Raw genomic sequence first — 336,232 nt, 5'->3', positions numbered from 1 at the left:
CTGGGCAACGGAGACACCGTTACTGTCACCGACCACTTCGAAAATACTATCGAAGACATGGAGCTGATCGAATTCGCGGACGGAACCGTGCTGGATCTTGCAGGTATTTCTGCCAAGTCCATCAGCGATCAGAATGGTGCAGGGGATGATCTGGTGCTTGGCGGCATCGGAAATGATCAGTTCCTCGGCGGAGCTGGCAATGACACGCTGAAAGGCGGCGACGGCGCGGATACCTATACCTACAGCCTGGGCGACGGCAATGATGTCATCGCAGACTACAGCGGCCAGAAGGTCAACGACCGCCTGGTCTTCACCGATGTGAACGCGGAGGATGTCACCTTCTCGCAGAACGCGGGCAAGGATCTGGTTATCACCCTGGGCAACGGAGACACCGTTACTGTCACAGACCACTTCGAAAATACTATCGAAGACATGGAGCTGATCGAATTCGCGGACGGAACCGTGCTGGATCTTGCAGGTATTTCTGCCAAGTCCATCAGCGATCAGAATGGTGCAGGGGATGATCTGGTGCTTGGCGGCATCGGAAATGATCAGTTCCTCGGCGGAGCTGGCAATGACACGCTGAAAGGCGGCGACGGCGCGGATACCTATACCTACAGCCTCGGCGACGGCAATGATGTCATCGCAGACTACAGCGGCCAGAAGGTCAACGACCGCCTGGTCTTCACCGATGTGAACGCGGAGGATGTCACCTTCTCGCAGAACGCGGGCAAGGATCTGGTTATCACTCTGGGCAACGGAGACACCGTTACTGTCACCGACCACTTCGAAAATACTATCGAAGACATGGAGCTGATCGAATTCGCGGACGGAACCGTGCTGGATCTTGCAGGTATTTCTGCCAAGTCCATCAGCGATCAGGTTACAGATAATGGCGGAGACGATACGCTTGTTGGTACTTCCGGCGACGACAGCCTCGACGGCGGCGCAGGAAATGACCGTATTGATGGCGGAAGTGGAGCCGACACCCACAATGGTGGGACCGGTGACGACTATCTCATTGGTAACACAGGCGCAGATTTGTTTGATGGCGGAGAGGGAGTAGACACTCTCGACTTCACCTATTCCAGCAATGGCTACACTATCGATCTTAGCCAATCGACAGCCGTGTTTACGGACGGCTTCGTCGAGCAAGTGCTCAATATTGAGAATGTGATCGCCGGGAGCGGCCACAACACCCTCATCGGTTCAGACGCGGACAATTTCCTTGATGGCGGAAGAGGGAACGACACCCTTTCTGGCGGAAATGGGAACGACCAGCTTCAAGGTGGTGACGGTGACGACAATCACCAAGGTGGTGCAGGCAACGACACATTGTTCGGCAGCATTGGAGATGACTTCTTCGACGGCGGAGAAGGTATCGACACACTGGACTTCTCATACTCCAGCAATCATTTTACCGTCGATTTGTCTCAATCCAGAGCAACCTTCTCAGATGGGTTTGTCGAACAGGTTACCAACATTGAGAACCTTGTTGGCGGTTCAGGCAATAACACCTTGATTGGCTCGGACGCCGACAACCAGATAGATGGTGGCGCAGGCAACGACACGCTTACCGGAGGATTGGGGATCGACACATTTGTGTTCGGAAACCAATTCGGCAGTGATCAAGTCACTGATTTCGAAGATGGGGTCGACAGGCTGAATCTCGACATTGAGGGCGTTTCGTTTGGCGATGTTGTCATCTCAGACGTTTCGGGGGATTCGCACATTACTGTTGCTGACCACGGAACCGTGGTGCTTCACGGGGTTAATGCCACGCTACTATCCGAAGAGGACTTCCTGTTCTGAGGGCAACCGGGTTTCCTTTCGGTCTCGCCTCATAGCGTGAAACTATTTGAATGACCGCTATCACCAAGCGGTCATTCATCGTAAAGAAGCAAATAACTGACGTTACTCCAAATAGTGTCATCCCACGAATGCTTGCCAGCTTCGCTTGAATAGCTGCTTCCAGTTCTGCGCCGCGGCGAAACGAATACTGCTGCGGCGTGTTTTATGCTGCGAGCGCACGCAGCGAGAAAATTCAAGGTGCAGATTATGAACTCTACTGCCGTCTGCTGCATGTGGCACCAATGTCGGCGTCCTGCAAGAAAGCGGACGCAAGCGGAAGCCCATGCTGCGCATGCAGTGAATGACAGCAAGATGAAAAAACGGACATTGATCGGTGGCCAAACTATCGAGACGCGACATGCAAGGACCTTTTGCGCCTTCTTGCTCGAAAAACCTAATTCGACGCCGCAATCTAGTCGGGCTGGAACGCATTCGTCCAAGCTTCCGCTCGAAGGTGCTCAGAAGCTGAAAACAGCCTCGTTGCAGTTTCTTGAGAAGCTCCCCCAACGTGGGCGTGTATCCTTGGTTTCAAGCCCGCCATCAACTTTTTGCCATGAGTATGCTCGAAGGCAACCGGAACCAGACCATTGGCAGGCTTGAATCCCGCGACATTTGGGGCCTGGTTTGGCATACCAGTGGCGCCCCATTCTTCCTTGGCTTGCTTCCGAGGGACATAGGTGTTCGCGCGAATTTGCTCTCGGGCTACATGAGCGGCTTGAACCAGGTTATCCCGTCTCAGTGCAGTTTCATCGGTGATTGCGGCATCGATTAGAGCCGGAGCAACATCATGAAAAATGGCTTTTAGGTGGTCCGATTGCGCGAAGGAGTGTTCAACGTCGTTGAGCGGCGTAAAAAGCTCAGAAACACCAGTAATACCGTTTCGGTCTCGTTCAGCCGATGCCGTCGCTAGCTCGAATGCCATTTCTTGCTCGGTTCGAAAGTCTCGATCCCGGTGGATTATGATCTGGGCATCTGGCCTCATATCCGAGATCATGTTCGCCAGAAGTCGCGCTGCTGGCAGATTGCCACAGCCGTTGTAAGACAACACTGTCAAATTTTCCGGGGCCCCATTTGCCAAGGCAAGAACCCTAACCGGCTCTGAGTCTTTGTCTTCGGTCATGAGTATGACCTGCCGCGCTGGATCGAAAATTTCCGCGCCGGCGGCAAGTGCACCGAGTGTCATCATGATCGGGATGGCTGGTCGCTGCGCCTCGTCCAGGGGCACCTTCGCACCCTCTGCCATCCAAACAGCTTCGGCATTATGGTCGTGCATCAACCGTTGGATCAACTGCGGGGAGTGGCTGGCAAAGAGAATGCGGGTCTGAGTTTCTGCTGCAACACCCTTGAGGGCTTCGTAGAGACGCGACTGACTGTCCGCATGCAAATGGGCGTCTGGCTCGTCCAGAAGCAGCAAGGGCGGCGCGTAGAAGCAAGCGTATGCGACGATCTGAATGACCTGCAACATTCCAGTGGACGCCATGTCGAGCGTCACCGTTGCACGGGGGGTCTCGACCTCTACGTTGATGAACCGATCATGGTGCGGATTGTGTTTAACCAAAACGCGCGCGCCGTCGTAGCAACGGTCCAGCAGCTCGGCAAACGCCTTCCAGCCGCTCGCTTCTGGTAGCGCATCAATCGAGCGCTGTTGGAGCCATGCAGTCCGTGCACCTTCATCCAAATCACGTTTGAAAAGATGGTCGAGCACAGTGCGCAAGTACAGGTTGGCGTCTCCGTGCATGACCGCAGCATCCATCGCCGCCTTTGTTCTCCACTCCTCGCGCATAGATATGCCGGACAGGCCAGGGGTCAGGATCGAGAATGGTTGCTCATCACTGGCTAAGATCTCTGCGAGATCATCGTCACCTTCGCGCGTGATTGCGATATTTGCATTCTTACCGCGGCGGATTTCAATTCTCAGAGTCTTTTCCGCATTTGTATCTAGATCCACACCAGAATACTGAACGGAAAACCCGTTGTTCTGAGTTGCTGCGCCTCCGTGACGCAGATCGAGTAGTTGTTCAGTTGGTCTGAATAGAACCGCATCGTTCGCAACCGTTGTCGAAAACTCTGGGGTTCCATTTCTTCGGTGCCCACGGAATGAAGCCTGAAGAATGGAAACCCCGAGTTGAGCAGCTTGCAGAGCGCTGCTCTTGCCGCTCGTGTTGCCGCCGACCAATGCTGTCATCGGTTTCAGATCTATTTCAAGCACTTCGATGCGCTTGAAATTTCTTACCTCAATATTATCCAGACGAATTCTCAATTCTATGCCTTGTTAACTCAATGAAACGCCGCTATCCGGCACACCCAATCAGATCCCGATCACCTTGCATAGATCAATCCCATCCTTCCAACCATCACACGCCCACCAAAACGCAAGTGCCCGATGGGATACAGAAGGCGCATTTAGCCAAGTTTGAGAAATTTGCGGGTGTCCGCTCTGGAGAGGCTGCGCCGCTCCATCAGGCAGTGATGTGAACTCCCACTATGGTCCGGCCACGCCTAAATGAGCGACCACAGTTCGCAACTTTGCAAACGTCGCTGTCTGCGCATCGCGCCCCCTGAAGCGGTCCGCAGCATTGGCAGTAGCTCGCCGGGTTCGGTGAGTGGCCGCTTTCGGTGAGATGGCCCGAAAATGTTGCACCGGCAGCAACCTTGCCGCGTCACACCAAGTCTATGACCGCTTCGGGCTGCCTGGCGTCGTTTGGCAGAAGCGTCCTAGTGAAGTTTTTCTGCAACCCTGCCGCCGCATCACCGCAAGTCGGCAGAGAGCCCGAGGCGGTCATTGCTATTTCTCGCTGCGCGCGCTCGCAGTACGAAAATCGCTGCATCAGCTTGGTTCATGGCGCTGCAAGGCGGCGGGAAAACCGGCCATTGGTGCAAGGCGCAGCAAAGATTGAGGCGGCAACTCACAGGTCGCGGGACCTTGCAGCCATTCGCTGCACCAGCGACCTGGACGACTGCACACGTCTGCTTCAGCGCAGAAGCGCCCTTTGCAAACTCGGCCGCTTGACGCAACCAGCCGAGTTTTTACGCTGCCGCGCAACCCGCCGTTTCTGCTGTTCGCTGCGACCGCGAGATCCTGCACCCGGTGAGTTCACACAATGCCGGACAAACTGGTCTTTCGCCGCAGACGTGTGATCGGTGCTGCAGTTGCGGCGACATCAGCGGGCCGGGCGAATTCTTCCGGCAGGAAACCGCAACTGGCCTAAGCCGCCTCGGCTTCGCGAAGATGCACGCCAAGCAGGATCAGGCCCGGCCAAAGCATATAGGCTTCGATTTCAATATTCTCCCCGAAAGAGAGCAGCACCATTGTCATCAGTATTCCCAGCGGCAGGCGGCCGCGCGCGTGTTTTGCTGCATCCGCCATGACAAAACCGATGTGCCAAACCAGCGGAATGAGCAGTGCGGCAAAACCGGCAGCACCTTTGACGAACAGCAGCCCGTACCAGGTGTGATGGCTGCCGATGGGCATGTATTCCACGGCATGGGACCCGGGTTGAACTGTGCCGTGGCCAAACCAGAAGGCTTCGGTCTGCCAGCGCTCGCTGGCTATCCGTTGCAGTGTTTCACGGACCCGAGTGCTGTCGGCCCTCGCCCCCTTGAATGCGGCCACCGCATCGCCAGCCAGCGCCGCCAATGTGCTGCCGGTCACCGCCAGAGACGCTGTCAGCCCAGCCGTTACATGCCAAGCCCAGCAGCGCAGGATCAGGGGCATCATGCGCGGTGCAACGGTACAGGCCATCAGCCCTACCAGCCCCATCCGCGATTTTGATGCCAAAATCATCAGGACCCCGGCGGCCACACCGGCCAGCATCCACTTTCGGTTTTTCTCTTCCAGCGCAAACAGCACCAAGATGACCCCCAGCAGCGCCGCGAAGGGCGACCAGGGGGCATAGAATTGCCAGCGCGGTGTCCAGCTGGCCGGATCGTAGGTGAACAGGTAAAGACTGAAATATTCCGGCCCCGGCCCGCCAACGGCCTTCAGCGGTGAGGTGAAGACACGTTCGGGAAGGCCAAGGTAGGGCGCTGCCAGCAGAACCGGTGCCAGCGCCAGCGTCCAGGCCCCGATCACGCATTGCCCGCGGATCAGAACCTCGCGGCGAACCGGCAGCACCGCGCCAACCAGCGGGAACAGCGCCAGCAGTGCCCAGCCCTTGGCCCAGCCGATCGAGGACTTGATTGTCTTCTTGAGGCCGAGCCCCCAGTCGAGGTGCCCGATCCACAGTGCCACCAGCAAAATGGCCATGCCGATGATCCAGGCCCAGATCAGCACCGGAACCGGACCGGTAGCACGCAAGTCGGGCCGGAACGCCGGGCCAAGGTAGAGTGCCAGCACCGCTAGCGCGCCGAGAACCCAGGCCAGAACCGGGCCCACGACGTATAGCGCACCAACGGCGTAGAAGGGCCAAGTCAGAACCATGGAGCGGTAGATCATCCGCTCTGCCGGGTTTTGCGGGGTCATGCTTCAGCTGCCTTGGGCGCGGCCAGAAGACGGCCGATGACCGCGGATCTGATCCAGCCCAGCAACAGAGCGATCAGCAGCATGAAGGTGGCCGCCGCCCCGGCGGCAAAGGCGAGCTTACGGTCAGGCGAAGAGGGGCGTTCGGGAAGGGACGGGTTTTCGAGTATCTGAACCAGCGGGTATGAGGCATAAACATCCGATTTCGTCGACTGGGTTCGGGCGATGGCAGAAGCAAACACTGCTTCAGCCACAGAGAAATCTCGCTGCAAATCCTTCAGCCGTGCTGCGCTAGCCGCCAGTTCTTGCAGCCGGGTCTGCTCGAACACCAGACGCTGAGCCAAAGCTTCATACTGCCGGGCTGTGCCCATGCGCTCTGCATCCATCCGCACAAGCTGAGCCAACAACTCTGCCCGCGCTCCGTCCGGGGCCAGATCAAGCCTTTTCAGCTCATCAATTTGGATACCTGTCACTGCCGCTGCCTGTTGGCTTGCACTGTGTTCCGCCGCAGCCTGGGCTGCACGTGCGGCTTGCACCTTCGGGTGCCCTTCACCGTAAGACGCACGGGCTTCAGCCAGTTTTGCAGCATGGATGGCGCTTTCGTCTTCCAGAGCGAGAAAGTCTGCATCGGCAAAGAGTTTCAGGGTTGCGGCCGCGGCGGAGGCCTGGATGCCTAGGGTTTGCTCAAGCGCGGCAACGCTTTGTGTCTTTTCCTCAAGAATACCGGCAATGTCCTCAACCCGGCCTTCCAGTTCGCGGGTGTCTTCGACCATTGCATCGAACTCCTCGCCAGACAGCAGCCCGGAGGATTTCTGAAGTTTGCCGATGTCAGAGCGTGTGACCGCTACCGAACTCTGGTAATCACCAATGGCGGCCAGACCGCTGTCCTCGCGGGTGGCTTGCTCATCCTTGCGCAGCGCGTCCAGTTCTTCGAAGAAGGCCTGCAGCAGGGCATTGCCGCGCTGCTGGGCGTTTTCTGCACTGGGACCCGTCATTTCGATGTGAATGAGGCTGGTTTGATCCACCAGCCGGATCCGCGGTTTGCCGAATTCACGGCGGCTCAGTCCCATCGCGCCAGCAGCCGCGGCGAGGATACGGTCAGCACCGATCAGGCGCTTGTATGTTTCGGTCGGGCTGACGGAGTTGCTGGCAAATGCGGAATTGGCATAGGAGGACGCCTGCCCGATACCATTGAGGTTCATTGAGGCCGACGCCCCGGACCCTGGCAGGATGAGCGACGCATGCGATTTGAAGGCAAGCGGTGCGGTTTGCAGGTAGCCGTTGATCGGCGCCCAGACCAGTGCCAGCCCAAGCAGCAAGAATGCCAGGTAGCGGCGGATGCGGCTGGTGTCGCCCAAACGCCCGCCGACGATGATGCGGCGGAGGGATATCCGGTGCCAAAGCCGCCGCGGAGCATCAAATTTTCCGGCAAGTTTCTGCAGCATGTCAGTCTCCTTCAACCTGAGACTATCCCGGCGCTTTGCCCGCCGCGCCTGCGCGCAAGGCTATCCCGGTGCGCATCCGTATTCGCGGCTATCCGTTGGAGTAGGTTTTAGGACTGCGCCCCCGCAGGCAGTCAGAACAGCCCCGCCTCGCGTGCAGCCAGTGCTGCCTGGGTGCGGTTTGCCACTTCCAGCTTTCGGTACAGCGTTTTCATGTGCAGTTTCACTGTCGGTTCGGTAATGTCCAGATCGCGGGCGATTTCCTTGTTGGACTTGCCCTCGGTCAGGCCTTTCAGAACCTGAAGCTCGCGCGGTGAAAGTTTTTCGGCCAGCGGGTGGTCCGTTTCCGGATCTGCGGCAGTCATGAAATCAATGGGTGCATATTGCTCCCCCATCGCCATGAACTTGACCGCATTGATCATTGATTTTGCCGGCAGGGTCTTTGGCACAAACCCGGCGGCGCCGGCCTCCAGCGCCTGTTCAGCGATCTGGCGGGTGGCCGCACCGGACATCAGGGCAACCCGCTGCCCGTTTCTCATGGCCATCGCCCGCTTGAGGCCGGCCAGCCCGTTCATGCCGGGCATATTCAGATCCAGCAGGATCAGATCAAAGGGATCTTCGGTCTCGATCAGCTTGCATGCCTGATCCAGATCCGCCGCGGTACTGGTCTTGAAGGAACCTTGGCCTTCCAGGAACAGAACAAGCGTGTCACGCAGCAGGTCGTGGTCATCGGCAATCAGTACTCTCATAACATGCTCCTTGATCCCTTCCTCTACACGTACCGCGTGAATGCGGCGCTTGCACGGCAAAAGTCGTGTGTATTCGCCGCAGCTTGGAAAGCATTTGGATAGATTTTGATCCGGGCGGATAGGTTCGCACGCCGCAAGGCAAGCAGGGGATGCCAACGGGCCCGCGACCTGTCCTCCCGCTCCGTTGAGAGGAGCGGCCGCCTGTAACAGCCTGAGAGCAACCAATGACAGCTCAAGGACTTAGCAGATGACACTTGCATATTCCTCTTCCAGTTTCGGTGCTGCCCCAGCAGTCAAAACCGACCGTCTGAACACGGCTTACCTGCCTGCTCTGGACCTCCATCTGGTTAACAGCAGCGCTGATCAGGCTGTTGCCAAGCTGCTGTCGCCTGGCCGCCGGCGCGCTTTCTTCATGAACGCGCATTGCTGCAATATCCGCCGCCGCGACCCGCACTATGCCGAGGCTGTCGCCGGGGCGGATATCCTGCTGCCTGATGGCATCGGAGTTGAACTGGCGGCAAAGTTCACCGGTCATTCTCTGACGGCCAATTTGAACGGCACCGACTTTGTGCCGCAGCTGTTGCAGCGTGCGGCCAGCATGGGCAAATCGGTCTACCTGTTCGGCGGGCGGCCGGGGGTTGCGGATGCAGCCGCGGCGCGGCTGGTCTATGACATCCCCGGTCTGCGCATTGCTGGCACCCGCGACGGGTATCAGGGAGCACGGGACACCCAGGCCGTTATCGCGGACATCAACGAAAGCGGCGCCGACGTCGTGCTGGTCGCGCTTGGCGTGCCGATGCAGGAGCTGTGGCTGCACCGCCATGCTGATGACCTGAAGGCCGATCTTACCCTTGGAGTGGGCGCGCTGTTCGACTTTCTGTCGGGCTCGGTTGCACGGGCGCCGGAACCGGTCAGGGCGGCAAGGATGGAGTGGGTCTGGCGGCTGGCTATGGAGCCGCGCCGGATGGCACGCCGCTACCTGACCGGAAACGTCAGCTTCCTGGCTCATGCCGGACTGGCTGCGCTGCGGCGGAAGCGCCTCGCCGACGCCCAGCAGCGCGCGCTTGATATCACAGTTGCACTTTCGGCGCTGCTGCTGCTGTCACCCTTGCTGCTGCTGGCAGCGCTGGCAGTAAGGGCAGACAGCAAGGGGGCGGCGATTTTCAAACAGGCGAGAGTCGGGCTGAACGGCAAAACCTTTACCATGTACAAGTTCCGCTCGATGACGGCAGATGCCGAAACCCGGCGGGCGGAAATCCTGAACGTCTCAGACCGGGACGGGATCTGCTTCAAGTCGCGTCAGGATCCGCGGATCACCCGCGTGGGCCGCTGGCTGCGCCGGACCTCCATTGATGAGCTGCCGCAACTGTTCAACGTGCTGCGCGGGGATATGTCTATCGTCGGCCCCCGCCCGGCACTGCCGTGCGAGGTTGCAGATTACCCGCCCCGGGCGCTTGGCCGCCTGCAGGTCAAACCGGGCATCACCGGTGTCTGGCAGGTATCCGGCCGTGCCTCTGTCGGCTTCAAGGAAATGATCGAGATGGACCTCAGCTACATTCAGGCGCGCTCGTTCAAGCTGAACCTCCAGCTCATCCTCAGAACCTTTGGCGCGGTGATTTCTGGCCGCGGCGCCTACTGACCCCTCACTTCAGGAGATATACAATGACACATATTCGCAAAGCTGTTTTTCCGGTTGCCGGCATGGGGACCCGTTTTCTGCCGGCCACCAAATCGATCCCCAAGGAGATGTTGCCGCTGGTGGACCGCCCGCTGATCCAATACGCGGTGGACGAGGCGCGGGAGGCGGGGATCGAGGAGTTCATCTTTGTCACTGCCGCAGGCAAGGGAGCATTGGAGGACTACTTCGACACTGCCTCCGCTCTGGAAAACACATTGGAAATGCGCGGCAAAACAGCGGCTTTGGAAGCCATCGCACGGGCCCGGATGCCGGAAGGCGCCCTGTCTTTTGTACGCCAAAGCAAGCCGCTGGGCCTTGGCCACGCTGTGGGATTGGCCGCACGCCTGGTTGGAGACGAACCCTTTGCGGTGCTGCTGCCCGATGATGTCATCCGCGCGCCGCGCGGGGCGCTGCGCCAGATGGTGGAGGCGCATGCCGTAAGCCGCGGCCACATGGTAGCAACCATGAAAGTTGCGCGCGAGCAGACCTCTTCCTACGGCATCCTGGATGTCGCAAGGGAGGCCGGAAAACTCGCACACGCCCGCGGGATGGTTGAAAAGCCGGATCCTGCACAGGCACCGTCAACACATGCCGTAGTTGGCCGCTATATTCTGGAGCCTTCGATTTTTGGGGCTCTAGGCACCATTTGCCCAGGCGCAGGCGGAGAGCTGCAACTGACGGACGCCATCAACGCGGACCTTCCAACAGCAGGTGTGACCGGGTTCCGGTTTGACGGCGAACGGTTTGACTGCGGCAATGTGCAAGGATTTGTGCAGGCAACGGCCGCCTTTGCGCTGGACCGGCCGGAACTGGCCCGCGAATTGTCCGGCTTTCTTGCCGGGCGTGTTGCCCCGGTTCCGCAGGCGGCGTGATTGCGGGACCTATTCGAAAGGATAGGCCGGTATCCGTCTAACCTTTTGGCGCCTGGGCCGCGTCGTGTCATATCTTGATCAAATGTCAACGGAGGCCGCGTGATGCTTCATATAGCGCTCAAGACAATTGCCATTTGCCTGCTTGCAGCACAGCCGCTGGCAGCGGAAAACTTGGGCCAGCCAAGCGGAGAGGTGGTTCTGACTGTGTCCGGTGCCCCCCAAACGGGCAACGCCGGGGGAGCAGCGCAATTCGATTTGGCCATGCTCGAAGGGCTGGGTGCCGTGGAGTTTGAAACCTCGACAATCTGGACGCAGGGCGTGCAGCACTTTGAGGGGGTGCCGCTGGATCAGCTGGTTGACCGTTTGGACATCACCGGAACCACGTTGCGGGCTACCGCCATCAACGACTATGCAGTGGACATCCCTCTGTCAGATGCTGTCGAAGGGGGACCGATCATTGCCTACAAGCTCAACGGCGAGGAAATGTCGGTGCGTGACAAGGGGCCGCTGTGGATTGTTTACCCTTATGACAGCAAAACGGAATATCAATCAGAGGTGGTTTATTCCCGCAGCATCTGGCAGCTCGACCGCATCGAAGTGATCGAGTAGCGAACCGCCCGAAAGAGCACTCGTTCGCCTGGCTGCCCGCTTATGAGGGTAATGGCAATGGCCGGCAGAAAACGGAGCAAGATCTGGTTGCGGCTGGCCGCATTTGGTTTGCCTGCGCTGATGGGTTTTGCAGCCATTGCCTTGCTTGCGTTCAATGTTTCCCGCGACATCACACGGCTGAACTCGGCCAGTTCCGACAACATTCAATGGACTTTGTCCCAGACGGAAGTGGAGTTTCTTCAGTTTGACTTGGCGTTGTCGCAGGCGCAGCTGGAGGAGGCACCGGACTTTCGCAGCCTCCGGCGGCGGTTTGATGTTTTCTTCAGCCGCATCCGGACGCTGCGTCAGGCGTCTATTTACAGCGATTTGCGGGAAGTGCCGGAGTTTGCGGCCAATCTGGCAACAGTAGGTGCCTACCTGGAAGCCGTAGTGCCTGACATTGACAGTGAAACAAGCGCTTTGCAGGAAGCCTTGCCCGCCCTCAAGGCGCAATCGGAGGCAATCCGCCCGGATGTGCGGCGGCTGTCCGTATCCGGCCTCAACTATTTCGCTGTGGAGTCCGACTTTCGGCGCGAGGCTTTTTCGGGCACCCTGTTACATTTGGCGATTGCCATTGCCGCGCTAGTGGCAGCGCTCGCCGTGCTTGCCTGTTACCTGGCTGTGCTGAACGCTCAGAACGTGCGGCGCAGGACACAAGTCATCGAAGCCAGTGAGCGCATGAACATCGTGACAAGCACGTCTCTTGACGCGGTGGTCGTGGCGGATACGTTAGGGCGCATCACGGATTTCAACGCCGCTGCCGAACAGATTTTCGGCTATTCCGCGAAAGATGCAGTGGGTTGCGATCTGGGCGAGCTGATTGTGCCCGAACATCACCGCGCTGCGCATCAGGCCGGCATGGCCCGCCTGCGCGAAACCGGCGAAAAGCGTGTTGTGGGCAGCGGGCGTTTCAAGCTTGAAGCCAAGCGGGCAAACGGCGAAGTTTTTCCCGTGGAGCTTGCCATCCAGTCTGCGGACACCAAGGAAGGCGAAATATTTATTGCGTTCCTGCGTGATATTTCCAGCCAGGTGCAAGCCGAGGCCGAGCTTGTTCTGGCCCGCGACCGTGCAATGGCCGGCGAGAAAGCAAAAACCGATTTTCTGGCCACCATGAGCCATGAGATCCGAACCCCGTTGAATGGGCTGCTGGGCAATCTGACCCTTCTCGAGGAAACCCGGCTCAGTGCCAAGCAGTCCCGCTACATAAGAAACATGCAGACGTCCGGCAAACTGCTGATGAGCCATATTTCGGATGTTCTGGACATTACCAAATTCGACGCGGGCAAACTGCGGCTGCAAATGGTGGACATGAATATCAGCACACTGCTGAAAGACATTGTAGACAGCCTAAGCGGTGCAGCGGCGGGCAACGGCAGCACTTTGGAGTGGGGCTGGGCAGGGGCGCCACTCAACTGGGTTCACGCGGATCGGGACCGCATTCAGCACATTCTGATGAACATCGTCGGCAATGCAGTCAAGTTCACGAAAGACGGGCGGATATCCATCACCGCTCAGTCCAGTGCCGCTGACGAGGGGAAGACCATTCTGCAAATTTCGGTGCGGGATACTGGTACAGGCATCGACCCGGGCCTGCTGCCGCATATCTTCGATGATTTCGCGACCGGAGACAGCTCCTATGACCGGGAAGTCGGGGGAACCGGACTGGGTCTGGGGATTGCCCAGCGGTTTGTGAAAGCGCTGGGTGGCCGCATCACTGTCGTAAGCACTCCGGGAGAAGGCAGTGTCTTTAATGTCAGCTTGCCTGTTCAGGCCATTGCGGCACCTGAGCCGACGAGGGAGGCCCGGTTTGCTGCACCTGCCAGGAAGCGGGCAAATGTCCTGCTGGTGGAAGACAACGAGATCAATCGCCAAGTCGCCCGGGAGATGCTGACAGCACAGGGGCATTTTGTGACCGAAGCGCACAATGGCCGGGAAGCGGTCGAGATCGCAGAAGAAACGGGCTTTGACCTGATCCTAATGGATATCAGCATGCCGGTCATGGACGGTCGCAGTGCCGCACGGGCGATCAGGACCGGCGGCGGCGCGTCAGCGCGCACGCCGATTATTGCCGTGACAGCAAACGCGATGGCCGAGGAGCAGGAAGCCTTTCTAAAGGATGGCATGAATGATGTGCTGACCAAACCTTTGACACGTGAAGGCCTGTTGCAATTGATTGCAGACCACCCTTCCCCGGCTCCGTCAGCACCGGCAGGAGCTGCACTGCGGTCGCTGCAGCTAATTGAACTGGAGGAAACGGTTGGTGCAGAAGCGTTGCAACCCCTCCTGAGCCGCTTTGAAGCTGAAATGGAAGCCTTCCTCAAAGGCCTTGAAAACGGGCAGGATTTGGCTGCGAACGAAACCGCAGTCGAAGCCCACCGGATTGCCGGCAGCGCCGCAACCTTCGGGCTTCCGGAGCTTCGCAGTGCGCTGATCCGTCTCGAGAAAGCGGCGCTCAGCCAGGAACGTCAAGCGGCAGAAGACGCGCTGAGCCCGTTAAGAAATGCCTGGACCTCCACCAAGCCAGTGCTCAATCTGTTTTAGTAGTTGAAGGCGCCAATGAGCCTGCCGACCTCACCCAGGTTGGTGATTGTGCTGTCATAGCAGGCAATGGCATCCCCGGGCAGGAGGAAGGGGTCATAATCGTCCCGGTCAGCGCGGCGCAGCAGGTCTTCGATCCTCCGTTCGATCACAACCGACACTTGGGTGACCGGGTTTCGGGAAAACAGGACGGAAGAGCGGTGCGCGCTGGTGGCGCGAGCGCCGCCTACGCAGTTGGTGTCCACCACCGCCTGCAGGTACCGCGTGCCATAGGGAAACTCGCGCACCTCGCGGCCAATAGCAGAAAGCGCGTTGCCTGCTGCCGGCTGGGTGAGGTTCGACAAGAAAAGTGTCACCCCCGGCGGGCTGATGGGGCTGGGCCGCATCAGGTCTTCCTGGAAGCACCCGCGGCTGGGCACATGCACCTGATCGCCTGTCAGCAGCATGATGTCGACGGCGTTCTGGCCTTCGAAAACTCCGCGCATGTCCAGCAGGTAGAGGCTGCTGCCGCGCCGCACCTCGACTGCCGAGATATCCGCATCCGGGCGCACCCCGCCTGCCGCACGTAATGCAGCAGACAGGTTGCGTGCTTCGGTCGAGGCACCCAGTGCCCCCTGCCTGCGGGAATCCACTTCGTCACCTGGCACACCGCCGATTTCCACGGCTTTAGGCTCAAAAACAGCTCCTGAAACACCCACCGTGACCGAGGCAAAATCAGCGGCCCGGACCGACAGCCGCGGCCGGTCAGAGTAGAAGTCTTCGGCGATCAGTTTTGCGGCGATGTCATCTTCAATCTGGATGGCCGTTCGGCCCTGCGCACGGATCGGTGAAAGGAAGGGAAGCTTCAGCGTGCCATCCCGCGAGATGACGTAGTCGCCATTGAAGGTCTCATCATCGCCGACACGCACGTTCACCAGGTCATTGCGGGTGAACCGCTCGCCTGCCAACGCAGCCTGCGCTGTTCCAGCGCCCTTGCCGCCGGTTCCGCCGACGGCGGGGCGGCACCTGGACTCGTTCATTGTCTGAGACTGCAGAAAACCGGCTTCGCTACGGGACACCTCTGGTTCACGGTATTGGGCCTGATACCCGTCACCAGAGGCAACCGGCTCCAGGTTGTCAGGCGGGTCGATCTGCGCGCAGCCGCTCAGAGACAAGATCGCCAAAATTGCCGTTCCATTTCTGAGGGGTTTCTTCATTGAACTGCTCGCGGGATCACTGCGGGTTGTACTGGTGATACGGAATTCGGCCACAGCGGTCGAGAGCCCGTTGATATCGCAGCGCTATCCTTTCGGATATGGAACAGTTCTGTTGCACCATTGCCCTGTCCCTGGGAGCAAGGGACAGCAGGTTCTCCAGCCCGCTATGACTTGATCCAACAGCTCTATGGACAGGTTCCGATGCCCCGCACCTTGCAAGTTCCCTCCTTCGCAAAAAACCTCTTTGCCTACGGTGCGTCTGAGGCGGCTGCCAAGGTTTCGCGGCTTCTGGTGGTTGTCGCGGTGGCGCGCACGCTCCACCTGGATCAGATCGGCATTGCTGCGGCAGCCCTGGCGGCGGCCGATATTGTCAAGTCGCTGACGGAAAATGGCGTCATTCAAAAGATCATCGCGGCCCCGCAGGCTCAGCTGCAGCAGACCTGTGCTACTGCACACCGCATTTACTGGGTCTGGTGCGTCGGATTGTTTTTGCTTCAGTCGCTGGCGGGGCTTGTGCTTTATGCCAGCGGCGGCAGCGTCATGCTGCTGGCACTGGTGCTTCTTCTGGCGGGTGAATACCTGTTCATGCCCGCCGGGCTGGTACAGGCAGGCCTTGCCATGCGGGCAGGAAAGCTGCGCCAGACTGCCGCCATTTCGGGCATGCAGATCGTGGCGTCAAACCTGATGTCGGTGGTGCTGGCGCTGCTTTGGCCGTCCGCCCTCGCGCTGATATTGCCGCGCCTGCTGACAGCGCCGTTCTGGCTGGTCGCAATGCGCCACCTGCATCCCTGGAGCCCCGATCCGTCCCAAGGCTATGCACCGCTGAGCCCGTTCCTAACCTATGGATGGGCGGTGCTGGGCGTCGAACTGGTCAAGGCGCTGCGCCTGCAGGCCGACAAGGTTATCGTGGGCGCGCTGATGGGGGCAGAGACGCTTGGCCTCTATTTCATGGCCTTCAATGCCGGCCTCAGCCTTTCCAACTCCTTCACCGTGGCTTTCTCCACTGTTCTGTTCCCGCATCTCTGTGCCAGCGCGGACAAGCTGCAAGCGCTGCGCCAAAGCTTGCTGGTGGCAGTCGGGATCATCGCACCGGCTGTCATCGCGCAGTCGCTGCTGGCCCCGCTCTATGTCCCGGTCCTGTTCGGGGCGGGCTGGGCAGGCATCGAAGGTGTTGTGTCGATCCTCTGCCTGGTTGCGATCCCGACCACGCTGTGGTCCGCAACTGCGGGCTGGCTGCGGGCAAACGGCCGACCAGGGCAGGAATTCCGGGTCACGCTCGCCACCACCGGGGTGCTGATACTGAACACCTGCCTGCTTGCGCCCTACGGCCTGACAGTCGTCGCCGCCGGCTATGCCGCAGTTGCAGCGCTGATGATGACGGGCGCATCGCTGCCAACCCTTTCCATGGCCTTCCGCCACCGCACCGCAGAGGTTTGAGACATGCCGTATTTCTCCGCAGTCATTCCCAGCTTCAACGCTGCCGCCACGATCCGGGAAACCCTGGCCGGGCTCCAGGCGCAAACCTGCGCCGATTGGGAGGCGGTTGTGGTTGATGACGGTTCAATGGATGAGACCCGCACCCTGGTGCGGGCCGCTGCCGCTGCCGATGCCCGGATCCGGCTGGTCCGCAACCCCGGGAAAGGCCCCAGTGCGGCCCGCAACTTCGGCGCAATGGAACACGCCTGCGGTGATGTGATTGCGTTTTGCGATGCGGACGACATCTGGCACCGGGATAAGCTGTCGCAGCTCCGAGCGAGCTTCCGGCAGGGGGCCGTCGATGGTGCCTATGGACGGATCGGTTTCTTCCGCGCCAACCCGGCAAATGCCCGCGTGTTTTCAACAGTTCCCGTGCAGGATCTGACCATCGCCATGCTGCTGGGGGAAAATCCGGTCTGCACCATGTCAAACTTTGCCGTACGGCGCAGGGTCTTTGCGGCAACCGGCGGCTTTGACGAGGCAATGGTCCACAACGAAGACCTGGAGTGGCTGATCCGCCTGGTTGGCGGCGGCGCGCGGGTGAGCGGAATTGACAGCCTGCATACTTACTACCGCACTTCCGTTGAAGGATTGTCGGCGGATCTTGAGGCAATGCGGGCAGGCCGTGAACAGGCAATTGCAACCGCCGCCGGTTTTGGCGTGGTTCCAAGCGCCACCTCTCATGCCATTCACCACCGCTACCTTGCCCGCCGGGCGCTTCGTCTGAATGGGGCTCCGGCTTATGCGCTGAAACAAACTGCGTCCGGCATACTCAAAAGCCCGCGCGGATTTTTCTCCCCGTTCCGCAGGGGCGGCCTGACATTGGCCGGCTCACTGCTAGCGCCGTTCCTGCCCCGGCCGCTGCGCCGGAACCTGTTTTCCCGTTAACTTTCTCGAGGATCACAACCATGGCCTTCACATCAATTGTCGTTCCTGCTTTCAACGCCGAGACAACGCTCGCTGACACTCTTCTTTCCTTGCAGAGGCAAACCTGTACGGAGTTTGAAGTCATTGTGGTCAATGACGGCTCTACAGACTCAACAGCCACGGTTGCTTCGGGCTTCTGCAGCGACCCGCGCTTTCGCGTGGTTCACCAGAAAAACCGCGGCCTTGCTGGAGCGCGCAACTCGGGTATTGCTGGCGCACAGGGCGATGTAGTGGCGTTTTGCGACGCAGACGACATGTGGGAGCCGGAAAAGCTGGCCTGCCATATCAGCCATCTGGCGGCCAGCCCCAGGGTGGGGATCAGCTATGCCGGATCCGCCTTCATCTCGGAGGATGGTGCGTTGACGGGCCAGGCGCAGCGGCCGCGGCTGCAAAACATCGACGCCAAGCACATTTTCAAGCGCAACCCGGTCGGAAACGGATCTGCCGCCGTGATCCGGCGGGCAGTGTTTGACGAAATCGCCTTCCGGCCCCGGTCCGAGTCTGAGCGCGACTGGTATTTCGACGAGACTTTCCGCCAATCCGAGGACATCGAATGCTGGCTGCGGATTGCCTTAACGACCAACTGGGCGTTCGAAGGGATCCCGGGCCTGCTCACACGCTACCGGATCAATTCAGGCGGGCTTTCTGCTGCGACAGGCCGCCAGCTTGCCGCCTGGGAGCGGATGGTTCGCAAGCTGTCACAGACCAACCCCAAGTTTTTTGCGCAAGAAACAGGAGTGGCGCGGGCATATCAGCTCCGCTACCTCAACCGGCGCGCCATCAGCGATCTGGACAGCCGCCGCGCAGTACGTCTTGGCAGGGCGTGGCTTGCCTGTTCCCTGCAGCCGCTTTGGGAGGATCCGTTGAAGTCCGGGGCAACCCTGGTGGCGACTGCGCTGCTTGCCGTGACCGGGCCGAAGGCTCTGCGAAAAACAATGGACCTGACCGCAAGGGCACACCGAACCGAGGCCATGTCATGACCGTTATTCGCGTAACCCACCTGGTTGACGACACCACTGCAGGCGGAGTGATGCGCGTCGTCAGTCACATGATGACAACGCCTGATCTTAAGCGCGAGGCTGATCACAGCTTGCTGGAGGTGAAACGGAACAGGCATTCCGTAGGGCGGCTGGAAGCGGATGTGATCATTTCGCATCTTGCGATCAGCTGGCGCCTTCTACCCTTGCTGGCCTCCTTGCGTGTCTTGAACCCCGCAGCACGCCTTATTCATGTCGAGCACAGTTACACCAAATGCTTCACAGTTCTGAATGTAAGACGGAAACGGCGGTTCGGCGCTCTCCTCAAGCTTTCATATGCCCTGTTCCACAATGTCGTTGCCGTGAGTGCCGCACAGGGGCAGTGGCTGAGGGATGAGGGTTTCGTTCGGCCGGACGCTATGCATGTCATTCCCTCCTGCGTTGATCTGTCTGCTTTCCGGGAACTGGCACCGTCAGAGGGCGCGGTGAAGACAATCGGTGCCATTGGACGGCTGGAACCGCAGAAGGGGTTTGATATCCTGATCAAGGCTTTCCGCGAACTCAACGACCCCGGCATTGCCCTTCATATCTATGGTCAGGGGTCGGAGGAGAGGTTGCTCCGCGACCTTGCCGCCGGTGATCCCCGCATACATTTCAAAGGCTTTTCTTCCAACCCGGTGGCGACCATGGCTAGTCTTGACGCGGTAATGATGCCCTCGCGATGGGAGGCCTACGGGCTGGTTGCGATTGAAACCCTGGCAGCGAGACGCAGGCTGCTTGTCAGCAACGTCGATGGACTTACGGATCACTTGCCCCATGGAGCCGCACTGGTTGACGGCGCAGGAATAAAACCCTGGCAGAGCGAACTAGAGGAGCTTTTTGCAGCACCGCCGCGCCCCCGCGGGCTGGGGCACGCTCATAACTACGAAAGACATTTTTCCGACTGTTGGAAATCGCTGTGTTTGTCTCCTGGCATTGCTTCACAGAGAGGCAGTTCACCAGCGGGCTGTGTATTCTGAGTGCCGAGATTTAGCTGCACGGTTCTGAGAGCGCTTCTTTAGCTTCGATCTGGCCGACATGTTTTTCTCGGTTTCAGAAGAATTGAGCCTGCGGACCTACAGGCGGCGCGCCTGCCTGAAGGGTGCTGCCCACATTCATAGACTTGCTCAGCGAAACTCCTCTGGCCGATGCGTAAACTGTGTACATGCCCGATTTCTTAGAAGGCCCACGCTGAAATTCGGTTTTAGGCTGTCTATTCCTAGTCGCCTGTGCGACAGGCCGGTGGTCCGCTTCGGGCCGCCTTTGCAAGCGGCCCAAATTCTTCAAATTTCCACGCTTTCAGAGATCGCGAGAGCATCCTCCAGCTCGACGCCGAGATAGCGGACGGTGCTGTCCATCTTGGTATGTCCGAGCAGGAGCTGAACGGCCCGCAGGTTGCCAGTCTTTCTGTAGATATGCGCCACCTTTGTCCGGCGCATGGAATGCGTCCCATAGGATGTGGAATCCAGCCCGATGGATCTCACCCAGACCCGCACCAGACGGGCGTACTGCCGCGTTGAGATGTGTAGACGATCGTGAAATCGGCCCGGCCAGAGGTATTCTGAGCCGACCATCATCGGTTCCTCCATCCATCGCGAGAGCGACTTGCGCGTGCCCTCCGTTATCTCGAAGCGAACAGGCCGCTGGGTTTTGCTCTGGACAATCGAGGCGCGTTCCTTGAACTGGCCCGAAGCATAGACATCCGCGACCCTCAGTTTCACCAGATCACAGCCACGCAGCTTGCTGTCGATGGCCAGGTTGAACAGGGCAAGATCCCTGTGGTTCCGGGCGATCTCCAAACGGACGCGAATGGCCCAGACGTGTTTTGGCAGGAGCGGCCGCTTCTGACCGACAACGCGCCCCTTGTTCCAGGCTGGGCGGCACGCGCGAATGGCGGGTAAATTGGCAATGGGCATGATAGGCTCTCCGATCCGCCACGCCCTTCCACGACACCAACCCGACGTTGGTGCATAATTCTAACATGCTAATTCAGCAGCGCGGCTAATTGCGGTTAGGTCAACCGAGCGATGAAATGGGGAATCCTCGGGCCGAGAGCGAAGCTTCGAAAATATTGCCCGTGCCTGGATGAACGTCCGCAATGGATGAATTGGCTGGCAAGCCTCGCGCCTGCAGCATCCAGCACCGCGTGCCTCATTCGCATGTCCGGTTCGGGCTGCCAGCCGTAATTGCTTTTGGCGACAGAAGCAGTGGCTTCGTCCCGCCATCTTTCCCGTTTCACATCCGGTTTTGAAGGACAGGTGCGGCTTGTTGAGGCCAGCATCGTCTGTTTCAGCGGACGCATCATGGTGGCCGAACCTCGAGCGCATAACATTCGAAACGCCTGTATTTCAGACTAGGCTTCGGTAGCGCATGCTCTTGATGGATATTCTTGGCCGTCTTCCAGTGAAGATTTAAGGCACGGGCAAAGCTGTTGACTGTACCGGTGCAACGCCAGGCCTGATCGGCCTGCTCCCTTGGCAATTGCACGTACGGGCGTCCACGCTTGACAGAGAAGCCCTTGTTCTTGAACAACTTTGACAACGTGGCGGGCTTCATTCCGTTTTGCGCGGCAAGATGCTCACAAGAATTGCCGCTCATGTAGATGGAATAAAGCCGTCTCACAAAATCGATCCCAGCAATTGTAAGAATCCGGCGTACCATCATTGGGGAAACCCCAAGCCATTCAGCAAGCTGTTTCAGGTTTTCGGCTCTATTGAAGGCAACTCTGATCCGGCGGCGCGAGCATGAATGCCAGCTTCCTGTTGCCGCCTTAACGTAAAGCCAATTCTGCCGTTGGGGATCCGCACTGAAAGCGACCTTAACCATATCCATGTCCCCTTGCAGCCACCAACTCCGGAAAACCTGTTCCAATTCAGCCTTCAAGGTGAATTGCCTTAAACTGCACAGCCTCATCAAGCTTCGTAATCCGAAATTTGAGGCCGGATTGATGTAACATTCTGAAAAAAATAAACAATTTACAAATCTTGAAGGCGCGTTAAAGCTCGTCGTGATCCAGTGGCTGTGAGAATCGTCTCCCGACTGCCTGTTTGGGTATCCATGCGGCGCGGTTTTGCCTTGTCATCGGGCTGACAGGTGCACGCAGGAGGTAACTCCCTTTACCTCCATCTTTGCAGCCTTTGAATTCAGGCCAACGAGAAAGGAATTTTAGCATGAGTTAGAAAAGCAAAAGGCCTCGGAGTTGCAGCTCCGAAGCCCCTTAGACGTATCAAGATCGACCCCGATACGTCTTCTTCATGACCCAAATTCCGGATCCGGTCAACCGTGCAGTTCGCTTCTGTGCGCGGGTCTCTGTGTCTTTAACCGAAGAAGGGATCCCAACGATGCCGCAGTCAGCTCTGCGGCGCGGGACAACTACTGATGTATGAATTGACCTCTGAGGGACCTTATGTCCCTCCGAAACGTAGCCGGGCGACGCGAATGTTCCCAGCCCGCTCTAAAGCGAGTGCACGCGGGTTTCTGCTTGCCAAATTGCGATCAGAAACCGCCTCGCGGCAGGTTATCTTCGAGAGTGATCTGGAGCGGAAATGCCTACTGGTAATTTTGGCGCAAAGAGGCGTGGTCGACGTTTGGGACCAGCCGCCGCAAGTTGAGTTCCGCGGGCCGGACGGGCGTATCAAATATCATACATTTGACTATCTGGTCACTCGTGATGACGGGAAGAAACTGGCGATCGCTGTCAAGCCCGAAGGCCTGGTCGAGAGATACAATTTTGGCGAACACCTAGCGCTGCTACGCGCACAGCTTCCTTTGCGTATCGCAGATGACGCCGTTCTGGTCACGGAGAACAGCTTTTCGCCAGCTGAAGTGCGCAATGCAGAATTGTTACACATGTTCAGTGGTACAGCCGACCCAGATGCCGATTTACTTGTTTCGACGCGGCTGAAGGGCCTGACTGGGGACGTCCAGGTCAAGGAGATCGTAGATTCCAGCGGGTTGGGCGGGCGTGCTTTCAGAGCGGTCTTTCGATCGATTTTCGCAGGCGTTGTCTCGACGGATCTGATGTGTCCGATCACAGAACTCAGTGTCCTGTCTCCAGTGGAGGCCGGCTGATGCCAGTGAAACTTCGCCTAAGCAAGTCGGATGCTCTGATCGCCTCAGGACGGGTACAAATCATCGACAGGGTATCGGATTCTACAGTCGACATACGTTCTATGGATGGCTCGCAGCATCCCATGAGTTTGAGCCACGCTGACCTGAAGTCCATGCTCGATAGCGGCCATGCCACAATCGAATATGGGTACTTCTCCTGCGCGCAGGCCGCCCGCAGGGCATTGGCTGGGAGATCCATCATCAGCCGAATGAGACCAGATGAAAAGGCATTGATCTTCTGGAAGCAAATGTGGGTTGAGGGGTTTCTAGAAGCCGAGGGAAACTTCGAGGTAACGCGATCAGAAAAGGGTGTTGCCAAGTTCCTGCCAGAGCTGACACGCCGCATGGAAGCTAAGCTGCTTGAAGCCATTCGGATAGGACAGAACGGGCCTGAACTTGCCATGCTGCTGAAGCGGAAGCCGCCCTGCCGTACATCGCTTATGAATTGGGTTCGGGATTGGCAGAAAACCAGAGATCCCATGTGTTTCGTAAAGCGATCCCGGTTCAATGGGTCGAACGCCAAAGGAATTTCAAGGCAGGTTGAGGGGTTAGTCCAGAATGCCATAAAGACATTTCTTCACCCCAACCGCGTGAATGTGTCGCGAGTGACAGAAGAAGCCAATCGTGCAGTTCGGCAGCTTTACAAAACTCGAGCTTTGGGTGATCACATGCCCGAGCGAGAGGTCTCTGAACGAACGGTTCGGCGTCGCATTGAGGAGCTAAACAGGTTCGAGACATGTGCTGCACGACACGGGCTGGCCGTCGCCAAAAACAAGTACGGGCCCTACGGACAAGGTCTTGAGGTCGAGGCCCCGCTGCAGCGGATTGAGATGGATGAGTGGCAAATCGACCTCTTGGCCATTCTGGATGCTTCAGGTGTCGATGCCAGTGATCCAAAATTCGATGAGCTGAAAACCGGTCGCTTCTGGGTCTGCGTAGCCATCGATGCGGCCACACGTGTCATTTTGGCTGTCAAACTGGCAAAGACGCCGTCTGTGGAGACGGCTTTGGCCACTCTGTGGTTGGCGATGCGGAGTAAGTCTCAGATTTCCGCAGATCTGGGCTGTCAGCGGGAGTGGGTGCAGCACGGTCATATCTTCAATGTCGTCGTCGACAACGGGCCCTCGTTCGTGAACCCGGAATTCAAGGCCGCACTTTCTGACCTGGGGATTGGTTATGAAGTGCTGCCAGCGGGCGTGCCCAAGTTACGCGCCCGTGTTGAACGTGTGTTTCGATCTCTAGGGACTATGCTGATGCCGTTCCTGACAGGGCGGACATTTGGCAACCCGCAGGAGCGTGGTGATTACCCAGCCGACAAATATGTTGTGCATACGGCGGAAAGTATCGTCGAGTTGTTGGTGCGTTTCGTAGTTGATGCTTATCATCACCGGTCACATCAAGGGTTGGCATACGCGACCCCTGCAGACACCTGGGATCGGCTGGAGCGCAAATTTGGACATAGTCCGGCCAAATCGCCCCATGTGCTGCGTCATATCCTCGGTGTACCGCTTCAGCGCCAGCTCGGTCGGCATGGCGTTCTTGTCTGCGGAATAGCCTACAATAGTGTTGAATTGGCACGCTATTTCCAGCGGTGTGGCGGTGCTCAGGTCGATGTCCGGCTTGATCCGGAAGATCTTGGCCACTTATCGGTTTGGTTCGATGACGCCTGGCACACGCTCAAAGCGGGCATTGCACAGGCGGTTGGCATATCACTTTCGGTGTGGGAGGCGGCAGCCCAGGATTTCCGCCGCCGAAACCGATCTGATGCGCGGCTTCACGTAGACGTTGTTGATGCCGCTTTAGAACGCATCAAGCAGCTTGACGACAATCAACGAGCATGGCGCCAGATTGGCCCGCTTACTGTTTCTGCAAGGGATATCCGGCGCGCAGAGAATGAGTGTTTCCTAGGGCTCAATCTTGCCTTTGAGACCGGGACAATCGCCGAAGTTGGCAGGAGCGACGTCACCCGCATCGCCGATGCACTTAACACCCGGGCGGATGTCAAATTTCCTTCTGATGCCGGTCAAAAGAGCTCCACCGCACCGCGAGAAGGCTCTGAAACGTCAGATCCGCAATCTTTTGTTTGGAGGTTCAGTGATGAAGATGAACAAGATAAACCCTAGAACCCGCCAGATTATTCAGGACATCCGTTCAGCCTACGTCCCAACCGAGGCCTATGAACGGCTCGACAGTTACTTTGGCCAGCTTCTGGAGCAGCGGCGTGCGGACATGGCGGAAGGGATCGTGTCCAATCTTCGGGGAATTGTTCTGGTGGGGCAGTCTGGCGCCGGAAAGACATCTGCCATCAAGGAATTGCGGCGGCGGTATCAGAACCGCCTAGTATGCGACGATCCAGACGGGACAATGGAGCTGGCCGGTTTGCACGTTCCATCTCCCGCCAGTATGAAACATGTTGGCACGGCAACCCTCCAGGCTTTGGGCTATCCTTTGTCCCGTGACCGGTCTGCGCCGGTTATCTGGGATATGGTCAGACGCCAGCTGAAGCTGCGGCAAACATTGTTTTTGCATCTTGATGAGGCGCAGGATCTTGCTCAGCACCAAACTGATAAAGAGCGACAGGCTGTCGTCAACACGCGTAAATCTTTGATGGAGAACAGCCAATGGCCCGTTGGGCTCCTGTTGACTGGAATGCCTGGATTGAAGGTGATTGTGAACCAGGATCCCCAGCTCGCGCGGCGTCTCTACCCCATCGAGATTGAGCGCCTTTCCGAATACACCGGGCAGGATCAGGTTCTGAGCCTTGTGGCACGTTACTGTGATCGGGCGACCTTGGAATGGCACGAGGATGTCAGGACAGCAGATTTTGCCTCCCGTCTGATGCACGCTGCTGACTACGAATTCGGTCTTCTCGCGCAATATATCGTGGAGACAATAACCGATGCCCTGAGATCTGAAGGGGGGAGTACAGTAGTCAGTAAGAGGCATTTTGCTGCAGTTTACCACATGCGTACGGCCGCAATCCCAGGTCTGAATCCCTTCATTGCAGAAGACTTTTACCACATCGACCCGCGGCAATGCTTCAATGATGACGTAAAAGGGGGGTGCTGAAATGCTCACCGGGCAACTTGCTTTATCTGTTACGCCCCTTGCAGGGGAGACGCCTGCTAGCATCGTATCGCGGATGGCTGCCCGGAATGAGACGGCTCCCCGTGTTTTTTGCTCCGATATGGGAATGCGGTGGCCCTTTCTATGTTCGGGCCATGCAGATCAACTTGATTTGCTCTCTGAACTAGGTGGTATTGACCGTAGTCAATTGGAGCGGTGGAACCCTGAACAGAAGGGGATCGGACGCTATCGAATAGGGAAGACCCTTTCCAGTACGGGAGCGTTTCGGCGAACGGCCACGCGCATTTGTCCCGTCTGCATTGAAGAGGCAATAGCGGAAAGGGGAATCCCGGGCATTCATCAGTTGCTGGAGTGGAATATTCTTTGTTTGCACGGCTGTGCGCAACACAGCGTCAGTCTTATTGAGCTGCCCAAGGCTGAAACCTCTCATGAAGCTTATGATGTAGTGGCGCAGGTTCTGCGTCACCGGGATAAAGTCCGGCGGGCGGCGTCTGAGCCCGCCAGGCATCTTCCCTCTGTTTTCGAAAGCTACGTACGCGACAGGATTTTTGACGGCCCCCAAGCCGACTGGCTGAAGGGGCTGGAGCTCACCCAATTGCACCGGGCATGCTTGACCCTGGGCAGCGCCATTCTTGGAGGTGATGCGAAATTTCTTTTTCAGGAGCCACTATCCAGATCTCAGCGCTATTGCGATGAGGGGCTCAGGGTTCTCACCGGCGGATATGACAGCTTGGCGAAGCGATTGGAGGACTTGAGGTGTGCACCAAAGGATCAGCGCCCCTACTGCTCAAGAGATCTCGGTTCTTTCTATTCATGGCTTCGCACGGCATACCGGAACACCGAGTTGGTGGAGATCGCCGATTGTGTCCGGAGTTTCGTGTTCGAGAATTACACCACAAATCCTGAAAAACGCATCCTTGGGAAACCGCCGCCGGATAGACACCGCATGTCATTTGACACTGCGCGGATCCAATCTGGTGTCGGTGTTGCACTGCTTAAACGTCTCATAGCGCATGTCGACCAGCTGCAGGAAGGTGAGGCTGCGCAATTGACAGAAACTACACCTGACCAACTGGCCAGGGCGCTCGAATTCTGGAGCGGGCTATGTAATCTCACAGCCGCAGCTGCGGCTCTGCAAGTGCGGCCTGTCCAAGTAAAGGCATTGATCAACCGCGGGCTGCTGCGATCCATCAAATTCGGAACCGCGTTACGGTATGTCTACCTGGAGGACCTCGACAGATTAACGGCGGCAGTATCTGAGCTGCCCAAGGTTGATAACAGCACGGGGTACCTGCCCATCAGCCAGTACTGCAGGGAGAACGGAATTGGATTGGTGCGGATAATCCAGCTTTGGCAAAACGGAGAATTAGAGGAATTAGTGCGGTCCGGAGGCGGCGAAGGGCTGCGGTCCATCCACGTGCCTTGCAAAGCAGGTTCTGTCAGAACGCAACAAAATCTGTTAGGCGACCTGACACCCGCGGAGACCGCCAGATACCTTCAGATTGGAATCAGCTCTGTCCGGGCTCTGCGCGATGCAGGTTTCCTACAACAGATCGTGCGGCAGAATCCGGACACCAACCACCACCACGCTGTCATAACACAAGACAGCATACGGGCATTTGAAACCCGTTACCTGACATTGGGCCAGATAGCTGAGGGAGCAAAGATAGCGCCAATTCACATGGCGCGAAAATTGGACCGTGCAGAAATTCCGGCAGTTGAGGAAACTGCATGCTTTGTCCGGGTTTACCGGCGAGATTTACTTCCAGCAGAACTCAGCGGACGGCAAACTTGACCATCAGGTGCCCGATTTGCGGTGTGAAACACCGCCCGGTGAGTCATCCAAAGCAATGAGAGGCAAATCTATGGATATTCCAGAACAGTCAGAGATCGGCGACAGAGAACTCGCAACAAACCTGGACAAGCAATTCGCTCTTCTCGAAGCAGCCTATGCATCAAAAGATGCGGAGGTCATCGACCAGGCTTTGCATCAGATCGTTGACATCAGGAGGCAGCTCAAACAGGGGCTGCTTGACTGGATTGAAAAGGGCTAGAATCACGACCCCAACCAGGCTGGTCTGTTACGGCAGACACCTACGCTAGCAATTCCAGCCGTTCGCGGAAGGTGTTGCAGACGAACAGTTTGAGCCCACTGCAGAAGTCAGAAAATTATACCGCGCGCACGCAGCCTACCGATCCGCTGCACCGCTGAAAACTACCCGCCGCATGGCAGAAGGTAATGCGGACGTTCGAGCAAGCTGCAGCTAGTTTCGATGAGTAATGCCCTAGTCGCGCAGACAAAATCATCGTTCCGGCTCCGCAAACGAATGTTTGCTCCCGGCGAGCTGCGAACAGACTAGGAGGCCCAAGCGGGCTGCGACTGCGGCATCTTTCGTCCGTAGTGGGCGGCGGCTTTGGGCCGAAAATCACCTACTCCGTATGTTGCAATTTGGGAGGTCGACCTAATCGCTTTTGCGGTTGCTCTGGCGCTGGAAGACCGCTGTCCGAGTGGATGTTGGACGCAGTTTGCCAATGGACACCGAGAGCACGGGCGAAGCTGTTGATGGTTTTTGTTTGATGCCAAATTTCTTGAAGGCTTCTGCTTGGTAAGGCTGGTCGGGAGTGTCGCGGGAAAACCTTTAACCCCTTTTCCTTGAACAGTTTAGAGAGGGTTGCAGGCTTCATTCCGTTCTGCCTGGCAAGGGAGCTGCAGCACCTTTGTGCTAAGTATTTATTATGGAGGTCTCTTACGAAGTCGATGCCTGCAATGCTCAACAGTTTGCGGGCCAGCAGAGGGCTTATGCCGAAGTGGCAGGCCAACTCTCTCAAATTTTCACACTTCAAGAAAATCTCACGAATTTCACGCTTACTGAATGGTGCCCTGTCCGTCAGAACAAGCCTGAAGTTTTACACCGCTATGAAGGTCGAGGTTAGGATGCCTGGCGCTATCCGAAGCCGGGTGGTGCATCCGGGCCTCCTGTCACTTTCACCAAAAGTACCTATGGGGCCTGCGTCCATCCGGCCAGCTTAAAACCTCCGGGTCTGCGCCTTTGATAACGAGTGCCTCCAGAAGTTTCGTCCTGTGCCTTGCAGGGCGCGTATGAAAGATCTTGTCATGCCAACGTGGCCAGTTTTCCAGCCAGCGGATGCTGCCGTGCTCCTTCGAAAGCCGGTGCTCTAGGCCGTGCGCCGAATAGCGAGCACTTACCGCGGCGCGCGCCTTTTTGCGTTTGTAGTGGGCCATATCTAAGGCCCTTCATGTAGTTTCCGTGCTACATGGCGCTCTCCATTCATTTGACTGTTTCAGGCTGGGTCCGGTCAGCGGGCCCCAAAATGCAGCCGATTTGCTTACCGGAACCATTCCGATAAAGCAAGGGTCATGGCGAGTGTCGGCTTGCAGGGCTGCGGGTTAGCGATATTGACTGCGCCTGAAACATCATCCGCATCGAACAGTCCAGGGGCCGCAAGGATCGGGACGCGATGCTACCCGTCAGATCTCGCGTCCGTTCAGCTGCCATTCGCCACGCCAGTCACGGACTCACACACCGCCGGACGAAAGCAGCCTTTTGCTCACGCGGCTATTGCTGACGCAGCATATGCTCGCAAGTGCGACAGGTTGGTCGCTGCGATGCAGCCGATGTCGCCAGAACGGTCATTGAAAGCCAATTTGAGAGCGAAAATCCAAACCGTCCTTTCGTTGTGCAGCTGATCGACAAGCGAGGCGCGGGACTTTGCCGTCGTTGCCCTTCCGGGTGTTTACTAACGCAGCATGTACTCGCAGTCGCGGCAGACAAATTTCAGTGGCGCAGCAAGTTCCCAAGACCGACCCTTCAGAGGTTTCAATATTGGCAAATTTCAAACTGCCCTTTCGCTGCGCGGGATGTCTGACGTCAGCACCTGTGTGCCTGATTGAGGGATTTGCACAACGGAGGGTTTCTGGCTCATCTAAACCGTCAAGGAGTGAAGATGAGACGGAAAGCTGGAACCGACAAGCCGACGGCCGATCGGGTCGTCAAAGACATTCGCCGCAAGACGCGCAAGCACCATTCGGCGGAGGAGAAGATCCGTATTGTGCTGGAAGGTTTGCGTGGCGAGGAGAGCATCTCTGCGTTGTGCCGGCGCGAGGGGATTGCCACGAGCCTGTACTATTCCTGGTCGAAAGAGTTCCTGGAGGCCGGAAAGAAGCGGCTGGCAGGCGACACAGCCCGGCAAGCGACAAGTCCCGAAGTGAAAGAGCTGCGGGCTGAGGCGTCGGCGCTGAAGGAGGCCGTTGCCGACCTCACCTTGGAAAACCGCTTGCTCAAAAAAAGCATGCTCAGGGATGGGGACGACGACAGATGAGATACGGGCCGATTAGTTGCTGCTCGGACATACCAAGATGGACAGTACCGTCAGCTATCTCGGCGTCGAGTTGGAGGATGCTCTTGCGATCTCCGAAAGCGTGGAAATTTGAAGAAATTGGGCCGCTTGCAAAGGCGGCCCATACCAGACCTTTGTCACGGTTCCCTGGTCTGCCGTTAGGTGTCTATTCACACAATTTGGTGATGGACTTGCGCAAGATCTCACGGTTACTCAGTTTGGATAGAACCTGCAGAAATGCCAGATTTTGTTTCTTCTTCTTCGCCTCAAAAGAATAGGAAGTTGGAATCTTGAAAGAAATCTTGCCAAGTAACGTCATCTTCAACGTCAACTAAGATGCGTTCATTGGTTGATCTGACACACACTGTAAAATAAACATTATTCTCGATAACGGTTTTCCAAGTCTTCAAGTCAGAGCGGTTTTCGACTCCAGCGAATTCATCAAATTCAACTTTGTCCTCGCCAACTGCAAAATCTCGCACCAAATCTAACTGAGTGCTTCTTTCAGTGACCGTTCCGCTTATCTCATCCCAGTCGACCAAGTCTCCAGTTTTGAATTCAAAAACGTCATTTCCGGCGCCTCCGGATACGATATCTTTGCCGCTTCCGCCATTGAAGATGTCATTGCCACCGGAGCCGTTAATCAAATCATCTCCAGCTCCGCCGTAGACCGTGTCTTGGCCATGTTGATCATTCTGGCCGTTGTCATGGAACACATCATCTCCATCGCCCAAGAAGGCCAGATCACGCCCGTCCCCCCCCCAGACGCTGTCGTTTCCCTCTCCCGCGTCGATAGTGTCGTTATTTGTGCCTCCGTGAATTTGATCATTGCCTATCCCGCCGGAAATGGAGTCGTTCCCTTCATCACCGCATAAAAGGTCATGGCCGCCACCACCATTGATTACGTCATGCCCGGCTCCGCCGTAGACTGTGTCTTGGCCATGTTGATCATTTTGGCCGTTGTCATGGAACACATCACTTCCATCGCCGAGTAAGACAAGGTCGCGCCCGTTTCCTCCCCATACGCTGTCATTTCCCTCTCCGGCGTCAATAGTGTCGTAATTTGTGCCGCCGTGAATTTGATCATTGCCTATCCCGCCGGAAATGGAGTCGTTCCCTTCATCACCGCATAAAAGGTCGTGGCCGCCACCACCATTGATTACGTCATGCCCGGCTCCGCCGTAGACTGTGTCTTGGCCATGTTGATCATTTTGGCCGTTGTCATGGAACACATCACTTCCATCGCCGAGTAAGACAAGGTCGCGCCCATTTCCGCCCCATACGCTGTCGTTTCCTTCTCCAGCGTCGATAGTGTCGTAATTTGTGCCGCCATCAATCTCGTCGTTGCCACTTCCGCCAATGATTTTATCGTCTCCTGTCCCTCCGTTTAGAGTATCGCTACCTGCGTTCCCTTCGAGCAAATCATTGCCTCCAGCGCCGATAATTGAGTCATTTCCGCCGCGACCGACAATGATGTCTGCTCCCTCTGTTATGTAGGAGATTTCGATCCTGGTATTCGCCCACGCGTTCATGTCAAGCTCAACTAGGCCACCCGAAATAACGACACCATCGCTGTAATTTAGTACCGGAACGGCATTTGAATCGTCGCCACCTGCACCACCGTCCCAGAGTTGGGTCTTAACGATGAAATAGGGTGTGTTAGGAATATATCTGCCTACATCAAGGGTGACATTTTCAGAAAATGCACCACTTCGCTCCGAAACGAAGAGTACGAGAGATTTGTCATCCTCGGGATTTCCATACCCATGTACGTCGATCTTCCCCGGCACTTCAAAATCGAACTTGGCTTGAAGACCCACGAGGCTTTCGCTCATCATCTTGAAAGCTTCACCAGAAATCGATAACCCGTCTCCGTGATGATTTAGAAGGGCCCTTTCTTGCGTTTGGTTGAAGGTCAGTGGCCAGATCTGCGCTGCTTCTATCCCATGTGTGGCCATTTCATAGACCATCTCCACCAGCATTGAAGCATGCTTGAGTCCCCTAGTATCGTGTGTGCCTCTTTGCGGGTTCCATTCTGTTAGATGCTGCGTCAATTCTGGCAAATCCTCGGATCTGTCGAGCAATTCCTCAAACGTATTGACCCGTCGAAAGACATTTGATTTTCCTGCATCCACACCTTCGAGACCTTCATTGGCATAGTAGTGGAGGAGGGCGCCGGTGATTGCATCTGGTGCACCATCTGCCGCATTGATGCCAACTGCAATATCTTCTGCCTGCTCCCAATCCCGGCCTTGACCATCGATAGTGTAGGTCTGGAAACTGATGGGAATGACGCCATCGTATTCCTCGTCAATGTAGCTTTGCTTGTAAAATGACGGGACATTGCCGCTCACATCAACATAGATCGAAGACGTTTCGTTTGGCGAGAATATCCCTGCAGAAGCCGTGGTCTGCACGAGAATGTCAGCATCATTTCCAGCGGCGTCGAGTTTTTTGTGCACCAGAACGGAAAGTTGCCCGACAAGGTGGCCATACTCGGCGGCTGTCATTTGCCCACTGCCCCAGAATTCATTTCCGAGTTCGAATGCCGTAATGATAACGCCGTTATCCTCAGCATTCTTGATAGCTGCATCAATGTAGGAAAGTACGTCATTCACATAACTCGAATCCAATTGATTTCTGGAGCCGAATGTGCCGCCCTGCAAGGCGTTTAAAGCATCGGTTTCAAACCCGCCTTGGGTAGGAATGACAATCGAAACATCAGCACCTATTGCTCCCGCGGCTCCAAAAAAGTCATTCATTGGCGTCAAGGCCACGGAGGAGTCAACTTTTGATACGGCCGAGTTTGGTTTTTTTATATCGAAGTGCGTTTCAGTGACAGCCCCGCCAGGAAATCGCAGTGTTGAAACTCCCAAGCTTTGAACGTCTGCTAGATGACTGTCGGAAGGGTCAACGAACTCGGTATCGTATTGCGTTACCAAATTCGCCCCAAACATGGATGAGGTGATTGTCACGATGTCTGTTGCGGCATCATCTTGGTCAATAATGGAATAGACTGGCATTTTTCCTCACAAAAATCGGAAAGCATTTGGGTGCACCATCAAACCACGCGGCATAAGCCGCTCTTATCCGGCGTCCGTCCCTTGCGTACGGGCTTATCTGGGATCTCCAGTGTCGTAGGGGGGCATCACAGGGCAGCAGTAGGCATTCACCGCAGCCTTTCGTTCACCCTAGTTGGAAAGCCGCCATGTGCCGTAAGTTTTCTGATTGTGCAGCGGTTATTGAGCCCAATGAAAACAGACTTTTGCCCTGGAATTTGTTTGCAAGAATAGCTGCAACCGAGGTTAGATGCCCATTGAGCCGCATTTTCATAGGTTTCATGCCCTTAAACCAATGTGAGTCAACTCTTCCGCTATAAGTTCTTTTGGTTCTGATAGGCCGGTCAAAAAAAAGCAGGAGACGTTACCTGGCCATTTTCGCAGGGGCTTACTCAGCTCCCTGTGAGGTGCTAAAACCATTGTATTAAGCAACAAAATCACTTTCTGCTCTCCCTTCTCAGAATTTGCCCCAGGCGCGACAGCGAAGGTTAAGAGGCAAACTGGCAAAGCGATCCGGAACAATCGCGAACAGTGAGTGAACATTGGGGGAACTTTTTAAATATTCCGTTAATGGAAATTGTTCCCCATCTTTCCTTTTGCGGGCCTCTAGGTAAGCAAAGCTGTGCGTAAAATTTTCGGAAATTTCATTAAGTTTACACTTGTTTAACCACTTGCGGGGAAGCATGGAAGTTGCAGCCTCAACCAAGCTGCCAAAATAAAGAGACTTTCTATTTATTGAGTTTGTCAGCTGCTTTTCTGACCGAGCACTTGTGATAGCATCAGTGGCTTTGATCGGCCATTGCAGGCTGCAATAAGTAACCGCAATCACATAGCGAACGCAGGCTTATCGTACTGGGTGGGTAGTTCAGTTGGAGAAGCTAAATGCCAAAAAAGGAAACTCAATCTGGAAATGTGGTTCAAATATTGAGCCTCTCACGAGCGGCAATGAACAATTCACGCAAATACCCAGTGCAAAACGTACCATCTCCTCGTGATCTGGTAAGAAGAGAATTTTCGCGAAGGCCTTGCTCGACGAATGAAGGAGATATCTTCGAACAAGTATTTCGGGATGTGGACGATGAAACCTTTTGGCAGTTAATGGAATTAATAGAAGAGGCGGGTTATTCTATTTACTATGCAAATTGCGACATCGAAGAGTCTCACGAGACTTTCCGAGCATTAAGGCCATCACCTGATGAAACTTGACGGACTCTCCTTGTCACATGGGTCTGCGTTTTTTTTCGTGTGGTTCACATACCACCCCTCCCTTCGCAGCGGTATGTGCAGGCGACGATATCCATACCGCACAGGGCATTCGGCCAACTCCTTCAGGCGCATCTGCTGGGCATCCCAAACCACGTTCTACGGCTGGTTCAAGCCACCCGGCACCACCATTGGCTTTCTGGAACGGTGTTGTTGCAGAACTCTGAGTGCTAAGGATTCACATCACGAATCCATGCGGTTAGACAGGGCAGATGTGCAAGCCTGCACCGGCCCGCTACCATACGACGAATTGGTCCAGCTACAACGATGCGCTCAGAAAGCGCGGGTCGCTTCTGATCTGGTTGGACAAAGAGATGACCTGGCTCGCGCCGCATGATGGCAGCCCCGGTCGCCCTGCGGTTTTCTCAGATGCGGCGATCCAGTTCTGCCTGTCGATCGAGGTTCTGTTCAAGCTGCCCCTCCGGCAGTCCGTCGGGATGGTCACCAGCCTTTTGAATCTGGCGGGTCTGGACTGGCCCGTTCCGGATTTCTCTACGCTTTGCCGCCGACAGAATACACTGGCCGTCCAGATCCCATATCGCCGCGCCGATGGGTCGCTGAACCGCTTCGTCCGCGTCTCGTTCATTGCCTGACGAAATCTCGCTGCGCCTGGCGCGAATGGCCGCTCCTTACACCGCATTGCCGCGCTCAAGATGATGCATAAGCAGAAAATTGGCGCTGCGAGCGAGCGCAGCATGAAAATCGAAGGTCGGGGTTGGGCTCGAACCTGCCGTCCACTGCATGAAGCTGCAACGTCAGCTGCCTGCGTAAAGAGGACACAGGATGGCGCCTTGGCTGCGTTTGCAGCGAAAACCGGCCTGTCCTGGGTCAGAAATGCTTGACAATTGGGGTGGAAATGCCTGGCAGGTGCAGGCAATTTTTCCTTAAAAACAGTCAGCATCGGGTCAGCTTTGCCTGACGTTTGACACCAAATTGTCGTGCGACACATAGTTTTGCCATTTGCGACAGAACCTTTCCTTTTTCGTGTCTCCAACATCCCCGCTCGCGCCTCCTATTCCGCCAGTGGCGAAGCCTTCCCTGATTTTCACTTCGGAAGACCTCGTGTCTTCCGGAGGGCAAAGCAGGGTGGGCGCAGCCCGGACTGCGGCCGGACGGTGATCTGACACACGGGGCCGGAGCGGTGAAATTGGGAGGGGCCCGCGCCAGGCGCGGGACGAACCGAATTTCTCCGTGTAGGCTGACGCGCAGCGGCATCAGAACCCGTGTTCAGATTGCCGGCCGGATGGCAGGCGGACCAATCAAATGGAAAATGCCAGGCGCGCTAGAGCGGAGCGGATGCGCGGCTGACTTCTGTGCAAGCGATCGCGGTCTCGTCCGCGATCACATTCTAAATAAGACAGGAAGGGCAGGAGGAAAGCAGCCGGCGAGATCGTCAGCTGCCATTCACCGCGAGGATCACGAAGTCACACACAGCGGGACTCTGCCGACATTCGATTTCTGCACTTCGCTGGTGCAGCATCCGCTCGCAGGTGCAGCACTGTTTCCGCCACGCCACAGCAAGTGTCGCCACAGCGGCCGTTCAAACGGGGTTCGACAGCCGAGATCCAAACCGCACTTTCGCCGCATGGCTGATCTACGCGAAAGGCGCGGGACCTTTGCCGCCCTTTGCACGTGCAGCCATTGCTAGGGTCAGGACTCATAGCCAATAGATGACCATTGCTGCGAGGGCGATTGCTGATAGGAAGACCTTCGGGCACCTATCGTATCGGGTCGCCACGCGCCGCCAATCCTTCAACCTGCCAAACATGATCTCTATCCGATTGCGGCGTTTGTAACGGCGCTTGTCGTGTTTCACCGGTTTCTTCCGCTGTTTCCGGCCGGGGATGCAGGCGCGTATCCCTTTGTCTTTCAACGCTTCCCGGAACCAATCAGCATCATAGCCTCGATCTCCCAGCAGCCATTCCACCCTTGGCAAGCTGTCCACCAAAGCGCGGGCGCCGATGTCGTCGCTGACTTGCCCAGCCGTAACGAACAGGCTCAGCGGGCGTCCCTGGCTGTCGCAGATGGCGTGCAGCTTGGTATTCATGCCGCCTTTGGTTCGACCAAACTGGTCGCCGTGCGGTGTGCCTTCAGATAGGTCGCGCCCACTGCCCGGCAGTCGAAACACAGTTTCGATGAGAGGGGATCATCACCGCCGACTTCTCGCCGTGTTCTGCGGCCAGACCGGCCATCATCCGGGCGAAGATGCCCTTGTCGCTCCACCGTTTCCAACGGTTGTACAACGTCTTGTGCGGGCCAAGGGCCGTCGGAGCATCACGCCACTGCAAGTCATTGCGATTAATTAATATAATACCGCTCAACACCCGCAGTTCATCAACATGTGGCTTGCCGTGGGACTTGGGAAAGAAGGGGGAAAGACGCGCCAGCTGCGTGTCGCTCAACCAGAAAAGATCAGACATGTCACCGCTCGTTTTTTGAACCGTGAATCACGCAGACAACCGGAAATCAATGGGTCCTGACCCTAGTTGCTTCAAGCCCACCATAAAGACCAGGAACACAGCATGTATTGACAAAACGCGATTTTGGGCTACTCTTAAATCAACTACTGACCTTTGTCAGACGGCATCCAAGCCCTGCATCTGTCCTGAATTTCGGGGCTATGATGCGGGGCTTTTTTGTTTTGGGAGGAGCAAAAGGGCCAATGCGAAAAACGATCAAACTAGGCATTCTGTTTTCACGCAGTGGCAGCTACGGTAGCCTGTCAAGCGCCAGCAGGCGAGGCGCACTATTGGCAATCGACGCCATAAATTCTGACGAGTCCTATGACTTCGTTTTTGAAACCGTCGAACGCGATCCAAAGGGTAACGTTGACCTCTACGCGCCGCTTTGCAAAGAAATCCTTGAAGAGAAATCCGTCGCCCATGTCATTGGCTGCGTCACCAGTTGGAGCCGGAAAGACGTCATTCCGCTTCTTGAGCGATATGGCGCTACGCTATGGTATTGCCTCCCTTACGAAGGGTTCGAGGCCTCTGATCACGTCGTCTACACACACGCCTGTCCCAACCAGCATTTGCTTCCACTTCTTAGTTGGGCACTGCCACGATTTGGAAACCGTGGATATCTTACCGGGTCCAACTACATTTGGGGCTGGGAAGTAAATCGCGTTGCGCGCGAGATTATTCTAGAAGCTGGCGGTGATGTTCTCGGCGAACGCTACCTTGCGCTGGACGACGTCAGCATTGGGCATATGATCGAGGAAATTCAGGCGACCCGGCCGAACTTTGTATTGAATTCACTGGTTGGCGCATCGTCTTACACATTTCTGAAAGCTTTTGCTGAACTCGCCAAAACTGATAGCTTTTTCACCCCTGATAACTGTCCCGTTCTGTCGTGTAATCTGACCGAAAGTGAATTTGTTGAAATTGGCGCCGCAGCAGAGGGGCTAATCTCAGCGGGTCCATATTTTCACGGTGCGCGGGGATGGCCATGTCATGGGGTTCGCAGCTTTGAATCTTCATTTGAAGCGGCTTCATGGGCCGCGGTAATGGAACTTGCAAAGCTCTTGCAAGCAAACCCAGGGGCGGAGTCTGCGCCCATTTCAAAGTTGCTGAGCGTCAACACGCACAGAACAATGGTTGACACTGAAACACATCACACTGCCTTGCCTGTTCTAATCGCTCAGGTCAAAGACGGCGCCTTTCAGGTTCTTGAACAGTGGCAAGACATACCCGCCGATCCCTATCTATCTCATTCAGAGCGCCGCACTGATACCCGCCTTCCAAGATTGCAGATCGTCAAATGAGGATACGGCTACATATCCCTGATCTTAGCAAGCTGCGGGTTGCTATATTGCATCGTCCACATGCAACAGTCCAATCCTTGCGCCGCCAGTGCAAACCCATTGGTCTGGACGTTTTTGATTGTTGGCCTGAATTGCCCCCGAAAGCATTGGCAGCGGATTTCGTCTTTTTCGACGCGGATATGGGCTATGATGCTCAGTTTCCTTGGAACGCAGGTGAAGCCCCAATGCCGATGATTGCCTTGATCGGCTCCGAAGCGCCTGGGCGGATTGAATGGTCTCTATCGCAAGGGGCCGATGCTCAAATACTTAAACCAGTGGGCGACGGCGGCGTCTTTAGTGCGCTCTTGATCGCTCGCCGGGCTTTTGAGGTGCGCCAGCAGATGCGCGACGAAATATCTGTTTTACGTGGAAGATTGTCTCAGCGTCAAACCGTCGTACAGGCAGTGACGTTACTTGCAGCAGCCGGTCGTAGTGAAGACGAGGCATATGCGCAACTGCGGCAGTTGGCGATGGCGCGGCGTGAAACAATGGAAGACGCGGCGCACAGAATTGTTCTTACAGCCCAAAGTCAAGGAGGGCTTCATGGCAAACTCGGCAAGCACTGACCCGGATATCCCGACAACGATTGAACCTGGCGTGATTGCACAATTTGCACGTCGAAAGCTCGCCTTGTTTGGTCTCTTTTTAGTTCTAATGACACTATGTGCCGCGATCTTTGCACCGTGGCTCACAGCGTTTGACCCAAATGAGCAGATGTTCGACGGACTAACACTTCAAGGTGCCCCGATGCCCCCAGGTGGGCAGTTTGTGCTTGGTACTGATCTGTTGGGGCGCGACCTGCTGACCAGGATACTTTACGGCGCACGAACCTCGTTGATCATCGGCGTAGCTGCAAACGGTTTAGCACTGCTAATTGGTACAATTATCGGTGTAACAGCGGGGTATTTTCGCGGCTGGGTTGGAAGTGCGTTGATGCGCATGACTGATTTGATGATGGCATTCCCTGCGTTATTGCTTGCGATCTGCCTGGCGGCAATTTTCCAGCCATCGCTTTGGATAGTAGCTCTGGTGATCGCCATTGTTTACTGGGTTCAAACGGCGCGCGTTCTGTATGCAGAAACCGCATCACTTGCGCAGCGTGAGTTCATTGCCGCTGAGCGAACTCTTGGTGCGGGTCACTTGCGCATTCTGCTCAAACATATCCTACCGCACCTTGTTCCCACCATCATCGTATGGGGCACACTTGGTATTTCCACCACTGTTCTGCTCGAAGCAACGCTTAGCTTTCTGGGAGTGGGCGTACAACCACCAACGCCAAGCTGGGGCAATATCATCTTTGAAAATCAAACCTATTTTCAAGCAGCTCCGTGGCTGGTCTTCTTCCCCGGCCTTGCAATTGTGACACTGGCGCTTGCGTTCAACCTTGTTGGTGATGCTTTGCGCGAAATTTTGGACCCCACTCAAAGAGGACGCGACTAATGGCCGGTTTTGTCTTGCAACGCCTATTTCAGTCCCTGCTGATCCTGCTTGGTGTATCCATAATCACATTTGTGCTGCTTTACTGGCTGCCTGCGGATCCTGTTAGGCAAATCGCAGGTCGATCTGCAACGCCACAAACCGTAGAAAATATTCGCCAGCAACTGGGTCTTGATCAACCTTTATGGGCGCAGTACTGGCGTTACCTGACCGGCTTGGTACAGGGTGACTTGGGGCGCTCCTATCTGCAAAAGACTGAAGTCAGCACGTTAATCGCATCCCGACTTCCCGCATCACTTCTGCTTATGGCCGGTGCCATTTTTGCAGAGCTGTTGATCGGATTGAGCATGGGAATTATCGCGGCCCTGCGACGCGGTACCACCACAGACCAATCGCTGATGATCATCTCTTTCATCGGCGTTTCGGCGCCTCAGTTCGTTGTTGGACTTCTACTACTCTACGTCTTTGCAGTTCAACTCGGATGGTTCCCAATTGGCGGCTATGGGACATTTTCACATCTTGTGTTGCCGTCCATGACGCTCGGAATTCTTGGCTCTGGTTGGTATAGCCGAATGATGCGATCCTCGATGATCGAAGTTCTGCGGCAGGACTATGTACGTACGGCCCGTGCCAAGGGCCTAACCCGAGTTCGCGTTACTTTTCGGCACGCCTTACCCAATGCGATCCTGCCAATCGTTGCAATGATTGGCATCGATATCGGAATTTTCATGGGCGGGATCGTAGTTGTTGAAAGTGTCTTTGGCTGGCCGGGAATTGGCCAACTTGCATGGCAAGCGATCCAACGTGTCGACATTCCGATCATCATGGGTGTGACTTTGGTTTCGGCCACTGCAATCGTCATCGGCAACCTGCTGGCTGACCTTATCGGCCTTTTGATCGATCCCCGCATCCGAACACGATGACAACCACCACTCACCAATAAAAAAGTCTTCAAAGGGAGGAAACAATGAAGAATTTGATTGCAACCACGGCGATGGCAATTTGTCTTGCTCTACCGGCTGCGGCTGAAAGCTATCAGCCGGACCCCAATGCAAAATCTGGAGGTAATATCGTCATTACCTATAAAGATGATGTGGCAACACTTGATCCCGCAATAGGCTATGACTGGCAAAACTGGTCCATGATTAAGTCACTCTTTGATGGGTTGATGGATTATGTTCCGGGTACAACGGACCTGCGACCGGGACTTGCGGAAAGCTACACTATCTCGGACGATGGTATGGTCTTCACTTTTCAGTTGCGCGCGGGTGTGAAGTTCCACAATGGACGTGAAATGACGGCAGAAGATGTCGTCTATTCATTGAACCGCGTTACAAATCCAAAAACGCAAAGCCCAGGGGCTGGTTTCTTTTGGTCCATCAAAGGGTATGACGCGGTCGCTAGCGGCGATGCTGAAACGCTTGAGGGTGTGACGGCCATAGACCCGTCCACAGTGCAGATCGAGTTGAGTCGCCCTGATGCGACATTCCTGCATGTCATGGCGCTGAACTTTGCTTCTGTGGTTCCGCAAGAAGCGGTTGAGGCGGCCGGAGATGACTTCGGCAAAAAACCAGTTGGAACCGGCGCCTTCTCGCTTGGTGATTGGACGATCGGTCAGAGCTTGGTCTTCGCCAAGAACCAGGACTACTGGCGCGATGGCATCCCCTATCTTGACCAAATCACGTTTGAGGTTGGTCAGGAACCCATTGTTGCATTGCTTCGTTTGCAAAACGGTGAAGTTGATGTGCCTGGCGACGGAATACCGCCCGCAAAATTTCAGGAAGTGATGGCGGACCCCGCACAAGCTGATCGTGTTGTCGAAGGCGGGCAATTGCACACTGGGTACATTACCCTGAACACGCAAATGCCACCGTTTGATAATGCAGTGGTCCGGCGCGCCGTCAACATGGCGATCAACAAAGAGCGGATCATTCAAATCATCAATGGGCGAGCCGTTCCAGCGACACAGCCTCTGCCGCCAAGTATGCCCGGCTATACAGACGGCTACGCTGGGTATGCGTTTGACCCGGAAGCAGCCAAAGCGATGCTGGCAGATGCGGGCTTTGCCGATGGGTTCGAAACCGAGCTGTACGTTATGAATACAGATCCAAATCCACGGATTGCACAGGCAATCCAGCAGGATTTGGCCAGTATCGGGATCACCGCAGGTATTAAATCTCTTGCGCAAGCCAACGTTATCGCCGCCGGAGGTGAAGCTGACCAAGCGCCTATGATCTGGTCGGGCGGCATGGCATGGATCGCGGATTTCCCGGATGCGGCCAATTTCTATGGCCCTATCCTTGGTTGTTCCGGCGCTGTTCAAGGCGGTTGGAATTGGTCTTGGTATTGCAACGAAGCGCTTGACGCAAAGTCGACAGAAGCGGACGCGATTGTCGATCCCGACCGCGCAGATGAACGGTTGGCAATGTGGAGCGAAATTTACATGGAAATCATGGAAGACGCGCCATGGGTGCCAGTATTCAACGAACAGCGCTACACCATGAAATCTGCTCGCATGGGCGGTGCAGATGCGCTTTACGTGGATCCGGTCTCTATTCCTGTCAACTATGACTATGTGTTTGTGACGGACTGATGTGTAACGCTTGTTCCTACACAATCCACAATCATCAGCACCATTTTGGCTGGGACAACTCGCTTGTCCCAGTCGAGACGGTCTCACCTGGTTCGACGATTGAATTTCGCTGTGTTGACAGTTCTGCTGGGCAACTGACTGCTGACAGCACTGTGAAAGACGTCGAAACGCTGGATTTTGGTAAGATCAATCCGGTGAACGGGCCAATCTACGTTGAAGGCGCTGAACCAGGGGATGCGCTGAAAATCACAATCGACAGCTTTAAGCCCTCTGGATTTGGCTGGACTGCAAACATTCCTGGTTTCGGCCTACTGGCTGACCAGTTCACCGACCCTGCGCTGACGTTGTGGAAATATGATCCCAACACGATGGAGCCTGCCCTGTTTGGCAAACACGGGCGTGTTCCCCTAAAACCCTTTGCCGGAACCATTGGCAACGCGCCTGCCGAACCGGGGCTACATTCGATTGTGCCACCCAGGAATGTTGGGGGCAACTTGGACATTCGTGACCTTTCGGCAGGTACAACACTTTATCTGCCCGTCGAGGTTGCCGGAGCCATGCTGTCCGTCGGAGACACACATGCAGCACAGGGCGACGGTGAAGTATGCGGAACCGCCATTGAATCGCCTATGGATGCCGTAATGACCATAGATTTGGTGAAAAATGCGCAGTTGAAAATGCCTCGCTTCACCACCTCGGGCCCCGTCACACGGCACCTGGATGCCAAGGGGTATGAGGTCACAACAGGTGTTGGACCTGATTTAATAACCGGAGCACGTGATGCGGTGATGGGCATGGTGGATTTGCTGTGTAGATCTCACAGCCTATCGGCCGTGGATGCCTATATGTTGGTGTCGACATGTGGTGACCTTCGGGTCTCAGAAATTGTTGATGCCCCGAACTGGATTGTGTCATTTTATTTTCCAAGGTGTGTCTTCGAATGAATAGTGAAAATACAACTCCCTTCAAGGTCGCTACCTCCAATTGCCCCTCGGGTACTGAACCCGTTTTGCGGGTCGATCAACTGGCGATTTCCGTGAACACTGAGAACGGTTTGAAACCCCTCGTTCACGAGTTGAGTTTTGACCTGCACCGTGGCGAAACCCTTGCTATCGCGGGGGAAAGCGGATCTGGAAAGTCCCTGACCTCATTGGCGATAATGGGGCTGCTTCCGCCGCCAGCAGTGCGTGTGACCGGCGGGTCAATCCATTTTGGTGACCAGGAGCTGACCACCCTTGGTGAAAATGCGTTCAGGCAGATCAGGGGCAATCGGATTGCCATGATTTTTCAAGAGCCGATGACGTCGCTGAACCCAGTAATGAAAATTGGTACGCAACTTGCCGAGGCGATTTGCGCACATGAAGCGATCTCACTGAAAGAAGCGCGCTTGCGCGCCCTGGAAGCGCTAAGGTCAGTACGCTTGTCTGAACCGGAGAAGCGGCTAAATCAATTCCCACATGAATTGTCAGGCGGGATGCGTCAGCGAGTTATGATTGCGATGGCGATTGCCCTGAAGCCTGACATTCTGATCGCAGACGAACCCACTACTGCACTTGACGTTACTGTGCAACGCGAGGTGCTAGACCTACTTCGGGACCTCCAACTTGAAATGGGGACAGCTCTGATTTTGATCACACATGATATGGGTGTCGTGGCTGAAATGGCTGACCGCGTGTTGGTCATGAAAGGCGGGCATTTCGTCGAAGAAAACCATGTAGAGTCACTTTTTGCAAAGCCACAAAAGGTCTATACAAGAAATCTTTTGGAGGCGGTGCCCAAACTTGGTGATGGGTCAGGCGAGGCGCGAATGGGCAGGCCTGACGAAGACACACTGGTCGCAGAGTTGGAAAATGTCGTCGTACATTTTGACGTGCGTAGCGGGATCTTAGGGCGCGTCACCCATCGTGTTCATGCCGTTGAAAACGTCAGTCTGAACATTCGCAAAGGCGAGATTTTTTCACTGGTCGGAGAAAGCGGTTGCGGCAAATCGACCATCGCCAAGGCGATGGTCGGACTAGTGGATCATTCAGGTCGTATCCGTATCAACGGACATGACATCAGTCCGACATATGGTGCGATGTCCAATCAGACCCGCCGCGATATCCAAATGGTGTTTCAAGACCCGATGGCGTCGCTCGACCCTCGTATGCGGGTTGGCGAACTGGTCCGCGAACCTTTGGTGATACATGGCGTGGGGACACGACAAGAGCAAGACCAACATGTTGAATATTTATTTGAACGTGTGGGACTGGCGCGAGACCAGATCCAGCGTTATCCGCATGAATTCTCCGGCGGTCAACGGCAACGTATCTGCATCGCACGTGCTCTTGCTCTTAATCCCAAGCTTATCATTGCAGATGAAAGCGTGTCGGCCTTGGATGTCACAGTTCAAGCTAAAGTTTTGGATCTGTTGAAAGAGCTCGTTTCTGAATTGGGCGTGTCTTTCTTGTTTATCTCCCATGACATGGCCGTTGTTGAAAACATCTCTGATCGCGTTGGCGTGATGTATCTTGGTCAAATTGTCGAGACGGGAAGCCGCCGACAAATTTTCGGGTCACCACGTCATAGCTATACCAAAAGGCTGCTTTCCGCGGTGCCTACACCGGATCCAAGTCGAGAGCGCCAATCGGCGGCCCGTCTTGTCGGTGATGTTCCCAGCCCAGTCAAATCCATTGCTGAACGGGTATCTCATGTTGAGCTGGTGGACATGGGTGATGGGCATCTGATTGCGCTGGAGGACACTATGAAATAATCAGAGTCTGGATTTCGCTCTACTCTCTAAGACTAAAACTCGCGCGCGATGGGCTTAGGTCATGTTGACAAATGGCGGAACCATAGGCGGATTGACGTGATGTCGATGAAACCCAGAAAGCTCTCAGCAGTTTTGTCATAGCGGGTTGCGACACGGCGCGCGTTCTTGAGCTTGTTGAAGCACCGTTCGACCATATTGCGCAGCCGGTAAAGCGTATGATCCACTCCAACACGCATCTTGCGGGTCTTTCGCATCGGGATTTGCGGCTGGATATTGCGCACGTTCATGTTTTCCCGAATGCGATCAGCGTCATATCCACGATCTGCCAGCAGCACTTTCGGCTCGGGCAGGTTGTCAGCCATGACAAGATCAAAGCCAAGGTAATCTGACGTTTGCCCCGGCGTGATCTCGGTTCTCATTGGCAACCCGTGCGCGTTGACGCGGAGGTGGATCTTGGTCGAAAACCCACCTCTTGAGCGGCCAAAACCCTGTTCCGGAGTCCCCCTTTTGCGCCAGCGGCTTGGTGGTGCGCGCGGATCACGGTGCTATCAACCATTTGCAGGGCGCCGGGGACGGCTCTGCTCTGGTTCAGGGCATCCAGGATATCCTCCCAAAGCCCTGCCAGGGTCCAGCGCCTGAACTGGCGGTAAACGCTGGACCATTTGCCGAACTCCTCAGGTAGGTCCCGCCACGGGGACCCGGTTCTGGATATCCAGAAAATCCCGTCCCGAACAAGGCGGTGGTTGGCCGGTTTGCGCCCGTTTGTATCGCGGATAGCGAGGATGAAGTGTTCAAAAAACGCCCATTCCTCATCCGTCATCAGATCTCGTGCCAAGCTGGTCTCCATCGAAGATACCAGCTTGAATCTCGCCTGCGGTGCGTTGTGAACCCCTTTTGTCAACACCGCCTAGGTCCACGGCGAAGCAGCCTTTTGTGTTTCGCGCAGCATCGTTCAACTTGGGCTCTTCACCCTATTTCGCCGCTTCCGGCCCGGAGGTCGGCTCATTAGACATGAACAGCCGCCCCGCGAAAGAGACCGCTGAAGTTCAAGGGATTAGCCCATTTCGCTGATGGCCGGTTCCGTCTTGTCCCTATCGCGGTGCTTGCTGCGTTGGCATTCGGCGGCAGTGAGCCCACACCGGACCTGTTAAAATTGTGCTGCACAAGCGAAGTGGAAGAACCTTTCTGCGCTTGCATAGAGACACCGTCTTCGGTGCGTTGGAGATAGCGGCCATTCATGCAAGGTGCAACGACTTTGAAGCCGTGAGATTATGCAGCGCGGGATCTTGCGGACTTTTAGCGTGTGCGCAGCACTTACTTCAAGCTGCGCCGCTATACGCAAATCTCGAACTAGTTTTTTCGCCCTGCGCGAAGCTCAACTAAACTTCTAAGTGCTCTTAGAAAAACCTGCCGATCGCGCCGACCAACCAAGGACAGCAATGTGACTGCTTCCTTTTGATCTTGCGGCAGATCGTTGCACGAACCAGGCAATTCTGACGAAAACATGCGAGCCCTGGAGACCAGCATGGCACGAGCTCCTTCATCAAGCCCCTCCGTTAACCGAGCCCAAAAAGCAAGGCTTTTTCCGGAAACCTTGCAAGCCTTATTCAAAAGCTCCAACTCGGCACCTTGAAGGACACGGGCGACTTCTGCTCCTTCGGCATGCCATGGGTTTGCATCTGTCTGTTTCAATTGGAACTCATCCTCTGCGCAGAACTGGGCACACGTAATGGTTGTTGTCAAATCGATCGTTTCCTGCGAGTGTTGTTGAGCTGCTTTACTTCTGTCAATCTTTTGAGTGAAAAGTTACATGTGTGAATTTTTTGAGGGTTTTCATGATAGCTGATCGAATAGATGCTGCCTGTAAGATCGCGGGTATGCGGCTGAAGAGGGCCTGCACAGTTTCGGGAGTGAACTACGGAACTCTCAGAAGCCAAATGAGGAACAATCGCGAAATTCCAGCCTCCACCCTGGCTCTTCTTTCCGCCGGTTTGCACATACCCATTCAGTTCTTCTTCGAATTGCCGGCTGAAACCAGCGCAAGCGCAGCCAGCTGGAACCGATGGCGGGCGGCGGAGATGGCGAACGTGGAACATGCGGCCTGTACCAGGGCAGGCTTCAACGTGACCACAGACCACATTTTAGACTGGTTTCACCGGGAAGGCGGGCAACTGAAAAACTGGGAGTGGTTCGAGGATCAGGTTGACCTCTACGAACCCATAGAACCCACAGACAGGATAATGCACCCGATCCAAATCGGGAAACGCAGCGCGACGGCGGAGCGGTTAATGCTGGCAGGCAACCGTGACTTTTACCGGATCGTTGGAAGTTTTGAGGAGAAGATCCTTGAGCGCGCCATTCACTCACACAGAATGCTTGAGGAAGTTCCCTACATCGTTACCGATGAAGTGCTTGATGTCATCAGCAAGGGGCAAAGGATAAGAGGCGGCTACCGTAAAGTAACAATGCGAGTGACCGACACCCGAGGAGAGCCGGTCACTGCAGTTTTCTCAAAGGTTACCTGGCTCGACACTGCTGACAATGTGGGAAAAATGGACAGCATTGAGGCCTAAAATCATCTGGTCATTGGCCAAACCCTCTGGGACCGGTTCCGCCCAGCGGATTGCGTTCCGGTACTTGCCGTTGAAGCCGTAATCGTCAGCGAGGCGCCGGTGTTTGTAGGCAATGATCGTGTACATCCAATCAAAATCCCAGCGCATTGCTGCCAGAAGCTTCACATACTGAGCGAAATCTCCCAGCCGCCGTATGCCGCCTCTTTCGTCTGGCGCCACCTCTATTCCGCCGAAGTAGATCAGCCTGCCCCTAAGTTCATCTACCAAGGGCTGCGACACGCTGGCAACGACGTTGTCTCTGCCAACGTACTTGGAGGCCGCAAGGTTCCGGAAGTAGTTTCCGAAGTCCTTCTCACCAAGGTCAACCAGCTTGGCGGAAATGCAGATTATGCACCGGCCTTCCTTCTTCAGAAATAGCCAAAGTGCGCGTCCTGATAGCAGTTCATCTTCGCTGGTCTCTGACATCGGATGCACTTTCTTCTTTCCTACTTCCCGCAGAAGGGCTGGCAGTTCATCCGGGTTTTCACACACGTAAAGAGTAAGGCCGTCAGCTTTGAAGCGCTCTTCAATAGCCTGCATATGTGTGTGAATGTTCTGACGTTCCATTATCTTCTCCTGTTAAAAAGTCGAACTTGCACCCGCGTGGCGAGCGGGCAGAACAAGGATTCCCTTCTTTCGGGAGGCAGAACATGACTCTTTTTGTGCCAGGGTCTTGACGGCAAGGTGAGCGGAGCGAAATCAAAGCGCCCCAAAGGGCACGGCCGGGGTATCGCGATGCATTGACCGCCTCGTTTCGAGCTCTGGCACCGGCGCTCGTGGGTTTCCAGGGCTTGGCGTTCTTGCGCGGGGGTATGACAGCATGAGCTTCACGCCTGGCAATAGCGTCGTGGCATTTCCGCGTATCATACGCTCCGTCCGCTGTGACCGATCCGATTTCCTGACTGGACGGGATTTAATCCAGTAGTTCGGGCAACATGGGCGCGTCACCAACATTGCTGGTGGTGACCTCGACCGCGCGAACCTCCAGCGTTTCCTCATCGATCCCTATGTGAATTTTGCGCCAAATCCTGCGTTTGGGGCCGCCGTGCTTTCTGGCATTCCACTCGCCTTCACCCTCTGATTTGATGCCGGTGCTATCGATCAGAAGGTTCAGCGGGCCGGTCCCTCCGCGATACGGCAGGTTCACATTGAGTGTCTTTTGACGGCGGCAAAGAGTGCTGAAGTCTGACCTGCCCAGTCCAGCACGACCAGTTGCAACAGGCTTTCAATGAAACCCGTAGTTTGCCACAGCGGCAAGCCAAACAGGACTTTCAAGGTCAGAGAGGTCTGGATCGCCGCATCGCTAAACTGCGGTTGTCGACAGCGTTTGCCTGTCGGCGGCGGTGTCCAGACCATCTCCGGATCAAACCAGATAGATAACGATCCACGCTGTCTCAGGCTGTCATTGTAGGACGACCAGTTCGTGGTCTTGTACTTCGTAGGGGACCAGCTACTCATGCCCTCCAGCTATCATGCTGGATTCACGCAGTGAATCCCCTTCCCGATTTGTGCAACAAAGCCTCTACAACCGCAAACGCCCTCATTCCCCACTTGGCGGCAGACCGCCAGCCGTGGTCTATTGGCTGCGAAAAGAAAAAACCCAACCCGATCAGCAGGAGCAGAGAGTAGCTTAAACTACGCCAAAACCTGTCCAAACATTGGGGAGTAGCTCAATGCGGTCTCAGCAGACCCCGAGTGCTGTTTTCTTACATTGCAAACTGCTTGGCACAAAATCAGAGCTCTTCACAATTATCAGCCCACGTATCCAGAACCTGAGCAGCCAGCAGACATGCATCAGCCTCCTCCAGCGCGCGAATAGCCAAGGTGTTTCCTTTCAACGCCAATACCTGCATGTTTCGCCTAAGGTTTTCCGAATACTGCCGAAGGTATTCCGCGGCAATCAGCTTATTTCTTCTTGATAACGTCTCTGTCATTGCACCGATTAACAGTTAAATTTCTGAAAGCTCCGAGCTCGTACAGAGGGGAGGCTTAACTTAGCAGGCTTCACCGACCGCAGAGGTTTAATTCGCCAGTTTTGCTAGCAGTCCTCGCGTGGAACCGTCTTTGCCATCTGCCGGGTCTCCTTGCACCAGAGGCAGTATGGAAATCGCCAACTCTTTGCCCAGTTCCACGCCCCATTGGTCAAAGGAGTTGATGTTCCAAATCACCCCTTCCGCAAAGACCCGGTGCTCGTACAAAGCAATTAGCTGCCCCAGCACAAAGGGGGAAAGTTTGGAGTAAGCCAATGTGACGGAAGGGCGGTTGCCTGGGAACGTGCGGTGCCGGGCAAGGCAATCCTGATCGACGGCGGCGTCCGCACCTGCCGTTAGTTTCCGGGCCGCTTTCAAAGACCTGCCGCGCATCAGCGCTTCCGACTGGGCCAGGCAATTCGCCTTCAACAGGTCATGATGCTCTTTCAGATGCGGCTCATGGCTTTCCGCAGCGATCAGGAATTCCGCCGGGATGATCTGGGTGCCCTGATGAAGCAGCTGATAAAACGCATGTTGCCCGTTGGTGCCGGACTCTCCCCAAACAATCGGGCCCGAAGCGCGCTGCAGCGGCTCACCGTTACAATCCACGCGCTTGCCGTTGCTCTCCATGTCCAGTTGCTGGAGGTAGGCTGGCAGCCGATCGAGCCGCTGATCATAGGGAAGCACCACCCGGGTTGTATAACCGCAAACATTGTTGTGCCAAATCCCGACAAGTGCCATCAGAACCGGCAGGTTCTTCCGTAGCGGCGCCGAACGGAAATGCTGATCCATCTGGTTTCCGCCTGCTAGGAATTCGCCGAATTTCTGCGCGCCAATGGCCATCATGATGGGCAAACCAACCGGCCCCCACAGCGAATACCGTCCGCCGACCCAATCGGCGAAGCTGAACACCCGGTCCTCTGGGATGCCAAAAACCGCCGTCTGCCCCGGAGCAGAGGACACTGCTGCAAGATGCCCCCCGCCTTCGCTTCCAACAGCCGCTTCCAGCCAGCGAAAAGCGGTCCGGGCATTGGTCATCGTTTCAACTGTGGTAAAGGTCTTGGAGGCGATGATGAACAGGGTTGTCCTGGGATTGAGCCGATCCAGAGTGTCCGAGATTTGCGCACCGTCCACGTTGGACACAAAATGGCAACGAGGGCCTGTATGGTAGGGTGCCAGAGCGCGAACTGCCATGAGAGGGCCCAGGTCTGATCCGCCGATGCCGATGTTTACTACGTCGGTGAAGGCCCGGCCGCCAGGCGCGGTGACCGTACCGGTCCGGACACCTTCGGCAAAACGCTCCATACTGTCTCTTGTGGCCTTGATCTCAGGGCGAACATCCTCGCCCCCGACCGCAAGTACAGCCGTATCCGGCGAGCGCAGAGCCGTGTGCAGCACGGCCCGGCCCTCCGTCGCATTTGAGCGGGCTCCCTGGAACATGGCATCCCGCTTGTCCGGAACCCCGCTCTCTTCAGCCAGGGCGATGAGATGCTGAAGGATGTCCTCGTCCAAGTTCGTCTTGGAATAGTCGAGCAGCAGCCCATCAGTCTCAGCCGAGAAGCACTGAAACCGTTGCGGGTCATCAAACAGACCCAGGATCGGACGTTCGGCCACCGCTGCATGCAGGTCTTCAAGTGTTTTCCAAATGCCGTGCATTCACCCTCTCCCCAGTTCACTTGCTTCCCGCGCGAGTTTCTCGATTGCGTACCAGTTGCGGGTTTTGATCAGATCATCAGGCGCGACCCAGCTGCCGCCGGCGCAGACCACATTACCCAAACTCAGGTAGCTCTCTGCATTGGCCGGGGTGATGCCGCCGGTGGGGCAGAAAGAAATCTGCGGTAAGGGGGCGCCGATCGCCTTGAGCGCGAGAGCACCACCGGAGGCCTCAGCCGGGAAGAACTTCAGCATGCCATAGCCGCGGGCCAGGAGTCTCATCGCCTCAGTCGCTGTGGCTGCACCGGGCAAGAGCGGCAGCCCAATGGATTCACAGGCGTCCAGCAAATAGTCAGTGGCGCCTGGCGAGACGCCGAATTTGGCGCCTGCTTCCTTGGCAGCTTCGGCGTCTTTGGGGGTGATCAGCGTTCCGGCTCCGACAATTCCGCCCTTCACCTGCGCCATCTCGCGTATCACGTCGAGCGCCGCGCCGGTTCGCAGTGTGACTTCCAGAGCGGGCAGCCCGCCTGCTACCAGCGCTTCGGCCAGGGGGCGGGCATGGGCTATGTCCTCTACCACCAGCACTGGCATCACTGGTGCCAAAGCGCAAATTTCGCAGGTGCGCAGGCTGGCGTCCTGTGGGGTAATCCGCATCATTCAAACTCCGAATACGCTGGCGCCTTCGTCGGCTGAGGCAACCGAGCGGCGGAACAGGGAAAACAGCTCGCGGCCGGTGCCATGCTGATAGGCGCTGAGGCCGGCAATGGCGGCTTCGCGTTCGAGTACGCCTTCCGTCAGGATTTCCAATGTGCCCTTCACCGCATCGAGCCGCAGCAAATCGCCGTCCCGGATCCGGGCAATCGGGCCGCCGTCAAGGGCTTCAGGAACCACATGTATCGCCGCCGGGATTTTGCCGGAGGCGCCGGACATCCGCCCGTCGGTGACCAGCGCCACCTTCTGGCCGCGCCCCTGAAGGATGCCGAGGAACGGCGTCAGACTGTGCAGTTCCGGCATGCCGTTGGCCTTGGGGCCCTGGAAGCGCACAACCACGATCACGTCGCTGGTCAGTTCGCCTGCCTTGAAGGCGGCCTTGGCTTCTTCCTGGTCGTGAAAGACCCGGGCGGGGGCTTCGATCACCTGATGTTCTTTCGCAACTGCTGAGACTTTGATGACAGAGGTGCCCAGATTGCCGGTCAGCCGCTTCAGCCCGCCGGTCTTCTGGAACGGTGCATCTGCAGGGCGCAGCACCGCGTCATTCAGGCTTTGCCCCGGGCCGGGACGGAAGGTGAGCCCGTCCTCCGACAGGAATGGCTCCTGTGTATAGGTTTCCAGCCCTTCACCCGCGACCGTCCGGGTGTCCGGGTGCAAAAGCCCTGCCTTCAGCAGCTCGCCAATCATGTAGCCCAGCCCGCCAGCAGCGTGGAAATGGTTCACGTCGGCCATGCCGTTGGGATAAACTTTGGCCAGCAGCGGCACAGATTCCGAGAGTTCCGCAAAATCCTGCCAGTCGAGAAGAATGCCACCCGCCCGCGCCATGGCAATGAGGTGGATCAGCAGATTGGTGGAGCCGCCAGTGGCCATCAGCCCGACGATGCCGTTGGCATAGGCCTTCTCGTCCAGCACGTCGCAAACTGGGGTGTAGTTGTTGCCAAGGGCGCTGAGCGACAGCGCTCTCTTGGCGCCCTCAACCGTAAGTGCCTCGCGAAGAGGAGTGCCTGGGTTTACAAAGGACGACCCGGGCAGATGCAGCCCCATGAACTCCATCAGCATCTGGTTGGTGTTGGCAGTGCCGTAGAAGGTGCAGGTACCGGGGCCGTGGTAGGCAGCCATTTCTGCCTTCAGCAGCTCCTCCCGGGTGACTTCCCCGGCGGCAAATTTCTGGCGGATCTGTGCCTTTTCGTCATTGGCGAGGCCGCTGGTCATCGGTCCTGCGGGCAGGAACACCGCGGGGATATGGCCAAAAGCCTGGGCGCCGATCACCAGCCCGGGCACGATCTTGTCGCAGACGCCCAGAAACACTGCGGCATCGAACACGTTGTGGCTAAGTGCAATACCTGCCGCCATGGCGATGGTGTCGCGGGAAAACAGGCTCAGCTCCATGCCGGCCTCGCCCTGGGTGACGCCGTCGCACATCGCAGGCACCCCGCCCGCCACCTGCGCAGTGCCGCCCGCCTTGCGGACGGCATCGCGGATCAATGCTGGATAGGTCTCAAACGGCTGATGCGCCGACAGCATATCGTTATAGGCAGTGACAATCCCCAAGTGCCCGTTGCCGCCGGCCGCCAGCGTTTGCTGGTCCGTACCAGATGCTGCATAGGCATGCGCCTGACCGGAGCAACTGAGATGCGCCCGGGCCGGTCCTTTGCCCTTTGCAGCGCGCATCCGCTCCAGGTAGGCGGTGCGGGTCGCTTCGCTGCGCAACACGATGCGCTCCGTGACGGCTGCCAATGTGGAATTCAGGGTCATGTCGTGCCTTTGCTGTCATTTGCGAGGGCGGAGATCAGAGAAGCCATCTTATGCTCCGATACTGCGCCAGCGGCGGCCATCCCGGTGGATCAGCAGCAGAGAATCGTCGGGGCCGGAACTGCCGCTGTCATAAGGCTGCGGCGTGTCTCCAGTATCCTGCCAGCCGGCGATGATCGGATCGGCCCAGGCCCAGGCAGCCTCAACTTCGTCTCCGCGCATGAACAGCGTCTGGTTGCCGCGGATCACATCCATGATCAGCCGCTCATAGGCGTCCTGCGGGCGCCCTGATTCCGCCAGCTCATCGGCAAAGGTCATATCCAGGTTCGCACCAGTCAGCCGCATGCCGCCAGGCCCTGGATCCTTGATTGTGGTTTTCAGAGTTATGCCCTCATCCGGCTGCAGGCGGATCACCAGCACATTGCCATGCACAGGACCGGAGCCTTCAAAGATGTTGTGCGGCGGGTCGCGGAAATAGACTGCAATTTCGCTGACCCGCTCTCGCAGGCGTTTGCCGGTGCGCAGATAAAAGGGTGTGCCTGCCCAACGCCAGTTTGCCACTTCAACCTTGAGAGCAATGTAGCTTTCAGTACGGCTGGCGGCATTGCATGCATGATCGCGGTAGCCATCGCCGCTCTGCGAAATGTTTCTGCTGCGGTACTGACCACGGGCAATGCTGGCCTGCGGAACCGGGCGCAGCGCCTCGATCACCTTGACCTTCTCGTCCCGTACCGAATTGGGTGTAAATTGCGCGGGCGGCTCCATTGCCGTCAGGCACAGAAGCTGCATCAAGTGGTTCTGCACCATGTCCCGCATGGCACCGGATTTGTCATAGTACTCGCCGCGTCCTTCAACGCCGATGCTTTCCGCCACTGTGATTTGCACATGGTCGATGTGGGACGAGTTCCACAGCGGTTCGAACAGTGAGTTAGCGAAGCGCAGAGCCATCAGGTTCTGCACTGTCTCCTTGCCCAGATAATGGTCGATCCTGTAGATCTGCTGCTCTTCGAAATGCTTTCGGAGAGCGGCGTTCAGAGCCTGAGCTGAGGCGAGGTCATGGCCAAAGGGCTTTTCAAGAACAATGCGGCTTTCTGGAGTGGCGATGCCCGTCTCGCTGAGACGGCGGGCGATGTCGGTGAACAGCGACGGGCCAACCGACAAGTAGAAGGCGCGGACTGCATCGTCACGCAGCTTGCCGCGGATCTCATCCCACCCGGCATCGCCGCGGACATCTACGGCGGCATAGTCCAGCAGCGCTGTGAATGAAGCGATCTCCTTGGGGGTGGTCTCTACTTGCTGGCCGAATTCGCGGATCGCGTCTGCAGTCTGATTTCGGAACTCTTCTGCGGTCAGCTCGCTGCGCGAGGTGCCGATGATCCGGCAATCAGTGTTAAATTGGCCGATCTGAAAACGGTGGAACAGGGCTGGCAGGATTTTTCGGCGGGCCAAGTCACCGGTCGCGCCAAACAGCACGAGGTCAAAAGGATCAACTGGAATGACGCGGGAAACCACAGTCTTAACCTGCCTTCTGATAGGTCGCGTGAAGCGGAGTTGGAAGCCCTGTGCGATACTGCGGAACTTGCGGATCGATTTTGTGCATTTTCACTTCTCTGGCATTTGGCAGGCCACTCAAAAAAGGTAACGCTAACATTTTGAGTGATGACAACCCGGGGCTAGGATCCCGGTTCTGAAGGGCACTGGTGAACTCCCGCTCACCGCCATGCAGATTGAATTTAGTTCAGGCGAGCACCTCTACTTCGTTTAGATCGCCTGCAATGCGGATCAGCGGACATTGGCTACCGGTTTGCAACCGTCCCGCACCGCTAAGTCCCATCAGATCAGCCGGGATTCGAGTGGCAGAGGCAAGAGCTTCCTCAAGTGGAACATTTACCTGTGACGTCAAAACCCGCAAAGCGGAAGTCAGGTCCAAATCAGCTCCGGCCAAAGTTCCATCCGCCAGCGTTAGCTTGCCTTGTTTTCTGGAAATCCGACGGCCTTCAAGCTCGAATGCATCCTGCGCAGTGCCCGCAGGTGCCATCGCATCGCTCACCAGAAAGATCCGGCCCGGCCCCGTCTTGGCGGCCCAGGCGGCCCGCATGGATTCAGGGTGAACATGAACACCGTCGGCAATCAATCCAGCGCTCAGCCTGCCCGAGGCCAGAACCGCACCGACAAGCCCGGGTTCCCGGTTGCCCAGCTGGCTCATGGCATTGAACAGATGGGTGGCACAGGATGCACCCGCTTTTGCGTAAGACAGGCAGGTTTCATAGTTTGCATCGCTATGGCCCAGTGAAACAACTGCGCCAGCGGCAACTAGCGATTTCACCTGATTAACCGACACATTCTCGGGCGCAACCGTTAGCATCAGCGCTGGCAAGGATTGCGCAGCCGCCACAAGTGCGACCAGATCGTCCTCCTCCATCGGGCGGATCAATGCGGCGTCATGGGCGCCCTTCCGGGATACCGACAGATGCGGCCCTTCCAGATGCAGTCCTGCAATCCCCGGCACGCCTTCAGCCACAGCCGCCGTGGCGGCCGCTATGGCGGCGCGGGTCTTGGCAGCAGTGTCGGTGATCAGGGTGGGCAGGATCGAGGTTGCCCCCAAGGTCCGGTGGGCAGCCGCAATGCGCCGCAGGGTGTCCACTGAGGGATCTCCATTGAACATGACACCGCCGCCGCCGTTCACTTGCAGATCGACATAGCCGGGGGCGAGGATGCCGCCCTTAAGGTCGACCACGTCTGCGCCCCCGGCCGGCGCATCAGTGCCAATTGCGGCGATGCGGCCGGCCTCGAGCCGCAGCGCTGCGCCCTTATGCAGCTTTTCTCCGTCGAAGACAGATCCGCCACAGTAGATAATCGCCCCGCTGCTCATACCGTTTCCGTCACTTTGCGCAGATGCCGCGGCGCATCCGGGTTTATGCCGCGCTGTGCCGCCACTTGCTCAACCATCGCATAAAAGGAGACGATGGCCGCCACGGGGTCTGTCAGCCAGTGGCCGGTGCGGACATGCGGAAGCACATTGGCCTGTGCCGCCAGAGGTGTTGTGGCAAACACCTGAGCCCCTTTGGCTGCCAAGGTGTCAGCGACTTGCGCCAGGAGCGGCTCCGCGACATCATTCGCGGCAAATGCAATGACCGGAAAGCCGCTCTCCACGATCGACACCGGGCCGTGCAGCACCTCTGCTGAAGAATAGCTTTCCGCATGGATCTGACAGGTTTCCTTGAATTTCAGCGACGCCTCGTTCGAGATTGCCATGCTGGGCCCGCGTCCCAGAGTGAACAGCGAGCTTCCAGTAATGGCCGCGGCTGCAGCACTCCATTCGCAGCGCGTGGCAGCATCAAGCTGTTCCGGCAGGCGATGCAATGCTGCCAAGAGTTCGGCATCGCCTTTCAGTTCAGCCAGCAGCCACAGCCCGGAAACCAGTGATGTCACAAAGGTCTTCGTCGCCGCCACGCTGCGCTCCGGGCCGGCGTGCAGCGGCAGCGCCGCCTCCGCCGCCAAAGCGAGAGGGGACGCAGGATCGTTAGTGATGGCAACCGTGCCCGCGCCTGCTTTCCGGGCAGTTTTGGTCAGCTCCACGATGTCCGGGCTCTGCCCTGATTGCGAAACAGACAGACACAGAGCGCCGGCAACCTTCAGTTCGGCCCCGTAGACGGAGGCAACCGACGGGCCAATCGACGCCATCGGTAAACCAAGCAGCAGCTCGCTGGCATATTTGAGATAGGTGCAGGCATGGTCCGAAGAGCCGCGCGCGGCCGAAATCATGAACTTGAGCCCGTAATTCCTCGCCACATCCGCAGCCGCAGCCAGGGCTTCGCCGCCATTGCTAAGCAAGCGATCGACCGCGACGGGGATCTCTTCGATTTCCTGTCGCATCAGGGTGGTGTTCGGGGTCATCGGGTCAGCCTTTCCATCGGTGTTGCGGATCAGGGGGTAAGCCTCAGCTCAGCCACAAAGTCATAGGCATCGCCGCGGTAGTTGGACTTGGTGAACTCTGCAACACGGCCGCTGTTGAGGTAGGAAATGCGCTGGATGCTAAGCCCGGCTGCACCTTCGGCCACACCCAGCAAAGCCGCGTCTTCCTCTTCCAGATTAACTGCAGAAATCTTCTGAATGGCGCGCACCGGCCGACTGCCGGTTTCCTCCAGGAGCTCATAAAGCGAGTCGCGAACAGCCAGCGGGTTCGGCAGAATGTCCAGCGGCAGCGAAGCACGTTCCACAGCCATTGGGCGCCCGCCGGCCTCGCGCAAGCGGCAGATTCTCGCCACCTGGCCGTCAGCTGGCAGCCCAAGCACCGCCACCTCCTCTGGCGAGGGAAGGAAGACGCCTCGTTCAAGCCACTTGGCGCTGGTTTCCATGCCTCGAAGCCGCATATCTTCGCTGAAAGAAGTGAGGTGGGAGAGTGACTGCTCAAGACGCGGCGCGGATTCCCGAACGAAAGAGCCAGAGCCTTGGCGCTGAACAATCGCACCCTGCTTCACCAGCTCCTGAATGGCCTTGCGCACAGTCACCCTGGACAGCCCGGTGATCTCTGCAATCTCCCGCTCTGGCGGCAAAGAGGAGTTGGGCGGCAGAACACCAGCCTCAATGCCCTCTTCCAGCCGTTGACGCAGCCGGACATAGCGAGGCCCGCCGGTGGTCTCGAGCCAATCATCAGGAGCGAGGAAAGTTGTTGCATTCATGCTGACAGCTCCGCTTGAAAAGCCCGGGCCAGAGTTATGGCACCATCGATGGGCGCACCCTTGGGCTTTGTAACCGCATTCTGCGCGTTCTCCGGCAGGAACGCAGCATAGTGTGGGCCGATGCCCCCGGTAAGGCAGAGCGGCATGGCCGGGGTCCACCCCATCATTTCCAAGCCTTGCAGCAGGTGGCCTGCAGCGTCGCGCATCAGCGAAGCGGCAATGCCATCCCCAGAAGCTGCTGCAGCCGTCACTAAGCGCGCAATCTGGCCGAATTCATGCGGCTTAGCATCCGAGGCGAAAGCGACAATGCCATCGGTCCCGCCGTATTCCTTCAGCAGCGCGTCTGTCAGGGCAGTTTTTGCCGCCAGACCATCCCAGGCGTCCAGCGTCACGGCCAATGCCCTGCGGCCAACCCATTGAGCCGACGCCTCATCGCCTAACACCGGCCCCCAGCCGCCAGCGAAGCGCCGGACGCTTTGCGACTGATAGGCCATGAACGATCCGGTACCGCAATGGGCAATTGCGCCATCGGCTGCGCCATGGGCTCCTGCAAGTGCGGGATGGCGGTCATCCTCGACACGCACAGCCTCCAAAGGCAAGTCTGCAGCCACCCGCCGCGCAATCCGATCGCCCGTAACGCCGGCCAGCCCAAGATAGGCCGGCAGCCGCTTCAACAATTCTGGTGAAACATCCAACCCAGCTGCCAGTTCTGCCAACCCTTCCTTCAACCGCACAATAGCGCCATCGTAGTCGCTGGTAACGTTGGCTGGACCAGTCTCGACAAGAACCTGCCGGGTTCCATCAGCATACGCAATCCGGCATGTCGTTCCGCCGCCATCCACGGCGATGATTGGATTGTTTTTTGTCTCAAGCATGCTGATACCTTTATGATGCCTTTGTTGCAAAGTAAATACCAAATTACATCCATTCCCCCTCAGACCCTCCAAATTCATCTATATTTAAGGCGCCAATATAGACATCATTTTTTTGGTGGACAAATGGTATTGTATAGGTATGCTTCCCGCCAATGAGGAGAGAACACGTGCTGCCAAACCCGACTGAGCAACTCCACCCCGACGCCAGCAAGCTGGACAATCAGCCGCTGGAAGAAGCCGCCTTAGCGCTCGCCAAAGGCCAGCATGAGGCAGCTGGCGCTCCGAGGCATGCCTTGCGCGCTATTAGTGGAGGCGCCAAGGCGATGGCACGCAGCCTCGCTTCGGGCGGGTCCCTTTACTATGCCGCAGCAGGCTCCTCCGGATTGATGGCCGCCGCAGACGCCATGGAACTGGGCGGCACTTTCGGCATTGCAGAAGACCGTATCCGCATTCTTATGGCAGGCGGGTTGCCGCAATCCGCACACATGCCCGGCGGAACTGAAGACGACACCGCAGGACTGGCCGAGGGACTAGCCGGGCTTTCCTCAAGTGACACGGTCATTACAGTCTCCGCCAGCGGCAGCACGCCTTATACGCTTGAGGCAGCCCGTCTAGCCCGCCTCGCAGGTGCCTGCACTATCGGAATTGCCAATAATCCCGGTAGCCCGCTGCTGGCGCAATGCGACCACGCGATCCTTCTGACGACCCCGCCAGAGCTGATCTCCGGTTCAACTCGCATGGGTGCGGGCACGGCTCAGAAGATCGCCTTGAACATGCTTTCCAGCCTGATGGCAATAAAGCTGGGTCATGTCCACGACGGGATGATGGTCAATCTGCGCGCAGACAACGCCAAACTGCGCAACCGTGCAGAAGGCATTATCACTCGGGTAACGGGCGCCACCCCCGCTGCAGCCCAGGCCGCACTGGAGCTGGCAGATGGCGCCGTGAAACCGGCTATCCTCATTTGCGCCGGAGCGGCATCCCCCGGCCACGCAGTTGAGCTGCTGGAGGACAGCGCGGGTCGGCTGCGTTCAGCATTGATGAAGCTGCCGCAACTTCTGAGCTAACTCAAGATCAAACATGGGAGGAATCAATGAAACGGAAAACTCTTAAAGCTGTGCTTACCGCAACAACGTTAACCGCCACGGCAAGCTGGGCGGACGATGTAACCCTGACTATTGAAAGCTGGCGGAATGACGACCTGACCCTCTGGCAGGACAAGATTATTCCTGCCTTTGAGGCCAAACATCCCGGTATCAGGGTGAAATTCACCCCGTCGGCACCTCCGGAATACAACGCAGTGCTGAATTCCAAGCTGGACGCAGGCTCCGCGGGTGACCTGATCACCTGCCGCCCCTTCGACGCTTCGCTGGCCCTGTTCCAGGCCGGCCATTTGGCCGATCTCGGCGATTTGGACGCCATGAGTAACTTCTCTGACGTGGCCAAATCGGCTTGGCAGACCGACGATGGCTCCTCCAGCTTCTGCGTGCCGATGGCCTCCGTCATTCACGGCTTCATCTACAACGCCGATGCCTTTGCTGAACTGGGTATCGAGGTGCCGAAAACCGAAGCCGACTTTTTTGCAGCACTGGAAAAGATAAGCGAGGACGGCAGCTATATTCCAATGGCGATGGGCACCAACGACCAGTGGGAAGCCGCAACCATGGGCTACAACAACATCGGCCCGAACTACTGGAAAGGCGAAAACGGCCGCCGCGCTTTGATTGCAGGCGAGCAAAAGCTGACGGATGAAGCCTGGACCGCACCCTACGCCACCCTCGCAAAATGGAGCCCCTACCTGGGCGATGGCTATGAGGCGCAAACCTACCCGGACAGCCAAAATCTGTTCACACTCGGCCGCGCCGCCATTTATCCCGCGGGGTCCTGGGAAATCTCGGGTTTCAACACGCTTGCCGACTTCAAGATGGGCGCCTTCAAGCCGCCGGTGCAGAATGCGGGCGACACCTGTTATATATCTGACCACACAGACATCGGCATCGGCATGAACGCCTCCACTGACAACCCGGAAGCTGCCAAGGCCTTCTTGACGTGGGTTGCCTCGCCGGAGTTCGCTGCAATCTTCGGCAATGCTTTGCCGGGCTTTTTCCCTCTGTCCAAAGAGCCTGTGGAACTGGAAGATCCCCTAGCCAAGGAATTCGTCAGCTGGCGCGGTGAGTGTGAAAGCACCATCCGCTCCACCTATCAGATCCTGTCACGCGGCACACCGAATCTCGAAAACGAGACCTGGGGTGCATCCGTCGCGGCTATCAAAGGTACCGCTTCCCCTGAGGAGCTGGGTACCAAGCTGCAGGACGGCCTGGCCAGCTGGTACGCTCCGCAACAGAACTAAGCCTGTAACGGGGCGCTCTGTCGCGCCCTGTTACCCGGCCCCGCCGGCCCTCCTGCCCCCGCACGGCCGACCAATTCTAAGACATGGAGGAAGTACTCATGTCCCGCCCTTTACAAACCGGCAAAGCGATACATGCAAATGATGTAAGTGCGTTTGCCCAGGACATCAACGAGGCCTCCAGACTGGAAACGGGCAAGTCTGTGCAAAAACACGCTTCCCGGCGCCGCCCCCGTCTGCACATCGCAGTATTTCTTGCGCCCGCGGTACTGATCTATACGGCGGTGATGATCTTTCCTCTGGCCAACACGCTGCGGCTGGCACTCTATTCCAGGATCGACCAGGAGCGTGTCTTCACCGGCCTGGCCAATTTCCAGACCCTCTTTTTCGATCCCATTTGGTCCGAGCAGTTCTGGAACGCGCTGGGGAACAACTTCTGGTTCTTCCTGGTTCACATGCTGGTTCAGAACCCGATCGGCATTGCCCTGGCTGCGATCCTCAGCCACCCCCGGCTGCGCTTTGCCGCGCTTTACCGGTCGGCCATTTTCATTCCGACCATCCTGAGCTTTGTGATTGTCGGTTTTGCCTGGAAACTGATCCTGTCGCCGATCTGGGGTATCGCGCCCTCTATGCTGGACGCAGTCGGCCTCAAGTCACTGTTTGCCCCCTGGCTGGGCAAGGAAGAATACGCGCTGACCACTCTCGCTCTGATTTCGGTGTGGCAATTCATCGGCATCCCGATGATGCTGATCTATGCAGCCCTCTTGTCTATTCCCGAGGAAATCCTCGAAGCAGGCGAGGTCGACGGCATCACCGGCATGGGCGCTTTCTGGAAGATCAAACTGCCGCTGATCCTGCCGTCGATTGGGATCATCTCCATCCTGACCTTTGTCGGCAACTTCAACGCCTTCGACCTGATCTACGCCTCCCAAGGCGCGCTGGCCGGGCCTGACTTTTCAACCGACATCCTTGGCACCTTCATGTACCGGACGTTCTTCGGCTTCCAGCTGCAGCTTGGCGATCCGCACATGGGCTCTGCCATCGCCGGCGCGATGTTTGCGATCATCCTGCTGGGGGTCTGTATCTACCTCTTTGGCGTCCAGACCCGGATGCGCCGCTACCAGCTGTAAGGAGCAGATGACATGAACAAGGCCCGCTCCAACCCGCTCAACACCTATGCCATGCATGGCGCTCTGATCCTTTATACACTGATTGCGCTGTTCCCGGTCTTTGTGATCCTGATCAACAGCTTCAAGTCCCGCAAGGCGATCTTCCGCGAGCCGCTGGCGCTGCCCGATGCCGAGAGCTTTTCAATGATCGGCTATCAGACTGTGATGAAACAGGGGGACTTTTTCCTGTATTTCCAGAACTCGCTGATTGTCACTGTCGCCTCGCTGGCCTTGGTGCTGCTGTTCGGCGCCATGGCCGCCTATGCGCTCAGCGAGTACCGCTTCAGGGGCAATACGCTGATGGGCCTCTATCTGGCGCTTGGCATCATGATCCCGATCCGCATCGGCACCGTTGCGATCCTCGAGATGATGGTGGCATCGGGTCTGGTGAACACCCTGTGGGCGCTGATCCTGGTCTACACGGCCCAAGGACTGCCGCTCGCGGTCTTCATCCTCAGCGAGTTCATGAAGCAGGTCAGCGACGACCTCAAGAACGCGGGCCGTATCGACGGGCTCAGCGAATATACCATCTTCTTCCGGCTGGTGCTGCCGCTGGTGCGTCCGGCGATGGCAACTGTCGCCGTGTTCAACATGATCCCGATCTGGAACGACCTGTGGTTCCCGCTGATCCTGGCTCCGGCAGAGGAAACCAAGACCCTGACACTGGGCAGCCAGGTCTTCATCGGCCAATTCGTGACCGACTGGAACGCGGTCCTATCGGCGCTTTCGATGGCAATCCTGCCAGTGCTGATCCTCTATGTGATTTTCTCACGCCAGTTGATCCGCGGCATTACCTCGGGAGCGGTGAAATGACCCGTGTCCTGATTGCGGGCCTTGGCAACATGGGCCTGCCCCATGCCCTGGCCCACCATCTTAATCCGGATGCAGAGATCGTGGCGCTAGTGAACCGCTCCGGTACAGTCAGCCATCCGGACCTTCATGACTACCCGGCCTTCACCGATTTCCATCAGGCATTGGCAGAAACCAGTCCCGATCTGGCGGTCATCGCCACCTACTCCGACAGCCACGCGGAATACGCCTGCGCGGCGATGGAAGCAGGCGCGCATGTGTTTGTCGAGAAGCCGCTGGCTACTAATGTAGCAGACGCGCAGCGTGTGGCTGAAACTGCCGCACGGCTGAGCCGCAAGCTGGTGGTCGGCTACATCCTGCGCCATCACCCCAGCTGGCAGAAGCTGATCGCCGAGGCCTGCAGTCTTGGCGGTCCCTATGTCTTCCGCATGAACCTGAACCAGCAGTCCAGGGGCGCTGAATGGGAAACACACAAGGCACTAATGCAGACCACCAGCCCGATTGTCGACTGCGGCGTCCACTATGTCGACGTGATGTGCCAGATCACCGATGCCGCCCCGGTTAAGGTGCATGGCATGGGTCTGCGGCTGTCGGATGAGATTGCTGAGGACATGTATAATTACGGCCAGTTCCAGGTCGTCTTTGCTGACGGCTCCGCCGGCTGGTACGAAGCTGGATGGGGGCCGATGATGTCCGAAACCGCGCATTTCGTGAAGGACATCATTACCCCCAATGGCTCGGTTTCCATTACCGGCGGCAGCCGGGAGACCTCCTCGGATGTGGACAGCCACACCCGGGTTGGCAGCATCCTGGTCCATCGCCCCGAAGGCGGCCAGTTGATCGACATGCCGGATGAGCCCGGCCACCAGCAGCTTTGCGATGCCGAACTGGCCTTCATGCTGCGCGTCATCGCCAAAGACACCGATCTCAGCCGGCACATGTCCGGCGCCGTGCAATCACTCACCATTTGCCTGGCCGCGGATCAAAGCATCCGCACCGGCCAGCCCGTTTCTCTTGAGGAGGCCTGCCAATGACTGCCCTGTCACTGAAGAACATCAATAAATCCTTCGGCCCTGTCCACGTCCTGAAGGACATCAATCTGGACGTTGAAGACGGGGAGTTTGTCGTCTTTGTCGGCCCCTCCGGTTGCGGAAAATCCACCCTTCTGCGCGTGATTGCCGGCCTGGAGGATGCCACGTCCGGTGAGATCCGGATCGCCGGCGAACAGGTCAACCTGACACCGCCCTCAAAACGCGGTATCGCCATGGTGTTTCAGAGTTACGCGCTTTATCCGCATCTGAACGTGCGCGGCAATCTGACTCTGGCCTTGAAACAGGAACGCCAGCCCAAAACCGTGATCGAAGAGCGGGTCGTGGAAGCCAGCCGCATGCTGGGGCTGGAACCCTATCTGAACCGCTACCCGTCGGAGCTGTCCGGCGGCCAGCGCCAGCGCGTCGCCATCGGCCGCGCTATCGTGCGCCAGCCCAAGCTATTCCTGTTTGACGAACCGCTCTCCAACCTTGATGCGGCGCTGCGGATGAACACTAGGATCGAGATCGCTAATCTGCACCGCCAGCTGTCTGCGTCAATGATCTATGTGACCCACGACCAGACTGAGGCGATGACCCTGGCAGACAAAATCGTGGTGCTGCGTGACGGCCGGGTAGAGCAGATCGGCAGCCCGATGGATCTTTACAACGACCCCGCCAACCGTTTCGTCGCAGGCTTCCTGGGCTCTCCTTCAATGAACTTCCTGCCTGCGGATGCGCTAACACCGGGGGATCCGCGCGAGATGGGCCTGCGCCCCGAAGACATCCGGCTCGAAGGCGGCGGGCCGATTGCCGGCACTGTAACTCATGTGGAACAGCTTGGCGGCGATACAAATGTCATCCTGCAAACCGCCCGCGCCCCGCTGACAATCCGGCTGTTCGGCCAGCACGCAATAGCCCCTGGCAACGATGTCCAATTCGGATACGACCCCAGCCGTGCATACTATTTTGGAGATGACGGTCAACGTCTGAGGATAGAGTGAAAGATGACTCGAGCCTCGATCATTGCAGCTTTAAAGTCCACTTTCAGCCCGCACGGCGGTCCCGCAACAGCCGAACAGCCATCGCTAGGCTCAGGATCCATTGATTTCCGTTTTACGGCGTGATTCAGCACGCCTAAAACAAGCGGTGACGATATCTGATCTTTTCTGGTTGAGAGACGAGCAAATGGCCCGTCTAGTGCCCAATTTTCCGAAGTCCCATGGCAAGTCAGCAATCGCACTCACGGCTATCTTCATCTACTGGTTGTGAGTCCTGCCCCAATGCCGCCTTCACAGTGGGGATCAGCCGGGACAGCACAGCAGCGTCCAGATCACTGTGAAACCGCAGGCAACGCCCGCTGGCCAGGTGCAGCTCGATAGGAACGGAGCGGCTGGCAACGGATTCCGCTGGAGGAGCCCCGGCCACCAGGAGATCAACCGGTAGAAATACGACCCCTCGGTCAGGAGACCATTTCCGACCTGGCTGCGGCGTAGGGGGGTGAGTTCCGCCAATTTTCACGAACCCGAATGACCGCAAACGGGAAAGGTCGCCTCGCTGTCGAAAATCCCGCGCTGCGGGAGCGAGGGTTTTCTGCAGCAGCAATAGCAAAAGGCGGCTCCGTCCCGCAACCTGTAGATTGCCGCTTACAACCTCGCTGCATCCCGAACGAATGGCCGCGCTTCACGCCGCATGGCGGCGCTGAAGATGATGCAATCGCGGCGATTTTGGTGCTGCGAGCGCACGCAGCGAGAAATTGCAATGGCTGCCTTGGGCTCTCGCCCCGGTTTCGCCGCCGAGAGCGCGAACTGCGGCTCCTGATTTGCCAACGACCGTGCATTGAGCGACATTACACAAGATCAAGGACTTGGACCGCCGCGCCGATGACCGGTCTCGACCAGCGTGTTACACTGGCGTTGCCGCGCGAGCATTAGGCCGTTCTGAGCCCTTTGCGGTCACTGACCACCAAGCAGGCACTCGCACCTGCAGAAGGCCGTGAACGGCGCTTTGCGGCCATCCAAAACACATCCAACGAACGATAGCGGTGCGGGACGGAACGGACTTTGCGGGTGCCACGGCCAAGGTCAGCTTTGGATGTGTCAGTCTGCCACCATATCAACTTCGGTAGGCGAGAAACCGAAAGAAGCGACCATGTTCCGATGAGCATCGGTCCCAAGAAACTGTGAAAGAACTGCATCGACTTCATTCAGTAGTTCTGCGTCGTTTAAACCGAAGGCGAACGACCCGAATGCAGGCGGCTTTTCGGAGTTTGGCACAAGGATCAGTTCTAGGCCCCATTCTGGGTTCCGCTCGATGAAGCCGCCATGCGCTCGACCGACGCTGGCATAGGCGTCGGCAGTGCCTTCACGAACAGCTTGTGCGGCTTCGGTATATGTTTCGAAAATCATGATGCGGTCTGCACTGACGCCAAATTCAACCGCCGAGCGATGCTGAAACTGGTCACGGATAACCGCTAGTCGGACGTCAGAATTGTCGGCAACCGATTGATAACCGCTCAAACCCAACTGATTGCCCCTAGCCACCAGTAGCCCGTCTGGTAGCGCCCAGATCGGTCGGCTGAACAATGCGCTCTTCCTGCGTTCATCAGTTCCAAAAAGACCGGTCGTCATGCGCCATCGGCCATCCCCGACACCGGGCAGAAGTTCAGCAAATTCCGTTTCTACTGGTTCAAAGTCTGCAATACCAATTTCTGCAAATACATACCGGGCGAGTTCCACATCGCACCCCGTGACGCGGCCCGTAGCATCGACATAATTGAATGGCGGTTCGATCAGGTAGGCAAATTTCATGGGTCATCCTCTTTCGTGTTTTGGCCATAGCTGGCGATCTTGATGGCGAGGATGCTTTCGCATTTGTCTAGAGTTGCGCGTTTTACCTTCAGCGTTGCCGAATGATCCGACAGGATTTGCCGACGTTCTTCGACACCGGCATCGCCTGCTTTGGCGAGAGTCGTGAACCGACGCATTTGCTCTAGAGACATGCCGGTTTCGCGCAGCCAGTAGAGCAGGGTCAGCCATTCGATCAAACGAGGTGTGAACCGACGATGCCCATCGGTGCCACGCTCAATCTCTGGCAGCATTCCTGACTTTTCGTAGAATCTTATCGTATGTGCGGATAGCCCACAGGCTGCCGCCGCTTCAGCAATTCTCATATTCGCAAGTGCTCCTCTAACCTTTGGGTAGCGAGTTGGAGCAACTCTAAGTCAATAGCGATTTTTGAAAAGCTGACCTTCGTGCAGCGCGCAGCATCGGTCAAATCGGGCCCGAAGCCCGATTTCGCCGCGCGCGGCATGAATGTCTGCTTCAGTCGAAGGAAAATCTATGAGTCGCTAAAGGTAACTTTGCTGCGTCGGATGAAAATATTTCCCTTTAAAATCAAACGCCCAAGTTACCCAAAAAGGAAAAACTATGTGTCGCCCGACACAAATTTCCGGGCGACACATAGTTTTGCCATTTGCGGCAGAACCTTTCCTTTTTCCGTGTCTCCAACATCCCCGCTTGCACTTCCTGTTCCGCCAGTGGCGAAGCCTTCCCTGATTTTCACTTCGGAGGACCTCGTGTCTTCCGGATGGCAGGCGGACCAATCAAATGGAAAATGCCGGGGCAGGGGGGAGCGGAGGCACGGCTGACCTCTGCGCAAGCGATCGCGGTCTCGTCCGCGATCGCATTCTAAATCAGGCTGGAAGGGCAGGCCGCCGAACTGCAGGTTCTTATCAGTTGAGCCGAACGGCTGCATCGCGTTTGGCATGCCTGTGACGCGGCCTGAGGAACCAATCCAACTGGCGAAAGGGAAGCTGCGTTCAGCCGCCAATTTGTGCAACAAGGCCCAATTCCTGCTCTAGCCCGGCTCAGCAGTCCCGATTCTGCTCCACAGCTCATCGGCAACGACACCTATGGCCTGATCTCTCCGTCTCATCTTGAAAATCATCGTCCGGCGCAGGGGGAACCCCTCCAGGTTCAAGGAAAGCAAAGAACCGGACTGTCGCTCTTCCTTAGTCATATGGTCGGGCAGGCCGCCCCAGCCCAGGCCGGCGAGGATCACCTTTTTCTTGGCGGCCAGATCGGAAACGGTCCATTTCAGCCCCCCTGGCAGCAAATCGCGGCTCTGTTCATGCGCAGCGCCGCCTGTGCCGGCGGCGACGACCTGCACATGGCCTTGCATTTCGGCAGCCGAAATTGCGCGGGAACCGGCCGGCAGGCCCAGGCCGGGGCTTGCCACAGGCCGGATCGTGACCTCGGCAACCGGCTCCGCCTCCACATCGTCCAAGGGCACCCCGTCCAGGGACGCAAGCGCGATATCCGCCTTGCCCTCCATCAGCCGCGCAATCGGTCCGCCCATCATCTCCATCCGCAGCCGCAGGTGGGTGGCAGGATGGCACCGCCCGGTTTCGGCAAGGGCAGGCAGCAAGGGGTCCAGATCCATCGTCGCGCTGACAGCCACGGTCAGCTCCGGCTCTTCCCGGGCGCGCAGCCGGGCCGCGGTGGATCTCAGCCCCTGCATCTGCCGCAGCACCCGCGATGCCTCGCGATAGAAGATTTCACCTGCCGGGGTAAGCGCCGGGCGGTAGGCCTCGCGGCTGAAAAGCTCCAGCTCCAGCTCTTCCTCCAGCTGGCGGATGGTGTGGCTGACGGCGGACTGTGATTTATGCAGTCTTTCCGCCGCGCCGCGAAAGGTTCCGGCGGAGACAATCGCCTCCAGGGCAAGGAGCTGGTCGTGTTTCATCGGCCCTCAGCATGATCTATTTTTCTAATCGTTATGCTGAAAACACAATATTATCAATAAATCATTCCGGGCGGTATCCAGAGGGCATCACCACCACAGGAGACTGTCATGAAACTCTACTACAAACCCGGCGCCTGCCCGATGGCCAGCCACATAGCCCTGCATGAAACCGGCCGTCCGTTTGAAATCGAGGCTGTCGATACCGCGGCAGGCCGGACCGAAACCGGCGCCGATTACCATGCAATCAATCCCAAAGGCTATGTTCCGGCCCTGAGATTGGAGGACGGCAGCATCCTGACCGAAGGCCCGGCCATTTTGCAGTATATCGCCGACAGCCACCCCGAGGCGGGCCTGGCGCCGGCCGCAGGCACCCTGGCGCGGTCACGGATGCAGGAACAGCTCAACTGGATCGGGACCGAGCTGCACAAGGCCTTTGGCCCGCTGTTCCGCGAGGGTACGTCCGAGGCTGGCAAAGACGAAGCACGCACCGCGGTTGCAGGCAAGTTCGATCTGATCGAGGCGCAGCTGGCGGATGGCCGGGAGTGGCTGGTTGAGGATCAGTTCTCAGTGGCAGATGCCTATCTGTTCGTGGTTTCGAACTGGGCGAATTTCACTGGCATCGACCTCTCCCGCTGGCCCAATCTGGCCGCTTTTGTAAGCCGCAGCGCCAATCGCCCGTCCGCCCAGGCCGCAATGCGCGCAGAGGGTCTGATCCAATGACGCTCGCCGATTACAAACAGGTCGGCGCACTGATGGAGGCCTATTTCGAAGGCCTCTATCAGGCCGACAGCACCATGCTGCGCGAGGTGTTCCACCCGCAGCTGGCCTATGTCTGTGCCACTGAAGATGATGAGCTGTATCTGGATCTGGAAACCTACATGGCCCGGGTCGACGGACGCGAGCCGCCGTCCAAACGCGGCGACCCGCGCGAGGAGGAGATCCTGGAGATCGCCTTTGCCAGCGACCGGCTGGCCCATGTCAGCGCCCGGATGACCATGATAGGCCGGGATTTCCACGACCTTCTGACCCTTGTCCGTCACGGCGCCGAATGGCGCATCGTTGCGAAAGTTTTCTCCTATGTTCCGCGAAAGGACTAACTGATGCCTTATGTGAATATCAAAGTTACACGCGAGGGCGGCCCCGAGGGGACAGGCCCGAGCGCAGACCAGAAGGCGCAGCTGATTGCCGGGGTCACCGGTCTGCTGCAGGACATTCTGGGCAAGAACCCGGCGACCACATTTGTGGTGATCGACGAGGTTCCTCTCGAGGATTGGGGCGTGGGCGGCCTGCCAGTTCAGGAGTACCGGAAGCAGGCGCAATGAAGACACGGCTGACAGAGGCGCTGGGGATCACCTGCCCGGTGATCCAGGCGCCGATGGCCTTTGCTGCGGGCGGCGCGCTGGTCCGCGCCGTCACCCAGGCCGGCGGGTTGGGTATGATCGGGGGGGCTTATGGAGATGCCGGCTGGATCGAACAGCAGTTTGCCGCCGCCGCGGGGGCGCGCGCGGGCTGCGGGCTGATCACCTGGAAACTTGCGGAACAGCCGCAACTGCTTGACCTGGTACTGGCGCAGGATCCCGCGGCGGTGTTCCTGTCCTTCGGCAACCCGGCGCCATTTGCGCCTGCGGTCCGCGATGCCGGCGTGCCGCTGATCTGCCAGGTCCAGACCCTGCGCGACGCGCAGCAGGCGCTGGACTGCGGCGCGGACATCCTCGTGGCTCAGGGCGCGGATGCCGGCGGTCACGGCGAGGCGCGCGGCACCTTTGCGCTGGTTCCCGAAATCGCGGATGACATCGCACGCCGCAACAGCCAGGCGCTGCTCTGCGCCGCCGGCGGTATCACCGACGGGCGCGGCCTGGCGGCGGCCCTGATGCTGGGCGCGGACGGGGCGGTGATCGGCACGCGGTTCTGGGCGTCGCACGAGGCGCTGGTGCATCCGCGCATCCTGGACCGCGCGCTGGCGGCAACCGGTGACGATACGATCCGCACCAAGGTGGTCGATGTGGTCCGCGGCTATAACTGGCCCGCCCGCTACAATGGCCGCGTGCTGCGCAATTCCTTCATTCAGAAATGGCACGGCTCCGAAGCGGCCTTGAGGAAGGAAGCAGATGCTGAAGCTGCTAAATGGTCGGCGGCTCTGGATGCGGGTGATCCGGAAGTGGCAACGGCTTTCGCCGGCGAAGGTATCGGCCTGATCCGCTCGGCGGCACCTGCGGGTCGCATTCTCGCGGACCTCATGGAAGACGCGCAGCAGTGTTTGGCCCGGGCGGCTGAGGCAATGGGCGGGCACGCGGCCGAGTAACTATCCGGGCCCCTGCGGCAGCACCAATTCCGGCACAGGCTGGGACGGCCCTGCCTGTGCCTTCCGCTGCAGGTGTCAGCAAATTTGGTCCAGGACAAACTTGCCGGAGTGACCGGGCGCCTCCGACCGGCGGTGCGCTTTTGCGATCCGGTCCAGCGGCATGATTTCCTCAATCCCCGGATCCAAGATGCCCCGGGCCAGCCAATCCGCCAAAGGCAGCAGAACCTGCTGATTGGCGGGGTTCTGAACCGTCACCGGTGTGATGCCCCGCGCTGCGGTTAATATCCCGCCGGGCTTCCGCCATTCGGGCACAATGGTTGCATAGGTGCCGCAGTCCTTCAGCGCGGCAAAGGCCTGTTGCGCATGGTTCCGGCCGCGCACATCAATGGCGCCATCCACCTGCTGCGCGCCCGGCGTGGCTAGTTTAAACCCCAGTAATGGCGCAAGTATTTCCGCCATGGCACCAACCGCCCCTTGGGATTGTTGATCAGGACAGATGCGCCCAGCGGCAGGTCCAGTGCCTGAAGTGCTGCCAGTGGGGTCCTGGCAGTACTTCAGGCACGGCAGCCGCTGTTGTGAAGGATGCCGTATCGGCAATTTTCATAACTTGGCTGGCTGGCGGTGCGGTAAGTTCCGTGTGAGTGCCCACCGGTGAGCCTCGCTGCGGTGATATCGCCATCACCCGGTCGCCGGGGGCTAACCCGTTAGTGTTCGCGCCAAGCGCCTCGACCGTACCTGCCGCATCCCAGCCCAGGAGCATTGGAAAATGTGCCGGGTCACCGGGCAGGATCTTCCCTGACCGGACACCGCTATCCACCGGGTTCACACTGGATGCATGGACGCGGATCAGAAGTTCCCCCGGCTTGGGAACCGGGCGGGGCAGCTGCCCTATCGGGAAAACATTTGCTTTGCCAAAACGCTCGATAATTGCAGCTTTCATCCGTGCCTCCAGTTTTTGTTGTGGCCGAAAAAAATTATTGGATGCGATCGTGGGGCGGCAGAAATCCTTTGACACCAAGCAGGTGATTGAACAGGCGATGCTGCTGTTTTGGGAGCGGGGGTATGAGGCCGCCTCGATGGCTGACCTCAGCGCGGCTATGGGGCTGAATCCCCCAGCATCTACGCGGCCTTCGGGAACAAGCAGGCCTTGTTTGAACGGTGCGCCGACCATTTTGCGCAAAGTTTTGCTGAGCTTGCGCTCCGCCAGATTCCCGTATTGCCTTAGTATCCGGTCCGGGGCGCGTGCCCGCTTTACAAGACAGCCAGGCGCTTGCGGAATTGCTCACAACCCGGAGATATCCGCATAGACATTATAGTCGGCAATCTTGCCATCGCGCAGGCCAAGGCGCGTTGCAAAAGGAACCTCGTGCTCACTTTGATCCTTGCGGGTGTAGTGCACGGATCCTTCACAGAAAACAGTATCACCGCTCGACCATATGCCGGTGATTGTGTGGTGCATCGCATCGATCGTTGTGAAGAATGCGGCATTGGCATCCTCGACGGGCTTGCGTCCCGTGATGGTGTCAAAATTGCCGAGCCGGAAGGTCACATCATCGCTCAGAAAGCTGACAACAGCTTCGGCATTCATTGCGTCCACCGCAGAATAGAGACCGCCAATCAGTGCGGTATGAGGCGTGGTTCCCTTAGCTGTAATTTGCATTGGTGGTTCTCCTGGTTTGAGGTTCAGTCGGTGATGAGGACGCCTGGCTCCTCCGCCTGCCGCGATTGATCAGCCTGCGCCAGAGGCCGGGCGGCAGGGTATGGCCGTTTGTGATGGCCAGTCCGAGGAACAGGACAAGAAGGGAGATCACAAGCGACAGATGGACGGGCTCCCTGAAGACAAGCGCGCCGAAGGCAATTCCAAACAGCGTTGCGAAGTATCCGACCTGCGCAAATCCAACCCCATCGGTGCGGCGCTGGACTTTGAAGGTCAGAGCGTAGCTTAGTGCGGTGATCAGACCCGTGCCGGCGATGGCAGAAAAAGTGCCAAGGCTCAGTGCGGCGGTTTCTGCGATGCCGCCTGTAGCCAGAAGCAGAATGCCGGTCAGCACGAGCTGGAGCAAAAGTGTTCCGGCCGCCAGCATCACCGGGTCGCCGCCTGGAGGGTAAGCGCGGCTGCGGAACACGTTTCCCATGGCCAGAAGCAGGGGACTTGCTGCCGCCAGGACGACCCAGAAAGAGGCAACTCCTTTAAGCTCACGGCTGTTTTGGGTGGCAAGGCTGATCCCCGCCAGGCCGATCACGATGCCAACCAGCCGATGGGCGGGCAGCATCCGGCGCTCCGCAAGAGCGGTGATCGCAAAGGTAAAGAGCGGCGAAAGCGTTACCAGAGCTGAATAGAACCCTGTCGAAACATGCTCCAGAACTGAATAGCCGATAAGGGCGGGCCCGCTGACGCCGAAAAGCCCGGCGCCAAGGTAATAGGTTAGATGCCTGCGGCTGCACTGCAGGTGCCTGCCAGTGGCCGCGGCTGCGGCCGACAAGGTGATGCTTGCCGCACAGAGTTGCCAGAACAGTGCGGCAATTGGGCCGGTATCTGCAATGGCCACGAATTTCGACAGTGTGAAACTGACCCCGACCAGCATCCCGATCGCTATGATCAGGGCTGTGGGGGGCAGGGATTTGATGAAGCCGGGCATCACGCCGTTCCCCTGGGCGAGGATATTTCCGTAAAGGGGCTGTCTGGCCCAATCGGGATGATGCCGGCCGGATTGATATGCCGGTGGCTTTGAAAGTAATGCGCGCGGATATGGGGCAGGTCGATGGTTTCGCGAACCCCGGGCAGTCCGCCGGTATCGCGCAGGTAGCGGGACAGGGCAGGGTAATCGGCGATCCGTTTCCGGTCTGTCTTGAAATGCGTCACATAAACAGGATCAAACCGCACAAGTGCCGGAAACAGTCTCAGGTCGATGCCGGTGATCGCCTCCCCGGCCAGGTAGCGCCGTTGTTCCAGAACCATTTCGACTTTGTTCAGAGCGTCAAAAAGCTGCGTCACGGCCTCGTTATAGGCCGTTTGCGAGGCGGCAAATCCAGCACGGTACACTCCATTGCAAATCGGTGTGTGGATCATGCCGGTCAGGCGGTCGATTTCCTCCTGCAAAACGCAGGGATAGAGAGTTGGCCCCGTCGCGCCCGCTTCGCCAAAAGACGTGTCTAGCATCCGCATGATATCTGCGGATTCGGTGCTGACGATCCTGCCGCTTGGCTTGTCCAGCAAGAGGGGCACGGTGACCGGTCCGGTAAAGTCCGGTGCGGCCCGCTGGTAGACCTCAAAAAGATAGCGGTCGCGCGGCACACCTGCGGTCTCGACGAAGCCTTGCTGGTCAATGATCCAGCCATTCTCTGACGTGACCGGATCCATCCATGTGATGCTGACCGCATTACGGAGGCCTTTGAACGTCAGCATCAGGTCAACGCTGTGGCACCAGGGGCAGGCCTTGGACAAGTACAGATGATACCGGCCTGATGCCGCCGGAAACGTGGCACCGGGGCCGGCTTCAATCCAGGACCGGAACACACTTGGCAACCGTTGAAAGCGCCCGTCTGCAGAAGCAGGCTTGTCGCGAAGAATTCCATTGATGAGCATTCTGGGCATGGCGGTTTCCGGCAGCTTGAGTGTTGTGAATGAACTATTTGGTTTCTGAAATTTCTTTAATCGGCTATCTGGGAAACTTCAGGGTGAGCAGAAGTTGACAATTGAAAGAGCAGAATGATTGAAATTGGCGCCATCCCGATTTTTGTGGCGGTCGCAGAAAATGGCGGGTTTGCAGCCGCTGCCCGGCAGCTCGGGATCACAAAGTCCGCAGTCAGCAAGCGGATAGGCAACCTGGAAGCGCATCTGGGAATGCAGCTGTTTCACCGCTCGACCCGAAGTATGTCACTGACCGAAGCCGGTGAAATCTACCTGTCGCATGCTGTGCAGGCGCTTGGGTCCGCGCAAGAAGCGGAGGAAGCTGTCACAGCCTTGCGGGGGCAGCCTGTCGGGGGGCTCAGGGTCAACGCGCCGATGTCCTTTGGGTTGCTGCATGTTGCGCCATTGATCAAAGAGTTTCTGGAGCGCCATCCAGGGATCACACTTGACCTGAACATGGATGACCGGGTGTCTGATTTGGTTGAGGCCGGGGTCGACATGGCAATCCGGGCGGGCATCCTGCCGGACTCTGCTCTTATCGCACGCAAACTGGCGCCCATTCACAGTGTGCTCGCCGCGTCACCAGAATATCTGTCACAGGCAGGAACACCCCGGTATCCCGAAGACCTGTTGCAGCACAGCTGCCTGCACTACAGCTATTCACGCGACGCAAGAGAGTGGACCCTGTGTGGTCCGAATGATGAAATAAGTGTGCGCACAAAGGGCAAGATGCGTGTCAACAACAGCCAGGCCCTGTGTACAGCCCTGATTGACGGGCTGGGGATCGGACGCCTGCCGACTTTTGTGGCAAGTCCCCATTTGGCAGCAGGCCGCCTGGTCCGGGTTCTTCCAGCTTATTCGCTGCCTGAACAATCTTTGTATGCGGTTTTCCCGGAACGGCGTCACATGCCTGCGAAAGTTCGGGCATTTGCCGATTTTCTGGCGGAACGGATCGGCGGCGATACACCTTATTGGGACATTGAGGCTGGCGTGGACGTGTGACGCTTCATTTCAGTCTCCGGGATCGCGAACCAGCCTTCCAGCAACCACGCGGCACTGCGTGAATTTCGCAACCGCAGCAAATGCCGCCCTTGCTGAGCCGTTTCGAAGATTCAAAAGTTATGGCATGAGTCCGGCCAGGGCTGGCTATGTCTTTCGTGAGAGGCAGGCGTTATCCAATTTGGCAACCCTCTTCATCGAGCTTAGCAGCGCTGAGGAGTGGCATAGAAACACTCTCCTGCCATGGTTGTCCCTGGTCAGATGCTTGCTGTCCGGGTGAGATCGTTCTGGCTATTCAGAAAGCATGAGACTCACCCTAAAGGCCGATCTGCAGCAGCCTCCAGCGGCGGTCGAGCATCCGCTTCTCCGCACCATTACGGGGTTTCACAACAAAAAGACTGTCCCGGACTGCTGGTGGCAGTGTCAGTGCAGGGATTGAATATCCGGGATCGCTGATCTCTTGGCGTTCGGCGGGCACGCTGTTCGTGGCATTGCTGAAGAGTGTTGCACGTGCCATCTCAGACGGTTGTAAAATGTGGTTCACTAGCTGATGCGCCCCCTCCAGATCGCTGGCATCGCTCGGAACAACAAAGAGATCCGCCCACAAGTTGGAGCCTTCCCGGGGAATTACATACTGATAGCTGCTGTTTTCATCTTCCATCTGTGGTGCAAGGCCTGCGGTGCTCCAAGCGATGGCCAAGCAGATCTCACCGTCCATCAGCGCATCATACTGGTAAGAATCATAAGACCGGACATAAGGCGCAATGGCGGACAGCACGCCAAAGGCAGCTTCAAGGTCCTGTTCTGATTGGGACTGCGGATCCAAATCAAGATAGGCCAGTGCAGCGGCCAGAACCTCCTCCACTGAATTGACGATGGATATGCCGCAATCTGCGAGCTTTCTGGCATTTTCCGGGTCAAACACCAGCGCCCAGCTGTCGAGCGGTGCGTCAGGCAGGCGCTCTTGCACCGCCGCACGGTCAAAAGCGAGGCCGGTTGTCCCCCACAGATAAGGCAAAGCGTAGCCTTCTGCCTGCGGAAGCGTGGTCAGGAGGATCTGCATCAGCTCTGGATCGAGTGCTGCTGCGTTTGGAACATCTGCAAGGCTGAATTCCCGGATCGCCCTGGCATCTGCCAGACGGCCGACTGTTTCAGAAGCCACGATCGCCAGGTCATAGCCGGTGCCGCGGGCAAGAAGCCGTGCCTCGGCCTCGTCGGCATCACCATAGGTGTCCAGCACGACCGCAGTGCCTGTGGCGTCCTGAAATCCGGCCAGGGTGTCCGGGTCGATATAGCCGCTCCAGTTATAGAGCCAGACCTGACCGGGATCCGCTGCGGCTGTCAGGGGCAGAAGGGAGGCAGATGTGATGGCAGCGGCAATCAACGGTTTCAGGCGCATTTCGGGCTTCCCTTGCTGCTTGCGGCGGCCTCGTCCGGCCAAAGGCGGGTCAGGGCGGCGGCAATTGCCACCTTGTTGACGGGTTTAGCGAGGTAATCATTCATTCCTGCGGACAAGCCTTCTTCACGCTGTTCGCTCATCGCGTTGGCGGACAGGCCGATGACCGGGACCGACGTCAAGCCCTTCTCCTGCTCTGCAGCCCGGATTGCCCGGGTGGCTTCGAGCCCGTCCATTTCCGGCATCCGGACATCCATCAGCACCAGGTCAGGAGCCCAGCTTTGTGTCAGCTCCACTGCCTCGAACCCGTTTCCTGCTGTTATGACGGTACATCCCAGCCGCTCCAGCATCTTACCCGCGACCATCTGGTTGACCCGGTTGTCGTCAGCAACCAGAACCCTTTTGCTGAACGCGGCTGTGACAGGCTCGGGCCGGGATACCGCAACCGGTGGAGGGGCATTCCCGGCGGGAAAATCCACCGTGAACTCGGCGCCCTGGCCTTCGGCGCTTTGGAGCGCGATTGTGCCGCCGATCGCCTGGGTGAGGTTTTTGACGATGGCGAGACCAAGGCCGGTTCCGCCGAACCGTGTTGTTGTGGTTGCATCGGCCTGGGCGAATTGCTCAAAAATCCGTTCTTGGGCTTCCGGTGGTATCCCTATACCGGTGTCCCGCACGGTGATGCGGATCATCCGGTCACCGCCGGGGGCAGGCGGCAATTCAAGCAGCTTCACCTCGACGGTTCCGTTTTCGGTGAATTTCAACGCGTTGCTGACCAGGTTGACAACGATCTGGCGGATCGCGGTGCCATATCCCTGCACATGCCAGTTGCTGACCTCCGCAGCCGCATCCAGACGCAAGCCGATCTTTTTGCTCTGCGCCCGTGCGGAAAACAGGTCAATCACCTCCAGGCAGGTCGCGTGAACATTGAAGGCCTCTGCTTCCAAATCCAGCTTGCCTGCCTCGGCCTTGGACAGGTCCAGGACATCGTTGATGATGCACAGCAGGGAATTTCCGCTCACGATCATCATGCGGGTCATATGGCGCTGCTGGTCATCCAGGCCGGTGTCATTCAGCAGCTCCGCCAGGCCCAGCAAACCGTTCAGCGGGGTCCGGATTTCGTGGCTCATCGTTGCCAGGAAAATAGACTTCGCCTCAGAGGCGGCTTCTGCCTTTCGCCTGCTGGCCTCAATTTCCGATTGCGCGCTGATGATGAATCGCTCCATCGGCAGATGCACGAAGCGGGCGGCAACAAAAACGCCGATTGCGCCGATTATCACGGCCGCTACCGCATAGAGCAACTGGGTTTGCGCGGCAATGCGGCTGGTCTGCGCTTCGGCTTCCTTCACCTTCATCAGAATAGTAAGCAGCCGCCTGGACAAGTCCGAGGCCAATGCAGCTGCCTTTATTTCGGCGGCTGCTTCCCGGCTCGCATCGGGATCAGTCAGCAGCTCTGTCAGCAGCAGGATATCCTCAAGTTCGGAGATCGGGTTCAGCACCGGCTGTGACAGAATTTCCTGCGCCCGCGGCGAGAATGCTGAAAGCGCATCTTCACCTGTAAGTCCGGCAAGCGAGTCCTCTGCGGGCCTTGCGCTTCGCCGGATGCGCCCGCGCGCGATCAACGCCTTCTGACTGCCCGGTTCATTCTTCAATTCGTCAAAAGCCAGCGACATTTCGGACAGAGACACAAGGAGCTGGTCGACGACCCTGGTGTTTTCGGCACGCTGGGCCACGCTTCTCTGCCCGGAGAGGGTGACGCAGAATGCAGCCACAGCGGCCGCCAGCAAAATCGCCAAAGCGATGCCGCTGCGCAGCCGGAGATAAGTACGCGTAATACGCTGCTTGGTCATTGAGCGCCTGGATTGAAGTTCTGGGAAGCCCCTGCGGCCTTTTTCAGCAGACTAGGACCGAATGTCTATTCTGAAAAGCAAGCATTGAAGAACAGTGAACTATCTGAATGAAAAAGTTTAACCAGTGGCGGCTCGTGCCCCTGCCGGCTTTGACCCGCACCGGCCCGGTTTCCGTCACCTCCGCCGGTTTGTCTCACAGAGACAGATCCAGCTTTTGTGAAGGAAGGGGCGCTGACAGCCAGGTTCGCGACGATGTGCCAAAAGCGCGCGTCATCTCCCTCAACGGAGTTTGAAACATCGTGCCTGTAGCTGCTTCGCTGTTTGCGCGGCACTTGCAGCGGCGCTTTATTTTATTTGTGTGTTTGTGGCGAATTCCATGAAGGCACGGATCACGCGGACGTTACGGCGCTGTGTGAGGTAGATGATGCTTTCGCTCATCGTGAGGTCGGCATCGCGCAGGCTGTATTTTACCAGACGGTCATCGTGGCCGAACTCCGCCTCGGAGACAAAACCGATGCCGGCGCCAGAGGCAACAAGCTCGCGCACGGCCTCACGCCCCTCAGCGACAATCGCGGGCTTCAGCCGGATGCCCTTCTCGCGCGCGGCGGTCTCCACTTTCTCGCGGGTCTTTGAGCCCTCCTCGCGAAACACCAGCGGCAGTTCTGACAGTTCCTGAAAGGACAGGTCTGGCTGCGAGGCCATCAGCAGGCCGCGAGCGGCAAAGGCAATGATGCCGGTGGCGCCGAGGTTCAGGATACTCATATCCTTGCCGGGGGACAGGCTGCCAGCCACTCCGATTTCGGCATTGTAGTCGCGCAGTTCATCAATGATTTCACCGGTGTTCCCGGCCCGCAGCGAAATAACCACATTCGGGTAACGCTTCTGAAACGGCCCGAGGAAGCCGGTCACATGCTGAGCGGAATCCGCAATGATGCGCAACTCTCCCTCGACTGCGGCACGTGTCGCCGACAGGTAGTCTCCGATCCGGCTTTCCACCTCGAAATACTGCTTGGTCATGTGAAGCAGTTCCTCTCCCGCATCTGTCAGGAACACCCGTTTCTTCTCTCGCCGGAAGAGCAGCACATCGTGGTCCTGCTCCAGCTTCCGCACCTGTTCGGAGACAGCGGGCTGGGTCAGGTGCAGTGCCTCTGCGGCGCGGGAGAAGCCGCGCAGAAGGGCCACGTGATGAAAGGCCTTGAGCTGAGAATGACGCATGGGGGTTCCTGTGGATTTGTATAGGCCGGACCTATCATTGAATTGTTTTTTGCAATTTTACATATGAACGAGGCTGGCGCAATCATGCACTCGAACCATGCTTTGGAGACAGGCAATGACCGCTTCCGCACCGCAGATCGACCCGCCTTTTCTGGGCGAGCCTTATCTTCTGACACCCGGGCCGCTGACCACCTCATATGAAGTCAAACAGGCGATGCTGCGGGACTGGGGCAGCTGGGACGACGACTTCCGCGCCATGACGCGCGACATGCGCAGCCGCCTGCTGGCGCTTCTGGGTGAGGGCGCCCAAGAGTTTGATTGCGTGCCGATGCAGGGCTCCGGCAGCTTTGCGGTCGAGGCGATGCTGGCGTCCTTTGTGCCGCGGGACGGCAAGGCGCTGGTGCTTGCCAATGGCGCCTACGGGCTGCGTTCGGCGCAGACGCTGCAATATCTGGGCCGCGACTATCAGCTGCTGGACAAGGGCGACTACCTGCCGCCGCGCGGGGATGAAGTCGCCGCCATTCTGGCAAGCGATCCGGCAATCACCCATGTGGTGGCGATCCATTGCGAGACTTCTTCGGGTATCCTGAACCCCGTGGAGGAGATTTCCGAAGCTGTTTACGCCGCGGGCCGCAAATTGCTGATCGACTCGATGTCGGCCTTTGGGGCCATAGAACTGCAGCCGTCGCAGATCCGCTATGAAGCGATGGTGTCCTCGGCCAACAAATGCATAGAGGGCGTGCCGGGCTTTGGCTTTGTCATCGCCCGCAAAGAGGAACTTGAGGCGGCCAAGGGCAACAGCCACTCGCTGTCCCTGGATGTGCATGCGCAATGGGCGCATATGGAAAAGACCGGCCAATGGCGGTTCACCCCGCCGACCCATGTTGTGGCGGCCTTCCTGGAGGCACTCAGGGCGCATGAGGCCGAAGGCGGCGTCGAAGGGCGCGGCGGCCGGTACACCCGCAACCGCGACGTGATGGTTGCAGGCATGCGCGATCTGGGGTTCGAGACCCTGCTGCAGAACCGCTGGCTGTCACCCATCATCGTCACATTCTTTTGCCCAGCGGATGAAAATTTTGTCTTCGATCGCTTCTACGACCTGATGAAGGAGAAGGGGTTTATCATCTACCCCGGCAAACTGACGGTTGTGGATAGTTTCCGCGTCGGTTGCATCGGGCAGATGGATGAACATGTGATGCGGCAGGTAGTGACTGCCGCCAAGGAAACGCTTGCCGAAATGGGCGTCGCCAGCGCGGCCCCGCCCGCCGCGGCGCTGGAAGAACGCGCCAAACTGGCCGCCTGAGAGATAGAGGACTTTAAGATATGACCATTCAATCCCCCGTCGTTGCAAACGGCCGCGCCTATGACGTGCCGAAGACCTGCGCGATTGCCATTTGCCTGGACGGCTGCGAGCCGGAGTATCTGGACAAGGCAATTGCCGACGGTCTGATGCCCACGCTCAAGCGGATGCGCGCGGAAGGCACCAACCGGCTGGCGCATTCGGTGGTGCCCTCCTTCACCAACCCCAACAACCTGTCGATTGCCACCGGCCGCCCGCCGGTCGTGCACGGGATCTGCGGAAACTACCTGATCGACCCGGACACCGGCGAAGAAGTGATGATGAACGACGTGCGCTTTCTGCGTGCACCGACGGTGTTCAAGGCCTTTTATGACGCGGGCGCGCGGGTGGCCGTGGTCACCGCCAAGGATAAGCTGCGGGCGCTGCTGGGTGCAGGCCTGGAGTTTGGCGGCGACCGCGCCAAGTGCTTCTCGGCTGAAAAATCGGATACCTCGACAGCCGCCGAGCACGGACAGGAGAAGGCATCTGAGTGGCTCGGCATGGCGCAGCCCGAGGTCTATTCGGCAGAGCTGAGCGAGTTTGTCTTTGCCGCCGGTGTGAAGCTGTTGAAGGAATGGGCGCCGGATGTGATGTATCTGACCACCACTGACTATGTGCAGCACAAGTACAGCCCTGACCAGGCGGAGGCCAAAGCCTTCTACGAGATGTTCGACAAGTACCTGACAGAGCTGGACGCGCTGGGCGCCGCCATCGTGGTGACCGCCGACCACGGCATGAAACCCAAGCACCACGCCGACGGTTCCCCCAGCGTGATCTATGTGCAGGACCTGATGGATGAATGGCTGGGCGAGGGCCAGGCGCGGGTAATCCTGCCGATCACCGACCCCTATGTGGTGCACCACGGCGCGCTTGGATCCTTTGCCACCTGCTATCTGCCTGAAGGCGCGAACCGTTCGGAAATCATGGAACGGCTGGCCGGTTATGACGCGATCACCGATGTACTGACCCGCGAGGAGGCGGTGGCCCGGTTCGAACTGCCCGCCGACCGGATTGGCGATATCATTCTGGTTTCGGGCGAAAACATCTGCATCGGCACGTCTGAGAACCGCCACGATCTGGCGGCGCTTAATGAGCCGCTGCGCAGCCATGGCGGGCTGACCGAACAGGAGGTACCCTTCATCTGCAACCGCGTCCTGCCGCTGCCGGAGCGCCCGGTGCTGCGCAACTTTGATGCGTTTTTCTATGCCGCGCAGGCGGCGGCGCTGTAACCATGAAGGATCAGGCGATGAGCGATATCGAAATCCGAAACGAGGGCATGCGGATCGGCGGCGAGGTGGTCTTTACCGAGGAGACTGTGCCGGTTCTCTACCCCTACACCAACGAGGTGGTGGGCCATGTGCCGGCGGGGCAGGCCGAGCACGCCCGCAAGGCGTTTGAGATTGCCGCGAACTACACGCCGAAGCTCACCCGCTATGAACGCAGCCAGATCCTGCAGCGGGCAGGGGAGCTGATCGGGGAAAAGCGCGAGTGGCTGGCCAAGTGGCTGACGCTGGAGCTGGGCATCTGCCATCAGCACGCGATCTATGAAACCAAGCGCGCCCAGGACGTCTATCAGTTTGCCGCTGCCGAGGCGTTGAAGGACGATGGCGAGATCTTTTCCTGCGATCTGACCCACAACGGCAAGGCGCGCAAGATCTTCACCAAGCGCGAACCGGTGAAGGCAATCTCGGCGATCACCCCGTTCAACCATCCCCTGAACATGGTCAGCCACAAGATCGCGCCTGCTATTGCCACCAACAACTGCATGGTCTGCAAGCCGACCGAACTGACGCCGCTGACCTGCATTGCATTGGCTGACATCCTGTACGAAGCGGGTCTGCCGCCGGAGATGTTCCAGGTGGTTACAGGCTGGCCGCAGGACATCGGCGACGAGATGATCACCAATGAAAACATCGACATCATCACCTTCACCGGTGGCGTGCCGGTGGGCAAGATGATTGCCGAGAAAGGTGTTTATAAGCGGCAGGCGCTGGAACTGGGCGGTAACGATCCGCTGATCGTGCTGAATGATCTGTCGGATGCCGATCTGGAAAAGGCGGCCACTATTGCCGTGGCGGGAGCCACCGGCAACTCAGGCCAGCGCTGCACCGCGATCAAGCGGATCCTGGTGCAGGAAAGCGTCGCTGACAGCTTTGTGCCGCTGGTGCTGGAGAAGGCGCGGAAGATCAAATTCGGCGACCCGCAGGACCCGGAAACAGAACTGGGCTGCGTGATCCACGACAAGGCGGCGGAGCTGTTTGAAAACCGCGTGCTGCAGGCCGCGGAGGAAGGCGCCGAGATCCTCTATCATCCGACCCGCCAGGGCGCGCTGCTGCCGCCGATCGTGGTCGACAAGGTGCCCCACAATAGCGAACTGGTGATGGAGGAGACCTTTGGCCCGGTGATCCCGATTGTCCGCGTACCGGATGATGATGCGGAGGTGATGAAGATCTCCAATTCCACCGAGTTCGGGCTGTCCTCCGGTGTCTGCACCAACGATCTGAACCGGGCGATTGCCTATATCAACGGACTGGACGTCGGCACCTGCAACATCTGGGAACAGCCCGGCTACCGGATCGAGATGTCCCCCTTCGGCGGCATCAAGGACAGCGGCAACGGGGTCAAGGAAGGTGTCATCGAGGCGATGAAATTCTTCACCAACGTGAAGACCTATTCACTCCCCTGGCCGGAATAACTCCGGCCCACCAGGGCCGGCTCCACCTGGCCCCGGCCTTTTCATCCCTCCCTTTTGACCCCTGCACGGAGGCGGCACATGCTCGTCCATACGGAAGGTGAATCCAATACATCCGAGGCCCGCAAAGCCTGGCTGAAGACCTCCATCGGCCCCAGATCCGCTCCGCTGCTGGAGCGGGACGCAAATGCCTTCCTGCATCAAAGCCTGTCCAGCCCCTGCGTCAGCACCATCGCCAAGGCTGAGGGAATCTGGATCGAGGACATGGACGGCCGCCGGTACATGGATTTCCACGGCAATTCGGTGCATCACCTGGGTTATGGCCACCCCAAGCTGGTCGCCGCGATCAAGCAGCAGCTGGATGACCTGCCCTTTGCGCCGCGCCGTTTCACCAATGAACCAGCGGTGGAACTGGCAGAGAAACTTGCGGCAATCACCCCCGGCGATCTGGGCAAGACCCTGTTCACCACCGGCGGCTCCGACGCCAATGAGGTGGCACTGAAGATCGCCCGCGCCGCCACCGGACGGTTCAAGACCCTCAGCTTCTGGGATGCGTTCCACGGCGCAGGTTTCGGTGCTGCCTCGGTCGGGGGAGAGGCCACCTTCCGCAGCCATATCGCAGGCCCCTTGCTGCCGGGAACGGAGCATGTGGCGCCCTTCAGCCCGTCGAACTGCGCCTATGGCCACAAATCTCTGGAGGCCAGTGCAGAGGCCTGCGCATGCATGATCGACTATGTGCTGGGCCGCGACGGCGACTATTGCGCCTTCATTGCCGAACCCATGCGCGCAGTGCCGAACGTGCCGCCGCCAGGGTTCTGGAAATCAGTGCGCGAGATTTGCGACCGTCACGGGGTGCTGCTGATCCTGGACGAAATTCCCACCGGGCTGGGCAAGACCGGGCAGATGTTCTCCTTCCAGCATGACGGGATCGTGCCGGACATCGTGACACTGGGCAAAGCGCTGGGCGGCGGCATCCTGCCCATCGCTGCCTGCGTGGCGCGGCGCGATCTGGATGTCTGCGGCGATTTCGCCATCGGCCATTACACCCACGAAAAGAACCCGGTTACGGCCCGAGCGGCCCTGACCACGCTGCAGATCCTCGAGGAGGAGGGACTTGTGGAGCGCGCCGCCGAGCTGGGCCGCCACTCGCTGGAGCGGCTGCGCGATGCACTGGGTCAAGTGTCCATTGTCGGTGATATCCGCGGCCGCGGGCTGATGTTCGGGGTGGAGATTGTCGAGGACCGGCAGACCATGACGCCCGGCATCGCCAAGGCAGAACAGATCTACTACGCCTGCCTTGAAGGCGGCCTCAGCTACAAGATCAGCCAGGGCAGCGTGCTGACCCTCTCGCCGCCGCTGACCATCTCCCGCGGAGATCTGGACCGGGCACTGGATATCGTGATTGCTTCGGTGAAAGCTGCAGCCTGACACCTCCTTGTGCGGCGCTGTACTAAGCCCCGGCAGCTGCCGGCGCATTTTAGCTGCTCCTGGTAACTGCATTCGGCTGTCGCGGCAGCGGGAAATAATACATCCCTGACGTGTGTTTCTGGCCTTTCAGGCTGATGCGCCGCTCTTTTAGCCCCCGGTAGAGTCAATGCAGGCCGGTGCCACTTGGCGCCGCAGCCACATGAACCGCCGGCGTGCCGGCGTCTATCTGATGGGAGACTGAAATGACTGCATATCTGAAAACGATGCTGTCCAAGCTGCGCGGCGATGAGCGCGGTGTGACACTGGTGGAATACGGCATTGCCATCGCGCTGGCGGTGGCCCTGGGCACTGCTGCTCTGGATCGTCTGGCGAACGACGTCGAAGACGGCATGGACGCGGCGGGTGCGATTATGCCCAACTCGCCCACCCCCTGATTCACGTCAGGGAATTTGGCGGACGCGGGGCTTCGGGGGGAATGCCCCGCGCCGCCAGAGGACTGCCGCTGGCGACTGGTGGCAGCAAGCATGGCAGGAAGCGGAAGCCTGCGGACAAATTCACCGACGTAATGCCGGGACCGCCCTTCTGCTGCGCCAGCCAGCGACGAAAGGAAACCTGGCATGAATATTTCATCACTTCTCAGCATGATTTCCGGATTGGCCCTGGCGGGCGGTTCCGCCTATGTGGCCAAGGATTACATCGAGGGGCAGGCTGTGACAGGCAGCCCAGAAGGCCCTGCGCTGGTCGAAGTTGTGGTCGCCTCTCAGGATATCGCTTTCGGGACGGCATTGACCGCGCAATCCCTGACCACCATTTCCTGGCCGGCCGAAGCCCGGCCCGCTGGCACCTTTACCAGTTTTGACACGCTGCTGCCGGATACCGGAAAGCCGCCGCGCCGCGCCCGTCGCGCGATTGCGCAGGGAGAGCTGATCCGGGTGTCCAAGGTCTCAAACTTTGGTGAGAAAGTGACGATCGTGCAGACGCTCAAGCCGGACCATCGCGCGATGGCCATCAAGGTCAGCGCAGAAACCGCAGTGGGCGGTTTTGTGACCCCAGGCGATAGTGTTGATGTGCTGCTGACCCAGGGCCGCGGTGCCGGGCTGAAAACGGTGACCATCCTGCAGAACGTCCGGGTGATCGGAGTGGACCAGGATGCCAATCAGGAAACTGACCAGCCGGGCGTCGCCCGCACAGTCACGGTTGAGGTCACTCCGGACGAAGGCCAGCGCCTTGCACTGGCGCAGCGCGCGGGCACGCTGAGCCTGACCTTGCGCAACCAGGAGGCGGCCGCCGAGGAAGTTCCGCTGGAGTCGATCAGCCTGAATGATGTGCTGCGGAATGTGCAGGTGCAGCAACCGGAACCGGCGGCAGAGCCTGCGCGCAGGACCGTTCTGATCCGCCGCGGTACCGAAGTGTCTGAAACTGAAATCCGCTGATAGAAACCGCACTAAGGGGCCTGCCGGACCATGCGCCAGAACAACCGCATAAGACAGTTTGCACAGGATGAGCGCGGCACGATGCTGGTTATCTGGGGGCTGACCTTTGTGGTGCTTCTGGGGATCGCGGCGATGTCTTTCGACCTGGGCCGCACCGGCATCACCCGCAGCGAACTGCAAGCCTACACCGACAATGTGGCGCTGGCGGCTGCAGGCGAGCTGGACGGTAAGGATGATGCCATCACCCGCGCCCGGGCCGCTGCTGCCAATCTGATCAGTGACCGCAAGACCTTCGGCACCGGCAGCAGCCTGCTGAGCGGGGACACCGATTACACGCTCACCTTCTATTCAGAACTGCCGGATGATGACACCGCGGCCCTAAGCGCCGTCACCACAGACCCGGCAGAGGCGGCCTTTGTCCGAGCCGTTGCGACGCCCAGCACAGTGCAGGCTACCTACGGAGCTGCATTTGCCGCGCTGACCGGGCGGTCCCGCCCGAATGAACTGGCGGGCGCAACCTCGGTGGCGGGCTTCACCCAATATGCCTGTGACATTACCCCGCTGATGTTCTGCATCCCGCCGGGATTTTCGGCGGATGCCAGCATCGGCGACATGATCCTTTTGCGTTCCGGCGGCAGCGGTTCCGCCTGGGGGCCGGGAGATTTCGGCTTTCTTGATCCGGCCAAGGTGCTGGTCGACGACGAAGGGCCGTGCGCGGGGCTCAGCGGGGCACAGCTGGACGCCTGCCTGCTGGGGGCGGAAGGCAGCATCACCCAGTGCTTCAGCCAGCGCGGTGTCGATATTGAGCCGGGGCAGAAGGTCGGCATCCGCGATGCCATCTTCAATGTGCGTTTCGATATCTACAAGGCGATCATGAACGGCAAGCGCAACGACTCCAATTATCCGCCTGCGCCGAATGTCATCAAGGGCATCGTGCCCAGCAGCGGCGGCAAAGGTAAAGGCGGCGGCAGCTGCATCGGCAATAACGAGGACCCGTCGCCCGATACCGTTGGACTGCCGCGCGACGAATGTTTTGCCTCCGGCGGCTGCACACGATTTGGCGACGGCAACTGGTCGGCCGGACGGACGGATTATGTCGGCACTAACTATGGCGGGGTTGACCCGCACCCAGGTGCCACCACCCGCTATGAGTATTACCTGGAAGAGATTGATGCCGCTGGCGGTCCCGGAGGCACTGGCAGCATCCTGTCGGGTCTTGCCGAGACCGGTCGCCCGGTGTGCTCACCAAATCAAAGCTCAAACCCGCAGCGCCGGGTGGTGATTGCGGCGGGGATCGACTGCTCCGCAAACCCGATCAACGGCGCAACTTCTGACGTGCCGGTGCAGGAATTCGTGAAGATCTTCCTGACTGAGCCGGTGGGGGACGACGGCGCCTCGCCGCCGACCCTGGATATCTGGGGCGAGGTTGTGGGCAGCGCAGGCGGCGGCGCCGGGGGCACTGGTGACACCGGTATCTTCCGCGATGTTGTGCAGCTCTACAGGTGACCGGGATGGCTGGCAAAACACTTACCGCAGTCTGTCGGGCTGCTTTCCGCAAAAGAGAAGAGGGCGCGGTGCTGGTGGAATTCGCACTGATGCTGCCGGTGATGCTGCTGGTTTTTGCGGTGATCATCGAGGGCGGGCGGATGATGTGGTCTTACCAGGCTGCAATCTCCGGCGTGCGCGATGCAGCCCGTTATCTGGCGCGGGTAGCACCGCAGAACATCTGCTCTTCCGGCGGATCAGTGGATGCGCATCAGCCGCAACTGCTGGCGATCGTGCGCGAGAGCATTTCCGGTGATGCGCTGTTTCCGGCCAGCCTTGCGGTGACCTCTGTCACCCCCGGCCTGACCTGCCAGGCAGGCAGTTACCGGATATCGCCTGCGCCGGTTGTGACGGTGCGGGCCAGCCTGACCATGACCTTTCCTTTTGCGGGTGTTTTTGAACTGAACGGCGGCAGCCGTGCCACCATCAATACGGTCATCACAGACCAGAGCCGGGTGTTCGGAACATGAAGGCGCTGACGAAAGCATATGCAGCGCTGCACCGGTTCCGCAGGGACCAGGAGGGTGCTGCGCTGGTGGAGCTGGGCGTTACCATCCCGCTGTTCCTGCTTTTGTTCATGGGTATCATCGACTTCGGCCGCATGGCGTTTCACTATGTGGTGGCGGAACGGGCGATGAATGTTGCGGCGCGGGTGGCGGCGGTGCGGCCGCCGGCCTGCGCCGGGGTGCCGGAATTTCACCGGCGCGACCCGTCGGCCACCGGCACGCCGCCCGAATTCGGCACCTCCTGCCGGGCGGGGACGGACATCTGCCTCGATGCGGGCACAGTGACCTGCGCGGGCAGTGCGGCCAATGCCACGGCAAACGAAATCTGGGGACTGGTGCGCGGCGCAATGCCGCCGGATGCCACCATTGCCGCGCTTTCGTTCAGCTACAGCTACGACGGCAGCCTGGGCTTTCTGGGCGGGCCCTATGTGCCCGTGGTCACGGTAGAGCTGCAAAACCAGACATTTCAATTCGTGTCGCCGCTGGGGCGGCTGGCGGCGCTGGCCGGCGCGGCGGGGGGTTCCGGCCTCGGCGCTGCGGTGCCGTTCCCGCCGATGAGCGTCTCGCTGCCGGGCGAGGACCTGGCGCTGGGCCAGAGCGGTTGAAGCGATAGAGAAAGGAGAGGCCGATGCAGGCTGATACACAATCCATCGTGGTCATTTCAAAGGATCCGGCGGTCTGTGCGCTGGTCGCCAGCGTGGCGCAGTTCCAGCCCGGAACCGGGGTGCAGAAATGCGCATCAGCGCTCAGCGAAATCAACGGCACCGCCCTGCAGCTGGCCATGGACAACGACCTGATCATCTTTCGCGCAGGGGCAGACCCGGCTGCTGAGGCTGCGGCCGTGAAAGAGATGCTGCGTCACACCAGCGGCGGTGCGCGAATCCTGGCACTGGCGGACACCAGCATGCCGTTTGCAGACCTGCGCCTGCTGACAGAGGCCGGGGTTCAGGATGTGCTGCCGGAAACCGCCTCTGCCGATGAGATGTCAGCCGCAATCCGTAAATGCCTGAAAGCTGAAGAACCACAGCCCTTAGCCGGCGTCAGCACCCGCGGCAGCCGTGAGGGAATGGTGGTCGCGGTCAGCCAGTCCTGCGGCGGTGCAGGGGCGACGACGCTGGCCGTGAACCTTGCGGACTGCTTGACCCGGCGCCGCGGCCTGCGGCGGCAGGAGGCAGAGTTCAGGGTTGCCCTCTTGGACCTGGACCTGCAGTTCGGTTCCGTCGGCAGCTTCCTCGACCTGCCGCCGAACCGCTGTCTCTATGAGCTGGCAAGCGAGGGGTTCGTTCCCGACAATGTCTTTGCCGAACAATCGATGAGCGAGGCCGCCCCCGGCCTGTGGGTGCTGGCAGCCCCGGCGGAAATTGCACCGCTGCATGCGCTGAAACCGGAGCAGGTGCAGGCGCTGATTGCGCATTTGCGCCAGCAATTCGACTTTGTTGTGATCGGCCTGCCGCGGGCGTTGGCAGAGTGGCTGACGCCGGTTCTGGAAGCCAGCGAACGGCTGCTGATGGTGACCGGCAGCTCGGTGCCTGCGATCAGCCAGGCGCGGCGGTTGCTGGATTTCTACGCCGAGGCCAGCATGAGCCTGCAGACCGACATCGTGATCAGCCGCGAACGCAAACCGCTGATCACAGCAAGCCATCATAAAGAAGCCTCCAAGCTGCTGCAAAAGCCGTTCAAATACTGGCTGCCTGACGATCCGTCGGCGGCATCTGCGGCGGCAGACCGGGGGGTGCCGCTGTCAGCTGCGGCCGGGCGTTCCAGACTTGCCAAGGCGATCCGGCGGCTGTCCCGGGACTTGATCGAAACAAGAAAAGCCCGCGCCGGCGCGGCACAGCCTCAGCAGGGAAAGGCGATTTGAGATGTTCAGGAATTTTGGCAAACGAACAGAAGACAGCGCCACGGACACGGTGGTTCCGCTGTGGCCGGAGGCGGGCGCACAGCCGCCTTCAGCAGAGCCGGACACCAGCGAGGAAATCCGCAAGCTGATGGCCTTTCTGGAGTTGAAAAGCCGGATGCACGAGGCGGTGATCGACCGGCTGAACCTGGCGGTGATCGACAAGGTCGAGCCGGAGGAACTGCGCCGCGAGGTGGCGGCGCTGGTGAGCGATGTGCTGGCCGAGGAGAACAACCCGCTGCGCGCCGATGAATTCCGCCGCCTGGTGGATGAGCTGATCGACGAGGTGCTGGGGCTTGGCCCGCTGGAGCCCTTGCTGGCCGATCCGGGCATCAACGATATCCTGGTCAATGGCCATCAGACGGTCTTTGTCGAACGCAGTGGCGTGCTGGAGCAGACCGGCGTGCGGTTCCGGGACGAAAAGCATCTGTTGCGGATCATCGACAAGGTGGTCTCGCGCGTCGGGCGCCGGGTGGATGAAAGCAACCCTTGGGTGGATGCGCGGCTGGAGGACGGCAGCCGGGTCAATGCCATCATCCGGCCCTGCGCCATTGACGGCCCGTCGCTGTCGATCCGCAAGTTCGCCCGCGACCCGCTGACGATGGAGAAACTGGTGGCGGGCAATGCACTGAACGGGCGTGCTGCGGCCTTTCTGCAGGCACTGGTCGAGGCGCGCGTCAATATTCTGATCTCCGGCGGCACCGGTTCCGGCAAGACCACCATGCTGAATGCGATTTCCGCCAGCATCGATCCGCGGGCGCGGATTGTCACCATTGAGGACGCGGCAGAGCTGCAGCTTCAGCAGGCCCATGTGGTGCGGCTGGAAACCCGTCCGCCAAACCCGTCTGGCGGCGGTGCGGTCAGCCAGCGCGATCTGGTGCGCAACGCGCTGCGGATGCGGCCCGACCGGATCATCGTCGGCGAGGTGCGCGGCGCCGAGACTTTTGACATGCTGCAGGCGATGAACACCGGCCACGACGGTTCGATGACCACGGTGCACGCCAATTCCGCCCGCGATGCGCTGGGCAGGATAGAGCAGATGGTCTCGATGATGGGAATGGAGCTGCCGCTGGGGGCAATCCGGGCGCAGATGGCCTCCGGCCTGCAGATCATCGTGCAGCTGGCCCGCCTGTCGGATGGGCAGCGCAAGGTGATCAGCATCTCCGAACTCACTGGCCTGGAGGGGGAAGTGATCACGATGCAGGACATCTTTGTGTTCCGCCGGATGGGGAAGACTGCCGATGGCGGCATCGCGGGTGAATTCATCCCAACCGGCATCCGGCCGCAATGTGCCGCTTTGCTGGAGGCTGCGGGCGTGGGCTTTGACGGCAGCCTGTTCCAGCCGGAGGGCACCTGATGCTGAAGGATCTGTTGAACGAAGTGCACAGCTGGAACGGCCAGCTGGGAGGCTACGCGGTCTATTGCGGCATTGCAGTCGGTTTGCTGCTGCTGATGTCCGGGCTGCGGCAGATTCTGGGCCGCAAGGGCCGGTCTGCGGCTTCCCGCAGCCGCCGGATGCGGATGATCGCACAGGGGCGCAGCGGCAGTGAACGGCTCGCCATCCTCAAGCCGCCGCAGCAGCGGACCGGCTGGCAGCGTAATCCGGTAGCAGGGGACTTGCCGCAGATCCTGCGCCAGGCGGATGTACCGCTAAGCCCAGGCATGTTCTGGCTTGGCTGCGCCGCGCTGACGGTATTGTTCTCGGTTGCCGCCGTCCGGTATGCGGGTCTGCCTCAGGGGCTAGTTATCGGGGTTCTTGGCGGCTTTGGCGTGCCGTTTGCGCTGCTGCTCAGCCAGCAGCGCAAGAAGGTGGAGAAGCTGATGCACCAGCTGCCGGATGCGCTGGAAATGCTGGCACGCGGCCTCAAGGTTGGCCACCCGCTGAACAATTCGATCGGCATCGCGGCTCGCGAGATGCCGGATCCGGCAGGCACCGAGCTGGGCATTATCTACGATCAAGTAACCTATGGCGACGATCTGCCGGATGCGGTGCAGGAATTTGCGGACCGGACCGGGCTGGAAGATGCGCAATACCTGGCTGCCAGCATCAGCATTCAGCACGGCACCGGCAGCGACCTGTCGGTGATGCTGGAAACCCTGTCGCGGGTCATCCGAAGCCGTATTGTCCTGCGCCGGAAAGTGCATGCTCTGGCCTCCGAGGGGCGGTTGACCGCCTGGATGCTGTCAGCCCTGCCGCTGGTGATCTTTGCCGCCGTCTCGGTGCTGACGCCGGACTACTACGCGGGTGTGGCGGAAGATCCGCTGTTCCGGCCGATGATGGCCGGGATCGTCCTGCTGACCGTGCTGAACGCGCTGATGCTGCGCAAACTTGTCAATTTCAGGATCTGACCGGGGAGGCCTGCCATGGAGGAATATGTCACAGGGGTATTGACTGGAACCGGGCTGGCACCCGGCGCGTTGGCCGCCGCCGCGGTGGCCGCAGCTGTGCTTTTGATCTACTTTGGTGCGGCCGCCAGCCTGGCCCGGAAATCGCCCGCTGCAGCACGGCTGTCATCGCTGGGTGAAACCCGCCGCCGGCAAACCCGGGACCTGGCGCTGCTGAAGGCGCCTGCCGACCAGCCTGGCGGGCTGATGAAAGCCTTTGTGCCTGCCAGCATGACGGAACGCTCGGAACTGGAGAACAAGCTATCTCAGGCCGGGTTTTCGCAGGCCGGGGCGCTGCGTACTTTCACTTTGATCCGTGTTCTGCTCGGGCTGGCGCTGCCGGGTGCCCTGCTGCTGGTCATCGCCGCCGCCAAGACACCAGGTTTGCTGCCGCCCAATCCGGTCACCGCGCAAGTGGCGGGCTGGACCAACATGCAGGTGTTCCAGGCGCTGAGCGGGCTGGTGGGGGCGGGCTTCTTCGGCCCGGTCTATGTGCTGAACGCCCGTGCCGCTGCCCGCCGCCGCCGGATTGAGGAGGCATTTCCCAACGCGCTGGACCTGATGCGCATTTCGGTTGATTCCGGACTGGGCTTCGACGCCGCAATGACACGGGTGGGTAACGAACTGGCGCAGGTTTCGCCGGATCTGGCCTTTGAGCTGCTCAGCGTACAGCGGCAGATCCAGGCCGGTCGGGCGCGGCAGGATGCGCTGCTTGATATGGCCAGCCGCACCGGCGTAGAGACGGTCCGGTCGTTTGCCAATGTGGCCCTGCAGTCAATGCAGTTCGGCACCAGCATGGCAGCGGCTCTGGCCACCTATTCCGAGGATTTGCGCAATCAGCGGGAAATGCGCGCGCAGGAAATGGCCAGCAAACTGCCGGTCAAGATGTCGGCGGTTCTGGCCTCTCTGATGCTGCCTGCGCTGATCATGATCACCATCGGCCCGGTGGTCATCCGTTACATCCGTTTCATTGCGAACTGATTCGAATTCAGCTTGGACAATTGCTGTTTTGGGCCGCAATTGGTTCTGGGGAATAAGCCCAAAAGACTGAAAAAATCGCCATATGATTGTAAATTTGCACGGTTGACCGCATTTTTCGTCAAATTCTTGACGCAATTGAATGAACCGGCCAGCATAAGAGAACGCAATAGGGAGTTGATTAGTACAGGCGCTTGCTAAGTTACTAAAAGCGCTATGTTAAAAGTTAATATTGCTGTGGGGGGACGCGCGTTATGGGGACCAATGCGCTTTTTGACACCCACACTATTCGGGCTGCTGAGGCCGGAATGATTGCGCCAATTGCGCGCTGGTGTGAGTGTTTGCACGGCTGTGCGCCTTTCAGGGACGCGTTGAGCGGACTGGCGGCGGCCATTAAAGGGGAAGCAGCTGCAATTTGCAGGGTATCAACCGGCCAGGGCCGGGCTTCCGGATCAGTGTTCTTTGACAGGGCTGCGGGCAGCGGAAACGGACCGCCATTGGAGCGTTCCTTTGCCCGCTCGGTGCTGGGCAGCTATCTGGACAAGGCCAAACCCGGTGCGATCTGGTACAAATCCATGAGCGATGAAGCGGCGGATCCGGTTCTGGACCGGTTCCACACGTCCCGCAATCTGGTGGAACTGGCGGTGATCCCGCTGTCGTCCGGCAACCAGTACACCGATTTCCTGGAGGTTCATTTCTCCACCCGGCCCGGTGCGGTGCAGCAAGCGCTGCTGAACATCATCTCCGGCACCTTGGTGCGGACATGGACCAACCGGTCGCCCGGGCTCTACGCCGAGGCCTGCCTGACAGAGCGGCGCGCGGCCCGCGGAGCCGGCGTCCAAGCGCATCTGCTGAGCATGGACAACCCGGCCCAGCTGAGCCGCGCCGAGTACCGCGTTTGCGTGCTGTTGAGCAAAGGGCAGACGGCCAAGCGGGTGCAAACGGATCTTGGGATCTCGAAATCGACGCTGCGCACGCATCTGCGCAACATCTACGCCAAGACTCAGACCGGCAACATGAGCGAGCTGGTTTACCGGCTGGTCTCGGTGGACACCTTCGCCGGGCAAACGCCGCGGCGGAACTCAGCCGCATGACAGGCATCGCGGACCTGCTGCCGCTGGCTGCAGCCAGCCCGGTGCTGATCCTGGCTGCAGCGGGGGATCTGCGGCACCTTCGGATATCCAACCGGCTGATGCTGGGATTGGCCGCGGTCTTTCTGCTGACCGCGCCGCTGTTGCCGCTGGCGGAAACCGGGCAGCGTCTGCTGGCAGCCAGCATCGTTTTTGCCCTGTGCTTTGCATTGTTTTGCGGACGGGTTCTGGCAGGCGGCGATGTCAAGATGATGGCGCTGGCCATGCTGTTTGTGCCGTCCTCTGCGCTGGCGGCATTTGGCTGGAGCTTTAGCGCCGCAATGCTCACCGTGCCCCTTGCACTGACTATGCTCGTCCGAATAGAGGCCGCTGCTTGGCGGAGTTGGGCCTCGCTTCAGACGCCAGGGAGGATGCCGATGGGGGCGGCCATTTCCCTGGCGCTGATGCTTTTGCTGGTTATTCAGGCCGCCAAGGCGTGACCCCGCAAAGAAAATGAGAACTTAGCGCGCAGGTGGAAACACCGCTGTCCGCTTGACCGTTCCATAGACAAAACTGGTGTCGATGGACGCAATGCCGCCAACCGGATGGATGCGGTTGCGGATGAATTCTTCATAGGCCTCCAGATCCGGTACCAGCACCCGCAGCTGGTAGTCCATCGCTCCGGTCAGCACGTGGCACTCCAGCACCTCTTCGATCAGCTGCATCTTGCGCTCGAAATTCTTCACGTCCGCCTCGCCGTGCCTCTCCAGCTTGATGCGGACAAAAACGGTGATCGGCAGCCCGTAGGACTTGGCATCCACCACTGCGCTGTAGCCCTGGATAATACCTTGGGCCTCCAGATTGCGCACCCGCCGCAGGCAAGGGGACGGGGAGAGGTTCACCGCCTCTGCCAGGTCCTGGTTGGTCATCCGCCCGTCGCGCTGCAGGGCGCGGATGATCTGGCGGTCCTTGCTGTCCATAATTGCACCCTCATTGGCATAATCTGCCAATATCAATACTCATCTGGAAATACTTCGCAATCCATTGCCGTCGAAACAGGCGGATGATGCCTGTAACAACAGACAGGAGCATCCCATGAAAACCTCCGGCGGCTTTGCCACTCGTGCCATCCACCACGCCTATGACCCGCAGGACAACGAAGGCGCGCTGACGCCGCCGCTGCACCTGACCTCTACCTTCACCTTTGCCACTGCGGAGGCCGGAGGCGAGATGTTCGCAGGCGAGCGCCAAGGCCATATCTACAGCCGGATCTCCAACCCGACCTGCGACCTGCTGGAACAGCGCATCGCCACGCTGGAAGGTGCTGAGGCGGGCTTGGCGCTCAGCAGCGGCATGGGCGCCATCACCGCGGTTCTGTGGACACTGCTGTCACCCGGCGACGAGGTGATCGTGGACAAGACGCTCTATGGCTGCACCTTCGCCTTCATGCGCCACGGGCTGGCGAAATGGGGCGTTACCATCACCCATGTCGACATGACCGACATGGAGAACCTGCGCGCGGCAGTTTCGGACAAGACCCGCGTGGTCTATTTCGAGACCCCGGCCAACCCGAACATGCGGCTGGTGGACATCGCCGCGGCATCAGAAATCGCCCATGCCGCAGGCGCGCAGGTGGTGGTCGACAACACCTATGCCACCCCCTATCTGACCCGCCCGATTGAACTGGGCGCCGATATCGTGCTGCATTCCGCCACCAAATACCTGGGCGGCCACGGCGATGTGGTGGCGGGCCTTGTCGTGGGCACCGCCGAGCAAATTGGTGAAATCCGCCTGGTCGGCATAAAGGACATGACAGGTGCGGTGATGGCGCCCTTCAACGCCATGCTGATTCTGCGCGGCCTCAAGACCCTGGCGCTGCGGATGGACCGCCATTGCGCCTCTGCTGCAACCGTGGCGGATTATCTGGCCGCCCACCCTGCGGTGAAATCGGTGTCCTTCCCGGGGCATGACAGTTTTGCCCAGGCCGATGTCGCCAAACGCCAGATGGCGCAGCCCGGCGCCATGATTGCCTTTGAGGTCGAGGGCGGCCTGCAGGGCGGTATCGCCTTCATGAACGGTTTGCAGATGATCCAGCGGGCAGTGTCGCTGGGTGATGCGGAAACCCTGATCCAGCACCCTGCCTCGATGACCCATTCGACCTACACCCCGGAAGAGCGCGCTGAGCACGGCATCAGCGACGGGCTGATCCGCCTGTCGGTGGGGCTGGAGGACGTGGCCGACATCCTGGCCGATCTGGAGCAGGCCTTGCCCGCCCCCGTTCAGCACGCCGCCGAGTAAGGAGAGAACCATGCGCCCCGATCTGACCCACCTCAAGACCATCGAACAGCGGCTGTTGTGGCTGTCGCATTGGATGATTCACAACGCGAACCACATCCGCCCCAAGGCGGACGGGATCAAGATCGGGGGGCATCAGGCCTCGTCGGCGTCGATGGTGTCGATCATGACGGCGCTGTATTTTTCTGCACTGAAGCCCGGCGACCGGGTGGCGGTGAAACCGCATGCCTCGCCGGTCTTTCATGCGATGCAGTACCTGATGGGCAACCAGACCCGCGAGAAGATGGAGAATTTCCGCGGCTTCGGTGGGGTGCAGAGCTATCCCAGCCGCACCAAGGACGTGGATGACGTGGATTTCTCCACCGGCTCTGTCGGCCTGGGCGTCGGAATCACCGCGCTGGCTTCGATGGTGCAGGATTTCATCACCGCCAAGGACTGGGGACAGGACGCCCGCACCGGCCGTATGGTGGCGCTGGCAGGTGATGCTGAGCTGGACGAGGGCAACATCTACGAGGTGCTGCAGGAAGGCTGGAAGAACGATCTGCGCAATACCTGGTGGATCATCGACTACAACCGTCAGTCGCTGGACGGCATCGTCCGCGAGGGGCTGTTCGAGCGGATCGAGAAGATCTTTGACGCCTTCGGCTGGGACGTAGTGCGGGTGAAATACGGCGCCTTGCAGCGGGCTGCATTCGAGGAGCCGGGAGGCGAGCGCTTGCGCGCCTGGATCGATGCCTGCCCGAACCAGCAGTATTCCGCGCTCACCTACATGGGTGGTGCGGTCTGGCGGCAGCACCTGATGGATGATCTGGGCGACCAGGGCGATGTCAGCGCGCTGATTGAGAAACGCAGCGATGATGAGCTGGCGGAGCTGATGGAAAACCTCGGCGGCAACTGCGTCGAGACGATGGCGGACACTTTCGCATCCATCGGCCACGACCGCCCGGTCTGCTTCCTGGCCTATACGGTCAAGGGCTGGGGCACGCCGATTGCCGGCCACAAGGACAACCACGGCGGGCTGATGACCAAGGCGCAGATGGCGGAATGGCAGGCCCATATGGGCGTTGCGGAAGGTGCGGAATGGGAGCCCTTCGCCACCGTTTCCGACCCCGCCGCGCTGCAGGGCTTCCTGCGTCAGGTGCCGTTCTTTGCCGAAGGCCCGCGCCGCCATTTCGACGCGCCGCTGCCGGTGCCCGCGATTGCCATCGGCACCTCCCGCGAAATCTCCACCCAGATGGCGTTCGGCAAGATCCTTGATGATCTGTCCAAGGGCGACAGCGAACTGGCGGCGCGGATCCTCACGACCTCGCCCGATGTGACCGGCACCACCGGGCTCGGGCCTTGGGTCAACCGGCGCAAGCTGTTTGCCCGCGAGGTGCAAAAGGATGCCTTTATCGAGCACCGCATCCCGTCGACGGCGAAATGGAACTTTGCCCCCGAAGGCCAGCATCTGGAGCTGGGCATCGCGGAGATGAACCTGTTCCTGCTCTTGGGCGCTGCGGGCCTGTCGCATTCGCTGTTCGGCAAGCGGGTGATCCCCATTGGCACGGTTTACGACCCCTTTGTCTGCCGCGGCCTCGATGCGCTTAACTATGCCTGCTACCAGGACGCGCGTTTCATGATCGTCGGCACCCCGTCGGGTGTGACGCTGGCGCCCGAAGGCGGCGCGCATCAGTCGATCGGCACACCGCTTATCGGCATGTCGCAGGACGGACTGGCAGCGTTTGAACCGGCCTTTGCCGATGAGCTGGCAGTGATCATGGAATGGGCCTTCGACTACCTGCAGCGCGACGGCGAGGGCGACCCGGATGAGCGCACCTGGCTGCGCGACGAGACCGGCGGCTCGGTCTATTTGCGCCTCACCACTAGCCCGATGGAGCAGCCCGGCAAGCGCGCCGATGAGGACTTCCGCCAGGGGGCCATCGACGGCGGCTACTGGCTGCGCAAACCGGGGCCGAACTGCGATGTGGTGATCGCCTACCAGGGCGCGGTGGCACCGGAGGCGATCAAGGCTGCGGGAATCATCGGCGAAAGCCGCCGCGACGTGGGCGTGCTGGCCGTCACCTCTGCCGACCGGCTGAACGCGGGCTGGACCGCGGCGCAGCGGGCGCGCGCGCGCGGCAACGCCGCCGCCAGGTCCCATATTGAAACTCTGATGGGCGGTCTGCCGCCGCACTGCAAGGTGATCACCGTGATCGACGGCCACCCGGCGACGCTTGCCTGGCTGGGCGGGGTTGCCGGCCACCAGACCATCCCGCTGGGGGTGGAGCATTTCGGCCAGACCGGCACCATCGGTGATCTCTACCGCCACCACGGGCTGGATGCTGCCGCTATCGTGGCCAAGGTGAACGGGTTGACCGCCGGCAAACGGGTCAGCAACGCGGTGCCGGCCGGGTAAACGCCTGTCTGAGCTTGCGAGATCAGGTTGAAGCACAGGGGCGGCCGCGTGGAAACGTGGCCGCCACTATTACTATTCCGCCACGCAGTCGGCGAAGTAATGGGTCAGCCCGTCGGGCCCGGTTTCCTGCACCAACCCGTGGATGTCGGTCTCGAATCCCGGGCATTCCCGCCCGAAGGCGCGGTTGAACTTCAGGTATTCCACGATCTTCTTGTTGAACACCTCGCCCGGGATCAGCAGCGGAATGCCAGGCGGGTAGGGGGTCACCAGGCTGGTGGTGATGCGCCCTTCCAGATCATCAATCGGCACCCGCTGGGTGGTGCGCCGGGCGATTTGGCTGAAGGCATCGCTCGGCTTCATCGCCGGTGTCAGGTCGCTCAGGTACATCTCTGTCGACAGCCGCGCCACGTTGTTCTTGGAATACAGCGCATGCACATGCTGGCACAGGTCGCGCAGGCCCATCTGCTCATACCGCGGCTGGCTGGCGCAGAACTCCGGCATCGCGCGCGGCACGGCCAGGTTGCGGGCAAAGTCGTCCTTGAACTGCTGCAGCGCGCTTAGCAGTGAATTCCAGCGGCCCTTGGTGATGCCGATGGTGAACATGATGAAGAAGGAATAAAGCCCGGTCTTTTCCACCACCACGCCATGTTCGGCCAGATATTTGGTCACGATCGAGGCCGGGATGCCCCAGTCCTCGAACCGGCCGTCCAGTTTGAGGCCGGGTGTGATGATGGTGGCCTTGATCGGGTCCAGCATGTTGAACCCCGGCGCCATGTCGCCAAAGCCGTGCCAGCTGTCCTCGCCGCCCGCCTGCACGCCGTCGGCGTCGGTTTTCCTCAGAACCCAGTCGTTGGTGCTGCCGATCCCGTCCTCGGCTAGATCCTCCGGGCCCCAGACCTGGAACCACCAGTCATCGGCGCCGTATTCCTCATCGACCTTGCGCATGGCGCGGCGGAAATCCAGCGCCTCCATGATGCTTTCCTCGACCAGCGCGGTACCGCCCGGCGGCTCCATCATCGCCGCCGCCACATCGCAGCTGGCGATGATCGAATACTGCGGGCTGGTGGAGGTGTGCATCAGGTAGGCCTCGTTGAACAGATGCCGGTCCAGCTTGGTCTCCTCGCTGTCCTGCACCAGCACATGGCTGGCCTGGCTGATGCCCGCCAGCAGCTTGTGAATCGACTGGGTGGCATAGGTTACCGAATGCTTGGTGCGCGCCCGCTTGCGGCCCATCGCGTGATAGCTGCCATAAAACGGGTGAAACGCCGCATGCGGCAGCCAGGCCTCGTCGAAATGCAGGTTCTCCGTATAGCCGTCCAGCTGGCCCTTGATCACCTCGGTATTGTAGAGCACCCCGTCATAGGTCGACTGCGTCAGCGTCAGGATCCGCGGTTTCACCGCATCGGCGTCCACGCCCTTCAGCAGCGGGTTGGCGCGGATCTTGGCCTTTATGCTGTCTATTTCGAATTCCGAATGCGGAATCGGGCCGATGATGCCCCAATGATTGCGGGTCGGCTTCAGGAACACCGGGATGGCGCCGGTCATGATGATCGAATGCAGGATCGACTTGTGGCAATTGCGGTCAACCACCACCACGTCGCCCGGTGCCACCGTGTGATGCCAGACCATCTTGTTGGAGGTCGAGGTGCCATTGGTCACGAAATAGCAGTGGTCGGCGTTGAAGATCCGCGCGGCATTGCGTTCCGAGGCGCCAATCGCGCCATTATGGTCCAACAGCTGCCCCAGCTCCTCAACTGCGTTGCAAACGTCGGCCCGCAGCATGTTTTCGCCGTAGAACTGGTGGTACATCTGCCCGACCGGGCTTTTCAGGAAGGCCACGCCGCCGGAATGCCCCGGGCAGTGCCAGGAGTAGGAGCCGTCCTCGGCGTAATCCAGCAGCTTCCTGAAGAACGGCGGCTGGATGCTTTCCAGGTAACTCTTTGCCTCGCGGATGATGTGGCGGGCGACAAACTCCGGCGTGTCCTCGAACATATGGATGAAGCCATGCAGCTCGCGCAGGATGTCATTGGGCAGGTGGCGGCTGGTCTTGGTCTCGCCGTAGATGTAGATCGGCACATCGGCGTTTTTCCAGCGCACTTCCTCAATAAACGTGCGCAGGGCGACTACAGCGGGGTCCAGATCGGGGCCGGTGGTGAATTCCTCGTCATCGATGGACAGAACAAAGGCGCTGGCGCGGGACTGCTGCTGTGCATATTGCGACAGGTCGCCGTAGCCGGTGACGCCCTGCACCTCGAACCCTTCATCCTCAATGGCCTGGGCCAAGGCGCGGATGCCTGAGCCTGAAGAGTTTTCGGAGCGGAAATCTTCGTCAATGATGACGATGGGAAAGCGGAATTTCATGCTAACCTCCTGAGAGCATGCCTGATTTGACGATACAGGCTGCCCGCAATGATGCAACGCCTCGCAGATCGCGTTACGTCCATCCGGGCCATGGCCTGGAGGGCATGGTCAGATTTCGCTGGCTTTTGATGGGAAAGTAATTGACAGTGTCAATTACCATGACTCAGCAACGCTTCCACCTGCACCAATCCCTTGGCTACCAGATCACCATGCTGGCGCGCGTGATCGAACGCCGTTTTGAACAACGCATCGCGGAATACAGGCTGACCCGCGTCACCTGGTGCGTGCTGCTGGCCGCGGGGGAAGAGGGGCTGGCGACCCCCTCGGAGATTGCTGATTTCATCGGTATCGACCGCACCGCCACCTCCCGCGCCTTGCGTCAGATGGAGGCCGGCGGGCTGATCACCCGCCGCAGCGGAGAGGGCGACGGGCGCTCAATCCGGGTAGCGCTGACCGTGCCGGGGCAAGCCGCACTGCTGGCGGTGCTGCCCATCGCGCAGGAGAACGCCGCGTATTTTGAGGCCAAGCTGAGCGGCGAAGAACTTTCTGCGCTGCGCCAATCCGCCGCCAGGCTGCTGCAGGACGAGCCGCGCATCGTCGCCAAGCTGTAACTCAAAGGGGCCTTCCATGGGCAAGCTGTTTTCCTACCGCAACCGGCCTGTGCACCTGGGGCCGTACCCGATGGAGACCCTTGTGCGGCAGGCGGCCCCCGAAGGACTGGATGCACTGCCGCCGCTGGCGCAGGTCAGCTTCCGCCGCCCCGATGCGCCGCTCTCCCTCGTCAACGCAATGCGGGACTACCAGGCGATGCTGGACGCCACCCGCGAGGGGCTGGTGAAAAAGGAACGCGCAGAAATCCCTGTCGACCCGCAGGAGCGCACGGATCATCTGAAGGCCTTTGGCTACTTCTGCGACGCCTCTCTGGCGGGCGCCTGCGCGGTGCCCTCTGACGCCTGGCTGGGCGCGCCGCTGGTGAACCCGGATGTGGCGGCACTGGCGGAAACCCTGCGCACGAAACAGACCAAGACCTTTGCCTCCGGCATCGACGTGGTGATGGCGAACCTGCGCGAGGCGATGCAGGCCCCGCCCGCGGACTGCCGCCACCACACGCACGCACTGGTTTACGTATACGAATTTCCACGCGACCCCGAAGCGGGCGAGGATGGCACTGATTGGCTGTCGGATGCGCAGAACCAGCGCGCCTGCCTGCGGGCGGCGGAAACCGTGGTGACGCTTGCCAGCTACATCCGCCTTCTGGGGTGGGAGGCGCGCGCGCATACCGGTGCGGCCAGTGACGTGCATCTGGGCAAGCTGGCGGTGCAGGCCGGGCTTGCCACCTATGAGGATGGTGTGCCGGCAAACCCGTTCCTCGGCGGCCGTTTCGGCATCGCTGCCGTGACCACCACGCTGGAACTGGCCGCCGATCTGCCGCTGGTGCCGGGTCAGGCGCCGGGGCTCAAATACCGGCTGGGACTTGGCGCCCACGCCAAGAGCGCTGCAACCCGCGACCCCTACGCCAAGCGCCGCTTCATGGATGGCCCGCACCCATTCGAGACCCTGAAGCGGGTGGCAGACCCAACCACCTACATAGACGAGGTGAATGTAGCGCGCGTCCCGAAACGTGCTGACATGTTCGCACGCTCCCTGTTCGGCGACCTCGGCAAGGGCCCGCAGGAGGCGGCGAAGAACGGAAACTACGTCCGCAAATCCTCTTCGGCCTTTGCCTTTCGCTCCTCGCTCGCGGCCTTGGTGCTGCTGCAGGACGGCGACCATGCGCCACGGGTCGACCCCAGCGCCGCGGACGCTGCCCGCAATGCCGCCAATATCAAGGCCGCCGCCTATTTCCTTGGCTGCGACGCGGTGGGCCTCTCGCGCTGCCCGGACTGGGCATATTACTCCCACGACGCGGCGGGCGAAGTGCTGGCGCCCTACCATGAAAACGCCATCAGCATCATCATCGACCAGGGCCATGAGACGATGGAGGGCGCCTCCGGTGATGACTGGATCGCCTGCGCCCAGTCGATGCGCGCCTATCTGCGGTTCTCGCTGCTGGGCGGGGTGATCGCGCAGCAGATCCGCAACCTCGGCTATACCGCCCGGGTGCATTCGGTGATGGACGGCGAGGTGCTGCAGCCGCCGCTGTTGCTGCTGTCGGGCCTGGGTGAGGTCTCCCGCATCGGCGAGGTGATCCTGAACCCCTTCCTCGGCCCCCGCCTGAAATCCGGTGCCGTGACCACCAACCTGCCGATGACCCACGACAAACCGGTGGATTTCGGCCTGCAGCGGTTCTGTGAAGCCTGCAACAAATGCGCCCGCGAATGCCCGTCCGGCGCCATCACCGCCGGGCCGAAGCTGATGTTCAACGGCTACGAGATCTGGAAGTCCGACAGCCAGAAATGCACCACCTACCGCGTCACTGTACCGGGCGGCGCGATGTGCGGCCGCTGCATGAAAACCTGCCCCTGGAACCTGGAAGGGTTGTTTGCAGAGGCGCCGTTCCGCTGGGCCGCGATGAATATGCCGGGCAGCGCGCCATTGCTCGCAAAACTCGACGACGCGCTGGGCCATGGCGAGGTCAATACCGCTAAGAAATGGTGGTGGGATCTGGAGATGGTGGAAGAGGGGCCCTACGCGCCCTCGCCGCATCCTGTGAATGCCCGTAAGCTGTCCAAGGACTTAGATCTGAAGTTTGAGGACCAGACGCTGGCGGTCTACCCCGCACAGCTGGCGCCGCCGCCCTATGCCTGGCCCGCGCCGATGGACCGCGAGGCCGGAATTGCTGCCTATCAGGCGATGATCCCGGCAGCGGAGCACAAGCGCCGCCGCGCGGCAGGCCTGCCGCCGGAACATGTCTATACCGCTGATCAGGGTGCAGCGCCGGTCATGCGGGTGCGCCTGTCCAAGGTCGAGCAGATGGCGGAGGCTGTTACCAAATATGAGTTCTCCCTGCCGGACGGTGCGCCGCTCCCGCAGGCGACCGCAGGCGCCCACATCGACGTGGTGGTAGCGCCGGAATTTTTCCGCCAGTACTCGCTGTCGGGCGATCCGGCCGACCGGTCGAAATACCAGATTGCGGTGCAGCGCGAAGACGGAGGCCGCGGCGGGTCCAGGCTCATGCACCGGATCTTTGATGAGGGGCGGCTGGTCTTCATATCCAAGCCGGTCAACCACTTCCCGCTGGCAGAGGATGCCGCCAAATCCTACCTGATGGGCGGCGGCATAGGGGTGACGCCGATGATCGCCATGGCTCACCGTTTGCACGCTCTGGACCGGGACTTCGAATTCCACTTTTCATATTCGAAAAAGATAAGTGCAGGGTTCTTATTGGATCTGGAAGCCGCGCCGTGGATTGATAAAGTACATCTGCATTTTTCCGACCAGGGCACCCGTGCGGACCTTCAGGAGGTTCTGAGGTACACCCCCGGCAGCCATGTCTACACCTGCGGGCCGGAAGCCTACATGCAGGCCGTGCTGGAGGCGGCGGAAGCCAATGGCTTCCCCGAAGAGGCCCGTCACATGGAGTATTTCTCGGTTCCCGAACAGCCCGAATACGAGAACCATCCCTTTACCCTGAAGCTGGCAAAATCGGGCCGCGAGATTCTGGTTCCAGCGGAAAAGACTGCAACTGAAGCACTGGCCGAAAGCGGCATCCACGTGGATGTGAAATGCTCCGACGGGATCTGCGGGGTCTGCAAATGCGGGCTTATTGCCGGCGACGCTGAACACCGCGACTTTGTACTGTCGAACAAGCAGCGCGAGGGCGCCATCATTCTCTGCCAGTCCCGCGCGCTGGCGCCGGGGGGGGTGCTGGAGATTGATCTCTGAGCCACGGTCCTGATGGAACGGCACAATTTTCTTGTAAAAGAAAATTACCAAAAGTTTTCAGTAAAACTTTTGCGCGCGGGGCAGGAGCGGTTCAGAATGGCCGCCGTTCCCCCAGCAGGTAACGGGCCACGTCCGCAAAATCAAACGCCAGCGACACCGCGATCACCACGCAGACCAGCAGGATGATCCGCCGCGGCCAAACGGGCATTTCCGGCCGTTTTCGTTGCCGCCACAGCCAGAAGATCAAAGGCGTCCACAGGATCACATGCGGCAGTCCCAGCAGCCGCACATATCCCAGCTTCCCATACAGCCAGTAGACACCGGCTGCCGCCAGCACGCTCGCGGCCACAGTGACCAGCCCCGCCAGACGGCCTGGTTTCCAGATCAGCAGCGCCAGCGGCAGCACAAAGGCGCCCAGAAACAGGATGTTGACCCAGATCTGCACCCACAGCGGCTGGGTTTCGATTGCCTCTTCCAGTGTCATGGCATGGCCCTCCTGACCAGGAACCCTAGGCAAGGGCAGGACAGGCGGCAAGAGTCAGAGCGGGGATCCTTCGCGCATTTCGTCCTGCTCGTCCGGTGTCGGTGTGTGGTTGAACACATAGGCCGTGCGGCAGGCCTCCTCGCCGCCCAGCTGCGCGATCCTGCGGCGCTGATCGGCAAAGGCGCGGGCATTCACCTCCTCCGGGTCGCAGATTGCCAGCAGCCGCCGCGCACCCTCAGCCAATGCCGCCTGGATCTTCGGATCATTGACCCCGTCCATCGCCCGGTTTGCCTGCTCATTCGGGTCCGCCTCCAGGTCAAACAGCTGCGGCTGCATCCCGGCATAGTGGACGTACTTCCACTTGCCCCATCGCACCATGAAGGCGCCGGTTTTTGACCCGCCGTCATGGTATTCGCTGAAGCCGGTGCGGGCCTCGTCATAAGGCGCATTTGCAACCGCGCGAAGCGACACGCCTGGCAATTCCGGGGCTTCCCCCGCGCCGCAGACCTCACGCGCAGTGGCGGCGATGTCAGTCAGGCTGGTGCAGGTCGCCACCTGCTGCCCCGCTGGAATGCCTGGTCCGGCGGCGATCATCGGCACCCCTGCGGATTGCTCGTACATCACCTGCTTGGTCCAGAATCCTTGATCCCCCATCATGTCGCCGTGATCCGACACATACAGGATCACCGTGTTTTCCAATTGGCCGCTGGCCTCCAGTGCCTTGATCACCCGGCCCACGCAATCATCCATGAACGACGTCAGCCCATAATAGGCCGCCTTTGCCTCGCGCATCGTCTGTTCGTCGAAATAGTCATCGTAGTTGAAAAAGGCGGCGATGTTGCGCAGTTCCTCATGCTCCGGCAGCCCCTCGCCATAGCCCACAGGCAAGTCCATTTCCGCGGGATCGTACAGGCTGTACCATTCGTCAGGGCAGGTCAGCGGGTAATGCGGGCTGACCAGCGACACAAAGGCCGCCCAAGGCTGCTGCTGGCGCTTGGGGTCGGCCAGCCAGGCTTCGGCGGCCTTGGTGATCGCCAGGTCATAGTCGGTATAGGTGCTGCTGCCCGCCCCGACGTCGCCGGCCAGTTCTGCAGCAGAGTCATAAGGCGGCGGGTTTTCCCGCAGCAGGCCGATGGCCCAGCCGACGCCTCCGACCACATGCATCGGCAGGATTTCCTCGGTAAACCCGTTGTCATCCCCGGCAGAGCGGAAATGCAGCTTGCCGATCGACACCACCTCGCGGCCCGTTTCCCGCAGGGCATGCATCCAGCTCGGCGGTTCTCCAGCATAGGGCGTTGCGCTGTCCCAATGGCCGGTCTTGTGAATCCAGTCTCCGGTTGCCAGCGCTGCCCGTGTCGGAACACACATGGGCGAGGGCGTATAGGCCGAGCTGAACATCGTGCCGCGCGCCGCCAATGCGTCCAGGTTCGGAGTTTTCACAATAGGATGCCCTGCACAGCCCATCGCATCCTTGCGGTGCTCGTCCGAGATGATGACCAGAAAATTTGGCGGTTGGCTCATCCTGTCCCTCCCTTTTGGCTTTGGCCTCAGGCTGGCGGAAAAACACGGCGCCTGAATGCCTGTTTGCGGCATATTGGCAGAAGATTGCCTCCTGCGCTTCAATCCCCGCGGTTTCCAGGCTTGCGGGCCGGGGGACAGGCTGCTAACTCTGCCTGAAGATTGTTATGATATAACATAAAGGGTTTGTGCGTGATGGATGGCAGACTGCCGGTGACAGTGCTCTCGGGCTTCCTCGGGGCGGGTAAGACAACACTTTTGAACCAAGTTTTGAACAACCGCGCTGGCCGCAGGGTTGCAGTAATCGTGAATGATATGAGCGAGGTGAACATCGACGCGGACTTGGTGCGCGGCGGGACGGAACTGTCACGCCAGGATGAAAAGCTGGTGGAGATGACCAACGGCTGCATCTGCTGCACGCTGCGCGACGACCTGCTGCAGGAGGTGCGCCGCCTCGCGGCTGAAGGGCGCTTCGACTATTTGCTGATCGAAAGCACCGGCATTGCTGAGCCGCTGCCGGTGGCTGCGACCTTCGATTTCCGGGACGAGGAGGGCACCAGCCTTTCAGACGTGGCCCGGCTGGACACAATGGTCACGGTGGTCGACGCAGTGAACCTGCTGCGCGATTTCGCCAGCCATGACTTCCTCAGCGACCGCGGTGAAAGCCTGGGCGCGGAGGACGACCGGACCCTGGTCAATCTGCTGACAGACCAGATCGAGTTCTCTGATGTCATTATCCTGAACAAGGTATCGGACGCGGGACCGGAGCAGACCGCCGCGGCGATGGCGGTCATCAAGGCGCTGAATCCGGATGCCGAGGTGATCCGGGCGGATTACTCCGAAGTAGACGGGGACCGCATCTTCGACACCGGCCGTTTCAATTTTGACAAGGCGCACGAGCATCCGCTGTGGGCCAAGGAGCTCTATGGTTTTGAGCACCATGTTCCGGAAACAGAGGAATACGGTATTTCCTCCTTTGTCTACCGTGGCCGCCGCCCCTTTGACCCCGCACAGGTCCACGCTGTTTTGAACGGCGATCTGCCGGGCGTAATCCGGGCCAAAGGGCATTTCTGGCTGGCCACCCGTCCCGAATGGGCTGCGGAGTTCTCGCTGGCCGGGGCAATATCCTCTGTCCGCCCGCTCGGCCTGTGGTGGGCTGCGGTGCCAACGGAGCGCTGGCCGTCTCATCCTGAGGCCCGGCAGGAATTTCTGCAGAACTGGGACGAAACCTGGGGCGACCGGCGGCAGGAACTGGTGTTCATTGGCGCAGGTCTGGACAAGGAGGCGATCACCGCGCGGCTGGACGCCTGCCTTATGCCGGAAACGGCCAACGGCTTCGATCCGGCCTGGTCCGTGCTGGAAGACCCTTTCCCAAGCTGGCGCCGCAATGGCTGACCGCCGCGCGCTCCGCAATCTGAACTCCCGCCTGAAACGGCGGCGCAGGGCAGGGGATCCGATGCAGGCTTATGATGCTTTGCCGCCGTCTCTGCGGCAGTGGCTGGCGGACGCGTGCCTGCCCTGGAGTCCGGCGTCAGCGCTCAGGCTCTGGACCAAGGCGGGCGGCAGCCGCGATCCCGCTGCAGCCGTGGCACGTCTGGACGCCGCAGAACAGGCAATGCTGAAACGGGACGCCCGCGTTTGGGCCTTTCGGAACTAGAGAAGAAGACCACCGCTTCAGGCGGTCTTTTTCTCCGCCTCCGCCGCAGCGTCGAACTCCGCCCGTGCCGCATCGATCACTGGCAGATGCTCCAGCGCCCACAGTCCCAGTGCCCTGACCGGTTCGCGGAACGACTCGCCCAGCGGCGTCAGTGCATATTCCACCTTGGGCGGGATCGTCGGGTGATAGGTCCGGCTCACCAGCCCGTCACGCTCCAACTCGCGCAAGGTAAGGCTCAGCATCCGCTGGGAAATTCCCAGATGGCGCTTCAGCTCATTGAATCGCAGCACGCCGTATTGCGCCAATGAGATCACAATCAGCACGCTCCAGCGGTCGCCGACCCGCGACAGCACCTCATTGATGCGCCCGCACTCCGGGCATTGACCCTCCGCCATGGTGGTTCCTTCCGTGTTACCGGGGCTCAGGAATGTGCCTTCTTGCGCCCTTTCCAGTTCCGCTTATATAGCCGGTTACAAATTTATACCACCCTTCCTGAAAGGACCGGAAGCATGAGCAAGAGCACTCTGATCGAGAAACTGAACTGGCGTTACGCCACCAAAAAAATGGACCCAGTCAAGGCGGTTCCGCAGGAAAAGGTCGACCAGATCATCGAGGCGATCCGCATGGCGCCGACCTCGTCCGGCACCCAGCCGTTTGAGGTGTTTGTCATCACCAACCCGGAGATCCGCGCGCAGATCCGCCCGCACGCCTGGGACCAGGCGCAGATCACCGACGGCTCGCACCTGATCGTCTTTGCCGCCTGGGACAACTACTCCGAGGACCGTATCGACGCGGTAACCCGCCAGATGACCGAGGAGCGCGGCGAAATCCCGATGCTGAACCAGTATTACGACAATCTCAAGGCAACCTATCTGCCGCGCGAGGCGCGCACCAACCACGACCACGCCGCCCGCCAGGCCTATATCGCGCTGGGCTTTGCGCTGGCCGCGGCGGCGGAACTGGACGTGGACAGCACCCCGATGGAAGGGTTCACGCCGGAAAAGATCGACGAAATTCTGGGCCTCAAGGACAAGGGGCTGCGCTCGGTCCTCCTGCTGCCGCTCGGCTACCGCGCCGAGGAAGGCGATTGGCTGCTGCCGATGAAGAAGGTGCGCAAATCCCGTGAAACCATCGTGACAGAGATCGCCTGAGGCCTCTTCGCGCGATAGCAGCAGGCGGCAAATTCAGCCGCCTGCCAGCACCCTCTTGCAGAGCGCAAAAGACAATCCAATTGCTCTGAAAGCTTTAATATGCTGATTTCAGGCTACATTAACAGCTGTGTGCTATTAAAGAAGGCACGGCTCTTGCCGCTTCCAAAGGGCCGAAAAATGGTGTGTTTTTTACCGGGGGCAGCCAAGGCGTGTTTACTTCTGATTTCTCTGCAGGCGAACTGCAGCCGGAACTGAAGCAGGTGTTTTTTCATTGGCGGAACGCCTCTGATGATGGCGATTTTCCGCGGCTTACGCAGTTCGAGCTGCCAAATGCCCGCCCGGCGCCGAATGTCCTGTCCGTTTATGAAATAGAACGGACACAAACCGGCGCACCTGCCGATTTCAAGGCGCTGTATGTACGCAACAAGATCATCAACACGCTTGGCAACAAATACGTTGGCACCCGGCTCTCGGAACACCCTGGCTTTGGCCCCGGTTCCATGATCTGGAGCTGTTTTCACGAAGTGGCCTCCACTTCCCGGCCATTGCTCGCCGCGCTGCCTTATGTCGGCCCGCTGCCGGAATACCGCAGCTCGTCCGAAATCTACCTGCCGCTACGGGGGGAAGGGGTGTCAGTTGATTATGTGCTGGTGGGGGTCGTCCTGCTGGAGCAGGAGTACAGCCGCAAGGCACCTTGATCAGATTGGAGTGATCCCCAGTTCGCTCTTGAAGCCGGTTGTAGCGCACCGTTACTCTCCGAAAAGTTGCTGGAAACTCAAGGCGAGGCGAACGTGAAAGACAAGGAACCAGAGGACGTGTGGGAGGGGGACCTCTTAGGTTTTAAGTCCGTCGGGGAGGCTTTCACCCGTCTGATCAAGACGATTGACGACACCAAGGTGATCTCGATTGAAGCCGGATATGGCCGGGGAAAAACGTTCTTCCGAGAACGATGGGCCAAACATCTCGAAGCTTCAGGTGAGGTGGTCATCCAGATCGATGCGCATATGGCTGATCACACCGGAGATCCAGTTCTTACATTTGTAGGTGCTCTAATCGACAAGCTTCCAGAAAGTGACACACCAAAACGAGATGCCGCCTTTGCCAAGGGTAAGAAGGTTTTGGGTGTGTTGGCCCGGACAGCAGGAGGCATTGCAGCGCGGCAAGGTGCCGGTGCACTGGTTGACTATCTGTCCGACGAGATGAGCGAAGGACTAGAAGGGCAGGAGAGTTTGCAAGAGCATTTGGATGCCTTCAGCGACGGGGTGTCAAAAAAAGCAGGTAATCTGATTGCAGCTCAGATTGAGGCTGAGAGGGTACGCAATATTGACCTGCCTGAACAAATGAAAGCACTTAGGGCAGCTCTTACTGGAGAGGACCCAGAAAAGGAAAAACCGGAGAAACGCGTAGTTGTTCTTGTAGACGAACTGGACCGGTGCCACCCGGACTATGCAATAGCCTTTCTTGAAGCGATGAAACTTGTATTTGCACATGACGGGTTCGTCTTTTGCCTGATGGTCAATGCGCACTATCTGGAGGGTCTTGCAGCGAACCGGTTTGGCCAACCTGAAGATGGGGAGCGTTACCTCGACAAATTCGTGGACATACGGTTGGCTTTGCCGCTGACCGATGAGGTGTTTTCGGAGGCAGTAGAGCAGTTGTTTCGCGAACTGCCTGAAGGAATTCCATTTGGTGAAGGGCCTGAATTTACTCTAGCACGCGCCTCTGCTCTTGCTGGCGCATTGGCTGTGCGTTCAAAGATGTCAATGCGACAAATCAAGAGGGTTCGGCTGAAAATCGAACTGGCTTTGCGGTGCTATGCGGATCGGCCTTTCGACGTGCCTTTGCTGGTTGGCATTGCATTTATAAACTCTGGTCGCGTTGTTGAAGCAATGCTTTGGGAGCTTTTGCCTCGCGCTAGACTGACCCCGCAAGTCGCGGAAAGGTTTCAAACGGATGTGAACAATGGGAAGGCGCAATTCGGTCGCTATGATGCGGCTTCTTCTTTCGTTCATGAGCATTGCCAGGCTTTGGTCGGGCTTCCGGAGGACCGGTATGAATGTCCGGAAGGGCGCAACATGCGTGACTGGGCTAAAATTTGTCTGTTTCTGGGGCCGCGCTACATCCCCGATCACGAAGCTGCTTTGAATACTTTGGCTCAATTCGATGTGCGACCCAACGAGGGGCGGGCTTAGCAGGGCTTTTCCCTTGCACAACCCTGGGAATCCGCCTATACGCGCGCTGTCAATACAAGGGCGGCAAACGTCCGGGCGGCATATCTGAGCAGGGCTGGGGACTACCTCGGCCCTTTGTGTTTGTTTGATCAGATGTGCTCCGGATCACGTTCTGGACTGGCTTAACCAAGACCGGCGGAGACAACCGCCCGGCCAGAAACACTAGTAAAGGAAACCTGAGACCTCATGGCTCAAAACGCATCGATGGAGGAATTCGAAGCCCTCCTGAACGAAAGCTTCGAAATGGACACCCCGGACGAAGGTTCGGTTGTCAAAGGCAAAGTGCTGGCAATCGAAGCCGGCCAGGCCATCATCGACGTCGGCTACAAAATGGAAGGCCGCGTTGATCTGAAAGAATTCGCAAACCCCGGCGAAGCGGCTGAAATCGCAGTCGGCGACGAAGTGGAAGTCTTCCTGCGCGCCGCTGAAAACGCCCGTGGCGAAGCTGTCATCTCCCGCGAGATGGCCCGCCGCGAAGAAGCCTGGGACCGCCTGGAAAAAGCCTACGCAGACGATCAGCGCGTCGAAGGCGCGATCTTCGGCCGCGTCAAAGGCGGCTTCACTGTCGACTTGGGCGGCGCTGTTGCCTTCCTGCCCGGCTCGCAGGTTGACGTGCGCCCCGTGCGCGACGCAGGCCCTCTGATGGGTCTGAAGCAGCCGTTCCAGATCCTGAAGATGGACCGCCGCCGCGGCAACATCGTTGTCTCCCGCCGCGCGATCCTCGAAGAGTCCCGCGCCGAACAGCGCGCCGAAGTTATCGGCAACCTGTCCGAAGGCCAGGCAGTGGACGGTGTCGTCAAGAACATCACCGAATACGGTGCGTTTGTTGACCTGGGCGGCGTTGATGGCCTGCTGCACGTCACCGACATGGCATGGCGCCGTGTGAACCACCCCTCCGAGATCCTGTCGATCGGCGAAACCGTCAAGGTTCAGGTCATCAAGATCAACAAAGAGACCCACCGCATCAGCCTCGGCATGAAGCAGCTGCAGGAAGACCCGTGGGATCTGGTTGGCGCCAAGTACCCGCTGTCCTCCGTGCACAAGGGCCGCGTCACCAACATCACCGATTACGGTGCATTTGTTGAGCTGGAGCCGGGCGTCGAAGGTCTGGTCCACGTCTCCGAGATGTCCTGGACCAAGAAAAACGTCCACCCGGGCAAAATCGTCTCCACTTCCCAGGAAGTCGACGTCATGGTTCTGGAAATCGACGGTGCCAAGCGCCGCGTCTCCCTGGGCCTCAAGCAGACCATGCGCAACCCGTGGGAAGTGTTCTCCGAGAACAACCCCGAGGGCACCCAGGTCGAAGGCGAAGTCAAGAACATCACCGAATTCGGTCTGTTCATCGGCCTCGACGGCGACATCGACGGCATGGTTCACCTCTCCGACCTGTCCTGGGACGAGCGTGGCGAAGACGCGATCCAGAATTACCGCAAAGGCGACATGGTTTCGGCCGTTGTCTCCGAAGTGGATGTCGACAAAGAGCGTATCTCGCTGTCGATCAAAGCCCTGGGCGGCGACAAGTTCGCTGAAGCCGTGGGCGGCGTGAAGCGCGGCTCGATCGTGACCGTGGAAGTGACCGCGATCGAAGACGGCGGCATCGAAGTGGAATACGAAGGCATGAAGTCCTTCATCCGCCGCTCCGACCTGTCCCGCGACCGTGCCGACCAGCGCCCCGAGCGTTTCTCGGTTGGCGACAAGGTCGACGTGCGCGTCACCAACGTCGACTCCAAGACCCGCCGCCTGGGCCTGTCCATCAAGGCGCGCGAGATCGCGGAAGAGAAAGAAGCAGTGGAACAGTATGGCTCCTCGGACTCCGGCGCATCGCTGGGCGACATCCTGGGCGCCGCACTGAAGTCGGGCGACTAATCTCCCCGGCCTCACGGCTTAATAAACGGAAAGCCCCGCAGAAATCTGCGGGGCTTTTTGTTTGGGAAAGGTGTTGTTCGCCCCCGGCGTCAGCTTCGGGAGCTGCTGTCGTCCTGGGACGTCGGCGCCTCTTCTAGGCGCGCCTTGAGCTGGCCAATAACCTTCTGCGCCGCCGCGATTTCCTCTGGTGACAGATCTGTGGCAAGCGCGTTCACCCAGGGGATCTGCATCGCAATGGCGGCATCATACAGGTCCCGTCCCTTTGGCGTCATGACAACTAGCTGAGCGCGCTTGTGGTGCGGGTTCGGCTGAAACTCTACAATCCCTTCGCGCTTGAGCTCATTGACGATCCGTTGAATGCCTTGCCTATGAACTCCCATGTTACGGGCGTGCCAGGCGACGGTTTCCGCCTTTTCCGCATAGGCAATGGCGCCAAGTATCTGCCATCGCGCGCTTGTCAGCCCCAGCCCGGAAACCAGGCGGTCACCAGCAATCTGCAACCGGCCATTCAGCCGGAACACATCCAGAATCAGCTCCGTTACCGCTTCTCCCGCTTCGCTTCGTTGCTCTTCAAGCATGACGTTCCCCGAATATTTGACAATGTGTTGTCATTGTGGCTGTTTATCCCTATATGACAACATGACACCAAGTTGAAGCGGCATACAAGGAGCACCTGCGATGGTCAATTTCAAACCCCTGGATCCTGAGTTTCCCATTGATCAGCAGCTGGCGGTCGAGGCAGGGCCGGTCGTTCTGGTTAACCTCTTCACGGTTGATCCTGCTGAGCAGGATGCCTTGGTCGAAGCGTGGAGAAATGATGCCCTGTGGATGAAGAAGCAGCCGGGCTACATCAGCACACAGCTTCACAAGGCCATCGGCGATGGCAGCATGTATCTGAATTATGCGGTCTGGGATTCCGTTGCGGATTTCCGTGCGGCGTTTTCCAATCCGGAGTTCCAACAGCAGCTTGGCCACTATCCCTCCAGCGCTGTAACGGCTCCCCACTTGTTTGAAAAGATTGCCGTGGCGAACTGCTGCACGTCCTGATGCCTGCCCGGCAGACCAACTAATTGGGAAGTGAAATGAAAACGAAGATTCACGCCATTGCAGGCGCCATTGGCTTTCTGATGATCCTGACCTTTTGGACATCAACGGCCATAAGTGAATTGTTTGCGGGCCACGAGATGATCGCGGCCGTGAAAGAGACAATCCTGAAAGGCACGTTTGTCCTTATCCCGGCCATGATCATTGTTGGCGGGTCCGGGATGGCGATGGGCCGCCGGCGCAAAGACGCTCCGGCGAGGGCCAAAAAGAAGCGCATGCCGGTAATCGCGGTGAATGGCTTGCTGGTTCTCGTCCCTGCCGCCTGGTTCCTGGCCGGGAAGGCTGCGGCCGGTGAATTTGACGGCATGTTCTATGCGGTCCAAACGGTTGAGCTGATCGCCGGCGCCGGAAACCTGTTCATGATGGGCTTGAACTTCCGTGATGGCCTGAAGATGACCGGGCGGCTCCGGCGTTCCGGCTAACGGCGCCGTGGCACGATCAGGTTTTCGCGGATCCCCGGATGCCCCTAGTTCGGCCGCACCGCCACCAGCACGACGCCCAGTTCCTCTTCCAGCTCCTGCAGCTTCTTTAGCTTCTCGTCAGGCAGGGCGGCGGTGGTTGCCTCAACACCTGCCAGCGCCACCACCGGGCTGCCGATGTCCTTTTCGAGGCTCTTGATCGCGTCCAGTTTGTCAGCCTCAAGCGAGGCAAGCGGGTACAGCATCGTTGTTTCCTCCGTGTTGATGACGTCAACTATAGCCGATTCTTCGCGGTGCAGCCCCGAACTGCACAAAAAAGGCCCCGGCACTTGCCGGGGCCTTATGCGGCTCAGGATGGATCAGGCGTGCTGGGCGCTGTCCGCGTGGGTGACAACATCCGGTTCCAGGTCCCAGTTCTTGCCGTCCAGACCGTCTATCTGGTCGTCCTCCGAAACCCGCAGGCCCACGGTGCGCTCCAGAAGGAAGGACAGGATCAGTGCCGTGACAACACCTGTGCCGATGCAGACGGCAGTGCCCGCCAGCTGCATTACCAGCGAAATCTCGCCATGCTGGAACGCATAGGCGCCTTCCTCAATGCCAAAGTAGCCGCCGCGCGGGGTGCCGGCCTTGAAGACCCCCAGCAGCACCATGCCCAGGGTGCCGCAGCCCAGGAACAGCGGGAACAGCTTATGCTCGTCGATGCCGCGCTTCAGCGTGAACTCATAGACGGCGTAGGCGGCGAAAGGTGCAACCAGGCCAACGATGAAGGCCTGCCAGGGCAGGTATACATCAAAGCCGGATGCGCCGGCGACATAACCTGCGAGCGGCCCCAGCAGGGTATAGGCGTATTTGCCAGTGGCATAGGCGATCAGCAGCCCGGTAATGGCGCCGCCGGCCCAGACCATGGCGTAGTTGTTGATGGCGATGCCGACGCTGGTGTCGGCCATGGTGACGCTGACCGCCAGCGCCTCAGGGTCAAAGAAGAACAGGCAGGACAGGATCACCATCGGCAGGCCTGCAAAGATCAGCAAGAGACCCGGCGCGCACAGGCCGATGCTCGGTGCCAGATAGGCCGAGATCCGCGGGTGCGGTGCCATCATGCCGGGGCGCGCGCCCAGTTTCGGGGTGAACACCAGCGCCATGCCGGCCGGGAACAGGTAAACAAAACCAACACCGAAGAAGTCGTGGAAACCTGCATTGGTCAGCGGCCCGACAGAGCCCCAGGTCGCCCAGCTGAGCGCGGAGGAGACCACCGCGGCCACAATGCAGGTGATGAAATAGGCTGAGGCCTTCATCCGCTCAGATACCGCGAAATGCAGCAGAATGTTGATAATGCCCGCAAACACCGCCAGGAAGAAGATGAAGATCTGGAAGGTGTTCAGCCCCGGAAATGTTGCCGGGTCGGTGTGATGCGCCAGCGCATTGGTCATGGCGCCGCCCAGCCACCAGTCGTTGATGGAATCCATCATGGTGGCGCCTTCCATGATGTAATACTGCCCGGCCCACAGGCCGAAACCGATGACGTAATAGGTGGCAAAGCCGAGGAAGAACCCCAGCGTCTTTTCAATGGTCGAGTTGAACAGGTTCCTGCGCCGTGCGGTGCCCGCGTCGATCAGCAGCAGGCCGACAACGACCAGGATGGCCCCGACGATGCCGGATGCGTAAAGAATGTTCTGCACCAGCGAATTCAGGGTGACTTGCTGTACATGTATCGTGCTCATGTCCAATGGCATTTCCAGTTCTCTCCAAGTTGGTTTGCTGTCCTGCCGGTTGTTTGCCACCGGCTTTGACAGGCCGGCGCCCGTTGCCGCCAGAGGGCGGATGCGCCGGTTAGATTGGACCAGATCCGGTCAGTTCCGCTGACGCGCCTGGTCAGGAAAGCATGGGCGATGACGGGCGCTTTACAATGAAAAATTTTACCTGCCGGAAATATAGTTTCATATGCGGCATGCGAGGCCGGCAGATGCCGCATCCCGCGCGGCTTTGCGGGGAGAGGTGCGGTCTTCGGCGCGTGACCGGCACAGGCTTGCGGCGCCCCGAATCAAACCGGGCTAGCGCCGCGCGGCAGTGCTGATGCCGCGCTGCGGCGGCGCTTTGCCGCCCGCGATTGGGGGTTTGCGGCCTCAAAAGGTGGTAAAGAGCCGCCGATTTGCCCGTCAAACCTGCGGCATTTTGTTCCCCCGCGCTCGGAATTTTCCTATACTCTCAGAATAATAGCCAAAACATACCGGCACCCTGGGAGGAAAAAGAACATGATCCGCTCTGAGTTGATTCAGAAGATTGCAGACGAAAACCCGCACCTGTATCAGCGGGATGTGGAGAGGATCGTGAACACGGTGTTCGAGGAAGTGACTGATGCCATGGCCCGCGGCGACCGGGTCGAACTGCGCGGCTTCGGCGCCTTTTCGGTCAAGAAGCGGGACGCGCGCACCGGCCGCAATCCCCGCACCGGCGAGACGGTCGAAGTCGAAGAGAAACATGTGCCGTTCTTCAAGACGGGTAAACTCTTGAGGGACCGCCTGAACGGGAAAGCCTGATGCGTTACATTCGCTACGCGGTTCTTGGGGCTCTGGCCATTGTGCTGGTGTCCGTCTGTCTGGCAAACAGCACGGTGGTTGAGCTGAAACTGATGCCTGCAGCCTTTGCCGAACTGGCCGGTTTCAACTACAGCATAGCGCTGCCGCTTTTCGTGGTGGTGCTGGGCGGCGTTGGTGCGGGGCTGGTGATCGGCTTTCTGTGGGAATGGATCCGCGAGCACAAGCACCGCAGCGAAGCGGCCCAGAAGGCCCGCGAGGCGCGCAAGCTGAACCGTGAAGTGACCCGACTCAAGAAGCAGAAGAACGAAGGCAAGGACGAGGTCCTGGCGCTTCTCGAAGACGCGAGCTGAGCCTGCAATGACGGACATCCGGGTCAAGATCTGCGGGCTCAGCGCCCCGCAGGACGTGTCGGCCGTTGCCGCTGCCGGGGCAGCCTATGCGGGTTTTGTGTTCTTTCCGAAATCACCGCGCAATGTCTCCATCGCCCAGGCCGCAGCGCTGGCCATCGAAGCCCCGATCGGCCTGTGCAAGGTGGCGCTGACGGTGAATGCTTCGGATGATGAACTGGATGCCATCACCGGCGCGGTGCCGCTCGACATGCTGCAGCTTCACGGCAAGGAATCTCCGGAAAGAGTAGCCGAGGTGCGCGCCCGCTACGGGCTGCCGGTGATGAAGGCGGTGGGCATTGCCGATGCGGCCGACATTCCCCAGATCGCGCTTTATGAGCAGGTGGCGGACCAGCTGTTGATCGACGCCAAGCCGCCGAAGGAGGCAAAGCTGCCCGGCGGCAACGGTCTCGCTTTTGACTGGCGGCTGCTGGCGGGGCGCAAGTACTGGCAGAAACCCTGGATGCTGGCCGGCGGGCTGACACCTGAAAACGTGGCAGAAGCGATCCGCATGACCGGCGCGCGTCAGGTTGATGTCTCCTCCGGCGTCGAAGGCGCACCGGGTGAAAAAGATGCGGCTCTGATCGAAGCCTTCACCAAGGCGGCCCGCGTCGCCCGCGGCTGACGCCCTGCATTTCCCATTGGCAGCGATCGCGGCTCCGCCGGGATTTGAGTCTTTGGGGAAAGGTGAAAACACCGGGCCTGCATCTTCATCTTTCCAAAAATACTCACTGCGCAACCGCTGTTTCAAGGCGCACCGGCTAGGGTGTTGCGCCCCCGGCGTACGCTGGTCTCACGGGATCTTAAGCGGCGTGCGGCATAGTTCCAATTGATCGCGGTCACTGCCGGGCCTGACATCCCCGGCGCTTTGGAACAGGGCCCCTTGGCACGGGCACGCACAGACGACGTTTCGCGTGCGGGAGCAACCCTCCCGTCCCGCCTCCGCCCCTTGGCGGCGCCGCCACCCTTACCTTCGCGCCTCTCAGGCCAGGCAGCATACAGCAAACAGCAGCAGCACACCGGCAGGGCAGGGGCCTTGGCCGGGCACAGCTGGTTGCGCAATCTCCCTTTACCAAGGCGCTGCTGCAATATAGTCATGGCGGGCGCTGCGAAAGTGAGGGAAGAACCATGGCCGACGATCTTTTCAATAGCTTCATGAACGGTCCGGACGAACAGGGCCGCTTTGGCATCTTTGGCGGGCGTTTCGTCTCGGAAACCCTGATGCCGCTGATCCTGAGCCTTGAGGAAGAATACAACAAAGCCAAGGACGACCCCTCCTTCTGGGCTGAGATGGAGAGCTTGTGGAAACACTACGTTGGCCGTCCCAGCCCGCTGTACTTCGCCGAACGCCTGACGGCGGAACTGGGCGGCGCGAAGATCTATATGAAGCGCGACGAATTGAACCACACCGGCGCGCATAAGGTGAACAACGTGCTGGGCCAGATCCTGCTGGCGCGCCGCATGGGCAAGACCCGCATCATCGCCGAAACCGGTGCCGGGCAGCACGGGGTGGCCACCGCCACCGTCTGCGCCAAGTTCGGGCTCAAGTGCATAGTCTACATGGGTGCCCATGACGTGAAGCGGCAGGCGCCCAACGTGTTCCGCATGCGCCTGCTGGGTGCTGAAGTCATCCCGGTCACCTCTGGCCGCGGCACATTGAAGGACGCGATGAATGATGCGCTGCGCGACTGGGTGACCAACGTGCGCGACACCTTCTACTGCATCGGCACCGCGGCCGGCCCGCACCCCTATCCGGCAATGGTGCGTGATTTCCAGTCGGTCATCGGCAAGGAAACCCGCTGGCAGCTGGCCGAGCAAGAGGGCGAAGGCCGTCTGCCGGACACCGTGATTGCCGCAATCGGCGGCGGTTCCAACGCCATCGGCCTGTTCTACCCGTTCCTAGATGATCCTTCGGTCAGCATTATCGGCGTGGAAGCAGGCGGCAAAGGCGTTGATGACCGGATGCAGCATTGCGCGTCGCTCACCGGCGGCCGCCCTGGCGTGCTGCACGGCAACCGCACTTACCTGCTGCAGGATGAAGATGGCCAGATCCAGGAGGGCTTCTCGATCTCCGCTGGTCTTGACTACCCGGGTATCGGGCCGGAGCATTCCTGGCTGCATGACACGGGCCGCGCCCAGTATGTCTCGATCACCGATAAGGAAGCGCTGGAGGCCTTCCAGGTCAGCTGCCGCACCGAGGGCATCATCCCGGCGCTGGAACCCAGCCACGCGCTGGCCCACGTGATGAAGATCGCGCCGGAGCTGCCCAAGGACCACATCATCGTGATGAACATGTGCGGCCGCGGCGACAAGGACGTGTTCACGGTCGCCAAGCATTTGGGCTTTGACATGTCCGACACCGAGGAAGGCCGTACCTTCGAGGAATAAGGCCAGTGCCGCATCACCTCTGTTTTGTCTGAATGAGGCTCCGGGGTTTCCGGGGCCTTTTCTTTGCGGATCAGCGCAGCGACCGCAGCACCTGATTACGCGCCTGGGTCTCTTCCTCCATGCAGGCCCAGTAGAACATCGGCGCCGCACTGCCGCCCGCGGCCAGTTCAGGCTTGCACGCCGCGTCGCGCTGCCTCAGCCAGCTGCGCTGTTCTGCCAGCAGGGCCGCGCCTGTGCCGCGGGCATCTGCCAGCGCTTTTTTCTGCTTCCAGAGGCGGTTCAGCTCGTCGTCTGCAAGCTGCCACTTTTCCTGGGCGCAGAAATTGGCATCGATCTGGGTCTGTCCGCTGCAGCGGGATTGCGCGGCTGCGGCAGCAGGGCTGAGTGCCGCCAGCAGTGCCAGTATCCGCATCATCGCTGGTTCTCCTTCTGCCTGGGGCACCGTTCACGCCGGGTCGGCGGCGTAGCTTTGCAGCACGCTGAGCGGCACGATGTCCAGCGCCCGCATGTGGGTCGCCTCCAGCAGGACCTTGGGCGCGCAGCCTTCATCCGCGGCCTGCAGAAAACGGGCAGCGCACAGGCACCAGCGGTCGCCGGGCTGAAGGCCGGTAAAGCTGAACTCCGGCCGCGGCGTTGACAGGTCGTTACCAACGTATTTTGAGAACGCCAGGAACTCTGCCGTGGTGACCACGCAGACAGTGTGGCTGCCCTGATCCTCGGCGCAAGTGTTGCAATGGCCGTCGCGGAAAAAGCCGGTCACCGGGCCATTGGAGCAAAGCGCAAGCGGGCCGCCCAATACGTTGATGCTGTCGTCTTTTTCCATCGAAGACCTGCCTTGCTGCGTGCCCCAGTAAGTGTAGTGCGATTGCACGGTGCGTCCCGGTATTTCCGGCAGCAGGGGCAGGGCTGTCAAATACAAACCGCCCGCCAGCGGGGCTGACGGGCGGCTGAACTTTTCGCTGAAATGCGGATCAGGTGTTGAACAGGAAGTGCAGTACGTCGCCGTCCTTGACGACATAGCTCTTGCCTTCGGCCCGCATCTTGCCGGCTTCCTTGGCGCCCTGTTCGCCATTGCAGGCGATAAAATCGTCATAGGCGATGGTTTCGGCCCGGATGAAGCCTTTCTCGAAATCGCCGTGGATGACGCCTGCCGCCTGCGGCGCCGCGGTGCCGGTGCGGATGGTCCAGGCGCGTGCTTCCTTAGGGCCGACTGTAAAGTATGTTTCCAGGTGCAGCAGCTCATAACCCGCGCGGATCAGCCGGTCGAGCCCGGCTTCTTCCAGGCCCATTTCCTCCAGGAACATCTGTGCTTCGTCTGCTTCCAGCTGGCTGATCTCTTCCTCGATCTGGGCAGAGATGATCACATGGCTGTTGCCCTGTGCGGCGGCCATTTCCGCGACCTTGGCGGAATGGGCGTTGCCCTCGACCGATTCCGACTCGCCCACGTTGCACACGTACAGGACCGGCTTGGTTGTCAGCAGCTGCAGCATTTTCCAGGCCTTGGCGTCCTCGGCGTCAACCTCGACCAGGCGGGCAGGCTTGCCGTCTTCCAGCATCGCCTGCGCGGCGGCCAGCAGGCGGTCCTGCTGCTGGGCTTCCTTGTCGTTGCCCTTCAACTTGCGCACCAGATTGGCGCGGCGCTTCTCGATGCTTTCGAGGTCGGCCAGCATCAGCTCGGTCTCGATCACCTCGGCGTCCGTGACCGGATCGACGCGACCGTCCACATGGGTCACGTCGCCGTCTTCAAAGCAGCGCAGCACATGGGCGATGGCGTCGGTTTCGCGGATGTTTGCCAGGAACTGGTTGCCCAGGCCCTCACCCTTGGAGGCGCCTTTGACCAGGCCCGCGATGTCGACGAAGGTCATCCGGGTCGGGATGATCTGCTTGGAGCCGGCAATCGCCGCCAGTTTGTCCAGCCGCGCGTCCGGCACGCCGACCTCACCCACGTTGGGTTCGATGGTGCAGAACGGAAAGTTGGCCGCCTGCGCCGAGGCGGTTTTGGTCAGTGCGTTGAACAGCGTCGATTTACCCACGTTGGGCAGGCCGACGATTCCCATTTTAAAGCCCATTGCGGCCTCCTGATGCCATTTGGGAGCTGCTTCTAGGCAGCATTGCACGCCCGCGCAAGCCAAGTCTGTCTGGCAGAAGTGTCACAGTTGCGAACTGTGTGCCGCTTCACAGACAGTATGCACACTGATTTTCCATAAGCCCCTTGGCAAATGTTTAGGGAGTTTTAGAAGACTCCTGAAAAAGCTTAGCCAAAAGTCATTATTTTCCGAGGGGCTGGAAATGAAAAAGACAACTCTGCTGGCGGCTGCGGTTTCGGCAGCCATGGCGGCACCTGCTGCGGCGCAGGAAGTGACACTGGGCCTGGGGTATTCTGATTACCACCGGGAGACCGCTGAAAACGGCGCCCTGTTTGCTGCCGAATACCTGCACACGCCGTTTTACGAAAAGGGGCGTATGTCGGCGCGGTTTGGCGGCACTTTGCAGGTGGTGGAGACCGGCGACGTTTTTGCCGGTATCGGCATCAGCGGCCTGATCGACCTGAACAACAACTGGTTCATCGAAACCAGCGTCATGCCCGGCGCCTATCACGAAAGCTCGCCGGAGAACGATCTGGGGTCCGCCTTCGAGATCCGCAGCCTGCTGGCGGTGGGCAAGCGGTTCCAGAACGGCAAAGCTGTGTCGCTGGCCATCAGCCACAAGTCCAACGCCTCCACCGCGGATGAAAACCCGGGCGTGAACTCGCTGACACTGCGCTGGCATATTCCGCTGGGCAGCTGAGCCGGACCGCCGGACCTCGCGCGGGATTGATTTCCCGCGCAACATTCGGCACACCGGGGCGGACAGATTTCAAAAGGCCCGCCCATGACCCGTATCGATGCCAAATTCGCCGAACTGAATGCCGCCGGCAAGAAAGCCTTTGTCACCTATGTGATGGCCGGCGACCCCGATTACGACACCTCGCTGGAGGTGGTGAAGGGGCTTCCGGGCGCCGGTGTCGACATTATCGAACTGGGCCTGCCGTTCACCGATCCGATGGCTGACGGGCCAACCATCCAGCTGGCGGGGCAGCGGGCGCTCGACGGCGGCATGACGCTGGAAAAGACGCTGCAACTGGCCGCCGATTTCCGCAAGGACGACGACACCACCCCGATCGTGCTGATGGGCTACTACAACCCGATCTACAACCGCGGCGTGGAGAAATTCCTGGAGGACGCCAAGGCCGCCGGCATCGACGGGCTGATCGTGGTGGACCTGCCACCGGAAGAAGATGACGAACTGTGCATCCCGGCGCAAAAGGCGGGGCTGAATTTCATCCGCCTTGCGACTCCCACCACCGACGACGCGCGCCTGCCCAAGGTGCTGCAGAACACCTCCGGCTTTGTCTATTACGTCTCGATCACCGGCATCACCGGCGCGGCTGAGGCCGAGGCCGGCGATGTGGGGCCCGAGGTTGCCCGCATCAAGGCAACGACGGATCTGCCCATCATCGTGGGCTTTGGCATCAACACGCCGGAGAAGGCGCAGAACATCGCGTCTATTTCGGACGGCGCGGTCGTGGGCAGTGCCATCGTCAGCCAGATCGGCGCAGGCAAGCCCCCGGCAGAGGTGCTGGCCTTTGTGAAGTCGCTGGCGGACGGTGCTCATAAGGGCTGACCTCTACTTACAGATTTGGAGCTGAGGGCAGCGTCCGGCCCGGCGGGGCAGGAAGCGAAGCGCCCGCCCCGTGGGGGGCGGGACGGGCGCTGCCCGGCCTATCGGCCAGGCTGTCCGTATCTGTCAGGCAAATTTGTTCTTTAATAGCCGCGCCTTCGGGCGCGGTTTTTTGCGTTTCCAAGGGGGCGGCAAAGGGGGCGTTGCCTTTACCGAAATGAATTGGTAAATAAACTTTACCAAATGAGATCGGGAGAGAAACCAGTGCCGGTGATCACCAATATCAACGACCTGAAGCGCATCTATGAACGCCGTGTGCCGCGGATGTTTTTTGACTATGCCGAAAGCGGCAGCTGGACCGAACAGACCTTCCGCGAGAATACCTCGGACTTTGAGCAGATCCGCCTGCGTCAGCGGGTGGCAGTGGACATGACCGGGCGCACCACGGCGACCCGGATGATCGGCCAGGACGTGGCGATGCCGGTGGCACTGGCACCGGTGGGGCTGACGGGCATGCAGCATGCCGATGGCGAGATCAAAGCGGCGCGCGCAGCGGAAGAGTTCGGGGTGCCTTTCACGCTCTCCACCATGTCGATCAACTCGATCGAGGAGGTTGCGGAGGCGACCTCCAAACCGTTTTGGTTCCAGCTTTATACAATGAAAGACGACGACTATATCCGCCGCTTGATCCAGCGCGCCAAGGATGCCAAGTGCTCGGCGCTGGTGATCACGCTGGACTTGCAGATCCTGGGCCAGCGTCACAAGGATCTGAAGAACGGGCTGTCCGCCCCGCCCAAGCTGACCCCGTCCACCATCGCCAACCTGATGACCAAGTGGACTTGGGGCCTGCAGATGCTGGGCGCCAAGCGGCGCAACTTCGGCAATATCGTGGGTCATGTGCATGGCGTCTCCGACACCTCGCAGCTGGGCGCCTGGACGGCGGAGCAGTTCGACCCCGCTCTGGACTGGGGCAAGGTCGAAAAGCTGATGGAGATGTGGGGCGGCAAGGTGATCCTTAAGGGGATCCTGGATGCCGAGGATGCGAAAATGGCTGCAAATCTGGGGGCCGATGCCATCGTGGTGTCGAACCACGGCGGGCGGCAGCTGGATGGCGCGCTGAGTTCCATCCGGATGCTGCCGGAAATCATGGATGCCGTCGGCAGCGATGTTGAGGTGCATCTGGACAGCGGCATCCGCTCCGGACAGGACGTGCTGAAGGCGCTGGCGCTGGGGGCCAAGGGCACCATGATCGGGCGCGCCTTCGTTTATGGCTTGGGCGCCATGGGTCAGAAGGGTGTGACTGCGGCGCTGCAAGTGATCCAGAAGGAGCTGGATACCACCATGGCGCTGTGCGGTGAACGCTCTGTTGAGGCGCTGGGGCGCCATAACCTGCTGATCCCGGAAGACTTCGGCGGCCGCTGGCAAGCGTGAAGCCAGCGCAATAACGACAATCGAACGGAGTTTTTGCTGTCCAAGCCTCCCGCATGCGCGCAACTTCGAGTTGTTTTATTTGGCATCGGGAGGTTTTGATGCGGACGTTTTTAGCAACCTGCGCAATTGGTGCGGCAGCGATGGCGGCGCCGGCGGCGGCGCAGACGGTTTATGTCAATCAGGGCAGCGACTGGACACCCAGTCTGCGCCAGCAGTTCTACACCCAGGATCAGGGCGCGCGGATCATGCCGATTGCCTGGATGCGGGCGCTGACCCTGCCGGATGGCGAGGCGTTCCTGCATGATGCGCTGGCCCGCTATGGTTACCTGCCGATGGCGGGGCGGCAGCAGGCCGACCTGCCGGCCGGTTTCACCACCAATGGAACCGGTACGGATATGGCTGTGGGCATGAGCTGCGCCGCCTGCCACACCCGCCAGATTGAGGTGAGCGGCACCGCCTACCGCATCGACGGCGGCCCGGGGATTGTCGACTTCCAAAGCTTCCTCAAGGATCTGGATGATGCGGTGCTGGCAGTGCTGGCAACGGATGACGCGTTTGACGCCTTTGCAGATCGGGTGCTGGGTTCCGGTGCGGACCCGGCTGCCGAAGCGGCGCTGCGGGCTGAGGTCGAGGTCTGGAGCAAGCGGTTCCACACCCTGATCGACCGGTCGCTGCCGGATCCGGCCTGGGCACCCGCCCGGCTGGATGCGATTTCGATGATCTTCAACCGTCTGGCCGGCCTCGACATCGGCGAAGCGGTGGATGATTACCTGATCCCGGACAATATAGCGGTGGCGGATGCGCCAGCACGTTATCCGTTCCTGTGGAACGCGGCGCGGCAGGATTACACCCAATGGCCAGGGTTTGCGGCCAATGGCAATGATCTGCTGGGGCTGTCCCGGAACCTGGGCGAAGTGTATGGCGTCTTTGGCGAGTTCCATCCGCAGCCGAAGACCGGCGGGCTGTTCAACCGGGACTTCATCTCGGTGAATTCGGCCAATTGGGAGGGGCTGAGCGAGCTGGAGAAATGGATCTGGGATATCGGTGCGCCGCAATGGCCCTGGGAGCTTGACCAGACACTGGCGGCGCAGGGCGAGACGGTCTTTAACCGGGACACGGCGGACGGCGGCTGTGTTGAATGCCACGGCAAGAAGAAAGGGAAGTTCCGCTCGATCTTCCACACCACCTATGCGACGCCTGTCCTGGATGTGGGCACTGACACCCGTGAATGCGGCGTTCTGGCGCGCAGCGTGAAAACCGGGGTGCTGGACGGTGCCTCCATCCCGCTGACCGGCACCACCCTGGGGGCCGAAGCATCAGCCTTTGATGTGCTGGCGGTTTCCGTAGTCGGTGCGATTGTGCAGCATGGGCTGTCAGGCGCGGACAAGGATTTCATGGCGCTGGCCAAAGCTGCGGGGGATACACCCTCAGCCGAGGATGATCACGAGGTGCTGGAGCGGTTCTCGGATCTGCGCAAGGCGTTTCCTACCGGGGATAGGGCTGGGCTGCTCAAGTCCATGACCGACGCAGAGAGCTGTAAATATGAGGCGCGGGTGCTGGCCGGTATCTGGGCCGCTGCGCCCTATCTGCACAATGGCAGCGTGCCCACACTGACAGCGCTGCTGACAGCACCAGCCGACCGGCCCGCATCGTTCAAGCCCGGCCCGAACTACGATATCGAGGCGGTGGGCATGGCGGCAGAGCAGAGCGCCTTTGATCAAGTGATCGAGACCACCGGCTGCGATCAGCTTGATTCGGGCAACAGCCGCTGCGGCCACGACTACGGCACCAGCCTCTCCGAGGCGGACAAAAAGGCGCTGCTGGAGTACCTGAAGTCGATCTGATGCCGGAAAATGCCGCCGCACCCCTGTTCGCAAGGGGTGCGGCGGCATGAAACCCCTTTCCAAACTGGCTGAACGGGGCTATAGGCACGGCTTCACGCGGGGTGACAGCCTTGGAGGCACCCCGGCAGTCATATTGGAGAATTAAGATGGCAAAAGAGATTCCTGATCTCGTAGTCCAGGAACGTGCGGGGACAGGCAAGGGCGCCGCTCGCGCTGCGCGCCGCGCAGGCATGGTTCCGGGTGTGGTTTACGGTGGCGATGCAGAGCCGCTGGCAATCCAGGTTCCGTTCAACGAGCTGCTGAAAAAGCTGAAAGCCGGCCAGTTCAAGTCCACCCTGTGGAACCTGAAAGTGGAAGGCCACGAAGACGTGCGCGTGATCTGCCGCGACGTTCAGCGTGACGTGGTGAAGGACCTGCCGACCCACCTCGACCTGATGCGTCTGCGCCGCACCTCGAAGATCAACCTGTACATCCCGGTTGAGTTCATCAACGAAGACCAGGCCCCCGGCATCAAGAAGGGCGGCATGCTGAACGTGACCCGCCCCGAGGTTGAGCTGGTTGTGACCGCCGGCGACATCCCCGAGAAGCTGGTTGTCGACATGGCAGGCCTGAACATCGGCGACGTTGTCACCATCTCGTCGATCGAGCTGCCGAACGGCACCAAGCCGACCATCGACCGCGACTTCGTGATTGCAAACATCGCGTCGCCCGGCGGCCTGTCCTCTTCCGATGACGAAGAAGGCGAAGGCGAAGAAGGCGAAGCGGCAGAAGCTGCAGAAGCATAAGGCCTGCGCCCATCGGGCAACGGTTTTGCGGGCTCCCGATCGGGGGCCCGTTTTCTTTTGTGCGGCGGGTCCTTTGCAGGTGATTGACTTTTGCCCGCGCGGCTGTCCCATTTCGCTCTGAGGACGGGAGGAGACGGGCATGGCGGACTACGATATCGCCGTTGCGGGCGCGGGCATTGTGGGGATGAGCTGCGCGCTCTGGGCGCAAATGCGCGGCCACAAGGTATTGCTGATCGACCCGGAGGATCCGGGATCGGGCACCAGCTATGGCAACGCCTGCACGCTGGCGACCTATGCCTGCCTGCCGGTGAATGATCCCTCGGTGCTGACCTCGCTGCCCAGCCTGATGTTTTCCAAAGACAGCCCATTGTCGCTGTCCTATGCCCATGCGCTGCGCAATCCGCGCTGGATGCTGTCTTTCCTTGCAAACTGCCGTGCCGGGCCCGCACGCCGGATCGCGGGTCATCTTGCGGATTTGCTCTCGCATGCCGATGCCGGGATCAATCCGCTGATCGAGGCCGCGGGCGCGCAGGATCTGGTGGTGGAGCGTGGCCAGCTGTCGGTCTGGTCAACAGAGAAGGCCGCCAAGGCTGCCAGCGATGGGCTGGAGCGCCGCCGCGCTCTGGGTGTGCCCTGGCGCGAGGTGGACCCGGAGGAAGCGCTGGAGATGGAACCGGGGCTGCACCTGCCCATCAGGCGCGCGGTGCATTTCCATGCAGCCCGCAGTTTGCGCGATCCGCTGGAGTTCATCACCCGGATGCACCGGGCCTTTGCCTCCCTGGGCGGCGCAACCCTGCGTGCCAAGGCAGAGTCGGTCAGCGCCTCGGGCACTGGCGTGGAGTTGCAGGCCGGCGGGCAGAGCCTCACGGCAAACCATGCGGTGATTGCCAGCGGTGCTTTCTCCAACCGGATCGCGGGGGCAGGCACGCGGAAGCTGCCGCTTGGCACCGAGCGCGGCTACCACGTGATGTTTGAGGACGAGGCGCACAGGGTGACGCGGCCCGTGGGCTGGGGAGAGGCCGGATTTTATGCGGTGCCCCATGCGCAAGGCCTGCGGCTCACCGGAACGGTGGAGATCGCAGCGCTGGATGCACCCATGAACAGGTGCCGGCTGGCCTATATCGCCCGCAAGGGGGCTGAGATGCTGGGGCCGCTGCCCGCACCCGGCAGCGAATGGCTGGGCTACCGCCCCACCATGCCGGATTCTCTGCCGGTCATTGGGCGCAGCCCGCAGTCGGACCGGGTGCTTTATGCCTTTGGCCACCAGCATATCGGGCTGACCCTGGGTGGCATTACCGGGCGGCTGATCACGGACCTGGCGGAAGGCCGCCAGCCCAACGTGGATCTGGCGCCTTTTGCAGCGGACCGCAGCTTTGCCTGACGCCGCGCGGGTCTGGATTCCGCGGCCCAAATAGGGCATCACTCGGTTTCCTTGAAACGCAGATCGGGCAGGTCCCCCATGAAACTCTTTGTCGGTCTTGGCAATCCCGGCCCGAAGTATGAGCGCAACCGCCATAACATCGGCTTCATGGCGCTGGACCGGATTGCTGGCGATCACGGGTTTTCCCCCTGGAAGTCCAAGTTCCAGGCGCTGATCTGCGAGGGCAACCTGGGCGGCGACAAAGTGCTGCTCTTGAAGCCGCAGACCTTCATGAACCTGTCCGGCCAGTCGGTGGGGGAGGCGATGCGGTTCTACAAGCTGACGCCCGCCGATGTGGTGGTGCTGCATGACGAGCTGGACCTGGCGCCGGGCAAGGCGCGCATGAAACAGGGCGGCGGCCATGCGGGCCACAACGGGCTGCGCTCAATCCATTCGCACATCGGGGCCGATTACGCGCGGGTGCGGCTGGGGATCGGCCATCCGGGCCACAAGGACGCGGTGGCGGGCTATGTTCTGCGCGATTTCCCCAAGGCGGATGAGGGCTGGCTGGATGACCTGATGCGCGGGATTTCGGATGGCGCGGCCGAGCTGGCCAAGGGCGATGGCGGCAAGTTCATGAATGCGGTAGCCCTGCGGGTCGCACCGCCGCGCAGCTCCACCACCAAATCCAAGGCTGAGGCGAAGCAGCCCGCCAAGGAGAAACCGGCGCCGGATACCCGCTCGCCGCTGGAAAAACTGATGGACAAGTTCAAGTAAGCTCAGGCTGAAAACAGAAAGAGACAGGCAGATGGTGAAACTGATTATCGACACCGATCCGGGCATCGACGATGCGATGGCGATCTTCTATGCCGCCGCGGCCCCGGATATTGACCTCCTGGGTCTGACCACGATCTTCGGCAATGTGACCACCGCAACAGCCACCCGCAACGCGCTGCGCCTCTTGGAGGCTGCGGATCTGGACGTGCCTGTGGCTTCTGGTGCCACCGCGCCCCTGGTGCTGCCGCCGTTCAAACCGTCCTCCCATGTGCACGGCGACGAGGGCTTTGGCGACATCCCGGCGGCAGAGCCCAAGGGCAAACCGCTGGAGGAGGACGCCGCGGCTTTCCTCTGCCGGATGGCACGCGAGCACAAGGGGGAGCTGGTGGTCTGCCCGATCGGCCCGCTGACCAATATCGCGCTGGCGATGCAGCGTGATGCGGAGTTCATTGATAACGTGAAATCCATTGTGGTGATGGGCGGCTCTCTGGAGGAGGGCGGCAATATCACGCCCCACGCAGAGGCCAACATCTACCATGACCCGCACGCGGCGGATGTGGTTTGCCAGGGCGGTTCCAAGGTGGTGTTTGTGGGGCTCGACGTCACCCACCGCATCCTGTGCCTGGCGGAGGATTTCGAGGCAATCGCCGCCAAGTCGCCGGAACTGGGCGGCATGCTGCAGGAGATGTCCTATTTCTATCTGAAGTTCTATCTGGAGGTTGCGGGCAAGAACGGCTGCTCGCTGCATGATCCGGCGGCGGTGATTGCCTGCACCAACCCGGAACTGTTCGGAATGCGCGACGTTGCCTTGCAGGTGTCCTGCGAGGGCGAAACCTCTGGCGCCACGCTGGCTGCGCCGGACAGCGGGCGGGCGCCGGTCAAGGTCTGCATGACGGTGGAGGCGGAGGCTGTGAAGGCGCTGTTCCTGAAACGGCTGGCGCTGCTGCCGTAACCTGGCCGCCCAGAGCCTGCTTGGCGGCCATCAGGCCGTCACGCGTACCGCTTGGCGCCGGCGACGCAGAGCACCACAAACGCCGTGGCGCCCAGCATGGCGGGGGCCACCGGCTCTGACAGCAGCCAGCCCGCCAGCATCAGGCCCAGGAACGGCTGCAAGAGCTGCAGCTGCCCGACGCCCGCGGTGCCGCCGAGCGCCAGGCCGCGGTACCAGAATACAAATCCGATCAGCATCGAGAACATTGAGACATAACCCAGGCTGATCCAGACCGGCAGGCTGAGCCCCGCAAGGGTTTCGGGCCGGGCGGCCAGCGCAGTCAGTACCATCACCGGCAGCGCCAGCGCCAGCGCCCAGGAAATCACCTGCCAGCCGCCCAGCCGCCGCGACAGCTGTGCGCCTTCGGCATAACCCAGACCGCATAAGGTAATGGCTGCCAGCATCAGCGCATCGCCAGCAAGCGACACATCCGCATTCTGCGACAAGGCAAACCCCGCAACAGCAAGGCTGCCGAGGATGGAAAACAGCCAGAACAGCGGGCCGGGCCGCTCGCCGCCGCGCAGCACGCCGAAGATGGCGGTCGCCAGCGGCAGCAGGCCGATGAAGACGGTCGAATGCGCGGCGGTGATGTGCTGCAGCGCCATCGCGGTCAGGAGCGGAAAGCCGATCACCACTCCGCCCGCGACCACTGCCAGCGGCAGCAGGTCCTGACGGCGCGGCACCGGCTGGCGCAGCAGCAGAAGCAGCGCGGCACCGGCCAGGGCGGCTATGACTGCGCGGGCTGACGTCAGGAACACCGGGTCCAGCATCCCCACCGCAACACGGGTTGCAGGCAGCGATCCGCTGAAGATCACAACGCCCAACAACCCGCTGCCCCAGCCCGAAAATGATGCCTGCATTGCCTGTCTCCCTTGTCTTTTGGGCTTTCTAAGACTGCAGGCGTGCCATAGACAGATACAGATCCATACAGTTTTGCAAACCTGTATTGGCGTCTGGAGCAATACAGTGAGGTCTCCCATGGCAAAGCCCTCCCGCCGTGCGCTGGTTATCAATGACATCCGGCGGCGCATCACCTCGCGGGCGCTGGTGGCCGGCGACAAGCTGCCGTCGGTTCGGGGCTGTGCGGCCAAGCTGGGCGTGTCGCCCTCCACCGTGGCGGAGGCCTATGATGTGCTGGCCGCCGAGGGCGTGATCCGGGCCCGGCGCGGGGCAGGGTTTTATGTGGCTGCCAAACCGCAGCCCTTTGCGGTGTCTGAGACCGGGCCGCAGCTGGCGCGCGAGGTGGACCCCCTGTGGGTGGCGCGGCAGTCGCTGGACGCGGGCACGGATGCGCCCAAGCCCGGCTGCGGCTGGCTGCCGGAGGACTGGATGCCGGTGGCCTCGCTGCGCCGGGCGATGCGGGCGCTGGCGGCGGCACCGGAGGCGGTGCTGACGGACTATGGCAGTTCCAAGGGCGCCGCCGGGCTGCGGCGCCATATCAGCCGTCAGCTTTTCGACCAAGGGCTGGCCTGCCCGCCGGATCAGGTGCTGCTGACCGGCTCCGGTTCGCAGGCGCTGGATCTGGTCTGCCGGATGCTGCTGCGCCCGGGCGACACCGTTCTGGTCGATGATCCCTGTTACTTCAATTTTCAGGCGCTGCTGCGGGCGCACCAGATCCGCATCATCGGGGTGCCCTACACGCTGGATGGCCCGGACCTGAAATGTTTCGAGGCGGCGCTGGCGGAGCATCGTCCGCGGCTCTATCTGACCAATTCAGCGCTGCATAATCCGACCGGGGCCACGGTTGCCGCGCCGGTGGCGCACCGGGTGCTGGCGCTGGCCGCGCAGCATGACCTGATCATTGTCGAGGACGACATCTTTGCGGGCTTCGAGCCCGAAGCCTCCCCGCGTTTGGCCACGCTGGACGGGCTGGAGCGGGTGGTGCGGACCGGCAGTTTTTCCAAGACACTCTCGGCCTCGCTGCGCTGCGGCTATATCGCGGCCCGCGGCAGCTGGATTGAGGCGTTGACCGACCTGCAGGTTGCGGTGAACTTCAGCGGCCCCAGCCCGATGGTCGCGGAGCTGCTGCACACGGTGCTGACGGATGGCAGCTGTCGCAAGCACCTGGAAGCCCTGCGCCACCGGCTGAGCCGCTGCCGGGCGGAGGCGCAGGTGCGGTTGTCAGAGCTGGGAATCCGGCCCTGGGTGCAGCCGCGCGGCGGTTTTTACCTGTGGTGCGAACTGCCGGGCGGGATGGATGCGGCGGTGCTTGCGCGCGCCGCGCTGCACGAGGGGCTGGTGCTGGCGCCGGGCAATGTTTTCAGCGTGTCGCAGGGCTGGACGCCCTTCATGCGGTTCAACGTAAGCCAGATGCAGGACGAGGCCTGCTGGCAGACCCTGGCGCGTTTGCTGAAGGCCGGAGCGGGTGTTGCCGCCGGCGGGAAGGATGCCTGCTGATGGCTTGCCCGCAGCACAGCAGGCCGGGCGCCCAGGCCCGCTGAAGGGGGCCGTGCGGTGCGCGCTGCCCCGGTTATCCGTAGTCGAGCTTGGACTGCGCAATGATGGCCTGTGCCGAGGCGCGTGTTTCATAGTTTTCAAGAAACACGAGATCATGCACCTTGCTGGCCTCCTCAATCCGCCTCAAGTCCTCTGTCAAGGCGCGGTCATAGAGTTCGGCGGGAGTGCTGCTGCGTCCTCTGACCTCGAATTGGGACCCGAGCACTGCCACCTGCTGGCCGCTGCGCATCAGCTTGGCCATGAAGACCAGATTCAGAAACCTGCTGCCGTCCTTGCGGTGGTTCACCAGCAGGAAACGCGCCTGTCCGGCTGCCGGGTCCGTCAGGAATTCACGCATCCGCTCGCGCACGGGGCCGGCGCCGCCTTGGGGCTGGAGAAAGCGGCAATTGCGCCCCAGAACCTCCTCCGCGCCGTAGCCGGTCAGTTCGCAGAACGGGCTGTTGACCCCGGCAAGCGGGCTGTCCGGCAGGGTGGAATCCGCCAGCGAAAGCGCAACACTGCTGCGATCGAACGTGTTGAAGAGGGCGTCGAAGCCGCTGTGATCGTTGAAGAATGCTGCCATGGCATCATAGTGATCCGAGCAGCAGCGAGTCGCAACAATAAGTTGCATTCATGACGGCAAAGAACGTTCACGCAATGCGGCTTCCGGCAGGCCGTTTTGACACAGGCAGGGTGCGGCGGTGCGGCCCGTCAGCCCTGGGTGAACAGCTGGTAGCCCGGATGAGCAACCGCACTGAGACTGGTGATCGGAGCTTCGCCGATCCAGGTGGTGCGCTCCATAACAAACAGCGCGTCTCCGGGCTTGCTCTGGAGTATCTCACTGTCGTTGGCGGAGCCGGGGCGGGCATAGAGGCGCAGGTCGCAGCGGCTGTAGGGACGGTTGCGGACCAGCCATTCGTTTGCGCTTTCGCGGGTCAGGTCAACGGATGTGATCTCCGGCACAGTTTCCAGGCAGATCCAGCGATCCTCGAAAATATAGGGGCGGCTGTCAGCCAGGTGCAGCGCCTCGACGCGCAGCATCGGCCGGGCCTCCGGAAGGGCGAAGTTGGCCATGATGGCCGGGCTGGTCGGCTGCACGGATTGCCGGATCAGCTGGTAGCCGTAGGTGCTGCCTTTCTGTTCAACCTCAAGCCGGGTGATCGGAATGTTGAGCGTTGCGCGCGTCACCGGGTCGCGCCGCACCGTGGTGCCGCCCTTGCGGCGCCGTTCCACCAGCCCGCTCTGGGCCAGGTCGCGCATCGCCCGGTGCACCGTGGAGCGGGCGCAGCCGAATTGGGCAGCAAACTCTTCGTCACGCGGCAGCTTGTCCCCCGGCCCGTAGGTGGAGTTCAGGATCATCTCCCGGATGCTGTCCCGGATGCTCACCCAGGAATGCCGCTGCTTGTCCGTCATCGTCCTCCCCAGGCCAAACGGGAAAATTCGCTCCGCCGCTCCATATTGCATTCTGCGCGGAAAGGCGAATTGAACCCGCGCAACCGTGATTGACATTATTATGTAGCTACATATTAATGTAAAGCGCGTACAAAATATCAATATCTGCGCTGCCGTGCGCGGCCCGCCGCAGATGCACCGACAGACGGAGGACTGGAGACATGGAAAGACGCTCATTCTTGAAAGCCGGCGCAATGGGCGCGGCTGCGGCCACGCTGGCCAGCCCGGCCATCGCCCAGGGCAAGATGCAGTGGAAGATGGTCACGGCCTGGCCCAAGAACCTGCCGGGACCGGGTGTGGCGGCACAGATGCTGGCCGACCGGATCACCACCTTGTCGGGCGGCCGGATCGAGGTGAAACTGTTTGCCGCGGGCGAACTGGTGCCGGGCCGGGGCGTGTTCGACGCTGTGTCCGAAGGCACGGCTGAGCTGTATCACGCGGTGCCGGCCTATTGGGGCTCCAAGTCCAAGGGCATCCTGCTGTTCGGCTCGCAGCCGTTCGGCCTGCGCGCGGATGAGCAGTTCGGCTGGCTGTACCACGGCGGCGGCCAAGCGCTCTATGACGAGATGTACGGCCGTTTCGGCATTAAGCCGTTCCTGTGCGGCAACTCCGGCCCGCAGTGGGGCGGCTGGTTCAAGACAGAGATAAACTCCGCTGAAGACCTGAAGGGGCTGAAGTTCCGCACCACGGGCCTGGCGTCGGAGATGGCCTCGAAACTGGGCATGGCGGCAGAGGCCACCAGCGGCCCGGCAATGTTCCAGGGCCTGCAGACCGGTGCGCTGGACGCGGGTGAGTTCATCGGCCCCTGGACCGACAGCGCGCTTGGTTATTACCAGGTGGCCAAGAACTATTACTGGCCCGGGGTGGGTGAGCCGTCCTCGGCTGAGGAATGCGGCGTCAATGCCAATGCCTTTGCCGAGCTGCCCGATGACCTGAAACAGGTTGTGTCGCTGGCTTGCGAGAGCCTCTACAACCCGGTCTGGACCGAATACACCACCAAACACGCGCTGGCGCTCAAGAAGATGGTCGACGAGGATGGCGTGCAGGTGAAGATGTTCCCGGAAGACGTGATCGCCGCAATGGGCACTGCCGCCAAGGAGGTGATCGCGGAACTGCAGGAAGACGAGGACGAGCTGGTGCGCCGCATCACCGAAAGCTTCCTGGCCTACCGCGACAGTGTTGGCGGCTACATGAGCTATGCCGACAATGGCCAGATGAATGCCCGCGCCTCGGTGATGGGTTACTGATAGCGGCAAGACAGTCGGCGCCCGCCGCATCGGGCGCCGGTTTTTTGATGGGGAGAGCAGGATGCAACGGGTTGCAGATGCGCTGGACGGTGTGAACCGGTGGCTGGCGCATGTGGTGCGCTGGCTGGCGCTGATCATGGTGCTGGCACAGTTTGCCATTGTTGTCGGGCGTTATGTGTTCGGGGTCAATTCAATCGCCGCGCAGGAGAGCGTTCTCTATATGCATGCCACCCTGTTCATGCTGGCCGCGGGCTATACGCTGCTGGTCGACAAGCATGTGCGGGTGGATGTGTTTTATGCCGGCCTCAGCCGCCGGGCGCAGCGCCGCATCGACATCTTCGGCCATCTGTTTCTGCTGCTGCCCTCAATGGCGGCACTGCTTTACTGGTCCTGGCCGTCGGTGCGCAATTCCTGGTCCATTCTCGAAGGCCCGCTGGCTGTTGGCGGTATTGAGGCCGTGTTCTTGCTGAAAACGCTGATCCCGGCCTTTTGCGTGCTGGTAATGCTGCAGTCGCTTGCGCTGCTGATCCGCCTGTTTTCCGAAGGTGACACCTGATGACCGCCTATCTTGACCTGATCATGTTCGCCGCATTGATGGCGGCGATCCTCATGGGGTTTCCGGTCGCGTTCTCCATTGCCGGTGTGGCGGTGATCTTTGCCTATCTCGGCTGGGTGCTGGGGGTGATGGACATCTCGCTGCTGGGGGCGCTGGGCCAGAGGGCCTTTGGCCTCCTCAGCAACGAGGTGCTGATCGCCATTCCGCTGTTCGTGCTGATGGGGGCGATCCTGGAGAAAAGCCGCATCGCGGAAGAACTTCTGGATACCATGGGACGGCTGTTCGGCCAGCTGAAGGGGGGCTTGGGCATTTCCGTGGTACTGGTGGGGGCGCTGCTGGCGGCCTCAACCGGGATTGTCGGCGCGACGGTGGTGGCGATGGGCATGATCGCCCTGCCGGCCATGCTGCGCGCAGGATATGATCCGCGGGTGGCCTCAGGCATTGTTTGCACGGCGGGCACGCTGGGGCAGATCATCCCGCCGTCGACGCTGTTGATCATCCTGGCCGACGTGATGTCGAACGCCTACCAGCAGGCCCAGTATGAGCAGGGCAAATTCTCGGTTGAGGCGCTGTCGGTGGGCCAGTTCTTTGCCGCGGCGCTGGTGCCGGGGCTGGTGCTGGTGCTGCTCTATCTTCTCTATATTCTGATCCGCGGCCTGCTGCGGCCGCAGGACATGCCGTCAGCCCCGGCCGGGGCGGCCCGCCCGGCAAGCGGCGACGTTGTGCGCGCGGTGGTGCCGCCGGTTCTGCTGATCTTTGCTGTGCTCGGCGCCATTCTGGGCGGTGTTGCCACCCCGACGGAGGCGGCATCTGTGGGCGGTATCGGCGCCCTGCTGATGGCGGGCGCAAGGGCAGGCGGCCCGGCGCGGCTGATCCTGTTCGGCGCGGCGGCACTGATCCTGCTGGGGATCCTGTCCGGGGTGCATCCGGTGCGTCTGCAGCGCAGCGATCTGGGCGCCGGCGATCTGGCGGCGGGCGTTTTCTATGCGCTGCTGGCGGGGGCAGGGGGTGTTGCCATCGTGGCTGCCCTGCGCAGCGGCTTGCAGAAGCGCATCCTGCATGAGGCCTTGACCTCAACCGCCACCATGACGGCGATGATCTTTGCCACCATCCTGGCGGCTGGCATGTTCTCCCTGGTTTTCATCGGGCTGGGCGGCGAGGAGCGGGTGGCGCACTTCCTGGGCAGCATGCCCGGCGGCCCGACCGGCGCGCTTCTGTTCTGCATGCTGTTCATCTTTGTGCTGGGCTTCTTCCTCGATTTCGTTGAGATCTCGGTGATCGTGCTGCCTCTGGTGACGCCGGCCCTGATCCTGATGGGCCATGATCCGGTCTGGCTGGGCATTCTGATTGCGATCAACCTGCAAACCAGTTTCCTGACGCCGCCCTTTGGCTTTTCGCTGTTTTACCTGCGCGGCGCCGCGCCGAAAGAGGTCACCACCCGCCAGATTTACCAGGGGGTGGTGCCGTTCATCGGGCTGCAGGCGCTGGGCGTTCTGCTGGTCTGGCTGGTTCCCGGTCTTGCCACCTGGCTGCCAGCAGCAATTTTCTGACAAGGGAAACGGATTGAAGGCAGGGCGGCTGCGCGGAGAATATCCCGCGCGCCGTCCGCCGCAATCGCGCTGCCGAGGTGCGCATTATTGCGGGGGCGCGGGGGAGGCCTGCCCCTGGCGGCTAAGGCAGGTTTCCATTTCCGCCTGCATGTTCTCGATGGCGTTGCACAGCTGCTCTGTGAACGCCTTGGAGGTCAGCGACTGGGTGGCGTAGCCCGGCGTCAGGATCGATACGCCGGTTCCGATTCGCGGGCGGAACCGGCGAAACACCAGATCCTCTGTGGTCTGGCGCTGCTGCAGGCAGCTGTAGGCGGTGATCATGTCGCAGATCATGTAACAGATGCCTGCCGCAACAAATTGCAGGCCGGGTGCCCAGGTGCGCAGTTCCAGCCGCTTGCGGAACCGGCAGCCGCTCCGGTGGAATGCGGTCTCAGTCTGGACCGTCAGCGGATGCTGATCGAACAAAACCGCCATCGGTTTGCCGTCCAGATCCTGCGGGGTGATCTCTGCGGCTGCCGCAAGCGGGTCGCTGGCGGGCACCACGCAGACGCATTCCAGATCGAAATCCATCTGCCGGACAGAGGGGCGCGGGGCAGGGGTCTCGGCAAAGCCGATGTCGAATTGCTGCGACGCGATCAGGTCCTCGATCACGTCCGAGGACCGCATGATCAGTGCCGCCTCAAGCTCATCCTTGCCCTGCAGAAAATCCGTTAGAATCCGCGGCATGAACAGCCCGGCTGCCGCCGGGTGGCAAGCGATGCGCAGCTTGCCGGCCTCGTGGCTGCGGATCTTGCTCACCGTGCGCTCGACCCGTTCGATGCGCTCCAAAACGGTCTCGCATTCCTCCAGAAAGAACCGGGCCTCCGGCGTCGGGATCAGCTTGCCCTGCTCGCGGACGAACAGGCTGAAGCCCAGCTCGCCCTCCAGCGTGGAGATCATCGTGCTGACAGCGGGCTGGGTGCGCCCGACGGTGCGCGCGGCCTGGGAGATGGAGCCGCTGCGCATGACCTCGCGGAAGGTGAAGATCTGGCGGATCGAGAAGTTCATGGTTGGGGTATCAAGTCAGTTTATGGAGTAACAGATATTTTGAAATTGATCTTATGCCCCTTGTCCAGCCAAATCCGCCAAACCCGGTGCGGGGACACCGGAAGGAGGACAGATGGACACATTTTCAAAATATCTGCTGACCGGGCTGATCTGCCTGGTGGCCCTTGGCCAGTTCGTCCAGGTGGTCACCCGCTACCTGCTGCAGATCCCGGTGATGGGGCTGGAGGAGACCATGCTCTATCCGACCATCTGGCTGTACATCCTTGGCGCCGTGAACGCCTCGCGCGAGGACACCCACATCCGCGCCAACGTGCTGGAAATCGCCATCAAGACAGAGCGCGGCCATACCGTGCTGGCGATCATCGGTGAAGTCATCAGCCTGACCGTCGGCCTGTGGCTGCTGAGCTGGGCCTGGGAATACACCCAGTACGCCTGGCGGGTCTGGAAGGAGAGCCCGACGCTCTACCTGCCGACATTCTATTCCGAAGTGGCGCTCGTGGCCGGTCTGGCCCTGATGATGCTCTACACCGCGGTGCACCTGCTGCGCCATATCAACGCCCTGCGCGCCGGAGCCGCAAAATGATTGAAATCGCACTCCTTGCCATCGCCGTTCTGGTTCTGACCCTGACCCTGGGCGTGCCGCTGCCCTACTGTTTCGGCGCCGCTCTGATGATCATGTATTTCCTGGGCGATGTGACCATGAAGGGCATGATGCTGTGGGGCTCCCAGCAATTGGGCAACCCGGTTCTGCTGGCCATTCCGCTGTTTGTTCTGGCGGGCACCATCATGTCGGCCAGCGGCATTGCTGCCTCGCTATTGAACTTCGTCAATGCCTTCATCGGGCATATCCGCGGCGGCCTGGGTGTTGTGGCCGCGGTCAGCTGCGCCATCATCGGCGCGATCTCCGGCTCCGGCCTGACCGGCATCGCTGCCATCGGTCCGCTGCTGATCCCCGAGATGGAAAAGCGCGGCTACCCGCGGGAATACGCCACCGCGCTGATTGCCAACTCCTCAATCCTTGGGCTGCTGATCCCGCCGTCTGTCACCATGATCGTCTATGGCTGGGTGACCGATACCTCGATCCTCGCCTGCTTCCTGGCGACCCTGGGGCCGGGCCTGCTGATTATGTTCAACTTCTCGGCCATGAACCTGTGGATGAGCCGCAAGTTCAACCTGGTGCTGGATGACGCGCCCACCTTCTCCCAGCTGGCAGGCGATGTGGCCAAGAAAGGCTTTAACGCGACCCCGGCACTGCTGATGCCGGTGATCATCCTGGGCGGCATCTACGGCGGCATCATGACCCCGACCGAAGCCGCCGCGCTGTCGGTGATTTATGCGCTGCCGGTTGGGTTCTTCATCTACAAGGGGCTGAAGTGGAACAGCTTCCTGGAGGCCGGCAAGGAAGCCGCCACGGCGGTGGGCGCGATCATGGTGATGATCCTGTTCTCGATGATCTTGAGCCAGATGTTCGTCTATGAGGCGATCCCGCAGAAGATGGTCAGCGCGATCTTCGAGATTACCGACAACAAGGTGCTGCTGCTGATCTTCATCAATATCCTGCTGTTCCTGGTCGGCATGGTCGTGAACGACGTCACCGCCATCATCCTGATTGCGCCGCTGCTGCTGCCGCTGATGCAGGCGATCGGCGTCACCCCGGTGCAGTTTGCCGCGATCATGGGCGTCAATACCGCGATGGGCGGTGTCACCCCGCCCTATGCCTCGATCCTCTACCTCGGCGCGCGGATTGGCAATGTGAAGGTCACCAAGGTGATCCCGCCCGCAATGATCCTGATCCTGACAGGCTATGTGCCGGTGGTCTTCCTGACCTCGCTGTGGCCCGACCTGTCGCTCTTTCTGCCGCGTTTCTTCGGCTACTGACCCCACCCCTGACAAACACCAGACACCCTACGGAGGAGACTACCCATGAAACACTTTCTGACCGGCACCGCTGCTGCTGCCCTGATGTCGCTGGCAGGCCTCGCCTCGGCCGCCGACCTCAAGATGAGCCACGTGCGTCCCCAGGACACCACCATCGACAAGGAGCTGCGCGCCTTTGCAGCCCAGGTGGATGAGGCCACCGGCGGCGAGGTGTCTATCAACATCTTCCCTGCCTCTGCGCTCGGCGATTACACCACTGTGCAGGAGCGCATCAGCGTTGGCGCCATCGACATGGCGACCCAGCCCGCAGCTGCCGCGGCGGACCGCCGGATGCAGATCAGCTCCTTCCCCTATCTGGCCAATAACTGGGATGAAGCGCGCAAGATCTACGGCCCCGGCGGTGCGGTGCGCGACGTGATGGCAGAGCTTTATGCCAAACAGGACATCACCATGCTGGCCGCCTACCCGGTGTATTTCGGCGGCATTGCGCTGAATACCGATGCGGTCAGCCCCGGCGACCCGTCGCAATCCAACGGCATCAAGGTGCGGGTGCCCGGCATCAAGAGCTTCCAGCTGACCGGCGAGGCGCTGGGTTACATTCCGTCGCCAATCCCCTTCTCCGAGGCGTTCACCGCGATCCAGACCGGCGTGGTTGACGGCGTCATCGGTTCCGGCGCCGAAGGCTATTACGCTTCGTTCCGCGATGTGACCAAGGCCTATGTGCCTGCCAACACCCACTTTGAGGTCTGGTACATGATCATCTCCAACGGTTCGCTGGCTGAGCTGGACGCCGAAGACCAGGAGGCGCTGAAAGCCGCCGCGGCGGAGTTTGAAGCGCAGCGCTGGACCGTCGCCGAAAAGGATCAGGGCAAATGGGAGCAGCGCCTGGCCGATGAGCTGGGGGCCAAGGTGGTCGATCTGAGCGCCGGCGAACTGGCCGCGATGGCCGCCAAGGTGCGCCAAGACGTCTGGCCGGTGGTTCTGGAAGACGTTGGCGCCGGCTGGGGCCAGAGCATTCTTGACCAGATCGGCAAGTAATCCCGTATCAAGGACGGGGGCGGCCGTGCGCCGTCCCGCAACCGCAGCCAACCCCGGAGAAGCGGCAGGATGGAAGCAGACTATGCAGTGATCGGCGGCGGCGTTGTCGGCCTGTCGGTGGCCTGGGGGCTGCTCAGGCGCGGCAAGCGTGTCACGGTGCTGGACGGCGATGACGGCGCGTTCCGGGCCAGCCGCGGCAACTTCGGCCTGGTCTGGGTGCAGTCCAAGGGCATGAAGCAGCCGCGCTATGCCAGCTGGAGCCAGCAGTCCGCTGCCGCCTGGGCCGGATTTGCGGCGGAACTGGAGGACGGCACCGGCCGCTCTGTCGGGTTGCAGCAGAACGGCGGTTATGACCTGCATTTCTCCGAGGAAACGCTCTATACCACCGTGGCGCAGTACGATGCGCTGAAGGACAAGCTGGGCGGCAACTACCCTTACGAGGTTCTGGGCCGCAATGCGCTCAGCCGCGAGGAGCCGCATATCGGCCCCAAGGTCGCAGGCGCGATCCTGCACCACCAGGACGGCCACGCAAACCCGCTGCGCCTGCTGGTCTCTCTGGCAGAGGACGTGCGGCGGCTGGGCGGCAGGGTTCTGAACGGCAAGACCGTTAACGGCGTGTCCAAGCCCGATGTCTTCAAGGTCCAGTGCAGCGACGGCACCGTGGTTACGGCGGGCAAGGTAATGCTTTCGGCAGGCCTTGGCGCGATGGAGCTGGGCCCCAAGCTGGGTTTCAAGGCACCGGTGCGGCCACAGCGCGGCCAGGTGCTGATCACCGAGAAGATGCCGAAACTGATCAACCGCCCCTCGCTGATTGCCCGTCAAGTGGATGAGGGGGGCATCCAGATCGGCGCCACCAACGAAGAGGTCGGGCTGGATGACGGCGTGACGCAGCCGGGTCTGTCGGGCCTCGCCGCAGAGGCCATCGCCGCCTATCCGGCGCTGGCCCGCGCGCAGCTGGTGCGCAGCTGGGGCGCCCTGCGTATTCTGTCGCCCGATGGCTTGCCGATCTACCAGGAAAGCCCCGAGATGCCGGGCGCTTACCTTGTCACCTGCCACAGCGGCATCACCCTGGCCGCGGCCCATGCGCTGTTCCTGCCTGACTGGCTGGAAGGCACCGCAGCCGCCCCTGATCTGGAGGTGTTCAGTGAAGACCGATTCCCCGTTTCTTGAGCTGGCAGATGATGCCCCCCGCGTGCGGGTCTGGTTTGACGGTTTGCCGCTGGACCTGCCCGCAGGCGCCAACCTGGCTGCCGCGCTGCTGGCGGCTGGCGTGCAGGTGTTTCGCCACACGCCTGTGTCGGGCGCGCCGCGGGCGCCGTTTTGCATGATGGGCGCCTGTTTCGAATGCCTGGTGGAAACCGGCGGCCGGGTGCAGCAGGCCTGTATGCTGGAAGTCGAGGAGGACATGAAAATTGCCCGCCCGCATGAAGCGGAGGCTGGCAATGAAACGCTGTGACCTGGCAATCATCGGCGCAGGCCCGGCTGGCATGGCGGCCGCAGCAGAAGCCGCTCGGCAGGGCCTGAGCGTCACCCTGCTGGACGAGCAGAACCGCCCCGGCGGGCAGATCTACCGCGAGGTGGACCGCGCGGGCGGGCCGCGCGGCGCTATTCTGGGGCAAGAGTATCTGCATGGGGCAACCCTGACAGCGGGTCTTGGCGGGGCCGGGATCACCCACCTGCCAGGTGCCGTTGTCTGGGCCATTGAGGACGGGTTCCGCATCTCCTTTAGCCGACAGGGCCGGGCAGGGCAGGTGGACGCGGACCGGGTAGTCCTGGCCACCGGCGCGCTGGAGCGTCCGATGCCGGTCCCAGGCTGGACCCTGCCGGGCGTGATGACCGCAGGTGCCGCGCAGATCCTGCTGAAGCAATCCGGCGTCCTGCCGCGCCGCGCCGTGCTCGCCGGGAGCGGGCCGCTGCTCTATCTGATTGCGGCACAGATGGTGCGGGCGGGCACGCCGCCGCTGTCACTGGTTGAGACCCAGACCGGGGCCAGCCCGCTGGCAGCAGCCCGCCACCTGTCCGGCGCGCTGCGCGGATGGCGCTATCTGGCCAAGGGCTTGAAGATGCTGGCAGAAATCAAGCGAGCCGGCGTGCCGCGCTATACCGGTGCCACGGAGATCGCGGTGGCCGGCAGCACCGCGGCCGAGGCGGTGACCTTCCGCAGCAAGGGGCAGGCGCACAGCATCGCCTGCGGTACCGTCCTGCTGCATCACGGCGTGGTGCCGAACACCCAGGCCGCACGCTCAATCAATGTGCCGCATGTCTGGTCAGACGCGCAGCAGTGTTTTGTGCCTGAGACTGGAAAATGGGGCGAGACCGGCAGGGACGGTGTCCTGATCGCTGGCGACGGCGCGGGCATCAGCGGTGCAATGGCGGCCGAATATGCGGGCCGGATTGCAGCATTGAAAGCGGCAGAGGAACTGGGCCGGATCACCGCACAGGAGCGCGACCGCCTGGCCGCGCCGCTGTTCAGCCGCCGCAGCCGGGAAACCGCGGTGCGCCCGTTCCTGGATGCCGCCTATCCGCCTTTTGCGGGCGCTGTGCGGCCCGCGGACAGCACCATCGTCTGCCGCTGCGAGGAAGTCACCGCGGGCGACATCCGCAGTTATGCCAGGCTCGGCTGTCTCGGCCCGAACCAGGCCAAGGCCTTCGGGCGCGCGGGTATGGGGCCGTGCCAGGGCCGCTATTGCGGACTGACCGTGACCGCGCTGCTGGCCGAGGCCAACGGGCAGACACCCGATGAAACCGGCTATTACCGGATCCGGCCGCCGATCAAGCCGGTGACACTGGGTGAACTGGCCGCGATGGAGAACCTCTCCGCCAATGCCGCTGAATAGGAGAACAAGATGATCGAACGGATCGACACCGGCGCCCGGATGAGCAAGATCGTGAAGCACAACGGCGTGGCCTATCTGTGCGGCCAGGTCGGGGACGGCGCTGACGTGGCCGCGCAAACCCGCGACTGCTTGTCCCGCGTCGAGGCGCTGCTGGAGAAGGCCGGGTCCTCGCCGCAGCAGATCCTGCAGGCGATAGTATGGCTGGCCGACATGAAGGACTTTGCGGAGATGAACGCGGTCTGGGATGCCTGGGTGCCGCAAGGCCACGCCCCGGCCCGGGCCTGCGGCGAGGCCAGGCTGGCGCGGGCGGACCTGAAGGTGGAGATCATCGTGACCGCGGCCTGCTGACAGGCACGCCGGAAGAGTTCAGCCGGGCGGCCTAAAGGGATTTTGAGACCTGGCGGGCCAGTTCTGCCAGTGCCAGTGCCAGGGCATCGGCGGTGGCAGCCGGGCCGGCGCCGTCGACGGGCGTGGTGATGTCAAACCGCTTCACGAATTCGCGCACTGTGCCCTCGGGCGAGGAGACCGCGAACTGGCCGGACAGTTCAAACTGGCCATCGGCGCGGGCATAGACCTGATCCACCCGCACATCCAGACGCGCGTCCGGGCCGGTGTTCAGCGGCCAGGGCTCAATGGCTGCGGCCGCGCCGGTGCGCTCGTTCAACCCGCGGGCCAGGGCGGCGGTCATGCCGCGGGCCGGATCGTCTGCCCATTGCGCGCCACCCAGCGCATAAAGCGCTCCGCCTTCGCCCTCCGCAACGATGTCCGAGGCCGCGGCATAGGACGGCAGCGACACCAGCCGCACCTCAATCGAACGGGAGCGCAGGTTTGCGACGGTTTCACCCGGTGCAGAGGAAATCAGATAGCGTGGATCGTTGCTCCCGGCGCAGGCCGCCAGCAGGGTGATGGGGAGCAGAAATTTCAGGGTGTTAATCATCTTATCTTCCAAACAGCAGGGAATTCGGGTCGCGTTCGATCTTGCGTGCCAGCTGGGACACCGCACGGGCAGCGGTCTTGATCTCGCGCAGCGCGTCCAGGGTTTCGGAGTTGAAGCTGGAGCGGCCGCCATAGGAGGCGATCAGTGCCTCGGACTGGGCCACCAGACGCTCAAGCCGGGCTGAAAGTGCAGGCAGTCCTTCGGCAGCGGCCGCCACAGCGTCTGCGGCACCGCGGGCAGAGGCCATGGTGGCATTGGCATTCTCCACCAGCCCGCCCTGGCGCATGTCTTCCAGTGTGGCCTGCATTTCCTCCAGCGCAGCGGTCAGGGCCGGGGGCAGGGCGCGGGCGCCCTCTGTGCCGATTACCGCATCGGCGCTGTCTATCAGCTGGCTGGCTGAGCGGATCAGCTCCTCGGCCTCCAGCGAATTCGCCTTGGCCGCCAGTGCCCGGAAATCGGCGACCAGCGCGGGCAGTTCATCCGACGCCGCGGCAAGGCTGGCGGCGGCCTGGCTGCCCTGTTCCAGCGCGGCTGCAAGATTGGCCGCAGCCCGGCCCTGCTGCAGATCTGCCAGCAGGGCACGCACGTCGGATACAGCCGCCTGCAGCTCTCCCGGCAGGGCGCGGGTGCCCGGATCGGCAAGCAGTGCGCGGGTGTCCTCCAGCAGCGCCACCGCAGCGGCGGGTGCCTGACGGGTGCTGTCGGCAGCGGCCAGGTTTTCAATGCTGGCGAGGGTGGCGATGGCCTGCGCCATAAGCTCTTCCACCGGAAGTTCGCTGATGCGCTCCAGCGCGCCTTCGGCGGTGGCAGTGAAATCGGGCAGGTCGGAGGGGGCGCTTGGCAGCTCTGGGAAGGGTTCTGCTTCGCGGTTGAAGGCTGCGGGGGCCGCGTCCTCCAGCGTCACCAGCTCGACGAGCAGTTCCGAGCTGAACAGGCCTGCAGAGGCCAGCCGCGCGCGCAGGCCGCCGGCCACCGCCTGTTCAAGGAAATCAAGCGCTTCTGCCTCGCCCGCACCGCGCGGCAGGCCCATCAGGCCAGGTTCCAGCAGCAGCTTGGCGATCAGCCGCACCTCGGCTTCGTCGCTGCCGCTTTGAATGGCTGCGTTGAGGCTGCTGACCTCGCCGACCTTGACGCCGCGCAGCTGAACCTCCGCGCCGCTGGCCAGGCCCGCCACCGACTCGTCAAAGGCAACCGCGACGGCAACCCCGCCGGACAGGGTGCGCGCAAAGGCGGTGCGGCGGGCTGCGGCCTCGTCGGTGTGGATGTCAAACACTGTGCCGGGACCAACGGTCTGGCCGCCGTCAAACACCGAGTCGAACTCGATGCCGCCGGCCACCAAAGAGGCGATGCTGTCGACGTCCAGCGACAGCCCGCTGGGGCCGATCGAGACCGAGAAGCCGGAGCTGTCCCAGAAGCGGGTGGCGGAGTTGATGCGCCGGTCATGCGGTGCATCGATGAAGGCATCGACAACGATGCTGTCGCCGCTGACAGTCAGACGAGGGGTTTCCAGGCGCCCGACCTCGATGCCGCGGAACAGCACCGGCGCGCCCTCAGAGATCATCCGCCCGTCGTCGGTGCGCAGAGTGATCCGCCGCCCGCCGCGGCCCGGCTGCGCCAGCGGCGGCCGGTCTGCGCCCTCAAAAGCGGTTTGGGAAAGACCGGGGGCCTGATCCCAGCTGCCTTCGATATAGACACCGGACAGCACCGTGCTGAGCCCCGATATGCCGCGCGCTGAGACCTCCGGCCTGACCACCCAGAAGGTTGCATCCGCATCCAGATAGGGAGCGATCTCCTTGTCGATGCGGGCCTGGACGGACACCTTGCTCAGATCATCGGCAAAGCCGACTTTCTCCACCCGGCCGATCACCACATCGCGGTAACGCACCGTTGTTTCATTTGCAGCGATGCCTGAAGCGTTTTCAAAGCTGATGGTGATCAGCACGCCGCGCTCGGAATAGGCTTTCCAGGCCACGCCCAGCGATACAGCGAGCGCGGCCAGCGGCACCAGCCAGACCAGTGACAGGTTGCGCCAGAGCGAAGGGCGCCGGGCCGTGATGTTCATCGGGGCGGGATCAGGCGTGGTCATTCAAATTCTCGCTTTCCGCGTTCCAAATCAGACGCGGATCAAAACTCTGGGCGGCCAGCATGGTGAAGGCAACCGACAAGGCAAAACTGACCGCTGCCATGCCAGGGGCGATGGCAGCAGCGAAATCAAGCTGGACGAGGGCGGTCAGGATTGCCACCACAAAGACATCAATCATCGACCACCGTCCGATAAATTCGACCACCTCATAAAGCACCAGCCGGCCATGGCTGCCAAGGGCTGCCGGCCTGCGGACGGACACCGCCAGATAGGCGATGGCGAGGAACTTGGCCACGGGGATCACGATGCTGGCGAAGAAAACGATCAGGGCCACACCGTAGGAGCCGTGGCTGAACAGTTCGGCAATGCCGCCGATCAGGGTATTTTCGGAACTGCGGCCAAAGGTGGTGGTGCGCAGCATGGGGTAGACATTGGCGGGCACATAGGCAACCAGCCCCGCCGCCAGCCAGGCCCAGACACGCTGCAGGCTGGCGGGGGCGGCAGGTTCCAGCGGGCTGCCGCAGCACGTGCAGGCCCGGGCAGCGCCCGGGTTGGCGGTCCCGCAGACGCGGCAGCCGGCCAGCCCGGCGGCTGCCGCGGTCAGGAAGCGCTGCGGGTTTTCAGGGTTTTCCATACGGTCAGCCTGCAAATCGCGTTATCGGTCAGAATGGTTACCACCAGGAGCGCGGTAAACGCCCAAAAAGCCGGTCCCAGCCCGACGCGCGCCAGGCCAGAGACTTTGACCAGGGCCACTGCCACGCCGATGATGAAAATCTCAGCCATGGCCCAGGGCTTCAGCCGCTCTGCCCAGCGATAGGCCGTGGCGGCGTGCGGTGCAGGGTGCCAGCCCAGGGCCATCGGCGCCAGAGTATAGATCAGCGCGCAAAAGCGTGCCGCGGGCAAGAGCACGATCAGCAGGCCGGTCGCCAGCGACAGAGGCGCCATCGGCCCGCTGGAAAAGGCCAGCACGGCGTCCAGGACCGACGCCTGATGCGACAGGCCCTGTGCCCTCAGCTCAAGGAACGGGAAACCAGCCGCTGCAGCCAGCAGAATCAGCGCGGTGAGCGACAGCATCGCGATCCGTGTCATGGCGCCCGACTTGGGCGCCGCCAGCACCGTGCCGCAGCGGGCGCAGCGGGCAACCGTATGGGGTTTCACATTCACGTCGCGGTTCAGCACGTCGCAGGTCGGGCAGGCAATGAGCTGGTCTGTATGCATGTCTCCGGTGTCCGTTTCCGCCGCCTGGCCTGCGGCTGTGAACTTGAGCGGCAGCTCGAGCTCATGATCACGAAAACGAGGACTATTTCAATGCGAACATGGCACGTTCAGCCGGTGCACCCGCCTGAATAGCGGTCACAAAAGATGGAAAAAGCCCAGCCAAGGCTGGCAAGATTGCGATTGACTGGCTGGACAGCCAGCTTGAACCGCCGATCCGGCATTTCGCGCCTGTGCGTGGTTTCTGTGCGCCGGTGAGTTTTCCGGCGCGCGGTGTCCCCGGCGGCTGCCGGGCGTGGCGCAGGCGGCGAGCTTCCTCGCGAGTTCGCGTGTGCCGCAGTTGCGGGTTTGGCCAGCGAACCGATCCTTCTTGGTAAGCAGATCTGTTCGTTGTCCAACGCGCGGAAATGCATTGCGTGCTGCGGCTTGACGGGCGAAGCCCCATCGCGCGCGAGGAGCGCTTTCTTTCGATTGCAGAACGCAATTGAAAGGAGCTGACGCAGTTCGCGCAATCTTTGAGAGGTATCCAAACACTACGTGGAATCATCGCAATTCCAGGCGCTTTCAATGCCATTTCAAGGGGTTGGGGCTGCCAGTGCGATTTGTGAGAAAAAGGGAAATTTCGTCTTGCGTTCCACATGCTTGCGCAGATATACGGGTCAGCGGAGACGTGGCCGAGTGGTCGAAGGCGCTCCCCTGCTAAGGGAGTAGGCGGGAAACCGTCTCGAGGGTTCGAATCCCTTCGTCTCCGCCATCATACAGTGAAATTCTACGTGATTCCGATCCCCGGAAGACCTGCTTGCCGGGATGTCCGGCGGCGGTTCTGCGGCCTTCTTTGAGGCCTGGATCGCGATGCTTCGCGGCGTAAACCTGCGGAACTTGCAGCCCTTTCACCTGGAACCGCTGCCGCCGTGAATGCTTGGCAAGCAAAGAAGGGCGTGCGCTGTCGGTTTACTCCTGTTGGCTGAGGCTGGTGACAAACAGTCCCATCTGTGTGCCCCTGCCTTCGGCGGTTATCCTTGCACCCGGCTCCAGGCCCTGAACAAAACCGGCTGGGAAATTGCACAACTCCCCCCAGGCAAAGGGCATGTCGGCAATTCTTATAGGGTTGGGGCATTTGCCAGCCTTCAGAAGCTTGACCTCTGAGACAGTGTATCCTGCCCGGGTTTCTGTACCGGCGGCGATTGCAACGATTAATGGAATGCCCAGTGAAACGAAGTGGCTGAAAACCGTAAAGGCAAAAAACGGGGCCAAGCCGGTGAGGATGATCTTCATGAACGTGCCGTGCTTGCGGGGCTGCATTTTCATCCCCTTCAAAACGGCAAAAGGCGCAGCTGCAGCGGCCAGTCCGCCGAGGAGAATTGCGGCAACATGCGTTTGGGTGAGCCATTGCTCTGACGGCAGGAATTGATACCCGGCCTTGCCCGACAGGATGGGCAGCGCCCCCAGGAAGAAGGCACTGAGGACAGCCAATGCGAAGATGCGGACACTGCGCGGACGTGCGGCGCGTTCAGGCATAATTGCCTCCAGCTGTGAAAACTGTGAAAGGGTCTTTGCAAATGCAGAGATGAAAAAAACCCGGCCTCGCAGCCGGGTTTCCTTGTTTTCAGGCAGGCTGAGGCTCAGGCGGCCAGCCCCTTGGAGCCAATGTCCAGGAACTTCTGGCGCCGGTCCTTGACCAGTGCGGCAGCTTCCATGCCTTTCAGCTCGTCCAGCATCTCCTGGATGGCGCTGCTGACGGATTTGATCGCCGCCTTCGGGTCGCGGTGGGCGCCGCCCAGCGGTTCCGGGATGATCCGGTCGTTGACGCCCAGCTTGTTCAGATCCTGGGCAGTGAGGCGCAGCGCCTCGGCGGCTTCACGCATCTTCTCGGCGTCCTTCCACAGGATCGAGGCGCAGCCTTCAGGGGAAATCACCGAATAGATCGAATGCTCCAGCATCGCCACGCGGTTCGCCGTGGCAAAAGCCACCGCGCCGCCAGAGCCGCCTTCGCCGATGATCACCGAGATCAGCGGCACACCGATCTTCAGGCACATCTCGGTCGAGCGCGCAATCGCCTCGGACTGGCCGCGCTCCTCGGCGCCTTTTCCGGGGTAGGCGCCTGCGGTGTCCACCAGCGTGATCACGGGCAGCTTGAACCGTCCGGCCATCTCCATCAGGCGGATCGCCTTGCGGTAGCCTTCGGGGCGCGCCATGCCGAAGTTGCGCTCGATGCGCGACTTGGTGTCGGAGCCCTTCTCGTGGCCGATCACCACCACCGGCTGGTCGTTAAACCGCGCCAGCCCGCCCATCACCGCCAGGTCATCGGCAAAGTTCCGGTCGCCGGCCAGCGGCGTGTACTCGGTGAACAGCGCCTTGATGTAGTCCTGGCAATGGGGGCGCTCCGGATGGCGTGCCACCTGGCATTTGCGCCAGGGGGTCAGCTCCTTGTAGAGGTCCTTCAGCAGCTGCGCCGCTTTGGCGTCCAGCGCTGCGGCCTCATCCGCCACATCCATTTCCTCGTTCGCGCGCGCCAGCGCCCGCAGTTCTTCCGCCTTGCCTTCGATTTCGGCCAGCGGTTTTTCGAATTCCAGATACTGGGTCATGTCGCCTCTGCTTGGCAGGTTTGCAGCTATATGGCCTTAGCCGCGCCAAGATGCAACTCAGCAAGATTTGTGATTTGCTGCCGTGGCATGAGGTGAGGGCAGAGAAAGACAAGGAGATGCCGCCAATGGCCGCCAGTTACGAAGACCGGATCCTGCGGGTTCTGGCCTATATCCACGACAACACCGATGGCGATCTGTCACTGGATGCCCTGTCGGATGTGGCGGCCATGTCACGGTTTCACTGGCACCGGGTTTTCCGGGCGCTCACTGGCGAGACCTGCGCCCAGGCCGTGCGCCGTATCCGCCTGCACCGGGCAGCGGTCTGGCTTGTGATCGAGGATATGCCTGCCGCTCAGATTGCAGCCCGCGTCGGCTATCCCAATCAGCGCAGTTTTTCCCGTGCTTTCTCTGATGCCTATGGCTGCAGCCCCGCCGCCTTCCGCCGCGGCGGCAAGATCGGGCTGCCGAATCCAACTCTCAGAACAGGAAGCTATCCCATGCATGATGTTATCACCCGCACCGACCCCGCCCGCCGCCTTGCCGGCCTGCCGCACAAGGGGGCCTACCATGAAATCGGCAAAAGTTTTGAAGCCTTCGGGGCCATCTGCGAAAGCCGCCGGCTCTGGCCGCAGGTCGGCGCTGTGATGGGGGTCTATTTCGATAGCCCCGGTGACGTGGCCGAAGCTGATCTGCGCAGTTTCGCCGGGGCCGAACTGGCCGGTGATCTGCCGGAGGGGCTGGAAGAGGTGAACCTGCCCGGCGGCCGCACTGCGGTGCTGACCTACAAGGGACCCTATTCCGGCATTCATTCCGCCTATGACAGCCTGTTCGGCAACTGGCTGCCCGCGTCGGGGGAGGAGCCTGCCGATCAGCCCTGTTACGAGGTTTATCTCAACAATCCCCGCGACACCGCGCCGGAGGATCTCCTGACAGAGATCTGCCTGCCCCTGAAATAACGCCCCGCCCGGCAGCAGGCCGGGCAGCGCCCGCCCTCTTGTGCGGGGGCGGGCGCTCCGCCCCTTCGGGCCGGAAGAGGCACCTGCGTTATTGCGGCCAGATCACCGGATAGAGCGAAGCCACCAGCAGCGCCGCCATGGTCCAGTTGAACAGCACCAGCCGCCGCGGGCTGGTCAGGAACCGCGCCATCTGCTGGCCCAGCACCGTCCAGGACCCGACAGAGGGCAGGTTGATCGCTCCGAAAATCACCCCCACCAGCAGGATTGCTGCCAGCGTCTGATCCGGCGTATAGGCGCTGATGGCGGTCAGCGCCATCGCCCAGGCCTTGGGGTTCACCCACTGAAACGCCGCCGCCTGCAGAAACGTCATCGGGCGGCCCTCGGTACCCTTGGCCTGCACCGGCGCCGCATTGGCGATCTTCCACGCCAGCCACAAGAGGTACACAACCGACACTGCCTTCAGCACCGTGTAGCTGACCGGGAAGGCATCAAACACCTGCACCAGCCCTGCGCCGACCAGCAGCACCATGAACACGAACCCCAGCGCCACCCCCAGCATATGCGGGATGGTGCGGCGGAAGCCGAAATTGGCGCCTGAGGCCATCAGCATCAGGTTGTTCGGTCCCGGCGTGATCGAGGAGACAAAGGCGAAAAGCGCAAGCGCAGTGAGAAGTTCGTAAGTCATGCGCAAAATCATTGCGCCGAACACACCAAATGAAATTGCGTTCTACCGCGTCCTGCGGCTATTTTTGCAACCAATGGCGAAGAATGACAAGATAAACCAGCAAATATTGCAGGAACTCACCCGGGATGGCCGGATCAGCAACCTGGAACTGGCAGAGCGGGTGGGCCTGTCGCCTTCAGCCTGCCTGCGCCGGGTGCAGGAGCTGGAACGGGCCGGCGTCATCACCGGTTACCGCGCGGTTCTGGACCGGCAGAAACTGGGCGTAGGCTTTGCCACCTATATCGGCGTCGGCCTGGGCGAGCACACCAAGGAGGCGCAGCAAGCTTTTGAGCGTGCGATGAGCGCCGCACCGGAGGTAGTGGAGTGCCACAATATCACCGGCACAATCGAATACCTCCTACGCGTCGAATGCGCTGACTTGCCGAGTTACAAGAAATTCCACACCGATATCCTCGGCACCTCGCCTTATGTCACCGCGATCACCACCTATGTGGTGATGGGTTCGCCCAAGGATCTGCGGGCGTGATCTCTGGCTGAGACTGGATAATTGAGTATTTGGGGAAAGATGAAAGGCTGATGCGCTTCATCTTTCCTAAAATACTCACTGCACTGCGTTGGCTTCAGGCGCGCGGCTGTAGGTGTTGCGCACCCTGCGTACGCCGCTCTCACCGGATCTTAAGCCGCATTTGCCAGACTTGCCCCCGGTCGCGATCACCCGCCGGGGCTTGGCTCCCCGGCACATTTGGAACCGGACTCCCGCCTGGCAGCGGGGGCCGTGCAGAGACAACGTTTAGCACGCGGGCGGATACGCCCGTCCATCTCCGCCATTCTGGCGGCGCCGCCAGTCCATAATGCCTCCGCTGAAACGGACCATGAAAACAGGCAAAAACGGACCAGACACACCGGCAGGGCAGGAGCCTTGGCCGGGGAAAACGCATGCCGTGCCGCTGCTCGCCTCTCCTAGGTCAGGCGCTGCCCTTTTGTCCCGCGAGCAAGACCCGCATCGCAATCTCGGGCGAGGCCAGTACCGGCACCCTTGCCTGTTCGCGCAGCAGTTCAGCTGCCCCGGCCATCGAGGCCTGTGCCAGCACCACGCAGGCAAAATCCATTGCCGCCAGCGCCTCCGCCACATCCTCCGCAATGGCAGCTGCAAAGCCCGCGCTGTCCGCAGCCTCGAACAGCGGCCAGTGCTGGCCCAGATCCAGGCAAGTAAGCGCCGGGTCACGCGCCCCGAAGGCGCGGCGCAGCAGCGCTTCCGAAGGCCCGGCGGTGCTCTCCAGGCAATAGGCCATCAGCACCGGTCCTCCGGTGCGGGCAGCCTCCTGCATCATTGGCCAGTCGATGCGTGTTGCCCCTGCCTTTTCCGCCGCCGGGCCGAGCGTGGTGCAGGTGCACAAGACCGGCCCGTCCGCGGCCTCAACGGTCTCGGCAATCTCGGCATTAAGCGCGGCATCAATTCCGCTTTGTGCCCGCTCCAGCCAATCGGCGCGCACCTGCTGGTCCAGATCCGCCCCCGGTGCCAATGAAAGCGCTAGGGCGCGAAAGGTTTCCACATGCACCTCAGCCGTATGCAGCAAGGTCAAATCCGGCATCTCTTCCTCCAATCAAAAAGGGCGCCCCCTGGGGACGCCCTTGAAACTTTTAGCCGCGGACCGGCGTCAGCTGCCCGCGATCAGCTCGGCCTGCGCCACAATTACCTCGGCCTGCTTGATCGAGGCAATATCGACCAGACGGCCCTTGTAAACGGTTGCGCCGGCGCCGGAGGCCTTGGCCTCTTCCATTGCCGCCAGAATCTCGCGGGCTTCGGCCACCGCCTCATCCGACGGGGTGAAGACCTGGTTGGCCAGCGCGATCTGGCTGGGGTGGATCGCCCATTTGCCGACCATTCCCAGCGTCGCGGAGCGTTTGGCTTGCGCGATATAGCCGTCTTCGTCCGAGAAGTCGCCGAACGGGCCGTCGACCGGCAGGATGCCATGGGTGCGGCAGGCGGCGACGATGGCGGCCTGCGCCCAGTGCCAGGGGTCGGACCAGTGTTTCTGGCCCTCGCGGATCATGTAGTAGTTCTCCTGGGTGCCGCCGATGCCAGTGGTTTGCATCCCCATCGAGGCGGCAAAGTCTGCAGCGCCCAGCGACATCGCCTGCAGGCGGGGAGAGGATTTGGCGATCTCCTCCGCATGGGCGATGCCCGCCGCGGATTCGATGATCACCTCAAAGGACACCGGCTTGCTGCGGCCCTTGGCGCGCTCGATTGCGGTGACCAGCGCATCCACCGCATAGACGTCCTCGGCGCAGCCCACCTTGGGGATCATGATCTGGTCCAGCCGCTCGCCGGCCTGTTCCAGAATGTCCACCACGTCGCGGTACCAGTAGGGTGTGTCGAGTCCGTTGATCCGCACCGACAGGTATTTATTGCCCCAGTCCACGCTGTTGATCGCCTCGATCACATTGGTGCGGGCCTGATCCTTGTCATCCGGCGCCACCGAATCCTCCAGGTCGAGGTTGATGACATCCGCTGCCGAGGCCGCCATCTTCTCGAACAGCTTCACTTTGGAGCCGGGGCCGAACAGCTGGCAGCGGTTGGGGCGCGCCGGGGCGGCGGGCTGGATGCGGAAGCTCATGGGGCAATCCTCCGAGTAATGACGTTTCAATTCTGCTGGGGTGAAGTGTTAGAAAGTTGCGCGGCCATGTGCAAGGGAATTTTGCACATGCAGAAAGTACCGCTGCGATGCGGCGCCGGAAACATTGCCGCAAACAGGCGCGAACCGGCAGGGAGCCTGTGCGAGCACCCGGTCATGAGACGTGCATTCATTGAAAACTGGGCCCTGTTTCTGGGCATGCTGATGCTGATGGTGGCCAACGGCCTCTTGGTCACCCTGCTGACAATCCGGGGCGCGGGGCTTGGCTTCTCCGACCTCACCATTTCGATCATGCAGGCGGCCTATCCGGCCGGTGCCCTGCTGGGCACGGTGATGGCGCCGGGGATGGTGGCCAAGGTGGGCCATATCCGGGCGTTTTCGGCGCTTGCCTCGCTGGTGTCGATCTCGGCGATCCTGCATCTGCTGACCTCCGACCCCTATTCCTGGTCGGCGATGCGGTTCCTGGCGGGGGTTTGTTATCCCGGCATGTATGTGATCACCGAAAGCTGGCTGCAGGCGAAATCGGAAAACAGCAACCGGGCGCAGATCCTGTCGATCTATTTCATGATCTGGATGGCAGGCCCCGCTATTGGCACTGCACTGGTGGCACTGCCTGATCCCAGCGGCAACCTGTTGTTCGGGGCAGTGTCGATCCTTATTTCCCTGTCGATCGTGCCGCTGCTGCTGTCCGGCAACAAGGCGCCGGAATACGAGGTGCCGGACCGGATGCCGGTGCGCAAACTGTACCGCGTGTCCCCGATGGCGGTGCTTGGCAATCTGGTGAGCGCAACCGCCGTGGCCGGCTGGTTCATTGCACTGCCCCTTTATGCGCTGTCGCGCGGCATGAGCCCGGCAGAGGCCTCAGGCGTTCTGGTGGTGGCAATGGTGGTCGGCGCCGTGGTGCAGTACCCGGTCGGCTGGATCAGCGACAAGACCGACCGGCGGCTGGTGCTGATGGGGCTTGGCGTCATTGGCGCCGCGGCCTGCCTGTGGATGCTGGCGACCCCGACACCGCAGGCGCTGGTGGTCGGCTTTGCGGTGCTCGCAGGCGCCAGCCTGCCGATGTATGCGGTCTGCTCCGCCCATGCCAACGACCAGCTGAAACCGGCGCAGATTGTGCCTGCCAGCGGCGCGATGGTGTTCCTCTTGAACGTCGGCCAGTTCGGCGGAACGCTGGCGGCCCCAAATATGGTCAGCATTGCTGACGGAAATGGATTGCTGATCCTGCTTGCAGCCCTGTGTTTTATGGTTGCAGGCGTCGCTGCGCTGCGGCGCACGCAGGCCGATGCGCCGGAGGAAACCGGCTCCCAGCAGGCGATTGCGGTGCTTGGCGCGCCCCAAACCGGGGTGCTTCAGGCCGAATCCTGGCTGGAAGAGGAAAATAATGTCAGCAATGGTGACATAACGCAGAAATCTTCTGCAAATTGACAAAACTGCAGGAGGTTCTTGCGCGTCAGCAGCGACGGGCAGCGGAATAGGTATGAACTTGTGCGGGAATCTTCGCAAACTCACCGGCAAGAGTGAAGAGGAAACCCGCCATGATCGAAACCCCTTATCTGCTGTTCCTGGGCGACGCGCCCGATATGCTGGCCGCCAAGGTTGCCATCGGCATCCGTGACTGGCGCCCTGATCACGCTGTTGGCCAGATCCGCCTGCCGGGCTGCGGTGCCGACCTGGGCCTGAAGGACCTGACCCTGGCCGAAGCCAAGGAAGCCGGCGCCAAGACCCTGGTGATCGGCGTTGCCAACCGCGGCGGCGTGATTTCCCAGGCCTGGAAGGAAGTGCTGATCGAAGCGCTGGAAATGGGCTATGACCTGGCCTCCGGCCTGCACAACCTGCTGCGCGACGAAGGCGACCTGGTGGCCGCGGCCCAGACCCACGGCGGCACCCTGCATGACGTGCGCGTGCCCACCGTCGGCTACCCGATCGCCAACGGCAAGCCCCGCACCGGCAAGCGCTGCCTGGCAGTTGGCACCGACTGCTCGGTCGGCAAGATGTACACTGCCATGGCGATGGACAACGAGATGCGCGAGCGCGGCATGAAGTCGACCTTCCGCGCCACCGGCCAGACCGGCATCCTGATCACCGGCCACGGTGTGCCGCTGGACGCTGTGATTGCCGACTTTATGGCGGGTTCGATCGAATACCTGACCCCGGACAACGACGACGACCACTGGGACCTGATCGAGGGCCAGGGCTCGCTGTTCCACGTGTCATACTCCGGCGTCACCATGGCGCTGGTGCACGGCGGCCAGCCGGACGCGCTGATCCTGTGCCACGAGCCGACCCGCACCCATATGCGCGGCCTGCCGGAATATGACGTGCCGACCCTGGAAGAGCTGCGCGACGTGGCCCTGCCGCTGGCACAGCGTGCCAACCCGGCCTGCCAGATCGTCGGTATTTCGGTGAACACCCAGCACCTTAGCGAAGACGACGCGGTCAAGTACCTGGCTGAAGTCGAAGAGCGTATGGGCCTGCCCGCTGTTGACCCGTACCGCCACGGTGCAGGCCGCCTGGTGGACGCGCTGGCTGCAGTCTGATCTAACACCCCCGCCGGGCGCGCGTGCCGACAGGGCAAGCGCCTCCGGCGGGAGTATTTTTGGAAAGATGAAAAGGCAGGTGCCAGGAGTTTCCGGCGCCGTGCCACGGCCCGCCGCGGCTCGCGCGCAGGGCCGCAGGAAAGGGCAGCTTCATGAACATCACCGTCACCCCGGACGTCTTCAAACTGGCGCAGGTCTTCACCATCTCGCGCGGCTCGCGCACCGAAGCCAAGGTGCTGACCGTCCGTGTCGAGAAGAACGGCGTAACCGGCTGGGGCGAATGCGTGCCTTATGCCCGTTATAATGAAACACTGGAAAGCGTGACCGCAGAGATCGAGGGCCTGCCTGCCGATTTCACCCGCGAAGAGCTGCAGTCGCTGCTGCCCGCCGGCGCCGCCCGCAACGCGGTTGACTGCGCGCTGTGGGATCTGGAGGCAAAACAGGTCGGTAAACGCGTCTGGGAACTGGCAGGCCTGCCGGAGCCGAAGCCGGAGATCACGGCCTATACGCTGTCGCTGGACACGCCTGAGAACATGCAGAAGCAAGCGGCGGAAAACGCCTACCGGCCGCTGTTGAAGATCAAGCTCGGCACCCCCGATGACATGCCCCGTCTGGAAGCCGTGCGTGCGGGTGCGCCCGATGCCAAAATCATCATCGACGCCAATGAAGGCTGGTCTGCTGCGGTTTACGCCGAACTGGCGCCGCATCTGGTGCGCCTGGGCGTGGAACTGGTCGAGCAGCCGCTGCCTGCGGGCGAGGATGAGGCCCTGACCGGCATGGAGCGCCCGGTGCCGGTCTGCGCGGATGAAAGCTGCCATGACCGTGAGAGCCTGCCCAAGCTCAAGGGTAAATATGACGTGGTCAACATTAAGCTGGACAAGACCGGCGGCCTGACCGAGGCGCTGAAGCTGCGTGAGGCGGCACTGGCTGAGGGCTATGAGGTGATGGTCGGCTGCATGGTCGGATCTTCGCTGGCGATGGCGCCCGCGACGCTTGTGGCGCAGGGTGCGGCGGTTACGGATCTTGACGGGCCCCTGCTTCTGGCCGAAGACCGCGAGGAACCTTTGACATTTGATGCCGAGGGCGTGCACCCGCCCAAGGCTGCCCTGTGGGGTTGAGGAGACAACAATGACCCGTACTGTTTATGTGAATGGCGAATACCTGCCCGAGGCTGAGGCCAAGGTTTCGATCTTTGACCGCGGCTTCCTGTTTGCTGATGCGGTTTATGAAGTGACTTCGGTCCTCGACGGCAAGCTGATCGACTTTGAAGGCCACGCCGTGCGTCTGGACCGCTCGCTCAAGGAACTGGACATGGCGTCGCCTTGCTCCAAGGAGGAGCTGCTGGAGATCCACCGCAAGCTGGTGGATCTGAACGGCATCGAAGAAGGCCTGGTTTATCTGCAGGTCTCCCGCGGTTCTGACGGCGACCGGGATTTCGTGTTCCCCTCCGCGGACACCCCGCCGAGCCTGGTGCTGTTCACCCAGAACAAGCCTGGCCTGGCCGACAGCCCTGCCGCTGCGAAAGGCGCCAAGATCATCTCGATCGAGGACATCCGCTGGGGCCGCCGCGACATCAAGACCGTGCAGCTGCTCTATCCGTCGATGGGCAAGATGATGGCCAAGAAGGCCGGCTGCGACGATGCCTGGCTGATCGAAGACGGCTATGTGACCGAAGGCACCTCCAACAACGCCTATTACGTCAAGAACGGCAAGATCGTGACCCGGCCGCTGTCCAATGACATCCTGCACGGTATCACCCGTGCCGCGGTGCTGCGTCTGGCGGCGGAAGCGCAGATGGAGATCGAGGAGCGTCTGTTCACGATCGAGGAAGCCAAGGGTGCAGACGAGGCCTTTACCACCTCTGCCAGCGCCTTTGTGATGCCGGTGGTGGAAATCGACGGCGTGACCTTGGGCGACGGCACCCCGGGACCGATCGCCAAGCGCCTGCGCGAAATCTACCTGGAAGAAAGCCGCAAGAAGGCCGTCTGAAGCTGCTTGCTGCATTGCTGAGAAAGGCCGTCCCTTGCGGGCGGCCTTTTGTTAAATAGAGAATCGATTCTGCGATTTCCGGCCCGCCGGGCGGGTGCAAAAGCCCGGTTCACAGGATGCTGAAACGGCGTACTTTCCCCGTCTTGGAAACAATGGGCGCCCTGGTTTTGGGACTGTTTTGCAAACCCCCCGTTTCAGCTCTGGATTTTAACTAATTTTACACAAAATGCGCCCGTAGGCGGCGCCTTGCGGTATTCTGATCTCAGGCGATGGAAACCGGCCAGGGGGGCCGCTGGCCAGAGCCGCAAACCGTGGAGGTGCCAGTATGCAACAGTGTTACCAGCCGGAGATGGGGGAAGCCGTGAACAGCGAGGCCGCCGAGCCGAGCGACGTGGAAATCCTGGCTGCTGTGCGTCAGGTGCTGACCGCGGATGAGGCCGCGCATCCCGATTTTGCCAAGGCGCCTGCCAGCCAGGGGTGGCTCGCTGGCAAGCTCCTGGCGCGGGAGCGGACGGCCTCTGGCGCGCTGGCAGCGCGTCTGCTGGGCCGCTGGCGCGGTTAGGCGCGCCTTCGGGGGTGCGCGCCCAGCCGCGGATGTGTGGTCCGGGGTATTTCCATAAAGACATTTCGCAGCGGCCGCCCAGAACGGGCGGCCTTTTTCATGGCCGCAGCGCTGCCGGCGGTTTGTGCTAGGGTAGAGCGCGAACCGGACTGAGGAGGGGCAGATGCTGAAACGGGGTCTGATGCTGCTGGCCGCGGCTTTGCTGTATGTGCCGGCAATTGCGGCGGCGCAGGACGCGCCGTGCGGCGGAGAAAGGCCGTGCCGGATTGACGGCGGGACGTATCACCTGGCCTTGCCGGACAGCTGGCAGGGCGGGCCTGCGGTGATGTTCCTGCATGGCTATGGCGGCAGCGGGGCCAAGGTTGCTGCCAATAGCAGGCTGGTGGCTGCGTTCACACAGCGTGGCTATGCGGTGATTGCCCCCAGTGGCCTGCCATGGGCAGAGGGTAAACCGGCGGATTGGTCGGTTCGCGATGGCTGGAACACCTATCCCCGCAACGATACGGACTTCCTGCGCGTGGTGCTGGCGGATGCCGCCGGGCGCGCAGGGGTGGATCCAGAGCAATTGCTGCTGAGCGGCTTTTCCCGCGGCGGCTCGATGGTCTGGGACATGGCCTGCCAGATGCCGGAGTTTGCCGCCGGGTATGCGGCGGTTTCCGGCGGCTTCTGGCTGCCGGTGACGCGGGACTGCAAGGGACCGGTGCGGCTGCTGCACATCCACGGGTTTGCTGACACCGTGGTGCCGCTGGAAGGCCGCGCCATCCCCGGCGCCAGTGTGGTGCAGGCCGACGTTTGGGAGGGGCTGCAACTGTGGCGGCGTGAAAACGGTTGCCCCAGCAACGCCGCGTCGCATGAGGCTGAAGAGGGGCTCTGGCGCAAGCGCTGGGACTGTGAGGCGGGCGGCCTGGAGCTGGTCTTGCACAAGGGTGGCCATGGCTTGCCCAAGGGCTGGAGCAAAATGGCGCTTGATTGGTTTGAAGGCCCGAAGAACTGAGGCGGCAGGGCGGGGCTGGCCTGCCTTGCCGCCCCCGTTATCAGCGGCCCGCCGTCAGCCGCTGCCTGAAGAACCCCAGGATCTCATCCCGCGCTGCCAGGGTCGGGCTGCCTGCCGTATCCACCAAATGCGCGGTGACCACGCTGTGCGGGGTGGGGACGTGTTTGGCAAAGAACGGCGGGACCTCCGCGGCGGCGGCGCTGTCCGGCAGGGTGCGGGCGTCAAAGCGGTCCCCCAGCGCTTCGGCATAGGCGGCAAAGCGCTGGGCCTGGCAGAAGGCATCGCCTTGGAACCGGTAGGCAAGCACGGTGAGGTCCTCTTGCTCCAACCGCGCGCGCACTGCGGCCAGTTCTTCGGGCGGGCTTTCGACAGCTGCCGGGTTGTCCAGCGGCAGCGACGGCTGGGCCAGCACCGGCGCCAGCATGGCGGGTTCCAGCATCATCGACAGCGCAAAATTGCCGGTGAAACACATGCCGATGGCGCCTGTGCCGGCGCCGCCGCATTCGCCGTGCGCCAGACGCGCAAGCGCCCGCAGCCACTGGGTGACCGGGCTGGCGCCATTGCCGGCAAACGCGCGGAACTCGGCGCTGACGCAGGCGCGGCGGAACACCTCGGCACCGTCCTCCGCCGTGGCCACGGAACCGTCACGGCCGAACAGCGAAGGCATGTAGACGGTGAAGCCTGCGTCGCGCACCCAGCGGGCAAAGCGGGCCACATGCGGGCTGATCCCCGGCATTTCCGCCATCACGATCACCGCCGGGCCCTGGCCGGAAACATGCACGGTTTTCTCCGCATCGTTGAGGGTGATCCGGCGCGGCTCAAAATCTTCGAGCGTGTCGTCGCGGTCCATCGGGCGCTGCTGGGTCATCGGGGGTGTCCTTTCTGCTGGCGAATCTAAGTTTCAATTTTGAACTCAGATAGAAATCCCCTATCTGGGTTCGCATGTCAAACTCAGCTTCTGATTCCCGTGAAACCCCGCCCGCCGTCCGCCGCCGCGCCCTGGTACCCAAGGAACAGTGCCCGATGGCACTGGCTGCGGAGATCCTTGGCGACCGCTGGACTCTGCTGATCCTGAGGGAAGCCTTTTACGGCGTCTGCCGCTATGACGACATGCGCGAAGATCTGAAGGCGCCGCGCTCAACTCTGACGGACCGGCTGAACAGCCTGGTGGCACGGGGCATTCTGGAGAAACAGCCCTATCAGGAGGCAGGCGACCGGGTGCGCCAGGCCTATGTGCTGACTGAGGCGGGGCGCGGGCTGGCGCTGACCTTTCTGGCGCTGGCGCAATGGGGGGAGGCGCATGTCACCGGCGGTGCCGCCCCTGTCGCGGTGTTAGACCGCGAAACAGGCGCGCCGCTGCGAGTGGCATTAGTGGATGAGGGAGGCCGCGCAGCAGATCCCGCCCGCGCGGCATTGCGACTGAGGAACTGAGACGCCTGCCCCGCGCGCGCGGCTGCTGACAATGAGCTGGCAGCAGGCACATGCTAGGCATGCCTGCAAGCGGCATGCGGAGGGGCTATGGAAGCGGATGCGGGGGCGCGGCGGATCGCTGGCGCAGTTCTGGTGGCGGTATCAGCGGCGGTTTTCAGCACCGCAGGGCTGTTCACCCGCGGGGTAGAGGCAGCTGCCTGGGCGGTGATCTTCTGGCGCGGGCTGGCAGCGGCGGGCTTCACCCTGGGATGGCTCGTCCTGCGCGGGAGGCTGACGGCGGAACTGCGGGCCTTTGATGCCCGTGCGCTGCTGATTGCAGTCATGGGAGCCGCCGGCAGCGCAGCCTTTATCACTGCGTTCAAGCTGAGCAGCGTGGCCAATGTGGCGCTGATCTATGCGGCGGCCCCTTTTGCCGCGGCGGCTTTGGCCTGGCTTGCGCTAGGCGAACGCCCCGCCGCGAGGGTGATGCTGGCGAGCGGCGCGGCGCTGGGCGGGGTTGCCGTCATCGTTTCGGGTTCACTGGGGCAGGGCAGCCTGGCGGGGGACGGCCTGGCGATGTTCATGACACTGATGCTGGCCGCTATTATGACCGCCTACCGCAAGTGGCCGGATTTGGCTGCAGCGCTGCCTAATGCGGTGTCATCTGTCCTGTTGTTGCCGGTGGCGGCATTTTGCGCGCCGGTGATGCAGGTGTCCCCGGGCGAAATTCCGGTGCTGCTGCTGTTCGGGCTGGTGTTTGCGGTGGCCTCTGTCACCCTTTGCGAAGGTGCACGCCGGCTGCCTGCGGCGGAAACAGCGTTGTTGTCGGCGCTTGAAACGCCGCTGGCGCCCCTGCTGGCCTATGCAGTGCTCGCGGAGCGGCCAGGCCCGCAGACATTGGCGGGCGGGGCAGTGATCCTGGCGGCGGTGCTGTGGTCGCAATGGCCTGCGCGGAGGAGGCCCGCGCAGGGAACTGCTGTGTAGACGCCTACTGCTTGTCGGTGACGTTTTCCTTGAACGCTACCTCAAAGGCCGCCTGTTTCCCGGCGCTTGCTTCGGTCTGGTAGTTGGCCTTCCACTCCTCCATGGTCATGCCGTAGTAGATCTCGCGGGCCTCATTCTTGTCCATCTCGATGCCGCGTTCGCTGGCGGCTTCCTGGTACCAGCGGGCCAGGCAGTTGCGGCAGAAGCCGGCCATGTTCATCAGGTCGATGTTCTGCACATCGGTGCGGTCTTCCATCAGGTGCTTCTGCAGGCGGCGGAAGGCGGCGGCCTGGATTTCGGTCTCGGTTTGCTTGTCCATGGCGGTGGCTCCGGAATTGTCTTGCGTCCCCGCAGGCCTAGCAGCCGGGGCAGGGGCGGGCAATGGGCGCAGGCGGCGATGTCAGATCAGCTGCAGCGCCAGCCACGGCCCCAGCGCGGTGGCGAAGATCACGATCTTGTAGGTGCCGAGCCAGCGGTAGACACTGAGGCTGACATCCGTCGGCGCCAGGCCGAACATGCGGGCATGCAGACCTGCCACCCAATCGCGCAGCAGCATCAGAAGCACGGCAGAGAGAGTAAACAGGCCGAGGTGCAAAATGGTCAGCCAGCCGAAAAAGGCAGAGAGGGTTTCCTGGGTCATGACTGCTCCTTTCCCCGAAAATCCCGCGTTTCCGTTACTGATATGGGGGCGAGACGCCGGTTCTGCAACGCGGGCCACCGTTTTCCGGCACGGAAAACGGCCAGGAAAAATAGGTTTTTCCTGGCCGGAATTCGTGCCGAATTCCGGGTCAGAGACCGGAGGCGTCCAGTGCCTTGGGCAGGATGCGGGCCAGGCGTTCAGCCCAGATGTGCTGGCCCTTGTGCTCTGCAATCAGATCGTTTCGCAGTTCGATCAGCGTGTTGGGGCGGCCCGGCTTGGTGGCGTGGGTCTCAATCGCGTCGCCGGGCAGATAGCCGGTGTAGGGCTCATTGACGCCCACACACAGGCCGTCCTCGCGGTTCAGCGCGTCCACGACAAAGGGTGAGAAGCGCTCGCCTTCGGGAAACAGGATGCCGATCTCCCAGGGCCGCGGGGGCCGCCCGCGCAACTGGCGGGTGAAGCTGTGTACAGAGATGATCACCGTGCGGGGGCGTTCTGCCAGCCGGGCCAAAGCCCGGTGGTAGGGGCGGTAGCAGCCTTCCAGCCGCTCCTTCAGCTCGGCTTCGCCCGCGTGGCGGTTGGCGGGTATGATGGTGCCGTCATAGAGCTTCATTAGAAGCGTCGGGTCGTCCTCGCCGCGGTTCGGGTCGATCACCAGGCGGGAGAAATTCGACGCCACAACCGGCGCGTCCAGCATCTCGCCCAGGAGCTTGGACACCTCGTAGGCGCCGACGTCATAGGCGATGTGGCGCTCCATATCCTCGCGCGGGAGGCCAAGGTCGCCGCCGCCGGCAAAATCCGGCACATGGTTGGTTGCGTGGTCGCAAGTGATCAGCCAGCGGGCTGGACGGTCTGCGCCGTGAACAAAAAAGGGTGTGTATGTCATGAGCCTGATATGTTTTGCCGCAAGCTGTTTACGGGAGTTGCGGCAGAATGGGAATTGGGGGATAAGCACTTCAAACGCTGTTTGCGGTAACATGTGCAGGGCCGGAGGAGAGAACCCCAATGAAACGATCGCGCAATGTGAAGATTGTCGCCACCTTGGGGCCGGCTTCGGAGACCTACGAGACCATCCGCGCGCTGCATGAGGCGGGCGCAGATGTGTTCCGCCTGAACATGTCGCACGGCAGCCATCCGGAGATTGCCGAGAAGCACAAGATCATCCGCCAGGTGGAGCAGGATCTGGACAGCCCGATTGCCATTCTGGCCGATCTGCAGGGGCCGAAACTGCGGGTCGGGGTCTTTGCCAGCGGTTCTGAGGAGCTGGAAGAAGGGGCGAAGTTCCGCCTCGATCTGGATGAGGCAGAGGGCGATGTGTCCCGCGTGTGCCTGCCGCATCCGGAGATCTTCCAGGCGCTGGAAGCGGGTGCGCATCTGCTGGTCAATGACGGCAAGATCCGTCTGGTGGTGGATGACTGCGGCCCGGATTTTGCCAACTGCACGGTGGAAACCGGCGGCACAATTTCCAACCGCAAGGGGGTGAACGTGCCGGATGTGGTGCTGCCGCTGGCCGCCTTGTCGGAGAAGGACCGGGCGGATCTGGAATTTGTATGCGCCCTGGGTGTGGACTGGCTGGCGCTGTCGTTCGTGCAACGGGCCAAGGATGTCTATGAGGCCCGTGCGCTGGCGGATGGCCGCGCGGCGGTGCTGTCAAAAATCGAGAAGCCGCAGGCGGTGGAAGACTTTGAGGCCATCCTTGATGCGTCCGACGGCATCATGGTGGCGCGCGGCGATCTCGGCGTCGAGTTGCCTGTGGCAGCTGTGCCGCCGATCCAGAAGCGGCTGGTGCGCAAGTGCCGGGCCGCGGCCAAGCCGGTGATCGTGGCAACCCAGATGCTGGAAAGCATGATCGAAAGCCCGATGCCGACCCGCGCCGAGGTGTCCGACGTGGCAACCGCCATCTACGAGGGCGCCGATGCGGTGATGCTAAGCGCCGAAAGCGCGGCCGGCCAGTATCCGGTTCAGGCGGTGCGGACCATGGACAAGGTAGCCATCGAGGTGGAGGCAGATCCGACCTACACCCAGATCATCGCCGCCTCGCGGTCGGCCAAGGGCACCACCGTGGCCGACGGCATCGTCGCCGCGGCGCGGGAGATTGCGGAAAAGACCGAGATCAAGGCGATCTGCTGTTTCACCCAGTCCGGCACCACCGCGCTGCTGACCGCGCGGGAACGCCCGGGCGTGCCGATCATTGCGATGACCCCTGTCAGCGCCACCGCGCGGCGGCTGTGTCTCAGCTGGGGCTGCAAATGCGTGATGACACCGGAGCTGGACCGCTTCAAGGGGGCTGTTGTCAGCGCGGCGCGGGCCGCACGCGCGGGCGGATACGCAACCGAGGGCGACCAGATCGTGGTCACTGCGGGTGTGCCCTTCAACGTGCCTGGCACCACCAACATCCTGCGCATCGCGCCCTGCGACGAGCGGCTGATCTACAGCACCGACCCGGAGTAAGCGCCGGCCGGTCTGCCGCGGGGCAGGGGCGTGATTGAAATACCGCCTTCTGCGCCTACCATCATCCCGTGTTGCTGTGCTGACGGGGGATGGGCCATGCAGACGGATCTGGCGCTGGTTCTGGGGCTGGTAATAGGGGCCTTCACGGTGCCGGGTATTTTGGCCGCTCTCAGCGAGCGCCGGGCGCCGCGCGCGTCAGGGCTTACCATCCTGATTGCCATCGGGCTTGTGACCTATGCAGTGATGATGAACCCGGGCGGCTACAGCGTCGAAGAGATCCCCGACGTGTTTTCCCGGGTTGCGGCGCAGCTTTTCTAGAGAATCCGCTTGCCCATCCCGCCTGCATTGCTTAAAGGGCAGCTCTGTTCCGCGCGGCCGGCCGTCGAGGCATGCCGAGTCGCGCGTCTAGCGAACCCGCATTGAAGGAGACGGAAATGCCCAAGATGAAGACAAAGTCGAGCGCCAAGAAGCGCTTCAAGATTACCGCCACCGGCAAGGTGAAAGCGGGTCAGGCCGGCAAGCGCCACGGCATGATCAAGCGCACCACCAAGTTCATCCGCGACGCCCGCGGCACCACCACCCTGTCCGCACCGGACGCAAAGATCGTCAAGGGCTTCATGCCCTACGACCGCTAAGAGGAGATCTGACACATGTCCCGCGTTAAAGGTGGTACCACAACTCACGCCCGTCACAAGAAGGTCATCAAGGCAGCCAAAGGTTACTACGGCCGCCGCAAGAACACCTTCAAGGTTGCCCGTCAGGCCGTCGACAAGGCCAACCAGTACGCAACCCGCGACCGTAAGAACCGCAAGCGCAACTTCCGCGCGCTGTGGATCCAGCGTATCAACGCTGCTGTGCGTTCGCACGACGAAGCGCTGACCTACTCCCGCTTCATCAACGGCCTGACCCTGGCCGGCATCGAAGTGGACCGCAAGGTTCTGGCCGACCTGGCCGTGCACGAGCCCGAAGCCTTCGGTGCGATCGTCCGTCAGGCACAGGACGCGCTGGCAGCCTAAGGCGCCAGAGAGTTCGAATTCGAGAGAAGGCCGCCCAACGGGGCGGCCTTTTTTCTGTGGCAGCAAGACCTCTTTTGCCAGGCTGAATCAAGGAGCGTGCAGCCGTCAGAAAACAGGCCGTATGCGTGTATTGATTTCACCGGCATGTCCAATTTCCGCCATCTTCATGAAGCAAACTGGGCCGATTGCTACACTCTCGGAAAATGGCTGTTTCACCAGATGTCCAACGCGGATTTTCAGCAACGTCTCGATCGCATCAATGCAAGGGTTCCGGCCTCGCAGAGCGCAGCTGGTTCCTTCAAGCCGCAGAATAGAAGGCCTGCCCGGCAAAAGGCGAGCCCCGGAAAACAGTTCCTGTCTGTGCTGCCGTCGGTCCTCAGTCTGCATTTTATCAGCTTTATGAACAAGAACTATGAAGCGGTCCGGGAAGTGTTCGGAGTCGGCGGCGTGCTGGCGGGCGCAGCCTTCGGCGTCGTAACGTTTCTTTGGGGGCTCAGCCTAGCATGGCGGGTGGTTGTCAGAGGTCCTCTTACGGGCGGGGATCACTCTGGGCCCGTTGAACCAAAACCTAAAGCATCGGCCAGGGCCTTGACGCTGTCATCGCTTACCGGACTGCTGCTAGGCGTGCTTGTTTACGCATTGGGATTTCTTTGGACTGCAGCCCAGAAAATGGAAATTGAGCTGACTGGGCTGTTCGCCATTGGCAGTAATGCGGTTGTTTTCCTTTTGCTGGGCTTCATGCTGTCGCTGCTGTTGCCGCCGTTGTTCCTGCGCGGATACGGATTAGGGCGTGTGCCGCTTTATTTTGTGTTCGGAATGGTTTTGTCCTACTTCGCGGTCCGGCTGTTGCATATCAACCCGCTGGACTGGGAGGATTTCATTATCCGATTGCAGTGAGGCTGATCGCAGCAGCGGCAATCGTTTAGTACTTTTCCGGCCGCGCAAAAGCTAACGTGATGGGCGAATCGGGTAAGCTGTTGATAAGGTAGGAATTTATTAGCCTCCTGGCATCCGCAGTGAAAACACGGTCTGCGCTTCATCCGAGACTGCCGAAAGGTGGCCGCCATGCGCCGCGGCGATCTGCTGGGCGATGTAGAGGCCCAGGCCCAGGCCGTTCTGCGACTCGCGGGTGCCGGAGCGGGTGAAAGGTTCGAACAGCAAGCCCATGGTCTCCGCCGGGATCGGGTCGCCATGGTTGGCGACCGACAAAACGAAATCGCCGCCGTCATCGCCAGCGGATACAGTGACTGGTTTTCCGGGCGTGCCGTGTGTGACCGCGTTGGACAAGAGGTTGGAGACCAGCTGCGCGATGCGGTCAGTGTCGCAGTCTATAGGATCGGCGAAACTGTAGCTTTCGGTGATCGGAGTGCCCGGGTTTGCCAGCCGGATTTCCTCAACTGTTTGCGACAGAACCGGCTGCAGGTCTGTGGTTTCGGTGCGCGCAACTTCGATGCCTTCGCCAAGGCGGGAGCGGGCGAAATCGAGGATATCGTTGATCAGCGCCGACATGCGGGTGACGGACTGGCGGCCGAGCGCCATGATCTCCAGCGCCTTGGCAGATTGCGGCTCATTCTCCAGGAGCCTCAGTGCGGCGCCGACCGCGGACAGCGGGTTGCGCAGGTCGTGGCCCAGCACGGCGATGAACTGCTCGCGGAAACGGGCCTCCTGCTCGCGGTCCGCCAGATGGGCCGCGTTCATCTTGGCCTCTGTCACATCCCGGGCGTTGCAATAGAAACGGTCGCCCTCCGGCACCGCGTTCCAGGACAGCCAGCGGTAACTGCCGTCCTTGTGGCGGTAGCGGTTTTCGAACTGCAGAACCGGCTGCCCGTGTTTGACACGCTCAAATGCGGCCTCTGTCCGGGACATGTCATCCGGGTGCAGGAAGTCGAAAAATTGCCGGCTTTCGATTTCCTCCGGCAGCAAACCCAAAGTGCGGAGCCATGCCGGGTTGGTGTCTGTGAAGACGCCGGAAGCGTCGACCACGCCCAGAAGGTCGGGCGTGACCTGCCAAGTCAGGCTGGTGCGGTCCATGTGTGTGGGCACGGGAGGTTTTCCATGAAGAGCAGAACAGTATCCAGGATGCACATGCCGCAAACTTTCTGACAAGTTCTAAGTTCATGACGTGACGGAGGAAAATTGCCCGCGAGCAGGGGGGAGCAGGCCGCGCTGGTCACCACATCCGGCTTTTGGCATATTCCGCATAGCCCGCATCATAAGCCTCTGCTTCAAACGTCTCTTTCTGCTCCTTCAGGAACTGGCCTGCGGTGGGTACCGCCGGGCGGGCTGACTCTGGATCCCACAACCGCGAGCGCATCAGTGCCTTGGCGCATTGGAAATAGAGCTCTTCGATGTTGATAACCGCGACAGTGGCGGGCAGCAGGGATTTGCGGGCGAAATGGCTGCGTATCCCTTCGTCGGCAGTCAGCGAGGCGGTGCCGTTCACCCGCACAACGTTGTTGCAGCCCGGCACCATGAACATCAGGCTGACGCGCGGGTCGCGGACGATGTTGCGCAAGCTGTCGATGCGGTTGTTGCCGCGCCAATCCGGCAGCCAGAGGGTGCGGTCATCCGCCATATGCACCACCGGGCCGTCATCGCCGCGCGGGCTGGCGTCGGTGCCTTCCGGGCCGATGGTGGACAGGACCGCGAACTTCGAGGCGCTGATCCAGTCGCGGTAAAGCGGCGTCAAGCGGGGGGTGACTTTGGTGAGCGACTGCGGCACCGGGGCGCTGTAGATCTCTTCAAGCTCATCAATGCTGCTGAGGGTTTGCATGGGTCCGGCCTCCTTTTGGTTGCGTTTTAGCTTGCCCTTTTGCCGCCATGGGGCCAGTTTTCGCGCAAATGGGCCAGAATGCGGATATCCGGCGGCGAGGATCGTCCTCGTCCGATGCGGTGCAGTTGCTGCCGCATGGGGTGGCTTCCTACGCGCGCACATACGCGGACGGCTATATCTCAACCTGGCATGATCACCCGCGCCATCAGCTGGTCTATGCCGTGGCCGGGCTGATGGCCGCGGAGGCCGGCGGCACCAGTTGGGCGGTGCCTGCGGGCTCGGGGCTGATCGTGCCGGCGGGGATGCTGCACGAAATCCGCATGGCGGGGGAGGTGCAGCTGCAGTCGCTGTATATCGACCCGGCGGAGCCAGGAGCGGAAGCCCTGACGGAATGCCGGGCGGTGCTGATTGAGCCGCTGCTGGCCGGGCTGATCGCGGCGCTGTGCGAAATGAACAATCCCTGGCCGCTGCCGCCGCGGGCGCATCACCTGAGCCGGCTGATCCTGATCGAGCTGGGCGCGGCGGCGAAATCGCCGCTGGCGCTGCCCTATCCGGCGGACGCCCGGCTGCGGCGCGTCTGCGATACGCTGATGGAGAGCCCCGGCAGCAATCAGACAATTGACCACTGGGCGGTGCTGGCGGGGATGAGCCGCCGCAGCTTCACCCGCCGCTTTCAGCAGGAAGCGGGTCTCAGCTTCGGCAGCTGGCGCGACCGGCTGCGCTGTCAGATCGCGCTGCGCGCCGAAGCGCGCGGCGCGCGGATGGAGCAGGTGGCCCGGCAATTGGGCTACGCCAGCCGCCAGTCCTTGCTGGCAATGATGCGGCGGGTGGTATAACCGGTCCCGTGCCGCATCGTAGTGATTTCCGGAATCGCGCATTCCGCCGCCTTATGGCAGGTTGCACCGGAGTTTGACGGAGTGAAGCCAGAATGAAATTTATCCGGGATGTGATCGCGCAACTGGAAACCCCGCGTGAGGCGCGGCCGCTGGGCAGCGGCTGGCTGTCGGGATCCATGGCGCTGCTGGCGGCCATCACCGGGCTGCTGCTGGTGCTGCTGCGCTGGTATCCAGAGACGTTCTCTTATCCGCAGATCGCGTTCGTGCATTCCAGCGGCTATGTCACCGTCTTTCTGCGCTTTGTGCTGCTGGCAGGCTATGCGCTGTCGCTGCTGAGCCTGATCCTGAGCCGCCAGAAAAGCCTGGGCTGGGCGGCGCTGGGGCTGTCAGTTGTCGCTTCGCTGATGGCCACGGCGCAGCCGCAGCACGCAGGTGAGGCGCCGCAGAGCCTCTATTTCGGGCTCGACTATTTTGTCGTGAACGTGCTGCTGGTCGGGTTCCTGTTTGTGCCGCTGGAGCGGTTCTTTCCGGCGCGGCGCGAGCAGACCGTGTTCCGCACCGAATGGCGTGAGGATATGTTCTACTACCTGGTCAGCTCCATGCTGGTGCAGGTGCTGACCTTCCTGACCATGGCGCCCGCCAACTATGTGAACACCGAGTTTGATCTGGAGGGGATCCGCGCCCATATCACCAATCTGCCCTTTGCGGTGCAGGTGCTGATCATCATGGCGGCAACCGATTTCGTGCAGTACTGGGTGCACCGCGCATTCCACACCTTCCCGGCACTGTGGCATTTCCATGCGATCCACCACTCGGCCAAGAAGATGGATTGGCTGGCCGGCGCGCGGATGCATTTCATCGAAATCGCGGTGCTGCGCGGGCTGACGGCGGTGCCGATGTTCACGCTGGGCTTCAAGCCGGAGGCGATCCAGGGCTATCTGCTGATCGTCTATTTCTACTCCAGCTTCATCCACGCCAATATCGGCTGGAAGCTGGGGTTTGCAGAGCGGTTCCTGGTCACCCCGCGCTATCACCACTGGCACCACGGCAGCGAGCGGGCGGCGATCGACATCAATTATGCCTCGCATTTCCCGCTCTATGACTGGCTGTTCGGCACCTATCACCTGCCGGAAGAGGAATGGCCGTCGAAGTACGGGGTGGCGGGGGATTCCGTTCCCAATGGCTACTGGCGGCAGTTTCTATATCCGTTCAACCAGAAACGTTGGAAGAAGCGGCCGGAAAGCAAGCGCGGAGACTAAGCCGCGATCCCGTGCGGTCCATGGCGGATGATGGCCCATTGGCCATAGCTGTCTTCCAGGTCCAGCTTGATCGCCGCGTCAGACTTGGTGCTTGCGCTGCCGATTTCGGCCAGGGTGAACTCGATCCCGCCGGGGATGCCGATCTGAACCCGGTGCTCGCCGCCGCCATGCGGCGCCTGGATCGGGCGGCCTGTGGAAGTGATCAGGCCTTCGATATCCAGTTCGGCGGTGCGGTTGTCGATGTCCACCTCATAGTCGATCCGCTTGGTCAGCGTCTCGTGCACGGTGTCGCACATGGCGCGGAACACCCACCAGTGGGTGGCTTCCTCGTCGGTTTCGCCGCCCAAGAGCACGGTTTCCAGCGCCGCACTCTGGGCATCAGAGGCGCGGTCGTCGATGATTGCCTGCAGCGCGCCCTTGCCTTCGAAGATCGGGCCCGGCCAGGCGTATAGCAGGGCGGACCTTGCGCCCGCCAGGTCCGTTTCACCGAAGTGGCCCTTGTCGATATGCAGCACCTCGAACCCGGTGCAATTGCCGTGGGTCGGCAGATCCTCAAACTGGCAGGGGCAGCCGTAGTTGCAGTTGCAGTTCCCGAAGCTGCGGCCTTCGATATACCAATCCACATGTGCCATGGCTGTGCCCTCCGGTGCTGCTGAGAAGATATGCTGGCAGTGTACCATAAGAAGGCCGTGATTTCAGGCGCCGCTTGCCCGGCGCCGAAGCGTACCCGGGCATTTGGTCAGTTTGACAAGAAGGCATCAGTGCCGGTGACCGAGGCATAGGCAAAGCTGAGCGCGGCCATGAAGGCCCTGTGGGTCTGCTCTGCCGGAACAGTGACGCCATTGTATTCCAGGTCGCGGCTGGTGGAGCAGGCGTCTTCGATCACGGTAACCTCAAAGCCGAAATCAGAAGCGGCTCTTGCGGCTGCATCAATGCACATGTGGCTCATGCTTCCTGCGAGTGTCACGCGCGTGATGCCGTTTTCGTCCAGCAGCTGCTTGAGACCGGTGCCGAGGAAAGCATTGACCTTGTGTTTGACCACCACGGGCTCATCTGCTGCGGGCTGTATCGAAGGGTGAAACTGAGCGCCGGGGGTGCCGGCGGCGAAGAAAAGAGCGTCCGGGCGCTCATTCTCGTGGCGCACATGCACGACAAGGCGCCCCTTGGCACGGGCGTCGTCCAGCAGCCTGCGGGCGTTGGCGGCCGAGGCCTCCATGCCGTGCAGCTCCCACTTGCCACCAGGGAAATAGTCGTTCTGGATGTCGATCAGGATCAGTGCCGATTTGGTCATGTGTCACTCCTTTGCGGTTGCTGCTTTGGTATAGCGCCTGGCGCTGCAGCAGAGTGATTGGCGGAAATGACATAAAACAGGCATAATCAGACAAATGGTACAGGAGCGTCAGATTCGCGTTGCCCTTGTGGCCTATCCGGGTGCTCAGCAGGCTGCGCTGCTGGGACTGCGTGACCTGCTGGAGGCCGCAGGCGGCGGGGCGCCGGGGCAGGCGCGCCGGTTCAGGACCGAGCTGGTCGAGGATTTTTCTGGTCAGGGCCAGTTTGATGCGGTGGTCCTGCCGCCCAGTCTGGGAGCGCGCCCCGAAGGTGCGGCTCTGCGGGCTGTTGCCGGATGGGTGAAGCGGCAGCACAAAGGCGGGGCGCTGGCGTGCTCTGTCTGTGCCGGTGCCTTTCTGCTGGCGGCAGCCGGGGTGCTGGACGGGCGCCCGGCGACCACCCATTGGGCGCTGGCGCAGGATTTGGCGCGGACCTATCCGCAGGTGCAGCTGCAGGCGGAACGGCTGCTGATTGACGATGGCGATGTCGTGACTGCGGGCGGGCTGATGGCCTGGACCGATCTGGGACTGCGGCTGATTGCGCGCTTCATGGGACCTGCGGTGATGCTGGCGACCGCCCGGTTTTTCCTGATTGACCCCGGCGTGCGGGAACAGAGCTATTACAACCTGTTTGCCCCTGACCTGACCCATGGCGATGCTGCGGTTTTGCAGGCCCAGCATTGGCTGCAACCCCGGTTTCATCAGCCGGTGGCAGTGCCGCAGATGGCCGCTGCCGCCGGACTGGAAGAGCGCACCTTTCTGCGCCGGTTTCAGGCCGCCACCGGTCTGGCGCCTTCGCAGTATTTGCAGCAGCTGCGCATTGCCAAGGCGCGGGAGCAGCTGGAGCTGAGCACAGCCAGTATCGATTCTATTGCAGCGGCAGCGGGCTATCTGGATGTCTCAGCCTTCCGCAAGCTGTTCCAGCGGACGGTGGGCTTGTCCCCCAGTGCCTACCGCAAGCGGTTTGCACCGGCGCGGGGCTGAGGCCGCAGCAGCGGGGTGCAGGGTGACACAGCCGCCCACGCATCCGTCCCCGCCCTCTTGCTTTCGCGCGCCCTTGTGGTAGCAGGGCACAAGCAGAATTCGAGGGGCCGTGATGGACGATCTTAAAGCCAAATACCTGGGTCAGATTGCGGAGGCCGCCGACGAGGCGGCGCTGGAGACAATCCGCCTTGCAGCCGTCGGCAAGAAGGGCGAGGTGGCGCTGAAGATGCGCGAGCTGGGCAAGATGACCCCGGAAGAGCGTCAGGTGGCCGGCCCCGCGCTGAACGCGCTGAAGGATGAGATCAACTCGGCGCTCGCGGCCAAGAAGGCCGGTCTCGAAGATGCCGCTCTGGACGAGCGCCTGTGCACCGAGTGGCTGGACGTGACCCTGCCGTCGCGCCCGCAGCGCCAGGGCAGCCTGCATCCGATCAGCCAGGTGCAGGAAGAGATCACCGCGATCTTTGCCGAGCTGGGCTTCTCGGTCGCCGAAGGGCCGCGCATCGATACCGATTGGTACAACTTCGACGCGCTGAACATCCCCGGCCACCACCCGGCCCGCGCCGAAATGGACACGTTCTATATGCACCGCGCCGAGGGCGACAACCGCCCGCCGCATGTGCTGCGCACCCATACCAGCCCGGTACAGATCCGCTCGATGGAAAAGATGGGCGCGCCGCTGCGCATCATCTGCCCGGGCGGCGTTTACCGCGCCGACTATGACCAGACCCACACGCCGATGTTCCACCAGGTCGAAGGCCTGGCGCTGGACAAGGACATCTCGATGGCGAACCTCAAGTGGGTGCTGGAAGAGTTTGTCAAATCCTTCTTCGAGGTGGACGACGTCGAGCTGCGCTTCCGCGCCTCGCATTTCCCCTTCACCGAGCCCTCGGCAGAGGTGGATATCCGCTGCTCCTGGGAGGGCGGCACGCTGAAAATCGGCGAGGGCGACGACTGGATGGAGATCCTCGGCTCCGGGATGGTGCACCCCAAGGTGATCGCGGCCGGCGGCATCGACCCGGAAATCTACCAGGGCTTTGCCTTCGGCATCGGCATCGACCGCCTGGCGATGCTGAAATACGGCATCCCCGACCTGCGCGCCTTCTTCGACAGCGACCTGCGCTGGCTGCGCCACTACGGCTTCCAGAGCCTGGACATGCCGGCGCTGCATGGCGGTCTGAGCAGGTAAGTGTATCTGATCGGGATCTGGCTGGCGCGGTACTATGACTGGTGTACTGCGTTTTGTGAAAGGAACCCGTGGTGGATTGGTTTCGCCATCCCGGTTTGTGCAGTTGTGCCATTCTGGTTGCTGATTGTGCACGCACCGGCGTTGATCGGAGTTGCTTACATTCTGATTGCAGCTCCTTTGGCTTCAATGTTTCTGCATGCTCATCAGAAGGTTTGGGCTAAGCGCATGTGAGTGTGAATATTTTCTGATTTCCCAAGCTAGGGAATGCGATAACTGGCTAAGCGGACTAAGTCTTGGCGAGGCCGCACTGATTGCAAAGTAACCGCGGGGCGCAGCCCCGCATCGTGCCCGATCCGGCCCGCCCCGCCGGTGGCGTGCTATCAGCACGACGCGGGCGCGATACGCCCATCCCCGGGTCCGGCGCGATGCTCTGTGATTGAACGCACCGGTTAGCCCGAGAAGGGATAGGCATTGTCTTCGATGGTTGCTCCAGCGCGGAATCAAGGCCGAGAGTCCGCCGCGCCATCGCCTGACCGCCCGCACGGGCAGGCGATTTGGCGAGCCAAGCGCCACAGCTAGATGTTCTACGGACTTTGCCGGGATAAACTGCCAAACATGATCGTTGGTTCGCCTCCCCGCGGTCAGGCGAGAGCGCGGCTTGTGTGGGCCTCAGGCGGGGGCAGGGGCCGTTCCGCCCAGCCGTTTCCCCAGCGCCTTGATCCTGGAGACCCGGTTTTCCTTGTCCGGCACGATAAAGCCGCGGAGCTTGCGGTTGACCATTCCGGCCATCAGCTTGCCCATCAGCTTAGGCGAGCGTGTCTTGGCATAGCGCAGCTTGACCAGGGTGCCACCGCCGACCTCTTCCATCTCGATGGTCTCATACATCATCAGGCCCATCGGCAGGTTGTAGCGGCCGGTGACATACTCGCCGGGGTTCCAATCCAGCACTTCATAGGGAAACAGCGCGTCGCCGTGGTAGCAGTGGTACATCGTGCCGGGTTCGATCTTGCCCTTGTTGGTGTTCAACAGGTCCATCTTGTCGGCGCCCAGCCATTCGGTGCGCAAGTCAGGGCGGGTGCAGATGGTAAAGGCGACCTCTGGCGACACAGCCAGCGGGATGATCCATTCGTCAAACAGCAGGTCATCGCCGGCACCGACAAAACTGCGCTCGGTCGCACGGCGGCGCTGCCAGGCAACGCGCATGTCGCGGACCACATATTCGACCTGGCCGATATGTTCGATGTCCTCGCTGTGGAACTCGCTTTCATCAAAGAAATCAACCAGGTCCATCGCCCTCAGCGCATCGCAGGACAGCAGTGTATAAGCGGTGAGGCCGGTGCGTTCGGTGACGGAGTTTTTCAGAAGCCTGAACGCGGTGATCACGTCGGGGCCGGCCAGCTCATGGGTGCCGCGGCTGTGCTGCTGGATGCATTCGCCGTGATGCACCACCAGCTTCAGTTCCAGATCGCCGATCTTGCTGCAGGCGTCGCAGGTGCAGCCGGTGTTGAGGATCATCTTCTCCTTCTCGCGGGCGAAGACGCAGTAGAGGCTTTCGGCAAAATCGAGGATGAATTGCTTGGTCATCACCTCGGTTTCAAAGGCATAGGCAAAGACCGCATCGCCTTGCAGGCCTGAAACTTGTAGCGGCGCCCGGATGGCAGGGAGCAGTACGCCGAACAGCGCATCCAGGATTCCCTTGGAATGCTCCAGCGGGGTGCCGGCCATGAATTTGGTGTAGCCCGACAGGTCGGCAATGACGAAGAAGGCGTTTTGAACCCCGGAATGCTGATCCGTCATCGGTGTCTCCCTGGCAGTGAGGAGATCAGTATGCGCGAAACCGGGGGAATCTCAAAACATCGCGTCCGGAGAATGTTTGCAGGGCAGGCTGCGGCCCCCACAAACTTGTGACGTGACAGCTGCCGCCGGTTGGCTAGGCTCTGCCATATGATCCGAGCAGCCATATCCATTTCCGCCGTCCTATTGTGGGCTTCTGCCGCGGTCGCCATGGGGCCTTCGAAACCTGCTGAATGCCTTGGCGCTACGCCCTGTAAACTGGGCGGCCGCTCTTATCATGTGATGGAGCCGGAGGGCTGGGACGGGGTCTCGCCCCTGCCGGTGCTCTTGCATTTCCATGGCTGGTCCCGCACCGGCCGCCATGCGCAGAAGAGCGAGCGGGTGGGGGCCTCTGCCAAGCGCCGCGGGGTGCTGCTGGTGACCCCGAACGGGCGCAACAAGACCTGGGATTTCTGGTCCGCGGAAACAGAAGATGTTGCCTTTGCCGACCGGGTGCTGGAGGACGTCGCTAAACGCTATCCGGTTGACTCCGAACGCATTTACGTCTCGGGCTATTCCTACGGTTCGGCCATGGCCTGGCGCTATGTCTGCCACAGCGGCAATGATGTGGCGGCGCTTCTGGCGGTGGCCGGCACCATCCAGCAAAGCGAAGACTGCGCTGAGGCCCCGCGCGAGGTGCGGCATGTGCACGGCCTGAAGGACAGGGTGATGGATTTCCCCTATGGCCCGGGCGGTGAACGGACCTATCCGGTGGCGCTGTGGCGGGCGCGGCTGGGATGCGGCACGGCGCGGGCGCTGGGGCAGTGGCAGGTGGTCGACTTCCTCAAGCTGGAGCGCACGGTCTGGGCCGGCTGCACACAGGGGCAGGTGGTGCTGGACACCCATCCCGGCGGCCATTTCATCCCGCATGGCTGGATCGGGCGGCAATTGGATGAGCTTTTGAACCTCACTCCCAGCTATCCTTGAGAGCAGGCGCGCAGAACCCTTGAACCTTGGCGCATTCTTTGCCATTGCCTCAGGTCAAACACGCATGTCTGCCAAGGGGTCCCCGACCGATGAAATTCACGCTTTCCTGGCTGAAAGACCACCTCGACACCGACGCTTCGGTGGAAGAGATCACTGATGCCCTGACCGATCTGGGCCTTGAGGTCGAAGGGGTCGTCAATCCGGCGGATGCGCTGAAGGATTTCAAGCTCGGCTATGTGAAGCACGCCGAAAAGCACCCGGATGCTGACAAGCTGCGGGTCTGTAAGGTGGACACCGACGAGGGGGAGCTGCAGATCATCTGCGGCGCGCCGAACGCGCGCGAAGGCATCACCGTGGTGGTCTGCAAGCCGGGCATGTATATCCCCGGCCTCGACATCACCATCGGCGTCGGCAAGATCCGGGGTGTCGAAAGCTTTGGCATGATGGCGTCCGAGCGCGAGCTGGAGCTGTCGGACGAGCATGATGGCATCATCGAGCTGCCCTCCGGCGCGGTCGGCGACAAGTTCGTGGACTGGCTGGCAGAGAACGATCCGGCCAAGGTCGATCCGGTGATCGAAATCGCGATCACTCCGAACCGCCCCGATGCGCTGGGTGTTTATGGCATAGCCCGCGACCTGGCGGCGCGCGGCCTCGGCACGCTGAAGACTCGCGCGTTTGAGGCGATCCCGGGCGACTTCGCAAGCCCGGTCAAGGTCACGATCGATGCCGACACACTGGACGGCTGCCCGCTGTTTGCTGGCCGGGTGATCAAGGGCGTGAAGAACGGCCCCAGCCCGCAATGGCTGCAGGACCGGCTGAAGGCGATCGGCCTGCGCCCGATTTCGGCGCTGGTGGACATCACCAACTTCTTCACCTTCGACCAGAACCGCCCGCTGCATGTGTTCGACGCGGCCAAGGTCGCGGGCGATCTGCGGGTGCATCGCGCAGCTGGCGGTGAGACGCTGAAGGCGCTGGACGAAAAGGAATACACCTTTGGCGCGGGCCAAATGGTGATCTCGGATGCCAATGGCCCTGAAAGCATCGGCGGCATCATGGGCGGTGAGGAAACCGGCTGCACCGAGGAGACCGTGGATGTGTTCCTGGAGAGCGCGTTCTGGGATCACGTGCAGATCGCCATGGCAGGCCGCGCGCTCAAGATCAACTCCGACGCGCGCTACCGCTTTGAGCGCGGCGTCGATCCGGAATACACCATCGAGGGTCTGCACCGGGCGACCCAGATGATCCTGGACCTGTGCGGTGGCGAGCCGTCTGAGGTGGTGATCGCGGGTGACGTGCCGGATCATTCGCGCGCTTACAAGCTGGACGCGGACCGGGTGCAGTCGCTGGTGGGCATGGAGATCCCGGAGAGCGATCAGCGTCAGACCCTGACCCGCCTGGGTTTCCGCCTGGAAGGCAGTATGGCGCATGTGCCCAGCTGGCGTCCGGATGTGCAGGGCGAGGCCGATCTGGTGGAAGAGGTCGCGCGTATCGCGTCGCTGACCAAGCTGCAGGGCAAGCCGCTGCCGCGGCTGACCGACGGCATCCCCAAGCCGGTGATGACTCCGCAGCAGCGGCGTCAGCAGATGGCGCGCCGCACCTGCGCCAGCCTCGGCTACAACGAAGTTGTCAGCTACAGCTTCATCGACAAGGCCTCGGCTGCGCTGTTCGGCGGCGGCGATGATGCCACCATGCTGGCCAACCCGATCTCCTCCGAGATGTCGCACATGCGCCCCGATCTGCTGGCAGGCCTGTTGCAGGCTGCGGCCCGCAACCAGGCGCGCGGCTTCATGGATCTGGCGCTGTTTGAGGCAGGCCCTGCCTTCACCGGCGGCGAACCGGGCGAGCAGGTGAACCAGATCGCAGGCTTGCTGGTGGGCCGTACCGGGCCGAAGGACGTGCATGGCGCCTCGCGCGCGGTGGATCTCTATGATTCCAAGGCTGATATTGAAGCGGTGCTGGCTGCCATTGGCGCACCGGCCAAAGTACAGGTCCTGCGTGAAGGTGCCGCCTGGTGGCACCCGGGCCGCCATGGCCGGATTTGCTTGGGTCCCAAGAAAACTCTGGGTGTCTTCGGCGAGCTGCACCCGAAGGTGCTGAAGGAGATGGGCATCAAGGGGGCCGCCGTGGCCTTTACCATTTTCCCGGATGAAATTCCGATGCCGCGCAAGTCCTCGGCCACCCGTCCGGCGCTGGCGATCAGCGACCTGCAGGCGGTGGAGCGGGACTTTGCCTTTGTGGTGGACGACAGCGTCGAAGCGCTGACTTTGGTGAATGCTGCAGCCGGTGCCGACAAGGCGCTGATCGAGGGCGTGCGCGTCTTTGACGAGTTCATCGGCGGCTCCCTGGGCGAGGGCAAGAAGTCGCTGGCAATCACCGTGCGGCTGCAGCCCAGTGATCAAACGCTGAAGGAAAAGGACATCGAGGCGGTGAGCGAGAAGATCATCGCCAAGGTCACCAAAGCCACTGGCGGCACCCTGCGCGGCTGACGGCGGGTCCAAGGCTTTTGAGAAAAAGCCTTGGCAAAAGTTTTGAGGAAAACTTTTGGGCGGCTCCCGGTTCCGGGGCCGCCCTTTTCCCTTTGCAGCGGCGGTTCAGAACCGCATCTTCAGCCCTGTCAGGTAGTCGGCCAGAATGTCGAACACCAGACGGATGCGGCGGCTGGTGTGCAGTTCGCGGTGAGTGGCCAGCCACAGCGGAAATTCCAGCGTTGGCATGTCCTCCAGATCCAGTGGCTCCACGTCCGGGCTTTTGCGGGCGATGGCGTCCAGCATCGGCACGATGCCGAAGCCCTGCCTTACCAGTTCCCAGGCCGCCAGGCCGCTGGTTGAGCCGACAGGGAAGTTCCCTTCGCTCAGCCGGATGCCGAGCGGCTCCATGTAGGCCAGGAACTGGGGAATATCGCCGAAGGACACAAAATCATGCGCGTTGAGGTCGGCGCGGCAGCGCGGCGTGCCGCGGCGCTCCAGATAGCTGCGGGCGGCATAAAAGCGGGCAGTGGTGTCCTGCATCTTGCGGGCGATCAGTTCCGGCTGTTCCGGGCGGACGTGGCGGACCGCGATATCCGCCTCGCGCCGCTGCAGGTCGCGGATGTCGTCCGCGGCAACTATCTCAATCCGCAGCCGCGGCGCTTGCTGGCGCAGCCGTTCCAGCACCCCGGGCAGGATATGGGCCGAGATGCCATCGCTGGCGGTGATGCGCACCAGCCCTTCGATGGTCTGCGCTTGTCCTGTTGCCGCCAGGGCTAGCCCATCAGCTGCCTCGCCCATCTTGCGGCTGTGCGCCAGCAGCTCCTGTCCCGCTTCCGTCAGCGCAAGTGCACGGCCAAGGCGCTCAAACAACAGCACCCCCAGCTCTGACTCCAGTGCTGCAACCTGGCGCGAGAGCGTCGGCTGGGTGAGGCCAAGCTTACGTGCCGCTGCTGACAGAGAACCGGTTTCAGCGGTGGCGAGAAAGGCGCGGATATGGTTCCAATCAGGGCTCATCATGCAAATACGTATAACAACCTTGCGGATTTCGGCAATTTATCCGTGGTTCCTGCATAGGTAGGGTGCGGGGACCCAAGGAGATGAACCATGACCGCCGACGCCCGCTTTTGGAACAAGATTGCCCCGAAATATGCCAAGTCCAAAATCCGCGACATGGATGCCTACCGTTATACGCTGGAGCGGACACGGTCCTATCTCAAGGCGGAGGACACCGTGCTTGAACTTGGCTGCGGCACCGGATCCACCGCCATTGAGCTGTCAGGCGGTGTCTCCAAAATCGTCGCAACCGATCTGTCGGAGGCCATGCTGGAAGTTGGCCGCGAGCGGGCCTGGGACGCCGGCGCAGGCAATGTCGAGTTTCAATGCTGCAGTGCCGGGCAGGCGCCGCAGGGGCCGTTTGATGCGGTCCTGGCGCATAACCTGCTGCATCTGCTGCCGGATCTGGCAGAGGTTCTGGATGGCGTCGCGGACCGGGTAAAGCCCGGCGGGCTTTTCATCTCCAAGACCCCCTGTCTGGGCGAGATGCGGGGCAGCTGGAAGTACTGGCTGTTCTCGGCGGCCATTCCGCTGATGCGGCTGGCGGGGCAGGCGCCCAGCTACGTGGATTTCATCGACATCCGCAGGCTGGAGGCCGCGGTGCAGAAGGCCGGGTTCGAGATCATCGAGACCGGCAACTACCCGGCCGATACCCCCGGGCGCTACCTGGTGGCGCGGCGGCGCTAAGGTTTGCCTTTGCAGCTTACGCGCTAGGTATCGGGGTGGAGGCTGAGATGTTTGAAGACCGGATGTCTGCCGGACTTCAGCTGGCCGAAGAACTGGCTGAACTGCCGATGACGAACCCCGTGGTGCTGGCGCTGCCGCGGGGCGGGGTTCCCGTGGCGCTGCCCGTCGCGCAGAAACTGCAGGCGCCGCTGGATCTGATCCTGATCCGCAAGATCGGCATGCCCTCCAACCCGGAGCTGGCCGCAGGGGCCCTGGCCGAAGGCGGCAATCCCATTTTCAACGGTGCCTTGCTGCAGGCCGCTGGCATGAAACCGGAGGACTTCGCGGCTCAGGCTGCTCAGGCGCGGGAAGAGAACGCCGCCCGCCGTGCCCGCTATCTGCAAGGGCGCGACCCGGTAGATCTGAAGGGACGCTCTGTAATCGTGGTGGATGACGGAATTGCGACCGGCGCCACATTCCTGGCAGCGCATTTCTGGCTCAAGGAGCGCAAACCTGCGGAAGTGGTTCTGGCGGTTCCTGTTGCGCCGCCGGAAGCGGTGGACGAACTGCGCCCCTTGGTGGATACTCTGGTCTGTTTGCTGAGCCCCAGGGAGTTCTGGGCGGTCGGCGCGCATTACAGGGATTTTACGCAAACCAGCGATGACGAGGTCATGGCCGCCCTGGCCGCGGCCCCGGGCGCTGGCGCAGGAAAGGACAAGACGTGGCATTGAATGTTTATCTCTCGGGCGAGATTCACACCGACTGGCGGGAACAGATCGTTGAGGGCGCAAAGGGGCTGGAAGTGAGCTTCAGCGCACCGGTGACGGATCACGGCGCCAGCGATGATTGCGGCGTGGCGGTGCTGGGGCCTGAGGACAACAAGTACTGGCATGACCACAAGGGCGCGATGGTCAATGCGATCCGCACGCGCAAGGGAATTGCGGACGCCGATGTTGTGGTGGTGCGCTTCGGCGACAAGTACAAGCAGTGGAATGCGGCCTTTGACGCGGGCTATGCTGCGGCGCTGGGCAAGTCGATCATCGTGCTCAGCCCGCCGGAGCATCAGCACGCGCTGAAAGAGGTTCACGCCGCCGCGCTGGCGGTGGCGGAGGAGCCGCGCCAGGTGGTCGAAATCCTCACCTATGTGCTGACCGGCAAGCTGCCTGCATGACACCGCCCATGCTGGAGACCCAGCGGCTGATCCTGCGCCCGCACCGGGTGCAGGACTTCGAGGCCGTGGCAGCGCTTTGGGCTGAGCCGGAGGTGGTGCGTTTCATCTCCGGCACGCCGTCTGCACCAGAGGAAAGCTGGGCCCGGCTGCTGCGCTACATCGGCCATTGGCAGGCGATGGGGTATGGCTATTGGGCGGTGACACTGCGCGAGAGCGGCCGGTTCATTGGCGAGGTGGGCTTTGCCGACTACCAGCGCAGCATGGAGCCGCCGCTGGCGGGCGTGCCGGAAGCGGGCTGGGTGCTGGCACCGGAGGTGCATGGGCAGGGGATCGCGACCGAGGCCGTTGGCCGGATCCACCAGTGGGCGGAGGAGATGACGGATTGGACGGAAACGGCCTGCATCTTCGACCCTGCCCATAAGGTATCGCACAGGGTGGCGCTCAAGCTGGGTTATGCGCCCGCAGGCGAGGCGCTGTACAGGGGCAGCCCGACGCTGGTCATGAAGCGTTCCGTCAGCCGGTAAAGCTGCAAACATTCCATTATTTCAATGTTTTGGCCTGCGTTTCCAGAGGCTCATCCATCTGTTGTCCGCAACGCCAAGCAACGCTTCTTTAACGCCCCTGGTCTAGGTTCAGGGCGACTAGGAACTACAACATAGGCACCGCGCTTTCCGGAGGGCGGTGTTTGGGACTGCCGAATGACCAACCGCCGCCGCCCTCCAGTGCAAGTCACCCCGCTGATCGAGGATGCGGGCCTGTTCAAGCGCGAAGTGCGTGACGTGGTAGTGGAGCTGGTGCCGGTATTCAGCCGCAACAACCGCGGTGATCTCGTGGTCAAGGGGATTGTGCAGCCGGATGCAGAGATCGAGGTGGTGTTTGCCGGCCGGCGGCTCCGGGACGCAGGCAACCTTGTTGTGCGCATGAAAAAGCTGCGGGCTGCGGGTGTGCGGGCAGCCATGAACGGCCACCAGGCAATGAACAGCATCCGTCAGCTGAGGCTGCCGGTGAAGGTCCGCGGCACCTGGCGGTTCCGGTTTCAGCCAGACCCCTCCGGCTGGGAGGTCAAGAATTACCAGCTGATTGCGGCGCAGTGGGCGTTCGCGGATGAGGAAGGCGTCACCGTACTGGCGGGCTGGCCGCCGGCCAAACCTGAAAACAGAGTGCAGGAGCGCGCCCGGGCGGCAAGAGCCCGGAATGCAGCCCTGCGGGCCATGCAGGGCGCGCGGCAGCAATAGGCATCCGGGACCCGCGGCGTGCAAACGCCCCGCCAAAGGCGGGGCGCCACGCCCAACGGGATGCGGCCCCGGCGGGGGCCAAAGACGGGCGGGAGAGCCTCAGCCTGCCTTCTTGATTTCCACCGAATGCGGATAGGGTATGGAAATGCCCTTGGCGTCAAAGGCCTCTTTCACGCCTTGGGTGAGGGCAAATTTCACTTCCCAGTAATCCTCCGCCTTGCACCAGACCCGCGCGGTCAGATCGACAGAGCTGTCACCCAGGTTGGTGACCCGTACCCAGGGCTCCGGATCTTGCAGCACCCGCGCATCCGCATTCGCCTCTGCCAGGATAATTGCCTTGGCGGCATCGGCGCTGTCGCTGTAGTCGATGCCGAACACCATGTCGACGCGGCGGGTGGCATGATGCGAGAAGTTGGTGATCACCGAGCCCCAGGCCTGGCCGTTGGGAACGATGATCTGCACATTGTCAGGCGTTGCCAGCTCGGTCACGAACAGGTTCACGTCCTTCACCGTGCCGGCGGTGCCGCCGATGTCGACATACTGGCCGATCTTGTAGGGGCGGAACAGGATCAGCATGAAGCCTGCAGCCAGATCGCTGAGCGTGCCCTGCAGCGCCAGGCCGATCGCAAGAGTGGCAGCGCCCAGCATCGCCACCAGGCTGGTGGCCTGAATGCCGAAAATGCCGAGAATTGCAACCAGCACCACCGCCAGCAGCACCCAGCGGATCATGCTGGCGGCGAAATTCCCCAGTGTCGGGTCAATCTGCGGAGTCTTGTTGATACGGTTGCGCACCGCACCGCTGATCCAGCCGGTGGCAATCCAGCCCAGGATCAGCACCACCAGCGCCTTGAAGCCTGCCACGGCAAGCGGCCACAGCGCGCCGGCCTGTTCGATCAAATGTTCCATTTGCGGTTATCCCTTTCAAACGCGCAGAGGAGCGGAAACCCGCCCCTCTGCAATTCCTTGGTGCCGGTGTCCCGGCGTTATTTTTTTAGCGAGTCGCGGATTTCCAGCAGTACGTCAAGCTCCGTTGGGCCTGCGGGCGCCTCCTCTGCCGGGGTGTCCTCCTGCCGTTCCATCGCGTCACGGGCGCGGTTCACGGATTTGACCAGCAGGAACACCACCCAGGCGATGATCAGGAAATTGATCACCGCCATCAGGAAGGAACCATAGGCAAAAACCGAGGCGCCGGCCTCGCGCGCGGCTTCCAGCGAGCCGTAGCTGGCGCCATCACCGCCCAGAACCACGAAATTGTTGGTGAAATCCACTCCGCCGGTGAACAGCCCGATGATCGGGTTGATCAGATCATCGACCATGGATTTCACGATTGCGGTGAAGGCGGCACCGATAATAATACCCACCGCCATATCCATCACATTGCCTTTGGCGATGAAGGCCTTGAATTCGTCCAGCATGTCCGTTTCCTTTCCATCCCTGTCGCGTTTTTATGTGCTACAGGCTAGGAGCGGCTTTTCATGCTGTAAACGGGGAATATCCGGCGGGCAGCGCCTCAACCGCAGGGCGGCACCACGGGCGGCCCCGGGCCGCCCAAGGTCAGCTCACACCAATTCAATACCATCCGTGTCCAGGTCGTCCTCTGCCTCCGGTACCGCGCCGGCCTGATCGTCCAGGCTCAGCGCGGCCATCAGGTCCATGCCGGACAGATCGCCGGCACCATCAAGCGCATCGTCATAGGCAGCCAGCAGTTCATCCGGGCTTTGATAGCCGCCATCAGGGGCGTTGATGCGGAACAGTTCTTCCTGCGCGCCGTCTTCACCGCTGCCGTAAAACACCACGGATTGCACGGCAGACAGATCGCCGCCGATATCATCCGACAGGAAATAGGACAGGTAATTGTCAAAGGTCGGCTCGGTGCCTTCGGGCAGGGCGGGAATGCTGTAAGGGTTCGGGTCCGGTTCTTCGGCCAGAATGAAAGTGCCGCCAAGCGGGTCGCCCGTCTCGGAGAAAACTTCGCCGAAGAAGAGCTTCTCATAGACAGGCTCTTCCGGTTCTTCCGGTCCCTCAGGGTCATCGCTGACCCCCTTGATGGAGCCGGCGTCCGTGGTGGTGGACGTGGCGCGGATCCCGAAAACGTCGATTTCGTCGAGGCTTTCGATATCCAGCGCGACCGTCATTGTGTCGCCGGTCTGCAGGTAGGTTTCCTTGTCCTCGCCTTCCGGTCCCAGGCCCGGGTCGCTCAGCTCCGTGGCCTCGTCCCACTGCACCTTTTCGCCGTCCAGCCGGGTGCCGTTCATGTTCAGCGGCCCGCTCAGGGTTTCGCTGGAGCCGGAGAAGTCATCATCGCCGAAATAGACGGCGTTCACATCCATGGCGCCTTCTTCGACGGTGATGTCGGCAAAAAACGCGCCGTTTTCCTCGTAGACGGTGACGGTATAGGCAAGGCCGTCCACGGCATAGGTAAAGATCTTGGAACTGTCTGGCATAAGAAGGGCTTTCACTCGTGACCGGAAAGGGCTGCACAGGTCTGCCCTGCCGGCCGCTGCTGTCCGGGCATCCCGCAAATCCACAAATTTGCCTTATTTTTAACAAAATTGGCGGCGGGCAAAAACCATCTGCGCGGGAACAAACCGGACTGATTGTCTCCGTCAGGAGAACGGCGGGCCGTGTGCCGCAAGCCTCAGGACAGCAGCATCCAAACCGCGACCGCGGCCAGCACGGCCCCAAACAGCGTGTTCAGCCTGCGGGCGCTGCCTGGTGTCTGGAACAGCTTGGCAATGCTGCCGCCGGCCAGCGCCCAGACTGAGAAGGCCAGAAGGTTATTGAGGGTGAAGACGGTCGCAATCAGCAGCACAGGACGCAGGCGGCCAGCTTCTTCCAGGGCCAGGAATTGCGAAAACATCAGTGCAATGATCACATAGGCCTTGGGGTTCAGCGCCAAAAGCACCGCACCGTCCGTGAAGCTGGCCGCCCGGGCCTGCTGCGCGCCTTCCAGCGCGCCGGCCCGGAACAGTTTCCAGGCAAGCCGCAGAACGTAAAGGGCGCCTGCTGTCTTGAGCACTGCAAACAGCTGCGGGACCTGTTCGATTGCGGTGACGAAGCCAAGCCCGATTGCCGCGGTCACGATCCAGGTCGCCAAATGGTACCCCGCATTGGCCGGCACTGTGGCAGCAAAGCCGAACCGCGCGGCATTGGCGGCAAAGAACAGGTTGCCGGGTCCGGGACTGTAGGCGAGCGGGAACAGGAACACGATCAAGGCAGCGGTGGTCTGGAGCATATTGAAACCTCTTGGCGGGGTTCCAGAAACGCCAAATCCGCTGGTCCGGTCGATCCGGATCTTGCGCAAAGACCGGCACGCCGCGGTTACAGATGGACCTTGCCGGCAAACTCCCTTGCTGCGACATCGCGGATGAAATCTGCCAGTTTTAGAAAGCTGGCCGGCGTGCCGCTGGACCGCCGCCACGCCAGTCCGGCCTGCCGGTAAAGCCCAGGCTTCATCTGAGTAATAGCAACATCTCCCTCACCGGGTTTGACCTCGGATCCGGCGTAAAGCGCGGGCAGAAGGGTCATGCCCATCCCCAGCGATACCATCTGGCGCAGCGCGTCCAGGCTGGTGCCTTCGAAATCGTCGCGCAGGCGGGCGCCAGACGCGGCGCAGAGATCGGACACCTGGCGGCTGAGCATGTAGGATGCATTCAGGCTAAGCAGGCTTTCACCCGACAGATCCGCTTTTCTGACATAATCCCGTCCCGCCAGCGGATGCTCCCGGGGCACGGCCAGGTGCAGCGGCTCCCGGAACAGGAACGTGTGGCTGATGTCGTCGCGGGCGATGGGCAGCTGGGTCAGAACCAGGTCATGCTTTCCCGCCAGAAGATCCTCGATCATGTCGCGCGGCGTGCCGTCCCGGATGACCAGTTTCAGCTCCGGATAGGCCCTGTGCAGTTGCCGGAGCACCCGGGGCAGCAGATAGGGGCCGATCGTTGGCGAGGACCCGAGCCGCAGTGTGCCTGCCAGCTCGTCTTCAGACGGGCCGCCGATCTGCTGGAGCTTTTCAACGTCCTGCAGGATCTTTTCAGCCTGTGCGGCAACCTCGCGCCCTTCGGGTGTCAGAATCAGGCCGCTGCGCCGCCTTTCTGCCAGGCGGGTGCCAAGTGCCTCCTCCAGCGCGTTTATTTGCAGGCTGAGAGAGGGCTGGCTGATACCCAGCTGGCGGGCCGCATTGCGGTACTGCAGCGATTTGCTGAGCACGCTGAAGTAGCGGAGCTGGCGCAAGGTAATGGCGGACAAAGGATCCTCGCTGCGTAAATGGATAGGAAAAACCTATCTTACTTTCAAATAAGATTGGCTTCCTGCGGGTACAATGCCTGCCTATCTGAAAAAGCGGGCCAGGGATGCATCAGCAATGCACACAGCCCAAGGCATCAGAAATGGAGGCAAACCATGAAAGACAGTCCCCGGGTAAAAGCGTTTTCGCTGCAAGTGCGGCTGGCGCAGCTGCGTGTGAAGCATCAGGACGTGAAAGCGAAGATTGCGTCGGAGCTGAAACGTCCCGCGCCGTGCAGCCTGATCCTGCGCGGGCTGAAACTGCGGCGTCTGCAAATCAAGGATGAGATGACGCGCTGTATGGCGACGCTGAAGGCGCACGGGCTGTCGCGGCTGTCGCCGCAGCATTCTGCCTCAGGAGAGCCGGCATGATCCTGCATTGCAATCTGCTTCACCCGGTCAGGCGGTTTCTGCACAGTTCTGATATCGACGATATGCGGGCCGCAATTCTCGATGGCGAGGATGACGATGATGGACCCGATGGCGGCAGCCCGCATGTTCGCGTCAAAAAACGCCGCCGTGCAGTTCTGGTTGCCGAGTTCGGCTCAGGCAGCATCTGAAGGCTGAAAAGCGAGGTGGCCAGGTCCAACAGGGTAAAAACGAAGAAGCCCCGCCGTCCGGCGGGGCTTCAGTGTTTCAAACAGGCAGTGGATTACTGCTTCAGCGCCTCTTCCGGAGAAATGCAATCCAGGCCCAGGGCATCGCCCACGGCGGCATAGGTCAGTTTGCCCGCGTGCACGTTCAGGCCGTTCAGCAGGTGACGGTCGTCGGCGCAGGCCTGGCGCCAGCCCTTGTTGGCCAGGTTCAGCATGAACGGCAGGGTCGCGTTGCCCAGAGCCTGGGTCGATGTGCGCGCCACGGCGCCCGGCATGTTGGCCACGCAGTAGTGCATGATGCCGTCGACTTCATAGATCGGGTCGGCGTGGGTGGTTGCCTTGGAGGTCTCGAAGCAGCCGCCCTGATCGATGGCGACGTCGACAAGAACTGCGCCCGGCTTCATCTCAGAGAGCTGTGCGCGGGACACCAGTTTAGGCGCTGCTGCACCGGGAACCAGAACCGCACCGATCACCATGTCGGCTTCGCGCACCAGTTCAGCGGTGGCGCCGGCAGTGGAGTACTGGTTCTTGAAGGAGCGGCCGAAGACGTCGTCCAGGTACTTCAAGCGGGTCAGCGAGCGGTCGAGGATGGTGACATCCGCGCCCATGCCAGCCGCAACCTTGGCCGCGTGGGTGCCAACAACGCCGCCGCCGATCACGACGACCTTGGCCGGAGCCACACCCGGGACGCCGCCCATCAGCACGCCGCGGCCGCCGTTGGCCTTCTGCAGGGTATAGGCGCCAACCTGGGGGGCCAGGCGGCCGGCCACTTCGGACATCGGCGCCAGCAGGGGCAGGCCGCCGCGGTCGTCGGTCACGGTCTCGTAAGCGATTGCAGTACAACCGCTTTCCAGCAGGTCGTGAGTCTGTGCCGGATCGGGTGCCAGGTGCAGGTAGGTGAACAGCAGCTGGTTCTCGCGCAGCATCTTGCGCTCAACCGCTTGGGGTTCCTTCACCTTGACGATCATGTCGGCGGTGGCAAAGATTTCCTCAGCGGTGTCCAGGATCACGGCACCGGCGGCAACATAGTCTTCGTCGGCGAAGCCTGCGCCCATGCCGGCGCCTTGCTGGATGACAACCTCATGGCCGCGCAGGACGGCTTCGCGGGCGGCGTCCGGGGTCATGCCGACGCGGAATTCCTGCGGTTTGATTTCGGTGGGGCAGCCGATTTTCATGTGAGTATCTCCTCAAAACTCTCTGCGGGCATATTGCCGCAGGCGGCCCGGAATGTGCTGCTTATTTGGGCAGAATAAAAACATGCCTTTCGAAGATTCTTCGCGTATAATGGCAGAATACAGCAAGGATCTTCGCAAAATGTCGCTAGACGAAACAGATCGTCGCATTCTCTCGGTGCTGCAAAAGCAGGGGCGCATCTCCAACGCCGATCTGTCGGAGCGTGTGAACCTGTCCGCTTCGGCCTGTCACCGGCGGGTGCAGCGGCTGGAGGCGGAGGGCTATATCCGCGAATATGTCGCCCTTTTGGATGCGCGCAAGATGAACGTGCCGTCGACGGTGTTTGTGGAGATCACCCTGTCCGGCCAGGCGGACGAAGTTCTGGACGCGTTTGAGAAAGCGGTGTCGCGGATTCCGGACGTGCTGGAATGCCACCTGATGGCGGGCACCGCGGATTACATCCTCAAGGTGGTGGCGGAGAACACCGAGGATTTCGCCCGCATCCACCGGCAGCATCTGGCGCGGCTGCCGGGGGTGGCGCAGATGCAGTCGAGCTTTGCCCTGCGCACGGTATTCAAGACCACGGCGCTGCCGGTCTGAAGCAGGATTCCGGCGGGGTGACATGTGTGCACCCCCTGTACACCCCCTGTGCACCGGTGCCGCGCCTTTTCAGGCCGGGCCGGGGTAGGTGAACAGCAAGAGGTGGGTGAGGTTGAAGGCAAAGTGCATCAGCACCGGCACGCGGAACCGGCCCGATCCCCAATAGCCCAGGCCGCAGGCGAGCCCCAAGAGCGCCGCAAATGCAGCCACCGCGGTACCGGCGCCGATATGGGCAAGGCCGAACAGCAGGCTGGCGGCAGCGATGCCCGCAGCAGGCCCGAAACGGCGGCTGAGGCCGTGCTGCAGGTAGCCGCGGAAGAAGGCTTCCTCTGCCAGGCAGGTGAGCAGCAGGTTCGACCCCATCCACAAGAGCGTCCAGTCCGGCAGCGATGGCTCAAGCTCCAGCGCGCCGGTCAGGAAGGCCAGCGGCAGCAGGGCGGCGAGGATGGCAAGGCCAAAGACCAAAGCGCGCCTTCCTGCCGGATCCTTGCGCTGCAGCAGGGCAGGCCAGGCCAGCAGCAGAGCGAAAAACACCAGTGGCTTGTCGAGGTTCAGGTGCAGGGAATACGGCGCGCTGCCGGGGCCGGCTTGCACCTGGTTCAGGATCAGCAGATTCTGCACCCCCGGCAGCAGATGGGCGCCAAGCGCCAGCGACCACAGCACCAGCACCGCATGCCCGGCCAATCCGGCAGGACCGCGGGTGCGGGGGAGGAGGGCGGCAAGCAGCAGGCCGGCAGAGAGCACCGCCAAACCCAGCGGTTCCAGATGCCCAAGCGCCCAGGCCGCGCCTCCGAAGGCGGCAAGCAGGGCAAAGGCCGGCCCGCGATGCCCGCTCCAGCCGGCAGCCAGCGCCGCCATCAGGAGCAGCCAGGGCCAGGTTTGCGGCAGGGTGGATAGAATAAAGCTCATGGTCTGCACATAATCCGCTCATCCGGGAGTTTTCCAGCCGGTTATGCAGCGGTTCCGCGGCTTTTGCGCTTGAACCCGTCCGGGATTTCCGCTTGCCTTGAGGGAAGCTGCAGTCGGGCGGGTGACATCAAGCCGTCACATGGCACCGCTAAAACGCAGGCTTTGCGCACTTCACAAGGAAGGAACCCGCCCGTGACCCGCGAATTTGAAACCGCCTCCCTCGAATGGCTGGAAGCGGAGCTGCAGGACACGCTGGACGAGGACATCGAGATCGAGTTCTCGGAGCCGATGCTGTCGATGGAGATCCGCAAGGTCTACCGCGAGCAGCACCCTGAGATGCTCGACCGGCAGGTCTATTTCCGAAACCTCCTGCGGCTGCAGGCGGAGCTGATCAAGGTGCAGGACTGGGTGCAGCACACCGGCGCCAAGGTCTGCATTCTGATGGAAGGCCGCGACAGTGCCGGCAAGGGCGGGGTGATCAAGCGGATCACCCAGCGGCTGGACCCGCGGGTGGCACGGGTGGTGGCGCTGCCGGCGCCGAACCGCCGCGAGCAGAGCCAGTGGTATTTCCAGCGCTATGTGCCGCATCTGCCCGCAGGCGGCGAGATCGTGCTGTTCGACCGCTCGTGGTACAACCGGGCAGGGGTTGAGCGGGTTATGGGCTTTGCCAGCGAGGACCAGGTCGAGCAGTTCTTTCAGGACGTTCCCGAATTCGAACGGATGCTGGTCCGCTCAGGCATTATCCTGCTGAAATACTGGTTCTCGATCACTGATGAGGAGCAGCAGCTGCGGTTCCTGATGCGCATCCACGACCCGATGAAACAGTGGAAGCTGTCGCCGATGGATCTGGAGAGCCGGATCCGCTGGGAGCAGTACACCAAGGCCAAGGAGGCGATGTTCAAGCGCACCAACATCCCCGAGGCGCCCTGGTATATCGTCGAGGGCAACGACAAGAAGCGCGAGCGGCTGAACTGCATCGAGCACCTGCTGACCAGGATCCCCTATGAGGAAGTGCAGCACGAGAAGGTGGAGCTGCCGGACCGCAAGTACAATCCGGACTATGAGCGCCAGGTGCTGCCGGATGAGCTGTATGTGCCGAAGATCTACTGAGGCCTGACCGGCACGAAAAAGGGGCGCCGGAGCGCCCCCCTTGCCATTTGCCCGGCGGGGATATCAGAACAGGAAGTCGCCAGATTGCAGATCCTGTGCAGTGACACCCGCCAGCAGCATGCTGTCGCCGTCGCTGTCGGTAATCAGCAGCCCGTTTGCGGTCTGGCTGGTGTGGTTGCTCATGAGGTCGCTGAAGCTGTTGATGCCGTCGGCGTTGCTGAGGTCTATGCGCTCGCCCTGGGTGTCGGGGTTGAAATCGCTGACGGTATCGGCACCGGTGCTGAAGACAAAGAGATCGCCCTGGGCGCCGCCGGCCATGCGGTCATTGCCTGCGCCGCCGTTCAGGGTGTCTGTGCCGTATCCGCCCCATAGCAGGTCATGGCCATTCTGGCCGAGGAGCTGGTCCTTTCCGCCGCCGCCATAAAGCTTGTCCTGGCCTGCGCCGCCTTGCAGCGTGTCATTACCGCTGCCGCCGACCAGGGTGTCCTTGTAGTTGCCGCCGTTGAGGCTGTCGTTGCCGCCACCGCCGCGCAGGGTGTCGCGGCCGAGGCCGCCGTTCAGCACATCATTGCCGCCGCTGCCGGTCAGTTGATCGTCACCCGCAAGCCCGCTGAGGGAGCCGGCGCTGGAGAGGGTCAGTACATCGTCGCCGGCGGTGGCGCCGCCGCCTGACCCGCCGCCCGATCCGCTGTCGAGCTGCAGCGGTGCGCTGGTGCGGGCAAAATTCTGGGTCACCATGACCGCGTCCCAGCCGTTGAAGTTGCCCTGTTCAATGCCGATGCCGATGACCTCGACATTGGCGTTCAGTATGTTGGCGCGGTGGCCGGGACTGTTCATCAGGGAATTGTGCAGGTCGATGACATCGTCCGCCAGGCCAGGGGCGCCGCGCTCGCTTTGCCAGGCGATGTTTTCCGCCCAGGTCCAGCTGCCGGAGAAGACAAAGCCCGCGTCCTCCATCCGGTCGCCGGCGCTGGAGCCGCCTGCGCCAGTGTGGGAAAATACATCCTGCTGCAGCATCCATTCGCTGTGATCCTCGGCGGAATCGTTGAGGCGCAGCTCCAGCTGCACCGGATTGAGCCCGCGCGAAGTGCGCTCTGCGTTGATCAGCTCGAGCATCTGCCGCTCGAGATCGCTTGCCTGTGACATCGTAAACTGCTCCGTAAGTGAGCCGGCTGTGCGGCGGTGCCCTGATCGGTTAACGAAATTTTATGGCACTGAAAGGGCGGCCCTGCGCAGGCGGCGGTTACCGGCGAAGCTCTGCCCGGGACACGGGCGCGGGTACGCGGATTATTGCGTGTTTGTGCCCTGCACCTGCTTGGCCGGGCCGCATGGGCTGCGGCGGCTGATTTCTGCTGGCTGCCGGCCGGCCGGGTGTCTTGCCGGATTCGGGAGGGATGCGCAGCGGTGTGCAGGAGTTCGCGGAAAACAGAACAGGAAACAGTCCGGACGCCGCCGGGGGAAACTGGCAGCGTCCGGTAAAATTGGAAACCCTGAACGGCGAGCCTTGTTTGCAGGGACCAAGACCGGCGCCGGTTATAGGGGGTAGCGCCGCCTGCCCAGGGTTTCGGAGAACCGGGTGTTCCAATCCCGGCCGGCGGGGCAATGGTTAGGGAAACGCAACTGATCTGCCCTGCCGTGAGTCTCTTTTAGCAGAAAGTGGCAGAGAAATACACCCTAAAGATGTACTTGCTACCAATTTGATATTTTTACGTGTGCCATCTCAGGGGCGGACCGGCCTGCCGCGGGGCGTGATCAGCCGAAGGAGGTGCCACAAATGACAAACCCCCGGGCAGCGCCTCGGGGGTTGTCTGATCTTTTTGCGGCCGGTCCGGGGACCTGCCATAGTGCTGTCCAAAGCTGGAGAGCAAGGTGTGCTTACAGCAGACCTTCGCGCTGGGCTTTCTTGCGTGCCAGTTTACGGGCACGGCGGATCGCTTCAGCTTTCTCGCGCGCTTTTTTCTCGGACGGCTTTTCGAAATGTTGCTTGAGCTTCATCTCGCGGAAGACGCCTTCACGCTGCAGCTTTTTCTTCAGGGCACGAAGCGCCTGATCGACGTTGTTGTCGCGAACACTAACCTGCATGTGGTTTTCACCACCTTTCTAAGTTGAGTTGCAAGGATTTGCAGGAGGTGGCCGTATAGCAAAGCGCGTATATTTTGTCTAGTAGGGTATCAGGACGCTGCCAGCGGGAGGCTGAGATGACCAAAGACCACGATCACGCACCGGACGCTATCAAGGATAAACTGCTGGATGCGGCGCTGAATCATGTGCCGTTTGACGGCTGGTCAGAGGTGACGTTCCGGGCCGCCTGCCAGGATGCGGACGTGCCGGAGGTGCTGGCGCATGCGGTCTGCCCGCGCGGCGGGGTCGACCTGGCGCTGGCGTTTCACGCCCGGGGCGATTCGCGGATGCTGGAGCGCCTGCAGGCAGAGGACCTGTCGGGCATGCGGTTCCGGGACAAGGTTGCCGCGGCGGTGCGGTTCCGGCTGGAAGCGGTCGAGGACAAGGAAGCGGTGCGCCGCGGCACCACGCTGCTGGCGCTGCCGCAATATGCCGGCGACGGCGTCAAGGCGATCTGGACCACCTGCGACCTGATCTGGGACACGCTGGGCGACGGCTCGGATGATCTGAACTGGTACACCAAGCGCGCCTCGCTGGCCGGGGTCTATTCTGCCACCGTGCTGTTCTGGCTGGGCGATGACAGCCTGGAGCATCAGGCGACCTGGGATTTCCTGGACCGCCGCATTGATAATGTGATGAACTTCGAAAAGTTGAAGGCCGGCCTGCAGAAGAACCCGCTATTAAAGCCCTTGCTGGTGGGGCCGAACTGGCTGGCCGAACAGATCAAACCGCCGAAGGGTCGCAATGACCTGCCGGGGTCGGTTGATCCGCGGCGATAGGGGCTGGGTAGGCTGTCTTCACCGGAAGACAGCCGCTGTTCCTCTCTTCATGGGGACGGTGCATGGCTTTGGCCGCCAATGCGGGCCGTGCTATCCGTCGCGGCCGGGTTCGTCCGGATTGCTGGAGAACAGAGCGATCTTGTTGCCTTGAGGGTCACGTAAGTAGCCAACATAGAATTGCGGCCCGTAAGCGGCGCGAAAGCCCGGCTGGCCTTCATCCGAACCGCCTGCGGCAAGCGCGGCAGCGTGAAGGTCGCGAACCTGCTGTTGATTGGCCGCCTGAAACGCGGTCATGGAACCGTTGCCAGCCGAGGCAGGGCACCCGTCAAATGAGGGTTTGACGTAGAAATCAGGGGGAGCGGACGGCATTCCCGGCGTGGCCTGCAGTGTGTAACTCAGTCCCTCAGGCCCCTCTGCCAGTTCGTAGCCAAGGGCTGGCAGGAACGCGCAATAGAAGCGTTTTGCGCGCGCGATGTCATCCGCGCCGACTGTTACATACGCTATCATGCCGGGTGGTGTCCTTTGCAGGTCAGGCTGTTGCAGCGGTTTTGCCGGGCGAGGCTAGGCCAACTCGCAATCAGGTTCAATGAAGGCGGCCTGTTTCCGGCCAGTGGGTATAGCCTTGCCGCCCGCATGGCACTCCGCAAACCGCGCCAGCTGCGGCGCCTTTGGTGTTTGCGCGCACCTTGCCGGATGTTAGGCAGAGGGCAAGGATCAGGAGGACACATTCCGATGACAGAGATGATGCGCGCGGTGGAGATCACCAAACCCGGCGGGCCGGAGGTGCTGCAGCTGACGCAGCGCCCGGTGCCGCAGCCGGGCCATGGCGAAGTTGTGATCAAGGTGGCCTATGCCGGCGTGAACCGCCCCGATGCGCTGCAGCGCGCGGGCGCCTATGAACCGCCCAAGGGCGCCAGCGACCTGCCGGGGCTGGAAGCCTCGGGTGAAGTGGTGGCGGTGGGTGCAGGTGTCACTGGTGTTTCGCAGGGCGATCAGGTTTGTGCGCTGCTGCCGGGCGGCGGCTATGCGGAATATGTCGCCACCCCTGCGGCGCATTGCCTGCCAATCCCGGCGGGCATGGATCTGAAACAGGCGGCCTGCCTGCCTGAAACCTTCTTTACCGTCTGGTCCAATGTCTTCACCCGCGGCGGGCTGAAGGCCGGGGAGCGGTTCCTGGTGCATGGCGGTTCTTCCGGCATCGGCACCACCGCGATCCAGCTGGCCAGGGCCTTCGGGGCGCGGGTGTTTGCCACTGCGGGGTCGGATGAGAAATGCCAGGCCTGCCTGGACCTGGGCGCTGAGCGGGCGATCAACTACCGCGGCGAGGATTTCGTCAAGGTGCTGCGGGACGAGGGCGGAGCCGATCTGGTGCTGGACATGGTCGGCGGCGATTACATCCCGCGCAACATCAAGGCGATGGCAGAGGACGGCCGGCTGGTGCAGATCGCTTTTCTGCAAGGCCCCAAGGTGGAGCTGAACTTTGCCCTGATGATGGTCAAGCGGCTGACCTTGACCGGATCGACCCTGCGCCCGCAGAGCGACCTGGCCAAGGCGCAGATTGCCCAGGACCTGCGCGAGGCGGTCTGGCCCCTGCTGGAGGCAGGCAAGGTGGCGCCGGTGATGGACAGCGAGTTCGCGCTGGAGGAGGCGGCAGCGGCACATGCCCGGATGGAAAGCTCCGGCCATATCGGCAAGATCGTCCTGAAGGTGGGGTGACAGCCTCAGGCCTTCACAGCAAAGGGCCGGCGGATGCGCCGGCCCTTGTTTTTTTCTTCCAGTGTTCACTCCACCGCGCGGCGGTACAGATGCCAGGTTGCATGCCCCAGCACCGGCACCACGATGATCAGCCCGGCCAGGAAGGGGATTGATCCGACGATCAGCGCCACGCCGACGATCACGCCCCAGGCCATGCAGACCATCGGGTTCTTGCGCAGCACCTTGATCGAGGTTGCCACTGCGACCGGCAGGCCGACATGGCGGTCCATCAGCAGCGGGAAGGACACCAGGCTCATCGACAGCGCGGCAAAGGCAAAAACCGCGCCCACGATGCCGCCGCTGATCGACATCATCCAGCCCTCGCGGGTGGTTAGCACATCGCCGAGGAACCCCAGGATCGACGCTGGCGGCTCCGGCCCCAGGGTGCGGCTGTAAACCATATCCGCCGCCACCAGCCAGATGATGAACAGCGCTGCCAGATACAGGCCCAGCACCAGTATGGCGCCGAAGGAGGGCGAGCGGATGACCGCAAAGGCATCCATCCAGCGGGTCTCCATCCCGGCCTCGCGGCGCGACGACATCTCATAAAGGCCGACTGCCGCGACGGGGCCGAGGATGGCAAAGCCCATGATCATCGGCACAACGAGCGGCAGCAGGTTCATCGACAGGCTCATCACGATGAGGGCGATGCCGATAATGGGATAGAACAGCACCAGAAACATCGCGTCGGAGCGGCAGGCAGCGAAATCCTCCAGCCCGGCGGCCAGGGAATGGATGATGTCATCCATGCTGAGCTTGCGTGCCTCCGGCATTGCCGCGGCGCCTGTGCTGCGCATTTCGCTGACGGATTGGCCAACGTGGTGGGAGGTGGTCTCTGCACCCTGCAGAAGCCAGCTGAGCGGGTTACCGATTGTTTTTGCCATGCGCTTCCTCCTTCTCGCTGACCAAAACGGAGTGCCGTTCAGGCAGGGCCGGGCGCGGCACGTGGTGTAATGTAGCACGAAACGCGGCAGTTTCCGCTTCACAGGCGCTTTACCGCCTTGGGGCGGGGCGGAGGCATGTTTCCGCACCTGCCGGCGGCGGCGTCGGCTGCGTGGCAGGGTTTGAGTATTTTTGGAAAGATGAGGCCAGGGTCCCTTGTTTATCTGGCCCGAAATATCCCGGGGTGAATTGGCCGTGAGGCCAAGAGGGGCAGCGCCCCTGCCAGTTCAGCGGATGGGCGCGAGGCGGGCGTTTTTCAATGTGCAGTCCCTGATCACGTCGCGCCCGCAGGGCACCGGCTCCAGCCCCTTGGACAGGCAGATGCGGGCCTCCTGGATGGCGCCGTCGCGGCAGGTAATGGTCAGGCTGTCGCGGCTGAGGTCCGGGTTGTCCTGCAGAAAGGCCTGCTCAACAACGGCGGCAGGCAGGGTCACCGGCTTCTCGAGCCTGCGGAAGGCGGCGGGGCGGGTGACGCGTTCGTAGGCCGCACGCATCGCGCTGTAGTAGTCCCGCGCGCTGAGGCCGGAGCAGGTGCCGTGTTTCTTCCATTGGTGCCAGGCCAGCCCTGGGCTGCCCATGATATCCGCCATGTCCCGGCTCATCACGCGGCTCGGCGGGGCCTCTGCCGTGCGGCAGTAGCTGGGCCAGCCGCGGTGGTACTGGGGCCAGAGGCCATGCAGCGTCCAGCCGTAATCATGGCGGGCATCACATTGGTCCGCGCCCTTGGCGTCGCCCTCCAGCGTGCACCAGTTCGGCGACCAGCTGAGCGACAGCACGTAATAGTCGAAGTCGCCCGCAGGCTCGCCGTCCGCCGCCGCAAACGCCGGCAGCAGGGACAGAACAGCCGCAAAAACACCTGTGAACAACTTGCGCATTGGCCTCTTTCCTTATGCATCGATGCCGACTATATAGGGCGGAAGTTCCCCGACAACGGAAACCTGCCCCGGATCGCCGGGGACGCCATTTCAGGCGGCGGGAGAGATGTATCCGGGGATCAAAGGTGTTTTAAGGAGATGAGCACATGGCAAAACCGTTGATGGCCAAGGCAACCGCCGTGTGGCTGGTGGACAATACCACGATCAGCTTCAAGCAAATCGCAGATTTCGTGGGCATGCACGAACTGGAAATCCAGGGCATTGCCGACGGCGAAGTGGCGGTGGGCGTCAAAGGGTTCGACCCGATGGCCAACAACCAGCTGACCCAGGAAGAGATCGACAAGGCCCAGGCCAACCCGCTGCACAAGCTGAAGCTCAAGTTCAACCCGGCCGCGGCCGGTGAGGAAAAGCGCCGCGGCCCGCGCTACACTCCGCTGTCCAAGCGCCAGGACCGCCCGAACTCGATCCTGTGGCTGGTCAAGTTCCACCCGGAACTGAGCGACGGCCAGATCGCCAAGCTGGTGGGCACCACCAAGCCGACCATCCAGTCGATCCGCGAGCGCACCCACTGGAACATCGCCAACATGCAGCCGATCGACCCGGTGGCGCTGGGCCTGTGCAAGCAGTCCGAGCTGGACTCTGCTGTGCAGAAGGCCGCGGCCAAGAAGGCAGCCGAAGGCGGCGTGATGAGCGATGACGAGCGCCGCAAGCTGGTCTCGACCGAGCAGTCGCTGGAGATGGACGCTGAGCCGAAGATCCCGTCCGCCATCGAGGGTCTGGAAACCTTCACCCTGGGCGGCGGCCTCAATGACGATGAGGACGAGAAGAAAGAAGAGAACGTCCTGGACGCCGACAGCTTCTTCAACCTGCCCGCGGGCGGCGATGACGAGGACGACGACGAGGACAGCCGCTTCTGATCCGGGCCTGTCCGCCCTAGGCCGGGCGGGCCGTCCGGCAAGTGGAAAATCTGTAAAAAGCCGCAGATCCGGTGCTCCGGATTTGCGGCTTTTTCTGTTAGAATTGAGTCTCAATCATACAAGATGTTGACTGCGCACGTGTAGTTCGCGCAGCATGATGTTGCGGTGCAGCCATGTTCCAGGCTGCCTGCAGAATTGAGCACTGCGGAGGACGCCCTTGGGTAAAAGGGGGCTGGTATGCGGCGCGGAAGGACAGTGTTTTGTGAGTTTGCCAGGGGTCCGGACCCGGAAGGCCGGCCCGTGCAGGGATGGCAGGAGTATTGGTTATGGACGCATCCGGGGGTGCGGCGCTTGGGGCAGGCAGCCGCTTGGATCTGGAAGAGCTGGCAGGCGCAAGCGGCGCCGGGTTCTGCCAGGCATTTGCAGATCAGCTGGCACGGGGATTCGGCGCGGATCTGGTCACAGTCAGCGCATTGCGGATCCGGCAGGGCGAGCACCTGAAAGTGGTGGCCAGCTGGTTCGACGGGATGCCGCTGGGGGATTTCGAATATGACGCGCGCGGCGCGCCGTGCCGGGACGTGGTGTTGCGCGCCGCGCCGCAGGTGTTCGCGGACCGGGTGCAGCAGCTGTACCCGGAAGACGCGATGTTCATCGAAGAAAACATCAACGCCTATGCCGGGGTACCCTTGCTGGACGCTGCGGGCGCAGTTGCCGGCCTGGTGCAGGCGGCATGGCGGCAGCCGCCAGGGGCGGCGCTGACAGCAGAGGCCGCAGCAACCATGCAGCAGTTTGCCCCGCGGCTGGGGGCGGAACTGGCCGGAATGCAGGAGTCCGCGGCCCTGGCGGCGCTGGCGCGCGGGGCGGGACCAGGCAGCCTGTCGCCCCTGGCGGCCCTGCGGCAGCTGGCGGTTCAGATGCAGCGCGCCTTCCGGGTGCGCAGGGCTTTCATCGCTGAATACACGGCTGACAGCCCGGGCTGCTACAGGGTTCTGGCATGCTGTGATGGCGGGCTGGCCGCTGCAGGCAGCGGCGAGGAGCTGATGCCTTCTGAGGGCGCCCCTTGCGCTTTCCTGCAAGAAGGCGAACCCTTTCTGGTGCCCAAAGGGCTGCAAGAGATGTTTCCGGCGCAGGAGGCGTTCCGGGCGCAGGGGGTGGTCTCTTATTTCGGGATGCCGCTGCGGGATGAGAATGGGCAGCTGATTGGCCATTTTGCGCTGCTGCACGACGGCGAAATGGCCGCCGGATTTCAGAGCAGCAGCTTGATCGGCGTTTGTGCAGCACGGGCTGCGCATGAGCTATCCCGCCGCAGGGCGGAGCGGCGGCGGCGCCAGGCGGAACAGGCGCTGCTGCTGCGGCGCAAGGCCGAAAGCCTTGGGCTGCTGGCGGGTACCATTGCACATGAGTTCAACAATCTGCTGGCCGGGATGCAAGGCCAGAGCGAGCTGGCGCTGGCACATCTGGAGGCGTCACACCCGGCGGCGGCGGATGTGCGGGCGGTGAAGGCAGGGCTGCAGGACTCGGCCCGGCTGATGCGGCAGCTGCTGGGCTATGTCCGGGGCGCCAGGACCCCGCAGCCGGAGGCCTGCGATCTGAACCGGGTCGTCCGTGAGACGCTGGCGCTGGTGCCGCCAGAGTGCAAGCTGGGCAAGGCGGTGGTGCTGGATCTGGAGGCGGAGGAATTGACCGCCCGGATGGATCCGGCCCAGGCCGGTCAGCTGCTGATGCAGGCGGTGCTGAATGCGGTTGAGGCGATCGGGCCCGGGGCTGGCACTGTGACGGTGTCCACCCGGCGCCGCAGCCTGGGCACGGCGGAGCGGCAGAGGCTGCTGGCCGGGCGCAGGATGCCGGCGGGTCCCTGCGTCATGCTGGAGGTGCGCGACACCGGCGGCGGCATGGCACGCGATACCGTGGCGCGGATATTCGACCCGTTCTTCACCACCAAGCCCGGCGGCCGCGGCCTGGGGCTGGCGGCGGCGATGGGCATCATCAGCAGCCACCGGGGCGGGCTGGCCGTGGACAGCCGGGAGGGCGGCGGCAGCACATTCCGCTTCTATTTCCCGGCCTGCGAGGCGGCGGCGGTGCCGGCTGCCGGATCCGCTGCGGCGCCAGAGCCGCGCAAAAGGCAAGCGCGCCGCATTCTGGTGGTGGATGACGAGGACACCGTGCGCCGTGCCGTCGCCGGCCTGTTGCAGCTGCGCGGCTGCGAGGTCGCAAGCGCCGATGGCTATGATGCGGCGCTGGCGCTTATTCAGACTCGAGGACCGTTTGACGGTGCGGTGATCGACATGAGCATGCCGGGGCGCGGCGGCTGGGAAACACTGTCCCGGCTGCGGCAGCTCCAGCCCGGGCTGAACGCTGTGATGATGAGCGGCTTTGCCTTCAGCGCTGCGCAGGCGGGTTACCCGGAACTGGATGGGGTTCAGGTGCTGGACAAGCCGTTCACCAAGGAAAAGCTCTACAAGGCGCTGTTCCGCTAGGGGAGCCCGCATAGCGGAGTGCTCCCGCGCCTGCAGGTGCCCCTGCGGGCCCCTTGGCAGCCTTGGGCGTGGCGCCGCGCTGATGCGCGGCGCGGTGGCGTCTAGGCGCCGGGCGCCTGTTCCAGCAGCCAGGTCCGGACCCGTTCGATCCGGCTGGTGCCCGTCTTGGCCTGCGGTGTCAGCAGATAATAGGCGCTGGCGGGTGTGCAGCGGTGCGGATGGGCCAGGGTCAGGCTGCCTTCCGCCAGCTCGCGGCGGACCAGAAGCTCCGGCAGGATCGCCACCCCGTGGCCGTATTTCACCGCGTCGATCAGCATCTCGAACTGGCTGAACAGGGGGCCGGTGGGACGGGCGGGCAGCGCCTGGCCCAGATCTTGGAACCAGATCTGCCAGCTGAGCGGCCGGGTGGTGTGCTGCAGCGCCGGGTGGTCCAGCAGGCGGGCTGCTTCCTGCAGCGGAGCCTCCAGCAGGCCGGGTGCCGCAACCGCCACCAGGGTTTCCGGCATCAGGAGATCGGCACGGAAACCGGGCCAGGGCGGATCGCCCTGCACGATGGCCAGATCCACCAGGCTGGCATCCACCTGTGCATTGTCCAGGTAGGTGATGGTGTTGACCGTCAGCCGCGGCTGCGCCTGAGCAAGTTCCGCAAGCCGCGGCATCAGCCAGCGGCTGCCCAGCGTCGGATAGGTGCCGATGTTGAGCGCGCCGTAGGGATTGTCGCGGGTGCGCAGCCGGTAGAATGTGGCTTCCAGCGCCTCCAGCTGCGGCGCCAGCTCCTGCAGCAGCATTTCGCCGGCGCCGGTCAGATGCACCCGCTGGCGCTCGCGTTTGAACAGGGTCTGGCCGGTCTGCGCCTCCAGCCCCTGGATCTGGCGGCTGAAGGCGCTTTGCGACAGGTTCATGACGCGGGCGCCCTGGGCAAAGCTTCCGGAACGTGCGGCGGCCTCGAAACACAAGAGGGCGGAGATGGGCGGGATCTTGCGGCGCATGGGGTTACCCTGCCATGTGTTGCAATTTTTGCAAGAAGGATTGCGGAAACGCCGCTTTTGGAACGGGAAGCAGTCTGCAATTCTGGCGTCAGATGCAACACCTGGCGATGTGAACAGAGCCAAACATGGGAGCAGGCAGCATGACCTTTGTACCGCAGATCAACGACGCCGATGTGCAAGCCGTCGCCCAAGCCATGCAGGCCATGCCCGATTCCGCCTCGGTGGCGGAGTTTGTGCCGGGGCCGGGCATCCAGCGGCTGGAGCTGACGTTCGACATCCAGCTGTTGCAGGAGGCGCTGGAGGAATGTCTGCGCCGCGAGGACTTCATGGGCGGCATGCAGGACCAGGGGTTCGCCGCGCTGCCGCTGACCCGGCGCCCGGGGCAGTCCGAGTGGACCGCCAATGATCTGTCGGGCCGCTACTGGCTGCGCGCCGACAGCCGCTATGTCGAGGAGCCGCGCGAGGATCTGGTGCAGGAGGTGGAGTTTTCCGAGTTCAATCCGAAATTTGCAGGCACCTATTTCGAGCATGTGCACGAGGAACTGGCCAAACGCTTTCCGATCGGGCGCACGCGGGTTTTGTCCAAGGGGCTTTACAACTGCAACTCGTGGCACCGCGATCCGGAGCCGCGGCTGCATATCCCTGTGCTTTCCAATCCCGGATCATTGTTTATCGTGAATCATCACGTCACCCACTTGCCAGCGGACGGCTCTGTCTATTTCACTGACACCCGCGGATACCACACCGCATTGAACGGAGGCGAAACCCGGCGCGTCCACATCGTGGCGGCGCTGGCCTATGAACAGGTGACGGAATGAACCAATACGCCGGCATGGCGCGGGCCGGGGACAATGCGGCCCTGTGTGATCTGCGCAGCGATACGGTGACGCGGCCCGATGCGGGCATGCTGCAGGCAATGGCCGCGGCGGAGCTGGGCGATGACGTTTATGGCGAAGACCGGTCAGTGAACCGCCTGGAGGCCGTTCTGGCCGAACGGCTGGGCAAGGAAGCGGGTCTTTTTGTGCCCACCGGCACCATGAGCAATTTTGCTGCCATGCTGGCGCATTGCCAGCGCGGCGAGGAAGTGATCTGCGGCAGCGGCTACCATGTGAACGCCTACGAGGCGGCTGGCGCCTCGGTTCTGGGCGGCATTGCGCTGTGCCCTCTGCCCGTGCGCGCGGACGGGGCGCTGGACCCGGCAGAGATCCGGGCTGTGGTAAAGGAGGATGATCCGCATTTTGCCGTCAGCCGCCTGGTGTCGCTGGAGAACACCCACAACGGCCTGGCAGTGCCGCTGGCGGATATGGCCGCAGCGGCACAGGCCGGCCGGGCTGCCGGGCTGTCGGTGCATCTGGACGGGGCGCGGTTCTTTAACGCAATCACCGCGCTGGGATGTGCGGAAACGGATCTGGCCGGGCTGACGGACACGGTGTCGGTCTGCCTGTCCAAGGGGCTGGGCACACCGGCGGGATCTGTGCTGGTCGGGCCAGCGGATCTGATCGCCAGGGCGCGGCGCTGGCGCAAGATGCTGGGCGGCGGCATGCGGCAGGCAGGCGTGCTGGCGGCGGCAGGGCTCTATGCGCTGGAGCACAACGCGGACCGGCTGGCAGAGGATCACGCACGGGCAGCGGACCTGGCCGGATTGCTGCGGGGGCTGGGAGCGGGTGACGTGTCTCAGGCCACCAACATGGTGTTCTTCACGCCCGCTGACGGGCGCAATGATGATCTGCGGGCGCATCTGGCAGCCGAGGGTGTGGTGATCGGCGGCGGCAGTTCCGGCGCGATCCGCCTGGTGCTGCACAAGGATGCGGACGATGGTTCACTGTCCCGGGCGGTACAGGGGCTGCAACGCTTCTACGGCTGACTGAGGAGAGCCGGAAAATTTCGAATTTTCCGGCCAAAATTCTTCGAAGAATTTTGCGCCCGGCCGCGGCGTCAGATTTCCTTGCGCGCCTGCATCGCGGCGGAGATGGTGCCGTCATCAAGGTAATCCAGCTCGCCGCCGATCGGCACGCCCTGCGCCAATGAGGTCAGCTTCACCTGTCCCTGCAGCTGATCGGCGATGTAATGCGCCGTGGTCTGGCCGTCGATGGTGGCATTCAGCGCCAGGATCACTTCACTGATGCCTTCGGTGGCGACCCGGTCGATCAGCCGCGGGATGCGCAGATCCTCCGGCCCAACCGCGTCCAGCGCGGAGAGCGTGCCGCCCAGCACATGATAGCGGCCCTTGAACACGCCGGAGCGCTCCATCGCCCAGAGGTCGGCCACATCCTCGACCACGCACAGCTCGCCGTTGCCGCGCACCTCATCGGTGCAGATCGGGCAGATCTCGCTGGTGCCGGCATTGCCGCAGTTGAGGCATTCGCGGGCGGTTGCGGCCACCTCGCTCATCACATCCGCCAGCGGCGTCAGCAGCAGCGCCCGCTTGCGGATCAGATGCAGCACCGCGCGGCGCGCCGAGCGCGGCCCCAGCCCCGGCAGCTTGGCCATCAGGGCAATCAGGTCTTCAATATCGCTGGTGGAGTTCTTGATCATGCCTTGGGCCCTTTGCTTCCCAGCCATATAGGCTGATCGGGACAGGGAAGTGCAAGGGCAGGGCAGTAAAATGTTCGGGGTTTGTTTTGCTGCGCGCCGGGGGTATGCCTAGCCTGAAACGGCGGAGGGTTCGGGATGGCAGGCGGCACATGGCGGGAAGCAGGAAAATCTCCACGGTTGCGTTTTGCCCGGCTGACAGGGGTGCCGCCGCAGGAGATTGCCCGCCACATGTCAGACCCGCGGATGGCGGAGCATATGCCGTTGCTGGCAGGGGCATGGGATGAGGCCGCTGCCAGGGAATTCGTGGCCGCCAAGGAGGCCTGCTGGCAGCGCGACGGGCTGGGCCATTGGGCTTTCTTGCGCGGGGAAGATTACCTTGGCTGGGGCGGGTTCCAGAAAGAAGGCGCGGAGTGGGATTTCGGGCTGGTGCTGCGGGCTGACTGCTTTGGCCTTGGCCCCGCCATCGCGCGCAAGGCATTGGCGTTTGCCCGCCAGGATCCGCGCATTCCCTTTGTCACCTTCCTGCTGCCGCCGACGCGGCGGCACCTGCGGCCGCTGATGCGGCTGGGGGCGGTGCAGACCGGGGAGGTGCAATACGAGGGGCAGCGTTTCTTGAAGTTCCGGCTGGAGACTGGATGAGGCGGGCAAAGAAAAAGGCGGCACCAGACGGGCCGCCTTTTTTGCATTCAGCTTGCCGGTTCTTAGAACGGCAGCTTGATGTCCTTGGGCAGGCCCATGCTTTCGGTCAGCTTGGCCATTTCGTCCTGCGCTTTTTCCGCGGCCTTTGCCTGGGCGTCTTTGATGGCGGCCAGGATCAGGTCCTCGACCACTTCCTTGTCGTCGCCGTTGAAGATCGAGGGGTCGATGTCCAGCGCCTTGAGGTCGCCCTTGGCAGAGGCCGTGGCCTTGACCAGGCCGGCGCCGGCCTCGCCGGTCACCATGACGTTGTGCAGGTCTTCCTGCATCTGCGCCATCTTGGTCTGCAGTTCCTGTGCCGATTTCATCATCTTGGCCATGTCGCCAAGACCGCCGAGGCCTTTGAGCATCTGTCTTCTCCTAAGTGCGGGGGCGCAGGGCGCCGTAAGTCATCCCCGCACATATCGCAATTGCAAGCGCGATGAACAAGTGGGGGGAGGCGGTGCAGTCTTCGATTATGCCCAAGGCTTTCTTATCATCGAAGAAAAGCTCGTGGTTATCTACGGCTATAACGAAGGCCAGAAGGCCCCACAGCGCGCCCGCGAGTGAAAACGGCAGTCGCTTTCCGCTATAGAATGCGAATCCGGCAAGGGCAAAGAGGGCCAATGCAACAGGTTTGGACGAGAGCCGCACAAGGACATCCCATGAGCTGTCTTGTGCTTCCCCTGCGTCGAAGCAAGTGGTGGCAAAGGCGGTGGCCGGCATTATGAACAAGAGGGCCGTCAGGCCCACCGTCAGCCGTCCTCGAAGGGATCCCATTCGTCCTCCACCTCGGGCAGGGCTTCGGCGGCAACTTCGGCGGCCAGTTCCTCCGGTGTGCGTATGCGGGTGATTTTAGCCTTGGGGAAGTTCTCTAAAACGGCTTGCACCAGCGGATGCGCAGTCGCCTCTTCACGCAGGGCGTTCTCAGCCGCATCACGGATCTCGGCAATGGTTGCGGCATCGCCGTCCGGCGCGATGGAGACCACCCAGCGGGCGCCGGTCCAGTTCTGCAGCGCTGAGCCAAGCCGGGCGGCCAGGTCGCGCGGCGCCTGGGCCGAGGGGGTGAACTCGATCCGGCCCGGCTGGTAGGAGACCAGACGCACGCCGGTTTCGACCTCGACCAGCAGCTTGACGTCGCGGTTGGTGCGGATCAGTTCCACCACGTGTTCAAAAGACGGATAGCGGGCGAGGGCGGAGCTGACCTGCGGCGCCAGCGCCGTCACCGTGCCGCCGCCGCCGTGGGCCACAGGTGCGCCGCCGGATGCACCGCCTGCCGCGCCGCCTTGCGGCGCAGCGCCGCCAAGCGCCGGAGCGCCCATGCCCTGCATGGCTACGCCGCCACCGGGGCCGCCCGGCCCGGGGGGCGGGGGCGGCGGGGTGTCCTGCAGCTTGCGGATCAGCTCCTCAGGGGAGGGCAGGTCGGCCACATGGGTGAGGCGGATCACTGCCATTTCCGCGGCCATCATCGCGTTTGGTGCGGCGGCCACTTCCTCCAGCGCCTTCAGCAGCATCTGCCACATGCGGGTCAGGACGCGCATCGCCAGCGCATCCGCCATCGCCTTGCCGCGGGCGCGCTCGTCCGGGCTGACGGTGGGGTCCTCGGCGGCATCGGGCGTGATCTTCACAACCGAGACCCAATGGGTGATCTCGGCCAGATCGCGCAGCACCGCCAGCGGGTCGGCGCCCTCGGCATACTGGCCGCTGAGTTCTGTCAGCGCCGCCGCCGCATCGCCGCGCAGGATCATGTCCATCAGGTCCAGGACACGGCCGCGGTCGGCAAGGCCCAGCATAGCGCGGACCTGATCGGCGGTGGTTTCGCCTGCGCCATGGGAAATCGCCTGATCCAAGAGCGAGGTCGCATCGCGGGCGGAGCCTTCGGCGGCGCGGGTGATGAGGGCCAGCGCGTCCTCGGCTATCTCGGCGCCTTCGGCTGTGGCGATCTTGCGCAACAGCGCAATCATCACCTCCGGCTCGATCCGGCGCAGGTCGAAGCGCTGGCAGCGCGACAGCACCGTCACCGGCACCTTGCGGATCTCGGTGGTGGCGAAGATGAATTTCACATGCGCGGGCGGTTCCTCCAGCGTCTTCAGCAGTGCGTTGAACGCACTGGTCGACAGCATGTGGACTTCATCGATGATGTAGATCTTGTAGCGGGCCGAGGCGGCGCGGTACTGCACGCTGTCGATGATCTCGCGGATGTCGTTGACACCGGTGCGGCTGGCCGCGTCCATCTCCATCACATCCACATGGCGGCCTTCCATGATCGCGGTGCAATGCTCGCATTTGCCGCAAGGGTCGGTGGTGGGGCCGCCTTGACCGTCTTCGCCGACGCAGTTCATGCCTTTGGCGATGATCCGCGCGGTGGTGGTCTTACCGGTGCCGCGGATGCCCGTCATGATGAAGGCCTGGGCAATCCGGTCGGCGGCAAAGGCGTTTTTCAGCGTCCGCACCATGGCGTCCTGACCCACCAGATCGGCAAAGGTCTCAGGCCGGTATTTGCGGGCCAGAACCTGATACTTGGAGGGGCTGCTGCCAGTGGAGGTGTCGTTCATTTTGTCTCGTGCCGGATTCGATGTGCGGGTGGCCCGCGTTCCGCGCAGGGTATTGAAGCGCAGCCGGTTCGTCCACCGCTGATGGGCAGGTGTCAGCCGGCCAAGAAAAGGTTTTGGATTTGGCGGCTTTGGCGGTTAGAATCACCTTGCAAGACCCTGGGCGGGAGTGGGAATTGGAACGCAACGCGAGGAGGCGGCATGCGATCTGACGAAGTCTCTGGGACTGCGGCGCAGGAGATGCCTGTGGCAGTGAATATTTCCATATACGAAGTGCCCGTCGCGGGCGGGCTATTGGCGCTGTGCCCCTTGCCGGGTAAGGGCGGCGACTATGCTGGCGACATGGGCCGGATCAACGCCTGGAAGCCCGGACTGGTGATCTCCATGACCACGGCAGACGAACACGCGGCGGCCGGCAGCCACCGGCTCGGCTGCGATATCCAGAGCATGGCCAGCCGCTGGATCCATCTGCCGGTGCCGGATTTCGACGTGCCATCGCGGCAGGTGGCGGCGAAATGGCCCAAGGCCAGCGCCTCGGCGCGGATGGCGCTGGAGGGCGGCGGCCGGGTGCTGGTCCATTGCAAGGGCGGCTGCGGCCGCTCCGGCATGGCGGTGCTGCGGCTGATGATCGAAAGCGGCGAGGACCCTGCGCAGGCGCTGGCCCGGCTGCGGGCCGTGCGCCCCTGCGCGGTAGAGACGCAGGCGCAGCTGGAATGGGCCTATGCCGGGCGCCCGGCAGGGCTGCGGCCGCAATAGGGCGGCGGCATCCCGCTTTTTGCGCGCGTGGTCAATGCTGCCTTTAACCGGCAAAATGAACCTTGCATAACGTCCGCATAAAGGGCGCTACATTCCAGGCCTCGTTGAGCGGGACATCCCAGCTTGCCCAGGACCATATTTGTGAACCATGAATTTCGATATCGTCGGCGAGACTGCCGAGAAACGCTGCCCATTGCGGATCTGATGCTAGGTCTGTGCCTGTATCCTCGAATGCTTGGATAATCATGTCCGCTAGGGTGAAGCGCACGTCCTTTTGACCGGTAACCTTCTCAAACAGAGCCAGGTATTCGGGTAAGCCGGAGACCTCGGCAACTTCGAACTCCCAATCCTGCATACCGGGATCGTCTCTCAACCCAAGCCGCGTTGAAATGAATTCTCTTGCTGCCGCAGTGTGATGCCGGAGAGGTGGTTCAATCATCCGCTGAGCATAACTTATACTGTTCAAAATTGAAGCTATTGAGCACTTCGTCTTTCGCAAGCCATCTATTCGGTTCGCTGTCCGGAATTGCACTGTGTAGTGATTGGTTGCCTGAATGCGCAACCCGAACGGGTGGCGCACCGGGCCGCGTCATGTCACAACGCCAGCATCTGCTCCGCCTGACGCGCCTCTGCCGTTTTCGGCAGCGCCTCCATCAGCGCGCAGGGGCGGGCGTCCAGTTTGGAGGCCGCAAAGCCGGTGCCGTCGCGGCTGAGAATCGCATCGGCAAAGCGGTCCAGCCCCTCGCGCGGGGCCTCTTCCCCGACACCGCAGAACAGCCGGATCCGGTCATGGCTGGCCACGAATTGGGCCGGGCAGTTGCGCGGGCAGCCGTCCAGCTTGCTGGTGCCGGTGATTTCGAAATCCTCCTGGGTCAGCGGCTTGGCCTTGGTCATCGCCTCAGCCAGCTTGGCGATCATCCGCTCTGCTGCCGGGCAAGGTTTCCCGAGGTATTTGCAATCCGTTGCCGCATAGAAATGCGTCTTGTCCGTCCACATCATGTTTGCGCCCTCCGCGCGTGGTGCGGGGGTCTTGGGGACAAGAGACCGGATGAGAAAGCGGAAAGCCCGCGGTGCCATCAGACCCTGTCCGGACACCCCGCCCGGGTTCGAGTTTCATATCCGATGGCAGGTCTCCTGACTTGCGGGTCGCAGCTTTCCCGATCCTTCCCGGCCTATTCGGGCCAGTGGCTCTATCGGGTTCGCTCGCCGCTTACAGTTGCGGGGGCAGTCGCGGAATTGGCCTTGCGCTGGGCGGGGCCGCACCGTGTTCCCTTTTCATCCCGGACACAAGATTCTGTGGCACGGGAACCATCAACACAAGCGGTAGCGGCTTCCGCCTCGAGTCGTCAAATGTTTTTCTGCGTCTGCACAGATGCGCGCAGCTGCAGGTGCAGTCCGCGGATCACGTCCGAGTCCCGCCGCACCCGCGCCAGCTGCCAGCCACCCTGCAGCAGGATATAGAAATTTTCCGCCGCTGCACGGGCCTCATCCCTGGGCAGCCCCAGGCGCTCGGCGTGCTGTGCGGTCTCCGTGATCCAGCCCTCGAAAAGCTTGGCGGCGTGCTGGTGAAAGGCCTCGTTCTCCGGCCCTTCGAACAGCGTGGCCGAGACCGGGCAGCCGCTCCATTTCCCTTGCAGGTCGAACAGCTTGGCCAGTTTGTAGCAGACGGTTTTGGCACCTTCCTGAAAACTGGGGGCGGGGTCAAAAGACACGGCAATCACTTGCCGCATCTGCTCCGACGCCCAATCCGCCGCAGCCAGCGCCAGATCGGATTTACCGTTCGGGAAATGGTGATAGAGCGAGCCTTTGGGCGCCTCCGCCGCGGCCAGCAGTTCGGCCAGGCCGGTGCCGCTGTAGCCCTTGTTCCGGAACAGCCCGGCAGCCGCCCGCAGCAGCCGCTCGCGGGTCGGGATGGGGCTGTCCGGGCCGGGCTGGGGTGTCGTCACGTCAGTCATGTCGGCAGGTTGACAGCATTAGACCGATTGGTCCAGAGGTGGAATAGACCAATTGGTCTAGGAGGGTGCCATGCTCGACAGCCACGCAGAACACGCCGCGGAAGTCCGGGTGGAGGACGTGCGCTTTGCCGCCGGTGAGGCAGAATTGGCCGGGCGGCTCTATCATCCGGCGGCACCGATCAAGGCAGCGGTGGTGCTGAATGGCGCAACCGGGGTGCCGCAGGGGTATTACCGGCATTTCGCACGCTGGCTGGCGGCAGAACGGCAGATGGCCTGCCTCACTTATGACTACCGGGATTTCGGGGCCTCGGCGCGCATGCACCCGCGCCGGTCCCGGGCCACCATGGCGGACTGGGCGCTGGCGGATCAGCCGGCCGCCCGCCAGGAAATGCAGCGGCACTATGCGGGCGTGCCGATGCTGGTGATTGGCCATTCGCTGGGGGCGATGCTGATGCCCCTGCAGGATGGCCTGACGGACGTCGCCCGCATGATCGTGGTTGCGGGCGGCTTGGTGCATCACCACGATCATCCCTGGCCCTACCGTGCGCTGGCACTGGCCTTCTGGTTCGGCCATGTGCCGCCGCTGGTCCGTGCCTTGGGCTATCTGCCCGGGCGCGCGGTGGGGTTCGGGGCCGATTTGCCGGCGGGGGTCTACTGGCAGTGGCGGCGCTGGTGCACCACGCCGGGCAGTTACCTGCCGGAAGCCGGGCGGGGCCTGCCGCAGCCGCACTGGGCGGAAACCGGCATCCCTGTGGATTTGTTTGCAATGGCAGATGACGATGTGGTGCCGCCTGCGGCGGTCTGGCGGCTGGGCGATGCCTTTGGGACTGTGCCGCAGCGCCGGATTGTGCTGGATCCGCAGGAAAGCGGGGTGCAGAAAATCGGCCACCTTGGCGCCTTTGCCCGCGCCAATGCGGCGCTGTGGCCGCGACTGGTGCCGCGGGACGAGTAAGGGTTCCGTCAGGCAGGCCGACTCAGGCGGACCGGCTCAGACGCTCTTCGGTGATGCGGGCGTAATCCGCCAGCCGCAGCTTGAAACGGCGGTTCAGATTGCTGCGCGCCAGTTTCAGCGATTGCACCAGCAGGCGTCCGGTCAGCGAGGTTGGCGACAGCTTGAGCCGCACCGACATCCGGGTCCGCTGCGGCGACAGCGCCAGCAGCTCAACCTCCGTCCGCCCGTCAATACCGCTGCCGCTGCCCTCCAGCACCATGCCCGACGGCGGCGTGTATGAAGCCATTGCCAGCCTGATCTCACGCGGCTTGCCGCGGAAGCGGAAGGCCAGGTCCCAGGCCAGCCCGTCTTCCGGGCGGGCCAGATCGCCGCTGCGCTGAAGCTCAATGCCGCGCCGAAGAGCAGACCGCTCCAGCATGGCGAAATCCGAGATCGCACCGAACACCTCGGCAATCGGGGCATCGATGTCTTCTTTGCTGTGAAATTCCATGTTCGCCTGCCTCGTTTGCGGCTTGGGATCTGCGCCGTTTCCGGCAAATATGCGCTTTAGTCCAGCGTGTCCGCAAGCCAGTTCTTGATCAAAAACTGCGCAATCGCCCCTTTGCGCGCGGGTTTCAGAACCGGGTGTTCGCCCGCATAAACAGTCATCATCTCCTGGCGGCTGATCCAGAGCGCATCCTCTATTTCTTCCGGGTCGATGGTGATCTCCCGGCTCAGCGCCTCACCCGCGCAGCCGAACATCAGCGACATCGGAAAGGCCCAGGGCTGACTGGACAGATAGCTGACAGCGCCGACCTGCACGCCGGTCTCCTCCAGCACTTCGCGGCGCACGGCAGCCTCCAGCGTCTCGCCCGGTTCGACAAAGCCCGCAAGGAGCGAATACATCCCCTCCGGCCAGCCGGGGGAGCGGCCCATCAGGACGCTGTCGCCATGGGTGATCAGCATGATCACCACCGGGTCGGTACGGGGGAAATGCGGGGCTTTGCAGGCCGGGCACACCCGCTGCCAGCCCGCCTGCGCCGGATCGCTGGGGGAACCGCAGCAGGCGCAGAACCGGTGGCTGCGGTGCCATGCCAGCAGCGCCTTGGCGGTGGCCGCCAGCTCCGCCTCCAGCGGCGTGAGGCGCGTCATGATCCGGCGCAGTTCCGCAAACACATGCGTGTCCGGCAGCTCCGGATGCTGCTGTTCGCTGGCATCGGCAAAGCTGTTCAATGCGTCCTGGTCCAGATCCCGGGGCTGCCAATCGCTGATGTCGCAGGCAAAGCAGGGCGTGCCGCCAGGGGCCAGCCCCAGGAACAGCGAGTCCGGCTTGCGCGCGGCGGCCAGCGGATGTTCCGGCGCGGTCCAGGCCAGGCCGCAGGGCAGATCCGCCGCCGCATCGCGCCATGTAAGCGGCTTGCCCCGCCACATCAGCAGAACCTGTGCCTCAGAGCTGTTCCATGCAGCCTCCAGCGCCGCTGCATCAGTGCGCAAATGCGCAGCGCGCTCCAGCCCGCCGCCGCCGCCGAAGGTCACCTGTTCCGCGCGTTTCATGGCAATTCTCCTATGACTGGCGGGGTTCGGGCCGCGCTCAACGGGAAATGCGGCAATCCATGACAGTGTGACGCAGCCGTTGCCAGCATTCAGGGGAGATCTGCGCTTGCCTGTCGCCATGCGGCCACACCCGGCACGGCTGATGCCGGGTGATTTCGCAGCAGAGCAGGGCGCAAAAAGGTGACAGCGTAAGACGCCTGTGAAAAAGTTAACGCGCGCTGCAAAGGAAGCTTTGCAAATCGCGGAAACGCTGATTCAAATAACGCGAAACAATAAATGGCGCCGAATGGTGCAAAAGGAGCAGCGGGCAGGCGGTGTCAGCAGTAATTCGGACATGACAGGCGGGGCGGCTGCCTCCAAGGCCCGCGGTGCCGGGGAATTGCATGTGCTGGCCACCACGGACCTGCACTGTAATCTGCTGAGCCATGATTACTATGCTAACCGGCCTGATCCTGCCATCGGGCTTTCGCGGGTAGCAGCCCTGATCGCCAAGGCGCGTGCGCAAGCAGCGGCCCGGGGTGCGGCATGCATTCTTGTCGACAACGGCGATGGTTTCCAGGGCGCGCCGCTGGGCGATGTCCTGCCGCAGGCGGAAGGGCCGCATCCGCTGGTGCGGGCGTTCCAGGTGCTGCAGTATGACGCGGCGGGGCTAGGCAACCACGATTTCGACATCGGGCTGGACGCGCTGGCAGCGGTGAGTGCGGACATGCCCTGTCCGTTGCTGTGCTCCAATCTGCGGGCGGTGCAGCCCGGCCTGGTGCTGCCGTTTGCACCCTCAGCGGTGCTGGAGCGGCAGGTGCCGGGCTGTTCGGATCTGCCGCCGGTGCGGATCGGGCTGCTGTCGGTGCTGCCGCCGCAGACGCTCTCATGGTGCCGGCAGGCGCTGCAGGGACAGCTGCAGGCGTCCGGCATCGTGGAAGCCGCGGCAGAGCAGGCCGGGCAGCTGAAGGCGCAGGGCTGCGATCTGGTGCTGGCGCTGGCGCACACCGGCCTGGCGCCAGCAGGCGGCGACCGCAGCGAAAACGCCCTGGACGAACTGGCCGGGCTTCCGGACATCGATGCCCTGGTTGGCGGCCACACACACCTGACATTGCCGCACCCGGATTACCCCTTTTCCAAGCCGGTGGTGATGCCGGGGGCGCATGGCTCGCACCTCGGGGTGATCCGGCTGGAGCTGGAGCATGCCCCCGGCGGCTGGCAGATGGCCGGCGGCTCTGCCGCTTTGCAGCCGGTCTCGCATCCGGGCGCAACCGGCACCGCAACGCCGCTGGCGGACGAGGATCCTGCCCTTGTGCAGGCGCTGGCTGGGGATCATTCCCGCACGCTCGCAAGGATGCAGGAGCCGGCAGGCCACAGCCCGGTGGCGATGCATTCCTTCTTTACCTTTTTCGCACCGGACCGCGGCCTGTCCCTGACTGCCAGCGCCCAGGCGGCTGCGGCGCGGGTGCTGCTGCGCGGCTCTGCTGGTGAAAACCTGCCGCTGTTGTCGGCCGCGGCACCGGGGAAATTCGGCGGCCGCTCCGGACCGCAGTCCTATACCGATATCGCGGCCGGGGATCTTTGCGCCAGAAACATTGCCGATCTGCAGGTCTTCCCGAACGAGCTGCGGGTGGTTCAGGTCACCGGCGCGCAGCTGCAGGACTGGCTGGAAATGTCCGCCGGGCTGTTCAACCGGATTGAGCCGGGCAGCTCCGGCCAGCGGCTGAGCGATCCGCAGCGGGCAGGGCATAATTTCGATGTGATCTTCGGGCTCAGCTACCAGATTGATGTCACCCAGCCGCCGCGGTTTTCCGCATCCGGAGACCTGCTCAGCCCGGCAGCACAACGGATCACGGATCTTTGCTGGCAGGGCCGGCCTGTGGACGCCGGCCAGCACTTTGCGGTTGCGGTCAACAGCTACCGGGTCAGCGGCGGCGGCCGGTTCCGGATGCTGGAGGACGCCCGGGAGCTGCCGCTGCCGCCCTTGCGCATCCGCCAGGCGATCCGGGACTATATTGCCGGGCGGCTGCCACCGGAGCCCCTGGCAGACGCGCCTTATCCCTGGCAGCTGGCGCCAGTCCCGAGCACCCGCGCGGTGGCGGTGACGGGCCCTGGCGCGGTGGCGCACCTGGCAGAGCTGCCTGCCGGTCTGGCTGTCCCGCGCGGCTTCAACGGCAATGGTTTCTGGGAACTGGACCTGCAGCTTTGAACATCGCGAATGCGGTCCTTGCCATTCCCGGCGGCGGTCCTTATATCGGGATTCGAGAGGTTGGCGCGGGCAGGCGCCTCGCCAACCTGGTCAGGTCCGGAAGGAAGCAGCCACAACGAGCCCCGCTTGGGTCGATGTCCAGCCTCTCACTTAACTCCCCCGATTGAACTGCGCAGACCTTGAACAGGGGATCTCCCGCCCGCTGTGGAGCAATCAAAGATTGCACCGCGCCGTTGGGCCGTGCGCCACGCTGGCGCGTGGCGGGGTCCGCCGCTTCATCTGGCTGGAAAATATCCTGGGGTGAATTGGCCGTGAGGCCAAGAGGGGCAAAGCCCCTGCCTGCCTTCTTCCGGGTCAGAACCGGCCGTTGTCCGCCGGGTAGACGCCGAGGATTTCCACATTGGTGGTGAAATAGCTCAGCTCATCCATTGCCAGCTGCACATTGGCATCATCCGGGTGGCCTTCGATATCGGCATAGAACTGAGTGGCGGTAAAGGAGCCGTCCACCATATAGCTTTCCAGCTTGGTCATGTTGATGCCATTGGTGGCAAAGCCGCCCATCGCCTTATACAGCGCCGCCGGGATGTTGCGCACCTGAAAGACGAAGCTGGTGATCATATTGTGGGCGCCGCGGCGGGTGTAGTCGATATCTTTGGCCATGATCAGGAAGCGGGTGGTGTTGTCGCCGTTGTCCTCGATATGGCGGGCCAGCACGTCCAGCCCGTAGATCTCGCCCGCCAGCTCGCTGGCCAGCGCGGCAGAGTGGATGTCTCCGGCCTCAGCCACGTCACGCGCGGCGCGGGCGTTATCGGGGCTGACGCGGCCGCGGATGCCGTGCTCGCGCAGGAAGGTTCCGCATTGCGGCAGCAGCACCAGATGCGAATGCGCCTCGCGGATATCCTCCAGCTTCGCGCCCGGCACCGCCAGCAGGTTGATATGCACCCGCACAAAAGCCTCGTCGATGATATGCAGCCCGCTGTGGGGCAGCAGCCGGTGGCTGTCGGCCACGCGGCCGTAGGTGGAGTTCTCCACCGGCAGCATCGCCTGCTCCGCCTCGCCGCTGCGCACCGCCTCCAGAATCTCCTCGAACGTGCGGCAGGGCAGCACCTCCATGCCGGGGCGGGCGATGCGGCAGGCCTCGTGGCTGTAGGAGCCAAGCTCCCCCTGAATGGCGATTTTGCGGCTCATGGGTGTGTTCCCCGTGCAAAACTTCAAGAATTGGGCGTTTCGTCGCGCTGTCTATACCTTGCCACTTGCAAGGGGAAGCCTTAGACACCCCTGCAGACAGCTAAATGGACTCGCGATCATGTTTGACACGATGACCCTCACCAAAGCGACCGCAGGCATCTGCGGCGCGTTCCTGGTATTCCTTCTGGGCAAATGGGGCGCAGAAGTACTGTATCACATGGACAGCCACGGTGAGGCTTCCTATGTGATCGAAGTCGCCGCGGCCGAAGACGCCGGCAGCGACGAGCCGGAAGTCAGCTTCGAAGAGCTGATGGCCTCCGCCGACGCCGCCAAAGGCGCCAAGGTATTCAAGAAGTGCTCCGCCTGCCACAAGCTGGAAGACGGCGCCAATGCAACCGGCCCGTATCTGTACGGTGTGGTTGGCCGCGACATCGCTTCCGCTGCGGGCTTCGGTTACTCCGGCGCGCTGACCGGCCTGGCCGACAAGGCCTGGACCCCGGAAGAGCTGGACGCCTTCCTGGCCAAGCCGTCGGCCTATGCCTCCGGCACCACCATGTCGTTCTCCGGCCTGAAAAAGCAGACCGACCGGGTGAACCTCATCGCCTATCTGGACAGCCTGGACGGCTAAGCCGGACCGCTGTCCCAGCTATCCAAGTGAAAAAGCCGCTGCGGTTTGCAGCGGCTTTTTTTGATGTTCGCGTGAGTGGTGTGCCGCGGGTGGCCTGATCAGGCCGGGTTGTTCTCACGGTAGTAGGCCAGCGCGTCGCGCTCTGTGCCGTCGGGCAGGATGCAGACGCCGATAGTGCCCGCCTTGCCGCTGCGCAGCACATATGTGCCGCCGGTCTGCACGCAGTATGCCTCTTCCGGACTGGTGTAGACGACTTCCTCTTCCTGCTGGGCGCAGGCGCTCAGTGCAGCGGCCCCGGCAACCGCAAGGGCGGCAAATCTCATTGACTTCAGCATCGCAAACTCCCTCGTTTCATAACGCAATCGTGATGTGAGGCTGGCAGGCAATTATATTTCGGGCAAGCGCCGCCGCGCGCAGGCCCTTGTTTAGGCTGCTTTATGCCCAGATCAGGCGTTTGATCACCCAATCTCAACTTGAATGTTACCGCCCCCGGACATTAGCTTGGGTGCGAAAACCCGGACCAAAGTTCCGGGCACAGGAGGTCATGGCAGATGAACACCGCCAAAGCTGCAGCGCGCGTGCGCGCGAAGGATAGAGTGAACCCGTTGCAGGCGGCCGCCGCGCTTGCGTTCGGCTTGATCCTGGCACTGGCCGCCGCCACGCAGGTGCGGGCGGAAGAGGCCCTCATCAAGGCGCATGGATTTGCCGAGTTCGGAGAGCTGAAATACCCGCAAGGCTTTGACCATTTCGATTACGTGAATCCTGAGGCGCCCAAAGGCGGCGAATTGTCGATTTCTGCCGTCGGCACCTTCGACAGCATGAACCCCTATACCCGCAAGGGCCGGGCAGGGGCCTTGTCCTCGGCCCAGTTTGAAAGCCTTCTGGTGGACTCCTATGACGAGCCCGGGTCCTACTATGGCCTGATCGCCGAAAGCCTGGAATACCCCGAAAGCCAGGATTGGGTGATCTTCAACCTGCGCCCCGAGGCAAAGTTTTCTGACGGCAGCCCGGTCACCGCGGATGATGTGGTGTTCTCCCACAACATCCTGCTGGAGCAGGGACTGAAATCCTACGCCGAAGCGGTGCGCAAACGCATTCCCAAGGCAGAGGCGCTGGGGCCGCACCGGGTGAAGTTCCACTTCTCCCCGGATTTCCCGCGCCGCGCAATGATCACCCAGGTGGGCGGCACCTCGGTGTTTTCCAAGGCCTGGTTCGAGGCCGACCCGGAAAACCGCCGCATCGACCAGCCGCGCCTGGATCCTGGCATCGGCTCCGGGCCTTATGTGCTGGAAAGCGCCGATGTGAACCAGCGCATCGTCTACAGGCGCAACCCCGACTACTGGGGCAAGGACCTGAACGTGAACCAGGGCCGCCACAACTATGACCGCATCCGGGTCGAGTATTTCGGCGATGATGTGGCTGCGATGGAGGGCTTTAAGGCCGGCGTCTATACACTTCGCCCCGAAAACAACTCCAAGAACTGGGCCACCAATTATGAATTTGCCGCAGTCGGCTTGGGGCATGTGATCAAGGGTGAGTTTCCGGACGGCAATGTGCCGGCCGCCAGCGGATTTGTGATGAACCTGCTGAAACCCAAGTTCCAGGACATCCGCGTGCGCGAGGCGATGCAGCTGGCGTTCAATTTCGAATGGACCAATGAAAGCCTGCAATACGGGCTGTTCCGCCACCGCTCCTCCTTCTGGCAGGATTCGCCGCTGGCGGCCGAAGGCCTGCCAGAAGGCCGCGAAAAGGAGGTGCTGGAAGCGCTGGGCGACCAGATCAGCCCGTCCATCCTGACTGAGCAGCCGGTGATGGCCCATGCCTCCAAGGCGTCGCGCCCCGGCGACCGCAAGAACCTGCGCCGGGCGATGAAGCTCTTGGATGAGGCCGGCTGGGCCGTCGGCGATGACGGTATGCGCCGCAACGCGCAAGGCGAGCCGCTGAAAGTCGAATTCCTGGCCGACAGCCCGACCATTGAACGCATCGTGCAGCCCTATGTCGCCAACCTGCGCACCATGGGCGTGGATGCGGTGCTGAACCGGGTGGACTATGCCCAGTACACCAGCCGCCGCCGGGAGAAGGAGTTCGACATGATTTCCTCCGCCTATCCGATGTCGCTGGAGCCCTCGACCGGCCTCTACCAGTATTTCGGCTCCGAGGCGCATGAGTATTCGGTGTTCAACCCGGCAGGCCTGGCCGACCCGGCGGTGGATGCGCTGATCGGCAACATCGTCGATGCCAAGACCCAGGAAGAGCTGCGCGCCAACGCCCGGGCGCTGGACCGGGTGCTGCGGGCCAAGCGCTTTGTGGTGCCGACCTGGTACCTGGACGTGAACTGGATTGCCTATTGGGACATGTACCGCCAGCCGGAAAACCTGCCGCCCTATGACACCGGCCTTCTGGACCTGTGGTGGATTGATGCAGCGCGTGAGGCGGAGCTCAAATCCGCCGGCGCGCTGCGGTAAGGGACCTGAGATGGCAGCCTATATCCTCCGGCGCCTGCTGCTGGTGATCCCGACCCTGTTTGGCATTCTGGTGGTGAACTTCGCCCTGGTGCAATTCGTGCCAGGTGGTCCCGTCGAGCAGATCATCGCCCAGCTTGAAGGCGGCGGCGACGTGTTCGAGGGTTTTGCAGGCGGCGGCGGCGATGCCGGCACCGAGGCAATCAGCGCTAACGAGAATTACGCCGGCCGCCAAGGCCTGCCGCCGGAGCTGATCAAGGAGCTGGAAGAACAGTTCGGCCTCGACAAGCCGCCCTTGGAACGCTTTCTGACCATGCTCGGCAACTATGCGCGCTTTGACTTCGGCGAGAGCTATTTCCGCAAGATCGATGTCACCGACCTGGTGCTGGAGAAAATGCCGGTCTCGATCTCGCTCGGCCTGTGGTCAACGCTGATTGCCTATCTGATCTCGATCCCGATGGGCATCCGCAAGGCGATGCGCGACGGCTCGCCGTTCGACACCTGGACCAGCGGCGTGATCATTGCGGCCTATGCGATCCCCGGCTTCCTGTTTGCCATCATGCTGCTGGTGCTCTTTGCCGGCGGCTCCTACTGGCAGATCTTCCCCCTGCGCGGCCTGACGTCCGACAAATGGGAAAGCCTCAGCCTGTTTGGCAAGGTCATGGACTATTTCTGGCACATCGCCCTGCCGGTCACCGCCTCCACCATTGCGGCCTTTGCGACGCTGACGCTGCTGACCAAGAATTCCTTCCTCGACGAGATCAAGAAGCAATACGTCATGACCGCCCGCGCCAAGGGCCTCAGCGAGAACCGGGTCCTTTACGGCCACGTGTTCCGCAACGCGATGCTTATCGTGATCGCGGGCTTCCCGGCGGTGTTCATCGGCGTGTTCTTTGCCGGCTCCCTGATCATCGAGACGATCTTCTCGCTCGATGGCCTCGGCCGCCTGGGGTTCGAGGCCGCAGTGGCGCGCGATTACCCGGTGATGTTCGGCACCATGTATATCTTCGGCCTGATGGGGCTGGTGGTCGGCATCATCTCCGACCTGATGTATGTGGTGGTCGACCCGCGCATCGACTTTGAAAAGCGGGAGGGCTGATCCATGGCGCTCTCCCCCCTGAACCAGCGCCGCTGGCGCAACTTCTGCCGCAACCGCCGCGCCTATTGGTCTCTGTGGATCTTCGCGGTGCTGTTCGGCCTGTCGCTGTTTGCCGAGTTCATCGCCAACGACAAGCCGATCCTCGTGAACTACCGCGGCGAGGTCTTCGCGCCGGTGTTCAAGTTCTACCCGGAGACCAAGTTCGGCGGCGACTTCCAGACAGAGGCGGTCTATTCCGACCCGGAGGTCGAATGCCTGATCCGTTCCGGCGGGGTGGAGGACTGCTTTGATGAGCCCGACACCATCCTGGAAGACATCGCCGCTGGCACCTATGCGGCAGATGATTTCCACGAAGGCTGGACCCTGTGGCCGCCGATCCCCTACAGCTTCAACACCACCGTCGACCGCCCCGGCGCCGCGCCGCTGCCGCCCGGCGGGCTGAACCTCCTGGGTACCGATGATACCAAGCGCGATGTGCTGGCGCGGGTGATCTACGGCTTCCGCCTGTCGATCCTGTTCACCCTGATGGTGACCGGTGCTGCCAGCCTCATCGGCATTCTGGCCGGCGCGGTGCAGGGCTATTTCGGCGGGTTGACGGACCTGGTGTTCCAGCGGGTGATTGAGGTCTGGGGCTCGGTGAATTCGCTCTATGTCATCATCATCATGTTTGCGATCCTGGGCCGCAGTTTCTGGCTGCTGGTGTTCCTGATGGTGCTGTTTGGCTGGACCGCGCTGGTCGGCGTGGTCCGGGCCGAGTTCCTGCGCGCCCGCAACCTGGAATACGTGCGCGCCGCCAAGGCGCTGGGGGTCGGCAACCTGACCATCATGTTCCGCCACATGCTGCCCAACGCGATGGTGGCGACGCTGACCATGCTGCCCTTCATCATCACCGGCACCATCGGCCTGCTGGCGGGTCTCGACTTCCTCGGCTTCGGCCTGCCGTCCTCGGCGCCGTCTTTGGGCGAGCTGACGCTGCAGGCCAAACAGAACCTGGAGGCGCCCTGGCTTGCCTTCACGGCCTTTTTCACCTTTGCCATCATGCTGTCGCTCTTGATCTTCATCTTCGAGGGCGTGCGCGATGCCTTTGACCCGCGGAAGACGTTTTCATGAATGTGCGGAACATCAGGATTGCCCCCGGCCCGAGGGTGGGGGCAAACCGTCCCCGCGTTTTGCCGGAGGCAAACCTTTGGTTTGACGGGGGGCGGGTCGGGGGCGATCCGAGCCGCTGCGCGCCTCGGGTGCTTTTTCATTACTGTCTTCCAGACTTGCGGACGTTCAAATGACCAAATCCTCCCCCCTCCTGAACGTCCAGAACCTCCGCGTTTCCTTTCGCCAGGACGGTATGGTGACAGAGGCCGTGCGCGGCGTCTCCTTCTCTGTCGGGCGCGGTGAAACCGTGGCGCTGGTGGGTGAGTCCGGCTCCGGCAAATCGGTCTCTGCGCTGTCCACCGTCTCGCTGCTGGGCGACAGCGCCACGGTGACAGGCTCCGTCACCTATGACGGCACCGAGATGGTGGGCGCCAGCGAGCGCCACCTGATGCAGGTGCGCGGCAATGACATCAGCTTCATCTTTCAGGAGCCGATGACCTCGCTCAATCCGCTGCACACCATCGAACGCCAGCTGGAGGAATCCCTGGCTCTGCATCAGGGGCTGACCGGCAAACCGGCGCGCGCGCGCATTCTGGAGCTGCTGGAAAAGGTCGGCATCCGCGACGCCGAAAACCGGCTGACGTCTTATCCGCACCAGCTCTCGGGCGGGCAGCGGCAGCGGGTGATGATCGCCATGGCGCTCGCGAACAAGCCCGACATCCTGATCGCCGATGAACCCACCACTGCGCTGGACGTGACCATCCAGGCGCAGATCCTCGACCTCCTGGCGGACCTCAAGGAAAGCGAGGGCATGGGGCTGCTGTTCATCACCCATGACCTCGGCATTGTGCGCCGCATCGCCGACCGGGTCTGCGTGATGAAAAGCGGCGAGATTGTCGAGGAAGGTCCGGCGGCCGAAATTTTTGCCAACCCGCAGCACCCCTACACGCAGAAACTGCTGGCGGCGGAGCCCTCCGGCCAGCCGCAGCCGGTGCCGGAAGATGCCAAGGAGCTGGTGGCGGCCAGGGACCTGAAGGTCTGGTTCCCGATCCAGCGCGGCCTTTTGAAACGCACTGTCGGGCATGTGAAGGCAGTGAACCCGATGTCGGTCTCCGTGCGGGCGGGCGAGACCCTGGGCATCGTGGGAGAGAGCGGCTCCGGCAAGACCACCCTGGCGCTTGCCATCATGCGGCTGATTGCATCCGAAGGCGCGGTCACCTTCCAGGGCCAGGACCTGCGCAAGTGGTCCACCCGCGACCTGCGCGCCTTGCGCAAGGACATGCAGATCGTCTTTCAGGATCCGTTCGGCTCGCTCAGCCCGCGGATGACCTGCGCCCAGATCATTTCCGAGGGCCTCGCCATCCACAAGGTCGACCAGCACCGCGACACCCGCGAGCTGGTGGCGGAGGTGATGACCGAAGTGGGGCTCGACCCGGCAGCGATGGACCGCTATCCGCATGAGTTCTCCGGCGGCCAGCGCCAGCGCATCGCCATCGCCCGCGCCATGGTGCTGCGGCCCAAGCTGGTGGTGCTGGATGAGCCGACATCGGCGCTGGACATGACGGTGCAGGTGCAGATTGTCGAATTGCTGCGCGATCTGCAGACGCGTTATGGCCTTGCCTATCTGTTCATCTCCCACGACCTCAACGTGGTGCGGGCGATGTCGCATCAGGTGGTGGTGATGAACCAGGGCGACGTGGTGGAGACCGGCGCGGCAGAGGAGCTGTTTGCCAACCCGCGGGCAGACTACACCCGCAGGCTGCTGGCGGCGGCGGGTTAGACCGTTCCCAGGTTAACTCTCTGGCAGGCTTTGCAGCATCTATGCGTTCGCACCTTAGGCAACGCGCATAAGTTGCGGCAGTGCGGTTGACCAAATGTTTCGCGCGCGAAACATTCAGGCAGCATTGCTGACCTATTCGCGTTGGCCGGAAACCCGGCAGAATGCTCCCGCGCCCGCAGGTGCCCCGGCTGCGCCGGACCCCCTTGGCGGCCTTGGGCGAGGCTCAGCGCCGAGGGCGCTGAGCCTCGCCCAACGGGAGCGCTGCGCCATAGGCGCGGCGGCGACGGGCGGGAGAACCTTGCCTTTGAACAAAGGGGATCAGATGGCGGTGCTGTGGCCTGCCTGGCTCAGATCATAGGCGTCAAAGCTGCGGGCGATCATCCGGGTCAGCGGGCGCGCCTCTTCGCGGATGGCCAGACCCTTTGCCGATACAGTCAGCATCTCCGGAAAGGCTGCACTGGCTTGCTTCAGCATCCGTTCCAGCCGGGCGCCGGTCACTGCAAAGCGTGACAGGATCTCTTCGCGGCAGATGCGGAAATCGCACATCAGCGCCTCAATCAGCCGCGCCCTGAGCAGGTCCTCGCCGCCAAAGGCATGGCCGCGGGCGGTGGCGAATTGCCCGTCCCTTATTGCGCGGACATAGGCCGAGGTGGCCGGCGCGTTCTGCGCATATCCTTGCGGAAAGCGTGAGATTGCCGAGGCGCCGATGCCGATCAGAACTTCTGCCGGATCGTCGGTATAGCCCTGGAAGTTGCGCCGCAGCCGCCCGGTTTGCTGTGCCACTGAGAGGCCATCGTGGGGCCGGGCGAAATGGTCGATGCCGATCTCCCGGTAACCGTCCCACTGAAACAGCTGGCGGGCGGTTTCGAACAGCTCCAGCCGCGCCTCCGGCGTCGGCAGTGCGTCAGAGCGGATCATGGTTTGCCGGCTGGCCATCCAGGGCACGTGGGCATAGCCGTAGACCGCCACCCTGTCCGGCGTCAGCGACAGCAGCTTCTGCACGCTTTCGGTCATGATTGCGGGCGTCTGATGTGGCAGGCCATAGAGGATATCGGCATTGAGACTGCTGATCCCATGCGCGCGCAGCTGCTCGATGGCGGCGCGTGTGGTCTCGAAGCTCTGGATGCGGCCTATCGCTTGCTGGATCGTGCTGTCAAAATCCTGCACGCCTACAGAGGCGCGGTTCATTCCGGCCTCCGCCAGCGCATCCAGCCGCCGGTCCCCGATCTCATTCGGATCGATCTCGACCGAGAATTCGGCCCGTGGCGCCAGTGGAATGGCCTCAGTAATTGCCTCCGCCAGATCACGGATCAGATCCGCACTCAGCAAGGTCGGCGTGCCGCCGCCCCAATGCAGGCGCGACAGGGTGACGCCTTCGGGCAGCTGCGCTTTGAGCAGGGCAACTTCCGCCTTCAAAACCTCGGCGTACGCCTCCACCGGGGCGTCGGAGTGGGTGCCCTGCGTGCGGCAGGCGCAGAACCAGCACAATCTGCGGCAGAACGGCACATGCATATAAAGCGAGATGCTGCTGCCGGGCAAAATCTTTGAAACCCATCTGGAAAACTGCACGGAATCAGTCTCTTTCCCAAAGTGCGGCGCAGTCGGGTAACTGGTATAGCGCGGTACTTTGGCGTCAAACAAACCCAGTTCGGCCAATTGAGCTTTCTGTTCCATTCAATTACCGTTATGGGAACGCGCGAACCTGAGCCTTGACCCAGATCAAACCGGACCAACGTATGAACGCTCCAGTCCTTTCCCATTCCAGATGCGGTGACTGCCCGATCCGCCACCGTGCCGTTTGCGCGCGCTGCAACGCGGACGAGCTGGAGGAGCTGGATGCGATCAAATACTACCGCACCTATGAGGCCGGCCAGCCGATCATCTGGTCCGGCGACGTGATGAACTTCGTGGGGTCTGTTGTCTCCGGCATCGCATCTTTGACCCAGACGATGGAGGACGGGCGCACCCAGATGGTGGGCCTCTTGCTGCCCAGCGATTTTGTCGGCCGCCCGGGCCGCGAAGGCGCGGCCTATGATGTGGCGGCAACCACCGATGTGGTGATGTGCTGTTTCCGCAAGAAGCCGTTCGAGGAGCTGATGGAGCGCACGCCCCATATCGCCCACCGGCTGCTGGAGATGACCCTGGACGAACTCGACGCCGCGCGCGAGTGGATGCTGGTGCTGGGCCGCAAGACCGCGCGCGAGAAGATCGCCAGCCTTTTGGCCATCATCGCGCGGCGTGATGCCACGCTGACGCCGGGCGGAGCCACCAACCGGATGGTGTTCGACCTGCCGCTGACGCGGGAGGCAATGGCCGACTACCTGGGCCTGACGCTGGAAACCGTGAGCCGCCAGATCTCGGCGCTGAAACGCGACGGCATCATCGAGCTGGAAGGCAAGCGGCATGTGACCGTGCCTGACATGCGCCGCCTGATGGAAGAGGCGGGCGACGACAGCGACGGCGGCTTCCTGGGCTGAGGCCGCCTTATCCCTGCAGCTCCTAACTGTTTTCCGTCAGCCAGCGCGCCACCCGAGCACCGGGACTGCGCGGGCCGGAGGGGCGCAGGCTCCACAGCCGCAGCGCGCGCGGCAGCTCGGCTCTGACTGCAAAAGGTGCCACCAGCCGGCCGCTGTCCAACAGCGGCGCCACCAGGGCCTGATGACCGATCAGAACCCCTGCGCCATTGACGGCCTCCTCCACCGCCAGCGAGTAGAGCGAATACTCCGGGCCCCTCAGATGCAGAACTTCGCCCGGGCAGGCGGCCTGCAGCCAGTGCTCCCAGTCCTGCGCCCAGACAGCGTCTGACAGGCAAGGCACATCCTGCAGATCCGCTGGCGTGCGCAGCTGCTCTGCCAGCGCGGGCGCGCAGACCGGAAAAATCACGTCCTGTTCAATCACCTCGCCCTGATCGCCGCCAAAGAACAGGCACAGGTCATAGGGCGTGCGCTTGAGGTTCGGCGGCTCCTCGGCGGCAGTGACCGAAACCGCCATCTCCGGCATCGCGGCCCTGAGAGCGGGCAGGCGCGGCGACAGCCAGAACTGGGCAATCGCTGGCAGGGTGGCGATATGCACGGTGCTGGGCTGGGCTTCTTCGCGCATCAGCCTTGAGGCGGCGTTCAATTGGTCGAACGCGGCGGAGAGTTCCGGCAGCACCCGCGCGCCTAGCGCCGTCAGCGTGACCTGTTTCGGGCGCCGGATGAAAAGCTGTGCTTGCAGCGCGTCTTCCAGCGATTTGATCTGGGCTGAGACCGCACCGGGCGTCACCCCCAGCTCCTGCGCGGCGGCAGAGAAACCGCCCAGCCGCGCGGCGGCCTCAAACGCACGCAGGGCGGTCAGCGGCAGCGATTGGGCAGGGGGCGGGGAAACAGCCATACATGAGCCTCAATTTTTCTAGCCCTAGTTTTTCGGAAAACTGATTTGCAGGCAAGGGGGCATCAGCGCTTTGATGGAGGCAGAGAGAAATCCGCCACCGCGTGAAGGAGACAGACCATGACAGAGCTTGCCCGCCGCAACTGGGTGCCCGCCGCCTGCGAGGACTACGTGCAGACCGTGGCCGCCAATACTGCTGCCGCCACCAGCGCGGAGACCGCTGCGCGGCTGACCGCGCTGGCGGATCTCAATACGCAGATCCACGACTGCGACTGCTTCAACCTGAACCCGGCCACCAATGTGATGAACCCGGCGGCAGAGGCGCTCTTGGCAACCGGTCTCGGCAGCCGTCCATCGCTGGGATATCCCGGCGACAAATACGAAATGGGGCTGGAGGCCATCGAGGAGATCGAGGTGATCGCCGCTGAGGTTGCGGCACAGGTTTTCAACGCGCGTTACGCGGAGATCCGCGTGGGCTCGGGTGCGCTGGCGAACCTCTATGGCTTCATGGCGCTGACCAAACCCGGCGATGCCATCATCGCGCCGCCTGCCGCGGTGGGCGGCCATGTCACCCATCACGCGGGCGGCTGCGCGGGCCTTTACGGGCTGAAGACCCATCCGGCGCCGGTGGATGCGGATGGCTATACTGTCGATCTGGATGCGCTGCGCGATCTGGCGCTCAAGGTGCGGCCCAAGCTGATCACAATTGGCGGCAGTCTCAACCTGTTCCCGCATCCGGTGGCAGAGGTGCGGGCGATTGCCGATGCGGTGGGCGCCAAGGTATTGTTCGACGCGGCCCACCAATGCGGCATGATTGCCGGCGGCCATTGGGCCAACCCGCTGGAGCAGGGTGCGCATATGATGACGATGAGCACCTACAAGAGCCTGGGCGGACCGGCTGGCGGGCTGATCGTCAGCAATGACGCAGAGATCGCCGAGCGTCTGGATGCCATCGCCTTTCCCGGCATGACTGCAAACTTTGATGCAGCAAAGTCGGCGGCGCTGGCGATGAGCCTGCTCGATTGGGTGGAGCATGGCGCAGGCTATGCCAAGGCAATGGCCGATCTGTCGCTGGCCCTGGCCGAGGCGCTGGAAGGGCAGGGGCTGCCGGTCTTTGCCGCCGCGCGGGGTATGACGCAGTCGCATCAGTTTGCACTGGAGGCGGCGGAGTTCGGTGGCGGCCAGGCAGCATCGAAGCATTTGCGCAATACGGGCTTCCTGGCCTGCGGCATCGGCCTGCCCATCGCGGAGGTGCCGGGTGACATGAACGGGCTGCGCATCGGCACGCCGGAACTGGTGCGCCGCGGCGTCACCGTGGAGCATGCGCCCCAGCTGGCGGAGCTGATCACCCGGGCCTTGCGGACGGAGGACCCGGCAGCCATGGCGGCAGAGGTCGCCGAATTCCGCGCCGCCTTCCAGGGCATGCACTACGTGCGCTGAGGCCAGACAGGCGGGACGCTGAAACGGGGCTCTCCCGCGCCCGCACGTGCCCGGCAATGCCGGACCCGCTGGCGGCCTTGGGCCAGGCTCGGCGCATCGCGCCGAGCCTGGCCCAACGGGAGGGCGCCTTTCGCAGGAAAGGCGGACGACGGGCGGGAGAAGCTTGGATTTACGGACCTGACGGCAGCGGGTGACCCGGCGGTTCTGTTGTGTTCTACTATTGCGGTAACACAACATGGAGGCGGCAATGCAGTTTGGAAGTCTGATCGGGATGCTGGTCATCGGAGCGCTGGCGGGCTGGCTGTCCGGCAAGATCATGCAAGGGCGCGGCTTTGGCATCCTTGGCAACATCATCGTCGGCGTGGTGGGCGCTTTCCTCGCGGGCACCATCTTTCCGGCACTGGGGTTTGCCGCGGGCGGCGGCTTTTTCTGGTCGCTGATCCACGCCACCATCGGCGCGGTGATCCTGCTGTTCCTGATCGGTCTGATCCGCAAGGCAGGCTAGGACCTGCCCGCTGGCACGAAAGAAAAAGGCGCCCTGCGGGGCGCCTTTATGATTGTAATCCGGGAAGGCTTTAGTGCGCCATCAGAACCGGCACCGCGGCCTGCTCCAGCATGTTGCGGGTGGCGCCGCCCAGGATCGCCTCGCGGAAGCGGGAGTGGCCGTAGGCGCCCATCACGATCAAGTCGGCGGCGGTGTCGGCGGCGTGGCGGTTCAGAACGTCCGACACCCGGGTCAGCGTCTTGCTGAGCACGTCGATCTCGCATTTTACACCGTGACGGGCCAGCATCTGCGCCAGCATGCCGCCGGGATCGGAGCGTTCGGGACCATGCTGCGGCGGGTCGATCACCGCGATGCGGACCAGTTCAGCACCCTGCAGGAAGGGCATCGCACGGCGGATCGAGGTCATCGCCTCAATACTTTCGTTCCAGGCCACCAGAACCGTTTTCGGTGCCTTCAGCGGCGCGCCCTTGTCCGGCACCACCAGCACCGGCGCGCGGCCCTCGAACAGGGCGGCTTCGACGATCGGTTCTGCCTCGGCACGTTTGCCGGATCCATAGGGCTGGCCCAGCACCACCAGGTCGGAGAACCGTGCCTGCCGCGCCACATGGCGGCCGATGTCGGCGATCTGGGCAACACCGCTGTCGGTGCCATAGGCAACGCCTGCCTGCTTCAGGGCCGCGTCTGCCTGAGACTGGACCTCTTCGGCCTCTTCCTGAGCGCGGGCCAAGGTTTCCTGCAGCACCATCGCATTGGCGCCGGCATAGTAGTATCCTGTCTGGGTGCGGTCGACACCAAGGCAGAGCGCATCGGCATGGGCGCCGAATTCCTCAGCAAGGGCCGCAATTTGCGCCAATGGCGCCGCTGCGGTGTCCGCAGCTGTCAGAACGGTAAGTAAGGACTTGTAGGACATTGACACCTCTCGGCGAAAAGTGCACCGCAATCCTGACGGGTGCTGGTGCGTGGAGTTTCACTGCTCGGGAAGAAGTGTCACATGTTGCCCGGATTTGTCTTGATGCAGATCAAGGCAGCAGGAAGGCGCGTTTTGCATGAAGGGCGCGGTCTAATAACGTTCCCGTATCCGCAGGATTCGCGGGGGCATGGCAAAGGGACGCAAGATGTCTAATTATATCAAGCTGATAGCGCTTGGTCTGGTCACGCTGTTTGCGATGATCGGCACCAATTACGCGCGGGATCTGGCTTACCAGGTGCACGCGATCATTGTGATGATCGTGGCTGGCGGCCTGTTTCTCTACACTTTGCGCAGAACCGACGAGCCGAAAGTGGCCGCCGCCGGTCTGGAAAATGAGTATTTCGACAGCGTGATCCGCGCTGGCACGATTGCAACCGCCTTCTGGGGTGTGGTCGGGTTCCTGGCGGGGACCTTCATCGCGTTTCAGCTGGCATTTCCGGCGCTGAACTTTGAATGGGCCGACGGTCTGGCCAACTTTGGCCGCCTGCGCCCGCTGCACACCTCCGCGGTGATCTTTGCCTTTGGCGGCAACGCGCTGATCGCAACCTCCTTTTACGTCGTGCAGCGGACCTCCGCGGCGCGGCTGTGGGGCGGCAATCTGGCGTGGTTCGTGTTCTGGGGCTACCAGCTGTTCATCGTGCTGGCGGCAACCGGCTATCTGCTGGGCGGCACCCAGTCCAAGGAATACGCCGAACCCGAATGGTACGTCGACCTGTGGCTGACCATCGTCTGGGTTGCCTATCTGGCGGTGTTCCTGGGCACCATCATCAAGCGCAAGGAGCCGCATATCTATGTGGCGAACTGGTTCTACCTGTCGTTCATCGTCACCGTGGCGATGCTGCATCTGATCAACAACATGACCATCCCGGTCTCGATCTGGGGCTCCAAGTCGGTCATCGTGTGGCCGGGCGTGCAGGACGCGATGATCCAGTGGTGGTACGGCCACAATGCTGTGGGCTTCTTCCTGACCGCGGGCTTCCTGGGCATGATGTATTACTTCATCCCCAAGCAGGCCGAGCGTCCGGTGTTCTCCTACAAGCTGTCGATCATCCACTTCTGGGCGCTGATCTTCCTTTATATCTGGGCCGGTCCGCACCACCTGCACTACACCGCGCTGCCTGACTGGGCCTCGACCCTGGGCATGGTGATGTCGGTGATCCTGTGGATGCCTTCCTGGGGCGGCATGATCAACGGCCTGATGACCCTGTCGGGCGCCTGGGACAAGCTGCGCACCGACCCGGTGATCCGGATGATGGTGATCTCGCTGGGCTTTTACGGCATGTCCACCTTTGAAGGCCCGATGATGTCGATCCGTGCGGTGAACTCGCTGTCGCACTACACTGACTGGACCATTGGCCACGTGCACTCCGGCGCGCTGGGCTGGAACGGCATGATCACCTTTGGTGCGCTCTACTATCTGGTGCCGGCACTGTGGAAACGCGAGAGCCTTTACAGCCTGCGTCTGGTTTCCTGGCACTTCTGGCTCGCCACCATCGGCATCATTCTCTATGCCGCGTCGATGTGGGTGACCGGGATCATGGAAGGCCTGATGTGGCGTGAAGTGGACGCCAACGGCTTCCTGGTGAACTCCTTTGCCGACACCGTGGCTGCGAAGTTCCCGATGTATGTGGTGCGGGGCCTGGGCGGGGTGATGTTCCTCGCTGGGGCGGTCATCATGTGCTACAACCTGTGGATGACGGTCCGTAAGGCGCCGGCCAAAGAGGCCAGCCTGACGGTCCCGGTTCCGGCTGAATAAGGAGCCAGGAAGCAATGTCTATTCTCGACAAACATAAGATCCTCGAGACCAACGCGACCCTGCTGCTGATCTTCAGCTTCCTGGTCGTGACCATCGGCGGCCTGGTGCAGATCGCACCGCTGTTCTACCTGGAAAACACCATCGAGAAGGTGGAGGGCATGCGTCCTTACACCCCGCTCGAAATGGCGGGCCGCGAGGTCTATATCCGGGAGGGCTGCTATGTCTGCCACAGCCAGATGATTCGTCCGATGCGCGACGAGGTCGAACGTTACGGCCATTACTCGCTGGCGGCGGAGTCGATGTACGACCGTCCGTTCCAGTGGGGTTCCAAGCGGACCGGGCCGGACCTGGCCCGCGTTGGCGGCCGCTACTCGGATGAGTGGCACGCAGACCACCTGCGCGACCCGCAGTCGGTGGTGCCGGAATCGGTGATGCCGAAATACGGCTTCCTCGAAGAGAAGAAGATCGACGGCAAATACATTGGCGACATCATGGCCACCAACGCGCTCTTGGGCACGCCCTACACGGATGAGATGATCGAAGCCGCGCAGGCAGACTTCCGCGCTCAGGCCGATCCGGACAGCGACTATGACGGGCTGCTGGAGCGCTATGGCGAGGACATCAATGTGCGCAACTTTGATGGCCAGCCGGGGGTTTCCGAGGCCGATGCGCTGATCGCCTACCTGCAGATGCTGGGCACGCTGGTCGACTTCTCGACCTTCACCCCGGATGCGAGCCGCTGAGGAAGGAGCAGAGATGGAACTCTACACACTTCTCAGGCAGTTCGCCGACAGCTGGATGCTGCTGTTCCTGTTCACCTTCTTCATCGGTGTGATTGTCTGGGCGTTCCGCCCGGGCAGCACCAAGGCCTACAAGGACACTGCAAACATCCCGTTCCGGCACGATGACGCACCCGCGCCCAGTGAGGGCCAACCCGCCGCGAATAAGGAGGCGAGGGCATGAGCAAGAAATCGCAGAAATTCGAAGGCGATCCGAACACCACCGGCCACGAGTGGGACGGGATCGAGGAATTCGACAATCCGATGCCGCGCTGGTGGCTGTGGACCTTCTACGCCACCATCATCTGGGGTGTTCTGTACACCGTCGCCTATCCGGCGTGGCCGCTGATCAACGGCGCAACCGCGGGCGTGCTGGGCTGGTCGACCCGCGCCGACGTGGCGGCGGAGATCACCGCGGTGGAAGAAGCCAACGCGCCGGTCAACGCCAAGCTGGAAGCGGCTGAGCTGAACGCCATCGCGGAAGACCCGGAACTGGGCTCCTACGCAGTGTCCGCCGGTTCCGCCGTGTTCAAGACCTGGTGCGCCCAGTGCCACGGCTCCGGTGCGGCTGGCGCCAAGGGCTATCCGAACCTTCTGGACGACGACTGGCTCTGGGGCGGCTCGGTGGAGGACATCCACGCAACCATCACCCACGGCATCCGCAATGAGGACAGCGACGAAGCACGCTATTCCGAGATGCCTGCCTTCGGCCGCGACGAACTGCTTGAGAAGGAAGAGATCTCTCAGGTGGTCAACTACGTGATGTCGCTGTCGGCTGAGCCGCAGGATGCGTCCAAGGTCGAGGCCGGATCGGTTGTCTTTGCCGACAACTGCGCCTCCTGCCACATGGAAGACGGCACCGGCGACCGCGCGCAGGGCGCGCCGAACCTGGCGGATGCGATCTGGCTTTATGGCGGCGATTACGAGACGCTGACCGAGACTGTCAGCAACTCGCGCTATGGCGTGATGCCGGCCTGGAACACCCGCCTGACCGAGGCAGAAATCCGCGCGGTTTCGTCCTACGTCCACCAGCTGGGCGGCGGCGAATAAGCCGGGACCGGTTTTCAGAAACAAAATGAGGGCTGCCCATCGGGCGGCCCTTTCCCGTTTTGATGCAGCGCCAAGTCACGGAAAGGATGCGGCCGATGGGTGAAAGCAAGCACACGACCGGGACAGTGCGAAGGCGTCATCGGTAGCAATGCAGGGGGCGCTGGACACACCTGTGACAGTCTGCGTGCTGCCTGAAGTCTGCAACGTAAGCCACGCGGCATCATTTCAGGTGGAGCCAGTCGGTTTTCTTGCTTTGACAAACTCGATGAATGCCTGAAGGCGCGCCGGAACATTTCGCTTCGACAGATAGTTGAGAGAAAAGCAGGGAAGCTTCTCTGCAGAGCCTGAAAGAACTTCGATCAGTGTTCCGCTTCGAAGTGCAGGTTCTGCCGTTGCTGCAAACAAATAGGCAAGACCCAAACCTTGTTCCGCGTATCTGAGTATTGAATTTACGTTGTTGGAGACAACACGCGGATTGGGCATGACGGTGAGGGGGCCTGAGCTGGTCCGGAATGACCATGGAGCCAGATTGCCGGAGTCTCCGAATGCAAAACAAATCCCGTCATGAAGCGTCACGTCCTGCGGAGCGCTCAGAGGTTTCGCACCCTCAAGGTAGGACGGCTTGGCGACGATGACCATGTCATGCTGCGGCCCAATTGCGATGGCGTAGGTATCAGGATCAAGCAATGTCTCGGCGCGGATAGCAGCATCGGCGCCACTGGAAACAAGATCAACTTTTCTCTCGTCATAGATCACTTCGATGGTCAAAGCAGGGTGCATCACCGCGAAGTCAGCAATCAGTGCGTCAAGGAACAGCTTGCCAGTTCCAACTGGCGCGGTGAGGCGAAGCGTTCCGCCAAGCCCTTCCCCAATTTCAAGGACATCCTCCAGAGCCGCGTCCAGTTCCGTCAATGCTGGCAGGCTTCTTCGATAAAGGGCCTCACCGGCGCGTGTCAGGGCAATTGCACGCGTTGTGCGTTCGATGAGCCGAACGCCAAGCCGGTCTTCAAATCGTTGAACGGCCTCGCTGACAGAGCCAGCTCCCAATTTCAGGTTTTTTGCCGCCGCTCTAAATCCATTTGCACGAACGACTTCGACGAAGACTGTCAAATCATTCAGCTTGCCGTGGGCCATTGTTCAACTTTCCTGACAAAGTGATCTGAAAGATGGTATTTTTCTAACAGGTGCGCTTCCCTAAATCTATTCTCAATGACCCACAGGAAATCCCTCCGCCTGCAAGGCGCAGATGCTGGGTCGAAACCACGAAAGGAAGACGCCATGAGTACTCAAAAAATCTGGGACCTGCATATGCGGGTTCCTGGCCCGCTGGACGAAGAAGCTGCCGCCGGCATGAAGCAACTCGCAGAAAGCATTGCGCAAGAGCCTGGCGTCATTTGGAAGATTTGGACCTATGAACACGGCTCGGACCGGTTCGGTTCGACATATCTCTTTAAAGATCTCGAGTCTTTGGAGAGCTACAAGGCCATGCACATGAAACGTCTGGAGGCGTTCGGCGTGATCGACATCACCGACCATGTCTTCGACATCATGGAAGATCTGAGCAGGATCAACAACGCTCCGATCGGTTCGGAAGTGTAGCTTGAGCGGAAGCTAAAATGACCCCGCCACAAACGGTGCGGGGTTTTCTCTGCTTGGTCTCGGGTCAGGATGCATTGATTTGCAACGCGCTGCTCGGCTCAACGCTCCGGAAACGGAGCGGAGACCAGTCTGGGGGTGAAAAAGGGGGGCGTGGACGCCAGATCGGCCGGACGAGGGGGCGAACATCAAACTCAATGCCATCTGCGGCAGCCATGGACGCCTCCTCAATCTGTTTGCCACCGCCGTGGAGGACAGTGATTGCATTGGTGCCTGCGCATTGCTGAGAAGTTTGCCCATTGCCGGCTGATAGCTTGGGGACCGTGTTTGCGACATCGGTTGGTTCGGGAACGCATTGCAAGACAAAGGCATACGCGCCTGTATTCCCGGTAGAAAGCATCGCAAGTCCCTGGATAAATACGAAAAGCTACAAAAACGGCGCAACCACCCCTCTCATTACATTGATGCCTCCAGGCTTTCCTGTCAGCAATCGCCTCAGCCGCAGCCGTCATTTACTGGTTATGAAACCTGGCCCTCACAACCTTTTCCCAACCATCTTTGATGCAAATGCTGGCCAATCTCACCGATTACATTGAAACCAGCAAACAAGTTCATGACCGCACGGCTTCCGAGGTTACCCCAAGCGGCCTGACCGGATAACCGTTGCCTTTCCGCCAGGATTGGCGGACCCTGCCGTCTTCAATGAACCGACGTTTCTACCAAGGCAGCCCTTCTAACAGGGCGTGGCATCCTGCAAAACGGGCTGGCAGCGGGGCTTTCGGTGGCGCAAATCTTCCCGTCGGGGTGCGGTCAGTTACTGCGGCAGCGGATGGGGCGGGTTCATTTTGCGCGGGTCTTATCCCATAGACGTCATCGATTTGCGCTTGCTGGCACGGGCGGCGTCGGTGCGGGCGCTCCACCAGGCGATGCTGCCCCAAAGCACCACGTAGAAGAGGCCGGTGCCCAGCACCAGCTCACCGGGGAAGGGGCCGATGTCGGCGCGGTCCAGCGCTTGCTGCCAGGAGGTCACGCCGGTGGGGTGCACCGCCAGCTTGCCCGCATAGGCCAGTGACTGGATCAGCAGAATCCAGAAGTAATTGCGCCGGATCCGCCGCCCGATCGCGGTCATCACGCCGACGTGGTACTCGGGCCGCAGGTAATCGGCGGCCAGCACGTCCTGCCAGTGCTCCTCCAGGTGCAGATCGCCCTCGATCAGCATCGGGGTGTAGAAATGCGTCTCCAGCCAGCGGGCGCGGGCGCGGAACACGTTGAAATAGCGGTAACGGCGGGCCTCCAGCATCAGGAAGAAGATGATCAGAACGCCCACGAGGATCAGCGGCAGCGGCGAGGCCTCGGGGGAGGAGTAAGAGATCGACAGCGCCACGCCCAGAGTTACCACCGACCAGTTGGTGGTGGTGTCGAGCCGGGTGCGCCAGACCGTACTGCGGTAGATTTCGCCGCGGTAGAGATGCGCAAGTGCGCCGACTTCATCCGGTGACAGCGGTGCGCGGGCATCCGCTGCCGTCTGTTCGCGCTGTGACGTGTCCATGCCACGAGGGTAAGTTTTTTGGCGCGGACGGGCAAATTATTTGCTCCAGTTTGATCCGTATCAAACATCGCAGCTGACAGCCGGGGTAAAACCGCAGGTGAAAGAGTTTGCTGCTTGGCCAATACCCCTCCTGGGCAGCAAGAAATCCCGCGAGGCCGACGTGCAGGCCAAACGGGCCATGCGCCGGTTTTCCGATCTGTTCGCGCGTTTCCTGGAAAACCGGCGCTTTTTTCTTCTCAAATCTTCTGCGGATTGATGCAGCGGACCTGCCGTGGCCGCCCACGCAGCCATGCGGTGAGTTTGGCCAGCAGGCCCGGCGCGCGCGGCGGTGTCTGATAGGCGCGCGGCAAAGGTTTGGCGGGCGGCAGATCGCGCAGCCGCACGCAGTCCTGGCGGGCGGCAGTCATCATCGAGCGGGCATAGATATCGGTCAGCATGTCACGGCCTCCTGTTTTGGCGTGTGGCCTCGACTCTTGCCTGAATGTGCGATTCCTGCGAGTTAAGAAGAATGCCATTGTGTAAGGAGTAATTACATATGGATTGGCTGCACATGCCACCTCTTGCGGCACTCAGGGCTTTTACTGCCTTTGCTGAGACCGGAAACGTGGTGCAAGCGGGTGTGGCACTGAATGTCAGTCACGCTGCCATAAGCCAGCAGCTGCGGGCACTGGAGGCGCATCTGGGCGCGGCGCTGCTGGACCGCAGCGGCCGGGCGCTGGCACTGACAGCGGATGGGGTCCATCTGGCCCGGGCGCTGCAGCTGGGGTTCGGCGCCATCGAGGCCGCTGTGCAGGAGATTTCGGCAGCTGGCGCGGCCCGGCCGCTGCATGTCACCTGTACGCCGATGTTTGCCGCCCATTGGCTGATGCCGCGGCTGGCGGAGTTCCAGGCCAGCCACCCGGAGATCGACCTGGTGCTGGATCCGCGAGGAGAGATTGTGGAGCTGAAGCCGGGCGGAATCGACCTGGCCATCCGCTACGGCGACGGCAACTGGGCGGGGATGGACACCCGGATGCTGCTGCAGTCACCCATGGTAGTGATTGCCGCCGGCAGTCTGCTGAGAGGCCGTAAGGTGGCGGCGCCGGAGGACTTGCTGGACCTGCCCTGGCTGGAGGAGCTGGGCACGACGGAGGCCTCGCGCTGGCTGGAATCGCGGGGTGTCACGGACAGATTGCGCGGTTCCCGGACCCGGTTGCCCGGCAACCTGCTGATGCAGGCGGTGCGCGCAGGGCAGGGGGTCGCGGTCAGTGTCCAGGCGTTCGTTGAAGATGACCTGCAAGCCGGCCGCTTGTGCGCCTTGTTCACCGAGGGCGAGGACCGGGGGTATCATGTCGTCACCCGCTCAGGCATGATCCGCCCGGAGGCCCGCAAATTCGCTGCTTGGCTCAGCCGTCAGGCGGAGGCCTGAAGCTGTTGCGGCTAGGGTCAGGACACATAGCCAGCAAATTACGAGTGCGGCGGGAGCAATGGCTGATAGGAAGACTTTCGGGCCGATATCGTAGAGGGTTGCCACACGCCGCCAATCCTTCAGCCTGCCGAACATGATCTCGATCCGGCTGCGCCGTTGGTAGCGGTGTTCGTCGTGCTTCACTGGTTTCTTCCGCTGTTTCCGGCCAGGGATGCCGGCGTGTACCCCTTTGTCTTTCAAAGTGTCGCGGAACCAATCGGCGACATAGGGTACCTTCTCCCCCGAAGCGGCCTTCTCCTAGGAGTGGTTCAGCAAGGGGGCAGATGGCTTCAGTGAGCCCCCTACAAGCCCGAAACTAACCAGTTAGGCACAGGGGCATTCCTAGGGGTATTTTGCCTGTCTGAGGGCAATCAACTGTCTTAGATTGTTGTGTGAGAGGCCGATGGCTGGGGTGGTAGGATTCGAACCTACGGTACACGGTACCAAAAACCGCTGCCTTACCACTTGGCTACACCCCATCGGTGAGGCGCTGTCTAAAGTTTGTTGCAGGGGGGTGCAAGAGGGTTTTTGAAAAAAAGTGCAGTTCTTTTTTCCGCCATCGGGGAAATGCTGAAGAGATGTTATCAGGTGCCACCGGCAGGTCCGAATGCTGCCGGGCAATATTCAGGATTTTCAGCATACTAAGAGAGATTTACGCGCTTGATGAAGCCTGTCGAGCTGATCAGGAACGGTCCTGATTTGGCGGTTTCAGACTGCAGCATCCTGCCGTTGGAGAGGCCGGCCCCGAAGGGGGCTGGCCTTGGTCAGGCAGAGCTCGGATCCCTTGCTGCAGCCAGGGTCAGGAACCCCAGATTGCCTGCTGATGCGCCTCTTCGCCGCTTTCGAAGATATGCGGCTGGACGCCGCGGCTGGCGAGCTCACCCTGCATCTTCAGGCGCATGAAGGCGCTGGTGGTGTAGTGGGCGATCGAGGCCGAATGGGTCTCCAGCGTCTGGCCGACTGAGGCTGCGTAATTGTCTTGCAGATCCTCGGCGATGCGGAAGCCGTTCTGGTTCATCACGATACTGACGTCCCGGCCGCTTCTGGCAAAGGCGTCCTGCAGCACGCGGTCCAGATCCTCGACATCCTGCCTTTTGCGGACGCTCCAGCCTTCGAGGTTGAGGAACATGGTGTGTCGGGCGGCGTCATAGGTGACACGTTCGGAGAGGTTGAGGTTCAACAGGTCGTTCATCAGCCCCATGGGTTCGTCCCGGAAGATGCGCGCGTCCATCTGGGCCACGTTTTCGATGACCGGTTTGAACTCCATCTGGTCGAGGATGTCGCGCTGCAGGTCGATGCCAGGGGCGATCTCGATCAGCTCCAGCCCCTTCGGGGTCAGCTGGAGCACGCAGCGTTCGGTCACGTAGAGCACCGGCTGCGAGCGCTTGGAAGCGTAGGGCCCGGAGAAGGTGATCTGTTCGATCAGGCGCACGAATTTCTTGTTGCGGCCCTCCTGGACGATGCGCAGTTCGCCGTTTTCCACGGCAACCTTCAGCCCGCCTGCGGTGAAAGTGCCGGCAAAGACCACCGCGCGGGAGTTCTGGGAAATGTTGATGAAGCCGCCGCAGCCGTTCAGGCGGCCGCCGAAGCGGGAAGCGTTGACGCTGCCCTCTGCGTCGCATTCGGCCATGCCGAGGCAGGTGAGGTCCAGCCCGCCGCCGTCGTAGAAATCGAACATCTGGTTCTGGTCGATGATGGCATCGGCATTGGCGGAGGAGCCGAAGCTGGAGCCGCCCGCCAGCACACCGCCGACGGCGCCGGCCTCGGTGGTGAGGGTGATGTAGGGGGTTGCCTTTTCCTCATTGGCCACAGCCGCGACACCATCGGGCGCGCCGACACCGAGGTTCACGGCGCCGTTGGGCGGCAGTTCAAAGGCGGCGCGGCGGGCGATGATCTTGCGCTGGTCCAGCGGCATTTTGGCGATGCCTTCGACCGGGACCCGGATTTCGCCGGAGAGCGCCGGATTGTGCTGCACGCCATAGTTCATCCGGTGCATCTCCGGATCATCGGCAACACAGACACAGTCCACCAGAAGGCCAGGGATCTTCACGTCCTTGGGTTTGATTGAGCCGTCCTCGACGATGCGTTCCACCTGGGCGATGACGATGCCGCCGTTATTGTGGGCGGCCATTGCCTGGGCCAGGCAGTCCAGCGTCAGCGCCTCGCGCTCCATGCTGATATTGCCGGAGCGGTCGGCGCTGGTGCCGCGGATGAAGGCGACGTCGATCTTGGTGGCCTTGTAGAACAGCCATTCCTCGCCATCGACCTCGTGGTAGCGGACGATGTCCTCCTCGGTCACCTTGTTGACCTTGCCGCCGCCGTGGCGCGGGTCGACATAGGTGTGCAGGCCGACCTTGGAGAACAAGCCGGGCTGGCCGGCGGCGCAGGCGCGATAAAGCTGCGAGATCACGCCCTGAGGCAGGTTGTAGCCGCAGATCTTGTTTTCCTGCGCGGCCTGGGCAACCTTGGGCATGCGGCCGAAGTTGCCGGCAATCACCCGGCGCAACAGGCCGTCGTGATGCAGCCGCCCGGTGCCCAGCCCCTTGCTGTCGCCCGCACCAGCACACATGATCAGCGTCAAGTCGCGGGGCGCGCCTTCTGCCAGAAACCGCTTCTCCAGCGCGGCGTGCAGCATTTCCGGGATACAGCTTTGGACAAAGCCGGTGGTGGTCACGACATCGCCGTCACGGATCAGCGCCATTGCCTGTTCGGTGGTGGTTGTCTTGTCTTTCATGGCGGCGCTTCCTCCCCGACGCGGTTTTCACCTTGCGGCGGCTTAGCAGCCGCACGGAAATCTGGTCAGGCATGGTAGGCGGGCACCGTGGCGGCGCTGTCCTTTGATTGCGTCAGCGGACAGGGGAGTTACGACATTGCGCCGGGCGGTGCAGCGCCGAAGTTTCCGATCGGCGGCAGTGTTTTCCAAGCAGAGGCTGCCTGTATACCGCGGCCGGCGGAAAAAGGCGGAAAAAGGCTTGCGCCGGTGCCAGTTAGAGACCTTGAAGGACCCGTGTTCAGGGGCGGAAAAGCTGCTTGCGGGCCGGATTGCGGGCCTGGTGCCCGTGCCTTGCGCCGGTGTGAAGCCGCAACACTGTTGAAGGCATTTTTGGAACGCAGCCCGAGGCAGCGGAACCTTCAGGCTTGTTTGGCCGGCAGTTCCGCTGTGTTCTCTGTCCAGCGGGCGATCTGCTCCAGCAGTTCCTGTTTGCGTACAGGTTTGGATAGGAAAGCCGACATTCCGGCGGCGCGGCAGGCCGCTTCGTCGGTGCTGAGCACATTTGCCGTGAGCGCGAGGATCGGGCAATGCGGTCGGCCGTTTTCCAGCTCCCAGATACGCAGGCGCCTGGTCGCTTCCAGCCCATCCATAACCGGCATCGACATATCCATCAGCACAAGGTCGAAGCTTTGCGCGGCAAAGGTGCTGAGCGCCTCCTGACCGTTGCTGCATATCGTCAGGCTGATGCCGGTCGGCGCCAGCATTTTCTGCAGGACCAGCTGATTGGTGCGATTGTCCTCCGCCGCAAGGATCCGCAGATGGCCAAAACCGTCGCCGGGTTGTTCGGCGCTGGCCGGTTGATCTGCGGCAGGAAGGAGCGGGCTGTTCAACGCATCCAGCAATGTGCGCAGCAGAAGCCTGCCGCGGGCGGGCTTCAGGAGAACGTGCACGGTCTTGCAGCTCTTGAGCACCTGGTAGTCGGCCAGCAACTGGCCGCCCGTGCAGTACACAATGGGCAGTTCCCGGCAGCCTGGCAGCGCGTGCAGTTCCTGGCAGAAAGCTCTGGCCTGCTCCAGCGGCAGGCTGGTTTCCACCAGCACCAGATCCGGCCGTCGCTGCTCCGCAGTTACCGCCGTGACTTGAGACAGCAGGTCTTGCAGGCTGGAGGGGGCAAATGTTTCCGCGCCCCAATAGTCAAGCTGGCGCAACCGCACTTCGCGGGAGAAGGGCAGATCCGCAATCACCGCCACGCGGGTTCCTGCGAGCGGTTGCGTTCGAGGTGCCGCAGGGACTGCGACAGGCAGGGTCAGGCAGACGGTGAAACAGGACCCTTTGCCGACTTCCGAGACGACATCAATCCGGCCACCCATTGCCTGTGTCAGCCGCGAGGAAATTGCCAGCCCAAGCCCGGTGCCTTCGAACCGCCGGGCGTTTGTGCTTTCGACCTGTTCGAAGGCATGAAAGATCTGGCCCAGGCTGTCTTGAGGGATGCCAACCCCGGTATCGCGGACATCAATACACAAGGGAATCTTGTGGCTTGCATCGTAATTGAGGGTGATGCTGATGAAACCGCGCATGGTGAACTTGATGGCGTTGCCAACGAGATTCATCAGGATCTGCCGCACCCGGCCGCTATCGCCGCAAAACACAGCCGGGGTGCCTTCGGGGATGTCGATGCAGATCTCCACGCCCTTGGCAGTGGCGCTGGGAGACATAAGCGCGGCCACATCATAGATCACGTCGCGCATGTTAAAGGGCTGCTCGAGCATCTGTGTCTTGCCGGCCTCTAGCTTGGAGAAATCGAGGATGTCGTTGACAATGCGTAGCAGAGCCTCTGAGGAAGTCAGAATGGTGTTGGCACAGGATTGCTGCTCAGATGTCAGGCTGGTCTCGCTGAGCACTTCGGCCATGCCGAGCACGCCGTTGATCGGGGTGCGGATTTCATGGCTCATGGTGGCCAGAAAGCGGGACTTGGTCTCAGTGGCAGCTTCAGCCCGGGCTTTCTCCTGCATCAGCCTGTCGGCGATCCGTTTCTTCTCCAAAAGGCTGATTTCAAGTGTGTCGAGTGCGGTGAACATGGCGGCAATCTCGTTCTCGCCGGCCGGTGCCACGGGATGTTCACGGCTGGCGAGCCGCCGCAGTTTCTGGGCCGCCAGCTGGACCGCTGCCGAAAAACTGCGTGCCCTGCGCATGGAAAACTTCAGGGCCGCGGCCATCAGCAGGGCGGTTCCGGTCAACCCCAGAACCAGGATGCGGGTCAGTGCCTGGTTGGTCTCTGCGACGGCCTGTTCCGCATGCTGTGCGGCCATTGAGGTGACGATTGCGGCCTGACGGGTTACGGCCTCGCTGCTCATGACCAGTGCACTGAGTGTGGGGATTTCCTGTTCGGGTTTGATGCCCAGGAGAACAACAGCCTTGACGCACCATTCCGACAGGGCCGTGTCCAGCGCCCGGACTTCCGCCCGCAGCGGTGCGGATAGCGGCAGTTTTGTCAGCGCGGCGAGTTCCTTGTTGATTGCAGTCAGGTAGCTTTGAAACTGCCGGGCCACTTCCTCTTGCGGGATCAGCCGGGTCATTGCCAGCACATCCTGAGCATAATCTTCGGCGCCGGTAATGCCCGCTGTGACGCTGCTGATGCGCCGGGTGACTTCCAGCGATGCCTCCAGTGCGGCGTCTTTGCGGGCGGAGGCAAAGACGGCCATGCCGCCGACCAGAAGCGCCGCGAACAGGGCCGCCCCTGCGATGACCAGTACCGGCAGCACGATGGACCTTTTGATGTTCATACGTGATGTCCCTCAGCGGTGCGCATCAATTGGCCGGCAGGATTGGGGTTGGCACATTGGTTCCGGTGTCCGTCAGCGTTGCCAGGAAAGCGATGAGATCCTCGGTGTCACCCTCTCCCAGGAGGAAACCCTCTATGTCTGACGTTCTGGCAATGGCTGTGCTGCCGCCAGCGGCATAATGGCGGATCACCTCTTCCAGGGAAACCAGAGTGCCATCGTGCATATAGGGCGCCCGCAGCACGATATTGCGCAGGCCCGGGGTCTTGAAGCGGAAGTTCAGGTCAGGATCCGGCGGAACCAGGCCGCCGCCGCCAAGATCACTGGTTGGCAGGCCGATGTCATACATCTGGTTGTTGGTGAACATCCAGCCGGTGTGGCATGACGCACAGTTCGCCTTTCCGGTGAACAGCGCAAAGCCGCGCTTGGCGGCGTCGGATACGGCCGTCTCATCACCTTCCACCCAGCGGTCGAAACTGGCGACACCGCCGACGATGGTTCTCTGGTACATGGCGAGTGCTGCCAGGACGGTTTCCTTGCGGATACCCTGGCCCGGGAACAGGTGGTCGAACCAGATTCTGTAGTCTTCCACGGACGACAGCCGTTGAGTGATACCGTCGAAGGTTGCATTCATTTTTGCCGGGTTGGTGATCGGTCCGATGGCCTGCTCCTCCAGGCTGCGCGAGCTCCCGTCCCAAAGCAGCGGTGAGATCCAGGCAGCGTTGAGCAGTGTCGGCGCATGGCGCCGCACGGGCGTGTTGGCGGCGCCAATTGGCTTGGGTACCGGCACTTCCCAGCCGAAGGAAGGGTTGTGGCAACTGGAGCAGCTGATGTTCTGCCCGCCGGACAGGCGCGGGTCAAAGAACAGCATCTTGCCCAGGGTGGCGATCTCGCGGTTATAGGGCGCGTCTTCGGGAAATGGCACCGTTTGCGGGCGCTCGAACGCCTCAAGCCCGGCCGCCTGGGCCAGGCTTTGGAAAGTCCACAAAAGCAGCGGCGCCAGGACGGCAGCTTTCCACCGCATGCAGGACCTCCTCCTCGTTTCCCGTAACCTTGTTAACCGGAAAGCCATCATCTGAGAAGGCCGTTAAGATATCGTGAGCTTGGTCTTGTCCGCTGATGGCTATGACGCAGCCGCGCGGGGCGTGCCGGAGATCTTTTTGGGCCCAAGCCGCCGGGTAACAAGCCAGGGGCCAGTTTTCAGCACCATCAGCGCAAAACCGGCGGTCCACATAATGGCCGAGAGCGTGATCCCATCCAGGCCAGCAGTCAGTTCGGTACTGCCGGCAACGCGGGCTGCAGCAGCACCCAGCAACAGCATGAAGGCTATTGTCAGTGCTGCGCCGGCGGCCAGCGGCCGGCCGCTATGTCCCATGGTGGCGCGCATCATTACTGCCAAGGTCATGCTGCCGATGGCACCAATGCCCAGAATATGTGCCGCAACAGCCGGTTCCAGCAGGCCGAAGGGAACGCCGCCTGCGGCGATCAGCCCGGCAGGCACCAGTGCATAGGCCAGGTGCAGCATCAGCAAGAGCGGGTCGGGCAGGGTCGCCAGGCTGCGCCAGCGTGTCAGCCGCACCGCGTGCAGCAGGCCGGCTGCCAGCAGCAGGGCACCGGAAAGGGCGGCCCAGGGTGCCGCGGTCCAAGCCGCCAGCGCCGCGGCGCCGAAGACCAGCGTAACGGCGTCGAACTTGCTGAAGGTCACTGGCATCTTCGTTGCACCGCGCTTGGCCAGCCAGTTGCGGGTGAAGCTGGGAATGATCCGGCCGCCGATCAGCATGATCAGGAAGATAAGCACCGCAATGCCCAGACGGCGCGAGACGTCTGCCGCACCTTCGGTCATCGCCTCGATGTGGAAACAAGCGTTGGCCACGCCCAGCAGGGTGACCGGCACCAGCACCTTGAGATTGCGCCAGTTCTCACCGGTGATGATCTCGCGTGCGATCATGGCAACCACCGCCGCCAGGAAGGCGCAGTCCAGGACCATCACCCCCAGCGCAGGCAGCTTCAGCCAGCCAGCCATCGCCAGCCGCCCCAGCAGCCACAACCCGGACAGCAGCGCCAGCGGCAGCCCGCGCGCAGGCATCCGCCCTGTCCAGTTCGGCACCGCGGTGAACAGGAAACCTGCCACGACAGCAGCCCCGTAGCCGAAGATCATCTCGTGTATGTGCCAGTCGGTTGCAAGGAGCGGGCCGGAGTATTCCAGGTCACCGCGCCAGACCAGCAGCCAGGCAGGGATTGCCAGCAGGGCAAACAGGCAGGCTCCCAGAAAGAACGGCCGGAAGCCGAAGGAAAAGAGAACAGGTCCAGTGTAGTCGGTTCGCGCAGCCATGACGGCCTCCATGCGTCCGGGCAAATGAAAGGCGGGCGGCACTGGTCAGGTGCCGCCCGCCGGTCCGGCGCAAGGGACGCAATCTTTTGCCGGACCCCGTGGATCAGCACCGGCGGGCAGGGGAGAGGGAGGTTCCCCGAAACCGGATTCCCGTTTTTTCCCGCACGGTTGTTTCCTCTGGCGTCACTATGCGATAACGGCTGAAGGACCACTTTGTCCTTCAGCAAACTTGCGGTGCATTCTTGTCCAAGCTCGACGAAAGCCTTTTGACCGGGTTGCCGCCCTTCAGCCTCCTGGAGCGCAGCCAGATCCGCGAAATCCTCGATCATGCGCTGCCCAAGCGTTATGACGAGGGGGCGGAGATCTTTCACGAGGGCCATGACGCCGAGCGCTTCCACTTGCTGCTGGATGGCTACATCCGGGTGGTGAAGACTACAGAAGGGGGCGAGCAGATTATTGCATTGCATATCTCGCCCGGGCAGCTGTTCGGCATTGCGCCTGCGCTGAACCGCGACACCTATCCGGCAACAGCCATTGCAGCTTCGGAATCGCTGGCGCTGTCCTGGCCTGTGCGGTTGTGGGGGGATTTCACAACCAAGTACCCAGGTTTTGCCACCGAGAGCTACAGCACCCTGGGCCAGCGGCTGGGGGAGATGCAGACCCGGATTACCGAGCTGGCCACACAGGCGGTGGAACAGCGGGTGGCGGCGGCGCTTCTGCGGATGGTGACCCAGTCGGGCCGCAAGGTGGAGGAGGGGATCGAAATCGCCTTCCCGGTGACCCGCCGCAATATCTCGGAGATGACCGGCACAACGCTGCACACCGTCAGCCGGCTGTTATCGGCCTGGGAAAAGGACGGCATCGTGCATTCCACCCGCAAACACATTGTGGTCACGGCCCCGCACAGGCTGGTGCTTCTGAGCGGGGCGCAAGGGTAGCACTTTGCGACGCGGCAGCGGCGTGTGCTGCGGTCAGAAGTTATCCCACCCCTGAGCCATCGGCAGATCGTCTTCTGCATAGGCCGTATCGGGCTGCGATGCAGACTGCGCAGGCATTCTTGCCACGGCCGCCGGTTCGGCGCCTTCGCTGCCGTCTTTGAACTTGGAAACCTCCTGGGTGAGGTGGCCCGCGTCATTGGACAGCATCTGGCTTGCGGCAGAGGTCTGTTCGACCATGGCTGCGTTCTGCTGGGTAACCTGATCAAGCTGCGACACACCCTGATTGATCTCTGTCAGCGCGGTTGACTGCTCGGACGCGCCGGTTGCGATATCCTGGATGTGATCTGAGATTGTGGCGACACTCTTGATGATCTGCTGCAGTTCTTCGCCGGACTTGCCAACAAGATCGACGCCTGTGGCGACCTGCCGGTTGCTTTCACCGATCAGCTGCTTGATTTCACCCGCGGCGTCCGCAGAGCGCTGGGCCAGCGCGCGCACCTCAGAGGCAACAACCGCAAATCCGCGGCCAGCCTCTCCGGCTCGGGCGGCCTCAACGCCGGCATTCAGAGCCAGAAGATTTGTCTGGAATGCAATGTCGTCGATGACACCAATGATTTTCGAGATTTGCTCAGATGAACTTTCGATCTGCGCCATGGCGTCGATTGCGTTGCTCACGACCTCGCCGCTGCGTTCAGCCGATGTTTTGGCTTCTGAGACGATGCCTTCAACTTTCTGGGCGCCTTCGGCGGAAGCTTTCACTGTTGCCGATAGCTGTTCAATCGCCGCGGCAGTTTCCTCCAGGGTGGCAGCTTGGCTTTCGGTTCGCTGGGAGAGATCCCCGGCAGCTTGCGAGATTTCCTGCGCGGTGCGGCCGACCGCGGAGGATACTTGCTTGACCGTCCTCACAGAAGATCCGAGCTGTTCAAGCGAGTGATTGAATGTCTTTCCAAGGGCGCCGACATCCGGAAGATCGGACACTGTGACCCGGTGGGTCAGATTGCCGCCGCTGAGTTCATGAAGGCCTTCTCCGATTTCATCCAGGGCGCGGCGGCGCGCGGTGATGTCAGAGGCCACTTTCACAACCCTCACTACCTCGCCGTTTTCCCCTTCGACCGGCGCATAGGTCGCTTGGATCCAGATTGTTTCACCGGACTTTGTTACGCGCGGAAACTGGTCCGTAAACACTTTGCCGCTGGCCAGATCCGACCAGAAAGTCTTGTAGTCATTGGATGCGACCAGATCCGGTGCGACAAACATGGAATGGTGTTTTCCCTGGATCTCCTCCAGGGCATATCCCAACGCGCCCAGAAAGTTCTGGTTCGCAGTGATGATGGTGCCGTCCGGGTGGAACTGAATGGTTGCCTGAGTGCGGTCAACCATTCCGGCGATGATTGCAGTGGTGTCGTCTTGCTTAGCCGTACCCGGCTTTTTTCTGATAAAAAACACTAGTTTTACTCCAAGGATTGCTGGGTCTCAGTCCTGTGGGTTAAGTTTCATATCGCAAAAACAGAATAAAATAGTTAATACGCCTCAGCACCGTCCGAGAAAAAAAGATTGGCTCTTCCAGAAGAGGGCCCGCAGCAAGCACCAAGCACTGGCCGAGTGCCTCAATGTGCAGATGCGGTCCGAGGCACTGGTAAGTCTTGCAGCCGGCACCCCGGTCAGGACTGCTTCAAGCCATAGCGGCTCCCCTCAAGTTTTCCCGGAACGCCATTTCCTCCAGTCCGTATTCTTCGCAGGCATCAATTACCGTGTGAAAGGGTGCGATCGGGCAGCCAGGGCAAAGCATTTGGCGGTTCATGAACTCGCCCGCGCAGGCGGGCCAATGATGGAACAGTTCCGAAAGCGGCAGGTCGGGATCGTCGAAATCGGGGCGGCGCATGGCGTGTCCTCCTTTTCCTGCATTTTGCTTGCAGCAATGCGCGCGGTCTTTGCGCTTCGACAATATCCATGGCGGTGCGCGGGTTTAGGCAGTTCCTATCCGCAACTGTACTCAGGACCGCGATATGTCAGAGATACTTACCAAGTCGCGGGCCAGGAACGTGTTCTACGGGGGCTCCTTGTTCTTCGTCGTCGTGTTCGTGGCCATGACCGCGCACAGCCACCGCTATATCACCCAAACATCAACCGCTGGCATGGAGCTGACCGACGAGGTGCGCCAGGGCAAGCATGTGTGGGAGCGCCACTCATGCATCAACTGCCACACGCTGCACGGCGAGGGCGCCTATTTCGCACCCGAAGTGGGCAATGTCATGACCCGCTGGGGTGTGCTGGACGACCCGGAAGGCGCCTATGAAATGCTGGACGGCTGGATGAAGTCGCAGCCTTCCGGCGTAGAGGGCCGCCGCCAGATGCCGTTCTTCGAGCTGACGGATGAAGAGACCAAGGCCTTGTCCGAATTCCTGCGCTGGGCGGATCAGACCGACACCCAGAACTGGCCGCCGAACGACGCGGGCTGAGGGGAGAAAAACAATGAAATATCAATCTCAAAAAGTGGCCTATGCCTACTTCATGGTAGCAATGGGCCTGTTTGCCATTCAGGTTCTGGGCGGTCTGCTGGCCGGCTGGATCTATGTCTGGCCAAACACGCTGAGCGAGCTTCTGCCGTTCAACATCGTTCGGATGCTGCACACCAACGCACTGGTGGTCTGGCTCTTGCTGGGCTTCTTTGGGGCCGCTTACTACCTGATCCCCGAGGAAAGCGAGCGTGAACTGTTCTCGGTGAAACTCGCCTATATCCAGCTGGCAATCCTGGTTGTCGGGACGCTCGGGGCGGTGGGGTCCTACCTTGTCGGCATCCATGGCGGGCGCGAGTTCTTGGAACAGCCCCTGTGGGTCAAGTTTGGTATTTTGGTCGCGGCGGTGATCTTCCTCGTGAACATCTCGCTGACCGTGCTGGCGGGCCGCAAGACCGCGATCACAAACATCCTGCTGATGGGCCTGTGGCTGCTGTCGCTCCTGTGGATCTTTGCATTCATCAACCCGGACAACCTGTCGCTCGACAAGATGTACTGGTGGTTCGTTGTCCACCTGTGGGTGGAAGCCACCTGGGAACTGGTGATGGCTGCGATCCTAGGCTACCTGATGCTGAAGCTGACCGGTGTTGACCGCGAGGTGGTGGAGAAATGGCTCTATGTCATCGTGGCGCTGGCACTGTTTTCCGGCATCCTCGGCACTGGCCACCACTTCTTCTGGATCGGCACCCCCGGGTACTGGCAGTGGATCGGCTCGATCTTCTCGACCCTGGAAGTGATCCCGTTCTTTGCGATGATGAGCTTTGCCTTCGTCATGGTGTGGAAAGGCCGCAAGAACCACCCGAACAAGGCGGCTCTGCTGTGGTCGCTGGGCGCCTCCACCGTTGCCTTCTTCGGCGCCGGCGTCTGGGGTTTCCTGCACACGCTGCACGGGGTGAACTACTATACCCACGGCACCCAGATCACTGCCGCTCACGGGCACCTGGCCTTCTACGGCGCCTATGTGGCGATGAACCTGGCGATGTTCACCTATGCGATGCCGCAATTGCGCAACCGCGACCCCTATAACCAGGTGCTGAACATGGCCTCCTTCTGGCTGATGACCGGCGGCATGGCCTTCATGACCTTTGTGCTGACCTTTGCCGGCACCATCCAGACCCACCTGCAACGCGTCATCGGCGACTACTATATGGATGTGCAGGACCAGCTCGGCATCTTCTACCTGATGCGTCTCGGCTCTGGCGTGGTGGTGGTCCTGGGTGCGCTCCTGTTCATCTACGCAACCGTCGTGGTCCGCCGCGAAGTCATCAAACCCGGCCCCGCGGCCGTACCGGGAGAGTAAGCCATGAACGCAATGAACATGCCTTCCGTGCCCTTCTACCGTCCCGCAGGCGATGAATGCACCGTCTTCGAGATGGCCCAAGCCAACGGTCTGCCCCTTCTTCTGAAGGGGCCCACCGGCTGCGGCAAGACGCGGTTCGTGGAACATATGGCAGCCCGGCTCGGGCTGCCCCTCCACACCGTTGCCTGCCACGACGACCTGTCGGCTGCCGACCTGATCGGGCGCTACTTGCTGAAGGGCGGGGAAACCGTCTGGGTCGATGGTCCGCTGACCCGCGCGGTGCGCGAGGGCGGCATCTGCTACCTCGATGAGGTGGTCGAAGCCCGCAAGGACGTGGCCGTGGTCTTGCACCCGCTGACCGACGACCGCCGCCGTCTGGTCATCGACCGCACCGGCGAGGAACTGGCCGCGCCCAAGCCATTCATGCTGGTCGCGAGCTACAACCCCGGCTACCAGAACATTCTGAAGAAGCTGAAGCCCTCGACCCGGCAGCGCTTCCTGTCGATCGGCTTCGACTTCCCGGAAGCCTCTGCCGAGACCGCGGTGGTTGCCTCTGAAAGCGGGCTGGACGAGGGCCGCTCCGCCGCGCTGGTGCGCCTGGCGGGCCATATCCGCAAACTCTCTGGCATGGACCTGGAGGAAGGTGTCTCTACCCGGCTGCTGATCTATGCCGCCACGCTGATTGCAAAGGGCATGGGCGTAGAGCGCGCGGTAGAGGCCGCCGTCATCGAACCCCTCAGCGACGAGGCTGATGTGCAGCAGGCGCTGCGCGACCTTGCCGCAAGCGTCTACGGGTGATGCCATGATCCACGCTCTCGACCTTCTGGAACCCGAAGAAACGGTTGGCAACCTGTGGCATGGCATGGCGACACGGATCGGTGCCGCAGAGGATGGGGCCGAGCACACCGTCCGGTTCGAGGACATGCGCGCCAGCGTGGCGGCCTTGTTCCGGGCGCTGGGCGGGGCCGGGGGCGTTGAGATCCAAGTAGCGCCTGCGGTGCTGTCGGACCATCGTCCGGACCGGCTGCGCCGCATCGGCACCCCTCGGGAAATGGTATATACCGCCAGTTTCGACGGCGAGCGCCTGCGCTTGCCGCCGGAAATGTCAGTCTTTCCCAGCCCGGAGCTGAACCGCAAGGCCTACTTGTGGCTGGCCGCAATGGCTGCCTCGATCGAATTGCCGGAACGCAACGAGGACCGCTATCAGGCCGATCAGCTGGAGATCGCTGCCAATGCCCGTGCTGCGGACAAAGTGTTTGCCGCCTGTCCTGGGCTGCGCTCTGCCTATGGCGCGTTCTGTGCCCATACCGCCGAGACCCGCAAACGCAACGGCCTGCCGCGTTCCGAAGCGCGGATCGAGCGCATGGTGCTGGATCAGATCGGCACCGACTGCCGCATTGCCGAGCCCTGCACCTGCACCGCGCCGCGCGGCTACCGGACTTATCAGCCGGTGCCGTTCTGGCTGCGCTTGGCCGTCCCGCAAGCGGGCAGGGGGGCAGCCCCCGCAGCGGACGAAGAAATGAAAACCCCTGGCCTGGCCGTTACTACCCGCAAGACGGCAAAGCGGCAGGACCAGGATCAGACCACCCGCAAGGACAGCTTCATCGTCCACCGGTTCGAGTCTATCCTGTCCTGGGCCGAAAGCCTGAACATCAACCGCATGGTCGACGACGACGACAACGAGAACGCCCAGAAGGCGGCGGAGGACCAGGACAACCTCACCCTCTCGCAGCACATGAAACGCGCGGCCTCGCGGCTGCGGATCTCGCTGGACCTGTCGCCCCAGGATGCTGAGCATGAGCGGCTGGCCGGGCAGTTCACCTATCCCGAATGGAACCACCGGCTGGGCAAGCACATGCCCGCCCATACTTGCGTGCTGGAGGCTGAGGGCAAACCGGCGGACAGCTTCCAGCCCGACCCGCGGCTCGTTACCCGCGTGCGCCGCCAGTTTGCGCCGCTGCACCCGCGCCGGGTAATGCTGCCGCGGCAGCTGGACGGCGACGAGCTGGATCTGGAAGCAGTGGTGAAATCCCATGTCGATCTGGCCTGCGGCCAGCAGGGCAGCGACCGGGTCTGGCAGGCCAGCCGCCCGATGGCCCGCGACCTGAGCGTGGCGGTGCTGATGGACTGCTCCCGCTCGACCGAGGCCACGGTCGGCGACCGCCCGGTGATCGAGACCGCACGCGAATCCCTTGCGGCTCTCGCAGGCGGCATTGCCACTGCGGGCGACCGTCTGGGCATCTGGAGTTTCTCCTCCCTGCGCCGGGACCGGGTGTTCGTGACCCGCGCCAAAGGGTTCGAGGACCCGATGTCAGAAGCGGTCACCGCCCGCATCGGCGGCTTCAAGCCCGGCCACTACACCCGCCTTGGCGCCGCGATCCGCCATGCCTCTGCCCAGCTTGCAGAAGAAGGTGCTGAACGCCGCCTGCTGTTGGTGCTGACCGATGGCAAGCCAAACGATCTGGATCACTATGAGGGCGTGCATGGCATCGAGGACAGCCGCATGGCGGTGCGCGAGGCCCGCGCCCTGGGGCAGTCGGTGCATGGCGTGGTGATCGACGCCGACGGGCAGGACTGGTTTGCCCGCATCTTCGGACGCGCGGGGTTCACCCTGCTGCCTGACCCTGACCGGCTGCCGCGCGCGCTGCCGGAAATCTATCAATCCCTGACCATGGAGCACTGAGATGAAACGCATTTTTTCTCTGGCCCTGCTGGCCCCCTCCAGCGCTTTTGCCGCCACGTTTGAGCGCCCGATCCCGCAGCCGCAGACTGAAACCGCAGAGTTCTGGTTCCTGGTAGGGTCCATCGCGCTGATTATCAGTCTGGGATTCGTTCAATATCTGGTGAGCCGGCGATGACACCGCAGCCTTCCTGGCGGCTGCTGGCAGCGCTTTACCCGTTCGGGGCGGGGGCCGCGGCGGTCAATATCTTCTTTGCCTCGCTGATTGCCAGCTGGATCGGCTGGCGGGTGCTGAGCCCTTATGAATCGGTGGCCTGGGGGCTGCTGCTGGGCCTGCCCCTGACGTTTGTCTTCGCCCGTCACATCGAACGCCTGAAACAGCAGGCGAACGGCGGCTGAACGCCTCCCGGCATGTAAAAATGGCCCTGCAGAGCAAGGCCTGGCACCGTTTAACATCAAAGGGAGACACAAGTGGCAAGGCGGCTGGTTTTGAGGGGGGAGCCGCCTTGCCGCGGGTTCAGCCGGCTGTTGGCAGCAGGCCGGCTTCCTCCGCTGCCTTCACCTCAGCCAGATCCGCCTCGCCGTCAGCGTTGGCGTCGATGGTTGCAAAGGTTTCCTCTGTCAGGTCGGGAAACGCCGCCTGCAGCTCTTCCAGCGAATAGGTGCCATTGCCGTCGGTATCGGCCTCGGTGATGGATTCCATCGCCGCCAGCGGTGATGCGGTCAAAGCAGCAAAGGCGGCAGCGGTCAGTGCGAAGGTTTTCATGTGAGACACTCCAATCATAGGTTCGGGTCTTCCAGCGGCCGCGGTGTTCCGCGTGCCGTGGCCTAGTGCTAGGCCGGGCCGGTGCAGGCTTCCACGCTCTTGCCGCAGGCAGAGAGTTTCAGGCACCAGGCTGCCGGAAAGGTCTGTTCTGCCCGGCGCATTGCCGCTCTGAATTCCTGCTGGTCCTTTCTCCGCTTATGCTGCTGAGCCCGCCCTGCAGGTTTTCGCCCGTTCAGCCGGGAGTTCTGCAAAAGAAGCCGTCATTGCGGCTTTTGCCGAAATCAGCAGAGGCCAGATGCAGAGGGGGCCCGGTGAGTCGCAGAGACAAGGCAAGTTTTACTGCTGCCGCGGAGAACGGGCGCCGCGGGCAGCTTTGCCTGGCAAGGGGGTAAGACCGGAAGTCAGCTGCCGGATCAGGACCTATTGCGAGGGGACCGCAAAGCCGCCGTTCAAGGCGCTGACAGCCAGCTCCGGGGCATTGTTGCGGGTTGCCATGCGCTCCAGATTGACGATGGTCGACAGCATGATGCGGTCGTGGCTCCAGTCGCTGGGGCGTTGCAGCAGCATCGCGGTCGCAAGCACAACCCCGGTCATCGCCAAAGAGACGGCGCCCCAGCCGAGCGAGTTCGGCCCCTGCGGTTGAACGGCCGTCACTGCGATGATACGCCGTTGCAGAGACGCGCCGCGGCGGGTTTCGCGGCGGTCTACCAGGGCCACTGCGGGGCTGCGGCGCATGAACAGCGCCGGGCTGCGTGCTGCATGGGCGCAGGCACGGATCAGGCATTCGCAATAGGAGCGCACATCGAAAGAGGGCCGCGCCATCAGCGCCTGATCGCAGGCGAACTCACGCAGCAGCCGCACCTCGCGGCGCCACAGGTAGAAGGCGGGGTTCCAGAACAGCAGCGGGCGCAGCATTTCCAGCAGGAACTCGCATTCGATGTCGCGCTGGCGGAAATGCTGCAATTCGTGCGCAATGGTCAGACGCAGGTCGCGCGGGTCATTCAGCAGTTGCGTGGGCAGGACCACATAGCGGCAAAACGGCCCGCGGGTGGAATAGGCGACGCGGATGTCATCAGACACCATCAGCTGCACCCGGCCAATGCGTTTCCAGATAAAGGCACCCGCCAGATTCTGGCGCAGCCGGAAGACGGAAACGGCAACATGCGCCAGGCAGATCAGCGCCCCGGCGGCAAACGCCGCTGCAAGGGCCTGTGCCCACAGCGGCTGCAGGCTGGTGAGGCCGCGCACCGCATCTTCGCGCAGGCCGAGGGTGGCCTCAAAAGTTCCGGCGCTCATGCTGACATTGCCCTGCAGATACTGGGAAACCAGCATGTCGGAGAAATTCGGCGGATGGGCGATGACAAAGCGCGTAAAGGCCAGGATCAGCAGCGGTGAGGCCGCCAGCAGCACCGTCATGCCGTTCAACAGCCGCAGCTGCGGCCGGTAGGCGCGCCCCAGAGAGCTGCGCGCCAGCGCCTTGCGGGCGGCGAACCACAAGAGGGTGCCCGCCAGCAGCAGAATATTCAGATCAATATAGGCATTCAGCAGAACATCAGCGTTCATTATCCCCCAGCCTTTCCTCCAAGAGCGCCCGCATCTCCTCGAGCATCTCGTCGGTCACATCCTCATCATCGACCAGCCGCGCCACCAATGCGGCGGGCGCGCCGTTGAAAAGCTTGCTCGAAAGGTTTTTCAGAGATGTTTTCTGATACTCTGCCTTGGGAACGGCGGGGCGGTACACCAGCGATCGGTCCTTGCGCTCGCTGGTCAGGAAGCCCTTCTGCTCCATGATCTTGAGAACCGTGGCCACCGAGGTGTAGGCGCGTTCCTGCATCTTGTTAAGCTCTGCCAGGATATCGCGCACGGTGCCGCCGCCCATGTCCCAGACCACGGTCATGAATTCCAGCTCAACCTCGGTCAGCAGGTAAGTGTCGTGTTTCTTGCGCATCGCCTCGGCAGTCCGGCTCATGTGATCGTTCCAGTCATGCTAGGGGAAGCAGGCTTCCGTGAAAACTATTTTTTTAGAAGATGCGCGGTGGCAGGGCATTTGTTGTCAAAATGTGCGCTGCCGCGCGAGTCTTCTCAGCAAGTTGCGGGGTGATGACCCAGTCTTATCGGTAGTGACTGGCGCACCGGTTTTGGGTTTTGGCTGAGACGGCCTTGAAGGGCAGGTTTGCCTTCAAGGCCTGTCTCAATGGTGTTTTGGTCTTACGCGTCAAGGGCAAGCCGCCTTTGGCGGGGCCTGCGGCCCCCTTGACCCGATCCGCGGGCGTCAGACCTTCCAGAAGCAGAAGATGCCCCATGCAATCGACAGCCCTAGCGGCCACCACAGCGGCATCCCCACCAGTCCCAGCCAGGCCAGGAAGATGTAGGAGGTGCCCAATAGGCTGATGAACAGCCGGTCGCCGCGGGTGGTGGTGAGGCCAAGCACGCCCTTGCGGGCCGCGCCGCCGGGGTGGCGGATTTCGGCGATGATCAGCACGCCGATGGCGCTGAAGATGCCGATGAACAACAGGGCAGTGGGCCAGGTCCAGGCCATCCATGAAAGCATTACACCCTCCCCATCGCGAAACCCTTCGCGATGTAGTTGCGGACAAACCAGATCACGATGGCGCCCGGAATGATTGTCAATGTGCCGGCCGCCGCCAGCAGCCCCAGTTCATAACCCGCGCTGGACGCGGTCTTGGTCATGGTTGCGGCAATCGGCTTGGCTGCAACCGCGGTCAGGGTCTTGGCCAGCAGCAGTTCCACCCAGGAGAACATGAAGCAGAAGAAGGCCGCCACACCCACGCCCGCCTTGATCGACGGCACAAAGATCGTCGCAAAGAAGCGCGGGAAAGAATAACCGTCAACGAATGCGGTTTCGTCCAGCTCTTTGGGCACGCCGCCCATGAAGCCCTCGAGGATCCAGACCGCCAGCGGAATGTTGAACAGGCAGTGCGCCAGGGCCACAGCCAGGTGGGTATCGAACAGCTCGACGGCGGAATAAAGCTGGAAGAACGGCAGCGCGAACACCGCGGCAGGCGCCATCCGGTTGGTCAAGAGCCAGAAGAACAGCTGCTTGTCGCCCAGGAACCGGTAGCGGCTGAAGGCGTAGGCCGCCGGCAGCGCCACCGCGATGGAGATCACCGTGTTGATCGACACGTAAAGGATCGAGTTGATGTAGCCCCAGTACCAGCTGGGATCGGTGAAGATGGTCTTGTAGTTGTCCAGCGTGAAGGTCTGCGGGAACAGCGAGAAGCCCGACAGGATTTCATTGGTCGTCTTGAAGCTCATCGCCACCAGCCAGTAGATCGGCAGCATCAGGAACAGGATATAGACGATGGGGACGATGGATCGTTTCTGCATCTGGATCCCTCCCTTAGTTCAGATCGTCCTTGGTCATCAGCGTGTAGAACAGCCAGGAGACCAGGAGCGTGATTGCAAAATAGATGAGCGACATGGCAGCGGCGGGGCCGAGGTCGAACTGGCCAAGCGCGATTTTCACCAGGTCGATCGACAACAGCGTGGTGGAGTTGCCGGGACCGCCCCCGGTCAGCACGAACGGCTCGGTGTAGATGTTGAAGCTGTCCATGAAGCGCAACAGGATGGCGATGGTCAGCACCGTCTTCATCTTCGGCAGCTGGATAAACCGGAACACCGCCCAGTTGGAGGCGCCGTCGATCTTGGCCGCCTGGTAATAGGCGTCGGGGATCGACACCAGCCCGGCATAGGCAAGCAGCACCACCAGCGAGGTCCAGTGCCAGACGTCCATGGTGACAATGGTCACCCAGGCCGCCACCGGATCCTGCGTCATGTCATAAGAGATGCCCAGCACATGGTTCAGGAAGTAGCCCAGCAGACCGATGTCAGGCAGGGTGAAGATGTTCCACATCGCGCCGACCACGTTCCACGGGATCAGCATCGGCAGCGCCATAAGCACCAGGCACACCGGCACCCAGAACCCCTTGCGCGGCATTGACAGCGCGATGGCGATGCCCAGCGGCACCTCGATGATCAGGATCAGGAAGGTGAACATGAACTGGCGGCCAAGCGCCGCGTGGAACCGGTCAGAGCGCAGGATCTGCTGGAACCAGTCCAGCCCCTGCCAGAAGAACACATTGTCGCCAAAGGTCTCCTGCACTGAGTAGTTGACCACCGTCATCATCGGAATGAGCGCGTTGAAGGCGACCAGCGCCAGCACCGGCAGGACAAAGAACCAGGCTTTCTGGTTTTCGGTTTTCATCAGGCTGCTCCTTGTTCGCCAGTGGCATTGGCCGGGGCGGTGGCAAGCCAGCCGTCCACGTAAAGCCGGGTCATGTCCTGGCGGAAGGCCAGATGCACGGCGCTGCCTTTTTCCGGTGCGGCGCCTTCGGTGACGGCGTTGATGCGGCAGCCGCCGGCCTCGCACTCCACCACCGTGTGGCGGCCGATGTCAGAGACCTTGGTGACCGTGGCAGGCAGGCCGTGGCCCGCCAGCGAGACGAATTCGGGACGGATGCCAATTTCAGTCTGGCCCTCCGCCGCGCCTTGAATGGGCCCCTCCAGCATGATCTGCTGGCCTGCAAACACAGCGGCGCCGTGCTGCAGCTCGCAAGGCAGGATGTTCATGCCCGGCGAGCCTATGAAATGGCCCACAAATGTATGCGCGGGGCGCTCGAACAGTTCCACCGGGGTGCCGATCTGCACCACTTCGCCCAGCTGCATCACCACCACCTGATCGGCGAATGTCAGCGCCTCGGTCTGGTCGTGGGTGACGTAGATCATTGTCGCCTTCACCCGCTGGTGCAGTTCCTTCAGCTTGGAGCGCAGTTTCCACTTCAGGTGCGGGTCGATCACGGTGAGCGGCTCGTCGAACATCACAACGTTGACGTCCTCGCGCACCAGGCCGCGGCCCATGGAGATCTTCTGTTTGTTGTCGGGGCTGAGGCCCGCCGCCTTCTGCTCCAGCATCTCGGTGACTTCGAGCATTTCGGCAATCGCCATCACCCGCTGGTGCACCGTGGCCTCGTCCCGGCCGCGGTTCCTGAGCGGGAAGGCCAGATTGTCATAGACCGTCATGGTGTCGTAGATCACCGGGAACTGGAACACCTGGGCGATGTTGCGCTGGTCCGGGGGCAGGGCGGTCACGTCCTTGCCATCAAACAGGATCTTTCCCTCGGACGGCACCAGCAGGCCCGAGATGATGTTCAAGAGGGTGGATTTGCCGCAGCCCGAGGGGCCGAGCAGCGCATAGGCGCCGCCGTCGGTCCAGTCGAGGTCGATTTCCTTCAGCGCGTAATCCGAGTCGGACTTAGGTGTCGAAAGATAGCTGTGGCGCAGTTTGGAGAGTGTTATTTTAGCCATTGATGCCTCACGCCGCGCGGCTGCCGTCGGGGGCAAAGAAATATGCCTGCGCGGGGTCCATGTAGAAGTCGTGCAGCTCACCCACCTGGTAAGGGTGGACGCCATGGGCCAAGGAGACCCAGCTGCCGGAGCCCATGTCGAAATGGGCAGAGCTCTCAGAGCCGGAAAGCTCCGTCACCTGCACCTGGCCCGACAGCTGCACATGGGCGCCGTTTTTCGCGACAGGCAGCACGTGGTGCGGGCGGATTGCAATGGTGTAGGTGCCATCCGCCAGACCGGCTGCATCGCCAGCCAGTTCCCAGGTGACGCCAGCGCCCAGCCGGGCCATGCTGCCCTGCTTGGTGATCTCGGCAGTGTTGATCGGCGGGTCGGAGAACACCCGCGCCGCATCGACGTTGCCGGGGTTGCGGTAGATCTCGGCGGTGGGGCCGAACTGGGTCACCTGGCCGTCGCGCATCAGTGCGGTCTTGCCGCCCAAGAGCAGCGCCTCTTCGGGCTCCGAGGTCGCATAGACCACCACCGCGCCGCGGCCTGCAAACAGTTCTGGCAGCTGGTCGCGCAGCTCCTCGCGCAGCTTGTAGTCGAGGTTGGCGAGCGGTTCGTCCAGGAACACCGCGCGGCTTTCCTTGGCAATTGCACGGGCCAGGGCGCAGCGCTGCTGCTGGCCGCCGGAAAGCTCATGCGGGCGGCGGTGCAGCATCGGCTTCAGCTGCAGGATCGCGGCAGCTTCCTCGACACGGGCCTCGATTTCCGACTTCGCCATGCCCGCCACCTTCAGCGGCGAGGCGATGTTTTCGAACACCGTCATATGCGGGTAGTTGATGAAGAACTGGTGCACCAGGCTGATGTTGCGCTTCTGGGTGCTGAGGCGGCTGACATCCTCGCCATCCATCAGCACCTGGCCGCTGGCCATCGGGTCGAGGCCCGCCATCAGTTTTATGAGTGAGGTCTTTCCGGAGCCGGTGGCGCCGAGGAGGACGTTGAAGTGACCGGGCTCCAGCAGCAGGGAAGTTTCCTTGATGTGCTGAATGGCGCCGACGCGCTTGGTCACACCCTTGAGTTCGAGTGCCATCTTGCTTTGACTTTCCGGCAGGCGGCCTGTTTGCGCCCGGGGCAGGGGCGCGCTGGGGTCTTGGGGAAAAAGGCCCCGGATGACGGGAAAGAGTCTCCGGGGCCTGATGCAGCCCGGCCAGATGATGGGGATCGCTGGCCGGACCGGGAGGAGGCCTTAGTTGGTTGCCCAGCGGGCCACCAGCTCGTCATAGTTGACGGTCTGGCCCTGCGGCTTCTCGTTCTCCAGCGGGGCTTTGGCGCCGCCATTGGCGTACCACCACTCCGCGTCTTTCTCTTCGTTCAGGCGCGGGCCGCAGCCGCCATAGACATTCGCCTGCTCGTCTGCACGCTGCATACGGCCCATGGTGATGTCCATTTCCTCGGCCAGACGGTCCATCGCTTCCTGCGGCGTGAAGGCGCCGGAGTTCACGTCACCGATCTGCTGCCACCAGATCTGGGCCAGCTTCGGGTAATCCGGAACGTTGATGCCGGTCGGCGACCATGCCACGCGGTCAGGTGAGCGGTAGAACTCGACCAGGCCGCCCAGCTTGGGTGCGCGCTCGGTGAAGCTCTCGTGGTTGACGGAAGAGTCGCGGATGAAGGTCAGGCCAACGTGCGATTTTTTCACGTCCACGGTCTTGGACACCACGAATTGGGCATAAAGCCAGGCAGCCTGTGCGCGGTCCAGCGGGGTGGACTTGAGGAAGGTCCAGGAACCCACGTCCTGATAACCGACCTTCTGGCCTTCTTCCCAGTAGGGGCCGTGCGGGCTGGGCGCCATCCGCCACAGCGGGTTGCCCTCGGCGTCGACGGTGTTGTTGCCTTCGGACTGGGGTTTCACCATGTCGGCGGTAAAGGCGGTGTACCAGAAAATCTGCTGTGCCACATTGCCCTGGGCCAGTGCCGGCAGCGACTGGTAGAAGTCATAGGACGCTGCGCCCGGAGGCGCGTATTTGCGCAGCCATTCGTCCCACTTGCGGATCGCATAGACCGCTGCCGGGCCGTTTGCCGCGCCGCCGCGGGTCACGCTGGCACCAGCCGGGTTGCAGGAGCCTTCTTCCATGCGGATGCCCCATTCGTCGATCGGCACGCCGTTCGGCTCACCCTTGGAGCCGGCACCGGCCATCGACAGCCAGGCATCGGTCATCCGCCAGCCGAGGTCCGGCGCGCGCTTGCCGTAATCCATGTGGCCATAGATCGCCGTGCCGTCGATTTCCTTGACCTGTTCGCTGAAGAACTCGGCGATGTCCTCATATGCGGACCAGTTGACCGGAACGCCCAGGTCATAGCCGTATTTTTCCTTGAACGCGGCCTGCAGGTCTTCGCGGTCGAACCAGTCCTTGCGGAACCAGTAGAGGTTCGCGAACTGCTGGTCGGGCAACTGGTACAGGTCGCCGTCCGGGCCGGTGGTGAACTGGGTGCCCATGAAGTCATCCAGATCGAGGCCGGGGTTGGTCACGTCCTTGAACTCGCCTGCCATCATGTCGGTCAGGTTGTACGCCAGCTGCAGGCGCGAGTGGGTGCCGATCAGGTCGGAGTCATTGACGTAGCCGTCATAGAGGTTCCGCTTGGTCTGCATCTGGGTCTGCACGGCCTGAACGACCTCGCCTTCACCCAGGATCTGGTGGTTCACCTTGATGCCGGTGATTTCTTCAAACGCTTTGGTCAGCACTTCGGATTCATAGCTATGCGTCGGAATGCCTTCCGACAGCACGTTGATCTCCATGCCTTTGTAAGGTTCAGCGGCCTTGATGAACCACTGCATCTCCGACAGCTGTTCATCCTTGGTCAAAGCCGACGGCTGGAACTCTTCATCAATCCATTTTTTGGCCGCCATTTCGTCGGCATAGCCAATTGATCCCGCAACCACCGCACAAACGGCTGCTGCGGAGAGAAGATACTTACGCATCTCTTCCTCCCTGAAAGTCTCTTGAGGCCAGCTGCACGTTGGCTGCACCTGACTGGCATAGAGCTTTCATAGGTTGGATTATGTTGTCAAACTAATTTTTTAGTAATGCGTAGCTTATTGAATTTGCTTGTTATTTGAGGCTTCAGTTGAGTGCAGCGGCGATGCCGCATTGCAGCATTTCCGGTTGTAACGCAACGGCAGTTTCTCCAAAGGCGGGATTTGAAAAAACAGTCGCCGCGGCTGGGCTTTGCGTCTAAGGAGGGCAGCATGACGCAAGACACCACATTCGAGATCTTCCTGACCGCACCGCCGGGGCTGGAACAGGCGCTGCTGGCCGAGGCCATGGAGCTGGGCTTTGCCGTGCCCAAGGCCGTGCCGGGCGGGGTCACGGTGCAGGGCAACTGGGCGGAGGTCCGGCGCGCCAACCTGTCGGTGCGCGGCGCGGCGCGGGTGCTGGCGCGGATCGGCGAATTCCGTGCCTTCCACCTGGCCCAGCTCGACAAACGGTCGCGCAAGTTTCCTTGGGGCGAGGTGCTGCGTCCGGATGTGCCGGTGAAGGTGGAGGTTTCCACCAACAAGAAGTCCAAGATCTACCACGCCGGCGCCGCTGCCCAGCGGGTGGAAAAGGCAATTGCCGAAACCCTCGGCGCCCCTGTCAGCAAAGACGCCGATCTGACTGTGAAGCTGCGCATCGAGGACAACCTCTGCGTCTTCAGCGTCGACACCTCGGGCGAGGGGCTGCACAAGCGCGGCCACAAATCCGCGGTCGGCAAGGCGCCGATGCGGGAAAACCTTGCCGCCATGTTCCTGCGCGAATGCGGTTACGACGGCACTGAGCCGGTGGTGGACCCGATGTGCGGTTCCGGCACCTTCGTGATCGAGGCCGCCGAGATCGCCAAGGGCCTGCAGCCCGGCCGCAGCCGCAGCTTTGCCTTTGAGCAGCTGGCAACTTTTGACGTGGACGCCTGGGCCGAAATGAAAAAACAAGGCGAGACGCGGGAAACGGACCTGCTGTTCCATGGCTCCGACCGCAATGCGGGCGCCGTGGAGATGGCCGCTGCCAATGCGGAGCGGGCGGGCGTGGCCGATTGCACCCGTTTTGCCCAGGCTGCGGTCAGCGACCTGCAACGCCCGGATGGCCCGCCGGGCCTGATCATCGTCAACCCGCCCTATGGCGCCCGGATCGGCAACAAGAAACTGCTCTATGCCCTTTACGGCGCGCTGGGGCAGGTGCTGACGGAGCGGTTTTCGGGCTGGCGCGTGGGTATCGTCACGTCGGAAACCAGCCTGGCCAAGGCAACCAATCTGCCGTTCCTGCCGTCCGGCGCACCCGTTGCACACGGCGGCCTGAAAATACGCCTGTTCAAGACAGGTCCGCTGCCCTGACGCGCGGCCGCCACGGCGGCTCATTTTGTGACGTGTGGTCTCTGTTTCCGGCCTGCTTCCGGCCCGGCTATGCTGCCGGGCGGAACAAAAGGGGAGAGCCATGCAGCAGGCCGAAGATTTCCGTTCAGAGAGCCGCGCCCTGGCAGCCATCCTTGAGGACCTGCCAGAAGCAGAGTTTCACAGCGAAACCCAGTTCAAGGGCTGGACCATTGATCATGTGCTGGGGCACCTGCATCTGTTCAACGCAGCGGCAGAAGCGTCTTTGCAGGGGGAGGCCGCCTTTGCCGCCTTCATCGCGCCGGTCCTGCGGGACATGCAGGCGGGCCGCTCCATCCTCGAATGCCAGTTTCCCTGGCTGGATGGCCTCAGCGGCCGGGCGCTGTTTGCGGCCTGGCAGGGCGGTGCGGAACGCTGTGCCGATGCTTTTGCCGCAGCGGACCCCAAGGCGCGGCTGAAATGGATCGGACCGGACATGAGCGCGCTCAGCTCGGTCACCGCCCGGCAGATGGAGACTTGGGCGCACGGGCAGGAGGTATTCGACCTCCTGGGGCATGAGCGGCAGGAGCAGGATCGCATCCGCAACATCGCGCATCTGGGGGTGGCCACCTATGGCTGGAGCTTCCACAACCGCGGTCTGGACGTGCCGGAGCCTGCGCCCTTTGTGCAGCTCACCGGGCCGTCGGGGGCGGTTTGGGAATGGAATGCTCCGCAGGATGAGGATTATGTCAAAGGCTCAGCGGTGGAGTTTGCCCAGGTTGTCACCCAAGTGCGCGGCTTTGCTGATACCGGTTTGCAGGTCTCCGGCACTGCTGCCGAATGCTGGATGCAAATCGCCCAGTGCTTTGCCGGCCCGGCAGAGAACCCGCCGTTGAAGGGAACACGGTACAGGGCCGGGCAGGCAACGCCACAGGCCGGATGAGGCAGCGGTCCCGCAGGCAGGGGTCTCCCGCCCGGCTTCCCCTTCCTGGCGGAAGGCTTCAGCCCGTTGGGCGTGGCGCCGCGCCTTGCGCGGCGCGGCGCCCAAGGCTGCCAAGGCCGCCCGGCGCAGCCGGTGGGCCTGCAGGCGCGGGAGTGCGCCGCTGAGCCTCCCGATAACGATGTGCTGCAGCAACGGGAGAGTTGGGCATGGCTTACGCCGCGGCCCAGGCCCTGGTCAGCCCTTCCAGCGTCATGCGCTGCGGGTCTGCCACTGTAACGGGCAGTCCCTGGGCTTTCAGCGCGGCGGAATAGACCGCCTGAAGCGGCGCATCGGCAAGCAGAGCCACATTCTGACCCAGCCAATAAGGCCGCGAGGCTGCCAGCTCCGCTCCAAGCAGCACCCCCCAGAGCCTGCCGCATATATCCTCTGCCGGCAGACGCCCCAGCCTGGCCTCTGCCTGGAGGGCTGCCAGCCGTGCCGCCAGCAGTTCCGGCTTGGCGATTCCATCCGCTGCCGCTGTGGTGAGCGCGGCCCCGCTGCAACCGGTATCAGCGTCCAAAGCCATCGGCTGCGTCACCGCAGCTGCGAGCTGTCCGGTCAGCGCGCTTTGGAAGCTCACCGCCTCCCTGGCACTGACCTGAACCCAATGGGTGACAGCGCTGCCGGGCAGGCAGACCACCCCATCCCAATCCGGGTTGAGCTGCACAAATCCGTGCAGCCGGGCTGCGGCCCCCTGGATCAGCCCGCATGGCGCAGGCTGGCTCAGCCCCGGCAGGGCATGGACGGTCAGCTCTTCCAGCTCCATTGCGGCCAAACGCGCTCCGGCAGGTGCGGCCGGCACGTTCAGCGGCGGCACCACGGAACTGCCGCCGAGAACCACGGGGTGCGCTTCGCCTGACCTTAACCGCCGCAATCCGGCAGCGAGTGCCGCAGGGCTGCTGTCCGGCAGTTCATGGACCTGCGCCGGACCTGCGGTCCCACCGGTTACATGCCAAGCGGTCAGTGCTGTTCCGTCCAGATTGGCGGCCAGCCACTTGGCGCCCTTGCCGGCAGGCTGAATCATCACCCTACGTCCTCTATTACCCCTGTGCCAAAGCTTATGGCCGCGAAACCGGAATCGGGCAAGTGCGCCGCCAGGCAGAGGCAGAGGCAGGGGGCAGAGATGTAAAGGCGCGCGGGCTGCCCGTGAACCCAAATGCCCGCGGTCACGCGAAATGCTGAAACTAAGGTGAGGAACGCACGAACGCCGTGTCCCCATTTCTAGGGAATTGCGGGCTGCACGGGCAATTGTCTATGAAATGGAAAGTCCATTCTTCGGACCTGTCTTTGCAAAGCCTTGCCATTTAACAGGCATTCCGGTGCTGTTGCGTAAAGAAAGCTTGCGTGAGGCAGTGCTTTGATTCCCGAAAGACTTCCCTTGCCGGGGAAACAATCCGCATATTTTTCAGCAATCGTTTCCTCGTTTTCCCGGCGGAACACGTGTTTCCGGTACATTTTGCGGTGAAATGAAAATTTTGCGCGCAATTGTCTAAATATGTCCTAATTAAGGCGGAGTGCAGGATTGCACCGCAGCCGTTTATTTGAGGCTGCCGAAAGAAAAAGGCGCGGGCGCGTGGGGGCGCGCCCCGTTTCGAACCTGAAAATCAGTAACGGCAATCCGCGGCTTCAGGTTCGCGGACTGTCTGGGTGAATTGTGCAAGCCCGCCGTTTCAAGCGGCGGCCCGGCCGTGGGGACTGGCTGGAGTGAGGGGATGTGGAATGAGAGATGCGGCTTCCGGAGGGGCGGGGCTGTCCTTTGTGCGGGTTGAGGTCGAGGGAAGGCTGGCGTCGAAGGCCGTCGCTTTCCTCCGTCCGCTGCACATGCAGCCGGCAAATGTGAATTCTGCCTTGAACAGTTTTGCGCCGGCGGGTCAGGCCGGCTGGAGCGCAGAGGGGCGCACAGGCGGGGCCTACACAGCAAGCGGCAAGCGGGTCCTTGACCTATTGATGGTGCTGTTGAGCCTGCCGGTAGTCCTTCCGCTTATTGCCGTGTGTGCAGCGGCGCTTTGGCTTGAGGGCGGGAGACCGTTTTACACTCAGGCCCGGCTTGGCCGCGGCGGACAGAGGTTCTGCATCTTGAAGCTGCGCACCATGGTGCGCGATGCCGATCAGCTGCTGCAGCACTACCTCGACACGGATCCGGCGCTGCGCCAGGAATGGGACGAGACCCAAAAGCTTAAGAACGATCCGCGGATCACCCGTGTCGGCCGTTTTCTGCGCGCAACGTCGCTGGACGAACTGCCGCAGCTGTGGAACGTCGCGAAGGGTGACATGAGCCTGGTCGGCCCGCGCCCAATGATGCCAGACCAGCTTCCGCTTTATGGTGATGCGCGTGCCTATTTTGACCTGCGGCCGGGAATTACGGGCGTCTGGCAGGTGTCCGTGCGCAACGAAGGCAGTTTCGCAAGCCGTGCCCGGGCGGATGCAGATTACCGGCGCGGCCTGTCGCTTGCCGGGGATCTGGTGCTGATCTGGCGAACAGCCGGAGTGGTGCTGAAGGGGACGGGGTATTAACACCTTTCTGGTATGCTGTGTCGGCGTCCCGCCTGCTGGCATCAGACTGTCCGGCCATTGCAGGGAGCACGGTTATGAAGCATTTTGCTGTGTCAGGGGCCATCACCGCCAGTCCGGTGCGTGGCACCCGGAAGTTGGAGAAGGATGACGAGAACGGCATGAGCGAGCAAGGGTTCAAGAGGTTCCGCCGCCGCCGTGCCCCGGCGGAAGCTGCACCCGCGGCTTCCGGTGAGCCGCGGCAGCGCCCCTTGGAAGCGCCCGTTTCGGCTGGTACCGCTCAACTGCCTGCCACTTTGCCGGAACCCTGGGAGCGAATCCGGCAAGTTCCATTCCTGAACACTGCGGAACAAAAGCTGCGGTTGCCGCTTGTCAGCCGCTTTCGCTCTGCGCCTGCTGCCAAATCCTTTGATCTGCTCCGCACCCGGCTTTCGCACACTCTGCGGGCACGCGGGTGGAAACGGGTTGCGGTGACCGCCCCGCTGTCGGGTTGCGGCAGCACCTTCTCTGCCGTCAACCTCGCGCTCAGCCTGGCCCGGGTTCCCGGCAGCCGCACCGTGCTGATGGATCTGAACTTCCGGCACCCTGGGGTTGCACAGGCCATGGGGATCCAGGCCGCTGCTGACATGGGGGCGTTTCTGTCCGGTGACATTCAAATGGAAGATCAGCTGCTGCGCCCTCTGCCGTCGCTGGCTGTCGGACTGAACAGCGCCAAGGATCAGGATGCAGCCGAAATCCTGCACAGCCGAAGCTGCAGCGCAGCGGTGGACGACTTGATGCTGCGCAGCGGTGCTGACACCGCGCTATTCGACCTGCCCCCGGTGCTGGAGCATGACGATACCGCCGCCTTTCTGCCTCAGGTGGACGGCGTGCTGCTGATTTCTGACGGCACCAGCAGCACTGCGGCGCATTTGGCCGCCTGCGAGAAGATGCTTGCTGGCCATACCGAGCTGCTGGGCGTGGTTCTGAACCGCGCGCGCAAGTCGGAAAGCCCGCTGAACTGAGCGCTGATACGCCATAGTTTCGCCCGGTTGCTATGGTGTAAGATCAGGCATGGCAGCATCCTGTGCGGCTTGATCTAATTGGAACGGCCGGGGATCCCGGCGGCATGAGAGCAGACAGATGGGGCCGATCTACTCACTGGGCGATTTTCTCGACATGGTGCGGCGCAGGCTGTTCACCATCTTTTGCGTGTTTGTCTTCGGCTGTCTGATGTCACTGTGGTTCGCCGCCAGCCAGCAGCATGAATACGAAACAGCAGAGGTGCTTCAGATCACCCAGCCGCAAATCGCTGGAGAATTGGCCAAATCCACGGTCGAAGGCTCCTCGGCGCGGCGCATGCAGCTGATTGAGCAGCGGCTGATGGCCCGTGGGACATTGCTGGAAATAATCGGGAAATTCGGCCTGTATGCGGATCAGGACTCCCTGACTGAATTGCAGAAAGTGGTGCAGCTGCGGACAGCAGTGCAGATCACCGGTGTTGCGGCCGCCCGCGAAGGCTTCGCCGATGACGGTACAATTTCGGTGCTGACCATCACTGCCCGGATGCCCACAGCGGAACAGGCGCAGCAGGTTGCCAGCGAGTTCGGCCGCCGCACGGTTGAACTCAGCATGTCAACCCGCATTGACCAGGCCCGGGAAACCCTCAGATTCTTTGTTCAGAAGGAAGCGGCCTTGGCGGATCAGGTTGCGGCGCTGGAGGATGAGATTGCCGCTTACCGCAACGCAAACGACGTGACCCTGCCCGGAACCATCGAGTTCCGCAGGGCTGAGATTGCCGCGATGAACGAGGGCCTTCTGGAAATTGCCCGCGAGCGGATCGAGATCCGCCGTGCAGCCGACCGTGCCCAGTCGACAGAGCGCGCTGCCACTGCCCGCCGTCTGCAGGAGGAGGCCGAACAGCAGCTTGCGACGCTGGACGCGCAAGAGGCGTTGCTGACACGGCGCAGAGCCGGGCTGGAGGCTTCCTTGCAGACAACCCCGGAAGTCGAGCGTCAGCTCGGAGCATATGACCGCCGGCTGGAGCAATTGCAGGGCGAACTGGCGCAGATGACTGCGCGCCGCAATGAGGCGGAGGTCGGTTTCCGGCTGGAGGCCAGCCATCAGGCAGAGCGCCTGACAGTGATCGAACCGGCGCCGCTGCCGGACTACCCGGTGACCGGCGCCCGCAAAACCAAGGCGCTGATGGGGGCCGCGGCCAGTGCCGTTCTGGCCTTACTGGCAGCCTTCCTGCTGGAGCTGCGCCACCCGGTGCTGCGCACCGCCGCGCAGATGGAGCGTGAAACCGGCCTGATGCCCGTGGTTTCCATCCCGGTGATGGACACCCGCCCGCCGCGCCGCGGGTGGTTCCGGCGCAAGGCCTAGACGTTGTTGGGTGTCTGCCCCGGCGGTAAACCTGCAGAGGGCGCCGCTTCCGCCCAAGGCTGTCCCCATCTTCGGGCAATAATCCAGGTAGGCTTGCAGGCTATGCCTAAGGCATCCCCAGAGCCGCTGCCATCTCAGTGATTTCCGTCCAATGCCAGCTGAGTGCCGCGCCGCCAGCCGCGCTGCTCAGAAGTGCATAACCGGCGTCATGCACAGGATCCCAGACGTGATGCCTGCGCGCCAGCCGCACCAGCACCGGATAGGCTGCCAGCATCGACAGGCCCAGTGCCGCAATTCCGCCTGCCAGCCCGAACCAGGCCACACCGCCTAAGAACAGCCCCGTCTGCAGGCAGGCCCGCGCGGCAGAAAACACAAAGAATCCGCGGCTGTCGCCCGCTGCCAGTGCTGCCTGATCATAAGTCATGGTGATCACCGCAGGTGCCAGTGCCAGGGTAATCAGCACGATCATCGGCCCGGCCTGCAGGTAACGGTCATCATAGAGCAGTTGCACCAGCCACGGCCCCGCCCAGGCCATAATTAGCAACAAACTGAGAACGCCGCCCGTCAGCCCGCAGCGCAGCTGCCGTTGCCGCCGCAGGTTCTCAGGTGCCTCTCGCGCAGGCTTGTCGCGGTAGACCGGGATCATCAGCCGCTGGTTGACCGCATGGCCCAGGAGCATCGGAAAACTCGCCAGAAAATAACCGATGTTATAGACCCCCAATACTTCCAGGGAGACGAATTTCCCAAGGATCGCCCGGTCTCCCTGCGAGGTCAGGAACCAGAAGGCTGTAGAGAGGAAGATCCACTTGCCGAAATGGATCAGCTCCCGCGCCGCCGCTCTCTCCCAGCGGAACCGGTTGGCGGCGCTCGGCAGGCCATAATGGCACAGGGCCAGTTTGGCCGCAGCCTGAATGACCCCGCCCAGCACCAGGGCGATAACGGATTGCGTTGCCAGCGCCAGGCCAACCATTGCCGCCAGCCCGATGGCCTGGCCCGCCAGGTCCAGTGCCGTGACCCGCCCTGCCAGCAGATGCCGGTGCGCGGTTTCGATCCGTGTCGGGTTGAAACCTGCAATGGCCAGACCTGCCCCTGCGATGGGCAGATACAGCAGCAGCTCCGGAGCGCCATAGAACGCGGCTGCGGGCCACGCCAGGAGTGCGGTCAGCAGCCACAGGCCGAAGCCCCGGATCACCTGGATGGTCCAGGCAGTGTCCAGAAAATCCGGATCGTCGCCGCGCTTGTTCTGGGCAATCGACGGCCCGATACCGACGTCCGAGAACAGCGACAACCCCACTGTCACCACCGTGACCAGCGCCATCAGGCCAAAGGCCTCGGGAAACAGGATGCGCGTCAGGATCAGGTTCGAGGCCAGCCGCAATGCCTGGCTGCCGCCATACCCGATCATTAGCCAGGAGGCCGAGCGCAGCACCCGCGCAATCATCCCCTGACCGGCAAAAAGCGAAGCCACCCGCTGCATTCCTGCGAAATCCCCTAAACCCGTATGCTGCAGGCTAGGCGGGCGGGGCAGGGGCGTCAATCTTGCAGGGGCAACGGCAGCCGGGAGATGTTCAAGCGGCTGAAATGCAGCAACAATTCCGGCGCCTGTGCTGCATTCTCCACGCCCTCGAGACAAGCTGCATGCGGCGCTGGGCAAGCTGCCAAACCACCGTTAACCTGCCACGGATACATGCACCTGCCAGGAAGCCGCCGCGTTGAAGATCGCCTATGTCCTGAACACTTACCCGCAGCCCTCGCACAGCTTCATCCGCCGCGAGCTGCAGGCGCTGGAGCAGCAGGGCGTGGAGGTATTGCGCCTGGCAATGCGCCCCTCTGATGCCCCTCTGGCCGATCCTGGCGATCAGTCAGAGGCCGCGCGCACCGAATATGTGCTGAAGGCTGGCCCAAGCCGCCTCCTGACGGCGCTGGTGCGGGAGGGACTGGCGGCGCCGCGCCGTTTTTCAAAGGCGCTGGCGCTTGCGCTTCAACTGGCACGCGCCTCGGACAAGGGGGCGCTGCGCCACCTGATCTATCTGGCTGAAGCGGCCCATGTGAAACAGCGCTGCGCGGCGGAAGGCGTGCAGCATATGCACGCGCATTTCGGTACCAACTCGGCGGCGGTGGCGATGCTGGCGCATGTGCTGGGCGGTCCCGCCTACAGTTTCACCGTGCACGGGCCGGAAGAATTCGATGCCCCCCATGCGCTGTCTCTGAGAGAGAAGATCCGCCGCGCTGCCTTCACCGTGGGGGTCAGCAGTTTCGGAAGGAGCCAGCTGAGCCGCTGGTCGGCGTTTGCAAAGTGGGACAGCCTGAAAGTGGTGCACTGCGGCATCGAACCGGCCCGCTTTGCCAGCCCTTTGCCGTTGCCCGGCGGCACGCTGCGGCTTGCCGCCATCGGACGGTTTGTCGAGCAGAAGGGGCAAATGGTACTGGTCCGGGCCATGGCACAGATAGTGGCGCAGGTCCCGGATGCGCAGCTGGCTTTGATCGGTGACGGGGAAATGCGTCCGGAGCTGGAAACGGCCATTGCCGAACTTGGGCTGCAGCGGAATATCACGCTGACCGGCTGGCTGGCAGAGGACAGCGTGCGGCAGGAACTGGGCCGCGCCCATGCGCTAATGATGCCTTCCTTTGCCGAGGGACTGCCGATGGTGGTGATGGAGGCAATGGCCGCCGCCCGGCCGGTCATCGCCACCTATGTTGCGGGCACGCCGGAACTGGTGCAGCCGGGCAAGACTGGCTGGCTGGTGCCTGCCGGCGATGAAACGGCGCTGGCACAAGCCGTTCTGGAACTGTCGCATACTCCTGGGGAGAAACTTGCCGAAATGGGCCAGACCGGCCGCATCAGGGTGCTGGCGCGGCATGACAGTGCCGAAGAAGCAGCCCGCCTGGCTGGGTATTTCCGCGAAGCCATCGACAAATAGCAGTCGTGCCCTCCCGCCCGTCGCCGGCGCATCTGCAGATGCACCGCTCCCCTTGGGCGTGGCCCGGCGCAGGGCGCCGGGCCACGCCCAAGGCCGCCAGGTGTGTCCTGGCGCAGCCAGGACATTCCGCGGGCGCGGGAGAGCCGCGTAAAGCGGCGGGCCGTCAGCGGCCGCGGGTCCAGCGGGTGCGGGAGGCAAACAGCGGCGTTTTCACCGCCAGCGCAACCGCGGCATAGGCCAGGAACCCGGCCGGGTCGCGCAGCAGCAGGCGAAGAACCCTGCTTGCACCAACGCGGGGGGTGTCCTCGTTCAGCATCAAATGCGGGTAGATTTTTGCCACTTCCGCCACTCCGGCATTCTGCCGCCGCCGCACTTTCACCAGATTGCGGAACCCCTCCACCATCGGCCAGCTGTAGGATGCCGCCACCTGCACGCGCTCCTGCGGAGTGAAGTTCAACCGCGCAAAGATGTCGTCGGCGATGATATCCGGCCAGCCGCCCCAGCGCTGGCGCCCGGCACGGTTCATGGCAAAAATACCGAACCCCGGCACGCCGCTTGAGAAGAACGGCAGCCGCATCCAGAACCGCGCATAGGCGCGGGTCACCAGGCTGCGGGCCGGGGAAACCCGCGGGCGGCCGCTGGCATAGCCCGGTGCGCCGCTATCCAAGGCCGCTGCGATCTGCGTGATCAGCTCCGGGGAGATCTGCACATCGGCATCCAGATAGATCAGGATATCTCCGCGCGCAGCGGCGTCACCGGCATTCAGCGCGCCGAGCTTGCCGCCCTCCGGCAGCTCCAGAACCTGCAGCTCCCAGCTTATCGGAACGGCAGTCCTGCGGGCGTGCGCGGCGGTGGCATCGGTGCAGCCATTGGCCAGCACCAGCACCTCTGCCGTCATGCCCGCGGGCAGCGGATCTGACGCAAAGACTGCCTGCAGGCAGCTTCTGATATAGTCCGCCTCGTTATGGGCCGGGATCAGAACGGAGAGCCGCGGGGTCATTTCACCGCCTCCAGTGCGTCCCAGCGCGGGTTCTGATCGCTCAGGGTGCGCAATGCCCCCCAGCTGCCCCATTTTCCGGGTGCGCCGACGTCGGCATAGGCGGTGAACAGGCTGCCGCCAAGCGCCTGCCAGCCGGCCAGCAGCTCGCGGTACAGCCCGCCCATCTCATCCGTGTAGTTGAAATGGGTAAAAAAGCCTGTCAGCTCCGCGTCTTCCACCATCGGGCCGATACCCACCACATGGCTGCCGCCCTCATACATGATCAGATCCAGCCCGTGTGTTTGCGCGGCACCCGCGTGATAGGGCAGCACGCGGCCAAGCAGATCCGCCAGCGTGTCGGCGGGATTGCCGGAGACCTGTCCGCCACGCAACTCCGCCCCGGCCCGGACGCTGGCGGCGTCGTATTGATGCCGTCTTGCAAACTGAGCTGCTGCAGTGCCTGTCAGCCCGCGCTCTGCTGCCAGTGCCAGTGCCTGCGCGCGGCTGTCATCGATCCAGGCGCGCACCACGCCAGAGCGGTCTTCCAGGCCCAGCACGCCGCCGAAATACCCCGTGACTGCATAGGCATCAAAATAGGCAGCAGGTTCCAGCCGCCCGGTCTGTTCAGCCGTCCACAGGGGTGCCGTCAGCACTTGTTCTTCCAGCCCCAGCCAGCCGGTTTGAGACGAAATCACCCTTACCAGCCGTGTGCCGTCTTCGCCGAACACACCGGTCCAGATCTGTGCCACTTCCGCTGCGCGGCCGCCGTAGAACTGCATCCACAATCCCTCGCCCTCCCAGCGCGCCCGGGCCTGGCCATCGGCCCAGGCGGCCTGCTGAAACTGCCAGTTCCAGACCTCGTTGGAGTATTCCACATAGGCGCGCAGGCCTGAATCCAATCCGCGCTCCGCCAGCTGCGCGAAGCGCCGCACATATGTGTCATCTGCCATATGGGGCATGTTGAACCAGGGATCGGCATCCAGCTTATTGGCCAATGCCAGCATCACTTCCGCCGGAACCCCCTTCAGCGCCCAAGTGTAGTCCGACGTCAGCGGCCGGCCTTCCCAGCCGGTCTGCTCAGAGTCATTGGTGGCCATCCAGTCCATGAACCGCAGCGCGGCAAAACCTTCCAGCCGCTCCAGCCACAGCGGATTGAACAGCGCGCCGCTGTCAAACGCTTCCAGATGCTCTTCCCGCACCACGGTGATGTTGCGCACGTACCGGCCGCCGCGGCCCATCCGCTGGATGCGGATCTCCACCGGGCCGGGGCCGGGGGTGTAGTCAAAACGCACCTCGCCTTTGCCATAGCGGACGTTTTCTGCCCTGCCCAGAACCTCAACGATGCCCTCACCTTCGAAGCGCAGGACGTAGCGGCCCGCGAGTGAAACGGCTGTCTCCGGTAGGTCGGTCAGTATCACCGTGCCGATTGAGCTCAGCTCCGGCGGGATCGCGGTGGGCCAGCCAGCCGGGTCCAGATAACCGGCGTCCATCAGGGTGGCATGATCCACACCACCCCATTGCCCGGGTACATGGCCGATCCAGGGGCGGGCGGTTTTAAAATGATCAAGAAACGGCGCCTGGGTGCTCCAGTCGGCAATGCCCGCAAGGTTGATGGCAATGGGCTGGCGAGCTGCGGCTGGAGGCGGTGCGGCAGCGGGAGCGGCCTCCAGTACAGAAGCGTTCAGCACAGGCACGGGCGGATCCTGCGGCAGCGGCGGCGGGTCCGCAGGCAAGGCCGAAGCGCGCGCGCGGCCTCCCTGCGCGGCCTCCCAGGCAACGGCTTGCAGGCGGGCGGCCAATTCACGGGGCGGCGCAGGATAGGGCGTGCCCCAGCGGTCCGACAGCCGGTGCGGCAGCCCGGCGGGGTCCTTGCCCGTCAGCACCGCATATTGCAGCAGCGCCAGAAAGTAGAAGCCGGTTGCATTGGGGTGGATATCATCGGCAAAGACATCGCGGATACTGGAAAGCCCCGGCATGGTGCCTGCCTGGATCTCATCATCCAGCCGCGCCATGGCCTGGCCTGCTGGCAGCAGTTTCACGGTGCCGCCAGTGGCCGTGTTCACCTCTGCCACCACCGCCTGCCAGCGCGGCAGGTCCTGCTCCAGCCGCATCCGCCAGGGCACTCCGGCCCCTTTGTCAAACGGCACATCGGTGCCGGAGCCGCTGTCCAGGCTGTGCCAGGTTTCCTGCAGATAGAAGTGCACATCCGGGTTGGCAGCGCGCGCGAGTTCATAAAACTGCGCGACCGCCTGCTCCGTGCCGCTCCATTCCAGATGATTGGCCAGCGGGATCGCCTCCGTCACGATCACCGCATCGGCAGGTGCGCGCAGTCTTTCGCGTGAATCAACACCTTCGGCGCTGCTGCTGTGCTGCCAATTGTAGCTGAGAGGCGCGCCGTTAATGATCTGTGCTTCGACCCGGGCTTCTGCCTGGGTGTCCAGCAGCTGCTCCAGCATCTGCGGGTTGTCCGGCCCGAACAGCGAATGGCCGATCATCACAACGGATGTGATCAGCGCCTCCAGCTTCATGCCGGCGCTCCGGCGGCGGCAATGCCGGTGCGGGGCAGGGCGCGCACGGTCTCCCAGACGATCTGCTGCACCCTGGCTGCGGCCGCGGCGCTGAAGGCCTCAGCAGGGCTGCCATCCGCGCGGCTCAGCTGATGCGGCAGGCCTATGGGGGGGCGCTGATACAGCACCGCATAGTGGGTCAGGGCCACGACATAGGCGCCCAGATCGTTGATGTGGATCCTGTCCAGTTCCCCTTCAGGCGTGCGGGCAAACAACGCTTCACGTGACACCAGCCCGGGGATTTCCCCGGCCTCCGCTGAACGCGCAACCGCTGCCAGAACCTGCCCGCCGGGGATCAGATACACCGGCTTCTGCGGGTTGCGGCGGCTGTCCGTGCCCAGCAGCTGACGTGTCCACAGAGCGTCCAGGTCCCCGTCAATCCGCTGCAGCCAGCCATCCGGATCATCCAGCCGGTGCCAGGTTTCATAGAGATACAGGCGCGTCTGCGGCGAGGCCTGCCGCGCCAGATCCGCCCATTTCCCCAGGTGCTTGGCCGAATCGAAATACTTGAGCGCATCACGCAGTTCTACCATTTCGGTCAGCACCACCGCGCCGTAACCGCCGGACCCGATTGCCTCCTTCGCATCACGGTAGGCAGGCGCTTGATTGGCGGTCTCAAAATCAAGGATCGCCTCGTCCGGCTCCCAATGCGCCCGCAGCGAAGTGCCCGATCCCAGCTGGCTGTTATAGGCGTGCCCTTCAGGCGCCAGCTGCATCAGCATGTGCGGCATGTCCGGCCCGACCAGCGAATGGCCGAGGTGAAACACCTTCAGCGGCCCTTCAGGCGGGGCCAGCGGCGGCGGCACCGGCACGGACCGGCTGCGGGTGGCAAACACCATCAGCCCCAGCGTGGCGGCGGCTGCGCCCGCGGCCAGAAGCCCGCGCCGCCCCATCATCCGCGCCCCCGGATTTCCGCAGTGGTCATGATGAGGCCCGCACCAATGGCAAAGCGCCCGCCCACCGCCTCGCCGCGCTTGAAAGGCGTCCGGTCGGCGGTGAAAAACGCCTGATAGGCGCTTGCGGCCAGATCAAACTCCAGCTCCATCCCGTCAAAGCCGTAAAACGCCCGGCTCAAGCCGTACTGCGCCTTATAGGCCGCCTCCTTGGCGGAAAAGATCACCTTGGCCATCTGGCCAGGATTGTCCTGCCGTTTCAGCCAGGCCTGCTCCCGGTCAGAGCAGATTGCGGGCAGCAGCTCATTCTTCAGCGGGGTGTCTTCCTCGACGTCGATGCCCAGCCCTTGCACCACTCCGGAATGCGCCAGCACCGCCATGGCGCAGCTCTTGGTATGGGTGATGGAGCCCACCAGCCCCTCAGGCCAGACCGGCGCCCGGTCGCTGCCGACCTGCACCGGGACGGGGGGCACGCCCAGCTGCCGCATCGCCAGATGCACGGCGTCACGGCCTGCGGCAAACTCGTTGCGCCGTTTCGCAACAGCATTGGGCGACAGACCGGCGGCCTCCTCTGCCAGCGGCGCCGGAGGCCTACCCAGCGGATCCGCCCCGGCCAGAGCCACATCGGCGGCAAAAAGCGGCCGGACCAGGGCCAGCCGCTCTGCCAGTCTGCTGTTGCTGTCCGTCATCCGGTCCTTGTCCTGCGGTTTGCCCGCATCGCCCGCCGTTTCGACATCATGTCGCTGCGGTCCGGGGCTGCGGCTGCCTCAGGCTGTTGTTCCGTATTTGCCGGGGTCCCTGCAAGCCCTTCGATGTGCGCGGCCAGTCCGGCCAGGGTCGGAAAGCGGAAAATGTCGGTGATCGACAGGGCGCTGGTGCCCAGTTCCGCGCGCAGTTCCCGGTGCGCCTGCACCGCCAGCAGGGAATGGCCGCCAAGGGCAAAGAAGTTGTCCTGCGCGCCGATGCCGCTGACCCCCAGAATGCGGCTCCAGACCGTGGCAATCCGGGCTTGCGCGCCTGCGTCCAGTGCCACTGCCGGGGCGGCCTTGGCCTGCGCGGGCTGCGGATCCGGCAGCGCCTTGCGGTCGATTTTCTTGTTCGGGGTCAGCGGGAAAGCGTCCAGGGTGACGATATGCGCAGGCACCATGACCTCAGCCAGCCGGGTTGCCAGCGCCTGTTTCAGGGCGTCTCCGGATACAGGTGCAGAAACGGTGACATAGGCAACCAGCTGTTCTGCGCCGGCGTCGCCGCGCGGGACCGCCACGGCGCCGGTCACACCGGGCTGCGCCGTCAGCGCGGCCTCGATCTCCCCCAGCTCAATCCGCTGGCCGCGGATCTTCACCTGATGATCGGTGCGGCCCAGAAAGATGAGACTGCCCGTTTCGCTCCAGCGCACCAGATCGCCGGTGCGGTAGAGGGGCGTTGCAGCGAACGGTGCCTTTACGAAGCGTTCAGCCGTCAATTCCGGCCGCTGCCAGTAGCCGGCGGTGACTCCCGCGCCGCCGATATACAATTCACCTGGAGCCCCTGCGGGCACAGGCGATTGCTTCCCGTCCAGCACGTAAACCTGTGTATTGGCAACCGGCGTTCCAATCCCGGCTGTCCCCGCAGGGACGGTGCTGATTTTCTCCACCGTCGACCAGATCGTCGTCTCGGTCGGCCCGTACATGTTGTGGATGTCCGCGCGTGTGGCCGCGCGCAGCGCCTGCACCAGATCACCCGGCAGCGCCTCGCCGCCCACCAGCAGATGCTGCAGCTGGCCCAGACAGGCGCTGGCATCCCCGTCTGCGGCAATCATCCGCGCCATTGATGGCGTGCATTGCATGTGGCTGACGCCATGGCGCACGATCTGTGCCGCCAGCGAGAAATCATCCGCCGCCAGCTCCTGCGGCGCGTTCGACAGGCGCAGCACCTCAGCCAGCGGCTTCAGCCCCTCCAGCACCACGTCCGGCGCGATGCCGTAGTCGATCAGGCAGGCGATCTCATCGACGCCGATGCGCTTCAGCTGCTCCACCCGCTGGCAGGCATCCTGGATGGTGCCGAACAACCCGGAGTCCTCGAAATAGCGCTCAAAGGCGAAATCGAGGATGGCTTCCAGTTCCTCCTCCGACAGCATTCCCAGGTCCATCTCGAAGGGGTTCTTCACGCCTTCGGGTTTCTTGAAGGCGGGGAAGGCCCAGGCGTATTGCTTGATCAGCCCGGCGGCAGACCGCAGGTAGTCCTTCATCGGCTCCCGCGCGACGCGGCGGGCTTCCTCGCGGGTTTCCGCCAGATAGCTGTGCAGCATCAACGTGACCTTGAAATCCGCAGGATCATGGCCGGCCGCGCGCAGGGCGTCATGGTAGATGCGGATCTTGCCCGCGACTTCATCAATGCTCTGGCCCAGAAGATGGGTCAGCACGTTTGCCCCGATCGACCCCGCTTCGCGCCAGGTTTCCGGGTTGCCCGCGGTCGTCACCCAGACCGGCAATTCCTTGGACACCGGGCGGGGCTGGGTCAGGACGCTGTGCTCCCCGCCGTCCTTGCGGGGAAAGGCCACTTCCTCGCCGCGCCACAGCTTGCGCACGGTTTCGATGGTTTCAAACAGTGCGGGCTTATTGGCGGGCGGGGTGTTTTCGGGGCGCAGGATGAAGTCATCCGGCTGCCAGCCGGAGGCAAAGCCGATGCCGGCGCCCCCCGCGGTCAGATTGTCGATCACCGCCCATTCCTCGGCAATCCGCGCGGGGTGGTGCAAGGGCGCGACGCAGGAGCCGGAACGCACACCGATGTTCTGCGTCACCGCAGCAACGGCGGCACCAGTGACGGACGGGTTCGGGTAGGGCCCGCCAAAGGCGTGGAAATGACGCTCCGGCGTCCAGACCGCATTGAAGCCGTGCCGGTCGACAAACTTGGCGCCTTCCAGCAGCAGGTGGTATTTCTGCGGCCCCGGCCCGTCGTCATTGCCCCAGTAGAACAGGTTGAAATCCATCTTGCGATCGCTGAGGGCCACCGGCCCCTTGGACAGCTCCAGCCGGCTTTCGTCGCTGGAAAGCACCAGCTTCAGCCCGCGCGAGAGCGTCCAGAACAGCTCCAGAACCGAGATGTCAAAGCTGAGGCTGGTCACCGCCAGCCAGGCATCGCCGGGCTGGTGCGGGATGCGCTGGTCCATACCGGTAAAGAAGTTCGCGGCATTGTCGTGGGTGACCATCACCCCCTTGGGCAAGCCAGTGGAGCCGGAAGTGTAGATCAGATAGGCCAGATCGCTGCCGGTGGCGCCGCCATCAGTGTTTTCACCCTCTGTCCCCGCAGGGACGTCCTCAATTTTCAGCACCTGCGCATCCGACGGCGGCAGGCTTGCGGCCAGCGCGCCCTGGGTCACGATCACCTGCGCCTGGCTGTCGGTGATGTAGTGCGCGATGCGATCGGCGGGGTAGGCGGGATCCAGCGGCACATAGGCGCCGCCGGCCTTCATCACCCCAAGCGCGGCAAACACCAGCTCCGGCGCGCGGCGGATGTGGAGACCCACATGTACGCCCGGTTTCACGTTCATTTCACGCAGGCGCCCGGCCACCGCTTTGGCGCGCATGTTGACCTCAGCGTAGGTGAAGCTCTGGTCCTCGAACACCAGTGCGGTGGCATCCGGGGTCTTTGCAGCCTGCGCCTCGAAGGCTGCGTGGATTGTCAGGCCGGCCGGGACGTCCGCAGCGGTCTGGTTCCAGTCCTCCAGCAGCATCTTGCGCTCGGATTCGGGCAGGATTGGCAGCTCTGCCACGGTTCTGCTGCTGTCCTCTGCAATGGCGTTCAAAACCAGGTCCAGCCGCGCGGCGAGCAGGTCCGCAGCGTCTGGCGTCAGGGCGGCCGCGTCGCAGTGCAGTGCCAGGGCGCCAGCGTTCAGGGAGACCGTGACGGCACAGCCCGCAACCGCCGCATCATCGCCCAGCATCAGGCCGATGGCGGGCTGGGCCTGTGCGGAAATCTCCGGTGCGCGGGCCACCAGATCCTCTGCAAAGCCGCCAAATTTCCGTGTTTTATCAATATTTTGTGCGGTGCGATCCGCCAGGGCCGCAACACTATCCTGCCGCTGCGCCTGCAGCGGCACCCAAGCGGAAATCAAGCCGGGCAAGCCCTCCGCGCCTACAGCGGAAAGCGCAATATCACCGGTTTCCGCGCCGCTGCTGAGCAGGGCAAAGGCGAGGACGGCTGCGGCGGCTTGCTCTTCACTCAGACCGACGGGCAGGGCGATGTCCCGGCGGCTGTATTCACTGCTGCAGCGGCCTGAGGCCAGCGGCATCTGCACCGGCTGCATTGCGGCGAGCCGCTGGCGCCAGTGGCTTTCACCCCCTTGGACCGCAGCAAGACGGGCAGTGAGTGCCCCGGTCTCTGCTGCGGTCAGGGAGGGAACCTGATCTCCGGGTGCGGTCAGTTTGGTAACGTCCAGCACCTGGCCTGCGGGTGTGGTCAGGCGGGACAGTGTGAGGGCGCCGCTGCCGGTTGCGACTTTTACGGTGGACTTGCTGACCTCCAGCACGGTGCCCGGCGCGCCGCTGCCCTCAGCAGCATCCGCGGCTCCGGCCAGCACGACGTTCCCGCCAAGACGCAGCTTGGCGGCGCACAGCGGGTTCCAGTAGCCGCCGGTGTCCAGCGCCTGCACCAGCCGGGCCAGTTCCGCTGCCGGGCGGGAGACGTCCAGCATCCCGCCTGCCTCTGGACGGTCGGACTTCCTGAACAGGCGGCGCTGGCTCAGGTCTTGCGGTTGACGGTTCAACTCACCGGTTTCCAGCTGGGAGACGACCTCGCCGAAACTGTCCATCGCCGCGGCATAGCATTTGGAGTTGAGGCTGAAGGCGGTTTCATCCTCAGCGACATCAAAAAGCCGCTGGGCCAGGATATCGCCCTCATCCACGCCGCCCTCAATCAGGTGCCAGGTGATGCCATGCTGCGCCTCGCCATTGATCAGGGCCCAGTTCGGTGTGTTGAGACCTGCGTAATGGGGCAGCGGGCCGTCGTGGAAATTAACTGCGCCCTTGGCGGCCTGCGCCAGCACCGCATCCGGGATCACCGTCAGGTTGGCGATCGACAGCAGCCAGTCAAAGCCGCCATTGAGCTCTGCGGGAGTGTTCAGAATGTCCAGCCCCTTGTCCGCGGCCCAGGCGCGGATGCCGGCATCCTGCGATACCACCGCCCGGATCTGGTGGCCGCGGGCCAGCAGCGCCTCGGCGCAGCCGATCAGAAGGGATTCATTGCCAATCAGGGCACAGGTGAATGCGGTCATTTCTGCTCCTTTGCAAGCGGAGAAGGGAGGCGCGTTTCCGAAGTGGGGTGGTGGCGCGGCGCAAACGGCGCGCGCAGGCTGTGCAGGCAGAGATCGCGCAGGAAATGCGGCGGATCGGCCTGCGGCTTGTTCTGGATCAGGCGGCGCAGGCCATAGATCAGGCTGCCGGAGATGCGGGCCAGCGTGGCGGCGGCGGCATAGGCGCGGCCGTGGTTCTTGACGAAGTAGTGCAGGCGCGAGTCGAACCAGTAGCGCGGCGTGCGCTGCCAGCCCTTCATGCCGGTCGAGGCGGAGCCGATATGCGCCACTTCGCTGGCGGGCACATAGTGGGTGCGCCAGCCCGCCCGTGCGGCCCGGCGGCAGAGGTCAGTCTCTTCAAAGTAAAGGAAGAAGGTCTCGTCAAAACCGCCAGCGGCCTCAATCGCCTCGCGGCGGATCATCAGGCTGGCGCCGGCAGTCCAGTCGACCTGCACCTCTGCCTGCGGCATCTCCATGGCGACGACCCAGGGTTTCAGCAGCCGGGTGAAGATGCCGGTCCGCACGCTGGCCTCGAATTCGCCCGCGATGGAGGGAAAGCGGAAGGCGGTGCGGTGCGGCGCCCCGTCCGTGCCGCGCACATAAGACCCTGCAAGGCCCGCGCCTGGACGCTCCAGCAGGAAATCGCGAAGGGTGCGGATGGTGTCCCCCTGCACAAATGCGTCGGAGTTCAGGAGATAGTAGAACTCCGGCGCGCTGCCGTCCGCGAGGCCGGTGCCGAGGCCGATGTTCATGCCTGCGCCAAAGCCGCCGTTCACCGGCGAGGCGATCACCCGCACCCGGTTGCTGTCCAGCCAGCCGCGTGCCCGGGCAGCCGCCCGGATCTGGTCAAAGGAGCCGTCGCCGGAGCCATTGTCGATGATCAGCAGCTCTCCCGGCAGGTCTTCCAGCTCGCACAGCGCCGTTTCAGCGGCCTGCACTGTCATCTCCGGGGTGCGGAAATTCAGAAGAATGATGAGGATGCGCTGTTGGGCCATGATGGTTACTCCGCCGCCCGGATGGAGCGGGACGGGCTGGAGGCTGCTGCCCGGTCTGCGGCATCGAGCCGCGTTTTGACGCCGGCGGCCAGCACGCTGACGTTCGGCACCAGCACCATGCTGTCATGGTCGCCCGGCACTTCGTCCACCTCGACGGCGGGCGCCCAGCGGGTCCAGTCGTTGTCGGCGAACACATACTCGCGTTCGCTGCTGACCCAATGGCCGCCGCTGACCTTCCATTTGCGGTCCAAGGGCGGGCGGAACAGCGTCAACGGGCCGTGCCAGGGTTTGAGATCATACGTCTCCACCGCGGCGCGGAAGGCCAATTCGATCTTGCGGTTGTTGAACTCGGGCAAGGCGCCGGTTTCTGCCGGTCTGGCGCGGCGTTTTTCAAACTCCCAGGCGATCCGGTTCCTGGCCCATTCGCTCAGGTAGCCCAGTCCCTTTCTGCGCAGTTCTTCCAGCTTGATCAATGCCTTGTCCTGACGCGACAGGGCGGGGCGCACAGGCAGCGGCGTATCCAGCAGGATCAGCGCCGCGGTGTCCTGGCCCTGCTGCTTCAACTGCTGCGCCATCTCATAGGCGGTAATGCCGCCGCCGGAGAAGCCGCCCAGCAGATAGGGGCCGTCGGGCTGGATCCGGCGGATTTCTTCCAGGCAGCTGCGGGCGGCATCCTCAATCCTGTCATGCGGCGCATCGCTGCCCACCAGCCCCTTGGCTTGCAGGCCATAGACCGGGCGGTCCTTGCCCACCAGCAGCGCCAGATGCCGCAGGTTCAGCACGTTGCCGAACATGCCTGCAACCAGGAAGAAAGGCCGCCGCCCGGTGCCGTCGCCGGGGTGCAGCTGCACCAGATGGGTGAACTGCGGCTTCTCTTCGGCAGCCTGCGTGCCGCCGCCCGGCTCCTCAGCAACTCCGCCGCCGGTGCGTTCAATGATCCGTTCCGCCAGCGCGGCAACGCTGGGCGCCTCGAACAGAACCGACAGCGGGAATTCCACATCAAAGGCGCGTTTCACCTGCGCAAACAGCCGCACCGCAATCAGGGAGTGACCGCCGAGGTCAAAAAAACTGTCTTCTATACCGACCTGGCTGACCCCCAGGAGCGAGGCAAACAGCTTTGCCAGCTGCTCTTCCACCGGGTTGCGCGGAGCGACATAGTCGGTGTCGAGCTGCGGCCGGTCAAATGTCTGGGCCTCCGCCTCAGCCGGTGTGCTTTGCTCCGCTTGGGCGATCAGGGCTGGCAAGTCCAGCGAGGAAACCACCACCTGCGGCAAGCCAGCGGCCAGGGCGCGGGCCAGAGCCTCGCCGCCTTCCTCTGCCTTGATGCCGTTTGAGATGTTCAGCTGCAAGCGGCGCTCCTCGGGCGACAGCGGCTGCGGGCTGCTGGCGGGTTCCAGCCCCAGCTGGGCGGCTGTTGCATCTGCCTCGCCTTGTTCTGCTGCCGCATCGAAACCGCCTGCCAGACGCTGCATCCGGAAACCCTCGATTTCCACCAGCACGGCGCCATCAGGGCCGGTCAGGGTCACGTCGAAAGCGGCTGAGCCATTGGCATCACTGCTGGCGAGGCGCATGTGGCTGAAGACTTGCGGGGTCAGCGGCGCATAGACCCGGATGGTGCCGTAGGAGACCGGCACCCACAGCGTCGTGGCGTCATACCCGGGGATCAGCTGCATCGCCCAGCCGGTGGCCAGATCCAGCAGGCCGGGGTGCAGCAGGCAGCCGTCGCCAGCCGCCGCATCCGGCAGCGACAGGGCGGCAATCCCTTCGCCGTCGCCCAGGGCTGCGCGGTCCAGCACATGCCAGCGCGGGCCGAAATTCAGATGCGCCTCCTGCGGGGAACGCAGGCGCCCGCGCGCAGGCGCCTGCTCCTCCGGGCATCGGGTGAAAATCGTCTGGAGGGGGAGGGGGGCGGGGCGTTCTGCCGCCGCCGTTAAGGCCAGCATTGCCTGACAATTCAAACGGTAACCATTTGTAAATCCCGAGTAAACAAACAGTTCATAACCATTTTCATTAGCTTCTAACTTTACCAGTGCCTCGCGCGTGCGGCCTTCTTCCGCAATCAGCGGGCGCAGGAAGTAGAGGTCCCGGATCTCGAAGGGATCTTCCACGCCTATGGCAGACAGCGCCTCGGCGGCCATTTCGACATAGCCGGTGCCGGGCACCAGTGCGGTGCCATACCTGGTGCGGTGCTCATCCAGCAGCCAGTCGGCCGTGCTGAAACTGGGGGTGAAGATGCGGTTGCCCGCGGCATCAAACGCCTGCTGCTGCAGCAGCGGCTGCGGGCAGGGTTCCGGTGTGCTGGCGCCTGCGTTGGCGTTGCGGCCCGCCATGGCGTCAGCGGCCATGCCGGTATCCGCCCAGACGCCCCAATCCACGGCAATCACCCGCGTCTGACCGCCCGCGCGGTGCTTGGCCCAGGCGTTGAGGTACTCATTGGCGGCGATGTAATCCACCTGACCCGCGGGCCGGGTCGCGGTGGAAGAGGAGGAGAACAGCACCATCAGTTCCAGGCTGCCGTCCGGGAACACGGTATCGAGCGCCCGCAGTCCGCTGACCTTGGGGGCCAGGACCCGGGCGATCTGGTCGTCGTCCTTGGCCAGCAGCGGGCCATCATTGATGACACCGGCCCCATGGATCACCCCGGTGACAGGGCCAAAGGCCGCCTCGGCCTGCTCCCGTGCCGCGCGCAGGTCGCCACTGTTGCAAACGTCGGCAGAGAGCGGCAGCACAGCACCCTTGCCGTCCGCCTCCAGCGCCATGACGGCACGGATGCGCTGGGCGGTGCGGTTCACTGGGCTGTGGCTGGCCAGATACCGCTCCCAGGTCTCGCGCGCCGGCAGACCGTCGCGGGAGATCAGCGAGACCCTGGCGCCGTAGCCGCGCATCAGGTGGGCCGCAATGGTCAGGCCGATGCCGCCATAGCCGCCGGTGATCAGGTAGTGGCCGCCCTGTTTGAAGGGCGGGGTTTCCGGCTCGGGCAGCGGCTGCGGGCGCCAGCTGAGTTCAAATCGCTTGTCGCCGCGCCAGGCGGCGGAGAGGTTTGCCGGTTCCGCCATCACTTCTTCGAGAAGGCGGCGGGTAATATCCGTCTGCGCCGCCGGGTTGCGGCGGGCAAAGAGGCCCTGCGGAGCCTGCGGCAGTTCAATGTCCACCGCCGAGCAGGTCAATCCCGGCAGTTCCCGCGGGATCACCCCCAGCGGCCCTGCGATCATGGCCTTTTCCGGATAGGGCAGCGCCTCATCCCGGACCTGCGCGGCACCGGTGGTAAAGACCGTCAGATGCGCCGGGCCGGGCAGATCTGCATTGCCCAGTTCCTGCGCCAGGGCGGTCAGGGAATGGAATCCCATCTCAAGGTTGCGGTCAAAGAAGGAGGAACCGGGGCGGAAGCTTTCGCTCTCGGTCACCAGCCAGAAATGCGCGATGCGGTCCGGCAGTCGCCCGGCCTCTGCCAGATCCGCCAGCAGCGCGCCATAGGCGGCGCGGCCCTGCTCCGGCGGCAGGATATAGGAGGCGGGTGAAAGCTGCGCATAGGTGTCGCCTGCGCGGACACGGACAACGCTGTGGTTTGCAGCCTCCAGCCTTTCGGCAATGCGGGCGGCGTGGCCCGCCTCATCCTCGAAAATGAGCCAGTTGTGCGGTTCCTGCGCCAGCTCTTGCCCCGCATCCAGCGCGCAATCGGCCAGCCGCGGACGCCAGGCCGGGCGGTAGCCCCATTTGCCCGGATCATCGTGACGGGACGGGGCGTCGCCCTCGCTCTCAGCGGCTGGTTTGCCGGGCTCGATGAAATAGCGGCTGCGCTGGAAGGCATAGCCCGGCAAAGGCAGGCGGTTGCGGCGCGCCTCGCCCCAGATCTGCGGCCAGTCGGCCTCCACCCCGCAGGCCCAGAGCCGGCCGATGACGCCAAAGAAATAGCTGTCGTCCATCACGTCCTGATCGGGGTGGCGCAAGGAGCTGAGCACCTGTCCCTGCTTCACCGCAGGCGACATCTGCGCCAAGGCGCTGAGGGCCTTGCCGGGGCCGACCTCCAGGAACACCCGGTCCGGGGTCTTGGCAAGGGTCTCGATGCAGTCGGCATAGCGCACGGTGTTGCGCAGCTGGCCGGTCCAGTAGTCCGCGCTGGTGGCCTGTTCAGCGGTCAGGGCGGTCCCGATGCGGTTCGAAATAACCGGCAGGCCGGGCGCCGACAGGGTCAGATTGCGGATGAAATCGCCATAGTCCTGCAGGATGCCGTCCAGCATCCGCGAGTGGGCGGCGATGTCGATGGGGATGCGCTGGTGTTCGGCCTCGCGGACGGTCAGCTCTGCCGACAGCCTGTCCAGCGCCTCCTGCGGGCCGGAGACGGCGGTGAGCGAGGGCGCATTCACGCTGGCGATATCCAGATCATAGCCGATGATGGCCTCAACCTCGGCCAGGGGCAGGGCAATCGACAGCATGCCGCCTGCGGGCACGGTGTCAAACAGCCGCCCGCGCAAGAGGACTAGATCAATGCAGTCCTCAAAGGACATTACGCCGGCCAGGCAGGCGGCGGTGTTCTCGCCCATTGAGTGGCCGACCAGCGCGGCGGGCTTCACGCCCCAGCTGATCCACAGCTGCGCCAGCGCGTATTCGACGATCATGATCAGCGGCAGCTGCACCGAGGGCTGCTGCAGCTTGGCGTTGGCCGCATCCTCCTCGCCTTCTTCAGGCAGCCAGATGGCGCGGATATCGTAGTCGAGGCTCTGCTGCAGATGGTCCAGCCCGCGGTCCATCCACTCGGCAAAGACCGGTTCGGTCTCGTATAGATCCCGCGCCATGCCCGCATATTGCGCACCGCCGCCGGGGAACATGAACACCACCTCGGGCGCGTTGCCCAGCCGGTCATGGGTGAAGACCTTGCGGGGATCGTTTTCCTCAATCAGCTCAATGGCTTCGGCAGCGGTTTCCGCCACCAGAACCCGCCGCTTGGCAAAGCCGCGGCGGCCCTCCTTGAGGGTATAGGCCACATCGGCCAGATCGGCCGCGGGATTGGATTTCAAATAGTCCGCCAATCCTTGAGTGTTGGCGTCCAGCGCCGCCTTGGACTGTCCGGAAACACAAAGGATCTGGAATGGAAAGTCGCTTTCTTCCGAGGCTGCGCGTTCCGGGGCTTCCTCCAGGATCACATGTGCATTGGTGCCGCCCACCCCCAGCGAGTTGATGCCGGCGCGCCGCGGCCCCTTGTGCGGTGTCCACGGGGTGAGGGCGGCGTTCACGCGGAACGGCGAGGTCTCAAAATCAATCGCCGGGTTCGGCGCCTCGTACCCCAGCGAAGGCGGAATTTCCTTGTGATGCAGCGCCAGCGCGGTCTTGGTGAGGCTGGCAACGCCCGCCGCGGTGTCCAGATGGCCGATGTTGGTCTTGACGGAGCCGATGCGGCAATAGCCCGTGTCACTGGTGGTGGCGCGGTAGGCGTCGGTCAGGGCCGAAACCTCAATCGGGTCGCCCAGATAGGTGCCGGTGCCGTGGCATTCCACATAGTCGATGGTCTCCGCCGGGGTGCCGGCTGCGTCCAGCGCCATTTGCACCGCTGCCGACTGGCCGCCCACCGAGGGGGCCAGATAGCCGGCCTTGTCCGCGCCGTCGTTGTTGATGGCCGAACCCTTGATGACCGCCCAGATGTGGTCGCCATCGGCAATCGCATCCTCCAGCCGCCGGAGCGCCACAGCGCCGGCACCGGAGCCGAAGACCGTGCCTTGCGCCCGGTGGTCGAACGCGTGGCAGTGGCCATCCGGACTAAGGATCTCGTTTTCCTTGTAAAGATAGCCGCGGCCCTGCGGCAGTTCGATGGTAACACCTCCCGCCAGCGCCATATCGCACTCGCCTTCGCGCAGGGCTTTACAGGCGTAATGCACCGCCACCAGCGATGTGGAGCAGGCGGTCTGCACGTTGACCGAAGGGCCATGCAGGTCAAAGACATGGCTCACGCGGGTCGACAGGAAATCCTTGTCGTTGCCGGTGTGGCGCAGCAGGAACATGCCCACGTCATCGACCAGGCCCGGGTTGGAGCAGATATTGAAGTAGAAATAGCTGCCCATGCCGCAGCCCGCGTAAACACCGATGGGGCCATTGATGCTTTCGGGCGGATGGCCTGCGTTTTCCATCGCCCCCCAGGCCACCTCCAGGAACTTGCGGTGCTGCGGGTCCAGGATCGCGGCTTCCTTGGGGCTGAAGCCGAAGAATTCGGCGTCAAACTCGTCAAATTCCTGCAGCCGGGCCGAGGCGGGCACATAGTTCGGGTCGGCCATGACCGATGCACGCTCGCCGTTTTCCAGCAGCGTTTCGCGGTCCAGCACCTCAATCGATTCAATGCCTGCGCGCAGGTTCTGCCAGAACGCTTCGGCAGACCCAGCGCCCGGCACTGTTACCGACAGCCCGACAATGGCAATGTCACCGGGCCTTGTCTGTTTTGCAGCGCCCCCCGCTGCGGATGTCCCATCCTGCATCGTCAATACCTGACCCCACTAGCCCTTCGCAAACAACCCGGCACGCCGCAGCCAATCCGCTTTGCGAAGATGGCAGGGCCCGCCGGACGGGTTTATTTTCGGGTGCCGGGGTTCTCCCCGGCTGCTGGCCCGGCCTTGCGGCTTGGATCCCCATCTGTTCCGCGGGGCCGGGTGAACTCAAATTTACTTTCGTCAATCCATGCGGCTGTCCTGTGGACGCATTGTGTCAATTTCGGCCGGAAAAACGGAAACATTGCGGCATCACAGGATGCTGCGCCGCTCAGGCCGTCCGGTGTCAGGCATCAGCGCCTGCGCTCCGCCAAATAGCGCAGGTTTCTTCTGGAACAAGCCCGGGTAGAGCAGCCTCTCGGCATAGCCCAGCACGGATCCGGCGCACATCCAGGTGATTGGAATGAGCGTGGCATTCAGCAGCATGTCCACCATGGTGGCTGCCAGGATCAGCGCGATCGGAGCGGCATAGGGCGACACGCTGCCCCGCGGCGCGCGCGCCGCCGCCGCGGCCAGCAGCATCAGCGGTGCCGCCAGCAGCCCCATCTCGGCGATGTACCCCAGCCAGCCGAAGGTGCCGAAAACGATGATCCAGCGTCCGTCCGGGATCGACAGGATCTGCCCGGTTTCTTCGTGCCGCACCAGATTGCGGCCCCATCCGCCCCAGCCGAACCAGGGTTTTTCGGCGGCGCGGGCCAGCAGCTGCGCCTCGTTCTCGAACCGGTAGTTCAGCGAATGCGCCCGTTCGGCGCTGATGGTGCCGGCCTGGGCCACCAGTTCCTCGGTCGGGACCAGCCCGGTGTTGCGCAGCATCGGGTAGACCACCGCAATCAGCGCCAGCAGCAGGGCCGCACGCAGCTGCCAGCGCAGCGGCGCCAGCGCCACCACCGGCACAAAGGCCAGCGCATAGGCCAGCGAGGCGAGGCTTTTGCACAGCACCAGCACCGCAAACAGGTAACCTGCGGCCAGTGCCAGCCGGATACGGTCCCCGCCAACTGCGGGGCGGGCCAGCGCGGTGGCTGCCAGCAGCGCCGACAGCATGAAGAATGCCAGCCACAGCGCATGCGGCAGGAACACGATGGGACGGAAGCCGCCCTGGCGCATCATCTGGCTGAAGTCGTGCTGGAAGAAGCCGTAGATCCAGACGTTGATCTGCGGACTGAAGCGGATTTCGATCAGCGAAGGGACTGTATAGGCGAGGCCGCCAATCATCAGCGCCAGCAGCAGATCGCGCTGGGCCTCCGGGGTGGACAGATACCGGCGGGCCAGCAGGAAGGGGATCAGCACAATCACCTGGTTGATGATCACCGAGCCCAGGTCGCGCCAGCGCAGGCCGGGCAGCTGATCGGTCAGAAAGATGATCGGGTCGGAATTGGCGATCTTGCGGAACAGGATCGGCTCGCCATTGGTCAGCACGGTGGGAATGACCCCGAACACGAACAGCAGCACCAGCACCCGCACCGCCGGGTGCCGCGGCAGCAGCGGCACCGGTTTGCGCAGCAGAAATACGCACAGCACAAAGGCCATCACCGAGGGGATGGCGAACTTGTCCATATCCGGCACCAGCGGCAGGTCGAACTCGGCCAGCGGCGGCAGCAGCAGGTAGCCGGCAATGATGCACCACAGGATGGCCCGCTCCAGCGGCAAGCGCCGGAACAGGATCAGGCTGGCCAGCGGCCAGGCCAGCAGCATCAGATAGGCCAAAGCGTTGGGCAAAGCCCCGTGCTCCCTCAGTTCCCCGGTATTTGCATCAAAGTTTACCTGTTGCGGGCCGCGCTGTCGCGCGGATTTGCAACAACGGGTTAACGGGGTGCAGCTTTGCCACGCTGGCAGCAGCGCCGCGCCCTTCACACTGGCCGGGCGGCGGCGGCGGCGGTATCACAGGGCAGAGCAGAACCGGGGACGCCCATGTTTTTTGAATTCCACGGCCGCCGGGTTGCGGTGAACACGGCCGCCCGCGCCGGGCTGGAAGCCGAGATCCGCGCCCGTTTCAAGGCGGGACAGGGTTTTGCGCTGGCGACAGTGAATCTGGACCACTTGGTGAAGATGGCGGCGTCATCGGAGTTCCTGTCTGCCTATCAGGCGCAGGACATGGTGGTTGCGGACGGGCGACCCATAGTCTGGCTGTCACGTCTTGCCCGCCGCCCGGTGGAGCTGATGCCGGGCTCTGACATGGTGCTGCCGCTGTGCCGCCTGGCCGCTGAGGCCAAGGTGCCGGTGGTGCTGGCGGGCAGCACGGAGGAGGCGTTGCTGGATGCCGAAGAGGCGCTGACGGATGCGGTGCCTGGGCTGGAGGTTGCCTGGACCCACGCCCCCTCCGGCCGGTTTGATCCGGAAGGGCAGGAGGCAGATCAGATCCTTCACCGGCTGGACGCCACAGGCCCCTGCCTGTGTTTCCTGGCGCTGGGCGCCCCCAAGCAGGAGCGGTTCGCCCAGCGCGGCCGCAAGCTGGCGCCTGCGGCCGGTTTTGCCTCTGTCGGGGCCGGGCTGGATTTTCTGGGCGGCCACCAGAAACGTGCCCCCGCCTGGGTGCGCGCAGTTGCGATGGAATGGCTGTGGCGAGCGCTGTCCAGCCCCGGCCGGCTGCTGCCGCGCTATGTCAAATGCCTGGCGATCCTGCCCGGGCTTGCCCTCGCGGCCTGGCGCATCCGGGCGCGCTGACGCGACAGATTTCAACTGGATATTTTGCGAGGCTCTGCCTCGCGCTCCGGGATATTTGGAGCCAGAAGAACGGATCCGGTTTTCATCTGGCTGTAAATATCCTGGGGTGAATTGGCCGGAAGGCCAAGAGGGGCAAAGCCCCGGATGAAACCGGCTTACTTGTATTCCAGTATCCCGCGCGCAGAGCCACGCCAGCGGCGCCAGTAAAATTCCAGCGCGCCTGCGGCTTCGGCGAACTTTCCGAGCACCGTGAACAGCGCCTGTTCAAACCCCGTGCGGCGGGACAGGCGCAAAACCTGCGCCGGGTAGATCAGCGCAATCATCAGCAGTAAGGGATGTGCCAGTGCTGCCGAGGCAATACCGGCGGGCAGGGCAGCGCCCCACAGGAGCGCGCGGCGGGTCTCGGCCACCCAGTGCCGCTCCGGCCCGGTGCCGTGCAAGGCGGCGCCTTCGGCAAAGGCGTGGCCTGCGCGGCGGCTGCGGTTCCACCATTGGGTGAAGCGCAGCATCTGCGCGTCATGCAGGGTCATCTCAGCCTCCAGCCGCCAGACCTGCCAGCCCGCCCGGCGCAGGCGCAGGCACAATTCCGGCTCCTCACCCGCGATCAGCCCCTCGCGGTAGCCGCCCGCGGTATAGACCGCCGCCACCCGCATCAGCGCGTCGCCGCCGCAGGCCTTGGCCTCGCCAGCGGGCGTGTCCCATTCCGCATCGCACAGACGGTTGTAAACGGACACCTCAGGAAACCGCTCCCGCCGCCGCCCGCAGGCAACTGCCGCCTTCGGGTGTGCCTGCATGAAATCGGCGGCGGTGGCGATCCAGTCCGGGTTCACCTCGCAATCGCCATCCACGAATTGCACAAATTCGATCCCGGGCTCCAGCTCCGCCAGCCCGGCGTTTCGGGCGCGGGCGGCAGTGAACGGCTGGCTGAGATCCAGATCCACCACCAAGGCGCCCAATTCCCGCGCCGCCGCTGCCGACCCGTCCGTGGAGCCGCTGTCGACATAGACCAGCTGCTGCACCTGGCCTTGCAGGGAGCGCAGGCAGCGGATCAGCCGTTCTCCCTCGTTGCGGCCGATGACCACAGCGGCGATGGCAGCCGCGCTCATGCCGCCTCTCCGGCAAGAAAATCCCTGTATGCAGACGAGCCGCGCAGGAAGCCCCGGCGCTGCAGATCCGCAATTTCCGCGTCCTTGATTGCCTCGGGTGACCACAGGCTGAGGTCCGGCTGCGCCTGCATCACGCCGCTGCGCTGGCGGTCTTCACCATGCGCGGAAACGGTCTCGGCCTGGACTTGCAGATCCCGCGCCAGGCTGTCGCCGGCAAATTTGTAGTGGCGGATCAGCCCTTCCATGTCTGCCAACTGCACGCCTGCAGAGGCGTGCGGATGCACCGCTGACTGGACACCCGGCCCGTTGAACACCAGCGGGTGCTTGCTGAGGCAGCAGGTTTCGCCAAAGACCTTACCGCGCACTCCGCCGAACAGCATCTGCGCGCCGCCGGGCGGCAGGGTGTTCTGGCGAAGATAATAGGCAAAGCCCGTGTCTTCGGACGCATAATCCACCGTTTGTAACGTGCTGATGTCAGAAAACCGGAAGCTCTGCACCGCTTCTGCGTAAGTCAGCCCGCGGGCAGCGGACAGCGGACCGTCGGGGAACATCTCCAGCATTTCGGCTTGCAGTGCCGTGAATCCTTGCTGCGTCAGGTAGCGTGTCAGCCCGCCCAGCCCCACTGCGGCGCTGCCCTCAAAGTCGAACAGTTCATCCATGTCTGCAAACAGGCACCAGCGGTCCCGGCCATACCGGTCCGCTGCATAGGCGCGGAATGTGTTTTCGTATTGCAGCCATGGCAGGGCGGATTGCAGCACCGCTGTGTCCGGTTCCTGCCGGATGCGGTCTATGGTGCCGTCGGCAGAACCGTTGTCAAAGAACACAAAGGCAGAGACCCCCAGCCTGCGGTAGTGGTCAAAGAACACATCAAGGTAATAGGCTCCGTCGCGCACCAGGGCGATCAGCACCACCTGATCCGGAGCGGCAGAGCGGTGCGCCGGCCCGTGCAGATGGCGCAACGAGGCGCGGAATCTGGCGCGGTGCGCGATACGGCCGGCACGGCCTGCCAGCTTCTGGGTGAATGTCTTTCCCACAGCGTCCCCGATCTGCGGTTGCCCGGAATTCCGCTTGCAGCTTGCAGGCTTCCGGTCCTGTTCGCAAGAGGCCGGAATTCTGCCAGAATTCCGGCTCGGAAATCATATGATTTCCGGCCCGTTTTCCGCGCCGGAAAACGGTTGTCAGGGGGTCAGTAGTCCCGCTTAAAGAACAGGCCGACGCCGGTTTCCCCCTCGCTGTCCACGGTGCCCTGAACCGTCAGGCTTTTGGTGACATCCAGATTGATGCTCAGCTCGCTGTCGCCCTGGGTGTTGACGTTGAAATCGGTATAGACGTTTTCTGCCACATATCCGCCCAGCCCCAGTTGCCCGGCGCCCAGGTTGTCGGTGCCAATGTCAACATCCGCCGCACCGGTGGCGTCGCGCACCTTGCTCTGGGCGCCGCCGCCGCGGCCGCTGAGCGTGAGGGCAGAGCCTGCCAGCCGTGCCAGCGCCAAGGGTGAGATATCCCCGATGTTGTCGCCGAACAGCAGCATTGCCAGCGCTTCCTCGCTTGGCCGCGGAGGATCCGAGGTCACCTTGATTTCCGGCGCATCGACCCGGCCGGAGATTTCCAGCGTTGCGGTGCCCTGTTCCGTGGCCGCCGATGATTTGAACTCCAGATAGGGTTTCAGGTCGCCCAGGAGGGTGATCCGGCCCTCATCAAGTTCCAGCCGCCGGCCGAGGATATCAAAGGTGCCGCGGATCAGGCTGATCTGGCCGGAGGGCGAGGGCCGCGCGGTGGTGCCGCGCAGATGGATCTGGCCGCCCAGTTCCGAGCGCAGGCCACGGCCGCGGGCAAAAATCCGCGACGGCGCGCTGATCATGATATCCAGGTCGGTCCTGCCGGAACCGCCTGCGCTGCCGCTGCTGCTGCCAGTCAGTCCGGCGCGGGCAAGTGTCCGGCGCACTTCGCGCGGTGCCCCAACGTGGCGGATTGGCGGGATCGGAGCAGAGGAGACCGAACCGCCTGCCGTGTTCAGGTTGATATTGGTTTCACCCACATTGATCTGGCCGGCAATCCTGTTGTTCCCGGCCATGGCGCCGGACATTTCCAGGCTGCCGTTCAGCAGGGACTCATAAGACAGGTGGTCGGTCACAACCACGTCGCCGATGGCGATCTGCAGGGTGCCGTTGAACGGCGGCAGCAGCCCGACCGGACCGCTGATCCGCACCGTGCCACCGTCGCGGGGGCGGGCAGAGACTTGCACCTGTGCATTTGACCGGGCGATGGAGACCGTCGCGTTGATGTCATCCACCCGCTGCGCCGCGGCCGGGATCGCCAGCGAGGCGCCGGGGATTGAGATGGTGCCGCTGACCCCATCGAGCGCCGGAACACCGCGCAGGGCCATGTCGAAATTCGCGGGCCCCTGGATCAGGTTCGGGGTCAGGAACGGATTAAGCCCCTCCAGCCGCAGTGTGCCCTTGGCGGTCACATCAGCGGTGCCTTTGGCTTCGTTCCAGCTGCCGGCGATGCGGCTGTCGATTCCAGCCGGGCCGCTGGCAGTGCTGTCCACGGTCCAGGTGCCGTCGCGCCGGGTGGCGGTGCCTGCGGCTGCCAGCCGCCCGGGCAGGTCGGGCACCAACCGCTGCAGCTCTGCCATCACAGCGTCGAATTTCAGATCGGTGCTGCCGTTGCTTTCGGTGAAACGGGCCTCGGTCTCCACGGATATCCCCGCAGGGCCAGCGGCTTGAACAGTCGCCTGCCATTCGCCATTGCGCCGTTCCGCCGCACCCTCAGCACTCAGCTTGCCTGCCAGTTGCGGCACAAAGCGTTCCAGCTCGTTCCAGGCGGCAGCAAAGGTGAAATCCGCGTCGCCCTGAAGCGTCACCGATCCGTCCAGCTTGGCGCTGGAGGTATGCGGCCCCTTCAGCTCCGCGACACCGCTGAAGGTATCGCCGGTGCGGCTGAGGGTTGTGGCCAGCTCCAGTGTGCCGGGCGCCTGCGGCACCAGCACCTCCAGCCGGTTCAGGCGGGCGGTGATGTCCAGCTGGCCTGCCTGGTTGTTCAGCGTGCCCTTGGCGTTGGCGGCCAGCGCGCTGCCGGACAGGTCAAACCTGTCTATGGTTATGCCGTCCTCATCCCGTGCCGCCGTCAGAGCGACGGTTGTGGTGCCAGCCAGCAGTTCGTCCGCCTGGGCAATGCCCGCGGACAGGTCCTGCGCCTGCAGTGAAAGATCGGTGTCGAACCCGCCGGTCAGCGGGATGAAGGATCCCGTGACCACAGCCTGAACCGCGCCGCCCAGCGGGCGGCCTGCCAGATCGGAAAAACGGCCAAGATCCTGAGCCTCCGCCGTAAGGTCAGCGGTAACTTTCAGCCCTTCTTCCAGACCGTCAAAGGCGACATCGCCCGCGGCCTGATAGTCGCTGCCGCGCAGCTCCATACCGGTGATGCGCAGCGCGCCGGGGCCGTCGGTGCTGAGCGTGCCTTCAAACCGGATCTCATTGCCGGTGGCCTTGGCCAGTGCCGGGTCGCGCGGCTGGAACCCGCTGAGGCCGGCGCTCAGCCGGCCCTCCAGCGCAAAGCCGCTGGTCTGGTCCAGGGTGCCGCGGCCGGCGATTTCAGCCGTATCCACCAGTGCGCCGGGGTGGCTCAGCTGGTTCAGAACCCCGTCCAGCACCCAGCGGCCTTCGAGAGTTTTCTGCAACTGCAGGTCGGCCTTGGCCAGCGTGGTCTGGCCGTCGCTGGTCGGCAGCGTAACCGCAGCCTGGCCTGCGGGCGGGGAGATCGCGGTCTTCAGGTTGGCGGTGGCCAGCTTGCCGCCCGCATCCAGCGCTGCGGCGCCGGTGATCCGCAGGGCGTTGGTGCGCAGGACCAGCGTATCCAGCGTTACAGCGCCGCTGCCCTCGCGCAGGCCTTTGACGTTCAGGCGCAGGCCGGGGCCGAAGAACGGCCGGTGCACCGGCGGCAGCAGCACGTCGATGTTGCCGCCCAGATCGGCGGAAAACCCGATGTCGCGCGGCGTTTCCGGCGCGGCATCTGCAGGCAGGGGACGGGCTGCCAGCACCACCTGGCCGCCCAGCCGCTCGGTGCCATTGGTGCTGAAGGCGATATCGGCGGTGAAATCCGTTACCGGTCCGCTGCCCTTGGCGGTCAGCTGCAGATCGGGGTTGCCCGGCAGGTCCAGCCCGCGCGAAATCAGCCCGCCTGCAGCCTCATCCACCGACAGATCCAGGGTGATCTGCTGGGTTTCATTGGCATAGGCGGCCTCCAGCCGGATGTGGTCGCCGGGCTTGTCCAGCCGTGCAGCCTCCAGCTTGGTGTCCAGCGCGCCGTCTGCCAGTTTCAGCGTGCCCTCAACCCGCAGTGTGGCTGCGCTGCCCGCCAGTTCCTCTCCCAATTCAATCCGGGCGGCCTTGATCTGACCCAGTTCGATGGCCACCGGCAGCTCCGGCAGGGCAAAAGGCGTGGTTTCGGCCTCCGGCAGTTCCGGGTCCGGCGGCAGCGGCTCTGGCGCGCGCTCCACGGCGATGCGCTCGGCTGACAGTTCATTGACCGAGAACCGCCCGCGCAGCAAATCCAGCCGGTTCCAGTCCAGCACCGCGCCCTCGATGGTCAGCCAGATGCCGTCCTCGTCCGCCACGGTGATCTTCTTGATCTTGGCCTCAGAGGAGAACGCGCCCTCCAGGCCCGACACGCTGATATAGCGGCTGTCGCCTGACAGAGTGTCCTCCAGGAAATCAACCAGCAGCCCGCTGGCGTCCTCCTCTGTGGTTTCCTGCGCCGCAACCGGCGCCACGGTCAGGCCCAGTGCGAGCGTATAGCCAAGAACCTGTCTCAAAACGCCTGTCCTATCCCGATATAGAATTGCAGCCCGTCCTCGGACCCGCCGTCCACCGGATAGGCGAGGTCCAGCCGGATCGGGCCGATGCCGGCCACATCATAGCGCACACCAATGCCCGCACCCGCATGGCGCGCGGAAGAGCCGGAGACGAAACTGTCCGCATCGACAAAGCCCAGGTCGTAGAAACCAACCAGCGAGATCTTGTCGGTGATCTTGCCGCGCACTTCGGCGGACAGGGATGCAAAGCTGCGCCCGCCCGCGGTGCCGCCGTTGGACGGCACGCCCAGCGACTGGTATTCATGCCCGCGCACCGTGCCCGCACCGCCGGAGAAGAACAAAAGCGTGGGGGAGATTTCGCTAAGCGACGGGCCCACGACGGAACCCAGCTGCACACGGCCTGCCAGCACGATCCGGTCCTCCGCGCCCAGCCCGTAATAGGCGCGCCCGTCGCCTTTCATCTGCAGGCCCGACTTGCTGCCGTCAAACCCGATGAACGGTGTGGCGGACCCTTGCAGGAAATAGCCCGAGGCCGGGTTCACCCGGCTGTCGCGGGCGTCATACTCGGCGCGGAACCTGCCAGCCACGTATTTGAACCGGCGCTTGCCGAAGACGTCCTCTGCCAAGGTGGAGGATACCCCCAGCGCGGCCTCGGCAAAAAACATCTCCGAAAACGTCCGCCGGGCGCCGATGGCGCCATAGACGCGGGTCGCGGTGTAGTGCTCCTCGTCCAGCCGTTCGGCCTCTGCCAGATAGAAAATCAGGTCATCCGGACCCAGCTTGGCAGGCCGGTCCAGCCGCACCGCGATGCGGCCGTCGATGTCGTTGCTGCTGCCGATGCCGCTGACACGCGCCTCGATCCGCAGTTTCTCGGCATTGCCGAACAGGTTGCGGTGCATCCAGCTGCCCGACAGCTCCAGCCCGTCGGAGGAGCTGACCTCGGCACCAAAGGTCAGGCGGCGCGGCGGAAGGTCCTCAACCTGGGCCACGAAATCCAGTGTGCCATCCGGGTTCGGCTGCTCTGCCTCGCGCAGGACAACGCTGGAGAACGTGCCGGTGCGGCGCAGCCTGGTGGCAGATTTTGCGATCAGATCAGGGTGGAACGCTTCTCCTGCCGGGAAGCCCGCGATGCGGCGGATGGCGTCTTCGGTCACGGCGGTATCGCCAGTGACGCGCATCTGCCCGAACCGCAGTTTCGGCCCCGGCGCCAGCCGCAGCTGTGCGTCGAGCCGGGCCTGCAGGTGGTTGGCGGTGATGTTCTGCTCCGACACGTCTGCCTTGGCATGGCCGCTGCGGCGCCAGGCGCGGACACCGGCAATGGCTGCGTCGCGGATCACTCCGGTTCCGGCCGGCTTGCCGGGGGCGAATCCCTCGGGGATCTCCACATCACTGATTTGCGGGAACGGCGCCAGCTCTGCCCGGCCAAATACAAACTGCGGGCCGGGTTTTACGGTGATTTCCACCTTGTTTACGGTCTTCGGCGGGTTCAACGGCTGGATCTGCGCGGCTTCGCGCCCATCCAGGCGGATGTTCACAACCGGCGAGAAATGCCCGGCGTCATAAAGCACCTGCACCAGCGTCCGGTAATCCGACAGCGCAGCCGCCAGCAGCTCCTGCACGTTGGTCTCGCCGCTGGCAGCAACCGAAGCCGACGCGCCACGCAGCTTCTCCGCAAGGGCCGCGTCCGCACCGGGAGCTTGCAAGATTGTCTCGGCGGCATTGCCCGGCAGCACCGGCAGGGTCAAAAGACTGAAGGCTAGGGCGCACGCCAGACGGCGCGGGCGTATGGGAAAATTCATGTCTGCTCCGGCAGCGGGCGTAATATTGCCGCCTGATCCAGGCAAAGGCTCAGGCGTTCCAAAGCAAGCCTAGCACGGGAAAAATGCGGGATGGAACCGGCAAAGCGGCGGCAATCCGCCGGCGTCCGGCAGCGGCGGATTGCCGCGCATGACGCTGCGGAGTGATGGCAAAATTTAATGAACATTGGAAAGCGGAACAGGGTATGTGATAGTTTAAATCAGCTCCGGCAGAATTTCCCGCCGGAGCTGTCACTGATTAACAAAGAACAAGAGCAACGTCAGGCGCAGCCACCACTCACAACGCAGCCAGCCTGACTGGAATGATACCACGCATGATTTTACTGTCCATATAATTGTCAGTTTGATAAACTTGCGTGGTGTCATTTCACCCTGGCCCCTTGCCGGGGCGCAGTTTATGAGGATCCGGGAGAACGGTTTTGGACCGGTTGAGACCAATTTTCGAACTTCGCGACATGCTTCACCAGATGGAGCGTGATCTTGGCCTGGACCGCCTGAGCCGGTCAGAGCGGGATGTGCTTTTGGCGGCAAATTCGCTGACAAAAACGCCCGGCGAGGCGGTGCAATCCGAACAGATCCGCAATCACCGGCTGGTCAAGGGGCTGGCCCAGGCCACATTCCACCGCACGCTTAAGTCGCTGCTGGAGCTGGGGCTGATCAAACGGGCCGGCGGCAGCAAGGCCAAGCATTACGTGGTGAGTTTCAATCCTGCGGCAAAGTGACGGCGCCGCGCCGACCATACATTCCGCGGATTGCAGGTTTCTCCGCTCCCGTTTAATGGGAGCGGCATGAGACGAGTTTTGCAGCTGTTTGCTGGCCTTCAAAGTTTTGCGGTGATCACGGCCGCCTATATCATCTGCCACGGGCTGACCGCCTGGGTGGTTACACCTGTGCAGGGGATCTTCCTGCCAGAGATCACGGTCTTTGCCAGCCTGGTCTACCTGCCGCATGGGGTGCGCATTCTGGCGGTCTGGCTTCTGGGCTGGCGTGCGGTGCTGCCGCTGGCGGCAGGCGCCTTCCTGTCGGAGCTGATTTTCACCGAAGCCGGCGTGCGGCAGGTGATGGAACCGGTGCTGCTGCAATCGATTGCTGTTGGTGCTGTCTCAGCCTATGCGGCATTTGAAATTGCGGGGCTGTTCGGCCGGAACCTTTATGCCGGCCAGTCGCGGCGGATATCCTGGAACAGTCTTCTGGCGGTTGGCGCGCTGGCATCCCTGATCAATTCTGCGGGGCAATCGGTTGTGTTCTCCGGCCTCATCTTTCCCGGCGATCAACTGCCGGTGATGGCGGTCTATGCCGCCGGCGATCTGCTCGGCCTTGCTGTCTGCATGCTGGCGCTGACGCTGATCTTCCGCTGGCTGCGCCTGGCCGGCAAGCGGCGCTGCCCGCAGGAATAGCAAAGACCGCCGCCGGCGGGCTTGCGGTCACGGCAGAGGGCGGCGGCGGGTCTCAGCCCGCCATCAGCCGCGCCACATCCAGCATCCGCGCCGAAAATCCCCATTCGTTGTCATACCAGCCGAACACCCGCACCTGGGCGTCCCCGGCCATCCGGGTTTCCGGCCCGGCAATCACCAGCGATTCCGGGCGCGCCCGCAGGTCGGAGGAGACCAGCGGCCTGTCGGTCCAGCCCAGCACTTTCGACGCTGCAACGCCTTCGCGCAGGGCTGCACCAAATTCCGCCTCGTTCATCGGGGATTTCAGGTGTGCGACCAGATCAATGGCAGAGACACTCGCCGTCGGCACCCGCACCGCGGCACCGCTGACCCGGCCCTTCAGATGCGGCAGCACCTCGTCGATCAGATGCATGGCGGAGGTGGTCGTCGGCACCATCGACTGTGCTCCGCCGCGCGAGCGCGCAAAATCGCCGCGCGGCGCGTCCACCATCGGCTGCGAGTTGGTATAGCAGTGAATGGTGGTCATATGCGCGGTGTCGATGCCTGCGATGCCATCCAGCAGCTTGACCAGCGGCGTCAGCCCGTTGGTGGTGCAGGAAGCATTGGAGACGATCCGCGCATCGCCCAGGGTCTCCTCGTTTGCACCCAGCACAACGGTCAGCTCAGCCGCGGGGGAGGGGCCGGAGATCAGCACCTTGGCAGCCCCCGCCTTCAGCCCGCGCTCGGCCACATCGGACGTCCGCGCAATGCCTGTGCACTCCAGCACCAGATCAACCCCGCTGAGGTCCACCTTGGTCAGATCCGGTTCATGGCTCACGGGGATGGTGCGCCCCATCACCTGCAGCGCATCGCCGCCGTGCTCCACCGGATGGGCAAAGGGGCCAAAGGTGCTGTCGTATTGAAACAGATAGGCGCACATGTCCAAGGGTGCGATATCATTGATCCGCACCACCTCGATGCCGTCTCCGCGCGACGTGGTCAGAATCTGGCGCAGGATGGCGCGGCCGATGCGGCCGAATCCGTTGATAGCAAGTTTCATGCGCAATCTATGGCAGGCGCTCCGGCACCGCTCAATCCATGGACTCCCGGAAAATGATCACATTTCCCAAGAGGATGTTTCAGAAAAACCCTGCCAAACCGCGTAAGCGTCAGGCGCGTGCCTAATTGCGGCAGATCACCTGGGCGTAGTACGTGCCGGTGATGTTGCGCACCATCGTGTCCAGGTTGACGCGGCAGCCGGTGGCGGTGCGGATGGCGCGGACCGCCTGGCGCGCGGTCAGCACCGCGGGCGGGCGGAAGGCCAGATGCTCCAGGTTCATCCGGGTGGCGCTGTAGCGGCCCGGGGCGTCCTCCACCGGGGCCACCACCCAGTCGCGGCCCAGCACGGTGACCTGCTTGCCTTCCACGCCCTTGGCCCCTGCAGCCGGGGCCAGCACGGCGCAAAGGGCCGCTGCCAATGCAGTCTGTTTCATCATCGAAATGCTCCTGCGGTAATCACTGGCCTCAGCCTAGCGCAGGGCAGGGTCTTTGCAAGGTGCTGCTTAGGGTCCTGACCCTAAAGGTGATCCACCGCTTCCGCCTGGCGCAGCTCTGCCGCGCACAGCTGCAGGCCGCGCAGCAGCCGCTCGGCATCCGCCTCCGGCTGCTGGCCCCGCGGCGCAGAGCACCCCGCCACGATTGGCGTCTGGCCGGGCCGCGACACAGGCACCGCGTAGCCAGTGATCCCGGACTCGAATTCGCTGTCCGTCAGGCAGTAGCCTTGCGTGCGGGCGTCAGCGACGCGCTCCAGAATGGCGGCGGGATCGGTCAGGGAGGCCTCTGTGTGGCGCGGGAGGTCCGTTTCCGCCAGAAGCTTGGCGGCATGTTCCGCGGGCAGCCCGGCCAGCAGCATCCGCCCCAGGCTGGTATGCGCCAGCGGAATGTGGGAACCGGCGGTAAAGCCATAGGTGATATGGCCGTGCTCGACAGTGGATTGCGCCAGCAGCAGAACCCGGCCCTGATCCAGCATCGCCAGCGTCACCTCAATTTCCATCTGCCGGGCGTGGCGGTTCAGCACCGGCTGCACCCTGCGGCCGAACTGATTGGCCTGCAGGAACCCGCCTGCCAGTGCCAGCACCCGCGGCGTCAGCGACAGCATCCGCCCGTCCTGGCGCAGATAGCCTGCCTGCACCAGCGTCAGCGCCCCCCTGCGGGCGGTGGCCCGGTCCTGGCCGCTGCGCCGGGCAATCTCGGCCAGAGTCATGCTGGGGGTCTCCGCGTCAAACACCGCCAGAACCGCCAGCCCCTTGGCAAAGCTTGACGAAATATTCCTGTCCTGTTCTGCCGTTGTCATCACCTGGCCGTCCCGTTCTGTTCCCGTCGTGCCGCTGCCCGGCCGGGCATTGTGCGGATACCGGCATCAATGTTCGCTTTGCGAACGCTGTCAAGGCGCAAAACCTCCGCAATATCCAGATAGCGCAACGGGTTGCGGTAAATGCGGCTGCCGGCTGGACGGCACGGCATTTCCAGTGCAATTTCAAACAACTCCGCATGACGAGGCCGCCCATGGCAGAAGATTTCACATCCGGCAATCTGGCCCGCCTGGGGCTGCTGACTCCCGAGGACTGCCGCAAGGCGGCGGAGATCACATCGCGCGCCCGGTTCGACGGGATCGAAACGGTGCGGGTGCTGTTCCCCGATCAGCACGGGCTGCTGCGCGGCAAGACGGTGATGGCGGACGCCTTCGCCTCCGTCTTCGATCGCGGCCTCAACGTGCCTGCAACCCTGCTGCTCAAGGACACGTCGCACCGCACCGCCTTTCCGGTTTGGGAGGAGGGCGCGGATCTGGCCGGCCCGATGCAGGGGGCAGGCGACGTGCTGCTGGTGCCGCGCCTGGACACTTGGCGCGCGCTGCCCTGGTCGGGTCATTCCGCCTGGATCTTCTGCACCCCGGTCTACCCGGACGGCCGGCCCATCCCCTTTGCCCCCTGCGCGGTGCTGCAGCGGCAGGTGGAGATGCTGGCGGCGCAGGGCATGGCCGCCACCTTCGGGCTGGAGGTGGAGTTCCACCTGTTTGAGCTGGCCGACAAATCCGCCGCCCATACACAGGCGACCCGCCCCGGTTCCCCGGTGCAAACCCGCAACCTGACGCAGGGCTATCAGTATCTGACCGAAACCCGCTATGGCGAGGTTGAGGGCATCCTTGACCTGTTGCGCCGCAACGCCCAGAAACTGGGCCTGGCGGTACGCTCGGTCGAGATCGAGATGGGCCCCAGCCAGGTCGAATTCACCTTTGCCCCCGGCAGCGCCATGGCGCAGGCAGACGCGATGGTGATGTTCCGCACCATGGTCAAGGAGATCTGCGCCCGCAATGGCCTGCACGCCAGCTTCATGGCCAAGCCGCGGCTGGACAATGCCATGGCCAACGGCTGGCATGTCCACCAGTCGCTGCAGGACCTCGCCACCGGGCGCAACCTGTTCATGCCGGAAACTGCGGGGATGCTGGCACCGCCCGCCAGCGCCTGGATGGCCGGCCTCTTGAAATACGCGGCTGAGACCTCGCTGCTGATCGCTCCCACGGTGAACAGCTACAAACGCTACCTGCCGTTCCAATTGGCCCCCAGCCGCATCGGCTGGGGCGAGGACAACCGCGGCGCCATGCTGCGGGCGCTGATGCAGCCCGATGACCCCGCCAGCCGGATCGAGAACCGCGCCCCGGACAGCACCGCCAACCCCTATTACGCGCTGGCCGCCCAGATTATCGCCGGCGCCGCGGGCATCCGCGAAGGGCTGGAAGCCCCGAAACCCACCCTGTCGCCCTACAGCGAAGACGCGGACCGCCTGCCGCGCTCGCTGGGCCAGGCGCTGGAAGGGTTCGCAGGCTCAACCCTGTGCCGCGAGGTGCTCGGCGCGGAGACCGCAGACTACCTGCTGCAGCTCAAGACCTTTGAGTGGGAACGCTACCTCGATACCGTCAGCGAATGGGAGCAGGCGGAGTATTTCAACCTGTTCTGAGGCGCCAGAGGGCTGCAAAATCTAGCCGCCGGGTGATTTGCCGTCTTGATCGCCAGCCCCGCCCGTTGATACCGTATACCCGCGTATGCGGGGGCTGTGCCCTTGCCATCCGCGGCGCCATTTCCGGCGGCCAGAGACATTGAAACCCACGCCTCTTCGAAGGAAAACACCCCCATGAAATACACCGAGGAACACGAGTGGCTGCTGCCCGAGGGCGACCTGATCACCGTCGGCATCACCGCCCACGCCGCCGAGCAGCTGGGCGAGGTGGTCTATGTCGAACTGCCCGAGCCGGGCACCGAAGTCTCCAAGGATGACGAGATCGTGGTGATTGAATCGGTCAAGGCCGCCTCCGACATCCTCGCGCCGCTGGACGGTGAGATCGTCGAGGTGAACGAAGCGCTGGCCGACGATCCCGGCAAGGTGAACGAGGACGCCGAGGGTGACGCCTGGTTCTTCAAGATCAAACCGTCGGACCTGTCGCCGATGGACGATTACATGGATGAGGCCGGCTACAAAGATTTTATCGGCTGACCGGGCTGCCCTGCGGCACCGGGCGTGCGCGGGGCAAGCCACTGAAGTTTTGCGGTTTTGGGGCCGGTGGCGCGGAAAACAATGACCCCTGGCCCCGGGCGCGCGCATTCTCAACCGGAAGATTCCGAGGGCTTTTCTTCAGCTCCCGATGAAAGGCGCGTGCCTGTGCGGCCAAGTGCAAGTCTGTGTGACCGCACCGCCCCTTCTGACGCTTGCGTGCCACTGCCGCGACTGCCAGAAGCTCTGTGCGAGCGCCTTCTCCTTGACCGCTATGTTTGCGGCAGAGTCTTTTTCTGTCACTGGCAGGCTGCTGGCAGGGCGCCTCAGGTCCGGGCAGCGGGAGCATAACTTTTGCCGTGACTGCCTGAATTTTGTTTTTACCCGCATTCAGGGCGCGGAGAGCCGTGTCAATCTGCGTACGGCTCTGTTCGCTGATCTCGCCAGGTTTGAACCCTTTGTCGAACTGATGACAGAGGAGAAGCTGCCGTGGTCAAATGTGCCTGCCACGCATAGTTATGCCCGGTTCCCGGAAACGGCGGCAGAACTGGAAACCCTTATGGCTGAGTATCTGGATCGCGGCGGCGTCTAAGGGCAACTGCCGTTCAATACCCCCGCTCACGATCCACTTCGTGCAGCAGGTCTTCACCTGCCTCCAGCCGCTGCAGGTTCTCCACCACGTCTTTCAGCGCATCCCCCAGGTGCCAGCCCGACACATGCGGAGTGAGGGTGACCTTCGGATGCGCCCACAGCGGGCTGTCCGCGGGCAGGGGTTCCTTGCTCACCACATCCAGCACCGCATGGCCGGGTGTGCCCGCGTCCAGCGCCGCCAGCAGGGCCGGTTCATCCACCAGATCGCCTCGGCCTGCGTTGATCAGCACCGCGCCCGGCTTCATCGCTGCCAGCATTTCTGCATTCATCAGCTGCCGGGTGGCGGGGGTGGAGGGCAGGATCGCACAGACATAATCGCATTCGCCCAGCATCTGCGGCAACGCCGCTTTGCCATGGCGGCAGTCCACGCCGTCGATCTCCTTGGGCGAGCGGCTCCAGCCCAGCACCCGGAACCGCAGGTCGCGCATCAGCCGCGCCGTCATGCCGCCGATATGGCCGAGGCCAAGAATGCCCACCGTGGTCTCCTGCGGGCGTTGGGGCGCCAGCGGTTCCCAGGCGCTGCGGGTCTGCGAGGCTGCGTGCGCCCGCATGTTGCGCTGATCGCGCAGCACATAGGCCAGGCAGAACTCCGCGATCTCATGCGCAGGTTCCAGCGGTCTCAGCCGGGCGACGCGCACATGCGGTGCCAGGCTGGGGTGCGCCACGATGGTATCCACCCCGGCGCCAAGTTTCTGCACCAGCTTCAGGTTTGGCAAATGCGCGGGCAGATCGCCTTTCAGCGCGGAAACGGCCAGCACCGTGATCTCATCCAGGTTGCCGGGGGCAGAGACGGGCCGGATATCGGCGCCGGGCGCCATTGCCTGCAGTTCCTCCGCCAGCTGTTCCTCGGTGTACCAGCCGTCGTGGCCGATACTGATCAGCATTGCCATGCGCGTTCCTCCCCGCCGCCGCGTCCCTTTGCGGGACTAAGCCACGGATTGCGCGCAAACGAAAGATGGAAACCGCAGCCTTAGTCCAGCCGCCGCACCAGGATCTGGTTGCCCTCGCCGCGCTTGGTCTCAAACAGTTTCAGCGTGGCAATCAGGTCGCTCAGCTTGCGCTGGCCATAGCTGCGGGTGTCGAAGTCCGGAAACGCTGCGGTGATGTACTGGCCGATCTGGCCCAGGGTGAACCATTCGTCCTCCTGACCGATCGCATCCATCGCCCGCACAACCAGCTTGGTCGGGTCCGCGAGCTCCGATGGCGCGTTGCCGTTGCCCTCTTCCTTCTTGGGCTTGGCCTTCGCCTTTGCAGGCTCCTCCAGCAGGTTCTCCACATAGATGAAGCGCTTGCACGCCTGCACAAAGGCGGCCGGCGTCTTGCGCATGCCCATGCCGAACACATCCACCCCCTGTTCGCGGATACGGCTGGCCAGCCGGGTGAAATCGCTGTCCGAAGAGATCAGCACGAACCCGTCGAAACGGCCGGAATGCAGGATGTCCATTGCGTCGATCACCAGCGCAATGTCTGAGGCGTTCTTGCCGGTGGTATTGGCAAACTGCTGGTGCGGCACAATCGCCAGCGACGCCAGCTTCTCCTTGTTCCAGCCCTGGGGGCCCCCGCCGGCAAAGTCGCCATAGATGCGCCGGATGCTGGCCTCGCCAAAGGAGGCGATCTCCTCGAACATCGCCTCGGCGTATTTGGCAGAGATATTGTCGGCGTCGATCAGGACGGCCAGAAGCGGTGGTTTGGTTGCTGTTGCCATTCGGGTGCTCTGCCTTTTTTGTTTCTGATTGCCGCAGCGGTGCTCAATACCGCCGCAGGGGGCTGCCGGTGTTCCGGCAAGTATGAACGGGTGTTGTGGCGATTAAATGGCGGCCGGACGGCCCGCCGGTCAGATGGGTGCTGTCTTGGGGGTGCACAAGCGGTGCACAGGGGGTGTACGGATGTCACCCCCCATTTCCGGGCTCAGGCAAAGGGATCGTCCGGATATCCCACCCGCGCCAGATAGAGGCCATGCCCCGGGCAGACCGGCCCGCAGGCCGCCCGGTCGCAGGCCTCCAGCGCGGACTTCACATCCTCCGGTTCCCAGGCCCCGGCGCCCACACGTTCCAGGGTGCCGACAAAGCTGCGCACCTGATTATGCAGAAAGCTGCGGGCGCGCACATGGAAATGGATTTCCGGCCCGGAAAAGCCCTGCACCCGCTCCACCCGCAGCTCATCCAGCGTCTTGACCGGGCTCGCCGCCTGGCAGATCGAAGAGCGGAAGGTGGTGAAATCATGGTTTCCAATCAGATGGTTGGCGGCATCCTGCATGGCGTCTGCATCCAGATCATGGCTGATCTGCCAGACCTGGCCCGCGTCATGGGTGGCTGGTGCGCGGCGGATCAGGATGCGGAACAGATACTGCCGCTCCAGGGCTGAAAACCGCGCGTGCCAGTCCCCCTCCACCCGGGCGCAGTCCACGATGGCGACCGGATCGGGCTTCAGATGGTAATTCAGCGCTTCCGACAGGCGGAACGGGTCCCACTCCTTGGCCATGTCGCAATGGGCAACCTGTCCCAGCCCGTGCACGCCGGTATCTGTGCGCCCGGCCGCAGCGATGGTGTGCTCCCCAGGCTCCAGCCGCGCCAGCGCAGCCTCGATCGCCCCCTGCACCGACGGCAGGTCCTTCTGCCTTTGCCAGCCGGCAAAAGGCTTCCCGTGATATTCGACTTTCAAAGCAAAACGCGGCATGGCCGGGCAAGTAGCAACAGCGCCGGGCCGGGGCAAGCCCCGTGTGCGCTCTGGTATCCGGGCGGGATGCTGCCTATCTTGTCAGCAGCAAGAACAGAGCAGGATCAGGGCCTTGGTGATAACCTCCCTTGCAGACGGGGTGATGAGCGGGGTGGAGAGCGCCGCCAGCGGCCTTTCCGCGGCGCTGTTCGACCGGCCGGTCCGGCTGGGGGTCACCGGGCTGGCGCGTTCCGGCAAGACGGTATTCATCACCTCGCTGGTCGCCAACCTGATGGACCGGGGCCGGATGCTGCAGCTCGGCGCCGCGCGCGAGGGCCGGATCGAGGCCGCCTTCCTGCAGCCCCAGCCCGACGACACCGTGCCGCGGTTCGACTATGAAAACCACCTCGCGGCGCTGACCGGGCCGTCACCTCATTGGCCGGACAGCACAAGGGCGGTTTCCGAGCTGCGTCTCAGCCTGAAGGTGCGGCCCGCCGGCCTCCTGGCAGGCCTGCAGGGGCCGCGCACACTGCATTTGGATATTGTCGACTATCCCGGCGAATGGCTGCTGGATCTGGCTTTGCTGGACAAGACCTACGCCGAGTGGTCTGCAGATGTGCTGTCCCGCATTGCCAGCCGTCCGCAGGCGGACCGCTTCCTGGCAGAACAATCCAAGGCTGTCCCCGCAAGGACGCATGACGAGTTGCAGGCGCAGGCGCTTGCCGCCGCCTTCACTGAATACTTGGCCGCCGCCCGCGCGGCTGGCTTCTACGACTGCACCCCTGGCCGTTTCCTGCTGCCGGGCGATCTGGAAGGCTCGCCAGTGCTGACCTTCGCCCCGCTGCCACCAGAGGCCAGCGCCCCGCGCGGCAGCCTCTGGCGCGAGATGGAGCGCCGCTACGAGGCCTATAAATCCAAGGTCGTCAAACCCTTCTTCCGCGACCACTTCGCCCGTATCGACCGGCAGGTGGTGCTTGTGGATGCGCTCTCGGCGATCCATTCCGGGCCGCAGGCGGTGGAGGATCTGCGCCATGCGATGACGGATATCCTCAGCGCCTTCAAACCGGGCCGCAACCATTTCCTGACCCGGCTTCTGGGCGGCAAGCGGGTGGAGAAAATCCTGTTTGCCGCCACCAAGGCCGACCACTTGCACCATGCCCAGCATCCCAAGATGACCGCGATCATCGAGGCCCTGACCCGTGAGGCGCAGGACCGCGCCCGCTTTGCCGGGGCGGATACTGCGGCGCTGGCGATGGCCTCCCTGCGCACCACAACGGAAGAAATGCGCCTGCACAACGGTGCTGAGCTGCCCTGCGTGCGCGGCAGCTTGCTGGAGAGCGGCAAACAAGCGGCCTTCTACCCCGGCGCATTGCCGCAGGACCCGGCCCAGCTGCTGACCCCGGCGCGGCAAGGCGCCGAACGCTGGCTGGAGGGCGACTACCAAGCGATGGCCTTTGCGCCCGCGCCGCTCACCCTGAAACACGGCAGCGGGCCGCCGCATATCCGCCTGGACCGCGCCGCAGACTTCCTGATCGGAGATGCCCTGTGACCCTCTCCCTGCGCCCAGCCACGCCTTTGGATGCCGGAACAGTTGGTGAAATTCTCTACCGGTTTCAGCAGGATACCGCCTGGATGCCCAAGCTTTACTCCTCTGCCGAGGTTATCTTTTTCTGCGGTGTCATGATCGACCGCGGCTGGGTCACGGTGGCAGAGCGGGACGGAGCAATCCTCGGGTTTCTCGCCCGCAAGGAGGAGGAGGTCTGCTCTCTCTACCTTGCTCCCGGCGCCTGCGGGCAGGGCGCCGGCAAGATGCTGCTGGATGCCGCCAAGGCTGCATCCCCGCGGCTCTCCTTGCGCACCTTCACGGCCAACGGCCGTGCGCAGCGGTTCTACCAGCGCGAAGGGTTCACTGAGACCGGACGGGGCGATGGCCTGAACAACGAGGAAGGCTTGCCCGATATCGCTTATGAATGGCGCACCGCCCCGGAGGCCGCGGCATGAGCAACAAGCCGGTCCTGTTTGATCTGGAGGAAGATGGCGCCGCGCCGCCCGTGGCCGAGGCGCCGCCGGTGCCCGATCCCGCTCCGTTGGCAGTCCCGCCAACGGCCATGGAGCAGGCCGCCCGCATCGCGGCGCGCCACCCCTCGCGGCTGGCCCGCTGGTTCTGGGCACTGCTGGTTGCCCTCATTGGCGCCATGGCCTCCGTTGCGGCCTGGGATTTTGCCGCAGGCCTGGTCGCGCGGGTGCCGGTGCTGGGCTGGGCCGTTACCGCTGGTCTGGGGCTGCTCCTGCTGCTGGCGCTGGCGATGGCCTTGCGCGAACTGGCCGCGCTCTCCCGGCTGCGCCGGGTCGATGCCTTGCGCCATCAGGCAACGGAGGTCGTGGATCTGACCGACGCCCGCGCCTTCACCACCCGGCTGGAGGCTTACTACAACGGGCGCGAGGATCTCAGCTGGCATCAGGCAAGGCTGGCAGAGCGGCAGGCGGAGGTGATGGACGGCGACGCGCTGCTGCTGCTGGCAGAGGAAGAACTGCTGGTGCCGCTGGACGCCATTGCCTTGCGCGAGGTGGAGGCGGCGGCCCGCCAGGTCGCCACGGTGACCGCGCTGGTGCCGATGGCGCTGGCGGATATCCTGACCGCGCTGGTTTCTTCGCTGCGCATGATCCGGCGTGTGGCCGGGATTTATGGCGGCCGGCCGGGTTTCTTCAGCTCCTGGAGGCTGACCCGCGCGGTGCTGGCGCATCTGGCCGCCACCGGCGCAGTGGCCGCAGGCGATGACCTGTTGGAGCCGGTGCTGGGCGGGTCGGTGCTGTCCAAGCTCTCCCGCCGTTTCGGCGAGGGGCTGGTCAACGGTGCCCTGTCCGCCCGCGTTGGCATCGCCGCGATGGAGGTTTGCCGCCCGATGCCGTTCTCCGCGCAGCACAAACCCAGCACCCGCAAGGTGGTGCAACGGGCGTTGACGGGTTTGTTTTCAAAAGAAAAATAGACGCCGTCAGAACAGTTTCGGGGGCTGGTCCTTGGGCTGGCGCATGGCCACCACGCCGGTGCGGAAACCTTCGCCGATACGGTCCGCCAGGGCGCCCCATTGCAGCGCGGTGCGTTCCGGCAGCTCCGCCCGCAGCACCTGATGGAACAGGCCCAGCCACAGCGGGAAATGCTCTGCCTTCACGTCGGGGCGGCTTACGTGCACCCGCATCGGATTGCCGCTGTAGCTGCGCTCGCGCAGGATCGCATTGCGCCAGAAGCCCGCGATATTTTCCTCATGTCCCGGCCAGTCGGTGACATGGGCGGCAAAGACCGGCCCCAGCACGTCGTCCGCACGCACCTGCATGTAAAACACGGCAACCACGCGGGAAATCTCCTCGGCGGTGATCTCGAACCGCGCCAGCGGGTTCTGTGTTCCGGTGTCGGTCATTGTCTGCTCCGGCCTGATTTGGCCTGTTGATAAGTGGAAGCCAGGCTGAGCGGAAGGGCAAAGGCGCATCTGCCGCAATCTGAGCTTGCGGCAGCGCTGGCGCCTGCGGCTGCTGCCGTTATGGTGAGCGGGAGATTTGGCAAAAAAGGCATTCATTGATGGCGGAGAGCGCAAAGAGGGTGCTGGTTCTGGGCGCCTACGGGTTTATCGGGGCCGAGGTCGTGCGTGCCTTGCGGGTTGCTGGAATGCATGTGACCGGCCTGGGCCGCAGCGCTGCGCAGGCAGCGCGGGTGCTGCCTGGGGTTTCCTTTGTGCAGGGTGACTTGCTGCGGCTGTTGCGGCCTGAGGATTGGGCGCCGCTGCTGCAGGATGCGGACGCCGTGGTCAATTGCGCGGGGGTTCTGCAGGATATGGCACCGGGCGAGCTGGAGATGGTGCACCACACGGCCATCGCAGCCTTGGGGGCAGCCTGTGCAGAGCAGGGTATCGCCGTGGTGCAGATTTCAGCGGCCGGGGCAGGGCCGGATGCCGGGACAGAGTTCATGCGCAGCAAGGGGCGGGGGGATGCAGCCTTGCGGGCCGCTGGCGCACCGCTGTGTATCCTGAAGCCGGGGCTGGTGATCGGGCAAAATGCCTATGGCGGAACAGGACTGCTGCGGATGCTGGCGGCGGTGCCGCTGGTGCAGCCGGTGGCGCTGGCAGACGCGCCGGTTCAATGCATCGGTATGGCCGATCTTGCCGCGGCGGTTGCTGCGGCGCTGCAGGAAGATCTGCCGCAGGGCACCTATGACCTGGTGGAGGACAATCCGCAGACGCTGGCGGAGGTGCTGGCAGAGACCCGGGCGTGGCTGGGGTTTGCTCCGGCGCGCTGGCTGCTGCGTCTGCCGGGCTGGCTGCTGCCGCCGGTGGCGCAATGTGCCGACGCTTTGGGAAGGCTGGGCTGGCGGTCGCCGCTGCGCACCACCGCAATGGCCGAAATCCAGAGCGGCGTGTGCGGCGATCCCGCACCGTACCGGGCCGCCATAGGGCAGGGGATTGCACCGCTCAAGGCCATCTATCAGCCGCTGCCTTCGGGGCGTGCCCAGCGGCTGGACGCGCGGCTGGCACTGCTGATGCCGGTCGCCGTCGCGGTGCTATGCCAGTTCTGGCTGGCCTCCGGTTTGATCGGTCTTTGGCAGCTGGAGGAGGCTGCAACGGTGCTTACGGACTCAGGCTGGGGCAGCCTGCCGGCGAAGACCAGCGTTGCCTTCTGGTCGCTGGACGACATCGCCCTGGGACTGGCCATCCTGTGGCGGCCCTGGGCGGCGCGCGCTTGTTTGGGGATGGCAGCGGTCTCGCTGATCTACCTGGCTGCAGCCACCGCTGTCACACCGCACATGTGGGCGGATCCGCTGGGACCGCTGGTCAAGGTGCTGCCGGGCCTGCTGCTGGCGCTGATCACCCATCAGCTGCTGCAGGAGCGCTGAGATGGATGCAGACCTGATCCTGCGGTGGCTGCATGTGATTGGCGCCTGCGTGCTGCTGGGAACCGGCGCGGGCATCGCCTTCTTTATGATGATGGCGCACCGGACACGGGACGCGGCGCTGATTGCCCATACTGCAAGCGTGGTGGTGGTGGCCGATCTCCTGTTCACCGCCACAGCCGTGATTGCGCAGCCAATCACCGGCGGGCTGCTGGCCTGGCGGCTGGGCTGGCCGCTAAGCGCCGGCTGGCTGGCGCTGTCGCTGGGGCTTTATGTGCTGACCGGGCTGTTCTGGCTGCCGGTGGTCTGGATCCAGCTGCGGCTGCGCAATCTGGCGCGGGCGGCGGCAGAGACGGGAGAGGCACTGCCCGCCCGTTACCACTGCCTGTTTGCGATCTGGTTTGCCTGCGGCATCCCGGCCTTCGCTGCGGTTCTGGCAATCCTCTGGCTGATGCTGGCACGCCCGGATCTTGGCGTCTGGCTGGTACGGTGACGCAGGATGGGCGATACCGCCCACTGTCTTCCCCTCCCAAGGCGGCACATCTGCCGCTTTACCCTGCTGCACGCCCGTCCTATAAGGCGCTTCATGTCCCTATTCGCGGCCATCATTATTCGAATTATATCCCCGGCGCTCTGAAACCATTGAGCCGCCGGGCAAAGGCGCTTGAGCCATCGCGCCGAACCGAATATCCCAATTTCCGACCTTGATCATCCAAAGGACGCCCCCGATGTGCGCCGACACACCCCAGACGCCTGACTACAAAGACACCCTGAACCTGCCGAAAACCGAATTCCCGATGCGCGCAGGCCTGCCCAAGCGCGAACCTGCCTGGCTGGAACGCTGGGCCGAGATCGGCGTCTACGACAAGCTCCGCGAGAAGGCTGCCGCAGCCAAGGGCGGCGATGCGGAGCGCAAGCCCTTCACTCTGCACGATGGCCCGCCCTACGCCAACGGCCACCTGCACATCGGCCACGCGCTGAACAAGACCATCAAGGACATGATCGTCCGCTCCCATCAGATGATGGGCTTTGACAGCCGTTACGTGCCGGGCTGGGACTGCCACGGCCTGCCGATCGAATGGAAGATCGAGGAGCAGTACCGCAAGAAGGGCAAGAACAAGGACGCCGTCCCGGTTGTCGAATTCCGCCAGGAATGCCGCGCCTTTGCCGACAGCTGGGTCGATATCCAGCGCGAGGAGTTCAAGCGCCTGGGCATCACCGGCAACTGGGATGACCCGTATCTGACTATGAACTACCACGCCGAGGCTGTGATTGCCGATGAGTTCATGACCTTCCTGATGAACGGCACGCTCTATCAGGGCTCCAAGCCCGTGATGTGGTCGCCGGTCGAAAAGACTGCGCTCGCCGAGGCCGAGGTCGAGTATCACGACAAGGAAAGCTTCACCATCTGGGTAAAGTTCAAGGTCGCTGAACCTGGTGATCACAAGCTGGCCGGCGCGCAGGTGGTGATCTGGACCACTACTCCCTGGACCATCCCGTCGAACAAGGCGGTGGTCTATGGCGCGGAGATTGCCTATGGCCTTTATGAGGTCACCGGCACCCCGGATGAATGCTGGGCCGCCGTGGGTGACAAATACATCCTGGCGGACAATCTGGCGGCTGAGCTTTTCAAGCGCGCACGTCTGAGCGAGGACCAGTATACCCGGGTTGCCGATGTGCCGGTCGCCGATCTGGAAGGTGTGGGCCTGACCCACCCGCTGCACGGTACCGAAGGCTCCAACGGTGAATGGGACGATATCCGCGACTTCCGCGCGGCGCCCTTTGTGACCGACACCGAAGGCACCGGCTTTGTCCACTGCGCGCCGTCGCATGGTATGGAGGAATTCGAGCTCTACCGCGACCTTGGCATGCTGGAGCAGATGATCACTTATAACGTGATGGACGACGGCGGTTTCCGCGCCGATCTGCCCTTCTTCGGCGGCACCTACATCCTGAACCGCAAGGGCGGCGAGGGCGATGCCAACAAGAAGATCATCGACAAGCTGGTTGAGGTTGGCGGCCTCTTGGCGCGCGGCAAGATCAAGCACAGCTACCCGCATTCCTGGCGCTCCAAGGCGCCGATCATCTACCGCAACACGCCGCAGTGGTTTGCCTCTGTCGACCGCAAGATGGACGACGGCATGGATGAGATGGGCGATACCATCCGTGAACGTGCCCTGCGCTCGATCGACGAACTGGTGAAATGGTGGCCGCAAACCGGCCGCAACCGCCTGCATTCGATGATCGAAAGCCGTCCCGACTGGGTGCTGAGCCGCCAGCGCGCCTGGGGCGTGCCGCTCACCTGCTTCACCAAGAAAGGTGCGTTGCCGACCGATGCGGACTTCCTCTTGCGCAATGAAGAGGTGAACAAGCGCATCGTGGCCGAGTTCGACGCGCACGGCGCCGACGTCTGGTACGAGGATGGTTTCAAAGCGCGGGTGCTGGGTAACTCCGTGGACCCGGATGACTACGACCAGGTGTTCGACGTGCTGGACGTGTGGTTCGACAGCGGCTCGACCCATGCCTTTGTGCTGCGCGACCGCGAGGACGGCACCGAGGACGGCATCGCTGATGTCTACATGGAAGGCACCGATCAGCACCGCGGCTGGTTCCACTCCTCGCTGCTGCAGGCCTGCGGCACCAAAGGCCGCGCACCCTACCGCAACGTGGTGACCCACGGCTTCACGCTGGACGAGAAGGGCATGAAGATGTCCAAGTCGCTCGGCAACACCATCGTGCCGGAGGAGGTCGTCAAGCAGTACGGCGCCGACATCCTGCGCCTGTGGGTGGCCCAGACCGATTACACCGCCGACCAGCGGATCGGGCCGGAAATCCTGAAAGGCACCGCCGACAGTTACCGCCGCCTGCGCAACACCATGCGCTTCATGCTGGGCAGCTTGGGTGATTTCAGCGAGGATCAGCGGGTTGACCCGGCAAATATGCCGGAGCTGGAACAGTGGGTGCTGCACCGCCTGGCCGAGCTCGACCACAAGGTCCGCACCGGCTATCAGACTTTTGATTTCCAGGGCGTGTTCTCGGCAGTGTTCAACTTTGCCACCGTGGACCTGTCGGCCTTCTACTTCGACATCCGCAAGGATGCGCTCTACTGCGACGGCGACACGCTGAACGCCCGTGCAGCCCGCACCGTGCTGGACATCCTGTTCCACCGCCTGACCACCTGGCTGGCGCCGATCCTGGTTTTCACCATGGAAGAGGTCTGGCTGGAGAAATACCCGGGCGAGGGCAGCTCCGTGCATTTGCAGGACATCCCGGTGACACCCGCCGACTGGCTGAATGAGCCGCTGGCCGCCAAGTGGTCCAAGATCCGCCAGGCCCGCCGGGTGGTGACTGCGGCGCTGGAGGTTCAGCGGACCGACAAGGTAATCGGTGCCTCGCTGGAGGCCGCGCCGGTTGTGCATGTGCGTGACGGTGAAGCGCTGGAGGCGCTGAAGTCGGTGAACTTCGCAGATGTCTGCATCACCTCGGACATCGCGCTGACCAACGATCCGGCCCCGGCGGAAGCCTTCCGGATGCCGGAAGTCGACGGCGTGTCGGTGGTGTTTGAAAAGGCCGACGGCGGCAAATGCCAGCGCTGCTGGAAGATCCTGCCGGATGTCGGCAGCCACGGGCATGAGGGCGTCTGCGGCCGCTGCGACAGCGCGCTGGGATAATCCGCATCTCACCCTTGAATTGCATGCAACGCCCGACCACAGCGCCGGGCGTTGTCTTTTTTACGTTCTTTCTGCGTCATTTTGCACACGCTATCCGAGAAATGCCTTGTGTTCCCTGGCCACTGCCTCCCCTAGATGTTGACCGGTTTTCCACAATTGGTTAAGAATTCGTTAATTCCATGTAGATTTTTACGTCATTTCAAAAGATGGCATGGGGCAGGGGGCAATTTTCAATGCTGAAGCTGAAAGCGGATGCGCAGAAGGCGGCTGAGTCAGGCAAAGCGCACGGCGCGGCAATCCGGATTGACGGGGTGTCAGCGCCAAAGAATATCAAAATCGGTTTGGTCGCCACAAGCACGGGTCCGGTCAAGGCAAAGCCTGCGGCTGGCGGAACGGCAAAAGACGCCAAGCCGGCCAGTCCGGTCAGCACTGCGGCACCGGCACGGGCCCCGGCGAAGCCGGAACCGGCCATGGAACCACAGCAGTTTGCTTCCTTGCGGGAAGAGGGCGCGTCTGCGCTGCCGAAGCTCGGCCTCGCCGCTGCAGGGCTGGCAGTGGCTGCAGCAATGCTGCTCTACTTCCAGTTCGGCGGCAGTGCGCCAGCAGCGGATCAGCCGGCGGCGTCTCTGCAGCCAGTGCAGGCCGCGGCAGAGCTGCCCGCAGGGGCCGCAGCGGCAGCGGGCCTCGAAGGCTCTGCGGCCAGCGGCGAGGATGCGCTGGTCGCCCGCATCACCGAAGGCACACTGGCCGCCTTGCGCAGCAAGCAGGCACAGCCCGCCGCGGCGGTCCCGGAGGCGCCCGCTGCGGCCGCCGAGGGTTCGGCGCTTTACAAGATGGTGGCGACCGCCGCCGCGCAGGGACAGTCCGCAGCCTATATCGACCAGCTGGTGAACGGCGCCTACGAGCGTCAGGAGATCACCGTTCCGGCCAGTCTGATCGGCGCTGACGGGCGGGTGGACACCGCAACGCTGCTGGCACTGTTCGTCGGCAACTAAGACCCATCGGCTGCGGCGCCAGAATGGCGCCGCCGCGCGGGCTGCAGCACGCCCGCGGACCTCAATCAGCAACAAAACAACAAGCGCCGCCCGCCAATTCAGCGGATCAGGCGCTGCACATTTCCGGGGGGAACCATGAAAACCTTCTTTGCCGCCGCCGCCGTCGGGCTGTCCGGCCTGTTTGCCACCGCCGCCGCTGCAGAAACCTGCGGCGGTATCTATACCGTGCAGTCCGGTGACAGCCTGTCGGTGATTGCCGACAAGCTCTACAAGGATGCGGGCAAGTGGAGCGCCATCCACAACCGCAACATCGACCAGATCGGCCCCAAGCCGGGCGCGATCCGGGTCGGCATGAAGCTCTCGCTGGCCTGCCTTGAGGGGCTGCCGCTGGGCCTGCCTGGCGGCAAGGACATCTCCGCCGCCGCCCCTGCATCCGCAGTGCCGGTCAAGGTCGCGCCGGGCAACGCGGCGGTGCGCCAGAAAATCAACCTTCTGACCGGCGACGATTATGCGCCCTTTACCTCCAAGGCGTCGCACAACGGCGGCCTGATCACCGAGGTGGTGAATGCAGCAATGACACAGGCTGCTCCGGCGGAGGGCTACGCGATCCACTGGGTCAACGACTGGTCCTCGCATTTTGACCCGCTGCTCTCCAACGCGCTGCTGGATCTGGGCTTTCCCTGGTACAAGCCGGATTGCGAGACGATGCCGGACAGCTACCGCTGCCAGAACTTCCACTTCTCCGAGCCGATGTTCGAAACCCTGATGCTGTTGTTTGCGCACAAGGACCGGCCGTTTGCGTTCACCAGCGACAGCGACATCGAAGGCAAGACCCTGTGCCGCCCCGCTGGTTACCTGACCTTCGATCTGGATGAGCGCGGCCGCAACTGGATTGCGGAGAAGAAGATCACCCTGAAGCAGCCGCACAAGGTGAAGGACTGTTTCGACATGGTCGCCGCTGGTGAGGCGGACGCGGTGGCGATCAATGAATTCACCGGCCGCAGCGTAATGAAGGAGGCGGGCATCGCCGATCAATTCACCGTGCTGCCGCAGCCGCTGTCGGTGCTGGGTATCTACGTGGTGGTGCACAAGACCCATCCGCGGGCGGATGAAATGCTTTCGATGATCAACAAGGGCCTGCGCTCGATCCAGGAGGACGGCAGCTACCAGACCATCGTCGAAGACCACATGGCCCGGATCTGGGCCGGGTTCTGAGGGAGGATGCCTGTATGAGACGGTTTTTCTCACACCTCCTACAACTGGCCGCCCTGTTCACCATGGCGCCGGCGGCAGCCTGGGCGATTTGCGACGTGGACTATGTGGCGCAGCCCGGCGACTCGCTGTTTACAATTGCGGAGGCCCACTATGGCGACCGCAACCGCTGGACCATGGTCTACTACGCCAACCAGAAGCTGCTTGCCGGGGCGACCGTGCTGCCGGGGCGCAAGCTGTTCATCCCCTGCATCACCGGCGCCACCGCGCCGGATGCCACGCCGCTGCGCCAGGAAAAGGCAGAGCTGACGCTGCTCACGGGCAGCGGCTATGGCCCCTTCACCGACCGCAGCTTGCCCGGGCAGGGGATGGTGACGGAGCTGATCAACGCTGCGCTGGAACTGGCCCCCGCGCCGGTCAGCTACTCCGTCAGCTGGGAGGACGACTGGTCCAAACACCTGTTCCCGATGCTGGACAAGAAAGAGTTCGACATGGGATTTCCCTGGCTCAAGCCTGATTGCGCGGCTGAACCGGGCAACGAGCGCTGTGTCAATTTCCACTTCTCCGAGCCGGTCATGACAATGCCGATCATGCTGTTTGTGCGGGCCGGTGGCGGGTTTGAATACACCGCAGACACTGATGTCGAAGGCAAGACCCTGTGCCGCCCGGCGGGGTATTTCACCCATGACCTGAACCGCCCCGGCCGGCGCTGGCTGGCAGAGGAAAAGATCTCACTGATCCAGCCCGAAACCCCGGCGGATTGTTTTCGCATGGTGGCTGAGGGCCAGGTTGATGCCGCGGCGGTAAACCTGTTCCTTGGTGCCAATACGATCGTTGCCGAAGATCTGCGGGACACCGTGGTGCCTTTGGAAAAACCGTTGTCGGAAGAAGGCCTGCATGTGGTGATTTCCAAGCGGCACTGGCGCGGCACCACCCATCTTTACCGGATCAACGCAGGCCTGCAGAAACTGCGGGAAAGCGGCCGGTTCGAGGAGATCATGTCGCGCCACCTGGAACTTTTCTGGGCGCAGCTGCAGTAAGGTAGCGGCAGAGCGGGGTCAGGCTGTCAGAGACCTGGCCTCCTTGTAGCCGTGAAAGGCAGCCTTGACCTCTCCCGGGGTGGCCCGGTCTGCGGGCCAGGCGCGCTGCATAAGCAGGTGCTCTGCCAGCACAGCATTTTCGTGAAACAGCTCTTCGGCGCAGCCCGGCGGCTCATGCCCGGAAGTATCCCAGATGAGATCGCCGCTCTCCGGATGCAGGGCGTCCTGTGCGTGCTCTTCCTGGCCGCGCGGCGTATTGTCGGCGGATTCGCTTTTGTCCGGATCGTCAGAGCGGACAACGGGCCGGGCGGTCAGGAAACCGCGGTTCGGCTTGATAGGATCTATACGTCCCGAAACTGGTATAAACATAACAGAGGGTCCTTCGCAGAGGCATTGAACCGATCTTAAAACGGTTTTAACACAACAGGCTTAACAGCCGGTTAACGGCTACCGAGAGCGGAAGCCGGTGCAGCGCAGTCAGCCGGGCGCCGCCGCTCAGGAAATGATTTTCTGAACCTTGGCATAGTTCGCTTCCGCGGCCATGTGGCTGACCGGCTTGGGGCCGGCCTGGCAGCCATTCATCAGATCCTGAAAATAGGCATCCATGTCGAAGCCTTTCCCGGGGCGCGGCTCCAGCGCCTCTTTTCTGGCGGCATCGCGTGCCGGGCCGATGTAGCCGGTGGCCAGGATGTCCGCGGAACTGTCAGCCGCCGGAGCGTTGCGCCCGCCCGTCTGGGGCGCGGCATAATTCAGTGAGGCATCCGCATTGGCGCCATCCGCAGTTGCAGCAGGCAGCACCAGCTGGCGGAATGCCTTAAGCTGCTTCATGCCGTTGTAAAGACCGGCGGTGCTGGAAGTTGCTGTAATCATCGGACTGACCTTTAGTTCCTCTCTTGAATTTCACTTTAGTAGAATTTGAGGCAATCTGGTGGGAAAGCTTTAGCACTGGTTAACGAGGCGTTAATGCTCTGCTGCCGCCGTCGCGTCTGCGCTTGCACTCCAGGCGGCAGCGCCTGACAATGCAGCCGCCGGCAGGCCGGAGGAGAAAGATGATTTCAGCAAGCCTTGAGACCCCTGTTGGACCGCTCAGCGTGTCCGAGCGGGACGGCGCCATCGTGCGGCTGGACTGGACGGCTGAGGCCAGCAGGCAGACAGCGCTGCTGACCCGGGCGCTGGAGCAGCTGCAAGCCTATTTTGCGGGGGAGCTGACGGCATTCGACCTGCCGCTGCATGTGGAGGGGTCGGACTTTCAGCGTGCGGTCTGCGATGCGATGCTGGCGATCCCCTTTGGCGAAACCCGCACCTACGGCGACATTGCCCGGGAGCTGGGCGCCCCGCCGCAGCCGGTGGGCAATGCCTGCGGCGGCAACCCGATCCCGGTGATCATCCCGTGCCACCGGGTGCTCGGTGCTTCCGGGCTGGGCGGGTTTTCCGGCAAGGGCGGGGTGGAGACCAAAGTGGCGCTGCTGAAACACGAAGGGGCCGCCAGCCTGCTGATCTGAAACGCCAGGCCGGATCCGGCGGCCAGCGTTTTCAGGACCGCGGAAATCAAGGATGCCGCAAAAGCAAAGCCGCCCGCGGCTGTCAGGCTGCGGAAGACGTGCGGCGTTTTTCCGGAACGATTTGCTGGGCGATACCAACAAACAGCAGGTAGACCGATGTCACCACCAGCCCCCAATGGGCCCAGCTGGCCGGGTGGAAGTCGACCCAGGCGGCCCAGCCGGCAAAAAAGGTCCAGGCCAGCGCCATTGGCAGTGAAACCTTGCGCCAGCGCTCTGTGCGCACGGGGTGGATGAATTTCAGCGGCAGGAACATCGCTGCCGACAGCAGGGTAACCAGCACGAGACTTGTCCAGTGGCTGGGCTCCAGCGCAAAGATCACCAGCACCGGCATGTTCCAGACGCCGGGATAGCCGGAGAAGGAATTGTCCTTGGTCTTCATCCTGGTGTCGGCATAGTACATCGCACTGCCAAAGGTAATCACGATGATTGCGAACCAGCCGGTCCAACCCGACATCAGCCCGGACTGGAACAGGGCAAAGGCAGGGATGAAGACATAGGTCAGGTAGTCGATGATCAGGTCTAGCAGCACCCCGTCGAACTCCGGCGAATAGCGCTTGACGTGGTAGTGCCGCGCCAGCGGCCCGTCGATGCCATCGACGGCAAAGGCCACCACCAGCCACAGGAACATCAGGCTCCACTTGCCTTCGGCCGCGGCCAGCATGGCCAGCATGGCAAAGACCGCACCGGTGGCAGTCAGCAGATGAACGGAGAGGGCGCGGATCTGAGGTGTCATCCGACCGTGATGACGAATTTGCCCCTGAGCCGCAACCGTTCAGTGCAAATTTGGGCGGAAATCCGTGCCTGCAGGTAGCAGAATACGGGCCATGCGGCGGCCATGGGGGGCCGGGTCGGTGATCGCGGGAGAGGAGGAGGGGGAGTGAGCGGGCCGGTCACGCTCCCAAGGCTGAACGCCGGGCGGCGGGGCAGGAGCGGCAGGGGCACCATCGGAGAACAAAACGGCAAAGCCGGCACTGGTCATGGCAGAATCCTTTCTGGATCGGTTTCTGCCATCTGGCCTGCGCCGGCTTAACAGAGGCTTGCTGCCAGCTGCGAATAATAGCGCGCATTTTATTTAACCGGGCCGCTTGCCGGTCACCCGCAGCAGCTGCCTCCAGCCTGCATCGGCGGGCAGGGTATGGTCCCGTAGGAGCAGAAAACACAGCAATCGCCGGGCTTTGGCCGCAACAGGGTCTTGCAGGCGGGGCACTCGTGGAACCATTGGCAGGCGTCCTGCGGCATCTTCTCAGCCGCTTTATGCCCGCAGGCAGGGCAAGTCAGGATGCTGGTCAGTTCCACCGGCGCGGAATGTTCATCGGGCATGGGCAGACCCTCCTGCTGACAGCAAAGGCCGGCACGGCAGGCGCGGTCAAGTCACGCTTTCGGGTGGGCATTGTTATAGACTTCCAGCAGATGGGTGGTGTCCACCGCCGTATAGGCCTGAGTGGTCGAGAGCGACGCGTGGCCCAAGAGCTCCTGAATGGCGCGCAGGTCGCCGCCTGCCTCCAGCAGATGGGTGGCAAAGCTGTGGCGCAGCGCGTGCGGGGTGGCGGTGGCCGGCAGGCCCAGCTGGGCACGGGTGCTGGCCATCACCCCCTGGATCTGGCGCGGGTTCAGCGCACCGCCGCGCACGCCGCGAAACAGGGGGGCGTCCGCCTCTTGCGGATGCGGGCAGAGGGACAGGTAGCGCTCTACCGCATCGCGGGCGGCAGGCAGCACCGGCACCACCCGCTCCTTCCGGCCCTTGCCCAGGATCCGCAAGACCGGCGGCAGCGGCGCGTCTGCGCCGGTCAGCCCCAGCGCCTCGGAAATCCGCAGCCCGCAGCCGTACAGCAGCGTCACCACCGCGACGTCCCTGGCCGCGACCCAGTCCTGCTGCGACTGCAGCTCAACGGTTTCGAGAACGGCCTTGGCGGCCTCCGGGGCCAGCGGGCGCGGCAGCTTCTTCTGGAACTTGGGCGAGCGGGCCAGCAGCACCGCGGCCGGCTCAAACCCTTCGCGTTCCGCCAGCCAGCGGTAGAAATTCTTGACCGCCGACAGCTTGCGGGCCAGCGACCGCGCGCCGGTGCCGCCGTTGCGTTCGGATGCCATCCAAGCCCGCATGTCAGATGTGGTGATCCGTGCCAGTGCGCCCAGCCCCTGCGGCCCGCCGCTGTGCTGTGTCATGAAGGCCAGAAAGGCAGTGACATCGCCGCGGTAGGCGGTGAGAGTGTTGTCCGAAGCATCTTCCAGCCCGTTTAAGCGCTCCAGCCACAGCTGCAGCGCATCCCGGCAGGCGGGAGAGATCAGCGTCATGACAGCCAGCAGCGCATCGAGCGTTCAAACACTCCGCCGAAGAAGGTCAGGAGGTCTGTTCCCTGCATCGGCGAGAACTGATGCGGGTCTTCCGATCCCATTACCAGCATACCGGGCAGGCGGCCCTCGCCCAGATCCAGCATCAGGCAGGCCTCGGAGCGGATCCATTCTGCCTTCTGGCCATAGACGCGCGGGCTGCCGCCCTGGGTCTGGCGCAGGGTCACGGGGCGTTCGCTGCCGGGCTGCCCGGCATAGCTTTCGGTGAAGCCGGGGCCAGCGAGCTTCAGCGCGCCGGACTTGCGCTCCACTTCGGCGCCGCCGGGCTGGGCGGTTTCCAGCACCAGTGCCAGCGCATTAACGCGCAGGATGTCCGGCATGTCCTGCTCCAGGCAGGCCAGGAAGGCGGTGAAATCGCGCGGCTCCAGCAGCCGCAGCACGGCGCGGTGAATGAGGTTGGTGCCGGCCAGGTTGTCATAAGCCGCGGCAATCACCGAGCGGTGGGTATCCTCCAGCCGGTCCAGCCGTGCCGCCATCCGCTCCATCGCGATGCCGCGCAGGTCAACGACGTTGGAGCCCATCGCCCGCTCATTGGCGGCAACCAGGGCATTCATCAGGTGCTGGTCCTCCAGCACCGCGTCGGGTTTGGCGAGAATCGCCTCGCGCAACTGGTCTTCCAGGCTGACTGTATTGCTTGAACTGCTCATGCGTGAACTCTTGCGGCTCCGGACCTCTGACGGGTTTGCTGACGTGTATAACACGGGAATTTGGCAATGCTGCCGAAAAATGCGGGGGGGGTGGAATTTGCTGTAAAGGGGAAGGCTCCCGCCCGTCGCCGGTGCATTTTCATGCCCCGCTCCCGTTGGGCGTGGCGCCGGGCCCAAGGCCCGGCGCCGGCGGTGTGAAACGCCGCCTCAGCGCGCCGTGAGGCGCGCTGCCAGGCCCAAGTTGCGATGCCCCCCGGCGGCAGCCGGGGTGCAGAGAGGCGCGGGAGGCCCCTGCCAAAAAGAAACCTGCCGCAACAAAAAAGGGCGCCCGGTTCCGGGCGCCCTTCGTGAGTGAGTCTTGCGCCGCCGGATCAGAGGATCTTGATCTCTGCCGCCTTGATGTCGGCCAGGAAGGCATCCAGGCCGTTGTCGGTCAGCGGGTGGTTCACCATCGCCTTGATCACGGCGGGCGGCGCGGTGATCACGTCGGCACCGATGCGGGCCGAGTCCAGCACATGGTTCACAGACCGGATCGAGGCGGCCAGGATCTGGGTCTCAAACCCGTAGTTGTCATAGATGGTGCGGATGTCCTCGATCAGCTCCATGCCGTCCAGGTTGATGTCATCCAGACGCCCGATGAACGGAGATATGAAGGTCGCGCCCGCCTTGGCGGCCAGCAGCGCCTGGTTGGCGGAGAAGCACAGAGTCACATTCACCATGTGGCCGTCGTCGCTCAGGGTTTTGCAGGCCTTCAGGCCGTCCCAGGTCAACGGCACCTTCACGGCGATGTTCTCGGCGATCTCCACCAGCTTGCGGCCTTCGGCGATCATGGTTTCCGCATCTGTGGCGGTCACTTCCGCCGACACTGGGCCGTCGACCAGATCGCAGATCTCCTTGGTGACCTCGATGATGTCGCGGCCGGATTTCTTGATCAGCGACGGGTTGGTGGTGACACCGTCCACCATGCCCAGATCGTTCAGCTCGGCAATGGCGTCGATCTCGGCAGTATCTACGAAGAATTTCATGGGGCAGTCCTTTGGATGGGTTGGCCTCGGTCGCTTCTGCCTTTACCTCATGGGATTACGGGCGGCAACATAGGCAGCAGCATGAGCGGGCAGGAGTTCTTTCAGGCAGGCGAACGGGTTGGGGTTCTGACCACGCAACCCCTTGACCGTCTTCTGGATTACCGCGCGCCGGAAGGCGGCTGTTTCCTCGGCGCCTATGTCGAGGTGCCGCTGGGCCCGCGCAAGGTGCTGGGCGTGGTCTGGGGACCGGGTGCGGGTGATTTCGATTCGGCCAAGCTGCGCTCAGTGATCCGGGTTCTGGACGTGGCACCGATGCGGGCCGAGATGCGTCAATTCCTCGGCAAGGCTGCCGATTACACCCTGACACCCATGCCCGCGATGCTGCGGCTGGCGACCCGTGCGCCGGGGCTTTCAGATCCGCCATCGATGCGCAAGATCCTGCGCCGTGGCGACGGTGTGCCGGACCGGATGACAGATGCCCGCACCCGCGTGCTGGAGGTGCTGGAGGAGTTCGGCGGCCTCGCCTTCACGCCAAAGGAACTTGCCGATATGGCCGATGTCACGCCGTCGGTGGTGAAGGGGCTGGTGAAACAGGGCGCCCTGCGCGAGGAGGAAGCCCCCCGCGACACCCCTTATCCGCATCTGGACCCGGAACTGCCCTCCAAGCAGCTGACCGAGGACCAGGCCAAGGCTGCCGCCGCGCTGGCCGAAGGTGTCCACAGCGGGCGATATGGCACTACGCTGCTGAAAGGCGTCACCGGCTCCGGCAAGACCGAGGTCTATCTGGAGGCCGTCGCTGCCGCCCTGCGCGCCGGGCGGCAGGCGCTGGTGCTCTTGCCGGAGATCGCGCTGACGGCGGAGTTCCTCACCCGCGTTGAGGCCCGGTTCGGGGCCAAGCCCGCCGAGTGGCACTCCGGCGCGACCATGACCGAACGCCGCCGGGTCTGGAAGATGGTCGGGCAGGGCGCGGCGCAACTGGTAATCGGTGCGCGGTCCTCGCTGTTCCTGCCGTTCCGCGATCTCGGCCTGATCATCGTCGATGAGGAACACGACACCTCCTACAAGCAGGAGGACGGGGTTCTATACAACGCCCGCGACATGGCGGTGCTGCGCGCGGCGATGTGCTCGGCGCAGGTGGTGCTTGCCTCGGCCACGCCCTCGCTTGAAACCTGGGCCAACGCCGAGGCCGGCAAATACAACCGGCTGAACCTCACCTCCCGCTTCGGTGCTTCGGTGCTGCCGGACATGCGCGCTGTGGATATGCGGTCCGAAGATCTGCTGCCCTCCACCTGGATCTCGCCGACCCTGAAACAGGCAATGAAACTCAGGATGGAACGCGGCGAGCAGTCGCTCCTGTTCCTGAACAGGCGCGGCTTTGCCCCGGTCACCATCTGCCGCGCCTGCGGCGCGCAGGTTGCCTGCGACCATTGCGATGCGCGGATGGTGGAGCACCGCTTCATGAAACGGCTGATGTGCCACCAGTGCGGCGAGACCAAACCGGTGCCGGAGGCCTGCCCCTCCTGCGAGGTGGAGGGCAAGATGGCCCCCGTCGGACCCGGAATCGAGCGGCTGGCAGAGGAAGCCACCGCCCTGTTCCCGGAGGCACGCATCGCGGTTCTCAGCTCCGACCTGTTCGGCTCTGCCCGCGCCCTGAAGCAGCGGATTGAGGAGATTGCCGCGGGCGAGGCGGACATCATCCTTGGCACCCAGCTGGTCGCCAAGGGCCACAACTTCCCGTTGCTGACGCTGGTTGGGGTGATTGACGCTGACCTTGGCCTGCAAGGCTCCGACCTGCGTGCGGCAGAGCGGACTTTCCAGCTGATGCGCCAGGTGGCGGGGCGGGCAGGCCGCGCTGAGCGCCCGGGCGAAGCCTTGATGCAGACCTTCCAGCCGGAGCACCCGGTGATCCGCGCGATCCTGTCAGGCGATGAGGAAAGCTTCTGGAAAGCCGAAGCTGCCGAACGCCAGGCGGCAGGGGTGCCGCCTTATGGCCGGATGGCCGGGATCATCCTGTCCGGACCCGATCTGGCAGCGGTTTTTGATCTGGGCAACGCCATGGCCCGCAATGACGGCCCGCTGCGCCAGATCGGCGCCCAGCTGTTCGGTCCGGCGCCTGCGCCCATTGCCCGGGTCCGCGGCCGCCACCGGGTGCGGCTGCTGGTCAAGGCGCCGAAAGGCGTGCCGCTGCAGGAGGCGCTTGCTCGCTGGACCGCACCGCTGCGCCTCAGGGGCGACTTGCGCCTCAGCATCGACATCGACCCGCAGAGCTTTTTCTGAGACCGGGCAGAGGGCTTTGCACCCTCGACCCCTTTGGTGCGCAACCCCAAGATTATGTGCTTGTCCTTGCAGTTGAATTGTCCTGAGTAAGATTGGGGGCGGTCTAGGTTCCGGGTGGTCATCCGGTGAACTGGCGGCGCGCGGCCCCTAGGAAGACCTGAAGCTTGTGACATTGCAGTTGTGAAATATCTCCCCACCCGCCGCGCCATATGTCCTGCGATCCGAACGGCAGAAGGACCTTCGCGGCCGCACATGATCATGGATCAGGATATCAACGTGAGCATTGCAACTTTATCCGCGCATGAGCGCATCATTGAATACGAAGTTTCCAAGGCCAGCCTGAGGGTGAATTTGATGCAGAAAGACCAGCAGGTGGTCATCGACAACGCCCCGGTTGCGATCAGAAAGCTCTTTCGTCAAATGGATGGTCTGGAACCAGCATTTGCCGTCTGCTAAGCCTCCGGCGGCTAGGAGCGGCTGGCCTGCTGTACTGACGCGAATGGGCCTGTAAATCGCGCGCAAGGCCCCTGAGCGCGCAATTTCTCGCGTTCCCTGGCCCTCGTTTCAAAGGCATTTTCCATCGGCGTGAGCTACTCCCCGAAAATCGGACACTGACGTAAGCTACAATTTGCTGTCTGTTGATCTTCGACGCAGAGGAGATCAGAGATGTCGAAACGGAAGAACCATTCGCCTGAGTTCAAGGCCAAGG

General features: G+C 62.3%; 309 protein-coding genes, 2 tRNA genes, 1 other RNA gene, 8 pseudogenes and 1 riboswitch. Of the genes and pseudogenes, 177 read left to right on the top strand and 143 right to left on the bottom strand.

Annotated features, from left to right (window positions below):
* The coding region (locus N6L27_RS07460; protein ID WP_271906601.1) for a calcium-binding protein at window positions 1-1,812 on the top strand (1,812 nt) is incomplete at its 5' end.
* 117 nt (window positions 1,813-1,929) lie between these two features.
* Here the strand turns inward: N6L27_RS07460 and N6L27_RS07455 are convergent.
* From N6L27_RS07455 to N6L27_RS07435, 5 genes are all read right to left on the bottom strand, one after another.
* Window positions 1,930-2,211, bottom strand: coding sequence for a hypothetical protein (locus tag N6L27_RS07455; RefSeq protein WP_271906599.1), 282 nt, complete (start codon window positions 2,209-2,211; stop codon window positions 1,930-1,932).
* 52 nt (window positions 2,212-2,263) lie between these two features.
* Window positions 2,264-4,111, bottom strand: a complete 1,848-nt coding sequence (locus N6L27_RS07450) for an AAA family ATPase (RefSeq protein ID WP_271906597.1) — start codon at window positions 4,109-4,111, stop codon at window positions 2,264-2,266.
* A gap of 945 nt (window positions 4,112-5,056) precedes the next feature.
* Complete coding sequence (locus tag N6L27_RS07445; protein WP_271906595.1) at window positions 5,057-6,313, bottom strand: O-antigen ligase domain-containing protein; 1,257 nt, start codon at window positions 6,311-6,313, stop codon at window positions 5,057-5,059.
* Complete coding sequence (locus N6L27_RS07440; RefSeq protein ID WP_271906594.1) at window positions 6,310-7,755, bottom strand: hypothetical protein; 1,446 nt, start codon at window positions 7,753-7,755, stop codon at window positions 6,310-6,312. Before N6L27_RS07440 ends, N6L27_RS07445 begins: the two co-directional genes overlap by 4 nt.
* A gap of 131 nt (window positions 7,756-7,886) precedes the next feature.
* Window positions 7,887-8,501, bottom strand: coding sequence for a response regulator (locus tag N6L27_RS07435; protein ID WP_039151902.1), 615 nt, complete (start codon window positions 8,499-8,501; stop codon window positions 7,887-7,889).
* A 247-nt stretch (window positions 8,502-8,748) separates the two neighbouring features.
* Between N6L27_RS07435 and N6L27_RS07430 the strand changes: the two genes are divergently transcribed.
* The 4 genes from N6L27_RS07430 (at window position 8,749) to N6L27_RS07415 (ending at window position 14,240) form a co-directional block, all read left to right on the top strand.
* The gene (locus tag N6L27_RS07430; RefSeq protein WP_271906591.1) at window positions 8,749-10,140 is read left to right on the top strand and encodes a WecB/TagA/CpsF family glycosyltransferase; all 1,392 of its coding nucleotides are present in this window, start codon (window positions 8,749-8,751) and stop codon (window positions 10,138-10,140) included.
* 23 nt (window positions 10,141-10,163) lie between these two features.
* Window positions 10,164-11,051, top strand: coding sequence for a UTP--glucose-1-phosphate uridylyltransferase (locus tag N6L27_RS07425; RefSeq protein WP_271906590.1), 888 nt, complete (start codon window positions 10,164-10,166; stop codon window positions 11,049-11,051).
* A gap of 102 nt (window positions 11,052-11,153) precedes the next feature.
* Entirely contained in the window at window positions 11,154-11,660 is a 507-nt protein-coding gene (locus N6L27_RS07420; protein WP_271906589.1) for a molybdopterin-dependent oxidoreductase, read from the top strand.
* A 51-nt stretch (window positions 11,661-11,711) separates the two neighbouring features.
* Window positions 11,712-14,240, top strand: coding sequence for a hybrid sensor histidine kinase/response regulator (locus N6L27_RS07415; RefSeq protein ID WP_271906588.1), 2,529 nt, complete (start codon window positions 11,712-11,714; stop codon window positions 14,238-14,240).
* Here the strand turns inward: N6L27_RS07415 and N6L27_RS07410 are convergent.
* Complete coding sequence (locus N6L27_RS07410; protein WP_271906586.1) at window positions 14,237-15,433, bottom strand: polysaccharide biosynthesis/export family protein; 1,197 nt, start codon at window positions 15,431-15,433, stop codon at window positions 14,237-14,239. The genes N6L27_RS07415 and N6L27_RS07410 overlap by 4 nt on opposite strands.
* A 201-nt stretch (window positions 15,434-15,634) precedes the next feature.
* On the opposite strand from N6L27_RS07410, the gene N6L27_RS07405 reads away from it, so the two are divergent.
* Genes N6L27_RS07405 through N6L27_RS07390 form a run of 4 tightly spaced genes read left to right on the top strand, consistent with a single transcriptional unit; the run spans window position 15,635 to window position 19,832 of the window.
* Entirely contained in the window at window positions 15,635-16,870 is a 1,236-nt protein-coding gene (locus N6L27_RS07405) for an oligosaccharide flippase family protein (protein ID WP_271906584.1), read from the top strand.
* 3 nt (window positions 16,871-16,873) lie between these two features.
* Window positions 16,874-17,797, top strand: coding sequence for a glycosyltransferase family 2 protein (locus N6L27_RS07400; protein ID WP_271906583.1), 924 nt, complete (start codon window positions 16,874-16,876; stop codon window positions 17,795-17,797).
* A gap of 20 nt (window positions 17,798-17,817) precedes the next feature.
* A complete protein-coding gene (locus tag N6L27_RS07395; RefSeq protein ID WP_271906581.1) occupies window positions 17,818-18,816 on the top strand; it encodes a glycosyltransferase family 2 protein in 999 nt (332 codons plus the stop codon).
* Window positions 18,813-19,832: a glycosyltransferase gene (locus N6L27_RS07390; protein ID WP_271906579.1), complete on the top strand. Its 1,020-nt coding sequence runs from the start codon at window positions 18,813-18,815 to the stop codon at window positions 19,830-19,832. The genes N6L27_RS07395 and N6L27_RS07390 overlap by 4 nt, the downstream gene beginning before the upstream one ends.
* Before the next feature lie 303 nt (window positions 19,833-20,135).
* On the opposite strand, the gene N6L27_RS07385 is transcribed toward N6L27_RS07390, so the two are convergent.
* Together N6L27_RS07385 and N6L27_RS07380 are read right to left on the bottom strand one after the other, a co-directional pair.
* Window positions 20,136-20,768: a tyrosine-type recombinase/integrase gene (locus N6L27_RS07385; RefSeq protein ID WP_271906578.1), complete on the bottom strand. Its 633-nt coding sequence runs from the start codon at window positions 20,766-20,768 to the stop codon at window positions 20,136-20,138.
* A gap of 385 nt (window positions 20,769-21,153) precedes the next feature.
* Window positions 21,154-21,684: a hypothetical protein gene (locus N6L27_RS07380; RefSeq protein WP_271906577.1), complete on the bottom strand. Its 531-nt coding sequence runs from the start codon at window positions 21,682-21,684 to the stop codon at window positions 21,154-21,156.
* A 546-nt stretch (window positions 21,685-22,230) separates the two neighbouring features.
* Here N6L27_RS07380 and N6L27_RS07375 point away from each other — a divergent pair.
* From N6L27_RS07375 to N6L27_RS07350, 6 genes and pseudogenes are all read left to right on the top strand, one after another.
* The gene (locus N6L27_RS07375) at window positions 22,231-22,923 is read left to right on the top strand and encodes a hypothetical protein (protein WP_271906576.1); all 693 of its coding nucleotides are present in this window, start codon (window positions 22,231-22,233) and stop codon (window positions 22,921-22,923) included.
* Complete coding sequence (locus N6L27_RS07370) at window positions 22,923-25,085, top strand: Mu transposase C-terminal domain-containing protein (RefSeq protein WP_271906575.1); 2,163 nt, start codon at window positions 22,923-22,925, stop codon at window positions 25,083-25,085. The genes N6L27_RS07375 and N6L27_RS07370 overlap by 1 nt, the downstream gene beginning before the upstream one ends.
* A complete protein-coding gene (locus tag N6L27_RS07365; RefSeq protein ID WP_271906574.1) occupies window positions 25,060-26,031 on the top strand; it encodes a TniB family NTP-binding protein in 972 nt (323 codons plus the stop codon). Before N6L27_RS07370 ends, N6L27_RS07365 begins: the two co-directional genes overlap by 26 nt.
* Window position 26,032: 1 nt before the next feature.
* On the top strand, window positions 26,033-27,844 hold the full coding sequence (locus N6L27_RS07360) for a TniQ family protein (RefSeq protein WP_271906572.1): 1,812 nt from the start codon (window positions 26,033-26,035) through the stop codon (window positions 27,842-27,844).
* A gap of 70 nt (window positions 27,845-27,914) precedes the next feature.
* Entirely contained in the window at window positions 27,915-28,103 is a 189-nt protein-coding gene (locus N6L27_RS07355) for a hypothetical protein (protein WP_271906571.1), read from the top strand.
* A 1,912-nt stretch (window positions 28,104-30,015) separates the two neighbouring features.
* Window positions 30,016-30,395, top strand: a pseudogene (locus N6L27_RS07350) (transposase); the annotation flags it as partial.
* Window positions 30,396-30,674: 279 nt separating this feature from the next.
* Here the strand turns inward: N6L27_RS07350 and N6L27_RS07340 are convergent.
* A complete protein-coding gene (locus N6L27_RS07340) occupies window positions 30,675-33,431 on the bottom strand; it encodes a calcium-binding protein (RefSeq protein WP_271906569.1) in 2,757 nt (918 codons plus the stop codon).
* 918 nt (window positions 33,432-34,349) lie between these two features.
* Here N6L27_RS07340 and N6L27_RS07335 point away from each other — a divergent pair.
* Together N6L27_RS07335 and N6L27_RS07330 are read left to right on the top strand one after the other, a co-directional pair.
* On the top strand, window positions 34,350-34,673 hold the full coding sequence (locus N6L27_RS07335) for a hypothetical protein (protein ID WP_271906567.1): 324 nt from the start codon (window positions 34,350-34,352) through the stop codon (window positions 34,671-34,673).
* A gap of 269 nt (window positions 34,674-34,942) precedes the next feature.
* Window positions 34,943-35,302 (top strand): annotated as a pseudogene (locus N6L27_RS07330) (transposase); the annotation flags it as partial.
* Between the two features lie 1,085 nt (window positions 35,303-36,387).
* Here the strand turns inward: N6L27_RS07330 and N6L27_RS07325 are convergent.
* Window positions 36,388-37,150, bottom strand: a pseudogene (locus N6L27_RS07325) (IS5 family transposase).
* A gap of 107 nt (window positions 37,151-37,257) precedes the next feature.
* Here N6L27_RS07325 and N6L27_RS07320 point away from each other — a divergent pair.
* From N6L27_RS07320 to N6L27_RS07290, 7 genes are read left to right on the top strand one after another with little or no spacing between them, the layout of a single operon-like run.
* Entirely contained in the window at window positions 37,258-38,493 is a 1,236-nt protein-coding gene (locus N6L27_RS07320; RefSeq protein ID WP_271906566.1) for a transporter substrate-binding protein, read from the top strand.
* Window positions 38,490-39,098, top strand: a complete 609-nt coding sequence (locus N6L27_RS07315; protein WP_334312487.1) for an ANTAR domain-containing response regulator — start codon at window positions 38,490-38,492, stop codon at window positions 39,096-39,098. The genes N6L27_RS07320 and N6L27_RS07315 overlap by 4 nt, the downstream gene beginning before the upstream one ends.
* Window positions 39,076-39,972: an ABC transporter permease gene (locus tag N6L27_RS07310; protein WP_271906563.1), complete on the top strand. Its 897-nt coding sequence runs from the start codon at window positions 39,076-39,078 to the stop codon at window positions 39,970-39,972. The genes N6L27_RS07315 and N6L27_RS07310 overlap by 23 nt, the downstream gene beginning before the upstream one ends.
* Window positions 39,972-40,892, top strand: coding sequence for an ABC transporter permease (locus tag N6L27_RS07305; RefSeq protein ID WP_271906562.1), 921 nt, complete (start codon window positions 39,972-39,974; stop codon window positions 40,890-40,892). Before N6L27_RS07310 ends, N6L27_RS07305 begins: the two co-directional genes overlap by 1 nt.
* A gap of 44 nt (window positions 40,893-40,936) precedes the next feature.
* Entirely contained in the window at window positions 40,937-42,562 is a 1,626-nt protein-coding gene (locus N6L27_RS07300) for an ABC transporter substrate-binding protein (protein WP_271906561.1), read from the top strand.
* A complete protein-coding gene (locus N6L27_RS07295; protein ID WP_271906560.1) occupies window positions 42,562-43,506 on the top strand; it encodes an acetamidase/formamidase family protein in 945 nt (314 codons plus the stop codon). Before N6L27_RS07300 ends, N6L27_RS07295 begins: the two co-directional genes overlap by 1 nt.
* Window positions 43,503-45,314: an ABC transporter ATP-binding protein gene (locus tag N6L27_RS07290; RefSeq protein ID WP_271906559.1), complete on the top strand. Its 1,812-nt coding sequence runs from the start codon at window positions 43,503-43,505 to the stop codon at window positions 45,312-45,314. Before N6L27_RS07295 ends, N6L27_RS07290 begins: the two co-directional genes overlap by 4 nt.
* A gap of 59 nt (window positions 45,315-45,373) precedes the next feature.
* On the opposite strand, the gene N6L27_RS07285 is transcribed toward N6L27_RS07290, so the two are convergent.
* A protein-coding gene (locus N6L27_RS07285; protein ID WP_271906558.1) for an IS5 family transposase occupies window positions 45,374-46,161 on the bottom strand; the annotation gives its coding sequence in 2 pieces (ribosomal slippage) (window positions 45,374-45,825 and window positions 45,825-46,161; 789 coding nt in all).
* 503 nt (window positions 46,162-46,664) lie between these two features.
* On the bottom strand, window positions 46,665-47,057 hold the full coding sequence (locus N6L27_RS07280) for a hypothetical protein (protein WP_271906557.1): 393 nt from the start codon (window positions 47,055-47,057) through the stop codon (window positions 46,665-46,667).
* 194 nt (window positions 47,058-47,251) lie between these two features.
* On the opposite strand from N6L27_RS07280, the gene N6L27_RS07275 reads away from it, so the two are divergent.
* Window positions 47,252-47,887, top strand: a complete 636-nt coding sequence (locus tag N6L27_RS07275) for a hypothetical protein (protein WP_271906556.1) — start codon at window positions 47,252-47,254, stop codon at window positions 47,885-47,887.
* Here the strand turns inward: N6L27_RS07275 and N6L27_RS07270 are convergent.
* The 11 genes and pseudogenes from N6L27_RS07270 to N6L27_RS07220 all read right to left on the bottom strand — a co-directional run bounded on the left by N6L27_RS07270 (window position 47,825) and on the right by N6L27_RS07220 (window position 59,611).
* Window positions 47,825-48,493 (bottom strand): hypothetical protein, encoded by a 669-nt coding sequence (locus N6L27_RS07270; RefSeq protein ID WP_271906555.1) that lies wholly within the window; start codon window positions 48,491-48,493, stop codon window positions 47,825-47,827. The two genes, N6L27_RS07275 and N6L27_RS07270, sit on opposite strands and share 63 nt — an antisense overlap.
* A gap of 142 nt (window positions 48,494-48,635) precedes the next feature.
* A pseudogene (locus N6L27_RS07265) lies at window positions 48,636-49,384 on the bottom strand (IS5 family transposase); the annotation flags it as partial.
* A gap of 275 nt (window positions 49,385-49,659) precedes the next feature.
* Window positions 49,660-49,860: a hypothetical protein gene (locus N6L27_RS07260; RefSeq protein ID WP_271906554.1), complete on the bottom strand. Its 201-nt coding sequence runs from the start codon at window positions 49,858-49,860 to the stop codon at window positions 49,660-49,662.
* Between the two features lie 87 nt (window positions 49,861-49,947).
* Complete coding sequence (pgi, locus tag N6L27_RS07255) at window positions 49,948-51,552, bottom strand: glucose-6-phosphate isomerase (RefSeq protein ID WP_271906553.1); 1,605 nt, start codon at window positions 51,550-51,552, stop codon at window positions 49,948-49,950.
* The gene (eda, locus tag N6L27_RS07250) at window positions 51,553-52,203 is read right to left on the bottom strand and encodes a bifunctional 4-hydroxy-2-oxoglutarate aldolase/2-dehydro-3-deoxy-phosphogluconate aldolase (protein WP_271906552.1); all 651 of its coding nucleotides are present in this window, start codon (window positions 52,201-52,203) and stop codon (window positions 51,553-51,555) included. It abuts the gene before it with no gap.
* Between the two features lie 3 nt (window positions 52,204-52,206).
* Entirely contained in the window at window positions 52,207-54,015 is a 1,809-nt protein-coding gene (edd, locus tag N6L27_RS07245; RefSeq protein WP_271906551.1) for a phosphogluconate dehydratase, read from the bottom strand.
* A 48-nt stretch (window positions 54,016-54,063) separates the two neighbouring features.
* On the bottom strand, window positions 54,064-55,524 hold the full coding sequence (zwf, locus tag N6L27_RS07240; RefSeq protein ID WP_271906550.1) for a glucose-6-phosphate dehydrogenase: 1,461 nt from the start codon (window positions 55,522-55,524) through the stop codon (window positions 54,064-54,066).
* 226 nt (window positions 55,525-55,750) lie between these two features.
* A complete protein-coding gene (gene nagA, locus N6L27_RS07235) occupies window positions 55,751-56,884 on the bottom strand; it encodes an N-acetylglucosamine-6-phosphate deacetylase (protein ID WP_271906549.1) in 1,134 nt (377 codons plus the stop codon).
* Window positions 56,881-57,909: an SIS domain-containing protein gene (locus N6L27_RS07230; RefSeq protein WP_271906548.1), complete on the bottom strand. Its 1,029-nt coding sequence runs from the start codon at window positions 57,907-57,909 to the stop codon at window positions 56,881-56,883. The genes nagA and N6L27_RS07230 overlap by 4 nt, the downstream gene beginning before the upstream one ends.
* A gap of 29 nt (window positions 57,910-57,938) precedes the next feature.
* Window positions 57,939-58,694 (bottom strand): GntR family transcriptional regulator, encoded by a 756-nt coding sequence (locus tag N6L27_RS07225; RefSeq protein ID WP_271906547.1) that lies wholly within the window; start codon window positions 58,692-58,694, stop codon window positions 57,939-57,941.
* Window positions 58,691-59,611, bottom strand: coding sequence for a BadF/BadG/BcrA/BcrD ATPase family protein (locus N6L27_RS07220; protein ID WP_271906545.1), 921 nt, complete (start codon window positions 59,609-59,611; stop codon window positions 58,691-58,693). Before N6L27_RS07220 ends, N6L27_RS07225 begins: the two co-directional genes overlap by 4 nt.
* A 110-nt stretch (window positions 59,612-59,721) precedes the next feature.
* Here N6L27_RS07220 and N6L27_RS07215 point away from each other — a divergent pair, with 110 nt between their 5' ends.
* The 7 genes and pseudogenes from N6L27_RS07215 to N6L27_RS23275 form a co-directional block, all read left to right on the top strand.
* Window positions 59,722-60,636 (top strand): N-acetylmuramic acid 6-phosphate etherase, encoded by a 915-nt coding sequence (locus N6L27_RS07215; protein ID WP_271906544.1) that lies wholly within the window; start codon window positions 59,722-59,724, stop codon window positions 60,634-60,636.
* Window positions 60,637-60,662: 26 nt separating this feature from the next.
* Entirely contained in the window at window positions 60,663-61,919 is a 1,257-nt protein-coding gene (locus tag N6L27_RS07210; RefSeq protein WP_271906543.1) for an ABC transporter substrate-binding protein, read from the top strand.
* A gap of 98 nt (window positions 61,920-62,017) precedes the next feature.
* The gene (locus N6L27_RS07205; protein ID WP_271906542.1) at window positions 62,018-63,046 is read left to right on the top strand and encodes a carbohydrate ABC transporter permease; all 1,029 of its coding nucleotides are present in this window, start codon (window positions 62,018-62,020) and stop codon (window positions 63,044-63,046) included.
* A gap of 12 nt (window positions 63,047-63,058) precedes the next feature.
* Window positions 63,059-63,898, top strand: a complete 840-nt coding sequence (locus N6L27_RS07200; protein ID WP_271906541.1) for a carbohydrate ABC transporter permease — start codon at window positions 63,059-63,061, stop codon at window positions 63,896-63,898.
* A complete protein-coding gene (locus N6L27_RS07195; protein WP_271906540.1) occupies window positions 63,895-64,929 on the top strand; it encodes a Gfo/Idh/MocA family protein in 1,035 nt (344 codons plus the stop codon). The genes N6L27_RS07200 and N6L27_RS07195 overlap by 4 nt, the downstream gene beginning before the upstream one ends.
* Window positions 64,926-65,927, top strand: a complete 1,002-nt coding sequence (locus N6L27_RS07190) for an ABC transporter ATP-binding protein (RefSeq protein WP_271906539.1) — start codon at window positions 64,926-64,928, stop codon at window positions 65,925-65,927. The genes N6L27_RS07195 and N6L27_RS07190 overlap by 4 nt, the downstream gene beginning before the upstream one ends.
* A 151-nt stretch (window positions 65,928-66,078) precedes the next feature.
* Window positions 66,079-66,162 (top strand): annotated as a pseudogene (locus N6L27_RS23275) (IS5/IS1182 family transposase); the annotation flags it as partial.
* A gap of 860 nt (window positions 66,163-67,022) precedes the next feature.
* On the opposite strand, the gene N6L27_RS07185 reads toward N6L27_RS23275, so the two are convergent.
* From N6L27_RS07185 to N6L27_RS07175, 3 genes are all read right to left on the bottom strand, one after another.
* A complete protein-coding gene (locus N6L27_RS07185; RefSeq protein WP_271906538.1) occupies window positions 67,023-67,733 on the bottom strand; it encodes a transporter substrate-binding domain-containing protein in 711 nt (236 codons plus the stop codon).
* Window positions 67,730-68,095: a MerR family transcriptional regulator gene (locus N6L27_RS07180; protein ID WP_271906537.1), complete on the bottom strand. Its 366-nt coding sequence runs from the start codon at window positions 68,093-68,095 to the stop codon at window positions 67,730-67,732. Before N6L27_RS07180 ends, N6L27_RS07185 begins: the two co-directional genes overlap by 4 nt.
* Window positions 68,096-68,781: 686 nt before the next feature.
* On the bottom strand, window positions 68,782-69,666 hold the full coding sequence (locus N6L27_RS07175) for a LysR family transcriptional regulator (protein WP_271906536.1): 885 nt from the start codon (window positions 69,664-69,666) through the stop codon (window positions 68,782-68,784).
* 108 nt (window positions 69,667-69,774) lie between these two features.
* Here N6L27_RS07175 and gstA point away from each other — a divergent pair, with 108 nt between their 5' ends.
* The 4 genes from gstA to N6L27_RS07155 are packed head-to-tail and all read left to right on the top strand — an operon-like array spanning window position 69,775 to window position 71,968.
* Window positions 69,775-70,386, top strand: a complete 612-nt coding sequence (gene gstA / locus N6L27_RS07170; RefSeq protein ID WP_271906535.1) for a glutathione transferase GstA — start codon at window positions 69,775-69,777, stop codon at window positions 70,384-70,386.
* The gene (locus N6L27_RS07165; RefSeq protein ID WP_271906534.1) at window positions 70,383-70,763 is read left to right on the top strand and encodes a nuclear transport factor 2 family protein; all 381 of its coding nucleotides are present in this window, start codon (window positions 70,383-70,385) and stop codon (window positions 70,761-70,763) included. Before gstA ends, N6L27_RS07165 begins: the two co-directional genes overlap by 4 nt.
* Window positions 70,764-70,766: 3 nt before the next feature.
* Window positions 70,767-70,988, top strand: coding sequence for a tautomerase family protein (locus N6L27_RS07160; RefSeq protein ID WP_271906533.1), 222 nt, complete (start codon window positions 70,767-70,769; stop codon window positions 70,986-70,988).
* The gene (locus tag N6L27_RS07155) at window positions 70,985-71,968 is read left to right on the top strand and encodes an NAD(P)H-dependent flavin oxidoreductase (RefSeq protein ID WP_271906532.1); all 984 of its coding nucleotides are present in this window, start codon (window positions 70,985-70,987) and stop codon (window positions 71,966-71,968) included. The genes N6L27_RS07160 and N6L27_RS07155 overlap by 4 nt, the downstream gene beginning before the upstream one ends.
* A 75-nt stretch (window positions 71,969-72,043) precedes the next feature.
* On the opposite strand, the gene N6L27_RS07150 is transcribed toward N6L27_RS07155, so the two are convergent.
* The 5 genes from N6L27_RS07150 to N6L27_RS07130 all read right to left on the bottom strand — a co-directional run bounded on the left by N6L27_RS07150 (window position 72,044) and on the right by N6L27_RS07130 (window position 75,554).
* Window positions 72,044-72,427: a zinc-binding dehydrogenase gene (locus N6L27_RS07150; protein ID WP_271906531.1), complete on the bottom strand. Its 384-nt coding sequence runs from the start codon at window positions 72,425-72,427 to the stop codon at window positions 72,044-72,046.
* A gap of 28 nt (window positions 72,428-72,455) precedes the next feature.
* Window positions 72,456-73,139 carry an alcohol dehydrogenase catalytic domain-containing protein gene (locus N6L27_RS07145; protein WP_271906530.1) on the bottom strand — a complete coding sequence of 228 codons (684 nt, stop codon included), beginning with the start codon at window positions 73,137-73,139 and terminating at the stop codon, window positions 72,456-72,458.
* 111 nt (window positions 73,140-73,250) lie between these two features.
* Window positions 73,251-73,628: a nuclear transport factor 2 family protein gene (locus N6L27_RS07140; protein ID WP_271906529.1), complete on the bottom strand. Its 378-nt coding sequence runs from the start codon at window positions 73,626-73,628 to the stop codon at window positions 73,251-73,253.
* Window positions 73,612-74,607 carry a DMT family transporter gene (locus tag N6L27_RS07135; protein ID WP_271906528.1) on the bottom strand — a complete coding sequence of 332 codons (996 nt, stop codon included), beginning with the start codon at window positions 74,605-74,607 and terminating at the stop codon, window positions 73,612-73,614. The genes N6L27_RS07140 and N6L27_RS07135 overlap by 17 nt, the downstream gene beginning before the upstream one ends.
* Window positions 74,607-75,554 (bottom strand): glutathione S-transferase family protein, encoded by a 948-nt coding sequence (locus N6L27_RS07130; RefSeq protein ID WP_271906705.1) that lies wholly within the window; start codon window positions 75,552-75,554, stop codon window positions 74,607-74,609. The genes N6L27_RS07135 and N6L27_RS07130 overlap by 1 nt, the downstream gene beginning before the upstream one ends.
* A 123-nt stretch (window positions 75,555-75,677) precedes the next feature.
* On the opposite strand from N6L27_RS07130, the gene N6L27_RS07125 reads away from it, so the two are divergent.
* Entirely contained in the window at window positions 75,678-76,601 is a 924-nt protein-coding gene (locus tag N6L27_RS07125) for a LysR family transcriptional regulator (RefSeq protein WP_271906527.1), read from the top strand.
* A gap of 313 nt (window positions 76,602-76,914) precedes the next feature.
* Here N6L27_RS07125 and N6L27_RS07120 read toward each other — a convergent pair whose 3' ends face one another.
* Together N6L27_RS07120 and N6L27_RS07115 are read right to left on the bottom strand one after the other, a co-directional pair.
* Window positions 76,915-77,997, bottom strand: coding sequence for an extracellular solute-binding protein (locus N6L27_RS07120; protein ID WP_271906526.1), 1,083 nt, complete (start codon window positions 77,995-77,997; stop codon window positions 76,915-76,917).
* Window positions 77,988-79,841, bottom strand: coding sequence for an ATP-binding protein (locus N6L27_RS07115; RefSeq protein ID WP_271906525.1), 1,854 nt, complete (start codon window positions 79,839-79,841; stop codon window positions 77,988-77,990). The genes N6L27_RS07120 and N6L27_RS07115 overlap by 10 nt, the downstream gene beginning before the upstream one ends.
* Before the next feature lie 107 nt (window positions 79,842-79,948).
* Here N6L27_RS07115 and N6L27_RS07110 point away from each other — a divergent pair, with 107 nt between their 5' ends.
* On the top strand, window positions 79,949-80,134 hold the full coding sequence (locus N6L27_RS07110; RefSeq protein ID WP_271906524.1) for a hypothetical protein: 186 nt from the start codon (window positions 79,949-79,951) through the stop codon (window positions 80,132-80,134).
* Between the two features lie 52 nt (window positions 80,135-80,186).
* On the opposite strand, the gene N6L27_RS07105 is transcribed toward N6L27_RS07110, so the two are convergent.
* Window positions 80,187-81,056 carry a LysR substrate-binding domain-containing protein gene (locus N6L27_RS07105; protein WP_271906523.1) on the bottom strand — a complete coding sequence of 290 codons (870 nt, stop codon included), beginning with the start codon at window positions 81,054-81,056 and terminating at the stop codon, window positions 80,187-80,189.
* Window positions 81,057-81,171: 115 nt separating this feature from the next.
* Between N6L27_RS07105 and N6L27_RS07100 the strand changes: the two genes are divergently transcribed.
* The 15 genes from N6L27_RS07100 (at window position 81,172) to N6L27_RS07030 (ending at window position 96,829) form a co-directional block, all read left to right on the top strand.
* On the top strand, window positions 81,172-82,359 hold the full coding sequence (locus N6L27_RS07100; RefSeq protein ID WP_271906522.1) for a 2-aminoethylphosphonate--pyruvate transaminase: 1,188 nt from the start codon (window positions 81,172-81,174) through the stop codon (window positions 82,357-82,359).
* A gap of 20 nt (window positions 82,360-82,379) precedes the next feature.
* Window positions 82,380-83,624, top strand: coding sequence for a phosphonoacetate hydrolase (gene phnA / locus N6L27_RS07095; protein WP_271906521.1), 1,245 nt, complete (start codon window positions 82,380-82,382; stop codon window positions 83,622-83,624).
* Between the two features lie 17 nt (window positions 83,625-83,641).
* On the top strand, window positions 83,642-85,090 hold the full coding sequence (gene phnY, locus N6L27_RS07090) for a phosphonoacetaldehyde dehydrogenase (protein WP_271906520.1): 1,449 nt from the start codon (window positions 83,642-83,644) through the stop codon (window positions 85,088-85,090).
* A 78-nt stretch (window positions 85,091-85,168) separates the two neighbouring features.
* The gene (pbfA, locus tag N6L27_RS07085; protein WP_271906519.1) at window positions 85,169-86,515 is read left to right on the top strand and encodes a (R)-1-hydroxy-2-aminoethylphosphonate ammonia-lyase; all 1,347 of its coding nucleotides are present in this window, start codon (window positions 85,169-85,171) and stop codon (window positions 86,513-86,515) included.
* A gap of 242 nt (window positions 86,516-86,757) precedes the next feature.
* Window positions 86,758-86,949 (top strand): Flp family type IVb pilin, encoded by a 192-nt coding sequence (locus N6L27_RS07080; protein ID WP_271906518.1) that lies wholly within the window; start codon window positions 86,758-86,760, stop codon window positions 86,947-86,949.
* Window positions 86,950-87,132: 183 nt separating this feature from the next.
* On the top strand, window positions 87,133-87,948 hold the full coding sequence (gene cpaB / locus N6L27_RS07075; protein ID WP_271906517.1) for a Flp pilus assembly protein CpaB: 816 nt from the start codon (window positions 87,133-87,135) through the stop codon (window positions 87,946-87,948).
* A gap of 30 nt (window positions 87,949-87,978) precedes the next feature.
* On the top strand, window positions 87,979-89,454 hold the full coding sequence (locus tag N6L27_RS07070; RefSeq protein WP_271906516.1) for a TadE/TadG family type IV pilus assembly protein: 1,476 nt from the start codon (window positions 87,979-87,981) through the stop codon (window positions 89,452-89,454).
* Window positions 89,455-89,528: 74 nt separating this feature from the next.
* Entirely contained in the window at window positions 89,529-89,963 is a 435-nt protein-coding gene (locus N6L27_RS07065) for a TadE family protein (protein WP_271906515.1), read from the top strand.
* On the top strand, window positions 89,960-90,604 hold the full coding sequence (locus N6L27_RS07060; RefSeq protein ID WP_271906514.1) for a TadE/TadG family type IV pilus assembly protein: 645 nt from the start codon (window positions 89,960-89,962) through the stop codon (window positions 90,602-90,604). The genes N6L27_RS07065 and N6L27_RS07060 overlap by 4 nt, the downstream gene beginning before the upstream one ends.
* A gap of 23 nt (window positions 90,605-90,627) precedes the next feature.
* Window positions 90,628-91,860, top strand: coding sequence for an AAA family ATPase (locus N6L27_RS07055; protein WP_271906513.1), 1,233 nt, complete (start codon window positions 90,628-90,630; stop codon window positions 91,858-91,860).
* Window position 91,861: 1 nt separating this feature from the next.
* Complete coding sequence (locus N6L27_RS07050) at window positions 91,862-93,253, top strand: CpaF family protein (RefSeq protein ID WP_271906512.1); 1,392 nt, start codon at window positions 91,862-91,864, stop codon at window positions 93,251-93,253.
* Entirely contained in the window at window positions 93,253-94,245 is a 993-nt protein-coding gene (locus N6L27_RS07045; protein WP_271906511.1) for a type II secretion system F family protein, read from the top strand. The genes N6L27_RS07050 and N6L27_RS07045 overlap by 1 nt, the downstream gene beginning before the upstream one ends.
* 15 nt (window positions 94,246-94,260) lie before the next feature.
* Window positions 94,261-95,262 carry a type II secretion system F family protein gene (locus N6L27_RS07040; protein ID WP_271906510.1) on the top strand — a complete coding sequence of 334 codons (1,002 nt, stop codon included), beginning with the start codon at window positions 94,261-94,263 and terminating at the stop codon, window positions 95,260-95,262.
* Between the two features lie 494 nt (window positions 95,263-95,756).
* Window positions 95,757-96,353 (top strand): helix-turn-helix transcriptional regulator, encoded by a 597-nt coding sequence (locus tag N6L27_RS07035; protein ID WP_271906509.1) that lies wholly within the window; start codon window positions 95,757-95,759, stop codon window positions 96,351-96,353.
* Window positions 96,350-96,829: a prepilin peptidase gene (locus tag N6L27_RS07030; protein WP_271906508.1), complete on the top strand. Its 480-nt coding sequence runs from the start codon at window positions 96,350-96,352 to the stop codon at window positions 96,827-96,829. The genes N6L27_RS07035 and N6L27_RS07030 overlap by 4 nt, the downstream gene beginning before the upstream one ends.
* A gap of 21 nt (window positions 96,830-96,850) precedes the next feature.
* On the opposite strand, the gene N6L27_RS07025 is transcribed toward N6L27_RS07030, so the two are convergent.
* Window positions 96,851-97,309 (bottom strand): Lrp/AsnC family transcriptional regulator, encoded by a 459-nt coding sequence (locus tag N6L27_RS07025; protein WP_271906507.1) that lies wholly within the window; start codon window positions 97,307-97,309, stop codon window positions 96,851-96,853.
* 115 nt (window positions 97,310-97,424) lie between these two features.
* Between N6L27_RS07025 and N6L27_RS07020 the strand changes: the two genes are divergently transcribed.
* Both N6L27_RS07020 and N6L27_RS07015 read left to right on the top strand, forming a co-directional pair.
* On the top strand, window positions 97,425-98,627 hold the full coding sequence (locus N6L27_RS07020) for a methionine gamma-lyase (protein ID WP_271906506.1): 1,203 nt from the start codon (window positions 97,425-97,427) through the stop codon (window positions 98,625-98,627).
* A gap of 10 nt (window positions 98,628-98,637) precedes the next feature.
* Entirely contained in the window at window positions 98,638-101,022 is a 2,385-nt protein-coding gene (locus tag N6L27_RS07015) for a transketolase (RefSeq protein WP_271906505.1), read from the top strand.
* A 72-nt stretch (window positions 101,023-101,094) separates the two neighbouring features.
* Here N6L27_RS07015 and N6L27_RS07010 read toward each other — a convergent pair whose 3' ends face one another.
* Complete coding sequence (locus N6L27_RS07010; protein ID WP_271906503.1) at window positions 101,095-103,383, bottom strand: arginine/lysine/ornithine decarboxylase; 2,289 nt, start codon at window positions 103,381-103,383, stop codon at window positions 101,095-101,097.
* Window positions 103,384-103,541: 158 nt separating this feature from the next.
* On the opposite strand from N6L27_RS07010, the gene N6L27_RS07005 reads away from it, so the two are divergent.
* Together N6L27_RS07005 and N6L27_RS07000 are read left to right on the top strand one after the other, a co-directional pair.
* Complete coding sequence (locus tag N6L27_RS07005; RefSeq protein ID WP_271906502.1) at window positions 103,542-103,994, top strand: MarR family winged helix-turn-helix transcriptional regulator; 453 nt, start codon at window positions 103,542-103,544, stop codon at window positions 103,992-103,994.
* Between the two features lie 16 nt (window positions 103,995-104,010).
* Complete coding sequence (locus N6L27_RS07000; RefSeq protein ID WP_271906501.1) at window positions 104,011-107,208, top strand: 2Fe-2S iron-sulfur cluster-binding protein; 3,198 nt, start codon at window positions 104,011-104,013, stop codon at window positions 107,206-107,208.
* 91 nt (window positions 107,209-107,299) lie between these two features.
* Here the strand turns inward: N6L27_RS07000 and N6L27_RS06995 are convergent, their stop codons facing one another.
* A complete protein-coding gene (locus N6L27_RS06995; protein WP_271906500.1) occupies window positions 107,300-107,692 on the bottom strand; it encodes a hypothetical protein in 393 nt (130 codons plus the stop codon).
* A 54-nt stretch (window positions 107,693-107,746) separates the two neighbouring features.
* Window positions 107,747-109,213 (bottom strand): sulfatase-like hydrolase/transferase, encoded by a 1,467-nt coding sequence (locus N6L27_RS06990; protein WP_271906499.1) that lies wholly within the window; start codon window positions 109,211-109,213, stop codon window positions 107,747-107,749.
* 192 nt (window positions 109,214-109,405) lie between these two features.
* On the opposite strand from N6L27_RS06990, the gene N6L27_RS06985 reads away from it, so the two are divergent.
* Window positions 109,406-110,605 (top strand): GTP-binding protein, encoded by a 1,200-nt coding sequence (locus tag N6L27_RS06985; RefSeq protein WP_271906498.1) that lies wholly within the window; start codon window positions 109,406-109,408, stop codon window positions 110,603-110,605.
* Window positions 110,598-110,867 carry a DUF6525 family protein gene (locus tag N6L27_RS06980; protein WP_271906497.1) on the top strand — a complete coding sequence of 90 codons (270 nt, stop codon included), beginning with the start codon at window positions 110,598-110,600 and terminating at the stop codon, window positions 110,865-110,867. The genes N6L27_RS06985 and N6L27_RS06980 overlap by 8 nt, the downstream gene beginning before the upstream one ends.
* Window positions 110,868-110,884: 17 nt before the next feature.
* On the opposite strand, the gene N6L27_RS06975 is transcribed toward N6L27_RS06980, so the two are convergent.
* A complete protein-coding gene (locus N6L27_RS06975) occupies window positions 110,885-111,262 on the bottom strand; it encodes a winged helix-turn-helix transcriptional regulator (protein ID WP_141889368.1) in 378 nt (125 codons plus the stop codon).
* 114 nt (window positions 111,263-111,376) lie between these two features.
* Here N6L27_RS06975 and N6L27_RS06970 point away from each other — a divergent pair, with 114 nt between their 5' ends.
* The 4 genes from N6L27_RS06970 to rpsA all read left to right on the top strand — a co-directional run bounded on the left by N6L27_RS06970 (window position 111,377) and on the right by rpsA (window position 116,115).
* Window positions 111,377-112,018 carry an NAD(P)H-dependent oxidoreductase gene (locus N6L27_RS06970; RefSeq protein ID WP_271906496.1) on the top strand — a complete coding sequence of 214 codons (642 nt, stop codon included), beginning with the start codon at window positions 111,377-111,379 and terminating at the stop codon, window positions 112,016-112,018.
* 209 nt (window positions 112,019-112,227) lie between these two features.
* On the top strand, window positions 112,228-112,716 hold the full coding sequence (locus N6L27_RS06965; protein WP_271906495.1) for a hypothetical protein: 489 nt from the start codon (window positions 112,228-112,230) through the stop codon (window positions 112,714-112,716).
* A gap of 93 nt (window positions 112,717-112,809) precedes the next feature.
* Window positions 112,810-114,210 (top strand): KAP family P-loop NTPase fold protein, encoded by a 1,401-nt coding sequence (locus N6L27_RS06960; protein WP_271906494.1) that lies wholly within the window; start codon window positions 112,810-112,812, stop codon window positions 114,208-114,210.
* A 225-nt stretch (window positions 114,211-114,435) separates the two neighbouring features.
* Window positions 114,436-116,115, top strand: a complete 1,680-nt coding sequence (rpsA, locus tag N6L27_RS06955) for a 30S ribosomal protein S1 (protein WP_271906493.1) — start codon at window positions 114,436-114,438, stop codon at window positions 116,113-116,115.
* Window positions 116,116-116,204: 89 nt separating this feature from the next.
* Here the strand turns inward: rpsA and N6L27_RS06950 are convergent, their stop codons facing one another.
* Window positions 116,205-116,693, bottom strand: coding sequence for a MarR family winged helix-turn-helix transcriptional regulator (locus N6L27_RS06950; protein WP_271906492.1), 489 nt, complete (start codon window positions 116,691-116,693; stop codon window positions 116,205-116,207).
* Between the two features lie 100 nt (window positions 116,694-116,793).
* Between N6L27_RS06950 and N6L27_RS06945 the strand changes: the two genes are divergently transcribed.
* Both N6L27_RS06945 and N6L27_RS06940 read left to right on the top strand, forming a co-directional pair.
* Window positions 116,794-117,162 carry an antibiotic biosynthesis monooxygenase family protein gene (locus tag N6L27_RS06945; RefSeq protein WP_271906491.1) on the top strand — a complete coding sequence of 123 codons (369 nt, stop codon included), beginning with the start codon at window positions 116,794-116,796 and terminating at the stop codon, window positions 117,160-117,162.
* 35 nt (window positions 117,163-117,197) lie between these two features.
* Entirely contained in the window at window positions 117,198-117,641 is a 444-nt protein-coding gene (locus tag N6L27_RS06940) for a hypothetical protein (protein ID WP_271906490.1), read from the top strand.
* A 44-nt stretch (window positions 117,642-117,685) separates the two neighbouring features.
* Here the strand turns inward: N6L27_RS06940 and N6L27_RS06935 are convergent, their stop codons facing one another.
* Entirely contained in the window at window positions 117,686-117,883 is a 198-nt protein-coding gene (locus N6L27_RS06935) for a hypothetical protein (protein ID WP_271906489.1), read from the bottom strand.
* A 114-nt stretch (window positions 117,884-117,997) separates the two neighbouring features.
* Window positions 117,998-119,359 carry an ammonium transporter gene (locus tag N6L27_RS06930; protein ID WP_271906488.1) on the bottom strand — a complete coding sequence of 454 codons (1,362 nt, stop codon included), beginning with the start codon at window positions 119,357-119,359 and terminating at the stop codon, window positions 117,998-118,000.
* Window positions 119,360-119,851: 492 nt separating this feature from the next.
* Between N6L27_RS06930 and ihfB the strand changes: the two genes are divergently transcribed.
* The 4 genes from ihfB to trpB all read left to right on the top strand — a co-directional run bounded on the left by ihfB (window position 119,852) and on the right by trpB (window position 122,949).
* The gene (ihfB, locus tag N6L27_RS06925; protein ID WP_271906704.1) at window positions 119,852-120,175 is read left to right on the top strand and encodes an integration host factor subunit beta; all 324 of its coding nucleotides are present in this window, start codon (window positions 119,852-119,854) and stop codon (window positions 120,173-120,175) included.
* Entirely contained in the window at window positions 120,175-120,525 is a 351-nt protein-coding gene (locus N6L27_RS06920; protein ID WP_271906487.1) for a lipopolysaccharide assembly protein LapA domain-containing protein, read from the top strand. Before ihfB ends, N6L27_RS06920 begins: the two co-directional genes overlap by 1 nt.
* Before the next feature lie 7 nt (window positions 120,526-120,532).
* On the top strand, window positions 120,533-121,186 hold the full coding sequence (locus N6L27_RS06915; RefSeq protein ID WP_271906486.1) for a phosphoribosylanthranilate isomerase: 654 nt from the start codon (window positions 120,533-120,535) through the stop codon (window positions 121,184-121,186).
* Between the two features lie 503 nt (window positions 121,187-121,689).
* The gene (trpB, locus tag N6L27_RS06910; protein WP_271906485.1) at window positions 121,690-122,949 is read left to right on the top strand and encodes a tryptophan synthase subunit beta; all 1,260 of its coding nucleotides are present in this window, start codon (window positions 121,690-121,692) and stop codon (window positions 122,947-122,949) included.
* Between the two features lie 70 nt (window positions 122,950-123,019).
* Here trpB and N6L27_RS06905 read toward each other — a convergent pair whose 3' ends face one another.
* From N6L27_RS06905 to ychF, 3 genes are all read right to left on the bottom strand, one after another.
* Window positions 123,020-123,364: a lysozyme inhibitor LprI family protein gene (locus N6L27_RS06905; protein WP_271906484.1), complete on the bottom strand. Its 345-nt coding sequence runs from the start codon at window positions 123,362-123,364 to the stop codon at window positions 123,020-123,022.
* Window positions 123,365-123,394: 30 nt separating this feature from the next.
* Entirely contained in the window at window positions 123,395-123,772 is a 378-nt protein-coding gene (locus N6L27_RS06900) for a DUF2237 family protein (protein ID WP_271906703.1), read from the bottom strand.
* Between the two features lie 148 nt (window positions 123,773-123,920).
* Window positions 123,921-125,018 carry a redox-regulated ATPase YchF gene (gene ychF / locus N6L27_RS06895; RefSeq protein ID WP_271906483.1) on the bottom strand — a complete coding sequence of 366 codons (1,098 nt, stop codon included), beginning with the start codon at window positions 125,016-125,018 and terminating at the stop codon, window positions 123,921-123,923.
* A gap of 220 nt (window positions 125,019-125,238) precedes the next feature.
* On the opposite strand from ychF, the gene N6L27_RS06890 reads away from it, so the two are divergent.
* From N6L27_RS06890 to N6L27_RS06855, 8 genes are all read left to right on the top strand, one after another.
* Window positions 125,239-125,736 (top strand): acyloxyacyl hydrolase, encoded by a 498-nt coding sequence (locus N6L27_RS06890; RefSeq protein ID WP_039183740.1) that lies wholly within the window; start codon window positions 125,239-125,241, stop codon window positions 125,734-125,736.
* Window positions 125,737-125,820: 84 nt separating this feature from the next.
* Window positions 125,821-126,612: a tryptophan synthase subunit alpha gene (gene trpA / locus N6L27_RS06885; protein WP_271906482.1), complete on the top strand. Its 792-nt coding sequence runs from the start codon at window positions 125,821-125,823 to the stop codon at window positions 126,610-126,612.
* 261 nt (window positions 126,613-126,873) lie between these two features.
* On the top strand, window positions 126,874-128,040 hold the full coding sequence (locus N6L27_RS06880) for an alpha-hydroxy acid oxidase (protein ID WP_271906702.1): 1,167 nt from the start codon (window positions 126,874-126,876) through the stop codon (window positions 128,038-128,040).
* Window positions 128,041-128,138: 98 nt separating this feature from the next.
* Entirely contained in the window at window positions 128,139-129,884 is a 1,746-nt protein-coding gene (locus N6L27_RS06875; protein ID WP_271906481.1) for a di-heme-cytochrome C peroxidase, read from the top strand.
* 146 nt (window positions 129,885-130,030) lie between these two features.
* Window positions 130,031-130,669 carry a 50S ribosomal protein L25/general stress protein Ctc gene (locus tag N6L27_RS06870; RefSeq protein WP_271906480.1) on the top strand — a complete coding sequence of 213 codons (639 nt, stop codon included), beginning with the start codon at window positions 130,031-130,033 and terminating at the stop codon, window positions 130,667-130,669.
* A gap of 139 nt (window positions 130,670-130,808) precedes the next feature.
* Window positions 130,809-132,050 (top strand): NAD(P)/FAD-dependent oxidoreductase, encoded by a 1,242-nt coding sequence (locus N6L27_RS06865; protein WP_271906479.1) that lies wholly within the window; start codon window positions 130,809-130,811, stop codon window positions 132,048-132,050.
* Window positions 132,051-132,128: 78 nt separating this feature from the next.
* Entirely contained in the window at window positions 132,129-132,806 is a 678-nt protein-coding gene (pth, locus tag N6L27_RS06860; protein WP_271906478.1) for an aminoacyl-tRNA hydrolase, read from the top strand.
* Window positions 132,807-132,837: 31 nt separating this feature from the next.
* A complete protein-coding gene (locus tag N6L27_RS06855; RefSeq protein WP_271906477.1) occupies window positions 132,838-133,758 on the top strand; it encodes a nucleoside hydrolase in 921 nt (306 codons plus the stop codon).
* A 38-nt stretch (window positions 133,759-133,796) separates the two neighbouring features.
* Here N6L27_RS06855 and N6L27_RS06850 read toward each other — a convergent pair whose 3' ends face one another.
* Complete coding sequence (locus N6L27_RS06850) at window positions 133,797-134,657, bottom strand: DMT family transporter (protein ID WP_271906476.1); 861 nt, start codon at window positions 134,655-134,657, stop codon at window positions 133,797-133,799.
* Window positions 134,658-134,775: 118 nt separating this feature from the next.
* Between N6L27_RS06850 and N6L27_RS06845 the strand changes: the two genes are divergently transcribed.
* On the top strand, window positions 134,776-136,194 hold the full coding sequence (locus tag N6L27_RS06845) for an aminotransferase-like domain-containing protein (protein WP_271906474.1): 1,419 nt from the start codon (window positions 134,776-134,778) through the stop codon (window positions 136,192-136,194).
* Between the two features lie 73 nt (window positions 136,195-136,267).
* Here N6L27_RS06845 and N6L27_RS06840 read toward each other — a convergent pair whose 3' ends face one another.
* Both N6L27_RS06840 and N6L27_RS06835 read right to left on the bottom strand, forming a co-directional pair.
* The gene (locus N6L27_RS06840) at window positions 136,268-136,864 is read right to left on the bottom strand and encodes a PAS domain-containing protein (protein WP_271906473.1); all 597 of its coding nucleotides are present in this window, start codon (window positions 136,862-136,864) and stop codon (window positions 136,268-136,270) included.
* An 80-nt stretch (window positions 136,865-136,944) separates the two neighbouring features.
* A complete protein-coding gene (locus tag N6L27_RS06835; protein WP_271906472.1) occupies window positions 136,945-137,646 on the bottom strand; it encodes a GntR family transcriptional regulator in 702 nt (233 codons plus the stop codon).
* A 200-nt stretch (window positions 137,647-137,846) separates the two neighbouring features.
* On the opposite strand from N6L27_RS06835, the gene N6L27_RS06830 reads away from it, so the two are divergent.
* From N6L27_RS06830 to N6L27_RS06820, 3 genes are all read left to right on the top strand, one after another.
* Window positions 137,847-138,932 carry a TRAP transporter substrate-binding protein gene (locus tag N6L27_RS06830; RefSeq protein WP_271906471.1) on the top strand — a complete coding sequence of 362 codons (1,086 nt, stop codon included), beginning with the start codon at window positions 137,847-137,849 and terminating at the stop codon, window positions 138,930-138,932.
* A gap of 61 nt (window positions 138,933-138,993) precedes the next feature.
* Window positions 138,994-139,488, top strand: a complete 495-nt coding sequence (locus N6L27_RS06825; RefSeq protein WP_271906470.1) for a TRAP transporter small permease subunit — start codon at window positions 138,994-138,996, stop codon at window positions 139,486-139,488.
* Window positions 139,488-141,038, top strand: a complete 1,551-nt coding sequence (locus N6L27_RS06820; protein WP_271906468.1) for a TRAP transporter large permease — start codon at window positions 139,488-139,490, stop codon at window positions 141,036-141,038. The genes N6L27_RS06825 and N6L27_RS06820 overlap by 1 nt, the downstream gene beginning before the upstream one ends.
* 84 nt (window positions 141,039-141,122) lie before the next feature.
* On the opposite strand, the gene N6L27_RS06815 is transcribed toward N6L27_RS06820, so the two are convergent.
* Window positions 141,123-142,085 (bottom strand): LysR family transcriptional regulator, encoded by a 963-nt coding sequence (locus N6L27_RS06815; protein ID WP_271906467.1) that lies wholly within the window; start codon window positions 142,083-142,085, stop codon window positions 141,123-141,125.
* Between the two features lie 112 nt (window positions 142,086-142,197).
* Here N6L27_RS06815 and N6L27_RS06810 point away from each other — a divergent pair, with 112 nt between their 5' ends.
* From N6L27_RS06810 to N6L27_RS06780, 7 genes are all read left to right on the top strand, one after another.
* Window positions 142,198-142,668 (top strand): TRAP transporter small permease, encoded by a 471-nt coding sequence (locus N6L27_RS06810; RefSeq protein ID WP_271906466.1) that lies wholly within the window; start codon window positions 142,198-142,200, stop codon window positions 142,666-142,668.
* Window positions 142,665-143,963 (top strand): TRAP transporter large permease, encoded by a 1,299-nt coding sequence (locus tag N6L27_RS06805; RefSeq protein ID WP_271906465.1) that lies wholly within the window; start codon window positions 142,665-142,667, stop codon window positions 143,961-143,963. Before N6L27_RS06810 ends, N6L27_RS06805 begins: the two co-directional genes overlap by 4 nt.
* Window positions 143,964-144,008: 45 nt before the next feature.
* Window positions 144,009-145,001: a TRAP transporter substrate-binding protein DctP gene (dctP, locus tag N6L27_RS06800; protein ID WP_271906464.1), complete on the top strand. Its 993-nt coding sequence runs from the start codon at window positions 144,009-144,011 to the stop codon at window positions 144,999-145,001.
* A gap of 69 nt (window positions 145,002-145,070) precedes the next feature.
* Entirely contained in the window at window positions 145,071-146,171 is a 1,101-nt protein-coding gene (locus N6L27_RS06795) for an NAD(P)/FAD-dependent oxidoreductase (RefSeq protein WP_271906463.1), read from the top strand.
* On the top strand, window positions 146,146-146,457 hold the full coding sequence (locus N6L27_RS06790) for a 2Fe-2S iron-sulfur cluster-binding protein (protein ID WP_039183722.1): 312 nt from the start codon (window positions 146,146-146,148) through the stop codon (window positions 146,455-146,457). The genes N6L27_RS06795 and N6L27_RS06790 overlap by 26 nt, the downstream gene beginning before the upstream one ends.
* Entirely contained in the window at window positions 146,444-147,838 is a 1,395-nt protein-coding gene (locus tag N6L27_RS06785; protein ID WP_271906462.1) for an FAD/NAD(P)-dependent oxidoreductase, read from the top strand. The genes N6L27_RS06790 and N6L27_RS06785 overlap by 14 nt, the downstream gene beginning before the upstream one ends.
* A 9-nt stretch (window positions 147,839-147,847) precedes the next feature.
* Window positions 147,848-148,186: a RidA family protein gene (locus N6L27_RS06780; protein WP_271906461.1), complete on the top strand. Its 339-nt coding sequence runs from the start codon at window positions 147,848-147,850 to the stop codon at window positions 148,184-148,186.
* A 31-nt stretch (window positions 148,187-148,217) separates the two neighbouring features.
* Here the strand turns inward: N6L27_RS06780 and N6L27_RS06775 are convergent, their stop codons facing one another.
* Genes N6L27_RS06775 through N6L27_RS06760 form a run of 4 tightly spaced genes read right to left on the bottom strand, consistent with a single transcriptional unit; the run spans window position 148,218 to window position 152,076 of the window.
* A complete protein-coding gene (locus tag N6L27_RS06775; protein WP_271906459.1) occupies window positions 148,218-148,775 on the bottom strand; it encodes a PqiC family protein in 558 nt (185 codons plus the stop codon).
* Window position 148,776: 1 nt separating this feature from the next.
* Entirely contained in the window at window positions 148,777-150,861 is a 2,085-nt protein-coding gene (locus N6L27_RS06770) for an MlaD family protein (RefSeq protein WP_271906458.1), read from the bottom strand.
* Entirely contained in the window at window positions 150,848-151,492 is a 645-nt protein-coding gene (locus N6L27_RS06765) for a paraquat-inducible protein A (protein WP_271906457.1), read from the bottom strand. Before N6L27_RS06765 ends, N6L27_RS06770 begins: the two co-directional genes overlap by 14 nt.
* On the bottom strand, window positions 151,459-152,076 hold the full coding sequence (locus N6L27_RS06760; protein ID WP_271906456.1) for a paraquat-inducible protein A: 618 nt from the start codon (window positions 152,074-152,076) through the stop codon (window positions 151,459-151,461). The genes N6L27_RS06765 and N6L27_RS06760 overlap by 34 nt, the downstream gene beginning before the upstream one ends.
* A 661-nt stretch (window positions 152,077-152,737) precedes the next feature.
* On the opposite strand from N6L27_RS06760, the gene N6L27_RS06755 reads away from it, so the two are divergent.
* Window positions 152,738-152,827 (top strand) — tRNA-Ser (locus N6L27_RS06755).
* 197 nt (window positions 152,828-153,024) lie between these two features.
* Here the strand turns inward: N6L27_RS06755 and N6L27_RS06750 are convergent.
* The gene (locus tag N6L27_RS06750) at window positions 153,025-153,591 is read right to left on the bottom strand and encodes a hypothetical protein (protein WP_271906455.1); all 567 of its coding nucleotides are present in this window, start codon (window positions 153,589-153,591) and stop codon (window positions 153,025-153,027) included.
* 104 nt (window positions 153,592-153,695) lie between these two features.
* Window positions 153,696-154,658 carry an acetyl-CoA carboxylase carboxyltransferase subunit alpha gene (locus N6L27_RS06745; RefSeq protein ID WP_271906454.1) on the bottom strand — a complete coding sequence of 321 codons (963 nt, stop codon included), beginning with the start codon at window positions 154,656-154,658 and terminating at the stop codon, window positions 153,696-153,698.
* Window positions 154,659-154,783: 125 nt separating this feature from the next.
* Here N6L27_RS06745 and N6L27_RS06740 point away from each other — a divergent pair, with 125 nt between their 5' ends.
* Window positions 154,784-155,614, top strand: a complete 831-nt coding sequence (locus tag N6L27_RS06740) for an AraC family transcriptional regulator (RefSeq protein WP_271906453.1) — start codon at window positions 154,784-154,786, stop codon at window positions 155,612-155,614.
* 88 nt (window positions 155,615-155,702) lie between these two features.
* Here the strand turns inward: N6L27_RS06740 and N6L27_RS06735 are convergent, their stop codons facing one another.
* A complete protein-coding gene (locus N6L27_RS06735) occupies window positions 155,703-156,299 on the bottom strand; it encodes a LysE family translocator (protein ID WP_271906452.1) in 597 nt (198 codons plus the stop codon).
* 73 nt (window positions 156,300-156,372) lie between these two features.
* Between N6L27_RS06735 and N6L27_RS06730 the strand changes: the two genes are divergently transcribed.
* Window positions 156,373-156,825: an Lrp/AsnC family transcriptional regulator gene (locus N6L27_RS06730; RefSeq protein ID WP_271906451.1), complete on the top strand. Its 453-nt coding sequence runs from the start codon at window positions 156,373-156,375 to the stop codon at window positions 156,823-156,825.
* 439 nt (window positions 156,826-157,264) lie between these two features.
* Here N6L27_RS06730 and N6L27_RS06725 read toward each other — a convergent pair whose 3' ends face one another.
* Together N6L27_RS06725 and N6L27_RS06720 are read right to left on the bottom strand one after the other, a co-directional pair.
* On the bottom strand, window positions 157,265-157,891 hold the full coding sequence (locus N6L27_RS06725) for a hypothetical protein (protein WP_271906450.1): 627 nt from the start codon (window positions 157,889-157,891) through the stop codon (window positions 157,265-157,267).
* Between the two features lie 66 nt (window positions 157,892-157,957).
* Window positions 157,958-158,917 carry an L-malyl-CoA/beta-methylmalyl-CoA lyase gene (locus tag N6L27_RS06720; RefSeq protein WP_271906449.1) on the bottom strand — a complete coding sequence of 320 codons (960 nt, stop codon included), beginning with the start codon at window positions 158,915-158,917 and terminating at the stop codon, window positions 157,958-157,960.
* A 174-nt stretch (window positions 158,918-159,091) separates the two neighbouring features.
* On the opposite strand from N6L27_RS06720, the gene N6L27_RS06715 reads away from it, so the two are divergent.
* The 6 genes from N6L27_RS06715 (at window position 159,092) to N6L27_RS06690 (ending at window position 165,020) form a co-directional block, all read left to right on the top strand.
* Complete coding sequence (locus N6L27_RS06715) at window positions 159,092-160,363, top strand: MFS transporter (protein ID WP_271906448.1); 1,272 nt, start codon at window positions 159,092-159,094, stop codon at window positions 160,361-160,363.
* Between the two features lie 110 nt (window positions 160,364-160,473).
* Window positions 160,474-161,475 (top strand): N-acetyltransferase DgcN, encoded by a 1,002-nt coding sequence (gene dgcN, locus N6L27_RS06710; protein ID WP_271906447.1) that lies wholly within the window; start codon window positions 160,474-160,476, stop codon window positions 161,473-161,475.
* A 152-nt stretch (window positions 161,476-161,627) separates the two neighbouring features.
* Window positions 161,628-162,593 carry an N-acetyl-D-Glu racemase DgcA gene (gene dgcA / locus N6L27_RS06705; RefSeq protein ID WP_271906446.1) on the top strand — a complete coding sequence of 322 codons (966 nt, stop codon included), beginning with the start codon at window positions 161,628-161,630 and terminating at the stop codon, window positions 162,591-162,593.
* A 10-nt stretch (window positions 162,594-162,603) separates the two neighbouring features.
* Entirely contained in the window at window positions 162,604-163,464 is an 861-nt protein-coding gene (locus N6L27_RS06700; protein WP_271906445.1) for a D-amino-acid transaminase, read from the top strand.
* A gap of 325 nt (window positions 163,465-163,789) precedes the next feature.
* On the top strand, window positions 163,790-164,026 hold the full coding sequence (locus N6L27_RS06695) for a hypothetical protein (protein WP_271906444.1): 237 nt from the start codon (window positions 163,790-163,792) through the stop codon (window positions 164,024-164,026).
* A 163-nt stretch (window positions 164,027-164,189) separates the two neighbouring features.
* Window positions 164,190-165,020, top strand: coding sequence for an alpha/beta hydrolase family esterase (locus N6L27_RS06690; RefSeq protein ID WP_271906443.1), 831 nt, complete (start codon window positions 164,190-164,192; stop codon window positions 165,018-165,020).
* Window positions 165,021-165,060: 40 nt separating this feature from the next.
* Here the strand turns inward: N6L27_RS06690 and N6L27_RS06685 are convergent, their stop codons facing one another.
* Entirely contained in the window at window positions 165,061-165,888 is an 828-nt protein-coding gene (locus N6L27_RS06685) for a dienelactone hydrolase family protein (RefSeq protein WP_271906442.1), read from the bottom strand.
* Between the two features lie 74 nt (window positions 165,889-165,962).
* Between N6L27_RS06685 and N6L27_RS06680 the strand changes: the two genes are divergently transcribed.
* Entirely contained in the window at window positions 165,963-166,451 is a 489-nt protein-coding gene (locus tag N6L27_RS06680; RefSeq protein WP_271906441.1) for a winged helix-turn-helix transcriptional regulator, read from the top strand.
* A gap of 87 nt (window positions 166,452-166,538) precedes the next feature.
* Complete coding sequence (locus N6L27_RS06675) at window positions 166,539-167,414, top strand: DMT family transporter (protein ID WP_271906440.1); 876 nt, start codon at window positions 166,539-166,541, stop codon at window positions 167,412-167,414.
* A 4-nt stretch (window positions 167,415-167,418) separates the two neighbouring features.
* Here N6L27_RS06675 and N6L27_RS06670 read toward each other — a convergent pair whose 3' ends face one another.
* The 3 genes from N6L27_RS06670 to N6L27_RS06660 form a co-directional block, all read right to left on the bottom strand.
* On the bottom strand, window positions 167,419-167,733 hold the full coding sequence (locus tag N6L27_RS06670; protein WP_271906439.1) for a DUF1244 domain-containing protein: 315 nt from the start codon (window positions 167,731-167,733) through the stop codon (window positions 167,419-167,421).
* A gap of 81 nt (window positions 167,734-167,814) precedes the next feature.
* On the bottom strand, window positions 167,815-168,054 hold the full coding sequence (locus N6L27_RS06665) for a DUF6868 family protein (protein ID WP_271906438.1): 240 nt from the start codon (window positions 168,052-168,054) through the stop codon (window positions 167,815-167,817).
* A 148-nt stretch (window positions 168,055-168,202) separates the two neighbouring features.
* Window positions 168,203-168,940, bottom strand: coding sequence for an N-formylglutamate amidohydrolase (locus N6L27_RS06660; RefSeq protein WP_271906437.1), 738 nt, complete (start codon window positions 168,938-168,940; stop codon window positions 168,203-168,205).
* A 119-nt stretch (window positions 168,941-169,059) separates the two neighbouring features.
* Between N6L27_RS06660 and pyk the strand changes: the two genes are divergently transcribed.
* The 5 genes from pyk (at window position 169,060) to N6L27_RS06635 (ending at window position 172,418) form a co-directional block, all read left to right on the top strand.
* On the top strand, window positions 169,060-170,505 hold the full coding sequence (pyk, locus tag N6L27_RS06655) for a pyruvate kinase (RefSeq protein ID WP_271906436.1): 1,446 nt from the start codon (window positions 169,060-169,062) through the stop codon (window positions 170,503-170,505).
* A gap of 96 nt (window positions 170,506-170,601) precedes the next feature.
* Entirely contained in the window at window positions 170,602-170,823 is a 222-nt protein-coding gene (locus tag N6L27_RS06650) for a hypothetical protein (protein ID WP_271906435.1), read from the top strand.
* A 116-nt stretch (window positions 170,824-170,939) separates the two neighbouring features.
* Window positions 170,940-171,140, top strand: a complete 201-nt coding sequence (gene rpmI / locus N6L27_RS06645; RefSeq protein WP_019298273.1) for a 50S ribosomal protein L35 — start codon at window positions 170,940-170,942, stop codon at window positions 171,138-171,140.
* Between the two features lie 15 nt (window positions 171,141-171,155).
* Window positions 171,156-171,521 (top strand): 50S ribosomal protein L20, encoded by a 366-nt coding sequence (gene rplT / locus N6L27_RS06640; protein ID WP_008557989.1) that lies wholly within the window; start codon window positions 171,156-171,158, stop codon window positions 171,519-171,521.
* Window positions 171,522-171,665: 144 nt separating this feature from the next.
* Window positions 171,666-172,418 carry a hypothetical protein gene (locus N6L27_RS06635; protein ID WP_271906434.1) on the top strand — a complete coding sequence of 251 codons (753 nt, stop codon included), beginning with the start codon at window positions 171,666-171,668 and terminating at the stop codon, window positions 172,416-172,418.
* 99 nt (window positions 172,419-172,517) lie between these two features.
* On the opposite strand, the gene N6L27_RS06630 is transcribed toward N6L27_RS06635, so the two are convergent.
* Entirely contained in the window at window positions 172,518-173,552 is a 1,035-nt protein-coding gene (locus N6L27_RS06630; protein ID WP_271906433.1) for a PAS domain-containing sensor histidine kinase, read from the bottom strand.
* Window positions 173,553-173,691: 139 nt separating this feature from the next.
* Window positions 173,692-174,294 (bottom strand): pyridoxamine 5'-phosphate oxidase family protein, encoded by a 603-nt coding sequence (locus N6L27_RS06625; protein WP_271906432.1) that lies wholly within the window; start codon window positions 174,292-174,294, stop codon window positions 173,692-173,694.
* Between the two features lie 68 nt (window positions 174,295-174,362).
* On the opposite strand from N6L27_RS06625, the gene N6L27_RS06620 reads away from it, so the two are divergent.
* Complete coding sequence (locus N6L27_RS06620) at window positions 174,363-175,130, top strand: AraC family transcriptional regulator (RefSeq protein ID WP_271906431.1); 768 nt, start codon at window positions 174,363-174,365, stop codon at window positions 175,128-175,130.
* A 92-nt stretch (window positions 175,131-175,222) separates the two neighbouring features.
* Window positions 175,223-176,389, top strand: a complete 1,167-nt coding sequence (locus N6L27_RS06615) for a sterol desaturase family protein (RefSeq protein ID WP_271906430.1) — start codon at window positions 175,223-175,225, stop codon at window positions 176,387-176,389.
* Here N6L27_RS06615 and N6L27_RS06610 read toward each other — a convergent pair.
* Together N6L27_RS06610 and N6L27_RS06605 are read right to left on the bottom strand one after the other, a co-directional pair.
* Window positions 176,386-177,021: a DUF1326 domain-containing protein gene (locus N6L27_RS06610; protein ID WP_271906429.1), complete on the bottom strand. Its 636-nt coding sequence runs from the start codon at window positions 177,019-177,021 to the stop codon at window positions 176,386-176,388. The two genes, N6L27_RS06615 and N6L27_RS06610, sit on opposite strands and share 4 nt — an antisense overlap.
* Window positions 177,022-177,128: 107 nt before the next feature.
* Complete coding sequence (locus N6L27_RS06605; RefSeq protein WP_271906428.1) at window positions 177,129-177,680, bottom strand: cysteine hydrolase family protein; 552 nt, start codon at window positions 177,678-177,680, stop codon at window positions 177,129-177,131.
* 94 nt (window positions 177,681-177,774) lie between these two features.
* On the opposite strand from N6L27_RS06605, the gene N6L27_RS06600 reads away from it, so the two are divergent.
* Both N6L27_RS06600 and pheS read left to right on the top strand, forming a co-directional pair.
* A complete protein-coding gene (locus N6L27_RS06600; RefSeq protein WP_271906427.1) occupies window positions 177,775-178,701 on the top strand; it encodes a GlxA family transcriptional regulator in 927 nt (308 codons plus the stop codon).
* Between the two features lie 112 nt (window positions 178,702-178,813).
* The gene (pheS, locus tag N6L27_RS06595) at window positions 178,814-179,887 is read left to right on the top strand and encodes a phenylalanine--tRNA ligase subunit alpha (RefSeq protein WP_271906426.1); all 1,074 of its coding nucleotides are present in this window, start codon (window positions 178,814-178,816) and stop codon (window positions 179,885-179,887) included.
* 669 nt (window positions 179,888-180,556) lie between these two features.
* Here pheS and N6L27_RS06590 read toward each other — a convergent pair.
* Window positions 180,557-181,684, bottom strand: a complete 1,128-nt coding sequence (locus tag N6L27_RS06590; RefSeq protein ID WP_271906424.1) for a DUF2652 domain-containing protein — start codon at window positions 181,682-181,684, stop codon at window positions 180,557-180,559.
* Window positions 181,685-181,831: 147 nt separating this feature from the next.
* On the opposite strand from N6L27_RS06590, the gene N6L27_RS06585 reads away from it, so the two are divergent.
* Together N6L27_RS06585 and pheT are read left to right on the top strand one after the other, a co-directional pair.
* A complete protein-coding gene (locus N6L27_RS06585) occupies window positions 181,832-182,647 on the top strand; it encodes an alpha/beta hydrolase family esterase (protein WP_271906423.1) in 816 nt (271 codons plus the stop codon).
* Between the two features lie 89 nt (window positions 182,648-182,736).
* Window positions 182,737-185,133, top strand: a complete 2,397-nt coding sequence (pheT, locus tag N6L27_RS06580; RefSeq protein WP_271906422.1) for a phenylalanine--tRNA ligase subunit beta — start codon at window positions 182,737-182,739, stop codon at window positions 185,131-185,133.
* Window positions 185,134-185,238: 105 nt separating this feature from the next.
* Here pheT and N6L27_RS06575 read toward each other — a convergent pair whose 3' ends face one another.
* Window positions 185,239-186,132: a LysR family transcriptional regulator gene (locus N6L27_RS06575; protein WP_271906421.1), complete on the bottom strand. Its 894-nt coding sequence runs from the start codon at window positions 186,130-186,132 to the stop codon at window positions 185,239-185,241.
* Between the two features lie 87 nt (window positions 186,133-186,219).
* On the opposite strand from N6L27_RS06575, the gene N6L27_RS06570 reads away from it, so the two are divergent.
* From N6L27_RS06570 to N6L27_RS06550, 5 genes are all read left to right on the top strand, one after another.
* Window positions 186,220-186,855 carry a class I SAM-dependent methyltransferase gene (locus tag N6L27_RS06570; protein WP_271906420.1) on the top strand — a complete coding sequence of 212 codons (636 nt, stop codon included), beginning with the start codon at window positions 186,220-186,222 and terminating at the stop codon, window positions 186,853-186,855.
* Window positions 186,856-186,902: 47 nt separating this feature from the next.
* Window positions 186,903-187,565 (top strand): phosphoribosyltransferase, encoded by a 663-nt coding sequence (locus N6L27_RS06565; protein WP_271906418.1) that lies wholly within the window; start codon window positions 186,903-186,905, stop codon window positions 187,563-187,565.
* Window positions 187,556-188,005, top strand: coding sequence for a YtoQ family protein (locus tag N6L27_RS06560; RefSeq protein ID WP_271906416.1), 450 nt, complete (start codon window positions 187,556-187,558; stop codon window positions 188,003-188,005). Before N6L27_RS06565 ends, N6L27_RS06560 begins: the two co-directional genes overlap by 10 nt.
* On the top strand, window positions 188,002-188,529 hold the full coding sequence (locus N6L27_RS06555; RefSeq protein WP_271906415.1) for a GNAT family N-acetyltransferase: 528 nt from the start codon (window positions 188,002-188,004) through the stop codon (window positions 188,527-188,529). The genes N6L27_RS06560 and N6L27_RS06555 overlap by 4 nt, the downstream gene beginning before the upstream one ends.
* A 174-nt stretch (window positions 188,530-188,703) precedes the next feature.
* Window positions 188,704-189,240 carry a hypothetical protein gene (locus N6L27_RS06550; protein WP_271906414.1) on the top strand — a complete coding sequence of 179 codons (537 nt, stop codon included), beginning with the start codon at window positions 188,704-188,706 and terminating at the stop codon, window positions 189,238-189,240.
* Window positions 189,241-189,339: 99 nt separating this feature from the next.
* Here N6L27_RS06550 and N6L27_RS06545 read toward each other — a convergent pair whose 3' ends face one another.
* From N6L27_RS06545 to N6L27_RS06525, 5 genes are all read right to left on the bottom strand, one after another.
* On the bottom strand, window positions 189,340-190,146 hold the full coding sequence (locus tag N6L27_RS06545) for a mechanosensitive ion channel family protein (RefSeq protein WP_271906413.1): 807 nt from the start codon (window positions 190,144-190,146) through the stop codon (window positions 189,340-189,342).
* A gap of 77 nt (window positions 190,147-190,223) precedes the next feature.
* The gene (gene mscL / locus N6L27_RS06540; protein WP_271906411.1) at window positions 190,224-190,655 is read right to left on the bottom strand and encodes a large conductance mechanosensitive channel protein MscL; all 432 of its coding nucleotides are present in this window, start codon (window positions 190,653-190,655) and stop codon (window positions 190,224-190,226) included.
* Window positions 190,656-190,799: 144 nt separating this feature from the next.
* The gene (locus N6L27_RS06535; RefSeq protein WP_271906410.1) at window positions 190,800-191,699 is read right to left on the bottom strand and encodes a hypothetical protein; all 900 of its coding nucleotides are present in this window, start codon (window positions 191,697-191,699) and stop codon (window positions 190,800-190,802) included.
* A 179-nt stretch (window positions 191,700-191,878) separates the two neighbouring features.
* Window positions 191,879-192,475, bottom strand: coding sequence for a LysE family translocator (locus N6L27_RS06530; protein WP_271906409.1), 597 nt, complete (start codon window positions 192,473-192,475; stop codon window positions 191,879-191,881).
* A gap of 86 nt (window positions 192,476-192,561) precedes the next feature.
* Window positions 192,562-193,485 carry a hydrogen peroxide-inducible genes activator gene (locus tag N6L27_RS06525; protein WP_271906408.1) on the bottom strand — a complete coding sequence of 308 codons (924 nt, stop codon included), beginning with the start codon at window positions 193,483-193,485 and terminating at the stop codon, window positions 192,562-192,564.
* Between the two features lie 153 nt (window positions 193,486-193,638).
* Between N6L27_RS06525 and N6L27_RS06520 the strand changes: the two genes are divergently transcribed.
* Both N6L27_RS06520 and N6L27_RS06515 read left to right on the top strand, forming a co-directional pair.
* The gene (locus N6L27_RS06520) at window positions 193,639-193,893 is read left to right on the top strand and encodes a YdcH family protein (RefSeq protein ID WP_271906407.1); all 255 of its coding nucleotides are present in this window, start codon (window positions 193,639-193,641) and stop codon (window positions 193,891-193,893) included.
* Window positions 193,890-194,081: a hypothetical protein gene (locus N6L27_RS06515; RefSeq protein WP_271906405.1), complete on the top strand. Its 192-nt coding sequence runs from the start codon at window positions 193,890-193,892 to the stop codon at window positions 194,079-194,081. The genes N6L27_RS06520 and N6L27_RS06515 overlap by 4 nt, the downstream gene beginning before the upstream one ends.
* Before the next feature lie 92 nt (window positions 194,082-194,173).
* Here N6L27_RS06515 and ald read toward each other — a convergent pair whose 3' ends face one another.
* The gene (gene ald, locus N6L27_RS06510; RefSeq protein ID WP_271906404.1) at window positions 194,174-195,292 is read right to left on the bottom strand and encodes an alanine dehydrogenase; all 1,119 of its coding nucleotides are present in this window, start codon (window positions 195,290-195,292) and stop codon (window positions 194,174-194,176) included.
* A gap of 139 nt (window positions 195,293-195,431) precedes the next feature.
* Here ald and N6L27_RS06505 point away from each other — a divergent pair, with 139 nt between their 5' ends.
* Window positions 195,432-195,890: an Lrp/AsnC family transcriptional regulator gene (locus tag N6L27_RS06505; RefSeq protein ID WP_039170544.1), complete on the top strand. Its 459-nt coding sequence runs from the start codon at window positions 195,432-195,434 to the stop codon at window positions 195,888-195,890.
* A gap of 69 nt (window positions 195,891-195,959) precedes the next feature.
* Here the strand turns inward: N6L27_RS06505 and N6L27_RS06500 are convergent, their stop codons facing one another.
* Window positions 195,960-196,799: a CPBP family intramembrane glutamic endopeptidase gene (locus N6L27_RS06500; protein WP_271906402.1), complete on the bottom strand. Its 840-nt coding sequence runs from the start codon at window positions 196,797-196,799 to the stop codon at window positions 195,960-195,962.
* A gap of 192 nt (window positions 196,800-196,991) precedes the next feature.
* Between N6L27_RS06500 and ppk2 the strand changes: the two genes are divergently transcribed.
* Complete coding sequence (gene ppk2, locus N6L27_RS06495; RefSeq protein ID WP_271906401.1) at window positions 196,992-197,909, top strand: polyphosphate kinase 2; 918 nt, start codon at window positions 196,992-196,994, stop codon at window positions 197,907-197,909.
* Window positions 197,910-197,972: 63 nt separating this feature from the next.
* Here ppk2 and N6L27_RS06490 read toward each other — a convergent pair whose 3' ends face one another.
* Both N6L27_RS06490 and rpsU read right to left on the bottom strand, forming a co-directional pair.
* Window positions 197,973-199,055 (bottom strand): CAP domain-containing protein, encoded by a 1,083-nt coding sequence (locus tag N6L27_RS06490; RefSeq protein ID WP_271906400.1) that lies wholly within the window; start codon window positions 199,053-199,055, stop codon window positions 197,973-197,975.
* 729 nt (window positions 199,056-199,784) lie between these two features.
* Window positions 199,785-199,991: a 30S ribosomal protein S21 gene (rpsU, locus tag N6L27_RS06485; RefSeq protein WP_005614280.1), complete on the bottom strand. Its 207-nt coding sequence runs from the start codon at window positions 199,989-199,991 to the stop codon at window positions 199,785-199,787.
* A 116-nt stretch (window positions 199,992-200,107) separates the two neighbouring features.
* On the opposite strand from rpsU, the gene N6L27_RS06480 reads away from it, so the two are divergent.
* Window positions 200,108-200,809, top strand: a complete 702-nt coding sequence (locus N6L27_RS06480) for a COQ9 family protein (RefSeq protein WP_271906399.1) — start codon at window positions 200,108-200,110, stop codon at window positions 200,807-200,809.
* A 90-nt stretch (window positions 200,810-200,899) separates the two neighbouring features.
* On the opposite strand, the gene N6L27_RS06475 is transcribed toward N6L27_RS06480, so the two are convergent.
* A complete protein-coding gene (locus N6L27_RS06475) occupies window positions 200,900-201,316 on the bottom strand; it encodes a VOC family protein (RefSeq protein WP_271906398.1) in 417 nt (138 codons plus the stop codon).
* Between the two features lie 225 nt (window positions 201,317-201,541).
* Between N6L27_RS06475 and N6L27_RS06470 the strand changes: the two genes are divergently transcribed.
* On the top strand, window positions 201,542-202,525 hold the full coding sequence (locus N6L27_RS06470) for an NAD(P)H-quinone oxidoreductase (RefSeq protein ID WP_271906397.1): 984 nt from the start codon (window positions 201,542-201,544) through the stop codon (window positions 202,523-202,525).
* A 65-nt stretch (window positions 202,526-202,590) separates the two neighbouring features.
* Here N6L27_RS06470 and N6L27_RS06465 read toward each other — a convergent pair whose 3' ends face one another.
* Complete coding sequence (locus tag N6L27_RS06465) at window positions 202,591-203,448, bottom strand: DUF2189 domain-containing protein (RefSeq protein WP_271906396.1); 858 nt, start codon at window positions 203,446-203,448, stop codon at window positions 202,591-202,593.
* Window positions 203,449-203,733: 285 nt separating this feature from the next.
* A complete protein-coding gene (locus N6L27_RS06460) occupies window positions 203,734-204,381 on the bottom strand; it encodes a ribonuclease T2 (RefSeq protein WP_271906395.1) in 648 nt (215 codons plus the stop codon).
* A 146-nt stretch (window positions 204,382-204,527) separates the two neighbouring features.
* Here N6L27_RS06460 and N6L27_RS06455 point away from each other — a divergent pair, with 146 nt between their 5' ends.
* Together N6L27_RS06455 and N6L27_RS06450 are read left to right on the top strand one after the other, a co-directional pair.
* Window positions 204,528-205,298, top strand: a complete 771-nt coding sequence (locus N6L27_RS06455; protein WP_271906394.1) for a DUF1013 domain-containing protein — start codon at window positions 204,528-204,530, stop codon at window positions 205,296-205,298.
* 326 nt (window positions 205,299-205,624) lie between these two features.
* Window positions 205,625-207,775: a hybrid sensor histidine kinase/response regulator gene (locus tag N6L27_RS06450; RefSeq protein ID WP_271906393.1), complete on the top strand. Its 2,151-nt coding sequence runs from the start codon at window positions 205,625-205,627 to the stop codon at window positions 207,773-207,775.
* A gap of 101 nt (window positions 207,776-207,876) precedes the next feature.
* On the opposite strand, the gene N6L27_RS06445 is transcribed toward N6L27_RS06450, so the two are convergent.
* On the bottom strand, window positions 207,877-208,764 hold the full coding sequence (locus N6L27_RS06445) for a LysR substrate-binding domain-containing protein (RefSeq protein ID WP_271906392.1): 888 nt from the start codon (window positions 208,762-208,764) through the stop codon (window positions 207,877-207,879).
* A 140-nt stretch (window positions 208,765-208,904) separates the two neighbouring features.
* Here N6L27_RS06445 and N6L27_RS06440 point away from each other — a divergent pair, with 140 nt between their 5' ends.
* Window positions 208,905-209,582, top strand: a complete 678-nt coding sequence (locus N6L27_RS06440; RefSeq protein ID WP_271906391.1) for a hypothetical protein — start codon at window positions 208,905-208,907, stop codon at window positions 209,580-209,582.
* Window positions 209,579-210,628 carry a low-specificity L-threonine aldolase gene (gene ltaE, locus N6L27_RS06435; RefSeq protein WP_271906390.1) on the top strand — a complete coding sequence of 350 codons (1,050 nt, stop codon included), beginning with the start codon at window positions 209,579-209,581 and terminating at the stop codon, window positions 210,626-210,628. Before N6L27_RS06440 ends, ltaE begins: the two co-directional genes overlap by 4 nt.
* A 71-nt stretch (window positions 210,629-210,699) precedes the next feature.
* Here ltaE and recR read toward each other — a convergent pair whose 3' ends face one another.
* A complete protein-coding gene (gene recR / locus N6L27_RS06430) occupies window positions 210,700-211,299 on the bottom strand; it encodes a recombination mediator RecR (protein WP_039183634.1) in 600 nt (199 codons plus the stop codon).
* A 135-nt stretch (window positions 211,300-211,434) separates the two neighbouring features.
* Here recR and N6L27_RS06425 point away from each other — a divergent pair, with 135 nt between their 5' ends.
* Window positions 211,435-211,938, top strand: coding sequence for a GNAT family N-acetyltransferase (locus N6L27_RS06425; protein ID WP_271906389.1), 504 nt, complete (start codon window positions 211,435-211,437; stop codon window positions 211,936-211,938).
* A 62-nt stretch (window positions 211,939-212,000) separates the two neighbouring features.
* Here the strand turns inward: N6L27_RS06425 and N6L27_RS06420 are convergent, their stop codons facing one another.
* Genes N6L27_RS06420 through N6L27_RS06410 form a run of 3 tightly spaced genes read right to left on the bottom strand, consistent with a single transcriptional unit; the run spans window position 212,001 to window position 214,577 of the window.
* Window positions 212,001-212,345 (bottom strand): YbaB/EbfC family nucleoid-associated protein, encoded by a 345-nt coding sequence (locus N6L27_RS06420; RefSeq protein WP_019298230.1) that lies wholly within the window; start codon window positions 212,343-212,345, stop codon window positions 212,001-212,003.
* A gap of 10 nt (window positions 212,346-212,355) precedes the next feature.
* A complete protein-coding gene (locus N6L27_RS06415) occupies window positions 212,356-212,700 on the bottom strand; it encodes a hypothetical protein (RefSeq protein WP_271906388.1) in 345 nt (114 codons plus the stop codon).
* 29 nt (window positions 212,701-212,729) lie between these two features.
* A complete protein-coding gene (locus N6L27_RS06410) occupies window positions 212,730-214,577 on the bottom strand; it encodes a DNA polymerase III subunit gamma/tau (protein WP_271906701.1) in 1,848 nt (615 codons plus the stop codon).
* Window positions 214,578-214,766: 189 nt separating this feature from the next.
* Between N6L27_RS06410 and N6L27_RS06405 the strand changes: the two genes are divergently transcribed.
* Window positions 214,767-215,282 (top strand): protein-tyrosine phosphatase family protein, encoded by a 516-nt coding sequence (locus N6L27_RS06405; RefSeq protein ID WP_442915737.1) that lies wholly within the window; start codon window positions 214,767-214,769, stop codon window positions 215,280-215,282.
* 43 nt (window positions 215,283-215,325) lie between these two features.
* On the opposite strand, the gene N6L27_RS06400 is transcribed toward N6L27_RS06405, so the two are convergent.
* From N6L27_RS06400 to N6L27_RS06390, 3 genes are all read right to left on the bottom strand, one after another.
* Window positions 215,326-215,721, bottom strand: coding sequence for a hypothetical protein (locus N6L27_RS06400; protein ID WP_271906386.1), 396 nt, complete (start codon window positions 215,719-215,721; stop codon window positions 215,326-215,328).
* Window positions 215,722-215,876: 155 nt separating this feature from the next.
* A complete protein-coding gene (locus tag N6L27_RS06395; protein ID WP_271906385.1) occupies window positions 215,877-216,281 on the bottom strand; it encodes a hypothetical protein in 405 nt (134 codons plus the stop codon).
* Window positions 216,282-216,389: 108 nt separating this feature from the next.
* A riboswitch (cobalamin riboswitch) is annotated at window positions 216,390-216,610 on the bottom strand.
* Between the two features lie 18 nt (window positions 216,611-216,628).
* Window positions 216,629-217,237: a TetR/AcrR family transcriptional regulator gene (locus N6L27_RS06390; protein ID WP_271906384.1), complete on the bottom strand. Its 609-nt coding sequence runs from the start codon at window positions 217,235-217,237 to the stop codon at window positions 216,629-216,631.
* A gap of 70 nt (window positions 217,238-217,307) precedes the next feature.
* Here N6L27_RS06390 and N6L27_RS06385 point away from each other — a divergent pair, with 70 nt between their 5' ends.
* Window positions 217,308-218,189, top strand: a complete 882-nt coding sequence (locus N6L27_RS06385; RefSeq protein WP_271906383.1) for an alpha/beta hydrolase family protein — start codon at window positions 217,308-217,310, stop codon at window positions 218,187-218,189.
* A gap of 22 nt (window positions 218,190-218,211) precedes the next feature.
* On the opposite strand, the gene N6L27_RS06380 is transcribed toward N6L27_RS06385, so the two are convergent.
* On the bottom strand, window positions 218,212-218,679 hold the full coding sequence (locus N6L27_RS06380; RefSeq protein WP_271906382.1) for an SRPBCC family protein: 468 nt from the start codon (window positions 218,677-218,679) through the stop codon (window positions 218,212-218,214).
* A gap of 56 nt (window positions 218,680-218,735) precedes the next feature.
* Window positions 218,736-219,722: an NAD(+) diphosphatase gene (gene nudC / locus N6L27_RS06375; protein WP_271906381.1), complete on the bottom strand. Its 987-nt coding sequence runs from the start codon at window positions 219,720-219,722 to the stop codon at window positions 218,736-218,738.
* A 286-nt stretch (window positions 219,723-220,008) separates the two neighbouring features.
* Here nudC and N6L27_RS06370 point away from each other — a divergent pair, with 286 nt between their 5' ends.
* Together N6L27_RS06370 and ffs are read left to right on the top strand one after the other, a co-directional pair.
* The gene (locus N6L27_RS06370) at window positions 220,009-221,910 is read left to right on the top strand and encodes a 5'-nucleotidase C-terminal domain-containing protein (protein WP_271906380.1); all 1,902 of its coding nucleotides are present in this window, start codon (window positions 220,009-220,011) and stop codon (window positions 221,908-221,910) included.
* 53 nt (window positions 221,911-221,963) lie between these two features.
* Window positions 221,964-222,062, top strand: an RNA gene (gene ffs / locus N6L27_RS06365) — signal recognition particle sRNA small type.
* Window positions 222,063-222,264: 202 nt separating this feature from the next.
* Here ffs and N6L27_RS06360 read toward each other — a convergent pair.
* A complete protein-coding gene (locus N6L27_RS06360) occupies window positions 222,265-223,098 on the bottom strand; it encodes a prephenate dehydratase (protein WP_019298220.1) in 834 nt (277 codons plus the stop codon).
* Window positions 223,099-223,216: 118 nt separating this feature from the next.
* On the opposite strand from N6L27_RS06360, the gene N6L27_RS06355 reads away from it, so the two are divergent.
* Window positions 223,217-223,726 (top strand): c-type cytochrome, encoded by a 510-nt coding sequence (locus tag N6L27_RS06355; protein ID WP_271906379.1) that lies wholly within the window; start codon window positions 223,217-223,219, stop codon window positions 223,724-223,726.
* A gap of 98 nt (window positions 223,727-223,824) precedes the next feature.
* Here the strand turns inward: N6L27_RS06355 and N6L27_RS06350 are convergent, their stop codons facing one another.
* Window positions 223,825-224,049: a putative hemolysin gene (locus N6L27_RS06350; protein ID WP_260016089.1), complete on the bottom strand. Its 225-nt coding sequence runs from the start codon at window positions 224,047-224,049 to the stop codon at window positions 223,825-223,827.
* Window positions 224,050-224,277: 228 nt separating this feature from the next.
* On the opposite strand from N6L27_RS06350, the gene N6L27_RS06345 reads away from it, so the two are divergent.
* From N6L27_RS06345 to N6L27_RS06330, 4 genes are all read left to right on the top strand, one after another.
* Window positions 224,278-226,191: an extracellular solute-binding protein gene (locus tag N6L27_RS06345; protein ID WP_271906378.1), complete on the top strand. Its 1,914-nt coding sequence runs from the start codon at window positions 224,278-224,280 to the stop codon at window positions 226,189-226,191.
* A 10-nt stretch (window positions 226,192-226,201) separates the two neighbouring features.
* The gene (locus N6L27_RS06340) at window positions 226,202-227,287 is read left to right on the top strand and encodes a microcin C ABC transporter permease YejB (RefSeq protein WP_271906377.1); all 1,086 of its coding nucleotides are present in this window, start codon (window positions 226,202-226,204) and stop codon (window positions 227,285-227,287) included.
* Window positions 227,288-227,290: 3 nt separating this feature from the next.
* Entirely contained in the window at window positions 227,291-228,397 is a 1,107-nt protein-coding gene (locus tag N6L27_RS06335) for an ABC transporter permease (RefSeq protein WP_271906376.1), read from the top strand.
* A 169-nt stretch (window positions 228,398-228,566) separates the two neighbouring features.
* Window positions 228,567-230,156: an ABC transporter ATP-binding protein gene (locus N6L27_RS06330; protein WP_271906375.1), complete on the top strand. Its 1,590-nt coding sequence runs from the start codon at window positions 228,567-228,569 to the stop codon at window positions 230,154-230,156.
* Between the two features lie 318 nt (window positions 230,157-230,474).
* Here the strand turns inward: N6L27_RS06330 and hemN are convergent, their stop codons facing one another.
* Window positions 230,475-231,830 carry an oxygen-independent coproporphyrinogen III oxidase gene (gene hemN / locus N6L27_RS06325; RefSeq protein WP_271906374.1) on the bottom strand — a complete coding sequence of 452 codons (1,356 nt, stop codon included), beginning with the start codon at window positions 231,828-231,830 and terminating at the stop codon, window positions 230,475-230,477.
* Between the two features lie 62 nt (window positions 231,831-231,892).
* Here hemN and fnrL point away from each other — a divergent pair, with 62 nt between their 5' ends.
* Window positions 231,893-232,633, top strand: coding sequence for a transcriptional regulator FnrL (gene fnrL, locus N6L27_RS06320; protein ID WP_039183619.1), 741 nt, complete (start codon window positions 231,893-231,895; stop codon window positions 232,631-232,633).
* Between the two features lie 22 nt (window positions 232,634-232,655).
* Here the strand turns inward: fnrL and N6L27_RS06315 are convergent, their stop codons facing one another.
* Window positions 232,656-233,528, bottom strand: a complete 873-nt coding sequence (locus tag N6L27_RS06315) for a LysR family transcriptional regulator (RefSeq protein WP_271906373.1) — start codon at window positions 233,526-233,528, stop codon at window positions 232,656-232,658.
* Window positions 233,529-233,645: 117 nt separating this feature from the next.
* Here N6L27_RS06315 and glyA point away from each other — a divergent pair, with 117 nt between their 5' ends.
* Both glyA and N6L27_RS06305 read left to right on the top strand, forming a co-directional pair.
* Window positions 233,646-234,965, top strand: a complete 1,320-nt coding sequence (glyA, locus tag N6L27_RS06310) for a serine hydroxymethyltransferase (RefSeq protein ID WP_271906372.1) — start codon at window positions 233,646-233,648, stop codon at window positions 234,963-234,965.
* A 247-nt stretch (window positions 234,966-235,212) separates the two neighbouring features.
* Window positions 235,213-235,470 carry a GlsB/YeaQ/YmgE family stress response membrane protein gene (locus N6L27_RS06305; protein WP_271906371.1) on the top strand — a complete coding sequence of 86 codons (258 nt, stop codon included), beginning with the start codon at window positions 235,213-235,215 and terminating at the stop codon, window positions 235,468-235,470.
* Window positions 235,471-235,540: 70 nt separating this feature from the next.
* On the opposite strand, the gene N6L27_RS06300 is transcribed toward N6L27_RS06305, so the two are convergent.
* Window positions 235,541-236,380 carry a universal stress protein gene (locus N6L27_RS06300; protein WP_271906370.1) on the bottom strand — a complete coding sequence of 280 codons (840 nt, stop codon included), beginning with the start codon at window positions 236,378-236,380 and terminating at the stop codon, window positions 235,541-235,543.
* A 205-nt stretch (window positions 236,381-236,585) separates the two neighbouring features.
* Between N6L27_RS06300 and ccoN the strand changes: the two genes are divergently transcribed.
* Genes ccoN through ccoP form a run of 4 tightly spaced genes read left to right on the top strand, consistent with a single transcriptional unit; the run spans window position 236,586 to window position 240,025 of the window.
* Window positions 236,586-238,196, top strand: coding sequence for a cytochrome-c oxidase, cbb3-type subunit I (gene ccoN / locus N6L27_RS06295; RefSeq protein ID WP_271906369.1), 1,611 nt, complete (start codon window positions 236,586-236,588; stop codon window positions 238,194-238,196).
* Window positions 238,197-238,210: 14 nt separating this feature from the next.
* Window positions 238,211-238,939: a cytochrome-c oxidase, cbb3-type subunit II gene (ccoO, locus tag N6L27_RS06290; protein ID WP_260016078.1), complete on the top strand. Its 729-nt coding sequence runs from the start codon at window positions 238,211-238,213 to the stop codon at window positions 238,937-238,939.
* Window positions 238,940-238,952: 13 nt separating this feature from the next.
* Complete coding sequence (locus N6L27_RS06285) at window positions 238,953-239,159, top strand: cbb3-type cytochrome oxidase subunit 3 (RefSeq protein ID WP_260016077.1); 207 nt, start codon at window positions 238,953-238,955, stop codon at window positions 239,157-239,159.
* Window positions 239,156-240,025: a cytochrome-c oxidase, cbb3-type subunit III gene (gene ccoP, locus N6L27_RS06280; protein WP_271906368.1), complete on the top strand. Its 870-nt coding sequence runs from the start codon at window positions 239,156-239,158 to the stop codon at window positions 240,023-240,025. Before N6L27_RS06285 ends, ccoP begins: the two co-directional genes overlap by 4 nt.
* Window positions 240,026-240,250: 225 nt before the next feature.
* Here ccoP and N6L27_RS06275 read toward each other — a convergent pair whose 3' ends face one another.
* Window positions 240,251-241,159 carry a LysR family transcriptional regulator gene (locus tag N6L27_RS06275; protein WP_271906367.1) on the bottom strand — a complete coding sequence of 303 codons (909 nt, stop codon included), beginning with the start codon at window positions 241,157-241,159 and terminating at the stop codon, window positions 240,251-240,253.
* A gap of 144 nt (window positions 241,160-241,303) precedes the next feature.
* Here N6L27_RS06275 and N6L27_RS06270 point away from each other — a divergent pair, with 144 nt between their 5' ends.
* On the top strand, window positions 241,304-241,624 hold the full coding sequence (locus tag N6L27_RS06270; RefSeq protein WP_271906366.1) for a monooxygenase: 321 nt from the start codon (window positions 241,304-241,306) through the stop codon (window positions 241,622-241,624).
* A gap of 137 nt (window positions 241,625-241,761) precedes the next feature.
* Window positions 241,762-242,066, top strand: a pseudogene (locus N6L27_RS06265) (IS5/IS1182 family transposase); the annotation flags it as partial.
* Between the two features lie 411 nt (window positions 242,067-242,477).
* Here N6L27_RS06265 and N6L27_RS06260 read toward each other — a convergent pair.
* Window positions 242,478-243,170, bottom strand: a complete 693-nt coding sequence (locus N6L27_RS06260; RefSeq protein ID WP_271906365.1) for a DUF2270 domain-containing protein — start codon at window positions 243,168-243,170, stop codon at window positions 242,478-242,480.
* A gap of 236 nt (window positions 243,171-243,406) precedes the next feature.
* Complete coding sequence (locus N6L27_RS06255; protein WP_271906364.1) at window positions 243,407-243,607, bottom strand: hypothetical protein; 201 nt, start codon at window positions 243,605-243,607, stop codon at window positions 243,407-243,409.
* A gap of 98 nt (window positions 243,608-243,705) precedes the next feature.
* Between N6L27_RS06255 and N6L27_RS06250 the strand changes: the two genes are divergently transcribed.
* Complete coding sequence (locus N6L27_RS06250) at window positions 243,706-244,578, top strand: LysR family transcriptional regulator (protein WP_271906363.1); 873 nt, start codon at window positions 243,706-243,708, stop codon at window positions 244,576-244,578.
* 27 nt (window positions 244,579-244,605) lie between these two features.
* Here N6L27_RS06250 and N6L27_RS06245 read toward each other — a convergent pair.
* The 6 genes and pseudogenes from N6L27_RS06245 to N6L27_RS06220 all read right to left on the bottom strand — a co-directional run.
* Window positions 244,606-244,845, bottom strand: a pseudogene (locus tag N6L27_RS06245) (transposase); the annotation flags it as partial.
* Between the two features lie 176 nt (window positions 244,846-245,021).
* A tRNA-Gln gene (locus N6L27_RS06240) sits at window positions 245,022-245,096 on the bottom strand.
* 320 nt (window positions 245,097-245,416) lie between these two features.
* Window positions 245,417-247,351 (bottom strand): acyl CoA:acetate/3-ketoacid CoA transferase, encoded by a 1,935-nt coding sequence (locus N6L27_RS06235; protein WP_271906362.1) that lies wholly within the window; start codon window positions 247,349-247,351, stop codon window positions 245,417-245,419.
* Window positions 247,352-247,749: 398 nt separating this feature from the next.
* The gene (locus N6L27_RS06230) at window positions 247,750-250,113 is read right to left on the bottom strand and encodes a response regulator (RefSeq protein WP_271906361.1); all 2,364 of its coding nucleotides are present in this window, start codon (window positions 250,111-250,113) and stop codon (window positions 247,750-247,752) included.
* Window positions 250,114-250,138: 25 nt separating this feature from the next.
* On the bottom strand, window positions 250,139-251,134 hold the full coding sequence (locus N6L27_RS06225) for a cytochrome-c peroxidase (protein ID WP_271906360.1): 996 nt from the start codon (window positions 251,132-251,134) through the stop codon (window positions 250,139-250,141).
* 99 nt (window positions 251,135-251,233) lie between these two features.
* The gene (locus tag N6L27_RS06220) at window positions 251,234-252,442 is read right to left on the bottom strand and encodes an NnrS family protein (protein ID WP_271906359.1); all 1,209 of its coding nucleotides are present in this window, start codon (window positions 252,440-252,442) and stop codon (window positions 251,234-251,236) included.
* 242 nt (window positions 252,443-252,684) lie between these two features.
* Here N6L27_RS06220 and N6L27_RS06215 point away from each other — a divergent pair, with 242 nt between their 5' ends.
* Window positions 252,685-253,380: a Crp/Fnr family transcriptional regulator gene (locus N6L27_RS06215; protein WP_271906358.1), complete on the top strand. Its 696-nt coding sequence runs from the start codon at window positions 252,685-252,687 to the stop codon at window positions 253,378-253,380.
* Window positions 253,381-253,413: 33 nt separating this feature from the next.
* Here the strand turns inward: N6L27_RS06215 and N6L27_RS06210 are convergent, their stop codons facing one another.
* Both N6L27_RS06210 and N6L27_RS06205 read right to left on the bottom strand, forming a co-directional pair.
* Window positions 253,414-254,760 carry a methyl-accepting chemotaxis protein gene (locus N6L27_RS06210; protein WP_271906357.1) on the bottom strand — a complete coding sequence of 449 codons (1,347 nt, stop codon included), beginning with the start codon at window positions 254,758-254,760 and terminating at the stop codon, window positions 253,414-253,416.
* Between the two features lie 292 nt (window positions 254,761-255,052).
* Window positions 255,053-255,262 carry a hypothetical protein gene (locus N6L27_RS06205; RefSeq protein WP_271906356.1) on the bottom strand — a complete coding sequence of 70 codons (210 nt, stop codon included), beginning with the start codon at window positions 255,260-255,262 and terminating at the stop codon, window positions 255,053-255,055.
* Window positions 255,263-255,386: 124 nt separating this feature from the next.
* Between N6L27_RS06205 and N6L27_RS06200 the strand changes: the two genes are divergently transcribed.
* Genes N6L27_RS06200 through N6L27_RS06175 form a run of 6 tightly spaced genes read left to right on the top strand, consistent with a single transcriptional unit; the run spans window position 255,387 to window position 260,275 of the window.
* Window positions 255,387-255,839 (top strand): c-type cytochrome, encoded by a 453-nt coding sequence (locus tag N6L27_RS06200; RefSeq protein ID WP_271906355.1) that lies wholly within the window; start codon window positions 255,387-255,389, stop codon window positions 255,837-255,839.
* Between the two features lie 13 nt (window positions 255,840-255,852).
* The gene (locus N6L27_RS06195; protein ID WP_271906354.1) at window positions 255,853-257,196 is read left to right on the top strand and encodes a cbb3-type cytochrome c oxidase subunit I; all 1,344 of its coding nucleotides are present in this window, start codon (window positions 255,853-255,855) and stop codon (window positions 257,194-257,196) included.
* 3 nt (window positions 257,197-257,199) lie between these two features.
* Window positions 257,200-257,994 (top strand): CbbQ/NirQ/NorQ/GpvN family protein, encoded by a 795-nt coding sequence (locus N6L27_RS06190; protein WP_271906353.1) that lies wholly within the window; start codon window positions 257,200-257,202, stop codon window positions 257,992-257,994.
* A gap of 4 nt (window positions 257,995-257,998) precedes the next feature.
* The gene (locus N6L27_RS06185) at window positions 257,999-259,879 is read left to right on the top strand and encodes a nitric oxide reductase activation protein NorD (RefSeq protein ID WP_271906352.1); all 1,881 of its coding nucleotides are present in this window, start codon (window positions 257,999-258,001) and stop codon (window positions 259,877-259,879) included.
* A 1-nt stretch (window position 259,880) separates the two neighbouring features.
* On the top strand, window positions 259,881-260,054 hold the full coding sequence (locus tag N6L27_RS06180; RefSeq protein ID WP_271906351.1) for a hypothetical protein: 174 nt from the start codon (window positions 259,881-259,883) through the stop codon (window positions 260,052-260,054).
* Window positions 260,051-260,275 (top strand): NnrT protein, encoded by a 225-nt coding sequence (locus tag N6L27_RS06175; protein ID WP_271906350.1) that lies wholly within the window; start codon window positions 260,051-260,053, stop codon window positions 260,273-260,275. The genes N6L27_RS06180 and N6L27_RS06175 overlap by 4 nt, the downstream gene beginning before the upstream one ends.
* Before the next feature lie 118 nt (window positions 260,276-260,393).
* Here N6L27_RS06175 and N6L27_RS06170 read toward each other — a convergent pair whose 3' ends face one another.
* From N6L27_RS06170 to N6L27_RS06130, 9 genes are all read right to left on the bottom strand, one after another.
* A complete protein-coding gene (locus tag N6L27_RS06170; RefSeq protein WP_271906349.1) occupies window positions 260,394-260,642 on the bottom strand; it encodes an EF-hand domain-containing protein in 249 nt (82 codons plus the stop codon).
* 420 nt (window positions 260,643-261,062) lie between these two features.
* Window positions 261,063-262,205 carry a M56 family metallopeptidase gene (locus tag N6L27_RS06165; protein WP_271906348.1) on the bottom strand — a complete coding sequence of 381 codons (1,143 nt, stop codon included), beginning with the start codon at window positions 262,203-262,205 and terminating at the stop codon, window positions 261,063-261,065.
* Window positions 262,195-262,611 (bottom strand): BlaI/MecI/CopY family transcriptional regulator, encoded by a 417-nt coding sequence (locus N6L27_RS06160; RefSeq protein WP_271906347.1) that lies wholly within the window; start codon window positions 262,609-262,611, stop codon window positions 262,195-262,197. Before N6L27_RS06160 ends, N6L27_RS06165 begins: the two co-directional genes overlap by 11 nt.
* A gap of 303 nt (window positions 262,612-262,914) precedes the next feature.
* A complete protein-coding gene (locus N6L27_RS06155) occupies window positions 262,915-263,193 on the bottom strand; it encodes a DUF2160 domain-containing protein (protein WP_039150888.1) in 279 nt (92 codons plus the stop codon).
* Complete coding sequence (locus N6L27_RS06150; protein WP_260016048.1) at window positions 263,193-263,990, bottom strand: carbohydrate ABC transporter permease; 798 nt, start codon at window positions 263,988-263,990, stop codon at window positions 263,193-263,195. The genes N6L27_RS06155 and N6L27_RS06150 overlap by 1 nt, the downstream gene beginning before the upstream one ends.
* A 13-nt stretch (window positions 263,991-264,003) precedes the next feature.
* Window positions 264,004-264,867, bottom strand: coding sequence for a carbohydrate ABC transporter permease (locus N6L27_RS06145; protein WP_271906346.1), 864 nt, complete (start codon window positions 264,865-264,867; stop codon window positions 264,004-264,006).
* Complete coding sequence (locus tag N6L27_RS06140; protein WP_271906345.1) at window positions 264,867-265,967, bottom strand: ABC transporter ATP-binding protein; 1,101 nt, start codon at window positions 265,965-265,967, stop codon at window positions 264,867-264,869. Before N6L27_RS06140 ends, N6L27_RS06145 begins: the two co-directional genes overlap by 1 nt.
* A gap of 7 nt (window positions 265,968-265,974) precedes the next feature.
* Window positions 265,975-267,039: an ABC transporter ATP-binding protein gene (locus N6L27_RS06135; protein WP_271906343.1), complete on the bottom strand. Its 1,065-nt coding sequence runs from the start codon at window positions 267,037-267,039 to the stop codon at window positions 265,975-265,977.
* 156 nt (window positions 267,040-267,195) lie between these two features.
* Window positions 267,196-268,929: an ABC transporter substrate-binding protein gene (locus N6L27_RS06130; RefSeq protein ID WP_039183568.1), complete on the bottom strand. Its 1,734-nt coding sequence runs from the start codon at window positions 268,927-268,929 to the stop codon at window positions 267,196-267,198.
* A gap of 267 nt (window positions 268,930-269,196) precedes the next feature.
* Between N6L27_RS06130 and N6L27_RS06125 the strand changes: the two genes are divergently transcribed.
* Together N6L27_RS06125 and N6L27_RS06120 are read left to right on the top strand one after the other, a co-directional pair.
* The gene (locus N6L27_RS06125; protein WP_271906342.1) at window positions 269,197-270,315 is read left to right on the top strand and encodes a THUMP domain-containing class I SAM-dependent RNA methyltransferase; all 1,119 of its coding nucleotides are present in this window, start codon (window positions 269,197-269,199) and stop codon (window positions 270,313-270,315) included.
* 100 nt (window positions 270,316-270,415) lie between these two features.
* Entirely contained in the window at window positions 270,416-271,234 is an 819-nt protein-coding gene (locus tag N6L27_RS06120) for a TIGR03084 family metal-binding protein (protein WP_271906341.1), read from the top strand.
* A gap of 211 nt (window positions 271,235-271,445) precedes the next feature.
* On the opposite strand, the gene N6L27_RS06115 is transcribed toward N6L27_RS06120, so the two are convergent.
* A complete protein-coding gene (locus N6L27_RS06115; RefSeq protein WP_271906340.1) occupies window positions 271,446-272,297 on the bottom strand; it encodes a 2-dehydro-3-deoxygalactonokinase in 852 nt (283 codons plus the stop codon).
* Between the two features lie 797 nt (window positions 272,298-273,094).
* On the opposite strand from N6L27_RS06115, the gene N6L27_RS06110 reads away from it, so the two are divergent.
* From N6L27_RS06110 to N6L27_RS06100, 3 genes are all read left to right on the top strand, one after another.
* Window positions 273,095-273,787, top strand: a complete 693-nt coding sequence (locus tag N6L27_RS06110; RefSeq protein WP_442915736.1) for a sugar transferase — start codon at window positions 273,095-273,097, stop codon at window positions 273,785-273,787.
* 74 nt (window positions 273,788-273,861) lie between these two features.
* Window positions 273,862-274,788, top strand: a complete 927-nt coding sequence (locus N6L27_RS06105; RefSeq protein WP_271906338.1) for a CpsD/CapB family tyrosine-protein kinase — start codon at window positions 273,862-273,864, stop codon at window positions 274,786-274,788.
* 118 nt (window positions 274,789-274,906) lie between these two features.
* Complete coding sequence (locus N6L27_RS06100; RefSeq protein ID WP_271906337.1) at window positions 274,907-276,148, top strand: DUF874 domain-containing protein; 1,242 nt, start codon at window positions 274,907-274,909, stop codon at window positions 276,146-276,148.
* Window positions 276,149-276,254: 106 nt separating this feature from the next.
* Here N6L27_RS06100 and N6L27_RS06095 read toward each other — a convergent pair whose 3' ends face one another.
* On the bottom strand, window positions 276,255-277,625 hold the full coding sequence (locus tag N6L27_RS06095) for an oligosaccharide flippase family protein (RefSeq protein WP_271906336.1): 1,371 nt from the start codon (window positions 277,623-277,625) through the stop codon (window positions 276,255-276,257).
* Window positions 277,626-277,860: 235 nt separating this feature from the next.
* On the opposite strand from N6L27_RS06095, the gene N6L27_RS06090 reads away from it, so the two are divergent.
* Window positions 277,861-279,069 (top strand): glycosyltransferase, encoded by a 1,209-nt coding sequence (locus tag N6L27_RS06090; RefSeq protein WP_271906335.1) that lies wholly within the window; start codon window positions 277,861-277,863, stop codon window positions 279,067-279,069.
* Between the two features lie 163 nt (window positions 279,070-279,232).
* On the opposite strand, the gene N6L27_RS06085 is transcribed toward N6L27_RS06090, so the two are convergent.
* The 8 genes from N6L27_RS06085 to N6L27_RS06050 all read right to left on the bottom strand — a co-directional run bounded on the left by N6L27_RS06085 (window position 279,233) and on the right by N6L27_RS06050 (window position 297,958).
* A complete protein-coding gene (locus tag N6L27_RS06085; protein WP_271906334.1) occupies window positions 279,233-280,069 on the bottom strand; it encodes a glycosyltransferase family 2 protein in 837 nt (278 codons plus the stop codon).
* Complete coding sequence (locus N6L27_RS06080; protein WP_271906333.1) at window positions 280,066-282,576, bottom strand: hypothetical protein; 2,511 nt, start codon at window positions 282,574-282,576, stop codon at window positions 280,066-280,068. Before N6L27_RS06080 ends, N6L27_RS06085 begins: the two co-directional genes overlap by 4 nt.
* Complete coding sequence (locus tag N6L27_RS06075) at window positions 282,573-283,511, bottom strand: hypothetical protein (protein WP_442915730.1); 939 nt, start codon at window positions 283,509-283,511, stop codon at window positions 282,573-282,575. The genes N6L27_RS06080 and N6L27_RS06075 overlap by 4 nt, the downstream gene beginning before the upstream one ends.
* The gene (locus N6L27_RS06070; protein WP_271906332.1) at window positions 283,508-284,197 is read right to left on the bottom strand and encodes a 4'-phosphopantetheinyl transferase family protein; all 690 of its coding nucleotides are present in this window, start codon (window positions 284,195-284,197) and stop codon (window positions 283,508-283,510) included. Before N6L27_RS06070 ends, N6L27_RS06075 begins: the two co-directional genes overlap by 4 nt.
* Complete coding sequence (locus N6L27_RS06065; protein ID WP_271906331.1) at window positions 284,194-288,759, bottom strand: MupA/Atu3671 family FMN-dependent luciferase-like monooxygenase; 4,566 nt, start codon at window positions 288,757-288,759, stop codon at window positions 284,194-284,196. The genes N6L27_RS06070 and N6L27_RS06065 overlap by 4 nt, the downstream gene beginning before the upstream one ends.
* Window positions 288,756-289,772 carry a glycosyltransferase family 2 protein gene (locus tag N6L27_RS06060; RefSeq protein ID WP_271906330.1) on the bottom strand — a complete coding sequence of 339 codons (1,017 nt, stop codon included), beginning with the start codon at window positions 289,770-289,772 and terminating at the stop codon, window positions 288,756-288,758. The genes N6L27_RS06065 and N6L27_RS06060 overlap by 4 nt, the downstream gene beginning before the upstream one ends.
* 5 nt (window positions 289,773-289,777) lie before the next feature.
* The gene (locus N6L27_RS06055; RefSeq protein ID WP_271906329.1) at window positions 289,778-296,233 is read right to left on the bottom strand and encodes a type I polyketide synthase; all 6,456 of its coding nucleotides are present in this window, start codon (window positions 296,231-296,233) and stop codon (window positions 289,778-289,780) included.
* Window positions 296,234-296,494: 261 nt separating this feature from the next.
* On the bottom strand, window positions 296,495-297,958 hold the full coding sequence (locus tag N6L27_RS06050; RefSeq protein WP_271906328.1) for a hypothetical protein: 1,464 nt from the start codon (window positions 297,956-297,958) through the stop codon (window positions 296,495-296,497).
* A 192-nt stretch (window positions 297,959-298,150) separates the two neighbouring features.
* On the opposite strand from N6L27_RS06050, the gene N6L27_RS06045 reads away from it, so the two are divergent.
* Complete coding sequence (locus tag N6L27_RS06045) at window positions 298,151-298,903, top strand: WecB/TagA/CpsF family glycosyltransferase (RefSeq protein WP_271906327.1); 753 nt, start codon at window positions 298,151-298,153, stop codon at window positions 298,901-298,903.
* 155 nt (window positions 298,904-299,058) lie between these two features.
* Here N6L27_RS06045 and N6L27_RS06040 read toward each other — a convergent pair whose 3' ends face one another.
* The 4 genes from N6L27_RS06040 to N6L27_RS06025 all read right to left on the bottom strand — a co-directional run bounded on the left by N6L27_RS06040 (window position 299,059) and on the right by N6L27_RS06025 (window position 306,624).
* Window positions 299,059-300,009, bottom strand: a complete 951-nt coding sequence (locus N6L27_RS06040; RefSeq protein ID WP_271906326.1) for a glycosyltransferase — start codon at window positions 300,007-300,009, stop codon at window positions 299,059-299,061.
* Window positions 300,006-301,043 (bottom strand): glycosyltransferase family 2 protein, encoded by a 1,038-nt coding sequence (locus N6L27_RS06035; RefSeq protein WP_271906325.1) that lies wholly within the window; start codon window positions 301,041-301,043, stop codon window positions 300,006-300,008. The genes N6L27_RS06040 and N6L27_RS06035 overlap by 4 nt, the downstream gene beginning before the upstream one ends.
* Window positions 301,044-301,195: 152 nt before the next feature.
* Entirely contained in the window at window positions 301,196-304,825 is a 3,630-nt protein-coding gene (locus tag N6L27_RS06030; RefSeq protein WP_271906324.1) for a translocation/assembly module TamB domain-containing protein, read from the bottom strand.
* Window positions 304,822-306,624 carry an autotransporter assembly complex protein TamA gene (locus tag N6L27_RS06025; RefSeq protein WP_271906323.1) on the bottom strand — a complete coding sequence of 601 codons (1,803 nt, stop codon included), beginning with the start codon at window positions 306,622-306,624 and terminating at the stop codon, window positions 304,822-304,824. The genes N6L27_RS06030 and N6L27_RS06025 overlap by 4 nt, the downstream gene beginning before the upstream one ends.
* A gap of 473 nt (window positions 306,625-307,097) precedes the next feature.
* On the opposite strand from N6L27_RS06025, the gene N6L27_RS06020 reads away from it, so the two are divergent.
* Both N6L27_RS06020 and N6L27_RS06015 read left to right on the top strand, forming a co-directional pair.
* Window positions 307,098-307,364 (top strand): hypothetical protein, encoded by a 267-nt coding sequence (locus tag N6L27_RS06020; protein ID WP_082015803.1) that lies wholly within the window; start codon window positions 307,098-307,100, stop codon window positions 307,362-307,364.
* A gap of 66 nt (window positions 307,365-307,430) precedes the next feature.
* Window positions 307,431-308,039: a hypothetical protein gene (locus N6L27_RS06015; protein WP_271906322.1), complete on the top strand. Its 609-nt coding sequence runs from the start codon at window positions 307,431-307,433 to the stop codon at window positions 308,037-308,039.
* A 52-nt stretch (window positions 308,040-308,091) separates the two neighbouring features.
* On the opposite strand, the gene N6L27_RS06010 is transcribed toward N6L27_RS06015, so the two are convergent.
* From N6L27_RS06010 to N6L27_RS06000, 3 genes are all read right to left on the bottom strand, one after another.
* Complete coding sequence (locus N6L27_RS06010; protein WP_271906321.1) at window positions 308,092-309,075, bottom strand: type I glyceraldehyde-3-phosphate dehydrogenase; 984 nt, start codon at window positions 309,073-309,075, stop codon at window positions 308,092-308,094.
* A gap of 121 nt (window positions 309,076-309,196) precedes the next feature.
* Entirely contained in the window at window positions 309,197-309,511 is a 315-nt protein-coding gene (locus N6L27_RS06005; RefSeq protein WP_271906320.1) for a hypothetical protein, read from the bottom strand.
* An 80-nt stretch (window positions 309,512-309,591) separates the two neighbouring features.
* Window positions 309,592-310,368 carry an IclR family transcriptional regulator domain-containing protein gene (locus N6L27_RS06000; RefSeq protein ID WP_271906318.1) on the bottom strand — a complete coding sequence of 259 codons (777 nt, stop codon included), beginning with the start codon at window positions 310,366-310,368 and terminating at the stop codon, window positions 309,592-309,594.
* A 212-nt stretch (window positions 310,369-310,580) separates the two neighbouring features.
* On the opposite strand from N6L27_RS06000, the gene N6L27_RS05995 reads away from it, so the two are divergent.
* The 4 genes and pseudogenes from N6L27_RS05995 to N6L27_RS05980 all read left to right on the top strand — a co-directional run bounded on the left by N6L27_RS05995 (window position 310,581) and on the right by N6L27_RS05980 (window position 313,152).
* Window positions 310,581-312,029 carry a glutamine synthetase family protein gene (locus N6L27_RS05995; protein ID WP_271906316.1) on the top strand — a complete coding sequence of 483 codons (1,449 nt, stop codon included), beginning with the start codon at window positions 310,581-310,583 and terminating at the stop codon, window positions 312,027-312,029.
* A 174-nt stretch (window positions 312,030-312,203) separates the two neighbouring features.
* Window positions 312,204-312,563: a glycine cleavage system protein GcvH gene (gcvH, locus tag N6L27_RS05990; RefSeq protein WP_039183528.1), complete on the top strand. Its 360-nt coding sequence runs from the start codon at window positions 312,204-312,206 to the stop codon at window positions 312,561-312,563.
* Between the two features lie 148 nt (window positions 312,564-312,711).
* Window positions 312,712-313,023: pseudogene (locus N6L27_RS05985) on the top strand (GFA family protein); the annotation flags it as partial.
* Window positions 313,024-313,029: 6 nt separating this feature from the next.
* Entirely contained in the window at window positions 313,030-313,152 is a 123-nt protein-coding gene (locus N6L27_RS05980; RefSeq protein WP_271906707.1) for a hypothetical protein, read from the top strand.
* A 13-nt stretch (window positions 313,153-313,165) separates the two neighbouring features.
* Here N6L27_RS05980 and N6L27_RS05975 read toward each other — a convergent pair whose 3' ends face one another.
* The 3 genes from N6L27_RS05975 to truA form a co-directional block, all read right to left on the bottom strand.
* Window positions 313,166-314,101, bottom strand: a complete 936-nt coding sequence (locus tag N6L27_RS05975) for an NAD(P)-dependent oxidoreductase (protein ID WP_271906312.1) — start codon at window positions 314,099-314,101, stop codon at window positions 313,166-313,168.
* An 80-nt stretch (window positions 314,102-314,181) separates the two neighbouring features.
* On the bottom strand, window positions 314,182-314,916 hold the full coding sequence (locus N6L27_RS05970) for an NYN domain-containing protein (protein WP_039183526.1): 735 nt from the start codon (window positions 314,914-314,916) through the stop codon (window positions 314,182-314,184).
* Between the two features lie 203 nt (window positions 314,917-315,119).
* Window positions 315,120-315,887, bottom strand: a complete 768-nt coding sequence (truA, locus tag N6L27_RS05965) for a tRNA pseudouridine(38-40) synthase TruA (protein WP_271906309.1) — start codon at window positions 315,885-315,887, stop codon at window positions 315,120-315,122.
* Between the two features lie 112 nt (window positions 315,888-315,999).
* Between truA and N6L27_RS05960 the strand changes: the two genes are divergently transcribed.
* The 3 genes from N6L27_RS05960 to N6L27_RS05950 are packed head-to-tail and all read left to right on the top strand — an operon-like array spanning window position 316,000 to window position 318,853.
* Window positions 316,000-317,415 (top strand): YcjX family protein, encoded by a 1,416-nt coding sequence (locus N6L27_RS05960; RefSeq protein ID WP_271906307.1) that lies wholly within the window; start codon window positions 316,000-316,002, stop codon window positions 317,413-317,415.
* Window positions 317,412-317,867: a GNAT family N-acetyltransferase gene (locus N6L27_RS05955; protein WP_039183520.1), complete on the top strand. Its 456-nt coding sequence runs from the start codon at window positions 317,412-317,414 to the stop codon at window positions 317,865-317,867. Before N6L27_RS05960 ends, N6L27_RS05955 begins: the two co-directional genes overlap by 4 nt.
* Entirely contained in the window at window positions 317,864-318,853 is a 990-nt protein-coding gene (locus tag N6L27_RS05950) for a YcjF family protein (protein WP_271906304.1), read from the top strand. Before N6L27_RS05955 ends, N6L27_RS05950 begins: the two co-directional genes overlap by 4 nt.
* Window positions 318,854-318,859: 6 nt before the next feature.
* Here the strand turns inward: N6L27_RS05950 and N6L27_RS05945 are convergent, their stop codons facing one another.
* Window positions 318,860-319,282 (bottom strand): group III truncated hemoglobin, encoded by a 423-nt coding sequence (locus N6L27_RS05945; protein WP_271906303.1) that lies wholly within the window; start codon window positions 319,280-319,282, stop codon window positions 318,860-318,862.
* Window positions 319,283-319,440: 158 nt separating this feature from the next.
* Here N6L27_RS05945 and N6L27_RS05940 point away from each other — a divergent pair, with 158 nt between their 5' ends.
* The 6 genes from N6L27_RS05940 to N6L27_RS05915 all read left to right on the top strand — a co-directional run bounded on the left by N6L27_RS05940 (window position 319,441) and on the right by N6L27_RS05915 (window position 327,663).
* A complete protein-coding gene (locus N6L27_RS05940) occupies window positions 319,441-320,748 on the top strand; it encodes an SDR family oxidoreductase (protein WP_271906301.1) in 1,308 nt (435 codons plus the stop codon).
* A gap of 1 nt (window position 320,749) precedes the next feature.
* Window positions 320,750-321,238: a DUF2269 family protein gene (locus N6L27_RS05935; RefSeq protein ID WP_271906299.1), complete on the top strand. Its 489-nt coding sequence runs from the start codon at window positions 320,750-320,752 to the stop codon at window positions 321,236-321,238.
* Window positions 321,239-321,473: 235 nt separating this feature from the next.
* Window positions 321,474-324,416 (top strand): isoleucine--tRNA ligase, encoded by a 2,943-nt coding sequence (gene ileS, locus N6L27_RS05930; protein WP_271906297.1) that lies wholly within the window; start codon window positions 321,474-321,476, stop codon window positions 324,414-324,416.
* A 470-nt stretch (window positions 324,417-324,886) separates the two neighbouring features.
* Window positions 324,887-325,411 (top strand): hypothetical protein, encoded by a 525-nt coding sequence (locus N6L27_RS05925; RefSeq protein WP_271906296.1) that lies wholly within the window; start codon window positions 324,887-324,889, stop codon window positions 325,409-325,411.
* A gap of 135 nt (window positions 325,412-325,546) precedes the next feature.
* Window positions 325,547-326,626 (top strand): transporter substrate-binding domain-containing protein, encoded by a 1,080-nt coding sequence (locus N6L27_RS05920; RefSeq protein WP_271906294.1) that lies wholly within the window; start codon window positions 325,547-325,549, stop codon window positions 326,624-326,626.
* 14 nt (window positions 326,627-326,640) lie between these two features.
* Entirely contained in the window at window positions 326,641-327,663 is a 1,023-nt protein-coding gene (locus N6L27_RS05915) for a transporter substrate-binding domain-containing protein (RefSeq protein WP_271906292.1), read from the top strand.
* An 18-nt stretch (window positions 327,664-327,681) separates the two neighbouring features.
* Here N6L27_RS05915 and N6L27_RS05910 read toward each other — a convergent pair whose 3' ends face one another.
* Entirely contained in the window at window positions 327,682-328,032 is a 351-nt protein-coding gene (locus tag N6L27_RS05910; RefSeq protein ID WP_271906290.1) for a hypothetical protein, read from the bottom strand.
* A 126-nt stretch (window positions 328,033-328,158) separates the two neighbouring features.
* Complete coding sequence (locus N6L27_RS05905) at window positions 328,159-328,533, bottom strand: hypothetical protein (RefSeq protein WP_271906288.1); 375 nt, start codon at window positions 328,531-328,533, stop codon at window positions 328,159-328,161.
* Between the two features lie 179 nt (window positions 328,534-328,712).
* On the opposite strand from N6L27_RS05905, the gene N6L27_RS05900 reads away from it, so the two are divergent.
* Entirely contained in the window at window positions 328,713-329,165 is a 453-nt protein-coding gene (locus N6L27_RS05900) for a methylated-DNA--[protein]-cysteine S-methyltransferase (RefSeq protein WP_271906287.1), read from the top strand.
* Between the two features lie 82 nt (window positions 329,166-329,247).
* Here N6L27_RS05900 and N6L27_RS05895 read toward each other — a convergent pair whose 3' ends face one another.
* The 5 genes from N6L27_RS05895 to fsa form a co-directional block, all read right to left on the bottom strand.
* Window positions 329,248-329,958 (bottom strand): CDP-alcohol phosphatidyltransferase family protein, encoded by a 711-nt coding sequence (locus N6L27_RS05895; RefSeq protein ID WP_271906285.1) that lies wholly within the window; start codon window positions 329,956-329,958, stop codon window positions 329,248-329,250.
* A gap of 359 nt (window positions 329,959-330,317) precedes the next feature.
* Complete coding sequence (locus N6L27_RS05890; protein ID WP_271906283.1) at window positions 330,318-330,545, bottom strand: GDCCVxC domain-containing (seleno)protein; 228 nt, start codon at window positions 330,543-330,545, stop codon at window positions 330,318-330,320.
* A gap of 51 nt (window positions 330,546-330,596) precedes the next feature.
* Window positions 330,597-331,517, bottom strand: a complete 921-nt coding sequence (locus tag N6L27_RS05885; RefSeq protein WP_271906281.1) for a tyrosine recombinase XerC — start codon at window positions 331,515-331,517, stop codon at window positions 330,597-330,599.
* The gene (locus tag N6L27_RS05880) at window positions 331,514-332,221 is read right to left on the bottom strand and encodes a DUF484 family protein (protein ID WP_271906279.1); all 708 of its coding nucleotides are present in this window, start codon (window positions 332,219-332,221) and stop codon (window positions 331,514-331,516) included. The genes N6L27_RS05885 and N6L27_RS05880 overlap by 4 nt, the downstream gene beginning before the upstream one ends.
* 371 nt (window positions 332,222-332,592) lie before the next feature.
* A complete protein-coding gene (gene fsa, locus N6L27_RS05875; protein ID WP_271906277.1) occupies window positions 332,593-333,246 on the bottom strand; it encodes a fructose-6-phosphate aldolase in 654 nt (217 codons plus the stop codon).
* A gap of 81 nt (window positions 333,247-333,327) precedes the next feature.
* On the opposite strand from fsa, the gene N6L27_RS05870 reads away from it, so the two are divergent.
* Window positions 333,328-335,523 (top strand): primosomal protein N', encoded by a 2,196-nt coding sequence (locus N6L27_RS05870; protein WP_271906275.1) that lies wholly within the window; start codon window positions 333,328-333,330, stop codon window positions 335,521-335,523.
* A gap of 258 nt (window positions 335,524-335,781) precedes the next feature.
* Window positions 335,782-335,979, top strand: a complete 198-nt coding sequence (locus tag N6L27_RS05865; protein ID WP_271906273.1) for a hypothetical protein — start codon at window positions 335,782-335,784, stop codon at window positions 335,977-335,979.
* Window positions 335,980-336,232: the final 253 nt, after the last annotated feature.

The organism is Leisingera sp. SS27, assembly GCF_028368855.1.
Lineage (GTDB): Bacteria > Pseudomonadota > Alphaproteobacteria > Rhodobacterales > Rhodobacteraceae > Leisingera.
Note: the sequence above shows the minus strand (reverse complement) of the source record. Positions and strands in the feature narration are given on the sequence as shown.

What these genes read in the sequence shown, in the direction of transcription:
- cpaB (WP_271906517.1), top strand. Translation starts at nt 87,133, where the DNA reads ATGAATATTTCATCACTTCTCAGCATGATTTCCGGATTGGCCCTGGCG.
- N6L27_RS06665 (WP_271906438.1), bottom strand. Translation starts at nt 168,054, where the DNA reads ATGACCCAGGAAACCCTCTCTGCCTTTTTCGGCTGGCTGACCATTTTG.
- N6L27_RS06550 (WP_271906414.1), top strand. Translation starts at nt 188,704, where the DNA reads ATGACCAACCGCCGCCGCCCTCCAGTGCAAGTCACCCCGCTGATCGAG.
- N6L27_RS07380 (WP_271906577.1), bottom strand. Translation starts at nt 21,684, where the DNA reads ATGGATATGGTTAAGGTCGCTTTCAGTGCGGATCCCCAACGGCAGAAT.
- N6L27_RS06720 (WP_271906449.1), bottom strand. Translation starts at nt 158,917, where the DNA reads ATGAGCTTCCGCATCCAGCCCGCCGCCCCGGCGCGCCCCAACCGCTGC.
- N6L27_RS06395 (WP_271906385.1), bottom strand. Translation starts at nt 216,281, where the DNA reads ATGATGTGGACGGACAAGACGCATTTCTATGCGGCAACGGATTGCAAA.
- N6L27_RS05895 (WP_271906285.1), bottom strand. Translation starts at nt 329,958, where the DNA reads ATGACACCTCAGATCCGCGCCCTCTCCGTTCATCTGCTGACTGCCACC.
- N6L27_RS06690 (WP_271906443.1), top strand. Translation starts at nt 164,190, where the DNA reads ATGCTGAAACGGGGTCTGATGCTGCTGGCCGCGGCTTTGCTGTATGTG.
- N6L27_RS05925 (WP_271906296.1), top strand. Translation starts at nt 324,887, where the DNA reads ATGGAACCACAGCAGTTTGCTTCCTTGCGGGAAGAGGGCGCGTCTGCG.
- hemN (WP_271906374.1), bottom strand. Translation starts at nt 231,830, where the DNA reads ATGGAACAGAAAGCTCAATTGGCCGAACTGGGTTTGTTTGACGCCAAA.
- N6L27_RS06190 (WP_271906353.1), top strand. Translation starts at nt 257,200, where the DNA reads ATGAACGCAATGAACATGCCTTCCGTGCCCTTCTACCGTCCCGCAGGC.
- N6L27_RS07045 (WP_271906511.1), top strand. Translation starts at nt 93,253, where the DNA reads ATGCTGAAGGATCTGTTGAACGAAGTGCACAGCTGGAACGGCCAGCTG.
- N6L27_RS07145 (WP_271906530.1), bottom strand. Translation starts at nt 73,139, where the DNA reads ATGGTCGGCGCACCGTTCAAACAAGGCCTGCTTGTTCCCGAAGGCCGC.
- N6L27_RS07295 (WP_271906560.1), top strand. Translation starts at nt 42,562, where the DNA reads ATGTGTAACGCTTGTTCCTACACAATCCACAATCATCAGCACCATTTT.
- N6L27_RS06045 (WP_271906327.1), top strand. Translation starts at nt 298,151, where the DNA reads ATGTTTTTTGAATTCCACGGCCGCCGGGTTGCGGTGAACACGGCCGCC.
- N6L27_RS06105 (WP_271906338.1), top strand. Translation starts at nt 273,862, where the DNA reads ATGAAGCATTTTGCTGTGTCAGGGGCCATCACCGCCAGTCCGGTGCGT.
- N6L27_RS06625 (WP_271906432.1), bottom strand. Translation starts at nt 174,294, where the DNA reads ATGCAAACCCTCAGCAGCATTGATGAGCTTGAAGAGATCTACAGCGCC.
- N6L27_RS06370 (WP_271906380.1), top strand. Translation starts at nt 220,009, where the DNA reads ATGGTGCAAAAGGAGCAGCGGGCAGGCGGTGTCAGCAGTAATTCGGAC.
- N6L27_RS06575 (WP_271906421.1), bottom strand. Translation starts at nt 186,132, where the DNA reads ATGATGAGCCCTGATTGGAACCATATCCGCGCCTTTCTCGCCACCGCT.
- N6L27_RS06865 (WP_271906479.1), top strand. Translation starts at nt 130,809, where the DNA reads ATGGCGGACTACGATATCGCCGTTGCGGGCGCGGGCATTGTGGGGATG.
- pth (WP_271906478.1), top strand. Translation starts at nt 132,129, where the DNA reads ATGAAACTCTTTGTCGGTCTTGGCAATCCCGGCCCGAAGTATGAGCGC.
- N6L27_RS06300 (WP_271906370.1), bottom strand. Translation starts at nt 236,380, where the DNA reads ATGTCCTACAAGTCCTTACTTACCGTTCTGACAGCTGCGGACACCGCA.
- N6L27_RS06680 (WP_271906441.1), top strand. Translation starts at nt 165,963, where the DNA reads ATGTCAAACTCAGCTTCTGATTCCCGTGAAACCCCGCCCGCCGTCCGC.
- N6L27_RS06235 (WP_271906362.1), bottom strand. Translation starts at nt 247,351, where the DNA reads ATGAAAGACAAGACAACCACCACCGAACAGGCAATGGCGCTGATCCGT.
- N6L27_RS07200 (WP_271906541.1), top strand. Translation starts at nt 63,059, where the DNA reads ATGAACAAGGCCCGCTCCAACCCGCTCAACACCTATGCCATGCATGGC.
- phnY (WP_271906520.1), top strand. Translation starts at nt 83,642, where the DNA reads ATGAGCGATATCGAAATCCGAAACGAGGGCATGCGGATCGGCGGCGAG.
- N6L27_RS06330 (WP_271906375.1), top strand. Translation starts at nt 228,567, where the DNA reads ATGACCAAATCCTCCCCCCTCCTGAACGTCCAGAACCTCCGCGTTTCC.
- N6L27_RS06975 (WP_141889368.1), bottom strand. Translation starts at nt 111,262, where the DNA reads ATGGCGGAGGGTCAATGCCCGGAGTGCGGGCGCATCAATGAGGTGCTG.
- pgi (WP_271906553.1), bottom strand. Translation starts at nt 51,552, where the DNA reads ATGCACGGCATTTGGAAAACACTTGAAGACCTGCATGCAGCGGTGGCC.
- N6L27_RS06260 (WP_271906365.1), bottom strand. Translation starts at nt 243,170, where the DNA reads ATGGACACGTCACAGCGCGAACAGACGGCAGCGGATGCCCGCGCACCG.
- N6L27_RS06145 (WP_271906346.1), bottom strand. Translation starts at nt 264,867, where the DNA reads ATGAAAACCGAAAACCAGAAAGCCTGGTTCTTTGTCCTGCCGGTGCTG.
- N6L27_RS05980 (WP_271906707.1), top strand. Translation starts at nt 313,030, where the DNA reads ATGACAGAGGAGAAGCTGCCGTGGTCAAATGTGCCTGCCACGCATAGT.
- N6L27_RS06250 (WP_271906363.1), top strand. Translation starts at nt 243,706, where the DNA reads ATGGATTGGCTGCACATGCCACCTCTTGCGGCACTCAGGGCTTTTACT.
- N6L27_RS07365 (WP_271906574.1), top strand. Translation starts at nt 25,060, where the DNA reads ATGAAGATGAACAAGATAAACCCTAGAACCCGCCAGATTATTCAGGAC.
- N6L27_RS06695 (WP_271906444.1), top strand. Translation starts at nt 163,790, where the DNA reads ATGCAACAGTGTTACCAGCCGGAGATGGGGGAAGCCGTGAACAGCGAG.
- N6L27_RS07270 (WP_271906555.1), bottom strand. Translation starts at nt 48,493, where the DNA reads ATGGAACGTCAGAACATTCACACACATATGCAGGCTATTGAAGAGCGC.
- N6L27_RS07115 (WP_271906525.1), bottom strand. Translation starts at nt 79,841, where the DNA reads ATGACCAAGCAGCGTATTACGCGTACTTATCTCCGGCTGCGCAGCGGC.
- N6L27_RS07020 (WP_271906506.1), top strand. Translation starts at nt 97,425, where the DNA reads ATGAAAACCTCCGGCGGCTTTGCCACTCGTGCCATCCACCACGCCTAT.
- dgcN (WP_271906447.1), top strand. Translation starts at nt 160,474, where the DNA reads ATGATCGAAACCCCTTATCTGCTGTTCCTGGGCGACGCGCCCGATATG.
- N6L27_RS05920 (WP_271906294.1), top strand. Translation starts at nt 325,547, where the DNA reads ATGAAAACCTTCTTTGCCGCCGCCGCCGTCGGGCTGTCCGGCCTGTTT.
- N6L27_RS06060 (WP_271906330.1), bottom strand. Translation starts at nt 289,772, where the DNA reads ATGGCCCAACAGCGCATCCTCATCATTCTTCTGAATTTCCGCACCCCG.
- N6L27_RS06995 (WP_271906500.1), bottom strand. Translation starts at nt 107,692, where the DNA reads ATGACACTGGAAGAGGCAATCGAAACCCAGCCGCTGTGGGTGCAGATC.
- N6L27_RS06085 (WP_271906334.1), bottom strand. Translation starts at nt 280,069, where the DNA reads ATGACCCCGCGGCTCTCCGTTCTGATCCCGGCCCATAACGAGGCGGAC.
- N6L27_RS06735 (WP_271906452.1), bottom strand. Translation starts at nt 156,299, where the DNA reads ATGACTTACGAACTTCTCACTGCGCTTGCGCTTTTCGCCTTTGTCTCC.
- N6L27_RS06685 (WP_271906442.1), bottom strand. Translation starts at nt 165,888, where the DNA reads ATGACCCAGCAGCGCCCGATGGACCGCGACGACACGCTCGAAGATTTT.
- ald (WP_271906404.1), bottom strand. Translation starts at nt 195,292, where the DNA reads ATGAAAATCGGCTGCCCCACCGAAATCAAACCGCAGGAATTCCGCGTC.
- pyk (WP_271906436.1), top strand. Translation starts at nt 169,060, where the DNA reads ATGAAACGATCGCGCAATGTGAAGATTGTCGCCACCTTGGGGCCGGCT.
- N6L27_RS07260 (WP_271906554.1), bottom strand. Translation starts at nt 49,860, where the DNA reads ATGACAGAGACGTTATCAAGAAGAAATAAGCTGATTGCCGCGGAATAC.
- N6L27_RS07385 (WP_271906578.1), bottom strand. Translation starts at nt 20,768, where the DNA reads ATGCCCATTGCCAATTTACCCGCCATTCGCGCGTGCCGCCCAGCCTGG.
- N6L27_RS06165 (WP_271906348.1), bottom strand. Translation starts at nt 262,205, where the DNA reads ATGAACGCTGATGTTCTGCTGAATGCCTATATTGATCTGAATATTCTG.
- N6L27_RS05935 (WP_271906299.1), top strand. Translation starts at nt 320,750, where the DNA reads ATGGATGCAGACCTGATCCTGCGGTGGCTGCATGTGATTGGCGCCTGC.
- glyA (WP_271906372.1), top strand. Translation starts at nt 233,646, where the DNA reads ATGACAGAGCTTGCCCGCCGCAACTGGGTGCCCGCCGCCTGCGAGGAC.
- N6L27_RS07005 (WP_271906502.1), top strand. Translation starts at nt 103,542, where the DNA reads ATGACTCAGCAACGCTTCCACCTGCACCAATCCCTTGGCTACCAGATC.
- N6L27_RS07185 (WP_271906538.1), bottom strand. Translation starts at nt 67,733, where the DNA reads ATGAAATTTGCCTACCTGATCGAACCGCCATTCAATTATGTCGATGCT.
- pbfA (WP_271906519.1), top strand. Translation starts at nt 85,169, where the DNA reads ATGCTCGTCCATACGGAAGGTGAATCCAATACATCCGAGGCCCGCAAA.
- N6L27_RS06900 (WP_271906703.1), bottom strand. Translation starts at nt 123,772, where the DNA reads ATGGAAAAAGACGACAGCATCAACGTATTGGGCGGCCCGCTTGCGCTT.
- N6L27_RS06015 (WP_271906322.1), top strand. Translation starts at nt 307,431, where the DNA reads ATGAGACGAGTTTTGCAGCTGTTTGCTGGCCTTCAAAGTTTTGCGGTG.
- edd (WP_271906551.1), bottom strand. Translation starts at nt 54,015, where the DNA reads ATGACCCTGAATTCCACATTGGCAGCCGTCACGGAGCGCATCGTGTTG.
- ychF (WP_271906483.1), bottom strand. Translation starts at nt 125,018, where the DNA reads ATGGGCTTTAAAATGGGAATCGTCGGCCTGCCCAACGTGGGTAAATCG.
- ccoN (WP_271906369.1), top strand. Translation starts at nt 236,586, where the DNA reads ATGTCTAATTATATCAAGCTGATAGCGCTTGGTCTGGTCACGCTGTTT.
- N6L27_RS06360 (WP_019298220.1), bottom strand. Translation starts at nt 223,098, where the DNA reads ATGAGCCGCAAAATCGCCATTCAGGGGGAGCTTGGCTCCTACAGCCAC.
- N6L27_RS06110 (WP_442915736.1), top strand. Translation starts at nt 273,095, where the DNA reads ATGCAGCCGGCAAATGTGAATTCTGCCTTGAACAGTTTTGCGCCGGCG.
- N6L27_RS07445 (WP_271906595.1), bottom strand. Translation starts at nt 6,313, where the DNA reads ATGACCCCGCAAAACCCGGCAGAGCGGATGATCTACCGCTCCATGGTT.
- N6L27_RS06780 (WP_271906461.1), top strand. Translation starts at nt 147,848, where the DNA reads ATGATCGAACGGATCGACACCGGCGCCCGGATGAGCAAGATCGTGAAG.
- N6L27_RS06465 (WP_271906396.1), bottom strand. Translation starts at nt 203,448, where the DNA reads ATGGCAAAAACAATCGGTAACCCGCTCAGCTGGCTTCTGCAGGGTGCA.
- N6L27_RS06845 (WP_271906474.1), top strand. Translation starts at nt 134,776, where the DNA reads ATGGCAAAGCCCTCCCGCCGTGCGCTGGTTATCAATGACATCCGGCGG.
- N6L27_RS06545 (WP_271906413.1), bottom strand. Translation starts at nt 190,146, where the DNA reads ATGGAACATTTGATCGAACAGGCCGGCGCGCTGTGGCCGCTTGCCGTG.
- N6L27_RS06335 (WP_271906376.1), top strand. Translation starts at nt 227,291, where the DNA reads ATGGCGCTCTCCCCCCTGAACCAGCGCCGCTGGCGCAACTTCTGCCGC.
- N6L27_RS07305 (WP_271906562.1), top strand. Translation starts at nt 39,972, where the DNA reads ATGGCCGGTTTTGTCTTGCAACGCCTATTTCAGTCCCTGCTGATCCTG.
- N6L27_RS06350 (WP_260016089.1), bottom strand. Translation starts at nt 224,049, where the DNA reads ATGAGATTTGCCGCCCTTGCGGTTGCCGGGGCCGCTGCACTGAGCGCC.
- pheT (WP_271906422.1), top strand. Translation starts at nt 182,737, where the DNA reads ATGAAATTCACGCTTTCCTGGCTGAAAGACCACCTCGACACCGACGCT.
- trpA (WP_271906482.1), top strand. Translation starts at nt 125,821, where the DNA reads ATGACCCGTATCGATGCCAAATTCGCCGAACTGAATGCCGCCGGCAAG.
- recR (WP_039183634.1), bottom strand. Translation starts at nt 211,299, where the DNA reads ATGATCAAGAACTCCACCAGCGATATTGAAGACCTGATTGCCCTGATG.
- N6L27_RS06425 (WP_271906389.1), top strand. Translation starts at nt 211,435, where the DNA reads ATGGCAGGCGGCACATGGCGGGAAGCAGGAAAATCTCCACGGTTGCGT.
- N6L27_RS06585 (WP_271906423.1), top strand. Translation starts at nt 181,832, where the DNA reads ATGATCCGAGCAGCCATATCCATTTCCGCCGTCCTATTGTGGGCTTCT.
- rpmI (WP_019298273.1), top strand. Translation starts at nt 170,940, where the DNA reads ATGCCCAAGATGAAGACAAAGTCGAGCGCCAAGAAGCGCTTCAAGATT.
- N6L27_RS06225 (WP_271906360.1), bottom strand. Translation starts at nt 251,134, where the DNA reads ATGCGGTGGAAAGCTGCCGTCCTGGCGCCGCTGCTTTTGTGGACTTTC.
- ileS (WP_271906297.1), top strand. Translation starts at nt 321,474, where the DNA reads ATGTGCGCCGACACACCCCAGACGCCTGACTACAAAGACACCCTGAAC.
- N6L27_RS06070 (WP_271906332.1), bottom strand. Translation starts at nt 284,197, where the DNA reads ATGACGGACAGCAACAGCAGACTGGCAGAGCGGCTGGCCCTGGTCCGG.
- N6L27_RS06345 (WP_271906378.1), top strand. Translation starts at nt 224,278, where the DNA reads ATGAACACCGCCAAAGCTGCAGCGCGCGTGCGCGCGAAGGATAGAGTG.
- N6L27_RS07205 (WP_271906542.1), top strand. Translation starts at nt 62,018, where the DNA reads ATGTCCCGCCCTTTACAAACCGGCAAAGCGATACATGCAAATGATGTA.
- N6L27_RS06785 (WP_271906462.1), top strand. Translation starts at nt 146,444, where the DNA reads ATGAAACGCTGTGACCTGGCAATCATCGGCGCAGGCCCGGCTGGCATG.
- N6L27_RS06745 (WP_271906454.1), bottom strand. Translation starts at nt 154,658, where the DNA reads ATGACCCAGTATCTGGAATTCGAAAAACCGCTGGCCGAAATCGAAGGC.
- N6L27_RS07335 (WP_271906567.1), top strand. Translation starts at nt 34,350, where the DNA reads ATGCCAAAAAAGGAAACTCAATCTGGAAATGTGGTTCAAATATTGAGC.
- N6L27_RS06750 (WP_271906455.1), bottom strand. Translation starts at nt 153,591, where the DNA reads ATGCCTGAACGCGCCGCACGTCCGCGCAGTGTCCGCATCTTCGCATTG.
- pheS (WP_271906426.1), top strand. Translation starts at nt 178,814, where the DNA reads ATGGACGATCTTAAAGCCAAATACCTGGGTCAGATTGCGGAGGCCGCC.
- N6L27_RS05905 (WP_271906288.1), bottom strand. Translation starts at nt 328,533, where the DNA reads ATGATTACAGCAACTTCCAGCACCGCCGGTCTTTACAACGGCATGAAG.
- N6L27_RS06160 (WP_271906347.1), bottom strand. Translation starts at nt 262,611, where the DNA reads ATGAGCCGGACTGCCGAGGCGATGCGCAAGAAACACGACACTTACCTG.
- N6L27_RS07110 (WP_271906524.1), top strand. Translation starts at nt 79,949, where the DNA reads ATGAAAAAGTTTAACCAGTGGCGGCTCGTGCCCCTGCCGGCTTTGACC.
- N6L27_RS06340 (WP_271906377.1), top strand. Translation starts at nt 226,202, where the DNA reads ATGGCAGCCTATATCCTCCGGCGCCTGCTGCTGGTGATCCCGACCCTG.
- N6L27_RS07315 (WP_334312487.1), top strand. Translation starts at nt 38,490, where the DNA reads ATGAGGATACGGCTACATATCCCTGATCTTAGCAAGCTGCGGGTTGCT.
- N6L27_RS05910 (WP_271906290.1), bottom strand. Translation starts at nt 328,032, where the DNA reads ATGTTTATACCAGTTTCGGGACGTATAGATCCTATCAAGCCGAACCGC.
- N6L27_RS07370 (WP_271906575.1), top strand. Translation starts at nt 22,923, where the DNA reads ATGCCAGTGAAACTTCGCCTAAGCAAGTCGGATGCTCTGATCGCCTCA.
- rpsU (WP_005614280.1), bottom strand. Translation starts at nt 199,991, where the DNA reads ATGCAGGTTAGTGTTCGCGACAACAACGTCGATCAGGCGCTTCGTGCC.
- N6L27_RS07405 (WP_271906584.1), top strand. Translation starts at nt 15,635, where the DNA reads ATGCCCCGCACCTTGCAAGTTCCCTCCTTCGCAAAAAACCTCTTTGCC.
- N6L27_RS07310 (WP_271906563.1), top strand. Translation starts at nt 39,076, where the DNA reads ATGGCAAACTCGGCAAGCACTGACCCGGATATCCCGACAACGATTGAA.
- N6L27_RS06600 (WP_271906427.1), top strand. Translation starts at nt 177,775, where the DNA reads ATGGTACAGGAGCGTCAGATTCGCGTTGCCCTTGTGGCCTATCCGGGT.
- N6L27_RS06635 (WP_271906434.1), top strand. Translation starts at nt 171,666, where the DNA reads ATGTCCAATTTCCGCCATCTTCATGAAGCAAACTGGGCCGATTGCTAC.
- N6L27_RS07125 (WP_271906527.1), top strand. Translation starts at nt 75,678, where the DNA reads ATGATTGAAATTGGCGCCATCCCGATTTTTGTGGCGGTCGCAGAAAAT.
- N6L27_RS06180 (WP_271906351.1), top strand. Translation starts at nt 259,881, where the DNA reads ATGAAACGCATTTTTTCTCTGGCCCTGCTGGCCCCCTCCAGCGCTTTT.
- fnrL (WP_039183619.1), top strand. Translation starts at nt 231,893, where the DNA reads ATGAACGCTCCAGTCCTTTCCCATTCCAGATGCGGTGACTGCCCGATC.
- N6L27_RS06115 (WP_271906340.1), bottom strand. Translation starts at nt 272,297, where the DNA reads ATGATTCAGCCTGCCGGCAAGGGCGCCAAGTGGCTGGCCGCCAATCTG.
- N6L27_RS07010 (WP_271906503.1), bottom strand. Translation starts at nt 103,383, where the DNA reads ATGAAATTCCGCTTTCCCATCGTCATCATTGACGAAGATTTCCGCTCC.
- N6L27_RS05995 (WP_271906316.1), top strand. Translation starts at nt 310,581, where the DNA reads ATGGCAGAAGATTTCACATCCGGCAATCTGGCCCGCCTGGGGCTGCTG.
- N6L27_RS07120 (WP_271906526.1), bottom strand. Translation starts at nt 77,997, where the DNA reads ATGCGCCTGAAACCGTTGATTGCCGCTGCCATCACATCTGCCTCCCTT.
- nudC (WP_271906381.1), bottom strand. Translation starts at nt 219,722, where the DNA reads ATGAAACGCGCGGAACAGGTGACCTTCGGCGGCGGCGGCGGGCTGGAG.
- ccoP (WP_271906368.1), top strand. Translation starts at nt 239,156, where the DNA reads ATGAGCAAGAAATCGCAGAAATTCGAAGGCGATCCGAACACCACCGGC.
- N6L27_RS05975 (WP_271906312.1), bottom strand. Translation starts at nt 314,101, where the DNA reads ATGGCAATGCTGATCAGTATCGGCCACGACGGCTGGTACACCGAGGAA.
- N6L27_RS06185 (WP_271906352.1), top strand. Translation starts at nt 257,999, where the DNA reads ATGATCCACGCTCTCGACCTTCTGGAACCCGAAGAAACGGTTGGCAAC.
- N6L27_RS06660 (WP_271906437.1), bottom strand. Translation starts at nt 168,940, where the DNA reads ATGACATACACACCCTTTTTTGTTCACGGCGCAGACCGTCCAGCCCGC.
- N6L27_RS07030 (WP_271906508.1), top strand. Translation starts at nt 96,350, where the DNA reads ATGACAGGCATCGCGGACCTGCTGCCGCTGGCTGCAGCCAGCCCGGTG.
- N6L27_RS06150 (WP_260016048.1), bottom strand. Translation starts at nt 263,990, where the DNA reads ATGCAGAAACGATCCATCGTCCCCATCGTCTATATCCTGTTCCTGATG.
- N6L27_RS06170 (WP_271906349.1), bottom strand. Translation starts at nt 260,642, where the DNA reads ATGAAAACCTTCGCACTGACCGCTGCCGCCTTTGCTGCTTTGACCGCA.
- N6L27_RS07000 (WP_271906501.1), top strand. Translation starts at nt 104,011, where the DNA reads ATGGGCAAGCTGTTTTCCTACCGCAACCGGCCTGTGCACCTGGGGCCG.
- dctP (WP_271906464.1), top strand. Translation starts at nt 144,009, where the DNA reads ATGAAACACTTTCTGACCGGCACCGCTGCTGCTGCCCTGATGTCGCTG.
- N6L27_RS06830 (WP_271906471.1), top strand. Translation starts at nt 137,847, where the DNA reads ATGGAAAGACGCTCATTCTTGAAAGCCGGCGCAATGGGCGCGGCTGCG.
- N6L27_RS05885 (WP_271906281.1), bottom strand. Translation starts at nt 331,517, where the DNA reads ATGACGCTGATCTCTCCCGCCTGCCGGGATGCGCTGCAGCTGTGGCTG.
- N6L27_RS06570 (WP_271906420.1), top strand. Translation starts at nt 186,220, where the DNA reads ATGACCGCCGACGCCCGCTTTTGGAACAAGATTGCCCCGAAATATGCC.
- N6L27_RS07190 (WP_271906539.1), top strand. Translation starts at nt 64,926, where the DNA reads ATGACTGCCCTGTCACTGAAGAACATCAATAAATCCTTCGGCCCTGTC.
- N6L27_RS07215 (WP_271906544.1), top strand. Translation starts at nt 59,722, where the DNA reads ATGAGGAGAGAACACGTGCTGCCAAACCCGACTGAGCAACTCCACCCC.
- N6L27_RS06615 (WP_271906430.1), top strand. Translation starts at nt 175,223, where the DNA reads ATGAAATTTATCCGGGATGTGATCGCGCAACTGGAAACCCCGCGTGAG.
- N6L27_RS06915 (WP_271906486.1), top strand. Translation starts at nt 120,533, where the DNA reads ATGACGGACATCCGGGTCAAGATCTGCGGGCTCAGCGCCCCGCAGGAC.
- N6L27_RS06440 (WP_271906391.1), top strand. Translation starts at nt 208,905, where the DNA reads ATGACCTTTGTACCGCAGATCAACGACGCCGATGTGCAAGCCGTCGCC.
- nagA (WP_271906549.1), bottom strand. Translation starts at nt 56,884, where the DNA reads ATGAGCAGCGGGGCGATTATCTACTGTGGCGGATCTGTCTTCGACGGA.
- N6L27_RS06770 (WP_271906458.1), bottom strand. Translation starts at nt 150,861, where the DNA reads ATGACCACGCCTGATCCCGCCCCGATGAACATCACGGCCCGGCGCCCT.
- N6L27_RS06840 (WP_271906473.1), bottom strand. Translation starts at nt 136,864, where the DNA reads ATGCAACTTATTGTTGCGACTCGCTGCTGCTCGGATCACTATGATGCC.
- N6L27_RS07430 (WP_271906591.1), top strand. Translation starts at nt 8,749, where the DNA reads ATGACACTTGCATATTCCTCTTCCAGTTTCGGTGCTGCCCCAGCAGTC.
- ltaE (WP_271906390.1), top strand. Translation starts at nt 209,579, where the DNA reads ATGAACCAATACGCCGGCATGGCGCGGGCCGGGGACAATGCGGCCCTG.
- N6L27_RS06445 (WP_271906392.1), bottom strand. Translation starts at nt 208,764, where the DNA reads ATGCGCCGCAAGATCCCGCCCATCTCCGCCCTCTTGTGTTTCGAGGCC.
- N6L27_RS07400 (WP_271906583.1), top strand. Translation starts at nt 16,874, where the DNA reads ATGCCGTATTTCTCCGCAGTCATTCCCAGCTTCAACGCTGCCGCCACG.
- N6L27_RS06970 (WP_271906496.1), top strand. Translation starts at nt 111,377, where the DNA reads ATGAGCAAGAGCACTCTGATCGAGAAACTGAACTGGCGTTACGCCACC.
- N6L27_RS06255 (WP_271906364.1), bottom strand. Translation starts at nt 243,607, where the DNA reads ATGCTGACCGATATCTATGCCCGCTCGATGATGACTGCCGCCCGCCAG.
- N6L27_RS06950 (WP_271906492.1), bottom strand. Translation starts at nt 116,693, where the DNA reads ATGCTTGAAGAGCAACGAAGCGAAGCGGGAGAAGCGGTAACGGAGCTG.
- N6L27_RS06130 (WP_039183568.1), bottom strand. Translation starts at nt 268,929, where the DNA reads ATGCGTAAGTATCTTCTCTCCGCAGCAGCCGTTTGTGCGGTGGTTGCG.
- dgcA (WP_271906446.1), top strand. Translation starts at nt 161,628, where the DNA reads ATGAACATCACCGTCACCCCGGACGTCTTCAAACTGGCGCAGGTCTTC.
- N6L27_RS06620 (WP_271906431.1), top strand. Translation starts at nt 174,363, where the DNA reads ATGGGCCAGAATGCGGATATCCGGCGGCGAGGATCGTCCTCGTCCGAT.
- N6L27_RS06230 (WP_271906361.1), bottom strand. Translation starts at nt 250,113, where the DNA reads ATGAACATCAAAAGGTCCATCGTGCTGCCGGTACTGGTCATCGCAGGG.
- N6L27_RS06355 (WP_271906379.1), top strand. Translation starts at nt 223,217, where the DNA reads ATGTTTGACACGATGACCCTCACCAAAGCGACCGCAGGCATCTGCGGC.
- N6L27_RS07195 (WP_271906540.1), top strand. Translation starts at nt 63,895, where the DNA reads ATGACCCGTGTCCTGATTGCGGGCCTTGGCAACATGGGCCTGCCCCAT.
- N6L27_RS07375 (WP_271906576.1), top strand. Translation starts at nt 22,231, where the DNA reads ATGTATGAATTGACCTCTGAGGGACCTTATGTCCCTCCGAAACGTAGC.
- N6L27_RS06460 (WP_271906395.1), bottom strand. Translation starts at nt 204,381, where the DNA reads ATGCGCAAGTTGTTCACAGGTGTTTTTGCGGCTGTTCTGTCCCTGCTG.
- N6L27_RS07180 (WP_271906537.1), bottom strand. Translation starts at nt 68,095, where the DNA reads ATGAGAATTGCTGAAGCGGCGGCAGCCTGTGGGCTATCCGCACATACG.
- N6L27_RS06140 (WP_271906345.1), bottom strand. Translation starts at nt 265,967, where the DNA reads ATGGCTAAAATAACACTCTCCAAACTGCGCCACAGCTATCTTTCGACA.
- N6L27_RS06155 (WP_039150888.1), bottom strand. Translation starts at nt 263,193, where the DNA reads ATGCTTTCATGGATGGCCTGGACCTGGCCCACTGCCCTGTTGTTCATC.
- N6L27_RS06100 (WP_271906337.1), top strand. Translation starts at nt 274,907, where the DNA reads ATGGGGCCGATCTACTCACTGGGCGATTTTCTCGACATGGTGCGGCGC.
- rplT (WP_008557989.1), top strand. Translation starts at nt 171,156, where the DNA reads ATGTCCCGCGTTAAAGGTGGTACCACAACTCACGCCCGTCACAAGAAG.
- N6L27_RS07175 (WP_271906536.1), bottom strand. Translation starts at nt 69,666, where the DNA reads ATGAAACACGACCAGCTCCTTGCCCTGGAGGCGATTGTCTCCGCCGGA.
- N6L27_RS07060 (WP_271906514.1), top strand. Translation starts at nt 89,960, where the DNA reads ATGAAGGCGCTGACGAAAGCATATGCAGCGCTGCACCGGTTCCGCAGG.
- N6L27_RS06730 (WP_271906451.1), top strand. Translation starts at nt 156,373, where the DNA reads ATGGCGAAGAATGACAAGATAAACCAGCAAATATTGCAGGAACTCACC.
- N6L27_RS06810 (WP_271906466.1), top strand. Translation starts at nt 142,198, where the DNA reads ATGGACACATTTTCAAAATATCTGCTGACCGGGCTGATCTGCCTGGTG.
- N6L27_RS06825 (WP_271906470.1), top strand. Translation starts at nt 138,994, where the DNA reads ATGCAACGGGTTGCAGATGCGCTGGACGGTGTGAACCGGTGGCTGGCG.
- N6L27_RS06055 (WP_271906329.1), bottom strand. Translation starts at nt 296,233, where the DNA reads ATGCAGGATGGGACATCCGCAGCGGGGGGCGCTGCAAAACAGACAAGG.
- N6L27_RS06475 (WP_271906398.1), bottom strand. Translation starts at nt 201,316, where the DNA reads ATGATAGCGTATGTAACAGTCGGCGCGGATGACATCGCGCGCGCAAAA.
- N6L27_RS07105 (WP_271906523.1), bottom strand. Translation starts at nt 81,056, where the DNA reads ATGCGTCATTCTCAGCTCAAGGCCTTTCATCACGTGGCCCTTCTGCGC.
- N6L27_RS06315 (WP_271906373.1), bottom strand. Translation starts at nt 233,528, where the DNA reads ATGGCTGTTTCCCCGCCCCCTGCCCAATCGCTGCCGCTGACCGCCCTG.
- rpsA (WP_271906493.1), top strand. Translation starts at nt 114,436, where the DNA reads ATGGCTCAAAACGCATCGATGGAGGAATTCGAAGCCCTCCTGAACGAA.
- N6L27_RS05945 (WP_271906303.1), bottom strand. Translation starts at nt 319,282, where the DNA reads ATGACCGACACCGGAACACAGAACCCGCTGGCGCGGTTCGAGATCACC.
- N6L27_RS07225 (WP_271906547.1), bottom strand. Translation starts at nt 58,694, where the DNA reads ATGAATGCAACAACTTTCCTCGCTCCTGATGATTGGCTCGAGACCACC.
- N6L27_RS06505 (WP_039170544.1), top strand. Translation starts at nt 195,432, where the DNA reads ATGTCGCTAGACGAAACAGATCGTCGCATTCTCTCGGTGCTGCAAAAG.
- N6L27_RS07150 (WP_271906531.1), bottom strand. Translation starts at nt 72,427, where the DNA reads ATGGCGGAAATACTTGCGCCATTACTGGGGTTTAAACTAGCCACGCCG.
- N6L27_RS07055 (WP_271906513.1), top strand. Translation starts at nt 90,628, where the DNA reads ATGCAGGCTGATACACAATCCATCGTGGTCATTTCAAAGGATCCGGCG.
- N6L27_RS07040 (WP_271906510.1), top strand. Translation starts at nt 94,261, where the DNA reads ATGGAGGAATATGTCACAGGGGTATTGACTGGAACCGGGCTGGCACCC.
- N6L27_RS07300 (WP_271906561.1), top strand. Translation starts at nt 40,937, where the DNA reads ATGAAGAATTTGATTGCAACCACGGCGATGGCAATTTGTCTTGCTCTA.
- N6L27_RS07275 (WP_271906556.1), top strand. Translation starts at nt 47,252, where the DNA reads ATGAGGAACAATCGCGAAATTCCAGCCTCCACCCTGGCTCTTCTTTCC.
- N6L27_RS06805 (WP_271906465.1), top strand. Translation starts at nt 142,665, where the DNA reads ATGATTGAAATCGCACTCCTTGCCATCGCCGTTCTGGTTCTGACCCTG.
- N6L27_RS06740 (WP_271906453.1), top strand. Translation starts at nt 154,784, where the DNA reads ATGGCCGCCAGTTACGAAGACCGGATCCTGCGGGTTCTGGCCTATATC.
- N6L27_RS05865 (WP_271906273.1), top strand. Translation starts at nt 335,782, where the DNA reads ATGGATCAGGATATCAACGTGAGCATTGCAACTTTATCCGCGCATGAG.
- N6L27_RS06990 (WP_271906499.1), bottom strand. Translation starts at nt 109,213, where the DNA reads ATGAGCCAACCGCCAAATTTTCTGGTCATCATCTCGGACGAGCACCGC.
- N6L27_RS06200 (WP_271906355.1), top strand. Translation starts at nt 255,387, where the DNA reads ATGTCAGAGATACTTACCAAGTCGCGGGCCAGGAACGTGTTCTACGGG.
- N6L27_RS05890 (WP_271906283.1), bottom strand. Translation starts at nt 330,545, where the DNA reads ATGCCCGATGAACATTCCGCGCCGGTGGAACTGACCAGCATCCTGACT.
- N6L27_RS06195 (WP_271906354.1), top strand. Translation starts at nt 255,853, where the DNA reads ATGAAATATCAATCTCAAAAAGTGGCCTATGCCTACTTCATGGTAGCA.
- N6L27_RS06065 (WP_271906331.1), bottom strand. Translation starts at nt 288,759, where the DNA reads ATGACCGCATTCACCTGTGCCCTGATTGGCAATGAATCCCTTCTGATC.
- N6L27_RS06715 (WP_271906448.1), top strand. Translation starts at nt 159,092, where the DNA reads ATGAGACGTGCATTCATTGAAAACTGGGCCCTGTTTCTGGGCATGCTG.
- N6L27_RS06210 (WP_271906357.1), bottom strand. Translation starts at nt 254,760, where the DNA reads ATGGTTGACCGCACTCAGGCAACCATTCAGTTCCACCCGGACGGCACC.
- N6L27_RS06205 (WP_271906356.1), bottom strand. Translation starts at nt 255,262, where the DNA reads ATGCGCCGCCCCGATTTCGACGATCCCGACCTGCCGCTTTCGGAACTG.
- N6L27_RS06590 (WP_271906424.1), bottom strand. Translation starts at nt 181,684, where the DNA reads ATGACGGATCAGCATTCCGGGGTTCAAAACGCCTTCTTCGTCATTGCC.
- N6L27_RS06775 (WP_271906459.1), bottom strand. Translation starts at nt 148,775, where the DNA reads ATGATTAACACCCTGAAATTTCTGCTCCCCATCACCCTGCTGGCGGCC.
- N6L27_RS06850 (WP_271906476.1), bottom strand. Translation starts at nt 134,657, where the DNA reads ATGCAGGCATCATTTTCGGGCTGGGGCAGCGGGTTGTTGGGCGTTGTG.
- N6L27_RS06700 (WP_271906445.1), top strand. Translation starts at nt 162,604, where the DNA reads ATGACCCGTACTGTTTATGTGAATGGCGAATACCTGCCCGAGGCTGAG.
- N6L27_RS06725 (WP_271906450.1), bottom strand. Translation starts at nt 157,891, where the DNA reads ATGCCGGATTTGACCTTGCTGCATACGGCTGAGGTGCATGTGGAAACC.
- N6L27_RS07070 (WP_271906516.1), top strand. Translation starts at nt 87,979, where the DNA reads ATGCGCCAGAACAACCGCATAAGACAGTTTGCACAGGATGAGCGCGGC.
- N6L27_RS06405 (WP_442915737.1), top strand. Translation starts at nt 214,767, where the DNA reads ATGCCTGTGGCAGTGAATATTTCCATATACGAAGTGCCCGTCGCGGGC.
- N6L27_RS06875 (WP_271906481.1), top strand. Translation starts at nt 128,139, where the DNA reads ATGCGGACGTTTTTAGCAACCTGCGCAATTGGTGCGGCAGCGATGGCG.
- N6L27_RS07100 (WP_271906522.1), top strand. Translation starts at nt 81,172, where the DNA reads ATGACCGCTTCCGCACCGCAGATCGACCCGCCTTTTCTGGGCGAGCCT.
- N6L27_RS06530 (WP_271906409.1), bottom strand. Translation starts at nt 192,475, where the DNA reads ATGCTCCAGACCACCGCTGCCTTGATCGTGTTCCTGTTCCCGCTCGCC.
- N6L27_RS06490 (WP_271906400.1), bottom strand. Translation starts at nt 199,055, where the DNA reads ATGTCACAGGCAAGCGATCTCGAGCGGCAGATGCTCGAGCTGATCAAC.
- N6L27_RS06670 (WP_271906439.1), bottom strand. Translation starts at nt 167,733, where the DNA reads ATGGACAAGCAAACCGAGACCGAAATCCAGGCCGCCGCCTTCCGCCGC.
- N6L27_RS06275 (WP_271906367.1), bottom strand. Translation starts at nt 241,159, where the DNA reads ATGGCCCACGGCAAGCTGAATGATTTGACAGTCTTCGTCGAAGTCGTT.
- N6L27_RS06650 (WP_271906435.1), top strand. Translation starts at nt 170,602, where the DNA reads ATGCAGACGGATCTGGCGCTGGTTCTGGGGCTGGTAATAGGGGCCTTC.
- N6L27_RS06945 (WP_271906491.1), top strand. Translation starts at nt 116,794, where the DNA reads ATGGTCAATTTCAAACCCCTGGATCCTGAGTTTCCCATTGATCAGCAG.
- N6L27_RS06175 (WP_271906350.1), top strand. Translation starts at nt 260,051, where the DNA reads ATGACACCGCAGCCTTCCTGGCGGCTGCTGGCAGCGCTTTACCCGTTC.
- N6L27_RS06415 (WP_271906388.1), bottom strand. Translation starts at nt 212,700, where the DNA reads ATGCCGGCCACCGCCTTTGCCACCACTTGCTTCGACGCAGGGGAAGCA.
- N6L27_RS07290 (WP_271906559.1), top strand. Translation starts at nt 43,503, where the DNA reads ATGAATAGTGAAAATACAACTCCCTTCAAGGTCGCTACCTCCAATTGC.
- N6L27_RS06940 (WP_271906490.1), top strand. Translation starts at nt 117,198, where the DNA reads ATGAAAACGAAGATTCACGCCATTGCAGGCGCCATTGGCTTTCTGATG.
- N6L27_RS05900 (WP_271906287.1), top strand. Translation starts at nt 328,713, where the DNA reads ATGATTTCAGCAAGCCTTGAGACCCCTGTTGGACCGCTCAGCGTGTCC.
- N6L27_RS07165 (WP_271906534.1), top strand. Translation starts at nt 70,383, where the DNA reads ATGACGCTCGCCGATTACAAACAGGTCGGCGCACTGATGGAGGCCTAT.
- N6L27_RS07395 (WP_271906581.1), top strand. Translation starts at nt 17,818, where the DNA reads ATGGCCTTCACATCAATTGTCGTTCCTGCTTTCAACGCCGAGACAACG.
- N6L27_RS06000 (WP_271906318.1), bottom strand. Translation starts at nt 310,368, where the DNA reads ATGACAACGGCAGAACAGGACAGGAATATTTCGTCAAGCTTTGCCAAG.
- N6L27_RS06835 (WP_271906472.1), bottom strand. Translation starts at nt 137,646, where the DNA reads ATGACGGACAAGCAGCGGCATTCCTGGGTGAGCATCCGGGACAGCATC.
- N6L27_RS05870 (WP_271906275.1), top strand. Translation starts at nt 333,328, where the DNA reads ATGAGCGGGCAGGAGTTCTTTCAGGCAGGCGAACGGGTTGGGGTTCTG.
- truA (WP_271906309.1), bottom strand. Translation starts at nt 315,887, where the DNA reads ATGCCGCGTTTTGCTTTGAAAGTCGAATATCACGGGAAGCCTTTTGCC.
- N6L27_RS05940 (WP_271906301.1), top strand. Translation starts at nt 319,441, where the DNA reads ATGGCGGAGAGCGCAAAGAGGGTGCTGGTTCTGGGCGCCTACGGGTTT.
- N6L27_RS07230 (WP_271906548.1), bottom strand. Translation starts at nt 57,909, where the DNA reads ATGACCCCGAACACCACCCTGATGCGACAGGAAATCGAAGAGATCCCC.
- N6L27_RS06610 (WP_271906429.1), bottom strand. Translation starts at nt 177,021, where the DNA reads ATGGCACATGTGGATTGGTATATCGAAGGCCGCAGCTTCGGGAACTGC.
- fsa (WP_271906277.1), bottom strand. Translation starts at nt 333,246, where the DNA reads ATGAAATTCTTCGTAGATACTGCCGAGATCGACGCCATTGCCGAGCTG.
- N6L27_RS07080 (WP_271906518.1), top strand. Translation starts at nt 86,758, where the DNA reads ATGACTGCATATCTGAAAACGATGCTGTCCAAGCTGCGCGGCGATGAG.
- N6L27_RS06005 (WP_271906320.1), bottom strand. Translation starts at nt 309,511, where the DNA reads ATGATGAAACAGACTGCATTGGCAGCGGCCCTTTGCGCCGTGCTGGCC.
- N6L27_RS06820 (WP_271906468.1), top strand. Translation starts at nt 139,488, where the DNA reads ATGACCGCCTATCTTGACCTGATCATGTTCGCCGCATTGATGGCGGCG.
- N6L27_RS06470 (WP_271906397.1), top strand. Translation starts at nt 201,542, where the DNA reads ATGACAGAGATGATGCGCGCGGTGGAGATCACCAAACCCGGCGGGCCG.
- N6L27_RS07410 (WP_271906586.1), bottom strand. Translation starts at nt 15,433, where the DNA reads ATGAAGAAACCCCTCAGAAATGGAACGGCAATTTTGGCGATCTTGTCT.
- N6L27_RS07420 (WP_271906589.1), top strand. Translation starts at nt 11,154, where the DNA reads ATGCTTCATATAGCGCTCAAGACAATTGCCATTTGCCTGCTTGCAGCA.
- N6L27_RS06455 (WP_271906394.1), top strand. Translation starts at nt 204,528, where the DNA reads ATGGCAAAACCGTTGATGGCCAAGGCAACCGCCGTGTGGCTGGTGGAC.
- N6L27_RS06040 (WP_271906326.1), bottom strand. Translation starts at nt 300,009, where the DNA reads ATGAGCGCGGCTGCCATCGCCGCTGTGGTCATCGGCCGCAACGAGGGA.
- N6L27_RS06815 (WP_271906467.1), bottom strand. Translation starts at nt 142,085, where the DNA reads ATGAACTTCTCGATCCGCCAGATCTTCACCTTCCGCGAGGTCATGCGC.
- N6L27_RS07425 (WP_271906590.1), top strand. Translation starts at nt 10,164, where the DNA reads ATGACACATATTCGCAAAGCTGTTTTTCCGGTTGCCGGCATGGGGACC.
- N6L27_RS06420 (WP_019298230.1), bottom strand. Translation starts at nt 212,345, where the DNA reads ATGCTCAAAGGCCTCGGCGGTCTTGGCGACATGGCCAAGATGATGAAA.
- N6L27_RS07210 (WP_271906543.1), top strand. Translation starts at nt 60,663, where the DNA reads ATGAAACGGAAAACTCTTAAAGCTGTGCTTACCGCAACAACGTTAACC.
- N6L27_RS06120 (WP_271906341.1), top strand. Translation starts at nt 270,416, where the DNA reads ATGCAGCAGGCCGAAGATTTCCGTTCAGAGAGCCGCGCCCTGGCAGCC.
- N6L27_RS06870 (WP_271906480.1), top strand. Translation starts at nt 130,031, where the DNA reads ATGGCAAAAGAGATTCCTGATCTCGTAGTCCAGGAACGTGCGGGGACA.
- N6L27_RS06305 (WP_271906371.1), top strand. Translation starts at nt 235,213, where the DNA reads ATGCAGTTTGGAAGTCTGATCGGGATGCTGGTCATCGGAGCGCTGGCG.
- N6L27_RS06935 (WP_271906489.1), bottom strand. Translation starts at nt 117,883, where the DNA reads ATGCTGTACCCGCTTGCCTCGCTTGAGGCTGACAAACTGGACGCGATC.
- N6L27_RS06025 (WP_271906323.1), bottom strand. Translation starts at nt 306,624, where the DNA reads ATGAATTTTCCCATACGCCCGCGCCGTCTGGCGTGCGCCCTAGCCTTC.
- N6L27_RS06905 (WP_271906484.1), bottom strand. Translation starts at nt 123,364, where the DNA reads ATGATGCGGATACTGGCACTGCTGGCGGCACTCAGCCCTGCTGCCGCA.
- N6L27_RS06795 (WP_271906463.1), top strand. Translation starts at nt 145,071, where the DNA reads ATGGAAGCAGACTATGCAGTGATCGGCGGCGGCGTTGTCGGCCTGTCG.
- N6L27_RS07435 (WP_039151902.1), bottom strand. Translation starts at nt 8,501, where the DNA reads ATGAGAGTACTGATTGCCGATGACCACGACCTGCTGCGTGACACGCTT.
- N6L27_RS07015 (WP_271906505.1), top strand. Translation starts at nt 98,638, where the DNA reads ATGCGCCCCGATCTGACCCACCTCAAGACCATCGAACAGCGGCTGTTG.
- N6L27_RS06385 (WP_271906383.1), top strand. Translation starts at nt 217,308, where the DNA reads ATGCTCGACAGCCACGCAGAACACGCCGCGGAAGTCCGGGTGGAGGAC.
- N6L27_RS07025 (WP_271906507.1), bottom strand. Translation starts at nt 97,309, where the DNA reads ATGGACAGCAAGGACCGCCAGATCATCCGCGCCCTGCAGCGCGACGGG.
- N6L27_RS06075 (WP_442915730.1), bottom strand. Translation starts at nt 283,511, where the DNA reads ATGATGGGGCGGCGCGGGCTTCTGGCCGCGGGCGCAGCCGCCGCCACG.
- N6L27_RS07360 (WP_271906572.1), top strand. Translation starts at nt 26,033, where the DNA reads ATGCTCACCGGGCAACTTGCTTTATCTGTTACGCCCCTTGCAGGGGAG.
- N6L27_RS06080 (WP_271906333.1), bottom strand. Translation starts at nt 282,576, where the DNA reads ATGAAGCTGGAGGCGCTGATCACATCCGTTGTGATGATCGGCCATTCG.
- phnA (WP_271906521.1), top strand. Translation starts at nt 82,380, where the DNA reads ATGACCATTCAATCCCCCGTCGTTGCAAACGGCCGCGCCTATGACGTG.
- N6L27_RS06855 (WP_271906477.1), top strand. Translation starts at nt 132,838, where the DNA reads ATGGTGAAACTGATTATCGACACCGATCCGGGCATCGACGATGCGATG.
- N6L27_RS06220 (WP_271906359.1), bottom strand. Translation starts at nt 252,442, where the DNA reads ATGGCTGCGCGAACCGACTACACTGGACCTGTTCTCTTTTCCTTCGGC.
- gstA (WP_271906535.1), top strand. Translation starts at nt 69,775, where the DNA reads ATGAAACTCTACTACAAACCCGGCGCCTGCCCGATGGCCAGCCACATA.
- N6L27_RS07340 (WP_271906569.1), bottom strand. Translation starts at nt 33,431, where the DNA reads ATGCCAGTCTATTCCATTATTGACCAAGATGATGCCGCAACAGACATC.
- N6L27_RS06390 (WP_271906384.1), bottom strand. Translation starts at nt 217,237, where the DNA reads ATGACTGACGTGACGACACCCCAGCCCGGCCCGGACAGCCCCATCCCG.
- N6L27_RS06930 (WP_271906488.1), bottom strand. Translation starts at nt 119,359, where the DNA reads ATGAGCACGATACATGTACAGCAAGTCACCCTGAATTCGCTGGTGCAG.
- ccoO (WP_260016078.1), top strand. Translation starts at nt 238,211, where the DNA reads ATGTCTATTCTCGACAAACATAAGATCCTCGAGACCAACGCGACCCTG.
- N6L27_RS07455 (WP_271906599.1), bottom strand. Translation starts at nt 2,211, where the DNA reads ATGTCGCGTCTCGATAGTTTGGCCACCGATCAATGTCCGTTTTTTCAT.
- N6L27_RS06095 (WP_271906336.1), bottom strand. Translation starts at nt 277,625, where the DNA reads ATGCAGCGGGTGGCTTCGCTTTTTGCCGGTCAGGGGATGATTGCGCGG.
- N6L27_RS07050 (WP_271906512.1), top strand. Translation starts at nt 91,862, where the DNA reads ATGTTCAGGAATTTTGGCAAACGAACAGAAGACAGCGCCACGGACACG.
- N6L27_RS07130 (WP_271906705.1), bottom strand. Translation starts at nt 75,554, where the DNA reads ATGCTCATCAATGGAATTCTTCGCGACAAGCCTGCTTCTGCAGACGGG.
- N6L27_RS06765 (WP_271906457.1), bottom strand. Translation starts at nt 151,492, where the DNA reads ATGGAAAACCCTGAAAACCCGCAGCGCTTCCTGACCGCGGCAGCCGCC.
- N6L27_RS06565 (WP_271906418.1), top strand. Translation starts at nt 186,903, where the DNA reads ATGTTTGAAGACCGGATGTCTGCCGGACTTCAGCTGGCCGAAGAACTG.
- N6L27_RS06500 (WP_271906402.1), bottom strand. Translation starts at nt 196,799, where the DNA reads ATGAGCTTTATTCTATCCACCCTGCCGCAAACCTGGCCCTGGCTGCTC.
- N6L27_RS06010 (WP_271906321.1), bottom strand. Translation starts at nt 309,075, where the DNA reads ATGAAACTTGCTATCAACGGATTCGGCCGCATCGGCCGCGCCATCCTG.
- N6L27_RS06980 (WP_271906497.1), top strand. Translation starts at nt 110,598, where the DNA reads ATGGCTGACCGCCGCGCGCTCCGCAATCTGAACTCCCGCCTGAAACGG.
- N6L27_RS06985 (WP_271906498.1), top strand. Translation starts at nt 109,406, where the DNA reads ATGGATGGCAGACTGCCGGTGACAGTGCTCTCGGGCTTCCTCGGGGCG.
- N6L27_RS06920 (WP_271906487.1), top strand. Translation starts at nt 120,175, where the DNA reads ATGCGTTACATTCGCTACGCGGTTCTTGGGGCTCTGGCCATTGTGCTG.
- N6L27_RS07140 (WP_271906529.1), bottom strand. Translation starts at nt 73,628, where the DNA reads ATGCAAATTACAGCTAAGGGAACCACGCCTCATACCGCACTGATTGGC.
- N6L27_RS07390 (WP_271906579.1), top strand. Translation starts at nt 18,813, where the DNA reads ATGACCGTTATTCGCGTAACCCACCTGGTTGACGACACCACTGCAGGC.
- N6L27_RS07355 (WP_271906571.1), top strand. Translation starts at nt 27,915, where the DNA reads ATGGATATTCCAGAACAGTCAGAGATCGGCGACAGAGAACTCGCAACA.
- N6L27_RS06890 (WP_039183740.1), top strand. Translation starts at nt 125,239, where the DNA reads ATGAAAAAGACAACTCTGCTGGCGGCTGCGGTTTCGGCAGCCATGGCG.
- N6L27_RS06605 (WP_271906428.1), bottom strand. Translation starts at nt 177,680, where the DNA reads ATGACCAAATCGGCACTGATCCTGATCGACATCCAGAACGACTATTTC.
- N6L27_RS06675 (WP_271906440.1), top strand. Translation starts at nt 166,539, where the DNA reads ATGGAAGCGGATGCGGGGGCGCGGCGGATCGCTGGCGCAGTTCTGGTG.
- N6L27_RS06480 (WP_271906399.1), top strand. Translation starts at nt 200,108, where the DNA reads ATGACCAAAGACCACGATCACGCACCGGACGCTATCAAGGATAAACTG.
- mscL (WP_271906411.1), bottom strand. Translation starts at nt 190,655, where the DNA reads ATGCTGGACGAATTCAAGGCCTTCATCGCCAAAGGCAATGTGATGGAT.
- N6L27_RS06285 (WP_260016077.1), top strand. Translation starts at nt 238,953, where the DNA reads ATGGAACTCTACACACTTCTCAGGCAGTTCGCCGACAGCTGGATGCTG.
- gcvH (WP_039183528.1), top strand. Translation starts at nt 312,204, where the DNA reads ATGAAATACACCGAGGAACACGAGTGGCTGCTGCCCGAGGGCGACCTG.
- N6L27_RS07160 (WP_271906533.1), top strand. Translation starts at nt 70,767, where the DNA reads ATGCCTTATGTGAATATCAAAGTTACACGCGAGGGCGGCCCCGAGGGG.
- N6L27_RS06135 (WP_271906343.1), bottom strand. Translation starts at nt 267,039, where the DNA reads ATGGCACTCGAACTCAAGGGTGTGACCAAGCGCGTCGGCGCCATTCAG.
- N6L27_RS06400 (WP_271906386.1), bottom strand. Translation starts at nt 215,721, where the DNA reads ATGATTGAACCACCTCTCCGGCATCACACTGCGGCAGCAAGAGAATTC.
- N6L27_RS07155 (WP_271906532.1), top strand. Translation starts at nt 70,985, where the DNA reads ATGAAGACACGGCTGACAGAGGCGCTGGGGATCACCTGCCCGGTGATC.
- N6L27_RS05970 (WP_039183526.1), bottom strand. Translation starts at nt 314,916, where the DNA reads ATGGCAACAGCAACCAAACCACCGCTTCTGGCCGTCCTGATCGACGCC.
- N6L27_RS06125 (WP_271906342.1), top strand. Translation starts at nt 269,197, where the DNA reads ATGACGCAAGACACCACATTCGAGATCTTCCTGACCGCACCGCCGGGG.
- N6L27_RS07135 (WP_271906528.1), bottom strand. Translation starts at nt 74,607, where the DNA reads ATGCCCGGCTTCATCAAATCCCTGCCCCCCACAGCCCTGATCATAGCG.
- N6L27_RS06630 (WP_271906433.1), bottom strand. Translation starts at nt 173,552, where the DNA reads ATGGACCGCACCAGCCTGACTTGGCAGGTCACGCCCGACCTTCTGGGC.
- N6L27_RS05880 (WP_271906279.1), bottom strand. Translation starts at nt 332,221, where the DNA reads ATGAGCAGTTCAAGCAATACAGTCAGCCTGGAAGACCAGTTGCGCGAG.
- N6L27_RS07440 (WP_271906594.1), bottom strand. Translation starts at nt 7,755, where the DNA reads ATGCTGCAGAAACTTGCCGGAAAATTTGATGCTCCGCGGCGGCTTTGG.
- N6L27_RS05950 (WP_271906304.1), top strand. Translation starts at nt 317,864, where the DNA reads ATGAGCAACAAGCCGGTCCTGTTTGATCTGGAGGAAGATGGCGCCGCG.
- N6L27_RS07415 (WP_271906588.1), top strand. Translation starts at nt 11,712, where the DNA reads ATGGCAATGGCCGGCAGAAAACGGAGCAAGATCTGGTTGCGGCTGGCC.
- N6L27_RS06020 (WP_082015803.1), top strand. Translation starts at nt 307,098, where the DNA reads ATGCTTCACCAGATGGAGCGTGATCTTGGCCTGGACCGCCTGAGCCGG.
- N6L27_RS05915 (WP_271906292.1), top strand. Translation starts at nt 326,641, where the DNA reads ATGAGACGGTTTTTCTCACACCTCCTACAACTGGCCGCCCTGTTCACC.
- N6L27_RS06520 (WP_271906407.1), top strand. Translation starts at nt 193,639, where the DNA reads ATGAAAGACAGTCCCCGGGTAAAAGCGTTTTCGCTGCAAGTGCGGCTG.
- N6L27_RS06380 (WP_271906382.1), bottom strand. Translation starts at nt 218,679, where the DNA reads ATGGAATTTCACAGCAAAGAAGACATCGATGCCCCGATTGCCGAGGTG.
- N6L27_RS06555 (WP_271906415.1), top strand. Translation starts at nt 188,002, where the DNA reads ATGACACCGCCCATGCTGGAGACCCAGCGGCTGATCCTGCGCCCGCAC.
- eda (WP_271906552.1), bottom strand. Translation starts at nt 52,203, where the DNA reads ATGCGGATTACCCCACAGGACGCCAGCCTGCGCACCTGCGAAATTTGC.
- N6L27_RS06515 (WP_271906405.1), top strand. Translation starts at nt 193,890, where the DNA reads ATGATCCTGCATTGCAATCTGCTTCACCCGGTCAGGCGGTTTCTGCAC.
- N6L27_RS06270 (WP_271906366.1), top strand. Translation starts at nt 241,304, where the DNA reads ATGAGTACTCAAAAAATCTGGGACCTGCATATGCGGGTTCCTGGCCCG.
- N6L27_RS06450 (WP_271906393.1), top strand. Translation starts at nt 205,625, where the DNA reads ATGGACGCATCCGGGGGTGCGGCGCTTGGGGCAGGCAGCCGCTTGGAT.
- trpB (WP_271906485.1), top strand. Translation starts at nt 121,690, where the DNA reads ATGGCCGACGATCTTTTCAATAGCTTCATGAACGGTCCGGACGAACAG.
- N6L27_RS06760 (WP_271906456.1), bottom strand. Translation starts at nt 152,076, where the DNA reads ATGCATACAGACCAGCTCATTGCCTGCCCGACCTGCGACGTGCTGAAC.